Source organism: Mucilaginibacter sp. A5337 (genome assembly GCF_059690695.1).
Window position 1 is genome coordinate 173,015 of sequence record NZ_JCAWEC010000003.1, and the last position, 461,373, is coordinate 634,387.

Sequence of the window (461,373 nt, forward strand, 5' to 3'; positions counted from 1 at the left end):
GATCATTGGGGATTGGGCGTACCCAGCCGGTAAGTGTGATAAGGAATATAAAAAATGAGCCCCCCCATGCCACAAAATAGGATAACACGCTATCGCTTTTACATGCCAGCGCCAGCAGCCATGGTATAAACAACACAATATACCGCTCTATTGATTTGCTTTGCTGCATTTATTAATTAATATCGTGTTATTGACAAATTGCCCTTGGTTTTTAGTCTGAAGTTATAAGCTCTAAGTAAAAAGTCAGAAATCTGACTTGCGACTTCCGGCTTAATACTATAGGCCTAACACTAATTGTTCTATCGCTTCAACCTGTTTGCCAAAGCTCCATCCTTCGATAATTTCCCCAGACTGCTGTCCCATTGTAAATAAAGCAGTTTTATTATACAGAAGCAATGTTTTTAGTTTGCTTTTTAAATCGGTAAGGTCGCCGGCATTAAAGATCAGGCCGTTTTTATGATCCTTTACCAAATCGGTGCCCGCACCAACTTTGTTTGATATAAGTATGGCCTTACCGCAGGCCATAGCTTCGTTTACGGCCAATCCCCAGGTTTCACCGGGCCCTTTTGAAGGGAGGCAAAAAATATCGCAGGCCTGGTAAACCACCGGCATATCAAGCTGGTTTTGAAAATCAATAAAGTGTACGTTTTTATGCCGGCTGGCCTTGTTTTTGAGTTCTATCTCTAAAATTCCGTTCCCCGCAAACAGCAGGTGGGTATCCGGTAAGTTTACATCAGCAAAGGCTTCAAGCAGTAATAACGGGGCTTTTTTACTTTCAAACTTACCGGCAAAAAGCAGGAGCTTTTCATCATCTTCTATCCCCAACTGATTGCGCAGTGCCTGTGCCTCATGTGTTCTGCCGGTAGCAAATCGATCATTATCTACTGCATGCGGCGCAAAAAACAATTGTGTTTCTTTTAACCCGCATTTCTTAAAATATGCCCTATTATTTGAACCGGTGTACAGCGCGTAATCAACGTTTCGGTAAACCCACTTTAAAAACAAGCTTCGCAATAATGATTTAATCCCGCCGGTATCGTCAAGTAAAGTTGAATCGCCCCGGAAAATGACAGGGACTTTGCCTTTAAAATGTTTAAGGGTTTTGAGGTGACTTTTATAAAACCAGCCGTACACCAATACTGCATCAGGCTGCCATATGTTTATTTGATTAATAAGATCAGGATTGTCGATCCCTTTTGAGTGATGTGAGCCAGGATCGGCCGAAATATTTTTTACCCATTGATAAGGATAACCCTCAAGCAGCGGAAGGTCCCAGCTGATATTTTTGCCGAAGCCGGGATCAAACTTTTGCATGGCACCCTCGCCCCAGGTATAGAATACCATGATACTTATTTTTTGCTGTTGCTGCAACAGCTTAAATACCGGGGCGTAGTACTGTATAGGGTGGGTGATAACAATGGCTAATTTCTTCATTTAAATAGTTTCGCCCATTATTTTGCCAAGATTGCTTTCAGAATAAAACTTCATTTATTTAACGGTCTGCACAAATGACTTTATCAAATAAGCGGCACTGTGCCAGTGTCATTTCCTGCGCTGAATATTCTTTTACAGCATCAGTATTATATTCAACCGGTTTTAAACCGCCCTGAATTAGCTGATTGAAAAATGTGAATACATTTTCATTAGTAATATTATCGTAGCTGTAAACATGTTCTACACCATACTGCTGCATAATGGGTATTGCAGAGCTTGCAGCATTAAATACAGCTAACACAGTTTTTTTTGTGAGCAGGTACGGGAATATTTTTGATGCTGTATACTTTGGATCGTCAGATCCCGGGATAAACAGTGCATCTGCTTGTTGAAGCGTAAGCAGTGTTTGATAGTAGCTGATCCTGTCGGTAATTTCAACAACATGGTCCGCAATACCATATTGTTTGGCCAAAGGTTGTATTGTTGCTATTCCCTGCCCGGCGGGGGCATAACTGGTACCGATGAAGTAAAGTTTTATTTTAATGTATTGCTCTTTGTCTTTCTTTAATCCGGTTTGCAATGCTTCAAACACCGGGCTTATGGCTTTGTGCATATCCTTACCCCCGCGACCTATATATACCACATTAACAGAGCTCTCATCAAGCAAATTGGGAAAAAGCTTTTCATTGTCTTTTGCTATTTGCAAATCTGGTTCAAAAGCCCCGAAGGTTATGGTTGCCGCCGGGATATTCTGAATTACAGGATAACGTGATTTAAGCTCGTCGATATAGGCAGATGATACGCTGATCAGTCCAGCTACATTTTTTACCGCTATGGGCTCCAGGTATTTGTTTAAGCGATAGGCAAACCAATATTTAGGGGGCTGTTCGTTTTTTGGCTTATTGATATAATAATCGGAATGCCAGGGGTCCTGCATGTCAATAACATAGGGAACCCCGAAACGCTTTTTCCAGTAAGCCCCCAAAATACAAACCGGGAATTGTGTGGTTGAAAAATAAATGAGGTCAAACTTGTTATTCTTCAGCAAGCGGTTAACCGTTTTACGGTAATACCATAATGAGCGGATAGCAATACTACCCAGCCCTACTTTTGAAGTCAATTTCTTGCTTAAAGCTTTTACTTTGTGAATTTTAATACCCGAAGGCAGGCTTTGCAGCAATAGCTCATCTTTGGCCTGGTCGGCATATTGTTCGTCAATGGTTACCACCTCTGGATCCCAGCCACAGGCTGCAAAATAAGGAAGGCTCATTCTTACGCGCTGCATATCCGCCGCATTTACAGGTGGGAAGTATGGCGAAATAATGAGGAGCTTTTTATTCAAGTGTTATAGATTTTGAACCAGGTTTAAAAATACCCTGCTTTCAGTTTCCCAGTTTAAGGTTGTTTGCCCTAATTGGTAGTTTTGAAGGCGTGTTTGATATAAAACATCCGGATTCTCAATATAAAAACTGATAGAATCCGTTAGTGATTGCAAATTGTGTTTTTGATATAATTTTCCGGTAGCCGGATATTGTTCCATAAACAGTTTTTGTGCCTGTGTATCGCTTGCTATCATGGCAAGGCCGCATTGTACATAAGTAAAGATCTTGTTGGTGAGGCAGATATCCCTGTTTAAAGGCACCCCTGTTTCGGTAGCCATGCCGATATCAAAGCGGCTCGCAAAACTGAAGATCTCATCAGCAGCAATAGGTTCATGGAACTGAAGTTGATCCGCGTTTAATTTAAGCTCATCGCCAAGGTTTAACAATGCCAATCTGTTGTTTTCACTGCAATTGCCCAGCAGATGTAATTGTACATTACCTTTAGTAGCTGCCATTGCTTTGATAATATCTTCCAATCCTCTTTCCGGGCCTATCGTTTGCGAAAACCAAAACAGTTTTAATGGCTCATTGGCTTTATAGTTTTGGACGATATTCAACGTTGTTTTAGGGAACACATTGTTTATAACGACAGGGCTTAAGTAACCGTATTCGTGTTTGTAATATTGGGCTATGAGCAGGCTTGCCGCCGTAAAATAATCAACCCGGCTAAAATATTTTTCTTCAATGTATTTATTGAGGCGATAGCTTTCGTCATGAGTTGAAGTAAACTGGCCCGAATGCATATCCTCTGCATCGTAACCAACTTTGGCACCATTGCGTTTTGCTGCTAATACTGCAGCTGGCAGTGCGCCGAGGTTATGGGCTATGTAGAGGTCTGTTTTTATTTTTTTTGCGATAGCCAAGGCTTCAATATGGCTACGGCTGATGGCGTTTTCCGGGATGCCGAAATTTCGGGTATATTTAAATAGCAGCGTACTTAGCTTTTGGCGGATACGCGTTTTAAAATAACTTGCCTTTTTCACAACCGGATCTCCGCCACAATAAATATACATGCCAGGATACTTTTCTGTTAAAGTCTTATCGGCTTTTTGTGCCCATTGCTGGTAAAAGCAACAGATAACTTTAACGCTATAACCAAGCTTATGCAATATTTCGGCCTCTTTAACCAGGCGCGGATTGGTAGTAGGCTGACCGGTAGTTATGAAAGTAACGTTCTTCAATTTTTACGCGTTGCCAGTTGGTATAACTCCTCGTATTGTTTGGCCAGCACCCCGGCGCTGAATTTTTGTTCGGCCACCTGCCGGCAGGCTGCCCTGTTGATGCTATCAATATGGTTAATTGCCTTTATCATATCGACCTCCGTATCGCATACAAAACCGTTTAATCCGTTGGTTACTACCTCCGGAACAGCGCCACGTTTAAAACCGATAACGGGCGTGCCGCAGGCCAGTGCCTCGGCCATTACAATGCCAAAGGGCTCATCCCAGGTTACAGGCATCAGGAAGGCTTTTGAATTACGGAGCAATTGGTTTTTTTGGCTATTGTTAACCGGGCCTATGTATTTGATCTGTTCGCCATCTATATAAGGTTTTACCTGTTCATCAAAATATTGTTGATGTTTTGGCTCGTTAGGTATGTTACCTGCTATTACCAGTTTTTGATTAGTTTTTTTTGCTGCATGTATGGCAATAGCTGTTCCTTTTTCGTGCTGGATCCGGCCTAAAAAAGTAAGAGGCGCATCAGGGGCAACATCGGCATTGAAATCGTAATCGTTGATGTCAACCCCGTTATAAATAGTGGTTACATCGGCAAAAGCAGTTATTTGATTGGCTATGTAGTTGCTGCAGGCGGTAAACCTGAGTGAATGTTTATAAGCAATGCTAACTGCTTTTTTAACCTGCGATAGGGTAGGTGGCAACTGGTATGACACTATTTTGGGAATCCGGCTTAACATGAGTAAAGCAATATTGTTCATGCGGCCGAAAGTGTGCACAATATCAAAATGCTGAAAAGCAATTTTTGAAGTAAGCCGGTTGATCTTCACCAGATCTTTTATCCCATAATGCGTGGATTCGCGGAAACCAACGAGTTTGCAGCCCGGCTGCGAATGTTCATTGGCATATAGGGTAACATCGTGCCCGTTTTTTTTAAGCTCCTGGATCAGCATAAAAACAATGCGTTCAATACCACCGTATTGCTCGGGAGGTACAGGGATCAGCGGATTTACGATAATGGCTATTTTCAAAGGTTTAAGATAGGTTTGTTATGTACGTTTATTTGTCAAAAATAGCCCTCTTTATTTTTTTTAACGATGAAGAGATGGCGTGATCGTTCAATGCCCTTTGCTGCCCGTTGATCCTTAGCTTATCCCTTTTTTCTTTGTTGCTGAGCAGTTCAGTTGCTTTTTGCACCAGTTCATCAATAGTGCGGTAAACGTTAATTTCCTGTTCTGTATCGTAAAGCTCATCAATGCCTTGGCAATATTCGGTAAGGTAGCAGGCGCCAAGCATCGGGGCTTCTATATCACGCAACCGGGAATAGGTTAGCGGATTGTTGTGGGGACGTTTAAACGTTGGTACCCGGTTAATCCCCAGGGTAACCATACTGCTTTGGGTGATGTTGATATACTCATCAAAATCAGGGCTTGCAAATATATGATCGCCGTTAATCGGGATAACGGGGAGTTTGTTTAATTGCTGTTGAACTTTGATGGACAATCCTGAAAGTCCATGCTGTTTTGTAAAATTAACCTGATTAATGAGCTTTTGATAGGCAGAACCCGGTACAAATGGTGGGGGTGTGTCATTCGTTAACCAGCCTGCACCGCGAATGCTTAGCGGAAGGCCTTTTTGAATGGCCTGCGCTAAGAGATTTTCCCGCAATATGTCTTTTGAGCCAATAAATGATATGCCAGGTTGTTCATGGACCGGAATATGCTGCCTTAATTGGGGCTCTACCCACATAGGCATTGGCAGGTTGATATGCTTTACCCCAGCTTTCTTGTACATAGTTAAAGCCTCAAATTCAGGAACCCAAATCAAATCAAAGATCCTGAACTTTGCCGGTGCCGTTTTAAACTCCCTGATGTTATCGCAATAAAAATTAACACAGGGGATTCCCATTTTCCTGATCTGTTCTATAGCATCCACTTGTATTTGCTTCGGATACAGGTAAGCTAAAAAAATATCGATGTTTTGCCGGTTGGCTTTAATATAATTGATGGTTGCCTGCCAACTCTGTTCCTGCCAGTTTTGCAAAGCAGCCGAACCTTCATCGTATACCAAACCTTCGGCCCAATCAACCTCCGGTACTTCAATATAGCTCATGCCAGCCTCCTCAATACCATTTTTAATATAATGTTGCCAAAAGCGGTAGGAGGGCACGGGATGGGGCTTGCTTACTTTATCCTGTAAAAATGAAAGCAGTATGCGCATGGATATATTATCTGCCAAAGAAGGCTTTAAATTTTTGTGTTAATTTCCAGCCTATGAACCGATTTAGCACTTTGGTGTAGCCGCCCGCCGGGAACTGTGCTTTTGAGCCGCCTAACTCATCAATGCGCTGTTGGGCCTTGTTCATAATATCGGGATGGTGGGGATAATACGCATAAACAAAATTTTGCAAACAATCGGCAACGGCGGTTCTTACCCTTGCGCTATTTTCATACTGCAGCATGTATGTTGTACCTTTATAAATAGATGTAAATGCCGATTCAATCCCCCGCCTGGACGTTAATGCAGACAGCGAATTGCTGATACCACTCCGGTAATACAAAACAGCATTTTGGGCGAAGCGAATTTTGTTTGCATGCAATAACACGCGTGTAATAAATTCAAAATCATTTACAAGGCTTAACCGCTCATCCCATAAACCCGATTGTTCAAGTATAGCCCTTGGAATTAGCCATAAGGCACATTGCATCATTGCCTGTTTGCCATCCATAGATGATACCAGCCAGTCGATAGGTTTGCAGTCCTGACCGATGAACTCTTCGTTCAGTTTAAAAGTATTGATATCGTCATTATAAAAACGGCCCCAGGCAGCGGAGGCCACCACATCCTCACAATCACCAATGCGGTTAACCTGTTCGGCGATATAACCGGGTGAGATCATATCGTCGGCATCCATAAATTTGATAAGCCGTCCTTTTGAAAGATTAAAGGCTTTATTTGCGGCTGCGCACTGACCGCTGTTTTCCTGCTGATGAATGCTGATACGCGGATCGGCAAACTGTTTAAGTACTATGGAAGTATCATCAGTAGATCCGTCATTAATAATGATGAGCTCCCAGTTGGTATAGGTTTGCTCAAGTACTGAACGAAGAGCCTCAGCAATATATTTGCCCGCGTTATAGGCGGGCATGCAAATAGATACTAACGGGTTACTTTTTTCCACTCGGTAGTAAAATAGGGCAGTTTAGCTTTGAAAATATAATGGCGTACGATGTTTTGACTTTTAAAGCCGGGTTTATTATCGTAAAAGATGCTGTATAATTTATCATCAAGTGCTTCAGCGTTTTGCTGATACAGCACGTAGCTCATCAATGTTTGTTCAACCTGTGCCGGCCCCGCATGGGGGTAGTGCTGCAACAGCAGTTTAGCTTTTTCTTCAAGGTTGGCATAATCAATTTTATCATTGTCATAAGCTATGATGCCGCCGTTAACGCTTTTGATACAGTTGATGCCATGTTTATCCCTGAGTATACCCTCGTTATCGACAAAATATGAACTTGCCAGTTGCTCCTTCATATAAACGGCTGTTTTTTGTTGATATGCCTCCAGTATTTGATCGGGTTTACCAAAAAAGATCATGTCGCTATCCATATGGATTGCCCATGAGAGTGAGGTATGAATATCTATCAACCGGCGAAAAAAGGGGTGCCAGTTACGCAAAAACCTTAATGTTGGAAAATGATGCCTTGGTAAAACAAGGTCGAGATGTTGTAACACCTGCTGCTCGGATATGGCTTCAATGCCTGGCAATACCCGGTTTACAAAACCGATATGCTCATCGGTAAGTGTTCCGTCTGAATATAGCCTGATCCCTAACCGGCCATCCAGGTGACGAGCCAATGTATAAGCACAAAAAATAGTTTGGTGCCAGTATTTTGCCCCTGTCAGGAAGTTTACTTCAAGGGTTTTATCTGTTGAAAGCTTAACCGGCGGCAACTTCAGTGCTGCCTTTTTCATTTGCTGTTCGCCTCGTTGCATGTTTAGCCAGCCCTTCAACCCGAAATGGCTGATATGGTACCTTGCCGAAAAGGTGGGTTTAAAAAAGTATTTGTATGCTATTTTACCTAAGGTCACGAGCTATAAAAAATGTTTCCAGGTGTGTTTAAAGTAACCTTCTTTTGAAAGGTCGACATAATGATGGAGTATGCCTGTTTTGTTTTTGATCAGATCCGGGCCTGGGTTAACAATATAATCTTCGGCTTTCAAAACTGTGGCATCGGCGTTCCCTATAAGCATGGCCGAAAGCGCCTGCTCTAAATAGTAAGAAGTACCTTCCTGCTCTTCGAGTGTTTTAACCCAATTTTCAAGTTTGTCCCAATCGATATCATTGCTTTTTAAACCAATAGCGCCTACATTAAGTAATGGTTTTATAGCTGAAGCTGCCAGTTGCTCCATGAGTTGTTGCGAGTAACCATAGGCTTCGGTACAATCAACCATGTGCAGGGGGCGCTGCGGATGATTGAGCCAATTGATCAGATCTATAGGTTCACGCCAAAAAAGCATATCCGAATCCAGCACCAGTTTCCATGCGTCGCCGGGAATGGTGTGTACATCGGTTAGTTTTTTGATATGAGGATAAACCGCTCTTTTTTTATGAAGATAGGGATAGCGTGCTTCGGGCAAAGCATTTTGAAGGTTTTCGCTGATCCTGTCCTGTGTAATAACCTGTGCGCCGGGTAGCTGTCTTTCTACTCTCTTAAGTAGTTCGGCATTAAAACTGCCGTCGTCAACCAGGATGAATTTAAATTTTGCCGAGGATGATTTAATTAATGACTGGATGCAATAAAGCGTTTGATACAGGTAGTTTCTACCCGTTAAAAAGTAAACCAGCAATCCATCGGCATATGAAATTACTGGCGGCAATTCAACCGAGTGCTGTTCCATTTCCCTGCGCCCGTTCATCATGCTGCGGTAGTTAAGATAACCGCCAAAACGCCTGAACTTTTGCAGTTGTGAACGCGGGTTACGATATAAAAAATTAATAAGCGATTGCATTGCTATTTATGGGGTAAGGATGCCAGGCCATCAAACGTGCCGCATGCTCCCTGCCATTTGATATAATCGGGCTTACTTTTCCAGGCCTTATAGGTAAACCAGGCTTTTGTCTTCCGCAATAAAGCACCTGCTTTTGTTACCTGTTGCCATGGGTTTATATCATGGCTTTGCAGTAACTGTACCCATGATTTATTGGTGTTATTAAGCAGGCGGGCCAGGTAATCCGCCTCCATGCGCTGAGCCGGAATAATATGCTGCAACATCAGTTCCGGGAAATAACCAACCTGCCAGCCGCTTTTAAGGATTTCGAGCACCATATCATTATCACCGCCCGAACTTAGGGAATGTCCTGTCCTGTCGCTGATGTTGTTGTTTCCGGATGCGATTTTTTTGATATAGGATGTAATAGCTTCCCGCCTTATCGCCATTCCTGCACCGATAGGTGCGGCGTTTGGGTATTCGTTGTTCCACATTGCGATGATGGGCTCATCACCCAGGTTACGCAAGGCCAGGCTTCCGTAAAACTTGCTCAGCCATTCGGGTGGAGTAGTTTCAAACAACGGAATCGATTTACCTCCTATTGCCCCCATTTTGGGATTTTGGCCAAAAATGCTCACTGCTTCTTCGAGGTAACCTGCATCAAGGATATTATCATCATCGACCATTACAGTGAGATCTCCTGTTGATTCATTAAAACCTTTGAGGCGCGCATAAGTAAGCCCCTGTTTTATTTCCCTTACAATTTTTGCAGCAGGGTGCCAGCCTAAATTAATTTGCTGCTCAAAATTGTTGGTAGAATTATTGTCGATGATAACCAATTCCCATTCATCAGCAGGCAGCGATTGTTTTTTTAAAGCCAAAAGCGTTTGCTGTAATCTCGCAGCATCAGGATTGTAAGTAGGAATAATTACCGAAAGCTGCATCAGTTAAAATCCTTGATTATCTTATTATAATATGCCAATGAATTAGCGGCTAACCTATCGCCGGTAAATTTATCTTCAATGGTTTTGCGGGCATTTAACCCGAGCCGCTTTCTTAAATCACAATCATCAACTAAACTGATAATTTTATCGGCAAGACTTCGGGCGTTGCCAGCTTCGGCAAATAAACCGTTATAGTTATCAGTGATGATTTCAGGAACACCACCAACGTTACAGCCAATAGCAGGTTTGCCGTAACTCATAGCTTCAATAAATATCAAACCGAATGACTCGTACCGTGAGGGGGCGACAAAAATATCACACGACTGGTAGGCTTGTGATAATGCATCATGATCAACCTTCCCGCTGAAAGCAACTTTTTGTAAAACAGCATTAGGGTTATCATTCTTAAATCTGTTCTGGTAATCGCTACCGGTATCGCTGCCAATTAGCTGAAATACAACATTCGGAGTTTTCGGTAACACAAGTGGAATTGCCGCAAGCAAAACATCAGTGCCTTTGCGGTACTCAAACCGGCCTGCGTATAATATTTTAATTACTTCACGGGTGGTAGCATCATCAGCTATAACAGGTAGATCAATACCATGCGGAATAATTTCAAATCGCCTGGCATCGATATCATAAAGGCGTTCCAATTCCAGTGCATGGCTATGGGCATGGGTAAGTATATACCTGCTCCTTTTAATGAAACTTATCTCCATTTTAGCTATCAAGTTCATTACCCTTGACTTAAAAGGATAATGCTCGTTCATGATCTGCGAAAAGGTAGTGCTTACCCTTACGGCTACCGGAGCTTTGAGTTTTTTGTAACGTGTGAAATAACACAGCGAAAAATAGCTGGTTGTTTCAATTACCTCAATACTGTATTGCTTTATAATGTTATTTAAAACTTGAGACGCAACGCGCATGGATTGTATCTTCAGCGCAAAATCAATGATGGCCCATTTATTTTTAAAAAGGCTGCTGATAATAGCCAGCGCTTTAACCTTATGGGTAAGTATGATGATGTTTTCGGCAAAGGTGTGTTCGTTAAAAGTTTCCCGTTCATCTTTGTAGCAGGGCCTGACGTGTAATACGACAACCTTATTGCCTTTATCCGCTAAACTTTTAGCCAGCAACAGGTAGTGGTTAGCTATGCCGCTGTCGATGGTATGTTCATCAGGGAAATAAGGTGTTACCAGCGCGATGGTCATGGTTTAGGCTTTAAGCTCCAGTATATCATCCTTAAAAAAGTTTTAAGCCTGAATGAGATGCCAAGCCCGTTGGCGCCGGTTATGTAATACAGGATATTTGCCCAGGCAAAAGTCATGCTTTGTTTTTCCTTCACCAACCAAAGGCAGCAGTATATGGATTGCTGCAGGAGGGTTGCTCCGTCCTCAATTTTATTTAATGCTTTATTTATCGACAGCAATTTATAATGATAACTGTAAAAACGGTAGTCGTAAACTGATGAACTTAAACCCGCTTCACCAAAGCTTGCAATATCCAGGTCGATGTATTTGGTTTTAAATGCCGGGTTACCGAACACTTTGAGTGTTAAATGATAGTCGGCTGCCACCCTGAACTTCAGGTTGTATTTGCCTGTATAGTCAAATATTTCGCGTTTATAAAAAATGCCCTGGTGGTGGATTCCGCGCGATAATACTTTGTTAACTGTATCATCAGCGTATTTTGTATTTGATATAGTGCCTGTTACATTGCCATATACAAGATGGGCAGGCTCATTTTGTATTGCCCGATAAACCTGCTCTAACACTGTGGTATTGCTGAAAGTATCATCGCCACCTATAAAATAAAGCCATTGCCCGGTTGCCATATCAATGCCTTTATTCATAGCATCGTAAATACCCCTGTCGGGTTCGGAGATGAATTGGATATGGTGATCACTGGCTTTTTTGAATTTGCTGATGATAAACTGTGTATCATCATTTGAGCCGCCATCAACCAAAACCAGTTCGTAGTTTTTAAAAACCTGGTTGGTAATGCTATCTAATGCCTGCTGTAAGGTGCCTTCACAATTATACAGCGGTATGATGATGGAAAAAAACGGGCTCAATTAACGTTTGAGGTTAAAACTTTGTTGGCTTCAGTTACCCAGATGTCCAGTCCCTGCGGGTTCCAGTGCGAATCGCTGCGATAGAATAGATTGCGCTTGTCGGCTTTGAAAATATTATACAGTGGAATTACTGTAAGATCCGTTTTTTGTTCAACCCTTTCCAGCAGGTGATTATAGGGCATCCGTTTATCATCATAAACAGAAACCGGATTTGGGATCACTGAAAGGAAAACTTTTTTGAAGCCGATGCTCAGATAATAATTTTTTGCGATATCCAGGTTGTTAATAATAGAATCTATTCCATGCTCAGTCTTTGGCCTGAAGGCCGACTGCACGCTGCTGGTATCAACAGTTGTATTAAAAAGCAACCTCTTTTTATCAGTACTTACCACTACCTCATTGGCTACGCGATCAAAAAGTTTGTAGTTTAGTGATGCTTTAGCTTCTTTAAAGGGAGTTGCCAGTTTATTATCGAAAAGAATTAATTCGAGGTTGCGGCTTAAATCTTTATGAAAGATGATCCTGCCCAATCGTTCAAAAATAGACTCATGTGGAAGCGGCGGGCCTCCTGGTAGCGGTTTATTGCTAACGTTTACAGCATTTTTGATGTCCTTGGTCGTCCACCGAATTTCAAAAGTTTTGTTAATATCATAGCCGTTAAGGTTACGTTCTGAAAATTCCATCATCAGGTAGTTTTGTTTAGCAGCATCCAGTTTAATGGGGCCGAAAGCGAAACGGCGATCAAGGAAGATCACATTATCGAACGCGTCAAAAGCGCCGGAAAGTGTTTTATCGGCCAAATAGCTATCGCCTATTATGTATAATATTTTATTGGTGCTTTGTCTGCCGGGTTTGTAGGGGTATTCCTTAAACGGTTCGAGTTTAAATTTGTACTGTGGCAGAAAAGAAACCCCGTAGAGGTCACCGTAATCCCACTTGTCTGAATGAACAAAAGCCGCTTTAAATAAAGCGCTTTCCTGCACCGATTGCGGGTTCAGGTGGTCAAAATACTTTTCAAATTTTATTTTAGTAACGAACGACTGGTTCATGGAACTGCCCAGCAGCACAATACTAACGATCAAAATAAGCAAAGCGGTAATTTTACGCATCAAAACTGGAAATAAATAAATTGTGCTTCATTAAAGATTCCCAAAAAATAACAGGCAAGCACTAAGCCGCCTATAAGAAGTAACTTGCCGGCATTTGAATAATCCTTCGCTTTTCGTAAGTGGCGTTCACCTAACAGCAGTGCTATAATGATGAAAGTGCAATACCAAAGTTCATGTACCGACATGAGGTTACCTGCCGAATAGGTAAAACTACCACCACTAAATATTTTATTTAAGATATAAAGAGCATCGGTTACCGTACCCGCCCTAAAAAATACCCAGGCCAGGCAAACCAGGTTAAAAGTGACAAGCCATTTAAAAAAGGTAAAGCCTTTGATACGGATATTAAACTTATTGAACAACTGATAAGCGACAAGCAGCAGACCATGAATTAGCCCCCAAATAAGGTACTTCCAGTTGGCTCCATGCCAAAGACCGCTTATCATAAACACAATGAGCAGGTTAATGCAGGTTACCTGGAAACTAACCCTGCTGCCACCGAGCGGGATGTACAGGTAATCACGAAACCAGGTAGAAAGTGAAATATGCCAGCGTTTCCAAAAATCAGAAACATTGGAAGCGAGATAAGGGAAGTTAAAGTTCTGCATCAGCTCGATACCCAAAACCAGGGCCGTGCCGATGGCGATATCTGAATAGCCGCTAAAATCACAATAGATCTGGAAGGCAAAGAAATAGGTGGCCACCATTAATTCAAGCGCCGAGTGACCGTGAGGATAGTTAAAGACCGGGTCAACGTAAAGGCCAAGCCTATCGGCAATTACTACTTTTTTAAACAGGCCCATCGCCATAAAAAACAAACCAGTTATAAAAGCCTTGCTTTGGAAGGTATTAACCCGGTGCAATTGGGGGAGGATGTGTTGAGGCCGCTCAATAGGGCCTGCTACCATTTGAGGATAAAACATTACATACAAGGCATACAGGCCAAAATGCCGTTCGGCGGGTTGATTGCCCCGGTAAACCTCGATGGTATAACTCATGGCCTGGAACGTATGGAATGAGAGGCCAATTGGCAATATAAAATCAAGTAATGGTATTTGCGGACCGTGAAATAAGCCGGAAAGCAAATTCAGGTTCCCCGCTAAAAAGTTGAAGTATTTATAAAATGCCAGTACGCCAATATTAGTAACGAGGCTTAAAATGAGATAAAACCTGCGGGTTTTGCCTGTTGCTTTTTCTATCAGGATGCCGGCACAATAATCAACAATGATGGTAAAAAGAATAATGAGGATGTATACCGGCTTAAAATACATATAAAAATAGCTGCTTGCGGCTAAAAGCCACATCCACCTTAATTTATGCGGCAGCAGGTAATAAGTAATAGTTACAATTACAAAAAATAGAAGGAACAGCAGGGAATTAAAAAGCATTTAGGAGGTGAAATTATTTTTTTCGGCGGAACGCTGATATTTGTAGTTTTTTATTTGTGCGGTACACTCGTACCAGGCCCAAAACACAGAAAGAAACAAACCTGTAAACCCATCTTTGTACCCTTGCCTGGATTTATAACTGTATTTAAATGAACGGAAAGGCTCGGTTGTAATACCTTTTAGGGTTGCCCGCCTTCCTGTTTTATAACGGGCCTCACCTTCGTTTCTTAAATATCGCAGGTGTTTCTCCAATAGCTTCTTATAGCCCGACATCCAATAATGATGAATGAAGTTTTTGCCGGTATATTCAATATTAAAGGTTGAGTAACCCGGCAAAACTTTGCGGCCAACATGTATCAGTGCTTTAAATTCAAAACGCTTGTTGTGTACCAGTAAAGTCCTCCGGCTAATGCCTCCCCAATGGGTGCCGGTGAGCTTTTTGTTCTTAAAGTAAAATATCCAGGGGGCAGTGATTTCACCAACTCCTTTAAGCTTATCAGGCTCGCTGAACAACATCGAAATCTCATCAATCAATTCCTGGCTTAGTATCTCGTCCGGGTCGGTGATCAGCAACCATTTGTGTTGGGTACTGTTGGCAAATTTTGCATGGATCCACTCGCAGCTGTCAACTTTTTCGTGAATTATAACCCTTGCTCCTAAACTTTCCGCAACCTCTCTTGATCTATCTTTGGAGCCTAAATCAAAGTACAGGATCTCCTGGCAAAAGGCCAGTTTAGGCAGTGAGTTTTTCAGCAGGTGGGCTTCATTATAGCCAACAATTATAGCTGATATAGGAAGTTTCAAATGTTTAGTGACTTACGGGATTAAATTTAGAACTAAGTTTAGTGAACTTTAACCTGTACCTGATTATCAATGCTTTGATATAACCGTAATGTTTAGGGTGTAAATAAATCTCGTCAGTCGATAAATATGCTACTCTGAAGTAACCTTTACTTCTCATGAAATGAAAAATATCCGGTGTTGAGTAATTGTTTTCTACTACAACAGCCTTTATTTTAAAAGCTTCAAAGGCTATTGCCTGCAAAATATTTAATTCGCCTCCTTCGGTATCAACACTTATAAAATCGATATTTTTAATATTGTTTTCTTTCAATGTATCGTTAATATCTAAACATTGTACTTCCGTTTCGGTAATGTGACCTCCGTATTCTTCAAGGGTTTTGTTGATTCTTTCTAAATGTCTTTCATCATATTTCGATTTTAAGCCACTTAGCATTTCACCATAACCATGTACATTGTAAAATGTATCCAGGTAATTTTTATCAGAGGCGCAACCATTAATATTAATTGAACTTCGATTTTCTTCGAGTTTATTAAACGCATCGGTAAGCGGCTCAAAACAGATGCCAGCCCAGCCTAAGTTTTTTTCAAAGAAGTAAGAATTACTTATTGTAACCCCATCGTTTGCACCGATATCCACAAATACACCATTCTTTTTATTTTTGAATAATACCTCATTTAGAAACTTATCCTGTTGGTACTGGCTATAATATTTATTCATCCGAAGGTTTAGGTAATTAACGGAACCAGCTATAAAGCTTTATCCTGATCCGGTTTAAAAAAACGATCTTTTTCCATTCATGTACTGTACCATGTGCATCGGCGGCCCATATTTTCTGATGATCGGCCTCCCACTGAGCCTTCATTTTTGGCGAATGAGTTTTGGCCTGATCGTGTACGTTTGCTACAGAAAGCGGCTCTTTGATCAGTACCCTGCTATGTCCTTTTACCAGTCTGAGCCACAATTCAAAGTCGAGAGAACAATGGAGCTCCTCCCAAATGGGCTCATGAATGGTGGCACTCCAAAAGGTAGAGGGTTGTACAAGGCCGGGGATTTTAATGAAATAATCAATAAAAGGCAATATCCTGGTTGTTGTTGTTTTGCCGGATAGCACATTATAGTCGTTGCCGTAGCCGTATATAAAATCGACTTTGGCACTCATGAATTTGCTTATCACTTTATGAAAAACGCCTTTAAGGTAGTAATCGTCGCTATTGATCCATGCATGGTACCTGCCCGATGAAAGGCTGAACCCCATATTAATGGCATGACTTTGCCCGTTATCCTTTTCGCTTTGATAATAGCTAAGCCAGGGGGCATATTTTTCAATGATCTGTTTGGATTGGTCATTGCTGCCGCCATCAATGATGATATATTCCAGGTTGGGGTAATTTTGTAGGAGCACTGCCCTGATAGTTTGTTCCAGAAAATCAGCCTGATTATAGGAAGGGGTTACGATGGTAAGCTTAGGCCAGTTTATTTTATGATCATAAACAACTGGCTCCACCTGTTCGTTCCAGGGCCAGCCGGTTTTGCCGGGTGGGGGCGAAGGTAAATGTTTCAATAATCCGTCATCGGTACCGGGTACTAATACCAGGGGCAACTGAACATCTTTGCTGATGAAGTTTGAACGATATGACTGAAGATCAGGAAGATTCATGTTTGTTGTTTAGCCTGTGATCTGTAAAAAAGTGCGACCAACTTTTTCAACGCTTTCCTGATAGGTGTGTTTTTCAAATAGTGGTGGTGCAGCCTGCTGTTCGCTGGCTTGTTGAAGCAGTTGCACCAGCTGATCTACATTATGCGGATCAAAAAAACGAGCCGAGCTGTTAACCAACTGTTCCCTGTGGATCTCAATATCTGAAACCAGCAAAAACTTATTCATGAGCTTGGCGTCTTCAACAACGGTGCTCCAGCCTTCAAATAGTGACGGCTGTATAATAGCAACAGCATTATTCATGAGCTGAAGCTGATCTCGCCGGTCAATAAAGCCAAGGAATTTAACGTTACAGCCTATGTTGTTTTGTTCAACAAATTCCTTCAGTTCCATAAAATAATGGGGGTTCCGGTAATCGTTGGTATTGCCGGTAAATGCTATCGTAATTTCAATACCTCTGTCTTTTAATTCTTTAACAGCCTTTAATACCACCAATTGGTTTTTATGTTTCCAGAACTGGTTGGGGCATATGAAATAACGCGCAGGTAAATGATATTTTTCAAGCAGTAATTTGATATCAAGATCCTGGTAGGGGGGATGTGCTACAGCAAAAGGCAACACATTTACATGTACAGAATGCGCCGGAAAAATGGATTTAAAATGCCCAAGTGCGGTATTGCTGCTTACAATCAAATGCTCGGCTGATGCCTGAATTTCCTGCTGATTTTGTAAACGGGAGGCAATATCATCTTTACTGAAAAACTCGGGCGCGAAATGTTCCTGGAAATCAGCTACCCAATATATTTTCTTTTTTGCTGCCGATTGCTGCTCGCTTTTATAATATGGAAAAACGGCATCAAGCCCTTTTATCTTCTGGCTAAACAAGCGCATTTTAAACAATCGGTTTGTTACCCTGTTCAAAAATTGAAATGCTTTATTTGCTTCACCCGAGCCGAGCTGAAAGCTGATATAGGGGTAATTGAACTTTTGTTCGGCTACCCTGAAACTTTCATAACTATCGGTAAGTAAAACAATGTGCGGTTTTTCCTCATCATTAAGGGAATTTAGTGCATTGATGAGGTTTTCGATATAATAGGTGCCGCCTATCCAGTTTTCGTTGTAGGCATAGCTTAACCCTATTCTTTTCCTTTTAGCCATTTGCAATAGTTATTTATGCCGTCGTCAAAGCTCACTTTTTGCTGATAGCCCATGCTTAGCAGCTGGCTGTTATCGGCCTGCCAATATAAGGGGTCGCCAACGCGGTTGGTGCCGGTGAACGATAATGCACCGGCAAAGCCGATATACGTTAAAAATGTTTCGGCGGCGGTTGCTATGGTGATGGTGTTATTATTGGCGATATTGGTGATGCTGAACCCGGGCTTATCGGCAGCGATAAACAGGCCCATGGCCTTTACAATATCAGTAACATGAATAAACTCCCTGGTTTCGGTACCGGTACCAAACAACGTAATATTGTCCTGGCTTTGCGCTTTTTTATAAAGGTCCCAAAACAGTTGTTTTTTTAAACCGGCCCCATATGCCGAGAATACGCGGAATATATGAACACTTAATCCAAAATGATCATGATACAAACGGCAAAGTTCTTCGGCCTGTTTTTTATGAATGCCGTAAGGTGAAAGCGGGGCAAGCGTATGAGTTTCTTTAATTGGTTGTACTTGCGGATTGCCATAAACTGCCGCGCTCGACATTTGAATGAGCCTGCAATTACTGTTGCCCTCCTTTATAGCATTAAGAATACTTACCAGGTGATGAACATTTAGCAGATAGTCGCGCTCAGGGTTATTGAATGATTCTGGCACCGATGCTGCCCCGGCACAGTTGATACACCAGTTAAACTGATGATCGCTGAATACTTTTTTAAAATCTGCATTGGTAGCATCAATCAAAAAGTAGTTAGGATCGTCATATTCTACCATTACATCGGCACCATAAACTTCATGACCTGGCTGGCTTTTAAAGTAGCTATAGCAAGCCGAACCAATAAATCCTTTAGAGCCTATGACAAGTATTTTCATTGCTGAGGTAGTGTTTTTATAAATTGTGCGGGATTACCTGCAACCATAGTAAACGGTTCTACATCCTTAGTAACTACTGCTCCTGCTGCTACAATAGCGCCTTTACCAATGGTAACGCCTTTTAAAATTACAGCATTCAGGCTGATCCAGGCATAATCATCAATGATGATTGGGGCAGTAAGTACGTTGCCTTTATCGGCCCAATGCCCGTTGCGTAGCAGGTCCATCCAGCGTTCGGCTCTTTCCATTGCTTCAAGTTCGTGGGCGTTAGTATCCATGATATTTACATTGTGCGATATCTGCACAAAATTGCCGATAGTGATGCTTTCGCCCGACCAGATCCTGCTATGATCGCCGATGTAGCAGTTTTCGCCAATTGTAATTTTGCCGCCGTATTTGAATATGTTAAGCATTCCGCGGATATGGGTTCCTTTGCCTACTACTATCCTTGATTTATCGAGCGAGTTTGATATTACTGCCTCCGGGTAAAAGGTAGCGCCAAGGTCGGTAATGCTTAATTGGATATTGCGTTTGCTTTGTTTTTCCTGAAGCAGGTGAATTAAATGAACAAGGTTTATTTTTTCAAAAAAAGCAAGCAATACCCTTTTTATAAACTGTTTCATGATTTTATTTTCAATAACCTCAGTGCCTTTTTCAATATAGAACTTTTGTATCTTTTGTTAAGATGTGTATAAACCTGCTTCAAATAGTCGATATCCAAAAGCATTTTTTTGGGATGGATCAACGGAAAGTTCATTGCGTTTAATGGTAAACCGACAATGGCATCATCTGCCGAATGGGTATGAGTCCCATTTCCATAACCTATGTTTTTTACAAGATTTACGGACGGGTTAATGGCCATGCCGTTGTTAATTAAGATGCTGTAAAACCATTGAATATCCCAGGTATTTAATGATTTGTTGAAAGATGATTCAAACAAGCCATAATAGCTGTTATACCAGTCGGTAGTGCCAAGTTGTGCTTTGATCTTATCTTTTGTTGTCCGTTCGGGCCAGCTTTTCATTTCTATATCATAAAGCTCCCATGCACGTTTCCATGTAGCCCAGCCCCAAATGCCGCCGTGTGCCCAATGATATGATTGTGTGTGTGTTTTCCAGCCCTCAGGTAATAAGTTTGAACCTGATATCGACATTACCTTATCGTCGAAGCGATATTTTTCCAGTAACTCTGCACAAAAAGGGAAAAATGTTTGGTCGGGCAGGCAGTCATCTTCTAAAATAACACCTTCGCTTACGTTTTCAAAAAACCAGCTGATAGCTTCACTAACTGCCGATCGGCATCCCAGGTTTTTATCTCTTAGCAACGTTTTAATTTCGCAGTCCCAGTTTATTCGTTCAATTACTGAACGCGTTTTAGCGCATAGCTCAATGTCATCAGGTTTATCCGGTCTTGGCCCGTCGGCGGCTATGTACAGGTATTTAGGTTTAATTTCAGCTATAGTTTCAAAAACCAGATCTGTAAAAGCCGGACGGTTAAATATTAAAAAAAGTACAGGTACTGAGTAGCCCATAATCTCAATGGTGAGTAAATCCCTGCGGAGCTTTCACAGCTTTTAATATTTGTTTTATATGCTGATATTGATCTTTTATCAGCGCTCTGTTAACTAACAATGATTTGAGCTGACCGCATTTTTGGCGGTATAAGATTTTTTGTTCGATGCTAATAGGACGGAGTTTAACTGCTTTTTGATAAAACAGCTTAGCCATAAATTGTGCTAATGACCTGGCTGAAGAAAGCAGGTCACGATTAATGATCTGTCCGATAGACCGTGTATTGTTATTCACCAGTGCAAAATAACCATTAAGCAAAACGCTGCTGTAATTTAGCCAAAATGCGGCCTTTAATACATATGCGATATTTTGCCTGCTAAGCGGAACAAAGTGTTTGAACTTCAGGTTATCATCGGCTATTATTTTATAGCCCATTAAATAATTCATCAGGCACATTTCAACGTCCTCGCCCGAAAGCAGTTTTTTACCTATACGGCCTGTAGTTATTTGGCGCCAGTTGGCTTTTTTTAGTTCAAGTAAAATACTTTTCCGATAAACAGATCCGGCGCCATAAACCCAATGACTATCGGCAGCCCAGGTTTGAGGCCCCCAAACCGTGGTTGATTTCAGTAATTTTTCGGAAAGCAAGACTGGTTGCTCGGCCTCTATCAATCCACATCCTCCCAATACACCTATCTGGCTATCGTTGCTCATTATTTGAAACACACGCTCAACATAATCGTCAAAAAGCCAGTTGTCATCGTCGCAAAAAAGGAGATATTCATACCCTGCATAGCTTAAACCCATATCCCGGGCATGGCTTAATCCTGCAACAGGTTGGTTCACGACGGTAAAAGGAGGATTGGTTAGGCTGTATTTCTCCCATTCGGTTTTTGCAATAGCCGCGGTATCATCTGTCGAAGCGTTATCAACAATAATAACTTCCCATTTAACAGATACAGGCACCTTTTGTAAGGCCAGGTGTTTAATGGTTTCGGGAAGCCGTTTGCTGCTATTATAACAACAAACAATAACTGATACTCCGCTATTCAATTTTTCTAATTAACCGATTTATCCGGAAGCATCATGTCCAATAACTTTTTTGACGAAGAAGGATCGAGGGTAAATTTGTTTATCAATTCCTGGTTGGATGATTTAATTTCCTCGTCCAGTTTAGTTTGATTTGCCCTGATGGCCTTTATTAAAGCGGTAAGTTCGGCGGTGGTCCGGCAATAAGCAATTGAGTTCGAAAGCTCATTTTCCCATGTGCTATCAACGTTGTAAAGGATGGTTTTAAGGCCATGCCTGATCCCCTCCAGCCCCGAAAATCCGGTAAATTGGCCAATGGTAAAATTTATAAAATATCCGTTTTTTACTTCATCAGTTAAGTCCTGTAAAGGAATTGAAGTTTCAGTAAAGGAGATGTTTGAAGAAACCCCCAATTCACCGGCAAGGTTGAGTGTGTTTTGATAAACCTGCCGGCTATAAATTGCCCCTATAAAAAGTATCTGAACATCATTAATCCCTTCATTTTTTAGTGTGTGAAGCACTTCAATAAGGTTGGGGAACGAGTTTTTATCTTCCGCAATCCGCGATACTACATTTAAGTTAATCATTTAAAAAAAGCTTAAATAGTATCTTTTTACATTTTACCGGGACGCTTTTTTCGTAATTGCTGAATTCTGCTTCCTGATACGGATTGATGTATACTATTGTGTCATTGGCATTATCAAAATAGCTTTCGGGGAAATTATAGGCTCCCTGAATAGCGTTGGTGATGTGCCAAAAAAAGCGGTGATTGTGAATGATGGTATCCTTTGCCCGATAAATATTGTATAAGCCTATAACATGAATGCTTTCATATATGGCGCCGGCAAAGAATTTCAATTTAAACGACCAGTATAATGACCTGCACATCCTTAAAGGCGACCGGAAGTTTTTAATCCCCGTAAGCCTGGTCCTCACAACTTTAATTTTTTTTTGCTTAAATATATCGTCGTAGTATTCCTTTTGGTAGTTCTCCAAAATTAATATGGTAGGTTCGATGTTGTTTTTTTGTGCAAACGTGGCCAGTTCGTACGTGAGCTTTTCTGCACCGCCAAGAACCAGCTGCCCATTTACAATTAAAATTTTACGCATAAAACTTTTTGATGGTTTTACATACGTATTCAATTTCCTCGTCGCTCATTCCTGGGTTCAGTGGTAGGCTCAGGCAGGTTTCTGCAAGCTCTTCCGCTATCGGGAAATCGCCTTTTTGATAACCGAGATGGCTATATGCTTTTTGTAAATGGGCTGGGACGGGGTAGTGGATCCCGGTACCTATCCCGTGGTTATTTAAATGTTTTTCCAATGCATCGCGTTTGCTGGTGCGGACAACGTATAAATGGTAAACATGCTCTGCTCCCGATGCGATGGCTGGCAATATAAGCTCGCTGATACCGGCAAGCTGCTCAAAATAAGCTTCGGCTATTTTTCTTCTCTCATCAATCCATCCGTTCAGATATTTCAACTTTACCGAAAGAAAAGCGGCCTGTAACTCATCAAGCCTTGAGTTTAGGCCGATAACCTCGTTATAGTATTTTTTTTCGGAGCCATAATTGCGCAGCAGGTTTACTTTATGTGCCAGACCAACATCATTGGTGGTTAAAGCCCCTGCATCGCCGTAGGCACCCAGGTTTTTTGTTGGATAAAAGCTGGTGGCGTTGATGTGGCCAAAACTGCCGGTGAGTTGTTCGTTATAAGTGCAGCCCTGTGCCTGGGCATTATCCTCAATAACAAAAAGATTGTTTTGGGCGGCAATTTGCATAATGGCATCCATTTGGCAAGCCTGCCCATACAAATGCACCGGCATTATTGCCTTTGTTTTAGGGGTGATGGCCATCATGATCAAATGAGGATCTAAATTATAAGTAAACCTATCCGGTTCAACCGGTACTATGGTTGCCTTTACCTGCGATATGGCCAGCCAGGTAGCTATAAATGTATTTGAGGGTGCAATAACTTCATCACCTTCGCCTATATCAAGTGCCTTCAGAGCTAAATGCAATGCGTCAAGGCCATTGCCTACACCAATGCAGTGTTGAACCTTATTATAGGCAGCATAAGCTTTTTCAAAATCGCTGACTTCCTTGCCAAGTATGTACCATTTATTTTGAAAAACGCGCTCAAATGCCGCACGGATTTCTTCTTCAACTAAATTATTCTGGCCGGTAAAAGATAAAAAGGGGATGTTCATTGATTCAGCTTTAAGCTTTAGGCTTTTTGCTTTGAGCTTTTATTCTATACAAATGTTATGACCGTACCGGCCCATGAGTAACCAACGCCAAAACCGGCCAGCAGCCATTTTGCCTGTGGTTGCACTGGTTTTTCTTTCATGGCCTCGTATAATGCAATGGGCACTGATGATGATACGGTATTACCTACATTGGCCATGTAGATATAAAAGTTTTCGGGGGCTATGTCCATCTTTTTGCGCAGGTGCTCCAGCATATACTGGTTGGCCTGGTGCAATATAAACTGTCCGATATCAGCTTTGTTTAAACCGTTTTTTTTGAGGGTATCTGTTATTAAGCCCGGAATTTCCTTCGAGGTAAAGGCAAAAATCTCAGGGCCGTCCATGTGTAGGTTGCCTGGCGATTGTTCATTGCCATAGCCATCATGCGTGGTATCGGTACTTTTTTCCGGATAGCGGATAGCTCCCTGCTTTACCATCAGGTTCCCGGCTCCCTTGCCATCGGTACCCAGTTCAAAGTTACCTATGGCTGCAAAGCCTTCTGTGCTAACAAGGGTAGCTGCAGCAGCATCGCCAAAGATGGTGCGGTTACCTTTATCTTTAGGATGTATGAATTTTGAATATGTTTCTGATGTAAGCAGCAGTATATTGGTAGCAATACCGGCCGCAATCAAGCCTTTGGCTAAAGCAAGTCCGTAAACGTAGCCCGAACAGCCCAGGTTAAAATCAAGTGCGCCCGCTTTGACAGGAATACTCAGTTTATCCTGGATAATACAGGCTGTTGTAGGCAAAAAATAATCCGGACTTTGGGTACAGTACAATATAAAATTAATTTCTGCCGGATTAATGCTATGCTCTTCAAAAAGCTGCTGAGCTGCAGCTATCGCCATATCTGACGCAAATTCATCACCGGCCGCAATATGCCGCGTATCGATGCCTATTTTGTTAGCTATTTTTTCAACCCCCCATTCGGGAAACAGGGTCGACAATTCAGCATTGGTTAGCTTATCTTGCGGCAAATAGTATGAAACAGCCTTTATATAAGCAGTCATGTTATTGAACAGAAAATCCTCCGTCTAAAACCAGTGAAATGCCGGTAACCCATTTGCTGGCGTCTGATAAAAGGTAAACTATGGCGTTAGCCACGTCGCTCGTTTCGCCATAACCAAGCGGGTATTTTTTTGCATCCTCTTCAATTTGTTCAACGGTGAATGTAGTTGAGTTTTCCCACATTTCGGTGCGTACCATGCCTGGAGAAACATTATTTACCCTTATTTTTTGAGGGGCCAGCTCAAGTGTTAATACTTTTTGAATGGCATTAATAGCCCCTTTTGACGCGCTGTACATTGCATTACCCTTTGCGCCTATAAAATTACCGCCGATTGAAGAAACGAAAACTATTGAGCACCCTTTGTTTAGTTTTTTAAGCTTAATCAATTTGCTGAGCAGCAACACAGGTGCGGAAAAATTAGTTTGCATAATGTTGTCGAGCTCGGTTGAGTTTATAAATTTAAAAGGAAGTGTTTTGGTTATTCCTGATGATAATACTACTCCATCCAATCCCGAAATTGATTGTACCAGGGTATCAATATCCTGTTCGCTGGTTAAATCTGCAGATTGCATTATGTGCCCTTGGCCTTCGAGTTCATGAAGCGTTTCTGTAAGTCTATCTACATTTCGACCGCTTATATAGAGTGTTGCCCCCATTCCGGCTGTAATAAGCGCGGTTTTTTTACCAATGCCGGATGATGCCCCTGTAATTAAAATGGTTTTTCCGGTTAATGAAAAAGGATTATTCATAGATGATGAGGTCGGGAATCACGAGGTTTTGGGTTCGGCAAAAGAGGCTCCCCCAGGATAGGCCTACGCCGAAGCCGCAGGCAATAATTTCATTTTCGCCGTTTTTGAGGGCTTCTGCTGTTTCGGTTATCATGGTAATGGGGATACTTGCGCTGCTGGTATTGCCAAAGTTTTTTAACGAGTAAGGTACCTTATTTTCGGGCAATTGAAGTTTCTTCCTGATGCGTTCGTTCATCATAAGATTGGCTTGATGGAAATAAAAGTAATCAACTGCATCTTTATCGATGTTAAACTTTGATAATAAGAGATTTACGCTTTCCGGAGCTTTGGAAATACCGAACGAAAAAACATCCATACCGTCAAGCGATAACTGCATATTATTGCGAATAATGCCATCATCTATTTGATGTGGCTCGAACGAAGCCGGGTTAAACCTGTTGCGGTATCCTCCATCGGGTATAATGATGGATTTAAAACCGCTTCCATCACTCTGTAAAATAAATTTTAAGCCTTCATCACCTTCATTGTATTCAAGTGCGGTGACGGTACCCGAATCGCCAAAAAGAGGATAAGTACTTTTATCGTCCTTTGAACATGATATGGATGAAGTGTCGCCAACCAATAGCAGCGCTTTTTTGATCATGCCGCTTTGCATATAACCTGCAAGCGTACTTAACCCATGTATATATCCTGAACATCCCAGTGAAATATCAAGCGTGAAGCAATGTTGTGAAAGCCCGAGCCTATCCTGTAAAATGGCAGATGTGGCGGGTAAAATATAATCGGCCGATTGGGTTACGAACACAAGTCCTTCTATTTCATTCTTATCCCAGTTTAGTTCGGTGATTAGCTTCGCGGCGGCAGTATAACACAAGTCGGAGGTACAGGTACCGGCATTGGCTATTCGTCTGCGTTCAATACCGGTAGTTTTAATAAGCTTTTCGAGATCCGTTGCCGAAATATTTTGTATGTCTGCGTTTTCTTCAACAGTTGAAGGCACACAGGCTGCAAGGCCCCTTATCGCAACATTTTTAATATGCAGAAATGCCATTGTTAAGCGGTTACCCTTGAAGCAACTATTTCATAAATATCCTGTATGGTTGATGATTTGCGGATGTCGTCACCGGTTAACCTTACATTGTAACTGTCGTCAACAAGGGCTATTACCGATAGTGCCGTCATAGAACTCCACTCATCGTTTTCTTTAAACCGGGTATCTGCAGTAAAATCTTCTGTAGGTATTTCATCAAATTGTTCCGCAAATTGACTGACAAATTGTTGAATATTCATAGTATTATATTTCTGGTTCAATTATATTAATTAGATACTTATATTTTTTTTCATAAGCTTTTCTGTCCATCATCAAATATAAATTATTTTCATCCTCGTTTATTTGGGTGGCAAACATTTTATGAAAGCGTACTACTTTCTTGTTGTCTTTGCGCACATCGAAAAGGCATTGTTCAAAACCCAGTTCGTCCAGGGCGAAGGAAGAGATAAAAAGATCTGATTTGATGGCAGTAAAAGGATCGATGCCGGGCTTAACAAGCCAACTGCCACTATTGTAAGTTTTACCTTTAAAGTCATATAAACGGACAACACCAAGTGGTTCGTGATCAGTAGTTTCAAATAAAAAGTAATATTCTTCGCCCCGCGCCTCACGCTCTTTGTATCCGCGTATCCATAAACGTTGTTTTTCAGGATTATCATCAGTTGGTGATAAATGCCTGGACAGTTTAGGGTTGGTTCGCAGGCTTAAAATAAATTCGGCATCGCTTTCTTCAACCAATCTGAATATTAAGCCAAATTTATGATATGGAAACTGCATTTATAGTGATTTGTATGCTTTAAACAGGTTATACTCTCTTAAATAGTCATCCTCCGTGTATAACATGGACGCCAGTACAAGGCAGATAGCCCCCGACGAAAAATTTGAAATATCACGCCATATTCCCGGTTTAATATGCAATCCCATGTACGGACGGTTCAGCTGCACTGTTTTTTTATTAATGCCATCGTCAATAGTAATGTCAAAACTGCCGCTGGCTGCCACAATAAATTGTTCAAGTTGCTTATGCCCGTGTGCTGCGCGTGATTCACCGCCCGGAATATCGTATAAATAGTATACCCGTTTTACAGCAAACGGAATGTGGATATTGTTTTCAACAGGAGTGATATTTCCGGCCCGGTTATGAATACGGTTAAGGTGGATAATGTTACAATCAAAAACAGTTGATATTTTACCTTCCATGCTTGCGACTTACAAATTGGTCAAAATCCCTGATATACTCATTAACATCATACTTACCGTTGGCCAGGATCAGGGCAAGTGAATTGGTCGAGAAATTCTCAATCTCCCGCCACATCATTTTGGGTACATACAAACCATAGTATGACCGGTTAAGACTAAACCGCATTTCCTTTTCGCCATCATGAAGTATCACATCAAAGCTGCCGCTGATGGCCACGATAAATTCCTGAAGGTTTAAATAGGCGTGACCGCCGCGCCGTTCACCGCCGGGTACATCATAGATCCAGTAAGTGCGTTCAATTTTAAACGGTATATGATTGTTTTCTTCGATAAAGGAAAGGTTCCCCCTGTCGTCTAAAAACTTGGGCAATTGGATGATGTACGGGGCTTCCATATGATATTATGCCTGGTAGCTAACGTTAAAATTAAGATTAGGATGAATCACACCCGGGGCTAAAGAGCTGTTACTGCCCTTGCTTTCATTTTCCACTTCAAACCCAATAAAATCATCGGCACCAAATAAAAGGTATCGCTGGTTTTCGCCAAAAATCAATTTGAAAGAGTAGTTGCCGGCGTTTAACAGATTAGACGGAATGGTGCACTTTACGGTATAAACCCCGGTTTTTGAGTCATTGTTTGTTGATATCAGTACACCATTATGAAATACCGGGATTTCGTCGCTGTTTTTTAATTCAAATGTAGCATCGAGATTGATATCTGCTTTTTGATTAAAAAACACCATCTCAAAACAAATACCTGTCGACATGGAGATGCTTTCGCCCGTAAGCGGTTTGATAATAAATTTAAGCACCCTGATATTTTCGTTTCCGGGTGCTGAGCTTATATCCCCATGATGCTCAAAAGTTGACCGGGTATTGTTATTGGTTTGATAAAAGCTAACAGCTTCAAGCTGTCTGTTTTCGTATATCAGCTGTCCGTTGGCAAGCACAATGCCGCGTGTACACAATGTTTTAACGGCAGCCATGTTGTGGCTTACAAATAAAACGGTACGGCCCTCGTTCTTGCTTACCTGTCCCATTTTGCCAAGGCATTTTTTCTGAAATTCAGCATCGCCAACAGCCAGTACTTCATCCACTATCAGTATTTCGCTTTCGAGGTGCGCAGCCACCGCGAAAGCCAGGCGTACATACATGCCCGATGAATAACGCTTAACAGGCGTATCGATATACCTTTCCACGCCCGAAAAACTCACAATTTCATCAAACTTCCGCTTGATCTCGGCCTTACGCATTCCCAATATGGCGCCATTGAGATAAATGTTTTCGCGGCCACTTAACTCAGGATGAAAACCCGTGCCTACTTCAAGTAAGCTGGCTATCCTGCCCCTTAGCTTTATTGAGCCGGTGGTAGGGGAGGTGACACGACTTAATATTTTGAGTAAGGTGCTTTTGCCCGCGCCATTGCGGCCAATAATGCCCACCGCATCGCCTTGCTCAACTTCAAAGTTAATATCATTCAGGCTCCATACTACATCGCTTTCACCTTTGGTGGTACGGTCATTTATTTCGCCTATTTTTAAAAAAGGATCTTCCTTGCCACGCATACGCGCCCAAAAACGTTCCAGGTCACGAGAGATGGTGCCTGTACCAAAATCGCCTAATTGGTAGGCTTTTGAAAGGTTTTCAACTTTTATTACCTTGCTCATTTATACGGTATCAACAAAAGTTTTTTCAACCTTATTAAATATCACTATTCCTGCCAGCAGTATTAAAGCAGTACTGATAATACTATAACTTAACTGTTCCCAGCTAAAGCTGCCTTTGCCCAATAGGCCGTACCTGAATGTTTCAATTACGGCAGTAATCGGGTTAAATTTAATAAGCCAGCTATATTTAGGGTATTTGGTTTGTGCTACAGATAAGGGGTAAATTACTGTTGTAGCGTACATTAAAAGCGGCACGCCAAAGGCTACTACAAAGGCTATATCCCGGTATTTGGTGGTAACTGCTGATATGATCATACCCAGGCCTAAGCCCAGGGATGCTATCATGATAATAAGGAGCGGTAACAGCAGGGCCGCCGGGTTAGGAACAATATGTTCGCCTTTTAAAACAAATATAATATACAGGACAATGAAGAGCAGGAACTGAACTGCAAAGCGGATGAGGTTTGACAGTACGATACTTAAGGGCATAATAAGCCTCGGAAAATATACTTTGCCAAGCATGCCTGCATTATCTTTAAAAACAGTTGAAGTTTTGTTCAGGCAATCGGCAAAGTAGTTCCAGATGATTGTTCCTGCCAGATAAAAGAGCGGTTTAGGCAAACCATCAACCGGGATACCCGCAAGATTGCCAAATATCAGCGTGTAAAACAGAATGGTAATAACCGGCTGAACAAAAAACCACACCGGCCCTAAAATGGTTTGTTTATAAAAGGAAATAAAATCGCGCCGAACGAGCAGGACAAGCAGATCGCGATAATGCCATACATCTTTAAATTTAAGGTCGAGCAGGCTGCTTTTGGCATTTATTTCAATGTCCCATTTTTCCGGATGCGAATCACTCATTTATTAACTGCTCAAGTTTGGTCATATAATCATGTTCATTAAAATGGTGTATGCATTTTTCCTGCAGGCTTTTGCGGCTGTTGGCAGTTATATGTTTTTGCACATGCCTGGTGATGGCGTCATTGAGCTCAGTAAGGTTGTCGGGGTCTATGGCTTCTCCCAGTTCACCATCGCGTATGGCATCAATACTGCCATCGGTATTGCCGCAGATCACAGGTAAACCACAGGCAAGGGCTTCTATAAACACAATCCCAAAACCTTCTTTTTTACTTGGTAAAACAAACAGGTCGGCAAGCAGGAAATGTTCTGTAAGCTGGGCTTCGTCAATGAAGCCGGTTAAAATTACGTGCTCACTCACATCATGCACTGCAATCATTTTTTTTATGCGGATGTATTCCTCGTTGTCATACTTGCCCGAAAGCACGTATTTTATTTGCGGAAATTTTGATTTAAGGTTCCCCAATACGCTAATTACCTGGTCATAGCCTTTGTATTGCTCTGTAGATGCCAGGCGGGTTAATGAAAACAAAATAAAATCATCATCATGTAAACCGTAATGCTTTAGCAGGCTTTGGGGTTTTGCAAAAGTATCGGGCAGTCGCATAAAGGGATCGATAGCATTATTTAACACGAAGCATTTATCGGAATTTAAGTTGTGCCTGTTTATCATTTGTTGTTTAGTGTAATTACTTACACAGATCACCTTATCGCAGCGTTTAAGCATTAAACGCTGAAAAATTGAAAGCGGGCGCCAAACCTCAATACCATGAGCTACAAGCCATAAGCGGCATTTAGGGTTAATAAGCGTTATAATAAGGCCAATGATGGCCAGGTTGATATGACTTAATATAGCAACATCGGGTTTTATAGAACTACTAATTGTTTTTAAAACAAAACCAATCCGGTTTATGCCAAAGCCTTTAAAACTTGCCGCCGGTAAATATTGCTCCATCAGGTCGTTTTGTTTATCATAAGCAGACCAAAGCTCAAAGTTCCAGTTATTTGTTGTTGCAGCGCGGTGTAAAGAATGCCCAAGGGTACGTGTCATTTTTTGAATGCCGCCGGTAGTGCTAAATGTTTGTAAGGTAAAAAGAATTACTTTTTTAGCCATTATTTTGAACGTGGTATAAAGCAAAAGCCTTTGACCAATGGACCCTGTTGTTTTTGAACTGCTTTATAATCTTTTGTGCCGCTTTTCCCTTATAGCTATCAGTATTGCTTATTTGTTTGTGTCCGCTCATCCATTTTTGCAATGGGAATGTGAACCCCATTTTGGGCCTGTTCCAAATTTCGGATGGAATAAGGCCGCTGAAACTATCGATAAGGAGTTTTTTTGGCTGCTGCCGGTTAAACCTGATATCCGGTGCAATAGCCCGGGCGGTTTGGCTAAAATCTTCATCAAGGAATGGCACTCTAACTTCAAGACCATGGTTCATGCTCATTACGTCGGTATCCCTAAGTAATTGGTTTTGCATATAAAAATGTGTTTCAAACCATTCGGCATGCTCATAATTATAACCTGATGGCGCAGGCGACAAGGTTGAACCGAACAACACATCATTGATATGATCTACACTTGTATCCAGTACAGCAGAGATATCTGCCAATGAAAACAATCCGCGTAAAGCCAGGTAGTCGGCCACGGGATGATTAACAGCGAGGAGTGTTAACCTCTTGTAATGGTCGGGCAAAAAACGGTCGGATAGCTTAAATATCCACGACGGGAGCTTACGCAGATAGCCCAAATATTTTATACGGTTAAATGATGGATAACCTCCAAAAAGCTCATCGGCGCCAACACCGGATAATACAGCCTTTAAACCATCGTCATGCGCATATTTGCTTATAAACCAACTATTGATACCATCGGTGGTGGGCATATCCATAGCGTTTATGATTTGCGGAAAAAATGTTTCAAAGTTTGATTGTGTTACCAGGTGCGAAAAGTTTTGACCATTTATTTTATTGTTGATGATGTTTTGATAACTGCGTTCATCGTAACTTTTTTCATCAAAAAATATAGAAATGGTTTTAAGTTGTTCTTTTTTTTGCTGATGAGCGAGCAAAGTAAGCAAGCTTGAATCAATTCCTCCGCTCAAAAATACACCAATGGGTGCGTCTGCAATTAATTGCCGGTTTACGCCGAGGCTAAGCGTATTATGGATCAATCGCCGGGCCTCGTTTTTATCAGTTACTATGCTTTGCAAGTTATCAATATGATAATTGCTCAAAGTATAATCTCCGTTCCGGTGGTTCCAGCGTAAAAAGTGACCTTTAGGAAGATTTAATACCTTTTTTAACGTAGTGTAGGGCTCAGGGATATTGCCAAATGCCAATAATCTTATTTGCCAGTCAGGATCATTTTCTGTAGCCAGGCCGGCTTGTTTAAACGCCCGAACTTCAGAGGCAAAACAGAGCCCATTATTTATTGCCGAATAATACAGTGGTTTTATGCCCGCAGTATCACGTACCAGGTAGGTGAGGGCTTTGTTAACATCGTACAAGGCAAAAGCAAACATGCCCCTAAGCTTCGCAAATGCTGCGGTACCCCAATTTAAATAGGCCTGCAGAATAACTTCCGTATCAGTACCTGAATTAAATTGTGCGCCCAATTGCAGCAATTCAGTTTTAAGTTCGGGGTAGTTATAAATTTCGCCGTTAAAGGTGATCCATGCATTTTGGCCAACGTCGGCCATCGGCTGATGCCCGTTGCTACTGAGATCAATAATAGATAACCTGCGATGGCCAAAGGCAATATGGGCGCTTTCATCTTCAAATATGCCCTCATCGTCCGGACCGCCGTGTTTTAAGGCACGACACATTAGTTTTACCTTATCCCTGATCTCGGCCTGGGATAATCGTTCAGAAATGATTCCTGCTATACGGCACATCGTTCGTTAAATTTCATAGCTTCGCCCCGTAAATTACATTTAACATTTGTAACTTATTAATTATTAGTAGTTTATGTTGCAGGGCATAAACTGATATTTATTGAACTTTCGGGCGCAAATAATAAAATATTATCAGTTGCCCAAAACAAATTCTTTTTATTTTAAAACCGTTCAATGAGCGATGCGGCAACATTAACAATAATGGAGCAACCGATACTTTCCAGGCGTAATATCAATTGCTTTTGAGATCTGCTCGATACAACTTCTCCTGTCATTCCCTTCAATGCTCCTGCTTTGATAATGATCTTTTCGCCCGGCTGCAGGTCTTCTTCCGTTACCTCCAGTTCGTAGGGGCTTGCCATGAGTAATTTAAGCTCATGGATTTGTTTATCGGGCATAACAGCAGGCTTACCCGAAAAATAAAGAAACCTCGAGATGCCTTTTGTCATTAAAACTTCGGCTTGCTCTTGTTCGGCAATATTTACAAACAGGTATGATTTTAAAAATGGTTCCTCAACCCACTTCCTGCGGTCGCTCCATTGTTTTAGCTGGCGGTGCAACGGCAGGTACACATTAATACCTTTGCTTATTAATGCCTCATAAGCCTTCTTTTCGGCTCGGGGGTTGGTGTAAACCGGGTACCATTTGTTTACTGCCATATCATTTTAGTAACAATTCTTTTAAATCAGCAGGCTTATTTAAACCATCGTTTTAAACTCCACCATTTTTTCTTTTCATCGTCAAGATAATAACCCGACCCCTCGTAACCACTATAATCCGAATAGTAGTAATAGCGCGAACCTGCGTTTTCGCCTGTAAACTTGGTGGTATAATATCTTGAGTGCAGTAAATCTTCTTCAAAGGCGTTTAAAACTATCACCGTATTATCCAGGTGATACTCCTGTGCTATACGCTGTGGTACTGTAGCAGCATAATATTTTGATTTACCGGAGCGGATCACAAAAACATTAATATCGCTTATCCTGATAAGCGGTATGGCATCTGATACCAGCCCGATAGGTGCGGTGTCAATCATTACCACATCATATCTTGTTTTAAGTGTTTCAATTAAATGACTCATCCTTTTGCTGTGTAACAACTCTGATGGGTTGGGTGGCACCGGCCCCGAAACTATAAAATCGAGGTTAGCCTGCTCAGAATGATGAATGATATCATCAATTTCCGTTTGGTGGGCCAGGTAGTTTGTTAAGCCGGTATCATTGGATACATGAAAAGTTTTATGCAGTCTTGAGCGCCTTAAATCGGCTCCTATCAGCACTACTTTTTTATCAATAAGTGAGAGGGTGCTTGATAAATTTACTGCTACGAATGATTTGCCCTCGCCCGCAACCTCCGAGGTTATACAAATAACTTTACTTGCTTTTTCTGAGGAAAGGAAACTGAGATTGGTACGTACAGACCGGACCGATTCGGCAAAAATTGATTTGGGCTTACTAATAGCCAGGATTTGCTCGCTGCCTTCATCAAGATCTTCAGGGAACTTTCTGATAACGCCCAGGATAGGTATAGTGGTAAGGCTTTCAATGGTTTCCTTATCATAAATATAGGGGTTTAATACCCTGATGAGGATGATAAGGCCAAGACCTATAGCCAATCCTAAAATGGTTGCCGTACGGTGAATGCTATGTTCGTTGGGCGAAACCGGGTTAAAATTTGGCTGCGCCAGCTCAATGATGGTTGCGCCCGGCAAAATCCCGGCACGGCTGATCTGGGCTTCCAGCTTTTTCTCAGACAGGAAAGAGTACACCTTATCGTTAATATCAAAGTCACGTTGCAGGCTTACCATATCGCGCTGCGCAGCAGGTAAAGCTTCTATTATTGAATTAACCTGTCCAAGCTGGCTATCAAGAAATTGGATGTTTTTTTCAATTCCAGACCTGATCTGCTTTATATTATTTAAAGCGGTGGTTTTAATTTGGATAATGCTTTGGTTAATGTTTTGAACAGGTTGCGAATCGGCATTATAGGTAGTTAATAAGCTTGCCCTTTCCGTAATCAGGTTATCCAAACGGCCCACCAGTGCTTCTAACGATGGAAGATTGGCGCTACCTACGTTAAAATTTAAGGTTACATTGTTTTTTTCCTTAGTTATCTGGCTGCTAAGCTGGTCAAGCGCAATTAGTTGTATTTTTAATAACGATTTGTTTGATTCGAGCTCGGCTGCCTTAGTTGCCGAAGTAGTTGAAGCCGATGCTACATCGAGGATCTTAGACTTTTTCTTGTATTTCTCTATCGAGCTTTCGGAGCCTTTTACTTCGGTTGACAGATAGGCCAGCTGGCTGTCAATAAAGTCGATCATTTGTGAGGCCGACTGTGCTTTTTGATTGCGGTCAAAAGTCACATATTCATTCATCACAGCATTAAGTGCATCTGCAGCAAACTGCGGATTTGAATCTGTTTGCTGAATGGCAATTATATTTGAGTTTTTTGCTGTTTCACCTGCATATAAATTGCCCTGTATGCGGCCAACAAAATCTTCGGGTATGTTAAACTTAAACAGATAAATTGTTTTGGAGGGAATCACCCCCGGATATTTAATCTGGAAGCTGGTATTGCCGACGTTTACGGTACTTCCGTAATTGTAATTGCTTTGAACCTCTTTACCGTTTATGCTATAGGTTAGTTTGAAGGTTTGCGGGTTAACAGGCTTAAAAGTTATCAGGTTATGGAAAAAGTTGAGGCTATCAAATTTTACCAGGGTAATAGCAAGTGGTTTTTGCGGATAAGTCTCTGAGGTGCGCACCCTGCCCGAAATATAAAAGCTGATGCGATAATCCAGATCTTTTATGGCTGTAAGGATGAGTGTGCGGCTGGTTAATACCGATGTTATACTTTGGATTTTTGATGGCCCGCGTTCGGGCGTGGTCATTACACTTATAATGTCAGAGATCTCTGATTTTTTTTCTTCTACTTTAAGCGTACCCCCGGTAGCATATGTTTTAGGTGTATACCACAGATAAGCATAGGAAATAGCAGACGTAATAGCAACTGATGCCAATATCCAGTACCACCGGCTGAATAGTATTTTGCCGATCTTAAAATAATCAATTTCCTGGTTGGGCAGCTTTCTTTGTACTTTTTCTAACTCTTCCATTTACCGATGAGAAAGCGTAAAAATAATTAAGGCAGTATTAAGTAACAGTAACACCGGCTGGGTTATAATCGACAGATTCTGTAATTTGTCGTTGCGTACGGCACGTTTGTTTTGTGCTATATAAATAACGTCGCCGCTCTGAAGTATGGCACGGGGATCATTTATTGATTGAATATCCCGGAGGTTAATTTCAGTAACCTGTGGGTTTTTCTGATCGCCCCTTATTATTTTTACGTTTGCTTCATTGGCCTTATCTGTCAGGCCTCCTGCTTCACCAATCATTTCAACCAAAGTGGTCCTGTCTTTTGTTAATGTATAGTTTCCCTGCCCCTTTATTTCGCCAAGTATGGTTACCTTAAGGTTAACGATTTTTAGCTCAATTATAGGGTCTTTCAGCAGGTTTTTACGGTAAAGCTCTTCAATTTGTTTTGCCGCTTCGGGCCTGGTAAGGCCGGCAACCTTTACATGGCCGATAGCGGGCAGGGCAACGGTACCATCGTCTTCAACCTGGAATGTTTGCCCGGTAGTATTTCCGCCCCCGCTACCGCCTGCATTAGTAGAAGGGCCCTCGTCAACAATATACTTAACGCTTTGCAGGTTCCTGATCTGCAGTATATCCTGTGCTTTGATACGATATGGGTTTGCAGTAGCGTCGCTGCTTTTGGATGCTGTATCGATAGCATTATTTTTTTGTTCAAACAGATATTGGTATTGTTTATTTGAGCAGGAGGTTAATAAAAAAAGTATCCCGATAATCAGGCAGGTAGGTATATAATTGCGCATGTTCAGCTATAAAGTTCCACGTTATATTTAATATAATTAGGCTTCAAATCCAAAATTACATAATTTCGGGGTATTAATACGTTGTATTTTTCCCAAAGTTGCAAGGTTGAAGGTCTCGGTTATCACTATTGTTTATAATGCCAGCGATACCATTAAAAGGTGTATCGAATCTGTCATTGGTCAGGATTACAATAACATTGAGTATATTATAATTGACGGTGGCTCAACAGATGGTTCGCTGCAAATAATCAACCAATATAAATCGGGTATCCATGTCCTGGTATCAGAGCCCGATCAGGGTATTTATGATGCGATGAATAAAGGAATCCGTTTAGCATCCGGCGAAATTGTAGGTACGCTTAATGCCGACGATTTTTTTGCTGATCAGGGAGTTATATCGGCGGTGGCACAGGCTTTTTCGGATAGCAAAGCCGGGATCGTTTACGGAAACCTTGATTATATAAATTCGGCCGGTAAAATTATCCGTAAATGGAAAAGTCACACTTGTGGAAAAAATTCCTTTCAATGGGGTTTTATGCCCCCGCATCCTACCTTTTACTGCAAGCGTCATTTGTTTGAAAAACAGGGTTTTTATAGCCTCGAATACGGTTCGGCGGCCGATTATGAATTAATGGTGCGCTTTATGCACAAGTGTCATATTGAGAGTTTGCATCTTAACAGGGTTATGGTTAAAATGCAGATGGGCGGTGTAAGTAACAGTAGTTTGCTAAACAGGATTAAAGCCTGGGCATTTGATTTGAAAGCGATGCGTGAAAATAAGGTGCTTGTCCCCGCGTTAGCAATTGTGTTAAAGCCGCTAAGAAAATTCTCCCAATTTATTTAATTTTTAGTTAACCTTTTATGCCATCTGCCGTATAAGTATTGATAAATGAATAAGCCCGGTCACTAACACATTTATGGCATATGCTTGAATTTTTACGCTCTTATCATTTTGTTTATAATGTGCTGATAGTTGTATTTGCAACCCTTGTAACATTATTATGTATCCCTTCAATTTTACATGTTGCGCGTGCGCGCCATCTATATGATGATGTTGGGCATTTCAGGAAACAGCATGATCATGGCATTCCCCGGTTAGGTGGTGTGGCTATTTTTGTAAGCTTTACTATCACGGTTTTGTTATTCAGTATTATTGACAAATCACTGCCTATTAGTTATTTGCTTACAGCATGTATCATGTTGTTTGCAATGGGCCTAAAGGATGATCTTTCGGGCGTTAATTCCAGCACTAAGTTCATGATCCAGTTTGTAGTTGCCGCCATTCTGGTTATCCCCGGAGATATCCGTATCAGTAGTATGTATGGGGTTTTTGATATTGCGGCACTGCCATATATACCCAGCGTTATACTGTCAATATTGGTTATTATGCTCATCATCAATTCGTTTAATCTCATTGATGGTATCGATGGCCTGGCCGCAACTACAGGTATCATTGCAAATAGCACTTTTGCTGCACTTTTTATTTACATGAACCAGTATGAGCTTGCGGCAATTTCGCTTGCTATGGTTGGTGCTGTAGTTGGCTTTTTGCGCTTTAATATAACCCCCGCTAAAATATTTATGGGCGATACCGGCGCCCTGCTCATTGGCCTGGTAACTGCGGTAATGGCTATTAAATTTATTGAGCTAAGCAAGGTTTCGACGGTTAAGCTGCCTTTTATATATACCGCACCTGCACTAATTGTAGCCATACTTATGGGGCCTGTTTTTGATACGCTGCGGGTTTTTACTATCCGTATCTTAAACGGAAAGTCTCCTTTTGACGCCGACAGGAACCATATTCACCATCGTATATTAAAAATTGGATTAACGCATTTGCAAACTACGCTTGTTTTAGCGTGCTTAAACCTTATATCCATATTAATGGTGCTAACCTTAAATAGCTTAAATAACTCATTGCTTATTGTGCTTATATTTTTGCTGTCCATATCATTTAACGGGGCAATAACTTATTTTATCCGTTCAAAAAAGCGCGGGTTTTTGATGTTCCGCAATTTTGGCGATTGATAAGCAATTGTAACCTGCAGGTAGTAATAAAGCAAATAGTCAAATTAACCATCCATCTTCATTAACTTTGATACTTTATCACAGCACGCAATGAAGATAGCTATAAACGGATTTGGCCGTATTGGCCGCATTTTTTTAAGGAATATTTCATCGCACCCCGAAATACAGGTGGTAGCTATAAATGACCTTACCGACACGCAAACTCTTGCTCATTTGTTCAAGTATGATTCTGTTCATCGCGGATTTAAGGGCGAGGTTAGTTTTGATGAGAGTCACCTTATTATAAACGGCAACCACATCCGGGTATTTGCCGAACGGGACCCGCTTAAACTGCCCTGGAAGGCGCTGGACATCGATATTGTAATAGAATCTACCGGTAAATTCACCTCAAGAGAGGGTGCCGAAGCACATTTAACTGCCGGGGCACGGCAGGTTATTATATCTGCACCATCACCTGATAAAAATGTGCCAACAGTAGTACTTGCTGTTAACGACGGAGAGGTTGACCTGCAATCACCTATTCTCTCAAATGCATCGTGTACAACCAATAACGTTGCCGCAATGGTAAAAATATTAGATGAAAACTGGGGCATTATTGATGGTTACATCACTACCGTACACTCAATGACCGGTGATCAAAATCTTCATGACGCACCCCATAAGGATCTTAGGCGGGCAAGAGCAGCCTCAGCTTCCATTATCCCTACCACTACAGGTGCTGCCAAAGCTATTACATCTATATTTCCGCATTTGGAAGGCCGGTTGGGTGGAGCGGGGATCCGTGTGCCGGTGCTTAACGGCTCGTTGACTGATTTTACCTGCAGCCTGAAAAAGCAACCTACCATAACTCAAATTAATAAAGCCTTTAAGCAAGCTGCCAACGGGCCAATGAAAAATGTATTGGAATATACCGAAGACCCTATTGTGTCAACCGATATTTTGGACAATCCTCATAGCTGCATTTTTGATGCGCAGTTAACGTCTATAGTGGGCGGGCTTGTAAAGGTTGTTGGCTGGTACGATAATGAAATGGGTTACAGCAGCCGGCTGGCCGATTTGGTTGTTCAGATAGCCGGACTTAAAAAAGAGGTTGTATCACAAATCAAATCTCCCTCCCTTGGATTGTATTGAAATTTAGCCGATAATATTTATACAAAAAGGGGGTTAACACATTTTTGGCATAAAAACAACTTAACTATTTGATTGTTAGATATATAAATAAATGTTAACCCTGAATTGTGTTAACCCTGTTAACCCCCATTTTGTTAATAAAGTTAATTAAATGGAAACTATGTATCGCTTAAGTATCTGAAAACAAAAATGAGGCTGATCAATGTACACAGCCTCGCTCAAGTTATTTTGTATATATTACGGCAGCCGTCAGCGTTGTGGTATCCAAGTTTTTACCGTTGGTATAATAGTATGCGGCAAAACCGATCACATCTTTGGTTTGCTTTAAAATATCATTCTGCGCCTCAACAGCAAGATCATGTTGTTTGTAGGCTTTTGAAAACGTGACAACCCGCTCCAATACCAGTTTAGTGTACTGTTTGCCATTGATAGTTGTTGTGGAGGCCGATTTAATAGCTACGTTATTTAAATTATCATCAAGATAATTTGTTGCTGTTTGATTATCCTTGTTGACACTGGTGAAATTAAAATTACCGAGGTTAGATTTTGAAAAATCTTCTTTAAAATGTACAGCTGATGATTTTTGATAATCATCGGCGTTTAATATCAAATTAGCGGTTTCAGTATAAATTAAATAAAGCGAGTCATTGCTTACTTTAGTGAGTACAACCTGATCTGCAATATCAAGTTTTACGGTACCAGTTGCTATATCCGTACTGGTGCCGGTATTGGTATCCGGATTTGTGCCGGTATTCGTGCTGGTTGATCCTTTAATTACTTCGGAAACTATATTTGTTTTTTTGCAGCTGAAAAGTACGGTTGCGATAAGGATGTAGGTAAGGTATTTTTTCATTTTAATTTTGGTGTTCTCTGTCTTTTGACAACAACTGTGCCTTACTCTTTATTTGTTTAATAGTAAGTAATAGGCAAATTCTTTTAATTAACGGTTGGATTGGGTTAGAGCTTAAGGAAACATTAACCTGCAGTTATCATTTTTATGGGATAAAAATTCCCCATATGGGGAATTTTGGCAATTTTGCGGGTATGATCAGGTTTATAAAAGTAGATGAGTTGCTGCACGTACGCAACGAAGTGCTGCGTGAGGGCAGACTTACCCTTGATGAATGCCGTTTTCCTTCAGATGATAATGAAGGCAATTTTCACCTTGGCTACTTTGTTGATGATGAATTGGCCTGTATTGCATCCTTTCATCCCCAAAGTTATGGCGAATTTGTCGGTACCGGCTACCAGCTACGTGGTATGGCAACAACTGAAAAATACAGGGGACAAGGTTTCGGCAACCAGTTAGTTAACTTTGCCCTGGTTTACCTGCGTGGTCAACAGGCAGATTACTTGTGGTGTAACGCTCGTAAAAAGGCGGTCCGTTTTTACAGTGGCCTTGGTTTCGAGATTGTTTCGCCCGAATTTGAGGTGCCCGGCATAGGCCCTCATCATGTAATGTATGTTAAAATAAGATGAAATTTAGGCGGATTGAAACAGCTTTTTTCGTTTTTCGTTAATTATTTTGAATTAAAATGCTCAATTTGCGCCCGTTCATAACAAATGACCCTTTAATAGATATGAAAACAGTAGATCAAATTAGTTTTGCCGGTAAAAAAGCCCTGATCAGGGTTGATTTTAACGTGCCTCTTGATGAAAATTATAATATTACCGATGATAACCGCATGACGGCAGCTTTGCCAACCATTAAAAAAATATTGAAAGATGGCGGTAAAGTTATCCTGATGTCGCACCTTGGCAGACCAAAAGATGGTCCTACAGAAAAATATTCATTAAAGCATATTGTATCTCATTTGTCTGATCTGCTTGGTCAGCAGGTTCAGTTTGCCGATGATTGTATCGGTGAACAGGCTGTTGAAAAAGCAAAAGCGCTTGGTAACGGCGAGGTTTTACTATTAGAGAACCTTCGTTTTTACAAAGAAGAAGAAAAAGGCGATGTTGCCTTTGCAGAAAAACTTTCGAAATTAGGTGATGTTTACGTGAATGATGCATTTGGTACTGCTCACCGTGCACACGCTTCAACTGCTATCATTGCCCAGTTTTTCCCTGAAGCTAAATTCTTTGGTTACCTGATGGCTGCTGAGTTGAACAATGCTGAGAAAATTCTGAACAACGCACCTAAGCCTTTTACTGCTATTATGGGTGGTTCAAAGGTTTCTGATAAAATAGAGCTTATCGAAAAATTACTTGAGAAGGTTGATAACCTGATCATTGGCGGCGGTATGGCTTATACATTTGCTAAAGCAGATGGTGGTAACATAGGTACTTCCCTTGTTGAAATGGATAAACTTGACCTTGCAATCAGCCTAAGACAAAAAGCTAAAGAAAAAGGTGTAAACCTGTTATTGCCTTTGGATAACATTATTGCTGATGCTTTCTCGAATGATGCCAATACAGATGTAGCTAAAACCGGCGAAATAAAAGATAACTGGATGGGCCTGGATATCGGTCCGGAAACGGTTGCTTTATTCAGCAAAGTAGTTGAAGAATCAAAAACCATTTTATGGAACGGTCCGATGGGCGTATTTGAAATGGAGAAATTTTTAGGCGGAACCAAAGCCATTGCCGAAGCTGTAGCTAAAGCTACCGAAAACGGCGCTTTCTCGCTGATTGGCGGCGGTGATTCTGCTGCAGCCGTAGCCAAATTTGGCATGACCGATGAGGTAAGTTACGTATCAACAGGCGGTGGCGCATTGCTTGAATACATGGAAGGTAAAGAATTACCGGGTGTAAAGGCAATTAACGATTAATCGGATATTATCAAATTTTAAAAAAGGTTCGGTTTGTAAATAGCCGAACCTTTTTGCGTTTAGTGAGATAGATTTAAGGTGTAAATCAAAAGTATTTGAAACCAGCAGTAAATATCCGGCCATTTAATGAAACCGACCGCGCCAGGCTTAGAGAGCTCTACCTGGTCTGTCGCATACAGTCCTTTTATTGGATGGACAACAGTTTATTTTCATTAAATGATTTTGATGCTCACACGCCAGATGAAGATATTTGGGTAACAACCTGCGATAATGAGATAACAGGATTTATGGCTGTATGGCCTCCTGACGCTTTTGTTCATCATTTATATGTTGATGCCGCGTATAGAGGAAAGGGTATTGGAAAAGCTCTGTTGGCTTTGGCGGCTCAAATTTATCCTACCCCGCTTAACTTAAAGTGTCTTGTTAAAAATGAAGCAGCGCTTCAATTTTATCTGGCCCTGGATTGGGAAGTTGTGGAAGAAGGTAGTGATGCTTTAGGCGAATATTTTTTAATGAAGAGCAAATAGTAAGCGGGCGAGACACGAAAATATCCCGCCCGCTTTATTTTATTGAATTTTAACCGATGTTACTACGTCATTAGCATTAGGCGATAAAGTGGTGAAATTAGGTGTGTTTGATGTCCGTGTCCAGGATGTTCCCGTAGAGTTATCGTTTGAGTACATTGTTACTGTCCAGCCGGTTGGGATCTTTACCGATGATGCCCAGTTATCAACAAAGCCATAAGCCTGCAATTGTGCCAGGGTATAAGTGCCTTTAGGTATGGCGCTTGTTACTGTGCCTCCGTAATTGATATCCTGGTAAAAAGTTACCCCTGTAGTACTTGTTCCCGTATATACCGTAGTCTTGCCGTACAATGCATTTGATACGATTGTCAGGTAAGTGTGCGAGTCGGTATTGGGCAGGTTATAATACAGGTAAATGCCATAATTGTTATTAACTGTTTGTGTAGCCAGCGATGCCGCAGTTGATGAGCTGGTGCTTTGAATATCAATTGCAGCAGGGCCAAGGTTAGCCGCGGCTAATCCCGGAACGTTTGGAACTGAGTAAGTACCGTAAATGGCGTTCCAGCTATAGTTTACTTGCGAGCCTACAGTTACACCATTGTAGCTCAGGCGTGATGCTGCCGGCCCGTAAAAATAAAACGATATTATCTTAGTGGGCATCAGGTTGCGTAAAGCGGTAACCAGGTAAACAAATGAACTTGCGTTAGGCTGGCCTGTACCATTAGTGCCATAGTCGGCATATTCATCGTCAAAGTCAATACCGTCGAGTCCGTAAGTAGTAACTGCATTGCTTAACTGCTGAGCGAAATCATTTGCGGCAGCCTGGGTTGGAAAGTTGGAAATACCTGCGCCCTGGTGATTGCCCAAAATAGATAACAATACCTTAATGCCTTTTGCCTGCAGGCTCTGAATGTAGGTGGCTTTATTGTTGAGCACATTGGTGACCTGTGAGTTAAAATATAACACAGCTTTTTGTGTACCTGTGTCATAATTGATATTGGCCGCAAATATGATAGCAATATCAAAAAGCTGCTCGCCTGTTGAAAGGGTGTAGTTGCCCACATTGCGAATGTCATTATTGTTTACTTCTACATAGCAAACGCCTTTTGGACCGGCTACACCTATGGCATTGGTGCTTAACTTTGACGGGCTGTTGCCTGCATCGGTAGGTAGCGCAGCTTTTTCCTTTTTACAGGCGGATGTGAGGAGTAGAACTGCGCCTAATAAGGCGGTTAGTGTTTTTGTAAGGGGCAGATTAAAGTTTGTTCTCATAATTGTTGTGTTTGTTAAATTGTTTATAAAAAGATAAATTGTTTTAGCATAATTGGTTTATGTAAAGCCGGCCCATAGCATGGCCAGGGATAATCACTATCTCTTAAAAAAACTGTTTAAATATTTTAGGTTGCCGGGCGCTTAGGTCCTCGCTCCGGTATTATTTGGTTCAAGGTAATAGACCATTAAACGGGTATAATTGCTTACAGGTTTTAATTATTATTTTATAAAAATATTATTATGGTTAATAAAGGTGCTTATTACACTTAATTTTAACTATAGCAAAAACCTTGGTTCTGTAACAAAAAAGAGGCTTTTTGTAAATTGCAGTGTGGTTAGTTGTCCTTTTTATTTTATTCGGCTACATTTGATTTGACTGACAAAAATTTTATGAAGAAAAATTTACTTTTCGTTCTCTGCCTTTTGCTTTTAGCATCAGGCCTTTATGCGCAGCCCAAAGCGCCCGATGCCGATTACATCAAAGCCAATTATCAGAAATATGAATACCAGATCCCGATGAGGGATGGTAAAAAGCTTTTCACATCGGTATATGTGCCGAAGGATCAATCCAGGAAATACCCTTTCATGATGGACAGGACACCATACAGCGTTGCACCGTATGGTACCGAACTTTATAAAGGAAGCCTTGGCCCATCGTCATTATTCACTCATGATGGGTACATCTTTGTTTACCAGGATGTACGCGGCCGCTGGATGAGCGAGGGTATTTACGAAGAAATGACACCCGAAAAGGAAGATCATAAAACCAATAAAGATGTGGATGAAGGAACCGATACCTATGATACCATCGACTGGTTGTTGAAAAACATCCCGAACAACAATGGTAAAGTAGGGGTATGGGGTATTTCCTATCCGGGCTTTTACACAACCACTGCATTATTAAGCCGTCATCCGGCATTGGCAGCTGCATCACCGCAGGCGCCGATTGCCGACTTATATCATGATGATGCTTTTCATAACGGTGCATTTATGCTTGTGGCAAACTTTGGTTTTTATCCGGGCTTTACCAACCGGCAGGACGATAAACCAACCCAGCGCCGTGGCAAAGGGTTTGATGCAGGTACCGAAGATGGCTATGACTTTTTCCTGAAAATGGGTTCGATGAGAAACTCTAATGTTAAATATTATAAGGATACCATCCGCCTGTGGAACGAAATGCTTGATCACCCTAACTATGATCAGCATTGGAAAGAACGTAACGTGCTCTATCATCTGCATGATATCAAAACGGCTGTACTGGTAACCGGTGGATGGTATGATGCGGAAGATTTATACGGCGCCATCAATACCTATAAAACATTGGTAAAGAAAAATCCCCAAACCCCGGTTTACTTTGCCATGGGGCCCTGGGTACACGGCGGTTGGGCGCGTGGGGATGGCGATCATTTAGGCGATGTTAGTTTCGGCAGTTCTACAGGTCCTTTTTACCGTGAAAAAATTGAGTTCAATTTCTTTAGTCACTATTTAAAAGGTACTGCAGATTTCGACTTGAAGCCGGTATCTACCTTTGAAACCGGTGTTAACGAGTGGAAAACCTATAACGCCTGGCCGCCAAAGGAAGCTACAGAGAAAAATTTGTACTTGCTGCCAGGTGGCAAACTATCATTTACCGCACCAACTGTTGTAGCCAACAGTTATGATGAGTTTGTATCTGATCCAAACAAACCTGTGCCTTTCATTAACAGTATTGATATGGATATGAAGCGCGAATACATGACTGCCGATCAGCGGTTTGCATCGCAGCGCCCGGATGTGCTTACTTACGAAACTGATATTTTAGATAATGACGTAACCATTGCAGGTAATATCTGGGCCAACCTTAAAGTATCAACTACAGGCACCGATGCCGACTGGGTGGTTAAGGTAATAGATGTTTATCCCGACTCTACCAAAAACACCAAATGGGCAGGCAAAGACGTATACCTGAGCGGCTATCAGCAAATGGTACGTAGTGAGGCTATGCGTGGTAAGTTCCGTAACGGTTTTGACAAACCCGAGCCTTTTGTGCCCGGTAAAGTAACACCGGTAAATTTTGAACTACAGGATGTGCTGCACACTTTCAAAAAAGGTCACAAAATCATGGTGCAGGTACAAAGCACCTGGTTCCCGCTTATCGACAGGAATACACAGCAGTTTCAGGATATTATGAAGGCTAAGGATACCGACTTTAAAAAGGCTACGCATAAAGTTTATACCTCGAAAGCAAATCCGAGTTATTTGAAAGTCAGGGTTATCGAATAGTATACCTTAAACATAATTAATGACAAGGCTGTATCATAAATTGTGATACGGCCTTTTTTTGACCTATTCGGATATAGTTTTCGGTTGACTCTACTGACAAAAAGGGGGTTAACAGGGTTAACACAATTTATCGCTAATATTTGCTTATATTGTTTGTAGTCAGGTAATTGAGTGTTTTTTGTGCGAAAAAAGTGTTAACTCCCTTTTTGTATAAATATTATCGGTTAAATTTTAAAAACACACATCAGTAAACCAGTTGCCCAAGTCAGGCCTGTGCACCGTAGGTCGCTTTGCTGTAATATCTTATTTAAACTAATTATAAATAAAACTTGCAGATAAAAAGTCTTTTTATACTTTTGCGCTTAATTAGACTTAATCTAAATAGAATGTTAAATAACCTTTACTACTCTCTGCGCACAATCCTGTTTTTAATTTTATTTCTATTTGCAAACGCATTGATCCTTAAAGCTGACGACGAAGGCAATAATGGCAAAATAACCGGTGTAGTTAAAACCAGCGACGATCAGCCGGCCTATTTTGTTAATGTGGCTATTAAAGGATTAAACAAAAGCACTACCACAACCGATAACGGATCATTTACTTTTAATAATATTAAGCCGGGCACCTACACCCTGATTGCTAAATACATTGGTACAAAGACAGAAGAGCAAACTGTAACTGTGTTTGCAAATAAAACAACTACAGTATCCTTTAAACTTTATGAAAGTTCGGCCGAGTTAAATGAAGTTGTAGTTTCTTCAACCAAAACCATTAACCGTAAAAACTTAAACATTGGCAAAATGAACATATCGCCAATAGACCTGCCCCAAAGCGTTACCGTAATAGGCCGTGATGTGCTTGATCAGCAACAGTCGCTGCGTTTGAGTGAGGTTATTAGAAATGTAAATGGTGTATACCTGTACAGCGGACGTGGAAATACCCAGGAAACATTTGGAGCCCGCGGATACAATTTTGGAAGTAATAACATCTTTAAAAATGGTTTCAGGGTTAACTCGGGCGTTGTACCTGAGATCAGTTCGCTGGAGCGGGTGGAGATATTAAAAGGCAGCGCTGCATTATTATACGGAAACGTTGCACCCGGCGGCATCCTGAATATGGTAACCAAAAAACCTTTATTTGCGCAGGGCGGCCGGGTGTCCATGACCTATGGCAGCTATGACCTTTACCGCCCATCGTTTGATGTTTACGGCCCTATATCTTCCAAATTAGCTTATCGCGTAAATGGTACCTATGAAAATGCTAAAAGCTACCGTGACAATGTAAAATCAGAAAGGGAATATATTAACCCTTCATTCCTATACAAAATAAGTGATAAAACAACCATAATTGTTGAAGGTGATTACCTTAACTATGATTTTACCCCCGATTTCGGAACAGGGCAAATCAATAATGTTATTGCCAAAGTTCCGCGTAACAGGTATTTGGGCGCGTCATGGTCAACCGGTAATACCAAACAAACTACCGCAACCGCAACCATTAACCACCAGCTCAATAGCCTTTGGAAATTAAGCGGCGGGTTTTCATACCAACATTTTAACCGATCATACCAAACCACCGAGCGTGTATTACCTGACGCAAATGGCGACTGGGGCCGTACCCTCAACAGGGCCAGAACACTTGAAGACTACTATACTGGTCAGTTCAATATTACAGGCCAGTTTAACACAGGTGCGATTAAACACAACATTTTAGCCGGTGTTGATGCCGATTGGTACCGCAATAATGCTTATACTTATGTTGCTACGGTAAACAAGGTATCAAGTTACCTTGATCAAAATAATGCACCACAAAACGCTGTTTACGACAAGATCAATATTTTTGACCTTGATAAATACACGCTTCGCACTGATAAACCACAGATGAATCCGTTTTATAGCATCTTGACGCCGACCAATCGTTTTGGCGCTTATGCTAATGACCTCATTAGCTTGTCTGAAAAAGTTAAAGTGCTTGCAGGTATTCGCTGGTCATATCAATATGTATCACCAACATCGGTAAGCAATTATAATACACTTGCTACCGCAACTCAGGCCGCCGGTAAAGAAGATAAAGCATTTTCACCGCGTGTAGGTATCGTTTACAAGCCAATAGCTAATACTGCCTTGTTTGCGAGCTACTCTAATTCTTTTGTAACAAATACCGGCACCGATATCAACAACAATCCGCTTGATCCTTCAATGATTGATCAGTATGAAGTTGGTGTTAAAAATGACTTCCTGAACGGCAACCTGTCAGTAAATGTAACAGCATATCGCATTAAAAATAATAACCTGGCTCAAACTGCGCCATTTCAGGCCGATGGTGTTACACCTAACATTAATACCAATATCAAAGTGCTGAGCGGTGAAACAAGAAGCGATGGTGTGGAGCTTGATATCGCCGGTCACCCGGTAAAAGGTTTGGATGTATTGGCAGGCTATAGCTATACCAACGCTAAATATACCAAAACAGGTACTGCAGTTGGCAGCAACATTGCAGGCCAGCCATTATTGAATACACCAAAGCATACCGCAAACACCAGCGTATTTTATACTTTTTACAACGGTGATTTAAAGGGATTCAAAGTAGGTGCGTCTGTTTATTACCTGGGCGATCGTGTTGCTGGTAACGCCAATACGGTAGGTCAAACCCAAACTATATCGAGGTTAGTTAATGTACCGGGCTTTACCACGGTTGATGCTTCGGTAGGTTATACTTATAAAAAGATCTCTATCATTGGTAAGATCTCTAATATTGGCAACGTGCTTAATTACAATGTGCACGAAAACTATAGTATTAACCCTATACCGCCAAGGCAGTTCTTAACTACATTGAGTTATCGATTTTAAAAATTGAATTTAGCCGGGCATGGGAACATGCCCGGTTTTTATGCTTATAAAAACTGATGAAAGTATTTTTCCGCACCATTCACCTCTACTTAAGCCTTGCGGCAGGAGTAATCATTTTTTGCTCGTGCTTAACCGGCACTATGCTGGTTTTTGAAAAGGAAATTCAGCAGGCACTTAACCCGCAGCGGTATTTTGTAAAACCCCAGGATAAAAGGTTGCCGATATCTGCTTTGACAGCGGGTGTCTTAAAGCAGATCCCCAAATCAAAACTGGCAACAGTTACTGTTTATCAGGATCCGGAACGTACGGTTGAAGTCGCGCTCATCGTACCTGAAAAGAAGGATAAGAAAGCAGCCAGTGCTCCCAAGGCAGAGAAACATGCAGGCACGTATGCCAAAAAGGATGCTAAACCAAAAGATGCGGAACGCTCAAACCTAACGGCTTTTGTAAACCCCTATACCGGGCAAATAGTTGATCAGTTTAACCGCAGGCAAACTTTTCTGTATTCGGTAGAGATGTTTCACCGTTATTTATTGGGTGGTAAAAATAGCCTGGGCGATTGGGTGATCAGCCTCTCAACCTTGTTTTTCCTGGTGATTTTGATAACGGGTGTAATACTTTGGTGGCCTAAAACCAAGGTTATTATGAAGCAGCGTCTTAAAATAAAATGGGGCGGGAGCGGTAAGCGTTTAACGCACGATCTGCATATTGTTACTGGTTTTTATACTTCTATATTCTTGATCATCATTTCGGCATCCGGCTTGGTCATGACCTTTAAATGGGCAAACAGCACTCTGTTTTTCCTTACCAATTCAAAAGTTGTTGCCAAAGAAGATATCAAAGCCCCGCTTTCAGTTTATCAGCCGGGAGTTACTGCTATTTCAACGGAAGCGGCTATTGGTGCGTTAGGTAGTAAAATAACTGATGCCGAAAATTTCACTATCCGTTATCCGAAGGATACAGCGGCGGTTTATACTTTTAATGTGCTCAAAAAAGGTTCGGTTGAGCTGGCTACCGATACTTATTATATAGATCAATACAACGGCAAGCTTGCCGGCTCTGCCTTGTATGCTGACAAAAGCCTTGGCCAGCGTATCCGTGGGATTATTAAACCAATCCATACGGGCTCTATTTATGGCTGGCCTACCCAGGTTTTAGCTTTTCTGATCACCTTGGTTTCGCTCATATTTCCGGTAACAGGGGTAATGATGTGGCTTAACCGTACCGGTAAAAAGAAAAATAAAGCTGTGCGCAGCAGAGTGAAAGTGGTGTCTGCTGAGGTTATCTAAAATGAAAAAGATTATCTTTTCTCATCAGGGCCGCTCTTAGAGGGGCCCTGATGAGACTTTTTATGTCGCTCGTTCCTTTTTACCTTAAAGGCTCCCTTATCATGATCCAGTAAGGGCAGCCTGTAACCGGCTCGCTTACTTCCTTTGCTATTTTATACCCCACCCGTTCATAAAACCGGATGTTTCGTGGGGTGAATGTTTCGAGATAGGTTGATATCCCGTTTTTATCTGTTTCGTTAAGCATTTCCATTAATAGATTAGCTCCCAATCCCCGTCCCTGGTGACTTGGTTTGATTCCAGCTATCGACAAATACCAGGCATCGTACAGTATCGGGTCAAGTTGTTTGCTCATGAACGAAACTATGGTTGAATAAGCTCTTAGTGCCGGTTCGCCCATATAGGTTGCTATAAAGTCTTTCTTTAACAGGCTCTTTTCCTTGTCTGCAGCAGGGTTTAAAGGTTGGCTCCAGATAGCGGCACCATAAGCAGGATCACCAGTAATAGTTAACCGGCCGTACTCTTCGCCTTCTTTCATGGAGTAATCCATATACCTCATTAGTATTTCCTGCTTTTTCTGCTCGCCGCCCGGAATATCCCGTAACAATTCTATGTAAAATGGGTCGGGGATGAGGGCTTCGTATAGCGCTAAAGCCAGGTCTTGATATTTATAGGTGTACATGCAATATATTAAGTTCAACGGCTTAATATACAAAATATTAGTACCCCACACCTGGTTAAGTAGTTGTAGTTTATGAAAGCGATGGCTCTGCAATAAATGGTTTTTTCTCCCACTTTTTTATGATTCAGAATTTATAGCCAATAGTTGTCGTAACTACTTGTTTATTAGTGGTTTTTGTCGGGGTGAAAATCTTGAAAAATCTTCAAAAAATATAAAACAGACCCGGCTAAAAATTGTTGAAAACTTTTAGTGGGGGAAAGTGGTAGAAAGTGGTAAAAGTATTTACTTTTACGTTACAAAATTGCCCAAGTCATACAATGTCGTTTTTAACCGGTGAATTTGAGTGTAAGCTTGATCCTAAATTTAGGATGATGATACCGGCTGGCCTTAAAAAAAAGCTTCCTGAACTGGAATCTGAAGGCCTGGTGATCAATCGCGGGTTTGAAAAATACCTCGTCATATACACTAAAAAGGAATGGGATAAACGACTTGAAGATTTGAGCAAACTTAATGAATACGAAGAGGATAATATAGCCTTTATACGATATTTTACCCGTGGCGCCACCGAGCTTATGCCTGATGCTGCCGGCAGGGTATTGTTGCCAAAATTCCTGTTGGAATATGCGGGTATAAAAGGGGATGTAGTACTGGCTTGTCAGTTGAATAAAATTGAGGTTTGGGATGCCGAAGCGCACCGCAAACTGATGGATGATGAGCCCAAAAGTTTTAGCGCGTTGGCTAAAAAAGTAATGGGTGGTAAAAATAAGGAGCAGGAATGAGTGAGTACCATGTACCGGTAATGCTGAGGGAATGTATTGATGGGCTGAATATTGATCCGGACGGTACTTATGTGGATGTGACTTTTGGAGGTGGTGGTCATTCGCGCGAGATTTTGAAGCACCTGGGCCCAAAAGGCAGGTTGATTGCTTTTGATCAGGATGCTGATGCGCAGCGTAATATAATTGATGATGAGCGTTTTGTTTTTGTAGATCAGAATTTCAGGTATCTCAAAAACTTTTGCCGTTTACATGGCGCTATTCCTGTAAATGGTATTCTGGCCGATTTGGGTGTGTCATCGCACCAGTTTGATGAGGCCGATCGCGGGTTTTCCATCCGGTTTGATGCCGAGTTGGATATGCGTATGAACCAGTTGGGCGAGCTGACTGCAAAGGATGTGGTAAATAATTATTCGGTGGCCGACCTGCACCGGATCTTTGGCATTTACGGCGAAATCCAAAATGCCAAATCACTGGCCGAAACTATTGCTACCGCAAGGTTAAATACATCGATAGTGACTATCGCTGATCTGAAAAATGTGATCAGCGCACGCATCCCGAAAGGAAAAGAAAATAAATACCTGGCGCAGGTGTTCCAGGCATTAAGGATAGAGGTTAACCAGGAGCTGGAGGCATTGAAAGATTTTTTAATGCAGTCGGCAGAAGTTTTAGCAGTAGGCGGCAGGCTGGTGGTGATGTCATATCACTCGCTTGAGGACAGGCTGGTAAAAAACTTCATCGCCAAAGGCAAGTTCAGCGGCGAGGTGGAGAAAGACCTTTATGGAAACGACAATAAACCGCTTGATGCTGTAAGTCGCGGAGCTATAACGGCATCGGCAGAGGAGATAACCAATAATAACAGGGCACGGAGCGCTAAGTTAAGAATAGCTGTAAAAAAATGACCAATCGTTTACGTACAGAAATTCAGGAGGAGGAAGAAGTTGAGGAGGTAATTGAGGAAAGGCCTGTAAGGGAATTGCCGGATAACTTCTTTACGCAACTTTTTACCAAGGGCTTTCTTACAACCGAGAAGGCTACCAATGCTTTGCCCTTTGTTTTGTTTTTAGCCTTTTTAGGTATGGTGTACATTGGTAACATGCACTATGCCGAAAAATCGGTACGTGAAATTGATGCGCTTACCAAAGAGGTTAAGGAGCTTGGTTGGGATTATAAATCAACAAAGGCCGATATGGCTTTTAAAAGCACGCTTACCGAAGTGGCCAAGCGTGCAGATACATTGGGCTTGAGTCAATCCGTTGATCCGCCGGGAAAAATAACAGTGAAGGAGGTGGCAGATGGGAATTAGGACTAACATATTGGCCAGGGTTTATTTAGCCTTTGGTCTTGTTTTGCTTTTGGCCATTGCTGTTGTGGTTCAATTGTGCCGCCTGCAATATGTTCAGGGTGATAAGTGGAAGGCTATGGCTGCTGATCTTTCGGCACAATACCAAACTGTTGAAGCGGCAAGGGGCAATATTTTTTCTGTTGATGGAAGTTTGCTGGCTACCTCGGTGCCGGAGTATGAACTGCATATGGATATGTTGGCTGGTGGAATTGCGTCAGATACAGCTTTTAATAATAATATCGACCTGCTGGCTGCAAAACTATCGGGTATTTTTGGTGACAGATCGGCGAGGGATTATTCACGCGTGCTACGCGAGGCCCGTAGGGATAGCTCGCGTTACCTGTTGATCAGGCGCAAGGTATCGTACCAGGATTTGAAAAAGATTCGCCAGTTCCCGGTATTTAATATGGGTAAATACAAAGGCGGCCTGATTGTTATCCAGAAAAACAAAAGGATCCTGCCGTTCCAATCACTGGCGGCACGTACAATCGGTTATAAAAACGAAAACGTGAAGAACCCGGTTGGTTTGGAAGGGGCATATTCGTCATACATAAATGGCGAAAGCGGCCGGCGCTTAATGCAGCGCATACCGGGCGGTATCTGGATGCCCGTTGATGACGATGATGAAATAGCGCCTAAAGATGGCGCTGATATTATTTCAACCATCAACGTAAACTTCCAGGATGTAGCGCAGGATGCATTAAAAAAACAACTGGTAAAAAGCGCGGCCGATCATGGCTGCGTTGTGCTTATGGAAGTATCTACCGGCGAGATCAGGGCGATTGCCAATTATACCCGCACCAAGGATGGCGATTATAAAGAGCAAATGAACTATGCTATCAGCAATGCTATTGATCCGGGGTCGACCTTTAAACTGGCATCGTACATGACCATGCTCGATCAGCATAAGATTGATACCAGCACCATAATTAATGCTGAGGGTGGAAAGTATAAATTCCCGAAAGGGCCAACCATTACCGATACGGAGCATGATAACTATGAAATGTCGGTTAAGCGCGCTTTTGAGGAGTCATCAAACGTGGCGGCTGCAAAATTGGTTGATAGGTTTTACCACAATAATCCGTGGGAGTACATTAATAAATTATACAGCTACCACCTGAACGAAAAGCTTGGTTTGCAAATTCAGGGTGAAGGCAGGCCGGTAATTAAAAATCCGTCAAATCGCAGCTGGAACAAAAATTACAGCTTGCCAGAGATGGCTTATGGTTATGAAATGAATATTACGCCGCTGCAAATGCTGGCTTATTATAATTCGGTTGCCAACAATGGTAAAATGATTGCGCCGTTGCTGGTTCGAGAAATTCGCAGATTGGGCAATCCTATTGAGCAATTCCAGGCAAGGGTAATTACCGAGCAGGTATGTTCTGAAGCAACTTTAGGTAAAGTGCGCGGGATGCTTGAAGGGGTTGTAATGAACGGTACCGGTAAAAACGTTATTAAAAATAAGCTATACAGTGTAGCGGGTAAAACAGGTACAGCACAGGTGGCTAACGGAACAAAAGGTTATAAGGATAAAAAGTACCAGGCCTCTTTTTGTGGATATTTCCCGGCCGATCATCCTAAATATTCGATGATTGTGGTGATCAATAACCCAACCCAGGGCGATTACCTGGCAGCAAAAGTTGCCGGTCCGGTGTTTAGGGAAGTGGCCGACAGGGTGTATGCCAATGATTTGGATATTAATCAAACCTCGCAGGCGCATTACGTAGGTAATACGGTAATGCCGCAGGTAAAGCAGGGAAATATGAAAGCCCTGAAAAAGGTTTATTCAAAACTGGGTGTTAAGCCGCTGTATGCATCGGCTAACAGTACTGTTGATACAAGTAACGGTATCCCGTTTGAGGAAGTAAAATATAAAAATGGCACCGTGCCATCGGTAACAGGCATGGGGCTAAGCGATGCGTTATACGTAATGGGTAACGCCGGCTATAAGGTAACTGTGCGCGGAAGCGGTATAGTTACCAATCAATCGGTTACCGGAGGAAGTGCAATACCAAAAGGATCACGAATTTTAATAGAACTGCAATGAGGTATTTAAGCGATGTAATTGATGGACTGGCCTTCACTGAGTTGCAGGGAAGTGCTGACGTGGAGATCACGGCGATAGCTTTTGATTCGAGGGCAGTGATCCCTGGGGCCATGTTTGTTGCCGTGAAGGGAACTCTTGTTGACGGGCATGATTATATTGACCAGGCCATCAAAAAGGGCGCTGTAGCAGTAATTTGTGAAGATCTTCCGGCCCATACCACAGGCGAAGTTGATTTCCTGATGGTAGCCGATTCGGCAGTAGCATTAGGCATTGTAGCCGCTAATTTTTATGATAACCCATCGGCCAAATTAAAACTGGTTGGGGTAACGGGCACCAATGGTAAAACAACTATCGCAACACTGTTATATCAACTGTTCCGCGATCTGGGATATAAATGTGGCTTGCTTTCAACCGTTGAAAATCAGATAAACGGTAAGGTGATCCCATCAACTCATACAACACCTGATCCGGTTGAGCTAAACAATTTGCTTGCCGAAATGGTGTATAGCGGTTGTGATTATTGCTTTATGGAAGTTAGCTCACATGCTATTTCACAAAAACGGATTGAAAGTTTGGTTTTTGCGGGTGGTGTGTTTACTAACTTAACGCACGATCATTTGGATTATCATAAAACCTTTTTAAGGTATTTAAATGCTAAGAAGGCATTTTTTGACGGTTTGCCTAAAGATGCATTCGCCCTTACCAACAGTGATGATAAAAATGGGAATGTAATGCTGCAAAATACAGCAGCACATAAAAAAAGCTATGGCCTTAAAACCATGGCCGATTATAAAGCCCGCATACTTGAAAATCAGTTCAGTGGTTTGCTGCTGCAGATTGATGGCGAGGAAGTATGGTTTAAAATGGTGGGCACATTCAATGCCTATAACCTGCTGGGAGTTTATGCTACCGCGATGCTGCTTGAGCAGGATAAAGCTAAAGTACTTACCAGCCTAAGCAAACTGACTGGTGCTGAAGGCCGCTTTGAATACATAACTGCGCCAAATAAAGTGGTAGGTATAGTTGATTATGCACATACGCCCGATGCCGTACAGAATGTACTAAGCACTATTCATGATATCCGCAAGGGTAATGAAAAAGTGATCACGGTAATAGGCTGTGGTGGCGATAGGGATAAAACCAAACGCCCCATCATGGCCAAAACCGCCTGTGAGTGGAGTGACAAGGTAATTCTGACATCAGATAATCCGCGTACCGAAGATCCGGCGCAGATCATTAAAGAAATGGAAGAAGGTGTTGACCCGGCATTTAAAAGGCATACGGTAAGCATCATCGACAGGCACGAGGCTATTAAAACTGCCTGTATGCTGGCTAACCCCGGTGATATTATCCTGGTAGCAGGCAAAGGGCACGAAAAATACCAGGAAATAAACGGAGTGAAAAACCACTTCGATGATATGGAAGAACTGGAAAACAGGTTCAAAGATTTGGTGTAAAAGATGGGGCAATAGCGAAAGCGGTTGGTTAGATTAAGAAGATACTATTAGTAAAAGAGAAGAGCAATGTTGTATTACCTGTTTAACTACTTAAGCAAAAATTACAGTATCCCCGGGATAGGTGTATTTCAATACATCACATTCAGGATGGCGATGGCTGTAATCACATCATTGCTGATCACCACAGTTTACGGTCGGAGGTTGATTGATTACCTGCGCTTTAAACAGGTGGGTGAAACTGTAAGGAATTTGGGCTTGGAAGGGCAGATGCAAAAGTCGGGTACCCCAACCATGGGTGGTATCATCATTTTGCTGGGTATTTTAATACCAACGTTGTTGTTTGCCAAGCTGGAAAACGTGTATGTGATCCTGATGATCATTACCACCGTTTGGCTGGGTGCCATCGGTTTTCTGGACGATTACATTAAAGTATTTAAAAAGAATAAAGAGGGGTTAGCAGGCAGGTTCAAGATCATCGGTCAGGTAGGTTTATCGCTTATTGTTGGTTGGACAATGTATTTCAACAGCAATATCATCATCCGCCAGGAAGTGGTTTTGCCGGTGAAGGATGATGCCCCGGTTGAGTTTCATATGAAACGCAATACGCCCGTTTACACTCAGGATGTACATTCTACCAAAACAACAATGCCATTCTATAAAAACAATGAGTTTGATTATGGCAAAGTGTTGAAGTTTTTGGGTAAAGGTTACGAGCAATACGCGCTGGTGGTGTTCCTGTTTTTCGTGATTCTTATTATCACGTTTATCTCCAACGGGGCAAATATAACTGATGGTATTGATGGCCTGGCTACGGGTACCTCGGCCATTATTGGTATTACACTGGCTATACTGGCCTATGTATCGGGTAACACGGTTATTGCCGATTACCTGAACATTATGTACATCCCAAACTCGGGCGAGCTGGTAGTTTTTGCCGGTGCTTTTGTTGGGGCTTGCGTAGGCTTTTTATGGTACAACTCATATCCGGCACAGGTGTTCATGGGCGATACCGGCAGTTTGGCCATAGGTGGTATCATAGCGGTGTTTGCTATTATGATCCGTAAGGAACTGATGTTGCCATTGCTGTGCGGTATTTTCCTGGTAGAGAATTTTTCGGTGATAATACAGGTATCATGGTTTAAATACACCAAAAAGAAATTCGGCGAAGGCAGGCGTGTGTTTTTAATGGCTCCGCTTCACCATCACTATCAGAAAAAGGGTTTCCACGAAGCTAAAATTGTTACCCGCTTCTGGATCATCTGTATCATACTGGCGATAGTGACCGTGATAACGTTGAAGCTCCGGTAACCCCCCGACCCCTTCAAGGGGGAGGAAAAGAGCAAGGGTGAGAAAACATAAAAAGAAAAGAGAAATCGGTGAAATCATCAAATAATCGGTGAAATCCCAAAAGAAAATAAAAATGAACGACAACAATAACAAAGAGACCAATCAAAAGCACCCCCTTCAGGGGGCGGGGGGGGCTCGGCTTGTGGTGTTGGGTGCCGGCGAAAGCGGTGTTGGAGCGGCATACCTTGCACAGCAGCAGGGCTTTGATGTTTTTGTGTCGGATTTTGGATGCATTGCCGATAACTATAAAAAGCAGCTTGAAGATTGGAAAATTCCTTTTGAAGAGAAACAACATTCAGAAGAACTGATCCTGAACGCGGCCGAAGTGATCAAGAGCCCAGGTATTCCGGATAAGGCCCCGATCATCAAAAAACTGCATGAAAAAGGAACGCCCGTAATATCGGAGATTGAGTTTGCCGGGAGGTACACTGATGCAAAGATCATCGGTATAACAGGTTCAAATGGTAAAACCACTACCACCAGTTTAACCTACCACATTTTAAACGATGCGGGGATGAACGTTGGCTTGGCAGGCAATATAGGTAAAAGCTTTGCCTACCAGGTGGCTACCGAAAAGTTTGATTGGTATGTGCTGGAGCTAAGCAGCTTTATGCTCGACGATATGTTCAGGTTTAAAGTTGACATAGCGGTACTACTAAACATCACACCCGACCATTTGGACAGGTATGACTATAAACTGGAAAACTATGCGGCATCCAAATTCAGGATAACGCAGAACCAGACAGCAGCCGATTATTTTATTTATTGTGCGGATGATCCGGAAACAATAAAGGGGATGAAAGAGCGAACGTTCGGGGCACAGCTGTTGCCGTTTTCCATACAGCAGAAATTTGAACCGGGCGCATACCTGGATAACAACGACAATATTGTCATTAACACAACACAAGAACATTTTACAATGTCAATTCAAGAACTGGCCCTGCAAGGCAAACACAACATTTACAACTCCATGGCATCGGGTATTGTAGCAAAAGTGTTGGAGCTACGCAACGAAACGATGAGGGAGAGCATGGGCAGCTTTAAAAGCATTGAACACAGGTTGGAGTTTGTTGCCAATATATCGGGCATTCGCTTCATTAACGATTCAAAAGCTACCAATGTTAACTCAACATGGTATGCTTTGGAAAGCATGACCAGCGATGTAGTGTTGATTTTAGGTGGTGTTGACAAAGGAAATGATTACAGCATGCTTAATGACCTGGTTAGGCAAAAAGTAAAAGCCATTGTGTGTTTAGGCAAGGATAACAAACGGATCCATGACGCTTTTGAAGGCGATGTTGATATTATAGTCAACACAGCATCGGCCCAGGAAGCCGCAACCGTAGCATATCATCTGGCAACCAAAGGCGATACGGTATTGCTATCCCCGGCCTGCGCCAGCTTCGATCTGTTTAAAAACTACGAAGACCGCGGCAGGCAGTTTAAGGACGCTGTGAAGGAGTTGTAAAACAGTTTTCATAGTTGATAGTTCATGGATCATAGAAAAAAGCTCAAAGGCCATGATCTATGAACTATCAACCATGAACCAAAAGAAATAAAAATGCATAGGATATTAAACAATACAAAAGGAGATCGCTGGATATGGCTTATAGTCATATTGCTTTCTGTTATATCCTTGTTGGCAGTATACAGCTCGGTGGGTACGCTGGCATTTAAGCAGGGTAAAGGGGTGGAGATCATCCTCATGAAACACGTGTTCATGATAGTGGGCGGTATCGCGCTGATGTATTTTTCGCATAAGCTCGATTACCGTTATTATGCGGGTATCTCTAAGGTGATGATGATCGTTACCATTCCGTTATTGGTGTATACGTTGGTTTTCGGTAGTCATATCAACAACGCCAGTCGCTGGATAGCCATCCCCGGAACGGGATTAAGCTTCCAGACCTCGGATTTGGCCAAGCTGGCCCTGATCACATACCTGGCCCGTACGTTATCGCGCAAGCAGGAAAACATTAAGGATGTCAAAGAATCATTTTTGCCTATCATGGGTTCGGTTTGTGTCGTGTTTATCCTGATTGCATTGGCCAACCTTTCAACGGCGTTAATGCTATTTGGGGTTAGCATATTATTGTTGATCATAGGCCGTATCAGTATCAGGCAGATAGCTATTACCTGTGCTGCGGGTTTTATATTGTTACTGGGGGTAATATTCTTAGGGCCGAGGCGGCATACTTACGTGTCGCGTATGAAGGTGTTTATGCACCCCGAGCTGGCAAAGGCCGATAAATCTTTCCAGAGCGACCATGCCAAGATTGCTATCGCTACAGGTGGTTTATTTGGCAAGGGCCCCGGCAACAGTACCGAAAGAAATTACCTGCCCGAGTCATACTCTGATGAGATTTATGCCATCATAGTTGAGGAGTACGGTTTGATAGGAGGAATTGTAGTAGTGGGAATTTATGTGTTCCTGCTGTATCGATGTATCAAAATCATAACGAAAGCGCCAAAAGCATTTGGGGCTTTACTGGCCTGTGGTTTAAGTTTCAGCTTAACCATACAGGCTTTTGCCAACATGGCTGTAGCTGTTGGTTTAGGACCGGTAACTGGTGTGCCGTTGCCATTGGTAAGTATGGGTGGTACGTCGATATTATTTACAAGTATAGCCTTCGGTATTATACTATCAGTAAGCAAGGATATCGAAGAGCCTAAAAAAGATAAAACTATAAAAGAAGATAATACAGGCCCTAATAAAATTATAGTAGGAGAGATCAGGACGGCGTGAGCTACGCCCCTAACCCCCTAAAGGGGGATGGATAGAGGTGACTGAAAAAGAGTGATTAACAAATGGAAGATAAAAGCAATATGAAAGCAGCCAATCAAAAGCACCCCCTTCAGGGGGCGGGGGGGGCTCGTATCATCATAAGCGGTGGCGGAACAGGAGGACATATCTTCCCGGCTATCTCTATTGCCAATGCTTTGAAAAATATTGATCCTAATACCGAGATCCTGTTTGTGGGCGCTAACGGGCGTATGGAAATGGATAAAGTTCCGGCGGCTGGTTATAAGATCATCGGTTTGGATATCCAGGGGATCCAGCGTGGCTCTATCGTTAAAAACCTGATGTTCCCCATTAAGCTGGCCAACAGCGTGCGCAAGGCTATCAAGATCATTAAAGATTTTAAGCCCGATGCTGCGGTTGGTGTAGGTGGATATGCTTCAGGGCCTTTGTTATACGCAGCGTCATTGAAAGGAATCCCTTACCTCATACAGGAACAAAACTCGTATGCTGGTATTACCAATAAATGGTTAGGCAAACATGCCCAAAAAATCTGTGTGGCCTTTGATGGTATGGAGAAGTTTTTCCCTGCCGATAAGATCATTAAAACCGGTAACCCTATCCGTAAAGATGCGGTGAACATTGCCGGTAAGCATATGCAGGCTTTGGAGTTGTATCATCTTTCGGCCTTTAAAAAAACGGTACTGATAACAGGCGGCAGCCTCGGGGCACGCACGTTGAACAATAGTATCATGAACGGGATTGATAAACTGCTGGCCGCCGATGTACAGGTGATATGGCAAACCGGCAAGTTTTATTATAAAAGCATCATCGAAAAGCTGGGCGAAAATTATCACCCCGATCTGCAGATCAGGGAGTTTTTAACCCGGATGGATTTGGCGTATGCTGCCGCTGATATCATTATATCAAGGGCTGGTGCCGGCACTATTGCCGAGCTGTGCGCCATCAAAAAGCCGGTGATCCTGGTGCCTTCGCCAAATGTGGCCGAAGATCATCAAACTAAAAACGCTTTGGCACTGGTGCATGAAAACGCGGCAGTTTTTGTGGCCGACAGGGATGCTGAAGCAAAGCTGGTTGACAGGGCGCTTGAATTATTGGAAGACCGCGACCTGCAAAAGAAATTGAGCAATAACATTGGTAAAATGGCTATGCCAAATGCCGATGAAGTTATAGCAAAGGAACTTATCCAAATAATAAGTAACAATTAAAATGATGGTCCTCCTCTTCCAAAGGGAGGAGGGCCTTTTTAAACAAATTGCAATGGAACTGCACGATATAAAAAGAGTTTATCTCATAGGCATAGGCGGCATCGGTATGAGCGGCCTGGCACGCTATTTCCATCATTTGGGTTGCATTGTTTGCGGATATGACAAAACGTCGACTGATTTAACAAACCAGTTGCATAATGAAGGAATCCAGGTAGTTTTTGAAGATAACGCGGATTATATCCCGATGAGTTTTCAAAAACCATGCAGCGATACGCTGATCATTTATACACCTGCTGTACCAAAGGATTCGCATATCGTTAATTATTTTAAGAACCACGGCTTCGAGTTGTTCAAGCGGTCGCAGGTTTTAGGTTTGATCAGCAAGAGCTCGTTCACAATCGCTGTGGCCGGTACACATGGCAAAACTACTACCTCAACTATGGTAGCGCATTTGCTAAAGGCATCGGGCAATGATTGCTCGGCTTTTTTGGGTGGTATTTCATCAAACTACCAAACCAATGTACTGTACGGTAAAAACAATGTAATGGTGGTTGAGGCCGATGAGTATGACCGTTCGTTCCTTACACTGTTTCCTGATGTGGCTATCATCACATCAATGGATGCTGACCACCTGGATATTTATGGTGATCACGCGCATTTAACCGAGTCGTTCAAACTATTCGCCTCGCAGATGAAACCGGGCGGTACGCTGGTGCATAAAAATGGTTTGCCATTAGATGGTGGTTACACTTATGCTTTTGAAGATGACACTGCCGACGCGCATGCCTCAAACGTGAGGATCATCGACGGCGATTTTTACTTTGATTACAACAGTGCCGCGGTAAATATTACCGATATAAAAATGGGTATTGCCGGCACTCATAATGTTGAAAACGCTGTAGCCGCCATTGAAGCTGTATTGAAACTGGATATATCACCAGAAAATATTAAAGCGGCATTAGCATCCTTCAGAGGTGTTAAGCGCAGGTTTGAATACATTGTTAAAACACCGGAGCGTATTTATATTGATGACTATGCACATCACCCTGAAGAACTGAGGGCTTGTATTTCATCAATTAAAAGGCTATACCCGGCTAAAAAGTTAACGGCCATATTTCAGCCGCATTTATTTACCCGCACCCGTGACTTTGCCGATGGCTTCGCCGAAGTGCTTGACATGGTTGATGAGCTGATACTATTGGAAATTTATCCTGCGCGTGAACTTCCTATTGAAGGAGTTAATTCGCAGATGCTGCTTAACCGCATGCAGTTGCAAAACAAAAGGATATTAAGTAAAGAGGCCGCGGTAGCCGCAGTAGCTGCCGAAAAGCCCGAGCTATTGTTAACGGTAGGTGCCGGTGATATTGATACACTGGTGCAGCCATTAAAACAAGTATTAAGCAATGAATAAAAAACTCATTTGGAAGCGCCTGCTGATAGGTTGTGCCTGGGTAATAAGCCTGGGTGGCCTTGTGGTGCTCATGAGTTTTATAGAAACAAAAAAAGCAGGTGTAAAGTGTACGGCGGTAAATGTGAGCATTCCTGGTGGTCAATATTTTATTGATAAACAGGAGGTTGACCACATTATCGAAGTTACCAGTCACTCATTGGTAGGCAGGCCTATTGAAAATATTAATATCCAGGAACTGGAGGATAAGCTTAAGGCAAACCCTTTTATTGAGTTTGCCAAGGTTTATACCGAAATGGATGGGGTGTTGAGGGTTGAGGTAAGTCAGCGCCAGCCGATACTACGGGTTATGAACCGCTATGACATGGATTTTTATGTAGACCAGCATGGTTTAAAAATTCCGTTGTCATCAAACTTTACTGCGAGGGTATTGGTAGCCAATGGTTTTATTGACGAGCTTTTTACTAACCGCGTTGACTCGTTGCATACAAGGTTGGCAAAAGATTTGTTTAAAGCAGCCGATTATATCCGCAGGGATTCGCTTTGGGACGCGCAGATAGCACAGATGTACGTGAATAATGATCGCGAGATAGAACTGATCCCGAGAGTAGGCAATCAAAGGATCCTGATAGGCAATGCAGATTCGCTTAACGTGAAACTGAACAACCTGCAGGCTTTTTACAAACAGGTGCTGCCAAAGGTGGGCTGGGATACTTATAAAATGATTAATGTTAAATATACCAACCAGGTTATTGGTATAAAAAATGAAAATATAAAAGCTGATTCTGTAAAAGCGGCTAAAGCTGCCAAAGAGGATTCGCTTAGGACGAAAAGGGATACATCTCAAATTAAATTGTAATATGGACAAAAGCTCAACTCAGGAAAAAAGTTCGCCAATTGTAGTAGGATTGGATATCGGAACTACCAAGATATGTGCCATTGTTGGGCGCAGGAGCAAGAACGGGAAGATTGAGGTTTTAGGAATTGGCAAAGCCGAGTCTGCCGGCGTAACGCGCGGCGTGGTTTCAAATATAGATAAAACAGTACAGGGCATTCATCAGGCGGTGGATGTGGCGGGCTCGCAATCAAATGTGGAGATCAGGGTAGTGAATGTGGGTATCGCAGGCCAGCACATTAAAAGTTTACAACATCGTGGCTTAATAACCCGTCGCGATCTGCAGTCAGAGATTGGTCGTAAGGATATTGATAAACTGATAGAGGATATGTACAACCTGGTGATGCCTCCGGGCGAGGAGATCATCCACGTATTACCGCAGGAGTTTACTGTGGATAATGAGCCGGGAATTAAAGATCCTATTGGTATGGCAGGCGTTAGGCTTGAGGCTAACTTCCATATCATATCTGGTCAGGTTACTGCCATCAAAAACATTGTAAAATGTGTTAACAAGGCCAGCCTGGAAAGCCAGGAGTTGATCCTTGAGCCGCTGGCATCTTCAGAATCTGTATTGAGCGAAGAGGAAAAAGAAGCCGGTGTGGTTTTGGTTGATATTGGTGGTGGTACTACCGATGTGGCTATTTTCCACGAAGGCATCATCCGCCATACAGCCGTTATCCCTTTCGGTGGTAATAGCGTAACCGAAGATATCCGCGAAGGTTGTTCTGTAATGCGCAACATTGCCGAGCAACTGAAAGTGAGGTTTGGATCAGCTCTGGCCGATGAGAACAAGGAAAACGAGATTGTATGCGTTCCGGGTTTACGCGGCAGGGAGCCAAAAGAAATTTCGGTGAAAAACCTGGCTTACGTGATCCAGGCCCGTATGGAAGAGATTGTAGAGCATGTTTACTACGAGATCAAATCATCAGGCTATGAGAAAAAGCTGATAGCTGGTATCGTAATAACAGGTGGCGGCGCACAGTTGAAACACTTACGCCAGTTGGTTGAATTTGTTACCGGTTTGGATTGCCGCGTGGGTTATCCTACCGAACACCTGGCTAAAAACGAAGTGTTGCCAAAAGGTACATACGAAGAATTGCAAAGCCCAACTTTTGCTACCGGTATTGGTTTGCTGATTAAAGGTATCCAGAAAATGGAATACATGAATGAAGCAATCCCTGCCGAAGTAAAAACGGCTAAGCCAAAATTTGATACAAAAAGTAAAGAAGGCGGTTTGTTAGACAGACTGCTGAAAAAGAGTATAACATTTATTAAGGATGACATTAAGGATGAGGACTTTCTGAAATAATATTTATTCACAAGGGTTAAACTTATTCACATTGCTCACAAATGTGGATAAACCTTGTTGAAAAAGTGTTATTATTACGATGGTAAAATCTAATGTTGGGTTGAATTACATATAGCTGAAAACGAAGATTATGCATTTTGAAATGTTAAAAGAAAAATCGTCAATCATCAAGGTAATTGGTGTTGGCGGTGGTGGTGGTAACGCGGTAAACCATATGTACAGGCAAGGAATTACCGGTGTTGATTTTATAATATGCAACACTGATGCCCAGGCATTGGAGCTGAGCCCTATACCTAACAAGGTGCAGTTGGGTGCCAGTTTAACCGAGGGCATGGGTGCAGGCTCAATACCCGAAGTAGGCAAAAATTCGGCTATTGAAAATATCGACGATATTAAACAGATGTTGGGCGTTAATACCAAAATGCTGTTCATTACAGCTGGTATGGGCGGTGGCACGGGTACAGGCGCAAGCCCTATCATTGCCAAGGCAGCGCGCGAAATGGATATATTAACGGTGGGTATCATAACCACACCTTTCTCTTTTGAAGGTAAACGCCGTAAAATGCAGGCCGACGCAGGTTTGGAAGAATTGCGTAAGTATGTCGATTCGTTCCTCGTGATCTCGAACGACAGGCTTCGCCAGATTTTTGGTAACCTTACCATGAGTTCGGCATTTGCACAAGCAGATAATATATTGACCACGGCTGCCAAAGGCATTGCCGAGATCATCACTTTACCGGGCTATATCAACGTCGACTTTAAAGATGTGCGCACGGTGATGAAGGATAGCGGTGTATCCATCATGGGCAGCTTTAGCGCCGATGGTGAAAACCGTGCCCTTAAAGCTGTTGAAGGTGCATTGGCATCGCCATTGTTGAAAGATAATGAGATTGAAGGCGCAAGGTATATCTTGCTGAACATCAGCTCGGGCCTTAAAGAGGTTACCATGGATGAGATCAGCGTGATTACTGATTACATCCAGGAAGAAGCCGGCTTAGCTGCCGACCTGATCTGGGGTAACTGTATCGATGAAAACCTGGGTGAACAATTATCAGTAACTATCATTGCTACCGGTTTCCAAACTAAAGACGAGCGCGAGAAAGAGAACAGCAACAAGAAAATAGTTTCTATGCTGGTTCCTGAAGAGCCTCAGCAGGCCAAACCGGTAAACGAGTTTATCAAACCGGTAAAAGCTAATACACCGGCCGAGCCTTATGCTAAAGTGCCTAAAGAGGATGCAAAACAGGCTGGTTTGTTTGATATGTTTGCCGGCAGCCGTCAGGAAGAACCTGCTGTAGTAAGGCATAGTCTGATGCAGGAGGAAGAAACTGAAGCTGATAACGAACCGGATACCGCTGGTTTTACTTTTAAAATGAGCGAACCTGTAAGCTACGAGCAGCCTGTGAGGGAACAGCCACGTATGCCCGAGCCTGAACCGGAACCAACTCCTGTGCCACAGGCGGTTGTTGGCGCTGATGATAACAAAACCAACGAATCGATTGAAGAGCAGTTGAAGAAATCGCGTGAGCGCATTATGAGACTGAAAGACCTGAGCATGAAACTGCGTACCGGCAATATCCAGGAGTTGGAGAATGTTCCGGCTTACAAACGTAAAGAGATAGCATTGCAGGACACCCCGGCATCTGACGAAAGCCAGATTTCACGTTTTTCCTTGATGCAGGATAACGAGGGCAACGTAGAGATCAGGAATAATAATTCGTACCTGCACGGAAACGCGGACTAAGAGAGTCGGGACTTTTTGAGTCAGGAAACAAGAAAGAATAGAAAAACCACAATAATTGAATGGGAGATCAACAAAGGAATTACATCTTAGCGTTGATCTCCTTTTTTTGTTTGAAGTCAGAAAAGCAACTGAAAAAACGTCATTGCGAGTAACCACCAGAGGAACCCTGAAAAAAACCGTGGTGACGTGCAAAATATGTTTTAGAGATGTTGTGCGGGGGCCGCGTTAGGGATTGCAGTGAAAAGCCCACAGCGTGTGCCGGGTTTGTGTGCGGGGAAAGCGAGGACTTGTAACGGAAAGCCCGAGCCGCAGGCAACGCCCATGTTATAAAATTGATTTTGAAAACATATCTAATAATCAACAACTTATAATAGCTTCATTATAAGGAACGAAGCAATCGCGAACTATACAAGGCGGACTTACAAATCGGGGATTGCTTCGTTCCTCGCAATGACGGGTTGAGATTAGTTTTTATTTTCTTAGGTCTTGAATCTTGCCGTCTTGACTCTTAATTTATTGCTTCTTTCCTCTAAGTTATAACCTATTCTAAAAAGTTATAGCTATTGTTTGAAGGTGTTTTAAAGGCTATATTTGCATTTAAATTTATAAAAACAATTCATTTTGGATTTATTTGATAAAATAACAAAAAGCTTGGGTGGGCCGATAGGTCAGCACCAAAAGTGGTCGCATGGTTATTTTTCTTTTCCTAAACTGGAAGGCGAAATTGGCCCACACATGCAGTTTAAGGGAAAAGAGCATTTGGTTTGGAGCTTGAACAACTACCTTGGCCTGGCTAACCACCCCGAAGTAAGGCAAGCCGACGCGCAAGCCGCTGCCGATTATGGCATGGCTTACCCAATGGGCGCAAGGATGATGTCGGGAAACTCAATTCATCATGAAGAACTTGAGGACGGCTTAGCCAAATTCGTTGGTAAACAATCGGCCTTTTTGCTTAACTACGGTTACCAGGGTATGGTATCTATAATTGATGCCCTGGTTGATAGGAATGATGTTATTGTTTATGATGCCGAATCGCACGCTTGCATTATTGATGGCGTACGTTTACATATGGGTAAACGCTTTGTTTATCAGCACAATGATATCGAAAGCTGCGAAAAGCAATTGGAACGTGCAACCCGTTTAACAGAACAAACCGGTGGTGGTATATTGCTTATTACCGAAGGGGTTTTTGGTATGTCGGGTGCGCAGGGTAAACTTAAAGCAGTTGCCGATCTTAAAAAGAAATTCAACTTCCGTTTATTGGTTGATGATGCTCACGGTTTTGGTACTATGGGTAAAACCGGTGCCGGTACGCATGAAGAGCAGGATTGTATGGATGAGGTGGATGTGTACTTTGCTACCTTCGCCAAGTCAATGGCTGGCATCGGTGCTTTTGTAGCTGCCGATCAGGATATCATCCATTATCTGCGTTATAATATGCGTTCGCAAACATTTGCCAAAGCATTGCCAATGCCAATGGTTTTAGGTTTGAAAAAGCGCTTTGAAATGTTGAAAACCCAGCCAGAGCTTCGCGAAAAGTTGTGGTTGATTGCCAATACTTTACAGGCAGGTTTGAAAGAACGTGGCTTTGACTTGGGCGCTTCAAATACCATGGTTACCCCGGTATTTTTAAAAGGCGACTTATTTGAAGCAACGGCATTAACCCGCGATCTTCGTGAAAACTACGGTGTTTTTTGTTCGATAGTGGTTTACCCTGTAATCCCTAAAGGCTTAATAGTATTAAGGTTGATCCCTACAGCATCACATAGTTTAGAGGATGTACAGCGTACGCTTGATGCTTATAGTGCAATAGGTGAAAAGCTGAAAGCCGGTTATTACAAAGAGAATAAGCTGGAGATTGCTTAACAGTAAATCTGGAAAATGATATAGAAAGCCCCGGAGATTATCCGGGGCTTTTTTGTGTTTTGGAATTTGATGTAGAGACGCATCACATGCGTCTCTACGTTGCGAATGCGAAGCGAAAACCTTGATAAAACGGTTTCTTCCGCCGTTGTTGGTGTTGTCACCAACAACTGTTTGAACCTTAGCGTATCCGTAATGTAATACCAAGAGCATGGCGTAGAGTTGTTGGTGACAACACCAACAACGGCGAGGGAATTTTTTGACCGTGTTATGTAATGCGATATTTTAAAATTCGTGTGATTCGATTTAATTCGAAAAATTAGTGAAAGTATTTCTTCAAAAACCTTGATAAAACGTTTTCTAAATTATTTTAGCAAGCTTTTTTGTTTAACTAAAACCTTTTCTATTTTTACAGCTACCATATCAAAACCATGAAATTAACCAGACGACATTTTATAAAAATTAACAGCGTTGCAGCAGCCGGGATCGGTTTGGGTGTAACCCCTGTATTCGCTTCGGCTGTGGCTCCTGCCTTCGAAAGCCAACGCCCGAAACTGGCCGACCGTAAATTTACCAGTAAGGCTGTTGAGGCTATCATTAAAAAAGTTAAAGCCGATATTAAAGATCCTGAAGTTGCCTGGCTTTTTGAAAACTGTTATCCAAATACTTTAGATACCACGGTAAACTACTCTGAAAAAGATGGTAAGCCGGATACGTTTGTGATCACAGGCGATATCAACGCCATGTGGATGCGTGACTCATCAGCACAGGTTTGGCCGTACCTGCCGCTTATTAAAAATGATCCGGCACTTAAAAAGCTGATCCAGGGTGTATTGAGCCGTCAGGCTAAATGTGTTATCATCGACCCTTATGCAAACGCTTTTAACGAAGGCCCAACCGGCAGTGAATGGGACAGCGACCGCACCACCATGAAACCTGAACTGCACGAGCGTAAATGGGAAATTGATTCACTTTGTTACCCTGTAAGGCTGGCTTATAACTATTGGAAAATAAGCGGCGATACCAGCTTTTTTGACGAGAACTGGCAGAAGGCAGGTAAGATCATCCTGGCTACCTTTAAAGAGCAACAACGTAAGGATGGCAAAGGTCCATACTTTTTCCAGCGTAAAACCGAAACACAGAGTGATACCGCGCCTAACAGGGGCTATGGCAACCCGATTAAACCAGTTGGTTTGATCTGCTCTATCTTCCGCCCATCGGATGATGCTACAATCTATCCATTCCTGATCCCGTCAAACTACTTTGCGGTAGCAAGCTTAAACCAAATGGCCGAAATGTACAGCGCCATCGGTCATGATAATGCTACAGCCGATGCCTGCAAAGCATTAGCTGCTGAAGTTCAGGCAGCACTTAAGCAATACGCTATAGGTCATCATCGGCAATTTGGACAGGTAATTCCGTTTGAGGTGGATGGTTATGGCAATCAGTTATTCATGGATGATTCAAATGTGCCAAGCCTGCTGGCTTTGCCATATCTCGATTCGGTGAAGGTTGATGATCCATTATACCAAAGTACCCGTAAGTTTGTATTGAGCGATAGTAATCCTTACTACTTTAAAGGTACGGCTGCCGAAGGTATTGGCGGTCCGCACGTGGGTATTGGCTACATCTGGCCAATGGCAATTATTATGCGCGGCATTACTTCAACTGATAAAGCGGAGATTGTACAGTGTATTAAATGGCTGAAAAGTACTCATGCTGGCACCGGTTTCATGCACGAATCATTCAATAAAGACGATGCCAAAGACTTTACCCGTAAATGGTTTGCATGGGCTAACACTTTGTTTGGCGAATTGATACTAAAAGTACACGAGCACTACCCGGATATACTACAACAGACTTTTTAAACCTATTGAATATGTAAATACTTAATAGTATTTAAAATACTGCGTTTAAGTTGTATGGTTTACTGTAAATATTATTTATGCTGATTTATGATTTGTATTTTAATTATTAATCAATCTTATTTTAAAATATAAGTTTTATTTAAACTTTTTAATAAAAAATAAGCAACGGTTAATAAATCAAAAGGGGCGAAAATGTGGAAAAAAACCACTGTTAAGGCCGTATTTTTTAGCTTCAAAAATTTTTAATTAGCAAAAAACATTTTAGCTTAGCTTTAATTAAAACAATAAACCTCAAAATTTAAAAGGAGTAATTAAATGAAAAAATTTACTGAAGTAAAAGAGCTTGTAGCAGCTTTAGAGGCCGACGCCGACAAATTCTACAATAAAGGAAACAGCGCTGCCGGTACACGTGTACGTAAAGGCATGCAGGATCTAAAAAACCTGGCACAGGCTATCCGCCTTGAGGTTCAGGAAGCTAAGAATAAAGAAGCTTAGTAAGATTTTATCATCTTATTCCAATAAAAAACCCGGTTCATGGACCGGGTTTTTTATTTTATGGGTTTTAAAAACCTTTGTCATGCTGAGCGATAGCGAAGAATCTTCTTCGATAAGCAGAGAGGCTATACAAAGCTGAGAAGATGCTTCGTTCCTCAGCATGACAACAGTTTTGAGTTTGGCATGGGTTGAAACGAAGCAAAGAATACTTCTGCCTTTATACCTTCTTTAAGCTTTTACTGCTACCGGAGCCAGCTTTTTAAGCTCGGCTGCAATAGCGTCAGCTGTTTTTTTGCTTACCTGTACTAATGGTAACCTTACAGTGTCGCCACAGATACCTAATTGCTTTAATGCGGTTTTAACACCGGCCGGGCTGCCTTCAGTAAACATTAAGCGGGTAAATTCTATTAAATCGAAGTGCGCCGCATGTGCACCTTTATAATCGTTATTCAACAAAAGCCTAACCATGTCAGATAACTGGCGTGGTAAAGCATTACCAATAACTGATATGGCACCAACACCGCCTAAGGCCATCATTGGTAACGTAACCGGATCATCACCCGAGATAAACAGGAAATCCTCAGGTTTATCACGCATTAACTGGTTAAACAGGTCGAAATTGCCTGATGCCTCTTTGATGCCGATGATGTTTTTAAACTCTTTTGCCAGACGTACGGTTGTTTCTGCACTAACTGTGCTGCCTGTGCGGCTTGGTACATTATAAAGTATTATAGGCAATTTTGCGTTTTGTGCAATTGCTTTATAATGCTGATATATACCCTCCTGGGTAGGCTTGTTATAATGCGGGCTTGCCGAAAGTATAGCATCGTAGCCGTTAATATCAAACGATTTTATTTGCTCAACAACTTCATGAGTATTATTACCGCCTATACCAGCTACCAGACCAACACGCTTATTTACCACTTCGGCAGTGAAAGCCCAAACTTGCTTTCGCTCATCCTCGCTCAATGTGGCGCTTTCGCCGGTTGTACCTAACGATACCAGGTATTCCACCCCGCCATCAATCAAATGTTCAATCAGGTTTCTCAACCCATCATAGTCAATTTGACCATCCGCATGAAAAGGGGTCACCATAGCTACCCCTGTTCCGTAAAATATATTCATGAGTAAAATTAAAAGGATGCTAATATAGTGATTAGAGATTGGAGATTAGCGGTTTGTTAGAGGATTATTTTTTGAAAAAGTGCCTTGGTTGAGTTTAAAGTTAGATTTTGGGGCTGAAAGGAAGTTTATATGATTAGTTGAAGGCAATGGATTATTTTAAGTACATTAAAAAATACATAACTTGCACTATGGAAAAACTCTCTATTGTTGACCAACTTTTAACACGCATTGACAACATTCATGAATTGGGGCGTCAGCGTGCTTTTGAATTGGGTAACCCTTTTTATGCAAAGTATGAAGGTAACGGTGATTATTATACCAAAGAGTTACCATCAGGGGAGCGATACCTGGTTAAGGTGGAAATAGTAACAGACCAAGACGAATTTCCAATCGAAATTAAAGACACAATAATAAAGCGGATTGTTTCATAGGTAAATGAAGAAATCTCAACTGATATTTATTGCCGGATGTAATGCTGCAGGAAAATCAAGTTTTATCCGTACCCGAATCAGCGAGCTTGACGGTTTTGAGATTATTATGACCGATGTTTATAAAGGAAGAGTAAAAGAGGTTTTTAATAATGCAGTTAAGAACGGCAAAAACATTATTCTTGAAACGGTATTTAATGATAGTAGCTTCAAAGACCTTGTTGACCATGCCCGAAATGAGGGGTATGATTCTTCTTTGATAGCGCTCTTTTTAGACACTCCTCAACATTCAATAGAAAGAGTTGCTTTTAGGACAGTTGAGCAAAGTGGATTAATGATTAGTAATGGTAACATCCGGATCAATTTTAGAAAGCTTTAAAAATATTGCCACTTATTTTTTCTACTTCGATCGGACAGATTTAATTTATACAGGAGTAACAGGTAGAAATACAAAGATCATGAGTTTTGAGAAGTCAGTATTAGTATACTATAAAGCAACGAATTTGCTTTACCCTCAAAAAATTGCACAATACGCCTATTTAAATCAAAGAATGAATAAAGACGCTTTTGATTTGATAACTGCTAACGAAGATTTTGAAAGATAATATATAAGTAATCTCCGTCTGTCGCAAGTGTTATGCCCTTGATTGTGCGTGGCCCACTTGTGACTTTTTCAGGACAATAATATTTCAAATCCGAAATCGAACATCCTAATTTCAAGAATCAATAATGGCGTTGCCTGCGGCCCAGGCTTTCCGCTCATACTGCACCGGCCTTAACCACATTGGCGGGTATCCGCTGCAATCCTTAACGCAAAAATCTCAAAAAAATAAAACAAAGCATTTCAAAACGCATTAGCCTTTAGCCTTTCTTCAAATAACCCCAAACAACGATCCGCCTTTTTCGCCCAATTTGTCCACTTTTTTTTCAACCTCAGCTACCCGTTCAAGCACAGGCGCGTGATGTGGTTTTATCCGGGCATCAATAATCAGCGGACCTTTACAGCCCCAGTGTTTATGTTCGGTAAAGCTGCCCACACCGTAAATATCGTGCGAAGGGTTGCTGCGTGTAAAGGTTATCCATACAAAATTGTTGATAGTTTGAGCAGCGAAACCGGCATCATCGCAAAGCACTATGAGTGGCAGGCCACTTAGGTCTTCATCCTGTAAATGATATTCGATAATGCTGATAATGTTATCGATATCCTTGTGATTTACGTGTTTGGGTATCTCAACCATTAACACGCCCGGCATGGCCATTTTACAGCCGCTAATAGGGCGGGGGAGGTTGAACCAATCGGGGAGCTCTGTCCAAAGTTCGCGTTTAATATCACCGGCAACGGTAACAGCTAATTTACTGCCCGAGTTTAGGCCTTCACCGCTATAATCGAGTGTATCGATGGTGGTGTTGGTATGGAAATGAAGGTCGCGGGTAAGGTCAACTCTTTGCAGGATATGTTTCAGGAATCCGCCAATATCGTTTACATTAAGTTTGGGATCATCCTCCTGCGCGGCAATGAACAGGTATTTGGCAAGGCTTAACTGACCTTTGCCCAATATATGGTTGGCTATGGTAACGATTTCCTGTGGCTTGCGCTCTTTAAGATAGGGGGTGTAACGCTCGCTGCCAACAGCAAAAAGAAGTGGATGCACACCAGCGGCATCAACGGCGTTAACGGCATGCAAACCTGGAATTTCTTTAGGAATAGCCGATCCCGTAATTTCATGGATCAATGCTCCAAAACTGGTATCTTCCTGAGGCGGGCGGCCAACCACAGTGAACGACCAGATAGCATCCTTACGATGATACACATTATGCACCTTCATCAGCGGGAAGGGATGTACCAGGCTATAATAACCCAAATGGTCACCAAAGGGGCCTTCGGGTTTGTTTTCGTGCGGCATCACAGTGCCGGTGATCACAAAATCAGCATCGGCCGAAATGCAAAAACCTTCGTTATCATAAAAATAACGGAAACGACGGTTGCCTAATGCGCCGGCGAATGTCATCTCAGATAAGCCTTCGGGTAGGGGCATGACGGCAGCCACTGGGTGAGCCGGCGGGCCGCCCACAAAGATGCTTACTTTTAACGGTTGCCCTTTGGCATTGGCTTTAGTTTGGTGTACACCAATACCCCGGTGAATTTGGTAATGTAAACCAATCTCCTGGTTTTGGATATAATCATTACCGGCCAGTTGAATGCGGTACATGCCCAGGTTGGCGCTCATAATGCCGGGTTTATCCGCATCCTCAGTGTAAACCTGTGGCATGGTAACAAACGGACCGCCATCCATAGGCCAGTTCACAATTTGCGGAATATCGCTGATATTGCATTTGCCAAATTTGATTGGTGCACCTGTGCCGCCTTTCATAGGTAATGCCGAAAGGGCGGTTAAACCAACACCTGCATATTTAAAAGGGTTTTTTATGGCTTTTATCGGGTCGTTTTTAATATCAACCAACACCTTGATCTTTTCGAGTGTATCCCTGAATATGAATCTCGACCTCTCGAGTGTACCAAACAGGTTTGATACCGCGGGAAATTTACTGCCTTTTACATTCTCAAATAATATAGCAGGCCCCTCATTTTCAAATACGCGTAAATGTATCGCGGCCATTTGCAGATAGGGATCAACCTGTTCTTTGATACGAACCAGGTGGCCATTTTTTTCGAGATCGGTAATGCAGGCTTGTAAACTTGAGTAACCCATGAGGCGAAATTAAGAAATTAGTTCATTGAGGCATTCATTTCATTGTCATCAGGATATTTACATACAGTATTACAAACGGTAATGGGCGATTAATATAAGCAATGGCTTGTAGCACCAATGATCTAATAATAAAATCCTTACTTTAGCCATCAAATATCAATTGCCCCTATGTCGGTAACAGTACTTACGCTTATTATACTTGTTGGGTCGTATTTGGCGGGTTTATTAGGCTCGTTAACGGGTTTAGGCGGAGGGGTTGTTATTATCCCTTTACTTACAATTTTGCTTGGGGTTAATATCCAGTACGCTATTGGCGCTTCACTAATCTCGGTTATCGCAACATCGTCGGGCTCGGCAGCTGCTTACGTTAAAGAGGGTATTACCAATATCAGGCTGGGTATGTTCCTGGAGATAGCCACTACGGCAGGTGCCATGGTTGGTGCATTGATAGCTGTTTATATCCCCACAAATTTTATAGCTGTTTTATTTGGGGTGATCCTGATCCTATCGGCCGTAATGTCATTAAAAAAGAAGGCAGAACATATTCATCAGCAAAAAAGCATATTGGCCGAAAAGTTAAAACTGAATGGCAGTTTTCCAACGCCTGCCGGAGAAGTTGCGTATTCAGTAAGAAATGTAGGCGGGGGCTTCTTTATGATGCTTTTTGCCGGAGTGATATCGGGCCTGCTTGGCATAGGTTCGGGCGCGTTAAAAGTTTTGGCAATGGATGGTATTATGCGGATCCCTTTCAAGGTATCAACCACTACCAGTAATTTTATGATAGGGGTTACAGCAGCAGCGAGCGCAGTGGTTTACCTGCAAAGAGGATATATTGACCCTGGACTTTCCATGCCGGTTGCCATAGGTGTTTTATTAGGTGCCTTAAGCGGATCCAAGATATTGGTACATACCTCATCATCGGGATGGTTGCGCGTAGTTTTTGCCGTGGTGGTTACGTTTTTGGCGTCGCAAATGATATATAAAGGAATTACAGGAACTATATAGTTCATTGGTTCATTTGTTCACTGGTTCATTGGTCTTTTCTGAAGTATAGAATGACAGATTTAATGAATGCCTTTTGAACTATGCCACCAATAAACTAATGAACAAGTGAACTAATGAACAAATTCAAAGATACCGATATGCAGGCCGTAATAGGCTGGATACTGCGCGCTGGAGTGCTGGTATCAATGAGTGTTATTTTTATTGGCGGTGTTATTTACCTGTACAGGCATGGGCAAACTCATGTTGATTACAGCAAGTTTGTTGGTGTGCCTGATTTTGTGAGTAATCCGGGTGGTATTATACAGGGGATATTTACTTTACGCGGCAGAGCTATTATACAGGCCGGGATAGTTTTGCTGGTAGCTACGCCGGTTATCAGGGTGGTATTTTCGGCTATTGGCTTCATTATGGAAAAGGATTTCCTGTACACGGCAATTACGATGCTTGTGCTGTTTATTATTTTAGCCAGTATGATAAGCGGCCACGCAGGATAATATTTTTTAAAACCTTTTTGTATTTAATATAGTATTTATAATAAATGCAAAGGCGCGCAGTACAATCATCGGCTTTAAGCAGTGTTGGCTATGACCAGGACGCCCGTATCCTTGAACTTGAGTTTCGGGAAAATGGTGGTGTATGGCAGTACTTCGGTTTTCCTTTATCTACCTACAAAAAATTTATTAACGCCGAATCACTGGGGAACTTCTTTGTTACCCGTATAAAAGGCAAATATCCCGAACTGAAAGTCAGGTATGCCCACCATTAATTTCCGGTGCGGCGGCGCTCGTCATCATTACCTGTATTGCGCTTATTGGCCGATTTAACCGTGCTTTTGCCAAAGCGATAACTAAAATTAAGCCTCACGATGCGTGTATCGCGCTTATTTACCTCCGAAAGATCGATGTTTTGATAGCTGGCATGATTACGTCCCCGGTCGGTATTAAATACGTCGTTAAGGGTTAATTTAATAGTGGCCCGCTTATCTAATATTTGTTTGCTGACACCCGCATTTACCGAATAGCTGGCTTTGAGCTCATTGATGCCATAAATAGTTGGGGTTTCATACCTGCCTGATATTTCGCCAAGTAATGTACTGGTGATGGTAAAGTTTTGTGTACTGCCGAAAATAATATCCTGTTTGCCCCTGTTGAAATCGCCGTTTTGTGGGTAAGCTCTATAACGAACATAAATAGCATCAAGGTTAAAACTGGCCGACCACCATTTGGTAAATTGAACCGGTGCATAAAATGAAGCACCGTAAACAAAGATCTGCCCGAAATTTTTGCGATAGGTTACATTGACCTTGGTAGAGTCGTTTTGATAATAAACCGGGAAATCATAAGCGTTATTGGTAACGGTATAATATAACTCGGTTGAAAAAGTTTGATCGTAAGTATGGGAGATTTGTATGGTGTTAGTGTATTCGGGCTTTAGCTGCGGGTTGCCGGCGCGGTAGTCATACAGATCGGTATAGTATAAAAAGGGATTGATATCCTCATAAAGTGGCCTGTGAATGCCACGGTTGTAGCTTATGCCAATGATGTTCTTTTTATCGGCCTCATAGCTTACTTGTGCCTGCGGAAAAAGGTTAAAATAATTATAAGTGTTTACGTCAGGGGTGTTGTCATATAGCCCCCACGACTTACCATTTGCGTGGGTGTTTTCGGCACGTATGCCCGCCGTAATATCCCACTTGCCTATCTTATTAACGTAGTTGATGTAACCCGCACTTACCGCTTCTGTATAAAGAAACCTGTTGCTGAAATTTTCATCTGCCTGGTATACATTATTTACTTTCGGGCCAAAAACAAGGTTGTTGTTGCTGCTGGCCTTGTTATATTTAATGCCTGCTTCCAATCGTGAGGTTTTATTCAGTGGATTAACGAAATCAATTTTTGATGTCCAGATGTGGATATCTGATGGCGAAAGGTTTTCCAAATCAAGGTCATCGCGATAGGTATCACCTGCCGGCGTAAAAAAGCTATTGGTAATAAACTCATTTGAGTGGCGGTGGTAAGTTGAATAGTTTCCATCTACCGAGATACTTCTACCACTTTTATCCAGCACCGCGTTATAATTGATATTATAGTTTAAATAACTGCTGCCCCTGTCGAGATTTGAACGGGCCCTGATGATCGAATCCAGTTTACTCTGGTTTTTGATATACAGGTCATTGTGCTTTGTAAAGTCGTCTTCCCTGATGATGCCGCTTACCTGGAAGCCTATGGTTTGTTTAGGGGTGACGGTATAATCGGCACCGATTTTAAAATTGTGGTTAGTGGTTTTTTGGATATTGTTGTAATCAACATCGTAATTGCTCAGGATATCGTTATAAGTGATATTTCGGTTAGTCGTGATAGTGCGTGTGCCTTTGTTATTATCGTAAGTGTAGTTTCCAAAGATATTGAGCTTACTGGTGCGGTTATTGAAAACAATGCCTGCAGTGCTTTTATAATATTTACCATAACCAGCCATTGCAGTAACTGTACCGTTGGTACCCAGGTTTTTTCCCTTTTTTAAGATAATGTTAATGATACCTCCGCCCGATGCATCATATTTGGCCGACGGGCTGCTGATCATTTCAACCTGGTCAATAGTACTGCTTTGCATGCTGCGGAGTAAACTGGTAAGGTCGTCGCCTGTAAGGTTGGTAGGTTTGCCGTCGATTGTTATTAATGCAGCCTGCCTGCCGTTAATACTCAAAGTTTCATTGCTGTTAACCCTTACCCCCGGCGATTGCCTCAGGATATCAAAAGCCGAATTACCCTCGGCCAGGATGCTGTTTTGTATACTTAATACAATTTTGCCGGGTTTCACCTCTATGTATGGTTTTCGGGCAACTACTTTAACCTCCTGCAGTTGATTGTCCGAAAGTTTTAAAACAATATCACTGACAGTTATTTTTTGGCCTGCTACAATATTGTATGGGCCGGCATAAACTTTTACGTATCCTATTTTACTGATAAGTACTAAGTAGCTATCAGGCCGCAGCCCTGTAAATTCAAACTGGCCGTTTTTATTTACCAGGCTTGATTTTAATACAGACGAGTCGGTAGCAGTGAGTAATACGGCGGTAGCGGCCTCGGCCGGCTGGCTATTTTCGGTTAAAACTTTACCTTGTATTATTGAAGGTTTTGTTTGGGCAAATGAAAAACAATACATTCCTGTCAGGAATGCAAAAAATAAGCCTGCTGTTAAAACCCTCATTAATTAGTAGATGTAGAAGTTTGCTATAGTTTAAAAGATTATAAAATGTAACGCAATATAATACAATATATATAAAACTATATGTATTGTATTGGTATTTTAACGATATAATATAAAACAATGTTGCAACATTAGTATGGATTAAGCCACGTAAAAGGTTTTACATTGTTACAATTAAATATTGTTTGCCAAAACTCATGCAATGGCATAAATAAACAAAACAACATGATTTTTTCTTTATTTTCGGCCTCAATACATCATCGCATTGTATATTGACCATTATAACATGAAAAAACTGTATCTGTTTATATTAATTACCTGTTTTGCAGGGAAATTGTTTGCTCAAACGCCGCCTGCCAATTACGCCACGGCTTTAAATAAGTTTAAGCAACTATATAACAACAATCAACCGGATAGTGTGTACAGCATGTTTGGCCCCGAAATGATGAAAGCCCTTTCACAGGCTGATTTTAAAAGCACAACTGTGCAGTTAAAAACACAGTTAGGTTCATTGCTACAGGCTGATTTAGTAAGCTACGAAACACCCATTGCGCATTATAAAGCAGTATTTCAAAAAGGGATGTTTTTATTAAACCTTTCATTAAATGCAGATAATAAATTTACAGGCCTGTCATTAACACCATATAAAGCAGAAAATGCCACTACAGCGTCAGCTCCGGCAGCAGGTACAACCATAGCTACCGATCCTTCTTTGGTTGAATCGCCTGTAACTGTTAAAACTTTGCTGGGCTCAATATCCGGGACATTGGCTATGCCGAAGGATGCTAACGGGAAAATTCCGCTGGTATTGATCATTGCAGGCTCAGGCCCTACAGATAGGGATGGCAATAGTCCTAAACTTGGACTTCATGCCAATGTTTATAAAATGATAGCTAACGAGCTGGGTAAAAAAGGAATAGCTACCTTGCGTTACGATAAACGCCTGGTTGGGCAAAGCACCACGTCTATTAAAGAAAACGAAATAAGGTTTGAAGATTACGTAGAAGATGCTGCTGCTTTGCTTAACATGCTTTCGTCAGATGAGCGTTTTTCACGGATAGTTATTCTGGGACATAGCGAAGGTTCGTTGGTGGGTATGATGGCTTCGCTTGATGAGCCGATAAAAGGGTTTATATCTGTTGCCGGTGCGGGAGATTCGGCCGATAAGATCCTCACCGAGCAAATGAAATCCCAGCCCGCTTTTATTTCGGATGGATTTAACCGGATGCTTGATAGTTTAAAACGCGGTAAAACAACCGACAATATCGACCCTGCATTATATTTTATAGCCAGGCCAAGCATTCAGAAATATTTGATGTCATGGTTCAGGTACAACCCTCAGCGCGAGATCAGGAAAGTAAAAGCGCCGATACTGATCATCCAGGGAACCACAGATCTGCAGGTAACCGTTGGTGACGCCGAGAAGCTGAAGAAAGCAAAATCAGATGCTATACTTGACATTATCCCCAACATGAACCACGTGCTTAAAGAAGCCCCGGTAGATAAGGAAAAGAACAAGGCCACTTACAACGAGCCCGATTTACCGCTGAAGCCGGAGTTTGTTACTGCGGTAACTAATTTTGTGCTCAAAACAACGAGATAGCGAATTAAAAATCATGTCATTGCGAGGAACAACCAGGGAGACCCGGAAAAAACCGTAATGACCTGCAAAATGTGTTTTAGAGATGGCGTGCTGGGCCGCGTTAGGGATGGGAGCGGATACCGGCCTGTGGCTAAGGCCCGTGTAGTATGAGCGTACAGCCCGGGCCGCAGGCAACGCCCATGTTATAACACTTGTTAAAAACACACCTAATAATCAATAACTTAGAATTACGTCATTATAAGCGATAGCGTGGCAATCGCACGGAAGCATATCCGCCCTGTACGGTATGCGATTGCTTCGTCGTTCCTCCTCGCAATGACATGTGATAATTATCTCACCAGGCCCCCAATAACCTCCTGATCACAATGATCTCGGCTACATGGTAAGCATTATGATCAGCTGCCTGTAATGCTTCACGAAGGATGGTTTGTCCATCGCCATGAGGGATCTTTTTATAGATATCCTCGCTTTTCACCAGCTTTATCAGCTCCTCCAGGTCATTATTAATTTGCTTAATGCTATTATCCCAGGCTTCATCATTTTGGGGTGCAAGCTCTTTTGGCCAGTAATCATCGGGCCAGTTGGGTGACTCGTGACTGCCATCTTTGCTAAACTCCAGCATATCCCACTGAGCTATGCGGATATGTTCAACCAACTGCCAAATGGTATAGGGTAACTTATCAACTTTAACCCCGCGAAGATGGGGCGGTAAACCATCGAGCGCTTTTTTAAGATCGGCGTGGGCATTGCCGCCCTGCAGCAAATGCACAATTTCATCAATTAAAACGTTGTGTTCGTTATTCATAAGTAAATTCAAATTATAACGGCTATTCTCGCACCCCCTTTAGGGGGCCGGGGGGCTTAAAGTAACAAATTCGTCGCCGGTTTGATTTATTTGGCTTAAATGTTTTAAGTTTATACTTCATTGTAAAATCCATCAATTGTGATCAGAAATATATTCTTAAAATTAGCACTTGCCGTTGTTTTGTTTATAGTAGCCTTTACGGGCTGTAAAAAAGATGGGGGCAGCGGTACAGGGCCGCTACTGGGTAAAGATGATGAGGCGTTCATTAAGTATGAGAATACGTTTCTGGATAACTTCTGGAAGCTAAACCCAGATTGGGCAACCTCGGCAGGGTATCATAAATATGATAGTTTGATGGTACTGCCTAACGAGCAAAGCCGCGACAAACTGGTAACCTTTGCCAAATACCAGGTTGATTCATTGAGCCGTTTTGAAGTGAATACCCTGTCTGAAGCTAATAAAATAGACTATAAAATTCTGCAAAACCAGCTTGAATACCTGCAATGGCAGGTGCGCCAGTTAAAACAGTACGAGTGGGACCCATCGTCATACAATGTTATCGGCACTTTCGCTTATATTTTGAATGAGCATTATGAGCCTTTGCCTAAACGCCTGCGCCATTTTTATCAGCGTATGTCGTTTATTCCGCAATACTATAAAGATGCCCAAAAGCAGATCAAAAATCCGGTGGTGGAGCTTACCAGTTTGGCTATTGAGCAAAACCTGGGTGGGCTTGATGTTATAGAAAAGGACTTTGCCGATTCGCTTAAGAAAACCAATATCCCTAAAGCCGAGCAAAAATTAATGACCGATAGGGCAGCTCAAAGCGTTGTTGCCATTAAAGCTTATACCGACTGGCTTAAAGCGTTGAAAAACGATCATCCAAGAAGTTTCAGGCTGGGTAAGGATTTATATGAGGATAAGTTTAAATACGAAATTGTAGCCACCAACACTGCCGAGAAAATTTACAATGCTGCCGTTGAACGTAAGAAATATATTCACCGTGAAATGGCCAAGATCAGCAAACAGCTTTGGCCGAAATACTTTGGTAAACAGGCTGCACCGGCCGATAGCTTGCAAATGATAAGCCAGCTGATAGATACCATATCAACAAAACACGTTAAGCCCGAAGAATTTCAATCGTCAATTGAGCAGATCATACCTAAGCTTAATGCTTTTGTTAAGGCTAAAGACCTGTTAACGCTCGATCCGTCAAAACCATTGATCATCCGTAAGGAGCCCGGTTATATGGCAGGTGTAGCGGGCGCTTCAATGAGCGGCCCCGGCCCTTATGATAAAAATGGCAATTCGTACTATAATGTAGGTAGCCTGGCCGGCTGGAGCAAGGAAAAGGCCGAAAGTTACCTGCGCGAATACAATAATTATATTCTGCAGATCCTGAGCATTCATGAGGCCGTGCCCGGTCATTATGTGCAGGGCGTTTACTCCAACAAAGCACCAAGCATTATCAAAGCTGTATTTGGCAATGGTGCTATGGCCGAAGGCTGGGCAGTATACACCGAGCAAATGATGCTGGAGAACGGTTTTGGCAATAACGAGCCCGAAATGATGCTGATGTGGTACAAATGGAACCTGCGTTCGGTATGTAATACCATTTTAGATTACAGTGTGCACAGCGGTAGCATGACCAAAGATGAAGCTATTAAACTGCTAACCCGCGAAGCTTTCCAGCAACAAGCCGAGGCTGATGGCAAATGGAAACGTGTTAGTGTAACCAGTGTTCAGCTTACCAGTTATTACACGGGTTACAAAGAGATCATTGATTTAAGGGATGCCTATAAGATAAAAATGGGCGATAAGTATAAGCTGAAAGAGTTTAACGAAAAGTTTTTGAGCTACGGCAGCGCTCCGGTTAAGTTCATAAGGGAAGCCATGCTGGCCAAAACCAGCGGAAATTAATTGATAGTCCACGGGGATAAACTCATGGACTATGAACCATGAGTTTATTTCCCATGAACTATCAAAATCTTTTTATCAACAGCTTACGCGTAATGAATTTTTATCTGGTGCTCAAGTTGAGCCATGACATTTTTTCTGAGCTTACCTTTGTAGCAGGTACAACAGCCTTCATTTAATTTAAGTTCGGCAATTATTTTACCCTGGTCAACCACGCGGAATTTTCCTGCTTCATTGGGTAAAACGGCTACAATACGTTCATCTTCCCCGGCAAAATTGATAAGCACATGAAACTGGTGCTGCGGCATAAATGCTATCTGCTGTAACATGAAAACCTCTCCTTTCGTTATTAGGTGTGTCAAAAAAACAAAGAGTCGTGTGTAGTATAAAGTTAACGAAATTAATTTCAAATAATTGTTAGGAATTTTTAGTTTTTTGAGAAAAATATTATAATATATTTAGCGCTTATCTATCTTAGGCCATGAAGAAAATTTTGTTCGCCGTTGTGCTGGTTATCCTATCAGCTGCAAGCTATGCCCAAAAGGTAAAACCGGTTTTAAAACTAATAAAAGGCAATACTTATTACCTGGCTACTACGGCCCACTCTGTTGTTAAGCAAACCATAAACGGGCAGCTTAATAGTATTGATATGACCATCAATGGTAAAATATCGTTCAAGGTATTAAATGCCGATGATTCCCTTTACTACATGGAAGTTAACTATACTAAAGTTGGTATGCAAATGCAGTTGCCTAACGGTAATGTAGCTTTTAATTCTGATGATAAAGATACTACCAATATTATGGCCAGGATAATGTCGGGTATAACCAATAAACCGTTTACGGCAACCCTAACCAAAAGCGGCAGGATCAGGTCGATAGAGAACGCCGAAAGTATGATCACATCCATGATAGATGGTTTTAAAGAAGTTCCGGCCGAAAAGAAAGAACAGTTAAAAAACCAGTTGAGCCAGTCGTTTGGTTCAGGGGCCCTTAAAAGCAATCTTGAAATGGCTATGTCCGTCCTGCCGGAGGTGCCGGTTTCAAAAAATGATAAGTGGACAATAAATAACAACTTGCAGGGAGCAATGAGCGCAAAAATGGTTTCGGTTTATCAGTTGATGGATATAACGCCGAAAAGCTTTGTGATCCACGGAAATGCCACCATAGAAACTGATAATACAGCCGATTATAAGATAGTTAGTAATTTGCCAATGAAGTATAACATGAAGGGCACCATGGTGTCGGATGTTGTTGTCGACAGGGCTACCGGCTGGATCTCAAGTTCAAAGGTTAAACAAAGCATCGACGGCAGTGTAGCTATAAAAGATAGTCCACAGGTACCAGGCGGTGTAACCTTCCCTATGAGTGTTACAAGCGAAACCTCAACCACCGATCATTGATTAAAAGCACATAAACAAAAAATCCCTGCCGAAACCGGCAGGGATTTTTTGTTTATTATGCAATCTCGGCATTACAATGCCCATACCCCTTCAAGATAAAGCTTATACCTTGTAGGCTGAAACTCGCCGTAGGCAAAAACAATTATGGTATCTCCTTTTTTTGCATAATATAACCTGAGCCTTTCGCTGCCCTGGTATAGGTTTAGGAAACCGCCGATACTAAAGCCGCCTGTTTTTACAATGGTATTAAAGTCGTCGAGTGTAAGTATCTTACGGAGATCTTCAAAATTGTTATTGGCAAAATCACTGAACTTTATATCGCCGGCAGGCAGGTTAAAGGTTTTATGCACAGCATCGGCTTCATCTCCATCAAACAACAATGATTTTGTTACTACATATTTTGTGATCATATTTTAATAGTATGGTTTTTTATTGTTTCACTTCTTCAATGTAACCACCAGCTTTCAGGTCGTTAACAGTAGCAGGTACTTCGTATTGGATACCCAGGCCCGGTTTGCCAAACCATGGAATAATTTTACCCTCCCTAACTTTGGCTATCGGTTTCAGGATCTTGTAAATTTTATATGGCTTGCTAAGGGTATTATCCGGCAAAGCGCGCATAGGGAAAGGTACACCTTTTGGCGATACAAAGGTACCTTTATCCTGAAAAGCACCCGAAGCATCGGTATAACCGCCATAACGGTCAATAAGCACACCTTTTTTAAGGGTAATGATGATCAGGTTTACTGCGCCGCGATTTGGAGGCCAGCCACCGTTAAGATTGTTTGCAGTGAAAAATTTTTCGAGCGCATCCCATTTCTCAGTTTTCCAGAGCAACCAGGCCGAATCGGCAAGTGCTTTTTTGCTGCTGGTGTCGGCAAAGTCGGCTACCGAGCTTTTAAAGTCGTCGTAAGTAATGCCGCGTACGGGCATGTGGTGCGCCTTTGCAGCATGGTGTGGTTTGGTTTGGGCCGTTGCCAGGAAAGGCATCAGCCATACGGAAAGGATCAGCAATTTTAGTGTTTTCATTCGATGTAGTTTTTGGTGAGATAAAGCTAACATGAGTAACGCGTTTATGAAAGGGATTTATCATATTTATTTTATTCATATTATAATATGAAATATCAAAGGGTGGGACTGGCCTGTCCGTCCGTTTCCGGGTAAAGGATAGTTGAGGACAGCAGCGGACACTGCTGATTCTTCCAGCCTGTAGTCGTTGGTTTCACCAGCAATACCTGATTAAAAAATCTCATTGTAAAAAAGCCCGTTCCATCCTATATTAATCCAACCAAAACAAACCAATAAACTAAATTATTACCTTCGTACCTATGTCATCAGCTGAAGCAAAAAAACAAATAGAGGCATTAACCGCCGAACTTAAACAGCACAATTACAACTACTATGTGCTGGCTATGCCAACCATTTCTGATTTTGATTTTGATAAAAAACTGGAGCAGCTTAACAAGCTCGAGAAAGAATATCCTGAATTTGCCGATCCTGATTCGCCAACACAAAAGGTAGGCGGGGATATCACCAAAGAGTTTGTAACTGTAAGGCACCGCTGGCCAATGCTATCGTTAGGTAATACTTATAACGAACAGGAACTGCTTGATTTCGACCAACGGGTACGCAAGGCCATTGGTGATAATTTTGAGTACGTGTGTGAGCTTAAGTTTGATGGCTTAAGCATGAGCCTTACCTACGAAGATGGCAAACTGGTGCGCGGCGTTACCCGCGGCGATGGTGTACAGGGCGATGAGGTAACCACCAATATTAAAACCATCCATACCATACCCAAGCGCTTACATGAAGGCGAGGGATATCCTGCCTATTTCGACATTCGTGGCGAAGTATTCATGCACCGTAAAGCTTTTGACAGGCTAAATAACGAGCGTATTGAAAACGGCGAAGTGCCATATGCCAATCCACGTAATTTTGCCTCAGGCACGGTAAAAATGCAGGACTCAGCAGAGGTAGCTAAGCGCCCCCTGGATTGCTTCCTGTATTTTCTGTACACCGAAAAACCATTGTTTAAAACCCACTGGGAAAGCCTGCAGGCTGTTAAAACCTGGGGTTTCCATACTAACGAACATAGCGAGCTTTGCCCGGATATTAATTGTGTGTTGGATTTTATTGGTAAATGGGATAAGGAGCGTTTTAATTTGAGCTACGATATTGACGGTATCGTTATTAAAGTAAATAATTATTCACAACAGCAGGAGCTTGGCTTTACTGCCAAATCGCCGCGCTGGGCTATCTCTTATAAATTTAAAGCCGAAAGGGTAGAGACCGAACTGCTTGAAGTAAGTTACCAGGTTGGCCGTACGGGCGCCGTTACGCCGGTTGCTAATTTAAAGCCGGTGCTGCTTGCAGGCACCACGGTTAAACGCGCCACGCTGCATAATGCCAACGAGATCATCCGTTTGGATTTGCATGAAGGGGATACCGTTTTTGTTGAAAAAGGCGGCGAGATCATCCCTAAGATCATCAGCGTAAACCCCGAAAAACGGAAAGCAGATGCAGTGCCTGTTGTTTACCGCACCACCTGCCCGGCTTGCGATACCCCGCTTGAACGCAAGGAAGGCGAAGCCGCATTTTACTGCCCTAATGATGAAGGCTGCCCGCCGCAGATTGTTGGCAAGATGCAGCATTTTATTGGCAGGAAGGCCATGAATATTGATGGTTTGGGTGACGAAACTATTGAAACTTTATACAACAAAGGGTTCATCAGTCATATCAGCGATATCTATGAGTTGCATACCCATGCTGCCGAATTAAAGCAGATGGGCCGCTTTGGCGAAAAATCCATCAATAACATGCTGGAAGGTATCGAGGCATCTAAGAAAATGCCTTTCGAGAAAGTGCTGTTCGGCTTAGGCATCCGTTATGTAGGCGAAACCGTTGCCCGCAAGCTTGCCTTCCATTTTAAATCGATAGATAAGCTGATGGCAGCCTCTGTTGAAGAATTGACGGCCGCCGAAGAGATAGGTGAAAGAATAGCCCAGAGCATTACCGAGTATTTTGCAGGTGATATTCACCGGCAGGAAATACAAAAATTAAGGGAGCAGGGCCTGCAGTTTATTGCCGAAGAAAAGGAAGTTGTATTGGCCAGCGAAAAGCTTGCCGGGATGAACTTTATTATCTCCGGTACATTCGAAAAATTCTCGCGCGATGAGCTGAAAGATATTATTGAGCAAAACGGTGGCAAGATATTGAGCAGCATTTCGGCTAAGCTTAATTACCTTGTTGCAGGCGATAATATGGGCCCGGCAAAGCTGGAAAAAGCTAATAAACTTAACATACCGATCATTAGCGATGATGAGTTGCTGGGTTTGATAAAATAAAACGCATCTGCGTTGTTCATTTCGTTCATTGGAGCGAAAAATAAATTTTCTCAAGCTAAAAATCGCTTACTTTGTACTACCGAAAGTGGCCCCCATAATTAATTAAACGTACTATGTTCGAATGATTTACTATGGAAAAATTTATAGCGATACAACCCAATATTTTTTGTGAACCCTGCAAAGAATGCGGAGAAAGGCCTGTTATAACACAGGTTAAGGGTAAGTTTATTGTAAGGTGCCCTAAAAGCAAATTGCATTATCAAACAAAACCTGGTTTGGTTGATATTAAGGACTGGAATATCAAAAACAAGGTTCATGCACCTCTTGGCAATAAAGAAATATCAAAGAAAAAGGCATCCTAACCAGGTGCCTTTTTTACATTATTTAACAATTTAACGCTGTAACAATCAATTAATAAGTTTCATCTTAGCGCGGTAAACATCTCTGCTAAATGAAGCAAGCCTTAACAGCGCTATTTTTATTTCTTAATTTTTTCTCATACGCCCAGCAGTTTAGCATTAGTGGTAAAATAACCAGTGAAGATGGCAAGCCCGTTCCTTTCGCATCTGTATTTATAAAAAACACTACTACCGGAGTGTCGGCCAACAGCGAGGGAGCGTACCTGCTGCATTTAAATAGTGGTAGATACCAAATTCAATATAAGGCGGTTGGCTATGCCCAGAAAAGCCGGGTTGTCGACCTTGCCGCCAATCAGATAATCAATATCAGCCTGCAAACCGAAACTTACCAGCTTAAGGATGTCACTGTACACGCCGGAGGCGAAGACCCCGCCTACGCCATTATGCGCAAGGCTATAAAAAAACGTAAAACCTATCTTAATGAAGTAAAGGCCTATACCTGTGATATATACATTAAAGGCCTGCAAAAGCTTTTGGCAGCCCCTAAAACCTTTATGGGCTTTGATGTGCAAAAGGCTACCAGCGAAGCCGGGCTTGACTCAAGCCGCAGAGGGATAGTATACCTTTCCGAATCGGAGTCGAAATATAGTTTTATCAGGCCCGATAAGGTGCATGAGGAGCAGGTATCATCAAAAGTATCCGGCCGCAACAGGGCCTTCAGTTTTAACCGGGCGTCGGATATGGCGGTTAACTTTTACCAGAACTACGAAACCTGGCAGGGCATGAGTAACCGCCCGCTGGTATCGCCGGTTGCCGATAATGCCCTGTTTTATTATAACTATAAGTACATCGGTACTTCGGTGGAGAATGGTGAAACCATCAACAAGATCCAGGTGATACCCAAACGGGCGCATGATCCATGTTTTGAAGGATATATTTATATTTTGGATGATAGCTGGCGTATTTATGGTTTGCAACTTTACATCACCAAAAAGGCTAATATTAATTTTGTTGATACGCTTAAAGTTAACCAGCAATTTTTCCCGGTGAGTGAAAAGGTATGGATGACATCATCTGTTAAATTTGAATTTACAGGAGGCTTGTTTGGCTTTAAGCTGGGCGGGTATTTTATCTCGATATATAAAAATTACAGCCTTGATCCCGATTTAAATAAGGCTGATTTTAACGAAGTGCTCCGGATCACCAAAGGCATCAGCAAAGATTCGGCTTACTGGAACCAGGCCCGCCCTATACCGCTTACTGCCGAAGAGGTTACCGATTACACCAATAAAGATAAACTCGCCAAAAAGCGAGAATCGAAAGAATACCTCGACTCGCTTGATAAAGCCAACAATAAATTTAAACCGGTAAACCTGCTCTTCACCGGCATCAATACCCGCAACCGCTATAAAAAGGAGTATTTTCATTACGACCCGATCATCGGCTCGCTGCTTTATAACACGGTAGAGGGCCTGGCTTTCGACTACGGCGCATCATACAGCAAGCTGATTGATACGGTTAATAACCGCTATTTTATGTTGAATGGTAAGGTACGCTATGGTTTCGCCAATCATTTGTTGAACGGCTCGGCTGGTGTTGCCATACCTATGATTCAGCGGTTTACGTTGGGTTTAAGCGGAGGATCGGATGTGGTTGATTTGAATAACCAGGCCCCGATGTCGACCTTGGTGAATACGGTTCATAGCTTGCTTTCCCAGCAAAACTTTAAAAAGCTATATCAAAAGCAGTTTGCATTGGCATCGCTTTCGGGCAGGGTAACGGGTGGTTTACGAGGCGGTGCCTCGGTTGAATGGGCTAACCGTAAAGCCCTGTTAAACACAGCCTCATTCAGTATTTTTGACACTGAAGACCACCAGTTTGATTCAAATAATCCGCTTGATCCTGATCATAATACACTCCTGTTTTCCGAAAACCAGTCGCTCACAGTGAACCTGCAGGCCAGTTATGATTTCAGCAACCGGTATGAAACCTATCCCTCGGGCAGGCGTTATTTGCCATCAAAATATCCAACCATCAGCCTAAACTATACCAAAGGCATCAGTAAGGTATTAGGCTCGGATGTTAACTATGACAAGATCAGCGCTGATATCTCCAAAGCAGATATTAGCATGGGCTTTTATGGCAGCAGTTCGTTTTTTATAGGTGCAGGTAAATTTCTGAATGCCAAAAGCGTTTACTTTCCCGATTATTTTCACTTTGCAGGCAACGAGGTATTATCATATAAACCAAGGTTAAACCGCTTCCTGCTGCTGGATTATTATGATTTTAGCACACCTGATAAATACATTGAAGGGCATTTTGAACACAACTTTTCGGGCTTTATCACCAACAAGCTCCCGCTGATCCGCAAGTTTAAATTGCAGGAGATTGTGGATGTAAATTACCTGTACACACCTACGCTTAAAAACTACATGGAACTGGGCTTCGGCCTGCAATATCTCAATATCAGGCTCATGTACGGCGTATCATATCACGGAGGCAATGAGGCAAAATCAGCGATAAGGCTGGGAGTGAGTCTCTAAGGCGAAAGGCGAAAGGCGAAAGGCGAAAGGCGAAAGGCGAAAGGCGAAAGGCGAAAGGCGAAAGGCGAAAGGCGAAAGGCATTATGTTAAGTAGAATAAGGAAAACTTACGAAGTTTTTAAAACTTCGTAAGTTTGGTTTGGGCAATCTACTGGGGTAATCCTTCAATCCTAAAAATCAGTGTTCAAAACCAACCACAGATAATCAGCGAAATCAACGTAATCAAAAATCACCAGCATTAAATTCAAATCAACGGTTTAACTTTGCCGCATGATCAAGAATATCTTTCCCTGCTTTATAATCATGCTTGTAGCTTTTAGCTGCACTAAAAAGAACGTGCCGCATTATACCATATCAAGGGTTACCAAATCAGATACCGCTACCAGTCTTACAGTTAAAATAGACGGCAGGCTTAAATGGGCCGAGCTGCTGAGCATCACCTCACAAATTAAAGCCGACAGCGCCAAGCTCAGCAACCTGCAACTTAACTTTTTACTGCCGGGCCATAATGATAAAAGTACTGGCGCTAATACCTTTTACGCCGTAGCTAAATATCCGCAGGGCGATAAAGTTACCATACAGGATACCACTAAGGATGCTGATGGTAATATTGTGAGGTTGAATATTATAGGTTTATCGGCAGAGAAAGCTAAATACCTGCTGGGCTTAAACCCTGCCGACCTGGATGGGAAAAATATCATAGGCAGGTTTATTGATGATAATAACCATACCGTTATTGTGCCTTTTACTGATATGGCTGGCGGTAAAAAGGAAACTTATATTATTGAGCTGGATACCGCCGGTACTGTAGTATCGCGCACTATACCTCTCATCGACAATCGCGATGGCATAGAAAAACTGCATGTAAGCCAGGCCGGCGACTATATCACCATAAAAGATAGTGTGCTTACCCAATACGCCGCACATGATATGGGCCTGCCTTATAATAGTATTAAAGCCGGTATTTAATTGCCGGTTTGCAAATGTGCCAAAATCACCACAGGCTTAATTTGGTGTTAAAAAATTGGGGGTAAGCGGTTAAATCATTCATTTGTTTGAGATTATACCGATATATTTATAGTGTTAAAAATATTGTAAATATATGAACCGAAATTTTATCAAATTTTTTGCATTAAGCGTAGCCGCGGTATTTAGTGCCTGCCTGGCTACTGCCCAGGTGAGGCTGCCCGAAGGCTACTTCCTTAAAACATTACCAAACGGGCTGGATGTGCTGGTGATTGAAAACAGCAAAGTGCCTTTAACCACCATCGAAATAGCTGTTAAAAACGGCGCTTATACCGAGGGCCCGGAGTATAGCGGCCTGTCGCACCTGTTTGAGCACATGTTTTTTAAAGCCAATAAGGACTATCCAACACAAGAGAAGTTTTTAAAACGCACGCAGGAGCTTGGCGCTATCTGGAATGGTACCACCAATACCGAGCGCGTAAACTACTTCTTTACTTTTGACAGGGATAGTCTTAAAGCAGGTTTAAAGTTCATGAATGCTGCCATCCGTTTCCCTATTTACCGCGAGGAGGATATGAAGAAGGAGCGCCCTGTGGTTGACGGCGAGTTTCAGCGTGCCGAAAGCGATCCGGGTTTCCAGCTTTGGTATGGTATGCAGCAAAAGCTTTGGGGCGATCTTATCACCCGTAAAAACCCTATCGGTATCCACGAAGTGATCAACACGGCTACGCCCGAAAAAATGATGATTATTAAGGATAAATATTATTTCCCTAATAACAGCTTGCTTACCATTTGCGGTGATGTTAAGCATGACAATGCCTTTGCCCTTGCCGAAAGCATTTTTGGCGATTGGGCCAACAGTGGTTTCGATCCGCAAACCAAGTTCCCTATCCCTGCATTTAAGCCTTTAACCAAGCCCGAGTATTTTGTTAAGGAAGCTACCATTGCCCAAACACCATACATGGAGTTTACCTGGCAGGGCCCTTCATACCCAACAGATTCTGCCGGTACGGTTACTGCCGATGTGTTTTCGACCATTGTGGGTTTAAACTCATCAAAACTACAGCAGGCATTGGTTGATAAAGGTTTGGCCAGTGGTGTTTATGTAAACTACACCACAAGCCGTTATGTAGGCCCTATTGATATTTTTGTGGTACCTAACCCTAATAAGCTTAAAGAATGCTATACCGAACTCATGAACCAGGTAAGCATGTGGAACAAAGATGATTACTTTACCGACGAGCAAATGGCTACGGCTAAAGCTATCCTGCACCGTAACGACATCCACGCTAAAGAAAAACCGTCATCATTACCAAGCCAGATCAGCTACCAGTGGTGCAGTACCTCGTTTAACTTTTATACCGATCTGGATGCAAACTATCAGAAAGTTACCCGTGCCGATATTAAAAAGTACCTGGAAACTTACATCATTGGCAAGCCATACGCTGCCGGTTTGATCATAGCGCCTGAGTTAAATAAAACAGTAAACGCGGCTTCATTTTTTGCAGCCAAGTAATTTAAAACTACCTCATCATGATGAAAAAATATATAATTGCCCTGCTGGTAGCAGCGGCTATAGGAAATACAGCAAAGGCGCAAAAACAGGCCTATGAAACCACGGTAGATGGCGTAAAGGTTATTGTACAGCCAAGCGGTAATGATATTGTGGAGATCCAAACCATTATAAAGGGTGGCGTACAAAACTACCCGGCTACAAAAGCAGGTATCGAATCGCTGGCGATGAGTGCCCTTACTGAGTGCGGCACCTTAAAGCACGATAAAAACAGCTTTAAAGATGAGCTGGATAAGGTAAGCGCCACTGTATACGGCAGCAGCAACAAAAACTACTCGGTAGTGCGCATGAACTGTATTAAAGGCGATTTTGATGTGGTTTGGCCTTTATATGTTGAGGCTATAACCCAGCCTAAATTTGACGAAAAAGAGTTTGCCCGTATTAAGCAGGATGCCATTAACAACATTAAGCAGGAAGATTCACAGCCTGATAATGCTATTGATAAGTATGCCGATAAGGTTGCATTTGCCGGCACCAACTACGCTAAAGACCCAAGCGGAACCGTAGCTATTGTTACTGCCTTAACCCCTGCCGAAACCAAGGCTTATTATCAGTCGATACTAACTAAATCGCGCCTGGTGATTGTTGTGGTTGCCGATTTGGATCAGGCTGCTATCGAAAGCAAAGTAAAAGCTATGCTGAGCGGTATTAAACAAGGCCCGGCTTTTGCCTTCAAGAAATCAACTTTCAGGGCCGACAAAAACAGCATCAATGTTGAAAAACGTGACCTGGCTACCAATTATGTAGAAGGTATTGCCAGCGGCCCTGCTGCAGGTACGCCCGATTTTAACGCCTTTAACGTAGCTATGCGCATTTTCTCGAACATGCACTTTTTAGAGGTACGTACCAACAACGGCCTATCATACGCGCCGCAGGCATGGTTCAGCGCCGGTCAAACGTCAACTGCCCGTTTCTCGGTATCTACCACCGAACCTGATAAATACATTGCCGTATTTGATAAACTGGTTGACAAAATTAAACGTGAGGGCTTTAAAGCCGATGATGTAGCCGACATGAAGGTTACCTACCTTACCGGTTTCTACTATAAAAACGAAACCAACAGCGCACAGGCATCCTCAATAGCAGCCAACGAAGTATTGCATGATAACTGGAAACGTTCGTTAACCATGGTTGATGACGTAAAGAAACTAACTGCAGATGACGTGAGCAACGCCTTCCGCAAGTACATCAACAACATTGTATGGGTATACCAGGGCGATCCTAAAAAGGTAAACCAAACACTATACATCAACGGTACACTGCATAATGGCGATAACCCGGTGATGCATTAAGGTTCATTAGTTCACTTGTTCATTAGTTCATTGGTCTTTTATGGTGATGAATCTATTGAAGATAAAAAAGGCTCGGAATTTTATTTCGGGCCTTTTGCATTTATATTAAGACAGGTCTGCGCCCTGTTGAACCAATGAACCAATGAACCAATGAACCAATGAACCAATGAACTATTCCTCCGGCAGCACGGCTTTCTTCCTCGTCCTGCTCCAGCCGGGGCCTTTGGGTTTGGTGGGTACGGTATCGCCCAGGAGTTTGCCCCATGGTTTGAGGGTATCAATCCTGTCGAAAATGATTTTGAGTACCGCTACAAAAGGGATGGACAGGAACATGCCCGACAGGCCCCAGAGCATGTTGCCCAGTAATACTACTACGATGGATATTAACGCATTGATCTGCACTTTTGATGATACAATGCGCGGCACAAGGATATTGTTATCAATAAACTGGATCACCAGGTAGGCGACGATCACCCCTAATTGTGTGCTGTAGCCATCCTTAGTTACCGTTGCCATTAACACGGGCAGGGCTATGGCTATGATACCTCCAATGTAAGGCAACAGGTTAAGGATAGCGCCTATTACGCCTATCAGAATGCCATACTTAACGCCTAACAACACTAATGCTGCCGAGTTCATGATGGCTACTATAAGCATCTCGATCAATAAACCTTGTATATAGCTTTGTATGGCCGATTTGGTTTCTTTCAGCACCTCGGCAACCTGTTTGGAGTTCTCTTCAGAAAAAACCTCGAACAGGAAATTAAGGATCAGTACTTTATAAAACAAAATCAGGAATATATACACGGGTAAAACAAACAACAGGCCGAATGTGCTTAGCACGTTACCCAGCGTACGCCCAACCATCGCCTGGCTGTTATCCATGGCATCTTTAATAAGCTGGTCCTGCTTTTGAACGGGATAGTTGAAGGTGGTGGCAACCCAATCTTTAAAGGTAATAAACAGTTCACCAAATTTCTTTTTAAGCATGGGCAGCGAGTCGCCGAACTGGATGATCTGGGTAGAGAGGAAATAGAACAGCCCAGCTAACAAAACAGCCCCAAGCAGCATAGCTAAACATATGGCTAATATCTTGGGCACCTTCCGTTCTTCCAGCCAGTTACTTACCGGGTTAAGTAAAATAGCTATAAACGCGGCAAACGCCAGGGGGATCATAACATCTGCCAGTTGGGCAAACACATAAACCAATAAAATTAACCCGAAAAGTATAACGGTACTTTTTAGGTAAAAGGGATATTCTTTAACAGCAGGCATGTGAGCAGGACTTTGTAAGCGATAAGGAACAAGACAGGCAATTGTTTGCGTTGCTGATAATTAAGCAGTTTTTAGGTGGATTGGATTGGGGTGTCCGTCCAGATAGGGGAGTAAGGGTAGTTTTGGACGGGGAGTGGACGGGGGGAACATGCGACTTATAACGCTAAAGATTTTTCAATCAAATCATCAACATCTAATTCAAAAACACTTTCAAGAGCAGTTGCAAAACTTAAATTGTCCTGATCTTCTATCATTTTACGGAGAAACAAATCGTTATCGGCGCATAGGGCTTTTAACGTTCTTATCCTATTAATATGCTTAGCGCGATCAGAGTATACTTCGGCTTTGTTTACGCCTAAAAAATCAATGAGATTTTGTGCCTCGATATCATCAGCATTTAATGGAACGAAAATGCCGTCTTCGTATTTTATTCTATCTTTTATATCAATATCGTAAGGGATTAATATAGGCAGAAACGGTTCGATGAATTTGGGTTTGTGACTATTTAGCCAATGTAAGGTAGCGTACCAGTTATAATAGCCGTCATTGGTAGTATTCTTTTCACGGGGATCGAAATGCTCGATATCAACGCTATCAGTATGTTTTATGTAGCGTTCAGAGTAGGCACAAAACCCGCTTTGTTCTTTTATTAATGCTTTGCGGATTTTATTTCTGTCAGAAACATTTTCGTAACTAAGGTTCCCGGAAACAATAGCCGAAGTATTTTCCTTCCTAAAATACCTCATTGCCAGAGAAGTTGTAATCGTTACCTATTTGCATAAATTCATCTAATAACCGGCTTTTTTCCTGATCATCAGCAACTTTAGGTATTATTCTTTTGAGTTCGATATAACGCTCCCATTTTTTGATACCTTCCTTGCCTAATAGGCTGCGCACATTGAAATCTTTTACCAATAAATCGTTAGGATCATCACCTATTGGTGTTTCTCCTGTACGGGTATATACGGTTCCATCATCGTTAAAATCTAAGATAATTCGTTCGTAAGACTCAAACTGAGCTGCAATAATGGGACTATGAGTGGCTACAAAAAATTGAGTATTTTTAATAAAGCCCAAATATGTTTCTATCAAACCGTATAAAAAATCAGGATACAGATTATTTTCGGGTTCATCTATTAAAAGAAATCCGTTTTGAATATCCCTGTTAAAATACAAGGAGTATATATGCCCTAATCTGAAAATAAAATTTCTGATCCCGTTGCTTAACTGATTGTAGCCAATCCGTTGGCCCCCACCTTTTATATTTATATATGCTTTTAAATTGTCGTTTAATTGTACTGGATTACTGGCATTTTTGCTGTCGAATTCTAAATTTGCCTTATTTAATATGCGGTCCCAGAGAATGGCGATTTCATCAAGTATTTTAGGGTTGTTTTTTTCAAATTCCTCCTGTACCTCCCTCACTGTTTTATCGAGATTTATATCAAGGTTTTGAAATTCGCGTAAATCATTTTCTCGTTTTTTAACTTGGTAGGTTAATACGTTCCAGAAATTTTTTATTGAATCGTTTGATATCAGATGTGCATAAGGAAATAAATCGAAAAGTTTTATTGCTTCATTTAACGATGTTTGCGGAACATCATTAATTTGAGAATAGGCGTTGTGATCACTTTCAGAAGGGACATAAATTAATAAGTCAGATGAGTTTTTAGCAAAGGGTATTTTAGAAAGAACTTCATCTGTATTGTTATATTTAAATAAAGAATAATCTTTTACGAATTTTAATGGATTATCGAAATATTTCTTTTTCCAATTATTAATACCGATTATGTTTTCATTAAATACACAGTAATGATCTACAGTTGATTTCAATACGTATAATTTAGTTCCTTGTAGCTCAATTTTAAAAATTACACTGATGCCTGAATTAGCAAGTAATAAGTGTATGTTATGATAAATTAAGGTAAGTAGAGTTGTTTTACCTGTCCCATTCCTCCCAATAAAACAAACCTTATCCAAGGCCTGTCCGGCTTTTTCATGCCCGGCAGGGTAGGTAAAATCAAGCTCGAAGTTCTTAAATTGTTGGTAATCGTATAGGTAAATGCCTAATAATTTCATATCCTCAAGTTACACTATATTAATTAAACCGTCAATTCATCAATATTAACTCAACACATTCCTCCAGCTCACCAGATCGCCAATGATCTTATCCAACTGATCGGCAGCTACGCGCTCCTGGGCCATGCTGTCGCGGTGGCGGATGGTTACGGTATTATCTTCTAATGTCTGATGATCTACAGTGATGCAGAAAGGCGTACCTATGGCATCCTGACGGCGGTAGCGTTTACCGATGGCATCTTTTTCCTCGTACTGGATATTGAAATCAAGCTTCAGTTTATCCATGATCTCGCGGGCTTTCTCCGGCAGACCATCTTTTTTAGTAAGCGGGAAAATAGCAGCTTTCACCGGTGCCAGGCAAGGGTGCAGGCGTAACACGGTACGGCTGTCTTGTTTCTCTTCGGTGCTCAGGTCTTCCTCTTCGTAAGCGTTGATCATGGTAAGCAGGAACATCCTGTCTAAACCTATTGATGTTTCAATTACGTAAGGGATATAGTTACCGTATGGTTTACCTGTTTCAGGATCAACCTCCGGGTCAAAGTATTGCATTTTTTTGCCTGAGAACTCCTGGTGCTGGCTCAGGTCGAAATTGGTACGGCTGTGGATGCCTTCAACCTCTTTAAAGCCAAACGGAAATTCAAACTCAATATCATAAGCAGCATCGGCGTAATGAGCCAGTTTGGTGTGCTCATGGTAGCGATATTTTGCGGCATCGGTACCCAAAGCAAGGTGCCATTTTAAGCGGGCTTCCTTCCACTGGTCAAACCATTCTTTTTGAGTGCCGGGGCGAACGAAGAATTGCATCTCCATTTGTTCAAACTCGCGCATACGGATAATGAACTGACGGGCAATAACCTCGTTACGGAAAGCCTTACCAATTTGCGCAATACCGAAAGGGATTTTCATCCTGCCCGATTTTTGCACGTTTAAGTAGTTTACGAAGATACCCTGAGCAGTTTCGGGACGCAGGTAGATAGTATCTGCATCATCAGCAACAGCGCCCATCTGGGTGCTGAACATGAGGTTAAACTGGCGCACTTCTGTCCAGTTGCGGGTACCGCTTACAGGGCAGGCAATTTCGTGCTCAATGATCAGATCGCGCAGGCGCGGCAGGTCTTCGGCTTTAAGGGCCTCATCCATATCGTGCTGTAGTTTTTCTGCCTTATCGGTTTTGCCTTCGTTATCGTATTTGGCTATTTTATCTTCCAGTAACTGATCGGCGCGGTAGCGTTTTTTTGAGTCTTTATTATCGATCATCGGATCGCTGAAGCCATCAACGTGACCGCTTGCTTTCCAGATCTTAGGGTGCATAAATATGGCCGAATCGATACCCACAATGTTATCATTCATTTGCACCATAGCTTTCCACCAGTAAGTTTTGATGTTGTTTTTGAGTTCGGCACCGTTTTGGCCGTAATCATAAACTGCACTTAAGCCATCATAAATCTCGCTGGAAGGGAAAACAAAGCCATATTCTTTGGCGTGCGATATAACATTTTTAAAAAGTTCGTCGGTTGATTTGCTCATAATAGCTGCAAAGATAATTTTTGATTTCGGAATTGGGAATTTCGATTTCGGATTTAGTTTGATTTAACGTTCCATCAGGGTCTATCGCAGAGGACCCTGATGGCTTCACCAAGCAGGTACGCCTGCTTTTCGCACGTTATATAATAGTCTGCCGTTACAGCAGAACATCAGGGGCCTCTACGAGTTTAAGTTAGCCCACAAAATTGTTTTGCCGTTTAATCAGCAAGGCGTTCTGTTTTGCCCAGAGGGGGCAAAGGGTATTTCTATACTTTTTATGCTACAAACCTTTTGCACCTCTGGTGCATCTGTCCTTAAGCATCTCAATTAATACCTGATTACCTTGTAAAACCTTGCCGGCCCCAGCGGGGCCACGTGTTTATAGCATTAAAAGAAGGCTTTTTTTGGCTCCGTAGGTGCCTACTGTTGAACTTTCAGATTGGTGAATTTTGTGGGTTAACTTAAATCTACGAGAGACCCTGATGGGACACAAATGAGTTTGATTTCGGAATTGCCTGGATGGCAGGGTGTCCGTCCGTCCAGGGGATAGGCATCTTTGGACGGACGGACACCCAATGTTGTGATTGATTCTTTAAATTAAAGAAATTTCTTTATATTTGTATGTCGGGTTATAATCTTGAATAAAGCTTGTCCGCTTTTGTTCGCCCATATCCGTTCCCCCGGACGGACGGACACCCACATCCGAAATCGTGTATCTCCACATCTTCTACAGATCGGCAGCATCCGCTTCCTTTCAAAGCAATATATAAATATTAGCTATTGGAGGGGTATTTTCTAAAAACATCATTTTTGCTAAAAACACGCAAGGCAGGTGTTATTTAAAGACAGATTCTTTACTTGATTGAGCTTGTTTAACAATCCTTAACTATACACATGGTTCTGTAAACCGTACAATTCCTTGCTACTATCACTCAATAGTTATTTGGGGGTTTATTGATTTTGCAGGATATAATGTCTCAATATCCAGTTATTCGGTCAACTGTTTCTCATAATTTGTAAACCATTTACAATTATTACCAATAGTTATAAACTATTGGCTGTTTTGCATTATTATTGTATTAAGCCTACGATACCGATCACAAATGGAACAAATCGTTAAAATACTCTCTGCAAAATACGTTACCCACAATGTGAGGCAATTCAGGCTTGAAAAACCTGCCGGTTATAGCTTTATACCTGGGCAGGCTACTGAGTTATCAATCAATAAGGAGGGTTGGCGTGAGGAAACACGTCCTTTCACCTTTACCTGCCTTAACGATGATGATTACCTTGAATTTACGATTAAAACCTATACCGATCACGATGGTGTAACCAACCAGCTAAGCAAGGTTAAGGAAGGCGATGAGCTTATTATTCGTGATGTTTGGGGTGCTATTGAATACAAAGGTGCCGGTTACTTTATTGCAGGTGGTGCAGGTATTACGCCATTTTTGGCTATACTGAGGCAATTAAATAAGGATGGCGCAATAGGCGATAACAGGCTTATATTTTCTAACAAAACTGATAAGGATATTATTTTGAGCGATGAGCTGAAAAGCATGCTTGGTGCAAACGCGCATTTCGTTATTACTGGTCAAAAAGATAGTATGTATGATAACCGGCGTATTGATGCTGATTTTCTGAAAGCCGAAATAAAAGATTTCTCAAAGCATTTTTACATATGCGGCCCTGACGCTATGGTTGCTGAACTCAGCGACATATTAGGGCAACTCGGAGCTGATAGTGACTCCGTTGTATTTGAAAGGTAGTTTATGCGGAGACGCATCACGTGCGGTCTTCTATGCTTTGTCTTGCATGTTATCCCTGCATATTACAGACACATGTGGTGCGCCTCTGCAAAACACCTTTATTATTTAGTCAGCATTTATAAAACTGTACTGTCCGTCCGTCCGGGGGAATCACATAGTCCGACAGCAGGCGGACAGGCTTTATAAGCTACACGATTGTAATACGTTTTTTACAAACGATATGTTGTCCAGTGGTAGCAAAAAATTGTCGGAATGACATTCATATGAATTTTAGTAGACTAATAGTCCCGGGGACTGTCCGCAGGTTTTCACCTCCCTGAACGGACGGACAGATGTCGACCTTTCGTCCATCAACACTGTGCTACTCTTTTCCCGACATCCGCCAAATCTCAAATCTCAGGTCTCAAATCTCATATCTAATACCCCACATCTCATATCTAAAGCATATTTTTACAGCCATGAGTATCAGTGTTGAGGCATTAACCAAGGTTTACGGCGTACAAAAGGCTGTTGATGGCATTAGTTTTACTGCGCAGCCCGGTGTATTGGGCTTTTTGGGCCCTAACGGTGCAGGTAAATCAACCACCATGAAAATCCTTACAGGTTTTATTCCGCAAACATCGGGTACGGCATCGGTATGTGGGTTTGACGTGGCTAAGCAGCCTCTTGAGGTTAAACGCCGCATCGGTTACCTGCCTGAAAGCAACCCATTGTACACTGATATGTATGTTAAAGAATCGTTGGGTTTTGTTGCAGGCATCCATAAAATTCATGAGCCTGCCAAACGTATTGCCGATATCATTGAACAAACAGGCCTCGGCCCCGAGCAGCATAAAAAGATTGGGCAGCTATCAAAAGGCTATCGTCAAAGGGTAGGACTGGCGCAGGCCATGCTGCATGATCCCGAAGTACTGATACTGGATGAGCCAACCTCCGGTCTCGATCCTAACCAACTGATCGGCATCCGTCAGTTAATTCTCGACCTTGGCAAAACCAAAACCATCGTACTGTCAACCCATATTATGCAGGAGGTTGAGGCGGTATGCAGTCAGGTGATCATCATTAATAAGGGTACTATTGTAGCCAACGATACCCTGCAGCAGCTCCGGAAAAACAATGGCGGTAAGTCGCTCGAGGAGGTGTTTATTAGTCTAACCAATAATTAAAAAACACGTCATTCTTCATACCCGAAAGGATGTGGTGAAATAATCGTTTTTTGTTATTATTACACCTAACTATTACCCATTTAATATTTTTTAACATTTTTTGTAACGAAGTGCCGGTTTATTGCATCTATATAAGCAAACCCGGCGAAGCGGAGGTACCCCGCCTTGCCAACCTTTATTACATTATTGTTATATGAAAAAACTACTTTTATCATTAGCCTTTTTAGGCTTCATGGCCGTAGCGGCCCACGCACAATCATCATCAGATGGAGGCAAATTTAGTATAGGTGTTGAAGCCGGCTTACCGGTTGGCGACACGCACAACATTTCAAATTTTGCCATTGGTGGATCACTTAAGTATGATCATCCTATTGCCGATCATTTGTATTTAACTGGTTCGGCTGGTTATACCCGCTTTTTGTATAAAAGTGAGGTTAAAGATTTTTTAAACAAATCGGGCGAAGGATTTATTCCGGTTAAAGCGGGTATTAAATACTTTTTTGACGATGCCTTTTTTGCAGAAGGTCAGTTAGGCGCTGTATTCAGCACCGAAAGTGGCGGCGGTACCGGATTTGCTTACGCTCCGGGCGTAGGTTATAGCTTTGCCGGTGGACTGGAAGCTGGCGTACGTTACGAAGGCTGGTCGCACGATGGCACTGTAAGCCAGGTAGCGCTGCGGGTAGCATTCAAATTTTAAATATTTTAATTAGCATAGGGGGCCGTTTCCAAAAGGGAACGGCCTTTTTTAATAATATCTTCATCGTTATAGGCAGATCAATATAGTATCTTCGGCGCGGTATGAAAAAACTGTTATTGCTGCTCCTTATTTTTCCTGCTTTTAAAATCTATGCCCAGGATGTACCTAAACCGTCTACCGCTTTTAGTGCCGGTGTTGAGTTTGGTATCCCATCCCGAAGCCTGTATAATGTAGGTGTTGGTGCATCGCTTAAGTTAGAACAGCCGGTGCTAAGCCCGGTAAGTTTGACGCTTACGGCAGGGTTCAGTAGTTTTTTTCGTAAAGATTCTCCGTTTAACAATGGCCATTCGGGCGGCGATATTTTTGTACCCTTAAAAGCAGGGGTAAGGTATAACGTAGGTTCGGGCGTGTTTTTGGAAGCCGAAGCGGGTAGTGCTATTGAACTTAATTATGATGAGCGCAAGCTGTTTGCCTTTTCCCTTGGTCCGGCCATTATGATTCCTACGGGCACAGATAGCCGTAATTTTGAATTAGGACTGAGGTACGAGAGTTGGTCGGCCCATACCTTACAGCAAACAGCTATCAGACTTGCTTATAGGTTTGGCAGGTAATTATATTTGTTTTTTGTAGCGATATATTGCCGAAGGGCGTATTATTGTTAAACAGCACCTGCAACCTTTATAATATGACCGATAAACCTATCTGCATCCTCCTAATTTTATTATTTATTGTGTTTTCATTTGCAGCTAAAGCACAGCGTGGCAAGCAAACATCGTTAAGCGCAGGTTCTGAAATAATTGTACCGCTTAATATGGATTACCGCAGGGATAACGGCACCGACTTTAATACAAACCTCGGTTTTAGCATTAACCTTAAGCTGGAAAAACCCATAACCGAAACCCTGCACTTTACAGCTGCCACCGGTTTGGTTTTTACCGAATCAAACCCGCAGTATTTATATTTAAATTTTAACCCCAACTATTCAGGCTCATCAAACGTTTTCTACGATAATGGCTATCATGATCTTTATGCCTATCTGCCCGTAACTGCAGGCTTAAAATATTACTTTACAAAATACTTTTATGTAAATGCCGAAGCGGGCAGCGCTTTCAGTATCAATAACAGGGCTCGCACCTCGTTTATTTATGCAGGAGGGGCAGGGGCTGTTGTGCCAATTGGCCCTCATCACGGGCTCGATTTTGGGTTGCAGCTTGAAAGTGGTTATAAAAATACCGATTATGATCACCCTATCAGTCAGCTGGGTTTAAATGTAACTTATAAATATAGGTTTTAGAGTTTTGCAACTTGTCCGGTTTTTGGCCGCAGGTGGTGGTTCCCGAAACGGACGGACACCGGGTTAGTAGCTGGCACTAAGCGGCAGATTGCAATAGTGTTGTGGATTGTCTGTAAGTTCAAGCGTCTCCGCAAATTCAAGCATCCTTCGCTTGAGCTACGCTTTAACGTAAGCGTGGACGCTTGCCTGAGTTTCGGTTCAAGCGGAGGACGCTTAAGCCTGCCATAGAAATAAATCCGAAATCGAAATTCCGAAATCCGATATCCAAACGTTGCACTTTGCTTTGGCGCAATATTGTTGTAATTTCGGCGCTTAACACAATATATTATAACGTGCTGAGCATCCTTAAAAAAGAAATAATATCCTACCTCAGTTCGCTGGTGGCCTATGTTACTATCGGTGTGTTTTTATTGGTGCTGGGCTTGTTTTTATGGGTATTCCCCGATTCAAGCATCCTGGAATATGGCTATGCCGGGCTCGAAAGCCTGTTCAGCACTGCACCTTACCTGTTCATGTTCCTGATCCCAGCCATAACCATGCGCTCCCTTGCCGAAGAACGTAAGGAGGGGACCTTTGAGCTGTTGTTTACCCGCCCTTTAAAAGATTGGGAAATAGTACTGGGTAAATACCTTGCCTGTTTATTAATAGTTCTTTTTGCCTTACTGCCCACACTGGTTTATTACTATTCGGTAAATGCATTAGGGATGCCGCATGGCAATATTGATACCGGGGCTGTAATAGGTTCATATATTGGTTTGTTTTTATTGGGTGCTGTATTTGTGGGGATAGGTTTGTTCACTTCATCTATCACCAAAAACCAGATCATTGCCTTTACGATATCCGTTTTCCTGTGTTTCTTTTTTTACAGTGGCTTTGATTCAATCAGTCAGCTGTTATCCCTGCAGGACCTGGGCTTGCAAAATTTAGGTATCACCCAGCACTATGATTCGGTAAGCCGTGGTGTATTGGATACCCGCGATCTGGTTTATTTCATCATCACCACTGGTATATTTATATGGCTGACCCTTTTTTTGCTGGCAAAACAGCGCCAGAAGGGCTTGGGCGGTACTGTGATGATCAGTGTGTTGGGAGTTTTGGTTTTTCTGGGGATACTATCATCATTTACTTTTACCCGTTTTGATTTTACTGCCGAAAAGCGTTATACCATATCGCCAATCAGCAGGCAAATTATGGATAACTTGCCTAAGAAAGTAAAAGTGGTAGTTTACTTACAGGGCGATAACCTGCCGGGCGGATTTAAACGCCTGCAAAGCGCCACGCGTGATATGCTGAGCGATTTACAGGCTTACAGTCACGGCAAGATTCAGTTTGAGTTTCGCGACCCGCTGAAGGGTTTAAATAACGATCAGCAGAACGAGGTGATCCAGAATATGGCTGTCGAAGGTGTTGAACCAACAAACCTGAGCGTTAAAACAGATAATGGTGTATCACAAAAGCTGATATTTCCATCAGCGCTGGTATCGGCAGATGGGAAAGATATCCCGGTGAAGCTGCTGCTGAGCAGGATAGGTCTTTCGCCAGATGAAGTGCTGAACAACTCTATCCAAAACCTGGAGTATGCATTTTCATCAGCCATAAAGAAGGCCGATAACGGAGGCCGACCGCAAATTGGTTTTACCGAAGGGCACCACGAACTAACCGACCTGCAACTGAACGACGCCATGAAAACCCTTGCCGAAGGTTTCCAGGTAGGCCGGGTTGATTTGAATGCCATTTCGTTTGCCGATCTGCAAAAGATCAAATTACTGGTAATAGCCAAGCCCGATCAAAAGTTCAGCGAGGTAGAGAAATTCAAACTCGACCAGTACATCATGCACGGAGGCCGGGTGCTATGGGCTATAGACCAGGTAAGCGCCGAGCTCGATAGTCTTCGCGGGCATGGTGGCGAGCAGCTCGCTTTCCCCAAACAGCTTAATCTGGATGATCAGCTTTTCCGTTATGGTATTCGTATCAATTACGATTTGATAGCTGATATGAATTGCTCGCAGATTCCTATCAGTACAGGCAATGTTGGCGGGCAGGCGCAGATCCAGATGCTGCCATGGCTGTATTACCCGGTTTTTATACCCTTAAGCAAGCATCCGGTAGTAAAAAATTTAGATGGTATCAGCAGCGAGTTTGCAAGTACCATCGATATCCTCGATACCAAAAACGTAAACAAAACGGTGCTGCTAACTTCATCGCCTTATAATAAAAAGCTAACCGCCCCGCATATATTATCATTACAGGCTTTAGAGCAGGAGCCCAATCCCAAAGAGTTTCAAAGCACGCCTAAAATAACCGGCGTATTGCTGGAAGGTAGTTTTGTAAGCGATTGGCAAAACCGCCCGCTCCCCGAAGGACTTAAAGAGCAGGTTGCCATACAGCAGCAAAGTGTGCCCACTAAAATGATAGTGATAAGCGATGGTGATGTTTTAAAGAACCAGGTAGGCAGCGATGGCTCGCCTTATCCCTTAGGTTATGATCATTATACACATCAAACCTACGGCAATAAAAACCTGCTCCTTAACATAGCCGATTACATGACCGACGATTCGGGACTGATAGCCCTGCGTACCAAGGAAATCAAGATCCGCCTATTGGACAGGGCGCGCATCCGCAGCGAAAAAATGTACTGGCAGCTGGTTAATACCATTGCACCGCTGGTTTTAGTGTTAATATGTGCTATTTTTCAACATTATTTACGCAGGCAAAAGTATGCCCGTTAAATTTTCTATTTTTGATAGATTAATTACAACCATATGAGATTTATTGTTTCTACCTCAACATTACTCAAACAACTGCAATCGGTAAGTGGTGCGTTAAGCAGCAGTACTGTGCTGCCGATACTGGAAAACTTTTTGTTCGAGATAAAGGATGGGAACTTGACCATTTCTGCTACCGACCTGCAAACCAGCATGACCACCTCTTTACCGGTTGAGGCTAAAGAGAACGGCAGGATTGCTATCCCGTCGCGTATATTGTTAGAGACCCTGAAATCATTACCCGAGCAGCCTGTTGCTTTTTCGGTTGATGATAAAACCTTCGCCATTGAAATTAATGCAGGCGATGGTAAATACAAACTGAGCGGCGAAAACGGTGAGGATTTTCCAAAGATCCCCGTTGTTGAAAACGCATCGTCAGTAAACCTGCCTGCTTCAGTTTTAGCGGAAGCTATCAACAAAACCATTTTCGCGGTAAGTAATGACGAGCTTCGCCCGGCTATGACAGGTGTTTACTGCCAGCTAAGCACATCGGCACTTACTTTTGTTGCTACCGATGCACACAAACTGGTTCGTTATCGCCGTAAAGATGCAAAGGCTGCAAGCACTACATCGTTCATCCTGCCTAAAAAAGCTTTAACCCTGCTTAAATCATCATTACCAAGCGATGATGTGAATGTATCGGTTGAGTATAACACCACAAGTGCTTTCTTTAAGTTTGGCAATATCAACCTTGTTTGTCGTTTAATTGACGAACGTTACCCTGACTACGAGGCGGTTATCCCGCAAAATAACCCTAATAAATTAAATATCGACAGGCTTACCTTCCTGGGTTCGTTAAACCGTGTGGCTATTTACGCTAACAAAACCACCCATCAGGTAAGGCTTAAAATAAACGGCAGCGAGTTAAATATCTCGTCAGAAGATATTGACTTTGCTAATGAGGCCCACGAGCGTTTAAGCTGCCAATATGAGGGCGAAGACATGGAAATTGGATTCAATGCAAGATTTTTAATAGAAATGTTGAAGAATTTAAGTTGCGAAGAAGTATCTTTGGAAATGTCAACTCCAAACCGTGCCGGCTTATTGCTGCCACAAGGCGGAGATGAGAATGAAGATGTGCTGATGCTGGTTATGCCGGTGATGCTCAATAGCTATGCTTAAGTGTAAACTTAAATTATAAATCCAAAACTAAGTCCGGTATCATAAACCGGACTTTTTTTGTTCAACACCCAATACCAAAAATTACAGTAAGCAGTTATAGCTTATAATTGTATATGAATATAAAGGTTAAAGTTTTATTGATGATGGCGGTAGCAGCGGGTTACCTTGTATCGTGCAAAAAAAACAACGATAAGCCCGATGTGGTAGATTCGTCAACATCATCGTTAAATGTTATTAATGCTACCTTCAATAATGTTAATGTTTACATTAACGGTACAAGGGTAAACAATACAACAACTTTTTACCCGGGCGGCACGCTTGGTTATATTTCGGTAAAAGCGGGTACACAAAACTATTCGGTTAAGTTAGATGGTCCTAATAACCCCAATCCGCTGTTTAGCCTACCCTTAACTTTAAGTAAGGATTCGGTGTATTCATTTTACATAGGCGGTAATTCAACAGATCAGGTTTTTAAAACTACCGATGTATTGGTTGCCGATACAGGCAGTTCTCCAAAAGCAAAGATCAGGTTTGTAAATGCTTCGCCGGATGCGGGGAATATAAGTGTACATTTTGAAGGTACAACGGCTGCCTTAGATACCGAAAAAGTAAAGGATCTTGCTTTTAAAGGTACCTCAACTTTTTATTTGGTAGCGCCGGGAGAGCATAATATGGCGATGCATTCGGCGGCGTTTCCGGGTACTATTGTAAGGGATACGGTGTCACTAACTGCCGGCAAGATATACACCTATTACGGTTTTGGTAATAAAAGTACCGGTTTGGCAACAGGCCTGTTCACTAATCAATAATTACATTAATGGCTAATAAAAATAAAAGCAAGGTACTGGTTTCGTTTTTTGTAGCTGTGATATTCGGCCTTGTTGTTTGTGCTGTTTCATCATGCGGTAAGGGGGGCAATGCATCAGCTGTAGGCCTTAATACCGGGCTTCAGATAGTTAATTTGAGCCCCGATATTCAACCGGTATATCTTTATCAGCATTATATCAGGTATAGCACCACTACTTATACTTATCCAAACAGTTCGGGTTATTTTTACCTTTCAACACTTGAACCGCCTTTGCAATTGCGTACGGCAACTGCGGCTCCGGTAATTTTGCTTCAGTTTGATACCACACTTAAGGCCAACCGGAAGTATACCATGTTTATAACCGGCTTCAGAAAGGATAACTCATTTGTGAGTTCATTTATAGTATCCGATAGTACAAGCCTGCCAACAATAGGAAAGGGAAAAGTGAGGTTTGTGCATGCTTCGCCCAATACAGCTGCGCTGGATTTGCGGGCTAATGACACACTTGTTGTAAGTGGTACAACTTTTAACAAGGTATCTAAGTACGTTGAGCTTACTGCCGGTAATTATAACTTTACCATCACTACAACCCGAACGCCTACCAAAATTGAAACAACCCTGCAAAATATAACTATACAGGACGGGCGTGCTTACACCATTTACACCCAAGGCATTGTTGGCAGTGCCGACTCCCTGGCTTTTGGTGCAGGAGTACTTACTAATAATCTGCTTAGTAAGACACTTCAATAGTGCCGTTTTGTTTAATATTTATATTTTTGGGCAAAAATTTAGCCTGTGGAAGTAATAAAAAGCATAATCGACTTTGTACTGCATATTGATAAGCACCTTGTGCAAATAACCAGCACTTACCAGGGGTGGACCTACCTTATCCTGTTCCTGATCATTTTTGCCGAAACAGGTTTAGTTATCTTTCCTATTCTTCCCGGCGATTCACTGCTGTTTGCTGCAGGCGCCCTTATTGCCGGCGGTAATTCTGGTTTGGATATCTGGGTATTGGGCCTCATTTTAATTGCTGCAGCTTTTATTGGTAATACAGTAAATTATTTTGTTGGCAATTATCTCGGCGTTAAAGTATTTAAAGAAGAAAACAAGGTTCTGAAACTGGAATACTATCTTAAAACACAGGCCTTTTTTGATAAACATGGTGGCAAAGCGGTTATCTTTAGCCGGTTTATGCCCATCATTCGTACCATAGCACCTTTTGTGGCAGGAGTTGGTAAGATGCCTTTTTTAAGATATAGCCTTTACAATATCATAGGCGGCGCTTCATGGATCATTGTATTCCTGTTTGCAGGCTATAAATTAGGCCAGGTAGATATCATAGCGAAAAACTTTTCGCTGGTAGGGGTGATCATTATCCTGGTATCGATATTACCGCCAATTTTTGCTGCTGTAAAAGGCCGCACGGCCAAGAATCCGGCTTAATCATAAAATTATTATTCCTTGATGCTGTTAATTGATAGCATCAAGGATCATAGTTCCCATCAGTTTTTCGCCTCGATAGGTTTCGGATTTAACAAAACGGCCGAGCTTTGGACTATACCACTCGGTTACGTGAAAGTTAAAGGGAATGCCAATGCCCATCATTTTCATTTTGGTAGTAGCGTCATAACTTATTTGTAAACAGTCAAAGCTGCCTGCATTGGTAGTTATGGTTTCGGCTTGCCCCACTTTGCGGTTTTTAATATCCATTTGCAGGTTGGCCATTTGTGCGCCGCCACTTCCCATATCAATAGTAACTGAGCCATCATCTAAAGTTTGCCCGGCGTGCATATCGGTAGGGTAAGTGAGGTACTTAGCTTCGCCACTTACCTGCATATTGCCTTTCATGTTTGCGGCGGGGACAAATGATTTCATATCTACCTTTATGGTATTGCCGTCGCATATCATTTCAGAATCGCCGCTACCTATAGGTTTTCCATTTTTGTCGTTTATTTCGGCGTGTACTGTAACCGTTGTGGCATCTTTTTTAGTAGTAGTATAAACGGCGGTCATCTGTTGTTTGCCTTTGGCATCCTGGTTTACATAGGTAAGCTTTTTGCCGTTAACGTTGTTTACAAACTGGCTGCAATTTTGGGCGAGACCTATTTTACAAATAAGCATAAATAGCAGCACTATTAACTTTTTCATAGCATAATAATTTAATGTGGATGGTTTACGCTAAGTTGAGAGAAAAGCAATGCCGAAACAATGTTGCTACTACCCGTTTTAGTTTCGGGTTTTACGCTATTAGTGGTTAGTTACCAGTACTTTGCCTGACCGATACATCAGTTCCTCTTGCTGAAGCTGAACCTTTTGCTCATCCGTTAAAGGCTTTGCGATAAGCTTATTCAGATCCGGCTGCCCGGCATCAACCCAGGCCGAATACCAAAAACTTCCTACAGAAAGTATAGACGCCTGCATTTGTCTCACTACCATCCCCTTCAGCATTTTGTGATAAGCTAGGCTATAGGCGGCAGAGTAATCATTGATTTGTTTTTTACCATGCTGCACCAACTCGTATTTTTTATCCTGCGGATAGGTTTTATTTAGGATACGTTCAAATCGTAAAACAGTATCAACTTGTTTATAAGTAGCCTTGCAGATACGGAACGCCTCATTAAGTGGGTTATCTACATAGTGGGCCTTGCCAACGAAGTAGTTATAATGATCGGCAAATAATTCGGGCAGGCGGCTTTCCCAAAGGGCGTGGATACCGGTTTGCCCGGTGAGCTGGCCGTTATAGTTTTGGGTGAGGTGCAGTGGCACATGGGCATCGGCAATATAATGCCCTAAGTATGCCGAAGCATTAAGTATATCGGTAGTATCATGCGCCTTGAAGGCCCGCACCAGCCTGTAATATTGGTATTGAATAGCCCAAGGAACAGTGCCGTATTTAATGACGGTATCTTTGGAGTATTTGGTAACGGCGTCCTTCCACTTTTTAGGCATGGTCTCAAATGGCTTTTTGCCATAATGGTCGGCATCAAAGAAATGGCGTGGCGCTTCGGACGAGTCGACATAGCGGCGTTTATCCGGACTAACGGCATGTTCGGTTATGTAACCGATATTGGCCTTGTAGAAACCGGCCATGGCCTTAGGCAGCGTGAAAACAGCCAACCGGTTGATGCGGTAATGCGCAAAGAACCCCCATGATGAGCATAACATGATTAAACAGATACCTGTTATGCTTAAAATTATACGGCGGTTCATGAAGGTAAAGATGCAATTTAAAGAGGGAGTTTTAATTACAAATTGTACTTCTCTCTCAATTGGCTGCTTACTTTATTGGCGTCATCAATAATACTCTCCGGAAATCCGACACCTTTTAATACTGCGATGCCATTTCGGTTTTTAAGCAGGCCTTCTTTGATTTTATAATCAAATACCAGCCGGTTGTCACCAATTACTTCCTCAAAAGAGAAAACTTTATAATCACTGCCCAGCAGTTCGGCCAGCTCCAGATCGTGTGTTGATACAAACACGAAGCTTTGATTTTGAATAAGATAGGTCAATACTGCTTTTGCTGCGGCTATCCGTTCGATGGTATTTGTGCCCCTGAAAATTTCGTCGATGATCACGAGGCTGTTAACGGGTTTGCTGGCCATAGCCTGGGTAACTATATTTTTAACTGCCAATGCCTCGGCCTGGAAGTAGCTTTTGTTGTCGCCCAGATCATCCATCATATCAATGCTGGTAAATATTTTAAGCGGTGGGGCATGGTAAACTGTAGCAAAACTGGTATTAATAGTTTGTGACAGCAGAGTATTGATAGCGATGGCCCTTATGAAAGTGGTTTTGCCCGACATATTGGAGCCGGTTACCAAAACACCCCGGGCGTTATCGATAGAAATGGAATTTGATACACAGTTTTCAATGAGGGGGTGATAAAGATCGTTAATAATGATATTGGTATTGCCGGTTGTTAGCTGCGGTATGCAATAATGAGCTGCACCATCCCGTACCGATTGGATAGCAATGGCAACATCTACTTCGGCAACCGCTTCGTAAATAACTTTTATATCAGTAAGATATTTGTTCACCTTGCTGATGGATTTTATAAACACCAGCGGCTCAACAAGGAGGAACATTTTCAACCATTCGGTTACCAGGTAATAAATATCGGTAGGGTCAATAGTTGCTTTGTTTTGCAGGGTAATATAATTTAACGACTTTTTGAGTTTACCCATGTTAGCCATGCTTAGATTTATGTTTTCATTATCCCTGAGCAGGTTGTGGTTTTTAAGCCAGTTTGATACCTTGAATAAAACCAGCAGTTGTGGTAATGAGTGCGTGTAATTCAGCATCTGGGTTTTATTGCTATAGTGAATAACTACATTGGCTATCATTAAAACCAGCAATAGCATAAACATAAATTGATTGGGGATTATAAAAAGGCTGAATGCTACCCCGGTGATCAAAAATGGTGCTATGCTGATATAAAAATTACCGATGGCCGGAAATATAGAATAGTGTGGTTTCCCGAAGAGTTCGGGCAGGTAATAGGCATCATTATTTCCTAATTCGGATAGTTTAAGTTCCGCGTTTTCTCTCAGTTCCTTATTAGCTGTCGCAAGCTTTATTCGTTGTTCAAGTGTTTCAAAATAATCAGCTGAAATTTGTGGTGAATGCAACTGCTTATATAAGTATTGCTGACCAGGTTTAGAGTTGGTGCGGTCGATGTATTCAAATACGCCGTCGATATCCAGATCTGTGGCGGTATCTGCCGAGATTTCACTTGCGCCGCCATAAGCTGTTAAATAACTGCTGATCGGTTTGAAGTTTCTGCCGGCTATTATAGGCTTGCCCCAGCGTTCCTTTATTTCGGCAAGTTTCTTTTTTTGTTGGGATTTGCTTTTTAAATGGCTTATTAAGATAAATATAAAAGGCAGCAGTATGACGATAATGATCCAATATATCATGTGTGAATGTAGTATTAGTAAGCTGTTGTTGCTTATTAGATAATACCCGCATGTAATTGTTTCATCGATACGAAATAATGTTGAGCTTACAATCTCCCCGAATAAACTTTGGTATCGTAATTAATAACTATCACACCATCCTGCTGATATTTATCAAAAAGAGCCTGTAAATCATCGATCATTGGCTGGGAGCCTATATCCTCGCGCGTAGGCATATACGATGACGAAAGCAGCCGGCCTTTCAATCCTTCAAAATCGAATACCTGTTTATTAGAAAATACCTCTAGGTGGACTGGTTCGGGGTTAAAGAAAGCCGCAATATGTTCGGTATCGATGTTGCGGTGATCAACCTTTACATAATCATTGCCATGTTTTATGATAAGTTGATCGTATTCCTGTTCAAATGCTGAGGTTGTTTTTCTTTCATTCCAGATGAGGGCAACGATGCCATTCGGTTTCAGGATCCTTTTAAATTCGGTACGGGTCTTCTCTGCATCAAACCAATGAAAAGCCTGCCCCGCTATAACTGCATTAACTGTGCTGCTTTTAATACCTGTGTTTTCGGCAGTACCATTTTGGGGGATAAAACCATGATATGAACCAATTAGTTCTATTGCTTTTTCGCGCATCTCCAGGTTAGGTTCAATAGCAATTACCCGGTAACCCTTTTTTAAAAATAATTCGGTTGAGATTCCTGTGCCGGCGCCAATATCGGCAATAAGCTTGTCTTGCGTTAAACCATAAGTGTCATGTAAAAACTTAACAATCCCGTCGGGATAACCGGGACGGTATTTTACATAATCTTCAACCCGGTTGCTAAACCTGGTGGTGCTGTTGGTAACCATGATGCAATAGTTTTATGTTAATTAACGCCGCAAAAATCATTGTGTTGTATGAACACTTTATGAATAGTAAGTTAACAGGTTATTAAATAGCATGCCCAGCAGGTTGTAAGGTTGCAGGTAATCCTTCACATTATCAATTCAATTACATTGAAATTTAAATCAAAAAACCACTTGCATATTAAATTTAATCACCCTATATTTGCAGTCCTTAAAATAAGTAGAAAAGAATAACAAGCTATACGAGATGGCAAATCATAAATCATCATTAAAAAGAATTAGGGCAAACGCTGCGAAGCGTCTGCGTAACAGGTACCAGGCTAAAACAACCAGGAACGCTATTAAAAAATTAAGAAACACTACTACCAAAGCTGATGCAACTGCATTGTTGGGTAAAGTAATTTCTATGCTTGATCGTTTAGCTAAAAAGAACGTTATTCACAAAAACAAAGCTTCGAACAATAAATCAAAGCTTACTAAATTTGTTAACGGCTTAAGCTAATCTTAGCTTTTAAAATATACCGAAGGGGATGGCGTACCAACGCTATCCCTTTTTTTGTTTGGTGCTTTTTCATACTTTAATGCCGTGGAAAACTATGAAAGCAAGATCAGTATTAAGTCATGGGCCGAGGAAGACCGCCCTCGCGAAAAGCTAAGCGGACAGGGACGCCGTGCCCTTACCGATGCCGAATTGATAGCGATATTGATTGGCTCGGGCAGCCGTACCGAAACCGCGGTTGAGCTGAGCAAGCGTATCCTGTATCACTATGATAATGATCTGAACAAGCTTGGCAAGGCTTCAATAACCGAGCTATCCAAATTTAAAGGGATAGGAGAGGCCAAGGCTATATCTATTATTGCAGCGTTGGAGATAGGTCGCCGCCGTAATGAATCTGAGTCGGGAGCTATAGAGATGATCACATCAAGCAGGGATGGCTACAATGTGATGCGCCGGCACCTGATGGATCTGAACCATGAAGAGTTTTGGATCATATTACTGGGGCGTTCCAATAAAGTGTTAGGAAAGGAGCTGATCAGCAAGGGTGGCTTATCAGCTACGGTGTGCGATCCCAAGATCATTTTTTACTCGGCCCTGCAATACCAGGCCAGTGGATTGATCCTGGTTCACAACCACCCGTCGGGCAACCTGAAACCAAGTAACGAAGATATCCAACTTACCAAAAAAATAAGCGCCGCCGGCAGGATGCTCGACATCGGTGTGTTTGACCATTTGATCATTACCGATGGCGGCTATTTCAGTTTGGCCGATGAAGGGATGATGTAATTTTGATTTGAAGATTTGAAAATGAGGCAATTTGAAAATTAATACATTGTTTTCAAATCTTCAAATTAGATTAATTTTCAAATAAAATACCTTTTACCTTTCGCCTTTAACCTTTCAGCCTAAATCGTATCTTTGCCGATTATCATTTCGGACTAATGAAAATATCTTATAACTGGCTTAAAGAATTTATTGATACTGATAAAACGCCCCAGGAAATTTCAATCATCCTCACCGGCACCGGTTTGGAGGTTGAAAGTCTGGAGAAAGTGCAGGCTGTTCCCGGCGGACTGGAAGGCCTGGTGATTGGTTACGTAAAGGAATGTGTTGACCATGCCAATTCTGATCACCTGCATGTTACCAAAGTTGATGTGGGCGGCGAGGAAGACTTACAAATTGTTTGCGGTGCTGCTAACGTAGCTGCCGGACAAAAAGTGGTGGTTGCTGTGGTTGGCTCAACCGTTTACCCAACCAGCGGTGAGCCTTTTGCTATCAAAAAATCAAAGATCAGGGGTGAAGAATCTCACGGGATGATCTGTGCCGAAGATGAAATAGGTTTAGGAACCAGTCATGCCGGTATTATGGTATTGCCTGAGGATGCGCCTGTAGGTACTCCGGCTAAAGAATACTTCAAGCTGAACGACGATTACATGTACGAGATTGGCTTAACCCCTAACCGTGCTGATGCGGCTTCGCATTTAGGTACTGCAAGGGATATTGCCGCTTTCCTGAAAATAGGTATCCACAAGCCGGATGTAAGTGCATTTAAAGTTGATAATACCAACCGTACTATTAAGGTGGTAGTGGAGAACGAGCAGGCATCGCCGCGTTACTCTGGTTTAACTGTCAGCGGTGTTGAGGTTAAAGAGTCGCCGCAATGGTTAAAGGAGCGTTTAGCTGTTATCGGCATCCGTGCTATCAATAACATTGTAGACGTTACCAACTATGTGTTGCATGAGCTTGGTCAGCCCTTACATGCTTTTGATGCGGATGAAATAACCGGGAACGAGGTATTGGTGAAAAACTATGCTGAAGGCACAGTGTTCAAAACACTTGATGAGGTTGACAGAAAATTATCTGCCGATGACCTGATGATTGGTAATGCCGAAGAGCCTATGTGTATAGCAGGTGTTTTTGGCGGCGCAAAATCGGGCGTTAAGGAATCAACCAAGAATATTTTCCTGGAGAGTGCTTATTTCAACCCGGTATCAGTTCGTAAAACTTCAAAAAGGCATGGTTTAAAAACCGATGCTTCATTCAGGTTTGAGCGTGGTACAGATCCGGATATGACAGTTTTTGCGTTGAAACGTGCTGCATTATTAATTCAGCAGGTGGCAGGCGGTGAGGTATCGTCAGAAATTTCTGATCACTACCCTGCTCCGGTTGCACCGTTTGCTGTAGAGATCACCTATAACACTATTGATAAACTGATTGGTAAAAAGATTGGCAATGATGAGATCAAAGGCATCATCACGGCGCTTGATATTAAGATAGTGAATGAAACTGCGGATTCATTATCGTTACAAGTGCCGCCATATCGTGTGGATGTTACCCGCGATGTGGATGTGGTTGAAGAGATCCTGAGGATTTATGGTTATAACAACATCGAGATCCCAACACAGATCAGGGCGTCGTTAAATAACTCCACTCGCCCGGAGAAAGATACCGTTCAAAACCAGTTATCTGATTTGCTTAGCGCGAATGGCTTTAACGAGATCCTGGCTAACTCGCTTACCAAATCCGCTTATTCTGATAACCTGGATACGGCCGTTAAGATCCTGAATCCTTTAAGCAGTGATTTGGATGTAATGCGCCAAACATTGCTATACTCTGGTTTGGAAGCTATCGCTTATAATCAGAACCGCCGTAGCTCGGATCTGAAATTTTATGAGTTTGGTAAGGTGTACAGCGTTAAGGATGATAAATACATCGAAACGCAACGTTTCAGCATTTTCATTACAGGGGCTAATGCCGGTGAGCAATGGAACCAGAAATCGAAGCCGGTATCATTCTACAATATCAAGGCTGTAGTTGATGGCATTTTACAACGCCTTAACATCAGTAACTTCACCGTTGAGGATGCAACCTGCAAAAAAATGTCGTTTGGCATTCAATACATGTTAAACGGCAAGCAATTGGTGAAATTTGGCTCGGTTGCAGCTGCTTCATTGAAAAAGGCAGATGTTGATAAAGAGGTATTTTACGCCGATTTCAATTTCGACCTTGTATTGGCCGCTATTCGTAAAAACAAGATTGTTTACCAGGAAGTTTCCAAATTTCCCGCTGTAAGGCGCGACCTGTCTATGCTGATAGATCAAAGCGTATCATTTGGCCAGTTGAAACAAATTGCGCAGCGTACCGAGCGTAAATTGCTGAAGGAAGTTGATGTGTTTGATGTTTACCAGGGCGATAAGCTGCCGGCAGGTAAAAAATCATATGCCTTGAGCTTTATCATTCAGGACATTGAAAAAACGTTAACGGATAAGGCAATTGATTCTATTATGCAGAAATTAATTTATAATTTAGGAAAAGAAGCCGGAGCGGAGATCAGGAAGTAATTTCGGATTTCGGAATTTCGATTTCGGATTTAGTGAGAAGGTTGAATTATTTAATTAATAAATTAGTATTTCAATTATTTGCAAACTCACTAACCACTAATTTAATAATTCACTAATTAAAAAGATGCCTTCTTTAGCAGAGCAGTTAAATAAAATTGTAGATAAAACCGAGCGCCTGATTGAACTGTGCGCTGCTTTGCAGGAGGAAAATGACCTTTTAAAACTGGAGAGCGAGGCCCTTACAGTAGCCCTTAATGCCAGTAAGGCCAAGACAAAAGAACTGGAAGAAAAATTAAAAGTTGTTAAAGTTGCCAAGTCTTTTTCTGAAACAAATGAAAAAAGTGTTGACATTAAGCAAAAAATTAACGACTTTGTGCAGGAAATAGATAAGTGTATTGTATTATTGAAAAAATAGTACAAAAAGTGAAAAGCTCAAATGGGAGAAATCTCAATAAAAATAAATATTGCTGACCGCGTTTACCCCTTAAAGGTGAACATGGAGGAAGAAGAAATAATACGCAGGGCGGCTAAGCTGATCAACGACCGGATAAAAGAATATCAAGAAAATTATGCGGTTAGGGATAAGCAGGATTTACTTTCAATGTGTGTGCTGCATTACGCAACATCATCATTGAAGGCTGAAAAGAAAGTTACCGTAGAAGATACTGAGGTAACCGAAAAGGTTTATCATTTAGATCATTTGTTGACAGAGTTTTTTTCGAAGTAATAATCGTTCTTTATATAATATACATACAGAGCACATTAAGATTTAACCGCAGTTAAATTTTAGGTTTCACTATTAAAAACTTAACGCTTCAATATTAAGCGGATCAAGAGGCATGCGTTAGTTGCGATTAACGTTAACCAACCCATGGTCCCCAATATCCGAAATGAAGTTTTAAATACATGATACTTAAATTTAGTTGCGGTTTTTTTATTTACATATACATAACACCACCAAACCTAAAATGGACATATTACTATACGTTATCATCGGCCTGCTTGTAGGCGCCATAATTGGCGTTTTGATAGGCCGCTTCCTGCTCCGCAAATTGTTTAAAGACCAGGAAGCCTCGGCTCAGAATAAAGTGAAAAAGATTTTAAAGGATGCTGAAAACAATGCCGAGATCCTGAAGAAAAACAAACTGCTTGAAGCCAAAGAGAAGTTTTTACAAATGAAAGCTGAGCATGAGCAGGAAGTGAACAATAAAAACAATGCTATAAATCAGCGCGAAAACACGATCAAGCAAAAAGAACAGTCACTTAACCAGCGCATGGAAAACGTTAACCGTAAGGAAAACGAGCTTGACAACACACGTAAAAATCTTGAAAAACAAACCGAGATAGTTGTTAAAAAGCAAGACGAGGTTGAACATCTTAAAAATCAGCACATTCAACAATTGGAAACCATTGCCGGTTTATCTGCTGATGATGCTAAAAATCAGCTGGTGGATACCCTGCGCGAAGAAGCCCGTACAAAAGCGATGATCCAGATCAAGGATATTGTTGACGAGGCTAAACTTACGGCTACTAAAGAGGCTAAGAAAATAGTTATCCAAACTATTCAGCGTACCGCTACTGAAAGTGCTATTGAAAACACGGTATCGATCTTCAATATCGAAAACGATGAGATCAAAGGCCGTATCATCGGTCGTGAAGGCCGTAACATCCGTGCTTTGGAAGCTGCCACCGGTATCGAGATCATTGTTGATGATACCCCTGAGGCTATTATTCTTTCGGGCTTTGACCCGGTAAGGCGCGAAATAGCCCGTTTGGCTATGCACCGTTTAGTTACCGACGGTCGTATCCACCCGGCCCGTATCGAGGAGGTTGTTGCTAAAACTAAAAAGCAGATCGAGGAAGAGATTGTTGAAATAGGCGAGCGCACGGTAATTGACCTTGGTATTCATGGATTACACCCTGAGCTGATCCGTATGGTGGGTCGTATGCGTTACCGTTCATCATACGGGCAAAATCTGTTACAGCACTCGCGCGAGGTTGCAAACTTCTGCGCTACCATGGCTGCCGAACTTGGTTTAAATGTTAAAATGGCTAAACGTGCCGGCTTACTGCACGATATTGGCAAAGTGCCTGATGATAACCCGGAACTGCCGCACGCTATTTTGGGTATGCAGCTGGCCGAAAAATATAAAGAGCACCCTGAAGTTTGCAATGCTATAGGCGCCCACCACGATGAAATTGAGATGACTTCAATGCTGTCGCCGATAATTCAGGCTTGTGATGCTATATCAGGTGCCCGTCCGGGTGCCCGCCGTGAGGTTGTTGAAAGCTACATCAAACGTTTAAAAGAACTGGAGGAACTGGCATTGTCATATCCGGGTGTGGAGAAAACCTTTGCGATACAGGCCGGCCGTGAACTGCGTGTTGTTGTTGAAAGCGAAAAGATCAGCGACGCACAATCGGAAGTATTGGCTGCTGATATCTCAAACAGGATTCAGACAGAAATGACCTATCCTGGCCAAATTAAAGTTACCGTTATCAGGGAAACCCGTTCGGTAGCCTTTGCCAAGTAATCATTATAAAATTAAACAAAACCCTTTCGGCATAAAAACTGAAAGGGTTTTTTATTTTTACAGCGTGACCGCAAAAACATCAAATAATAAACAGAAAGCAGCAGTTAAAACTACCGCAAGTACCGATGAACGCCCTGCTGACCGTTATTTCAGGGAGTATGAAGAAGCCCACCAGGAAAAGGTTAACCAGGTTATACATTATATATGTATCCCAACTTTAGCATTTAGCATATTTGGACTGATCTGGTCAATCCCGTTTCCGCATTTAGCTTTCCTTGGTGTTTATAATGGATATTTTAACTGGGCATCCTTCGTGATAGCCATCGCTATCTATTTTTATTTAAAGCTCTCGCCAATTATATCTTACTTTATCTTATTTATTTTATTGGGTTTTAGTTATGGTATAATGGAGCTCGTGGCCTGGCAACAAGCCGGGGGGCCTGCCATGTGGTCATTATGCATTTCTGTATTTATTCCTTCGTTATCCGCCTTGCTAATAGGTAACAGCCGCGAACCACTATATGAAAAAAATGGGCTCAATATCAGGTCATTAGTTATTGCACCTGCATACCTGTTAAATCAATTGCTTAATAAGCTGAGAATCAAAAGTTGATCTTGTCTATCAATATATTAAGCATTTGTTAAAAAGCTAATTATCATCGGTTGCATTGGTAGCTAATAGCGTCGGATTTTTAGCTTTAATGTACATAGTTGTGTAATTTATGCGCAATCAGTAATTGAGGAAAAAATTAACATTATGCTATTGGGTGTTTTTGTATCTTTCTGATGTTCAGTTTTTTGTGTTTTTAATCGAAGGCTATTATGTTAAGCAAAAAAGAAATTATTAAGCAGTTGTTAATATAATAATCTGATGTTAATGTAAACTTAACATTGATGGGGCAATTTTGTGCAATAAAAACTCACAAATGAAAAAGCTCTACTTTATTATTTTAACACTAATAATTATTGGGGTTGGGGGCGTCGCAAACGCTCAGATCACTACCTCGGTACTTGTTGGTAAAGTTACAGATCAGAAAGGTGCTACACTTCCGGGTGTAACCATTACTGTACTTAATACCAGCACAGGTACCAGGTATGGTGCACAAACCAATGCCGAAGGCCGTTTCTCGGTTAATAACATTAACCCGGGCGGTCCTTACACCGTAACCGCTACTTTTATCGGTTATAAAAAAGACGAAAAAAGCGATCTTACCCTTCAATTGGGTAACGCAACTTTAAACTTTGTACTGCAGGACGAAACTACTACCCTGCAAGAGGTTAAAGTAAAAGCGTCTGCAGGCCCTGCAAAAACTGGTGCAAGTACCCGTATTGGTCAAAACCAAATCCGTACTGCTCCTTCAATTAACCGCAGCTTACAGGATTTAACAAGAAATACCCCTCAAAGCAATAACAACTCGTTTCAGGGTACCAACTACCGTTACAATAACGTAACGCTTGATGGTGCTATAAATAACGATGCAATTGGTTTCAGCCCTTCATTAGGCGGTCAAAACAACGCTTCAGGCCAGGTTGGTAGCAGTACACGTACAAGCCCTATCTCTCTTGACGCTATCCAGGATATCCAGGTTTATGTTGCTCCTTACGATATCAAAATTGGTAACGTATTAGGTGGTAGTATCAACGCTGTAACCCGTAGCGGTACAAATGATTTCTCAGGCGCAGTTTATGGTTATGGCCGTGGATCATTCATGGTAGGTGCTAACAATGCCAAAGCTGCTTTAGGTGGCGATGGTTCAAAACTTAGCGATTTCCATGATTACCAAAGTGGTATCCGTTTAGGTTTCCCAATCATTAAAAATAAATTATTCTTCTTTACCAATGAAGAGATTGCCCGCAGGCAGGACCCTGTTATCCGCGGTCTTGATCACAATGGTTCGGCTAATATCTTAAGCCAGGCCGACGGTGATAAATTGGTTGCCGCATTTAAATCATTTACCGGCGGTCTTGATCCTGGTACATACAACAACACTACGATATTCTCTAATTCAAACAAGTACTTTAACCGTTTAGATTGGAATATCGATGATCACAACCAGTTAACCATCCGTAACAATACTATCAGCTCAAAAGCTACAAACTTAGAGCGTGATCAGCAGAACTTCCGTTTCAGCGGTATCGATTATACTTCTCACAACAACTCAACTTCAACAGTTGCGGAATTGAAATCAAGGTTTTCAGGTAACTTGAGCAATAGCCTGGTATTAGGTTACTCTGCTGTTCATGATTATCGTGACCCTAACTCAAACCCGGCGTTACCTCAGATCGAGATCACCGGTCGTACCCCTGGTACAACTATATTCATGGGTACCGACCGTGAGGCTGCTATCTTTGATATGCACCAGAAAACTGCTGAGTTTACTGATAACTTAACCTGGACAAAAGGAAAACATACGTTTACATTTGGTACTCACAACGAGTTTTATAATATCACTTATAACTTCGTAAATGCGTGGAACGGTCGTGTGGCTTATAGCAGCATTGAAAACTTTATTGCTAACAACCCTTCACGTATACGTGCAAACTTCAATTACACAGATAATACACGTGATTATATCTTAGCGCACCCTTCGGCTCAGTTTAAAGTTAACCTGCTGAGTTTATATGGACAGGATGATATTCAGTTAACTGATAACTTCAAATTGACTGTAGCTTTACGTGCTGATTATGCAGGTGTGCCAAACAAACAACCATTAAGCGATAAAACAACTAACGCTCCGGTTGATCCAAACTACGGTACCACTTATACTTATACCAAACCAAAAGATATCAAACAAAATTACCTGGGTAACATAGAGTGGAACCCCCGTGTATCATTTAACTATGATGCCAATGGTGATCAAAGCGTTATTTTACGTGGTGGTAGCGGTTTCTTCACTGGCCGTGTTCCTTTTGCATGGTTTGGCTACGCGTTTTACAATAACGGTGCTACTTATGGTGCTTATGATAAAAAACCATCAGCTACATCTCCGATTACTCCGGGTACCAACCCTATTCAGGCACCTCCTAATGGTGGTTTAAACTTTGTTAATCAACAAGGTAACTTTAATACCGGTGCTACTGGTTCTACCCAGGTGGATATGATTGATAATAACTTCAAAATGCCACAGGTATGGAGAAGCAGCTTAGCAGTTGATTATACAACTGATAACCAATGGAAATTTACTGTTGAAGGTATCTATACCAAAGTTATTCATGACTTGAAATTTCAGCAGGTAAATACCAAGGATAGTGTAACTTATTATCCTTATGATACCCAGCACCAACAGCCGATATTCATCAACAAGGGTATCAACTCAAAATATACCAATGCTTATTTGTTATCAAATACCAGCGAAGGTTATCGTTACAGTGCAACTGCACAAGTAGCAAAATTCACTCAGTTTGATCCACAAAGTGCATTAAACTTCTCAGTTGCCTATACCTACGGACACTCTAAAGACGTTACCAATGGTATCCGTAACTCAATGGAGTCAAACTGGCAGTTGAACCAGGCTTTGAATCCTAACAATCCGGGTTTAGCTAATTCAAACTTTGATATCCGTCACCGTATCGTATCAAACGTGAATTTCAAACACGATTGGGATGCCGGACACAACTACACAGCTAACTTTACTTTCTTCTTTAGCGCGCAAAGTGGTAACCCATACACTTATGATACCTATCCAAACGCTATCGACGGGACAGGTCAGCAATTAAGCCTGGCTTACATCCCTACCAGAGACGAAACAGCTAAGATGATTGTTGATCAGGTAAAAAATGGTGTAGTGGTACAAACTGCTGCACAACAGGTAGCTGCGTTTGATGCATTTATTGATGGCGACAAATATTTAAGTTCACGTCGTGGCAAGTTTACAGAACGTAATGCTGCTTTCACTCCATGGAATAATCAATTAGACTTCCGCTTTACTCAAGACTTCAAATTTGGTAACGGTAAACACAAACAGATGATCACATTTACTTATGATATCATCAACCTTACCAACTTATTGAACAAGAGCTGGGGACAATATTATTTCTCGGCAAATACTTTCAACTCTTCGGCAAGTGTTGGTTTAACACCTGTTAGTACTTTGCCAGGAACTGCTACTGGTCCGGCTTTTGTTAAAAACGGTAATGTTACATCATACCCAACCTACAATTTTTCCAACCCAGGTTTACCATACTCAGTTGATTTGTTCGCTTCACGCTGGCAAATGCAATTTGGTGTACGTTACAGCTGGTAATTGTAAAACAAAATATGGTTAATGAAAACGCCCCCGATGAATATTGGGGGCGTTTTGTTTTGGGTAACGATTTGATTGCCGCCATAAAAAAAGAGAGACAAGCTTGCTGGTGTCTCTCTTTCTTTTAGATTGAAGATTTACTATAAATTTTTCCCCAATTTATCCAGTATATCCTGCGGTACCTTTTCAAGGTCAAGAACGAGGAAGCCATCCAAACAATCGGCAAATTTAGGGTCGATATTGAAGCTGATGATTTTTGCATTCAGGGCGATGTACTGGCGCAATAATACAGGAACCTTCATGTTACGGGTTTCTACTTCAGATATCAGGTTGTCGAGCCCTTTAAAACTGTCTTCGCCGGCCATCAGCAGGTCGGTATCAATTTTGGCAAAATCAACCTTGAATTTTTTGCGCGGTTTAACATATTGCGCCATTTCATGATCAAAGTGATTGCGATTGATATAATCGACAATAAGCGATTTGGAAAATTTAGAAAACGAGTTGCTGATGCTTACCGGGCCTATCAGATAACGATAGCGTGGGTTATCAATCAAGAATTTGAGGATACCTTTCCATAGTAAGAATAACGGTAAAGGCTTGGTTTGATACTCCTTGCGGATCCATGAGCGGCCCAGTTCCAGGCTTCGGCGCAATACGGGTATAAACTGGGTTTTTAGCTTAAATAACTCATTTACATAGAATCCTTTTTTGCCTACACTGTAAAATATTTCGTCGCCCAAACCAATTCGATAAGCTCCGACTATGCGTTTGGCTTCGAAATCCCATATAAAAAGGTGATGATAATAAATATCATATTCATCAAGGTCGATGGCTTTGTTTGTCCCTTCGCCAACTTCGCGGAAAGTGATTTCGCGCAGCCTGCCTATTTCCCGTATCACGTTGGGGATGCTTGAGGTTGGTACGATAAACACTTCGTAATTTTTCTCGGTCCAAACTTTATAGGTTTCGCGTAGCGGTTCTATCTCCTGTTCAAGAATAGCGCTATCTATTTCGGGTGTAATCTCCTCTGCATCACGTTTAATTTTAAACAGGTTACGCGGGCTGAATATCTTCTTTTCCTCTTCTAAACCTGTACCCAAAGCATAGGTACGGGCGCGTAAAAAATTAAGAAGTTTAGTACTATTATTATAGTCGGGGATATCGGTTACATTAATGGGTTTCCCTATCCGTAGTTTAATGGTATGCCCATGTTTGTTAAATAACTCTGATGGCAACTTAGCCGTACGCAGGGTAGGGTGCAGCAAACTGAGGAAGTTAAATAACAGACCGTTATTGCCATGGAAATAAATAGGAACCACCGGTACTTTGGCTTTGGCAATGATCTTACCTACAACAGGGTGCCACATACGGTCGGTTACCTGTTTTTGCTCTACCTTAAAGGTTGATACCTCGCCGGCCGGGAAAATACCGATGGGAGTGCCCTGGTTCAATAGCTCGAGTGTATTTTTTAAACCGCTTATGCTTGATGAATGCTCAACGTTTTCAAAAGGATTTACAGCTATAAAATAATCGGCAAGATTAGGGATTTTTTTTAGCAGGAAGTTGGCCATCAGCTTTGAATCTGGGCGGGCCATGCACAGGATTTTTAATAATACCATGCCCTCAATACCTCCGTAGGGATGATTGGCTATGGCTATAAAGCTACCTTCTTTAGGTATGTTACGCAGCTCGCGCTCATCAAATTCAATATCAATGCCGCAGCCTTCTAATATAGCATCAACAAACTCAGGGCCTTGTTTGGGTTGTGCCTGGGCAAAAAGATCGTTAACCTGGTTTATCTTCATTAACTCCATCAATAAAGCGGCCAGGCCCGGCATTTTCAACTTATCCAGTTTGGTGGCTTTGGCAAACTCTTCGGTGGTTATAACTTTCATTGTTTATAAGCAGTATGTTTAACAAATAAATATCCTAAATTTTTATTTAATTTAACGCCGGTAACGTATATAAATGAGGCTGCAAATTAAAAACTACCTGTCTGTCACAAAAAAAGAGTGGAACGGAATGGTAGTATTGATTATTTTAATAGCGATGGTGCTGTTGGCCCCTTATGTGTACCAGGCAAGCCACAAAGATAATACAATAAATTTTAAGGCTTTTGATAAAGCGACAGTTGGAACTGATAAAACAGGCAGTATTATAGCTGATGATAGCGCTTTTACGGGTGATAGTCGTATTCCACCTGCTGTTCTCTTCAAATTTAACCCGAACCATCTACCACTTGCCGATTGGGTAAAACTAGGCCTCACCGAACATCAGGCCGTGGTTGTTAAACATTATGAAGAAAAAGGCGGGCTTTTCTTTACCAAAGGAGATGTACAAAAAATGTACAGTATTAGTCCGGCCGAATACAAGCGTCTTGAGCCGTATATTGACCTGCCCGATGGACCTGCTTATCACGTAAACAAAGTTAAACCGGGCGAAACAATAGAAATTAACACCGCCGACTCGGCAAGGCTTACAATGATCCATGGGATTGGCCCCGCATTTGCCCGGCGTATTGTACACTATCGCGAACGGGTTGGTGGCTTTTACAATAAAGAGCAGTTAAAAGAGGTTTACGGCATCGACGAGGAAAAGTATAACCAGATCAGGGCTGATATTGCTGTTGATGGCAGGCATATCATTAAAGTGAATATTAACACAGCCACATTTAGCGAGCTTAAGCGCTTCCCTTATCTAAGCTATAAACAAATGGATGCCGTTATTGCTTATCGTGATGAGCATGGTAATTACAATACCTTGACCGATCTGAAAAATATTGCCATACTTAATGACGGAATTTTGCGTAAAATTGGGCCTTATTTAGTTTTCAAATGATAGCCCAGCAAATAAAAGCAGCCATAAGGGACATTCCCGATTTTCCGAAACCTGGAATTATTTTTAAAGATATTACCCCGATACTTAAAGATCCCGAACTGTGTGAAAACATTATCGACGCTTTTGTTGAGCAATTAAAGGGCACCCGCATTGATGCAGTGGCCGGTATAGAAAGCAGAGGTTTTTTATTTGGCCTTACATTGGCTACCAAGTTGGGCGTTCCTTTTGTTCCGGTACGCAAGGCCGGTAAGCTGCCATTCACCATAAAACAAAAAGCATATAAGCTGGAATACGGTACAGCCACGATTGAATTACACACCGATGCCTTTGAACCCGGTCAGCATATATTATTACATGACGATTTGCTGGCTACCGGCGGTACAGTGACTGCAGCCAGTGAACTTATTAAGGAAATGGGCGGCGTAGTTGCCGGTTTTTCATTTGTAGTTGGGCTTGGATTTTTGAATGGCCGGGAGCGTATAACGCCTATTTGCGATAAACTGGTGGTGCTGGCCGATTATTAATTGTAACATTTATAGTATTTTTACTATTTTGTAAGAGGCCTTTTCGGCGGATTTAAGCTTATAATGACGTAATTGTAAGGTGCTGATTATTAAGTATGTTTTTTTTGATCAGTTTTATGAATATGGGCGTTGCCTGCGGCCCGTGCTATGCGCTCATACGGCACAGGCATTATCCGTTGGCTAACGGACGGTATCCGCTCCTATCACTAACGCGGCCGCCGCACACCATCTCTGAATTATATTTTATACGTCATTACGTTTTTTTCAGGAGGGCCTGATGGTTACTCGTAAAGACGCTAAGGCGCAAAGTAAGAGGGAGATATGAGGTATTAAATGAAAGCCCGTGCGCCGGCTGCGTTAGGGATAGCAGTGAAAAGCCCGCAGCGTGCGGAGGCTTGCGTAAAGGTAAGGCGAGGACTTGTAACGGAGAGCCCGGGCCGAAGGCAACGCCATGAATGCTATCTTAATTTGTAGTTCTTGGCTTAATCCTCGAAAAGTATTGTCTATTAATTTCTTCTACCCGAAATTTCTCTATTTCGATTAATCCTATAATTTCACACATATTTTTAAGATAACAGGTATCTGAGTGTGAAAAAATGAAGATTTGTATTCCCCACATCGATAAATTCATGAAAATATTTTCAACCAATTTTTGCATCCTAAAACCACCCTATTTCAACTAAACCTATAATTCATACCCGATACCAAATTGTTCTTGATTTGCAGTGTTTTATGGGCAAACCAATCTCATTTTTTATACGTTATTTTGTTGTAACCAATTATAAAATGTATGGATGCTATGTTAACTGATACCCAGTCAACCGGTGGGTATGATTTTGCTATGAACGAAAATCAGCAAATGGTTGGCCAAATGGCTAAGGACTTTGCCGAACGTTATATTAAGCCTAATGTAATGGAGTGGGACGAGGCCCAAAATTTCCCTATCGATTTATTTAAACAACTGGGTGAGCTTGGCATGATGGGGGTTTTTGTGCCCGAGCAATACGGCGGCTCGGGTTTTGGCTATTTTGAGTACGTTACCGTAGTAAGTGAGATAGCCAAAGTTTGTGGCGCTATCGGGTTATCGGTAGCAGCCCATAATTCGCTTTGCACCGGGCACATCCTGGCTTTTGGCAATGAAGAGCAGAAACTTAAATGGCTCCCTAAACTGGCTACCGCCGAATGGCTTGGTGCCTGGGGACTTACCGAGGCCAATACAGGATCAGATGCGTTGGGAATGAACACTACTGCTGTTTTGGATGGCGATCATTATGTAGTTAACGGCTCAAAAAACTGGATAACCCATGGCAAATCGGGCAACGTGGCCGTGGTGATGGTGCGTACGGGCAACAAAGGCGATTCGCACGGAATCTCGGCGCTGGTTATTGAGAAAGGTACGCCGGGATTTACCCATGGCAAAAAAGAAAACAAGCTCGGCATGCGTGCTTCGGAAACCACCGAACTTATTTTTGATAACTGCCGCGTACCTAAAGAGAACCTGTTGGGTGTTGAGGGTGAAGGTTTTAAGCAGGCGATGAAGGTGCTGGATGGCGGCAGGATTTCGATAGCGGCCCTTTCATTAGGGATTGCTAAAGGAGCTTTTGAAGCAGCAGTAGCATATGCCAAAGAGCGCCGGCAGTTTGGACAGCCTATCAGCAATTTCCAGGGTATAGCATTTAAACTGGCCAATATGGCCACAGAAATTGAAGCTGCCGAACTGCTGATTATGCAGGCTGCAGATTTGAAGAACCGTCATCTGCCGGTGACCAAACAATCGGCTATGGCTAAATATTTTGCTTCTGAAGTGGCGGTGCGTACAGCTACAGAAGCTGTACAGATTTTCGGCGGTTATGGCTATACCAAGGATTTCCCGGTTGAGAAATTTTACCGTGATGCTAAACTTTGTACTATAGGAGAGGGGACAAGTGAAATCCAGAAAATAGTGATCAGCAGGGAAGTGTTAAAAGGATAAATAATGGTCAAAAGAGCCTGACAGAAGACAATTTTACGATCGTCTTTTGTCAGACTTGTGTCATTTAGTATGCAGTTAAAGACCATTTATAGTGGTTTTTATCACGTAAATATATTGTTACATCGATTTTTAAAGCATTAAAACATGATTTTGGTAATGTTTTTTTAAGCTTTTTCATTGAAATAATCTCTTCTTCGGAGCAGCTCGGCGAACTTTTTTCGCCAAAATTCGCCGGATTTTACAAGTCCGGATGCCCCGATTTTTCTAACTAACCTATCGTTACAGTTAATTTTATTGCGGTTTGATATACAGAGGCTTATAAAGCAAATTAGGAAAATGCCTCGCGCATTTTCCTAATTTATAATTAACAATATTAACTGACTTATTACCGGCCGGATCTAATCGGCCATGTGGTATTAACGCTGGCAAAGGTAATTTCTTGTTGGTTATTTCCTAAAATATTCTCCATGGTTAAATAAATTCCTGTAAAGGAAATATTACATTTTGATGTTCTTTTATTTTAGCCTTCAGTGTTAAGTTTGCCGACTTAACTATTAGCTAAATTTTTTCTATGAAAAAACGACTACTACTAATTTTGTGCAGTTTCGTATTTGCTGTAACACAGCTTTTTGCGCAAAATCACACTGTTACCGGTACGGTAACAGCCAGGGAGGACGGTCTTCCTCTGCCGGGTGTATCGGTTAAAATAAAAGGCACAACAACCGGTACCCAAACTACCGTCGACGGTAGATTTTCACTCAGCGTTCCAAACAACGCAGTTTTATCATTCAGCTTTATCGGCTATGCTACGCAGGATGTACCTGTTGGCGCTTCTGCAAACCTTAAAGTGGTTTTAGAGGCATCAAGCCGCGGTCTTAACGAGGTGATTGTAACAGCATTGGGTATTTCAAGGCAGCAAAAATCATTAGGGTATGCTGCACAACAGGTAAAAGGTGATGATCTTACAGTTACCAAACAATCTGACCTTAACACTGCCCTTGCCGGTAAAATTGCCGGTGTACAGGTGTTAGGTGGTTCTGGTGCTAAGTTTGGTGTATCAACTATCCGTATCCGTGGTATTAACTCATTATCGGGTGGTAACCCAATTTACGTTGTAAACGGTGTTATTACCGACCCCAATGCAGTGAACAACGATGATATCGAATCAATTTCGGTTTTAAAAGGTCCGGCTGCTACCGCTCTTTATGGTCAGCGTGCTTCTGAAGGCGCTGTTGTTATCACATTAAAAAAAGGCGCAAACAAAGGCGTTGGTGTTTCAATCAATCAATCAACCACTTTTGAAAAAGTTTACCAGTTACCGGAGTATCAAAACGAATATGGTGGTGGTACCAGCGTTAAATGGGATACTTACACTTATGATCCAGCTAATGGTTCACCTGCTTCATTCGCTAAATTTAACGGTACAAAAATTTACGATTATGGTGTTGATGAAAGCTGGGGCCCTAAAATGGATGGTACGCTGTACGCTCCATGGTATTTCTGGGATCCAACCAATCCCGACTTTGGTAAATTAAAGCCATTTGTTGCACAGCCTAACAACGTGCGTGATTTCTACCGTACAGGTGTTACTTTCAATACCAATGCTGCTTTTTCAAAAGCAGGCGATGATTATAACCTGAGGGTATCATACACCAACATCGATCGTACAGGTATTACTCCAAACAGCGATCAAAAACGTAACAATGTAAGTGTAAACGGCGAATTGAAACTTACTAAAAAGTTAACCGCGAGCGCTAACGTTAACTTTTCGCAAATCAATTCATTCAACATTCCGCAAGAAGGTTACGGTACCCAAACTGCAGGTTCATTTAGCCAGTGGTTTCACAGGGACGTTGAAATTGACAAACTTAAAAATTACAAAAGAGCTGATGGTACATTCACATCATGGAATATCACCAGCCCTGACGATTTAACTCCTCACTACTGGGATAACCCTTATACTGAGGCTTACGAAAACACGTCAAAATCAAATAATAACCGTGTTTACGGAAACCTGACTTTAAGTTACCAGTTTACAAAAGATATCTCTGCGTCATTTATTGCAAGGCAGGATTTATTAACCCGCGACGCGAGTGCACAGGTGGGCTCAGGTACGCTTAACCCAGATGCTTATTCACAAAATCAATATACTTACAAAGAAAATAACTACGTGGGTAACGTAAGCTATAGTCACAACTTTAAAGACCTTTCCGTAAAGGCAGGTGTTTATGCCGAGAGTCGTCAAGACCGCTATACTTACTTATCAGGTGCAACAGTAGGTGGTTTAGCAATTCCGGATTTGTATACTTTAAGTAACTCTGCAAATGCCGCAACCTCATTTAGCTATAACGCGCTTTCAAGGGTAAACAGCTATTACGGATATACCTCATTTGGTTATAAAGATTTCTTATATCTTGATTTCAATGCCCGTAATGACAGGTCTTCAACCTTGCCGGTAAACCACAATTCATACTGGTACGGTGGTTTGTCGGGTTCATTTGTATTTACCGAACTGATGCCTAAAAATGACATTTTAACATTTGGTAAATTAAGGTTATCGGCAGCTAAATTAGGTTCTGATGCGCCTATTTACTCAACATACCCAACTTACAACTTAAGCACTACGCCACACGGAAATGATGCTGTGCAAACAGTACCTAACACTTTGCCAAATGCAAATTTAACGCCAAGTCTTTCAACTTCGTACGAAATTGGTACTGAGTTACACTTTATCAAAGACAGAGTTAGATTTGACTTCAACTACTATACTCGTACTACAAAAGATCAGATCTTGTCATTGCCTGTTAACGGTACAACCGGTTATTCAACAGTTGTTATCAACGCTGGTTCTATCCGCAATAACGGTATCGAGATCAGCCTTGGCGGCACACCGATCAAATCGAAAGATTTTACCTGGAATGCTGATTTCAACGTTTCATTTAACCGCAATAAAATTGTTTCGCTTTACCCTGGTGTAACTAACGTAAAAGTAACTCCTGACGGTCTTGCCGGTTATGGCCCAGGTGGCGTTCAGGCTGCCGGCGCTCAAAGCTTTGGCTTTGTTGGTTCACCGAGCTTTGGTATCAACGGTTATCTTAATCAGTCTTATGGTCAGATCATTGGATCAGGTTTTGCACGGGATGGCAAAGGAAATATCATAATTGGTGCTGATGGCCTTCCTGTAAGACAAGACAATGTTAATCTCGGTAGCATGTTGCCAAGTTACACAGGTGGTTTTACCAACTCATTTAACTACAAAAACGTAGTACTTGCTTTTTCTCTTGACTTCCAAAAAGGCGGTAAATTTGTATCCGTTACCCAACAAAACCTTAACGGCTCGGGCTTAGGTATCGAAACTGTAGGTAACAATGCAAAAGGCAACCCGGTACGTAACCCGGTTTCTGAAGGTGGCGGTACCCTGGTAGCAGGCGTACATGCTGATGGTACCCCAAATACTACTTATGTTGAAACCCGTACTTTATACGAGCAGTCATATAGCCAGATTTGGGAAAAATGGACTTATAATGCTTCATACGTTAAATTAAGAGAGGTTAGCATTGGTTATTCGTTCCCTAAAAAGATGTTAGGCAGGTTGCCATTCCAAACCGCGTACTTTGGTATCACAACCCAAAACCCATGGATGATCTATTCAAAGGTTAAAGGTGTTGACCCATCTCAATTACAGACTTCATTTTATGAAGGCGGTCAATTGCCAAACACAAGAAACTTAGGTTTCAACATTAAGGTAACATTCTAACAAGTTATTCATCATGAAAAAATCATATATCAGTAAATATATAATCGGGGCTGGTATGTTTATACTTGCCTCATGTAAAGTGGGTGGCGATTTAAACGTTAACCCCAACCAGTCGCCAACTGCGCAAACTGGCTATCTTTTAACCAGCGCGTTGCAATATTTAGGTGGTGTAAATGGCGCCGGTGCAACAACTAACATCAACGCATTCACCGGCGAATTATATTCACAATATCTTGCTGAAACATTTTATACAAACGAATCGCAGTTTTCGTTAAAACAATACGATTATACCGGGTATTATACCGGTCCGCTGGAGGATTTGCAAACACTGATCCAGTTTAATACCGACCCTGCCAAGAAAGGCCTGCAGTCGACTATTAAATTTGGTTCAAATGCTAATCAGATAGCGGCAGCTCGTATATTAAGAGCATTTATCTACTTAACTATTACCGACAGGTGGGGTGATATTCCATACTCTCAGGCCTTAAAAGGTGCGTCTGGGTTAACTCCTGCATTTGATGCGCAAAAAGACGTTTATGCAGCTTTAATGAAGGAACTTGACGAAGCTCAGGCTCAATTTGACGGCGGTGCAGCTTTAACCAATGATATCTTATTTGGCGGCGATGCCACTAAATGGAAACATTGGGCTAACTCTTTACACGCGGTTATGGCATTGAGATTATCAAAAGTTGACCCCGCAACCGGTAAAACTGAGTATGCAAAAGCAGTAGCCGGTGGTTTGATGGCCTCAAATGATGATAACGCTGTTTATGACTATCTGGCTATTCAGACTAACGAAAACCCTTATTATACCAACTATAGGAATCGTTACGATTATGCTGTAAGCAGCCTTGTGGTTAATACTTTAAGTGATCTTAGCGACCCAAGGTTACCGGTTTATGCTGCGCAAACAGCATCAAAAACTTACGTAGGTTTACCTTACGGTACGTTTGGTGATGCTTTGGGTAACTATAATAAAGGTACCCGTAGCAAACCAGGTAACGTATCATTGATTGGTTTAGCCGTGTCTGGCCAGGCCTCGCCAACTGTATGGACATCATACGCACAAATTATGTTTACTCAGGCCGAAGCTGCTCACCTTAACTGGATTGCCGGTGGTGACGGCGCTGCTGCTGATTTCTATAATAAAGGTGTAGCTGCATCGCTGGAGCAAAACGGTGTTAGCTCAGCAGATGAAAGCACTTACCTCGCACAGGCATCGGTTAAATTTTCGGCTGCAACTGCTATGAACCAGATCATGACCCAGAAATGGATAGCTGGTTTCTTAGGTAATGGTTGGGAGTCATGGGCGGAGTATCGCCGTACAGGCTTGCCTAAATTGCTTGATCCGGTTCCTGGTTCATTAAGTCCTGACCAAAAGATCCCTCGCAGGCAACAATATCCGCAAACCGAGAATGACCTTAATAAAGCTAATTACAATGCTGTAATTGCCCGCCAGGGTCCGGATGCGCTTAATACAAGAGTATATTGGGATAAACAATAATTATTGAACCCAAAGTATATTTTTTAAAACAACAAAGGCTGCCATTGGCGGCCTTTGTTGTTTATAGGGCGCTATAAATGCATGTGGCTATCCAAGACAGAATAAAGCAGATTTAGGACTATTTAACATATGGTATCGATTAAACAGTTTATCTTAGTTTAAACTGATCTTAGGCCTGTCATGAATATTAATCCTGTTTTACTCGCGTTTGTTTTTCTTATGTTTCTTAATCAGGCTACTGCCCAGGAGAAGCACCAGGCGGAGATTGCCGGGAACAAGCCTACCAGGAGAGGCAATGATTTAGATCGAAAGCAATTTACTATAACAGACAATCAAATCGGTATTCGTACAGATTCAAATTATTCTAACGCGAAATTAATCCGCACAGGATGGGATGATGGGATATTTAAAACAAATCCTGGCTTTTACCGGCATGATCTTGCAAGTAGCATTCCTGCAGGATTTTTAAAGCTTTCGGTCTCTGACCGGGAAATGCTAATAATAAGTGTCGATCAAAACTCCGTTAATCAAATGAAAGATACGGTATGCTATAGCGATGGTAAGTTACACAGGTGTCTTTATGCGGTAATCCCTGTAATTTTGAGCAATCAATCTCATGATACATTAAAGTATATCAATATGACATGTTCGTGGCTTGATATTTTTAAAACAGATGCCGGAAATGTAAAATTTTTACCCACGTCCTTGATGGAAGAATGCTGGAAAAATAATCCCGCTGTTTATGCTGTTGCTCCTCATCAACAAAAAGTATTTTATATACCGGCAGGTTTTTTAACAGATACAGGTAAAGGGGAATTGTTTACATCAAAAACGTTTAAAATAGGAATGAGTTTATATAAGTATATTGAGGGTTCGCAGCTCCCTGTTGATATACGCGGGTTAGCGCTTAGGCGGGAAACAGATAATATTATTTGGAGCAATGAGATTGCCGTGCGATAGTTATCTGGTTTTAAGTTAAAAATAATTCCTGCTCTCTCTTTGATATTCAAAACATTGTGATTATCTTTGCCCTCCCTTGAAAGGAGGTATTTTAGGAATTATGATCATTATTAACGTAAAAGACGGCGAATCATTAGATAAAGCATTGAAACGCTTCAAAAAGAAATTCGAAAAAACAGGTGTTTTAAGAGAACTACGTAGTCGTCAGGCTTTCGAAAAAAAATCTGTAACCCGTCGTCATGTTGTTAAACATGCTATCTACAAACAGACTTTGAATCAGGAAACTGTTTAATTCTTTTTTGTTGAAAGAATTTTTTCAGATTTCTTAACACTATATTAAAACTATTTGTACATTCATCATCCCGGATGTATAAATAGTTTTTTATGTTTTTAGCGCGTTTTATCCAGTACATCAAGTATGAAAAGCGGTATTCAGCCCACACTGTTTCCGCTTATCAGTCAGACCTGGAGCAATTTATGCGCTTTTTAAACAATCCCGGCGGTGCAGATCCCGCACCGGAGCCGGTTATTACCCATCCATCGCAGGTAAGCTATCATGACATCCGTAACTGGATGGTTGAGCTCATTGACCAAAAACTTACCGGCCGTTCTGTCAACCGCAAAATGGCTACGCTGCGCAAATACTTTAAATTTTTATTGCAGGAAGGCATTGTTGAAACCAACCCGGTATCCAGGATACGGTCGCAAAAAGTTGCTAAAACGTTGCCTGTGGTAGTTGAAGATACACGCCTTACAAAAATGTTAGATAGTGATGACATTTTTACAAATGATTTTCCGGGCCTGCGCGATAAGCTTGTTATTGAGCTTTTGTTTGGCACCGGTATACGCCTTGCCGAATTGTTAGGTATTAAAGAACAGGATATTAGCTTTGAAGGCGGGGTAGTAAAGGTATTAGGTAAGCGCAACAAGGAGCGTATCATCCCTATTAATAATGAGCTGAAGAGCCTGCTGCCCGAATATTTAGGGTTAAAGAAAAATCAAAATTTCGATAACAATTCCTTTACATTGATCGTTACAAATAAAGGAGCCGATGCTTATCCGAAATTGATTTATTTAATAGTGCAGAAATACCTCTCCAACATATCAACTCAAAATAAACGGAGCCCTCATGTGCTCAGGCACACGTTTGCAACTACCATGTTAAATAATGGGGCCGATTTAAATTCAATTAAAGAACTTTTGGGCCATGCTAACCTCAGCGCCACCCAAATTTACACGCATAATTCAGTTGAACGACTAAAATCTATTTATAAACTCGCCCATCCAAAGGCTTAAAAAGGAGGAAACATGAAAATTACAGTGCAGTCAATTCATTTCACCGCAGACAGGAAACTTTTAGATTTTATTCAGAAAAAGGCAGACAAGCTCGATACGTTTTATGATCATATTATTAGCGGTGAAGTTTACTTAAAGCTTGAAAATGTGGAAGATGAATGTAATAAGATAACGGAGATCAAATTATTGCTACCAGGAAACCAAATCTTCGCGAAAGAGAAATGTAAGAGTTTTGAGGAAGCTACCGACCTGGCAGTTGAGAGCCTGAGGAAGCAAATTGAGAAGCATAAACAAAAGAAAGCCATTGCTGATGCTACAGCCAAAAAAGCTGTTTTAACGGCAGCAGAGGAAGGTTTTTAGTGATATAGAGGGGCTTACATTGAGCCAAAATCGGCAGGTTTTTAGCCTGCCGATTTTTTTTGATAAAAAATTTTGACGTGGTGTTATTTTTTGTAGATTTGCAGTCCCTTTCGGGGAGGTATTTAACGCCTCAAAAAAAAGTTAAAATAGTTCTTTAAAATATCAAAAAGCTTATTACTTTTGCGCTCCGTTATCGAAAGCAACACAACGTTTAGATAATGTAAAGGCAAAATAAATATAAGCCTCCTTAGCTCAGCTGGTAGAGCAACTGACTTGTAATCAGTAGGTCATTGGTTCGATCCCGATAGGAGGCTCAGTTTTTTTCGGAAAGACAATGTTTAGCTTCAATTTTGGACATTGTTAATCCGGGATAAACTACTGGGGAGATACCAGAGCGGTCAAATGGGACGGACTGTAAATCCGTTGCTTCGGCTACGAAGGTTCGAATCCTTCTCTCCCCACATATTGAGTAGGCAGTTTATAGTTCGCAGTTAGCATTAAGTTAACGGGATTGTAAACTGCTGACTTGATTAAAGAGGTTTGAGGAATGAGTTTTGGGTGATTGAAATTAGCCAAAAACAGCAAACCAAAAGCTTAACAAGCGGAAGTAGCTCAGTTGGTAGAGCGATAGCCTTCCAAGCTATAGGTCGCGAGTTCGAACCTCGTCTTCCGCTCGGTAATATCGGATTTCGAATTTTCGATTTCGGATTTGAACTAAGCAAAATGAGATGCCGGGCAGGTAAGTAGAGGAAGGAAAAAATCCGAAATCTAATTTCCGAAATCCGAAATCAAAAATAAGCCGACGTAGCTCAGTGGTAGAGCACTTCCTTGGTAAGGAAGAGGTCACGGGTTCAAATCCCGTTGTTGGCTCAGTGTTATAAAAACATACATTAAAGTTAAATTAACCTACAAAATAATTTATAGATCATGGCAAAAGAAAAGTTTGACCGCAGTAAACCGCACTTAAACATCGGTACAATCGGTCACGTTGACCACGGTAAAACAACCCTTACCGCAGCTATCACTAAAGTTTTGGCTGATGCAGGTTTATCAGAAGCTCGTTCATTTGATTCAATTGACTCGGCTCCTGAAGAAAAAGAACGTGGTATTACCATCAACACTGCCCACGTTGAATATTCAACAGCTAACCGTCACTACGCACACGTTGACTGTCCAGGTCACGCGGATTACGTGAAAAACATGGTTACTGGTGCTGCCCAAATGGACGGTGCAATTATCGTAGTTGCTGCAACTGATGGTCCGATGCCACAAACTCGTGAGCACATCCTGTTAGCTCGTCAGGTAGGTGTACCTGCACTTGTTGTTTTCATGAACAAAGTTGACATGGTTGATGATCCGGAATTATTAGAGTTAGTAGAAATGGAAGTTCGTGAATTATTATCATTCTACGAATTCCCAGGTGATGATATTCCAGTTATCCAGGGTTCTGCATTAGGTGGTCTTAACGGCGATCCTACCTGGGTTGGCAAAATCATGGAATTGATGGACGCTGTTGATAGCTACATCCCAATTCCTCCACGTTTGACAGATCTTCCTTTCTTGATGCCTGTTGAAGACGTGTTCTCAATCACTGGTCGTGGTACTGTTGCTACTGGTCGTATTGAGCGTGGTGTAATCAACTCTGGTGAGCCAGTTGATATCCTGGGTATGGGTGCTGAGAACTTAAAATCAACCGTAACTGGTGTTGAGATGTTCCGCAAAATCCTTGACCGTGGTGAAGCTGGTGACAACGTAGGTTTATTGTTACGTGGTATTGAGAAAACTGATATCCGTCGTGGTATGGTTATCTGCAAACCAGGTTCAGTAACTCCTCACACCGATTTCAAAGCAGAAGTTTACGTATTATCAAAAGCAGAAGGTGGCCGTCACACTCCATTCTTCAACAAATACCGTCCGCAATTCTATTTCCGTACCACTGACGTTACTGGTGAGATTTCATTAGAACCAGGTGTAGAGATGGTTATGCCAGGTGATAACGTTACAATCACAGTAAAACTGATCAACGCTATCGCAATGGAAAAAGGCTTACGTTTCGCTATCCGTGAAGGTGGTCGTACCGTAGGTGCTGGTCAGGTAACTGAAATCTTGAAATAATCATATTTCAATAAAAAGGTTAATTTGAAAACATAAGTTTAGCCTTCAACGGCAAACTTATGTTTTCTTATTATAAAATACACACGGGAATAGTTCAACGGTAGAATAGAGGTCTCCAAAACCTTTGATCAGGGTTCGAATCCTTGTTCCCGTGCTTAAGCACAATATAAAAATGGCAGGCGTAGCTGAATATATTAAAGAGTCATACATCGAGTTAACCGAGAAGGTTACCTGGCCTACATGGCGCGAGCTGCAAAGCAGCGCTGTTTTGGTATTGGTTGCCGCTATAATTATTGCGCTGGTTATCTTAGGTATGGACCAGATCATTAATTATTTGCTTAAACTGTTTTACACATCACTAACATAATATCAGGGGAGAAGGAGATGAGTGATCAATTGAAATGGTATGTAGTTAGGGCTATTAGTGGTAAAGAAAAAAAAGTTAAACAATACATAGATGCCGAAATTAGCCGTTTGGGCATTAGTCATTTGGTACCACAGGTATTAATACCTACTGAAAAGTATTACCAGATGCGCGACGGAAAGAAGATCGCTAAAGAGCGTAACTACTTTCCGGGCTATGTGCTTATGGAAGCTGTTTTAGATGGCGAAACCGAGCACATCATTAAAAATATTAACAGTGTTATAGGTTTCCTTGGTGATAAAGCCGGAAATGCTATCCCGCTTCGCCAATCAGAAGTTAACCGTATTTTAGGTAAGGTTGATGAGATGAGTGCCCAGGGCGAAACCATGAACGTGCCTTACTATGTTGGCGAGGCGGTTAAAGTTATGGACGGGCCTTTCAACGGTTTCAGCGGCGTTATTGAAGAAGTTAACGAAGAGAAAAAGAAACTGAAGGTAATGGTAAAGATATTCGGCCGCCGTACGCCGCTTGAATTGAATTACATGCAGGTAGAGAAAGAATAGTTTTCAAATAATTTCGAATGTCGGATTTTCGATTTCGAAATTTTTGAATTTAAAATATAAGATAGAAGAGACGGGAAATAAATCTGAAATGGAAACCCCAAATCCGAAATCAACACAATCTTAAATGTTACTTAGCTTCCACTTACTAACATTGAGTTTATAATTAAAGTAAATTAAAATGGCAAAAGAGATCGGTGCAATGGTTAAGCTGCAAGTTAAAGGCGGCGCCGCAAACCCATCACCACCAATTGGCCCTGCATTGGGTGCAAAAGGTGTGAACATCATGGAGTTTTGCAAACAATTTAATGCACGTACCCAGGACAAAGCTGGAAAAGTATTGCCTGTTTTGATTACTGTTTATGTTGACAAATCATTCGAATTTATCATCAAAACTCCTCCCGTTGCTATCCAGTTATTGGAAGCTACCGGTTTAAAGAGTGGTTCTGCTGAGCCTAACCGTAAAAAAGTTGCCAGTGTTAACTGGGAGCAGGTTGAGACTATAGCAAAAGATAAAATGGTTGACTTGAACGCATTCACAGTTGAATCGGCCATGAAAATGGTGGCAGGTACTGCCCGCAGCATGGGAATTACCGTATCAGGTACAGCTCCCTGGAATTAATTAATTTATACAAATCAGTTTAAAGACAGTGGCAAGATTAACAAAAAATCAAAAAGTGGCACTCTCCAAAATTGAGGCAAACAAATCGTACACATTAGAAGCTGCATCAGCTTTGGTAAAGGAATTAACCCTTACTAAATTTGATTCATCAGTTGATATAGACGTTCGTTTAGGTGTTGATCCACGTAAAGCCAATCAAATGGTACGTGGTATTGCAACATTACCTCATGGAACCGGTAAAACTGTACGTGTATTAGTTCTTTGTACTCCTGATAAGGAACAAGAAGCTAAAGACGCAGGTGCAGATTACGTAGGTTTGGATGATTATATTGCCAAGATTGAAGGCGGATGGACTGATGTTGATATTATCATTACTATGCCAAGTGTTATGGCGAAGGTAGGTCGTTTAGGTCGTATTTTAGGCCCGCGTAACCTTATGCCAAACCCTAAATCAGGTACAGTTACCCCAGAAGTTGGTAAAGCTGTAACTGAGGTAAAAGGTGGTAAAATCGATTTCAAGGTTGACAAAACCGGTATCATCCACACCTCAATAGGAAAAGCATCTTTCTCTGCAGATAAAATTTATGAGAATGCATTAGAAGTATTGCAAACAATCTCTAAATTAAAACCTTCTGCAGCAAAAGGAACATATTTCAAGAGCATTCATATCTCTTCAACTATGTCGCCAGGAATTACAGTTGAAACTAAATCAGTAGCGGGGATCTAATCATGAATAAAGAAGAAAAATACGACCTTGTTGTAGCCCTTACTGAGCAAATCAAAGAGTATGGTAATTTTTATATCACTGATACCTCTGATTTAACTGTAGCTAAGATCAACAATATCCGCCGTAAATGTTTCGAAAACGACATTACAATGCAGGTAACCAAAAATAGCTTGATTAAAAAAGCTATGGAAGCTGCAGGCGGTGATTTCAGCCCTATATATGATGTATTAAAAGGTTCATCATCAATCCTTTTCTCAAAATCAGCAACTGCACCAGCAAAGTTGATTAAACAATTGAGGAAAACTGGCGAAAAACCAATTTTAAAAGCAGCTTATATCGATTCGGCAGTATTTATCGGTGATAACCAGTTAGATACTTTAACCAAACTGAAATCAAAAGAACAACTGATCGGCGAGATAGTTGGCTTACTTCAATCACCTGCGAAAAACGTTCTTTCGGCTCTTCAGTCAGGCGGAACTACAATTGCAGGCCTTGTAAAAACATTACAGGAAAGAGGTTAACGAACACCTCAATAAAGTTCGATAAAAACAAACAAAAAGCATTAAAAGTAAAAATTTAAATAAAATGGCGGATTTAAAAGCGTTTGCTGAACAGTTGGTAAACTTAACAGTAAAAGAAGTAAACGAATTAGCTCAAATATTAAAAGACGAGTATGGTATTGAGCCTGCTGCTGCTGCTGTAGCAGTTGCTGCTCCTGCTGCTGACGGTGGCGATGCCGCTCCAGCTGCTGCTGAGCAAACTGCATTTGACGTTATCCTGAAAGAAGCTGGTGGCGCTAAATTAGCAGTTGTTAAATTAGTAAAAGACTTAACTGGCCTTGGTTTGAAAGAAGCTAAAGATCTTGTTGACGGTGCACCAAAAGAACTTAAAACTGGTGTAACTAAAGAAGAAGCTGAATCTTTGAAAAAACAATTAGAAGAAGCCGGAGCAGTAGTTGAGGTTAAGTAATTTAACCTACTGAAATATAGCATCAAGACTCCGACCATAACGGTCGGGGTCTATTGCTGTTTATAAAGGTTTGGATGAAGAAGATAATGGATATGAGATATGAGATATGAGATCTTCTTCCTGCAGGTTTAACAGGAATACAGATCTTCAAAACATATTTTTTAGTCTCACTTCTCACATCTCAGATCTCACATCTATCAAAGTTTATTAATAAACTAAAATTTAAATACCTTGGCAAACAATAATAATCAAAGAGTAAACTTTGCAACCAGCAGAAAGGTACTTGATTACCCTGATTTTCTGGATGTTCAGTTACAATCTTTCCAGGAATTTTTTCAATTGGAAACCACTTCCGACAACCGTTACAAAGAAGGGCTGTTTAAAGTGTTTGCCGAAAACTTTCCTATTTCAGATTCAAGAAACATCTTTGTCCTGGAGTTTCTTGACTACTTTATTGATCCGCCACGTTATGATATACAAGAGTGTATTGAACGCGGATTAACTTACAGCGTACCATTAAAAGCCAAGCTTCGCCTTTCATGTAATGATGAGGAGCACGAAGATTTTGAAACAATTGTACAGGACGTGTACCTGGGTACCATCCCTTACATGACTCCAAAAGGTACATTTGTTATTAATGGTGCCGAGCGTGTAATTGTATCACAGTTACACCGTTCGCCAGGTGTGTTCTTTGGTCAGAGCCGCCACACTAACGGTACAAAATTATACTCGGCCCGTGTTATCCCTTTCAAAGGTTCATGGATTGAGTTTGCTACAGACGTTAACAACGTGATGTATGCTTACATTGACCGTAAAAAGAAATTCCCGGTTACTACGTTACTTCGTGCCATTGGTTATGACTCTGATAAAGATATTCTGGAGTTATTTGAACTGGCCGACGAGGTTAAAGTAAGCAAATCAGGCCTTAAGAAATATATTGGCCGTAAGCTTGCTGCAAGGGTACTTAAAACATGGATCGAAGATTTTGTGGATGAGGATACCGGTGAGGTAGTTTCTATCCCTCGTAATGAGATCATCCTTGAGCGTGAAACCTTACTGGAAGACGACCATATTGATATGATCATCGACTCTGGTGTTAAAACCATCATCCTTAACAAGGAAGATGCTTCAACCAGCGGTGATTACACTATTATATACAATACCTTACAGAAAGATACTTCCAACTCTGAGAAGGAAGCGGTTGAGCACATCTACCGCCAGTTACGTAACGCTGAACCACCTGATGAAGAAACAGCACGTGGTATCATCGATCGTTTATTCTTTTCAGATAAAAGATATGACCTGGGCGATGTGGGCCGCTACCGCATCAACCGTAAATTAAAACTGAGCACTTCGGAAGAAACTAAAGTTTTAACCAAGCAGGACATCATCGCGATTGTTAAATATCTGATCAAATTAATCAACTCAAAAGCCGAGGTGGATGATATCGATCACTTATCAAACCGTCGTGTACGTACCGTTGGTGAGCAGCTTTATGCACAGTTTGGTGTAGGTTTAGCACGTATGGCCCGTACCATCCGTGAGCGTATGAACATTCGTGACAACGAGGTGTTCACACCAACCGATCTGATCAACGCGCGGACATTATCATCTGTGATCAACTCGTTCTTCGGAACAAACCAGTTATCACAGTTCATGGACCAAACCAATCCACTGGCAGAGATCACGCACAAGCGTCGTCTGTCAGCCTTAGGCCCCGGCGGTCTGTCGCGTGAGCGTGCAGGTTTCGAGGTTCGTGACGTTCATTACACCCACTACGGTAGGTTGTGTACTATCGAAACTCCCGAAGGTCCGAACATTGGTTTGATTTCATCACTTTGCGTACACGCTAAAATTAACAATTTAGGCTTTATCGAAACTCCGTACAAGCGTGTAGTTGAAGGTAAAGTTATGGTTGACGAGCCGGTTATCTATTTATCTGCTGAGGATGAAGACGGTAAAACCATTGGCCAGGCAAACGCGGTTTATGATGACAAAGGTGAGTTTGAATTGCCACGTGTAAAAGCACGTTTCGAGGGTGACTTCCCGGTTATCGAGCCAGAGCGTCTGGACTTGATGGACATTGCTCCAAATCAGATTACTTCAATTGCGGCTTCGCTTATTCCGTTCTTAGAGCATGATGACGCTAACCGTGCATTGATGGGGTCAAACATGCAACGCCAGGCCGTACCATTGTTGCGCCCTGAAGCGCCGATTGTTGGTACCGGTTTGGAAGGCCGTGTGGCAAAAGACTCTCGTACCCTGATCAACGCCGAAGGCGATGGTGTGGTTGAGTATGTTGATGCTAACGAAATCCGTATTAAATATGACCGCAACGAACTTGATCGTTTGATCTCGTTTGAAGGAGATAGTAAAAGCTACCGCTTAACCAAGTTTAAGAAAACCAACCAAAGCACCACCATGAACCTTAAGCCTATTGTTAAAAAAGGCCAAAGGGTTGAAAAAGGTGAAGTACTTTGCGAAGGTTACGCTACCCAAAATGGCGAGCTTGCATTAGGCCGTAACCTTAAAGTAGCATTCATGCCTTGGCAGGGATATAACTTTGAGGATGCGATCGTGATCTCTGAACGTGTTGTTTCACAAGATATCTTTACTTCAATCCACGTTGAAGAGTTTGAACTTGAAGTTCGTGACACTAAACGTGGCGAGGAAGAGTTAACACCAGATATCCCTAACGTATCAGAAGAAGCCACTAAAGACCTTGACGAAGACGGTATCATCCGTGTAGGCGCCGAGGTTAAAGAAGGCGACATCCTGATTGGTAAGATCACTCCTAAAGGTGAATCAGACCCATCACCGGAAGAAAAACTGTTACGTGCGATCTTCGGTGATAAAGCAGGCGACGTTAAAGATGCTTCATTGAAAACCCCGCCGTCAATTGCCGGTGTTGTTATCGATACCAAATTATTCTCTCGTGCTAAAAAGACTTCAAAAGCTGAAGAAAAAGCACAATTGGAAAAATTGGACAACAAGCATGATAAAGCTGTAAAAGATCTGAAAAATACCTTGATCGACAAGTTATTTGAAATCGTTAACGGCAAAACTTCGCAAGGCGTTTATAACGTTTACAAAGAGTTACAGGTTCCTAAAGGTGTTAAATTCACCCAGAAAATATTAGTTGAGCTTAATTACGATAATATTAACCCAACTAAATGGACTACTGATGACGATAAAAACGATCAGATCAAGATCCTTCTTCATAACTTCAACATTAAGTACAATGAAGAGCTGGGTGCTTACCGTCGTGATAAATTCGCTATCAGCGTGGGTGATGAGCTTCCATCAGGTATCGTACAAATGGCTAAAGTTTACATCGCTAAAAAGCGTAAGCTTAAAGTAGGTGATAAAATGGCTGGTCGTCACGGTAACAAAGGTATTGTTGCACGTATTGTACGTGATGAAGACATGCCTTTCCTTGAAGACGGAACACCGGTTGATATCGTGTTGAACCCGCTGGGTGTACCTTCACGTATGAACCTGGGTCAGATCTACGAAACCGTATTAGGCTGGGCCGGTAAAGAGCTTGGTGTTAAATTCGCTACTCCTATCTTCGACGGTGCAAGCCATGAAGAAGTGGAAGAGTGGATTAAGAAAGCCAACTTGCCAGAATCAGGCCGTACCTACTTATACAATGGTTTAACAGGTGATCGTTTTGATCAGCAAACTACTGTAGGTATTATCTACATGCTGAAATTAGGTCACATGGTTGATGATAAGATGCACGCCCGTTCAATCGGACCGTACTCATTGATCACTCAACAACCATTAGGTGGTAAAGCACAATTCGGTGGTCAGCGTTTTGGTGAGATGGAGGTTTGGGCACTGGAAGCATTTGGTGCATCAAACATTCTGCAGGAGATATTAACCGTTAAATCGGATGATGTTATCGGCCGTGCCAAAACATATGAGGCTATTGTTAAAGGTGAAAACCTGCCAACGCCATCAGTTCCTGAATCATTCAACGTATTGGTTCACGAGTTACGCGGCTTAGGTTTGGATATCACTTTAGAATAATTAGTGATTTAGTGAGTGAGTGAATTAGTGATTGATTGAAAAATTAGTCATATAATTTACTAACTCACTATTTCAATAGGTTAAGAGACGTGGTTTGACGACTTGATTCAAATCACTAATTCACTAAATCGCTAATTCAACAATTAAAAACAGAGGAGACTATGTCTTACAAAAAGGATAATAAAATCAAAAGTAACTTTACCACCATTACCATCAGTTTAGCCTCTCCCGAGTCTATTCTTGAGCGTTCAAGCGGTGAAGTTTTAAAGCCGGAAACCATTAACTATCGTACCTACAAACCTGAGCGTGACGGTTTGTTTTGCGAGCGTATTTTTGGTCCGGTTAAGGATTATGAGTGCCATTGCGGTAAATACAAACGTATCCGTTACAAAGGTATCGTGTGCGACCGTTGCGGTGTTGAAGTAACCGAAAAGAAGGTACGTCGTGAGCGTATGGGCCACATCAACCTGGTGGTGCCTGTTGCACACATATGGTACTTCCGCTCATTACCAAACAAAATTGGTTATTTATTAGGCTTGCCTACTAAAAGGCTCGACCTTATTATATACTACGAGCGTTACGTAGTTATCCAGCCAGGTATTAAAGAAGCAGATGGAATCAACAAAATGGATTTCCTTACTGAAGAAGAATACCTTGACGTATTGGATACCCTTCCAAAAGAAAACCAGTATCTTGACGACAAAGATCCTCAGAAATTTGTTGCCAAAATGGGTGCTGAGGCCTTGGAAGAGTTATTAAAACGCCTTGACCTTGATGAATTATCATTCAGCCTGCGTCACCAGGCAGCAAACGAAACTTCTCAGCAACGTAAAAATGAAGCCTTAAAACGCTTACAGGTTGTTGAAGCTTTCCGCGATGCTAAAACCAGGATCGAAAATAACCCTGAATGGATGATTGTTAAGATTGTTCCGGTTATCCCGCCTGAGTTGCGTCCGTTGGTACCACTGGAAGGTGGCCGTTTCGCTACTTCAGATTTGAATGACCTTTACCGTCGTGTTATCATCCGTAACAACCGTTTAAAACGTTTGATCGAGATCAAAGCACCAGAGGTGATTTTACGTAACGAAAAACGTATGTTACAGGAAGCTGTGGATTCGTTATTCGATAACTCACGTAAAGTTAACGCGGTAAAAACTGAAGGTAACCGTGCTTTGAAGTCACTTTCAGATATCCTGAAAGGTAAACAAGGCCGTTTCCGTCAAAACTTATTAGGTAAACGTGTGGATTACTCTGCCCGTTCAGTAATTGTTGTAGGTCCTAACCTTAAATTACACGAGTGCGGTTTACCAAAAGATATGGCTGCCGAATTGTTTAAACCATTTATCATCCGCAAAATGATTGAGCGTGGTGTGGTTAAAACAGTAAAATCTGCCAAAAAGATAGTTGACCGTAAAGACCCATTGGTTTGGGATATTTTGGAAAACGTATTGAAAGGACACCCTGTATTACTAAACCGTGCGCCTACGCTGCACAGGTTGGGTATCCAGTCGTTCCAGCCAAAACTGGTTGAAGGTAAGGCGATCCAATTGCACCCATTAACCTGTACAGCATTCAACGCGGATTTTGACGGTGACCAGATGGCCGTTCACGTACCACTTGGTAACGCGGCAATTTTGGAAGCCCAAATCCTGATGCTTGCTTCACATAACATCCTTAACCCTGCTAACGGTACGCCTATTACAGTACCATCTCAGGACATGGTACTTGGTTTGTACTACATAACCAAAGGCCGTAAAACTGACGAAACACGCGTGGTTAAAGGACAAGGTTTGACTTTTTACTCTGCAGAAGAAGTAATTATCGCTTATAACGAGAAAAAGCTTGACCTGCATGCGTTTATTAAAGTTAAAGCTTTGGTTAAAGAGCGCGATGGCAAAATTGTAAACAAAATTATTGATACTACTGTAGGCCGCGTGTTGTTTAACCAGCATGTACCTGTAGAAGTAGGTTATATCAATGAGCTGCTTACCAAAAAATCACTTCGTGATATCATTGGTGAGGTAGTAAAAATCACCGGTATGGCACGTGCCGCCCAGTTCCTTGACGATATTAAGGAATTAGGTTTCAAGATGGCATTCCAGGGTGGTTTATCATTTAACCTGAAGGATATCAATATCCCTGCAGAAAAGGTGACCCTGATTGATACAGCTTCTAAGCAAGTTGATGAGGTAATGAACAACTACAACATGGGTTTCATTACCAACAACGAGCGTTACAACCAGATCATCGATATCTGGACACGTATCAACAACCGCTTAACCGCTAACGTGATGGACATCCTGAGCAACGATAACCAGGGCTTCAACTCTGTTTATATGATGCTTGACTCAGGTGCCCGTGGTTCTAAAGAGCAGATTCGTCAGCTTGCAGGTATGCGTGGTTTGATGGCTAAGCCTCAGAAATCAGGTTCAGGTGGTGAGATTATCGAGAACCCGATCCTTTCAAACTTTAAAGAAGGTTTGTCGGTATTGGAGTACTTCATCTCTACCCACGGTGCCCGTAAAGGTTTGGCGGATACGGCGTTGAAAACAGCGGATGCTGGTTACTTAACACGTAGGTTGCATGACGTTGCCCAGGATATGATTGTGGGTGAAGTTGATTGCGGTACTTTAAGGGGTATCTATACAACTGCACTGAAAGATAACGAGGATATTGTTGAGCCATTATATGACCGTATTTTAGGTCGTACTACGCTTCATGATGTTCATGACCCTATCACTAACGAACTGTTAGCAGTAGCTGGCCAGGACATTACCGAAGAGGTTGCTAAAAAGATCGAAAATTCTCCGTTAGAAGGTATTGAGATCCGTTCGGTATTAACCTGCGAAAGCAAACGTGGCGTATGTGCATTGTGCTACGGCCGTAACCTTGCAAGCGGTAAACGCGTGCAAAAAGGCGAGGCTGTTGGTGTAATTGCAGCACAGTCAATCGGTGAGCCGGGTACACAGTTAACACTTCGTACATTCCACGTGGGTGGTACCGCGTCAAACATCGCTGCTGAATCTCAGATCAACGCTAAGTTTGATGGTATTATCGAATTTGAGAACGTACGTACTGTAACTTATGAAACTGCTGAAGACGGCGCTGTTGATGTGGTATTAGGCCGTTCGGGCGAGTTCCGCATTATCGAAGCCGGAAGTAATAAAGTAATTGTTACCAATAACATTCCATACGGTTCATACCTGTATGTGAAAGATGGCAGCAAGATCACCAAAGGCGACCGTATCTGTTCATGGGATCCGTACAACGCGGTAATTATCTCTGAGTTTGCAGGTATTGCCCAGTTTGATGCAGTATTGGAAGGTATCACTTTCCGTGAAGAATCTGACGAGCAAACAGGTCACCGCGAAAAAGTGATCATCGATACCAGGGATAAATCTAAAAACCCTGCTATCCAGATCACCGATAATAAAGGTAACATCATTAAAGGATACAACATTCCGGTAGGTGCACACATTGCTGTTGATGAAGGAGACAGGTTACAAACCGGTCAGGTTATTGCTAAAATCCCTCGTTCAACCGGTAAAACGCGAGATATTACAGGTGGTTTACCACGTGTAACCGAGTTATTTGAAGCACGTAACCCTTCAAACCCTGCTGTAGTAACTGAAATTGACGGTGTGGTAACTTTAGGTGGTGTTAAACGTGGTAACCGCGAAATCACCATCGAGTCGAAAGATGGCCAGGTTAAAAAATACCTTGTACCGCTTTCAAAACACATCCTTGTACAGGATAATGACTTTATAAAAGCTGGTATGCCATTATCTGATGGTTCAATATCTCCGGCAGATATCCTTGCTATCAAAGGCCCTGCTGCAGTACAGGAATATCTTGTTAACGGAATCCAGGAAGTTTACCGCTTACAGGGTGTGAAGATCAACGATAAGCACTTTGAGGTTATTGTTCACCAGATGATGCAGAAAGTATCTATCGAAGATGCGGGCGATACCCGTTTCTTAGAGCGCGAAGCTGTTGACGGATGGGATTTCATGACCGAGAATGATGAGATTTATGACAAGAAAGTTGTAACTGATCCGGGTGATTCAACTACATTGAAATCAGGTCAGATAGTTTCATTACGCCGCTTACGCGATGAAAACTCGGTATTGAAACGCCGCGACCTTAAACTGGTTGAAGTGCGTGACGCTATCCCTGCAACATCGAGCCCAATACTGCAAGGTATTACCAGGGCGTCGTTGGGTACCAAGTCATTTATCTCGGCCGCGTCGTTCCAGGAAACTACTAAAGTACTGAATGAAGCAGCTATCGCAGGTAAAAAAGACAGCATGCTTGGTCTGAAAGAAAACGTTATCGTAGGTCACTTAATACCTTCTGGTACCGGTTTACGCGAATACGAAAATATCCGCGTAGGTTCACAGGAAGAGTTTGACCGCCTGATGGCTTCAAAGGCAGAAGAGTTGGAAGCTTAATTTTCAGCTGTTTAAATATTTACTAAGCCCTCCGGTACTCCCGGGGGGCTTTTTTTTGATTTTTTTTTAGATAGTTAAAACAAAAGTAAAATATCACTGTTTTACGTTCGATCTTGCGAAGCAGAATATAAGATGTAATTGTATTCTTAAAAGCTATATTTACGCAGTATTTACCTTACAAAAAGACAATTTATAAAGAACGTCTTTTTGTTACTTTAGTAACATGGAAGAACAAAATGAAAATCAGCTCAACATTGAGCTATCAGAAGAAATTGCAGAAGGTGTTTACTCAAATCTCGCTATCATTACCCATTCAAATTCGGAGTTTGTATTAGACTTTATAAGAGTTATGCCCGGTGTGCCTAAAGCCAGGGTGAAATCAAGAATTATATTAACCCCTGAGCATGCCAAACGCCTTCTTTCGGCATTGCAGGATAATATCGAAAAATTTGAATCTATTAACGGCCGCATCAAAGTACAACCCGATCATCCGGGGTTTCCTATGAACTTTGGTGGTACAATGGGACAAGCATAATTTTGATTATTATATTAAAATGTACTTTTGATTAAAAAAAAGCTACGGTAACCCCCTGTTTTTTAAAAAAAATGATAAATTAAATTGTTGGGTGTGAAAAAAAGTGTATATATTGCAGTGCTTTAAACTTTATACCTATTAAAAATGAAAGCTCAAACTTTATGAGAAAAAGTTCCTTGTTAAACTCATTAGTATTCCTGTCGATTTTCCTCATTTCTGCCGGTTTATTTTCTTGCTCATCCCCTAAAAAGATCAAATATTTTCAAGATATACCAGATTCTGGCCAAATGAAGACTCTTGCGAAGGTAGAATATCAGGAGCCAACAATTCAGGTTGACGATATTATCACAATTTTGGTGCAAACCGTAGATCCACAAGCTACTGCTATGATTAACCTGGGTAATGTTCCGGTGCCAGGGACTGCTTCGGCTGTTGGGAGTTCCAGTAGTAGCGGAAGTCAGTCAGCAATATCCGGTTATCTTGTTCATAAGGATGGTTTTGTTGAGGTGCCGGTATTAGGAAGAATTAAGTTGCTTGGATTAACAACCAGCGAGGCTAAGGATACTGTTTTAAAAGAGGCTGTTAAATATTACAAAGACCCAACAGTAATTATCAGGTACGCTAATTTTAAATTTAGTGTTACTGGTGAAGTTGCAAAACCCGGAGTTTATATTACCCCAAATGAAAAGGTTAGTATACTTGATGCTATTTCACTGGCCGGAGATTTGACAATTTTTGGAAAAAGAGAAAATGTGTTACTAATAAGGGAAAACCTGGATGGTACTAGGACGCCATATAGAATAAATCTTCAAAAAAGCGATATTATTTCTTCTCCGGTTTTTTATCTAAGGCAAAACGACGTTATTTATGTTGAGCCAAATAAGGCAAAAGCTTCTGCTACAGATGCTACACAGGCAAGAACTTATACTATTATAGGGGCCGCTATATCAGTACTTATTATTTTAATCACAAGAATCAACTAATTTTTATTACAAATGGGAATTCAAGATCAGGAATTCGATCAAAATAAGGAATCTGAAGTTAAATTTGATGTAAAAAAGATAGTTTCTAAAATTATAAGCAACTGGTACTTTTTTGTATTGGGTTTAATTGTATTTGTTTTACTGTCATTATTTTATATAAGATATTCAACTCCTGCTTATAGTATCAACAGCAAAATTACTATTGAGGATAATTCAGCTAACCAGGGCGGTAAATTATCAAGTAGCAGTACAAATTTAGATTTTTCAGATTTATTTGATTTATCTAGTAATGCTTATAATGAGATCGATAATTTGAAATCAAGGCTATTGATGACAAATACTGTGAAAGCATTGGGGCTAAACATCACTATTTATGCTAAAGGAAGAATCACTACTAAAGAGTTGTATGATGAGGCTCCTTTTACTGTTAGACTCATTAGTAAAGCTGATACGATTTCTGAAAAGAATTATATTGTAAATGTGGTTAACGATAAAATACATTTTCAGGATGATAAAGATAATATAGATACTACATTAAATTTCGGCTCTCCTCTGAAATTAAGACAATATGATCTTGTTTTTGAGAGAAATGGAAGTAAATCGATAAGCAATTATGGTTATAAGGTAAATATACAGTCTGAAGATCAAACGATAGATAACCTTCAAACCGCATTAGATGTGCAACTGACAGATAAAAAGAGTTCAACGTTAGCTTTGACTTTTATATATCCTAATTCAAAAAAAGGCGAAGTAATTCTATCGAAGTTAATGAACCTCTATTTGTTATCTAACCTTCATAATAAAACAGAAATTGCGGATAGTACATTGAAATTTATTGATAGCCAATTGGGCAAAGTGACAAGCGAACTATCTGATATAGAAGGTAACTTTACAAAGTTTAAGGAAGATAACAAGTTAGCTAACGTTGATGAACAAAGTAAATCGTTAGTAGGGAATGTATCGACCTATAATAATAAGTTGAGTGACATTCAAATACAGTTATCCATTGTAAATGATATTGAAAATTACATCAATGATCCTAAAACGAAGAGAATAATACCAAGTTCGTTTGCTGTTCCTGATCCGGTTTTTGCTACTGCAATTGAAAAGTATAATGATTTGCTGGTTGAACGGGATAAATTAGCTTTATCATATAAAGAAGATAATCCTGTAATTCAGTCAAGTAATCAGCAGATTGAGAATATTAGGTTAGGTCTAGTTAAGAGTTTTGAATCTTATAAACAGACCTTGTCAACAACGCTCCAGAATCTTAAATCGACCAATTCATTTCTTACTAAAGAGGTATCTACTGTTCCTAAGAAAGAACGTGTTTTTCTTGATTATACCAGGGAGCAAAATTTAAAGCAGGATCTTTATTTGTACTTGTTGCAAAAGCGTGAAGAAACCGCCTTGACAAAAACATCGACTGCTAATAGCGCGAGGATTATTGATCCTGCCAAAAGTGACTATTTACCTTTTAAACCTAAAAAGTCAACGATTATATTTTTAGGTTTCTTTTTAGGATTGCTAATCCCTGCAGCAGGTATTTATATTAGGGAGATTTTAAATATAAAGATTCTTAACAAAGATGATATTGTTTCAAATACCAAAGTTTCCATATTAGGCGAGATTGGTAATAATCCAGAAGGCGTATCATTAGTAGTCGGAAATAATTCACGGTCTATATTATCTGAGCAATTCAGAGGGCTGAGGACTAATCTTCAGTTCGTGCTTTCACAAGGGAAAAGCAACGTTTTGATGGTTACATCAAGTATGAGCGGGGAGGGTAAATCGTTTATTACCATGAATCTTGGTAGCGTATTGGCTTTAAGTGGTAAAAAGGTACTGTTAATGGAATTGGATTTACGGAAACCCAAATTGTCTCAAAATGTAGGGTTGGACAGCAATAATGCCGGCTTTACAAATTATGTAGTGTCTGAGACAATGAGCGTTGACGATATTATACAACCAACATTTTTCTCCGAAAACTGTTTTATAATATCCTCCGGGCCCATTCCTCCTAACCCGACAGAATTATTGCTTAGTGATAAATTCAACTTATTAATAGATGAATTGAAGAAGAGGTTTGATTATATTATTATAGATAGTGCCCCAATAGGCTTGGTTTCAGATGCTCAGTTAATAGAGAAGCATACAGATGCCAGCTTATATATTGTTAGGCAGGAATATACTTACAAATCACAGCTCAATATAATTAATGAATTAACAAGGGAAATGAAATTCCGTAGGGCCTATTTGGTTATCAACGATATTAAAACCAAAAAAGGTGGTTATTATGGCTACGGTTATGGCTATGGTTATGGTTATGGTTATGGCTATGGTTACGGTAGCACAACGGAAGAAACACCTCAATTCTGGAGCAAATTATTTGGAAAAAGAGAATAGAATAATTTGGGAGGCATTACCAAAACGAAGATTATTACTGTAGATCTTAAAAAAATGTTGTTATGAAACCGGTATGTAGTTTAATAATTCGCTCATATAATGAGCAAAAACATATAAGGAGGCTGCTTGAAGGTGTGAAACGGCAGACAATATTTGAACAGGTTGAAATTATATTGGTAGATTCTGGTTCAAATGATGATACAGTAGTTATTGCCAGGGAATACGGTGTAAAAGTAATCAATATCCGGCCGGAGGAATTTTCTTTTGGACGGGCTTTAAACCGGGGGTGTATGGCCGCGCAAGGTGAATATTTACTTTTTGCAAGTGCTCACGTTTACCCTCTTTACACCGATTGGATAGAGCGGATGGTAGCTCCTTTCCATGATAAAAATGTTGCTTTGGTGTATGGCCGGCAGGTTGGCTGTGAAGTATCTAAATATTCTGAACAACAACTTTTCAATAAATGGTTTCCTTCGTTTTCAAATTACGATCAGGCGATTTCTTTCTGTAATAATGCCAATTGCGTTGTAAGAAAAGAGCTTTGGGAGCAGCAGCCATACGATGAGTCATTAACAGGATTAGAGGATTTGGCCTGGGCCAGTCAAATAAAAGCAAAGAATTATAAAATTGCATACGAGGCTTTGGCGCCGATAGTGCACGTACATGAAGAAACACCATCACGTATAAAAAACCGATATAGGAGGGAAGCGATTGCGCTGAAAATAATCTATCCTAATGAAAGGTTTTCTTTTTTCAACTTTGTACGTTTAACAATTGCCAATATCTTTTCAGATAGTTTTCATGCTATTCACGATAAAAGTTTCGCGAGCAATTTCTTTTCAATTATTATGTTTAGGTACATGCAATTTTGGGGTACTTACCTTGGATATAATCAAAAGAACCAGATCAACGAAACATTGAGAAACAGGTTATATTATCCAAATGATATGAAAAGACCTCCCCGCCATAATGAGTTAACTCATTTGCCGCCATCTGGGGAAAGAATTATATACAGCGGCTTTGAAGGATAATTCCTGTTTTACATCTACAAACATCAATATTCAAATGGATAAATTTAAGTTAGTCGCTATTGTGCCGATGCGGCACTCAAGCGAAAGAGTTCCTGGGAAAAACTATAGGGATTTTGCAGGAAAGCCGCTTTTTCATCATGTAATTCAAACACTGTTAGATTGTCCTTTAATCGATAAGGTAGTTATTGATACTGATAGTCCGATTGTTATTGAACAAGCCCAGGCTTCTTTTCCCGATGTGCTTGTTTTGGAACGACCAGAACATTTAAGGGATGGTGCCATACCTATGAATGATGTATTGCTGAACAGCATTAACCAGGTTCCTTCTGAGTTTTATTTACAAACACATAGCACCAATCCGTTATTAACAGTTGAGACATTAACAGCGGGAATTAAGAAATTCTTCGACATACAACCTATGTATGATTCGTTGTTTTCGGTAACAAGAAAGCATGTAAGGTTTTGGGATTCTTTAGCAAGGCCGATCAATCATAATCAGAATATATTACTGCGCACCCAGGATCTTCCGCCTATTTTTGAGGAAAACTCTTGTTTTTATGTCTTTACCAAATCAATACTTGAAAGAAAACATAACAGGATTGGCGACCGTCCGTTTTTGTTTGAAATGCCGGAAATTGAGGCCCAGGATATTGATGTGGAATTTAATTTCATCGTAGCCGAACTTTTATATAAAATGATAAATAAGATCGTATGAAAATATTAATTACTTGTCCTCCGATGTTAAGAGGAATAGATCAGTTAAAACATTTTTTTGAAGCTAAGGGTATCGAATTGATTTTGCCGGAAGTAGTACAAACGCTAACTGAAGAACAACTTATTGAGTTGGTACCACAGGTAGAAGGTTGGATAATTGGGGATGATCCTGCAACAGAAAGAGTATTCCAGGCGGGCGTTCAGGGTAAATTGAAAGCTGCTGTAAAATGGGGGGTTGGCGTGGACAACGTTGACTTTAAGGCTTGCGAAAAATTAGGTATACCTATTTCAAATACACCAAGAATGTTTGGAAATGAAGTAGCTGATATGGCGCTTGCTTATTTTACAGGGTTAGCACGTGATAGTTACCGTGTTGATCGCGAAGTACGCAAAGGAAACTGGATAAAACCTGCAGGTATGTCTGTTGAAGGCAAAACTGTAGCCCTGATAGGTATAGGTGATATAGGGTTGGGTACGGCACGGCGTTTAAAAGGCTTTGGGGTTAACGTTAATGCTTATGATCCATTCAGCAAATTAACTGCCGAAGAAGCTCAGGTTAATCAGATCCTTCCTTTTCCGGAAAAGTTAGAAGAGGCAGATTTTGTGATCATTACCTGTGCATTAACTCCGTCAAGCTACCATCTTATTAATAAAGAAAGTATCGCTTTAATGAAAGATGGTGTGATAATCATCAACGTATCGCGCGGACCACTGATTGATGAGACCGCTTTAGTTGAAGCATTAAGCGCTGGCAAAGTGAAATCAGCAGGGTTAGATGTTTTTGAAATTGAACCATTACCACAGGATAGTCCGTTGCGTCAGTTTGAACAATGTATTTTTGGTACCCATAACGGTTCAAATACCAAAGAGGCAGTGGTAAGAGCAAGTTTAAGAGCCATTGAATTAATGTTTGGTTATTTAGGAATAGAATAAGATGGCTAAAACTGTAGTAATAACAGGCGTATTGGGTGGTATTGGAAGCCAGCTGGCTAAAACCTTTAAAGAAAAGGGATATGAAGTAATCGGCCTTGATCTTAAAGATAGCCAGCCGGAATACTGCGATAAGTTTTTCAAATTTAACTTACATCAATATTGCATTGATCCGGGATACAAAGAGAGTATTGAAGCCGTTTTTAACGAAGAGATCCCCGAGCTTTTTGTACTTATAAATAATGCTGCGGTACAAATTCTGAGCAATTTGGATGAGATTACCTTGCAGGATTGGAACCAAACGCTCAATGTTAATCTTACAGGGCCGTTAATGCTAAGTCAATTCTTTTTAAAACGACTTGAATGCTCAAAAGGTTCAATTATAAATATTGCAAGTATTCATCATCAGCTTACAAAAAAGCGCTTCCTGGCTTATGCAAGCTCAAAGAGCGCCTTGGTTGGCTTAACCAAAGCACTATCTGTTGATTTGCAGGGCCGGATAAGGGTAAATGCTATAAGCCCGGCTGCAATTGATACCCAAATGCTGCGTGACGGCTTTAATAATGATGAAGCTAAAGTGCAAATGCTCAATGAACTGCATCCAAGCCAGCGTATAGGTAAGCCGCGCGAGGTATCTCAGTTAGCATTATTATTAGCCGAGGACGAACTTGGATTTATAAACGGCGCCAACATCAATATTGATGGCGGGATAAGTAATGTTTTGAAAGATCTGGATTAACCTCATTTATAGTTAACCATTACTCGAAATATAAAAAAACGTAAAGAAGGGAAAAAGGGATTACTTATTAAAATATGACAAAGAAAATTAAAATTTTACATGTTGTAGGCGGTCTCACGGCTGGGGGGGTGGAAAGTTGGCTGTATAACCTTTTGCCATATTTCAATCCAGAAGAATATCAAGTTGATTTTCTTACTTTTTCGCCTGATAAGGGTATTTTCGACGACCAGGTGAAAAAGTTTGGAAGTAAAGTTTATTATTTTACTAAAACCCGAAATGTATTTAAGGTAGCAAAATATTACATTCAAACGGTAAACGAAAACCAGTACGATATAGTACATAGCCATAGACATCTGCTTGGCGGACTATACCTTTTACTTAATAAATTTACTAGGGCTCAATATGTAGTTCATAGTCATAATACCTCTACAGATTCGAAAATTTTCGGTAACAAAATAATTGAAACAATTTTTAAAAGTTTAATAAAACTTACCCCCAATAAATTAGCTTGTTCAAATGAAGCAAGTGAGGCATTATTTGACAAAGTTGAAACCGTTATTAAATTGGGAGTTGATATTAATCAATTTGAACCTTTAGCTTCTAAGAATTACTCATTGATAGATAAAAATTATGGGATCAATGAAAATTCAATTATTGTGGGACATGTCGGACGATTTACAGAGCAAAAAAATCACTTATTTTTTCTTGATATAGCAAAGGAAGTGATTAAGGTAAACCCTAATTTTCATTTTTTATTAGTTGGTGAAGGAGTTTTAGAAAATGAGATAAGAGGCAAGATAGAAAAGTATGACTTATCGGGAAATGTACATTTACTTGGCTTAAGGAAAGATGTTAGTGAGCTGATGAGAGGCCTTTTCGATATATTTCTTTTTCCTTCATTATATGAAGGATCGCCTATTGTATTAAAAGAAACACAGGCTGCAGCTTTAGTAAATATAATTTCAAACACAATTACTACTAATGTAAATGTAATACCTGATTTGATTAAACGAATAGATTTAGATAAAGATGCAGGTTTCTGGGCTACAAAATTGCTTTCAATTAAACTACCTTCTAACGAGCAGCGCATATTATATCATAACTATTTCAAAGAATCCGATTTTTCTATAATAAAATCGGCTGATTTGTTGAAATCATTTTATAAAAGCATAGTTAATTAAATTATTTATTACTCAAGATGTTTCAAGCTAAAATAATAACAAAGTACTCTAATTACATGATAAGCTTTGTTTTGATTTTTTTTATTTATGCTTGTAAATTAAGCGGCAGCAGCACATTCCTTATAGTAGAGTTTCTCTTTTTATTTTTTTTGCTTTTTATTTTACTAATTCTTAGATCCGGGGTGTTTAGATATTTGTATGAACCTCCTATTTTCTTTCTTCTTTTTTGTTTCATATACGATTTTTTAAAGTTCCCATATTACCTCGGATTTGATTCTCCTGAGAATCTGGTAGCTACCGCAGGGTTATTAAGCTCAAGATATAAGGTATCTGACTATTATTCGACATCAATAGCATTGTTGGTATATCAGACCATTTGTATTGTAGCGATGATGTTCTTTTACATGCTTTTCCTTGATGTCAAAAAGCCTGTTAAGCTTAGTATAACTTTTTTTAAAAGAGAAAAGGTCATACTTGTAACTATGTTTTTCATGGCTATTTATTGCGCCGTAAGCATATATAAGGTATCTGGTGGGAATATCTTGTTTTTGCTATCCAGAAGGTCCGGAAATGCCGAAGCTGGTGATGTTTTGAAAGACAATTACTTGATGTCACTGTTTTCCAATATTATTTTGGTTTTTGTTCCTATTTATTTATCAATCAAAATTTTGAAGAACGAAAATTGGAAACGAGTATTACTGTTATATTTTCCTGCTGCGATGCTTTCGTTTTTAATATCTGGTTCACGAGGGTTTACAATATATTCAATTGTTACCTCTCTTTTGTTACTTTCAGCCTTTAACAGAGTTCATGTTCGTATGCTACTTCCTTCTATACCCTTTATCGCCATAGGGTTCTCACTTTTAGGTCTTTTAAGGCACTCGGCTGATACCAGCGAGAACAGCTTCTCTGAAAACTTTAAGAATCAAAAGGATAACAATACAGAATGGTATATGGCCCTATCGAGTTATCAAACACAGCTAAGGGATGAAATGGTGTTTGATAACCTCAATTCAAATAATGTATTATATGGTGCTTCTTACTTAAATTTAATAACGTTCCCTTTTCCAAGGGCGATACTGGGCGATTTAAAGCCTGCTTTTCAAGATTATTATGTGGCTACTCTGTTTTGGAACCGTACTGATATTGGTTTACCCGTAAACGCCATGACAGAATCCTTTCTTAATTTTAGTTATGGGGGAATATTTGTCTTTATGCTAATGGGAGCGTTAATGGCTTTTATCACTAATCGGCTCCATAGTAAAGATAACAAGTTTTATAACTGTGTAGCTATCATATTGTTAATTTATTCAGGGGGGTGGGAAACAACCAACCTGGTTTATACACTCCAGTTTTTCATAATCATAGCCATCATAACAGGTTATATAAGTAGAACCAAATACTCTTTAAAGACAATGCCGGTATGAATACCCTAATGATAACTGATAGCAGTAATTTTACTGAATATTTTCTTTTCGATAGTTTTTATCCTTCTCCGCAACTTTGTCAAAGTATCAATCGAGAGATATTTAGTACGATTTTTACTAAAGAGATAGACTTTTATACAGTAGAGGGATTATTTAACACAACGATAAATCGATATTTTTTAACTGATATCAAGGTTATGGAGCATCCGCTCCTGGTTAAAAATATTGCAGCATATTGTAAAGAAAATGGTATTACCGGGGTTAATTTATTATTACATAGAAGTAATGATAGGTTGGCCGATTTTTACTGTTTGGCATTAAAGACACACGGATTATCTGTAGTAATTAATTATCATTCAGAACCGGTGTATTGGAAAAACTCTTTATCCCGATCAGAAAAGCAATTAAATAAAAAACTTAAACTTGTTGTTACTATTACTGCCCAGTATATTATCTTATTAATCAATTTTCTTACAAAACGCGTAAACTGGAGAGGAAAGAAAATAATATTATGGAATTCATTTGCAAACAACCGCGAAAAGATCGACTACGCTTTTTTAGATAAGCTTAGTAAGCAAGCGAACAGTCTTATTATACATGCTAATCCATATTTGTTAAAGTCGCAAAATAACTGGAATAAATCTATTTACAGGTTGGGACAATATAGTATTAGCCCGGCTAAATTTCTTAACTTCTCCCTTTCCCTGGTTTCGTTCAGAAAGAATTTTAACAAGATATTATCAGTATATACTCCTTTTTTAGGTGCAATACCTGAAACATGGAATATCGACGTTTTATTAAAAACAATTTATTTTTTTGAATATAACCTGCTTGTTGGCAGCCTTATTGAGAACTTATCAAAAAGACCTGATTTGAATGTAACGAGTGTTTTCAGGGGAGGAGCAGCTGCAGGCTTGATTTACGCGGGAATTTGTAAAAGAAAATATAACGCACAGCATATTCATCATATTCTGGTACCACATGGTACGGAAATTAATCCGATTGATCATTTCTCATATTTTTACTTAGACTATAATATACTTCCATCTGAAAAAATAAAGCAAAATTGGGATGCGATTTTAAGTGAAAAGTATAATCACCTGTTAAAATATAATTATTGTAAGAATGTGAATGGTGGTCGGATTGACTATTCGTTTTTGCAGGAGCAGCTATCCGGAAACAAAAAGATAAATAGTTCTAAATTGAGGATTGGAATCGTGCTTACCTATAATTCCGATAGTTATCAACAATATTTTATAAATAGCATTGTTGATTCATTTACAGTGTCGCTTCCGGAGACCGAGATTGAGTTTTTAGTAAAGCCAAGACCCAATTTACCCTACACGCCAGAAGGGGAATTGGCAAAGAACCCTAACTTCAAAATTGACAAGCAGGATATATACTCGTTTCTGAACAACATTGATCTGGTTGTTGGAACGGTCAGTGTATATGGCGTACTTACAATGGTTGTTACTGATGGGATTTTATGTGATATCCCGGGTATTTATTATTATCCCAATAAAAATATACCCGAAGAAGATTTGGGTTACAGCTATCACTCATCAATGCATAGTTACTCCTTTGCTAAGGAAGATAATCTTTTAGCTTTTTTAAACAGTTACACTAACAAGCAGGCTTTATTGAATGGAGTTAAAGAACTAAATCACGCTACTAAAGAATTTTTGGTTTTCAATGGCGATCCATATGAGTATCTGGAAACCTTAATGCTAGAAAAGTAATCGAGGCCCATCCTTATTTAATTAATGACTATGAAAGCAAAAAGTGAAAAAATAATTTCAATACAGGTATTAAGAGCAATTGCTGTTTTGATGGTTGTTTTTATACATACCATATCTTCGGCAAATTACCTATTTACGGGTAAAGGATTATTTCATAGCAAGGCAATACTTGCCACGTATTATTTTTTGGCGGATTGGGGAGCTATAGGTGTCGATTTGTTTTTTATTATCAGCGGTTTTATTATGACTCGCGTTGTTGCCCCTTTTGAAAATGTTGAAAATGGATGGAGGGATTTTATTTTGAAAAGACTGATAAGAATCATTCCTTACTATTGGTTAATATCAGCGGTATATCTGGTTTTGGCAATAATATGGCATCAACAAATTACGTTTGGCTCGGTGTTAAGCACATTACTGTTTTTTCCACTTTTTGATAAGTTTCAATACATTGGTCCAATACTTTTCGTTGGATGGTCTCTTTCAATAGAATTGTTTTTTTATCTGCTTATCGCGATGCTTTTGTTTTTTAAAGTTAAGAATCTCAAGATCAAATTAGTAATCATAATGTGTGTCTTGGGGGGATTAGGATTATTGATCAATTCAAAATACGTGGTTATTGATTTTATTTTTAGTCCGCTTCTTTTTGAATTTGCTTTAGGTGTTGTTTTAGGCTTGTGCTATGATCGGATCAAAGGCGTTGAACGGAAAAATGCTGCATTAATTTTCTTTACAATTTCATTATTGCTTGGTGGGTTTCTAATGAGCCGTAGTATTTTCATTGATCATAGGGAAATGGTTTTACCAACCAATTTTTTTAGCAATACCTGGATAGCATTGCGTCGGTCTTTAATCTGGGGCATACCATGTATGCTTTTTGCAGGTGGATATATTTTGCTTGAAAAATCGATTTTATCAAATAGCAGGCTTTATATAAAAATTACCAAACCCTTTGTTTCGCTGGGAAACGCGTCGTTTACATGCTATCTTATTCACCTTCTTGGGATAAAGTTCTTTGCTATAATTTTTCGATATTTAGGAATTACATCGCCTGATATTTACATAATCGTTTGTACTTTAATTTGTATAATAGCAAGTGTTCCGGTTTATAAATACGTTGAAATACCTTTAATTAAACTTATAAACCCGCTCTTTTATCCCAAAAAACAACATACGGCTTCAATTGCATCAAAATAGTTATTAGTTTAAACAATGTCTGAAAAAGTATTAATATTTGAAGCTTATCCTTTTTTTTCAGGTAGCCAGCGAATCACGAACAATGTTTGTAAGATATTGAAAAATCGAGGTTGCAACATTACATTATTAATGGCTGATGATAAATTTGGTAATATCAGGAAGAATTTTGAACCAAATGTTGATAATATTATAGCGTTAAAAACGCATTCGTGTTTGCTCAAATATGGCGATGAAGATTCTTGGTTTGGGAGGAAAACTTTTTTTAAGGCTTTATTTTTAGGGCTCTTACCCTTTTATATAAAATGTTTGTGGCTTATTGTAAAGAATAAATACGATTATCTTTATTGCTGCGACCCGCGAGGAGGGATGATGATGTTGGTTCCGGCGTTATTTTTCAAGGGTAAGACAATACTGCATTTTCACGGAAAAAATCGTTTGCCGGGGCGGATTTCTAAGTTTTTTTTAAGGATATTTGATCAAATACTTTGTGTAAGTAAAGCTGTTCAGGATAGTTTACCAGTTTCAAATAAGACATCACTTATTTATAATGGGATCGACTTTAGTCAATATGTTGATATTGACATTGAAAACGTCAAAGTTGAGGCCGCCGAATTAACAGGTATGTTTTTGGAGAAAAATGCAAAGTTTTTATATGCTGGTTTATTTAGACCGCATAAGGGCATTCATCATTTGATTTACGCTTTTTCTGACCTGGTAAATACTATTGAAGAGTCTGAAAGACCATATTTATTTATATGTGGTGCTGCAAAAACACCCGCCGAAATAGCCATAAGGGATACGCTTATGAATCATTGTAAGCAACATAATGTAGAGAAATATGTTATTTGGCTTGGATGGCGTAACGATGTTTTGGCTTGGATGAACTATGCAGATTATTTTGTTTTTCCCACGATAGATAAAGAAGAAAATAATTTTGAAGGTTTCGGTAAGGTAATAGAGTCAACAGAAGGGCTCCCAACTGTTCTGATAGAAAGTTCAATTAGTAAGTTGTATTGTATAGCCTCCGATGTAACAGGCGTGAAAGAAATTGTGACAGATAACCATAACGGAATAATATACAACAGTGAAGATAAACAAGGGTTATATAACATACTTAAAAGTGTAAATATTAATCGCTCGCGTTTTGTTGATTTTCCGAACGGTGATAATTTTTCTTTAAGCGTGTTTGAAGAGAAAGTTATTAAAATATTTGAACTCAAATAGATGAAGACAGCATTCATTACTGATTGGTTAGATAAATATGGCGGTGCAGAACGTGTAGTGACTGCTATAAATGAATTATATGAATTTGATTATTATTACGCATATGTAAACGTAATGACACCCCAGCTTCAGCGTCATACATTTGCAGGCCGGGATATTATCGTAACAGAGTCATCCATCCTATCTCTTTTCAAGAGGAAGTTTAGAGCTTTAATGCCATTTTTTCCAATTATTGTACGAAAGTTTAATAAGCAAACGGAAGAAAACCAAATTGATTTAGTTATTAGTTCATCGTGGGTCTTATCTAAAGCATATAGGGTAGGAAATGAGATTCACATATGTTATCTGCAGGCCCGAAATTTTAAATATGTTTGGGATGAAGCTGATCTGTATTTTAAGGGAGCTTTGAAAGCGTTGAATTTTCTAAAAGGTTATCTGCAACGATTTGATAAGCAGACTGCTATGAACCCGGATTATCTTATATCAAATTCAATTTTTGTAAAAAATTGGGTTAAGGCTACTTATGGACGAGAATCAACTGTTATTTATCCTCCGGTTGATGTAGACGACTTTACCATATCAGATGAAAATGAAGGATATTATGTAACCGTTGGCCGACATGAACCTTATAAGCGTTTTGACATAGTTGTTGAAGCTTTTACAAAAAATAATAAGCCGCTGATTGTAATTGGTGATGGAACCCAAAATAAGTATCTGAAGTCAATTGCAGGGCCTAATGTTAAATTTACTGGTTATCTAAATAAAAACGAAGTAAATGAATACCTGGCTAAAGCGGAAGCATTTGTATATGCGGGTGTTGAGGATTTTGGAATTGCAATAGTTGAAGCACACGCTTCGGGGGTTCCGGCAATAGTTTTTAACGGAGGCGCGTCAGGTGAAATTATTAATTCTGTCAACGGATTATGTTTCGATGAACAAACAGAATCTTCATTGAATAAAGCAGTTGAGATTTTTGAGGGGCAGAAGGTAAATTATTCAAAAAAGGAAATCAGAAAAACAGCGCTGAAGTTTTCAAAAAAGCGATTTAAGGAAGAGATGCTGCAATATATTGAAAACGTGAAGAAAAGTATTGAACCTCTTAAAGTTATTGATAAAGAAATTGTAAATGGTTGCTAATAATAAAATTCGCCTTGACTGGATCGATTATGCCAAAGGTATAGGGATCATTTTCGTCGTTTTCGGACACGTGATAAAAGGACTGATAACAGTAAAGTTAATTGATCCGGTGTTTTTTTATTATGCTGTAAATTTTGTGTATAGTTTTCACATGCCACTCTTTTTTATTTTATCAGGCTATTTTTTTTTAAATAGTTTTTTAAAAAGAGGGGTGAAATACAGTTTAATAAATAAACTTGAAACGGTAGCATATCCATTTGTAATATGGTCATTAATTCAGACTTTTATTGAGGCCAAATTATCGGCCTATACAAACAATCACATACATATGAATGCGTTGCTTGTATGTTTGTATACGCCGCGATCTCAATTTTGGTTTTTATTTGCACTTTTCTTTATTAATGTTTTATGCATGCTATTTTTTAGCGTCTCGAAAAAGAATGGCATTTTGATATCTATTGCTGTTTGGATAATTTATTACTTATTACCATTAAGATTCGGGTCGTTTGATAAAGTTTTTGTAAACCTAATCTACTTCACTGTGGGGATTATACTTTCACAGTACACCAACATCACGCGATATATATTAAACAGCACAAAGCTGTTTTTTATAAATATTTTGCTTTTTGCGTTTTCATTGTATGTTTATTTTAACTATCCTCAAACAGAATGGTATAATGAGGTTTTTCCACAACTGTTTGGCAGTTTTGTTATAGTATATATAGCGGAAGTTCTATCGAAAAGGTCGCTTTTGAATTTTATTAAATACTTGGGTGTTAATTCATTGATAATTTATTTATTGCACTTGTTGATAGGTAATGGAATAAGAATAGTTATGTTTAAGTTCTTTCACATTAACAATTCGCCTGTACACATTATTGTCGGTACGCTATTTGGTCTCGTTGTACCGCTATTGGTATATAACGTTGCAGTTAAAACAAAATATTTAAGGTGGCTTTTTGTATATCCAGATCGTTTGAAGAGCAGTACCATTTAAATTATTAAAGCATCTGATTGTGCTGGTTGAATAATAAACAAATACAATTGAGGCAGGTTATATCGTTATACTATAAATTAGGTCAAAAACATGGAAAAGTTTAAAACGATATTATTTATGCTGTTGATTTTTAATCTGTTTATGCATGCAGATGATGTTAAGGCTAAGTTAAATGAAATGAAGTTTGTCCCACCCTTGCAGATTATAGATGTTTCAAAAGATTTAGTCAGTTTAGGTATAGCCTCGAAAAATCTCTTGCCAAATGATTCAGCAACTGACGCCAGTGTTCTTATAGAAGCAAGTGTAAATTACGCTAATAGTCATAATATTCCTAAAGTGGTGATTCCTGCGGGTAATTATTACTTAAAATCAATTAAAAATAATGCACATCTTTATCTGGAAGGTATAAAAGGGGTGGAAATACAGGGAAGCGCCGGCCCTAATTCAACTAACTTTATTTTTCAATCCAGAAAGGCGAGCGGCGTAATTATTAGGGATTCTAACAACACTGGTATCGAAAACATTACTTTAGATTTCGCTTTGGATTTACCTTTTACAGTGGCAACGGTAAAGTCTGTGGATTCAAATAGGGGTACAATTCAAATTAATGCTGTTTCTGGCAGGCATATCACTGACTTCGGAAAAGATTTTAATGGTTTTAGAGGAAAGATAAAGGCTAACACGTCGCTGAGGTTATTTGTCTTGCGTAAAGCATCATCGGGAGTGGTTCAAAGTGTTCCCATTAATTGGTTATTTTTATCTCCTGATAATTTAACAGACGATGAAGTTACTTTAGCGAATATGCCTAATAGTAAATCTTCAAATAACGACCTACAGCAAATAAAGCAAGGTGATATACTAATGATAACAGAACGCAGCTATAGTGGGAGTAATGCATTAGGTTTTGTAACATATCCTCCGGCTGTTAATTCGGGTAATTATGCAAAAGGAATAACAGTTTATTCTTCACCGGCCGCTGGGATTGTATCAATGTGGCAAAGCAATTTAACTTATAGCAATATTAAAGTTATTCCAAAGCCCGGTAGGGTTCAGTATATATCGTCAAATGCAGATGGTATCAGCTTGTCAAATAGCGGTATAGGAAACAAGGTTGTAAACTCTACAGTTCAATATTCCGGTGATGATGGTATTTCATTTGCAAACGGATTATATGGCACTGTTGCAGAGGTTAAATCGCCTGTATCTATAGTTGTAGCCGAAAGATACACCTTTGTGCCGGATCAGACAATGACGGTTGCAGACGTTGATGACATGCATGAATTTGGCACAGCAAAAGTCGTTACCAGAAAAGTAATAAGCAATACACCAGGTCAGGTTGTTAAATGTTTAATTGAATTTGATAAACCAATAGCAGATGTAAAAGTAGGGGGCAATGTATATCTCGCAAAAGAAACGAGGGCTCCCGGAATATTAATTTCTAATAATACAGTGCAAAGGTCCTATTCCCGGGGAATTTATTTTAGCGGAATATACGGCGGGAGGATTTATGATAATATAATAGAGTCTTCAACGTCTTGCGGTATACTTGGGCAGGCAAATAAATATATCCCAGGTAATTCGGATATTGAAATTAGAGGTAATACCATAAAGCAGGCTTTTGGTAAAGGACTTTCTAAGGAGCATGGAGGAATTGAAATTTCGTTATCCGGAAGCAATATTGCCGCATTTACTAATTATGGTGTTAAAATTCATGATAACTCTGTTGAGGTAAGTGATGATAGCAGTGTTAAGCATGTGGGCATTTATGTTTCGCATACACAGGGCGTGGTTATTAACGGTAACACGGTTCAAAGCCAAAATGCCATTGGCAATAAATTAATAATGACATCTGATCGTATGATCAAGATAGGTGATAAGGTGCTTGATGTAACCAGCCAATAAAGTAATTAGTTTGGTAACCTTTTTAGACTAATTAATAATATCGTTAAGGGATAGAACAATATAACGGAAGGATAATGTAAGCAATTGTCAGCTTTGCATTTGATGATTTTTGGAGATAATTATGCAGTTATTATCCTTTACCGGATTAATTTAAGTTCTTTTAATAATTGAAACATCTTAATAGAATTAAGAAAGGGGAAATAAATTGTTCCGTTTTTAATTTCTTTTACCCGAATCCGCAAAAATGTAATTAGTTTAATAAAACATATGTCATCACAAAAAAACAGCACCCATTTGTTATATGTTGATAGTATAAGAGCTTTAACGGCAATATACGTATTGATTCATCATGCTATTTTGCAATATTATAACTCTTCACTTGATGGCTTAGCTGGTATCGGTAAATTCATTTTTAAATTGTTTGTATACGGTCATTTTGCAGTTGATGTATTCATAGTGCTTTCTGGCTTTAGTTTGATGATATCTATAGCAAAGAATGATTATGTCTTAAAAGGTGGAACGTTTACTTTTTTTAAGAGACGTGTCATCAGGATTATACCACCGTATTATTTTGCAATGCTGTTTTCCCTGCTTTTAATTTGGCTATTAATAGGAAAGGAAACCAATAGCCATTGGGACGTAAGTATACCTGTATCTTTTAAGGATATATTGTTGCATTTGTTTTTAATACATGATTATTTTATTTCCAGTGCGGAGCATATTAACCACGTATTTTGGTCAATAGCTGTGGAGTTTCGTATTTATATGTTTTTCCCGCTGTTGGTTTGGCTATATCGCAAATGGGGAAGCTTGGCTGCCTTATCAGTGGCAATTGTTATTTCAATAATTGGAAGGATAGCGATTATCTATTTGCATAAAGGTAACGATGATATTAAATTGGATGGTTCTGGTATAAGCCCTTATATAATTTTGTTTGTATTCGGAATGATAGCTGCGAGTTTGTCCTTTTCAAAAGATGCAAGAGCATTATCAACGCGTATGCGCTATTCGAACTCATCAAAAGCAGTAATTTTTACAGGGCTGTTTATTTTTTTGGCCGTAGGGGGATTAGCAGTTATCTTTTTAAGTAAATTCTTGAGCGTTGCGCAAGATAAAGAGTATATAATATTGTTAGCAAAAGATATTTTGGTAGGTACCGTTACAGCATTTGTATTATTTGCTTGTTCAATAGCATCGTCATCAAATAAAAAAGTTTTTTGGTCGTGCAAAATATTACTGTATAAACCATTGATCTTTATCGGAACTTTTTCGTATAGTTTGTATCTCATTCACGCGCCTTTATTGCAGGTGATTACACAGTACATATTGGCGCCTCTTAATGTTGGCGTTTTTAATGACTGTTTATTAATTATTTTAATAGGCTGTCCATTAATTGTTCTTTTTTCATATGGCTTTTACAATTTATTTGAACGTCCGTTTTTAACATTGGGTAAAAAGAAGCCGTTGGAAAAAGATATCGAAGTACAGGTTGTGGAAAATCCTGCACCTTAAAGTAGAGACCAGTATTGATCTTGGATACGGTTTTTTTGTTTGTCGGTTGATTATGAGGTGTTTGAGCATATTTGTTCCACGGCAGTCCATCAGCTTTTGATCATCCACATTAACCGATCCTGTTTTTTGAAATTGTTTACGAAAAACTTTATAAATTCATCTTTCCTTAACAAGATAATACTATTTTTGCCATATTGATGCAAAAAGTGTTAATCATTTAATAAAAACATAAAATTGTCAACAGCAAAAAAATTCGCCGGCCAAACGGTTATTTATGGCATAAGCACAATATTATCCAGATCTCTTTATTTTGTATTAACTCCTATTTATGTAAGTACCTTGTCTGCCAGGGTGTACGGCGTATTTACCAAGATGTATAGTTGGACGGCATTAATTACCGCTATAATATCTTTTGGCTTCGAGACAACGTTATTTAGATACATAAACAAACCTGAGCATAGTAAAGAAAAGGTTTATTCAAATGTACTTATTGGGATAAGCATGGTTTGCTCAATATTCTTATTTATTGTGTTTTATTTTATTAAGGATATAGCATACTGGATTAATGATTATAATGAGATCACTTTAAATGATTATATTTTTTATATCAGGTGTTTAAGTCTTGTTTTGGTTATTGACGCCCTTTGTGGTACCCCTTTCGCATTGATCCGTATAAACAATCAGGCCATGCGTTATAGCGTGCTGAAGTTTTTAAACATTTTATTTGTCGTAGTTTTAAACCTTATTTTCTTATACGGAATTTCGTTTTTTATCAATCATCAACTTTGGGGCTATAAATGGATGATGAGCTGGTATAGGCCCAACTGGGTGGGTTATATTTTCCTTGCCAATTTGATTGCAAGCATCATGACGTTTTTAATATTGCTGCCAGAAATATCAAAGTTTAAATTCTTGTTTGATAGAAAAATATTTTTAGAAATGTTGATGTACAGCTGGCCTATATTGATAGCCAATGTATCATATATCATTAATGAAAATTTGGATAAAATTATGCTGGGGAAATTGTTGCCAGAAAATATAAGAGAGCAAGATATAGGAATATATGGTGCCTGTGCTAAGATAGCGCTATTTTTGAGCATTTTTGTCCAGGCTTTCAAATTAGGTGCCGAGCCATTCTTCTTTAGTCAATCAAAAAATAGTAATGCGGGGCAAACTTACGCCCGTATCATGAATTATTTTGTTATTGTAGTATCAATTATTTTTGTTGCCATCGTAGCCAATATCGAAATTTTTAAATTCTTTGTCCGTGGCGGAACGATTGCTCAAAGAAATTTGTATTGGTCTGGTTTGGGGGTAGTTCCACTATTGTTGTTTGGCTATATAAGCTTGGGTATCTACATGAATTTATCGGTATGGTTTAAACTGTCGGACCAAACCAAGTATGGACTTTACATATCCGGTATCGGAGCTATACTGACAATCGTATTAAATGTTATTTATATACCGAAATACAGTTATATGGCATCCGCTTGGATTTCATTGCTCGCTTATGCTACTATGATGGTTTTAGCGTATTTATGGGGACAAAAGAATTATCCGATTCCCTATAATGTTAAAAAAAACCTGTCTTATATTGTAGCGTCTCTGATAATCGTTTATCTTTCGTTTAGTGTGTTTAAAAGGAATATTGTAATAGGAAATGTTTTCCTTTTATCTTTTATAACGGCTACTTTTTTCTTTGAAAAAGAGGATTTATTGGCTATTTTGAAAGGCAAAGGAAAAAGTAAATAGCAATAAAGGACTGTTTTTATATAGATAGTTTCACCAAAGTTAAGTTTTAAAAAAAGCATAAAATAATCAGTTATAGGTGATATCTTTAGGACTAATTAATTTAAACGCATAACAAAAATGTACCCTAAACCTAAAGCTTTCCGCTATAGAAAGCATTTTCCTAATCTTATTCTTGCAATTTTTTTTTGCTCACTATTTTCAGTTTCCTGTAGGAAAACATCGGTAGAAAACGAAAGCACCGGAAACGACACTATAGACTCACCCGCATCTAATCCGTATCCAGTAGTTACCCCTGTTATTGATACCGTTGATTATCGGTTACGTTCAAAGGGGGCTATAATTTTTCAAACCGGCTATATTGATCAGCCGTATATGTTAAAATTGAATAATGGATCTATTATTTGTTTTTATACAAAATCACCTACAAATGAGGGTGCTGTCGGCGAAACTATCGGCATTAGCATTAGTAATGATAAGGGTAAATCCTGGCACTCAGTTTCCGATTTAGAGCCAGAAACTGGTTACGCCGCTTTTTATGCCATCCCCTTTTTAAATGCAAATGGAAGAATATACGTGATATATGGTTACAACGTTGATAATACTAATGATGGTGTACGGTTTGATATGGTTGGGAAAATGTGTTATAGGTATTCGGATGATAATGGCTCAACCTGGTCTAATCGCGTCATTATCGACATGCCTGTTACCAGTATAGATTTGTCAAATCCATTTCATGATGGTGGTATTCATCAAGCTTTTTGGAGCATATGTAAACCTATTTTATCAAGAGACGGGCAAATGTACTTTGGCTACACCAGAACTGGTAATTTTGATACTCATGAAGGGGCTATCGTTAACTCGCCAAATATTAATACTGAAACAGATAATACTAAGATAATCTGGAATTTTTATCCGAAAGGTAATGTTGGTATAAAGTCGCCAACAATGGGTAATGTACAGGAAGAACATAATATTGTTGAGTTGAGTAACGGAAAATTTGCCTGTATTTTCAGAACACAACTTGGATATCCTGCTATCACGTATTCCAGTGATAGTTGTAAAACCTGGTCATTACCAAAACCGATGACGTATGAAAATGGTGATACCGTAAGAAACCCCAGAGCTTGTCCCCGTGTCTTTAGATGTTCAAATGGGAAATACGTTTTTTGGTTTCATAACAACAGCTATATATGGGGGTATAGAAATCCGGTTTGGGTATCCGGGGGCGTTGAAAAGAATGGTGAAATTGCGTGGTCGCAGCCCGAAGTACTTTTATATGATCCTACTTTGTTGCCTTCACTCTTGGTAAGTTACCCAGACCTTATTGAAGATAACGGAAAATATTTTATTACCGAGACCCAAAAAAAGGACGCTCGATTTCATAAAATCAACTCAACGCTATTGGATATGTTATGGAATCAGGATGTTAAGGCTCAGTTGATAGATGATTACCTGGTTGCGGATTATAAAAATTTAACGGCCACTTCAACTAATTATTCTATCAAAGTGCCTGCTAAATCAAGATGGGACGGTGTTTCAGTTAATATCCGGATTAATGGATTTAAAGCCAATGATACTTTGGTGTCGGCCCGCAGTGCCGATGGGCAAAGTTTTTTTAATGTTATTACCAAAGATAACGGCACTGTCGCAATCAATTTGTACACAAACAACGCCTTGGTTTTATCATATGATTGTGGTAGCAGGTTAATACATCATGATAGCCAAACAGAAAATGTGATTTCATTTATGCTGGATAATAGAACCCGGGTACTATCATCAATGGTTAACGGGGTTTTATATAACGGGGACAATATGAAAAAACAAGGATGGGTGAGGTTACCACCAAATTTTAGTTTTAAACCAGTTGACTTGTTATCAATAAAATCAGATGCGGTTAGAGAATTGCGACTGTTTAACAATGGAATGCATACTTCCGAAATGCTATCAGAGTACAACTTTTTTCGCACTCAGTGATCGGTAAGATTAAATGAGTTGTTGGTAAATCGAAAATAGATTATTGGTAAGATGTATGTCGGTTTAAAAAAATGTTGAATTCCTGTCTATTTGACGGTTTATAGAGCGCTATTTGGGAATTGGATTTGAGTTTTTGCAACTGCTTTGGATGAAATTAATTTATAATCTTAGCAGAAAATACATGGTTGATAGTGAAAATTGTTAAAATATTGAGACTGGAATTGAATTAATCTAAATCGGTTAAAACATGCCTGACCTTGTTTGATGTTAAAAAAATATGGTCAAAGGTGACAATCATTCGATTATTGTTGCTTTTTTTGTAACTTACGTTTAATATAACTATGAAAAAGATAGCCTTAATAACAGGTATAACAGGTCAGGATGGTGCTTACCTCACCGAATTTTTATTATCAAAAGGCTACGAGGTACACGGAATTAAAAGAAGAAGCTCCTTATTTAATACTGACAGAATAGACCATTTATACCAGGATCCCCATGATACCGACGTTCGGTTAACTTTACATTATGGCGATCTGAGTGATTCAACCAATTTGATCCGGATAATTCAACAGGTTCAACCCGATGAAATTTATAATTTAGGTGCAATGTCGCATGTAAAGGTAAGTTTCGATACACCTGAATACACTGCAAATGCCGACGGGATAGGTACCTTACGGTTATTGGAGGCTATCAGAATATTGGGCCTGGAAAAAAAGACCAAGATATACCAGGCCTCTACTTCAGAATTGTACGGTTTAGTACAGGCTGTTCCTCAATCAGAAACAACGCCATTTTATCCCCGGTCGCCATACGCAGTAGCAAAAATGTACGCCTACTGGATTACCGTAAATTACCGCGAAGCTTATGGAATTTATGCCTGTAACGGCATTTTATTTAATCACGAAAGCCCGCTAAGGGGAGAAACATTTGTTACCCGTAAAATTACACGCGCTACAGCTAAAATAGCTATGGGGCTTCAGGACAAATTATACCTGGGCAATCTTGACGCCCAACGCGATTGGGGGCATGCAAAAGATTACGTTGAGGCTATGTACCTGATATTACAGCAAGAAAAACCTACAGATTATGTTATTGCTACAGGTATTACTACCCGTGTTCGGGAGTTTGTGCGGATGGCTTTCGCCGAAGTAGGCATCAGGATAGAGTTTAAGGGTGAAAGAGTTGACGAAAAAGGTTATGTAGCAGCCTGTGAATCGGCCGAGTTTCAGATCGAGATCGGTAAGGAGGTGGTTGCAATTGACCCCAAATATTTCCGTCCAACCGAAGTAGATCTTTTAATAGGCGACCCTACCAAGTCAAAGACTTTGTTGGGGTGGACACCTAAGTATGATTTGAAGATGCTGGTGGAAGATATGATGAATGCCGATGTTGACCATTTTCGCAAAGAGAAATTATTAAAAGCATCTGGTTACGCTATCAAAAATCAATACGAATAATCCGGATGGAAAAAAATGCCAAAATATATATTGCGGGCCATCGTGGAATGGTTGGTTCGGCTATATATCGTAAGCTTGAACAAGAAGGTTTCAACAATATAGTAACCCGTACCTCTGACGTACTTGACTTAAGGAGCCAGCAAGAAGTTGCTGGCTTTTTTGCACAAGAAAAGCCTGATTATGTTTTTTTAGCGGCTGCAAAAGTAGGTGGTATAGTTGCAAACAACACGTACCGTGCAGAGTTTTTGTACGATAACCTGCAAATCCAGAATAATGTAATTCATCAATCATACCTTAATGGGGTTGAAAAATTGATGTTTTTAGGGTCAAGTTGTATATATCCTAAAATGGCACCGCAGCCATTAAAAGAAGATTATTTGCTCACCGGACAACTCGAGTCAACCAATGAGCCGTATGCTATTGCAAAAATAGCAGGGATTAAGATGTGCGACGCTTATCGCGCGCAATATGGTTGCAACTATATATCGGTAATGCCCACTAATTTGTACGGTTATAACGACAATTATCATCCGCAAAACTCTCATGTACTGCCGGCCCTGATAAGGCGTTTTCATGAAGCCAAACAACAAGGCTTGCCGGGTGTTACTATCTGGGGGACGGGATCTCCCAAAAGAGAGTTTTTGTTTGCGGATGACCTTGCGGAAGCATGCTATTATTTAATGCAGAATTATGATGAGGAAGGATTGGTGAATGTTGGCACCGGGGAGGATATTAGCATTAAAGACCTGGCATTGCTGATAAAGAAAATTGTTAACTACAATGGTGAGATTAATTTCGATACCACAAAGCCGGATGGTACCCCGAGAAAATTAATGGATGTTTCGAAACTGCACAGTAGGGGATGGAAACATACAATAGAACTTGAAGAGGGGATTGCCTTAGCTTATAAAGATTTTATCAATAAGTATGCTGCCATATAAATGGCTTTAGATTTTTCATGTTTGTTTATTAATAAATTAAAATATTACCTATAAAATACCTTAAAAATATGCCCCAGATTACTAAGATTTGCTGTATTGGAGCTGGTTACGTTGGCGGTCCAACTATGGCTATGATTGCAAAAAAATGTCCTCACATTAAAGTAACTGTAGTTGACCTTAACGAGCAGCGAATTGCTGCCTGGAATGATGAAGATGTGAATAAAATTCCGGTATATGAGCCGGGTTTAAGTGATGTGGTTGCAGAGGCCCGCGGTCGTAACCTTTTCTTTTCTACCGAGGTAGAGTCTGCCATTGCAGACGCGCAAATGATCTTTATATCTGTAAATACACCTACAAAAACCTATGGTGCAGGTAAAGGACAGGCAGCCGATTTAAAGTGGATTGAACTTTGCGCAAGACAGATAGCCCGGGTAGCAAAGGATAATAAGATAATAGTTGAAAAATCAACATTGCCGGTACGTACGGCAAGTGCAATAAAAGATATTCTTACCCATACAGGTAATGGATCTCAGTTTCAGATACTATCAAACCCTGAGTTCCTTGCAGAAGGTACTGCCGTAGAGGATCTTGATGCACCTGATCGTGTTTTAATCGGAGGTGATAACACACCTGAAGGACAAATTGCGATACAAGCACTGGTAGATGTTTATGCTAATTGGATATCCAGAGAACGGATTTTAACCACCAATGTTTGGTCGTCGGAACTGTCAAAATTAACAGCTAATGCATTTTTGGCGCAACGCGTGTCATCAATAAATTCATTATCAGAGCTCTGCGAAAAAACAGAAGCTGATATTAGTGAAGTAGCTAAGGCTATCGGTACAGACAGCCGCATAGGGCCTAAATTTTTAAAAGCTTCGGTGGGTTTTGGAGGCTCTTGTTTTCAAAAAGACATTTTGAACCTGGTATATATAGCCAGAAGCTATGGATTACAGGAGGTGGCCGATTACTGGGAACAAGTTATTATTATGAATGACCATCAGAAAAAGAGATTCGCTAACCAAATGATCCGGGAACTTTACAATACAGTTAACGGTAAAAAAATTAGCTTCCTGGGCTGGGCTTTTAAAAAGGATACAAATGATACAAGGGAATCGGCGGCTATCTATGTTGCGGATCACCTGCTTAACGAACAGGCCTATATTTCAGTTTATGATCCTAAGGTTTTAGAAGACCAGGTTTATGCCGACCTTGATTATCTGGCTTCGCGAACACAGGAAGAAAATAGAAATGGGGTTAAAGTTGTAACCGATCCGTACGAAGCCTGTAGGGGCGCTCATGCTATTGCTGTTTTAACAGAATGGGACGAGTTCAAAGATTATGACTGGCAAAAAATTTATGATAGCATGTTAAAGCCTGCTAAAATCTTTGATGGAAGAAACTTACTTGATACAAATAAGCTGACGGACATAGGATTTATAGTACAGGCTATCGGTAAAAAATAAGAAACTACCGTATTAATTTTTTCAACGTTAAAAAATAATGGCAGTACGTAAAAGAGTATTAATAACTGGTGCAGCCGGTTTTTTAGGATCGCATCTTTGTGATAGGTTTATAAAGGAAGGCTATCATGTTATAGGTATGGATAACCTCATAACAGGCGATTTGCGCAATATTGAGCATTTGTTTAAGCTTGAAAATTTTGAATTCTATAATCATGATGTTTCAAAATTTGTGTACGTGCCTGGCGAATTGCACTATATCCTGCACTTTGCGTCACCGGCCAGTCCGATAGATTACCTGAAGATTCCAATCCAAACCCTGAAGGTTGGTTCACTTGGTACCCATAACCTGCTTGGTTTGGCCCGCGCTAAAAAAGCAAGGATGTTAATCGCCTCCACCTCTGAAGTTTATGGCGATCCTAACATTAACCCTCAACCGGAAGAATATTGGGGTAATGTAAACCCGGTAGGCCCGAGAGGTGTTTATGATGAAGCAAAACGCTTTCAGGAAGCTATTACAATGGCTTATCATACCTTCCATGGTGTGGAAACACGTATAGTGCGGATTTTCAATACTTACGGCCCTCGTATGCGCCTTAATGATGGCCGCGTATTGCCAGCATTTATTGGCCAGGCATTGAGGGGCGAATCATTAACTATGTTTGGTGATGGATCTCAAACCCGTTCGTTTTGCTATGTAGATGATTTGATTGAAGGTATTTACCGCTTGCTGCATAGCGATTATGTACAGCCGGTTAACATTGGTAATCCCGACGAGATCACAATCCGTCAATTTGGAGAAGAGATCATAAAGCTTACAGGTACCGATCAGCAAATGATTAGCTTGCCATTGCCAACAGATGATCCTAAGCAGCGTCGTCCGGATATTACTAAGGCCAAAGCTATATTAGGTTGGGAGCCAAAAGTATCAAGGAGTGAAGGTTTGAAAATTACCTACGAGTATTTCAAATCTCTGCCCGAACAGGAAATAAACCATAAAGATTTCGCATACTATAATAAATAAGATTATAGCTACCCTACAAAATATTGGTAGCCATAATTATAAAAAACAATGAGTACTGACTATACCACAATAACGGCCGGGCTGGTTTATGAGGCTAAGGCAAAATTGGGCGAAGGCGCAATTTGGAATATTGAAAAACAGTGTCTTTACTGGGTAGATATTGAAGGGAAAACTTTCAATGTTTTTGACCCTCTTAAAGCTGTTAACAGGGCTTATCCTACGCCTAAAAGGATCGGTACTGTGGTTCCTGTAAATACCAAACTTGTATTGGTTGCATTGGAAGACGGTATAGCTGCCCTTGATCTCGACAACGGTTCAATACATTACCAATTGAATACTGATATTCATTTGATTCACAATAAGCGGTTTAATGATGGAAAATGTGATCCGGCCGGTAACTTTTGGGTTGGAACATTATCGATGGATGGAGTGGAGAAGGTTAGCTCATTATATTGCATCAAAGATGATTTTAGTTTAGAGGAAAAAGTAACAGGAGTTTCCATCTCAAATGGCATCGCATGGAGCCTGGATGGTAATTATATGTATTATATAGATACACCCACCGGTGAGATAGTGCAATACAATTTTGATGCGGCCAACGGCAATTTATCTCAAAGAAAAGTTATTGTTAAGATTCCGGAATCAATGGGCTATCCTGATGGTATGACTATCGACAATGAAGGCATGCTTTGGGTTGCTTTGTGGGATGGTTTTGGTGTTGCCCGGTTTGATCCTGCAACCGGCAGTTTGCTTCAGAAAATAAATGTTCCGGCTCCTAAGGTCACCTCATGTGCATTTGGAACCGAAAGTTTGGACACGCTTTTTATAACTACAGCATCAGTCGAGATGACAGACGATGAATTAGACCAATATCCTTTAAGTGGAAGTATTTTTGCCGTAAAAGTTGAAACTAAAGGTGTAAAAGCCAACTACTTTAAACGTAATGTCCTGCCATTTAATAACACTGTAGCCTAAACAGTAAATATTGTAATTTACATTGTTTGTTGAAATAACAGCTGCAAATATTTGCGAGCGCATATTTAGAAAGAATAACATAATCTTCAAAATGCAGCCGTCCTGTTATTGACCGGCGAAGCTGATGCAGCTTCTGTTGATTTAGATATTGTTGAATATAGTATTATTAGCAATAGTTAAATTTAATAATGTGAAACTTTCACACGTAGCTGCTCGTTAAATCTTTTAAACATTGGCTTATAATAGATTTTAGATGTTTGTTATTGACCGTAGCATTTATTGGAAAATACCTGAAACCAAATTTTTATTTCCCTTATCTTCGTTGTTGGGATAATCATCAATAAGCCTTGTGAAACTAATAACGATATTATAAATGACAATAATACAAACCCCAATTGAGGGATGTTTACTAATCAAGCCGCGCATTTTCAATGATGATCGCGGTTATTTTTTTGAGGCATTTAACCGGCAAAAATTTGCAGACGCTACCGGTTTTGATATCGACTTTATACAGGATAATCAATCTTATTCAACCAAAGGTGTGCTCCGTGGCTTGCATCTGCAAAAAGGTGCGCATGCGCAGGCCAAACTTGTCAGGGTAACCAAAGGTGCGGTTTTGGATGTTGCGGTAGATCTGAGGAAAGGTTCGGCAACTTATGGCCAGCATTATAGCGTTGTATTATCTGAAGAAAATAACGATCAGTTTTTCATTCCCCGCGGTTTTGCCCATGGTTTTATTGTATTGAGCGATGAAGCTGTGTTCCAATATAAATGCGATAATTATTATAATAAAGAATCCGAAGGCGGGCTACATTATGCCGATCCTGATCTGAATATTGATTGGAACATGAGCGTTACTGATGTGCTGGTATCGGATAAGGACCTTGAATTACCCTTTTTAAAGGATGCCCCCGACTTTGGGTTTTAATTGTACAATGTTTTTAAAAATAACACCACAAAAAATGCAAAATGTTATCGTATTTGGAGCATCAGGACAATTAGGCAACTGTTTAAAAAAAGTGGCCGAACAAAAAGGAATAGATTATGTCCATTTTTTGCCGGAAGATGAAGCAAACATCCTGCGTGAGGATTTGATGGACATAGTTTTTGAAAAATATAAGCCCACCTTTGCTATTAATTGTGCCGCTTATACCGCTGTTGATAAAGCAGAAGATGACGTTGATCTGGCCCGGGCCATTAACAAAACCGGTGCCGTTAATCTTGCCAAACAATGCAAAACCTACGGTACCACGCTCGTACAAATTTCAACCGATTTTATTTTTAAGGGGGATGCAGCATCGCCACGTACAGAAGAAGACCCTGCCGAACCCATCAGTATATATGGCCTTACCAAACTGGAGGGCGAACAGGCCATTGCTGAAATTATTGATGAGTATTATACCATCCGTACAAGCTGGTTATACTCAGAATATGGTAACAACTTTGTAAAAACAATGTTGAAGCTTGGTGCCGAACGTGACGAGCTTAAGATCATCGCAGATCAGGTAGGCACTCCAACCTATGCTATCGACCTGGCGGGTGCAATTCTTGATATCATCGCATCCGGGAAAAACGCATATGGCATTTACCATTACAGCAATGAAGGTGTAACATCATGGTATGATTTTGCCAAGGGTATTTTCGATATTTCAGGTACCGATGTTAAAGTATTCCCGATACGTACGTCTGAGTTTCCGACGAGAGCGCAACGGCCTGCATATTCAGTAATGGACAAGGCTAAGATCAAAACTACATTCGGGATTGAAATACCTTACTGGAGGGATAGTTTGAAGGTTTGTATTGAGAGATTAGCCTTTGTGCAATAAGGAATCAAGATTTATAAAAATAAAATGCCCGGCTCCTAAAAAGCCGGGCATTTTATTTTTATATTTTTTGCTGGTAGCTTAAAGGAACGTTCCGGCCGCTACGGTTTCATTGGTTGATTCATCAACCAGGATCAATGAGCCGGTAATGCGGTTTTTGCGATATTCATCGAAAACTACAGGTTGGGTAGTACGTAAACGGATCTTCACCATTTCATTCATCTTGATATCAGTATTTTCTTCCTGTTTCTCAAGTGTATTGATATCCAGTTTATAATAAACTTCTTTAATGATAGACATTACCTCGCGGGTGGTGGTTTTAAGGTGATATTTGGCACCCGGACGCGGACTGCGTGTGGCCATCCAGCAAATCATTGCATCAAGGTCCTGGCTCACTTGTGGTTCACTGTCATCTTTTACAAGCATATCACCACGGCTTACATCAATATCATCCTCCAAAGTAATAGAAACTGACATTGGTGCAAAAGCTTCCTCAACCGGGCCTGAGTAGGTATCGATAGATTTGATAGTCGACGTTAAGCCTGATGGCAGTACGGTAATCCTGTCGCCTGGTCTGAAAATACCACCGGCTATTCGGCCGGCATATCCTCTATAGTCATGATACTCATCGGCATGCGGACGAATCACTGTTTGAACCGGGAAGCGTGCATCAGCATGATTTTCATCGCTTGCTATGTGGATAGTCTCAAGCGTATGCAGCAGGCTTTCGCCTTTATACCATGGCATGTTTTCTGAGTCGTTTACAACGTTATCGCCGGCTAAAGCACTGATAGGTACAAAACGGATATCTTTAACATCAATTTTTGCCGCAAAGGCTTCGTATTGCTCAACAACTTTGTTAAAAGCTTCTTCGCTGTAATCAACCAAATCCATTTTGTTTACACAAACAATAATGTGAGGTATTTTTAACAGCGATGCAATAAATGAGTGGCGACAGGTTTGTTCAACCACACCTTTACGGGCATCAATAAGCACCAGCGCCAAGTTGGCAGTTGAAGCGCCGGTAACCATATTACGGGTATACTGGATATGCCCGGGGGTATCAGCAATAATAAATTTGCGTTTTGGGGTTGCAAAGTAACGGTAAGCTACATCAATGGTAATACCCTGCTCGCGCTCTGAACGTAAACCATCGGTTAGTAATGAAAGATCAACATGCTGAAGCCCTTTGCGTTCGCTTGATTGCTTTACAGCCTCCATCTGGTCTTCAAAGATGGATTTTGAATCGTAGAGTAAGCGCCCTATGAGGGTGCTTTTCCCGTCGTCAACACTACCTGCTGTAGTAAAACGTAATAATTCCATTGTGGTGGTATAATTTTGCTTCGGGCCTGATGCTCGAAGACTTATGAATCAAAATTTAAAAATAGCCCTGTTTTTTCCTGTCTTCCATCGATGTATCCGAGCGTTTATCATCACTGCGGTTACCACGTTCGGTACTGCGGGTGGCCGATACTTCGGCAACTATCTTCTCCAACGTATCAGCATCTGATTCAATACCGCCGGTGATGGTAATGTCGCCGAGGGTACGGAAGCGCATGAGTTTGTTTTCGATAGTTTCGCCTTCGCGAAGCTGCAGAAACTCTGATGCAGGCAGCCAGGTATTATCGCGGTAAACGGCATTACGCTGGTGTGCAAAGTATAATGAAGGTATGGCTATGTTTTCCTGCAGAATGTAGTTCCAGATATCCATTTCGGTCCAGTTGCTAATCGGGAACACACGGAAGTGTTCGCCCATACGTTTACGGCCGTTAAAGATATTCCAGAGCTCGGGGCGCTGGTTTTTGGGGTCCCACTGCCCAAATTCATCGCGGTGGCTAAAGAAACGCTCTTTAGCACGTGCCTTTTCCTCATCTCGGCGTGCGCCACCTATAGCAGCATCTATTTTATGGCTTTCAATGGTATCAAGCAGGGTTACTATCTGCAGCTCGTTACGGCTGGCATTAATACCGCTTTCCTCAACCGCACGGCCTTTGTTGATTGATTCCTGAACGGAGCCAACAATAAGCTGCACACCAAGGTTTTCAACCAGCTTATCCCTGAACTCCATAGTTTCGGGAAAGTTGTGCCCTGTATCAATATGGATTAGCGGCATAGGGATTTTAGCCGGCCAGAACGCCTTTTTTGCCAGGTGTGTCACAACAATAGAGTCTTTCCCGCCCGAAAACAGGATGGCAGGACGATCAAATTGTGCAACCACTTCCCTGATAACGTAAATGGCTTCTGATTCTAATTCCTGCAGATGAGTAAGATAATATTTATGCATTTTAACAATAAAAACCCTGCTAACCCCACCTAAATAGTAGAGTTTTGCATTTAAACTGCAATTATACGCAATTATGCCAATTTTAGTGCTATCTATTTGGAATTTAACACATGAAGTTTGTTATAGCAATTAGGCATAATTTAAACAAACCTGTAATATTTTACGTAAACCATAAAGCTGAAAAAAATATTTATTTTAGCTGAAAGTAATTAACAGGTTTAAACAATAATTATAACATAATACGTTTACAGGCATACCAAAACATATATATCTATGAAAGGAATTATTTTAGCAGGCGGTTCAGGTACACGTTTATACCCTATAACCAGGGCTATAAGCAAGCAGTTGATGCCTATTTATGATAAACCGATGATCTACTATCCGCTGTCTGTTTTAATGCAGGCTGATATCAGGGAAATATTGATCATTACTACCGCCGAAGATAATCCGGGCTTTAAACGTCTTTTAGGAGATGGTACTGAATTGGGCTGTAAATTTGAATATGCTATACAAGAAAAACCCAATGGACTTGCCCAGGCTTTTGTTATCGGCGAACAATTTATTGGCAATGATAAAGTAGCGTTAATATTAGGCGATAACATATTTTATGGAACAGGGTTTAACGAATTGATCCGCAGCTTCAATGACGTTGATGGCGCTGCCATTTTTGCCTACCATGTGGCTGATCCTGAGCGTTATGGCGTGGTTGAATTTGACGCAGAGTTTAGGGCATTGTCAATTGAAGAAAAGCCTATGCAACCGAAATCTAAATTTGCGGTACCGGGCCTTTATTTCTATGATAATTCGGTAATTCAGATAGCCAAAGATCTTGAACCATCGCCCCGTGGTGAATATGAAATTACCGATGTTAATAAATTTTATCTTGAGCAGGGCAATTTGCACGTTGGCGTAATGGATAAAGGAACAGCCTGGTTAGATACCGGTACCTTTGATTCGTTGAGTGATGCAACCGAATATGTGCGCGTAATAGAAAAACGACAGTCGACAAAAATTGGTTGTATTGAGGAAGTTGCTTATCGCCGCGGATTTATTAACGACGATCAGCTGCAGTTATTGGTTAATAAATACACTAAAAGCGGTTACGGCAAATACCTGCAAAGCTTATTGCCACAATAAATTTATGCCGGTGTTTCAATTGTTTTGATCATCTGATCGATAACATCGGGAGCATCGGCATCAAACCAAATAAAATCTTTATCTTTTCTGAACCAGGTAAGCTGCCTTTTGGCAAAGCGCCTGGTATTCTGCTTTATAAGCAACAGCGCTTCCTCAAGGCTGATCTTGCCATCAAAGTAATCGAACAGTTCTGAATAGCCAACCGTATTTAAAGCATTCAACTGGCGATGGGTCAGGAGGCCTTTTACTTCTTCAACCAGGCCTTGTTTAGCCATCAGATCCACGCGCAGGTTGATACGTTCATATAATTTTTCGCGGGGCATATCAAGGGCCAGTTTTATAATATTAAACGGTCGCTTATTTACAGTGGCGTTGCGATAGGATGAAAACGGTTTACCCGATGTTTCAAAAACTTCTAACGCCCTGATGATGCGCTGTGGGTTATTAAGATCAACCTGGGTATAGTAATCCGGGTCTACCTGTTTTAACTTTTTCTGCAAGGGTATAATCCCTTCTTCTTCCAGTTGCTGGTTTATTTTTTCACGTATTGAAATATCGGCAACGGGTAAATCATCAAAGCCTTCACAAATAGCTTTAATGTATAAGCCCGATCCGCCGGTCAGGATCACCTTATCATGTACTTTAAAGAGTTCATCTAACAGGCTAAGGCCCTGCTTTTCAAAATCGCCAACAGAAAAACTTTCGGATATGGAATGCGAATTAATGAAATAGTGTTTGGCTAATACTAACTCGCTCTCATCAGGTTTGGCAGTACCGATACTCATCTCCCTGAAAAACTGTCTTGAATCGGCCGAAACTACTACCGTATTGAAGTGCTGTGCCAGCTTAATTGCTGCTGCTGTTTTTCCTACCGCTGTGGGGCCGGCAATTACGATAAGTGTGGGGGGAAGAGGGTTCATAGTTGATGGTTCATAGTTCATAGGTTAAAATGTGGCTTGAGTAAAAGCCATGAACCATCAACTATGAACCATGTGCTAAGTTTAATAATCGTCACTGTTTCCTCTGCCGGGCCTTTCATCATCGTCAAAGCCCTCGTCGTCGCTAAATTCATTGCCGAATTCATCTTCTTCCTCTTCTTCTTCATGTCCGCCGCTGTGTTTTTCTTCCGGGATGTCATCAGCATCCGTAACTTCCGAAAAATCTTCGGCGTCTTCCGGGTTAAAGGCCATTTCGTTCAGGAAGTCGAAATCCTCTGTAGTTGGTGGTAAAACTGTTGGGTTAAATGCATTGCCGAATTGTTTAGGCGCTTCGCCAACTGATTTCACAACGGCGGGGTAAGTAGTGCCCGGTGTTTCATCTAAAATGATCTTCATCAGTTCAACATGAAAATCAAACGGGCGGTCGAAATTGAACGTGTAGTAAAATTTTTGGTGCGGATCATCAATAAAGCTTAACAGTTTTACTTTATTCATTAATGAAACGCCACGGTCAATACGCCTCTGGTTAGGCAGGTAAGTTATTTCTTCACCTTTAGTCCACTGATCATTGCTGATATAAAATGATGAAGAAAATTCCGGATTATAACCGGTTGACTGATGAATTGCGCGGTGAAGATCTTCGAAAGTTTGATTTGATTTTACATCAATTTCTCTCGTAACGTCATCGTAGTCTTCAAAAGTAACCCTGAACCTGTATACTGCCATTGCTTATCGTAGATTTTGGACAAAAATAATAATGTTTTAATTTAATTTGGATTAGTCACAACTTTTAAGCCAATTTCCAGGCCTTTGCTTATAGTAAAGCTTAACGCAGCTTCGCGATTGTTTGGGATTTCGCCTTCCAGTATGGCCTCGCGGATCTGATTTTTGATTATTCCAACCTCGCGGCCTTCTTTTATACCAAACATGGTCATGATATCGTTACCGGTAACCGGCGGTTGCCAGTTGCGGATGCTATCGCGCTCTTCAACATCTTTTAATTTTTGTTGAACAAGCTCAAAATTGTTACGATATTTTTTAACCTTATATTCATTTTTAGTAGTGATGTCTGCTTTACACAACAACATCAATGCCTCGATGTCATCTCCTGCCTCAAAAAGCAAACGCCGCACTGCCGAATCGGTAACTATTGATTGCGAAAGCACTATGGGCCTTAAATGCAATTGAACCAGTTTTTGCACCTGTTTCATTTTTTCATTTAGCGGCAGCTTAAGCTGGGCAAAGATCTTGGGCACCATGCGTGCGCCCCGGTCTTCATGGCCATGAAAGGTCCAACCGTGGCCGGGTTCAAAACGTTTGGTGGCTGGCTTGGCAATGTCATGCAATATGGCAGCCCAGCGCAACCAAAGGTCGTCGGTGGTTTCGCAGATGTTATCGAGTACCTGCAGGGTATGGTAAAAGTTATCCTTATGGCCTTTGCCATCCACATAATCAACCCCGTAAAGGGCAACCATCTGCGGGAAAATTTTATGCAGCAGTCCGGTATCAAACAGGTAATTAAAGCCTATGGACGGCGTCGGCGCCAGGATGATCTTGTTCAGCTCATCGGTAATACGTTCCTGCGATATAATACTGATCCTGTCGGAAGTAGTTTTAATGGCTTCAACGGCAATGTCATCTATACGGAAGTTGAGCTGTGTAGCAAACCTGATGGCCCGCATCATACGCAACGGATCGTCAGAAAAGGTTTCGTTGGGATTAAGCGGCGTGCGTATTAGCTTGTTTTCAAGGTCGGCAATGCCGTTAAAAGGATCAAGCAGCTCCCCAAAAGTATCCGGGTGCAGCGAAATGGCCAGCGCGTTGATGGTAAAGTCGCGGCGTTTCTGATCATCTTCCAAAGTGCCGTTCTCCACAATAGGCTTGCGCGAGTCGCGGCGATATGATTCCTTACGGGCGCCAACAAACTCAACCTCCAGATCGCGGTATTTGAGCGAAGCTGTACCAAAGTTTTTATAAACCGCCAGTTTAACTTTAAGCGTGTTGGCAACAGCTTCGGCAAAAGCTATTCCATTGCCAATAATTACGATATCGATATCCTTCGAGAGGCGGTTGAGGAAAATATCGCGCACAAAACCACCTATGGCATAAGCCTGTACATTTTGTTCGCCCGCCAAACGGGATATTACAGAAAATACGGGATGCCTGAGGTGTTGCTGCATAGTTGGATGCTTAAAAACGCTAATAAGGGTACAAAGGTAAGATTAATTAGAAACTATGCAGCCTGTAGTTACAAACTACAGGCATAATGGCCAGAAGTTGGAAACTTCCGACAGCGGTTCAGTAGTGCCTTTTACATGTTGGCCGGTTAATCCTAATCTCTGATTTCCAACCTCTGATCTCTATCTTCGCAAAAACTCAAACCTGCCATCCGGGGCCAGCCTCATGATGGTTGATGGTGTTTTGATTTCTTTGCTATGCTGTTCCAAATCAACAACATAATCAACACCATCAATGATTTCCTGGTCTATCTGTGAAAAATACTGCGGCGAAGGTTTGCCGCTGATATTGGCCGATGTTGACACCAATGGTTTGCGTAAACGCTGAATTAGCTGCTGGCAAAAAGGAGTATCTTTTACAACCCTGATCCCGATGCTACCATCTGCGGCAATTAAAGCCGGCGAAATATTTTTGGCGCCGGGCATTACTAATGTTAAAGGGTTTTCGGCATACTCAATCAATTCAAAGGCCAGCGGGTTTACTTCGCTGATGTAGCTTTCCAGTTTGTTGTCGGTATCCAGCAAAATGATCATGCTTTTGGCCTCATCTCGCTGTTTAAGTCGGTAAATTTTTTGTATAGCTTCGGTATTGGTTGCATCACAGCCTATACCCCAAATGGTATCGGTGGGGTAAAGAATAATACCGCCTTCTTGCACAACTTTTAAAGCTTTGGCTACTTCTTCTTTAAGCATGGTTCAAAATATTTTGGTATAGCTGCATTAATTGCAGGCTTAGTTTATCATCTGTAAAATTGGCAGCGTAAGTGTGGCCTTTAGTTATCATGTTTTGCCTTAAGCCATCATCACTAAGTACCTGGTTTAGTTTTTCGGCTAATCCGGCATCATCATCCGGGTTAATATAAAGGCTATCGGGCCCGCCGGCTTCTTCAAGGCAGGAGCATGTTGCCGCTATTACCGGTACACCAGAGTTTAGTGCTTCTAAAATCGGAATTCCAAAGCCCTCATACCTGGAAGGGTAAACAAATACTGATGCCAGCTGATAAACAGCAGGTAACTCTGCAAAAGTAACGTCTTTTAAAAATATTACCCGGTGGGTTAAATTATTGGCTGTTAAATATGCTTTAACCTGTTCAATGTATTGGGTTTCTTTACCAACTACAACCAAAGGTATATCATCGATTACATTTTTTAAAGCCTTAACTGTTAACAGCTGGTTTTTACGTTCTTCAATTGTTCCAACGCTCAATATATAGCGGCTGGGTAAATGGTATTTTTCTTTTACTGCCGACTTTTGTTCAGCAGTTTGTTCAATCGCAAACGAAGGGTCACATCCCTGGTAAATCACTTCAATTTTTTTAGGATCGATGCCGAGCAGTTCAACTACGTCGTCTTTTGTTTTTTGACTTATGGCGATGATCTCGTTGGCAACCTTGCAGGCATGTTTAACCTTGGCGAGGTAAATGCGATAATCAACAGCACCGAATTGTTTGGGATAACGCATGAAGATGAGATCATGCATGGTAACAACCGACCTGATGTTTGTTTGCCCGATACCCGAAGGAAGCTCGTGACTTAACCCATGGTACAATTCAACACCATCGCGTTTAAGATCTTTAATAATTCCCTTGCTGCGCCACCAGGAGGTAAACCATTTGCTTTTTGGCGTAACGGTTTGGATGTTGGGATAACCACCAATAAAATTAAGCCGGGGATTGGCTTTTGCCTTTGGCGTATATAAGTATAAAGTATTGGACGGGTTGAGCGAAGCTATGCCTTTAATTAACCAGCGGCTGTAATTGCCTAAGCCGGTGTTATTGTAAAAAGCCCGTTTAGCATCGTATCCTATCTTCATGCTTTTAGATATGAGATGTTAGATATGAGACGTGAGAAATGCTGCATTCTCAGAGGAAAAATATCAGATGTGAATAAGGAAATTGCTGGTATGTTCACCATGCAAATCTCATATCTCACATCTGATATCTCATATCTAAATTATACCGCTACGTTATTTTCACGCAGGGCGTCATTCAATGACGTTTTTTTATCGGTTGATTCCTTACGAGTACCGATGATCAGGGCGCAAGGCACCTGGTATTCGCCGGCGGCAAACTTTTTGGTATATGAACCCGGAATTACCACTGAACGTGCAGGTACACGGCCTTTATATTCAACCGGGGTACTGTGAGTGACATCAATAATTTTTGTTGATGCTGTTAATACCACGTTTGCACCTAATACGGCTTCGTGTTCAACATGTACGCCTTCAACAACAATAGCACGTGAGCCCAAAAAGCAATTATCTTCAATAATAACCGGAGCGGCCTGTAATGGCTCTAATACACCGCCAATGCCAACGCCACCACTTAAGTGTACGTGTTTGCCAATCTGCGCGCATGAACCAACAGTAGCCCAGGTATCAACCATGGTGCCTTCATCAACATAAGCACCAATGTTTACATATGATGGCATCATGATAACACCTTTAGCCAGGTGGGCACCGTAACGGGCAATGCCGTGAGGTACCACGCGAACGCCGGTTTGTTTATAATCGGTTTTGAGTTTCATTTTGTCATGAAAAACAAAAGGACCGGTTTTAATTTCTTCCATCTGCCTGGTTGGGAAATACAAAACAACCGCCTTTTTAATCCACTCATTTACATGCCAGCGTGAGCCAATTGGTTCGGCAACACGGATTTCGCCTTTATCTAACCGGTCGATAACGGTTTCGATAGCGTTGGTATATTCATTGTAGTTAAGCAGGTTCCTGTCTTCCCAGGCCTCTTCAATTAGTTTTTTAAGATCTTGCATTGGTGAAATTAAACTTTTGGCAAATTAAAGGAATTTTAAGGAAATATATTTTAAAAGATTGTATATCATGGAGTGTAAAGGTTGGGAAGGTTCAATACAGATTTGGAAACAAATGATGGTAATCCAAATTGAATTATGCTGCGGTTATCTTTAATTTGACGCCTTAATCGGGAAATAAGTGGGTATAATTGATACGTTCCGTATACTATTTTGATTTGCAGTGCTTTGTTTTACACACATGTATACAATATCCGGACAATCAGTTAATGGCTATATAAAAAACGTTAAGTAAGCCTTAATTTTATATAAACGAAAACCAACGTTTAAACTAATTAGGTGTCAAGGCCTTCCGGACAGCGAGTGTCGGGGAGGCTTATTTTTTTACTTGTATTGTATTTTTAGGTAAATAAGTTATCGGAGCGGTAAACATTGATGTATTATATAGCGTATAAACGCATTGTTTAAATAATAAGAAATTAACATAGCAAGTTTTTACCCTTTAATTTATCACTATAACCCCCATCCCCAAAGTATGACCCCACTTGTACTATTTGCCATTATTTTACTTAGCATGGCATTGTTGCTTATTTTAGGCGTTTTGTTTTTCGGCACACTTAAAAGTATCAAAAAACGCTACTATCCCAACTGGAAATTTCCCGATTATATCAGTGTAGGTTATGCCGAATACCTGTATCGTAAATTTGTAAAACGGGACCTGCCAAAGTAAGTTATAAAGAGTATAGTTTTGCCATTGTTGATTTGCCGGCATATTAAAAATGTTGCGTTAATTAGCGTTTATGACTGCAAAGCGAAATTTTTATAAGGACGTGCTCTTTGGTGTAGCCATAGGTGATGCGCTTGGGGTACCCGTAGAATTTAGATCGAGAGAAAGCATCGCGCAAAAACCAGTGACAGACATGATAGGTTTTGGCACTCATGATCAGTTGCCTGGTACCTGGTCAGACGATAGCTCATTGACTTTTTGTCTTGCCGATGTTTTGGCAGACGGTTACGACCTGCAAAAAATAGCTGACAGCTTTGTTTACTGGTTGTACGATAACCAATGGACTGCACGCGGAGAGGTATTTGATGTTGGCATTGCTACCCGTGCCTCAATTGAACGTGTTTTACGAAAAGTGAGGCCAGATTTAGCTGGCGGGTTTGATGAATCATCAAACGGTAATGGTTCATTGATGCGGATTTTGCCTTTGTTATTTTATATTAAAGATAAGCCACTAAATGAGCGGTTTATCTTTACAAAAGAAGTATCATCTATAACCCACGGACATGTACGTTCTGTAATTGCTTGTTTTTATTACCTGGAATTTGCCCGAAAGTTGCTCACTAATGCCGACGCGATGGCTGTTTATCACGAGGTAAATACTGAAGTGAGATTGTTTTTAGAAGGAACTACTATTAACCGCGATGAGTTAGCTTTGTTTAATTGGTTGCTGAATGACGATATCTATAAGCATCCTATAAATGAAATCCAAAGTACTGGCTATGTACTGCATACACTTGAAGCGGCGGTTTGGTGTTTGTTAACCACATCAAACTATAGTGAAGCTGTGTTAAAAGCTGTAAATTTGGGGCTCGATACTGATACAACTGCAGCCGTTACCGGTGGATTGGCTGGTTTACTTTATGGCTTTGAAAGTATTCCCGAACACTGGATGCTTATGATTGCCCGTAAAAATGACATCGACGAATTGGCCGGACGCCTGGACGATAAATATGAAAGGAACTGATAAATGGCCGAAAAAGAGAAACTGAGAATAGATAAATATCTGTGGGCCATCCGCGTTTTTAAAACACGTACACTGGCTTCTGATGCCTGTAAGGCTGGCCGTATAAAACTGGATGGTAAAAACATTAAACCATCGTACGAAGTAAAAATTGGTGATGTTTACCATGTTGCCAAAGGCATTGAGCGTAAAGTAGTGAAGGTAACCGGCCTGCTCGAAAACCGGGTTGACGCCAAAACTGCTGTTAATTTTTATGAAGATATAACCCCTGTTGAACAAACCCAGGCCTTTAAATCAATGTTCCACGCCCCGGTACTGAAACGTGACCGCGGCACCGGCAGGCCTACAAAGCTTGAAAGGCGTGAGATTGATGACCTGAAAGATAATTTTTTTGAGGAGCAGGAAGAAGAGTAGCTGTCTGAACCAGGATTAAACGGATTTTTAGGATTATAGGATTTGCTTTGCAGGTGCTCTGCAAAAAATCCATACTTAGCTATTGCATTGAAATCCTATTAATCCGGCAAATCCCCCCAATCCCGGTCAATAATGCTCCCTGTGCTCAGTTGTTTCCCAAAGCTTAAAGGCAGTTAACGCTTCATCCCGCAGGATCTGCACGAACGGAAGTTTACGTTTATCCATCGGGTTTTCCAGCTCGTCATAAATAAAATGATCATCGAAGCCTATTGCGGCGGCATCGGCTTTTGTGTTGGCGTAATAAATTTTATCAATCCGGGCCCAGTAAATAGCGCCCAGGCACATGGGGCAGGGTTCGCAGCTGGTATAAATTTCACAGCCTGCTAAATTATAGGTCTCCAGCTCCTGGCAGGCCAGGCGGATCACCGACACCTCGGCATGTGCCGTAGGATCGTTAGTGGGTACAACACGGTTGGCGCTACGGGCTACTATCATGCCATCCTTAACTATGACTGCGCCAAAAGGCCCGCCCATTCCGCGCTTTACATTGTCTTCGGCCAGTTCAATGGCTATGCGCATAAATTTTTCGTGTGCCGTATTTTCCATATGCCCTAAATTAAAAAACCTCAACCGAAGTTGAGGTTTTAATTTGAAAATGTGTCAATTTGAATATTTGAAAATGGCTGGTAATATTCAAATTACCTCATTGTCGAATTTTTAATTTGAAAATGTGTCAATTTGGGAATTGGATGATGATAAGTAATTTTCAAATTGCCGCATCATCAAATTTTCAAATCAAGTATTATTTTTTTTCTTTAGCGTAAGCTTCGTTCAAACGTTTAGCAACGTCAACAGTAACATCTAAAGATGGATCGCCATATAATACAGTTGGGTTAGCTTTTGAATAAGTTAACACCAGTTTGTAGCCTTTTTCTTTAGCATAAGTTTTTACAAAATCGGCAATTTTATCATACAACTTAGCATTTTCAGAAGCTTGCTCGTTTTGGAATTCAGCACCTGCATTTTGAGAGTAACCTTGCAGCTCCTGTTGTTTACGCTGTAACTGCTGCTCAGTAGCCTGGCGCTGATCGGCTGGCATAGTAGCCTGGTTCTTTTGGTATTCGGCAACCTGGCGCTGAAATGCCTGACCACGGTTTTGCAGGTCGGTTTGAGATGCTTTGCCTTTGTCTTCAAGGCGTTTTGACATATCCTTAAAGTAATCGTACTTGTTTAATAAAGAATCAGAGTTTACGTAAACGATGGTTTCTTTATCAGGAGTTGCTGTGGTTGCAGCAGCAGCCGGTTTATCGGCAGTTTTATTTTGAGTACAGGCGGCAACGCTACCTGCAATTGCTAATCCTAAAGTAAGTTTGGTTAAAACTGAAGCACTGGTTTTCATTCTGTCAATCTGAAAAATATTATAAAATTTTGACAAAGATAATCTTTCATTGCAAGTATCCTAATCATATATGCAGATTTCGGATGTGCAGATTTTGGATGTGCAAATGTGCATATATGTTTATAGCGGCCATTATTGAGAGTGATGTTTTTGCACGCTAAGGCGCAAAGCCGCAAAAGTTTTTTTACCTCAAGTTTTTATGGTATGCAAATTTGCGTTAGGGATGGAAGTGGATACCGGCCAATGAGCATAATGCCTGCAGGCGTATGAACGTACAGCCCGGGCCGCAGGCAACGCCATTATTGATTTAGAATATCGGATTTTTGATTTCGGAATTTCTGGACTTAATTTTTGATAATTAATGAATTAGCTGAGTTTAAAGGGCAACAAATTCTATAAATTCTTTAATTCTCAAAATTCGGCTTCAAACAAACCATTATGTGAAATGGTATTAAGGCAACATTAATTTAATGCTTCCAAATCTATTCCACAACTGTACTTTTATCCACAAAAAATCGTTAATTCGGGGTATTTTTTGTAATTTTGAAGATTGTTTCATTAAATAAATATGAGCGAAGAAATTCAGGATAAATCCAATTATTCAGCAGATAACATACAGGTTTTAGAGGGTTTAGAGGCGGTGCGCAAGCGTCCGTCGATGTACATTGGCGATACAGGCGTTAAAGGTTTGCACCACCTTGTATATGAAGTAGTTGATAACTCTATCGACGAAGCCCTTGCCGGTTATTGCGATGATATAAAAGTTACTATACATGTTGGCAATTCCATAACCGTATCAGATAACGGCCGTGGTATCCCTACGGGTATCAATACAAAAGAAGGTAAATCGGCGCTTGAAATTGTAATGACCGTTTTGCACGCCGGTGGTAAATTTGACAAGGATACCTATAAAGTATCGGGCGGTTTGCACGGTGTGGGTGTAAGTTGCGTTAACGCGCTGTCAACCCATGTCAGGACCCTTGTACATCGTGAAGGTAAGATCTTTACCCAGGAGTATGAGCGTGGCAAACCTATGTTTGATGTTAAGGAAATAGGTGTATCTGAGAAAACAGGTACCATCCAAACTTTCCAGCCCGACCCGGAAATTTTTACTACAACTACCGAGTATAAATATGATACTCTTGCTGCGCGTTTACGCGAACTTTCATTTTTGAACAAAGGCATCCGCCTGAGTTTGACTGATGAGCGTGAAGCCCAGGAAGACGGAACTTTCCGCTCGGAAGTGTTTTTCTCTGAAGGTGGTTTACGCGAATTTGTTAAGTTTTTAGACGGTACGCGTACCTCTATCATTCCTGAACCAATTTATGTGGATGGTAATAAAGGAGGTATTCCGGTTGAGCTGGCCCTGCAATACAATGATACTTATAGCGAAAACGTTTTTTCTTACGTAAATAACATTAACACCATTGAAGGAGGTACACACGTTGCGGGGTTCCGTCGTGGTTTAACCCGTACGCTGAAAGCTTATGCTGATAAAGAAGGCTTGCTGAAAAACGTTAAGGTTGAGATCAGCGGTGATGACTTCCGCGAAGGTTTAACGGCTATTATCTCGGTAAAAGTACAGGAGCCGCAGTTTGAAGGTCAAACCAAAAGCAAGTTGGGTAACAACGAAGTAATGGGTGCGGTTGACATAGCAGTTGGCGAAATCCTGGGTAACTTCCTTGAGGAAAACCCTAAAGAAGCCCGCCTGATTGTAAATAAAGTGATCCTTGCCGCTACTGCCCGTGCCGCCGCCCGTAAAGCACGCGAAATGGTACAGCGCAAGAGTGTAATGACAGGCTCTGGCTTGCCGGGCAAACTGTCGGATTGTGCCAACAGCGATCCAACCCTTTGCGAGTTATTCCTTGTGGAAGGTGACTCGGCGGGTGGTACCGCCAAACAGGGCCGTAACCGCGAGTACCAGGCTATTTTACCATTACGTGGTAAGATCCTGAACGTGGAGAAAGCCATGGAGCACAAAATTTACGAAAACGAAGAGATCAAGAACATGTTTACCGGTTTGGGCGTTAGCCGTGGTACGCCTGAAGATGATAAAGCCCTTAACTTAACCAAACTCCGTTACCACAAGATCATCATCATGACGGATGCCGACGTGGACGGTTCGCACATTACTACGCTGATCCTTACTTTCTTCTTCCGCTATATGAAGGAGCTGGTTGAGGCCGGTTATGTATACATTGCTTCGCCGCCACTTTACCAGGTAAAAAAAGGTAAAGAGTATGAATATTGCTGGAACGATGTACAGCGCGATGCCGCCATTCAGCGTCTTAAAGGTGCCGGTAAGGAAGACAGCGTACATGTACAGCGTTACAAAGGTTTGGGTGAGATGAACGATATCCAGCTTTGGGAAACTACCATGAACCCCGAAACCCGTACCCTGAAACGTGCCACCATTGAAAACGCCGCCGAGTGCGACCATACCTTCAGCATGCTGATGGGTGATGAAGTAGCGCCGCGCCGCGAGTTCATTGAACGCAACGCTAAATACGCTAAGATAGATTCATAACCCCGGCCTCCGCCAGCTGGCGGAGAGGAATGGGTTGATATATTTTAAGGCCTGCTTCTTTTGAAGCAGGCTTTTTTTGTGGATTTGCCTCCGCCTGATTTCGGTAGGAATGGTTTAAATCTTTATCAATTTACCATTATAAACCACTTTGCCATTTAGTTCGATTGTATAAATATAAACACCTGCTATGAGCTTTACCGGGATGGTATTTTGTAGCTCATTAATGCTTTTAACCATGTTTAACCTGCCATCGGTACCGTACAATTTAAATTCGTAGTTATTAATGTCGCCGCTCAGGATATTGATTTGTCCGGCAACTGGGTTGGGATAAATTACAAACTGGTTCGGCTGTAAATAAGTGGCATCGGCAATGTTGGAGTAAATGATATCGCCAGTGGTGGTGATAAGCTTTGCCCGGTAATATTGTTTTCCCCGCCGGGGATTATTATCGGTATACTGATAACTAATAGCTGTGGTAAGTGGTATAGTGTTTAAAGTAATGTATTGGCCTGAGGAATTTGTTTTTTCTAATGTGATGGATTTAAGATTATAAACACTGCCTAATTCAAGATTAAGCACAACGGTATTGTTAACCACATTGGCGAGTAAGGTTTTTACATAACAGCCAACGCCTTGTGTGGTAGCATCAATTGTGTAGCTTTTTATACCTTCAAAGCCATTGCCGGTAGCACTCACGGCAAAATAGGTAGAGGTTTGTTGTTGTGCAGATATAATGATACTGGTATCGGCAGTTGAGGCAAACTTTTGTAACAGGTTGTTTTTAATAGTATAAACGGTATAGCCTGTACTGCCCGGCTGTGGTTTCCATTGTAGCAGGGTGCCATTGCTGCAATTATAACCAACATCAAGGGTAAGCGGTTTGGAGATGCTGAACTCGGCGCTTGTAAAAGTCTGGTTGCCAATAACCATTTTAAGTATGGCCTTAGTGAAAACATCGGGTGTTGCCCAGGTATAGTAGCGGTTTTTTAAGGTAACGTTACTAACAGGTTGCCAGGTAAGGCCATGATCAAAACTGACACTTATAGTGCCCGATGTTGTGTTGAATGAGCTGTGCCATCTCAAATAATTATCCTCGCCGGCAAAAAGCTGGTCGCCGGCCGATGGGTAGATCCATTCAAACCGGTTTGCTATTACCTCCTGGTGGGCAACATAAAATTTTTGTGTACCGGCAGTAACCCTGCGACCTTTAATATGTACTATATAGGTGCCTGCTGCCGGGTTATGTAAACTTACCTGTTCTGTATTGTTCAGGGTATCTACCTGTCTTTTTGCCGGGGCAGCTAACGAATCGGCAGAAGGGAAGCTGCTGAGTACCCATGGCAAAATTTGCTGCCCGGATGGTGTGGTGACGGTAAGGTCGAGGTCATTCACCAGTGCCGATGCTGCATTAACAGGTGCTGCAGGGTCATTCCATGCTAATGAAACTTTAAGTTCCCTGCAATTTAGGGGGACTGTTATAGCATAATCTGTTTGTGCGGCATTGGTAACTGAGCCGGCAATAAAACGTTTTTCATTGATAGTTCGCAAGGCTTCGAGTGCATTCAGGGAGCCATAGCCCGTTTTATGCTGCGGCCCCTGTGCAGCTACCTCATCTGCCGTGTTGATGAGCACATTTTTTATGAGCGCGGCAGATGGCAGCTGTTTGTATTGTGTTTTATAAGCCTGTTGTAACAATGCAACTGTGCCCGATACCAGGGCTGCTGCCCCCGATGTGCCATCCTCGCCATCGGCTATCAGTTCGGGTTTAATGCGGCCATCATACGTTGGCCCGGCCGAGCTTAAGGACTCGGGATCGCCTGTTCTGTTAGTTCCACCTACTACCAGTACATTTTTAGCCTGCTTAAAATCACCGGAAAGATTCGCTACTCCGCTTATACCATTATAAACCCCGCTTTCAGGTGCGGAGTTGCCGATATTACCCGATGAAAATATGTGCACCAACGAGTCGGTTTCAAAGATCTGCTGATCATAAGCCGCGCTTTCTGCTCCGTAATAATTTTCAATGCCCGTACCGTACGAGTGATTTTGCACCGAGATATTGTACGATTTGAAAATTGGGGTACTATCAGGCATTAATTGCTCAAATGATGATGAGGTGAAGCTTACTTCGGGTGCTGTCCCTAAACCTTTAATGTATGAGTTTCCGTTGCCGCCTATAAGTGTTGCCATAGTGGTGGCATGCCCTGAAGTGATATCGGCTGTTTTGAATGACGTGAAGCTACGGCCCAACAGGTCGAGATCATTATCATAGCGGTCTTCCTTTACAGATACATTAATGCCGAGCCCGGTTGTACCTGGAAAATCGGCCTTTATGGCCGACATGGTATTTAAACCGAGGTCGATATCACTAATGGCAAGTTCTTGATGAGGCTTGCGCACCTCATTGGCAAATAACATATAGTCCTGTTGTAGTAAGGCAGGGAGGTCTTCTAATTTAATGTCGAGATGTATGAGGTTCCCCGTTTGGCCGGTAATAATTCCGGAGTTTTTGATGTGATTAATGACGATGTCATTAATAGTAGTAACCGAAACCTCTATAGATTGCGTACGTCCCGGATGTTGTTTCCAGTTTTTTGCAAGGTTATCCGAAGCTTTCCAGAGGGAGGAGGCAGTGTTGTTGCTTATGATATTAGCATCGTTTTTGATGGCTGAAGCCGATGATACGATGTAGTAATTGTAGGAAATCCGTTTTAAAATGTTGTATTTGCGGCTGTCGATATGTGCCGGATCTTTAAATTTAACGAGATAATATTGTTTTAATGAAGTCTTTTGGAGAGCTGGAAGAGAAGCCTTATAAATGGAACTGATAGTTTCATCGCTCATGCGTTTTTGTGACCATGACACTTTGAAACATAAAAAAAGAAACAGTACGGTAACAGGTATTCTTTTTATCATAGGCGTAGATATGTTCAAAACCACTAAAGGGGAGCTGCAGCATCCCCTTTAGTGATAAAGCTATTTAGTTGAATAGTAAACAACTATAAGCGATATTAATATAAATAGTTTAACGCAATTTGATCGTTAGCATTAAATGTACGGTCGGTACCGCTTGAGCATGCTAACATCCACGAGCCGGCATCAGCTTTGGTTGGTGTCCCTGGAATGTTGATTGCGCCAATACCCGCTGAACCTTCGTTGCTTCGGCTGCCCCCGCAGCTAAAGGCGCGGTTCATATAATCGGTATGGCGGAAACCGATGCAATGCCCCAGTTCATGCTGAATAACAGAAGTTACATAACCCAGATCAGGGTTTGTGCCGTAGGCTTGTGCATTGGTGTTCATCTGGATCTGGTTATACGGATCGCCCGATGAGGTAGGGAAGCCCGATGAACCCAAGGTGATATAGCCACCGCTTGGTCCCTGGTTAAAGCCGATGATCTGGATTGCGCCTCCGCTGCTTACCATTTGAAACTTAAGCGTAAGGTTTAACGCATTGTAACGCGCAACGGCAGCAGTAGCGGCGTTAAGATAAACAGTAGGTAAGTTTGAAACTGATACGGTCACCGTTCTTGGTAGATTTTTAACCAGGTTGGTGGTTCGGTACTGCTCAACGTCGGCAATTCTTAAAGTAGGACTGGTACTGGCTTCTGATAAATTGGCCTTGGTTAACAGGATATCTCCCTCAACCAGATAGCCGTCGCCTTGTTTGCGCACTTCATCGGTGCTGAATCCTAAGTTTGAAATACTTTTCAGTACATCGTCAGGGATAGCGGTTTGGCTGGTGGTTGTAGTTTTTGCTCCTTTATCTTTTGAACAGGAGAATAATACAGAGGCACCGACAAGCACGCTTAGCCCGACCCCTATTAATAGTTTTCTTTTCATTGTTTTAGTTACGTTTAGATGTAAATGAAGAATAAAATTTTCAGCAACCGGCCAGTGCTATTAACCTATACGCAATATGTAAATAAAAAGTTACGGAGTTATTAATGGAAAATAACAAATAAATAATCTTTTTAAGAATTATTGCCTTGTTATTTGGTTGATATTGAAATTATAATTGCTGTATAGGGTATTATTCCAATTATAACTCTATTTTAACTGATAGGTGTACTGGGGGATGTTCTGCTGCAAATCAGTTAAAGATTATTTTATTGTACGGGTTTTCAGTTTAAGCAACCCTTTCCCATAATCAATCACAGCTTTATATTTCATTAAAATATCGCCACCCAAAACACCCAGCACCTTCGGGTGCCCCATTTGGCTGTAGGCTACATTAATGGTAGATAGGTCAAGTACAGCTGCCTCAAATTCAGAAATATGTAATTCGCCGATGTGCAGGTCGCTTACCGTTGCTGTAAATGACTCCATAGTGTTAGTGCCCAGGCCTGTTGAGAGTTTTTCGCTGGCTAATATGCTCATAGTTTCATTCGCCTCTGTCAATGTGGTTTGATCAAAAGCAGTTTTGGATGCGCCTGTATCCAGTACCATAATAAAAGTTTTTCCGAATAGGCTTACTTCAATCAGCGGATGAAAGCCATCGTCGTGCAGGTCGATAATATTTAGCGGGACAGATATGATCATGGCAGATGTACGAATTGCGAATTGCAAATGTGCAGATTAAAAGCAGTAGATTCTTATCTTATTAGTGTAATTATAAAAGATGTATCAATAATGCCCGGTATGCCTCCCAAAATTCCGGTTCAGGCCGGTTTATTTTTTAATATAGCTTTGGTGTACGGTCTTTCTGCTCATATTATGAATAAGCTGTTCCGGTACACTTCATTAAAGTAATTACCTATTATGGGGTAGTCTAAAGGTTCAATTTAAGGTTGATAGATGTGCCTTTGCCTGGAGCCGTGTCAATTTTTAAATCGGCAGTCAAAATTTTTGCACGTTCATAAATATTACGGATCCCCATGGTTTCGTATTTGCGCAGATCAGGGTCAAAGCCACGGCCGTCATCACGGATACTTATCTGCAGCCGGTTTTTGTAAAGACTGATGTCCAGAAATGCATTTTGCGCCTTCGAATGTTTGACAATATTGTTTAAAACCTCCTTAACAAGAAGATATACCTGTCGTCTTTTTTCGCCGCTAATGGTAACTCCGGTTTCGCTAACCGAGGCATTTACATGAAGGTTGATATTGCTATATTCAAATATTTTGATGGCTTGTTTATGAATAAAACTGGTCAGGTTACTCACCTCGTCGTTTTCGGCATCAAGGCTCCAGATAATCAGCCGCATCTGGGTAGAGATATCCGTAATAGCTTCGTGAACAGCGTCTATTTCCTTAAAATCAGGCTGGTTGGCTGCCTTCCGGCTCAACAGTTCGGTCCTCAGCTTGATACCCGATATACTTGCCCCCAAATCATCATGCACCTCACTGCTGATACGCTGACGTTCACGTTGCAGGGCAAGCGCATTTTCGTAGTCCTTTTTTTGTAAGCCTATGATGGACTGATAATATTTTCGTACCAGTAAAAAAGCTACAACTACAGCACTTAACACAGCCAAAACCTGTAACCACAACTGCTGATACCATAAAGGCATAACGGTAAATTTAAAAATAAGCGATGGGCTTAACTGGTTAAAACGATTGGCAGCCATCGCTTCTAACTCATAGTTTCCGGGAGGCAACAGGTCAAACCGCTTTTCACCAGACGGTGCAACGCTCCAGTTTTTATCAACCCCTTTGAGCCTGAACCGGTATTGTATTTTACCCATGCTTTTGTAGGATAGGGCAACGCAATTAAAAACAACAGGTTGTCCGTAGGTAAAGCTATTTTGAGTTTCGGATCTTCCGTCATTAATTAACACCGGCCGGGGCAGGTTGGTGTTCCCTAAATTTTGAGTCACCGCTATTCCCTGATCTGTGGCTATATAGTAATCAGCGCCGTTCTGAACAACGTCGGCAACATTATCTGAAGGAAGCCCGTTGCTGGTGTTTAGCAGGCTGATCCGGTAATGCTTATATTTATTATAAAAGCTGATAATGCTTACACCATCTGCAGTACATATCCATAAGGTATTGGCATCTGTCCATACCAGTTTACGGATATCACCTGAAGAGATGGCAGGAGATCTAAATTGAACAATTTGTTTCCCAGCCCACAAAAATACCCCCTGAGCGTCGGTACCTATTGCGCATACATCATTATTTGATGCCAGGCATTTAACAACATTTATTCCTTTATCAGCCAGTATTTGAACAGAGGTAGTATCATTAGTGGTTGGCTTTAACCGGTATAACCCATAAAGTGAACCCACCAACAGGCTGTTTTTATACCAGGTAAGCGATGTCATGCGTATTGGCTTGAATCTATAAGCTTTTAGAGATTTGAGCTGATTTGATAATACGCCAACGGTTTCTTGTGAGGCAAAACAGACTGTATCATGTAGATTGGTAATTCCTTTTATAGGGCCATTATATTTTTTAGGGCCCGAAAGATAACTTTCGGAATGCCAAAACGCCGGGTTGCTATTGGAAACATTTAATTTGAATAAGCCATTATCGGTACCAATCATGAGCCTATTGCCCGGAATTGCAAGCAGATTGGTTATCCGGTTAAAGTCAGACCGGTTTTGATTTATGGATATGGTGTCTATTAATGACAATTGATTTGTCCCAAGCTTCATATAGCTGAGCATGCTTAAAACGTGCCCGGCAAAAAGGTAACCGCCAGCTATACCCAGTCTTAAAACGTCTTCATTTGCCAGGCCGCTTTCTTTATTAATGACTTTTACTTCGGGGTTGGCACTTAAAAAGAAGCCTTTGTCATAACTACCAAACCATAAATTATTTTCCTTGTCTATAAGCGTTGATGTGGTGATGTGGTTATTAAGATAGTTTTTACGTTCGCCGGTAAGGTAGTTTATAATGTATGTGCCTTGCTTTACCGTAGTAACGGCAAAAGTATTTTTACCCATAGGATAAACCGAGGTTACGTTGCCCGTAAAATAAATTTTATTGAGCGGAATAATCCCGCTTTTCTTATACTGATAAACCTGCACCCATTCTTTAGTTATTAATAACAAATGGTTTTGCTGTATAGCCAACCTGTATGGTTTGGTATTGATATTAGCCGTTAGATAACTTAATTGTCCGGTCTTAAGCTCTTTTTCGAGGATGTCAAGGTCATTTTCAGATAAGGTGATCTCCTCACCGTTCTCGCCATAAATATCCCCGTTTAAATGTTGGATGGTGTGCCTTCTTGAATTTAATTCATCAAAATGATATACTTTAGTATTAAGCCTGTAATTTACACAGAGCTCATTATAACGGTTAAAAAAGAAATTGGCAAAAGGCAATACTATTACTTTTTGATGGGAACTTAGATTATGAATAAGCCCGTTTTCATAATAACAGACCTTATAATTATTACAGTAAAAAAAAATCCGGTGGTAATTGTCTTCGGCTATCCGGAAACACTCATTGTTTTCCAGCCCATCGGCCGATGTGAAGTTTTTAAAATGTTCGCCGTCAAACCTGCTCACGCCTTTGTCTGTGGCTAACCAGATAAAGCCCCTGCTGTCCTGCATTAAATAATGAACCCGTGAGCTGGGCAGGCCGTCAGTTGCATTGTAGTTTTTCAGGTAAACTACCTGGTAGGGAATGCTGGCATATACACCCGAAAATAAAAATTGAGCTAATATTAAAAGTTTTAAAAAAGAGCTTCTTAGCGGCATCCTATTATTGATATCAATTTAACATCGCTGCCTTTTTAACAATATACAATGATATGGAGTGCAGGACTTTGCGCGGTTTGTGTCAATTGATAAATATAAAAAGAAATGCTATGTATTAAAATATCAATCTAAATATAAAACAACAGGCCGATAAATATTTATTGTATCAATAGCTCAACTCTTGCCGGCCGTGGCTTTCGTTATGCTGAACAAATTAACTTAAAACGGATACCCAATGGCCAGGTTAAACACGCTGCGGTTAAAGTTGAAATCCCAGCGGGGCTCATTGGCACGCACATATGGTGTACGCAAGGGGATACCCAGATCGGTACGTAACACCAGTACCGTTAAATCAAACCTTAAACCAAAGCCGGCATCCACAGCCAAATCGTTTAAAAAGCTCTTGGTAAATACTGCCCCCGGCTGTGACCCGTTTGAATGGAGCAGCCAGATATTACCGGCGTCAACAAATAATGCTCCGCGCACGATACTGAATAGTTTTGGCCTGTACTCGATGTTGGCCTCTACCTTGATATCGCCCGATTCGTCTGCCAGAAACCCGCCGGTGCCCACGCCCGTACTCGGATCAAATGATCCCGGCCCGATGGCCCTTGCCCTGAAACCACGCAAGCTGTTAGGGCCGCCAATGAAGAACTGCTGGCTGTAAGGTAACTGGGTTGAGTTGCCATAGGGTAAGCCTACACCTACGATAAGCCGGCTGGCGATGGTGCTGTTCGGACCGGTTTTATGAAAATACCTTATCTCGTTCTCCAGTTTTATATATTGGTTAAAAATAGCGCCGAACAGTTTTTTAGGTTTTCCGCCGGCACTGTCGGCACCGGTAATTAAGCCATAAATATTGTTTGAGAGACTGATCTTTCCGTTATAGTAAAGTGTATTGGTTCGGTAATCCTCGTTGGTATTGGTGTAGGTAAAGCTATAGCTTGGGCCCAGGATAAACTGTTTATCAATAACGTGTTTCAGCGCGGGGTTAACCGGAACGTTTTTCTTGTGGATACTGTCGAGATATAATTGCGATATGCTCAACGGATTTACAAACTGGAAGTTGATCAGGTTAAGCTCATGCGAACGGTGTTCTGTTTCGCGCCACTGGTAACCGAACGATAAGTTATATGAATTTAAGTTGTATAGTTTTTGGCGGTTTACTATCGAGTAGCCGAGGCTCAGGTTGGTATGTGGAATATAGGCATCGGCAGCTTTTGGGTAGATGGGCCCGATAAAGCGGGGCCATGAAAGCGTTGTCTGGATACCGGCCTGGTATACGTTGTAGCCGGCGTTTTGGCCACCTACCTGCACATCGGTACTACCAAACAGCGTTATTTTTAAAGCCTCGGCGCCTTTAAATGCATTGCGGTTAAGCCAGTTTAAATTTACCTGCGTACCGGTATAATTGGCTGATGTGGTGCGGCCCAATATATCAAGCGATAGCGATTTCTTTTTGTATTGGGTAAGGAAGTAGTAAACGTCAAGCTTTGATGAATCGGCAGATACATCTTCAAACCTGTTTTTTACAAACTTGTAGGGGCCAAGGTTAATGAAACGGTTAAGTGAGTTATTATGTGCGGTACGGTTGTAAACCTGGCCCGGGCGCATCAATACGGTGTTGGCAAAAGTGTAAGTGTGCACTGTATTACGACGCTCAACAATATTATACCATTTATAAAAAACGGCTTTATCTTTCATTAGGGAAGTATCCCTTAACGTGTAGCTTGGGTATACATAAATGTTATTGATGGTGTAAATATTTTGAGCACGACCCGGAGTCTCGTTTTTAACTGCTACAAAAATATCAACCTGGTGACCGGCTATTGTGCTATCTACATGCATGATGAGGTTTTCGGGCGAAAAGTAATAAAAGCCTTCTTCTTTCAGGCGGGCGTCAATGCGCAGCCGCTCGGTTTTAATAACATCGAGGTTATATTTATCGCCAACCTTTAGCAATGTTTTTGCCGACGTGCCGGCAACTGCTGTATCGATAGTCCGGTTACCTTGAGGGAAGACCACTTTCCTGATTTTGTAGCCAGGTCCTGTTACGGCGGTATAAACAGCCTTGGCAACTTTTGATGTTGGTTTTTTACTCACCGTATCTCCGCTTACCTGTGCCTGGAAATAGCTTTCATTTTGTAACCGATTTTGGAGGATATTACTGTTTTGCTCAAGGTTTACCGAACTGATGAGCACAGGAGGTTCACCTTTTTTATTAAGCCAGTGTGCAAGGCCTTTGGTTTTATTGGTCTTGGTTTTAAAGTACAGCCATAATTTAAAACGCATACCCAATATAGTACTATTGGGTACCGGTCTTAACAAGGCACCAAGTTCTTCACTTAAGGCGCTTTTCTCGCTCTTTTTCAAAACCGAATCTTTGATCACCACCTCGCCGCCTGTATACAGCTTTTGGCCTGGTGCCAGAAACTTAGTAGTACTGCAGGCACTCAGTAAAACACATGATGAAAGCAGTATATATTTTAAATGTTTGGTCATGGGTTTAGTTTGAAGTAGTTTGCGGTTTGTTGTCCTGTTGCTGCTGCATGTTCTTTTGCTCCAGTGCTTTATCCGCCTCGTCCTGTTTTTCTTTTTTCTCTTTTTGTTCCTGCTGATACTGGCGGCGTAATCTGCGTTCTTCAGGTGTACGTTTGCGGAAGATCTCCCTGAAACGGTTATAATCAACCGTTAAGGTAAAGCCTACGCCGGTTTCAATGATCTGTCCCTGTATCACAATAAATTCGTCGCGGCGGTAAGCGCGCAGGGTATAGCGGCCATCTTTGCTCAGTTTATAAGCTATGGATACGTCGCCCGCAATGTTTGATGCTTTTTGTCCCGGCTGGTTGCCTTCCAGGTTAAAATTGTTGCCAACGCTTACCGTAAGCCTGTCGTTCAGGAACCGTTTAGACAGGCCAACGTTAAGATCCGTGCGATTTGTGGCCGTGCCCGACGAATAATCCTCACCGGATGTAAGACCGAAATTGAGGTCGACGCCCGAGATCAGGCTTCCTGCCAGTCGGTTCAGTTGATCGGATAATAAACTGCTAACGCTGTTACGGATGGTGCCTTCAACTGTAGTGCCGGCACCCTGGCTTTGCAGCGGATTATCACCAATAAAGCGGCCCAGTACCAATACCCCCAATACCTGTTTGTTAAGCTCATTGGGGTCCTGCCTTATCTGTGTAAGGCGGGTATTAACAGTGCTCACCACATCTGATGATACGGAGTAGGTACTATCCGGCAACACAATATCAAAACTAATATTAGGAGTAAGCAGCTGGTCTTTCAGGTTAAGGTTAACGTTGAAAGGTAGTTTTTGCTTGTACATCGTACTATTTTGCGCATCCGAAAGCTGGTTTGAAACCAGGTCAATAGGCGGCACATTGGCTACGTAAATGGCGGTAAGATCAATATTGGCGCTGGTTGGGTCGCCTGTCCAAACTATGGTACTGCCTTTTTTAAAGTTGAAAGTACGTTTAACGGTGGCGTAGGCTAAGTTATATGAGCCCGAGTTAACTACGTAAGTGCCGGTAAGGTTAATTTTGCCGCTTGGATCGATACCGCCGTTCAAATTGGCTTCGCCTTTCAGATGTACGATATCGCCGTTACGCTCATCTACAACAATAGTAAATGCTGCGTTCTTATTTACGTTGATAGTTGCCGATACGTCGAGACCTGTAACCTCTGATTTTTTGAGCGAATCAAGTTGCTTTGCCAGCAGTATCGAATCCAATTTAGGGGCATCCTTATCAATAAAGTCTACTACCCCCTTACGGTCTTCAACTGCCGGGTCGTTGGTTGGCAGCACAAAGGTCATGTCGGTTTTGTCGTTCACGGTAAGGTTGGCATCAACAACCGGTTTGGCCATATTACCGCGGATCTTGATGCGGGTATCTACATAAAGCTTGCCGTAGTAAAGTTTGTTATCCGCCTGGGTTGAGTTGGTAACCCTGAAATTATTGGCATTGATATCCATACCAAAGGCAAAGTCGGTATAGGTTTTAGTGTAGATACTACCGCTTACCACAGCCTTGTTCCCGGTCGAATCAACCAAAGTAAAATCATTAAAGCGAATACCTTCGTTGTTGAACGTAATGCTTTCCTGCGGCATTCTGAAATAGGAGTTAAGCATCGCCACATTGAAACCAACTTTGTTAAAATTGATATCACCACGTACAGATGGTGCATCTGTGGTGCCCGATATTTTCAGTGCCCCGGTAATATTACCCGTAGCATTGCGTAAACTGCCAAAGCTGAAACCTTCAATGCTCTTCATGCTCAGGTTCACGATATTCAGGTCGAGATCAAAACGGCTTTCGGGTGAGGTGTAGTACGTGCCGTTCAGGTCCACCTGGTTCCCCTTGCCCGTTATGCTCATTTGGGCAGCATAAGCATTCTCGGTTTGGTTATTTACTTTGAGGGCAATGTTGCCTACAGTATCACCTTTAAAGTTAAAATCATTAACGTTGATGGCGGCCGTAAATACCGGCGAGGCCTGGAAATTGCTAACCGTTGCATCACCATTAATAGTACCGCCCACCTGTAACGAGTCCTGTTTGGCCATTTTGGTAAGTGCCTCAATATGGAAGTTATTGAACTTGATATTCAGCGGACTGTTAAACTCCTGCGTGCTGCTGTTAACGCTAAGTATCTGGTTGTTGTTGCTAATGGTGAAGTTATGCGCCAGGATGCCTTTTTGCCCGAATTGTAAAAAGTTATCATCGCTAACGGCCCATGGCAGGTAATCCAGCAGCAGGCCGTCTTTATTAAAGCTAAACTGATACTCATCAGGCAACAGGCTGAAGGTACCCGCAATGCGGAAACGCTCCTTCTTAGCTGCATCGCGGATTTGAATGCTTAAGCCTGCTTTACTATCCTGCGCTGCTCCCGAGATGCTGGTATACAGCAGATCGACAGATGAACCAACCTTAACTTCATCAACCGAAAAGTTATAGTTAAGTGCATTATTAGCAGTGTTGATATTAAGCGATGCTTTATTAACTGTGTTGGTACCGTAAACTACTTTTGGTATGGAGCCTTTCACAATCAGCTCGCCGGTTTGGCTGTTGAAGCTACCATTCAGTAAAACCGGGTCAAGCTGTTTCAAGTCGGGAGCAAACTGGTTAAGCAGCGGGGTTTTAACCAGGCGGGCTTCAAATTTAAATTGCTGCGCATCATATTTAACCACAGGTGCAGGTTTGGTTTTAATAGTTTTACCACCCTTGGTTTTTACGGCAACCTGCTGACCGCCGGCAATAGCAGTGTTGAAATATTTGTTGATCACATCCTGCAGGGCCGGGGCTATCTGGGTAAGCTTATACTTGCCGGCCATGTGTGCGGTCATGACAGGGGTTTTTAAACGTAATGTACTGCTATCGGCACTGGCAGTAGAGATGAGGCTGATGGTATCCATCCGGATCCGCTGGCCTTTGTTTATAACCAACAGGTCGGTAGCCTTGATATCAGCATTCAGGTAATCCGGATCGGCAGTTGGCACATCAGCTACAACTTTGCCGTGGAAGCGCATATCATCCTTTACAAAATTCAGGTTTTTAAGGTTGATGCTGTCCACATTCAAAGTAGCCTTAACAGCCGGATATTTTTTATTGAGATTGGCTTTAGCATCCAGGCTGAAATTAATGTTGGGATCTTTCATGGTAGCAATAGCGGTATACGCGCCATTGCTCGATGTGCCTTTCATGGCCAGGTTTTGGTAAGTGTAACCTTTTACATAGGCTTTTGCCACATTGCCGTTAAAAGCTATGCTGGCCTTTTTAGGGTCGAGGCTTTGGCCCTTCAAATTGGCATTCATGGTAATTTGCCCAACCATTTGTGGTTGTTTGGTAAGAGCGCCAACATTCAGTTCATTAACTTTAATATTGGCGGTATAAGTCGCCGCGTTTTTGTTTTGACCGTTTTTTAAAGCTGCTACCAAATTAACTGCGCCATAACTTGAACGCAGGCCCATTTTGGTGTTGAAAGTGTACATGCTCCCTTTAAAATTGCCTTTCAGGTTCATTTTTTCGGGGATGCTTACATTTGGCGGGATACTACCTGCCGGAGCAAGCTTGGCTATATCATTTCGGCTGGTGTTGAAATCGGCAATGTTAACATCAAATGTAGCTTTATTTACGTCGGGCAACCCTTTCATTTTTGCAGAAGCCTTAATATGCGTGCTGCTTAAACCGGTAACTTCCAGGTTAGGGATGTCCAGGTTATCAACCTGTCCGCTTACCCGGCCGTTAATCTTGAATACCGTACCGGGTGATGATTTGAACGGCTCCATACTGGCCATAGTTGGCATCAGCAATAAAACATCTTTCAAACCAAGGCGGCTACCATCTAAATTGGCATTGATGCCCAGTGCACCTATGTTTTTGGTAATGGCATCAATAGATGGGTAGCGCACCTGTACCGATTTTTGCAGTGTAGTATTTGGCGTTTCCAATAGCAGATCATTCATATAAGCGGTAGTTGGGCCGTACAGGAATGCCGTATGAAACTTATTGATCTTTAAGCCGCTTTTTTCGGCAAAAGTAAAGGAGTTGATCTTGCCTGAGATAGTATCCGGACTATATGAAATATTTTCAGCTTCGGCATTCAGGTTGCGGATGTCCATGTGGCCAAAATCAAGGCCTTTGGGTATGGCTTTCTGCGCTTCGTTATCAAATTTAATATTATCATTAGTGAAAGTGACCTTACCAATGGTGGCCCGCCATGCCGATTTGGTAGGAGAAGATACCAGTGTATCCAGTTTTTTAACGGTTTTAACAACCTCTTTAACAACGGTTTTGGGCTTGGCTAAACTGAGGCCTGCCTTAGTATCACTCAACTCGATGTTTTTGATGCCTACCTTTTGGTTTTTCAGATCAATTTTGTCCATCTCCACCAAAAACTTGCTTAGGTCAACTTTGGCGCCCATTTCGGCACTTTGGTAATCGACCTTGATTTTGGAGATATCGATCACGCCTAAATTTAGGTCCATGTTTAGCGGAGTGGTAGCTGTATCAGGTGGTGGGATAGCTTTGGTTGGCGTTTGGATGATCCGGGCATTTACATCGCTAAGTGTGATTTTGGGTATGGTAAATTTCATTTTATCCATATCAAAATCTTTAACGCGGGTATCAAAGTGGCCGAGCAAAAACTTTACATCGTTACCGGTAATGGCATCCTTATATTTTATGTTGATCTTATCGAGAATGATCTTATCAACCGAAAACTTCATGGTTGAAGTGGTGTCGGTAGGTTTTACCTCTTTCTTTTGTTCGCCCACAAAAGCTTTGATAATGTAATCGAAGTTGAACACGCTGTCGGCCCCTCGGTTTACATTGGCGGTAATGCCCTGCAGATTTACCTCATTTACCTCAACCTGGCTGTGCAGCAACTTGAGCATGCTGATATCAACCTTTAGTTTTTCGCCGGCAATCAGGGTGTCTTTTTTCTGATCCTCAAAATAAACATCTTCCAAAACCAACAGCTTGGGCAAGCCGAGGCTTACATGACCAATCTTAACCTTAGTATGAATTTTATTCTGTAAAAAAGTAACTGCTTTATCCTTCGCGAAGTTTTGAACAGCAGGAACCTGTATTAAAATTACTACAAGGATAACCAGCAGAACTACACTAACCAGTATCCAAAGTATTGTTTTAAGGGTTATTCGTAGTATTTTTTTCAATTGTATATGTATTTCAAAGGTGATGATAGGGTTGCTTAATATATGCAAATAACATGCTAAGTATAGCTGTTTGCGGTGTGTTTTGTGTAATTTACAAACTGAGGGAGCGGCTTTAATTAAAAATTTCCACAGTGCTATTTTTTAACAGTCTACATCCTTAACTTGTTTTAACTTTGTACCTCATTAAAGATTTTGTTGAAACGGATTTACTATGCCTGATTTTTCTCACCTCCACGTACATACCCAGTTCTCCCTGCTCGATGGTGCAGCCGATATCTCCAAGCTGTATAAAAAAGCCGCTAAGGATGGGATGAAGGCCCTCGCGATCACTGATCATGGCAACATGTTCGGCGTATTTAAGTTTGTGGCCGAAGCCGGTAAACACAATGTGAAACCCATTGTAGGCTGCGAGTTTTACGTGGTTGAAGACAGGCATAAAAAGCAATTTACCAAAGAAAATAAAGATGTTCGCCGCCACCAACTGATGCTGGCTAAAAACCCTACCGGGTATAAAAACCTGGTAAAGCTATGTTCGCTGGGGTATATGGAAGGCTTGTACAGTAAATGGCCCCGTATTGATAAGGAACTGATTTTAAAATATCATGAAGGTATTATCGCCACTACCTGCTGTATAGGTGCATCAGTACCGCAGGCTATCTTAAAAGACACGCCCGAAAATGCCGAGAAGGAATTTAGATGGTGGCTTGACCTGTTTGGGGAGGATTATTATATCGAACTGCAGCGCCACGAAATTCCGGAGCAGGAAACAATTAACAGGGTATTACTTACCTATGCTAAAAAATACAATGTAAAGGTGATCTGCTCAAACGATTCGCACTATGTGGATCAGCAGGACTCAAATGCGCATGATATTTTGCTTTGCGTAAACACCGGTGATATGCAAAGCACCCCGATAGCTACCGACGAAGAGGGGGGGAAAGGCTATCGTTTCGGTTTTCCTAACGATCAGTTTTACTTTAAAACACAGGAAGAAATGGGACAATTGTTCCATGATCTGCCCGAGTCATTAGATAACACCAACGAAATCGTTGATAAGGTAGAGACGTTAAAACTAAAACGCGATATTCTGCTACCTAACTATATTATTCCCGATGAATTTAAGATTCACAATACGCCCGATGCAGATACCCTTAACCAGTGGGAATACCTGAAGCACCTGACCTTTATGGGTGCCAAGGAGCGTTACCGCGATATCAGTCCGGAAGCCGAAGAGCGTATCAACTTTGAGTTGTTCACCATCCGTACCATGGGTTTTGCGGGATACTTCCTCATTGTTGCCGACTTTATCAGGGCCGGTCGTGATATGGGGGTATTTATTGGTCCGGGCCGTGGTTCGGCAGCGGGATCGGTGGTGGCTTACTGTATCGGTATAACCAATATCGACCCGATAAAGTATAACCTCCTGTTTGAGAGGTTCCTGAACCCCGACCGTAAATCGATGCCCGATATTGACACGGACTTTGACGATGCCGGCCGCCAGCGGGTTATTGATTATGTGGTTGATAAATATGGTAAAAACCAGGTAGCCCAGATCATTACCTATGGTTCGATGGCTGCCCGTACCAGTATCCAGGATGTGGGCCGTGTGCTCGATATGCCGCTGGCCGATGTAAGTGCCATGAAGAAACTGGTACCCGAAACTTTGGGTATCACCCTTAAAGATGCTATTGAGCAGGTTCCCGAGCTAAAAGAGATCCTGAACGGGAATGACCTTAAAGCACAGGTACTACGCGAGGCCGAAAAGCTGGAAGGTTCGGTACGTAATACAGGTGTACACGCCGCGGGTATCATCATTGCACCATATGACCTTACCGATATTGTTCCGGTAGCTACGGCTAAAGACTCGGACCTGCTGGTTACCCAATATGACGGACGTGTAATTGAGGACGCAGGTGTTATTAAGATGGACTTTTTGGGTCTGAAAACCCTTACCATTATTAAGGATGCCCTGCGCATGATCAAACAAAATCATGGTGTAGAAATACAAATTGACTATATACCGCTTGATGACCTTAAAACTTACGAGCTTTATCAGCGTGGCGATACCAATGGTACTTTTCAGTTTGAAAGTGATGGTATGCAAATGTACCTGCGCGAGCTTAAGCCCGATAAGTTTGAGGACTTGATTGCCATGAACGCCCTTTACCGTCCGGGGCCGATAGAGTACATTCCTAACTTTATTTCCCGTAAGCATGGTCGCGAACCTATTGTGTTCGACTTGCCGGATATGGAAGAATACCTGGGCGAAACCTATGGTATTACCGTATACCAGGAACAGGTGATGCTTTTATCGCAAAAGTTGGCTGGCTTTAGTAAAGGTGATGCCGACGTTTTGCGTAAGGCGATGGGTAAAAAGCAGATTGAGGTACTTAACAAAATGGAAGCCCAATTTATGGACGGGGCGGTTGCCAAAGGCCATCCAAAAGATAAGCTTACCAAAATCTGGACAGACTGGAAGGCTTTTGCCCAGTACGCGTTCAATAAGTCGCATTCTACATGCTACGCTTTTGTGGCATACCAAACAGCTTATTTAAAAGCGCATTACCCGTCAGAATACATGGCGGCGGTTTTGAATAACCAGAACAATATTGAGAAAATTACCTTCTTTATGGAGGAATGTCGCCGTATGGGGGTTGAGGTATTAGGGCCGGATATCAACGAGTCGGACATGGCTTTTGCGGTGAACAAACGCGGGCAGGTACGTTTCGGATTGACCGGTGTAAAAGGTGTGGGTGATAAGGCCGTTGAAAGTATTATTGAAGAACGTAATGCCAATGGGCCGTTTGAAACGGTATATGATTTTGCCCGTCGTTCAAATACCCGTAGCGTAAACCGTAAATCGTACGAAAACCTGGTATACGGGGGGGCTTTTGATGGCTTTGGGATTCCGCGCGCCCAGTTTTTTGCCAAAACCGAGTTGGGTACCTTAACCGGTGTTGAACGCCTGATCAAATATGCCAATGATTATCAGAATGTGCAAAGCAGCTCGCAATCGTCATTATTTGGCGGCTCGGTAGCTTCTTATGTACCCGAACCGGCTATGCCCGATGTTGAAGAATGGGCATTGATTGAAAAGTTGAAGTACGAGAAAATGGTTATCGGTATCTATTTAACCGGGCATCCGTTGGATAACTATAAAGTTGAACTTAAACGCTTCTGTAACGCCAACATCAGCGATTTGAAACTGATGCAAAAAGCCCGCTCAGGCGAAGGTGGCGAGGATGTGATGATGGCATTTAATGAACTACGCCGTCGAGGCGAGTTGCGTATTGGGGGCCTGGTATCAAGCGTTCAGCATAAAATGACCAAAACGGGCAAGCCATTCGGCACGTTTGTGTTTGAGGACTACAATGAATCGTACGAGTTTGCCCTGTTTGGCGATGATTATGTGAAATTCCGTAATATGATGATGGAAGGTTACTTTCTGCATATTAAGGGAAACATTGAAGAAAAATTCCGCCAAAAAGATAACTGGGATCTGCGGATCATGGTGATGGACCTGCTATCAGAAATGCGTGATAAGCTCACCAAATCGTTAACTGTTTGTATTGATGTGCAAATGCTCAATAGTAAACTGCTGGACGATATTCAGCATATGATAGATGATAATAACCAAAAGTACCCGGTAAAAAACTGTAAACTCCGTTTCCAGATCAAGGACAGGGAAGAAGTTATGCTGGTCGAACTTTCGTCAAAATCATTCAAAGTAAACCCAAGCGATGATTTTATGGCCGGGATCCATAGTTTAACTAATGAAGAACCGGTGTTGAGTTAGATTTCACGACTACTTAAATTCATGTCATTGCGAGCGTAGCGTGGCAATCGCATGCTATACAGAGCGGCTATACTTCCGTGCGATTGCCACGCTACGCTCGCAATGACATAACAAATAGAAATCGAATTACACCTCAGCCTTCACTACCTCATCATCCTGCCTAACTAAAGTATAACAAGTATAATCCGGCTGAATCACCTCGCCGTTGGCGTTGGTGACGGTCATGTAGTGGCTGCCCCATCTTTCAAGGGTGTAAAATATAGATGATAATTCCTCGCCAATGGGAGTGAGGGAATATTCAACCCTTGGCGGTACTTCGGGGAAAATATGACGTGATACTATGCCGTCTTCTTCCAGCTCGCGGATTTGTTGTGATAGCATCTTTTCGGTCATGCCCGGAATAGCCCGATTTATCTCACTGTAACGCTTCTGTCCGGTTAATAATTGGTTTATTATACTCAGTTTCCACTTACCACTAATCACGCTTAGGGCTGCTGCCATAGTGCAGGAGTGATCGGAATGTCTGTTTTTTGTCATAATGAAAAAGGCGATATATCGATTGCATCAAACCAGCCCATAACCTACCAAAAAGTATGTTGCACACAAAATGGTGCATTCTTGCGGGGAGCTGTAACTCACTGTACCTTTGATGTATCAATAACAAAGATAATGAAAAAGTTACAAGGAAAAACAGCAGTAATAACAGGCGGCAACAGTGGTATAGGCCTGGCCACAGCACAAGAGTTCATAGCACAAGGTGCAAAAGTGATCATCACCGGCAGGAACCAAAAATCAATCAATGAAGCACTTGAAACACTTGGTGCTGATGCTAAAGGTGTAATTGCCGATAGCGGCGATATCAATCAGGTTAAACAGCTTGGCGAAAAAGTAAAAGCCATTGCCGAAAAAATTGATATTGTATTTGTTAATGCAGGCATTGGCCAGTTCAATTCAACTGAGCAAATGAGCGAACAAATGTTTGACGATATCATGAACATCAACTTTAAAGGTGCTTACTTCAGTATTCAGCAATTGTTGCCATTAGTTAATGATGGTGGTTCAATTATCCTTAATACTTCAATAAACGCACATATTGGCATGGCCGGTGCAACTGTTTATGCCGCAAGTAAAGCAGCATTGCTTTCATTGGCTAAAAACATATCAGCCGAATTGTTGCCACGTCGCATCAGGGTTAACTCTGTAAGTCCTGGTCCGGTTGTAACACCTTTACATACTGCCGATAAATTAGGCTTAACCCAGGAACAATTGGAAGGCATGGGTTCTGAACTGGTAAAACAGATACCAATGGGCCGTTTTGGTTTAGCAGAAGAAATTGCTAAAACAGTAACCTTCTTCGCTTCTGATGATTCAACATTTATAACCGGTGCCGAACTGATTGCTGATGGTGGTATGGCCACTTTGAAAGGCGCATAAGCCCCCTCTAAATCTCCCCCTGAAAGGGGAGACTTTTTAAAAACTGCCTTTCGTGAGAATTTGGATTGACTGGCATTGGATATGACTGGTGGCTGTTGCTTCCAGTCATTTTTTGTTGTCTGAACTCGAAGTTTAAGGAATTTAGCGAATTAGCGGAATAAAGGGCAAATTCAATGAATTCAAATAATTCCTAAAAATTCGAGTTCTGACATCAGCATGTCGAATGGCAGTAATGTTAATTAATACCATCAATGTTAAAAAGTAACCCGCCTAAACAGTTGTATATATGCTTTGTAAACAGGTTATTTGTGTTAATACGTCATGTCGCAAAGATGCGTTTGAGGTGTAAATGCGACAAATGGTCATGCAGGCGTTAACTGCGTGGATTATAATAATATAATTGTCACATTGTCAGTAGTACACTTGTGGCAAGCAATTTGAATAGCATATATTTGTAAGTACAAAATTTAAAAAATAGAAATCATGGCTTTAGAAATAACTGATGCAAACTTTGACGAGCTTGTCCTGAAATCAGACAAACCGGTATTAATTGACTTTTGGGCGGAATGGTGTGGTCCGTGTAGGATGGTAGGTCCGGTAGTTGAAGATATTGCAAAAGAATATGAAGGCAAAGCTGTTGTTGGTAAAGTAGACGTTGACAACAACCCAGGTATATCTGTAAAATACGGTATTCGTAACATCCCTGCCTTATTGTTCTTCAAAAATGGCGAAATTGTGGATAAACAAATAGGTGCTGTGCCAAAATCAGTATTAACTGACAAACTGGTAAAACAGTTAGCATAACCCAAAGAGGCTTATTAATGCTATCCACTGTAGCATTAACACAACATATTTTAGTGAAAAAGCGTTGCAATTTTGCAACGCTTTTTTTATGCCCTATATTAGCCTATGCCCAAATTAAATGATGATCAGCAAATAAGGCAACTGGCCAATCTCGAATTGCTGGCCCGGCAGGTGGTTGAAGGATTTATTACCGGTTTGCATCAAAGCCCTTTCCATGGATTTTCGGTTGAGTTTGCCGAACACCGACTATATAACAATGGGGAATCGGTAAAAAATATCGACTGGAAACTGCTGGCTCGTACCGATAAATTATTTGTTAAGCAATTTGAAGAGGAAACCAATTTGCGTTGTTTCCTGTTGCTGGACACGTCATCATCCATGAATTTCCCGGAAACGGGCACCAGTAAACTCCAGTTTTCGGTTTATGCCATAGCATCGTTGATGTACCTGTTCAAAAAACAGCGCGACGCGTTTGGGCTCTGTATGTTTTCGGACAAAATAGACTGGATCAGTGCGGCAAAATCAACTACTACTCACCTGTTTTATTTATATGCCGAGCTCGAAAAAATGTATGCCAGTCCTAAGGTGAATACACAAACCAATATCACCAATGTGCTGCATCATATAGCACAGGAAATCCACCAGCGTTCGTTGGTGATCATTTTTAGCGATATGCTGGAGAATAACCTGGATGCCGAAAAACAGCAGGCTTTATTTGCGGCTATTCAGCATTTAAAGTTTAATAAGCATGAGGTGGTGATTTTTAATGTTACCGAAAAGCAAAAGGAACTTGAGTTTAATTTTGATAACCGCCCTCATCATTTTGTAGACATCGAAAGCGGCGACGAACTAAAGGTAAACCCAGCCCGCATCCGCGAGGCCTACAAAGCATCGTTGAAAGAGTATCGCCATCAATTGGAATTAAAATGTGCGCAGTATCATATCGACCTGGTTGATGCCGATATTCATGAAGGTTATCATCACATCCTGAACACCTACCTGGTTAAGCGGAATAAAATGATATGAAAGGGGGGATAAAGACAAAATCGTCATTGTATAATGTACGAAGCAATCTTGAACATAGTCACAAGTCATCCACCCTTCAATCCACCGACACAAGACTTGCGCTATTGGGTTTTATTTCACCTTCAAAGGCCGCCGGATTTTACCTACTCAGCATGACAGTAATTAATAAAATATTTTCTTTTGGGATAACAAAAAAGGCTGCTACCATCCGGAAAACAGCCTCTATAGTTAAATAGGGGATCTACTTACAAAGTATAACCTTGTAAAGGTATTGATACAATGTGAAGATTAGGTGAAGTCAAGCTCACGATTAAATATAAGATATATGCTGGTTCCCTTGTCTTTTACTGAATCTATTTTTACCCTGATGCCATGAAAAGCAGTAATGCTTTTCACAATAGCTAAACCAAGGCCATAACTTTCCTTTTCTTCGGTTTCAAACTTTTCAAAACGATTAAAGGCATTTTCTATCTGTTGCTGGTCCATCCCCGCACCTGTGTCAGTAATTTCCAATATATAAACATCTTCCTTCAATTCATCGGCAACGGTAATACTGCCTTTAGGTTTGTTGTACTTAATAGCATTGTTTATCAAATTGAACAACAGGGTATGCATCAGCGGGCGGTTACCCATAATAGAGTAGATGTATTTCATGTTGTTGTTGAAAATGAGGTGTTTTTCTTCCAGGCGGTCTTCCAGTTCCTCTTCTATTTCCATAATTACACCTGCAATCATCACCACATCGGCCTTGGCGTATTGATTGTTTTCAACCTTTGATATTAGTAACAGACTATTAATGATCGATTTAAGCCGGTTTAGTGTTTTGAGCGAAGCGTGCATTTTGTTTTCGCTGGCTTCACTAAGTTCTTCCTGCAATAAAATATTCTCCAGCCGGGAACTGATAATTGAAATCGGCGTTAGCAACTCGTGAGATACATTGGCAATAAACTGTTTTTCCAGGCTGAACAGGTTACTGATCTTTTTCATGAGTGTGCTGATACTGTCATCAAGCAGCTCAAAATCCTGTGTGGTTGTTTTTACTTTTTCATAATCAAAGTTCATGGGGTCATTTACCTTGATCAGTTTGCGGTCGATGATCTTGTAAAAAGGGGCAAGCAAAAATTTAGTGAATATCAGATCGCTTACCAAGGTAAGGGCAAGGGCTATTAATAATGTTAAGAGGGTAAACCGTTTAATGATTGATTTTAACTCTTCAATTGAAGTAATTGATACACCAATTTCAAGTAAATAGGTATGGTTGTTAAAATTAAACTGGTGGGTTAATATGCGATACGTTTGTGTTACGCTTTCGTTGGTACGTGTTTCGGTGGTAAATGACGCATTTTTAGTAACCGTAGGTTCAAACTTTACAGGTTTTATGGTGATAAATTCTTCCTTTAAAATATTGAAATCGGTATAAGGCTTTTCATTTGCAAGCTTACTGTTAATCTCTTTTGAATTAAGGTTTCTGAGCGTTTCCCGTTCATTTTCTTCCAGCCTGAGCTCAACATGGTTGTATGATATCTTCTCGATAGAAAGCAGGATAAGCAGGCCCGTAAAAAGTATGATGGCTAACTTGGTTAATGTATTGTAAAGGGCCAGTTTTACCTGTAATTTCATAGGCTGTTGATTTCAGATGTTGATGCGGTAACCGATGCTCCTCACTGTTTCAAACCAATCAATGGGGATATATGCCGATAGTTTTTTACGCAGGTTTTTAACATGTACGTCCACAAAGTTGGAGTCGGAGTTTATTTCCAGTACATCGCCCCAAACGTGTTCGGTAAGGTTAGTGCGTGATATTACCCTGTTTTTGTTAAGTACCAGGTAGTTAAAAATCTCAAATTCTTTTTTGGTGAGGGCAATCCGTTCATCATTATAGGTAACCGTACGGTTTTGTATATTGATCTTTAAACCTTTTACGTTAATATCATTACTTTCCAGGCGATGTTTGCGGCGGGTGATGGCGTGCATACGGGCCAGCAGCTCATTTAGCGAAAATGGTTTGGCCAGGTAATCGTCGGCACCCTGTTCAAGGCCTGATACTCGGTCGTCAACCGCGCCCCGGGCTGTGAGGATAATCACGGCATCTTCACGTTCGTTCATGCCTTTCAGCATTTTTAACAGGTCAAAGCCATCTCCGTCAGGTAAACCGAGATCGAGCAGGATAAAATCATAATTGTTTACGAAGATCTTCTCAGATGCCGACTTTTTGGTGCGGGCATGCTCAACGGTAAAACCTTCGTGGCTTAAAAATTCATCAACTTCAAGCGCAAGGCCTTTTTCGTCTTCAACAATTAATACGTTCATAATTGTGCATTTACAGGAGCTATCAATAAGGGTTATAGTATCGGGATTGTTCACGGCAGGCAAAATACCATACCGAAGATTAACAAAGTATGAAGATAGGCTTTTATAACGGCCTGTAAAGTGTCATTTTTTAAATGTTGCGTTTAAATTAAAAAAGCATAAATCAATTTGCAGTTATCGCTGTTACAAACTAAAAGCTACCACTTCATTGTATGAGACTTTCTATCGAACGCAAGCCCATCCGGGTGAATCCAGATCCGAAACGTGTAATAGCCAGGTTTTTTTTTAATGGGAACGACCGTGCCAAAGAAGTTATTGAGCGCGTAATGCTTATCAGCGAAGATGATGCTTTTGGTATTGTATCGCCAATATTGCAGGAATATTCTAAAAGGCACCGTAACATTACCCGTGTGCTCAACAGGCATTGCAGTAAACTTAAGCCCTTGTTTTTAGAGCTCAATATCGATTTTGATACGCTTACTGTTTACCGCAAACTGCTCATAGGCTCTTATTTTACGCATGAATACTCTATCGAATCGGCTGCATTCTTTAATCCTTCAATAGTCGAAGACCCCGACCAAACAGAGCTGGAAGACGGGCAGCGTCGTGTTATCATCAGTTTCCGGGCGGTAGGTGAGGGGCATATATCTTCCATAACTTTTCGCCGTGCGTGGATTGATAAGGATAACAACATCAGTATTCAGCCCGCGGGCAGCTACATTGATGAAGCTGAAATTGTCAGGAACGCCGTTTATAATAAAAAGCTCTTTTTTGAAAAGGCGGCTATTACTCAAATTAATATCGATGTAATAAGTGAGCTCGAATCCAAGCTCGATCATCATTTTGAATATGCCAACCTGCGCCGCATCATTATGGATTCGCAAAAACTACAGGAAGATGATATGAAGCGGCTGGAATATGATAAAGTGCTTTGGCTTGCCGATTCTTATTATGAAATTGTTTTTTCGCTGGATACAGATATTTCCGACAGGGTAATCTTCCCGATTTCCGAATATGAGCGTAAGGGGATTGAAGATGCCCGTTTTGTGCAGTTTACCAACGATGATGGCAGCAAGCTTTACTACGCTACTTATACAGCTTATGATGGTTCGCTGATTATGCCCAAACTGCTACAGACAATTGATTTTTATAACTTCAAAATCATGCCTTTGTATGGTGCCGGCGCACAAAATAAAAACCTGGCCTTATTTCCGCGCAAGGTGAACGGCAAGTATGTGATGATATCACGAATAGATGGTTGCAATAATTACATCATGTATTCGGATAAGATCAATATCTGGGAAAAGCCCGTTATGTTGCAGCAACCCAAATTTAGCTGGGAGTTTGTGCAGATAGGTAATTGCGGATCGCCCATTGAAACACCCGATGGCTGGATTATGATAACCCATGGTGTTGGCCCGATGCGACGTTATGTATTGGGCGTAAGCCTGCTAAAGTTGGATGACCCTACTGTGGAAATCGGTCGTTTAAAGGAACCTTTGTTAATCCCCAACAGTGATGAGCGGGAAGGTTATGTACCCAATGTGCTTTATTCATGCGGCGCCATAGTACATAATAATAAGCTTATTATTCCATACGGTGTTTCCGATTCTTCTACCGCCTTTGCAGAGGTATGCCTGGATGACCTTTTAACGAAGCTTAAGGAAGCCTAAAATCATTAAATTCTTTACGAATCTAAAATCCAGACTTACGAAGTTTTAAAAACTTCGTAAGTCTTCTGCTTTGTCATTCATCCTTCATCACCATCAGTTTTTTAAGCCCGTAACAACGTTTTTTGTGGTTAAACTTGTGCTGTGCTCAAAAAAGCTTTGAGCTTTCGGCTTTCAGCTTTAAGCTATCCAAGAAGCTTTTTGTGTTCTCTTAATTGTTGATTTTAAGTCAGTTATGTTTCATTTAAATCTCATAATATATTATTAGTTAAAACTTATTCTTCTTTTTTAAGTTAAATAAACATGAAAAAGATAATTTTAAGCTTAAGCATAATGCTGATTTCGCTTGCAGGTTTTAGCCAGGTACTTAAACCTGTAAAGATAGATAGCCTGGTTACGGTTTCGTTGCCAGAGGGCTTTACAAAAAAGGATACATTAGGTCAACAGATATACCAGGGCTCTGCATCGTTAGGTAACATTCTTGTTTTGCGTGTGCCAAACGCTGATACCAAACCTTTAAATAAAGAGAAGGACCTAAAAGATGTATTTAAAACTTACATCAATGGCATTCAGAAACAATCTGTTAATGGCAGCGTGATGTATCCGCGCGATACTACTATCGGCAAACTTGAGGGTAAAGTATTCACCTTAAGGATTGATAATAGCGGCTCAACCGGTGAATCGCCGGAGTTAAGGAATTTTATACTTCTGTATACCCAGGATGTAACTTATACTTTTGAATACAACTATCCTGAGCAAAGGGTTGATCTTGCAAAGGCCGAACTGAAACAATTTTCGGGCTCTATCCGGATTGCTCCTACTTTAGATCGTCGCGATCAGTACCTGTCTGATGCAAAAGGGATGTCGGCACCGGCCAAAATAGGTATTTATGGTGGCGCCGCCGTTATAGTGCTGATTGTCGTATTAACCGTGATCAAACGTAAAAACAGGCAGCTGGAAGCCGGAGTTTAATTAACAGCAGGGGCTTTCTTCTTGAAAATACTATCAAGCAGGCCCTTGTTCCATTTGGCGGAGTTGATAAACTGTTTGCCATCAAGCCAGGTGAGCCAGAATATAGTAACAAAAACACCAATAGCCGAGCCGGCAAGTACATCTTCGTAAAAATGCTCGGTTAAATACATTCTCGAATAGCCAACCATAATGGCAACAAACAAGGCTGGGATTCCCCAGCCTTTGTTTTTACAAAGGTATGTTATAACCAATGCTGCCGAAAAGGCGCTCACTGTATGCCCCGAAGGGAAGCTGTATTTCTCTAAAATATAAACACCGTCTACCGTATGCACCCTGCTCCACTGGTCGGCAAAATATAGCTTTGGCCGGGGAGCTATGTAAATGTATTTAAGGATCTGTGCTACAATTGATGTAACGGCATAGCTTGAGGCCAGTAACAGCCAGCTGCGGTAACTAAACAAGAGCATAGCGAGCGATAATATGACGGCTGTGGTACCGTCGCCTATGTCTGTAACGTAAGGTTCAATGGTATCAAGCCAGGGCTGGTGCCATCCGTTTACGGTAAAGAAAATAATTTCGCGGGTAAATAGCAGTTTGATAGTCAAAGAGGTAGCTAAAAGGATAAGGTAAAGGATAAAAAAAGGGCGGATTCTGTACAACACATCTTTTATTCCTATCTTCATGCTGCAAAGTAAGCATATACTTATTCAATGCAAAAAAATGATTAATTTTGAGATTGATTAGACTTATTAATTAAACTACATGTCGAAAAGTATCTTTCGTAAAAAGTCAGTAGCGAAAATTTTAAATGATGTTGAGTGCGGTTTTAGTGATAGTGAGCATCCCGGTACAACATCATCCCAACTCAAAAAAGAACTTAATGTAAAAGACCTGACCCTGATGGGCATAGCCGCCGTTGTAGGAGCAGGTATATTTTCGACAATTGGTGAAGCCTCATTTCATGGCGGCCCAGCGGTTTCCATCTTATTTATTTTAACAGCTGTAACCTGTGGTTTTTCGGCCCTTTGCTATGCTGAATTTGCGTCACGTATCCCGGTTGCAGGCAGCGCATATACTTACGCTTATGCATCGTTTGGCGAGCTGATTGCCTGGATCATTGGATGGGATTTGTTAATGGAATACGCTATTGGTAACATTGCCGTAGCCATTTCCTGGAGCGAGTATTTCGTAAACCTGCTCGAGGGTTTTCATATCCACATGCCCAAATTCCTGACCATGGACTATGTTTCGGCGTTGCGCGGGCATGATCAGGTACTTGCAGCAGGTAAAAATCTTGCTGATATCAGCGACAAGGTAAAAGCGGAAGCACTGGCCTGGGATCAGGCGCCCGGAATAGGCAACCTTAAGCTTATAGCTAATTTACCAGCTCTTTTAATTGTTATCATTATTACTTACCTGGTTTATGTAGGCATCCGCGAAACAAAAAAGGCTACCAATGCCATGGTAATACTTAAAATAGTTATCGTGATAGCAGTAATAGTGGTAGGCTTTTTTTATGTAACACCAGCCAACTGGCACCCGTTTATGCCAAATGGTTTCAGCGGTGTTATGAAAGGGGTATCGGGTGTGTTCTTTGCTTATATCGGTTTTGATGCGATATCAACCACTGCCGAAGAATGTGAAAAGCCCCAGCGCGATCTGCCCCGCGGTATGATCTATTCGCTGGTAATCTGTACGGTATTGTATATCCTGATAGCATTGGTACTTACCGGCATGGTAAGCTATAAAGATCTGCAGGTAGGCGACCCGCTGGCTTTTGTTTTTGCCAAGGTTGGTTTAAATAAAATAAGCTATGTTATCTCCATCAGCGCGGTTATTGCCACAGCTAGTGTATTGCTGATTTTCCAGTTAGGACAACCCCGCATCTGGATGAGCATGAGCCGCGACGGTTTATTACCTAAAGCGTTTTCCCGCATTCACCCAAAATATCAAACACCTGCTTTTGCCACCGTAGTAACCGGTTTTGTGGTTGCGGTTCCGGCGCTATTCATGAACCTTACCGAAGTTACCGACTTAACCAGTATAGGTACGCTGTTTGCATTTGTACTGGTTTGCGGCGGTGTATTACTGCTTCCGCGCGAAGAAGCTGTGAAAGGAAAATTTCACCTGCCTTATGTAAATGGTAAATTCATTATACCAATTATCACACTTATCATTTTAGGTTCAGTTGCTTGGTTTAAACCCGCTGCCCAGGTGGAAATGATGCAGTTTAAGAAGCTTAAGGATCGCAGCGATATCATTGATAACATGGATAACAATGATAAGTTGAGCTTACTTAAAACCACCAATCAGCTTTACGGTGCCAACATTACTGCTCAGCCAGATGCGGCGAAAAAATACTTTAAAGATATTGAAGAGGATAAATTTAATACTGCATTGAGGCAAACCAACGATATCAGCGATGCTAAAAAGTATTACCTTGGTTTTGATGGCTTCCTGTATAATTTCCCTAACTATCTTTTCTTTGTCCTCATCATTATTATAGCGGTTTACAGTTTTATTAAAAACTTCTCGCTTATCCCTGTTTTGGGGCTGATGAGCTGTTTTTACCTCATGACCGAACTTGGCTATACCAACTGGCTAAGGTTTTTAATATGGCTGGTGATTGGTTTGGTGATTTACGCCACCTACAGCTATAAAAACAGCGTGCTGGGCAAAGAAGCTCAAACTGCGTAAATACCATGTGGACCTGCCCTTTATGCGAACGTGAATTTACTGCCACCAACCAGGTGCACTCATGCCGCGACAGGGAACTATCTGAAGTGCTTAGCGGAAAATCTCCGCATACTGTAGCGCTGTTTGATCATTTGGTTGACGAATACCTGCAAATTGCCGTGATTAAAGTTTATCCCACTAAAAGCATGATAGCTTTGAGTGCAAGGGTGAATTTTGCTTATGTCACGCAATTGGGCAAAAACTTTATTGATGTTGTTTTTCCCTTTAAACAGGTTTATGATGATAACCTTTGTTTCAGTAAAGTAAAACAGGTACCCGGTACCGATCAGTATAACCATTACTTCAGAATGTATTTTAAGGAAGATATTAATGATGAAGTGCGGAAGTATATGCGGATGGCCTGGGAGAGGGGGGTATAGAAATAAAACTACCACGGGCTGAAAGCCCGCGGCAGATTGTTTTAAATAAGAAAAGGCTCCCGGATTTCCGGGAGCCTTTTCTTATTTATTGAGCTACTTTTTAATTAACCCTATGGATCTCAATTGCTTCAGGTATGGCAAGCACCAGCGGCACTTTCTCTACCGTTACAAAGCTCAGATCGAGGCCGAAACCGCGCTCTTCAGATAAGCTCACTTTTTTAAGCTGCTTGTAGTAATCCATAATAAATCTTTCAATGAATGACAGGTTATGTGAGCGTGAGAAGATCTTTTCGATCACCACAAAACGGAAATCCCCGACAATTTTGTGCCTGTTCAGTGACTTGTAGGTACTGGTAATATCAACCTCACCCTTTTTAACCAGGTCTTCAACCACTTTCCTGAACAACAGGTTTATTTGCTGCTCAACGCGGAAACCGAGTTTAAAGTCAATACGGATCAGTTTGTTTGGTACCAGGTGGTCAACTTCGTATTCGCGTTTGTAAGGCTCGTCTACAACGTCAACGTGCACCAGCCAATAAACGTCGGCACGTTTTGGCTGCTTTTGCAGTATGGAGTAAACAATTTTTGATTCAATTTCCGAATTGAAGTTTGCGCTGGTTAAGTACACCAATTGAGAGGCGTATTTAGGTACGCTTTCGTCAGAACTTAGTTCTTTAATGATATCAAAATAGTCTTCAATCTCAACAAACTTAACATAGCGGTTCCTGATTTTGCGGGCGGTATGCCAGGTCCACATTACGGTAAACAACAGGAAGCCTATCGATAAGGTAAACCAGCCTCCATCTAAAAATTTGTGCAGGTTACCGGTAAGGAAGGTGCCTTCAATAAGCAGGTACACCGCCAAAAACGTGTTGATAATATAGTTAGGTACTTTTTTACGTTTCAGGAATTTGGACACCAGTATGGTGGTCATGAGCATGGCTACGGTAATACTTAAACCGTAAGCAGCCTCCATTTTGTCCGAATGTTTAAATATCAATACCACGCCTAAACAGCCTGCCCAAAGCAGCCAGTTAACACTGGGTACATAAAGCTGTCCTTTTTGCTCGGATGGGTAATTGATCCTCACTTTTGGCCACAGGTTAAGCCTTACAGCTTCGGCAATAAGCGTAAACGACCCTGATATTAACGCCTGGCTGGCAATGATAGCCGCCACAGTAGCGATACCGATACCATAGATCAGGAACCAGGTTGGCATAATCTGATAAAAAGGGTTTTGAGCATTAAGGTCCATCACGTGACCATTACGCTGTAACAGCCAAACTGCCTGTCCTAAATAGTTTAGGATAAGGCATATTTTTACGTACACCCAACTTACGCGGATATTTGCTTTACCACAGTGGCCAAGATCAGAGTATAAAGCTTCGGCACCTGTAGTACACAGAAACACGGCGCCCAATATAATAAATGCGCCATCGCTTGAACTTGAGGTAAGCAATTTAATTGCGTAGTACGGGTTCAGTGAGCGGATGATCCATGGATCGTGGACAATGTAGGTGATACCCAAAAAGCCCATCATGGTAAACCAAAGGAACATGATAGGCCCAAATGCCTTACCTACAAGTGATGTACCAAATTGCTGTATGATAAATAAGGCTGTAATAATGGCCATTACCACGTAAACTGTTGGTAAATGCGGATAATAGGTTTGCAAACCTTCAATAGCCGAAGATATGGTGATAGGAGGGGTAATGATACCATCGGCAAGGAGGGCGCAGCCGCCCACAACCGCAGGTACAATAAGCCATTTTGCTTTACGCCGTACCAGGGAGAACAGCGAAAAAATACCACCTTCCCCTTTGTTATCAGCCCTCAAAGTTATCACCACATATTTTAAGGTGGTTTGCAGGGTTAATGTCCAAAAAATGAGCGAAACACCTCCAAGAATTAACGTTTCTGAAATTTGACGTTGGCCAACAATGGCTTTAAATACGTATAGTGGGGAGGTACCAATATCACCGTAAATTATTCCTAAACTGATCAAAAAGCCGGCGGCTGATAGTTTATGCAGATCTTTATGATTTGACACTTTTATGATTTAGAGATGGCAAAAATATTAATTTTTTTGGTTAAACCATTATAACGATTAAACGTATAAGGAAATAATGTGTCTACCATACAATAAGGTTACACATTTTGTTAAAATTTGTTAAAAAGATTTACAAAAACATTATTATTTAATGGGATGAGGGCATTATTTATACTTTTGTAGAATTATACTAAATAATGAGGCGAAATTTTACATATTCTTATGTTTATACCTACACGTGGGTCGTGATAATTGCGATGGCAATTTTCATGAACTTCGCCTTTGTTGTTGATGGGCATACGCTAAAGTCTGATACAGTGTACCTTAGAGGTAAAACTAAGGCAGCCAAGACATCTTATTTAAAGAATGGCCTGCACCTTTCGCTTCCCCCGTTAAAGCCTGCTGTTACTTCAAATGTAAAACTGAGCGTATCCCGCCCGGATGATAAGTTGTTAAGTGATGTGCAATTGTACCCTAACCCGGTAACCGATCAGATCAACCTCAAATACTCTATATCCCGCAATACCAACGTAACCATTAAAATAATGGACGTGCTTGGCAACGATATCTCCACCCTGTTTTCGCAAAGGGTTGAATCAGGCGATCATAATCTGAACTACCCCATCAGCAATAAGCTGGTTCGTGGCTTTTACTTTGTACGCGTGGTAGCCGGTACCGAATCGGTTATCAAAAGGATCTCGGTTATTAATTAAAATCGGTTAAACTTAATTTTTTCATTTTTGGCTGCCCCGGCGGGGCAAAAGGTTTGTAGAAATTGAATGAACCCTATTTTGGGCTTGCCAGAGGTACGCAACTTGCCAGCGTAAGTTTTACTTAAGAGAACGTCAAATTATTAATACACCTTCATAAACCTTCCCCCAAACCCATCAAATTTTTTAGCTTTGGCGTTTATAGCGTTCATTTATGAAAATTATAGCCATTGGCCGCAACTACGCCGAACACGCCAAAGAACTCAATAACCCGGTACCTACTACGCCGGTTATCTTCATGAAGCCCGAAACGGCTTTGCTGAAAGAAAATAAGCCCTTTTATCATCCTGATTTTTCGGAAGATGTTCATCACGAAATAGAACTGGTTTTAAAGATCAGTAAAGAAGGCAAGCACATCAGCGAGAAATTTGCTGCCAACTATTACGAAGAAATTGGTTTGGGAATTGATTTTACTGCCCGCGATGTTCAGGCCCGCCATAAGGAGAAAGGCCTGCCCTGGGAGTTGGCTAAAGCTTTCGATGGTTCGGCGCCTATCAGCAATTTTGTGCCTAAGGCTAAGTTTGAATCGGTTTATGATATCAACTTTAAACTGGATATCAACGGCGAAACCCGCCAGCAGGGTAACACCCGCGATCTGCTTTTCTCATTCGAGAGTGTCATCGCATTTGTTTCAAAATACATCACTCTAAAAAAGGGCGATCTTATATTTACCGGCACCCCTCCGGGTGTATCAAAAGTAAAAATCGGCGACAGGCTTGAGGGATACCTTGAGGATGAGAAAATGCTCGATTTTTACGTTAAATAAGCATGATCAAAAAACTATTGGTTACAGGTGCTATGTGTTTGGCACTTTATTCAAACACATTTGCGCAGAATGATATTATACAAAGCAGGCAATACCCGCAAAATTATTTCAGGTATCCGCTTGATCTTACACCGCCTACCACCGCTGGCTCATTTGGCGAGCTAAGGCCATCTCATTTCCATTCCGGGCTCGATTTTAAAACTAATCAACGTACCGGTTATCCTGTGCATGCTGCTGCCGAAGGTTATATATCAAGGGTACGTGTACAGTTTGGCGGTTTTGGACGGGCAATCTACATTACCCATCCAAATGGATATACTACCGTTTACGGCCATTTAGAAAGTTTTAATCCGGCGGTTATCGATCTGGTAAAAAAATACCAGTATGAGCATCAAACCTACGAGGCCGATTTTAACCTAACACCAACCCAGGTGCCGGTTAAAAAAGATGAAGTTGTAGCCATTTCGGGCAATGCTGGTGCATCGGCCGGACCGCATGTACATTTCGAGATCAGGGATAGCAAAACTGAGGAGACCATCAACGCGCAGTTGTTTGGGCTAACCATTCCGGACAAAGTACCGCCAACAATTACCTCAATAGGCATCTATCACCTCAATGGAAAACCTTTCAGCGAAAAAACACCAAAAGAGTTTTTAGGGGTAACGGGTGCAGCAGGTAATTATCACCTTATTAAACCGCAAACGCTTGAACTAAGCGGTAATATCGGCTTCGGCATTAACACCACCGATATGAATAGCACCTCGTTTAACTATAACGGCGTTTATTCTATCGAACTAAAGCTGGACGGCAAAACGGTATATACCTTTGCGGTTGAGCGTTTCGCGTTTGATCAAACCCATGCCATCAACGCTTATATCGATTATCCTGCCTTTGAATCATCCCGCAGGTGGATGCAGAAATGTTTCATCCTGCCTGGAAGCCGCATTTCGTTGTATCCGCAGTCGGTAAACAATGGCATCATTACATTTGACGATAATGCTACGCATGATGTAGAATACGTAGTGAAAGATGTTGCGGGCAATACATCATCGATGAAGCTGAAAGTTAAATCGTCTCCGTTTGCTAATCCCCAGCCTGTAAAACCTACAGGTACCATGTTTTATTACGATAAGCGCAGCGAGTTTAGTAATGATAAAGTTAAGGTGATCATTATGCCGGGCAACCTGTATGATGATCTTGATTTTCAATATTCGGCATCGGCCAAACCAGTAGGGGCATATTCGGCTATGCATCATATCCATAACAGGTTAACGCCCATTCATGACAGTTATGAGATTTGGATCAAGCCCGATGTTGATTTGGGTAAGTATGCCGATAAGGCGGTTATTGTAAGTTCATGGGGCGGTTGCCAGGGCGGTTACTTTAAAGATGGTTACGTGATATCGCAGGTGAGCGCTTTTGGGGATTATTATATCAAAATAGATACTGTGCCGCCCGTTATTCACCCGCTCAATATCAAAAACGGCAGTAATATGAAGGCTGCACGCAGTATTAATTTCAGAATGAGTGATAATTTATCAGGAATTAAGAGCTATACGGGTACAATTGATGGTAAATGGGTGCTCATGGAGCATGATTATAAAAGTAAAATATTAAGTTACACGTTTAATGGCGATATTGCACCTGGTAAACACGCATTTAAGTTGGCTTTAGTTGATAACAAAAATAATTTTTCGGAATTTTCCGCCGATTTTTACAGATAAGTACCTATAAACCATGACAACATTAAAAGAAGGCGATAAAGCACCCGCTTTTACCGCTAAAGACCAAAACGGTAAGGAAGTATCCCTTGCCGACTACAAAGGCAAAAATGTGATCCTTTATTTTTACCCAAAAGATGATACCCCCGGCTGTACTGCCGAATCATGCGATTTCAGGGATAATTATCAATCGCTTTTAAGCAAGGGTTTTGAAGTGATAGGTGTAAGTACCGACGATGAAAAATCGCACAAAAAATTTGAAACCAAATACAGCCTGCCATTTACACTTATTGCCGATAATGAGCTTAAAATTGTTGAAGCTTACGGTGTATGGGTTGAAAAGAATATGTACGGCAAAAAGTATATGGGTACGGCACGTACTACATTCATAATTGATGCAGAGGGAGTTATTACGCACGTTATCAGTAAGGTTGATACTAAGGCCTCATCACAGCAGGTGCTTGATCTTGTAAATTAAGTGTTAAAAACACAATCAAAATAGCTACTTTAGCAGCTCCTAAATTCCATTAATGAAAGCAGACTTACAAACTTTAGAAAAAACCGCGTCACAAATAAGGCGCGACATTGTACGCATGGTACATGGCTGTCAATCAGGCCACCCGGGCGGCTCACTGGGCTGTACCGACTTCTTTACCGCACTGTACTTTTCGGTAATGAACCACGATCCTAAATTTAATATGGATGCTGTTGGCGAAGATATTTTCTTCCTGTCAAACGGCCATATTTCGCCTGTGTTTTACAGCACGCTGGCACATGCAGGTTATTTTGATAAAGCCGAACTGGCAACTTTCCGTAAACTGAACGCGCGTTTACAAGGCCACCCAACTACACATGAGCACCTTCCTGGTATCCGTATTGCTTCGGGTTCATTAGGTCAGGGCTTATCGGTAGCTATTGGTGCCGCGCTTGCTAAAAAATTAAACGGTGATAAATCATTGGTGTTTACCCTGCATGGCGATGGCGAGATCCAGGAAGGCCAGATCTGGGAAGCAGCAATGTTTGCTCCTCACAATCATGTTGATAACCTGATCTCGACAATTGATGTTAACGGTCAGCAAATTGATGGTCCAACCAAACAGGTACTTTCATTAGGCGATCTTCGCGCTAAATGGGAAGCTTTTGGCTGGGATGTGCTGGATATGAAAGGTAATGATATGGCCGATGTGGTTAGGGTGCTTGAAGAAGCAAAAAGCCGTACAGGTCAGGGCAAGCCGATCATGATCCTGATGCATACTGAAATGGGTTACGGTGTTGACTTTATGGTGGGCAGCCACAAATGGCACGGTGTTGCGCCAAATGATGAGCAGCTTAAACTGGCTTTAGATCAGTTAGAAGAAACACTGGGCGATTATTAGCCCCCCGGCCCCCTAAAGGGGGAGTAAAAAACATCAGTTTAATTTATCACGATTTAATGCATTCTCTCCCGATTGTTGAGAGAATTTGAACAATGAAAAAATACACTTACACAGATAAAAAAGATACCCGCTCGGGCTTTGGCGCCGGGTTGCTGGAAGCAGGCCAGAAAAACGATCAGGTTGTTGCCCTTTGTGCCGACCTTATCGGTTCATTAAAAATGAACGATTTTATTAAAGCATTCCCTGAGCGTTTTGTACAGGTAGGTATTGCTGAGGCTAACATGATAGGTATTGCTGCCGGTATGACCATTGGCGGTAAAATCCCTTTCACCGGTACTTTCGCTAACTTTTCTACAGGCAGGGTTTATGACCAGATTCGCCAGTCAGTAGCTTATTCAAACAAAAATGTTAAAATTTGCGCTTCACACGCTGGTTTAACTTTGGGCGAAGACGGTGCTACCCACCAGATCCTGGAAGATATCGGCCTGATGAAAATGTTACCAGGCATGACCGTTATCAACACCTGCGATTATAACCAAACTAAAGCTGCTACTATCGCGATAGCTGATTATGACGGCCCGGTTTACTTACGTTTCGGTCGCCCGGTTGTTCCTATCTTTACCGATCCTGATCAAAAATTTGAAATTGGTAAAGCATGGATGGTGAACGAAGGTGCAGATGTAAGTATCTTTGCCACAGGTCACCTGGTATGGCAGGCTATTTTGGCAGGCGAAATTTTAGCTGAACAAGGTATCGATGCCGAGATCATCAACATCCACACTATTAAACCATTGGATGAAGAAGCTATTTTGAAATCGGTTGCTAAAACAGGCTGCGTAGTTACTGCCGAAGAGCATAACCGCCTTGGTGGTTTAGGTGACAGCGTTGCGCAGGTACTTGCGGTACACAACCCTTCACCACAGGAGTACGTAGCTGTTAATGACAGCTTTGGCGAAAGCGGTACACCTGAACAACTGATGACCAAATATGGCCTGGATGCAGATCATATTGTGGCCGCAGTTAAAAAGGTGATAGAAAGAAAAAACAAAAAAGGTTAATTAAACCTTTAACATTAATAAAATTCTAAAAATGTCGGTACAGGTTGAAGATTCAGAGATATTAAGCAAGTTTCAGGACGAAAAAACCCGAAATGAGGCGTTTAACCTGTTGTTGAAAAAATACCAGCAAAAAATATACTGGCACATCCGTCGCATGGTTGTTGATCATGACGATGCCGATGATTTGGTTCAGGATGTTTTTGTAAAGGTTTGGAAAAACCTTGCCGGTTTCAGAAACGACGCGCAACTGTACACCTGGATGTACAGGATAGCATCCAACGAATGCATTACTTTTTTGAATAAGAAAAAACAAAAAAATAATGTTTCGTTGGATGATGTTGCTTACGAGCTGGCTGATACACTGGCCGACTCAACCTATTTTAACGGCGACGCCGCGCAGCGTAAACTGCAGGAAGCACTGCTTACCCTGCCCGAAAAACAACGGCTTGTTTTCAATATGAAATACTATGAAGACATGAAGTACGAAGAAATGTCGCAGGTTTTGGGTACCAGTGTAGGGGCTTTAAAAGCTTCTTTTCACCTGGCAGTCAAGAAGATAGAAGCGCACTTGCTTGGTAGGGATTAATTTTTTAATTTACGTTAAACCTTTTAGCACAATACCAATCTATAGTTGTGTATGAAAAGCGATATGGACAATAGGGAATGGCTGGATGATTTCATCGCGCTGAAACAGGTTAGCAAAACTAACCCGTTCGCAGTGCCTGAAGGCTATTTTCATGAGTTAGCGCAGCACATTACAACACGCATAAGGCTTGAGGGATTAAAAAACTATCCATCTGCAGGGTACACGGTACCTGAAAATTACTTTGACGAACTAAGCAGCAACATCCAAAGCCGTATAAATATTGAGAGTGCTTTTAGCGCCGGTGATTCGGGGTTTACCGTTCCCGAAAATTATTTTGATGAGCTTAGCAGCAACATTCAAAGCCGTATTGTGGTAGATGAAGCCATGGATGCGGGCGAGGGTTTTACGGTGCCCGACAACTATTTTGACGAACTGAGCAGCAACATCCAAAGCCGTATAACGGTGGAGGAGGCCATGGGCGACGAAGGTTTTACGGTTCCTGAAAATTATTTTGACGAACTGAGCAGCAATATCCAAAGCCGCATTGCGGTGGAGGAGGCCATGGGCGATGAAGGCTTTACCGTTCCTGAAAATTATTTTGAGGAATTAAGCGCCAACATCCAAAGCCGAATTGCGGTAGAGGAAGCCATGAACATGGAACATGAAGGCTTTGAAGTGCCTGCAAACTACTTTGATCAGCTTAGCCAGCGCATTTTAGATAAAACTGTTAATGCTGAGGTTGAAGAGGAGCAAGAGGTAGATAATGTTGTAAGCATTAATAAGGCCAAACCTGTACAGAAAAAAGGTATGGTAAGGAGGCTTTGGTCTTCACCAACCATCAGGTATGCTACAGCTGCTTGTTTTGCTTTGATACTTGGCGTGGGTGTTATTTTCAGGGCAGATTTACAGCCGGCAGATCATAACCACTCTTATTTACATGAGCAGGTGTCATCAGTTCCGGTTGATGAAATAAAAAGCTATCTTCAGTTACACATGGACGCAAGCGATACCCGTACACTGATGGATGCTAATCAAAAAAGTAATACAAGTAATGCAGACGAAGATCTGTCGGATTATATAGATAATTAAACAGAGGAAAATATTTAATGAGTAAACTGATCAGGCATATTTGTATTGTGCTATTTGTTATGGCTATGGGCTATGAAGCTGTGGGGCAGGTTAACCGCTTTGTTCCGGCTCAAACGCCTTCAAGGCCCGAGCTTAATCCCGTTCGCCCTAATGGCAACAAAAAAGGTGCTATGGGAAAAAGGCTTGAGGCTGCCCGTAACAGGTATATCAGCCGTCAGCTTGATCTTACAGATGATGAAGCGACCAAATTTTGGCCGCTTTATAATCAATATCAGCAGGAACTCACTGCTGTACGTATCCTGAAGCGTTTAAATAACTCTACTTCATCAACTAACGGAACCGAGCAAATAGATAAAGAAATCTATTACGAAAGCCAGCTGGTTGGAATCCGTAAACGCTATCGCGATTCTTTTTCCAAGATCCTTCCACCCGAAAAGGTGAGCATCCTGTACAAAAGCGAGCAGGAATTTAACGATGAGCTCATCAAACAACTCAGCGAACGCAGCGAAAGAGCGGGGAATTGAAGCTAGTGATTAGAGGTTGGAGATTAGAGATTAGGTTTCTTTTCTTCTTAATAAAAATCAAGATCATTTTAAAAATACGTTTACAGATGGATTTTCGTCCGTCTGTTTTAGTTTATCTTTGTCGGTAAATCTAAGTAGGCATCATTGCGGACCTAAGACTTACGAAGTTTTTAAAACTTCGTAAGTCTGGGTTCTACTACTCGTCATTCATTGCGAGGTACGAAGCAATCCCCGATTAGCAGAGCCGCTCTGTATAGTTCGCGATTGCTTCGTGCCTTGCAATGACGGTTGGGATTTTAACAGTTTTGAATACAACTTAACAACATGTCAACTCTTCGCCAGCTTTTTCTCGCCAATAACGCACAAACCACCAACTTTCCTTTATTGCTTGAATTTGAGCGTGCCGAAGGTATTTATATGTACGATGCGGGGGGTAAGCCGTATATCGACCTCATATCGGGTATTGGTGTGAGTAGTCTGGGCCACAGTAACCCTTATGTTATCGATGCGATAAAACAGCAGGTTGATAAATACATGCACCTGATGGTATACGGCGAGTATGTGCAAACTCCGCAGGTACGCTTTGCCGAAAAGCTGGTTTCTGTACTGCCGGATAACCTGCAATCAGTTTATTTTACTAACTCGGGTGCCGAAGCAGTGGAGGGCGCATTAAAGCTAGCTAAGCGCTTTACCGGCCGGCAACAGGTTGTTGCCTGCCTTAACTCATATCATGGCAGCACACACGGCGCATTGAGCGTTATGGGTAATGAGGAGTTTAAGCAGGCATACCGGCCTTTATTGCCAGGTGTAAATTTCATCCGTTTTAATAACCCGGATGATCTTGAACTAATCACCGAACAAGCTGCTTGCGTCATCATCGAAACTATTCAGGGGGAAGCGGGTATCCGCGTGCCGGACTTGGCATACATGAAAGCTTTACGTACTCGCTGTACCAAAACAGGTACGCTGCTGATACTGGATGAGATCCAGGCTGCATTTGGGCGTACAGGTAAGCTTTTCGCTTTTGAGCATTTTGATGTAGCACCCGATATTCTTTTATTGGCGAAAGCCCTTGGCGGCGGAATGCCGATAGGTGCCTTTATTTCATCGAATCAGATCATGGATGCGCTGAAGGAAAACCCTATTCTTGGTCATATCACTACTTTTGGTGGACATCCGGTATGTTGTGCAGCAGGTTTAGCCGCCTTGGAATATCTGCTGGATAACGAATTGGTATCCGGCGTAGCCGAAAAAGAGACTTTGTTTCGGGAATTGCTTGTACATCCTGCTATACACCAGGTGCGCGGTAAAGGTTTAATGATGGCCGTTGAGCTGGAAAACTTCGACTTCAATAAAAAAATAATTGACCGCTGTATCGAAAACGGCGTGATAACCGATTGGTTTCTGCATTGCAGCAACTCTATGCGTTTAGCTCCCCCACTTATTATTACGCATGATGAGATCAGAAAGGCTTGTGATGTGATCATTGAGGCGGTCGATTTCTACACAAATTAAAAAAATACGTTTTTCTTATAATACGAACGAGGATAAATCTTGTACGAGCAGCAGGTGAATATGCAAAGTCAAATTTACATGGTGTACAAGATTTCTCTTTCGCTCCGGCACACAATCCCACCACTGCTCTATCGAAATGACGCCGTTTATAACAACTTACCATTCGTCCCCGTAACTTGCCTGTTATAAGCTCGTCGATAATTCTCTTTTCGTCCTCTCAGGGTCTCTCGGAGAGGACACTGAGAGGACAAAAAATTATAACCGAAGCAATCGGTTATTTTTACGTATCTTAACATGATTTAACATCACTACTCTCTTCTAAAAGAAAGTAACGATTAAGTTACTTTATAAAATACCCACCATCAAATTTTAGTTTGAGTTAAAATGGTATGGTTTGTGCATTTATAGTAATAGCTATGAAAATGTTGCAAGAAATGCTGTATTCGCAATAAATAAGGTCACTTCTGCCCATTTAAATAGTCAGGCGTTTATACAATTAATTAAAAAATTGTTGAGCCTTGAATTCACAAACTTGCATCTATACACAATCTACATATGAAAATAGCATATATATCAACCTATCCCCCCCGCGAATGCGGTCTCGCAACATTTAATAACAATTTAATGCGTGCCATCAGCTCAAATTTTCCCGAGCGGCAAACCTTAGCACAAAACGGTTTTGTTGTAGCCCTTAACGATTCGGAAAATTTACAGGAATACGAATACCCGGAGGAGGTAAAATATGTGATCCGGCAAAACCATCAGAAAGATTATATCCGCGCAGCCAACTATATCAATACCAGCGATGCTGATGTGTGTATCATGGAACATGAGTTTGGCATTTATGGTGGCGAAAGCGGTATTTATATTTTGCCACTGATCAATCGGCTCGAAAAGCCGTTAATCTCTATTTTACATACGGTTTTGAAAGATCCGAGCTATGTACAGCGGATCATTATCCGCGAAATTGCCGAACAATCATCAAAAGTTGTAGTGATGAGCAAACGTGCGGTTGAGTTTCTAACCAATGTTTACGAGATCCCTGCCGATAAGATCCAGATCATAGAGCATGGCGTACCGGATGTGGAAGCTCCAGCCGAAAATCCGGTTAAGAACCTGTCGTCATTTAAAAACAAGCGGGTGATGTTAACCTTTGGTTTGCTGAGCCGCAACAAAGGTTTGGAAACAGTGGTAAAAGCATTGCCTAAAATAGTTGAGAAACATCCAGACGTGATGTACGTGGTTTTAGGTAATACACACCCCGGCGTTATCAAAAGCTCAGGTGAAGAATATCGAGATCACCTGAAATCGCTTGCTTCACAGTTGGGTGTTGCCAAAAACCTTGCGTTTATTGCCAAGTTTGTATCGGAAGAAGAGTTGGTAAATTATCTTACCGCCTGCGAAATCTATGTAACACCATATTTAAATGAAGCACAGATCACCAGCGGTACATTATCCTACGCGGTGGGGGCAGGAGCGGCGGTAGTTTCGACACCTTATTGGCACGCTACCGAATTGCTGGCCGATAAACGAGGCCGGTTATTCGACTTTAAAAATTCAGAAGCATTGGCTGATACGGTTATCGAACTACTTGATCAGGATCGCGTATTAAATGAGCTAAAAGAAAATGCTTATCAATACGGACTGCATTTACGCTGGCCGGTAATTGGCGCCGAATTTATTAAAGTAGCCCGGGAAGCCCTTGTACGTTATGACTTCAGTGAGAAAATACTTCGAAACAGCATTGTAGATCCAGAAATTCTTCCAAAATTCAGCTTAAACCACGTGTTACGACTTACCGACGATACCGGTATTGTGCAGCACGCTAAATACGGAATCCCAAATCTTAAAGAAGGGTATTGTTTGGATGATAACGCCAGGGCACTCATTATGGCGCTGATGGCTTATCAGCGCAACAAAAGCCGTGAGGCATTTGAATTGCTGCCCATCTATTTGAGCTATATTCACTATATGCAGACCGATGATGGCAACTTTCGTAACTTCCTGAGTTTCGACAGGCGATACCTGGACGAAGTTGGATCGGAAGACTCATTTGGCCGTACCATTTGGGCGCTTGGCCATTTGATTGGCTGTGCGGCAAGTAACTCGTACCGGGAGTTTTCGTTAGAGATTTTTCATAAATCGGTACCACATTTTGCAGCACTGAAACATTTAAGAGGCATGGCCAACACCATCATAGGCATCAGTTTATACCTGCAGGTTTATCCTACAGATGAGGGCATGGTGAAGATTTTGGCCAAATTAACCCAGCCACTGATAGACGCCTACAACAATACCCAATCCGACGATTGGCAATGGTTTGAGGAAAAAATGACTTATGATAACGCCATTCTTCCGCTGGCGCTGCTGCATTCGTGCGAAATAACAGGGAATGAAGAAGCTAAAAAAATAGCTTTGGCAACTATGGCTTTTCTCGATCAGCTTACATTATCCAACGGTTATCTGAGCCCTGTCGGCAACGATGGCTGGTATTACCGCGGCGGTACTTTCCCAACGTTTGATCAGCAGGCTATTGAAACAATGGCTATGGTGCTGATGCACTTCCAGGCTTACCAGATTTTCAGGGTACCACAGTATATTGAAAAAATGTTCCTGAGCTATAAATGGTTCCTGGGCGAAAATACCTTGCGCGCACCGCTGTATGATCATGAAACCAAGGGCTGCTGTGATGGATTGCTGCCTGGTGGCATAAACCGTAACCAGGGAGCTGAAAGCACGTTGGCTTACCTTATATCACATCTAACAGTACTGAAAGCTTTCGAGCTGGAATACGAGTATAATAAATATGGTCAAAAAATGCAGATTTGCTAAATGAAGGTAGCGGTATTAGCCCCTGTTGCCTGGCGCACACCGCCCAGGCATTACGGGCCATGGGAGCAAATAGCATCAAACATAGCCGAAGGCATTATTAACCTTGGGGCCGAAGTAACACTTTTTGCTACAGGTGATTCGATAACCGCCGGTACACTTGATGCCATTTGCGCTGCTGGTTATGAGGAAGACAGAACGCAGGATGCTAAAGTGCTGGAATGTCTGCATATCAGCAACCTGATGGAAAAGGCGAGCCAGTTTGATATTATTCATAACAACTTTGACTTTTTGCCTTTGACATATTCGGGATTGATCAAAACACCAATGATCACCACTATACATGGTTTTTCATCGCCAAAGATCATTCCGGTTTATAAAAAATATAATAGCAACGGACATTATGTCTCCATCAGTAATGCCGACCGGAGCCGCGAACTTGATTATTTAGCCACGGTTTATAATGGGTTGGATACCCACGATTTTCAGTTTTTTGAACAGTCGGATGATTACTTGTTGTATTTCGGCCGCATCCATCCGGATAAAGGCACTGCCGAAGCGATTGAGATCGCCAAAAAAAGTAAAAGAAAGCTGCTGATAGCCGGCATAGTGCAGGATACCAATTATTTTAAAGAAAAGATAGAACCGCAGTTATCTGAAGAGATTGAATATATTGGTCACGCGGGCCCCGATAAACGGAGAGAGCTTTTGGGAAAAGCCTACGCTTTACTACACCCTATCAGCTTTGATGAGCCTTTTGGGTTGAGTGTAGCCGAAGCAATGCTTTGCGGTACGCCTGTTATCGCTTTTAACCGCGGTTCGATGCCCGAGTTGATCAAGGATGCACAGACAGGCTTTTTAGTAAATACGGTTGATGAAGCGGCTGACGCTGTTGATTGGCTCGACCAAATCAGCAGGGCTGATTGTTATGATTGGGCAAACTCGCAGTTTTCAAGTAAAAAAATGGTGAATGATTATTGGGGCCTGTATAAAAAGATATTGGGATAAAAGAAAAACTGCCGCGGGTTTAGCGCAGCGTAACCCGTGGTGTAACATAATTTGGGCTTTCAGCCCAAGTAGATAAAGCTGAAAGCTTTAACAATACCCCCCCCCCATGCAGATAATAAAAACATGTCATTGCGAGCGTAGCGTGGCAACCGCATGCTATACAGAGCGGCCTTGCTTCCGTGCGATTGCCACGCTGCGCTCGCAATGACATATTTGATGAGGCTCTTTTGTTAGCGAATATTTTAATTCAGCTTATCCAACTCAGTTTTAACAAACGCAGCCAGTTCTTTTACATAAGCCGCGCTGAAATCAAATTTGATCCCGGCGGTTTCATAAATTTCCTTGATGGTTTTGGTATAGCCTAATTTAAGAGCGTTAATGTATTGCTGTAAACCTTTTTCAGGATTTTCTTTATAGTTTTTCCAAACGGCGATCGCACCTAACTGGGCCATGCCATATTCGATATAGTAGAAAGGCACTTCAAAAATGTGCAGTTGTTTTTGCCAAAGGTTAGCTAATGCTTCAGAATGCTCACTCCAATCTGCAAAGTTTGCGCCGAATGGCTCGAAGATCTCGATCCAGGCAGTTGTACGATCGGCATCGGTATGATCAGGGTTGGTGTAGATCCAGTGCTGGAATTGGTCAACTACGGCCACCCATGGCAGGGTTTTCAACACGTCAACCAATTGATCGCGTTTGGCGCGTTTCAGGTCTTCCTCGTTATCAAAATAAACATTCCAGTTATCCATCGAGATCAACTCCATCGACATAGAAGCTAATTCTGCTACTTCAGACGGGCAATGTTTAAAATCATTCAGTTCCAGATCAGCAGTAAGGAAAGTGTGAACCGCATGGCCTCCCTCATGTACCATTGTGGTCAGGTCGCGGAAGGTATTGGCCGAGTTCATGAAAATGAACGGTGCACCGGTTTCGGCCAGCGGATAGTTATAACCACCCGGAGCTTTACCTTTACGGCTTTCAACGTCAAACAAACCGTTATCCTTCATGATCTCCAAACGCTCGCCCAGATAACGGTTAATATTGCTGAAGCATTGGATAGATTTCTCGATCAGGTCTTCGCCATTTTGGAATGGTTTAAGAGCCGGTTTGCCCGAAATATCAACATCCATATCCCAGGGCTTGAGTGTCGGTAAATTTAAAGCTATACGGCGTTTTTCGGCCTGTGCCCTAAGAATTGGAACTATTTCAGTCTCAATGGCAGCGTGGAAAGCATAGCAATCCTGTGGAGTATAATCAAAACGACCCAAAGCCTGGAACATATAATCGCGGAAGTTTTCAAAGCCCGCGTTTGTGGCTACTGTATGACGAAGCTTACGCAGATGGTCGAAAAGCTCGTTCAGTTTTTCTTTATCCTGTAAACGGCGATTGGTGATCTTTTCCCAAACCTCCTGGCGTTTGGCACGGTCGGTGCCTTTTAAAAATACGGAAGCCTGCTCTAAAGTAAATTCTTTATCATCAATGTGAACCGACATTGCACCGGTGGTTGACTGGTATTTCTGCTGCTCCACCTGGATCTCGGTTTGTACAGGAATGTTTTCCTCGCGGAAAAGCTCCAATGCTTTTTTTACAGCGCGGAGGAATACAAAATATTTCTCACCATCCAGTTTGTCTACATATTTGCTGGCAACCAGCTTTTTGTTTAGTTCGTTACTGAAAGGAGCAATTTTAGGTTCAATTTCGGTGGCGAAGTATTGAAATTTTTGAAGCAGTTCTTCGCTGGTTGTATCGCAGGTCATGCGGATATAACGCCAGGCAAAATCTTCTTCTAAAGCTGCCTCAAGCTCGCTTTTATCGCGTAGCCATTTCTCCAGTTCTTCAACCGAATTAATAGGGCGATCAAGTAGTTCTTTATAAAATGGTTCAAGCGTTTCCCATTTAATATCGAGGGAAGCGGGGATATATGTTCTTGTTTTTTTATGGATCATGATTTTAGATGTGCAGATATGCTTATGTGCAAATGTGCAGATTATGGTTGGAGATGTGCAAATAATTGATGTGTAAATGTACACTAATTTGACAAACCGAAAGGATATCCAATAACGTCATTGCGAGGCACGAAGCAATCCCAAACTATACAGATCGGCTCTGTAGGTCAGGGATTGCTTCGTGCCTCGCAATGACGTTTTTTGTTTTTAAACAGTTCCGTACAACTTCATACTCAACCCTTATAAAGTATTCTTCGTTATTTCGGTTATACCATCCTCGTAGCTTGTTGGTTTAAAATTGAATGCTTTTTCAAACTTGCTGCTATCGAAAATATAATCGTGATCATACTGGTAATACATTTCTACCGTACCCATTACCACTTTTTTAAACAAACCAAACATCCACAGCATTACTTTATTAACGCGTGTATATTTTGGCTTAACTTTGTAAACCCTGGCGGCAATATCTAAAAGCTGTTTACCGGTAATGGCCGGCGGAGTAGGAAGGTGCCAGATCTGGTTGCCGCTATCGGGATCCTGACCAAGCATGAACATGGCTTTACCTGCATCGGGCACATAAATAAAATTGTGTTTACAATTAGGATCGCCTATCCATTGCGCATTTTGTTTTTTGGCGTAATTGCTCAGTACCATCATATCAATAAAGCTGTTGATTACAGCACCATAAAAATCAGGTGCGCGGGCAATGGTTGCGTTGATGTTTCCGGCTTTAACTTCGTCCATCAGCATATTAGCAATGCCGGCACGGATCTCGCCTTTAACGCTGCTGGGTTTGTAAGGTGTATCTTCGGTCATGGCCCCATCAACCAGGCCGTACACATACACGTTATCAAAAAATATTAAACGGGCTCCTGTGGCTTTGGTAACGTTGATCACATTTTGCATGATCACCGGCCACTGCGCCCGCCAGATGTCCTTGTCGTAAACCAGGCCTGCAACAAGGTAAATCACTGTTGATCCTTTTGCTGCCGACAGCACTTCATCATAGTTGAGCAGATCGGCTTTTTGCCAGGTTACTTTTGGGTTATTATTGGTGTTGACCGGTTTGCGGCTAACTAAACGGATAGTTTCGTTATGATTGATTAACTCTTTGGTGAGGGCGTTCGCTACCGGACCGCCGGCTCCTAATATAGTATGCATGATCTTTTTCGTTTTGTGTATCACAAAGGTAGGCGGCCTGTGTAAATCAAAACGTTAACAAAAGATAAGGAATTAGGGAGATTTGGGATTTCGGATGTTCGATTTCGGATTTAGTTGGATTTTGGAATTGGATGCTCGATTTCGGATTTATTCTGATTTGGGATTTCGGAAGTTCGATTTCGGATTTAGTAGATTTTGAATTTTTATTTGGCTTTCTGCTTTAAGCCTTCGGCTTTCAGCTCTCCTCGAAAACCTTTATCCTTTCGCCTTTTACCTTTCACCTCCTTATCAGGCGCTTATCTTCATGATCCTTCGCCTGATCCGCGAAAGCGAAACGGGGGTAATGCCTAAGTAATTGGCAATATAATGTTGAGGAATGCGATAAAGGGCTTCGCCGCCTGTTTGTAAAAGATCGCTGTAACGCTCTTCGGGCGATTGAGTGATGAAAGCGGTAATGCGTTCTTCGTAGCAGATAAGGTAATGCTCGGCTGTTAACCTGCCAAAGCGTTCCATTTTAAAGCCAAGCAATTCATTCATGCAGGCTTGTTGTAACCCTTTATGGCTCAGATTCACTATCACCGAATCTTCCAACGCCTGGATATAGTTTGCGGCCGGGGTACGGGTCAAAAAGCTTTTGTATGAACTCAGCATTTCATCCTCGAAGCTAAAATAGCCTGTTATTTCCTCGCCGTCCTTAACATGGTAGTAGCGTACAGCTCCTTTTACTACCAGGCCGATATGATCGCACACTTTGCCGGCCTCTACGTAAAGCCTTTTCTTTTTTAAGGTATCTACAGTTAAGTATTGCGACAAAGCCTGCCACTCTTCTTCAGTAAGCGGAACATATCGTTCAAAATATTCCCGAAACTTTTGGAGGGCGCTTAGTGGATCCATATCCTGTCGAGCAAGAACAATACAGCAAATACCACACTGGCAATACCGTTGGTTGTCATGAAAGCGAAATTAACGCGGCTCAGGTCGTTTGGTTTTACAAGCAGGTGCTGGTAAATCAGCATGGCGCAGAAGAACGCGATACCGATATAATACAGGAAGCCTACGTGGGTTTCAATAGCCGGCATCATAATAAATATTGCCGAAAGCACATGTAAAAAGGTAGACAACCTTAAAGCATTTACCTTACCCAGATACGCCGGGATTGAATGCAGGTTTTGACTGCGGTCGAAATCTTCGTCTTGCAGGGCATAGATAATATCAAAACCACTTACCCAGCATAACACGGATAGAGAAAAGAATATAGGCGTAATTGCAAACTGCCCGGTAACCACCAGGTAAGCACCGATAGGGGCAAGAGATAAACCCAATCCCAGCACCAGGTGGCAAAGTGCCGTGAAACGTTTGGTTGCGCTATAACCCATCACCACAAATAATGCTACCGGCGACAGGAAAAAGCAAAGCCTGTTGATGAACCATGTTGCCGTAATAAACAGCAGGCAGTTGATAATAACAAAAGTTAAAGCAGCCCGCGGACTGATCCTCCCTGCCGGAATATCACGCTGTTTGGTGCGTGGATTTTGAATGTCGATATCCCTGTCCAGGTAGCGGTTAAATGCCATAGCTGAGTTACGGGCGAAAACCATACATAATACCATCAAAACCAGCTTCAGCCAGTCGAAATGATACTGGGTTGTAGTTACCGCCAAAAAGAAGCCGATAAATGCAAACGGCATGGCGAAAATGGTATGGGCGAAGGTTACTAAGGATAAGTATTTTTTCATGGTTTTATTGTACTCAGGCCGGAGGGTTAAACAACGGCACTTCAAAATTCTGATTTACTACATCAATAAATTCAAGGATCTCTTCACGGCCCAGCTGTGTTTCTGATGATGTGATGAAAAACTGTGGTGCTTCATCAAATGTAGCTAACAGGGCTTTTTTGAATTTGGCAATACTTTGATCGGTTTTAACGCTCGATTGTTTATCGGCCTTGGTAAAAACCAGCACAAATGACAGCCCTTTTTCGCCAAGCCAGTTACAAAACTCAAGATCGATTTTTTGCGGCTCAAGGCGACTGTCTATCAGTACCATTACGCATTGCAGGCTCTCGCGCTTATCCAGGTAAGTATGGATAAATTTGTCCCATTTGGCTTTTTCGGTTTTGGATGCGCGGGCATAGCCATAACCGGGTAAATCCACAATGTACCAGCTTTCGTTGATCAGAAAATGATTGATCAACTGTGTTTTACCGGGAGTTTGCGATGTTTTGGCAAGTCCTTTTTTACCGGTTAAGGTATTGATAAGGGATGATTTGCCCACATTTGAGCGCCCGATGAAAGCATACTCTGCCTTTACGGGGGGCGGTAACTTGCTTACCTGGCTGTTGCTGCAAATAAATTCGGCCGATTTTACGATCATTTTGCAAAGGTAGTATTTTTACTTCATGCGTTCATTGTGATGGCGTTTCTGTATAAAATTACCGCACTTATTTAGAAGCTTGTTTTACAATAGGAAAACAAAAAGTAATGCAATAATAATTAAATTTGATGTTTAAACATATAATATAATGAACGATTATAAAATACCCGTCCAAACCCGCATTGGTCACGTACATTTAAAGGTAAGCGACCTGCAGAAATCCCTTGATTTTTATTGCGGTTTACTGGGCTTTGAAAGAATGGTAATGTATGGCGATCAGGCTGCATTTATTTCGGCCGGTGGTTACCATCATCATATAGGTTTAAACACCTGGCATAGCAAAGGCGCTTCGCCGGCTCCTGAATATGCCCCAGGATTATATCATACTGCAATTTTATATCCTGAAAGGAAAGACCTTGCTATCATACTAAAAAGATTAATTGACGCCCGCTATCAAATCTCCGGCGCATCCGATCATGGGGTATCTGAAGCTATTTATTTGAACGACCCTGACCAAAACGGCGTTGAACTTTATTGGGATAGGCCGAAAGAGCAATGGCCTGTTGATCATGAAGGCAATTTGACCATGTTTACCCGGCGGTTAGATATAGAAAATTTACTGCAACTCGCTAATTAACAGGTTTTAGCAAACAAAAAAACTCATTGCGGGTTATATATTCAACGGGGGATCAAAAGATTTTTTCTTTCCCGGTCATTGGGAGGTGGAACGGCGAAGCAATCCCCTGCCGGCGATATTGCATGGTTGCCTGCTGTTAAGGATTGCTTCGTACCTCGCAATGAGTTTTTTATAAATATAAAACTGTTAAACGCAGGTACGAAGCAAAATGTTGTAATACTTTACAATTCCTTTATTTTAATACTCCTGAAATAAGCCTTGTGCCCATGATCCTGCAAAGCAATTAAGCCTGTTTTAGCGGTGCCATAGTCTGGATAATCTTTCCATTTGCCTTCGGCCTTTTTCTTTTTCCAATCATCGGTCCAGGCTTCAAAAGCAATTATCTTTTTGCCGTTGAGCCAATGTTCAACATGGCCGTTATTGAAAACGATTTTGCTGGTGTTCCAGGTGCCAACGGGAGCTACTTTTTTTGAAGCGTTTGGCAGGTGCATAGCATAATCACAACCGGTTTTTTGCCAATCCTCCAGTTTATCGGGCCAACCCGCGTCGTCAATGATCTGATATTCGGGCCCCGTTTCATAGCTCGCGTGGTATTTGGGATCTTCAACTACATGGTACATCACGCCACTGTTACTGCCTTTATCTATCTTCCACTCCCAGGAAAGCTCAAAATTGGTATAGGTTTTATCAGTTACAATGTCACCACCGGTGTCACCCTGTGCTGCACCGAGGCAAACAAGCGAACCATCAATAATTGTCCAGTTTTTTACCGGTCCTTTTTTGTTGAAGCCATGCCAGCCTTTTAATGTTTTGCCATCAAAAAGGTTTACCCAGCCACCTTTTGCAGGGGTAGCCTGTTTAGCAGGTTTAGGGTGATGAACCGGGATCCCCGACGTTTGCACACAAACTAAACCGGCTGCGGCCAGTATCAAACCAAGTTTTTTAAATTGTTGTTTCATAATAAGGTATTTGCTATGTTATTTTTTAATAAGCTGCATTTTTTCAGGGTCCCAGAACATCGGGCTGTTGTTGTAATAACTGTCATTACATAGCAGGGCAGGCGCAGCCGCGCGATAGCCGAATATCGCATCCTCAGTTACCTTGCCTTTGCTACGGATGGCTGTAAAGAAATTGTTCATGTGGTCATATGGGCCGCCGAGGTATCCTTTCTCTGCATCGTAAACAATTTCTTCAGGAGGCAGCATTTTTTTACGTTCAGCGTAGCCGCTTCCTGCTTTTTTAAGCTTATCCAAATAAAACGGATCATCGGATGCTAAAACCTTGTTGCGTTTTAAGGTTACCTTGTCCCAGGTTATATCCATCGAGCCTTCGCTGCCTACCAGTTTAAGATAGGTAGTACCGCTGGTGCCATCTACAAAGTTGCAACGTAACGAAAGGTTAAAGGCCGGATGTGCCTGTGTTTTGCCATAATCAAAAGTACCTAAAAGTACATCGGGTACTTCGCGGCCGTCGTTCCAGAAGCGTAAACCGCCTGATGCGTAAATTTTATTAGGCCCTACGGAATCAGTTATAAAATGCAGGCTTGAAAACAAGTGAACAAACAGGTCGCCCGCCATGCCGGTACCATAATCTGTATAGTTTCTCCAGCGGAAAAAACGCTTTTCATCAAACGGACGTTTTTTAGTGTTGCTGATATAGGTTTCCCAATCAACAGTTTGTGGCGATGCATCTTCAGGAATAGGATATTGCCAAACCTCGAGCGGTGCCCGCCGTGCCCAGAAACCCTCGGCATAATTTAATTCCCCAATGGCTCCGCTTTTCAACAGTTCGTGTGCTTTTTCGTTACCTAATGATGATACCCCCTGGCTGCCCACCTGGAAAATCATCCCGGTTTCCTTTTGAGCTTTAATCACAGCGGGGCCCTCGGTAATGGCGTGTACCATTGGTTTTTCGCAATACACGTGTTTACCGGCGTGCATGGCGTCAACAGAAATTTGCTGGTGCCAGTGATCAGGCGTGGCAATGATCACGGCATCAACATCTTTACGGTTCAGGATCTCTTTGTAAACCCGGGTAGTAAAAATGTCGGCCCCCCAGCGGGTTTTGGCATCTTTCAGTCGGCCATCGTACAAATCGCAAACGGCTACCAGTTTTACACCAGGCACCTGCAGGGCGGTAATAGTGTCCTGGGTGCCCATACCACCGGCACCGATGAGGGCGATGTTTACCTGGTCGTTAGGACTGTTGCCGATGAGGCGTTTCTGAATAGAAAAAGTTTTGGCCTGGCTTTGGTTGGTCAGGAGGCCCGATCCGGCAGCTACGGCCGCGGTTGCTGTGGTTAGTTTTTTAATGAAACTACGGCGCGAGGATTCTTGTTCGTCTTTCATAAGGATAAGGAAACAAATTTTAAATGTGATTTGCCGGGATGTACCGGCTGTAATTGGTTTTTAAAAATAGTGAATTGACTTAACATTTACATAATTAGGGTAACTTAATATCGGTGCAACAACTCATTGAAATATACAATCACTATCTTTGCCCGCGATGAGCAAAACCATAACACCGTACCATGACGAGCAGGCTACCAAAAAAGAGCAGGTGGCAGATATGTTCAATAACATCTCAAAAACATATGATTTCCTGAACCACTTCATGTCGCTTGGTATTGATATCATCTGGCGTAAAAAAGCCATCAACGAATTAAAGAACGACAAACCAAAGCTGATCCTGGACGTTGCTACCGGTACCGGCGATTTCGCCTTTGAAGCATTATCTATCCTGAAACCTGAAAAAATTATCGGTGTTGATATTTCAAGAGGGATGCTTGATATCGCGGAGCAAAAAATAGCCAAGCGTGGTTTAGGCGATAAATTTGGCGTAAAACTGGGCGACTCGGAGAAACTGCCTTTTGAAGGGGCAGAGTTTGATGCAGTTACGGTTGCTTACGGCGTTCGTAACTTTGAAAACCTGGAAAAAGGCCTTGCAGATATTAACCGCGTGCTTAAGCCGGGTGGCAAAGTGGTGGTGCTTGAGTTTTCAAAGCCTAAAGCATTTCCGATAAAACAGCTGTACAATTTTTATTTCAGCTATATTACGCCGGGCATTGGTAAGCTGTTTAGCAAGGATGCGAGGGCTTACAGTTATTTGCCCGAGTCGGTTGCTGCTTTTCCCGACGGGCAAACTTTTGTGGCTTTAATGGATAAAGTGGGATTTAAAAATACCAAATGCCGGCCTTTAACGTTTGGTATCTGTTCAATATACACCGGTATTAAATGATTATAAACCGTTACCTGCTTGTAGTTGTACTTATTTTTAGCAGCAATTTATTGTTTGCTCAACGCGTGCCTGCATGGGGTGGCGGTGCCGATCAGCAGGACCTGAGTTTTGGTTTTAGCTTTACTTATGTAAGCACCGATTTTAAGATTATCAATCAACCTAATTTCCGTGACCCCTTTTTGGACGAGAATGGTGTGCAGGTTAAAGGTCCGCTTAACAGCATCAGTTCAAAAAGCACATCGGGTTTCGGTGTGGGTTTTTTAACCCGCTACAGGATAACTGAACATTTGGAGGTGCGTACCACGCCATCGCTGATATTCGCCGACAGGGCTCTGCATTACTCTTATGTTGATCCATCGGAAGACGTGGACAAAAAGGTACAAACCACATCCGTAGACATTCCGCTGCAATTAAAATTAAAATCAGACAGGCTGGGCGATTTCAGGGCTTACGTTGTAGGTGGTTTGAAATATACCCAGGCCATAGGCTCCAAAAAAAACTCGGATGCTAATCTTGATCTTTCCGAAAAACTGGTGAAAAACGTAGGAGGTTTTGCTTCGTATGAGGCAGGTGTGGGCTGTGATATCTATTTCGAGTTCTTTAAGCTCTCGCCCGAGATCAAAATTTCCAACTCATTAGGTAACGTGCTGATGCGCGAAAATAATCCTTATTCGGCGGCGCTTAGCAGGTTGGGATTGCATACCATTATGTTTAGTTTGATTTTTGAGTAGGGGCTTAACTATTCGTTGCTGATTGTTTTCTCGCAAAGGCGCTAAGACGCAAAGTTTTTTTACTTTCTTTCGCTCATTTATAATGAGTGCTTAAAATGGGTTTGCGTTTTTAACGCAAATGGTGATAAAGCCACATTGCTATTGTATGGCGCATAATTGACTCGCCCAATCAGCGTAGCGATGTCGGGGTGAGTAAAACCCATCTTCAAAAACATCCTTACCCACAATCGACAAAATTTCAAACTAAAAAACATAATTTCGCTGTTTATAGTTATCAAACCTATGAGTAAAATAGCCTTAATTACAGGAGCTACCGCCGGCATCGGCGAGGCATGTGCGCACGTTTTTGCCCGTGAGGGATATGACCTGGTATTAACCGGCCGGCGGTTGGAGCGGCTTGAGAAACTTGCCAAACACCTGAATGATAAATATAATGTAGAGGTCGCGATTTCATCATTTGATGTTCGTAACCGGGAGGATACCATCAGTAACCTTGAGGCGTTGCCGGCCAAATGGAAAAAAGTAACAGTGCTGGTAAACAACGCGGGCTTAAGCCAGGGACTTGATCCAATTCAAAAAGGCAATATCGACGACTGGGAAACGATGATTGATACTAATGTTAAAGGCCTGTTGTATGTAAGCCGCGTTGTATCAAACTGGATGATTGAAAATGGCAAAGGCCATATTATAAACTTAGGTTCAATTGCGGGTAAAGAAGTTTATGCCAACGGAAACGTATATTGCGCTACCAAGCACGCTGTTGATGCTTTAAATAAAGGGATGAGAATTGACCTGCTGCCTCATGGCATCAAAGTGACTGCCATACACCCTGGTGCTGTTGAAACTGAGTTTTCGGAAGTGCGCTTTAAAGGTGACAAGGAAAGGGCCAAAAAGGTGTATGAAGGCTTTGAACCATTAGCAGCCGAAGATGTGGCCGAAACCATTTGGTTTATTGCTTCGCGCCCGGCGCATGTTAATATCAACGATATATTGATCATGCCAACGGCACAGGCAAATGCGGGAACTATATTCAGGGGATAATTTTTAGATATGCAGATGTGCAAATTTCAGATGTACAGATTTTAATTTGATAACTTGTCAATTTGAAGATTTGAAAATGCGGACTTTAATAATCTGCACATTTGCACATCTGAAATTTGCACATTTAAAACACTAATTAAGGATATGTCATTAATTACACAAATAGACCAGGACATTAAACTGGCCATGCTTGCCAAGCAGGCAGATCGTTTACAGGGATTGCGTGCCATCAAATCGGCATTACTGTTGGCCAAAACCGAAAAAGGTGCGGCTGATGAATTGACCGAAGATGCAGAGATCAAAGTATTGCAAAAGCTGGTAAAACAGCGCAAGGAGTCGGCTGATATTTATAAAGAACAAAACCGCGAGGATCTTTACCAGATTGAAATAGGCGAAATGCTGGTTATTGAAGAATACCTTCCGCAGCAAATGAGCAAGTTTGAAATTGAAGGTTACCTGGAAGAACTCATTGGCAGGATAGGTGCTACATCGGTAAAAGATATGGGCCGCGTAATGGGGATGGCCAGTAAAGAACTTGCCGGCAAGGCCGATGGTAAAACAATATCAGAGGTAGTTAAACAGCTGTTGGGATAGGCTTTTGGCATTTAATTATCACTGAGCTTTTTAAACAGTAATGTTGAATTAATGTTAAGCTATTTAATAAAAGCTTAACATTACTACATTGATAAATAATTACTATACTTGCTAAATGTCGTTCGTAATAAACTAATTTTACAGCGGAATAACAGGAATTTATACTGAAAGCGGTTTCGGTATAAGCTAATTTTGACAAATTAATTTTTAATATTTTATATGGAGTTCGTGCTTAAAGAGGAACACGGTTTTAGTTACATCGATGAGGGCGAAGGAGAGGTGCTGTTACTGCTGCATGGTTTAATGGGGGCGTTGAGCAATTGGGATGGTGTTATTAATGAGTTTAAATCAAAGTACAGGGTTATTATCCCCATGCTGCCTGTTTATGACATGCCGCTGATCAGTACCGGGGTAAAAAGTTTGTCGAAATTTGTACATAAGTTTATAAAATTTAAGAAGCTAAGTAACATTACTTTGCTGGGTAACTCGCTTGGCGGGCATGTGGCATTGGTATATTTAACCACACATCCCGAAAATATAAAGGCGCTGGTTTTAACGGGCAGTTCGGGCTTGTATGAAAATGCATTTGGTGGGTCATTCCCACGCAGGGAAAGCATAGATTTTGTACGTGAAAAAGTGCAGTTCACTTTTTATGATCCGGCTATAGCAACCGATGACCTGGTGCAGGATGTTTTCCAGACCATTAATGACAGGCACAAGGTTATCCGTTTACTGGCAATGGCAAAATCGGCCATCAGGCACAATATGAAAAAAGATCTGCATAAGATCACTATTCCGGTATCTTTGATCTGGGGCCGTAACGATAAGATTACGCCGCCCGAGGTAGCTGTGGAATTTCATGAGCTGCTTCCCGATTCTGAATTGCACTGGATTGATAAATGTGGCCACGCACCAATGATGGAGCACCCTGAAGAATTTAATGTTTTACTTAAACAGTTTTTAACTAAATTAGAGACCAAAGTAAATGCATAAATGATAGCACTTGACCTGATAGCTGATTCGATACCACCGGTACACACCTCTGATACCATTCAGAAAGTGCTTGACCGTATGGTTGAGTTTCGCCTCAGGCATTTGCCTATTGTAAACGAAGAGCAGTTTTTAGGGCTGCTTGCTGAGGATGACCTGATTGGTGAAAGTGATTATCAAACGCCTATAGGTGCGCTGGCACTTTCATTAGTTAACCCATATGTGCTGGAAGATCAGCATATTTATGATGTGATCCGCTTGTTTTATGAGCAGCAGCTCACCGTTGTGCCGGTGCTTGATGCTAAAAAAAATTATCTTGGGCTGATATCTATTAACGCCATTACAGAATATTTTGCCCAAATAACTTCGGTATCACAACCGGGAGGCATTATTGTACTGGAGATCAGCAATAAGAATAATTCGCTGGCACATATGGCGCAGATAGTAGAATCAGATAATGCACAGATTCTGAGTTCTTATGTTCAATCTTTCCCGGATTCAACCCGGATGGAGGTTACGCTTAAAATCAACAAACAGGATATTTCGGCTATAACTGCCAGTTTCCTCCGGTACGAATATGATATCAAAGCCACCTTCAATCATACCGATATAAATGATACCGCCCGCGACAGGTATGATTCGCTCATGAATTACCTTAATTTGTAGTCTTAACCCCGAAGTTTTGAGTCATGAGTCTTAAGTCGGGTATTTATCGCTTTTCCACAATTTAAACTACCGACTACCGACTCAGAACTAAAGACTTCCGACTTAAAACTTCAGACCAAATTATAGGCTTGCGCAAACCTAACGGCATCGTAATGGTTTTTTAACCGTAGTTTATTCTTAATGTTTTTACGATGTGTTTCAGCCGTGGCCGGGGCGATGAAAAGTTTAGTACCTATCTCGGCCGAGCTCATGCCCATCGCAATATATTTTAACACTTCTTTCTCGCGCCTGGTAAGGGTTAAAAACAACAGGTTGTTTTGCCGCAAGAACGAAATATCGTCCATAAGCCGGTTAACTTTAGTGGTGATATGATGAACGGGGTCAAGCATACTGGCTAAAGTTAAAATGTGCGTAGCATCACCGGCTTCGTTACGGGCAAAAACCTTAGTTGTACTAACAAAAAGCTGCCACTCAAGATGCTTTGAAGAACGCGCCTGCTGAAAGTAGGATACTTGGTCCTGGGTACGGCTTTTTATAAGGTGCAGAATTTTGGGCACATACTCATCGCTATCTTCGCTGTTAAAATATTTTGCGTGATAGGTTTCCGGGCCCATGGCCTGTAGTTCATCAAGTGTGGTGCCCAGTATGTTGAGGCCTACACTGTTCATGTATATTATCTGCAGCGTTTCAACCTCATGAATTATTAATGCAGAAGGCAGCTCGTTGGCAATTAACTGAATGTTGGATAGTTTTTGAGTAAAAGTTTGATCCATCAATAAAATAACCGTTGTTTAATATATGTAAGGTAGGCCAAAATAGTTAAACTTAATTATTTTACTTTGAAGTTATTTATCTGTTAAGGCAATTAAATAGGCCCTGCCGGGAAATATTGGCAAACAATAGTGCGTGGTTTATCATTATAGAGATGTATATTGTATAATGGACAAAACGGGAGCGAATTGTGTTATATAGTTTATGCCGGTATTAATTATTTATGCTGTGCTGCATTAATGTACTTTCAAAGTTCGATATTCGCCTTTTTAAAAAATGAAGATAGCAGTTTACGGCAGGCCATTTAATGAGCCATCTGTTTTACCTTTTATACAACAGGTTTTTGATAGCCTTGCGCAGCATGGTGTTGATATTTATGTACACCAGCAACTCCACGAATATTTACAGGATAAGCTAACAACAGTGCAATATAAGGTATTGCGCCCGGCCGAAACTTTAAAGGGTTTTATTGATATTTTTATTACGCTTGGCGGCGACGGAACCCTGCTTGATATGGTTACGGTGATCCGCGATTCGGGCATCCCTGTTATAGGTATCAACTTTGGCCGACTGGGCTTTTTGGCCAGTGTTAACAAAAGTGATATTACCGCAGCTATTCACGCGGTGGTGAACAGGCAGTTTACCTGCGATTGCCGCGAATTGCTTACTGTGGACTCAAACCCTAATGTTTTTGGCAATAATAATTTCGCCCTTAATGATATAACTATCCATAAGCGCGATGATGCAGCCATGATCATAACCCATGTTTTTTTAAACGATGAGTTTTTAAATTCATATTGGGGCGATGGTATTATCATCTCAACTTCTACAGGTTCAACAGCTTATTCGTTAAGTTGCGGAGGCCCTATTATTTTTCCGCAATCAAATAGCATAGTGGTAACGCCGGTGTCGCCCCATAACCTTAATGTGAGGCCTATAGTGATCCCCGATACTAGCAAACTTTGTTTTGAGGTTGAAAGCCGCAGCGCTAATTATATCATCTCGTGCGATTCGAGAACAGAGGTTTTAGATCAAACAGTTAAGTTTCATGTGCAAAAAGCCGATTTTCAATTAAATTTAATCCGCCTTAGTAATGAAAGTTATTTAACTACGTTAAGAAATAAATTACTTTGGGGCCTTGATGCCCGTAATTACTAAATTTGATTAATGCCTAAATATCTACTTTTTACGATATTCTTGTTTTTAACTTATCAGCTGCAGGCTCAAACCTGGGAAATAGGCGGATCGATAGGAGGTGCTGGTTATATAGGCGACCTAAATCCAAATAACCCGGTAAAAGTAAGTGGTGTTTCGGCAGGCATATTCGGCAAAAGAAATTTCGACGGTTATTTTTCGGCTAAGCTAAATGTTGGGGTTGGTAATATCGCAGCTTATGACAGCCGTTCGGGATATCCGCAATTTCGCGACCGTAACCTTAATTTTAAAGATCAGTTACGCGAGGTAAGTTTAACCGGCGAGTTTAATTTCATGAATTATATTCCCGACGCCGGGCGGAATAAATATACACCTTACATATTTACAGGTATTGGCATTTCTTCCTATGCGCCGCGGGCACAGGATTTCCATGGAAATGAAGTTAGCCTGAGGACTCTGAGAACTGAAGGGCAACTTAAGCCGTATGGGAATAACACGGTTGTAATTCCTTACGGTTTAGGTATTAAATATAATTTATCGGGTAAGTTTACAGTTATGGCTGATATGGGCTATCGCTACACTTTTACAGATTACCTTGACGATGTAAGCGGTGTATATCCCGATAAAAGTAAAATGTCCCAGATCTCTGCCTTACTTTCTGACCGGTCTGGCGAAAAGACAGGTGTTTTTACCGGAACTGCCGGTTCACAACGAGGCGATTTTAAGTCGCATGACACCTATTTCTTCCTCAATTTTACCATCTCGTTTACTTTCGTAACGGCAAACTGCTACTTCTAATTAATGATTGCCACAAGCACTGGAAAAAAAGTGCGCGGAATTACTACGTCTTTTTAGACAATATATCAATATTTAATTCGTTATAAATTACAAATTCAATATTTAATTCTGTTTGTTTATTGTTTCTGCTAATTTAATATTGAAATTAATTATTAACCTTAAATCTTTAAAGTCATGGCCGAATTAAATTCATCTTCCCAAAATGGTGGCGGAAAGTACAAACGTAAAAAAATAAATGCCCGCGTTGATCTTACTGCAATGGTCGATCTGGCATTCCTGCTTATTACCTTTTTTATTATGACAACCACATTGGCTAAACCCAAGGCGATGGATCTGACCATGCCTGATAAAACCAATGTTGATACTGGGCTGCCAGTTCCGGCCAGTCGTACACTAACTGTTGTTTTAGGAAAAGATAATAAAGCTATGTATTTCCTGGGCGAGTTAAAGAAACCTATGATAGCGCCCTCTGTTACCGACTTCAGTGCCAATGGTATCCGCAAGGCTATAATGGAAACCAATAAAAAGGTACATGATAAAACAGGCAAAAGCATGATCGTACTGGTAAAGCCCAGTGATAAATCACAATACAGCAATTTGGTGAGTACGCTTGATGAGCTAGCCATTACCGGTATTCAGCAATATGCCATTGTTGATATTAGGCCCGAGGATGTTAATGCGCTTAATCAAAAAGGGATATAAAAATGTAACGCCATTGTAAGCAAATTTATAGGCGGTTTTTCAGGGCCGGCAGTTTTCATTATCAGGCAGATAATGGCTGCCGGATTTTTATTTTAAACTAAATATTATGAAAAACCATGGTTTTGATAGCTGTTTAGGCAGTTTTAATATATTATTCGCAATAACATTTTCTTTTAGTGCAGGATACTAAAAAAATACAAAGTAAGTTTTACCTTTGTACCCTGAAAAATCCGTCAATTTGCGTGGTGAAAATGGCAGATGCGGGTAATTAATAATTGATTAGTCTAACAACCGAATATAGCATACCATAGTATTGATGAAAAATTTTACACAAGTGTGTTTGTACAGGGTGGCTTTTGATAAGTAGTAATATGGATTATTTGGATCAGATTGATTTGTCGAGACTACCGCAGCACGTGGCTATCATCATGGATGGTAATGGGCGTTGGGCAAAAGGCAAAGGTAAATTACGGATATTTGGCCATCACAATGGTGTAACATCTGTTAGGGACGTTGTTGAAGGTGCCGATAAATTAGGTATTAAATATATCACCCTATATACATTCTCGTCCGAAAACTGGAACCGCCCCAAGCTGGAGGTTATGGCTATCATGGAGCTGATGGTAACTACCATTCACAAAGAAGTTCCGGGCTTTATGAAAAATAACATCAAGCTAAATGCCATCGGTGATCTGGACATGCTTCCCGAAAAATGTCTTCGTGAACTTAACAACGCTATCGGAACAACGGCTGGTAATACCGGGGTGGTGCTTACGCTGGCTTTGAGCTATAGTTCGCGCAGGGAAATTGTGAGCGCTGCAAAAAATATCGCCATAAAAGTAAAAAACGGCGAATTGGATGTAAATGATATTAATGAAGAGGTTTTTGAGCAAAATCTTTTTACCGGCGATATGCCAAACCCCGAACTGCTGATCCGAACCAGTGGTGAATACCGTATAAGTAATTATTTATTATGGCAAATTGCTTACGCTGAGTTGTATTTTACAGCCAAATTATGGCCCGATTTCAGGAAGGAAGACCTGTATGAAGCAGTGATTGATTTCCAGAAACGTGAACGCCGTTTTGGCTTAACAAGCGAGCAGGTGAACTAAATTTTTACTTTTAACAAATTTTAACAACTGTATAAATTATTTTTAGCCCACTAAAATATTCGAATGTATAAATTTCTTTTTGCTATTCTTTTCTCGGTTTTGGCTACTACGGCTTTCGCCCAGATATCCAATGGGCCGAGGCCTACGCTTACAAAATCGATACCGGCTGATAGTTTAAGTTATCTTAATCCTAAAGATTATATTATAGGTGGCATTTCTGTTAGTGGCGCAAAATATCTTGATAAAGACATCCTTATCCAGTTATCTAAATTAACCAAAGGCGATCGTATCAACCTGCCGGGCGAGCGTAATGCCGAGGTAATTAAAACCTTATATCAACAAGGCTTATTTGATGATGTTCAGTTAAACATCACCAAAATTAACATGGATACTATTTACCTGGAGATTGCTGTGTTGGAGCGCCCGCGTTTATCACGCATGCATTTAACAGGCATCCGCAAAGGTGAGATTGAAGATGTTCAAAAGAAACTGAACGACCGTGTGGGTAAAATCGTAAACGAAAACCTTATCAGCACAACTACGGCTATCATTAAAAAGCATTTTAACGAAAAAGGTTTCTTAAACACCACTGTTACCATTACCCAGCGTAAAGATCAGGGCGATGTTAACAGCGTTATATTAGATGTTGCTATTGATAAAAAGACCAAGGTTAAAATTAACGATGTTATTTTTGAAGGCAACAAGGCATTTAAAACAGGTACGCTGCGCGGATTTTTAAGTAAAACCCGTAAACGTAAATGGTATAACCTGTTTGGTTCAAAGAAATTTAAGCAGGATAAATACGAAGAGGATAAACAAAACCTGGTTGAAAAAATGCAGGCCAGGGGTTACCGTGATGCCGAAATTCTGAGTGATTCTGTTTGGAAGCATGACGATGAAACCGTAAACGTAAAACTTAAAGTATACGAAGGCCCTAAATATTACTTTGGTAATGTTAAGTTTTCGGGTAATGCCAAGTATACAAGCGATCTGTTAAACAGGATCCTTCACGTTAAAAAAGGCGATGTGTTTAGCGAAGACGAACTGAACAAGCGTTTAAGCGGTCCAACTCCGGGCAATGACGACGTTTCGTCTTTATATCTTAATGACGGTTATTTAACCTTCAATGCCGATCCGGTACAAACAAGGGTATATAATGACACTGTAGATGTTGACGTAAGGATTTATGAAGGCCCTCAGTACACCATTAACCGCGTTATGTTAAAAGGTAACGATGTTACCAACGATAAAGTGGTAATGCGTGAGATCCAGACCAAACCGGGTCAAAAATTCAATAAAGAATTGCTGATCCGCAGTGCGCGTGAAATTGGTCAGTTAGGTAACTTTGATGAGCAAAAAACCGAACCTAAACCAACCAACATCAATCCGCAGGATGGTACTGTTGATTTGGTTTACAACGTAGTTGAAAAACCTTCAGACCAGATCGAACTTTCGGGTGGTTTTGGTGGTGGCCAGCTGGTAGGTACCTTGGGCTTAACCTTTAATAACTTCTCTATCCGTAATATCTTCCACCTTAAAGCTTACAAGCCGCTGCCAAAAGGCGATGGCCAGAAACTGAGCTTAAGGGGGCAATCAAGCGGTCGTACTTATCAAAACTTCTCATTCACTTTCTCTGAGCCATGGTTAGGTGGTAAAAAGCCAATCTACTTTGCGTTATCAGCCTATACACAGGGAAGTTCAACCGGTCAGTACTATCCAAAATCAAGCCCTTACTACAACAACCTGCGTATTAACGGTGTGGGTGTTACTTTGGGTAAACGCTTAAAATGGCCTGATAACTATTTCCAGTTAAACTACTCGCTTAACTTTGACCACTATAGTCTTGATAACTATACGGGCTACCTGTTTACCAATGGTACCTCTTATAACATCAAGTTAACCCAGGAATTGACCCGTAACTCGATAGATGCGCCTATTTTCCCAACACAGGGTTCAAATATCAAGCTTACTATCCAGGCTACGCCGCCTTACTCATTATTTAATGACATCAACTATAAAATTGCAACTCCTGAGCAGCGTTACCATTTTGTTGAGTATTATAAATTTAAATATGATGCACAATGGTTCTCGAAACTGGTAGGTAAATTTGTATTGATGTCGCAGGTAAGGTTTGGTTTCCTTGGTCAGTACAACCACGAAGTGGGCCCATCACCATTTGAACGTTTTAAATTGGGTGGTGATGGTATGCAGAGCTACCAGTTTTTACAGGGTAGTGAGATCATCGGTTTACGTGGTTATCAAAACTTCTCAATTGTACCGGAAGGTTCAAACGAAAACCAGAACACCAATACCGGTAGTGCAATCTACAATAAATACACACTGGAGCTTCGTCACCCGATTATTGCAAGTCAGTCGGCAACAATCTTCTTGTTAGCTTTTGCTGAAGGTGGTAATGCATGGAACCAGTTTAGCCAGTTCAATCCGTTTAACGTAAGACGTTCGGTGGGTGTGGGCGCAAGGATATTTTTACCTATATTTGGCTTACTTGGGTTAGATTATGGTTATGGCTTTGATAAAATACCGGGACAACCGGATGCAAATAAAGGTCAGTTCCATTTTACAATTTCTCAGAGTTTATCCGGCGGATTTAATTAATTTGCGTACCGAATATATGAAGAAGATAATTTTAGTAGCCTTTTTAACGTTAACTGCTTTTGCAAGTGCTTATGCACAACGTTTTGCTTATGTTGATTCGGAGTATATATTAAAGCACATGCCTGAGTACGCTTCATCGCAAAAGCAGCTGGCTGCGTTATCTGATCAGTGGCAAAAAGAGGTTGATGGCCGTTTTCAGGAAATTGACCGTCTGTACAAAGCCTATCAGGCCGACCAGGTGTTGATGACCCCTGACATGAAAAAACGCCGGGAGGCCGAAATTGTAGAAAAAGAAAAGGCGGCGAAAGATTTTCAACGCCAGAAGTTTGGTCCGGATGGTGAGCTTTCGCAAAGAAGCACAGCGCTGATTAAACCAATTCAGGATAGGGTGTCTAAAGCTGTACAAGCAGTAGCCGAGGGCGATAACCTGGATATGATTTTTGATAAAAACAGCGAGGTAATCATGTTATATGCCAGTCCGCGATATGACAAAAGTGCGGATGTAATAACAAGGTTAGGACTAAAACCCGGGGTATTTGCTAAATAATTTGAATTAAAATAAATCGAACTATTATTTAAACACAGAAAAAGGAAAATGAAAAAACTATTTAAAGTTGCCTTGGTTGCAGTAGGTTTATTATTTGCGGGCAGCTTTGCAAATGCTCAGACTAAAATCGGCCACATTAACTTCAATCAGCTGATTGATTTGATGCCCGAAACCAAAACTGTGACAGCGTCTATCCAGGCTTACCAAAAAACATTCATTGATCAATTGACCACTATGAACAATGAGTATCAAACCAAAGGTCAGGACTACCAATCAAAAAGGGCAACCATGACTGATGCTGTACGTGCCGTTAAAGAAAGCGAATTGCAGGATATTCAAAAACGTATGAATGATTACCAAAATAATGCCCAGCAACAAGTTGATGCTAAAAGGCAGGAATTAGGTAAACCACTTATCGATAAAGCTACCCAGGCTGTACAGGCTGTGGCTAAAGAAAAAGGCTATGCTTACGTATTAGATTCATCACAGATCACCTTATTGGTATCACCAGATGCTGATGACCTGATGGCTGCAGTGAAATTGAAATTAGGTTTGAAATAAGAATAAAAAAGAACATAGAAAAAGCGCCCTGATAAAACGGGACGCTTTTTTTATGTTTACCAGGCAAATTACCTAATGTTATTTTAGCCGGAAAAAGATAGCCACCGATGTTCCTGTTCATTGCGGACTATTGCCGGAGGAGTTCATAAAGTAATTTGACGATACACGTTACACAAACAAAACAGATAATTATTATCCATTATTAAACGCAGGACACAAAACAAAATGAAAAAACTATTTAAAGTCGCCTTAGTTGCAGCAGGTATGTTGTTCGTGGGTAGTTTCGCTAAAGCGCAAACAAAAATAGGTTATGTTAATTTTAGCCAGGTTATTGATCAGATGCCTGAAACTAAAACTGTTTCAACAACATTACAGGCCTATCAAAAAACTTTCATTGATCAGTTAACTACTATGAACAATGAATTGCAAACTAAAGGTGCTGATTTGGATAAAAATGCATCTACAATGACAGATGCGGTACGTCAGGCAAAAACTTCTGAATTGCAGGATATCCAAAAACGCATGAACGATTATCAAAATAACGCTCAGCAACAGGTTGATGCTAAAAAACAAGAATTGGGCAAACCAATTATTGATAAAGTATCGGCTGCTGTACAGGCAGTAGCTAAGGAAAAAGGCTACGCTTACGTACTGGATTCATCACAGGTTAGCATGATCGTATCTCCTGCCGGCGACGATTTGATGGCTGCTGTAAAATTGAAATTAGGTTTAAAATAAAATCACCTTTAAGTAAATTATATAAAGGCGTTCCGTATATACGGGACGCTTTTTTTATGTTTGTATATGTCAAATCAACCCATTGGTATTTTTGATTCGGGCTTTGGCGGGCTAACCGTGTTTCGTTCTATCATTGAGCAACTGCCCGACTATGATTATATTTATATGGGCGATAACGCCCGTGCACCTTACGGCAACCGCTCATTCAGTACCATACACCAGTATACCTGGGAGTGCGTGCAATGGATGTTTGATCAGGGTTGCCCGCTGGTGATCCTGGCGTGCAATACGGCATCGGCCAAAGCCCTGCGCACTATCCAGCAACAGGACCTTAAAAATATAGCTGATCCTACCAAAAGGGTATTAGGTGTAATTCGCCCAACGGCTGAGATCATTGGCAATTATACCAAGACCAAAGAAATTGGAGTGCTTGGTACAAAGGGAACAGTACAATCGGGATCATACCTTTTGGAGATCAATAATTTCTTCCCTGATATTAAAGTATATCAGCAAGCCTGCCCGCTTTGGGTCCCATTAATTGAAAACGGCGAATACGATAAGCCCGGTGCTGATTTCTTTGTACAATTGTACCTTGACCAGATCATGGCGCAGTCGCCCAATATTGATACCATATTGTTAGCCTGTACGCATTATCCCATCATCCAGGAAAAAATAAAAGCACACTTGCCCGAAGGCATTAATGTAGTAGGGCAGGGCGATATCGTAGCCAAAAGCCTGGTTGATTATTTAAACCGCCACCCCGAAATTGAACAAAAGATAAGCCGCAACGGCGAAAATAAGTTTTATACCACAACCGATGACACTGCCGATTTTGATCATCATGCATCCTTGTTTTTCTCGGCCCCGGTAAAATCAACATTCATATCAGCCAATGATTTGGTGAAGTGTTAGTTCCAAGTCGTCATTGCGAGTAGCCATCAGGCGGCCTGAAAAAAACGTGATGACGTATAGCGTATATTTTAGCGATGGTGTGCGGGGGGGCGCGTTAGTGATAGGAGCGGATACCGGCCTTGTGGCTAATGCCTGTGCTGTATGAGCGTATAGCACGGGCCGCAGGCAACGCCCATGTTATAAAATTGATTTTGAAAATATATCTAATAATCAATAACTTACAACGATCATGTCAGTATAAGGAACGAAGCAATCGCGAACTGTACAGGGTGAATTTGCATAGCCGCTCTGTAATTTGGGGATTGCTTCGTTCCTCCTTTTCCTGGCGCAAGTCTTGTGGGCTGGGCTAAAGGGAGGTTGACTTGTGTCTTTCAATCTCTAACACAGGTGGGACTTAAGTTAAAAACTTAAGTCATGACCAACCACGGGTTACGCTGCGCTAAACCCGCGGCAGATATCTTATTTAACCAACCACTCACCTATACAATCAACCAATCCCCAATAAGTCCTATCAACTTAATATATAATTTAATCATTCTAAATAACTCAACATTTAGTAAGTTTGCACCCTTAAGCAAATATTCCTGTTGAACTATTATTTTACATATTTTATTGCGGCAATTGGCTTGTTCAGTTTTTCGGCCTTTTTCGCTTTATTCGGTGTATATGCCGAGCGTAAAATATCAGCATTTATACAGGACAGGCTTGGCCCTACAGAAACCGGTAAATACGGTACGCTGCAAACATTGGCCGATATTTTAAAGATGCTTCAGAAAGAGCTGATCATCCCCGCAGCAGCAGATAAATGGTTGTTTATGCTGGCCCCGGCGGTAATATTCATAGCCGTATATCTTGGTTTTGCCGCATTGCCCTGGGCACCGGGACTTATCCCTTCAAAAACAAATATTGGTCTTTACTATATTTTCGCTATTATCTCTATCGAGACATTGGGGATCCTGATGGCAGGATGGGGATCAAATAATAAGTATTCGATATTGGGCGCCATGCGCTCGGCAGCCCAAATTATTTCGTATGAGATTCCTGCAGGGTTCGCCATTATATCCGTGGTGATGATTGCCCAAACACTGGATTTGCAGGTGATCTCTGCCCAACAGGGCATTTTGGCGACTGAAAAGATAAAATTTGCCGGCTTTTGGGATGTATCTCAAATAGGTGGATTATTTAGCTGGAATGTATTCCGTGCGCCACATTTATTGATCGCATTCGTGATCTATTTTATAGCTTCACTGGCCGAAAGTAACCGTGCGCCTTTTGATATCCCGGAAGCGGAATCCGAACTGGTAGCCGGCTTTCATACCGAGTTTACAGGGATCCGCTTTGCACTGGTATTTTTGGCGGAGTATTCGATGATGTTTCTGGTATCCATGATCGCGGTAATATTATTTTTAGGCGCCTGGAATACACCATTGCCAAATATAGCAGGTTTTAAACTTGCAACATGGACAACCGGTGTAGCCTGGGGAATACTATGGGTTGTATTAAAAACACTGGCGCTGGTAGCCGTACAAATGTGGATCAGATGGACATTGCCCCGTTTACGGGTTGACCAGCTGATGAACCTTTGCTGGAAAGTATTAACCCCGCTGGCTTTTGCCTGCATGTTGATATCTGGTGTGTGGAGGTTGTGGTTAATGTGATTTTTAATTTCGGATGTCGGATGTTCGATTTCGGATTTAGAAAAATTGAGATTTGTAATTAATTAAATAATAAAAAACAGGAATTAGCGGTAGCAAAGGAAACATCCTGAGCCTCGTAAAATCCTAAAAATCATGGTTCAGAAAGTAATAAAAGCGTTTACAACTGCATGGAAAGGTTTAAGTCTTACCATACGCCACCTTTTTGTGGGTAACACAAAAAGGGAGGTTGCGCCTGTAAGTGCTACAAATTACTTTAAACAACTTGAGCATGGTACCAATACCATCCAATATCCTAAACAGCAGTTGCCGGTACCTGAAGTGGGCCGCTATCAGTTGGATGTGGAAATGGATGATTGTATCGTGTGTGATCTGTGCGCTAAGGTCTGCCCGGTTAATTGCATCGATATTGAATCGATCAAGGCTACGGAAGCTATCGGCCAAACATCCGACGGTACTACCAAACGCTTGTACGCTGCCAAGTTTGATATTGATATGGCCAAGTGTATGTACTGCGGCCTGTGCACTATCGTGTGCCCAACCGAATGCATCACCATGACCAACCAGTATGATAAAACCGTTTTTCAGTTGAGCGACCTGGTTTACCAGTTTTCGGATATGACGCCCGAAGATGCGGCCGAAAAGCGTGCGCTTTTTGATAAGCAACAGGCCGAAAAGCAGGCTGCCAAATTAGCCGCCATGAAACAAAAGGAGGGTGGGGCATGACCTTAGTCCGCTTGCTGTTTTATGTAATGAGTTTTATTGCCATTGCTTCGGCTTTGTATGCCGCTTTAAGTAAAAACCTGGTCAGGAGTATTTTTATATTTTTCGTGACTTTGTTTGCATTAGCAGGCATATATGTAATTGCTCTTGCCGATTTTGTGGCGGTAACACAGGTGGTGATTTACGTGGGCGGGATTCTGGTGCTCATCCTTTTTGCTTTCATGCTTTCCGGCCGCGAAACCTTGAATGTAATTCAACGTCAGAAAGGGAAATTCATTAATATGGCTAAAGTACCGGCTGTTGTATTGGCTGTACTGTTTTTAGCGGTGATTGTGAATATTATCCTTAAGGCTGATGTCGATAACCTGCCATGGGTAAAGCAGGCTATCGCACAAAAAAATGAAATAACGCCTACCAACTCCACCATCGAAAATATCGGCATTAATTTAATGACCACTTACCTGCTGCCTTTCGAGGCTATTTCTGTTTTACTGCTGATGGCTTTGGTGGGTGCAGCGCATTTATCGCGGAAGGAGGGCAGGACATGATCACGCTAACCGATTTTTTACTGGTAGGAGCATTGCTGTTTTGTACCGGTATGCACATGATTGTCTCTAAACGTAATTCTATCCAGGTGTTGATCGGTATCGAATTAATGCTGAATGCTGCCATTTTAAATCTTGTGGCTTTTGGTAAATATGATAAGTTAAACAACGGGGGGCAAGTATTTGCCCTGTTTGCCATTGTGCTGGCGGCGGCCACAACGGCCGTAGCACTGGCTATTATCCTGAATGTTTACCGGCGGTATAAAACCATTGATCCGGATGAGATTAAAAATTTGAGGGATTAATTTGAAATGAATATGAAAACGATTCTCCTCATTATATCTGTTTTACTGCCCCTTGGGAGATTATCCGCCTACACGAATATGGGTGAGGTTGCTTCAGTTACTACAGCTGGTACAAAATATAAAGCCGAACTGCTTTATATTTTGGATGAAAAGAAAATTAAAGCTGCTGCTTTTCGTACAATAGACCCTAAAAGCATCTTACAGGTCAACGTGATGAAACCAGGGGCTGGAATAAAAAAATATGGTCCTCAGGCAAAAAACGGAGTCATCATAGTTGTTACCAAGAAATTTGCTGTTAAAGCTTATCAACAAAGATTAAGTGCGTTGTTAGATGAATACAAAAAGTATCTTAAAGAACATTACAATGATGATAAACTTTCATTTGTAATAAATGGGGTGGCATACAGGTCTTCATCCTTTGAACGCACTGGAAAACTTTATAACATGTTTTCAGATGACGCCGTATATCTCAACTCAGAGTTAAGCTTTACCACTGGACTCGACGGCATTTTATCTTCAGTAATTATCGATAGTAAAACCAATTGAGTAGCTCATTACCATATACCGATATCATCATCAGCTATGCTATTTTAGCTGTTGCTTCGCCGCTGCTAGCCGCGTTGATCAACTTTTGCCTGCCGGTAAAAAGTAAAGCAGCAGGTTGGATCTCAACGTTGGCTATTTTGGCGGGTTGCGTATCGTCTGCTATGGTGTTTGCTGCAGTTTGGGATCAGCAACCTCAGCATGTCCAAACCTTGTGGTTTACTATTGGTACTACCAAAGTTTTTGCGGGCATCTTGCTTAATAACCTTTCGGTAATGATGTTGCTGCTGGTATCGCTGATTGCCCTGCCGGTGCATATCTATTCTACGGCATATATGAAGCATGACGACAGGTACAGTCGCTATTTTACCTACCTTAGCTTCTTTTGTTTCAGCATGCTGGGATTGGTTGTGGTAGATAGCCTGGTGTTGTTCTATGCTTTGTGGGAGCTGGTAGGTTTTTCATCATACCTGCTTATCGGTTTTTGGTTCACCCGGGATAAGGCCGTACAGGCCAATAAAAAAGCCTTTATCATGAACCGCATTGGTGATATAGGATTGCTAAGTGCTATCATTATCCTATTTGCAAAGTTCCATACATTTGATATTGCCACACTTTTTATAAATGATAACCTGGTATTTAAATCGGTTATTCACGATGGGTTGTGGATCTCTGCTTCGGGCCAAATTCCGGCTGTATGGCAGTATGTTGCCTGTATTGGCGTGTTTATGGCTGTGGCTGCTAAATCGGCACAGTTCCCATTACATACCTGGCTACCGGATGCGATGGAAGGGCCTACTTCGGTCTCCGCATTGATTCACGCTGCTACAATGGTGGCTGCCGGGGTGTTTTTACTGGGCAGGGTTTACCCGCTGTTTACCGATAGTGAGTTGACCGTTTTGGCTGTTATTGGTTGTTTTACCGCGTTTATGGCGGCTACCATAGCGCTAACGCAGAACGATCTGAAACGCGTTCTGGCTTATTCAACCATATCGCAACTGGGGTACATGATCCTGGCTATGGGAGTGGGAGCTTATGGTTCGTCTTTATTCCATTTGGCTACGCACGCTTTCTTTAAATGTTTGCTGTTTTTGGTAGCCGGTGTAGTGATCCATGAAATGCAGCATATAAAGGAGGAGAATGACCTGGACATCGATCCGCAAAATATCCAGTACATGGGTGGCCTGCGTAAAAAACTGCCGCTAACGTTTATTGCCGCAGTTGTTGGGTCGCTGGCGCTTATTGGCATTCCGCTTACATCGGGCTATCTATCAAAAGACGGGATCCTGATCCAGGCTTTTGAATGGAGCGAGGGCAGAAGCGCATGGCTTAAACTGATTCCCGCATGTGCGTTATTTACCAGCTGGCTTACGGCTTTTTATGTATCAAGGCTGATAGTAAAAGTATTTTTTGGTGAGTTTCGATTATTGAAGAGCAATCCTGATGTCAAACTTCACATCAGCGATGGGGGATGGCAATACCGTGTTCCGTTGATATTACTGGCGGTTTGCAGCTTATTCCCGTTATTTTCGCTTAATCCGTTCTTTTACGAAAAAGCATGGCTGTTCGAGAGCTTGAAGCCTGCCGAGTTCATGGCCCGCGAAAATATTTATCATACCATTATCCCAATTGGGGTGAACATATTAAGCGTATTTGTGATGTACGCTGCCTATGCCATCTACGTAAAACAAAATACATTCTCATTCCTCCAAACGGGCTTCTTTTACCGCTTATCTTATAACCAATGGTATTTGGATAAGATATATAGAAAAGCGATTGTAAAGCCTATACTTGGTTTGGGTAAAACCTGCTTTTGGTTTGACAGGAACGTGATAGATGGTTTGATCCACTTAATTGAACGTACAAGCCGGATGGTTGCAAGCTTAACAGCCTGGAGCGATAAACACATTGTCGACGGATTTTTACATTTGATGGCTGCATTGGTACAAAGTATTGGCAATTTTGCACGTAAATTTCAAAACGGAAAGGTGCAGTATTACCTGTATAGTATGCTGCTCATTGTGTTGGTAATCTTTATTTTAAAAATACTGATCTGAATTTAATGAACCTGTTAACCCTACTTATATTTATACCGGTACTGTTTGCGTTGGTGATCGTGCTGCTACCATCATCGCAGCGGGGTAGTTTTAAGTATATTACGCTGCTGGCTACACTTTTGCAGTTAGGAATCAGCATATATATTTATCTTAATTTCAAAACAGGGACGGCTTCGGCGGGGGTCAATCATGAAGAGCAGTTTCAATTTGTACAAAAACTGCCGTGGATAGGTCTTAACCTGGGCAGCATGGGTAAGCTGCAGATAGATTATTTTGTAGGGATAGACGGCATTTCGGTAACACTGCTGGTAATGTCGGCACTGGTAATGGTGGTAGCTACGCTGGCCTCCTGGGAAATCAAGAGTAATCTTAAGGGCTTTTTCCTGTTATTCCTGCTGTTGGATATGGCCGTGATGGGCGTATTTTGCGCGCTGGATTTCTTCTTGTTTTACCTGTTTTATGAGCTGATGTTACTGCCGCTTTATTTCCTGATTGGGATGTGGGGTGGCGTGCGCCGGGAGTATGCAGCTATCAAGTTTTTCCTGTATACACTGTTTGGTTCGGTATTTATGTTACTGGTGATGGTTGGTTTATACCTGTCAGTAAACGACCCTGCAACCGGCAGTCATACTTTCAATATTATCCAGATGATGAACCCGGCTAATTATACTTCGGGTTCGGTATTTTCTGTGGCGGCACATCAAACCATATTAGGGATGCCGGCACGTACGGTTGGCTTTGTGGTATTGTTTATTGCATTCGCTATTAAAGTGCCGGTCGTGCCTTTACATACCTGGCTACCCGATGCACACGTTGAAGCACCTACACCGGTATCTATCATACTTGCAGGTGTGCTGCTTAAAATTGGTGGCTACGGTATTATCCGGATCTGCCTCGGGATTTTTCCGGAGATTGCCTCGTCCGGCGCTTTCTGGCTTGGTTTGATTGGTGTTATATCGATATTATACGGGGCATGCAACGCACTGGCCCAGCGCGATCTAAAACGGATGATCGCTTATTCATCGGTATCGCACATGGGCTTTGTGTTGCTGGGTATAGCTTCGCAAACTGCCGAAGGTGTAAGCGGAGCGGTCATGCAGATGGTGAGCCACGGCTTTTTATCATCAATGCTGTTCTTTTTGGTGGGTGTGGTTTATAACCGCGTACACGACAGGGATATCTACCATTTCCGCGGATTAGGTACCCAGATGCCTCAATATACGGCCTTTGTGATGGTGGCTTTTTTTGCGTCCCTGGGCTTGCCGGGCTTTTCGGCATTTGTGGCCGAAGCATTTACACTGGCCGGTACATTTAAATCGCCAACGGTTAACGGCTTGCTGCCATACTGGATGGCCGTTTGCGGTTCGGTAGGGATCTTATTAGGTGCCACCTATTTCCTGTGGACGCTACAGCGCATGTTCTTCGGAAAAGTATCACTTAAAGGCGGCGAGGTTTGGAAAATAGCGCTTACCGATGTAAGCACCCGCGAAAAGCTTGCATTGATACCGCTTGCCCTCGCAGCCCTTGCTTTAGGTTTGATGCCATCATTGGTGTTTGGAAAAATCAATGATTCGGTATTGGCATTGATACAGTTTTTACAGGCTAAATAAAAAAATAGTGTTTCAACATAAATTCATTTATGGAAAAGTGCATGCCCCTGCATCTTTTATTTACGCTGCCCCCGGCAATCCGGGCCTAAGCGAAATAACAGATGGTATGTATTTAACCGAAGAAATTATGTTTAAAAAATTATCTATCGCCGCAGCATTATTTTTAATCGCTGCAGCAACAAGGGCCGATGAAGGTCAGAAAGTAGCCTCAAAAGTTCAAAAAGTAACTGTGTTTTTAAACGGGGCACAGGTTAACCGCACCGCGTTGGTGAATATCAGTCCCGGCACTTCAACGCTGATATTTGAAAACCTGTCGCCGGGCATTGATGTACAGAGTATCCAGGTAAATGCCGGCGGGGATTTTACCATTCTTTCGGTTAACCACGAGCTTGATTTTGCCGATAATGATATCAGGCAAAAAAATATACAGACGATAGAAGCAAAAGCAAAGCAGGTAAGGAATAAGATTGCGTTGCAAAACAATATGCTCTCCATATACCAGGAAGAAACTAATACCTTAGCAAAAAATCCAATAAGCAACGGTACCAATGTTGCTTTGGATCCGGTTAAGCTGAAACAGACACTCGATTTTCAGACTGCCCGTTTAAACGAGATCAAAAAAAACCAGCAGGTGGTTAATGACCAAATTGACCTGCTTAACGACGAACTGCAAGGTTATGACAAGCAAATTGCCGAAATTAACAGGGCTGGTGTTAAAACAACCAGTAATGTTTTGGTAACGGTGTCATCAAAAGCAGCATTGCAGGCAAATTTTACCTTGAGCTATCTGGTACGTAATGCAAGCTGGTTTCCAACATATGACATTCGTGCTAAAAATGTAAACAGCCCTATAACTATTGTTTACAAAGCCAATGTATCGCAAAAAACAGGGGAGGACTGGAAAAGCGCTAAGCTTACCTTATCAACAGGCAACCCGACAGTAAATGGTGCCAAGCCCGAGCTTACACCTGCCTATCTTAACTTCGGCATGTATTATTCAGGTACAGCTGCTTCTATAACAAAAGTGATGGGCAGAGTAGTAAGCAGTGATGATGGCCAGGCCTTGCCGGGTGTTGCCATTCGCGTAAAAGGAACATCAATAGGAGCGGTAAGTGATGCCGGCGGTAACTACAGTATCCAGTTACCCAACGCCAATGCGGTGCTTACCTATAGTTTTATTGGATATGAAACATTAGAAAGGCAGGCCAACGCACCGCTGATTAATGTGGCGCTTAACCCATCTTCACGACAGCTTAGTGAAGTTGTTGTGATTGGATATGGCTCTTCATCAGAATACAGAAGTGAGCGTACAGGAGCTGTTTCTGCAATAAGGCCGAAAGCTTTGATTAACACAATTCCTATCGAAGTAAAAAAAGAAGAGAACCAAACCAATATTGAGTTTAATATCGCCAATCCTTATACTGTACCAAGCGATGGCAAGCAGTATGCGGTTGAAATAAGCCAGTATAACATTGATGCTACCTACCAGTATTATGTAGCGCCTAAACTGAGTACTGATGTGTTCCTTACGGCCCAGCTTACCAATTGGAATAAGTATAGTTTCCTCTCTGGCGAGGCTAACCTGTTTTTTGAAGGTACATACATTGGCAAATCGCTTATTAATACCGATGCTACTACCGATACGCTGAACCTATCGTTAGGCACAGATAAAAATATTGTTGTTACCCGTACGCTGGAGAAAGGTTTGGCTATGCGTCAATCATCGGGTTCAAACCAAAAAGAAACCCGTAACTGGCTTATCGACGTAAAAAACAGGAAAAGCCAATCGGTTAATTTATTGGTTGAAGACCAGGTGCCGGTTTCACAAAATAAAGACATCGAAGTAGAGGCGCAGGAAACGTCAGGCGCAAAACCTGATGCAACAACAGGCAAGGTTTCATGGAATTTCATGTTAAATTCGCTGGATGAAAAGAAGGTGAAATTAAAATACCAGGTTAAATACCCTAAAAGTCAATCAGTAATAGTACAATAAAATATAAATGCACGATCTGCTCCCCCATATATCAGCTCAGTTAACCAATGTTTTTGGCAGCATACCCTATTTCATGCCCGAAATTTATTTAATCGCGCTGTTTTTGGTAGTACTGATAACCGACCTGATATTTGGGCGCAGATCTGTAAAGCTTTGTAAAATAATAGCCTGCACCGGCTTGCTGCTTGTTCTGTTTAAAGATCTGCAGCAGGTGGCCCTGATCCTTGATGGCGACCACGTTATTTTCGGTAGTATGCTGCTGCTCAGGCGCTCGGCAGTATTCTTTAAGATCATTATCGATATACTCTCATTTGTCCTGTTGTTGAATTTTACCTGGGATGATAAGCTGAAAGCCCACCCTAAGGGAGTATCTGATCTCTACACTATATCTATTGCGTCTGTTTTAGGATTACATTTAATGGCCATGGCTATTAATTTGTTGTCGGTTTACCTTGCCATCGAAATGGTATCCGTAGCATCATACCTGATGGTGGCTTATCGCTCAGAAACTGCTTTAAGCACCGAGGCCGGTTTAAAGTACGTACTGTTTGGCGCGGCATCGTCGGCTGTTATGTTATATGGTATTTCGTTACTGTATGGTTTTAGCGGCTCGCTCGATCTGTTGAATATCGTAGCACAGCTGCCAAATGTGAACCCGGTAAGTGTATCCTTTGCCTTAATGCTGGTGCTGATAGGCATAGGCTTTAAGCTATCATTTATACCTATGCATTTTTGGGTGCCGGATGTTTACCAGGGCGCGCCCACACCCGTTACTGCATACCTTTCAACTGTACCTAAAATAGCTGCATTTGCATTATTAGTAAATGTAATGCCCCTGTTCCTTTTTTCGGTAGACTGGAAGGGAGTTGATTTTGGGATGGTTTTATCGGCCATCGGTATTATTACGATGATAGCCGGCAATTTTGCAGCTGTTTTGCAAAGCAATGTGAAAAGAATGCTGGCTTATTCAAGCATTGGCCATACGGGTTTTGCCTTAATGGCGGTAGTTACCTTCAATGTACAGGGTTTATCGTCACTTACCTATTATCTTGCGGTGTATGCTTTGGCAAATATCGGTGCTTTGGCACTTGCATCGTACTTTAATAACGTGGTTGATGCCGAAGATGTAGAAAACTATAAAGGTTTGGGTTTAAAATACCCCGCGGCTTCGGTTTGTTTTGTGATTATCCTCATTTCTCTTACCGGGATTCCGGTAACCGCCGGTTTTACCGGTAAATTGTTTGTCTTTTCGGCCGTTTATAGCGCATATGAGCAAACTCACAGCATTTGGCTGCTGGCTTTGATGATAACCGGCGCTTTAACCACTGTTGTATCGTTATTTTATTACCTTAAAATTCCTTTGTATTTATTTCTGAAAAGAACAGAAAATGCTGAAGTTGCCAGTGAAAGGTCATATAATTTGCTTGTTTTAGCTATTGTTATTAGTTTTCTGCTTGTTTTATTAGGGATTTTCCCAAATTCTATCCTGAAATATCTTTAGTTGCTGTTTTTTTTAACAAAAGTGAATTAGTTTCTTTTGTTTTTAGAAAAAACACTAACTTTCATGCCGATTTAAAACATATTTTTTCTGCATACATGAAGAGGTATTTCCCTTTTTTCCTGATCTTAGTTATACTTTCCCTTACTTTCATCTTTCCGTCGGTTGATTTTAAGGATTCCGGTCATCCCAATTTTAATACTGGTGATATTGCCTGGATGTTGATGTCGACGGCGCTGGTTTTGATCATGACCCCTGGTCTTGCATTTTTTTACGGTGGTATGGTTAACAAAAAGAACGTAATCTCAACCATGCTGCAAAGTATTGTTTGTATGGTGATCATTACGGTAATGTGGGGTATTTTCGGTTTCAGCTTAGCTTTTGGCGATAGTTTCCACGGGCTTATCGGTAATCCGTCAACTTATTTTATGATGAAAGGCATGCTGGGTAATGCAACCTGGAAGGCTGCTCCAACTATTCCGCTATTGTTATTTGCTATGTACCAGTTAAAGTTTGCCATTATTACCCCGGCACTTATCACCGGTGCATTTGCCGAGCGGATCCGATTTAACTCGTATATCATATTCCTGGTACTGTTCTCGATATTCATATTCTCACCGCTGGCGCATTGCACCTGGCATCCTGATGGTATATTAGCCAAATTTGGTGTGCTTGATTTTGCCGGTGGTACGGTAGTGCATATGTCTGCCGGATGGGCTGCATTGGCTTCTGCCTTATATTTAAAACGTCGTAACGAGGCTAACCATGCACCTGCACGTATCACTTATGTGATGATAGGTACCGGTTTGCTATGGTTTGGCTGGTTCGGTTTCAATGCCGGCTCGGCTTTTGGTGCTAATCCTTTGGCTGTTACTGCTTTGGCTACCAGTACAACAGCTTCTGCAGCTGCGGGTGTTACCTGGATCTTTTTTGATATGCTGCTTGGCCGTAAACCATCTGCAATGGGTACCTGTATCGGTGCTGTTGTAGGTTTGGTGGCTATTACGCCCGCTGCAGGCTTCGTATCGGTGCCGCACTCGCTGGCTATTGGTATCATATCGGCAGTGGTAAGTAACCTGGTTGTTGAATGGCGTACCCGCACTTCAATTGATGATACGCTGGATGTGTTCCCTTGCCACGGCGTTGGCGGTATGGTGGGGATGCTTTTAACCGGTGTGTTTGCCAGCCAGCACGTAAATGCTAACAATACAACCGGTAACGGTTTGTTCTTCGGCGAAACCCACCTGTTTATTGTACAATTGGTGGCATTAATCTGCGTATCTATATTCGCGTTCTTCGGTTCGTTACTGCTGTTGAAGATCACCGACATGATCTCGCCATTAAGGGTATCGGCCGAAGAAGAAGAGCAAGGCCTTGACCTTAGCCAACACGGCGAAAAACTATAACAATACTTTCAAACCAATCAATTAACCTAAGAAATTTCTGGCCCAAAAGGCCGGATTTTTTGTTTTAAGAACAAAATACTTTATTGTCTTAGCTCAAGTTTTGTGGGATGGAATAAGCGTTGGATAACTTGGGCTGCGGAGTCACAAGTCAGCCCGGCAAAAGCCTCTACTCAAGACTTGCGCCAAAAAAAGTGATGCGGTATAAAAGAAATGTCATTGCGAGCGCAGCGTGGCAATCGCATACTATACAGAGCGGCTATGCCTCCGTGCAATTGCCTTGTACCTTATAATGACGTGATTGTAAGTTGTTTATTATTAAATATATTTTTAAAATCGATTTTATAACATGGGCGTTGCCTGCGGCCCTGGCTTTCCGTTACAAGTCCTCGCCTTTCCTGTCCTCACTCCCTACACACACTGTGGGCTTTACACTGCAATCCCCAACGCGGCCTCCGCACAATATCCCTAAAATATATTTTGCACGTCATTACGATTTTTTCCAGGGGGCTTTCTGGTGGTTACTCGACATGGTTTTAAGTTAAATTAAAAAAATAAACCCCTCTTTGCAAAGCAAAGAGGGGCAACACGCGTAGCGACGTTGGGTGGATTACTTTAATCAGCAAATTCGGCAACCAAATTGTTTACCGGGTCGTCCACCCGTTTGATATGGATGTTATTAACCGGCTTTACTACCAGTGGGATCTTTTCAACGCGTGTTTCGCTGGTGTCTAAGCCAAAAGCTTTAGCTTCAGACTGGGCCAATTTTTTGATGGCAAAATAACTGTTCAGGATAAAACCTTCGGATACACTGAACAGGTTATTGTATGACAGGAATTTTTCCATGATCACAAACCTGAAATCGGCAGCCATTTTATATTGTTTTAATGATGGATAATTGCTGGTGATATCAATCTCTCCACGCTCAACCATGTCCTCAACCACTTTGCGGAACAATACGTTTACCCGCGGCTGGATCCTGAAGCCCAAACGGAACTCCACGCGGATAACTTTGCCCGGCTCAATCTGGTCAACACTGTATTCCATGGTGTAAGGCTCATCTGTACGTTCAATATGTACAAACCAATAAGTGTCGGCTCGTTTTGGCCTGCGGCTCATGATAGAGTAAATGATCTTCTCTTCTATTTGTTTACTGTTATTGGCCTTGGTTAAATAAATAAGATGGGTTGCATATTTATTTACTGTTGTATCGTTACTCAGTGCATTCAGCAACGGAAGCTTTTCTTTGATATCGGTAAAATTAAGGAAACGGTTATTTATTTTACGTGCCTTAAACCAGGTGTACATGGTAAAGATCAATCCAACTTCAAATCCTACAAAGAATAAACGTTTTAATATTTTAACTGCGTTAGCTACAAAAAAGGAGAACTCCACAGTTACAAATACGCATAGGATAATGGTAACCAGCCATACCGGCCAATGCTTTACATAACGCATAAAGTAATACATTAAAATGGTGGTACTGAGCATGGCAATAGTAATACTAAAGCCGTAAGCAGCAGTCATAGCGCTTGAGGTACGGAAATACAACGACACCAGGATACAGCCAATGCATAGCATCCAGTTAATGCTCGGGATATAGATTTGTCCGCGAATGTTTGACGGATATTTAATGGTAATCCGCGGCCAGAAGTTCATGCTTACCGCCTCGCTGATGAGCGTAAAAGAACCGCTGATCAATGCCTGGCTGGCAATAATGGTAGCCATTGTGGCCAATGCAACTGCCGGTAGTAAGAAAGCATGGGGCACAATTTCAAAGAAAGGGTTAACACCGGTAAAATCTTTGCCAGGCGCTTGTGACAGCACCCATGCACCCTGCCCGAGATAGTTTAATATCAGGGTTGTTTTTACAAAGATCCAGCTTACCTGGATATTACGCCTGCCGCAGTGGCCCAAATCAGAGTATAAAGCTTCGGCGCCTGTTGTACACAAAAACACCGCGCCCAGCAGCCAGAAACCTTTAGGATGATCCATCAGTAAGCGGGCTCCATAGTATGGGTTAAGGGCTTTAAAAATGGATGGAAAGTGTGCAACCTGCATAGTGCCCAATATGCCTAACATGATAAACCACATCAACATCACCGGTCCGAATGCCGAGCCAACCACCTTGGTGCCAAACTGCTGAAAAAAGAACAGCAATAAAATAATGGTAATTACAATAATGAGGATGAGGTTATTACCGGGCACTATCACCGTTGAAAATGCCGGTACCAAATTTAAGCCTTCAATGGCAGAGGTTACGGAAATGGGCGGCGTAATGATACCATCGGCCAATAGAGTGCCTGCACCTATAATTGCAGGAATGGCCAACCATTTGCCATAGCGCCTAACCAGTGCGTAGAGCGAAAAAATGCCGCCTTCGCCTTTGTTATCGGCCTGCAGTGTAATAACAATGTATTTGAAAGTGGTTTGGAGGGTTAATGTCCAAAAGATACAGGAAATGGAACCTAATACCAGCGCTGGGTTTACTTTACCACCTTCAACCAGTAAAGTTTGAAAAACGTAAAGGGGAGACGTACCGATATCGCCAAAAATAATGCCGAGGGTAACGATTAAACCTGCAAAAGTGAGTTGCTTGACGTGCGAATTCATGAATTGTATAAATTGTTAGGGGAAAAAGAAGAAGTGATACCTGCTGCGGAAATGGAATTTATGGTCCATTTTATAACTTTTGCCGCTGCGGCGATAAACAATGTCATTTTAAATTGTATTTGTACTATGAACCCGCATGGCCAATAAGCGTGCCAGTGGAATTTATTTTTATTTAGATGTTTGTTTTACAGTTGCTTATCAAAATGAGAATGATTTTCTCATTTTGAGTAAAAGCTATCAAAATGATAGCTTTTATCATTTTGAGAATAATCCGGGAGTGGTGTTTTTATCGTGATATTGCAGATATTTGGGTATGGATCTATTCAATAACGATCAACTTAACTTGTTTGGCGGGTCGAAAAACTTGTTGCCTTTTGATGGCGAGGTGTTATTATACCCGCACTTTTTTAAACAAGATGTATTTGAGCAATTGGTGAATGAAGTTCCATGGAAGCAGGATAAAATGAAGATCTATGGTAAGGAAATAAATTTCCCCCGGCTTACGGCCTGGTATGGCGAAAGCGATGAAGTGTACGTGTACTCCGGAGTAGTGAACGTTCCGGTTAAGTTTAGTCCGCTGCTTGGCGGCATTAAGCAGGCGGCAGAGCAGCAATGCGGGCACCGGTTCAATACTGCTTTGATCAATTATTATCGCAATGGCAACGACAGCATGGGCTGGCACAGCGATGATGAAACCGAGCTTGGAGGCAATCCGGTTATTGCCTCAGTATCATTCGGTGCTTCGCGAATTTTTCAGTTTAAACATAAGCAGCAAAAAAATGCCAAAGTTTCTATCAACCTCAATAATGGCGATCTGCTAATCATGCAGGGGGAAACACAACATCACTGGCTTCACCAGGTGCCCAAAACAGGCAGGATACAAGGGGCGAGGATTAATATTACGTTTAGGTATATAGGACAAGGTTTTTTGTATTTACGGTAGTGCACTGGTCGAAGTTTAACGAGAGCGTAACTTCGATCCAAAATCAGTTAATCTTTCAGTTTAACTTCACGTTGTTGGTGTTGCCATCATAGGTGTTGGGGAGATTTAAAAAGCAGGGGATTGTGCGATTCCCTTCCCTGGGAAAGTGTAGGGAGGGGTTTCGCCAGCAGACTTATCTGCTTTAATGACGCATAACCCCTCCCAGCCAATGCACATCCCACCTCACCCCTCCCCAAGGAGGGAATTAAAAAATCTTCCGAATACCAACAACGGCGAAAAGTCACGCTATCGCTAAACTTCGACCGGTAAAGATTCATTGCCGTCGGTTTTAACCGATGGTCAAAGGCAGGCCACGTAGGGCTTTAGCCAAAATCTCATAGGTGATTTTGTAACATCCCAAACAAACTGCTATCTTACATTAACATTACTGACCTTATGAAAAGACATTTATTATTATTTGCCGCTGTTTCGGCCTTGATAACCAATGCCCGGGCTCAAACCGACTTACCTGTTGATAGCGGAACTTTCTTCCTGCATAAATTTGAACAGCATATCGGCAAGGAGACGTACTATGTGCACAAGTATAAAGATGCTGTTCATTATAACATTGATTTCAAATTTGTTGATCGAGGTTCGGCGGTGCCCCTTACTGCCGAACTAAAAGTAAACCCCGCAGTTGAGCCATTAGAACTGACCATAAAAGGCAATACCTCAAGATTTTCGACCATTGACGATAAAATAACCATTCGCGGAGGGGAAGCGTCAATCAGGGTTAATGATTCGTCGTATACACAAAAAGTACTGCCACTCAGCTTTCCGGTAGCTGGCTATTCTCCGGGTACTGTGCAACAGGTGCTCATTCAATACTGGAATAAGCACAAACAGCCCGAAAGTATCCATACCCTGCCGTTTGGGGCTGTACAGATCAAAAGATCAGGCACTGATCAGCTTACTTTCAATGGCAAGCCGCTTACTTTAAACCGGCTTACCATAAGCGGACTGGTTTGGGGTAATGAGCTGGTTTGGACGGATAATGGAGGGAAGCTTATTTGCCTGATCACAAATGATGCCGAAGGCGATAAACTGGAAATGATGCGCGTGCCTTATGAAGCGTTATTGCCGCAACTCATTAGCAAGGCCGCAACTTATGGTATGGAGCTGTTTGCCAAAGCAACTGCGCCAACGGGTAAAGTTGATAAGCTAATAGCTGTTACCGGCGGGAACCTGGTTGATGTAAATACAGGTACGAGTACGCCAGACGCTGTTGTGTTGATAGAAAATGGCATTATCAAACAAACAGGCAAAGTTGGCGAGGTTAAAATACCGGCGGGAGCTAAGATGATTGATGCTAAGGGAAAATCTATTTTACCCGGCCTGTGGGATATGCACGCACACTTTGAACAAGCCGAGTGGGGACCGGCCTATCTTGCAGCGGGGGTAACCACTGTGCGCGATTGTGGCAATGAATTTGGTTATATCAATGCTATAAAAGCGGCAATTGATGGAGGTAAAGGCGTTGGCCCTAATATTATTAAAGCCGGTATCATTGACGGCAAAGGGCCGTATGCATTGGGTATAATCCAGGCCGATACAAAGGAAGAGGCAATTAAGGCGGTTGACCGTTATAAAGAAAACGGCTTTCAACAAATCAAGATCTACAGCTCGGTAAAGCCCGCCATAGTTAAAGTTATTTGTGACGAGGCGCACCGGTTGGGTTTAACTGTAACAGGCCATATCCCCAACGGGATGCGCCTGCAACAGGGCGTGGATTCGGGGATGAATATGGTTAACCATGTACAGTACGTGTATTCCATCATGAAACGGGATAAGGACAGGTCTGTTATTTTTGATGATTCTGTAAGTATAGCAGCCGTTAAGTTTATAAAAGACCATAACGTGGTTATTGACCCTACGGTTGGTGTTTTTGAGCTGGCCCTGCGCAATGTTAAGGACGATATAACCAAACTTGAACCTAACTATTATAACCTGCCACTGCCGCTTCAGGCCTTGTTTAAAAATATGGGCGAAGAACCTGCACAGGCGGCTAAGGTTAAGCCCTTGTATGAAAGTATGAAGAAAACGGTTAAGGTATTGTATGATGCCGGAGTTACCATTGTTGCGGGGACAGATATGGGTTTCCCCGGTTATAGCCTTGACAGGGAGTTGGAGCTTTATGTGGAAGCTGGTCTCACTCCTGCACAGGCTATCAAAACAGCAACGATAACACCTGCTGCCGTGATGAGCCTTGATAAAATAACGGGTTCAATTGAAGTGGGCAAGCAAGCCGATCTTGTGATTATCGATGGCGATCCACTCAAGAATATCAGCAATATCAGGAAAGTATCAGTAGTAATAAAACAAGGCAGGATCTATGATCCGGTTAAGTTACACCGGATGGTTGGGTTTAAAAATTAAGTTATTAGTTGTTGAATTGATTGGCTGAATAGTTGGTTTTCAGTGTAATTACCTTGCATTTAATTGGCTATTTACCCAATCGGCAGAACAAAAAACAAACTACTAATTAATGACAATTGGATGTAGGCATAGTTAATTTAAAAATGATACCTTTGCAGCCTCATTCCGAATCATGAGCGATCAGATTAAACATGAATGCGGTGTGGCATTTATCCGCTTACTAAAGCCACTATCTTATTATCAGAAAAAGTACGGAACTGCACTGTACGGCCTGAACAAACTTTACCTTTTAATGGAAAAACAGCACAACCGCGGCCAGGATGGCGCAGGTGTTGCTACCATTAAACTGGATATCGAACCGGGCAAAAGGTACATCAGCCGTCACCGCTCAATGGCTTCAAATGCTGTTGCTGATATTTTTGAATACATCCAAAAGAAATTTGCGGAAATTCAGAAAGAAACTCCCGAAAAGCTGGCCGATGCCGAATGGCTTAAAGAACACGTTAGTTTTACCGGCGAGGTTTTGTTAGGGCACCTGCGTTATGGTACCCATGGCAAAAACAGCATTGAAAGCTGCCACCCTTTTTTAAGGCAAAATAACTGGATGACCCGTAACCTGGTTATTGCAGGTAATTTTAACATGACCAATGTTGATGAGTTACTGCAACAACTGTACGCTTTGGGCCAGCATCCGAAAGAAAAAGCCGATACGGTTACCGTGCTCGAAAAAATAGGACACTTTATTGATACCGAAAACCAGGGTTTGTTTGATCAGTACAAACGCGAAGGATTGGACGATAACAGGGAAATCAGTAAGCTTATAGCTAATGATATGGATGTTGCCAAGATCCTGCGTAAATCTGCCAAAAACTGGGATGGTGGCTATACCATTGCCGGCATCCTTGGTCATGGTGACGCTTTTGTAATGCGCGACCCTGCTGGCATTCGCCCGGCTTATTATTATTATAATGACGAGATCGTTGTTGCTGCTTCTGAGCGTCCTGCTATCCAAACTGCCTTTAACATACCGATGGAACAGATCAGGGAAATTCGCCCGGGTCATGCTTTGATCGTTAAAAAGAATGGTAAGATAACCGAAGATATGTTTAGCGAGCCGCAGGAAAGAAAAGCTTGCTCGTTCGAGCGGATTTACTTTTCACGCGGAAGCGATGCGGCCATTTACCGTGAGCGTAAACAATTAGGTCGCCTGCTTTGTCCGCAAATATTGGATTTTGTTGATCACGATATCAAAAACACTGTTTTCTCGTACATTCCTAACACTGCCGAAGTTGCTTTTTACGGCATGGTTGAAGGTATGCATAAGTACGTGAAGAAATATCAGCACGAGGAATTAGTGAAACTTGGAGCAGATATTACCGAAGAGAAGGTTGCCGAAATACTTCAGGTTGCGCCGCGTGTTGAAAAGATCGCCATTAAAGACGTTAAGCTCCGCACGTTCATTACGCAGGATGCCGACCGTAGCGAAATGGTGGCTCACGTATATGATACCACTTACGGGTTGATCAAAAAAGGCACTGATACCTTAGTGGTATTGGATGACTCAATTGTTCGTGGTACTACATTGAAACAAAGTATCCTGAAAATTTTGGACAGGCTTGGCCCTAAAAAGGTTGTTGTAGTTTCATCTGCTCCGCAGATCCGTTATCCTGACTGCTACGGTATCGATATGTCGCGCATGGGTGAGTTTGTTGCTTTTGAAGCAGCAATTAGCCTGTTGAAAGAAATGGATAGGGAAGATGTGATCCTGGATGTTTACCAAAAATGTAAAGACAGCCAGAAATTACCGAAAGAGCAGGTTGTGAACTATGTTAAAGAGATTTATGCTATGTTCACCGATCAGCAGATCTCTGATCGTATCGCTCAGATCATTACCCCTAAAAATGTTAACTGCGAGGTACAGGTAATTTATCAAACTTTAGATAACCTGCACATTGCTTGTCCTGATAACTTGGGCGATTGGTATTTTAGTGGGGATTATCCAACTCCGGGTGGTAACAAGGTTGTTAACCGCGCCTTTGTCAACTGGATGGAAGGTAAAAACCAAAGAGCTTACATGTAAAGCCAAGCCCCCTAACCCCCTAAAGGGGGAATGATATACGAGGCGATGAATTTTCATCGCCTTTTTTGTTTTGAAAAATTAGCCATTTTTCTAATGAATATAAAAGCGTCATTGCGAGGTACGAAAACTATGTTGGTATTGTCGCCACAGTTGTTCGGAGAATGAAATTATCTGTTAAAAAACGTATGTCATTGCGAGCGCAGCGCGGCAATCTCGTAGCCAATGCATATCCGCTCTGTATAACTACGAGATTGCTTCGTCGTTCCTCCTCGCAATGACATGGATTTTTAAACCAACAACGGAGGCAGTGAGATAGGAAATAAGATAAGAGAAAACCCTTACGACCCTGCCGGTGCCGCAAATACAAAATGAGTAACCAGCTTATCAATCAACACTAATGAAGCGATAATAAGCGCAATCCCTGCAACCTCATTTAAACGATGAATAAATTTAACCGAAATACGTGCCCTGAGTTTATTGGCGTAGAATGCTTTGAGGGTATCCATACCAAACTGGATGATCAATATGGTTAAAAACATAACGGCTATATGAAAGGACCTGTGGGGGGTACCTACCAGGAATGTTGTACTGGCTGCACCGATTACCACTGTCCAGTGGAAGAGGAGGGTAGGGTTAAAAATGCACATCAGGAAGCCTTTGAGCACATAACCAAAACGGTCGGCACTTGAGGGTACTTTATTTTCGTAATTGATCTCGCTTTTCTTGAACATGTAATACAGGCCAAGTGCAAATAATATGGCGCTGCCTACAACACCGGCTATGACTTTAGTATGGTCGGATACATCGATATATTGCGAGCCGAACAGGATTGCGCCTACAAAAACCACGTCGCTGCAAACCACGCCAAGGGCAAGCGAAACACCGGCATGAAAACCTTTTTCGATACTGGTTTTAATGAGCGCAAAAAAAACCGGGCCGGTAATAAACGTAAGTACTAATCCAAACCCGATACCCGAAACAATGGCTTTTATCATTAAGTTAAGCTTTGTTCTTTTTTGAACATTGCGAATATGCAATTTTATCTCATAAACAACGAAAGTTAAAATTGTGATTTAATTTATTTAAAAAAGAGACGAGAGTTTTACCAAAATTGAATTATGTTTAGAGATTCAAAAATCAAATTAGTACAACCTACTTTAAAATGGAACAAAACAATGCTAAGAACTACGGTACAGCCCTGTATACGCTGATTACCGTGTTTTTCTTTTGGGGCTTTTTAGCAGCCTCTAACGGTATTTTCATACCTTTCTGTAAAGAGCACTTTCACCTTACCCAGTTCGAATCCCAATTAATTGACTTTACCTTTTATGGTGGATATTTCATTGGTTCACTGATACTTTACTTTGCTTCACAAGCCAGCAAGGTTGATATCATGAATAAGTTAGGTTATAAAAACGGTATTATTTTAGGTCTTGTTATTTCGGCCGTTGGAGCTTTAGGGATGATCCCTGCTGTAGCCTCCGGCGCGTTTGGTTTTATCCTGGCTGTATTCTTTATTATAGCAGTTGGATTTTCATTGCAACAAACAGCAGCAAACCCATTTGTTGTTGCGTTAGGCCCGCCAGAGACAGGTTCAAACCGTTTGAATTTTGCAGGCAGTATCAATAACATTGGGGCATTATTAGGCCCGGTTGTAGTAGGCGTAGTATTATTTGGTTCGGCAACCGCTAAAACAGCAGCTGCTGATGTTAAAATATCATCAATTAATAACCTGTATTATTTGTTGGCCGGCTTATTTATTGCTGTCGCTTTATTCTTCTGGGTCTCGAACCTGCCAAAGGTTACCAGCGATGAAAAGATCGAATCAAGCTCAAAAGCAAATACACCGTTACTGGTAATGTTTGTAGCGTTTTGCTTAATTCTTGCTGCCGATCCTATCAGCAAGGCTACCGGCATACCAAGTCAGTATTTTGTATATGCTTCATTGGCTATAATCATTTTTACGCTGATAGGTACTATTTTCGCCGCCAAAAAGAACAAAGAAGGCTGGGGAGCTATGCAGTACCCTCAGTTGATATTAGGTATGCTGGCCATATTTACTTATGTAGGCACCGAGGTAACGATTCAAAGTAATATGGGCGCTTTATTAAAAACGCCTGAATTTGGTTCTTTCGCCGAGTCTGATATTGCACCTTATATTTCCTTATACTGGGGTAGTTTGATGATTGGCCGTTTTGCCGGTTCGATAGATGCATTCAACCTTTCAAAATCAGTTAAATACATATTATATGTATTGATCCCTTTCCTTGCTTTTGGTATTGTATTGCTGGTGAATGCTGCCACAGGCGTTAATGTAAGTAACCTGTATGCTTATGCAGTTTGTGTAGCTATCCTGGTTGTGGCTTTCTTTATCGGGCAGCAAAAACCAACCCGTACTTTATCGGTACTTGGTTTATTGGGTGTAGCATTTATGCTTGCTGGTTTATTTACTACAGGTAAGGTTGCAACCTTCGCTTTCATTAGTGGTGGTTTATGCTGCTCTATCATGTGGCCATCTATCTTTTCATTGGCAATTACGGGTTTAGGTAAATATACCAGCCAGGGCTCGGCGTTCCTGATCATGATGATTTTGGGTGGTTCAATCATTCCGCCGCTGCAAGGTAAAATTGCCGATGGAGCAACCGGCGTTATCCCGGGCGTGAGCGGTATCCACTTCTCGTACATTGTGCCGGTAATTGGCTTTGCATACCTTGCTTATTTTGCATGGAAAGTAAGCCGCGAACTTCGCAGCCAGGGCATCGACCTTGACCACGTTGAAGTTAAAGGCGGACATTAATATTTAACGCTCATTAATCATTGGGTCATTAAGTCATTTTAAATGAAGTAATGACCCAATGACGTTTAATGACATAATGAATTAAACTATGAAACCCAGCTTCGATCAGATTTTTATGAACCTGGCCACAGATCTGGCCGAGCGGTCGCACTGTGTTAAGGCACATGTGGGAGCGGTTTTAACGCGTGATACCAGGATCATCTCTATTGGCTATAATGGTCCGCCGGCAGGTACGCACAATTGTGATGTAGAATGGCCTGAAACAGGTTGCGCACGCGATTCGAAAGGGAGTTGCTCATTGGCACTACATGCCGAAGAAAACGCGATACTATACGCCGTAAAAAACGGTGCAAGGCTTGAAGGGGCTACGTTGTATACTACACTATCACCGTGCTTACCTTGTGCAAGGCTCATTTATTCGGCAGGGATAACCCAGGTTTACTACGATAAATCGTATGCAGAATATAAAGGCCTGGCAAGTGATGAGGGGGTGGATTTTTTGAACCGGTTTGGGGTTAAGGCAGAGAAGTTTGACCGTTGATGGTTTTGATTGCGTTGATTTCGCTGATATATTTTAAAACCCTGATTTGCTTGATTAAAAGATCTCCTGATACATTTTTGCAGTATCAGGAAATCCTCTAATCCTGAAAATCATGGTTCCCACTACTCCGCAATAAACGGTTCGATATGGCTTATGGCAAACATGAGTTGTTCGTCCTGGCTCAGGTCGGTGTTATCTAATATAATGGCATCTTCGGCACGGGTAAGCGGGCTTTCTTCGCGGGTGGTATCCTGGTAATCGCGGTGGGCCAGGTTATCAAAAACTTCTTCTAATGTAATGTTAGGGTTAGTTGGCAACAACTCCTTATAGCGGCGTTCGGCGCGAATCTTCGGATCGGCAGTCATAAACAGCTTTACCTGTGCGTCCGGGAACACCACTGTACCGATATCCCTGCCATCCATAATGATGTTTTTTGAACGGCCTAATCGCTGTTGCTGTCTTACCATTGCCACACGCACTTCTTTAATGGCAGCTACCGAACTAACTTTTTCGGCCACATGCATTTGGCGGATCTCATCAGACACATCCTCTTCATTTAAAGTGATAAAGGTTTTATGGTTTTGCGTATGGAAGTTAAGATGGATATTATGCAAGGCCTCGGCTATCTGGGCATGGTTTTCAAGATCAATGTTATGCCTTAAAAAATATAAGGTTACGGCGCGGTACATAGCGCCGCTATCTACATAAATAAAATGAAGCTCTTTTGCTAAGGCTTTTGCCAGGGTGCTTTTTCCGCACGAAGAATAACCATCAATGGCTACTACGATGTTGTTGTTCATAGAACTGCTAAAATAGCAAATTATTAGTAAATGCCCCGACAGAGCTAACTCAATTAGGCTTATTTTTGAGGATGAATTTTACAAAAGCCGATCTCCAAAAGGAAACTACCTATAAAGCATCAAGAAGCGGCGGAAAGGGCGGCCAAAACGTTAACAAGGTTTCGAGCAAGGTTGAACTGTTATTTTCAATAGCTTCATCTGCATTGTTTACCGATGAGGAAAAACAACTGCTAACTGAAAAACTGCAAAACAGGCTTAATAAAGATGGCTATGTACAGGTAATATGCGATGAAGAGCGCAGCCAGTATCTCAATAAGGAGAAAGCGATTGAAAGGCTAATATCACTGTTAACAAAGGCCCTTCAAAAGCCCAAAATGCGTAAGCCAACCAAAGTAAGCAAAGCCGCCAAAGCATCAAGGCTGGATAATAAGAAAATGCAATCGGCGAAGAAAGAGAACAGGAAAGTTGGGTTTAGGGAGTAGTTAATTTGAAAATGCGCTAATTTGAAAATTTGAAAATGAAAAGTACCTATGTAAGCTTAATTGAGCCACCGATTCTGTGAAAAATGGCAGGCCCATCTTCAAATTTTCAAATCAACACATTTTCAAATTACAACATTACTTAAACCTGTAAAACCCGGTAATTGATCCCCATTGGTGCGAGCGGATCATCTCCTTGGCATCTTTGGTATGGAATATCGCAGCTATATCAAATGCAAAACGACTGGTGGTAAAAGCTACGCCCACCTGCTGGCTAAATATAAATGGTTTCTTCTCCGACACAACCTCCAGGCTATTAGGATCGTCATGTTTGCGGAACAGGCTACCTTGTATGGTGGCATCATAGCCAACCAAATTGGCTAAAGGTTTGTAATAGAAAAAGATCTCATGCTTATGCAATAACTTTTCTTCGCCTCCGGTTGATACTGTACTTTGGGTACTGATAGAATTAAATAGCTGGTTGAAGTTGCCTATGCGTACAAAACCACCTGCACCTGCGCCGGTAAAGCCGTTACCCAGGTTGGCGTATGAACTAAAACTAAGGTCGATCCAGGAAGCGCGGGCCAGTAATTTATTATATTCGGCCGATAGGTTTAGCTCTACGTCGTTTTTGATCTGGTATTGCCAGCCGTTAAGCTGGTAAAAACCAAATGTGTTGTGGATAAGCTTTTGAACGGGTTCGCCACCTGCGGCAGGGCCTACTACACCCAATTGGGCACCAAGCTTGAGGTTGCTTTCGTTTTTATAAAGAAAGTTAAGTGTAGAACCCAAATAAGTATATGCGGCAAATGGCCTGTCGATATCAAAAGGGCCGCGAACATAGCCCGATTGCGGGTTAAACATTTTTTGCCCCAATTCAAATCCTAAAACTTTGTTTTGAAGATCGTTTTCGGTTGGTTTTACTGTTAAAGCTTTTCGGTAATAAAAGAAAATACCATTGGTGTAATACCTGTCAGATCCCTGACCAAGGAATGAATCATTATCAGACTGGATACCAAATTCGTGACCGCGGGTTTGTGCAAATAAACAGGTAGCGCTTAGCAGGCATACCAGTGTTAAAAATAGTTTATTAGGCATTGGGGTTTAGTATAGTATATGCGTGCTAATATATAAAAAAGACAATGCAAATAAAGTAGTTATAAATTACGTGCTTGAAATTGTATAACCGGGATCAAGTTTTCTTAAATCCATTTTGAGAGAGGAGATGGATACACTTTTTGAAACGGAGCGTTTTAAAAAAGAATTGTCATTTCGACGAACCAATTGAGAAATGCGTGGGGGGTGAGGAGAAATCTTATACGCCGTTTATGACCGCCAAACGGGGTGTATAAGATTTCTCTTTCGCCCCGGCACACTGCCCCGCCCTTGCTCAATCGAAATGACAATTTTTTTATAGAAGAAAGTATTCACATCGTGGGCTATCAGAAGCACAGCCTTTAAAACAAAAAAGGATTCAACGCGTACTATGAATCCTTTTTTGTTTGGTTAAGCAGGCCGCTTAATTAACGGCCGCTTTATCGTCTTCTTTAACAGTAAGGTCAATGGGCTTTTTAACCTTTTCGTTAAGCAAAGCAAGCGTTATTACATCTCTCATATCGGTAACGTAATGGAAATTAAGGTCCTTTATATAATCTTCTTTGATTTCCAGGATATCCTTTTGGTTTGATTTGCACAGGATAATTTCTTTGATATTAGCACGTTTGGCTGCCAGGATCTTTTCTTTGATACCGCCTACAGGTAATACACGGCCGCGGAGTGTGATCTCACCTGTCATAGCCAGATTAGGTTTTACTTTACGCTGTGTAAATGCTGATACCAATGCAGTAAGCATGGTGACTCCTGCCGATGGTCCGTCTTTTGGGGTAGCGCCGGCCGGTACGTGTACGTGTACATCCCACTGATCAAACAGTTTGGGGTTGATATCAAAATCAGCAGCATGTGCACGCAAATAGGCGAGGGCAATGGTTACTGATTCCTTCATCACATCACCAAGACTACCTGTTAGCGTTAAACGTCCTTTTCCGGGACTTAAACTCGCTTCAATGAACAGGATGTCGCCTCCAACAGAAGTCCAGGCCAGGCCTGTTACAACGCCGGCTACGTCATTGCCTTCATAAAGGTCTTTATCAAAAATAGGTGCCCCTAATATTTTCTCAATATCTTTTTTGCTTACAGCACTGTTGTATGGCTCTTCCATAGCTATGTTTTTAGCTACGCCGCGTACAACCGAACCTATCTTTTTTTCCAGTGAACGCACGCCCGATTCGCGGGTATAATCCACAATTACCTTTTCAAGCACATCGGCTTTAAGGCTTACGTCTTTTATTTTTAAGCCATGGGCCTCACGCTGTTTTGGTACAAGGTGTTGTTTGGCTATCTCAATTTTTTCTTCAATGGTGTAACCATTCACCTCAATGATCTCCATCCTGTCTAACAGGGCCGGCTGAATGGTGCTTAAAGAGTTGGCGGTAGCTATAAACATTACGTTCGACAGGTCGTAATCCATCTCCACATAATGATCAGAAAAAGTGCCGTTTTGTTCAGGATCGAGCACCTCAAGCAGGGCAGATGATGGATCGCCCCTGAAATCGTTGCCTACTTTATCTATCTCATCTAAAATAAATACCGGGTTTGAAGCGCCTGCTTTTTTTATGGATTGGATAATGCGGCCCGGCATAGCACCAATATATGTTTTACGGTGACCGCGGATCTCGGCCTCGTCGCGAATACCGCCCAACGCCATGCGCACATATTTACGGCCCAAAGCTTTGGCTATTGATTTACCCAACGATGTTTTACCAACTCCCGGGGGGCCTACCAAACAAAGAATAGGCGCTTTCATGTCATGCTTCAATTTAAGCACGGCCAGATATTCGATAATACGTTGTTTTACCTTATCCAAACCAAAGTGATCTTTATCAAGGATCCTTTGTGCACGCTTAAGGTCGAAGTTATCTTTTGTGAATTCGTTCCATGGCAAATCAAGCAGCAATTCAAGGTAGTTGATCTGTACAGAATAATCGGCGGCTGCAGGATTGGTACGGGCGAGCTTTTCAAGCTCTTTGGTGAAATGGTCTTTAACTTCTTTAGCCCATTTCTTTTTAACGGCGCGCTGGCGCAGGCTCTCAATTTCCAGATCAGGTGTGTTACCGCCAAGCTCTTCCTGTATGGTTTTAAGCTGCTGATTAAGGAAATAATCCCTTTGCTGCTTATCCAAATCGACACGTACTTTGGTCTGGATTTGATTTTTCAGTTCCAGCATTTGCAGGTCGAGCGTTAAGTGCTCCAGCACCAGGTTGGCCCGTTCGCGCAGATTGGCAATTTCGAGCAAATGTTGTTTGGCTGTCATATCAGCATTCATGTTTGATGATATGAAGTTGATCAGGAACGAAGTGCTCTCGATATTGCGGATAGCTATGCCTGCTTCGCTCGGGATATTTGGCGAAAGTTGGATAATACTCATGGCCATATCCTTAATGGACGATACCATGGCTTTAAACTCCTTGTCTTCCTTAGCTTTTATTTCATGGAAAGGCTCAACTGTAGCTTTTATATAAGGCTCGCTTTGTACTTCTTCTTTTAAATAAAAACGTTTTTTGCCTTGTATAATAACGGTTGTATTACCATCGGGCATTTGCAGCATTTTTACAATGAGTGCTATGGTGCCAACTTTATTAAGCTGATCAAAGGTAGGGTCTTCAATACCCACATCCTGTTGCGAAACTACCCCAATCATGCGGCTGCCTTTATTGGCATCGCGAATTAGTTTTATTGATTTGTCCCTTCCAACTGTAATTGGGATCACAACACCAGGAAAAAGTACTGTATTGCGTAAGGGTAAAATAGGCATTACATCGGGAAGCTCCTCATTATTCATCTCCTCCTCATCTTCCGATGACATTAACGGGAAAAATTCTGAATCCTCATTTATAACCGGTAAAGCACTTTTAAAATCAAACGGATCGAAGTTCATTAATTATATTTTATAGAATAAAACGCCATGTTGTCAGCCTGCAAAATAGTATCTACGTCAATTACAGGTTAAATTGCGATTATAAATCGCACCTTACTATGGTTCAAGAGCTGTGCCAAGTTGTGCCAATAACCGGTAATAAATAATACGTTGATTTAACGTGTTGGTTATATGTTTGTTACAAATTTATGGCAAGTATTGTAAATAATTAAGATTTTATTGGTAAAGATGAAAAAAAGTCATAGTATCGCTGTTCACAATTTTATGCACATGTGAAATATTTTTTCACAAAACTGTTATATGGCATAATAATTTGATGCATTGATAGTTAATATAATACCATTTTTGTTTTACCAGTAATCCGTTTAATGAAGTTATCAGTTATCCTGCCCCTTCTGATCATGTCTTCGCTTGAGTCGGCAATAGCGCAAAATGCGTATGTGCGGCTTGGTCAGCAGGCACTCATGGATGGCGATTTCCGTTCGGCGGTGTCGCACCTGGAAAAGGCGTGCATAACCGATTCAACTAATGCCAATGCCATGTGGATGTTGGGCTATTCTTATTATCATAGCGATAACTACAAAAAATCAATACTGGCATATACCAAGGTAATTGCTGTAAAGCCGGCCGATGCTACCGCTTATTATTACAGGGCGAGGGCAAAAAGCTATCTTGGCAGGGATAACCAGGCTTCGGCTGCAGATAAGGAGTTATACCTGCTGGGTGCTATTGTTGATCTTACAAAGGCCATCTCTATCAACAGCGATATGAGAGATAATAAATACTACCAAAACAGGGGGATAGCTTACCGCGATTACGGTATGTTTAAGCTGCAAAACACTTCTCATTTTTACGATAAAGCCAGGGGTATCAATTCATTGAAAGCATCAATTGCCGATTTGGAAAAAGTACTTGCCGATAACCCAAGCCGTATGGATATTTCTGCGCTGATCGATCAGTCGAAAGAAAAATTGATCCAGGCCACTACGGGTAGTAATACGCTGGTTAAGCAGCACTAAAGTTTTTTAAATATCTGTTTTTGTCATTTCGATAGAACATGAGATGGCCTTTGGGCGGCACGAAAGAGAAATCTTATACGTGACGCAAAGCAAACTATTCATGACTGACGTATAAGATTTCTCCTCACCCCGACGCGCAATTACCTGCGCTTGTTTGTCGAAATGACATCGTTTTTATTTACGCTATGGGGCTAAAAAAATGTAGGTATACGGCGCAGCTATATAATTTGGAGAAGCTGGCGGTTGCTTTTTTTCTAACCTGAAAAAACAATATCTTTTACCTCTTCGGCAAAGTTCCCTGTACTTTATAATCGTTCCTGCCCATCAGTTTCACATGCTGTGTTTTCTGGATGAGGTAAAGCGAATCGGGAAAATAACTGAGCTTCTCATTGGTTTCGTACAGCAGGTTTTTAGTGTGGTTATAGATCAGGATCCACTCAACTTTATCACCGGCTTTTTTGATGATGATGCGGCGGGTTTTAAGCTCAGGTGTGCGCGCTTTGTAAATAATGGCGCTATCGCTGGTACTTACCGTATAGCTGTTTTTCCAGGCCGGTCGGTTAATGTCCGATTGAATAAACAAATTAAGTTCCTGGCTCCAGTTGCCTATATGCACAGTTTTGGTTTCGGTAACGCCGTTGTGGGTAACCGTTTTGGTTACAGCGGGGTTTAGTTTTGCAAGCCGTGCCGAATCTGTTCTGAAAAAAGCTTTCAAATCAAAGTAAACCAGTTTTGCGCCGCTTTGCCTGTTATCGGGCCGGCACGAAAACAAATTTGCTATTAACAATAAAAAGCCGCCCATCAGGGCGGCTTTACTTATGCTTTTTGGATTACACCAATACATTTCCAGTCATTTCGGGAGGGATGGCAACACCTAATATGCTTAATATGGTTGGCGCCACGTCGCCCAGTTTTCCGTCCTTTACTTCTTTAACATCTTTGTCAATCACAATACATGGTACCAGGTTGGTGGTGTGTGCGGTGTTTGGCGATCCGTCTTCGTTGATCATATAGTCAGCATTACCGTGGTCGGCCAGGATGATGAATGAATAACCATTGGCTAAACCTGCTTCAACAACAGCTTTGGTACAGCTGTCGGCAGTCTCGGCTGCTTTTACTACGGCGCTGAAAACACCGGTATGGCCAACCATATCGGTATTGGCAAAGTTAAGGCAAACAAAATCAGGCCAGCCGGTTTCCAGCTCGGGAATAATCGCATCACGGATGCCGGCAGCGCTCATCTCAGGTTGTAAATCGTAAGTAGCAACCTTTGGGGACGGTACTAATAACCTTTTTTCGTTAGCAAACTCTTTTTCCCTGCCGCCCGAAAAGAAGAAGGTTACGTGAGGGTATTTCTCAGTTTCGGCAATCCTGATCTGTGATTTTCCGGCATTTTGCAGGATCTCACCCAGGGTTTTGGTCAGATCTTCCTTGTTGAAAACAACCTGTACATTCTTAAACGTTTCATCATATGGGGTCATGGTAATGTAACGGATATCCAGCGGATGCATGTTGTACTCAGGGAACGATTTTTGGGTTAATGCGATACTAATCTCGCGGCCCCTATCGGTACGGAAGTTAAAGCAGATCACCACATCGCCGTCTTTAATAACCGCCAGCGGTTTTCCTTCGCCATCAACTGCAACTATTGGTTTTACAAACTCATCGGTAACATCCTCAAGGTATGAGTGTTTGATGAGGTCGGTAACATTTTGTGTTGGTGTGCCAAGGCCATTAACCAACAGGTCATAAGCCAGTTTAACGCGTTCCCAGCGGTTATCGCGGTCCATAGCATAATACCTGCCTATTGCTGAAGCTATTTTAGTACCGGTACCGGCAATATGCTCTTCTAATTCGGTAACAAAACCCAGACCCGATTTAGGATCGGTATCGCGTCCGTCTAAAAAAGCATGGATATATACGTTATTAACGTCCAGTTGTTTAGCAGCATCGCAAAGGCCTTTTACGTGCCTGATATGCGAGTGCACACCTCCATCAGATACTAAACCTATGAAGTGTACATCTTTATTGTTTTGTTTGGCGTATTCAAAGGCATTTTTCAAAACAGGGATAGTTGGCAGTTCATGGTCATCAACCGCTTTATGGATGCGGCCAAGTTCCTGGTAAACCACCCGGCCGGCGCCAAGGTTCATGTGCCCCACTTCTGAGTTGCCCATTTGCCCGGCAGGTAAGCCCACCGCCGTTCCTGATGCTTCAAGTTTTGAATTAGGATATTGCTTAAGCAGGCCGTCAACAAAAGGCGTATTGGCAGCAAGTATGGCGTTTGATTGATCATTGCGGCCGTAACCCCAGCCATCAAGTATTATTAATGCGAGTTTCTTTTTGTTTTCCACATTGCAAATATAAAGGCAATGGGGTACTTTAACTATAATTTTTTAATTTAGGTTAGCAACCCGAAATAAAAGTGCAACTTCGGTGTTAGTATATAATATACAATATATTTAAGTGCCATTTATATTTCATCAAATCAACTAAATAATTAGGAGCTATTTGTAACTTTAACACCTATTAGTACGTTATTATATTATGAAATTAATATACCTGTCATCGTTTATTTTTTTGCTGTTGCTTCCGCATGCTTCTCCAGCCGATGCGATAGATAACGTGGCTAATCTTTTAAAAGCAGGTAATACTAAAGAGCTTTCAAAGCTGTTTGCCAATAATGTGGAGATAACCATTATGGAAGATGAAAATGTTTACTCCCAAACCCAGGCTGCAGTTATTTTAGATAAGTTTTTCGCCAAAAACAAACCTCAGGGTATCAAACTCCTCCATAAAGTAAACTCGGGAGGCAATTACCATTTTGGTGTTTATATTTTAAATACCGATAAAGGCGAATTTAGGGTTGCCATCACCCTTAAAGACGCAGGTAAAGGTACTAATGTTGTTGAGTTGAAGATTGAGGATGAGAAGGTGAAATAATTTAATTTGAAAATTTGAAGATTGGTTAATTTGAAAATGAATATGCTTTCGCATTATCAAATTTTCAAATCAGCACATTTTCAAATTCATTTTATCATACATCGCCATCAAACCCCTGCATTTGAAAATTGTTGTTACTTTTGACACTCAAAAAATACACAATTGGATAAGGAACTAATACATCAGTTTATAAATAATGCTTTAAGTGAGGATGTTGGCGATGGCGATCATACTTCGCTTGCAACTATCCCTGCCGATGCTGCCGGCAAAGCAAAACTTTTAGTTAAGGATGAAGGAATACTGGCCGGTGTTGAGCTGGCTGCCGAAATATTTCATGTAGTTGATCCAAACCTTAAGCTTAACGTGTTTTTACAAGATGGTACCCCTGTTAAATATGGCGATGTAGCTTTTGAGGTTGAAGGCAGTTCGCGCAGTATTTTAACCGCCGAGCGCCTGGTACTGAATTGTATGCAGCGCATGTCAGGAATTGCTACAAAAACCCGGCACATTGTTGACCTGCTGAAAGGGACTAACACTAAAGTTTTAGATACCCGCAAAACTACTCCGGGTTTGCGTTACCTCGAAAAATGGGCAGTGCGTATAGGCGGCGGTGTAAACCACAGGTTTGGTTTGTACGATATGATCCTGATTAAGGATAACCATGTGGATTATGCCGGTGGAATAAGGCAGGCCATTGAAAGCGCCAACCAATACCTTGCTGATAACGGAAAAAAACTGGCCATTGAAATAGAGGTGCGTAACCTTGATGAACTGGAGCAGGTTTTACAAACCGGAAACGTAAACCGTATATTGATAGATAATTTTGATTTCGACAACCTGCGTCAGGCTGTGGCCTTGAACAAAGGACGGTTCATTACTGAAGCTTCGGGTGGGATCACCATCGATAACATTCGTGACTATGCCGATTGCGGGGTTGATTACATTTCGGTAGGGGCGCTAACACACTCAGTTAAAAGTCTCGACCTGAGTCTTAAAGCCGTAAAATAGGGTAATTAAACATCAAGTAACATATTGTTAAACAAAGTTTAGTGGTAAAAGCGCTGAGATTAAAACGCTTTTACCGCTTCAATTTTGTAATATTGCAGGAGAATGATAACCGTTTACTCTGTTACAGCGCTTATAATGGCTTATCTGTGCGGCTCAATACCTACGGCTGTTTGGATAGGTATGGCTTTTTACAATGTGGATGTACGCGAGTACGGAAGCGGTAACGCAGGTGCTACAAATACTTTTCGTGTGCTTGGTAAAAAAGCAGGCATCCCGGTGATGATGCTTGATATATTTAAAGGCTGGGCAGCTACCAACTTTGCTTATTTTATTGGTGCATCTGCCACTGGTGCCATCAATTCAACCGCATATACCAATTATGAGCTTGCTTTAGGCATAGCAGCGGTTATGGGCCACCTGTTCCCGATTTTTGCGGGTTTTAGAGGGGGCAAGGGTGTTGCAACCTTGTTTGGAATGATTTTGGCTATACATTTTCATGCCGCCTTACTGTGTGTAATTGTATTTATAACGGTATTATTGATTTCAAAATATGTGTCGCTGAGTTCAATTGCAGCTGCCTTTACTTATCCTATAGGCGTTACATTTGTTTTTCCGACACCTATCCGGTCGATAGTAATTTATGGCATGTGCATTTGCGTGCTTGTGCTGGTAACCCACCAAAAAAATATAGAGCGCTTAATAAGGGGCAAAGAATCGAAAGTTAATTTTTTTAAAAAGAAAACAACAACTGCCTGATCACCATGAAAAAGTTTAAACCTGTATTAGTCCTGATAGCTGTCATCGCTATCTTTTCGTGTTCAACTGTGCCGCTAACCGGCCGTAAACAATTAAGCCTTGTTGGCGATGCCGAAGTAAACCAATCGGCCGCAGCAAGCTACAAACAACTGCTTACCGATCCCAAAACTAAGGTGGTAACCACCGGCTCCGATGCTCAACGCGTTAAAGTTATTGGTAACAGGTTGGCTACAGCTATTGAAAAATACCTTAAAGACAACGGTTATGGCGATCAGTATAGCTTTAATTGGGAGTTTAACCTGATCCAGAGCAGCGAGGTTAACGCCTGGTGTATGCCCGGCGGCAAAGTGGCTGTTTACAGCGGTTTATTACCCGTAGCTAATACCGATGCTTACCTTGCCGTAGTTATGGGCCACGAAATTGGTCATGCCATTGCCCGTCACTCGGCCGAAAGGATTTCGCAGGAAATGCTGCTACAAGGAGGCGGACAGCTGGTAGGTGTCGCTACAAGCCAGCAGTCGCAGGCTACACAAACTGCTATAAGTACTTTATATGGTGTTGGAAGCCAGTTGAAATTGTTGGCCTATTCCCGTAAACAGGAGTCGGAGGCAGACCGTTTGGGTTTAACCTTTATGGCTATGGCCGGTTATGATCCGCATAATGCAATTGCTTTTTGGCAACGCATGGCAGCCCAAAACAAAGGCGGAGCACCCCCTGAGTTTTTGAGCACTCACCCTGCTGATGCTACCCGCATTGCCGATATCCAGAACCTCATACCCGAGGCTATGAAATATTATAAAAAATAATCATTGTTAAATGAATCCCGCCGGTAAACAAGGCGGGATTTTTCTTTTTATGGCTAAAAGCGAATTTTTAAAAGCGCAGTGGAAAAACCTCGTTATGCTCAATTACGAGGTTGATGCTGCAATATTAAAACCGTACATCCCGGCAGGTACAGTACTTGATTTATGGGAAGGAAAAGCCCTGGTGAGTATGGTTGGCTTCATGTTTCTGGATACGCAGGTTATGGGCCTCAAATGGCCATGGCATGTGAACTTTGAAGAGGTGAACCTTCGGTTTTATGTTAGATATTTCAACGGTAAAGAATGGAAGCGGGGAGCTGTTTTTATAAGCGAAATAGTACCTAAAACGATGATCGCGCTTATTGCCAACAATCTTTATAAAGAACATTACCGTGCACTGCCCATGCGTAGTTCTATTACCGCGTCTGCAGATAACCATACCCAATTTTTATATGAGTGGAAATTAAACGGCCGGTGGAACAGGCTTGGCGCTACTGCAAGTAATGAGTTAGTTGATATTAAATCCGGAAGCCCGGAGGAGTTTATTTTAGAACACTACTGGGGATACAACGGTTTAAGCGCCACCCAAACTATGGAATACCAGGTTGAGCATATTTCATGGCAAACAGGCCTGGTGCGTGATTATGTTTTTGATGCTGATGTTATGGCGCTGTATGGAGAAGCTTTTAAACCATATCTTGAAAAAGAGCCTGTCTCTGCTTTTTATGCACTTGGGTCGGATATTACAGTGCGGATAGGAGAGAAGATAGTGGTGGGCAGGTGATGAGGTTATTAAGATCAGGCTTTCAGTGTTTTAGTAATTTAGATTTTACAAATCGGTTAACCAGTAACTAAGCCTAGCTGCCCCTCTGGGGCAGCTTGTCCTGAGTCACATCTAAATTAACTGTCTTCAAGCACATCTCAATTAATACCTGTGATCCTAATGTTTATTTGCCAATTGAATTGTTTTGGCTTTTAACCGTTGGGCTTCATTGGCCAGATTTGCCACGCTTTTAATATCTGGCAGATTTTTATATTGATAGTTTTCGATAACAGGAAGTGTGGTAACGATTTTTAAAACAGTATGATAATCCTCGATCTTTATTTTATTACTGTCGATATGTGCCATTAAAGTTGAAAACCTTTTGATGGTATCAAGATATTTATGCTTACTCTCATTAATTAACGCACGTAAACGATCCCTTAAAACGGTGTCCTGCATATTATTTAATGCGTCGTTAGCTGATCTGTAGTAGGCGGTGGATTTATTGTCATAAATTTGAAAACTCTTCACGCTATCAGGCAATCCATCGTAAAAATGCTTCATTAAGTTTTCCAGATTTTGCAGTTCTGGTTGCTTTTCTACCTGATCGACATAAATGTCTTGTAATAGATTATCTCCTCTCGATTTTTTTATGCTGTAGTCATCGATATTATCCTGTAGAGGCTTCGGAACTCCTGTTTGCTGATCTGCTTTTTGGGAAGAAATGTGATTACATGATGCTAATATCAAGAGCATCGCAATAAGCGATAGGGTAACGGTTTTCATAATTAAATATACTGTTCTCTTACTACAAAATGCTACGCCTTTGATAAAACTATCCTGTCCTATCACCATCCCGTCAAAAAAAATAATCACTTCATTAATAATCACCCTGTTTACTATTTTTGCTGCCCATATAATTTTATTGATACATGGCAAATTACAGTAACCGCATTGCACAGTTAAAAAACGAGATCCAGCCTTTACGCGATCAGCTTATCAGTCATGAGCTTTATAAAAATATCACTTCGCTTGATGAGCTTACCGTTTTTATGGAGCATCATGTGTTTGCTGTTTGGGATTTTATGTCGTTGCTGAAAGCTTTGCAGCAAAAGCTTACCTGCACCGTTACGCCATGGATGCCTACAGGCAATGCCAATACCCGTTACCTGATCAATGAAATTGTTGCCGGCGAGGAAAGTGATATCGACGAGCAAGGTAATCGCGCAAGCCATTTTGAGCTTTATCTGCGCGCTATGCAGCAAGCCGGTAGTACAGCCGAAGGTATCAATAACCTGTTTAACGAATTGAATTTCGGTAAACATATCGATGAGGCGCTGATCATAGCCAACATTCCGGTTGCTGCACGCAACTTTGTGCAGCATACTTTTGATGTAATAGATACCAACAAAGATTACCTGCAGGCAGCGGTATTCACCTTTGGTCGTGAAGATCTGATCCCGGATATGTTTGTAAGCATCGTTAAAGAGCTAAGCCGGCAATTGCCTGGTAAGGTTGATATCCTGCTATATTACCTCGAGCGCCATATTGAAGTAGATGGCGATCACCATTCGCAACTGGCTTATCAAATGACCGCTGAACTTTGTGGGGAGGATGACAGCAAATGGGCTGAAGCTACCGTAGCTGTTAAAGAAGCTTTGCTGGCACGTATTGCACTTTGGGACGGGATTTCGGAGGCGATTAAGGTACAGGAAGTAAGTTCACTTTAAACATATATTCTGTAAAAATTGTCAATTCGATAGAACTGCGGAGAAACAGAGCGCCGGGGCGAAAGAGAAATCTTACGCGCCCTGCAAAGCAATTGTACATGGCGTACAAGATTTCTCCTCACACTAACGCTCATTCCCCAACAGGTTCGTCGAAATGACAATCGGTAAAAAAACTAAATACCCTACAATTTATTCAACTCATCCATCAGCACCTTACTATACTGATTAAAATAACGCCTTACCCCAAAGCCCATAACGGTTTGTATGCCGCGGGTGGCATTGGTTAAAAACACTTCATCGGCTTCGTATAAGATGTCGGGATTGATCTGGGCTTCTGTTATCTCAATATTATTTTCTTTTGCCAGTTTAATCACCACATGGCGCATAACGCCTTCAACGCAGCCTTCGCTTAGTGCCGGGGTATATAAATGGTTTTGGTAGTTAATGAAAATGTTGGAGCTGCTGGCCTCGCAGAGGTTGCCGTTTTGGTTCAGCAAAAAAACATCATCCAGTTTATTCTGGGTTTTATACAGGCTCGCCATTACGTAAATAAGCGAGTTGCAGGTTTTAATGTTCGACAGGTAATTGGAAGGCTTGGGTAGTTCAGTAAACACATCCATGATCAGGCCTTTCTCATTCAAAAAATACCGGGGCTCTTCTGATGGGGTTAACTCCAGGCAATAACCCATTTTGTTTTGGGTGGGGGTATACAGGCCCTCTGCGTCACGGTAAACAGTTAAGCGCAGCCTGCCGTGCTTTACTTTATTCCTGCGGGCAAGCTCATTAACAATATCGTTTAAAAACCAGGTATCCATTTGCGAATAACCATCAATTTTAAGGGCCTTCATACCGCGTTGAAGCCTGTCGGCATGCAGTTCGGCAAATTTCAGTTTCCCCTTCATTAACCGCATGCTTTCAAATAGGCCGTCGCCATATTTGAAGCCCCTGTTGCCAATGGAAAGCAATGGTGTGTTTTGAGGGAGATATTCGCCGTTAAAATTGATGAATACGGGCATCATGGACAGGTAGATATTATAATTTGATTGTGCTTAAACTGGTTATCGGTATTATTCTTTGTTATCTAACGTCTGTTACTTCGTATCGGTATCACTGTATTTTCGCCATTTTGTAAGTACTGCTTCAAAATCAGCAGGCAGAGGCGATTCAAAATGCACCTGTTTTTTTAATGTGGGGTGTAAAAAGCCCAGTGTTTGTGCATGCAGGGCCTGCCTTGGCATCAGCTCAAAACAGTTTTCAACAAACTGCTTGTACTTGCTGAACATGGTTCCTTTTAAAATTTTATCACCACCGTATGTAGCATCACTGAATAATGGGTGACCGATATGCCTCATATGTGCCCTGATCTGGTGGGTACGACCGGTTTCCAGCTGGCATTCTATCAACGTAACATAGCCCATTCGCTCCAATACTTTATAATGTGTTACCGACCATTTGCCTTTTTCGGGGTCATCGTATATCGACATTACCCTTCTGTCGGCCACACTACGGCCAATATAGCCCGTTACGGTGCCATCCTCAGGCAGGTCGCCCCAAACTAAGGCAATGTATTTACGGGTGATGGTATGATCAAAAAATTGCTTAGCCAGCCAGTTCATGGCGCGCTCATTTTTGCTGATGAGCAGCAAGCCTGAGGTATCCTTGTCAATACGGTGCACAAGGCCCGGGCGGCCATCATTACCCGGCAGGGTTGGCAATTGCTGAAAATGATAAACAAGCGCGTTAACCAGTGTGCCTGTGTAATTGTTATAGCCGGGGTGTACCACCATGCCCGCTTCTTTATCAACAACCAGCACATCATCATCTTCATAAATGATATTGATGGGGATGTTTTCGGGGTAAACTTCTGTATCGCGGGGCGGGTGCGGTAATACTACCGAAATCACATCAAGCGGCTTTACTTTATAGCTTGCTTTGATGGTTTTATCGTTCACCAGTACATTACCCAGTTCAATAGCATTTTGAATGCGGTTGCGTGAGGCATTCTCTACGCGGTGCATCAAAAATTTGTCAATCCGCAAAAGCGACTGGCCCTTGTCAACCACTACGCGTAAGTGCTCGTACAAGTCCTGTTCTTCCTGCTCTATAAGTTCGGGTTCGTGTGCCATTTGAGGCGCAAAAGTAATCGTTTTTTGTGGTAGGTTAAACGTAATATTGCAATAGCATTAACGCCGTATTATTTTATGAACATTGATCTTGAAATTTTTAGCCCGGTACAGCAAATCAATAACCCTTTGTTTGATAGCTGCGGCGTAAAAGTTTTTATCAAGCGCGATGATCTTATCCACCCTATGATATCGGGCAATAAATGGCGTAAACTCAAATATGTACTTAAAAAAGCTCAAACCGAAGGGAAAACACATCTTGTAACTTTTGGCGGAGCCTACTCCAACCACCTGATGGCTACCGCCGCCGCGGCGGCAAAGTTTGGTTTTAAATCAACAGGGATTGTTCGTGGTGAGGAAGTTGATAATGATACCCTATTTTTATGCCGTCTGCATGGTATGAAATTGCAGTTTACTGATCGTGACAGCTATCGTGATAAACCAGCCCTGTTCAATCAATATTTCTGCAATGATGAGCAGGCATTTTTTATTGACGAAGGCGGGGCATCTGCCGAAGGGGCCAAAGGCTGCAGTGAACTGGTTAATGAACTCACCGAAACCTACGACCATATTTTTTGCGCCTGCGGTACAGGTACAACTGCGGCTGGTATCATTAACGGATTAAACAACCATCAGTTTAAAACAAAATTTAACGCGGTACCGGTATTTAAAAACGGTGGTTTTATTAGGGAAGAAATAGACCGTTTTTTAACCGCCCCGGCAAATTATGATATCCACACCGATTATCACTTTGGCGGATATGGTAAGGCAAATGATGCGCTTATCAGTTATATTAAACAATTTGTACCCGAAACAGGCATATTGATAGAGCCTGTTTATACCGGCAAAATGATGTATGCCTTGTATGACCTGATCGCCAAAGGGCGCTTTGAACCCGGCAGTAAGATCCTGGCAATTCACAGCGGGGGTATCTGGGGATTATTGGGGATGAAAGAAAAATTTAAATAACACTAATTACTCGAATGGGTTCGAATTTTCGCGAACGTGGTTAATTCGTGTAATTCGTTCTAATTGTTAGGTGTCATGCAAATCATTCGTGTTTACTGGGGATGAAAGAAAAGTTTAATTAGCACTAATTACGCGAATGGGTTCGAATTTTCTCGAATTGGAATTAGATAGTATTAATTACGCCAATGGGTTCGAATTTATACAAATCAGAATAATTCGCGTAATTCGTTTTAATTGTTAGGCATCATGCCGATCATTCGTGTTTATTGGGATTTCAAAGTAAAAGGTTGATCCTGCACCGTAGATACTTTCAACCCAAAGCCTGCCCTGGTGACGGTTAATTATTTCCTGTGATATGTATAAGCCTATCCCTAATCCCGACATATGGGAAGCTAAATTTTCAACCCGGTAAAAGCGCGAAAAAATACGTTCCAGTTGATCCGGCTGAATTCCGATACCAAAATCCTGTACCGATACCCTGAGTTTATTGTCGGTTACAACAGCTTCGATGATCACTTTATCCGCCTTAGGCGAGTACTTAATAGCGTTTGTTACCAGATTGATGATCACCTGCTCAATACGCTGGCTATCGGCGTGAATAATTAATTCCCGGGCAGGTAAATTTAAAATAAGTTGATGAGATGGGCCGGTTTGCTGTAAGATCTCCTTCAAATCGTTAATCAGCTTTATCACATCAAAATTAGCATAGGTAAAAGGAAGCTTACCGGTTTGAATTTTAGTAACATCAAGCAAATCCGATATCAGGGTGGTTAGTTTACCCACCTGTTCCAGCGCCCGGTTAGCAAGCACCTTGTTTTTATCATCGGGAGATAAATTGCGTGCTATGATCTGCAGGTATCCTTTGAGGCTGGTAACCGGGGTTTTTAATTCATGGCTTGCAAGGCCTATAAATTCGTCTTTTTTTTCATTAAGCTCTTTAATGTTTTCGTAAAGCTTGGCATTGTCAAGGGCTACCGCTGCCTGGGCTGCAACAGCTAAAACAAGATGTTCGTGTTCTTTGGTAAACCTGGCTGGTTGTTCATGTCCAAAAAATAAACCACCAATTACCTCGCCCGATTTACCTCTTACTGGCACAGCCAGGTAACTTATCACGGGCAGGTGCCCCTTGGGCTTGCCGAAATGTGGTGCATTCTTGCCGTAACGCGGATCTTTGGTAATATCATCAACCCTCACCGTTCCCTCTCCGCTAAAAGTGGGGTGAAAAACTGCAGTGTTGCGCGGCATTCCAAATTTTTCAAATGCCTCACGTGGTGCGCCCGAAAGTGTGAACAACGTATATGATTCGCCCTGCTCATTAACCAGGTTATGAAAAAAAGCGCCAAACTGCGCTCCGCACAACTGCGTAGTGGCATCAGTAACTTTTTGCAGGATGCTTTGAATATCCAGTTCGGCCGAAATAACCTGGCCTATTGAATTTAAAATCTCCAATCGTTCGGCATATTGCTGCAGTCTTTCTTCCGATTTTTTTTGCCTGCCTATATCACGTATTATTTTTGATGCTCCAATTACCTTGTTAGCCCTGTTCCTTATTGGGGATATGGTGAGCGAGATTTGTATTTCCTCGCCGCTTTTTGTTTTACGTATGGTTTCAAAATGTTCTATACGTTCGTTGGCCCGTATTTTACTAATGATTACTTCTTCTTCATCATAGCGGTCTTCAGGGATCAAAATGGTGATATGTTTGCCTATAATTTCATCTTCGGTATAACCAAATAAACGTTGTGCTGCATGGTTCCAACTGGTAATAATGCCATTGAGGTCTTTGCTTACAATGGCATCTTCAGATGATTCAATGATAGATGCCAGCATGCCTTGTTTTGCTTCGGCATTTTTTTGTTCGGTAATATCTATCAGTGTATTAGCGGCGCCCGTTAGTTCGCCTTTTTCATTAAAGCGGGGCTTAGGATTGGATAATATATTGCTTATACTTCCATCGGGGCGTTTTATAAGTATTTCCTGCTGCTTTATAGGCTTTCCGTATTTTAGCACTCTCCCGGCCGGTGTCTCGTCTGGTAATAATGGGGTACCGTCTGGATTAAATATCTCCCAGTTTACATACCATTTATCTATTTGCGGTTCGGGTGTTTTACCCCAAAGTTTTACCGCCGCCTTATTATAGGAGGTTATATAACCTTCCTTATTACAGGTATAAACAGCAACAGGCAGGTCCTCAAGCAAATCCCAGCTTGTAAGCTCACCGGAGTTTGGTGATGGGGCGGACATTGGCTTATTGGCAGATAATGGTTTCTCTCCCATAATTATTAATACACCCTTTGGTTGTATCCGCTACGAATTTAGTATTAAAATATTCAACCGGTGTCAAATTAATTAAAAAGAAAAATTTATTAAGGTATAACAGCATGAGTAAAGCTTATGCATCAAATGATTTTAATTATGACCGGCAGAAAAAGCAATTTTCACATATTGTTTTTTAAGAATGTTATGATTAAAACAAGTGTACCGGTTTTAAGTTTGGTACAAAAAGTAACTTTAAATTGTTTAAAGTTACTTTTTGGTCAATCGGTTTAAAAACCGCTTAAATTTTGATTTTAAGCGGTTTTTGTTAAATTTGTAATAAACCCAATTGATATGTACAACCTACTTGTTTCTCCGCAGGATGTCCAGGCTTCGCTTCAAAAGCATGTACTGGCCGATGGCTTCGACCTCACTTTTGATATGGAAAAAAGTAAGGGTGTTTATATTTATGACGCAAAATATAACCGCACGCTGCTTGACTTTTTTACCTGTTTTGCTTCCGTGCCTTTGGGCTACAATCATCCCAAAATGCTGAATGATGAAGAGTTTAAGAAAAACCTCATGCTTGCGGCTTTAACCAATCCGTCAAATTCAGATATCTACACAACGCAATACGCCCAGTTTGTTGAAACGTTTGACAGAATAGGCATCCCGGAATATCTGCCGCACGCTTTTTTTATAGCAGGTGGTGCACTGGCTATTGAAAATGCGCTTAAAGTAGCGATGGATTGGAAAGTGCAGAAGAACTTTGCCAGGGGATATACCAAAGAAAAAGGTTTTAAAGTATTGCATTTTGAGCACGCTTTTCATGGCCGCTCGGGTTATACCCTGAGCCTTACCAATACATTACCCAATAAAACCAAGTGGTTTGCCAAGTTTGACTGGCCGCGGGTATCGGTACCTTATATGAACTTCCCATACAGTGATGCTAACCACGAAGATTTGTTAAGAAGGGAACAATTATCGGTAGCACAGATCAGGAAGGCATTTGAAGATAATAAGGATGATATATGCGCCATAATAATTGAACCTGTACAATCAGAAGGAGGTGATAATCACGTACGTAAAGAGTTTTTAGAAAAACTGCGCGAGCTTGCCGATGAGTATGAAGCATTGCTGGTATATGATGAGGTGCAAACGGGCGTTGGTTTAACCGGCAAATTCTGGTGCCACGAACATTTTGGTGAAAAGGCCCGCCCCGATATTATTGCCTTTGGCAAAAAGATGCAGGTTTGCGGCATATTAGCCGGCCGGCGCATTGACGAGGTTGAAGATAATGTGTTTAAAGTATCATCGCGCATAAATTCAACCTGGGGCGGCAGCCTGGTTGATATGGTGCGCTCGTCTAAAATAATGGAAATTATTGAAGAGGATAACCTTTGTGATAACGCCGCGGTGATGGGAGAATACCTGCAAAATGGCTTAGGTGAAATTGCTGAACGCCATCCGGTTGTAAGTAATGTACGAGGAAAGGGACTGCTCACAGCTTTTGATTTTCCGGATAAAACAACAAGAGATAGTTTTATTAAAAAAGGTTTTGATAATAATATTATGTACCTTGGCTGCGGCGAAAGGAGCGTGCGTTTCCGCCCTGCGCTGATCATTGAAAAAAGCCATATTGATATTGGTTTAGAGATGCTTGAGCAGATCTCAACCACTTTTTAACAAAAAAGTAAAGAAAGTCAATCCCGGCTATAGCTAAATCCGGTCATGGAGCGGATAGAATTAACTAATATTTAATAAGGCAAAAACTGCATCTATTATTTGTAAAAAACAAAAGATATTAAAATACGCTACTTTTTTTCCAAAATACGCTATATTTTTTGTTATTATTCCAGTTAGATTTGTTGCAACCCTATTAAAGTGACGTAGTTCTATTTCAAACACCATGAGCAAACACATAGAGAAATTAAAGAAACAACTGGTTGAAGTAGCCGAGGTTGTAAACTCATTCAAATCGGAGGCTGTGCAGGTCCGGATCATCGACCGTTTACTGGAAGTTATGATCGAATCGGAGAAAGTAGATGCCGAAGGTGTTGAAATGTTTGGTAAAAAAACAAGGAAATTACGTATTGAAGATGAAGGCGGAGTTATTTCGGGACGTAAGAAACCCGGTGCTACTAAAATACTTAATCAATTGTTAAATACCGATTTTTTTGATAGCCAGCGTTCTATTTCATCAATTGCCAACTATTGTAAAGAACAATACGACTCTGATTTTAAAACATCTGAGTTGTCGGGCATCCTCCTCAAATTAGCCAATGAAAATAAGCTAAGGAGAGAGAGAAGTAATGAAAATAACCGCTTTGAATATATTAGGGCATAAGTATCATTATACTTGCTTAAATAGAAAAGGAGCCTGAAAACCAGGCTCCTTTTCTATTTAATTGATTTTATGTATATGTAATTTATAGTTAATATAATATTATTTAAGATTAAATAAATTATCTACCCCTAAAATCTTTCTGCTGGTAAAACCTTCGGCATATTTTGCCTGGATACTTTTGCCAAACTCGCGTGCACGGCCGGTAACTATTTCAATAAAATCGGGCGTTGAAATATAGGTTTGCGGTTCGCCTTCCCAGCTTGGGTTATAAAACTGTGATCCGTAAGCATAGATACTTTCTATTTTTTTATCCCAGTGCTCTGTTACGTCAATTAATATATCAGGGGTTATATAATTATCCTGTATAAAATGCAATACCATATCCGGCCGCCATGCTTCTTGTGGCAGGCCATCAGCATCAAATGTTTCTATTTTGCGCAAACCTGCTAAAAATGCTGCAGCTTCTACAAGCTCATTGGCGCGGCCATGGTCGGGGTGGCGGTCATGGTATGCGTTGGTTATCACAATAGACGGGCGAAATTTCCGGATTGCTTCAATAACTTTTACCTGGTGCTCGCGGGTGTTTTCAAAAAAAGCATCGGGCAGACCAAGGTTTTCACGTACGGCTAAGCCCAATATTTCGGCAGCAGCAGCGGCTTCCTGTTTACGGATTTCGGCAGAGCCACGGGTGCCCAGCTCACCACGGGTAAGGTCAACAATACCAACCTTATAGCCAAGGGCAATATGTTTTAAAATTGTACCGGCACAACCTAATTCAGCATCATCGGGGTGTACAGATAAAACTAATATATCTAATTTAAGCATGCGCAAAAGTAATTCATTGGTCAGACGCCGCTGTCAGCAGGCGGTCAATCTTTCGCCTGATTTTTGATGAGTTGGGCTTAGTAAAAGGATAGTAAAAATCAACCACATGCCCCTCCTTATCTATCAAAAACTTGTGGAAGTTCCAGCGCGGAACCGAGCGCACATTTCCGTTCTCTTTTTTATCGGCAAAAAATTGATACAAGGGATCAGCGTAAGGGCCACGTACCCGTATCTTTTCAAATATGGGATAATTAGCGCCAAAGTTTTCGCAAAAAACAGCAATAGCTTCGCCATCCAAAGGTTCCTGGCCTCCAAAATCATTTGAGGGGAATGCGAGGATTTCAAAATCCTTGCCGGCAAGCCCGGCTTTTAAGGCTGCCAGTTCTTTTAACTGGGGTGTAAAGCCGCATTGCGATGCTGTATTTACAATTAAAAGAACTTTGTTTTTATATTCAGAAAGACTGATCTCTTCACCGTTTAACATTTTAACGTTAAACTGGTAAATACTTTTATTATCCATTAAACTAATTGCTGTATGAATTATACCCGGCCTGGTTTAATATGGCCTCGATATCCTTCTGTTCTTCCGGGTCGTAAGTTTCTTTGAGGTTATGACCAAATATGCTCGCTACCGACTGGAACATGAAAGCTTTAAAACCGCCCTTTAATTCTTTAACCATAGCAAAGCTGGTTTGCCCGGTTTCGCGGTCGATAAGCTTAATTAAAACCTCTCCCTGACTAATTGTCAGGTTCTTGATTTCCTTATTAAACAGGTTTTTTATTTCACCCTCACAGGTGCTTACTAATTCCTTTTGTTTTTTTCTGTCGGCAGTAACGGCAAGGTCTCGCTGTAACTGGCGGTATCTTTGCCCTGCAAAACGTGCATATGGCAGTACTTTCATTACATTGTAGCGCAAACGACGGTAATTTAGCCTGTCGGCTTCGCTTGCAAAAATACGGGTATCTACAATTCTAACCTCCGGCTCAACTATCCATGGTACAAGCTCACCGTCAAGGTTGGTCATGGCTGTTCTGATGGTATCATTTTTACCAAGGGTTACAGGTGCAGGCGTAGCTGTTTGGGCCTTTGCAGCACCCATTAAGCAACATAACAGCAGCGTAAAACCAATAAATTTCATATTTTTACTTAATACAAAAATAATGTAATTTTTTTTGGTATTTTACTAATACCTGCAATAATATTTATTTGCTGCATGTTTATGATTGAATACCGCTAATACCCCGTACATGAAAGACTTAGTGATAGACCTGGAAGCCGAGAAGAACGAGATACTAAAAAGATACCGTGCTTTATTGCGTGCCTGTAAATCAACCCTGCAAAAGGGCGATAAACGCATGATACGCAAGGCATTTGATATGGCCCTTGAAAGCCATAAGGATATGCGCCGTAAAAGCGGTGAACCCTATATATACCATCCTATTGCTGTTGCCCAGATAGCCGCCGAAGAAATTGGCCTGGGCACCACCTCAATAGTGTGTGCCCTGCTGCATGATGTGGTTGAAGATACCAACATGACGCTTGATGAAATTGAGATGGAGTTTGGTAAAAAGGTTGCCAAAATTATTGATGGCCTTACCAAAATATCTGGTGTATTTGATACCAACAGCTCATTACAGGCCGAAAATTTCCGCAAAATGCTGCTTACCCTTGCCGATGATGTAAGGGTGATATTGATCAAGCTTGCCGACAGGCTGCATAATATGCGTACCATGGAATTTATGCCCAGGGACAAGCAGTTGAAATTATCGTCAGAAACGGTTTACCTGTATGCGCCGCTTGCCCATCGTTTGGGTTTGTACGCTATAAAATCTGAACTGGAGGATCTTTCCATGAAATACATGGAACGTGAAACCTACCAGTTCATCAAAAATAAACTGAACGAAAAAAAGGCCGAACGCGAGCGCTTTATCCGTGATTTTATCGAGCCTATCAATAAATCATTACAAAGCCAGGGGCTTGAGGCCGATACATTTGGCAGGCCTAAATCCATCCATTCCATCTGGAATAAGATGAAAAAGAAATCGATACCTTTTGAAGAGGTGTACGATCTTTTTGCTATCCGGATCATATTGGATAGTGCCCCCGAACATGAAAAGGCCGACTGCTGGAAAGCCTACTCGATAGTAACCGACCAGTACCGCCCAAATCCCGACAGGCTGCGCGACTGGATCTCATCGCCTAAAGCCAATGGTTATGAGTCATTGCATACCACGGTGATGGGTCCGCGCGGACAATGGGTTGAAGTGCAGATCCGCACCAAGCGTATGAATGAGATTGCCGAGAAAGGTTTTGCCGCACACTGGAAATACAAAGAGGCCAGTACAGACAGTGGTCTTGACCAATGGGTACACAAGGTGCGCGAGATGCTCAAAAACCCGGATACCAACGCGCTCGACTTTATCGACGACTTTAAGATGAACCTCTTCAGCGATGAGATTTTCATCTTTACCCCTAAAGGCGCCCTGATCCAGTTGCCGTTAAATGCCACAGCGCTCGATTTTGCCTTCGAGATCCATACCGATGTAGGTGCAAGTTGTATCGGCGCTAAAGTGAACCACAAACTGGTGCCGCTAAGTTATAAGCTGCAAAACGGTGACCAGGTGGAGATCATAACCTCAAGCAAGCAAACGCCTAAGGAAGACTGGCTTAATTTTGTGGTTACTGCTAAAGCTAAAGCCAAGATCAAATCAGCTTTAAAAGAGGAGAAGCGCAAAATTGCTGAAGATGGTAAGGAGATCCTGGAGCGTAAAATGAAATCGCTCAAGATCACTTACAATTCCGAAAACCTGCAAAAGATCAGCTACTTCTTTAAGCTACAGGCCACCCAGGATCTTTTTTACAATGTTGCCAAAGGCATTATTGATATGAAGGACCTGAAAGAGTACCAGGCATCCGAAAAAGTAATTGATAACAAGCCGCAGGATAAAATTGACCAGGAACAGGTTCAAAATCTCATCAAAAATATCAAGGCTAAAGACAGTGATATACTGCTCATTGGCGAGGATATGCAGAAGATTGATTACAAGCTGGCCAATTGCTGCAATCCTATCCCCGGTGATGACGTATTTGGCTTTGTTACCGTGAGCGATGGTATAAAAATTCACCGTACCAATTGCCCTAATGCCGCCAAATTAATGGCCAACTACGGATACAGGATAGTAAAGGCCCGCTGGACAAACCAGCAGGAGCTTGCTTTCCTTACAGGCCTGCGTATTACCGGTATTGATGAGGTTGGATTAATCAACAAGCTTACCACCGTAATATCAAATGATTTTAAAATAAACATCAGATCTATAACAGTTGACAGCGATAATGGTATATTTGAAGGGTCGCTGATGTTATATGTTAACGACACCAGTCATTTGGACACCCTGATTAAAAACCTAAAACAAGTAAAAGGCGTTACAGCAGTTAACCGTTTTGATTCGGCTATCGAAAAAGCGTCGTGAAGTGAGTAGTTGATTGAGTTGATTAGGTGAGTAGTTGCTTTATGCAATGAAAGTCAACATAATCAACCATTCACATAATCAACCACTCACCACTTAACAAATTATTAATAACTTTGCCCCGTTAATACATCATTATGTCACAGCAGGATACCATACCAATGGTTAAAAAAATTTTTGAGGCTTACCTCGAAAATAAGAATCTCAGGAAAACCCCTGAACGTTTTGCTATACTCGAAGAGATATATTCCCGTACAGATCACTTTGATGTGGAGTCGTTGTATATCCACATGAAAAATAAAAAATACCGTGTTAGCCGTGCAACGGTTTACAACACGCTTGAGCTATTGGTTTCGTGCGATCTGGTTACTAAACACCAGTTTGGCAAAAACATGGCCCAGTTCGAAAAATCATACGGCTACAAACAGCATGACCACATCATCTGCATTGACTGTGGAAAAGTGGTTGAGTTTTGCGATCCCCGCATTCAGCAGATCCAGAGTATGATGGGCGATATATTGAAATTTGACATCAAACACCACTCTTTAAATCTTTATGGTAATTGTACCAAATTAAGAGAGGGTTTTTGTGACAGAAAAATTTAACTTTGCCCCCTTTCATAACACATATTCTTGAACTTACGATAAATTAATGGCTGTTGACGTATTATTAGGCCTCCAGTGGGGCGATGAAGGAAAAGGAAAAATTGTTGATGTGCTTAGTGCAGGTTATGACCTGATAGCACGTTTCCAGGGCGGGCCAAATGCTGGTCACACTTTGGAGTTCGACGGTAAAAAGTTTGTTTTAAACACCATTCCTTCAGGTATATTTTTTGAAAACACCATCAACCTTATCGGTAACGGTGTGGTGATTGATCCTATCACCCTGAAAAAAGAACTGGATAAATTAAAAGACGCCGGGCATGACCTGCTGGCAAAAAAGAACCTTTTAATTGCTAAAAAAGCACACCTGATATTACCAACACACCAATTGCTTGATGCAGCCAACGAAAAAAAGATGGGCGAAGGCAAAATTGGTTCAACCTTAAAAGGTATCGGTCCAACGTATATGGATAAAACCGGTCGTAACGGTTTACGTATTGGTGATATCACCCTGCCCGATTTTAAAGAGCGTTACCAGAAACTGGTTGATAAACACGTATCTATGCTGCAACAGCTTTACGGCGAAGTAGCTGATTTTTCAGAGCGTGAAACATTATTTTTTGAAGCGCTTGACGTGTTGCGTCAGTTCCCGCTGGTTGATTCTGAACATTTGGTTAACAGCTATATTAAAGATGGCAAAAAGATATTAGCCGAAGGTGCTCAGGGCGCTATGCTTGATATCGACTTTGGTTCATATCCGTTTGTAACTTCATCAAATACTACCGCTGCAGGTGCTTGTACCGGTTTAGGTATTGCCCCCCAGCAAATTGGTGAAGTGATCGGTATTTTTAAAGCTTACTGTACCCGTGTAGGCGGTGGTCCGTTCCCAACCGAACTGGAAAACGAAACCGGTGAAGAATTACGTAAAGTAGGTCATGAATTTGGCGCAACCACAGGCAGGCCGCGCCGTACCGGATGGATCGATCTTCCCGCTTTAAAATATGCTATCATGCTTAACGGCGTTACCCAACTGGTAATGACCAAGGCTGATGTTTTGAGCGGTTTTGAAAAGATCTATGCTGCTACTCACTATAACTATTTAGGAGAGCAGATTGATTACATGCCTTACGATATTTGCTCGGTAAAACCTGAGCCGGTATATAAGGAAATTGAGGGCTGGAACGAAGACCTGACAGGTATTACTGAATTATCTGAGATCCCGGCAAAATTGCAATCATACATTGATTACCTTGAAGCTGAACTTGGTGTACCGGTGAAATATTTATCAGTAGGGCCGGACAGGAAACAGACTTTAACATTACATTAATAATGTTCTCCGTGGAGACACGGAAAACTGGATGATAATAAGAGGCCGGGTAATACCGGCCTCTTTCATTTACCTCAACCTCACCGTTTCGTGTCTCCACGAAACGAAACCGCCAATACAAATCGATTAACATTAAACCAATCTAATTTCATTTACTTGGTTATTTTTGCAGGGTGATAATACAGGTTAATGATCTGCCGGGATTCAGGGAAAAAGCGTTGCAATGGGCTGCAACTTTTGAAACACTGTGTTACCTTGATTCGAATGGATTTAATGATCCCTATTCCAGGTTTGATACATTGATAGCGACCGGTTCCCATGCCGAACTTACTGCAAATGCAGGTAACGCTTTTGATAGCCTTGATGAGTTTAGGAAAAACAACCCTGGCTGGATGGTGGGTTTCCTGGGTTATGATCTTAAAAATGAAATAGAAGCGCTTACATCTGCTAATCACGATGGTTTAAAATTCCCTGATCTGCATTTCTTTGTTCCCGAACATCTTATTTTGATAAAAGAAGATAAGGTAGAGATCATCTCAGATAACCCCGAACTGCTTATAAAAGCAATAAATGAGAGGAGTTTAGTCAGGTCTGCCCAGCCATCTGTTATCAATCTAAAACCACGCTTTAGCAGACAGGAATACATTGATACGGTAAACAGGATAAAAGAGCACATCACCCGTGGCGATATTTATGTAACCAACTTTTGCCAGGAGTTTTTTGCAGAGGATGTAGCCCTTGAGCCGCTGGAGATTTTCACAAAGCTGAACGAAGTTTCGCCTAATCCATTCTCTACGTTTTTCAAATGGAACGGTAATTATATTCTTGGCGCGTCGCCCGAACGCTTTTTGGCAAAGAGGGGAAGTAAGCTTATATCGCAACCCATAAAAGGAACTGCCAAAAGACTTGACGATATTAATGCCGATGAGCAAGCTAAACAAACCCTGCGCAACCATCCTAAGGAGTTACAGGAGAATGTAATGGTGGTCGACCTCGTGCGCAACGATCTTACCCGATCGGCTAAACCCGGTACGGTAAAAACCGAAGAACTGTTTGGCATTTACAGTTTTAAGCAGGTACATCAAATGATCTCTACCGTAGTTTGCGAAATACAGGAAGGCCTTTCAAATGTGCAGGCTATCAAAAATACCTTCCCGATGGGCAGCATGACCGGTGCCCCTAAAGTAAGTTGCATGCAGCTGATGGAGCAATATGAGCGTAGCAAGCGTGGTGTATATTCCGGTGCTATAGGCTATTTTAGTTCGGATGATGATTTTGATTTTAACGTAGTTATTCGCTCATTACTTTATAATTCTGCTAACAATTACCTTTCGTTCCATGCCGGAGGAGCCATTACTTACCACGCAATTGCCGAAAATGAGTATGAAGAATGTTTGTTGAAAGCTGCTGCGGTGATGCAGGTTTTGGGAGGATAGCAGTTTTCTCTGTAGAGACGCATCACATGCGTCTTTCGCATGCAGACTACGAATAGATTAATTGCCTAATAATGCTTGTCCTATGGGAGACGCATGTGATGCGCCTCTACAAAAGACACTTTACAGATCATCAATTTTCATTATATTGAGCAGTGGAATTTTTAAACACTTGCTCTTTTAATTGTCATTATGTCAAAACCCCTACAAAACATAAAACTGATCCTCGTTACCCTGTTGTTATTTATTAGCGGCCTAACCCTTGCCCAAACAAAATACCGCCCTTCTGATCTGTTCCCCGCGCAACCGTTATTACCTCCGGGCAATTCATACCGTGCAGCCATCGGCGAACCAGGCCCTGCTTACTGGCAAAACAAGGCCGATTATGCAATTGACGTAGCGCTTGATGATAAAACCAATGTAATTACCGCTACTGCAACCATTACTTATACCAATAATAGCCCCAAAGCCCTTTCAGCGTTGTGGCTGCAGTTGGAGCAAAATGTGTTTAAAAAAGATTCGCGGGGCATCCAATCCAAATTATTCCTTTACCAGGATCCTGAAAAAAATACTCCCGACGGCGGGTACCAGATAGAAGGCGTGCAGCTTGCAGGCAACAAAGGAGGAAATATTAAATATCATATTTACGATACCCGGATGCAGCTTGAGCTGGTGCAGCCACTTTTAAGCGGACAGGCCATCAGTTTCAGTATCCGTTACCGGTACAACTTCCCGGTAAATTATAAAAATGCCGACTTCTTGGTTAACCGTACCGATATCCTACCTACAAAAAATGGCAATATTTATGCAGTTGCGCAATGGTACCCGAGGATGTGTGTATTGGATGATATAGAAGGATGGAACACGCTGCCATATTTGGGCAATGGCGAGTTTTACCTGGAGTATGGCAATTTCAGGATAAACATTACGGTACCATCGGGACTTATTGTTGAAAGTTCAGGCGACTTACTTAATCCTGAGGAGGTACTAACACCAACCGCGCTGAAGCGTTGGCAGGCCGCTAAACAAAGTGATGTGCCGGTGCAGATTAGATCGGCAAAAGAAGTAACCGATCCATCGTCACGACCTGCAAAGACTACCTGCACCTGGAAATTTAAACTGGATAATTCAAGGGATTTTGCCTGGACTGCCTCACGGTCGTTTGTTTGGGAAATGGAAAGCTTTAACCTTTTTAATGGTAAAAGGGTTACAGGCAGTTCGTTGTACCCTATAGAATCAGAGAAGCAAAACAGTTGGAAACGTTCATCTGAATATATCAAATTTACCTTGCAGCACTTTTCAGAAAAGTGGTTTCCTTATCCTTACAATAAAGCGGTTAACGTAGCCTCAAATTTAGATGGAATGGAGTACCCCGGTATGGTTTTTTGCTCGGCGAAAGATACCGGCAATATGTATTTTGCTGTGGTAAACCATGAGTTGGGGCATACCTGGTTCCCGATGGTAGTAGGTAGCAATGAACGTAAGTACGCCTGGATGGATGAGGGCTTCAATATGTTTATTGATAAAATAGCTGTCAAAGCTTTTAACAAAAGCGAGTTTATAGGCTATGTTGAGATCGATAGCCCGCTCGATTCCTTGTTTTCGGAAAAGCTGCTGCCTATTGTTACCCGCCCCGACGCTTTGCCGGGCAACCAGGTATATCCGCTGCAGTATCAAAAAGTGGCTTATTCCCTTGCCCTTTTACGTAATCAGATTTTAGGCCCGGAGCGTTTTGACCGCGCTTTCAGAAAGTACATCCGTGACTGGGCATATAAACACCCAACACCCTGGGACTTTTTCAGAAGCATAGATAGTTCGGCAGGGGAGGATTTAACCTGGTTCTGGAAATCTATGTTTCTCGAAAATTATCGCCTCGATCAAAAGATAACCAAAGTAGAAAGCTCGACAATTACTCAACCTGCTATCACGATTGAAAACATGGAAAAAGCAGCTATGCCTTTGATCGTTGAGATAACCTATACCGACGGCTCAAAGGAGCATCGCGAATTTCCGGTAGAGATTTGGGAGTATAGCAATGTCTATACTTTTACCGGTGATAAAAAAGCGGCTGTCGCTAAAGTTATTATCGATCCGGACAAGATCTATCCGGATGTGGATAGGAGCAATAATGGTTACGAGGTGAAGAAATAGACTATTTAGTACCATAAAATGTCATTTCGATAGAGCGTGCGGGGAAATATGCGTTGGGGCGAAAGAGAAATCTTATACGCCCTGCATAACGTTATTGCGGCGCGTACAAGATTTCTCCTCGTTCCTCGTCGAAATGACAGAGGGTCTCATGAGGCTATCGACTACAACTTTTTGTCCCATCAGGGTCTCGCGCAGAGACCCTGATGTTCTGCGAGAATGTTCTTACAACTTCACACCCCTCAAAAAGTCTTCAATACCCATACGTTTCTTACCTTCTAACTGAATATCTTTTAATAATACAAAACCATCTTTAGCGGCAAATTTCAAATAGGTTTTATTGTCAGTTAAAAAGCCGCCTGGTTGTATAGCCGGTTCCGATAGCTGATATTCAGAAGCATAAATTTTCAAATTTTTGCCATTAAGCTCGGTATACGCAGTTGGCACCGGGCTCAAACCTCGAATTTTGTTATAAATTGACAAGGCAGGTTGTGTCCAGTCTATCTTGCAATCATCCTTAAAAATCTTTGGTGCGCGCCTCAGCTCTGTCCCTTCGACAAGTTGTGATTGTGGATGCTCGTTGTAACGGCCGCTTTCAACAGCTTTTACTGTTTTTACCAATAAGCCGGCACCTTTATTCATCAGGCGATCGTGCAGTTCACCGGCATCTTCATGGCCGGTAAGTGTTATTTTTTCGGTAAACAGGATGTTACCGGTGTCAATGTCATGCTTTAAAAAGAAAGTAGTCACGCCGCTTTCTTTTTCGCCATTGATAAGCGCCCAGTTGATGGGAGCCGCCCCGCGGTATTGCGGTAACAGCGATGCGTGTAAATTTATGGTGCCTTTAGACGGCATGTTCCAAACAGCTTCGGGCAGCATCCTGAAGGCTACTACCACCTGCAAATCGGCCTTAAGTGCTTTCAATTCGGCAATAAAATCTTCGTTCTTCAATTTTTCGGGTTGAAGCACTTTTAATCCGTTAGCTACAGCGTACTGCTTAACGGCCGATTCGCTGACTTTTTGTCCCCGCCCGGCCGGTTTATCAGGTGCTGTAATAACAGCAACAATGTCACTTCCTGCTTTAATTAAAGCATCTAACGAGGTAACGGCAAACTGGGGGGTACCCATAAATATAATTCTCATAGTATGTTTAGGTATTAGATGTGCTTTATTTGGTTATTCGTATAGTAAATATTTTTTGCGTGTGGCTTTAAATGCGGTGAGGCCCGGCTGCCAGCTGGCGCGGATCTCTTCTTCAGTTTTGCCCGTTTCAATTTGTTTCCTTAACTCGGCTGTGCCGGCCAGCTTTATGAAATAAGCATTAAAGAAATGATCCTTATCGGGGAAAGCATTATATAACTCTAAGAGCCATTTCAGGTTAATGGAGCCCATGCCGGTGATATCATTTGGCGAAATATTTTGCAGATCGATACCAAAACATTCCTGGTCTTTCTGCGGCGGGTTTTCGCTCATACCGGGGATGCTTTTAGGCGTGAACGAAAAACTATACTTTCCTTTTAGTGCGGGATGCCCCAAAACCGCAAAGGGAACAAGTGTGCCCCTGCCCAAACTAAAAGTAGTACCCTCAAACAGACAGGTACTTGGGTATAATAAAATTGATATGGGGGTATTTAAGTTTGGCGACGGGTTTACCGGCAGGGTATAAGGCAAATCATGTTTGTAATTAGCCACTTTAATGATCTTTAGTTTGCACTTAACCCCGTTTTTTAACCAGCCTTCGCCGTTTATCATCTGAGCATATTCGGCAATGGTCATGCCGTGGGCAATGGGGATGGGGTGCATGCCCACAAACGAACGGTTAACGGTATCCAGAATTGGCCCGTCAATTAAGTAGCCATTAGGATTAGGGCGGTCAAATATCATGAGCTCTACATTATTTTCGGCACAGGCTTCCATTACGTAATGCAGGGTTGATATGTAGGTGTAAAAGCGCACCCCAACATCCTGGATATCAAATATCATCAGGTCGATGCCTTTCAAATCGGCAGGTGTTGGTTTGTAGTGTTTGTTGCCGTACAGCGATATTACGGGCAGGCCGGTTTTGGGATCTTTTGCATCACCAACAGTTGCGCCATTACTGGCATTACCCCTAAAGCCATGCTCGGGGCCAAAGATCTTTTTTACATTCACTCCCGAATGCACCAAACTATCTACACTGGCAGTTAAATTTTTACCAATAACAGAAGTTTGATTAATCACCATCCCTATATTTTTTCCCTTAAGATAATTAATATAAAGCGGAATTTGATCGGCTCCGGGAATAATAGGGCCATTTTTTATGTTTTTAGATGCGGATGCTGTTTTGCAGCTTTTGCAATTGCTTGCCTGGCTGCATGCGGTGTTTGCAAGTAAAACTGTTATGAGGGCAAATCGTAAAAAAGCACAAATCTTATTCATAAAATATTGAGTTGAAACAATTTTAAAAGTAGCAGGTTTAACAGCAAAACCGCATATTTGCGAAGGTACAAAAAATCAGTTTGCCATTGAGTTTCGCCTCCTTTATATCAGCCCGCATAACATTTAAATCAAAACGCACCTTTTCAAAGCTGATAGTGCGTATTGCAATTATAGGCATTATGCTTGGCCTGGGTGTAATGATACTGTCCCTTGCTATTGTTAAAGGATTTAAACACGAAATCCGCAACAAAGTTCGCGGCTTTGCCGGCGATATTCGCGTGGTTAAGTTTGATCTCAATAACTCTTACCAAAGCTCTTCCTTTGCTGCCGACAGTGATTTTGTTAAGCGGGCGCTTAAAAGCCCTTTTATTACTCATGTGATGCCGGTAGCTACCAAGCCGGGTATTGTTAAGGCTAATAATGAAATTGAAGGTGTGGTACTTAAAGGCGTTGACAAAAGCTACGACTGGGGCTACTTTAAAAAAATGATGGTTGCCGGCGATGTGATCAGCTTTGCCGATTCTGTTGAGGCACAAAAGGAGATCATGATCTCGCAAACAACGGCCGACAGGCTTAAGCTTAAGGTAGGGGATAAGCTGCTGATGTATTTTGTACAGGAGCCGCTTCGTAAACGTCAGTTTAAAATTAAAGGGATTTTCAACATCGGCGTTGAAGAAGTTGATAAAACCTTTGTTATTGGAGCGTTATCACTCATTAACCGCCTTAATGACTGGAAGCCAAACGAGATAGGCCAATATGAACTCCGCGTTTCTGACTTTGAGCATATCAATGAAGCTGCCAATGCGCTTGATGATGTTTTACCGGTAAAGCTGAAAGAATACACTATTGAAGAAGATTACCCTACTATATTTGAATGGCTTAACCTCTTGGATGTAAATTCGGTAGTGATGCTGGTATTGATGGTAGCTGTTGCTGTTATTAATATGATATCGGCACTGCTGATCATGATCCTTGAGCGTACCGCCATGATTGGTATGTTCAAAGCCATGGGCGCATCTAATTGGGCCATCCGCAAAGTTTTCCTGATCAACGCTACTTACCTGATAGGTTTAGGACTTTTGCTGGGTAATTTGCTTGGGATAGGCCTCGGGTATTTTCAAATGTATACCCATTTCTTTAAACTCGACCAGGCATCGTATTATATGACCTTTGTACCTGTTGAGTTTAGTCTCTTTGATATTGTTGTCCTGAATATTGGCACACTGATCATTTGCCTGTTGGTACTTATAATTCCATCAACATTGGTAAGCAGGATCTCGCCGGTGAAGGCTATTCAATTTAAGTAAAGCAGTTGTTATTAATTAACTTATAATCAAATAGTTGCGGGTGGGTCCTGTTTTAAGTAGCTGGGTGTACACATCTTTTAAGCAAAAGAAAATGTCATTTCGATTGAGCAGGTTGGGGCTGGGAGGTCGGGCGAAAGAGAAATCTTATACGTCATGCAGAGCCGTTTGCAAGGTTTAGAGCAGGACGTATAAGATTTCTCCTCACCGCGCCCGCACATTCCCAAACCGGTTCGTCGAAATGACATTCGGTTTTATTGATATTAATTTGCGATGATGAGTACACCGAGAAGCTATTAAAGCAACCGGTAGCTCAACCCCAGCCTGAAATACTCGCTATGCGCATTAAATGATGCGTCACCTACCATATCTTTCATGTAATTGGTCAATCCGTGGGCAAAGCTGGCGTTTAAGCCATAACGGCCATAACTGGCTACGGTACCGAGGCGTAACCGAACATCAGTTGGGGCTTTGCTTCTTTTATAATCAACTTTATAAATTTTGCCGTCTTTATCTTTCACTTCGCCTTTATCACGGCTATCCAGTATCAGACCGAGGTCCATCCCCGGCAAAATATCAAGCTTAACTTTATTAAGTTGAAAGCGATAGCCTATATACGGGTTAAGGTTGATACTCTGGTTTTGGAAAGCAACATGACCGGTTACTGCAAAACTGGGATCATTTGCAGTTATAGGTAAGTAGTCACCGTACAAGACAGTTGTAATCGGTGTATATTTATCTACATTAACTTTACTTCGTAGTAATTCATAAGCTCCCTGCAAGCCAACAATAAACCCGCCTTTTGATATCGTTTGAATCTGTACGCTTCCGCCGTAACTGAACCCATTTTTATTTCCGTATGGATTATTGGCTCGGTTCATCGGATCGCCGGTGATGGATCCCTGTAATACTTGCGTAGTAGCCGATGTTGATTTGCCCGCAAAATGAAACAAACCGGTATTGCCCTGTACAGATACTTCTAATTTTTGGGCGCAGAGCTGCAACCCGCTAAGCATTAACGGGGCAAGGATAAGGAGGTACTTTTTCATTTTTTATGTGTTGTAAAGTTTAGTTTCAGGTTTAAGCCGCCTGCTCCAAATTTTATCTGCTGTGAGCCAAGGCCGTCGAGCGGGTATTTCAAAAATGGTTCGATAATTATCCTGTTGCTTTTACCCAGTGGATAGCCAACACCAAATGCCACGTTCAACGTTTTGGCAAAATAAAAGCTGTTGAAGCTTTTGTGCGTTGTTTCGTCGGATGTTTGTGCCTGTACACCGGCAGCCTGTGCCAGTCCCGGGTAGCTGTAACTTGCTGTGTAGGCCTCATTAATAAATGTGCCCGAACTTAAACCTGCAGAAATATAAGTGTCATTTTTTTGCGGGTTAAATTCATATTTAAGGTTAACCGGGATATCAAGACCTATCAGGTTAGCATTGTAGTTTTTGAATGAAGGGCTCGATGATACTTTATTAAAATCAGCCGCCACACTGTAAGTGGTGCTTAACGATGGTGAAAAGGACACTGCTGCAGCTCCATTTGAGGGCTGGTTTTTATTATAATTAAGTGTGTTTTGGGCTAAAGCTAAACCTGTTGAAAGTTTAAGGTTTTTGCTCAGTTTAATATCAGTGGTGAAGCCGGCACCAGCATTTACCTGGTTTTGGCTGCCTTTGGCATAGTTGAAGAATGTTGCCGCATAAACGCTGAACTTTACCCTGCGGTCGTCTGTTTCCATATCAGGTTTTTTAGGCTGATCATGATCACTGGCCAGCAGCGCTTCCATGGAGTTGGCTTTCGGTTTAACTTTCACTACCGACGGCGTAGTATTGGCCGGAGCAGTTTTAGCCGGATTGGCATTAACCGGAGGCTGTACAGCAGGATTATTAGCGTACTGTTGCGTATTATCTTGCGGCAGCACGGATTTAACGCTATCGGCTTTTTTACCAGGTACTGCAGTTGTAACATTATTATTTGCCGGTTGAGCAACCGGAGCAGGGGCTTTTGCGATGCCATTAACCGGGTTAGTATTTACTGCAGGTACCGGAATATGTGTAAATACAGGGGCAGCTGTTACCGGTTGATTTGCAACAGCATTAGCTACCGGTTTGTTTAAAGATGTATTGTTTGCAAAAGTATTTGGTTTGCCTGTTGGTGCAATACCGGGAGCAACAGGTTTTGTAGCCGAAGATTGTGTACTATTATTGTTTGCAAGGTTAGTTGCGTTTGCCGCAGGTGATTGTTTAGTTGTGGCAGGTTGTTGTACAGGTGCAACATTTTGAGTTGCACTATCCAATGCTGTGCTGGTTTTAGGCAACGCAGGTTTTACCGGTTTGGCCGAAAATGTTTGGCCGTTATTATTTACATTGTTTTTGTTCGATGCTATCCACAAACCTATACTTAAAAACAGCAACAGCACAGCAGCGGCGCTTGCCCACCATAGATAAACCGGGCGGCGCTGTTTTTCCTCCACAGGGAATTTCTCCCTGAGCAGCAGCCAGCCTTCATCAGCAGTAGTGTCCTCGTAATTATCAAACACTTCCCTGATGCGGTCTCTTAAGTCGTTATCCAACTGATCATCCATGGTTTTGTGCTTCTTTTCTTAATATAGTCCTTAATCTTTCTTTTGCCCTGCTCAGGTAAACACGTGATGAGCTTACCGGGATGCCGAGCGTTGTGGCTATTTCGTCATGATCATAGCCGTCTATCTCATACATGTTAAAAATGGTTCGTTGTATGGTTGGGAGCTCAACCATCAGCTTTAAAATATCCTGTGCATTTAAATTATCAACCGGCCCCATATTACTCCTGATGGGGGCGGCATTATCCAATTCAACATTAAGCTGGAATTTAAGGTCTTTACGCCGTCGGTCGATGGCTGTGTTAACCAAAATGGTGCGGAGCCAGGCTTTGAATGGCTTATCGATATTGTAGCCGCCAATAGCGTTAAACACTTTTATAAAAGCGTCATTTATAGCTTCAAGGGCATCGTCGCGGTTTAAACTGTAACGCAAACTTATACCCATAGCATAGCCATAGAACTGTTTATACAGCAGTTCCTGATGTTTTAAGCTGCCTTGTTTGCATTGCCTTATGATCTCTTCTTCGGTAATGCGAGGGGGTGGATGCATTAAATGTGTAGTTCCGCTAAATGTTGTTTTAAAAGCCCTTACGCAGTAAAAGATTTAAACGATACAAAATAATAAAAAAAATCTACGGCTATTGTTTGCCCGCTGTAATCAAAAAAGCCGGTACCCATAAATACAGGCACCGGCACGTAATTAAAACAATTGGACTTTTAGTTAATTAGCTTTTTTTAAGTTGTATTGAACCGTCAATGTATCGCCGTTGCTGTTACGCTGCAATTGAAATACATTACCGTCATAATAGTACTGGTAAACACCTTTCAGGTGAAATTTATTTACCCCCGGTACTACCGCAGATGAGTCATTAAATTGGATATAATATCCGTTGTACACAAATCCGCCGTAGCTTGCCACGTGTTTCCTGGTATCGGCGGCTACTTTAAATAATGATGCAGCGGTAAGTTTTAAAGCTATTGTATCGCGAACAGTATCATAACCGGAACCGCTGGCTTTTTTAACAAGAGCACCGAATGTTCCGGTGAAATTGCCTTGCGGTTGGGCAACAGGAACAACCTCGTTTTTAGGTGAACAGGCTACACCTAATGTTAACAATAATGGCAGCAGGTAAAATAAATTACGTTTCATATAATCTTATCTCGTTATCAATTTTTAACCATTACGCATCTTTTTAATAAAACGATACACCAGGCAACAACATTTTATAGTTTTTTTGCTTCATCCCAAAAAATATCCATCTCGGCAAGGCTCATATCATGCAGCTGTTTACCATTTTCCTGGGCCTTAAGTTCAAGGTACTGAAAGCGTTTGATAAATTTTTTATTGGTTTTCTCGAGTGCGTTTTCCGGGTTGATGTTGATAAATCGGGCATAGTTGATCAGCGAAAACAACAGGTCGCCAAATTCGGCTTCGGCTTTTTCGTGGTCGATGGTGCTTTCATCTTCGGCATTAAATTCATTTTTAAACTCCTGCATCTCTTCTTCAACCTTGGCCCAAACCTGACTTTTCTCTTCCCAGTCGAACCCAACGCCGCGCGCCTTTTCCTGTATGCGCGATGCTTTTACCAGCGCCGGTAATGAAGCGGGTACGCCGCCTAAAACAGATTTATTGCCTTCTTTAAGTTTGATCTGCTCCCAATTACGCTTTACGTCTTCTTCGTTTTGCACCTCTATGTCGCCATAAATATGCGGATGGCGGTTGATCAGTTTATCGCAAACACCGTTCAAAACATCGGTAATTGTAAAGTCGTTGGTTTCGGAAGCTATTTTGGCGTAGAAAACCAGGTGCAGCATGATATCGCCGATCTCCTTTTTAATTTCGGGCATATCACCACCTAAAATGGCGTCGCTTAGCTCATAGGTTTCTTCAATGGTAAGGTGGCGCAGACTTTCAAGCGTTTGTTTTTTATCCCATGGGCAATTGGCCCGCAGGTCATCCATAATGATGAGTAATCTATCGAACGCTATTGAGGCGGTAGGGGCGGTTTCAGGGGCTTTTAAAGGCATAAATTATTTATAATGAATACTTATGCTGCAAAGGTATGATAACATCTTTAATGAAAACTTACTGTATCATTAATTTTAAACTAACATTAATTAATTTTATTAGCCAATTGTTAATGCTATCTATAAGCACATTTTACCATGAAAAAAATTTACCTGTTTATCCTCCTTTTCGTTTCGATAATTAAAACAAGCTACGCGCAGCAGCAGCCTGCCGGCGATATGGCCAACAGCACCTTTAGTCAGCCTCAGCCATTCCTGTTTACTGTAAGCACGCTTAACCCGCAAGGGCGTAACTGGAGTTTAAATTACTCGGGCGGGTACGGTGAACGTACAGTTACACCACTTGGATTTGACGGCGTTGACCAAAATTTTTCGGCCAAAGGGTACCTGGGCAATAAGTTTACGCTGATGGCCATACTGGGCACAGGTTTTAGCAGCAATGGCGGTGTGCGCACGTTGCAACAGGCCGAAGTATTGCGTGATTTTATCGGCGGAAACCAGCCTATGGGCTTTAGGGCAGGAGCAAGCCTTGGTTTCAGGCGGGAGTTTAATAGCGATGGTGTAGCATTTAGCCGTATAACTGCCGCGTACGAAGTAACAAATTGGAAACTTGGTGCCAACGTTAGATTTGAAAAAGCATTTGCTACTAACCGCGATGGTTTGGATCTGATCACCAGCGTTGGTGTGCACCGTCATATTTCGGGGCAGTTATTTGGCGGCTTTGAGGCAGTAGGGCAGGACCTGGAAGGCTTTTGGGAAACCGACGAAGCTGAAGGTGGCGCCCGCTTGTTGATTGGCCCGTCATTAAATTACGCTCCGGTTAACTCGCGCCTGGCATTTTCGCTTTGCGGCGGCCCTATCATTTATGCTACCCGCAGCGCGGCAACACAAGGCCAGTTTGCTTACCGCGAATTGCCTACCACCAATGGTTTTACACTGAAGTTTAATGTAGGCTTCCGGTTCTTATAAAAAGAAAAGACTAAAGCTTTACCGCCCTGAGCATTTCGCGCTTGCCTGGTGCTCCGGGTGCTTTTTCAACTTTAAAGCCCATGCTTTTTAACATGCGTTTCAGGTTGCCGGTAATGGCATAGGTAACAAATACACCGCCCGGTTTTAAAAAGCTAACGGTATGGCCAACGGCATCCTCGTTCCACATTTCGGGTTGATGAATGGCGGCAAAGGCATCAAAATAGATGATGTCAAACTGTTCGTCTGTTTTAAAATCTAAAAGCTTGCGGTGGGCAATATGTAGTTTGGTAATTGGGTTGATCTCAACTTTGCCGGTTAGGGCAATTGCATAATTGCCATTGAATTGCTGCCATAATAACTCCGGAATATATTGCTGATAACCCGTTTGCAACATCATTTCGGCATTTATCGGGTAGGCCTCAATACCGGCATAATTAAGTTTTACTTGCTTATGGTTGCAGGCATCGGCAGTTAACAAAAAATTAAGCCCGGTGCCGAAACCCACTTCAAGAATACTTACCTCCTTAGTTTCATTCCGTTCCAGGAAATATTGCAGGCCCGATTTAACAAATACGTGCAGGCTTTCCTGTAGCGCCCCATGGCGGGAGTGGTAATGTTCGCCCACTTCGGCATTGTAAATGGTGTTTGAGCCGTCGGCAGTGGTAACTATGGTTAGTTCATGGTTCATGGATGATAGTTCATGGTTTTGACTGGTATACTTTTAGTTCATGGTTGATGGATGGAAGTTTCCACGGCCTTATCGGCCATTAACTATCATCTATGAACTATTAACCATGCACTTCCTTCATCATCTCCGTTACAACTTCGCCCAGATCGTAAACAGGTACGGTTGTAATAGCAGATGAAACGATGCTCACGCCGGCTGCTGAGCGGTAACCTGCCGCGCAATGTACCACGATTGGTTTATCCGAAGGGATCTCGCCAACACGTTCACGTAGTTCAGGCAGTGGAATGCTGATGGCATTTTTGAATACCTTACCTGCGGCAACTTCGCCGTGGTTACGTACATCAACTATAGTGTAATCGCCTTCATTTGCTTTGAACGCATCCAAATCAAGATCCGGAGATACTTCACCGGCGTTTACAGGAGCTAACAACGCAGCTTTAATATTTTGCTCGTAGCCAATTTTTGCTGCTTTTTTTATTAGGATATCAAGCTTTTCATCATTTTCGGCAAACAGGTAAAACGGCTCATCGGGACCGATAATGGAACCAAGCCAGGTTTCAAATTTTTCACCATCCTGCAGGTTAATGGCACCATGCAGGTGGCCGCTTCTGAATTGTGCTTTGGGACGACTGTCGACAATTAAAATACCTTTTTCCAATGTGCTGGCTGCATCAATGTGCGGTACGGTGGCAATGCTATCCTCAAAACCCGAAACGCCGTTTTTATTCAGCTCCACATCGCGGCCAAAGTATTTGGGCATGAAAGGCTGATCGGTGGTGAGCGTTTTAACAAACTCCAGTTCATCCATCAGTTGCAGGGCGTAGTTTTCGCGCAGTTCGCGGCCAATGGTGCTTTCCAGGTCGGGGCTCATGCTTTTACCGCATAACGAGCCGGGACCGTGCGCGGGGTAAACCACCACGTTTTTAGGCAGTGTCATGATTTTTTGCCGGGTGCTTTGGTACATCTGGCGGGCAAGCTCTTCTTTTTTTGCAGTAATGTTGCCCACGTTTTCACGTAAATCCGGTCTGCCTACATCGCCAACAAATAGGGTATCGCCGGTAAAGATGGCTGTTTCGCGGCCTTCTTCATCTACCAGCAAAATACAGATAGAATCAGGCGAGTGGCCGGGAGTGTTGATAGCCTTTAGTTTGATATCGTTAAGTTCGATGACGTCGCCGTCGTCAAAGGTTTCGTGTGGGTATGCTGCACCGGTAAGTTTACTACAGTAAATAACAGCACCGGTTGTTTCATGAATTTCAAGATGCGAGCTCACGAAATCGGCATGCGGGTGGGTTTCAATAACGCCCACAATATCGGCATCATGTTGGGCCGCAAAATCATAATAAGGCTGCGGGTTACGGGCCGGGTCAATAACTATCATTTTGCCTGTGCGGATCACGGCATATGAACCATGTGCCAGGCCTTTATCGTAAAATTGCTGAATGATCATATTTTGCCTGCAAAGATAATGCTTAGGCAATATGTTTTATTTGTGCAATGTTTGAGTGGTGTAAATATTGATCCTTTTTGTGTAAATGTGTGAAGTTTATTATAGTATCTCTCCACGCTTAATTACTAAACTGCCTCAAATGATGGTCAACATGCTTATAGGCTAATTGGCCCATCTGCTCCCTGGTCATTTTTCCGAAAAAAGTATGCTCAAAGTCGGTTTTTGAAGTCTTGCCATATTCCTCAACCAGTTCAATCCATCGTTTTTTCTGAGCTTCTACATCGCCTCCTGCTTCAGTTACTTTACATTGCGGAACAGTAGGGCTATTTTTTGCTACGGGGCTATCATCCTTCAGCATTCCTTTCAAGGCCACCTTACCAAACAGGCGGCCGATGAACGAGCGTTTATAGACTATTATGCCTAAATACATTTCTTCGGAAAGCGTACAATGTTTCAGCATTTGATAAACGTTCATTTTACCCCATTGCGGCTGGCTGTTTTCGGTAATTGAATTGATTCGGGTTATAAGGCTATCGCGGGTTTCTTTATCAAATATTGTTTTCATTTGTTTTAAAGGTTGATATGATAAAGCTACTACGAAATTGCAAAGCAATACGGGCGTTTTTGAGCCATAAACGGGGAGGATTTATGCCAATATTTTATAAAACAAAACGAGGTCGTATCATAAATCAAATTAACCATTCATGGTGTTGTGCTATCTATGAATTGAAATTTAGCCGATAATATTATACAAAAAGGGGGTTAACACTTTTTTGGCCTAAAAAACACTTAACTGTCTTATTGCTAATAGTTTAAGTAAAAATTAGCACTAAATTGTGTTAACCCTGTTAACCCCCATTTTGTTAATAAAGTTAATTAAATGGAAACTATATATCGCTTAAGTATTTAAAAATAAAAATGAGGCTGATTTATTATACAGCCTCATTTTCTCTAAAAACAAAATCTGATTTACCAGATCTTAGTCCGGTCTTCCGGTTTTTTATACATTTTGTCGCCGGGTTTTACGTCAAACGCTTTGTACCAGGCATTGATATTGGTTATCGGCGCATTGGTGCGGAACTGCTCGGGCGAGTGCGGATCTGTCAGGATCCTTTGCGCCGCCGACTCGGGAGTTTGCGAAGCACGCCATATCTGCGCCCATGATAAAAAGAAACGCTGATCGGGCGTAAAGCCATCCGTAGTATTGGCCGACTGGCCCTGTTTGGTTTTGCTGAAAGCTTCATAAGCGATGTTCAAACCGCCAAGGTCGGCCAGGTTTTCGCCAAGGGTAAGTTTGCCGTTTACATGCAGGGAATCAAGAACAGTAAAAGCATCATATTGTTTAACCACCTGGTCGGCACGTGACTTGAATTTATCGGCATCTTCTTTTGTCCACCAGTCGCGCAGGGTGCCGTCGGCATCGTACTGGCGGCCTGAGTCGTCAAAACCGTGGGTCATTTCATGACCAATTACGGCGCCAATGCCACCGTAATTAACCGCATCATCGGCATTGAAATCAAAGAACGGGAATTGCAGGATGCCGGCCGGGAACACAATCTCATTATTGGTTGGGTTGTAATATGCGTTAACGGTAGGCGGCGTCATTCCCCAGCGGGTTTTATCAACCGGTTTGCCTAAACGTGTTACATTAAAATTGTACCGCCACTTATTTAGCGCACGCAGGTTGCCAAAGTAATCGTCGCGGTCAATCACCAGGCCATCGTATTTTTCCCAATGGTCGGGATAGCCAATCTTTACCGTAAAGGCATTAAGCTTTTTAAGCGCGCGTTCTTTGGTTGCCGGGCTCATCCAGTCAAGGCGTTTAATCCTGTCGCCGAGGGTTTCTTTAAGGTTATTTACCAAATCAACCATGTATTGTTTAGCGGCAGGTGTAAAGTATTTTTCAACAAAAAGCTGGCCCAGTAATTCGCCGATGTTGCCGTCAACAAGGGCACTCATGCGCTCAGTGCGCGGTGTCTGTACTTTTTGACCGCTCAGCACACTGCTGTAGGCAAAGTTTGCGTTAACAAAGTCAGAACTTAATCCAGGAGCTCCTCCTTTTAACATACTCCACTGCAGGTATACCCGCAATTTAGCAACCGGAGTATTTGAGAACAATGAGTCGGTAGCCCTGAAAAATGATGGCTGACCAACCAGGATGCTGTCCTGTCCGCCGGCATTAAGGGCTGGTAATATTTTTGACCACTTTAAGTGAGGGGTCTGCTTTTCAAAATCGCCCACCAGGAACTTGTTATAGGTAACATGCGGATCGCGCATGGCTACACGGCTAAGCTGTGCTTTGGCCCATGTATATTCCAGGTCGTAAACTATCGCGGCGTTTTTGGCTGCCTCATCGGGGCTGCTTCCGGTAAGGGTGAACAAGGTTATAGCGAACTTTTTCAAAGCCTCCTGGGCCTTTTTTGAACGCGGATCATTTTTGAGGTAATAATCCCTGTCGGGCAGGCTAATACCACCCTGGCCAAGGCTTACGATGTATTTGTTTACATTCTTTTCGTCCTGATCAACTCCAAACCTGAAAATAGGGGAGTTTAGTCCATTAACACGTTCGTAAACCAGTTCGTTAATAAAATCATCAAGGGTTTTTAACCGGCCAATACGCTGCAGATCGGCTTTGAGGGGATCGTAACCACGTTTTTCGATGGTCAGGCTATCCATACCGCTGGCATACAGATCGCCCACGCGTTGTTTCAGGCTGCCTTTAGGTTGTGAAGCTGATGTCTGGCTTACTTCGTTCAGCAAACCGATGAGTTTGTTTGTGTTTTCCTGGCGGAGGATATTAAAGCTGCCCCAGCGGGTTTCTTTGGCAGGGACACCGTTTTGTTTTAACCAGCCGCCATTAGCATATTCAAAAAAATTGTCGCCAGGCTTTACGCTCAGGTCCATGTTGGCGGGATCAATAAACTTTTTAGGTGGAACAGCAGTTTTATGCTTTGGTTTCAGTGGTTTGGGGCCTTCTGCAGCGAAAACATTTACCGACATACCAAGACCTGCAGCCAGCAATAAATAGTTAAACTTTAATTTCATGTCAATACTTAAAAATTAAAGTTAATAAATAACGGGTATTAAGCAAAAAAGGCCGGGGGCAGGCCGTTAGTGATTGAACCAGTTGATAATGGCGTCGAGTTTTGTTTTTTTCAAAATATCAAGCCAGAAACGATGCAAGGGTATTGTTTTCATGACAATTTGAATGTTACATATATAATAACTGGTTAATTGTAAAAATATTGTGGGAGTAGGTTTGGTTGGTGGGGTACTGGGGAGTGTTCATAGTTGATAGATCATAGTTCATGGATCACATAGGTTATAGTTGATTGGTGTGTAGATTATAGATTACAGTTGTGGAGATAATGATTTTACAAAAGTACAATTTGCGTTAGGGATGGTAGTAGAAAGCCCACAGCGCGTGGAGGGATTGCGGGCAGGAAAGGCGAGGACTTGCAACGTACAGCCCGGGCCGCAGGCAACGCCATTATCTGAACTCGAATTAAACGAATTAAGGAATTTTTCGAATTTACTTAGCATTCTGTTAATTCTTTAATTCAACAAATTCAGGTTCGGACAAAAAGAAAAATCCTTCCTACCCGAAAAATCCACCCAAATCCCGGTTCAGAATATGGGCATTGCCTGCGGCCCGGGCTGTACGCTCATACTGCACAAGGCATTAGCCACAGGCCGGTATCCGCTACCATCCCTAATGCGGCCCGCGCTCTTGTCCGCAGCTATGAACCATGATCTATGAACTATCAACCATGAACTAAGCACAAAAAAATCCCTCAACCTTTGGCTATGAACCGCTAAGTATCGTATTTTTGCGCGTTATGAGTATTGCTAAAACATATATCCCCAAGGAAACCGAAGAAAAATGGTACAGTTACTGGTTACAGCACGGCTTTTTTAAGTCGGTGCCTGATGAGCGCGAGCCTTATACAATAGTCATTCCGCCACCAAACGTTACCGGGGTTTTGCACATGGGCCACATGCTTAACAATACTATTCAGGACGTGCTGATCCGCCGCGCCCGTATGAAAGGCAAAAATGCCTGCTGGGTTCCCGGTACCGACCACGCCAGTATTGCCACTGAAGCCAAAGTTGTTGCCATGCTTAAAGAGCGCGGCATCAGCAAAAAAGACCTTACCCGCGAAGAGTTTTTAACTTACGCCTGGGAGTGGAAGGAAAAATACGGCGGCATTATCCTGGAACAGCTTAAAAAACTTGGCGCTTCATGCGATTGGGACCGTACCAAATTTACTATGGACGAGAACCTGTCAGAAGCGGTTATTGATACCTTTATCCACCTGTATAAAAAAGGATTGATCTACCGCGGCATCCGTATGATCAACTGGGACCCGCAGGGTAAAACTGCAGTAAGCGACGAAGAAGTTATCCGTAAGGAAGTTAATCAGAAGCTTTATTATATCCGTTATGCTGTTAAGTCCGAAAGTCCGGAAGTCGGGAAGTCGGAAAGTCAGAAAGATTTCTCCGATGCTGGCTCTTTACTTTCGGACTCACGGACTTCCGGACTTTCGGACTTCTTAACCATCGCCACTACCCGACCGGAAACCATTATGGCCGATGCAGCTATCTGTATCAACCCTAATGATGAGCGTTACCTGCACCTGCATGGTAAAAAGGTTTACATCCCGCTTATTGATCGCGAGATCCCGGTGATACTGGATAACTACGTAACCATGGATTTTGGTACCGGCTGTTTGAAGGTTACCCCTGCGCACGATTTGAATGACTACGAACTGGGCCAGCGTCATAACCTGCCGGTTATTGATATCCTGAATGACGACGGCACGCTGAACGAAAAAGCGCAGATATTGGTTGGCGAAGACCGTTTTGCTGCCCGTAAAAAGATAGCAGTGCTGTTGGAAGAAGCCGGCGTACTGGAAAAAGTTGAAGAATATAAATCGCAGGTTGGTTTCAGTGAACGTACCAATGCGGTTATTGAGCCAAAACTATCTATGCAATGGTTTTGCAAGATGGGCGAAATGGCCAAACCTGCTTTGGATTATGTACTGAATGGCGAGATCAAACTGATACCCGAAAAGTTTGTGAACACTTACCGCCACTGGATGGAGAATGTAAGGGACTGGAACATCAGCCGCCAGCTATGGTGGGGACAGCAGATTCCGGCATGGTACCTGCCAAACGGCGAATTTGTGATTGCAAAGAACAGGGAAGAGGCTTTTGAAGAAGCGAAAAATCTCAAATCTCAAATCTCAGATCTCAAATCTGAAGATCTTACCCAGGACGAAGACGTTGTTGATACCTGGTTTTCGTCCTGGCTGTGGCCAATTTCGGTATTTGATGGTTTTAAAGACCCTAACAATGCCGATATCAATTATTACTACCCAACCAATGACCTGGTTACGGCGCCTGAAATTTTATTTTTCTGGGTGGCGAGGATGATTATGGCCGGGCATGAGTTTAGGGGCGAAGTGCCGTTCCGGAACGTATACCTTACCGGTATTGTGAGGGATAAGCAAGGTCGTAAGATGTCGAAATCATTGGGCAATTCGCCCGATCCGTTAGATCTGATCGAGACTTACGGTGCCGACGGCGTACGTGTGGGTATGCTGCTATGCTCGCCTGCCGGTAACGACTTAATGTTTGATGAAAGCTATTGCAAACAGGGTAGCGGCTTTGCCAATAAGATCTGGAATGCCTTTAAGCTGGTAAAAGGTTGGGAGGTTGATGAAAGCCTTGCTAATCCTAATGTCGTAGCCATTGAATGGTTTGGCAGCAGGTTTAACCAGGCTTTGACCGAAATTGAAGCCAACTTTGCCCAATACCGCTTATCAGAGGCTTTAATGGACACTTATAAGCTGGTATGGGACGATTTTTGCGCATGGTATCTTGAAATGATCAAGCCGGCTTATCAGCACCCTGTTGATAAGGCTACTTATACGGCTACTATTCAATTTTTTGAAAATATTTTAAAGGTATTGCACCCTTTTATGCCTTTCCTTACAGAAGAATTATGGCATGATGAGCTGTTTGGCGAACGTACTGAATCAGACTGCTGTATTGTAGCGCAATTACCCGCTATTGGGGAAATAAATTCACGCTTACTGGTTGAGGTTGAGATAGTAAAAGATGTTGTTACTTCTATCAGGAATACCCGCAAAACAAAACAAATTTCGGACAAGGAGCCGCTTGAATTATTTGCCAAATCAAATTCGGGCATTAATTACGGCCAATACGAGGCCATTATTGCGAGGCTTGCCAACATCAGTAAGTTTGAAACCGTAGCCGATAAAGTTGAAGGAGCTATTAATTTCTTAGCTTCAACTGATGAATTTTATATTCCTTTCAGCGAAGAAATTGACCCGGTTGCCGAGTGCGCCCGATTGAAAAAAGAACAGGAATATCTGTTAGGTTTCCTGAAATCGGTTAATGCAAAGTTGGGTAACGAAAGGTTTATGGCCAATGCAAAACCCGAAATTATTGAGGTTGAACAAAAGAAAAAGGCCGATGCCGAAGCCAAGTTAGCCATCATTGACGAAAACCTGGCGGCTTTGGCTTGCTAATTGCAGAACTTACCGGCTTTGCGTAACAAGCTACCCTACAGTATTTTGATTGCTGTAAGGTAGCTTGTCAAATTGCAGGGCCAATGTTAAGTTCTGAATATGAGTAAAAAAGTAAGTTTTTTTAACTTATCGATCTATAAGATTTTGTCGAAGGAGCAATCGTTCCTTGACCAGGCCCGGATTCGTTTATTGTATTATGGGTTCTTCCTTATTTTTGTGGCCCTCGGTGCGCTTTACCTGAGCGTTTATTTCCAAAACCAAAAGATGCTTGCTTATACCACCCTGTTTTTGATGGGGTCGGTAGTGGTATTGTTTAAATATTTAACCTGGCGGCCAGACTGGCGCGGCACAGCGCATGCCTTGCTCATTGTGGGTACCCTTGTTAACTTAAGCCTGGTTTATGCCTCTATGCAAACAGTAAACATCATTACCGTGCAGGTAATTATTATTGTTATTGCATTTAGCTATTATATGCTTGGTCAGCGATGGGGGCTTATGTATTCGCTGTTAAACACCATACCGGTGTTGGTATTTATGATTATTGAATATAACAGCGGGTACGTTATCGGTATCAAACCTAATAAAATTGACCAGTCTACTATTATCATTAGCGTGTTTGCCAATTTTATATTGCTCATTTTTATTCATAGCCATTTTTATACTGCTTTCTTAAAAAACATCAAACATCTTAAGGATAGCAGCAAGGAGCAGGCCCGGCTTTACAATCAGATGGAAACGGCTATTGAAAAGGCAGAAAAGTCGGCCCAGATTAAATCGGAGTTTTTGTCAACCATGTCGCATGAGATCCGTACGCCGTTAAATGCAGTTATAGGGATGAGTAATTTGCTGATGATGAGCAGTCCGCGGCCCGATCAGCGGGAGAACCTCGAAGTGCTTAAATTCTCGGCAAACAACCTGCTGGCCATTGTTAATGATGTGCTTGATTTCAGTAAAATCGAATCGGGAAAGGTGGTATTTGAAAACATCCGCTTTAACCTTGTTGAACTGATGAATAATATTTGCGGTGGCCAAATACTGAAAGCCGAAGAAAAAGGCTTGTTGTTTAAGCTCGACGTTGATAGCTCATTGAAAAATAAAGTACTTTTTGGCGATCCCACCCGCATAACCCAAATCATTTTTAACCTAATTAGTAATGCCATAAAGTTTACTCCGCAGGGAAACATATGGGTGAGGGTTACTTGCGTGGAAGACAGGCATAATACCGTCACTGTAAATTTCTCGGTAAGGGATACCGGTATCGGTATCGAAAAAGAAAACCTCGAAGATATATTTGAGCCATTTACGCAGGAGTCATTAGCTACTACCCGCGAGTACGGTGGCACAGGGCTCGGCCTGGCTATAGTTAAGCGTTTACTTGAGCTGCAGGATTTGCAGATAACCGTTAACAGTACCATGGGGCACGGATCTGAATTTTCATTTCATATGGAATTCCCGGTATCGACAGAGGTATTGCCCGAAGCAGCCGTTACCCCTGAAGCAAAGCAATCCGAAGTAAATCCACTTTCCTGCTTACGGGTACTTATTGCTGAAGATAACATGGTGAACGTAATGCTGATGAAGAAACTGCTGAGCAAGTGGAGTATAAACCCAACCATTGCCGAAAACGGTGAGCGGGTAGTTGAGTTTATGCAATACGGCAATTTTGATATTATATTAATGGACCTCCAGATGCCGGTTATGAACGGCTTTGATGCATCTAAAGAGATCCGTAAAATGGCCGATCCTAAAAAATCTGGTGTGCCTATTATCGCACTTACTGCTTCCGCTCTTTTTGATATCAAAGAGCAGGTTTATGAGGCCGGTATGAATGATTACGTATCCAAGCCATTTAAACCTGATGACTTGTTGGAAAAGCTAAATAATTATGCTTTGAAAAAGGTGATGTGAGCCTCACCCAAACCCTCCCCGGAAGGGAGGGCTTTAAAAACTACGCTATTGTTGGTGTTGTCACCATAGGTGTTCGGAAGATAAAAAAAAGCGTGGGATTGTGCGATTCCCTCACTTGGGAGGGTGTAGGGAGGGGTTTCAACGGCAGGCTTATCTGCTTTAACGACGCATAAACCCCTCCCTGCCAATACGCATCCCGCCGCACCCCTCCCAAGGGAGGGAATTATAAAATCTCCGGGAGTTTAGAATGTTTTCTATTTATTCAACTTATCCCCCTCTTTAATCACCGCCTGGTTTACTTCCCTAACTCTTTCAATCTCCATTTTTTCAACGGCCCTATCGTAGGTTAAAACGCCGTTTACTTCGTGTTCAACGTCGGTGGTTTGGGTGTATATGGCAACGCTCAAGCCTTTATATTTCATCAGTTGCTCTACCTCGTCGAGCAAAAAGATATAACGGTCGGTAAGCCTGGCTTTGGTTGGTTCGTAATCATAAGCATTATTGTGTACCGGCCACATATGGCCGCGTACAAACAGGCCTACGCCGCCAAACTCGCCCAGGGAGGCGGCCCGGCGGCCATCCGGAACAGAGGCACCATATGGACCAACATAAATGTGCGTATCCACATAATCGCCATTGCCAGGGTCGCCATAAGGTTTTTGGTAGCTGGGGTTATTGTTAAAGCCCGAATTACCATTAACCAATCGCGACGGGTCATATTGTTTAACCCAGTTGGTGATGTTTTTTACATCAAAGGCACCCCAGTTTTCATTAAAAGGCACCCAGGTAATGATGGATGGCGAGTTATAATGATCGTCAATGATGGCTTTTAACTCCTGGCGGTAAACTTTTCGGTTTTTGGTAGTGTCTTCGTTTGGATACCATATGGCGGGCATATCCTGCCAAACCAGTAAGCCCATTTTATCGGCCCAGTAATAAAAACGTTGGGGCTCGGTTTTCATGTGTTTGCGGATCAGATTATAACCCGCTTTTTTGGTGTATTCTATATCAAATTTAAGTGCTTCTTCGGTAGGGGCCGTTAAAACACCGTCGGGCCAGTAACCCTGGTCAAGCAGGCCCAGCTGCATGATGAATTTGCCGTTTATAAGCGGACGGATTACGCCGTTAATTTTCCCCAGCTTAATATCACGCATGCCGAAATAGCTTTTAACCTCGTCGGCCTCCGTGCCATCAGCATTGTATAAGGTAAGTTTGAGATCATACAGAAACGGAAAATTCGGTGTCCATAAAACCGGGTTATCCATTGGCAGATAAAAATATGATCCTCCGGTTGCGTCAACCTGCGAAATCACTTTGCCATTGTTCAATGCAACAGCCTTAACCTTGCCAGCGCTTTCAGTATTAACTAATACTTTTAAACGTTTACCTTCCACATCTGGCAATAACCGGATATTTTTGATATAGGATTTGTTGACCGGTTCCAGCCAAACTGTTTGCCATATGCCCGACGAAAAGGTATAGTCGCCACGGGGACCGTTTTTACCCGATGGAGTTTTACCATCATTGGGGTCATGAGCGGCAACAACAATGGTGTTGCTGCCCGCTGTGAGATAGGAGGTAATATTAAAGCTGAAAGAATCGTAGCCACCCGAATGCGAACCGGCTTTCTTCCCGTTAACAAAAACGGTGGCATCATGATCAACCGCACCAAAGTGAACAATAACCTGTTTGTTTTGCCACTTTGCCGGAATTTCAAAACTGCGGCGGTACCACATATTGATCTCCTGTTTGCGCTGTACGCCCGAAAGTACCGATTCGGGACAATAAGGTACCAGGATCTTATCTGCCTTGCCCTCAAATGATGCAGGCGCTTCGGGGTTTAGCGCGTTGGGCGCATTTTTGCCGCCCTGGTAATCCCATTTACCGTTTAAGCACAGCCAGTCATTACGTTGCAGTTGAGGACGGGGGTATTCAGATAGCGGTATTTCGGCCTGCATGGCGGTATTTGTCCATTGAGTAGAGAGTTTGGCTTCCTGGGCAAAGGCGGTGCAGGTGTATAATACTGCGGCCAAAAGCAGCGCTTTTGATTTGAGATAGGCATTCATAAGGTAATGTTATAATTGATGAGGTTACGAGTGCCCAAAATAGGGAATTGATAACTGTTATCATAACATTTTATAATCTGAATCAGAATTTACAGAATTTAAGAATTAACAGAATGCCGGGCATATGTGGTCGCCTCAGAAACTTTGTATCTGGCAAAAAGGGGAATTCGTGCCAGTCGTCTATCGACTAACAACCAGATCCTAAGAACCTCCCCAAATTCCTGTTCAGATAATTATTCTGCTAATCCTAAAATTCTGTAAATTCTGATTCAGACATCCTTAACGTACGCAGGCAACTCTTCAATAAACTGGTAAGTACATTTTTCGTGGTCAATAGCACAGTAATAATGCTGTAGCCCGTTGCTTACCGCCAGCAGGGATACTTTATGAACCATATTATACCTGGCTATCTGATCAAATGTTTTTTGATCGATAGTTACTGAAGGAGCTTTACATTCTACCATTAAAATGCGTTGCCCATCAGGATTAAACACAACAATGTCGGTGCGTTTTTGCAGGGTATTAAGTTTAAGGCCGCCTTCCAGTTTAATCAATGAACGGGGATAATTTTTTTGTTTGATAAGGTATTGCACAAAATGCTGGCGTACCCACTCTTCGGGCGTAATGATGATGGTTTTCTTACGGATCTCGTCAAAAAGGGTCAGGGTGCCGTTATCATCGCTTATTTTGAAAGGGTAGGGTGGCAGATTAAGCGGTTGGAGCATTTTTTATTTAGTAGAAAACAATAAGCTGATGTTGTAAACAAAGAACATTGGCCCGCTCAATTGCCGCGGGAGGGCTGTTACTTTTGTCTTGATACAAAAGTAACCAAAAAATCAAGTCAGCAGATAGGTTTCTTTGCCGCACAATGCCCGTGCTGCAAAACAGGTATAACCACGGCTGCTGAATTTTGCCCGCCCGCACAATCCTTTGCAGCAAAATTCGCTAATGCCCTTTCCTTCACACATGGCCATCATTGTTCTCCCTGTTTTCGCCCGAAACTTTTCTGCTGACGAAAATTTAAGATGTATCGACATCCTATCGCCCTAAATAAAAATACATTCCACTTTTGATTTTCCACTTAGTACTTTTGACATCGAAATATGACTGCTGCCGAGATATTAAAGGACCTTAAGAACCGTAAGTTTAAACCGCTGTACCTGCTGCATGGTGAGGAGCCTTATTTTATCGACCTGGTAAGTAACTACGTTGAGCATCACGTGCTGCCCGAGTATGAACGCGGCTTTAACCAGACCGTAGTTTACGGCAAGGATACTGACATCATGACTGTGCTCAATGCTGCCAAACGCTACCCCATGATGGCTGATTACCAGGTGGTACTGGTAAAGGAGGCACAGGACATGAAATGGGGCAAGGACGATGACAATAAAAAAAGCATCGACCCGGTATTGAGCTATCTTGAAAACCCGCTGCCAAGTACCATTCTTGTTTTTTGTTATAAATACGGCAAGTTTGACAAACGCAAGAAAACATACAAAGCCATTGAAAAGAACGGGCTTATTTTTGAATCGGCTACTTTGTATGATAATAAAGTGCCGGCCTGGGTGGAAGGCTATGTAAGCGATAAAGGTTATAAAATGAACCAGCAGGGATCGGCCATGATTGCCGAATACCTTGGGAATGACCTTGCCAAAATTGCCAACGAGCTTGAAAAATTGATGCTGAACGTTAGCGCCGGTCAGGAGATCACCCTAAAGCATATTCAGGATAACATTGGTATCAGCAAGGAATATAATGTATTTGAGCTGCAAACCGCGCTCACCAAAAAAGATGCTTACAAGGTAAACCAGATCATCAATTACTTTGAGGCCAACCCTAAGTCAAATCCTATTGTTTTGGTGCTGGGGAACCTGAACAACTTTTTCAGCAAAGTGCTGGTGTATCATTACGTGAAAGACAAAACCCCGCAAAACCTGGCTAAAGAGATGGGCGTTAATCCATACTTTATTAAAGATTATGAGCAGGCTGCACGTAACTATCCGCTTGGTAAAATTTTCCAGGTGATCAGCTATCTGCGCGAGTATGATTTGAAAAGCAAAGGCGTTGAATCAAACGCGCCGCATGGCGAGTTGATGAAGGAGCTGATGTTTAAGATATTGCATTAATATACCAGTTTCTTAATCTACTGTTATGAGCCTATCAGTACAATCAAAAGCCAATCTGGCGTCCAATTTTATCCGTGCTTCGGCGGTGTTATACCTGGTTGATTACTATTTGGTTGGCGGAGGTGCTACCACTTATTATGCCGCTATTGTTATGTGCATAGCCTTAAGCATTTTGATGATGCTGGCCTTGTTTGTACGTAAGGGCTATAAGTGGGCCAAATGGGTGTTGCTGCTTTTGCTAATCTTAACGATAACGCCTGATGTTGTAAACCTCCAGTCAACTTTTAAGGCAAATGTTTATGCGGGCTGCATAGCCGTAATCATTGATCTGTTACAAATAAGTGCGCTTGTTTTACTCTTTACGCCTGATAAAGAAGAGCCGGTTGCTGAAGATGTTGAATAATTAATGATTATTTAACAGGAGCTGCACGGCTTATGGCGGTAACTATAATGCCGCTTATTAAGGTTAAAAGCAGTATAAGATATAATGATCTTTTCATGTCATTTATTTGTCTGTCCTCTTTAAGTACCAATGTTTGGAAAGGGGCAGAAAAGAGTGTTAGTGCGGCCATCAGGAAAAGAAACAAGATTGACAGGCGCGAATAGTTAAAGATCCGGCTAACATCTTGCAACGCAAAACCCACAAGAAATGGGATATTCCAGCCTGCTATAAACGCAATTATTGCCGCTGTTTTAAATGGCAATCTGCCCTGTTCCTGCATTTTTTTAACCTGGTAATATTGTACCGGATCATTGACAGTTTTATTAAAGAACCCGGTTGCTTTTATGTTTTCAATGATGTCATTATAAGGCATGTTGGCCGTGAATATAACTTTTTTGGGGTATGATGATACGTTATGTATTATCCTGATACCACTGCCGTTAATTGAGGATGTATATTCGATTTGAACGATATTATCGGCATTAAAAAATAGTTGCCCTAACAAGCCAACATTTATCTTAAGTACGGAAGCATCAGCTTTCAAAGTTGCAAAAGGTTTAGACGCATTGGTATTGCCAACGTAGGCACCTCCGTTAAGAGAAAATTCGTTCATATGGTTGTGACAGGTTTTTGGCCCGACAGTAAAGATATCACAAAATTGGACACTCAAATAGTCTCCAAAATCATTTCTAATTAATTAAATAATGTAACATTTTTGTTAAGTGTAGCGTTGGTTAGTGTTTGGCCGTATACATGCATTTATTCATTAAAACTTCATTTTTGGCCGGTATTGGCTGCTTTTTCTCCTGACTTTCTGCCGTTCCGGGTGGTGTGTAATTGATTATTTACAATGTAACAAAATTCATCAGCCAATTAATTTCCTAAGTTCACTTATCCTAAGCACTATGTTAAGCTGATCAATAAGGCATACTAACTTAAAAAAATTAAGGCATGATACTTTTATTTTGCGGATTATCAGGTGCGGGAAAAACTACTTTGGCAAAAAGTGTAGCCGCCGAATTAACAAGCCTGGGGATTAAAATTGAAATTATTGATGGCGACGAATACCGAGCAGCACTTTGCCGGGATCTGGGTTTTAGCAAAGAAGACCGGAACGAAAACATCCGCCGACTGGGCTTTGTAGCCAGTCGCTTCAGTGCACAGGGCATAGTTACCATTGTTAGCGCTATAAATCCATACGACGATATCAGGCAGGAACTTGCCGAAAAATATGATCATGTAAGCATTGTTCACGTGGATTGCCCGGTGAACAAGCTGATAAGTCGTGATACCAAAGGTCTGTATAAAAAAGCATTACTGCCCGACGGGCATCCTGATAAGCTAACGAATCTTACAGGTATCAATGACAGGTTTGATGTTCCTGTTAAGCCCGACCTTTACATTGACACCTGTAACTATACCATACAACAAAGTACCTCATCACTGCTCTATTATATTATAAATAATCTGCATCCTGTTAAGCAGACTAATAAGATACCAAGCTATTCCTAAAACAAAAAGGACGCTCATAACAGATTTATGCAAAAAAGAGTACTGATCATTACCGGAATGCACCGTTCCGGAACCTCACTTATTACCCAATGGTTAAGCAAATGCGGCCTGCAAACCGGCGAAAAATTGGTGCCCGGCGGGCACGGCAATATTGAGGGGCATTTTGAAGATATCGAATTTTTAAAAATGCACGAAGAGATCCTGGCCGATCATAACCTGCCCAAAACCGGGCTTACGGTTGATCATGTATCTCAGTTTACCATTTACGAAAAGGAAAAGCTAAAAAGTGTTATCAAGGTAAAACAACAGTTATATGATCAATGGGGCTGGAAAGATCCGCGTACCTGCCTGTTTCTGGATGTTTATAAAGAACTGCTGCCCGACGCCTGCTACCTTGTTATCCTGCGCGATTATCAGTCGGTAGTGAGCTCACTTTTGCGGCGCGAGTTTAAGTGGCTGGAAAAAAAATACCTGACCCGTAAATATTTTTCAAGACTGATATGGAAGGCATTCAGGAGGGGGCGCCGGATGATGAAATTCTATAATGACCATGCTACCGAATATTTGAAAGTTTGGATCGCTTACAACCAGGATATCCTGAAATGTATTGAAACACTACCCCGCGACGCTTTTGTGGTGGTAAACTATTCGATGCTGAAGAATGAGGATGAACAGGTTTTTGAATACATGAAAAACAAGTGGAACCTGGCTTTAAAGTATTCAAGATTTAAGGATATTTTTAAAGAAAACCTTATAGGCCCCGATGTTGCTTTTGAGCAATATGTAGAGGATAAATCGCTCATTACCCAGGCTGTAATATTACAAGAAAAACTTAAGGCGTATATGACGACTGATTAGCGGCAAAAACTTTTTGCATTTTGTTATACATTCCTGCGAAAAAAGTAAACAGATATTTGTGTAATAAAGTGTAAAAGCAGTTCAATTTGTTATACAATCGTTATTGTTGTTTGATAATCAGCTAATTATTTATCCAAATTCGTTTTACGAAATATTTTAAATGCCAGTTATAATACGGCTTTAAATATTGCAAAACGAAGGAGGAGGATATGAAAGCCAGGCTTTTTTACTACTTGCCCTACAGAGTAGTTACAGGGCTTTTGATTATCATGTGTTTGCATTCGCCGGGTTTTTCGCAAGTCGGGAAACCGGGGTCACTGGCTTATTTAAAAGCCCGCAATGGCATTGGCGGGTTTAATCTGGGCGGGTTCTTAACAGGCGAACAGGAACAAGCTTTAACTTACCTCGATGGCGAGGGCAGCAAGCCCGATGCCGATAGTTGCATTACTTATGAATACCGCCCAGAGAAGCTGCCCGAGCTGGAAGGAGGGTTAACAGCAAGCCATATCTGCATTCGTACCTGGCAAAATAAAATAGTGAACATCTATGTTTTCTTTAACCGCGACCAGGGGTATAAAATGCTCAGCAAGTTTTTGCACTGGTATGGTACGTTCACCGCAAAACCCAATGATTACCAGGACGTTTATCTGTGGGAATCGCGCACGGTAAAACTAATGCTCAGCTTTCATCCCGACGATGAACAGGGGATAGCTGTGTATACCTCTGTGGCCTTAACAAACGCTATAAATGAGCAAAATGCTAAAAGGTTGACACAGTTGTTAACCAGTAATGATTGATGGGGCTTTATTATTCACCTCTACATTACCACTCCAACCCGTAATCTCCGTGTAACAATACCCTGTATACCCCACGGTTCATTTCAGTTTCTCCCGCCTTTTTTACATTTTTACGCTACAAAAAATTTATACTGTACAGATGCAACATTGGTTAGTAAAAAGTGAGCCCTTTAAATATAGCTGGGAAAAATTTAATAAGGATGGCCGCACCTTTTGGGATGGCGTGCGTAATTACCAGGCACGTAACAACCTCAGGGAAATGAAAGAGGGCGACCTGGTTTTATTTTACCACAGCAACGAGGGCAAAGAGATAGTAGGCGTAGCCAAAGTTGTAAAAGAAGCTTACCAGGACCCTACAACCGATGATACCAATTGGGTAGTGGTTGACCTGGCCCCGGTTGAAGCCCTGAAAACACCGGTGACGCTTGAGCAAATTAAAGCCGACCCTAAATTACAGGATATTGGCCTGGTAAGGCAGGGACGTTTATCGGTAATGGGGGTAAAGCGCGAGGAGTTTGATTACATCTTAGCGCTGGGCAGTAAATGAGATTGAAAAACGTCTTCGACAGTTGTTTTGTTAAGCCGGGCCTTACAGCCACTTTATTTATACTGCCTGGATTTGTAAAAGCCCAGGATGCCTTTAAAGAATTTCCTGATCTGTTTACTACGCCTTATAGCTATGTGGCAAAACATGTAAAACAAGCGCCCGTAATTGATGGCAATGTGGAAGATGCTGTATGGCAGCAGGTAAAGTGGACCCAGGATTTTCAGGATATTGAAGGCCGTCTTAAACCACAGCCGCCGCTGCAAACCAATGTTAAAATGCTTTGGGATGACAGTTGCCTGTATGTGGCAGCCAGGATTAAAGACCCGCATGTTTGGGCTATGCTTAAACATCATGATGATGTTGTTTACCGCGATAATGATTTTGAACTGTTTATCGACCCCAATAACAGCACGCATAATTATTTTGAAATTGAGGTAAACGCCCTTAATACCATTTTCGATCTGTTTTTAACCAAACCTTACCGCAACAACGGTACTGCGGTAACAGGGTGGGATGCTCATGGATTACGTTCGGCAGTAAAAGTTCAGGGTACGCTGAATAATCCTTCAGATACCGATAAAGGCTGGACGGTTGAAATGGCTATCCCCTTCAAAGCCATAGCCGGTGGTTTTAACCGGGCTGTGATAAAGGATGGTACGGTTTGGCGCATTAATTTTTCGCGTGTAGAGTATGATACTAAAGTGCAAAACGACAAGTATGTGAAGTTGAAAGACAATAATGGTCGCGATTTGCCCGAACATAATTGGGTGTGGAGTAATCAGGGGCTTATTAATATGCATTATCCCGAGCGCTGGGGATACCTGCTTTTTAGCAATAATGAGGCTAATGATCTAAAGTTTGAAATGCCTTATGCCGAAGAGCAAAAGAAATACCTTTGGCTGATTTATTACAAGCAAAAGCAGTGGTTTAAAGATCATCATGAGTACCTGACATCCTTAAAAGACTTAGGGATTGAAAATAAAGTTACTATAAGCGGTAATGATAATGAGTTGAAGCAGGAAGCTACCACTCACCAGTTTATGGCATACATTACCGATAGTAAAACCAAAGTAACCTATACAATTAACCAGGATGGCCTGGTGCAGCAACAGATAATCCCTAAACTCCATGAATAAGCGCGAATTTTTGAAGGCCGGTTTGCTGGCCGGTGTGGCCGCCCAGTTGCCCTTAGTAAGCAATGCCGCTGCCCGAGCTGCTAAAAGCAGCAAGAAAAAGACCATGAAAAACTGGGTATGGATCAACCCCAACCAGAAAGATACTGATGAAGAGCTGGCCACCCGCTACGCATCTTACAAGGCATCGGGCATAACAGGTATATTTTTCGAGAATGACAGCGAACGCCATTTTCGCGCTGCGAAGGCTAAAGGATTGGAAGCGCACCGCTGGATATGGACCTTTAACCGTGCCGAACTGGTAAATGAAAAACCCGAATGGTACAGCAAAAACCGCAAAGGCGAATCATGTGCCGATCATCCGCCTTATGTGCAGTATTATCGCTGGTTGTGCCCATCGCGCCCAGAAGTGCAGGAGTATTTAACCAAAACTGTTGATGATATTTTAGCCAAGGATTATATCGATGGCATCCACCTGGATTATGTGCGTTATTGCGATGTGATCCTCCCAGTAAACCTTTGGGATCATTACAAGATCGATCAAACCAAAGAGCTGCCCGAATATGATTTTTGCTACTGCGATGTTTGCAAAGCCAAATTTAAGGAAGAATATAACCAGGACCTTGATCAGATCCAATACCCGGAAGCAAGCCTTTCATGGCGATTGTTTAGGTATAACAATATTACCCGCGTAGTCAACGGTATTTCTACTGTAGCCCATCAGCATAAAAAGCAAATAACAGCAGCCGTGTTCCCAACACCAGAAGTAGCCCGACGTAATGTAAGGCAAGACTGGACAAACTGGAACATGGATGGCATCTGCCCCATGATATACCATGGCTTTTACAAAGAAGGTGTGAGCTGGATAGGCAACGCAGTAGCCGAAGGTGTTCATTTCCTGGCCGGAAGGTTCCCGCTTTATGCGGGCCTGTATTTGTCCGATTTTAAGAGTGACGATGAAATTCGCACCGGCATCCAGGTGGCACTTAAAAACGGTGCAATGGGCGTGTCCTTCTTCGGTAACGTAAGGCCGGAGGTTTTGGCGATATTGAAGGATGAGGTAGCGGCTTTTAAGGCTTCATAATATACCGCATGTCATTGCGAGCGTAGCGCGGCAATCGAATACTATACAGAGCGCATCCGCTTACGTGCGATTGCCACGCTACGCTCGCAATGACATGTTTTTGATTAATATACTTGGCAATAAGCCTTTCGCCTTTAACCTTTTCCCTTTCGCCTTCCCGACCTATCCCCGCATTTTGTCCAATAAATCGCTTAGCGTCGCGGCTTCGTCTTCAGTGAGGTTGTTACTCAGTATTTCTTTGGTTTTAAATTCGGCATCCATTTTTGAAAGAGTTGCGAGTCCTTCATCGCTGATGCGGATATCTACAGCACGCCTGTCTTTATTGTTGGTGCAACGTGATACCAGTCCTTTTTGAACCAGGCGGTCAACAATGCGCGAAGCGTCAGACATCTTGTCGATCATCCGTTCCTTCAGCAAATTTATTGTAGCCGGTTTGGGGTATTGCCCGCGCAGGATCCGCAGTATATTGAACTGCTGCTGGGTGATATTATGTTTTTCAAAATGACAACGAAAATAGTTAGCCAGCCAACCTTGCGTGTAGGCCACGTTAATGGCCACTTTGTGGTAGTTGTCTTCAAAATTGGTACTTTGTATTTCGTCTTCTATCCGCATAATAGTAGTAATGAATGGGATACAAATATGTTTAATTATTTTTAATTTAACATTGATTTATTTATCGCTCTCCGTCGTAGCAGAGTCATTTCCAGCCAATTTAGGCTTACCATAACCCCAGGGACAGTGCAGACATTTGTTTTTACAGCAATAGCCCCGCTTTAAATGATAGGCTTCGGTAAAAACAAAATTACCATCGTCATTAATGTAATAATCAACACCTTCCTGCAACATTAGTTGAGAATTTTTACAAATATATCATCTTTAAAGTAAGCTTTCAGATGATCGCCCTTACCGTGAAGTGTCCACACCTGTTTAGGTTGGGTATTGGCTATGGTTTGCAGGATATCGTTCCAGTCCACATGGTCGGAGATAAAGAGGGTATCCTGGTTGTTTACCTGCAAATTTTTCCATCCCGAGGCAAAAAGGCGTTTAACGCCCGTGGCACGGATATAACTATCGAAAGTAAACGGCGGCACTATGTACACAAATTCATCCTGCACCTTCATCAGCTTGCGGCCATAAATCTGATACTTGCCGGGAGGGAAGCCCATCTTTTCATAAATGGCGTTGATGGGCATTATTTTGTGATGCACAAGGATCTTTTTTTGAGGCGCATGTTCAGTGATGAGGTTAATCAACCGCTGACTTTTGCCAAGGGCATAAGCACCAAGCAAAATATTGCTTTTAATATCATTGATCTTGCGGATTTCGCCAACGGGATCAGGATGGATAATGTCGGGGTTGGCGAAGGTGCTTTCGGTGATCAGCACATCGGTAGTAACCCACTCAATAGGCTCGCATGTGGCATCGGGTTGCAGTTTGTAGTCGCCGGTGTATAAATACCTCGCGCCATCGTACTCCATCAGTATCTGGGCCGAGCCAAGCATGTGCCCTGCCGGGATCAGTGTTACCTTAACCCTGCCAACTTCAAAAGGTTGGTTAAAAGCCGCGATATTAAAAACTTTGGCGGCTGTGCGGTCATACCTCAGCTGCATGATGCTTGCAGTGGCTCGTGTACAATAAACATTGTTGTTACCGCTTATGGCATGGTCGGCGTGGGCATGAGATATTACCGCCGTTTTTACCGGCAATTGAGGGTCGATATAAAAGTCGCCGTATTTGCAGTACAGCCCTTTTTCGTCAAAAGAAACAAAATCTTCAAGTATCATTAATTGCGTGAAAGCGATAAGTATAGTTCGTGCAGGGCCAATACCTGGGGTATAACCAGCTGTTTACCATCGTTAATAATTACATCATTAGCCAGCTTCAGCTTTTCATCCTGTGATAGCTGGCGGGCTTCCCGGCTTTCAACATCTGCACGACTGATGCCGTCGCGTTCCATAACGCGGGCAATGCGGGTTTCGAGCGGTGCAGTGATCATAATTGCCCTGTCGCACATTTTGTACGAACCGCTTTCAAATAAAATAGCTGCCTCGCGGATCACGTAAGGTGCGTCCTTATGCAGTTGGTCAAAGCTGTCAAAAGCCCTGAACACCGCAGGGTGCACCAGCGCATTAAGCTTTTCAAGCTCAGCTTTATTGTTAAAAACTATCCCTGATATGTATTTGCGGTTAAGGCTGCCGTCATTAAAATAAGCTTGCGTGCCAAAAGTTTGTTTAATACCTTCTATGAGCATCTGGTCGGTAACCATAACTTTTTTAGCCTCGTCATCGGCATAAAAAACAGGGATGCCAAGCAATTCAAATACCTGGGCTACAGTTGTTTTGCCGCTGCCTATATTACCGGTTAAACCTATTTTAAGCATTATTTTTTTATGTAGAAATCAATATTGGCAGGGGCAATCCTTACCACTTTACAAAAGGGCGGCATGTGAATAAGCTTTACGGGTAGTGCCGTATAATCTTTGTCGCGCCATAGGTTAAGATCTGCAACGGCCTCAAACAGGTCTTCGTCAATATCGGCGTACCGGCTTAGTGATGTAGTAAAGGTTACCTTTATTTTTTGCGGAAATACCTTTACGTTGTAGAAGTTGTTGTTATTGATCAGCTTCACAGGTATCTCCAGCGTTTTTTCGGTAAATTCATCAACTGGGATAATGGCTTGCACTGATCGGGGATAAACATTCAGGTTACCTTCATTACTGGGCTTCAAATTAACCCGTGTATTGATGGTTTCGTTAACGTTGCTGAATTTAAGCGAATCTGTTTTCCATGAGGTGATTCCTTTCAGGCGCTCAATGGGGCCGCTCACAGTTACATAAGCGGGGCGCACTATAATGTTACCAGATACAGCAAACTGTTTCTGATAACTAACGCCCATCGTAAGCTGAACCGGAACCTTTTTGATAAGCCGGTTACTGAAATCAAAATAAAGCGTATCCGGATCAATGGACGAAACGCGGTTGGCCGGATCTTTTCCCATATTCATCAGCTTAAGCTGCGTGCTGTCGATAACCACATAGTTACGGGTTTCGAGCGAACGGAGGTCGACAACCAAGGGTTTATTATCGCTGTTAAACCGGGAGAACAGCATCTGCCATCCGTTGCCCAGTATGGTAGCATCAACAGTATCGGGCTGAAGTGAATGGAAAGCCCGCCTCTGCGGTGCATTTTTAAAGGTTAAAACCTTTTTTACCTTGTAAGGAAGCGGATCGGACAGGGTAGTAAAAATCCAGGCAATAATAGCCAGCGACAAACAGGTAAAAAATACCGAGAGCCGCCTGCGTTCTGTTGCCGATAATTTTACTATTGCCATATTTGTTTTTAGGTTAAAGGCGAAAGGTTAAAGGTTAAAGGTCAAGCACTTTCGTGTATTCCTTTTTCCTTTAACCTTTCGTTCTTGTTTATTTTATCTGAGTAAAAGTTTTTTGGTATTAGAGCAATGGGCTTCTACCTTTCGCCTTTTACCTTTAACCTTTCGCCTTAAAAGAATTAAGCTTTCTTCTCAACAACCGGTGTGTTCAACGCTTTTGAAGCGTCAAGCGATATGGCCGATTTGTCAAAACGGATCTTGCCGTTCTCAACTTCAACCAAAAAGGTGGTATCGTTTAAATCAACGATACGGCCGTGGATACCGGCAGTGGTTATAACCCTGTCACCTTTTTTCAACTCTTCAACGTATTTTTTTTGATCTTTTTGCTTTTTAACCTGCGGGCGGATCATAAAGAAATAAAATACCACGATAATCAGTACCATTGGTACCAATGAACCGTAGTTGCCTAAGCCGCCGCTTGAAGCCTGTAATAAAATAGTAGCTATCATTTGTTTAAATTAATTGTTATTTTTTTAAAACCTCGCCAATTAAATGCACCATAGTTTCGGCAGGCTGAGTGTTTGCTGTAACGGTTATTTGTTTATCCTGTAAACCGCTTTTGCCGGCACTGTTAAAGGTAACGCTGATTACACCGCTTTCGCCCGGTTTAACGGGTGATTTTGGCCAGGTAGGGGTTGTGCAACCGCAGGTAGCACGGGCATTGGTAATAATCAATGGCGATTTACCGGTGTTGGTAAACTTAAAATCATATGATACCTTATCACCTTCTTTGATCTTGCCGAAATCGTGGCTTTCCTTTTCAAATTTGGCTACCGGTGCATTGGCTGCACTTGCAGCGCTATCGGCGGTAGTTGTTGATGAATTACCGGCTGTACTGCTGTTGCAGGCCGATAATAACATGCCCGCTGCTACTAAGCTTAAAAATAGTTTTTTCATTTTTAAATAAGTATTATTCTATTAAGCCGCGGCCTATCTTTTTGATCTTGTTTTCAGCCTTAAGCTCTATTAAAATCTTGTCCAAGATACCGTTTATAAATGAATTACTCTTAGGCGTACTAAACTCTTTTGATATTTCAAGATACTCGTTTATAGTAACCTTAACCGGGATAGAATTAAAGTTAATAAACTCGGTTATAGCCATTTTCATTAGCAGGGTATCCATCATGGCAATACGCTCCGGCTCCCAGTTTTGGGTTTTGGCAGCAATAAGTTCATGATAGGCACCATCGTACCTGATGCTTTGCTGAAACAGGTTTACTACAAACTCACGGTCTTCAACCCAGTTACCGGTAATTTCGGCAAGCTGGTTAAGTTTGTAATCATCGTGCGAAAAGTTTTTGAACGTTTTTGCAATAAGCGCCTGCAGCACATCTTTATCAACAGGCCAAAAAATAAATCGGTCTTCAAAAACCTGCTCGGCTAATGATGATTTAAGGATAACCTTTTTGAAAATGAATTTGATAATATCCTTGTCTGTTTGCAGGGTATCGCCTGTTTTGGCAAGATACTCGGCGTACTCGGGCGAGTTTTTAAGGATAATGAAAAGTGATTTTGCAAGTTCGGGCTCAAAGGTCCAGTCAACTTTGTACTTTTTCCAGGCTGTAATGTATTCCTTATTATCATTCAGGCTCAGGATAAACCTGTTGGTGAGGATCTTAAGGTTTGCATTTAAGTCTTCGGCGGTGGGGAGGTGTTTGTTGGCGCGTTCCTGTGCGTCATTAGCAGCAAAACTTACTACTTCATTAATTAGCGATAGCATCCAGATGTACATTTCGTAAACCTGGTCTATGCTGCTCAGCATATTTTTTTCAAATAGCTTAACGTCTTTCGTATCTGATTGATGATACGCATACAGTGCCTGTAATACCTTTACCCGGAGGTGCCTTCTGTTTAACATTTTGTAAGAACGATTTGGTTTGCCTATGCAAACGGTTTATATAAAAATTAATTGTGTTAGTAGGATGATTTTACTTTTCTGATGTCTTCAATGCGTTTTTCGGCAATTTTATTGGCCGCGTTAATAGTTGGAATGTTTTCGGCCTTTGAAAGCTTTAACACATTACGCGTAGCATCGTAAATGTTTTCGGTTAGCTGTAAGGTACGCTTTTTATTAAAATTCATCAACTCCGAATAACCGGTAATGATACCTCCCGCATTGATCACATAATCGGGAGCAAAAAGCACACCTTTATCAAGCAGCATTTTACCGTGCACATTTTCATCAAGCAGTTGGTTATTGGCCGAACCTGCTATAATGCCGCATTTTAATTTAGCAATGGTTTGTGTATTCACAGTACCACCCATAGCACAGGGGGCATAAATATCGGCATCAATATCAAAAATATTATTGTTTGATACCGGCTGCGCACCATATTTTTTAGAGATCTGACTTACACGCTCCTCGTTAATATCGCTGGCGTAAACTTTTACGTTTTCGTCCCTAAGCAGGCGCACCAGGTTTTCGCCTACATGGCCAATGCCCTGTACAATAACCGATTTACCTGTTAAGCTATCGCTGCCGTACATTTCCCTTACACAAGCCTTAATACCCATTAAAACTCCCAGCGCAGTTATCGGCGATGGATCGCCGCTGCCGCCGATGTTTTCAGGGGCACCTGTAACATGGTTGGTTTCCATTTTAATGTACTCCATATCGCGCGGATTGGTACCCACATCTTCGGCGGCAATAAATTCGCCGTTAAGGTTTTTGATGAACCGGCCAAATTTACGCAGTAAAGCTTCGTTTTTGTCCTGGCGCGAATCGCCTATGATCACCGAATAGCCGCCGCCAAGGTTAAGGCCTGCAATTGCAGCCTTGTAGGTCATGCTTTTGGCTAAACGCAATACATCGTTAAGTGCATCGCCCTCGGTTTTGTATGCCCACATACGCACGCCGCCAAATGCAGGGCCAAGCGTTGTATTGTGGATAGCAATAATAGCTTTGAGATTGGTATCTGGGTCGGTACAAAAAACAACTTTTTTATGCCCGAAAGCATCAAGCTGGCTAAATATAGATTCCGGTGGATGTTGTTCAGGCATTAGTACTGCAAGTAAATGTCTTTAAGCGCACAAAAGTAGAGGTTTTTTTTAATACTGGCAAAGATATTAAGCCGCTAACAAGTATGAAATTACTATTAAATAAGTATGGGCAGTTATCGGTCAAATATATTTCCGATAGCTTAAGTAATATTTAATGTTTTATTTCGGCATAATGAACAAGTTAACAAGAATGGCCCGCGCTGCCGCAAGGCTGCGCCTTGTGGCTCTCACGCAAGGTCTAAGCCATGCTCAACAGTTTATTTTCCGGGGTCTCGTCCCGCAAAAATGATTTTACCATCTTTGGGTTGTAAAACGGCCATTAGTTCGCCTCCGCCATGCCTGCCATAACCTAAAGAACCTAAAATTATCCAGTTTCCATCATTGGTCAAACTTGCGTTGAATGGTTCTTCGTCGTAAATTTTTTTTCCGTAGATCGGCAACCAAATTGCTTCTGCTATTTTAATAGCTGTTTCTTCGTCAGGTACAAACCCATCTATTTTAATCTTTGGTCTATTTTTATTTTTACAACTTAGATGGAGATTTAACAAGCATATTGTAATAAGTATTAGTCCTGATGCTTTTAAACTTTTAACCATGGTTAAACAGATTTAGTCTGCCTAATTTACGGATACTATCCTCAAATACTATCTAAAAGGGTGACAATCCTGACATGATCCTGTCAGTGTTCAGTTTTTAAAAAACGGGCGTTCAGCTTTTTATTTTGTGATTTCATAACTAATTGATTATTAATGATTATGCGTTCATGTTGGGTTTTAACTCACTTTGGGTTATTTGTAATGTATTGATTATCAATAATGTTTATTTTGGAAAAAATTGCAAGTGTTCATACTTTTAAAATTGAACACTAATAAGATTGTGACAGATGTATCCAACGTAACAATCTTACATCCTCCCGACTTTTCCATTCAAACACTCTCCCCAAATTTTAATACTTTTGATCATTATGTCAGGTCTTTCCGACTTTCGGACATTCCCGACTTCCGGACTATAGTAAATGAAAGACCTCGCATACCTTAATAAATTTTTTTACAAATACCGCTGGCGACTTATTCCGGGTGTGCTGTTTGTAATCATATCCAATGTTTTTGGTGTGCTGCCCGCACAGGTTATCCGTGTAGCTTTTGATCTGGTTACCGAAAATATAGGTGCCTACCAGCTTTTTTCTGGTTTCGATAGGCAAAGCTTTATTTATGACATTTTCGGTACCAGTTTGTTCCTGTTTGGTACACTGGTATTGGTGCTGGCGTTGCTGCGGGGCTTGTTCCTGTTTTTTATGAGGCAAACCATCATCCTGATGTCGCGCCATATCGAGTACGACCTAAAGAATGAGATCTACAATCATTACCAGGAACTGTCACTTGCCTTTTACCGCCGCCACAATACCGGCGACCTCATGAACCGCGTAACCGAGGATGTAAGTCGCGTGCGTATGTACCTTGGGCCTGGTATCATGTACTCTATTAATACCGTGGTACTGTTTGTTATGGTGATATACGCCATGCTTACGGTTAATGTACAGTTAGCCATCTTTTCGGTATTGCCGCTGCCAATTTTAGCGGGTGTTATTTACTATGTTAACAATGTGATCAATCACCGCAGTGAAATGATCCAGGAGCGGCTTTCGGGTTTATCCAGCTTTGTACAGGAAAATTTTTCGGGCATTAGGGTGATCAAATCATACGTGCGTGAAAGCTTTGTGCGCGAAAACTTTGCCAAGGAGAGCGAGGACTATAAAGTTCATTCCATGGAGCTGGCTAAGGTGCAGGCCCTGTTTTTTCCGATCATGTTATTGCTTGTTGGCTTGGCCAATGTGATAACCATGTACGTTGGTGGGGTAGAAGTAATAAAAGGCAATATCACTCCCGGCAATATTGCTGAGTTTATTGTGTACCTCAATATGCTTTCGTTCCCGGTTATTTCGTTGGGTTGGGTAACCTCGCTGGTGCAGCGTGCCGCAGCTTCGCAAAAACGTATCAATGAGTTTTTACACGAAAAACCGGAGATCATTTCGCCGGTTGCGGATAAACACCATGTTGAAGGCTTAATTAAGTTTGATGATGTATCATTTATTTATCCAGATACCGGCATCCAGGCTTTAAAGAATGTTTCGTTTACGGTTGAACCGGGGCAGATGCTGGCTATCATTGGTCGTACTGGTTCGGGTAAATCAACCATTGCCAACCTGGTGATGCGCATGTACGATACTACAGGCGGAGAAATTACAATTGATAATAAATCGATAAAATTGCTTGGCCTTGAAAACTATCGTTCGCAAATAGGTTTTGTACCTCAGGAGGTTTTCCTGTTTTCGGATACCATTGCCAATAACATTGCTTTTAGTGCCGATGTGCTGGATTTGCCTGTTGTTGAACAGGCAGCTAAAGATGCTGCAGTATATAGCAATATTATTGAGCTGGAAGATGGTTTTTCTACGCTTATCGGCGAACGTGGTGTTACCTTATCGGGTGGTCAAAAGCAGCGTGTATCTATTGCGCGTGCCATATTTAAGCATCCGCAGGTATTGATCTTTGATGATTGTCTTTCGGCGGTTGATACCCGTACTGAGGAAGAGATCCTGAATAACCTTGGCCGGGTAATGCAGGATAAAACCAGTATCATCATAGCCCACCGCATTTCTACCATAAAAAATGCCGATAAGATACTGGTAATGGACAACGGCGAAATAGTTGAGCAGGGTAACCACGAATACCTGATGCAGCTTAAAGGTACCTACTTTGAGCTTTACGAAAAACAACTGCTGGAAGAAGAGCAGGATGCATGATGGCTTATAGGAATCAGATTAAATAAAACGCGATGTCATTTCGACGAACAGCATGGGGCTGTGGTTCTGGCGCAAGTCTTGTGCGGCTGAATTGCGGGTAGAGGACTTGTGCTTTCATGCCTCGCTCCAAAAAGGCTTACAGTTTATAGAATAATTTTTACCCGGCCGTGTAACAGGTAGCACAAGTTAACCTCCGCACAACCAGAACCCGCAAAACTTGCGCCAGTGAAAGTTCCCGACAGTAGAAGGAACCTCCAAAGGATCTCGAAAACCTTCGTCTTTTCTGTAGGCCAGTCCTTAAAATGATCATGCACACAAAAAAATGACACTTTTGTTTCAAAAAAATCAATAATAGCGAATAAAATAGTTGCACTTTGAAAATTTATTTATATTTATGCCAACCAAAACTAATTACAGGTAAATATATATGGGAGATTTTGACAATAGAGAGCGTGAAGAGGTTTATTCAAAGAAGGTGAGAGCCGGGAAGCGGACCTATTTTTTTGATGTAAAAGCAACCCGTTCAAACGATTATTATGTTACTATTACTGAAAGCAAAAAGCGTTTGGAAGATGGGGTGTTTGTGAAACACAAGATCTTTTTATATAAAGAAGACTTCGAAAAGTTTGCCGAAGGTTTGAAAGATACCATCGACTACATCAAATCAAACCAGGAAGTAGTTGAAAAACGCTACGAGTACAGCGAGAACCCTGAAATTGCCAGGGCATCTGCCGATGAGGATTTCTCGTTTGAAATCTAACAACAGAACAACACTAAACTAAATAATTAAGCCCTGCATCTTATTAAGAGGCAGGGCTTTTTGCGTGTGTGTTGTATTGAAAGCAGGTTATAATAATATTCCCCGCATAAATATTACTGCTATGGTAAAATAAATGATCAGGCCGGTTACATCCACAAGCGTAGCCACAAATGGAGCTGATGAAGTAGCAGGGTCGGCGCCAAGTTTTTTCAATAGGAGCGGTAGCATCGAACCCGATAATGATCCCCATAACACAATACCAATAAGGGATGCACCTACCGTTAAGCCTACCAGCATCCAGTGCGGGCCGTAAATATTGCTGAACATGCTCCATGCTGCTATGCGTAAAAAGCCAATTAAACCCAGGCAAATACCAAGCATCAGCCCGGACAGGATTTCCCGGCGCATAACACGCCACCAATCGGCAACGGTTACTTCGCCAAGGGCCATCGCCTGGATAATGAGGGTTGAGGCCTGCGAACCGCTGTTGCCCCCGCTCGAAATAATTAGCGGAATAAAATACGCCAGCACTACTACTTTGGATATTTCATCTCCAAAATAGCCCATGGCAGTAGCGGTAAGCATCTCTCCCAAAAATAAAATGATAAGCCAGCCTACACGTTTTTTTACCAGTTTAAAAAGGTTGATATCCAGATAGGGTTCATCCAATGCTTCGGTACCACCTATTTTCTGAATATCTTCCGTATATTCTTCGTTAGCTATCCAAAGGATATCATCAACTGTTACGATGCCAAGCAGTACATCGTTATTGTCAACAACCGGTAGGGCAGTCCGGTTATTCATCCTGAAAACATTGATGGCTTCTTCCTGCGGATCGCTGGCGCTAAGAGAAATCAGTCGGCCATCCATTAATTCACTCACCTTGGTTTCGGGCTTTACCAACAGTATTTCACGGATCCGGATATCGTCAAGTAAAACGCCATGCTCATCTATCACGTAAATAACATCAATGGTTTCGGAGTTTTTACCATAACGGCGAATATGCGAAAGCACGCGGCTTACATCCCAGGTGCGTTTTACTGCAATGTAATCGGGCGTCATCAGGCGGCCAACGCTTTCTTCTTCGTAGCCTAACAAAACCAGGGCTTCTTTCCGGTTTTCGGGCGAAAGTTTCTGGATGAGTTTTTGAACAGCATCGCCATGCAGCTCGCTGAAAAGTGCGGTACGGTCATCTGGTGGAAGCTCGTTAATCAGATCTTCGACCTTTTGGCCCGAAAGTTTTTTGATGATACGTTCCTGCACAGGGAACTCGAGGATGCGGAATACATTGATCGCCCGGTTAAGCGAAAGGATTTCGATGAATTTAGGGCCGTGTTCAGGAAGTTCGCCAATCAGTTCTTCAACATCCGATATGTTGAGGTTGTTCAAATATTCCTGTAATTGGGTGTCGTCTTGTTTTTCCAGTAACAATTCTACTTGCTCAACCATTTCTTCCATATATAGGCCCTCCTTTTTTACATCGGTGTTTTAATATTTTAGCTTCTTTTTTCCGAGCGCAAAAGTCGTTTATTTTTTCAAATTATAAGGCAAAATTTTCTGTTATCTTTGCAGCCGAATTTTGAGGTGAGTGGTTGACTGAGAGAGTGGTTGATTAAGTTGGTTTTATGCCTGCTTTTTCGTCCTTCAAACTTATCAACCTAATCAACTTAATCAACTAAATAAACAAAAATGGGTTTACAATGTGGTATAGTAGGTTTGCCGAATGTGGGTAAATCAACACTTTTTAATTGCTTATCAAACGCTAAGGCACAGGCGGCTAACTTTCCGTTTTGTACCATTGAGCCAAACGTGGGTGTAATTACAGTGCCGGATGAGCGCTTAACCAAGCTTACCGAAATAGTTAACCCTAAAAGTATAGTACCAAACACTATCGAGATAGTTGATATTGCCGGTTTGGTTAAAGGTGCCAGCAAAGGTGAGGGTTTGGGTAACCAGTTTTTAGCTAACATCCGTGCTACCAACGCTATCATCCATGTGTTACGTTGCTTTGATAATGATAACGTGATCCACGTTGATGGTTCGGTTGATCCTATTCGCGATAAAGAAATTATTGATACCGAATTACAGCTGAAAGATCTTGAATCTATCGAGAAAAAGATCCAGAAGGTTGAAAAGATGGCCAAAACCGGTGGTGATAAAGAAGCCAAAAAAACCTTTGATGTTTTAACAGTTTATAAAAATCACCTGCTCGAAGGTAAATCGGCCCGTACCGCAGCTGTTGAAGAAGAAGATAAAGAATACGTAGCCGATTTGTGGCTGCTTACCGCTAAACCGGTGTTATATGTTTGTAATGTTGACGAAGGTTCGGTAAGTACCGGTAATGCTTATGTTGAAAAGGTAAAAGCTGCTGTTAAAGATGAAAACGCCGAAGTGCTTATTATCTCAGCTCAGATAGAATCAGAAATTTCACAACTGGAAACTTACGAAGAGCGCCAGATGTTTTTGGATGATCTTGGTCTTACAGAGTCAGGTGTTAACAAACTGATCAAAGCGGCCTACAGGTTATTGAACCTGGCTACTTACTTTACCGCAGGTGTACAGGAAGTACGTGCATGGACTATTACTCAGGGTTTCACCGCGCCGCAGGCTGCAGGTGTGATCCACACAGATTTTGAAAAAGGCTTTATCCGTGCCGAGGTAATTAAATACGAAGATTTTGTGAAGTTCAATGGCTCTGAAGCCGTGATAAAGGAAAACGGTAAACTTGGCGTTGAAGGTAAAACCTACATTGTGCAGGATGGCGACATTATGCACTTCAGGTTTAACGTTTAAGGAAAGAATCAGGAAGTCAAAATTCAAGAGACAAGAATAGAGATTCAAGGCAACAAAACTCAAGAGCCAGGAAACAAGATTGGAATTTTTTTATCTTTTTCCTGGCTCTTTTATGTCTTGACTTACTGGTTCTTTTCTTGTCTCTTGAATTTTGATTTCCTGACTCATCTTTCTCCTCTTGTTCCTGACTCTTGATTTCTTGCTTCTCGGCGCCTACACTGCCGATGGCGCTACCCCATAAGCTTTTTTAAAGGCGAATGAAAAATGGGAGAGGTCTTTAAAACCTACGTCCATATAAACATCTGATACCTTGTGTTTTTTTTCCTTGATGAGGAAATAGGCATCCTTTAATCGTTGCTGCTGGATCCACCGGTTGGGTGATATATAAAGATCCGTTCAAAATCGCGCTTAAATGTTGCCAGGCTGCGACCGGTTAAATACGCAAAGCGGTTTAAATCAACATTGAAACGATAGTTTTGGTTCATGAAAGCCTGAAGGTCAATTTTGCCTGGTTCGCTAAAATCAAACAAGATATTTTTTAGCTCGGGATTGGTTTCAAGTAATATCATTACTGCTTCCTTAACCTTATGCAGGGTAAGTGCGGGACTAATTTCGTCGCTACTTTTATCCATGTAAGGGTTTAGCGATTTGATGTAGTTGCTAAAAAGCTCATTAGGTTTCAAAAACAATGCGCTTTCGCCTGTATACGGAGTATCTGCATGTAAATCAAATTCGGCGCTCATACTTTGCAGGGTGGCCTGATCCATGCCAATGGTTATGGTTTTAAACTCGCCGCCCGCTGGAGGATGTTTTACAAATTTGGCCAGCTCGTTCCGTTTCAGAAAACGGTAATCGCCCTGTTTAAAATAGTAGTTTTTACCGTTAACGTAAAGCTCCGAATCGCCGGAGAGGATATAGCCGAATATATGGTCGGCTATAAATTGTTCGCCAGCCCTGCTTACGTGCGAGTAGCAGGAGTAAAGTATGCGTGGCGATGTTTTTGGATTTGACACAGGCATGTTGCTCAAATTTAATAATAAACGAAGACTTACGAAGTTTTTACAACTTCGTAAGTCTGATATCAACCGATGGGCGTGTCCTCACGCCCGTTTTGGCAATAGTCATGGGGACACAACTATCGGGTAATATATTACGCTTTTTGAGCTGCTATTGCCTTGCCATAAGCGGTATTCATAAAATCACCTGCTTCGTCATGATCTGTTGATTTAGTAACCGGCAACCATTTTTCAAACTCAGCTTTACGTGCTTCATCGGCAAGGGTTAGTAAAGCGGCTGCTTCACTGCCCAATACGAGGTGCATGGGTGGCTCTGGCTGTTCAACCAGGTCGATCATTACTTTAGCTGCCTTTTCAGGATCACCAACCGGAACAAACTTACCGCTCGACATAAAATCTGCGCGTGCATCAACAGTTTGCTCATAACCTTCAACTTTTGGTGCATAGCTCATGGAATCGCCGGCCCAATCAGTACGGAAGCCTCCCGGTTCAACACTGGTAACCAATATACCAAGTGGTTTTACTTCCTTTGACAACGCTTCGGTAAAGCCGCTCAAGCCAAATTTAGCTGCCTGGTACATACTTAAACCGGCATTACCTATACGGCCACCAACCGAGCTAATCTGCAGGATGCGGCCTGAACGTTGCTTGCGCATATATGGCAACACTGCGCGGGTTATTTCGATAGGTGCATATAAATTGGTTTCCAACTGACTGCGTACCTGATTGTCGGTAAACGCTTCGGCTGCGCCAATGATACCGAAACCGGCGTTGTTCACCAATACATCAATTTTACCAAAATGGGCTACCGTATCGGCAACGGCTTTATAAACGGCTGGGTAATCGGTAACATCTAATTTTATAGGATAAATCTGGCTAGGATATTTATCTGCCAGCTCTTTTAATTGTTCGGGGTTACGTGCTGTTGCGGCAACATTATCGCCGGCTGCTAAAACTGCTTCTGTAAGGCTGCGACCTAATCCACGGGCGCTGCCTGTTATAAACCAAACTTTTTTCATAGTCTTTATTTTCTTTTTGATAACACAAAGTTAGGTTGATATCCGGCGCTGCGTTTTGTTAGAAAGCTCAAGTTGCTTTGTTGAAAAGCTCAATGAACAGAACCATGATTTTCTTGATTAGAGGATTTCCTGATAGCGGGAGATAGATTATCTTTCATGGAAATTCCCTAATCCTAAAAATCAAGGTTCCTTAAAAAAATGCTGCCATTTTTTCCATATATTCCTCAATAGGCATGGTGTTGCGCATGTTCATCAACATGTTGCCCATATTGCCTAATACCGTGCGGAACTTGTTGCTTTTGCCGGTGGCAAGATCATCTATGGCATTGACAATCTCCATTGGATCATCCAGTTGTGATTCATCGCGGGAGCCCATCAGGTTTTGTAGTTTGCTGGTAAGTTCATCATATGCGGTTATATCTGGATTTTGGTTCCAAACCACACTTTCAACAAAATTATTGCCTTTTGAACCGCCTTGCTCTATCAACCTTAAGTGGATGTTAAGCGGCTCTAACTCGTAATAAAGTCCTTCGGTAAGGCCTTCAAGTGCAAATTTCGACATGTTGTACAACGAGCCAAGCGGTACAGCAGTGGTAATGCCCATAAACGAGCTGACGTTGATGAACATTCCCCCGTTGTTTTGCCTGAAATGTGGCAGGAACGCACGAATGATATTAATAGGACCGCGGGCATTTACCGCAAACTGCCAGTCGATATCCTCTTCTTTGGCAAGCTCCAATGCGCCGTACGTACCCATACCCGCATTATTTACCACAACATCAATTTTGCCGAAAGCTGCTATAGCCTGTTCGGTTGCAGTTTTTACCTGCTCAAGATTGGTTACATCCAGCTTAAATATTTTAATATTAGGATATTGCGTTAGTTCGGTTTCCTTTTCGGGCGTACGCATGGTGGCAGCTACATTCCAGCCTTGCTGTGCAAAATGTTTAGCGGTTAATTTGCCCAGTCCGCTGCTGGTTCCGGTTATAAAAACTGTTTTTGACATGGTATTTTACTTTTTTTATGCAAAAGTATAATGGAAATGGTATAATTTTGTAACCAGTTACACGGAGTATACCAGTATGGAAGCAGGAATAACGTCACACCAGCGTAATCATGCCGATGAGCGGCAGGCTTTACAGGACACCATGTATGTTATCGGCGGTAAATGGACGCTGCCAATCATCAATTCTATTTGTAATGGAAACAAACGTTTCCGCGAAATTGAACGGAGTATCCCCGGCATTACTACGCGCATGTTATCGCGTGAGCTAAAAACAATGGAAATGAATAAGCTTGTTAAACGAACGGTAACGCCAACTTCGCCGGTTTTGATCGAGTATGAATCGACGGAGTATTGCCGGAGTTTTGGCGGCATCATTTTGGAAATGATAAAATGGGGAAAGGAGCACCGGGAGATGTTGCGCAACGCTGATAAGCAATAGTTGTTGATTAGGCCCTATTGTAAAAGTTAAGTTATCTTTAATGGTCATCAGTTATAAAAAACTATTTTCACCGGGCAATGAAACATCTAACCAATTTAACCTGTAAAGGCCTTTTCCTTTTGGCTTTCTTATTTTTGATTGTACCTGCTTCGGCACAAAAAAAACAATTGCCCAATATCATTTTTGTATTGGCCGATGATATGGGGTACTCCGATTTAAGTTGCTACGGCAACCCGGTAATCCGTACACCATTTTTAGATAAAATGGCGCAAAAAGGCGTAAGGGCAACCAATTATGTAGTAAGCAGCCCTACGTGTACCCCGTCAAGGGCCTCATTACTAACAGGGCGTTATGCTTCAAGGATGAATTTGCCTGCGCCTATCGGTCCCGGCTCATTATTGGGGATCCCCGATCAGGAAGTTACCATTGCCGAAATGCTAAAGCAAATTGGATACAAAACCGCTATGATAGGCAAATGGCACCTTGGTGACCATGCGCCGTATAATCACCCGATGGCACAAGGTTTTGACTCATACTATGGCTTGTTATACAGTCATGATTACCGTTCACCTTATGTGAAAACAGATACTACTATTAAAGTATTCCGAAACCATAAGCCGGAGATATTGAAACCCGCCGACTCATCACTGATTGAGCTGTACCAGCGCGAAGCCATCCGCTTTATCAAGGGGCAGAAAAAGGGTGATAAGCCGTTTTTCTTATATCTTGCCCACAACATGCCGCATTTACCGGTAGCGTTTGCATCATCTGCAAAAAATAAAAACCGCAGTGATGGCGGGCATTTGGGGGATGTGGTAGAGCAGTTGGATGAAAGCCTTGGCCAGGTTTGGAGCGAACTGGAAAAACAGGGACTGGCTGATAATACGATATTTATGTTTTCGAGCGATAACGGTCCGTGGATAGAGTTTCCAGACCGGATGCTGGGCGATAGTGCTACTAAACACTGGGATACCGGAACAGCAGGAGTTTTCCGGGGAAGCAAGGGGCAATCGTATGAAGGCGGAGTACGTGAACCGTTCATCGTTTACTGGAAAAACCATACCCCGGTTGGCGCAAGCATTACCAGCATGATGAGTAATCTGGATGTGCTTCCTACACTTGCCAACTGGACAGGAGCCCCGCTACCGAAAGGCCGCACGCTGGATGGGCAGTCGATAGCTGATGTATTAACAGTCAAAGCGCCTAAACACCCTGAGCATAGACCTATTTACTATTATAATAACAGTGTTTGTGAAGCTGTACGCCTGGGTGATTGGAAATATCGCGAAGTAAAAGCTAATAACAATGTGGGCGGCGTGGCAGGTTTACCGCTGCCTGCAAAAACCGAACTGTTTAACCTGGCTTATGACCCCAGCGAGCGCACTAACGTAATAAAAGAATACCCGGAGATGGCCCAGAAGCTAAAAGCTCTTTTTGATCAATATCCAGGTATGAAGGAAAATTAGGAAAAAATAAAAGCAAATAAAATTATGTCATTGCGAGGAGGAACGACGAAGCAATCGCATGGTATACAGAGCGGCTGTGCTTCCGTGCGATTGCCGCGCTGCGTTCGCAATGACATTTTTGTTTCTTTATCAACTCTCTCTTGCCGTAGTTTTATCCTCCAAAGCCATCTTAGCAATTTCATCCTTCCGTTTAAAGCTTACGTCTTTGTGCTGCTGTATGTATTTAATTAGTTCATTTGTGGCCTTAACCATTTGCGGGGTGCCGCCAATCCTGTCGTGAAAACTGATTGACATCTGGCGGCGTTTAAATTCGGCTTCGGCATACAGTTGATCGAACTCAAATTTAACCTGGCTAAGAAATTGATCGACAGAGAAATTTTTGCCTTCAATCAGTACAATATCATTGTTGCGTATGGTGTAAGGCACTATTACAAAATCTTTTTGATTTACCGGGATGATGAAAGGCTCGTCGCGGCTCAAATCATCAATATGATAAACGAAACCAAGCTCCTGCAAAATCTTTAGTGTGTTTTCGCCGCGGCGCAGCCAGTTTGCATTGTAACCTATCGGAGTAATGCCGGTTACTTTTTTAATGGCATCGGCACCGTCTTTTATAAATTGCTTTTCCTGATCATAGGGCATGGTGTATTGCGTTGCCCAGTTCATGCCATGGGCTGCTGCCTCATGACCACGGTCGACAATTTCTTTTGCCAGCGCTGGGTTTTTAAGTACTGCCGAACCAACCATATGCGATGTTACTTTAATGCCCAGTTTATCCCAGTTATCCAGCATACGGGGGATCCCTTCTTTATAACCATATTGAAACCAGGTTGCGCCGGGCAAATCGATATAGCCTTTTTGCATGTTTTGTGGGAATGGGCTCTCTGCATTATCCGGCTGACCTCCGGCTTCAAACTGCATGGATACGGAAACTACCAGTCTTGAGCCATCGGCCCATTTTGAGGTGTTAACGTTATTGGCAATTGTATTTTCTTTTGCTGATGCTATATTGCTGCCCACAAGGCCTGCCAAACCTAAAAGCCCGCCTTGTTTTACAAATTCTCTTCTTGAGCTCATGATATTATTTATTGAAGAAAAGGTTATCTAATGAATAAGTATTATTTGCTGCAAACTGAAGCAGTATAGCGAAGAAAGCGGCATGGATCAGCTGTGAAGGAAGGATTTCCCAGTTTTCGATCAAACAGCTGCCCAATATTAATATGATCATTACCAGGCCGCCACCAATTAAGGCTGGTTTGGTAAACAGTCCTGATAAAAGCAATAAGCCTATAGTGAATTCGGCAATGGGCAGCAGGTAACTGAAAGGAGTTACCATTGCCTTAGGCAGCATTGATTTTTCGAAGGTGCCAACCATCCAGTTGCTGAAACCACTAAGTTTAGGTAAGCGAACTAATCCGTGACCAAACATGCTGGCTCCGATGGCGAGCCTTAAAAGTAAAAAAGATGTAGTGTTCATTTTCGTTTTGTTTTGATATGTCAAAGTTCCGCATTATCAATGCCCTGGCGTTGTACATTTCAGGGTATCATATGTAACTTTACAGGTATGGAGATCAAAAACCTTTACCGCCCGTACGAGCTGGAACTGCTTGAAACAAGCCAGTACACAGCCAAGCCGCACCGCAATACCTTTTTTGAAATGGTTTTTACGCTGGAAGGTAAGGGGATCCAGATCATTAACGGGCATGAACTGCCCTATGCTTCGGATAAGTTCTTTCTGATTTTTCCTGAAGATCAGCATGGGTTTGAAGTACATGAACTTACACGGTTTTACTTTATCCGCTTTACTGATAGCTATCTGAAAACACAAAGCGAAAAGTGGGTTAAAAAAATGGAATACATTTTTCATAACCATAACCATTTGCCGGGTTGTATCCTTAAAACAGTTACCGATAAGCCATTGGTAAGGGCTATGATAGAGGCTTTGCAGCGCGAAACATCAAATGAGTTTCCTCAGCACAACGAGGTGGTGGAACAATTAATGAATACCATTATCACTATTGCTGCCCGTAATATCACGCTGCAGCAGCACGCCAATATTATTAAACAGCCATCAACCACCACGCTGCCGCTGCTTAATTACATCCACGAATATATTTATCAGCCAGAACGCCTGAAGGCCGAGTGTATGGCCTCATCATTTAACTTTTCGCCCAACTATATCAGCGAATACTTTAAGAAAACCACGGGTGAAAGCTTACAGCAATATATTACCAGCTATAAACTCAAGCTGATAGAAACCCGCCTGCAATACACTGATAAACGCATGAGCGAAATAGCCTATGAGTTTGGTTTTACCGATGAAAGTCACCTGAACCGCATTTTTAAAAAGTATAAAGGGGAAAACCCGACGGCGTTTAGGAAGAGGTATGCGGAAGTGAATAATTAAATTTATAACATACGATGAGCCTTAGACAATTCTTAAGCTATTTTAAATCTCACAAGGCTGATAAGGCCGAATATATACCTATTATTTGGGAAGATGACTATTGCCAGGTAGAATTGATACCCGAGGCAAATCTGTCGTTCGTGCTTCGGCAAATTAAGGAGGCAAATCTATTTGCGGAAGAACATAGAACAGGGTTGGGATATACTGCTGTGGTTATGCGTAAAGACAATCCAATGAAGACAATCTTGGAGGAAATTCGGGCGGATTATTTAAAAAAAGCGATGATTTCATTTAGGTTGCCGGAATTAACTAAAATGCGTTATCAAGGCGGAAGTGTAAAATCCTTTAATGGATCAAATACAAATGCATTTGGTTTTCCATGTTTTACGTTGTTTTTTGATACTGAAGGCGAATTTGTGAAAAATATCTGGGTGAAATTTGCTCAGATAACCTCAAGAAATGACGTCGATATCATAATATCTTCACTTTATAATTTGGGGGAAGAAAATGATTTGATATTAGTAGATTGGAATAGCGATGACATCGTTGATCTCAAAAACAAGAATCAGATAAGAAATTATTTAGCCGAATGGCAGAGATAAAACTACGATAACCCTGATGGGGTTATATTCAGTCGAATAATTAAACAAAAAGGGACTTACAATTTGTAAATCCCTTTTGTGCTCCCGACGAGATTCGAACTCATATCGATGGTACCGGAAACCATGGATTACCCCTTGTTTGTTTTTATTTGAACGATGTTAAAAAAGCGTCTTTATTGCTATTTGAACACAGATTTTGTATTCCAGATATTCCCGTGACAAGTTAACAGGGCAAATCGTCAATTGATGAATCAGCATTACGAGCTTTTTCGGATGAACTGCTGCTCCCATTAGTTCTCAAACCACTTTCAACGACTGTTTTTGCCCGTTTAACGAATACCAACTGAAACCTCTTAACGGGCATTCTATCTTTATATCAATAAAAATACGATCATGGGCTTATCAGTTTTCGCAACGAGATTAAAAAGTATGCGGGATAAGAAAATGCCCCGGTATCGACCAGGAAAGGAAATAGTTAAATAACCCGTTCATAATTAAGCTTTACAACCTGCAATGAAAAAGCTACTGCATAACATATTGAAACTATTGCTCATTACCCTAATCTTCATAGGGTTGCAGGGGAGGGTGCTTGTGCGTTATGCCGTTTTTTTTAACAAGAATGTCTCAACCGAAGCCAGTCATTCAAAAGATATCCATGTCCGGGCCGGCATTATTCATTGTAAGCTACAGTCGTATACCCAACAATTCAGGCATTCCGCACTTCCTGCCGAAATAAGCCTTGTCACCTTTGGTATTCTTGTTATAATAATCTTCATAGCGCTTCCCCCTTTCCGGGAAGTTTTTCTTCCTGTTGATCCCATTCCTCTTTTATACCTCAGAGGGCCTCCATCTTTCAATTAAAATATCCGAGCAGTTAGCTTCATGCTGATTGTCATTGATAGGGCCGGTTTTGCCGTGCTATCTAACAGCTATTAATGGGCCTTTTCGGGCCTGTAACACGCATATTTTAATTTTTTCACATGAAAACGAACATAAAGTTTTGGGTTTTCAGTCTCACGTTAACCTTATACGTGGGCTTGAGAACGCTGCCTGCCATTGCCCAGGAAAACAATGGTCATGTGCTGAGTATGAAAGAGGCCCTGCAACTTACACTCACAAGGCAGGAATTATTAAAAGCAAAGGCTAATTACGCCAATGCTTCCAAAGAAAATATCACCGCGGCCAGGCGCGATGGATCACCGGATTTCATTCTTTCCGCGCAACAGGGCTACGGCACAATTAATGGCCTCAATGGGCTTCCTTCGGGTATTAACGGATTGATCTCCACTACATCAGGTCCGGTTTCCGCTTCTCAAAACTGGAACGCCGCTTTTGCCGCGCTCTATTCATCAGAAATTAGCTGGAATATTTTTTCATTTGGCCTGCAAAAAGCACACGTAGCTGATGCTAAAGGAATTTATGACCGCGATGAAGCCGACCTTGAACAGGAAAAGTTTCAGCAACAAGTAAGAGCAGCATCAGCTTATCTGAATTTACTTGATGCACAACGTCTCCATTATTCTGAAGAGATAAACCTCTCCAGGGTTTCTGCGCTGAGGGATGTGATCCTCACACGTACAGTTAACGGTTTAAACGCAGGGGTAGATAGTTCAATAGCCAATGCGCAACTATCGCAGGCTAAGAATGCCTTAACAGACGCGATTGCTTTTGAACAGAAACAGGCTGCCAACCTGGCCATACAATTAGGCATAACCAAACAGGATTTTCTGTTAGATAGCCTATATATCAATCAGCTGCCCGCACGCTTACCGCAACGCCCCGTTTATGATATCTCTAATCACCCCCAATTGAGGTTCCTGGCAGAGCGGGTAAAAAGCAGCGAGCTTGATGCCAGTTATCTTTCCAAAACCAGCCTGCCTAAGGTTTCATTTTTTGGTACGTTGCAAGATAGGGGCTCCGGCTTCGGAACCGGTTATAATCCAGCTGATCCCGGCAGTTATAATCAAGGTTACTTTAATGGTATTGCGCCCTTACGCGGAAATTATCTCATTGGAGTAGGCGTTTCCTGGAACCTGTCAAATATAGGCAGGGTTAGCTCCAGGCTCAAGAGCCAGCGCTATTATGCCGATGGACTGACCAACGAATATCACTACCAGGAAACCAACCTCACCAATCAGCTGGAAGAAGGCAATAAGCAATTGGCCAACGCCCTGCAAAAATACCGGGAAGCCCCCATTTTACTAAAAGCGGCCAGTGACGCTTATGAACAAAAAAAGACCTTATATAGCAATGGCCTTGCCACTATAGTTGATGTAACACAAACGCTGTATGATTTGAACCGGGCAGAGACAAATAAAGATATCGCCGGTAACGCGGTATGGCAGGCATTGCTTTACATGGCCGGATCATCGGGGAATTTAGACCTGTTCACAAACCAATATTAAACACAACGATCATGAATCTCATTCAATCTTCATTAAGGAAGCCAATAACGGTGATTGTCGTTGTGATTGGCGGAGTACTGGCGGGGATTATTGCCGCCACAAAAATCAATATTGATATTTTTCCGAACATTAACCTGCCTACCATATACGTTTCGCAACCTTACGGTGGTATGTCGCCTCAGCAAATGGAGGGCTTTGTTTCCACCAATTATCAAAACTTATACTTATATGTAAGCGGTATCAAATCAATAGAAACCAATAACATAGAAGGCTTAAGCCTGCTCAAGCTGAGTTTTTATGATGGTACAAATATGGCGCAGGCAGCGGCAGAAGTTACCTCGCTTACCAACAGGGCTTTCGCCGAAATGCCACCGGGCACACCACCGCCAATCATTATTCGCTTTGATGCCTCTACGTTACCTGTGGGGCAGTTGACTATCAGCAGCTCGAAACGCAGTAATAACGAACTGCAGGATTTGGCCAGTTTATATGTCAGGCCCAATTTTTCTAAAATAGCCGGTTTAACCTCGCCGCCACCTATTGGCGGTAATGCCAGAACTGTTGTTATTAATGTTGATCCAGACCTGATGCGGAGCCATGGCGTAACTGCCGACCAGATCACCGCGGCGATAAAGGATAACAACCATATCTCGCCGGCAGGAACCGTCAGCATCGGGCATACATCTTACCTAACACCTTCCAATACCGTATTGAACAAGGTTAAAGACTTTGAAAAAATCCCGCTGCTTTATCAGAATGGAGCAACCATCTATCTCAAAGATGTGGCAAGGGTAGTAGATGGAGCTGATATTACTACCGGCTTTGCTTATATTAATGGTAAAAGGGCAATTTACATCCCAGTAATCAAAGCTTCCAGCGCCTCCACCTGGTCGGTAGTTCAGGATCTGAAAAAGGCAATTCCAAACATGCAAAGCCTTTTGCCGCCGGATGTTTCGTTAAAGTTTGAGTTTGATGAGTCCGTTTATGTGATCAACGCGGTAAAAAGTCTTATCAGTGAAGGTGTTACAGGGGCCATCCTGGCAGGATTAATGGTATTGCTGTTTTTGCGCGATAAGAGAAGCGCTTTTATTGTAGTGGTGAATATCCCGCTTTCTGTAATTATAGGCACACTGGTATTGAAGTTGTTTGGGCAAACGCTGAACATCATGACCCTGAGTGGCCTTGCGCTTGCTATCGGTATCCTGGTAGATGAGTCGACCGTAACGATTGAAAATATTCACAGGCATATGGAAATGGGCAAGAAAAAGGCCCGCGCGGTAGCTGACGCCTGCGAAGAGATAGCACTGCCAAAGCTCCTGATCCTGCTCAGTATCCTGGCAGTTTTTGTGCCTGCCTTTTTCATGACCGGCGTACCGCAGGGTATGTTCCTGCCACTCTCGTTAGCTGTAGGATTTTCCATGATAGCGGCATTTCTTTTATCGCAAACCCTTGTGCCGGTGTTGGCTAACTGGGTGCTTAAAGTTCCGGAACATCATGAAGAAAAGCCCAAAGCGGCGGATAAACCAAACCGGTTTGACCGGTTTAAGGCAGCTTGTGTGCAAATGGTAAAATGGATGATGAACCGTAGCCGAGCAAGTGTCGCGCTTTATGTGGCCATTTCTTTCGTCATAGTTGGTTTCAGCGTATCCATAATAGGCAAGGATATCCTGCCTAAACTAAACAGCGGGCAATTCCAGGTGCGCATCAGGGCGCCACAGGGAACCAGACTTGAACAAACCGAAAAAACTATGCTTGAGGCCCAGCAGGTATTATATCAAACTGTGGGCAAAAACAATGTTGATATCATATCTGCTTTTGCAGGGCAGCACCCTTCTTCGTTTCCAACTCTGCCGGTCATTTTGTTTATGAGCTCTTCCAATGAGATTGTCATGCAGGTTAACCTGAGCGACAATTACAAGGCAAACATCCAGGATGTTAAGGAAAACCTGAGGAAGGCACTTCATAAAGCCATGCCGGATGTTACACTATCATTCGAGCCGATTGATTTAACCAGCAAGATCATGAGCCAGGGTTCATCAACCCCTGTCGAGATAGCTGTAATTGGCAAAAATATAGCCCAGGGGCAGCAGTATGCAGATACCCTGATAGCGCAGTTGAAACAGGTTCCTTTTTTACGGGATGTTCAACTGAAAGAACAGCTGAAAAGCCCCGCAATCCATATCAATATTGACCGCGACAAAGTAATGCAGATGGGCCTTACCATGACACAGGTTAGTAATTGTATTACCCAGGCCACATCGTCCAGCCGCTTTACTGATAAGATTTTATGGCTTGATCAAACCAATGCCAATTCCTATAATGTGCAGGTTGAAATACCGCAACCCGATATGGGCAGCCTTGATGATCTTGCCGAAGTTCCGATATTCAAAAATAGCGCAAGACCTGTACTTGGCGATGTTTGCACCTTTAACATGCAGCCAATAGTGGGCGAATACGATCGTAAAGGGGCTACACGCTACTTATCAATTATAGCTAATATTTATAATAAAGACCTCGGCTCCGCCTCGGCAGCTGTAAATAAGATCCTGAAAAACAGCAACACCCCGCCGCGCGGAATTTCGGTAGAGGTAAGGGGATTAACTATCCTGCTTGATCAAACGCTCGCCAGTCTGCAATCTGGCCTGTTAATTACTATTATCGTTTTACTGCTGATGCTGTCTGCAAATTACCAGTCGTTCCGTTTAGGTTTTACTGTAATTACAGCGATACCGGGCGTATTGGTAGGCTCCCTGCTCATCTTGCTGGCGACTGGGTCAAGTCTTAACCTTCAATCGTATATGGGTATTATCATGTCTGTCGGTGTTTCGGTTTCCAATGCCATCCTGTTAATTTCTAATGCGGAAGAAATCAGGAAAAGCGGTAAAGACGCCATGGAATCAGCTATTGAGGCGATGGAATTAAGGCTCAGGCCAATCCTCATGACTACCATAGCCATGATTGCGGGGATGATCCCAATGGCAACCGGGCTGGGTGAAGCCGGTGGACAGACAGCTCCTTTAGGCAGGGCTGTTATAGGCGGTTTAATTGCGTCAACATTTGTTTCCCTCTTCATTTTGCCGGTAATCTTTTACCTGGTGCAGCGAAGGTCCACCACCAATAGTGTTTCGCTCGATCCTGACGATCAGCTAAGTATATACTTCGATCCTAAAAATTCATAAAACAAAGAAATCATGAAATCATATCAATATATCCTGTGCATCCTGGCAGGTAGCCTGTTTGCCTCATGTGGAAGTAATCAAAATAAGCAACCCGTTCAATCCATACAAACAACACCGGTTATCAGGCTGCGGGAAGGCGATCTGCATACAAGCATGAGCATTCCCGGCGTGCTTCAGCCTTATCAGGCTGTTGACCTTTACGCCAAAGTAAACGGCTTCATTAAAACGATGACCGTAGATATCGGTAGCCAGGTGCATAAAGGCCAGTTGCTTATTACACTTGAAGCACCTGAAATGATTGCCGCGCTTAAGCAATCGCAAGAAGATCTTCATACCAAAGAAGCAATTTATCGTGGCAGTAAAGCAACCTATGACCGGCTTTACAGAACGAGCCGGACCCCGGGAACCATATCGCCCAACGACCTGGAACTGGCGCATGCCAAAATGAGCGCCGACAGCGCTTCACTGCTTGCGGCCAGATCGGCCTACCAACTGGCTGGCGATTTAAAGGACTACCTTGAAGTTAGGGCCCCGTTTGATGGCGTGATCAGCTCACGTAATGTGTATGCGGGAGCTTACGTTACCCCATCGGACAAGAGTTCCAATAAACCGATGCTCACCCTTCAGCAACAAACCAAATTACGCCTGGTTGTAGATGTACCGGAGGCGGCAACAGCTTACTTCTCCGATAAGGATACTGTTCATTTTTCGGTAAAGACATTACCAGGCAAGCAATTTGCAGCCGTAGTGAACCGGAAATCCGGCAGTATGGATCAAACGCTCAGAACAGAGCAGATGCAGATGGATATTGTTAACAATGACAGGCAGTTGTTGCCCGGCATGTTTGCCCAGGTAAGCCTTGAACTTAGCAATGCACAAAAAACCTTTATCGTACCCCAAAGTGCGGTGACACAAAACTCACAGCGCATATTTGTAATAAAGGTTATTAACAACAAAGCACAGTGGGTTGACGTGCAGAAAGGAAGAGAAACTGCCGACAGCCTTGAGGTTTATGGTAAGCTGCAAACAAATGATATACTGGTTACCAATGCTACTGATGAACTAAAGGATGGTACACCGATCAACGTAAAAAGATAAATACCAAATTAACATCACGAATTGAGCTTCATGGTTGTTTAAATAAAAAGGCTAATGCGATGTGTGTTAGCCTTTTTATTTAAGGAGTTCCGCCGGGATTCGAACTCATGGTCTCAACATTAAAAGTATTACGCTCTGTCAGCTGAGGTATGAAATCAAAATTTCAACCTTCGGGCATCGTTGCCATTTCGGTTTCAGGGAACTTCAAATATGGTTTTAAATAAAAAAAGCCTTCTTTCAAAGGCTTTTTGTGCTCCCGACGAGATTCGAACTCATATCGATGGTACCGGAAACCATAATTCTATCCATTGAACTACGGAAGCAGATTGTTTGGCAAATATAGACTATTTTGGAAAGTTTAAAACTTCTACTTTTCTTTTCTTGAGCCGGTTCCTAACAAATATCTAAATACCGGAAATAGCATAAATATTTAAACAACGGCTTATTGACTATACTGGCGCAAATCATCACTAACTATTGGGAAATAGTAGCCAGCCGCCAGGTTGCGCCCAGACCGGGCTACCTGACTAATTCTTAAATGGGGATGTGTTGATAATTAATATATTATTGCGTTTTTGTTTGAACTCTTAACTGTTTAACTATATTTTATCTCACCATTGAAGTATGAAGTATAGTTAAATAGTTGATACTGAAGTATAAATGGCTATTCTTTTTCAAGAATGTAACGCCAGGTTACCGCGCTCAAAATACTGCCTAAAACAGGAGCCAAGATAAACAACCAAAGCTGAGATATTGCCGGCCCGCCGGTAAACAGGGCTGGTCCAATACTCCTGGCTGGGTTTACAGATACACCAGTTACCGGTATGCCTACAATATGAATAAGAACCAGACTTAAACCTATTGATAAGCCTGCAAATCCTCCATGTATGTTTTTGGTAGAAGTAGCACCAAATATCACCAGCAGAAATATAAAAGTAAATATAGTTTCGGCTACAAAGCCTGCCATTAAACTGTAATGAGCAGGCGATGCTTCACCATAGCCATTTTGCCCCAGTCCGTTAGTTATAACGTTGTAATCTTGCTTACCGGACGCGATGAGCAACAAAACGGCTGCCCCGGCAATCGCGCCTAGAACCTGGGCTATAATATATGAAACTGCCTCCTTACCTGTCATTCGGCCGGCTACAACCATACCTATGGTAATTGCCGGGTTAATATGGCAACCCGATATATGGCCAATAGCATAAGCCATGGCCACAACCGACAGGCCAAAGGCAAATGCTATTCCCAATAAACCAACCCCGGTTGTGCCGTTGGCCCCCGCAATAACCGCGCTGCCACAACCCATTAATACAAGTACCATTGTACCCAGAAATTCGGCAAAAAACTTTGATTGTAAATTTGGTTTCATTTGTAACAGTTTATGATCGTGATAGTACTTCAGGGATTATAGGTACAAATAAAATTAAATTGCAGATGCCCGGTTAATCGGTTCGATAGAAGGCCGATTTCGACCGACAGAAAGCTAATAACAGGAGATGACTTTAATTATTTCAGGCAACAGCAATGGCCATAGCTGATGTTTTAGGCAATGCATAGTAAAAAGTAGTTCCCTCACCAATTGTCGATTCGGCCCATATCCTTCCATTCATTTGCGTTATCATGTCATGGCAAATGTTCATTGCCATTCCCGCCCCTTTTAAAAGCCCGCTTGCGGCAGGATCGGTATCGTTTAAATGAAATAATTCCAGGATTTGGGAGGCAGACATGCCGTTACCCTGATCGGTAAAAGCTACTGTGACCCAATTCTCATCTTCGCTGCATGTTACCCCAATTATACCTCCTTCGGGAGAGTATTTGGTTGCATTGCTCAATATATTCCTGTTGATGAACTGGATCATTTCTTTATGCGCACAGATCAACTGGCGCTCCGGAACTATATTGTACAATATAATATGCTTATTAAGCTGATCGTATAGATATAAGGCGTTGGCTTCATGAATAAGGTCATGAAGTAATAATGGTTCTGTTTTAATTACAAAATCCTTGCTGGCTGATTTTGCCCAATAAAGTAAGCCATTGAGCAGGTCCATACTTTTGGAAGCAGTGTTGCGGAGATCTTCAAACAATAAGTGAATTTCGCCCTCCGATAACGCTTTATTGGTGTGCTTTATCATATCTGCCGTCATAACAAGCGTGGCAAAGGGCTGCCGGAGATCATGAGCCAAAATGGCGATCATTGTTTTATTGAAATTATCCTTTAATTCTGGTTCCTTAGTCCTCATATTTACGCTGATAGTAACATAGCTGATCTATTAATAAGATCAATCCGTCAGCAAAGAAAAATATGTTAAAACAGCAAAAAAAAAGTTTCGACAGACTGGTTATTACGGCAGACGGAATAGTTATTACATCAGACCAATAGTAAGGTACAATCAGGACTATATAACGATGGGAATGTTTATAACCATTGATGTGCAAATTTCCTAAACTCTTCCTTAAACTGTTCTGTTATTGGAATAGTGATTTTGCGTATTTTAATGGTGTTTTTGGTAAGCGAATCTATCTTATCAATAGAAATGATAAACGAACGGTGCACCCTTATAAAACCATTGGCAGGTAGCTTTTCCTCTACAGCCTTCATGGTAGCAAGTGCTTTTACGTACCCTAAATCGCCGGTTAAATAAACTTTTACGTAATCTTTAAAGCCTTCTACATACAATATGTCTTTCAAATAAATCCGCACCATTTCGTACTCCACTTTTAGGAATATAAACTCATTTGGCAGGTAATTTTCTGCATGGGCGGCAGGTTTCTCTTTTTCTGTAAAATATGTTTTTGCTTTATAGGCCGATTTTAGAAACTCTTCATATACAACCGGTTTAAGCAGGTAGTCAAGTGCATTTACTTTATACCCTTCTAATGCGAACCTTTCATAACCGCTAATAAAAATTATACGTGGCGCATTGGCGCCATGGGTAGCCTGCAGCATCCTTGCAAACTCCATCCCGCTCATTTCGGGCATGTCGATATCCATAAATATAAGCTGGATATCCTGCGTTTCCATTGCTGAAAGCGCCTGGGCTGCTGACTGGTAGTAGGTAATTAAATTTAAAAATGGAATCTGGCTTATCAATACTCTCAGGTGAGTAATTGCAAATTCGTCGTCGTCTACAATGATACAATTTATTGACATCGGTAAACTTTTAAACAATAATGGGGCGGCAAAATAAACGCCAATCTTCTGTCGGGAACAGATAAACATGTTTCTGACGAAAGGCACTATCAGGCAATTAAACGGCAAAAAATCCTGTTAATTTGCGATGGTGTTGGCGATGTCAAATATAACTATATATTGAAAAGAAATCAAAAATACGCGTTTTATACTACGCCCATATTAATTTCTGCTATCAGAAATCCTATCCATTTATTTCAATTGCCGAGACAACTTTTTTGAGGAGTTCAGCCTCTGTAAAAGGTTTCTCAATAGCACTTGTAAAATTTTGTTTCAACTTTTGTTCATACGCAGTGGTTAACTCATCCGAGCAGATGGCAATAACAGGTGGTTTATTTAACAACGATTTTGATTCCTTTAAACTAACCGCAAGTTTCACTGCTTCTGTTTCGGATGAGGCCAAATCAACCAATACTATATTTATTGTTTGTTCATCCAGTACTTTTAAAGCGGCTTTCACATCTAACGCCTGATAGAAATTAATATTCCATTTGCTTGTGAGCATTTTAAGAAATGTTAAGCTAAGTTCATTTTGATCAACGGCTAATATATTCAAGCCATTTAATTTCGATGTTAAATTATCACCGGCGTTTTCTGTCGGTTCGGCCGCAATCTTTTTGTAAGGTATAAAGAAGCTGAAAGTACTTCCGGTATTTTCCTTACTTTCTACGTTTATCTCTCCTTCCTGCAATTCTACAAGTTGTTTGCAGATATAAAGGCCCAGGCCGGTACCGGTTTGTCCTTTTGCAGCGTTTGTTTGGTAATATTTTGAAAAAAGCCGCCCTTGCTGCTCTATACTAATACCCGGGCCCGAATCTTTAATACTTACCTGCAGCCTGACGGTGTTGTTTACCTCCGTGAGATTTGCATTGATGCTGACGCTCCCAACCTGGGTGTATTTTATAGCATTACTTAGTAAATTGATCATGATCTGTTTAAGCCTGAAGCTGTCGCCGAGTATCATAGCTGCCTTATCACCTTCAAAACTGTAATTTAAAGTCAAGTTCTTTTTGGTGGCGCTAAACTCCATGTTTTCAACTAATTCATTCAACACAAGATCAGGATTAAAGGGTTCAGAAATGATCTTAAATTCGCTTGTTTCCATTTTAGCGGCATCAAGCGTATCATTTAGGGTGTGCAGCAACATATCAGATGAAAGCCTGATGGAATTAAGCATCTCTATTTGCTTTGCTGAGAGATTTGAGCGGCTGAAAATATATAAAAAACCATTGATGGCAGTAAGCGGATTACGCACCTCATGGCTCATATGCAATAAAAGGTTCATCTTTTGTTGAGCCATACCAACAGACCGTTCATTCTCATGAAGCAAATAAGTTTCTGCCCGGTTGAGGTTAATAATAAACATAATAAGCAGCGTGGCAAATACCAATACAAAGAAGAGTGATGCGAGATAAAACTTGTTAAATAGTGAAGTGGTTTCGCGATAACTCTTAAGCGCGTTTTCTTTAAGTTCGTTAACCAGGCTTGTGTTAATGTTATTTATTTCGGTGACAATTCTTTCCAGCTCGCTATTAATGTGCATGTTAAGCACGATCATTTGCTTTTGGGTGGTAAATAACTTAGAATTACGTTGCTGTAATTGCTGTAGCTTTTTACTGTAGATATCCTTTTCACGACTGGATATCCGCCTGTTTACCGAGTCTATTATTTTGTTGGTTCTGTTGGAGTTTATGACCGTTACATTAGCGACTCCGGCGTTGGAATTTTTATTGGCTATAGCATCCTTTATCCTTCCAAAAAAGCCCTTTTTATTTACCTGTCCGTCAGTTTTTATTGTATCACTGGTTTTAAGTTTCTTGCCTTTTTTTCTGGATGTAGTGATGTACACATTATCGTCGTTAACCGGATTTACGCCAGATGAGGCTGTTAAAAGAGAATCAAAACTATGCTTCAATACATACAAATTAGCCGAAAGCTTTAATTTCCTTACATATAAGTTTTTAACTTTTGCCCGTTGCTGCTCTGTTAGTTTTGCTGTATCTATATTGTCTTTAAGCAGGCTATCAATAAGGGTGAACGATTGTGCAAGCTTGGCCTTGTACGCATCGTTTTTTAAACCATCGGATGTTAAAAGCGAAGCCTGAAAATCATCTTCGGCTTCGTGAAGCAACAGTAATGCTCTTTGCGATTTAGCCTGATCATATTCAAGGTTCAGGGTTAGCCTGGATAATTCGTTTAACCGATTGGAAACAGAACCATTTACAAACAGGGCAACAACGGCAAGGGCTATAATCAGTGTTATAAACGCAAGCAATATTTTCCGCGAAATGCTTTTAATATTACCGGAACTCAATTCAGTTTTATAAAACATTGTATTTATTTATTCTAATTTCCCAGGCGATGGCGCCGTAGCGTTTCTTGTGAGTTAATAATTTGCCGCTATGTTCTGCGAGCATTTTTTCGGCATTGATTAAGCCGTCATACCCGGCGGGGAATGGGTTTGTGTTACTATAAGTTTGCAGTTTCCTGTTTCCAAGGGTCGGTAATCGTTCGTCGGTGATGATCAAACTTGAAAAATAATTTCCTTCAACGCCCGAAATAACAATGTCTCCGTCATGCTTTCCTGCCCCGATAATATAGTTTATAATGTTTACAAACGCTGTCTCTAATATAAAACGATCATAAAATATAAGTTTAGGAAAATCCGGTTTAAAATACAACCGGATATTTTTTTGAGCAAGGCGAGGTTTTAAATTTTGGTAATACGTTATTAAAAAGGGTTTCAGATCAATCAAAACCGGTTGAAAGGTAAACGTGCCCCTTTCAATTTCAGTGCGATGCAGTACTGTATTAAGCAGGTGCGTGGCATAGTCAACATGCCGGCCCAGGTCATAAATTATTCTTTCAAATTGTTCTCTTTCTATATCGGTGTGTTGATTGGATAGGCTATCCAGCAACATTTTTATGTGAGATAGCGGGTCCCGCACATCATGTTTTACCATTGAAAGCAGTAGATTTTTTTGCTGAACAGTTTTGCCCAGCTTATTATTTTGTCGTTCCAGTTCGTCTATATTTAAAAAAGTGAATACAGTTAAATGATCTATTTGAGTTTCATAGATATCGTACCAATAATAGGATCCATCTGCGCAACAAACTTTAGTTTCCAGATGAAAGAATGATCGGCCATACTTTGCTGCAATATTCCGTCTTTTATCGCGGCAGTTCATGATCTCATTTTGATAGTCGGGATCTGGGTATGCTTTCTGAAACCAATCCTGCAGATCGTGAAGTTCATCGTTTGTATAACCTATCCCGGCAACAAACGCACCGTTGCAGTATAAATTTTGATTCTCCGGTGCCGAATTATTAATGATTATAACGGGCGTAATCATAATATTCGCAATTTTAAAGAAACTGTTTGCAGTAGTGATCTTTTCCAAGGATAGAAGGTTTAAGTAAATGTTTTATTGTTGCAAAAGCAAACAGTAATAAAGTTATACTCTGAAATTTCGCTCTTGTGCCGACGTTAAAATACGGTAACGGGATTTGAGGCATTTGGCGCAGAAATATCTTTTAATCGGAAGGAAAAATAATAGATTGCGCCCAAACCAATTTCGTGGCATTTTATAATGGAAGGGTTGTGAACACCTTCTGCAGTGCATAAAGGGCTTATCATTGTAACTCATAAATTCAAATAATGCCTTTTCAGGCTGTGTATCAAATGCAAAAAGATTAATTGTAAATTTTTTTTTGGGGGGGAATGCCCCACAGCGGGTCATCGACTATTTTATCATTGACGCTTTTAGTTATCCTGTGAATTTTAGTCCTGGTTTTCCTTTTTGCTTAATGTCATTCTGTTCAATTGCCAAACAGTTCAACTAATTGTATATCATTATCTCGCAAGAGGCGCCTGTTACCGGTGAGTTTGATACAGTCAGTTTACCTCTATATTGTTCTAAAATTTCTTTTGCGCTAATAAGTCCAAGGCCGAAACCGTATGTAATGTCCTGGCCTGCACTTTGATGATGATTTTGGTACTCCATGGCATCCATTGGTTCTGCGGTCATTCTGTTTACTGGATTCGCTATGATCAAACTGGAATGCTTTTCATAATATCTTAATGAAATCTTAATTACACCGTTTTTAGGTGTGTGTATTATAGCATGATCAATTACATTTCTAAAAATTATGTCAAGGGCAAACTGGTCGTAACAGATGATGCCGGGCTCCGGAATTTCAAAAACCAGATTGATTTGCAGGTCGTTTAATATCCTGTTAAATATGTGCCTGCAATTGTTTAAAAAATCCTTCAGTTTAATTTCTTCAGGTTTAAATGTGAATACTTCTCTTTGGCTTTCCATACGTAACCGGGCGGGAGCTACTATGTTTAACAGATGACTCAACTGATCAGTTAATGCCGAAGCAATTTCGCAGATCCTGTTTTTGTTGAGATAATCCATTTGATAACTATCCAGAATTGCTTTAATGTTACCCAATGGCGATTGAATTTCATGCGTAAGTACAGAAAGTAACAGCGTTTTTTGCTGTATTGCATTAACCAGTTTATCGTTTTTCTCTTTTATTCGGCTGATATTAAGCAACGTGATCATTTTTATTGCCCCTACAGCAACGCTATGAAACTCATACCATTTATATGAATTATCAGCACAATATATCCTTGCAGCTAAGCTAAAGTGCTGATCGCCGTTTGCTTTTGCTGTTGTTTTTTTGCTGTTCCAGGCCGCCTGTATTTCCTCCCGGTAAGCCGGGTCAGGATATACTGTTCGCCACCATATTGCACGATTGGGGATGTCATCTATATTATACCCAACCTCGTTATAAAAAGCGCTGTTAAAATAAAGTCTGCTGATATCCACCCTTTCATCATCTATGATAACAGGAGTAATAACCTGATCTACAGCTCTGAGAAATGTATTCCTATTAATATTATTCATAAAAGGTTACGTAAAACCACCCTGGAGGTTAAGTCTATATTTCATATTTAAATAAATCTTATCTCGGTATTTAGCCTACCCGAAATAAGGAAATACTTCAATTACATTTAGCAAAAGCGACAGACAGGGAAAAACAGGCGATGAAATAAAAGAAACATCAGACAAAAAAACAGTTGTGTAGTGCTTATGGCTTATTTAGTATGATTTATCTTCCATTTGTTGTTTTTAAGCACCGTATAAGCAAGAAAACCTTTTGCCTGTATTGGTATAAGCCAGATGCTTTTTGAAAAACGGGTGTTTAACGGCAGCACTTGCCTGTCTAACAACTCTCTGTTCAATGCTCCTTCATAAGATTTTATTTTAGTCTCATTAAGTTTAACAGGAAATCATTTAGCTATAAATTGGAGGTGAGTATAATTTTAGATTAGAAATTAACGTGTTGCAATAACCTCAATTTCAATAACGGTTATTATCATTGTTATTGGCCCTATGTAAACGTTTACGTAAATAAAAGTTTACCGCCGCCGCCAATTAAGTTGAAAGTTTAATAGTTTAGGTGTTTAATGTACAATTAAACGCTTTATTGTTCGTAAGCTTCAATAAGCGATAAACCTGCTTGAATTTTTCTTTTAATAATAACTAATAATGAAAATCCTTCATTTTTTAACGTTGCTTATAACGCCGTTTGCCGGTTATGCTCAGCAAAAAGTATTTAACATTACCGATTATGGCGCCAAAGCCGATGGTGTTACCAATAACACAATCAGTATTCAAAAGGCTATTGATAATGCAAGCGCACAGGGGGGCGGTACAGTATACGTGCCTGCCGGTAAATTTTTGACGGCTTGTATCAGCCTAAAATCAAATGTTACCCTGAACCTTGCCGAAAACGCTGTATTGCTGGGTAGCGCAAAAAGAATTGATTACGGCGAGGGTCATGCAGCTCCATTAATAGCCGCCAATAATTTGCAGCATATTGCCATAACAGGCAAAGGAACAATTGACGGAAACGGCGAAGAGTTGCTGAAAGACGTTTTTGCTATGCTGAAAGCGGGTAAATTAAGGGATTCGTTATGGCAAAAGCAAAACCCCTGGGGGCAAACTCAGCCCGAGGAACCCAACCGGCCCAAATTGATCCATTTTTCAAATTGTACAGATGTGCTGATAAAAGGTGTAACCATGAAAAATGGCCTGGTGTGGGTACAGGATTATACCAAATGCCGCGACCTGGTAATTGACAGTATTAAAGTAGAAAGCAATACGTATTGGAATAACGATGGTATTGATTTGGTTGATTGCCAAAACGTAAAGCTTACCAACAGTTTTTTTAACGCCGATGATGATGGCATCTGCTTAAAATCAAGCGACAGGAACAGCAGCTGCGAAAATATTTATGTGGCAAACTGTACCACCAGGTCAAGCGCAAGCGGCATCAAATTTGGAACGGCCTCAAGGGGCGGTTTTAAAAAGATCACCATAAAGGACGTGAAAATTTACGATACCTACCGGTCGGCCATTGCGCTGGAGTGTGTTGATGGCGGGGTGATGGAAGATATTGATATCAGCAACATTAACGCAGTAAATACGGGCAATGCCATTTTTATTCGCCTCGGTCACCGTAATAAAGATGCTGTAGTGAGCAGCATTAACGGCATCCATATCAGCAATGTAACGGTAGATGTACCTAAAGGCAAACCCGATAAAGGCTACCCGATGGAAGGGCCTCTAGTTAAAGGGAACCATAATATATTTCCTTCGTCAATTACCGGTTTGCCGGGGCATCCTGTTAAAAATGTGGTGCTCGAAAACATTAAGATAGTATATCATGGCGATGCAAGTAAAGCTGTAGCCAATGTCAGCCTTGATTCGTTAACAAAGATCCCCGAAAACCCACATGATTATCCCGAGTTTTCGATGTTTGGCGAATTGCCGGCCTGGGGCTTTTATACACGCCACGCCGAAGGTGTAACGTTTAAAAATGTAACCCTTAACTGCCCGGGGAAGGATTTCAGAGCGGCTGGTGTGTTTCATGATGTTGATGGGTTAACCATTAATGGCCTTAAAATACCGCAGGTTAAATCGCTGCCGGTGCTTGTGTTTGATGGGGTAACTAAATCTTCTGTTAAGGGCATTCTCATTCCCGGAACAAGTAAAAATAAGATCCTTAAGAGGTAGTTTTCTTTCACATAAAGAATCAATCCTGCTAAAACAATTTAATGAGCTTCAGTCTTGTATATTAGGCTTTTAGCTTTAAAATAACTTAATCGTTTACGTAAATAAATATCGCATTTAATACAAAAGCTCCGTTTTTTTTATCAAAATTTAATCATTATAAAACTAAGACGGTACGTTTAAGTGCAGTTCCAATTTTAAATATAAGCTCAATACTTAACTGTTATTTCCTGGTATTGGGTTTCAATATAAAGTGCTTATTATTTAATAAAGGTTTACGATATGGAAAAGTTAACTGAAAAAGAGATATCACCATTGCCGAGTCTTGATGTATGGGAAGATGATGTATTGAGCAGGTACCCCGAGCCGGGAACCGAGAAGGCCAAAGAGGAGTTTAGGGTTTATAACGACGATGAAAATAACCCGGTGCGGGAGTTTTACAGGCTTAACCATACTTATCAAACCTATGGCAATGTATTGGCCAAAAAGGCAAACTTTTTGCGGTTTGATAAAAAAGAAATGCCATGGTGGTCGGCAATGGAATACCTGAATACACTGGTTGATGAATCGGACCCTGATATCTCGCTTGATCAGCTGCAGCATTTACTGCAAACATCTGAGGCTATCCGCGCTGACGGCCATCCGGACTGGTTTGTATTAACCGGTTTTATACATGATTTAGGTAAAGTGCTTTGCCTTTTTGGCGAACCGCAATGGAATGTAGTGGGCGACACGTTCCCGGTAGGTTGCAAGTTTTCGGATAAGATAGTTTACCCGGAATTTTTTGCCGCAAATCCTGATAGCTACGATGAGCGCTACAATACCAAGTATGGTGTTTATACCCACCAATGCGGGCTCGAAAATGTGCATATGTCATGGGGGCATGATGAGTACCTGTACCACATTACCAAAGATTACCTGCCTGAAGAAGCGCTGTATATGATCCGTTATCACTCTTTTTATTCGCAGCACCGCGAAAAGGCGTACGATCATTTGCTCAACGCCCACGATCAGGAGATGTTTAAATGGGTTGATAAATTTAATCCGTACGATTTGTACTCCAAAAGCCCGAAACCGCCGGTAGTATCCGAATTAAAGCCTTATTATGAGGATTTGATTGCCAAATACCTGCCCGCAACAGTTAAATTGTAATTTAAAAGGCGATAATTTAGCCCGTATATATTGGTCATCCCAATTACCTGTTTAGCCCGGGCTGTAAAAAAATATAGCCCGGGTCGAACTTTAAAAAAGGCATAAGCCTCCTTAACCAATTACTGAAATAAAATTATCAATGGTGCAGCCATGGTTGTTTCTGTTGGTATAAAAATAGTTGTGTTTTTAACAATAATTCCTGTATATTGATCCATGAATAAATAATTACCAGGCTTTTATGAACTCAAATGGAGATAAAGATTTAGTGTTTCGCTTACACGATGATGACATCGGTGCATTTGATATGCTTTATCATGAATATCATCAGGCCATTTATCGTAACGTGTTTAAACTCACCAAAGATGATGATACAGCCCGGGATATTTTGCAGGATGTATTTGTTGCCTTATGGGAAAAACGCGCAGATATTAACCCGGATCAGTCTGTAAGCGGTTGGCTGTTTGTGTTAAGCTTTAACAAATCCATCTCCTATCTCCGCAAAAAAGTACGCGAAACCGCTGTTGTTAATACCATGCCTTTTTCTGAGATGGAGGCCGGGAGCGGCGATGTACAGTTAGTAGATGAGCAATATTATTTATTACAACAGGCTATCAATCAACTCTCGCCACAGCGAAAAAAGGTATTTACTTTGTGCAAGTTGGAAGGAAAAACCTACGAAGAGGCCGCCGAAAAATTAAACTTATCTAAGCATACCGTTAAAGAGTACCTTGGCCATGCAGTTGTGGCTGTTAAAAATCATATAAAGGAGCATCAGGCCGAGTGGAAAACTGCAGGGGTTACGCTGGTTTGTTACTGGATAGGGATGAATCAATAACAGACTATTTACTTTCAGATACTTTTTAAGCGATAAATGCACATTTATCGCTTTTGTTGTTTTATGTAGTCCATGCATTGTTTTTGGTTGGTGTGTTTTAGAAATTCCCCTCTCGGGAGTAGGGCTGTTGCATTCTAATATATAGCTGCAAGTTCAAGCGTCTTTCGCTTGAATTATTGCTCAAGTAAGCGTCCACGCTTACTTTTCTGATATTGTTACGTGAGCGTGGACGCTCAAAAAAAGCCAACACTCGAGCGTGGACGCTCGACCGTGCGATTTTTAAAGCATATTGAATTAGAATGCAACAGCCCTGCTCTTGAAAGGGGGCGCGGAGGAACAAGTGGTAGCAGGTGTGTGTCTGCTATAAGATTATCCGCGCAGAAACACACCCCCTCCGCCCTCAGGAGGGGAATCGCACAATCCAGCGCTTTTTCCTTAAGCAAAGTGCTATGGTTATAATACCGACCACAAGCAAAAACACCAACCCAAAACAAAATTTTATTTTTTTAAAAAAAAGCATAAACCCATCCCCCCGTTTTAAAGCTCCCGGCGTATTTATATAAAAACAGCTTGTGGAAACTATAGTCAAACGCTTAGAAAGGCTTTATAATACCGAGAGTTTAACTCCTGAAGACAGGCGCTGGCTTGCCGAATACCTGCAGGGAGATGTTTCAGAATTATACCTTGTGGCGCTTGAAGGTTTCAGTAAAGATGCTTTAGAAAAAAAGATAGCCCTGAGTAATGAGGCATCTGACCAAATACTTAACAATATCCATCAGCGTATAATAAAGCCTCCTCCACGCAAAATATTCCCCCTTGGGAGGTTGCTGTTAAAAGTTGCAGTAGCTGCATCTGTAACAGCCTTTTTTTGTGCAGGTTATATATTCAGAAAGCAGTTGGACAACTGGCTGAATCCGGTTCACTACCAGGAAACGGTAGCACTGAATGGCGAAATCAAACTGATCACTTTGCCCGATGGTACAACTATTTGCCTTAACGCCGGCAGTCGTTTAAAGTACCCGGATAAGTTTAAAGAGAAAACGAGGGAGGTTACACTTACAGGTGAGGCTTTTTTTAAAGTAGCCCACGATAGCAGCAAGCCGTTTATCATCCATTCGGGTAAAATTAAAACTACCGTTTTAGGTACCAGCTTTAATGTTAAAGCTTATACGGAAGATAAATCGGTTAAGATAACAGTGGTAAGCGGAAAAGTAGGGGTTATACCAATAGCCTCAAAACATCAGGCTGTATTGCTTACATCAAATATGCAAATGGTGTATAACAAAACCAGCCAGACACTGCTTACCGAAAAAATTGATGATGCTTCGTCAGTGATTAGCTGGCAGCAGGGCAAGCTGCAATACCATAACACACCGCTGTTTGATGTTTTGGCTGATGTTCAGCGAAAATATAACGTAGAGATCAGGGCCGATAAAAATTTACTGAACTGCACATTATACGCCGACTTTAATAATATGCCATTAGAAAAAGTATTAAAGCTGACTGAAGCCCTTATTAATGCCCATTTTAAAAAAGATGGCAATGCTTATACTTTAAAAGGCAAAGGCTGTAATTAATGTGCCTGATATACCAATTATATAACTGCAAATAAATTGTTTGACAACCTAAAAATGAAATTGCTATGAGTTGAACCCAGGAAAAAGAGAAATGATCCTCCAAAATGGCCGGGCCAGTTTTGGAGGAATAAAATGTAAAGATTTTTTAATGGATCATGCACAGGGCCTCTCACAACCGCAGCACGTTCCAGCTTGACCTATAACACTTTAATATAGCAAAAATATGAAAATAAACATACCCGAAAGAGTCTTTCGAGCCATAACATTTGTTATGAAAATTAATGCCATCATTTTATTAGTAGTCTGTTCCCTGTCAACCATTGCCATGGCTGATAATTCATACGGACAAAGTGTACTGGAAAAGCCAGTCACCCTTAAATTAAAAAACACTCCGCTTTCTGACGCATTGGAACGGATTTCGGCAAATACCGGCGTACGGATCATGTATACAGGGAATAACATTGAAAGCGATGTGAAAGTTACCCTCACAGCCCGTAACGAAAAGCTGCAGGCTGTTTTGAAAAAAGTTTTATTAGATAACCAATTTACCTATACGGAAGTTGAGGGAAGTTTATTGGTTAAGCCCGCACCAAAACCTCCGGTAGAAAAAAAGATTGAGCTTCCTCCGCCTGTTATTGTTACTGGATCTGTTGTAGATGATAAAGGACAGCCTTTAATAGGTGTTTCTGTTAAAATAGAAGGCCTTTCGACAGGTGCGGTAACCGATATAGATGGTAAATTCAGGGTGCAGGTTGCTAATGAAAAAGCTGTGCTGGTATTTTCTTACATAGGCTTTGAAACCCAAAAAATAGCCGTAGGTAAACAAACATCTTTAAAAGTTACATTGCTGCCATCGGCTAATTCATTATCTACTGTTGTAGTAGTTGGCTATGGTACTACCAGTAAAAAGGAACTAACCAGCGCTATCGCAACGGTAAAGGCCGAACAGTTTAACGCCGGTGTAGTAGCAACCCCTGCCGACTTATTGGAAGGTAAGGTAGCAGGCTTAAACATCACCAACGACGGCAACCCTAACGGTAAGGCTTCTGTAACATTGCGTGGCCCGTCGTCATTAAGAGCGGGGGCAGCATCTGTACCTTTTTATGTAATTGATGGTGTACCGGGTGCCGATTTTAATTTGCTGGCACCATCTGATATTGCTTCGATAGATGTGTTGAAAGATGCTTCGGCAGCAGCAATTTACGGTAGCAGGGCTACTAACGGTGTAATCATCGTTACTACTAAAAAAGCTAAAGCCGGGCAGTTAAGATTAACCTATAACGGATATGGATCATTCGAGAAAATATCTAACCAGTTTAAGGTAGCCAGTGCCGACCAGTTAAGGGCTTATGTAAAAGCTAACGGACAAAGCTTTACGCCGGCAAATGATAATGGCGGAAATACCGACTGGCAAAAAGCCGTTGAACGCAGCACCGGATTCTCTCAAAACCATAACCTCTCTTTCGGCGGCGGTACCGACAAGACTACCTATAACGGAAGTATCAACTACCTGCAAAATCAGGGTATTGTTAAAAGCAGTGATATGAAGCGTGTTATAGGCAGGCTTAACATCACTCAAAAAGCACTGAATGATAAACTGAAACTGGACTTTTCATTAAGCAATTCGGTAACCAATGCCAATTTGTTAGTTAACGATATTCCGCTGTCATCGGCAAACGGACAAAGCCCGGGCCTGTTTAAGTCGATAGTTCAGTATTTGCCAACACGCACCATTTATAACCCTGATGGTACTTTTTATAATGACCCTACTTTAAAACTGGGTTATAACCCGGTAGGGCTTATCACTAACGATAGCTACAAACAAAAGGTTAACTTATTACTGGGTAATGTACGCGGTGAGTTGATATTGCCTGCAGGCCTGCTTTACAATTTTAACTTAGCTTACCAGGAAACAAATACCGATAATAATACCTATTACAACTCGGCATCAGAACTTGCGCCGGGCCTTAATGGTAAAGCTATCCGTTCAACTTATGAGGATAACAAAAAGCTGTTTGAAAACTATTTGAGCTACACTCATAAATGGAACGATAAACACGATTTCAAAGCTTTATTTGGTTATTCGATAGATCAAACCACAACCGGTAATGGTTTTCAGTCAACCAATCAGGGTTTTATTTCGGATGCTACAGGTTCAGATAATCTCAGTTTAGGTACACCTACCGGGAACTACCGCGTTGATTATGGTAACGTTAACGTAGAAACTTTACGTTTAATATCTTTTTACTCTCGTCTTAATTATAGCTATGCGGGTAAATATCTTTTGCAGGCATCTTTACGCCGTGACGGTTCAAACGCCTTTGGTACCAATAAGCGTTGGGGCTATTTCCCTGCTGCTTCGGCCGCGTGGCGAATCATTGACGAAGGCTTTATGAAATCTCAAACCCTGTTTGACGATTTAAAATTGCGGGTTGGTTATGGTAAAACAGGTAATTCATTAGGTTTTTCTCCTTATACGCCTCTTACGCTTTATGGCACAACCGGCAGCTTCTATTACAATAACGCTTATATTGGCGCCATTGGTGTAATACAAAATCCAAATCCAGATTTAAAATGGGAGAGTACAGCTACGCTGAACGGCGGTGTTGATTTCTCCTTATTTAAGGGGCGTTTGGGCGGCTCGGTTGATATCTATAATAAAAAAACAACCGATATGATCACCTCGGTACCGGTGTCGCTTATTAACAACTTTGTTAATACAAAAGTTGAAAACGTAGGCAGTATGACCAATAAAGGTGTGGAAATTGCACTTAACGGAACGCCGGTAAAAACAAAAGATTTTACCTGGAGTAGCTACGGAAATATTTCATTTAATAAGAATAAGATCACCGCGCTGGCACCAAATCTTTCAAAAATCTATGCAGGTGATCCTGAAGGCCCGGGACAAAGCGGTATACAGGTATCTATTATCGAGGCCGGTTATCCGCTCGGCGAATTTTATACCTTGAAATATCTTGGCCGTACCAATGGCGTATCTACCTTCATGGGTGCTAATGGTCAGCCAACAACAACCCCCCAAAGTACCGATCAAACTTATGCAGGTAACGCGCAGCCAACCTATACTTTTGGTTTTGGTAATGATCTTACTTATAAAAACTTCAGCCTTAATTTCTTTTTCAGGGGACAGGGTGGTAACAAAATCATGAACGCGTCATTGGCCAGCTTTAATCAGCCTACCCAGGCCTCGGCACATGGTGTGCCCACTTTAACACTAAGTGAGCCTGGTAACGATGTTAACGCCAATTTATATTCAACACGTTATCTCGAAAGCGGTGCCTTTATCAGGTTAAGCAACGCTACGCTGTCATACAAAATAAATGTTCCGGGCAATTATGTACATGGCATCAGGTTATATGTTACCGGTACCAATTTATTTATCATCACCAAATACAAAGGCGTGGATCCTGAGTTGAACCTGAATATTAATAACCAGTCGAGCGGCCAGTTTATCGGGGTAGACAGCAATAATTTCTATCCAAAAACAAGGAGCTTCCTTGCCGGTGTACAAGTTGATTTATAATAGATTTTTAACCTAACAGACATGAATAATTTAAAAAGATATATAAAACCTGGCCTCATTGCCATGTTTATAGGAGCAATTTACCTTTCGGGTTGTACAAAACTGGATATTACGCCTAAGTCGGCACTTACACCGTCTAATTTCCCTACTACACCTGCGCAGTACGTGGCTGCCACAGGGCCTATTTATACCGCGTTCCGCGGTGCGCCCGGCAGGCAGTACTGGCTGTTACAAAACTTAAGTACCGACGAATGCGTTTTGGTTGCACGCGGTGGTAACTGGCTCGACGGCGGTACCTATTCAACCGTAAACCTGCATACCGTTACGCCCGACAATGGCATGATCGAGACCTGCTGGTCGGGCGGGTACAGTACTATAAGTTTATGTAACCAGGTGCTGTCGCTATTAGCACCCACGCCCGAAAGCGATTCAAAGAAACAAACCATTGCCGAAATTAAAACCATGCGCGCCCTGTCATACTTTTACCTGATGGACCTGTTTGGTAATGTGCCAATCAGCAAAACTTTCGGCGATACTACCAATTTAGGTACCCAGCCAAGGGCTGCAGTATTTGCATTTATTGAAAGTGAATTGCTTGCGCAGATTCCTGATCTGAGCGGTACAGCAGGGGTAGCTACCTACGGCAGGCCAACCAAAGGTTTAGCTTATGCCATACTTGCAAAAATGTATTTGAACGCGCAGTATTACATCGGCACACAAAGGTACCAGGACGCTGTTACCATGTGCGATAACGTGATAAAAAGCGGCCAGTATGGTTTAGATGCAGATTATTTAGGCATGTTTAAACCTAATAACGGCCCGGGTGTTAAAGACTTTATTTTTGCCATACCTTATGACGGTATTTTGGCGCAGGGACAGTACTATGCCCGCTGGACGCTAAACCCTAACCTGAAAAATAAATATAAAATGCCGTACACGCCAGATGGGCCTGTGTATACTTACAAAGACTATTATGCTTTGTTTAACGATGCAAATGATATCCGTAAAAAGCAATTTTTGGTTGGCAAGCAGTACAACAATGATGGTTCTCCAATATTAATCACAACAACTAATATCGGGCTGGATGCAAGCTACTCAGGCCCTAACCCAAATGCTACTGTTGTACACCAGTTAGAGTTTACACCAGATATCGTATGGAAAAACCCTGCTACTTTTGACATCGGTAATGATGAGCTTGCCAACGAAGAAGGTTACAGGAACAATAAATTTTATCCGGACAGCTTAAGTAATGACCGTAACCAGGGCAACGATGTGCCTATGTTCAGGTATGCCGATATTTTGCTGGAAAAAGCCGAAGCTATTTTACGCGGTGCATCGGCAACCAATGGCGATTCACCTTTATCATTGGTGAACCAGGTACGGGCACGTGCAAAAGCTTCGCCTTTAACTGCTGTAACACTATCTGATATATTGGATGAGCGTGGTCGCGAGTTCTCTATGGAAACATGGCGCCGTAATGACCTGATCCGTTTTGGTCAGTTTGAAAAACCATGGGGCATAAAAACAGATGCTAATCCTAATAAACGAATTTTCCCGATCCCAAGACCGGAAATGCAGTTGAACCCGAAACTGGTACAAAATCCGGGTTATTAATTTAATTACTATTATTTATTTAACAAATGCAGGCCCTAAAAAGCCTGCATTTGTTTTTTAAGGTTTTTTTGATCTTAAAACTCCCTGAATTTCCGCCGGTATTCCATTGGGGTGTTGCCGGTAGCTAACTTAAAATATCTGTTAAAGTTTGAAAGGTTGTTAAACCCCGAATCACGGCTAATTGAATTTATATTTTCGTTGGTTTCCCTGATCAGTTTACACGAGTTTTCTATTCTTACCGTCAACAAAAAATCAAAATAGGTTTGGCCGGTACGCAATTTAAAATAATGGCAAAATGCTTTTGGTACCATGTGTATAATGTTCGCTATGTCTTTAAGCTTAATGTCCTTATAAAAATTGTCCATCGTATACAGATAAATCTTTGTTAACCTTACCTCATCTATTCTGTTGAAGATCTTTTTTTCAGTTTGGTCGATCAGGTTTGAGATCTGTTCACCCTCGGCAATTTTATTTAACAACTGTAGCAATAGCGGCAGCTGCTCATACCTGGTTGAGTTTTCTATCTGGCGGATAAAGTCAACCGCAATAGCTTTAGAATTTTCGTTGATCAGTAATCCGTTTTTGGCGCTATTTAAAAGATTGTTTAACAGGCTGTTTTCCGGCAGTGTCATGAAAGTGCTTCCCAATTTATTAGGATCAAAATGAAGTGTAAGCAGCTGCAGCGGTTTGGGTATTTTACCGCTCTTCATGGAGTAATCATAATAGCGATTGGTTTCAAACTTGAACATATGAGGTACGTTACAGCCTATGATGATCATGGTATCCCCTGAAACCCTTTTTGAGGTATTTCCTATCGAAAAAGTTCCTTCACCACTTATAATATAAATAAGTTCCAGCTCTGGATGATTGTGGAAATTATTAATGGCATGGTAAGTTTTTGCTTCGGCTATTGTAAAAGCTGAATTGTCGACTTTTAGGACCTGCTCGAAGAAATCTTTCATTTTTATACTATAGTTATATAAAAAAGTAAAAATAGATAATATGTTATGAATATAGTATTACTTGTTGTGAATATTTAAGCATTGACCGGTTTGTTAAGCGGCTAACTTCGTTTTTATAAAATATTAGCCATGAAGGAAAAGAAATTTACTATGAAACTTATTGACGCTTCAATAAGTGACATTGAGTTAGTAGGAGGCAAGAATGCGTCACTTGGAGAAATGATGCAGAACATCTCTCAATTTGGAATTGATATTCCTGACGGGTTTGTCATTACAAGTAAGGCCTACTACCAGTTTATCGCAGACAATCAGCTTGATAAGCAAATCAGGGATATTATTGAAGATAAAGATGTTACCGATTTGCAGGTTCTTTTATCCTGTGGCAGTAAAATAAGAACGCTTATCCAAAATGGCCGGTTTTCCGCTGCCATGGAAAATGAGATTGTTGAAGCTTATAAAGAGCTATCAATTCAATATAATGATCATTCTGCCGATGTTGCGGTTCGGTCATCGGCCACTGCAGAAGACCTGCCTGATGCCTCATTTGCGGGCCAGCAGGACACCTATCTAAATATAAGAGGAGAAGAAAACGTATTAACAGCCATAAAAAATTGCTTCGCTTCACTATTTACCGATAGGGCAATCAGCTACCGGCAATCATTTAACTATGATCATTTTAATGTCGGGCTTTCTGTTTGTGTTCAAAAAATGGTGCGCTCAGACAAAGGTGTTTCCGGGGTTGCGTTTTCGTTAGATACAGAAAGCGGTTTTAAAGATGCTGTAATCATTAACGGATCATACGGCTTAGGTGAAATGATAGTGCAGGGATCGGTTAATCCCGATGAATTTATTGTTTACAAGCCTTTGCTTAAAAGCGGTTTCAGGCCCATCCTCGAAAAAAAGCTGGGCAAAAAGCACAAAAAAATGATTTACGGAACCCCGGGGGAGGCGGCCGTAAAAATCATTGATACCCTGGTTGAGGATAGTTCAAGGTTTTGCTTGTCGGATGATCAGGTCATTCAACTCAGTAACTGGGTAATTATCATCGAAGAATATTATACCAAATTGAAAGGCAAATGGTGCCCCATGGATATTGAATGGGCGGTAGATGGTATCAGCGGCCGGTTGTTTATAGTACAGGCAAGGCCCGAAACTATCCATTCACGCAAACAAGTAAACCTGCTTACCGAATTTCGCATTAATGATCCGGACAGAGCAGACAGGGTCTTGCTGAAAGGCATTGCCGTTGGCGATAAAATAGCGACCGGCAAAGTGCATAACCTCTCCGGTATCGGAAAACAAAATATCCACGAAATAAACTTTGTGCCAGGCGATATCATGGTTACCGACATGACCGATCCTGATTGGGAACCGGTAATGAAAAAAGCATCGGCTATCATTACTAATAAAGGTGGCCGGACCTGCCATGCCGCCATTGTTGCCCGCGAGTTAGGCGTTCCGGCTATAGTTGGCTGCGAATGTGCCACCACAATCCTGAAAACGGGCGATGAAATAACCGCTTCATGCGCTGAGGGGGATGCCGGAATTATATACAGCGGCATAGTGGCATTTACCAAGCGGGAACATGATTTGAATGACCTACCTGAAATTGAGACCCCATTGATGATGAACATTGGATCGCCCGAAATAGCATTTAATTATGCTCATTATCCCGGAAAGGGCGTGGGCCTTGCCAGGGAGGAGTTTATCATTAACAACTATATAAAAATTCACCCGCTGGCTCTGCTTGAGCACAAGAACCTGAACGATGCTTCATTAACGGCTCATATTGAGGAAGCTATGCTCGGTTATGACAGTGAAGAGGCCTTTTTTATCGAAAAGTTATCCTATGGGATAGCAAAGATAGCTGCCGCATTTTATCCCAATAAGGTAATTGTACGCTTCTCGGATTTTAAAACCAATGAATATTACAATATGCCCGGTGGCAAATATTTTGAGCCGAACGAAGAAAATCCGATGATTGGCTGGAGAGGGGCATCCAGGTATTATTCAAAGGTATATAAGGAAGCTTTTGGGATGGAATGTAAAGCCATTTTAAAGGTGCGTGAAACGATGGGCCTTGATAATGTGGTGGTAATGATCCCGTTTTGCCGCACAGTTAACGAACTTTTATTGGTATACGAAACTATGAACGAATACGGCCTGAAACGCGGCGAAAACGGGCTTGAAGTATACCTGATGGCTGAGGTACCATCCAATGTGATTTTGGCCGAACAGTTTGCCGATTATGTTGATGGCTTTTCAATTGGCTCCAATGACCTTACCCAACTTGTATTGGGGCTTGATCGTGATTCGTCCTTAGTGGCCGGTTTGTATAACGAGCGTAATGACGCCGTAAAGTTTATGATCTCATCGCTGATAAAAACTGCAAAGAAAAAAGGTATAAAAGTGGGCATTTGCGGGCAGGGGCCATCTGATTATCCTGATTTTGCCCAATTCCTGGTAGAAGAGGGGATCGATAGTATCTCCGTTACGCCCGATTCTTTTTTCAAAACAGTAATGGCTATCAAAAAGATAGAGAATGAAATTGAAGAGGCGAAACGGCTGTGCCTATCTGCCTGACAAACGAGAAATCTATTAACTAATGCTAACTGCCGCTACTCAATCCGAGTAGCGGTACTAATATTAAAACTTTATTTATATGAAAGCGGTAAAAACTTTAGGCCAATTTATCATTGAAAAACAAGCAGAATTTCCATACGCCAAAGGTGAGCTATCCAGGCTGCTGAGAGATATAGGCATTGCGGCAAAGGTTGTTAACAGGGAAGTTAACCGGGCAGGACTGGCTGACCTTACCCTCGATAACGGGTCCATAAATATACAGGGCGAAAACCAGAAAAAACTGGATGTTTATGCTAACGAGCAATTTATCCTGGCTTTGCAGCAGGGCGGCGAATGTTGTGTGGTGGTATCTGAAGAAAGTGACGAATATATTGACATCGACAGTGAGATCTCGAAAAATGCCAAATACATTGTAGCGATAGACCCTTTGGATGGCTCCTCTAACATCGATGTAAATGTCAGCGTAGGCTCCATTTTCTCCATCTATCGCAGAAAAACAACAGATGGAAGGGCGTCAATTAAAGATGTTTTGCAAAGGGGCTCGGAGCAGGTGGCAGCAGGGTACGTAATTTATGGTTCATCAACCATGCTGGTTTACACTACCGGCAAAGGGGTAAACGGTTTTACGTTAGATCCTTCGCTGGGTGAGTTTTGCCTCTCGCACCCCAAAATGCGGATCCCTGATGATGGGATTATCTATTCTATAAACGAAGGTTATTACTCTCATTTTCCTGATGGTGTAAAGAAATATATTAAATACTGCCAGGTGGAGGATGTAACAACAAACAGGCCATTTAAAGCAAGATACATCGGGTCGATGGTGGCCGATTTACACCGGAATATGATAAAAGGTGGGATCTTTATTTACCCGGCCAACGCAAGCGATCCGAAAGGGAAACTGCGTTTAATTTATGAGTGTAACCCCATGGCGTTTATCATTGAACAGGCCGGAGGCAAAGCCAGCAACGGATACGAACGTATTTTGGACCTGGAGGTTACCGAACTTCATCAGCGTACAGGGATTTTTATCGGCTCAAAAAATATGGTAAACAAGGCCGAAGAGATGATGAGGCGCTTTTCGCCAATTACAACCAATGTTGATTATAGTTATATGGAACTGATATAACTCGAACATGCATAAAAAAGAGGCTGTGTCGTAAATCAAATTTACTGCCCTTGGTGTTGTTTCGCCTGTGAATTGAAATTTGGCCGATAATATTTATACAAAAAGGGGGTTAACACATTTTTCGCATAAACAACATTCAATTGATTATAAGTTATATATGTAAATATTAACGCTAAATTCTGTTAACCCTGTTAACCCCCTTTTTGTCAGTAGAGTTAACCTCAAATTATATATCGCTTAAGTATCCGAATAAATCAAAAAAAGGCTGTATCAAGATTATGATACAGCCTTAGTGGTGTTTATAAACTAACGTTATGCTTGTGTGTAATGCTTAAACCAGATCAAACCTGTCGAGGTTGATTACTTTGGTCCAGGCGGCTACAAAGTCTTTAACAAATTTGTCTTGTCCGTCGGTGCTTCCGTAAACTTCGGCAATAGCTCTTAATTCAGCATTAGAGCCAAATACAAGATCGGCGCGGGTTGCTGTCCATTTTACTGCGCCGGTAGCGCGGTCGCTGCCTTCGTAAAGTTCCCTGTCGGCAGATATTGCTTTCCATGCAGTGCCCATATCAAGCAGGTTTACAAAGAAATCGTTGCTAAGCACACCTTCACGTGAGGTAAATACGCCATGCTTCGAGCCGTCAAAATTAATGTTCAAAACGCGCAAGCCTCCCAATAACACTGTTAATTCAGGTGCTGTCAGGCTAAGTAAATGTGCTTTATCAATCAGCAATTCTTCTGTAGAAACCGGATGTTTTGTTTTACGGTAATTGCGGAAACCGTCTGCCGCCGGTTCCAGATATCCAAATGATTCTACATCGGTTTCCTCCTGTGAAGCATCAGTACGGCCAGGAGCGAACGGAACGGTGACATCGTGTCCGCCATCCTTAGCGGCTTTTTCAACAGCCGCAGTTCCCGCCAGTGCGATCAAATCGGCCAGTGAAACTTTTTTACCATCCTTTTGAGCTCCGTTGAAATCTTTTTGAATGCCTTCAAGCACGTTCAATACCTTTTGTAGCTGTGTAGGATTATTTGCCTGCCAGTATCTTTGCGGGGCCAGGCGAATGCGGCCACCGTTTATGCCACCGCGTTTATCGGTACCACGGAAAGTAGAGGCAGAAGCCCATGTTGTTGAAACCAACTCGGATATGCTTAAGCCAGATGATAAAATCTTTCCTTTTAAAGCAGTAATGTCGCTTTCAACTATTGGGGCATAATCGGCAGCAGGAATAGGGTCTTGCCAAAGCAGTACTTCTTCAGGTACGTCGGCGCCAAGATAACGCACCCTTGGCCCCATATCGCGGTGTGTTAATTTAAACCATGCGCGCGCAAAAGCATCAGCAAACTGATCCGGGTTTTCCAGGAAGCGTCTTGATACTTTTTCATAGGCAGGGTCAAACCTTAATGCAAGGTCGGTAGTGAGCATGGTTGGTAAATGCTTTTTTGAAGCATCGTAAGCATCGGGGATAATGGGCTCTGCATTTTTAGCTACCCATTGATGAGCGCCCGCAGGGCTTTTGGTTAATTCCCACTCAAAGCCAAACAGGTTTTCGAAAAAGTTATTGCTCCATTTGGTTGGCGTTGTGGTCCAGGTTACTTCAAGGCCGCTGGTTATGGTATCGGCGCCTTTACCCGAGCCATAAGCATTATGCCAGCCAAAGCCCTGTGCTCCAATGTCAGATGCTTCGGGCTCTTTACCTACATTATCAGCAGATGCGGCACCATGGGTTTTGCCAAATGTATGGCCGCCTGCAATTAACGCAACAGTTTCCTCATCATTCATGGCCATGCGGCCAAATGTATCACGGATATCTTTAGCAGCCATAACCGGGTCGGGGTTGCCGTCCGGTCCTTCAGGATTTACGTAAATCAGGCCCATTTGAACGGCAGCAAGCGGTTTTTCGAGGTTGCGTGTATGAATATCGCCATCGGCATCATCGTCTGATACCAATACACCATGGCCTTCCTGTACGCCCGGCGAACCATGTGCATAACGCACGTCACCGCCAAGCCAGGTAGTTTCTGAGCCCCAGTATACGGATTCGTCTGCTTCCCAGGCATCTTCACGTCCACCGGCAAAACCGAAAGTCTTAAAACCCATTGACTCAAGAGCGATGTTTCCGGCAAGGATCATCAGATCGGCCCATGATATTTTGCGGCCATACTTTTGTTTAATGGGCCAAAGCAGCCTGCGGGCTTTATCAAGGCTCACGTTATCGGGCCAGCTGTTGAGCGGCGCAAAACGTTGTAAGCCCGCTCCGGCACCGCCGCGGCCATCACCTACACGATAGGTACCTGCGCTGTGCCAGGCCATGCGGATAAACAAACCGCCATAGTGGCCGAAATCAGCCGGCCACCAATCCTGCGAGTCGGTCATGAGCGCATGAAGGTCTTTTTTTACAGCTTCAAGGTCGAGGCTTTTAAAGGCTTCGGCGTAATTAAAGCTTTCATCCATGGGGTTTGATAATGAAGAGTGCTGACGCAGGATGTTTAGCTTTAACTGGTTAGGCCACCAATTGTGGTTACGTGTACCGCCGCCGCCAACATTGTGCTTCATTGTGCCGTTGTGAAACGGGCATTTACTGATGTCATTTGATCCGTTTTCCATAATTATATTTATATATTGAATAGGCTGCTTAATCCCCTGGTTGGGTATTAAGTTTTATAAAATTATGATGTTAACTTCAACAATCACAATCAATTAATTCTATAAGCTGATAGCTAAAAACTATAACAGGATTAAATGACACTGAATCGTTAAAATGGAAGGAGAAATGCCATTTATGGAGACAAAAACCGGCAAGTAACTTTAATTTTACCTTAGTTAATAGGTAAAAAACACTTTTCTAATCAATTTTTAATCTTTTTGTTAACGAATTGTTTAGTTTTGTAATAACCTTAATCTTATCAATGGTGAAAAAATATATCCCATCCTGCAACGATAACCCGATCAAAATCGTCTTATTGAAAATATGAAGATGTTAACGGCTGTGTCCGGCTGATTGGTTTAGCGGTATTTTGCTGAAAGATTTAAGGTATAATTTAAAACATACCAGGCAGCGTTGGCGCTGTCTGTAACGATATTCCCGATAGTTCTTTAATGGGTATTTTCATTGTAAAATACAGTTTTAGTTAAAAAAACAATGTGTTAACCAGGGATAGCACATTGTTTATTATCCCTCCGTACGCAGCCTGTTTATCGGGCGACTTCTTTCAATTATTCTTTGAAACTTATAAGCGTAAATACTTTCAGATATATTATATGTGGCTTGGATTCGTCTTGCATGAGTAATTGTTTGTTAAATGTTACTGTTACGTTTATTAATTTGTCAGTTACAGCACTTAAATTAGGGCCGGTCAATTTATCAATAACCTATAGTCTTAAAACAAAATTTAATGAACCTGAAAAAGTGTTTACCCATACTAATCGGAAGTGTATTGCTTAATGCCGGTGCATTCGCCAAAGTGATCATGCCGGGTGTTTTTAGCGATAACATGGTTTTACAGCAAAAAACCATGGCCCGGGTTTGGGGCAGGGCAGATGCCGGTAAAACCGTAACCATTACTTCGTCATGGAATAATAAAACCTATACAACCCTTACTGATGCTGATGGTAATTGGAAAATAAAGATCAAAACGCCATCGTACGGAGGGCCGTACCAGGTTACTATAACCGACGGTAGCGACCCGGTGGTATTAAATAATGTGTTGATAGGAGAGGTTTGGGTTTGCTCCGGCCAGTCGAATATGGAAATGCCGGTAGCGGGCTGGGGACAGGTTAATAATTATAAAGAGGAGATAGCTAATGCCAATTACCCTGAGATCCGTTTATTACAGGTATCTCAGGCAACAAATCTTGCTCCGCAAACCAGTTTAAAAGTGGCTAATGATGGCTGGCGGGTATGCTCGCCTCAAACTATCGGCGAATTTTCGTCGGTGGCTTACTTTTTTGCCAGGGAAATTAACAAGCAGGCAAAAATTCCAATCGGGTTGATCAGTACAAACTGGGGCGGTACCATGATTGAGGCCTGGAGCGATGAAAATGCTTTAACCAATAATCCTGTTTTCAGTCAGCAGATTAAACAACAGCAGGAAACTGCTAAAACAGAAACTGCAACAACTTTTGCGCAAAGATTGGATGCCTGGAACAAACAGGCTATTGCTGCCGATTGGGGGTACAATAACAATAATGCATTTAATGCTGATACTACCGGCTGGAGAACTATGCAGCTTCCCCAGTTTTTTGAAAAAAGTGCTTTAGGAGATTTTGATGGCGTTGTATGGTTCCGCAAAAAGATCAGTATTCCTGCAGCTTGGGTTGGGCAGGACGTTAAGATCAGTTTAGGGAAAATTGATGATAACGAGATCACCTGGTTTAACGGAGAAAAAATTGGCGCTACCGATGGATTTTTACAATCGAGAAATTATACTATTCCAGCGGCGAAAGTACAAGCAGGAGAGGCTGTTATTACCGTGCGTGTATTTGACAGCGGCGGCGGTGGCGGCTTGTATGGTGTAGACGAAATGCAGCTCACTTCAGCATCGGGCGAAAAGCTGTCTTTAGCCGGTTCATGGGATTATAAGATAGGTTTTAACATAAAAAGCCTGCCACCTATGCCTGTTGCCGATAATCCGAACAGGCTGGCCGTATTGTACAATGCCATGATCAATCCGCTTACACCAATGGCAATCCGTGGCGCTATCTGGTACCAGGGCGAAGCCAATACAGGGAGGCCAGGGCAGTACAAGGACCTGTTTGAGGGCATGATAAACGGCTGGCGTAGCACCTGGAACCAGGGCAGTTTCCCGTTTTACTTTGTGCAATTAGCCAATTGGCAAAAACGTGAAGCTGATCCTGCCCCCTCTGGTTGGGCCGAATTAAGAGAAGCGCAAACACAAACACTTGAATTGCCTAACACCGGCATGGCTGTGGCTGTTGACCTTGGCGAGGCCGACAATATCCACCCCAAAAATAAACAGGAAGTTGGCCGCAGGCTTGCATTGGTTGCCCTTGATAAAACCTACCATAAAAAACAACCCTATTCGGGGCCCATGTATAAGTCGCAAAAAATTGACGGTGATAAAATTGAGCTAAGCTTTAATTATACCGATGGCGGTTTAAAAGCGCAGGGCGGCGAAAATATGCAAGGCTTTGCCATTGCAGGTGAGGATATGAAGTTTCATTGGGCTACCGCAGTTATAAAAGGCGATAAGGTTATCGTGAGCAGTCCGGATGTTACAAACCCGGTTGCAGCAAGGTACGCCTGGGCTAATAACCCGGTAAGTACTTTGTACAATGGCGTTGGTTTGCCGGCTTCACCTTTCCGTACCGATAATTGGGTAGGGAAGTAAAAAAGGATAGTGTTTTAAAAAACGTCATTGCTTTGTAGCTTTACGGCGATCTCTATAGGAGAATACAGACTTACGAAGTTTTTAAAACTTCGTAAGTCTTCAATCGCTCTGCCATATCACATATAAGCTATCACGAATTGAGTAATGACAATATTATTTTTGCGGCTTACAGCAAAGGCCTCGGATCAAATATTACCCTGATGGAATTCACCTTACCGTCAACTACGTGGTACCAACCGCAGCTGAATATGGTGGCACGGCCCATATTGGTATCATAAAAGATACATACGTCGTCGCCATCACTAAACACGCGTTTAATATCGTATTTCAACTTCATATGCTGCATATCGGCAAAATAAGCATCAGCGCCGTCGCGTTGGCCAAGTACGCCTATAAATTTCATATCATCGGCAACGCAATTGCGTGCCGCTGCAAAATCTTCATCGTTTAATGCTTTTACAAAGGAAAGCACTACATCATTGGCGCTGCCAACGGGTTCACCTGCTTCTGTTGTCATAGGAATAATTATTTAAGGTTACAAATGATTTGATATAACTATCAATAATTATTCCTAAGCAGTGCTTTGCGCAGAAGTTTTAATACAGATCAAATTTTTTACTGTAAACTATTTTGCCGTCATGATAAATATTTAATACCCAGCTCCCTTTTAAAACCTCTTGTTTTTTTTCGAGCGTATAATTGCTGTTATTAACCATGTTTGCAGGTATAGCCAGGGGATACTTTAGGCTTGTATTTGTGATTCTCCCGGCAGGATCATGCGTTTCCGGAAACACCCATTCAACTTCAACGCGAACAGTATCGTTTCCATCGGCAGCAACTTTATATTCGGCCCCAAATTGAATGCCTAATTTGGCCGGGACCCTTTGTGTCTGTTTTATCAGTATTGAATTGCGGGTTACGTTATGGTTACCTGTCGGCGAACCGGCTATAGGTTCTTTGGCTACTATTTTTGAAGTATAGATCCCATAGCTTATTTCGGTAATTGCAAATTTATGCACCATCGCGTGCTGGGCGTTTGTACATGAGCTAATAAGCAGCATGGATACAATTAATCCAAGTGATAAAGGTTTGATCATTGTGTGAAGCTTTATGGTTGTGTAAAGCAATAATTGGTATGGGCATAATTGTATTATAATATTAAAAATAATTCTAAAATTATCAGGATAAAAAAATATTTAATAATAAAACAGACTATAACCGCCCGACGTTTCTTAACAATATGGCCGTATGATCATGAAAGCACATTCAGCATATCTGAAGTTAAAATGAACGAAGAGGTTGTGCTCATCTTTGGCCCGGCTTTCGATCCGCAAGGTGTTTATAGCCTTAGCATACCGACAGTTGATGGCGAAGCTCAGGCGCGCGAAATTATAGCCAATGATCCGGCCAATGTTTTAGGGACTTATGAAGTGGCGTTGATGATGGCCTGGGAGGCAGATTAGTTTAAGTTAAACAACAAAGCCGCCCGGTATAACCAGGCGGCTTAAGATCAAAACAACAGAAATAAAAGGATTAATTAAGCGGTGGCTGAAGCTGGGTAGTTACGCCAATGCGGTTCCAGGCATTAATGGTGATGATTGCCATAATCACTTGTGCTAAATATTTTTCGTCAAATAATTCTGCGGCTTTTTTATAAGTTTCGTCGGATACGCGGCCGGTAATCAGGGTTACCTCTTCGGTAAGGGCCAGGATAGCACGTTCCTGCTCATCAAAAAAAGGCGCTTCGTGCCAAACGCTGATGTTATAGATGCGGCGTTCGGTTTCGCCGGCTTTGCGGGCATCGGTGGTGTGCATATCCACACAGAAGGCGCAACCATTGATTTGTGAAGCGCGGATTTTGATCAGGTCTTTATGACGAGTGGTTAACTCAGTGCTTTCAATGTATTTTTCAAGGGCAATCATAGCCCTGTATGCAGCAGGTTCGGCGGTGTTGATTTTTAAACGGTTCATGTTTTTTTCTTTTTTGTTAACACAAAGTTGGTGATAAACATGCCCTCAAAAAATGGACTGAGTTTAAGAAAATCAGATTTTCTTAGCCCTGAGCCGACTTAAAAACTGTGGGGTGAAGCCTAAATAAGAGGCGAGCATATATTGAGGCACCCGCTGAACAAAACCTGGAAACAAGCCTGTGAAATGCCGGTAGCGCTCCTCATCGTTTTGATTGAAAATATAACCTATGCGGCGTTGCGATGCTATAAAGGCTTTTTGCATCATTATCCGGAAATAACTTTCCATCTGCGGTACGGCGTCAAATAATGCTATACGGTTTTTTTCGGTGAGCAACAGCAGCTCTGAAGCCTCAATGGTTTGGATGTAAGTAGTTGCCGGCTGATGGTTGAGTAGGCTGTCCTGATCGGCTATCCACCAGGTCTCCAGGCCGAATTGAATGATTTGCTCGTTAAGTTTATTGTTGACAAAGTACTGCCTAACCAGGCCTTTGGTTACAAAGTAGTTACCTGCACAAAGTTTGCCCGGTTCCAAAATGAACTCCTTCTTTCTAAATTTCTTTAATTCAAAATGTTGGCATATGTTTTCCTCATCAGTCGCAGATAGTTGAATATAGCGTTTAATGTGGTTGATGAGTTCGGGATACATATATCAGGCAGGGATTGATCGGCACAAATTTCTTAAATTAGATTGATTTAAGCTAATCGGTATTTATAAGTATCCTGGTCAAAATAAGCGTTATATCAAAACTCAAATAGTTCGCTCCGAGAGGTGTTTCCAAATCGCCCATCGTTCATTTCCTAAGTTTTGAATTTGATGCTGAATCATTAACGATTTTAATTCATGGTAGTTTTGGTGATAATAGGTTGATAGTTTCGCTACCTTTTCATCGCCTGCAATCAGGTATAAGTATTCGTTTGCATTTTTCTTGTCAGATATAGAATAGGTTGAAAATCCTGCAATTTCATTGAATTTATAAACTTTCTTCAAACCAAAGCCAAATCTGCGGACCCTTATTATGGTATTTTCATTAATTATAATTTTATGCGTTTTATAATTTAATTGATGCCCTATCAAACTACAGATAGTGACATTAAAAATAATATAAGGGAATGTTAGGAAATGAAAGGGTTTATCATGGGCAAAAAAGCGGTCAAAATAAACGAAAACATATGCAACCATCACAATACTCAAAAACAGGCACGTCAGCAGAAGAAACTTTGGCCAAAAATTGAATTTAGATTTCATGTGTTTAAGAAAGATAATTCAATAAACTTTATCAGTTCCCTCAAGTTCTGCCTTCTCTTCATAATCTAAATTCAGGTCATCTTCAATTTTTTGCCTGCCGGGGCGCACGTAAATGAAATAGGCAACAAGGGCTCCTGCTATGGCCAGGAAAATAAGCTTACCGGTTAATAAAAAGCCTATAATACTAAACAATGAAGGGCCTTGAAGTAACGCGAGCCTGATAATAGTAGCCGATTGATAAGCAATGAGTTTTGCTTTCAGTGGGGTTTCTCTTCTGATGTTGCTTAAAAGTTTTAGAAAAAGGATATGTCCGGCAATAAAACAAGTAATGGCTAAAACGGGTGCAATATAGATTAGCATATCATTGGCTCCACCTTTTTCCTGGCTTTTAGGAATTATAAATGTAACCGCTGCAAATAAAATCTGGCCTGCTGCGAGGGCCATATGTATAATATTAAGTGTTTTTACGATAGCCGCCGGGGTTTGATTTTGTGGTTGTTTACTGATCATGTGATATGGCTGGTATTTTGTTGTACCAAGTTAAATAATAAACGCAAAATCTGAAACGTGATTTTATTGTTGTTTGCCGGATATGAATATCACCCGCTATCAGTCATAAAGCACCCTGATAATGTCATTTTTGCCCCCCTTTATTCTCGTGATATAAGGTCTAACTTTATGCTAAACAAAATCAATCTATCATGACAACTAAAGAAATTGTACAACAGGTTATCGACGCTTTTGATAATAATGATGTTGAAAAGATCCTAAACCTTTTTGCCGAGGACGTAATATGGACTATGAAAGGCTCGTCCATAACTATTATGAACGGGAAGAACGAAGTGGCACAATTTTTAGGCGGGATGGAAGATGTAAAAATGATTTCATCAACCAAGGGGCATATTATTGTGGAGGGTAACACCATTGCTGTTGACGGCCTTGTTCAGTGCAGAGATAAAAATGGCAAAGACATGGCTATGTATTATGCCGATATTTATGAGCTTGAAAATGATAAAGTGAAAAAAGTTACTTCGTACATAGTTGATAAAAAGGAATAGATTTTGGAGGCGAAAGGTAAAAGGTTAAAGGCGAAAGGTTGCTGGGCTGGGTTGTTAAACTTCTTCCAATGTCAGCAAGTTATCGATACCGGCCCTGTCGGTTAGGGATCGGAGATGTTTTTTGCCGCCGTTTTCGGGTTTTACTACGGTAAGGTAGGTTTTGCCCCTTTCGGTACTTACATAAAAAGCCTGGCTGTTGGCTTCAATACGGGCTACGGCTTCGGCAACGGAGATCACCACCCTTGGCCTGTCTAACGATTCGTAATAACCGATGTGGGTTATTTGCTCGAGAGTGCTTGATGCTTTGGGTTTATCAATACAGTTTACCTGATAGCTTGCCATAAAATATATGTATATGGGTAAAGATATGGTTTATTAGATAAGATTATTGAAACTATAAAATATCGGTATAACGAGTAATTAAATCCGTTGAAATTTTAAAGTGAAATGACATCTATACAAAAAGGGCTTGTCACCCTGAGCTTGTCGAAGGGGCGGGCGCAGAGGCCTTGCCCGCCATGCTTCGACAGGCTACCCATGACATCCATTTTTATTATGTTGTGGGTAGAAATGAAGGATCCTTCGTCCCTACATTGCGACTTCGTTGATAGCCGAAGATTCTTCGGCATCGCACAGTATAAAGCTTTACATCGTTTAATTTTAAAACCCTTACTTTTACCCCTTTATTAATTTTCACAAATTTGTATTCTAAAGAACAGGCAACTCAATTAAAACAGGCTTTCTGGACGGCGTTTGGACAATACCTCAAACCCCAGCTTTCTGCCGATGGCTTGCGTACCAACTGGGTTAATTATAAAACAGGTATCAAACACCTGTATTTTAAAATGGAGGCCGATAAAAAGTCGGCTTTTATAGCTATTGAAATGAGCCACCCTGATGCAGACATTCAGCAATTGATGTTTGATCAGTTTATTGAATTAAAAAATGTCCTCAACGGTCAGCTTGATGAAGAATGGGATTGGCAGTTGCATACTACCGATGAATATGGTAAAACGGTGAGCCGCATTGTTAAAACCCTGCCCGGCGTAAGCGTGTTTAATCAGCAGGACTGGCCGTCATTGATCTCTTTCTTTAAACCGCGAATTATTGCGCTCGATGAGTTTTGGAGTACGGCGCAGTATAGTTTTGATTTGTTCAGGTAGATCGAATAAAATTCAATGAACGAATACGGGCGAAAAACTTACGAAGTTTTTAAAACTTCGTAAGTTTAGGACGTAAGGAATCTTTACGCCATATGTGCTACATCATCACCCGCTGCCCAAAAGCAATGGTTAACCGTGTCAATAACATCGCTTAGGTTAAAAGGCTTGGCAATAAAAGCATCGGAGCCATAGTTACCTAATGATTCAAGCACACGCGGGTAGGCCGATACCATTACCACCGGGATGTGCGCCGTCGCCGGGGTGGTTTTTAGCATGTGGCAAAGTTCGCCACCGTTTATACCGAACAAAATGTAATCCAAAATTACAAGGTCGGCATTAGCTGATAGGGCCGCCTTGCATATGTCATCAGTATAGTTCAGTACCTCAACTTCATAGTGCTCCATTTCAAGAGCATCTTTCATCACTTCCAAAATATCCTCGCTATCATCAAGGATCAATATTTTTTTTGACATAATTAATAATTGGTAAAGCAGATAACGCGGGGAGCGTTTCTTTTGTTTTCAAAGTTATAACCAATTATTGTAACAATCAAGTCACAACCTGAAGCTATAAATATTGTTATTATTTACAGCTTCAGGTTATCTACCAGGTTATGAACAGATGCCAAAACTATATCAAGATTGGCAGGCGAATCAGTTACTTTAGAGATCATAATGCCGCCTTCAATCATTGCTATCATACTTAAAGCCGTTTCTGTAATATTGATTTCGGGCTTTAATTCTCCCGCTTCAATACCTGATTTAATAAGGTTTTCGATACCATTTTTCCAACGGATAACAGCCCTGGCAGCTCTATCTTTCAATAATGGATTGGTATCGTCGGCATCAACAGCCGTATTCAGGATAGGGCAGCCGCCGGGGATAAAATCCCCCCGGGTAAAACTGTGATACACCTGGGCATAAACCAATAATTTATCATGATAGCTGGTAGCCCGCTGAATCCGCTCCTGGATCTGTTTACGCACCTTGCCCGAGTTATACTCAAATACTTCGGCAGCTACTTCTTCCTTATTTTTAAAGTTACCGTAAATACTACCCTTGGTTAATCCGGTAGCTTCGGTAAGATCGGAAAGGGATGTACCGGCATACCCCTTTTTATTAAATACAGGAGAGGTACGCTCAATAATGAATTGACGTGTACGTTCGGCTTTTGACAATTCGTTTTCCATAATACAAATATACCAACTGGTATTTAGTTTTTAGTGATCGCTTACAATAACAACCGGCCGGGTTTGTTTTTTGCGGTTGATAACCAGGAACAGCAGCGGCATAGCCAGTAAAAATATCAATCCCGAAAACAGGTAAGCATCCAGGTAGCTCAGCAATGATGATTGCCTGTTGATAGTGCTATCAATAACTGCAATGGCTTTGTTATGTGCGTCAAATGATGAAAAACCCCGGCTGCTGAAATAATTGCTGAGCTTAGCTATCCGCGCCGTAGTTTGATCATTGAAGATATTGATATTTGATAACAGGTCATTGCGGTGCAATCCGAAACGTTGCGCCACATAGGTGTTGATAACCGCAATACCAAACGAGCCCCCTAATTGTCGCATCATGTTATTTAGTGCAGTTCCCTGTGGTATATCTTTAGGTTCGAGCCCTGATACTGCCAGGGCTGTAAGCGGAACGGTTAGTAAGGCAATGCCCATGGCCCTGTAAATTAGTGGGCCAACCAAATCACCGGGTGCTGCCTCCAGGTTCATGTGCGACATTTGCCAGGTAAAGCTGATGAAGATAACGAACCCCGCGGTGATGATGATCAAAGGAGATACGCCTCTTTTTAACAATGTGGCCGAAAATAACAAGCCCACAATGGCCAGCACTGCACCCGGTAACAGAATAAGCCCGGTGATGGTAGGTGGAAATAGTAATACCCTTTGCGCCAGCACTGGCGTAAGGAATACGGATGTAAACAATCCGAACCCGGTTACAAAAGTCAGTATAGCAGCTACCGCGAGCGATTTGCTTCTTAGTACCCTCAAATCAATAACCGGGTTTTGGGTTGTAAGCTCCCACCAAATGAATGTACTAAGGCTAATGACGGCAACTATAGTAAGCACAATAATATACCCTGCCGAAAACCAATCGTCAGTTTCACCACGTTCCAATACGGTTTGGAGGGAGCCTATACCTATAATGAGCAGGAGAATGCCCCACCAGTCCACACTCTTTACTTTAGCCTTTATTTCGGGCTCGGTAACCAGTAATAAACTTGATACGGTGACAGCAATACCGATAGGAATGTTGATGTAAAAGATCCAGGGCCAGGTATAATTTTCGGTAATGAAACCACCAAGTGTAGGGCCAATTGTTGGGCCTAAAAACACCCCCACGCCAAACAGCGCACTGGCTATACTCACTCGTTCTTTGCCGTAAACCTCGAACACAATCGCCTGCGATACTGATAATAAAGCTCCGCCGCCAATACCCTGCAAAAAGCGGAAAGCGACCAGTGTCCAGATGTTTGAGGCCAGTCCACACATGGCCGAAAAGAAGGTAAACGCAATGATAGAGCCAATGTAATAATTGCGGCGGCCAAGCTTTGCGGTTAAAAAGCTGGTCATGGGTATTACAATAATATTGGCTATAGCATAGGCCGTAATAACCCAGGAAGTATCTTCAAGCGTGGCGCCAAGGTTACCGCTCATATGCGAGAGGGCAACGTTTACGATGGAGGTATCTATCAATTCCATAATAGCGGCGGCTATAACGGTAATGATGAGGATGCTTTTTTTCATTGGAATATGAATTAGAAACTAATAATCGCCCTAAAAAATACCAATCGGTATTTTTTAGGGCGAAAAAATTAATCCAGAAAATTATCTCTGGTGAAGGGCTTTCAAAGCTTCGGCTGGGTTTGACAGGAACAGGCGATAGAATGGCTCTGTACCACCAACGCGGATCTCGTAATTATCGGTTTCAAAGCCTGCTACAAATTCATCAGCAACTTGTGAGGCGGGGATACCGTTATGACCGCCAATCTCTGCCGAAAATTCGGTATCAACCAGTGGAGGCATTAGTTCAAATACTTTGATGTTAGTATCTTCTAAAGCGGCACGTAATGATATGGTGTATGAGTGCAGCGCGGCTTTAGTTGCAGAGTAGGTAGCAGTTTGTTTGCCCGGTAAAAACGCAACTATTGATGATACGTTTACGATAGCTGCTTCGCTTTGCCGTTGCAAAACAGGCAACAATTTTTCATTAAGGCGGATTACTGAAATGTAGTTGGTAAACATTTCTGTTTGTGCATTTTCAAAAACGTTAGGTGTAGTAAGCAAGTCATTGATTGACGCTGCACCGGCGTTGTTGATCACTACATTTAGCTGAGGGAAATCTTTCTTCACTTTTGCGGTTAATGCTTCTACGTCATCTGCATTTGAGATATCTGCTTTAATAGCGGTTACATTTTGTAATTGAGCGCCTGCTTTATCCAGGCGTTCCTGGTTGCGACCGATAATAATTACATGGTTATTTTTAGCTGATAGTTGTTTTGCAATTTCAAAACCTATACCGGCACTACCGCCAGTGATAAGTACTGTATTTTGTGAGTTTTTCATGTTTTTGAGTGTCATTAGTTTTGACAGTACAAAAATATACCAATCGGTATATTTTTGTATCATCCATTTGTCATCGTTGTAAATTGTTGATTTTTAGGGTGAAGATGGTGGGTGGCAGTCTTGCGTTCGTTTGTAACGAGCGCTTAATATGGTTTAGCGATTGTACCGCCGGTCGCGTTATAAACGCAAACCCACGTTACGCACTCGTTGCAAACGAGCGCCAGTAATGAAAAATATGTCATTGCGAGAAGGAACGACGAAGCAATCGCATGCTATACAGGGCGGCTCTGCTTTCGTGCGGTTGCCACGCTACGCTCGCAATGACATGAGTTTTGAATAGTTGTTTACGACAGTATAAAAACCGATAAACTCCTCGGCCCATGGGCGCCAATCACTAAGGATTGTTCAATATCAGCGGTTTTTGAAGGACCGGATATAAACGCGCCATAGCCGTACTCAGCATCGCCAATAACCTGGTAGGCCTGGGCCATGGTTGGCACAAAATCGTCTTTACTAATTACTACTGCCAAATGCTGGGCAATAAAAGGCAGTACCCGGCTGCCCATATCCTTCTCAGTAAGCCAAAGTGCGCCGTTTTCGGCAACGCCAAGGTTGGTGCGGAGTACGGTTAGCTCCACATCGGCAAAGTTGTGGCCGTCTTCGTGCTTTACGGTTTCAGCATAAATATAATCGCTTAGCTCATCAAGGGCCGATATGATTTTTACGCCGGCTTTAAATTCATTATTGATGATGGCTTTGATCTCATCAAAACCACTTACCTCGTAAACAAAGCTGCCGCCTGCTGTAGCGATGGTTTTATATTTCGACACCAATTCAGTTCTGATATCGGTTAGCGTATTCAGCACCTTCATATCAGGCAATGGCAAAGCCGGCGGCTGATTGAATTTTACAGCGGCTAATATTTTTTCGCGGCTCATGAGTTTTTTGCTCCTTTCCTTTTGGCATACCATTCACCAAATGATTCATCGGGCGCCTTTGGCATTTCCCTTTGATTATACCATGGGTTTAATTTGTTATTTACTGCAAACGGGGCATATTTAAATACCAGCCGCCCGGTTTTGCCGCCCATACGGTACAAAGTAGGCGATGCCAGTGTTAAGGCCATAGCCTTCATAGCCATGGTTTTTGCTTTGGGCGAATAGCCTTCTTTAACAATTACCTGCCGCCATTTATATAGCTGGTCATGAATATCTATTTTAACCGGGCACACATTACTGCACGAACCGCATAGGGTAGAGGCAAATGGCAGATCGGCATATTTTTTCATATCGAGATTGGGTGCCAGGATAGAGCCAATTGGCCCGGCGACAGCAGTATGATAGCTGTGGCCACCACTTTTACGATAAACCGGACAGGTATTCATACAAGCACCGCATCGGATACATTTTAATGAGTTGCGGAACTCCTCACGTCCCAACTGAATGCTGCGACCGTTGTCAACAATAACAATATGAATTTCCGTGCCATCCTGCGGTTTGCTGAAGTGGCTTGAGTAAGTAGTAATTGGCTGCCCTGTAGCACTGCGGGTAAGCAGGCGTAAAAACACCCCAAGATGTTTCCTTTCGGGAATTAGCTTTTCAATACCCATCGAGGCAATATGGATCTCGGCCAGATGTGCGCCCATGTCTGCATTGCCCTCATTAGTGCAAATTACAAACTCACCCGTTTCGGCAACTGCGAAGTTAACGCCGGTAAGCGCCGCGCGACGGGTTAAAAACACCTCGCGTAAATGCTGACGGGCAGTTTCGGTCAATATTTTAGGGTCCGATTCGCCTTTGGCTGAGCCTAAATGCTCGTGGAAAATATCGCCTATTTCTTCCTTTTTTTTGTGGATACAAGGCAGTACGATATGGCTTGGCGGCTCATTGGCCAACTGTACAATGCGTTCGCCAAGGTCAGAGTCAATTACATCAATGCCTTGTTCTTTCAGATATTCGTTCAAATGGCATTCCTCGGTAAGCATTGATTTGCTTTTTACCATTTTGGTAATGCCCTTTTGCTCAAGCAGGCTGTGTACAATCTGGTTGTGTTCAGTAGCGTCTGCCGCCCAGTGCACTATGATGCCATTTTTGATAGCGTTAGCCTCAAACTGCTCAAGGTAGCTGCTCAGGTTGGAGAGTACGTTAAATTTTATTTGCGATGCCGTTTCGCGCAGCAATTCCCATTCGGGGAGTTTGTGGGCTGCAATATCCCGCTTGGCGCGCACCCACCATAGGGTTTCATCGTGCCAGTTTACACGGGGTTCATCGCGGTTAAAATCGGCAGCTAAATGCGGGTGATCTTTGGTAGTAGCGGTACTCATTGCATGCTGTGGTTTAAAATTTCGGCTACGTGAATTACTTTAACATCGCTGTTTTGACGGCGTAAAATGCCTTCGAGGTGCATAAGGCAAGAAAGATCGGCCGAAGTGATATATTGTGCGCCATGCGATACGTGATCTGCCACACGGTCTTTTCCCATTTTTGCCGATACAGCTTCTTCAACCACGCAAAACGTACCGCCGAAACCGCAGCAATCGTCCTGACGGCTTAGTGGTACCAGTTCAAGCCCGTTTACCATATCAAGTAGTTGAGCCGGTTTGCTGAAGGGCTCGGCAACCAGCTCGCTCATCTGGGCTATGCGTAATCCGCGTAACCCATGGCAGCTCTGGTGTAACCCAACCCGGTAAGGGAAACTGGCCGAAAGTTGTTTAACCCGCAATACATCAACCAAAAACTCGGTAAGCTCATAAACTTTTTTGCGGATCTCGGTTGCCTTTTCCTCTTTTCCATCGGCATGTAAATGCTCTTTGATGTGCAGCGTACAGCTTCCCGAAGGACAAACGATATAATCGTATCCCGAAAAATTATCGACAAATAAATTATTGCAACCGCCGGTTAAATGCTCATAGCCCGAATTGGCCATCGGTTGTCCGCAACAGGTTTGATTTTTAGGGTAGTGGACCTCACAGCCAAGTTTCTCCAGTAACTCCAGTGTGGCAATAGCCGCTTTGGGGTAAAACTGGTCAACATAGCAAGGAACAAACAAAGCAACTCTCATCGTTTACACGTTTACTTTAAATTGGTTAAAGCAATATTAGCGTTTATAATTTGCACAACTATCCTTTGGTATCCTGCCGGCAAATTAAACGCTTATATACCAACATCGAAAGTACAGCTAAGTGTGATACGAGTTTTCAATTTTATTTGCAAAATGTTGACGTTTATTTGCAGATTATCTGAACCAGGATTTGGGGGGATTTTTCGGAATACAGGATTTTTGTCTGAACTCGAATTTTATGGAATTAAGGAATTGGCAGAATCTTCTTCGCACCGAACTAACATGCAAATTCAATAAATTCTTTAATTCGCTTAATTCGAGTTCAGACAAAAGACTGCAAACTGAATTAGGGAGCAGAGGAACTTACTGCACATAAGCCAACTTCACATCCTTATAAGCAGGTTTCTGAAGTTGCTTTTTCAAACCTTTAAAACTTTCGGTAGGGCCTTGTGCTGCAAACATGTTGATCAACCAGGCAGGTACCGAGCCTCCGGGATCAAGGTGCAGGGTGTAAACAATGCTTACGTGGCTGCTGTCAACAGGCGTAATCACCCAGCGGCCAGTCGAATTTTCGACCCTTACAATACCATCCTTTAAAGGTACCATGTTTGATATAACCGGAGCGTCGATGGTAACCACTTTGGTTTTGGGATCTTGCGTAACTTTTAAATGTGCTACAAAATCGCGGTTATGTACCGGCCAGGGTATGTTTACTTCCGAATAATAATATATATCTGAAGGAGAAACTTCTTTAATGACAGTTGCCGATTTGGTATGATAAACCCATTCGGCGCAGGTTTTAATATCCATCAAAACGGCTACTAACTGTGCAGCTGTAGCGTTAAAAGTGCATTCTACTTTAATGGCTTTGATCTTTGAATCGGGAATATGGCGGGTATAAACCCTGATGCCTTCCTTGTCGGTACTTAATGACCATGGCTCTTCAGGTCCCGCTACGGCAAATTTTGCAACAAATAATAAAAATACGATAGATAATATCCTGCGCATGGTATCAGTGACTGTAAATAAGGTGTGACAAATTTATATACAAAAACAGGCCGGGGTTGCCCCGGCCTGTCAGTAAATGGTCATTTGATATGCGCAGATATTAAAATATGAAAATACTATGGCATTTGCGGCGATATTATTTTACCTCGAACACATAACTGCCCGCATTTATTTTGTACAATGCAGGGTTGCCGATTGCCTTGCCAGCAAGGTAAACTTTACCTGCCGGGAAGGTGATTGTTGCGCTTGAGTTTGCAGGTACGGTTACTTTATAAGTTACTGCACCATTGATACGCTGCCATGATGAAACAATGTTACCGGAAGGCCCTTTGTGAGTAGCGCTAAATGCATTTAAACCCGGTACAAAATGTGGTTGCAGCAGTACGTTTTTAAAGCCAGGATGTTCAGGATCGGGATGGATACCTGCAATGCCTTTGTACAGCCAGGCACCAATTTCCCCAAACATGATATGATTAAGGGAAATATCAGATTTTGCATCTATCTGCCAATTTTCATAAAGGGTGGTAGCCCCGTTCACCATCCACCAGCCCCATGACGGGAAGGTTTCCTGCGAGGCTATTTTGTAAGCTACATCCGGGTACCCGTTATCACTTAGGGCGCTTAAGATGGCCTTGGCGCCCAATATACCTACATCCAAATGGAAATTATCGGCTTCAACACGTTTGGCCAAATTGGCCGCAACTTTATTTTTCATGTTTTCGGGCACAACACCCCAGTAAAGCGGTACGCTTAACTCTGTTTGCAGGCCTTTGCCGTAGATGCCGGTAGTAGTATCTAAATATTTAGCATTAATGGCATTTTTGATTTTGTTGGCCAATGCCGAGTATTTTATATAATCGGCCTGTTTACCTAATATTTTAGCCGCTGTGGCCAGGATGCTGGCATCGGTATAATAATAAACAGATGAGGTAAGTTCAACCGGCGAAACTGATTTTACAGGTACCCAATCGCCCAAGCCCCAGGTGGTAAGGCCGGTTGGGTAAAGCTCATCAATATGGTTTACATATTTTTCAATCGCATTATAACTGTCGGCCAGTAGTTTGCTATCGCCATAAAACAAATAAATGTTATACGGAATAATGGCGATGGTACTTGTCCAGTCGGGCCCATTGCCCCATTCATAGCCCCAGCCACCAGTTGGGATAATAGACGGCAGTACGCCATTAGGCTGCTGCTCATCACGATGGTCGGCCAGCCATTTTTCGTATACGGTGATGCCATCGAAGTTATATAAGCCTGTTTCGCTGGCAATATGGGCGTCCCCTGTCCAGCCGTTCTTTTCGCGTTGCGGGCAGTCGGTAGGGTAGCCGAAAAGGTTGCTCAGGTAGCTGTTGTTGGTGGCGGTCCAGATTTGATTAATAGTTGGGTTTGAAGCTTTAACCGTACCAATAGGCTCCACATCGCTGTGCATAAAAAATGCCTTGATGTTTTCTTTGCCAATCTGAATTGGTTTGCTGCTGCTTACCTCTATATATTGAAACCCTTTGTAGTTAAAACGAGGAGAGAAAGTTTCCTGGCCTTTACCTCCCAAAATGAAAATATCGGTCTGAAAAGGGTCTTTATCGTCTGTTGGACGGTAATGCAGATCGATGTTTGACTGATCGACGTGGCCATTCTTATTTAATCTTTCTGCATGTTTCAGGCGGATCACCGTACCTGAATCACCTTTAACCGTAATTTGGCTTACGCCCGAAATATTTCGGCCCATATCAAATACCCAAACATCGCTATCAAGTTTGGTAACACTTTTGGTGCTGATGGTATCAACCGCGCGGATAGGCTGCATGGCCTGTGATACGATATTCATGGATGGGGCCGAGCGGTTAATGACCGGTTTCCATTTGCTGTCGTCAAAATTGGCGGTATTCCAACCCGGTTGTTCCAGCCTGCCATCGTAATGCTCGGCAGTATAAATACTGTTGAAAATGATGGGGCTAAGTGAGGTTTTCCAATCTGTACCCGACTTTACAGATTCAACCGTACCATCGGTATAAGTGATCCGCAAATCCATACAAAATGCGGGGCGACCGCGCCATGGTGCCTGGTGGAAGAACCATACAGCCGTACTCTGATGATTATACCAGCCGTTGCCTAACAATACTCCAACAGCGTTTTTGCCGTTTTGTAATTGAGCCGTAACATCATATGAAACATAAAGCGTACGCCTGTCGAACCGGGTATACATTGGATCAAGCCGATGATTACCGATCTTTTTACCGTTAAGGTAGAGCTCATACAAACCCGCAACCGCGATATAAGCCCTTGCCGAGCGGATAGGCTTAGCTACCTTAAATGTATTGCGGAAATAGGGCGCTGGGTTTACTGCTATTCCTTTATTATCGCTGATCCATGAGCCTTCCCAGTTTTGCATCCCCATCATGCCGGTTTCGAAGCTGTTTATAGCTGACGGGGCAAGCTTTTTACCTGCCTGATCCCAAAGCTGAACCTTCCAGTAATATTTAGTAAAAGGTTTTAGTTGCTGGCCGCTATAAATAACAAGATTGTTTGATGAAGCAATTTTGGATGTAGCCCATGCGTTGCTTTTGCCTGCTGAAATGGCAGCCGAATCGGTACCTACGTAAAGCTGATAGGCACTCTGGGCTGCACCCTGAGCTTTATCATTCATGAGCCAGGTTAAACGGGGATGCGCATTGTCGATACCTATCGGGTTTACAAGATATTCCGATTTAAGACCTGCAGCCCCGGGCGTTTGAGCTTGTGATATAGAAAAAGAGCAGCATAATAAGGCAATGCTAAGCAATGGCTTACATAAAGGGTGTTTCATGTGGTTAAGATAGCGGTTTATACAATATTGGCCAAAGGCTGTAATATGTTGTCACAATCAACAATGTTAATTGGATGGATTGAGATTGCCATCCTGTACTGTCTTATTTCTGTCTGAACTCGAATTAAACGAATTTTGGGAATTTATCGAATTTTTCATTTTCTGATAATTCATTAATTCCAAAAATTCCGGTTCAGACAAACTCCTGTCCATCCGATAAATCCCCCCAAATCTCGGTTCAGACAAAAAATCCTGTTAATCCTTAAATCCCATAAATCATGGTTCAGATAATTTATACATTTGCACCATGAGCAAGCTATGGCAAAAAACTACCAACGTTAACGAACTGGTTGAAAACTTTACTGTTGGTCGCGACCGCGAATTTGATGAGCAAATGGCGGCGTTTGATGTTTTAGGATCGTTGGCCCACACCCGCATGTTGCAAAGCGTAGGGCTGATGGACAGCGCCGATCTGGAGCTTGTTCAGCGTGAGTTGAAAAATATTTATGCCGATATCGCTAAAGGCGGTTTTAAAATTGACGAGCATGTTGAAGATGTGCACTCGCAGGTTGAGTTATTATTAACCCAACGCATAGGTGATGCCGGCAAAAAGATCCACAGTGGCCGCTCCCGTAACGATCAGGTTTTGGTTGATCTGAAATTATTTTTCCGCAGTCAGTTACAGGAAGTTGTTGAAAGTACCGAAACCCTGTTTCGCCTGCTTATCGAATTAAGTGATAAACACAAAGATGTTTTATTGCCGGGTTATACCCACCTTCAGGTGGCCATGCCATCATCATTCGGCCTGTGGTTTGGCGCTTATGCCGAAAGCCTGGTTGACGATCTTGAACTGGTTTTGGCTGCTTATCGTATCACTAACAAAAATCCGCTGGGGTCGGCTGCCGGTTATGGATCGTCGTTTCCGCTTAACCGTACCTTAACTACACAGCTTTTAGGTTTTGACAACCTGAATTATAATGTTGTTTACGCGCAAATGGGCCGTGGTAAAACCGAGCGGATCATTGCACAAGCTATATCAACTATAGCTGCAACACTGGCTAAAATGGCCATGGATCAAACCCTGTACCTGAGCCAGAATTTCTCGTTTGTGAGTTACCCTGACGCCCTGACTACCGGCAGCAGCATCATGCCGCATAAAAAGAACCCCGATGTTTGGGAAATTATGCGTGGCAAATGTAACCGCCTGCAAGCACTGCCTACCGATGTAGCCATGATGACCACTAACCTGCCATCAGGCTATCACCGCGAGCTGCAGTTATTGAAAGAATTGTTGTTCCCTGCTTTTGCCGATTTGAAACACTGCCTGCAAATGGCAACCTTCATGCTGCAAAATATCACGATAAAAACAGATATCCTGGACGACGCTAAATACGCATACCTGTTTAGTGTGGAGGAAGTGAACCGTTTAACGTTAAGCGGCACACCATTCCGCGATGCTTACAAGCAGGTTGGTTTAGCTATTGAAGCAGGTGATTTTAACCCCGATAAAACGGTGAACCATACCCATGAGGGCAGCATCGGTAATTTGGGTAACGAACATATTTCTGCATCGTTTGATAAATTGGTCAATAATTTTGATTTCGGAAAGGTAGAGCAGGCAATAAAAGGATTGGTTGAATAGAAAAGCTATAATTTGCCATCCTGAGCGATAGCGAAGGATCTTCTTAGATAGGCTGAGCTGCTATACAAAGCGAAGAAGATGCTTCGTTCCTCAGCATGACACCCCATTTATGGTAGGCGCATCGGTGAAATCAAACGAATCAAAAAGGTAAAATCAGCGCAATCAACGTAATCAAAAAAATCAACGGTCATGAACGGACAAAACAGAAGCGATATATACCCAGGCCTTGAGGTTGACACCATCCTAAAAAAAGATCAGCGTACCGGTACGCTGACCCGCGGCTTTGTAAAACGGTTGCTCACGAGCGCGGCTTACCATTCGCGCGGAATAAAGGTGCAGCTGGATGACGGGCAGGTTGGCCGTGTGGCCTGGATTGTTGACGAAGACGATTTTTAGTATCTTCATTTATTCTACATCAAACATTATCATATTTATGGTGTAGCTTAAATTGTATGCCTCAAAAAGCCAAAACAAAAACAAAAGTCTTTTTTAGTCTTGATGCCCATCATCGCCTCCTGATTTCGTTAGGAGCCGCAGCAATAACACTATTTTTCTCGTGGTCGAATTTTTCGGCGCCAACAGTTGCTTTGGTAACCTGGATAGCATTCGGTTTATGCATCATTATTATGGATTGGATTATTATCCTTACGGCTAATCCTGCTGAGATCCGGAGAATAGCCAGTATTGAAGACTCAAGTCGTACGTTGATATTTTTGTTTGTAATCGTGTCATCGCTGATGAGCTTACTGGCGATAGTATTCCTGTTATTGTCCACAAAAAACCAATCGGATGCAGTTGTGACGGCGCGGGTTTTATTGGCGATGGCTTCGGTAATTGTGTCCTGGTGGCTGGTGCATACCATATTTACGTTGCGTTATGCCCATATGTATTATACTACAGCCCCCGATGATGATAAAAAACTCAAACACCTCGGTGGGCTCGAATTTCCGGGCGAGGAAAAAGAGCCCGACTATCTCGATTTTGTATACTTTTCTTTTGTTGTAGGCATGACCTTCCAGGTATCGGATGTGGAGATCTCGGCCCGTTCTATCCGCCGCCTGGCATGGCTGCACGGGTTAATTTCTTTTGCTTTTAATACCGCTATTGTGGCGTTGAGTATTAATGTGATATCGGGGATGATATCGAAATAAGATATCAAGAAGAATAGTTTCACGCAAAGGCGCTAAGACGCAAAGGGGGGCAAGCTGTAATAGTTTTGTGACTTAGCGCCTTTGTGTGATTTTGTACATGCTTTGTAACATTTAACTACCTACGCCTCTGTAATTTTCAAAGTAGTTAAATATTTTGTTACTTGTAATGCCTTTTATTTAAACAGTTATGCATAGAAGAAATTTCCTCAAAACAGGTTCGCTGGCGAGTTTAACCATCTCTACTTTAGTTGCGGCTTCCTGCAACCAGCCATCGGCCGAAAATAAAGCAGATGATACCGTTGCTTCCGAAAACAGCAAGGACGACATATTTGAACTGAGTGAAATAACCATTACTGATCTGCAGCAAAAAATGCAGGGCAAGCAGTTTACTTCAAGGCTGATTACCGAACTGTACCTTAAGCGTATTGACCAGATAGATAAAAAAGGCATTATGCTCAACGCTGTGATCGAGCTTAATAAAGATGCCCTGAACATGGCCGATGTGATGGACCGTGAACGTGAAAAGGGCAAAGTGCGCGGTCCGCTGCATGGCATACCTGTGCTGATCAAGGATAATATCAACACAGGTGATAACATGCATACCACTGCAGGATCGTTGGCTTTGGCCGATAATTTTGCAAAACAGGACGCTTTTATAGTGCATAAGCTTCGTGAGGCGGGTGCAGTAATATTGGGTAAGACTAATTTAAGCGAGTGGGCAAACTTTCGCTCCACACATTCAACCAGCGCATGGAGCAGCAGGGGAGGGCAAACTAAAAATCCCTATATTTTAGACAGGAACCCCAGCGGTTCAAGTGCAGGCACGGGAACGGCCGTTGCGGCCAATCTTTGTGTTATAGGTATCGGCACTGAAACTAATGGCTCTATAGTTTCACCGGCGTCAGTTAATGGTTTGGTGGGCATTAAGCCAACAGTGGGCTTATGGAGCCGGTCGGGCATTATCCCAATTTCCAAAACACAGGATACTGCCGGACCTATGACGCGTACGGTTAAGGATGCCGCAATATTGCTCGGTGCTCTTACCGGTATTGATACGCTTGATTTGGCAACACTTGGCAGCAAAGGTAAGGTGGAGGCCGATTATACTAAATTTTTAGATGCGAATGGCTTACAGGGTAAACGTTTGGGCATTGAAAAATCGGCACTTAATGATAGCCCTGCCGTGGTTGCACTATTGCAGGACGCTATTAAAACGCTGAAAAGCAAAGGTGCCGAAGTGGTGGAGATTGAACTTAACAAAGAGCTAAAGACCATTAACAACAATGAATTTACCGTGCTGCTTTATGAATTTAAAGATGGCCTTAACCAATACTTCGGCAATGCCAACAGCAAAATAAAAACATTGGCCGACGTTATTGCTTTCAACAAACAGAATGAAGCTAAAGCAATGCCTTTCTTTAAACAGGAAACCCTGGAGTTAGCACAGGCCAAAGGCGATCTGAACAGTAAAGAGTATCTTGACGCGGTTAAACAAACCAATGCTGGTACCCGTAAAGTTATTGATGAGATGCTTGCCAAATATAAACTTGACGCCATTATAGGCATCACTAATGGCCCCGCAGTATGTATCGACCTGGTAAATGGCGATTATGATAATGGTTTCAGTTTTTCGGGGCCAGCGGCTATGGCAGGGTATCCGCATATTACAGTACCTATGGGCCTGGCACATGGCTTGCCGGTTGGGTTATCGTTTTTTAGCACGGCCTACAAAGAGGGTGACATCATAAAATTGGGATATGCCTATGAGCAGGCATCTAAAAAGCGCGTAGCACCGCTGTTTAAGCCCGATCTGTTTGCTTAGTTTTGTGTTATGGACGCAACGCTCACTGTTCCTAAGAAAATACTGGCCCGTCAGCATGAAATTACCGCCGACTATCTGAAGGCCATTGACAAGCATCTTGACGATGTGCTGAACAACCGCGTTTTGGATATGTATGAGATCCGCGACTTTGCCAATGAAATGCATATCCATCCCACACACCTAAGCAATACCATCAAACTCACCACCGGGAAGCACCCCTGTTTCTTTTTCGAAGAGAAGATCATGGAAATTGCCAAAGCCATGCTTCAGGAAAATATCGTAAGCATAGCTGAAATAGCTAGCCGGCTTACTTTCGATCCGTCAAATTTTACCAAGTTTTTTAAGCGTTTTGAAGGCGTAACGCCAAAGCAGTATCGTGAGCAATGGCTGATGAGGCAGCTTAATTGTTAATTGTTGGGGTTAGTTTTACTTTATGTCATTGCGAGGAGCCAGCGTTGGGTTTCGGGCGGCGCGACGTGGCAATCGCACATAAGCATGGCCGTTTTGTATAGTATACGATTGCCACGCTTTCGCTTATAATGATGTGATAGTAAGTTATTGATTATTAAGTATTTTTTTTCGATCTGTTTTATTATATGGGCGTTGCCTGCGGCCCGGGCTATCCGCTACAAGTCCTCGCCTTTCCTACCCGCAAACCTAACCCGCGCTGTGGGCTTTACGCTTCTATCCCTAACGCAGCCCCCGCACAATACCCCTAAAACACAGCTTACACGTCATCTCATTTTTTTAGGACTTTCCCGGTGGTTACTCGCAATGATATATTTTTATTGTAGAATACCTTTCTCAGGCAGGAGGTGAAACATGCCAAAAATATACTTATTACGTACAAAGCAAGTTGTATTACCGCCTGCTGTTATCCCTGAAATTTTGAGTACGTACGGCAATCTGCTCTAAAGTAAGTTCGCCGTATTTTTTTGCGCGATCTGCCCATTCAGGGGCATTGTCAACAAGGTTATCGATAATCGATTTACCGTCGGGTCCTTTTTTGGTTACGTAATTTATTCCGTAAGCAACTGCAGCACCTATAGCAAGAGTTTTGATAAAGCCCATCTTAATTTTTTATGTTATATATGACAATGATAATGCCAGTTTGTTACCCGGTTTATTAAAAGCTTCTATATTTGAAGCACTTAAACATTATAGCTACAATATGTTTTTTATATTTTCAAAAGTGCTTTCATTTTTAATGAGCCTGCTTTTATGGGTATTTGCATTTTTACTGATAGCCCTTTTTTCCAAGAACGTAAAACGTAAACGAAAATTTTTGCTTACGAGTATTATTGTACTTTATATCTTCTCTAATTCGCTGTTAATTAACCTGGTTAGCTGGTGCTGGGATATCAGGGAAACTGCTATGCCTGTTGGCAAAAAGTATACCTGTGCTATAGTACTGGGCGGTTTCAGCTCGGACGACGGCAATGGCGGCGGCTTTTTTAATTCCGCTGCCGACAGGTTTATCCAGGGAGTTCGGTTGCAGAAAACGGGACAAGTTAGCCATTTGCTTGTATCAGGCGGGAATGGACTTTTAATGCCGTCGGGTTTTAGAGAAGGAGATTGGGTAAAAGAACAACTTAAAGAGATGCAGGTACCGGATAGTTGTGTGTTGAGCGAATCCAAATCACGTAACACCATTGAAAACGCTATGTTTTCAAAAGAAGTGCTGCAGCAACATAAGCTTAAAGGGCCTTATCTGTTGGTTACTTCTGCCTTCCATATGCGCCGTTCTATGATGATATTTAAAAAGCAGGGGATCGACGTAGTTGCGTATCCCTGTAATTTTACCAGCCGGAGGTTTGCCGTTTCTTTTGATGATTTTCTTCCCAATGCTGGTGCCCTGGCAGGTTGGGGCACATATATTAAGGAAGCAATCGGTTATGTGGTAACCCGATACTTCAAATGATCAGCCATGTTTAAGGTGCCTCGTAGCAGGGCTGCTATCTGCTTCGCGATGGTTGTGCTTATTCCAGTTGGCTATGTCAACCAGTCCCGGCGGGGTTTGATAGTGATCGGCGTTAGCGCCGCATCTTACAATAAATTTGCCTTTGGCCTGTGCTATGACGGGCCGGCTACCGCAGATAATGCAAGGCTCACAAAAGATAGCCACCTGTATTTTAATTGGTTTATTCATGGTGAAACTAAGGTGGCACCAATTGGCTGAAAATTCAATACCAAGTAGTTGGTATTTTAGTGGCGCCTACTTTTTCATTTTTTTAACGGTTGGTGCATCATCAGTTGTTCAATATCTTTTGCAATAGCATCAGGTTGTATAGCTAATTGAAGGTATGAAAATTTTTCGCCTGGTATTACTACGTCAGTGCCATCATCCTTTATTTCCATATTAAGTTTACGATAGGTAAAATAAGGTTTGGGGCCTCTGATGGCTGTTAATACAGCAGTTTCGTCCCAACTGTTGCGCCCAACAGTATTTTTATCTTTAGTGAGTGCAATCCTAAAAGCATCTTTTACCGGGCTGTTTTGTATCGATTTATTGTTAATGAGGCGAATCCCTGTCAATATCTTTTCGCCTATTTCAAAGCCGCTAAGGGTTATGGGAGCAGGCCAGTTTTTAAATACCTCCCGTGCCGAAGCTGCATCCACATTTACATTGTATTCGCTAAAACTTTTGCCATCAGTACCTATTCCGGTAGCCATAGATACCAGATTTTTTACCTTTTGTTTCACCAGTTGTTCTCCGGTTAATTTGCTGTATTTGTCGGGGCCGGACCTAAGCAGATCGGCCAGGTTAGTAAAAAATCCAACCGAAATAATGGTTACACTGCCATCGGCCTGGCTTGCCAGAATTTTACGGTAAAGGGGCACCGCCTCAATTGCCTGGCTGTTTGATTTAATGTTGTGCGGATATCGGGCAACAATAGCCTGGGCCCATCGCTGTGCGCAGTCCTTATTAGGTTTGTCTTTTTTTACAATACCTATCGGGATCTCAGGTCTGCCAAAATAAGTATTGATCACGCTGATAGTTGGGGCCGTGGTTTCAAACGCGTTACATGATATGGTAGCCAGTATTTTGGCTTCGCCTTTATCAGCAAAGGCATGCAATAAGGCCATAGCACCAACATCGTCATAGTCGCCGGCAATATCTGTATCAAAAATAACGGGGATAGGGCTGTGTTTTTGCGCTTTTGCAAAGTTTATGGTTAAAAACAACAACAGGATGGGAAGCGCTGATCTGAAACTCATTTGAAGCAGTAAAATAAAAATGATTAGGTCTTAAAAGATGTATCGGTAAATAAGTGGTTATGGTAATAAATCTCGCATTATTTAATTACTTTGGCAAGTATTAATTTATAACGAACTACGCTAATCAAATGACTTATTGCCTCGGAATTAAAGTTAAGGAGGGTTTATTGGCTATAGCCGATACCCGCATAACTTCGGGAACGGATACCACTGTAAAAAAGAAGATCACGATTGAGCAAAAGGATCATTTTTCGTTGTTTATCATGACCAGTGGTTTACGGTCGGTACGTGATAAGGCGGTAATATATTTTAACGAATTACTGGAAACAGCCGAGTTCAATAAAATGTACAAAGCTGTGAATGCATTTGGTGAGCAGGTAAAGCGCGCTGCCCAGGAAGATAAGGAATCTCTTGATGCTTCGGGCTTAAGGTTCGACCTGAACACCATTATAGGCGGGCAATTGCGTGATGATGATGAGCATAAACTTTTTTTGCTTTATCCCGAAGGAAACTGGGTTGAGTTAGGGCAGGGAGCACCCTATGTAGTTATCGGTAACTCGGGCCACGGTAAGGCTATCCTGAACCGGATCCTTGATGAGGATTCGAGCTTGAGATTAGCATTGAAAACGGGTTTCCTTTCGTTCGATTCAACAAGGGTAAGTTCAAATAATGTCGATTTTCCGATAGATGTTGCTGTTTATAAAAGGGATAGCTTCAATATTGTTGAGCAACGTTATAACAAACAAGATCTGGAGCATATCTCAACCCAATGGGCCGAGGAGCTTAAACTGGCGCTCGACCATATTTCGGAAGACTGGATGGATGCCACATTTAATAAATTAGAAGAAATAAAAACAGAAGGCTGATAGTATGAAATTCGATGTGTTTTCCCAAATGGAATATATAGTACGGTCGCCGGGCACATTGATTTTAAATATACATGCTTTAAGGAGCACAAATCAAACGGTAATAAGTGAAGAGTTTGAATTAGAACCCTATATAAGGTTTGAGGAATTGCAAACCCTGCAGGGCGAAAACCGATTAGTGCGTTTTGATGTAAGCGCTGATATCCCCAACATTAAAGTCACCTATAAGGCTACCATCGATAATTGCTATGAGGTAGCAGATTTTGGTCATTTGCAGGAAACCCACGTTTCTGAATTGCCTTCGCCGGTGCTGCCTTATCTTAACCCGAGCCGCTATTGCCAGTCGGATAAGTTATACCGCCTCGCACACAATATGTTCGGGCATATTACTAACCCCTTTGAGCAGGTGGTTGAATTAACCAACTGGATTCATAAAAACGTACAATACTTAAGCGGTTCAACCAATTCACAAACATCGGCTTTTGATACGGTGACTGAACAAGCCGGCGTTTGCCGTGATTTTGCGCACCTGGGCATAGCCCTTTGCAGGGCCTTAACTATACCGGCCCGCTATTTTACGGGCTATGCTTATCATCTTAAACCTGCCGATTTTCATGCCTGCTTTGAGGCATATCTGGGTGGCAAATGGATCCTTTTTGATGCAACGCGGTTAGTGCCTTTAAATGGCCTCATTAAAATAGCTACAGGCCATGATGCTGCCGACTCGGCCATAGCCAATATTTTTGGTGATGTTACATTTACCACTATGCAGGTAAGCTGCGAGCTTGCCGAAGATAGCTTTGAGCCGTTTTATTATGGTGATGGAGAATTTAGAGGATTGTCGTATTTGTAAAGGAAGTATTAAAAAGGAAGTCTGTATGTTGGCAACAAAAATTGGGCTTGAACTTAAAGAAAATAGTATCTACAATTCGTTGTTTATAATGACTTGTCTGTAAGTTGTTGATTATTAGGTGTTTTTTTGGCGGATTTTATAACATGGGCGTTGCCTGCGGCCCGGGCTTTCCGTTACAAGTCCTCGCTTTGCCCACACACAAACCCGCACACGCTCCGGGCTTTTCACTGCAATCCCTAACGCGGCCCAGCGCGCCATCTCTAAAACGTATTTTGCACGTCATTACGATTTTTTCCGGGGATTCCCTGGTGGTCACTCGCAATGACGATTTTTTTATTTGATGTTATTTTGTAATAAACCCTTATATAGCTTTACCGCTTCCCCTTTTTAACCGGTACTTTTTTATTTTGCTTTATACCATAAACCCAATTAGCTGCAAGCACAGCCACGCAAATTAGTAAACCAAAAAATTCGCGTACTTCTTCAACCCATGGCTTTTCGGCTTTCATGGTTTGCACAAGGCTTTCGGCGTGGTGATATTCAAACCAATCAATAAGGCCATTATTGTCAAATATTTTGTAAATGGCGTAACCTGTAAAAATGGCAATGCCTGCTGCGTAACCAATAGGGTAATATTCCTTTTTAGCAGCCAGATAGCAAAACCAGGCGCAATACAGGTAAATGGGCATCCAAAGGTATGGGTCGGGATCGTTATATTGTAAACCCGCAAAAATGATAAAAAGTACAACCCATACAATGTTGAAGATTTTCATAAGTAAAAAGCAATTGCAATAATTTACGCTGGTTTATCTTGCTTAAATGCAGGTTAAGCAATGCTAAATATATGAATTTAGTTTGCACTTTTTAAAGGGCGAAAAATAGTTTTTGTGCGGCTTGATTTCAGCAAAAGCAGATTCAGGAAATATGAGATGAAGAACTATTTGGAAAATTTGATGTCGCGGGCAGATTCGAACTGCCGTTTAGGGTATTGCGGACCCCCACCTATCCTCTCGGTCACGCGACTTGAAAATTATAGAAAAAAATCACTTAATCAGATCGGTTGTGGGGTGTAGATATAATTATCTCTCTCCCGTTTTGCACAGGAGCAGGAATTAGCACCTTTTACATTATGCGGATGTACAGGTTGCTAAGACGTCTTTGGGCCTTTCCCTCAGTCTTTCTTGATAAGTTATAAAAAGAACGCTTTGTCGTTGTTGACAGTGCAAATGTAAAAATAAATTATATAATTCCTATGGTTTAAGTAGTTTAATTTAATTTTTATTTGTTCGGTGTTGATTTTGAGGGAGATAAATTTATGATTAGTTGGTTATGATGTCTGCTGAAAAGACAGTCAGACGGTTTTAAGAGTTCGGGCTGTGCGATTCCCTCTCCATGGGGGCTACTTTGTGTACACATCTGTTCAGCTAAAAAATGTCATTTCGAGCCCTTGAAGGGTGGGAAATAGCGGGGGAAGGGTGAGAAATCTTTTACGATATGCATAGTTACGCGATTAAAAGCAGGGCGTATAAGATTTCTCCTCACCCGCTGATGCACAAATCCTCCCCGTGGTTCGTTCGAAATGACATCGTTTTTCAATTAATAATAAAATCATCAAGATATTTATACACAGTAGCTCCCATGGAGAAGGAATTGTCAGTCCCTTCGCTTTTACTTTTTAGTAGTCAATCTGAATAAAAAAACTGAAATGGTCACCATTTAATCTGAAGTAGTCACCATAATTTTATTCACCAACCATCGCATCTTTGTATTGTTAAAACATTAAAAAACATCAACAATGGGAACAAATAAAATTGCATTGATAACCGGTGGCAGCCGTGGCTTAGGCAAAAACGCTGCTAAGCACATCGCCCAAAAAGGGATCGATGTTATAGTAACTTATCGCAGTAAAAAAGAAGAAGCTGAAGCCGTTGTTGCCGAAATAGAATCGATGGGCCAAAAAGCTGCTGCTTTGCAACTGGATACAGGTATTGTATCCACCTTCGATGCTTTTATTGCAACACTAAAAGCAACCCTCAACGAAAAATGGAGCCGGGATACCTTTGATTTCCTGGTCAATAATGCGGGTATTGATGCTGCCTCGCCATTTGCACAAACTACTGAAGAGGATTTTGATAACCTGTTTAACGTGCATTTTAAAGGCGTTTACTTTTTAACGCAGAAGAGTTTAACCGTAATTGCTGATGGTGGCCGGATCATTAATTTTTCGACCGGTTTGGCCCGTTTTTCAACTCCGGGATATGCCGCTTATGCCTCAATGAAAGGAGCTATTGAAGTATTCACCAAGTATCTTGCAAAAGAATTGGGTAGTCGCGGTATAGCCGCAAACGTTGTGGCTCCCGGTATTATTCAAACCGACTTTACCAAGGCAGCGTTCGACTCGCATCCGGGTTTGGAAGAAAGGATGGCGCAATTTACCGCTTTAGGTAGGGTGGGACAACCCGATGATATAGGCGGTGTGGTCGCATTTTTATGCACGGAGGATGCCCGCTGGATCAATGCTCAGCGTATTGAAGCTTCAGGTGGGATGTTCTTGTAGTTTAGTGAGTAGTTGATTGGGAGAGTGGTTGATTAGGTTTAATGTTGATCAAATAACCACTCACTTAATCAATTCATCAACTACTCACCTAATTAATCAAAACCGTATCTTTCCCGCAAAAAAGCAATATGGAATTTGGTAGAGTAACGGACGAAGAATTAGCAAGGGTTGATTTTACCTTGCCGGCCGATCCGCAGATAACTGTTGATGCCCTTGCCGCCGCAAAAAGTGATATGCCCCTGCAGGTGCATGTTGGCTGCGCTAAGTGGGGACGCAAGGAATGGATTGGTAAGATCTATCCCCTAAAAACCAAAGACGCTAATTTTTTAGATGAATACGTTAAGCACTTTGATTGTATTGAGCTTAACGCTACTTTTTATAACGTTTACAGTCCTGATACCGTTGCTAAATGGAAGGCTAAGGCCGATAGTAATCCCGGTTTTAAATTTTGTCCTAAGTTTTCGCAAAGTATCAGCCATATTCGCCGGTTAAAAAATGCGGAGGATATTACTACTACCTATTATGAAGGTGTCCTGGCTTTTGGCGACAAGCTTGGCCCCCTGTTTTTGCAGCTAAGCGATAATTATACACCAAAAAGTTTCCCGGAGCTGAAGGCCTATCTTGAACAATTGCCTAAAGATATCCCGGTATTTGTTGAACTGCGCCATAAAGATTGGTTTGCCGTTGCCGATAACCGCGACAGGGTATTTAACCTTTTCCGGGATCTCAATATTGGCTCTATCATAACCGATGCCAGCGGCCGCCGGGATGTGGTGCACATGGCTTTACCAACACCTCATGCTTTCATTCGCTTTGTAGGCAATAGTCTGCACCCTACAGATTATGCCCGTGTTGATGAATGGGTAAAGCGGATCAAAAACTGGAAGGAGCAGGGCCTTAAATCGGTATGGTTTTTTATGCACCAGCACGATGAGCGCTACTCGCCCGAACTGGCCGATTATGTAGTTGAGGAATTAAACAAGGCATTGGGCACGCAGTTAATGCGCCCTCAATTTATCCAGAGAGACGATAATAAGCCAACAGCCCAAACCTCGCTGTTATTGTAATGGCTCGGTAGTAGCTGGTGGAATTTTTAAGGCTGGATTAAAGTTTGGGATCAGCTGCTGCACCTTATCGGCAGTTGAATTATTCATATCCAGGAACGACCAGTTTTTGCCGCCATCTCCGCTAACCGCCAGCAGGTTACTGTGCATGGCCATGCGCCCTTTAGTACTGGTCATAATAATAGTTTCGGGCAGCAGGCAGTGGGTTTCTTTTCCTGCTTTATAAAATTTACCCGGGGTACCTACCGTAATACTTTCAAAACTGATACCTGCAGTTTTCATTTGCTGCATGGCAGCGCTTATCATGGCTGTCATTTTTTCTTTGCCACCGGCCATTTGTACAGCTTTGGGATAGGTATAATTAACTATGCTTTTATAATCGCCTTTAGTCATGCTTTGCGCCATTAGGGTTGCCTGCTGTTTTACAACGGCAGGGTTTTGGGCATGTAAAGCCAGTGGTGATAATATGATGATCAGGAGCCTGAATACGTTTTTCATAGGATGTTTTTATTTTTTTGATGATTTCATCGGCGAGCTGATTGGTGCCATCAACTTTGCCATTGTATTTAAGTCCCAATATCCGATTTACTAAATTAAAAACATCAACATTTTTAAAAGAAGGTATTGGTTTTACTTTTTCATGCTGAAACAATAATGCGCGAATGTAGATAAAAAGCATTCCCTGAATAATAACGGTTGATAAACTTTGGCTGTTTTTACCATTATCTAATCAAATTTTTACATGTTGCTTTAAAACCAATAACGTAGCTATAAATTACTTGCCTTTAAATTTGATAACAGATGAAGGTCTTTATAGCGCTTTTATTATTGGTTGCATTTAGTTATTCTGTATCAGCCCAAACGCCTGTAATTCAAAACGGTAAATTGAAGATTGAAAACGGTGTACTCGTGAACGAACACGGTTCCGCTCCCCGGTTGCGGGGGATTAGCCTCTCGTGGTCGCTTTGGCAGGGGCATAAGTATTATAATCCCGGAGTGGTAAGTTGGCTTGCCGACGATTTTAAAGCCTTGATTATTCGTGCATCAATGGGCGTGCAGCCCGATAGCGGTTACCTGCAACAGCCCGAACAGCAAAAAGAACTCATTGTTAATGTGGTTGATCAGGCTATAAGGAGCGGGATTTATGTATTGATAGACTGGCACGATCATCATTCAAACCAGCATGTTAGCCAGTCGAGAGATTTTTTTCGGCAGATGGCTAAAAAGTATGCCGGCGTGCCTAATGTGATCTACGAGGTCTGGAATGAACCCGAAAAAACTGACTGGAAAACGGTTAAAGATTATGCGCTGCAGATCATCCCCGAAATTCGGAAATATGATAAGGATAACATCATAGTAGTTGGCAGCCCGCACTGGGACCAGGATGTAGACATTGCCGCTGCCGATCCGATAAAGGACTACAACAACATAGCCTATTCTTTCCATTTTTATGCCAGCGACCCATATCACCAGGAAGCACTACGTGCAAAAGCTGATAAAGCCATAGCATTAAAGCTACCATTGATCATTACAGAGTGGGGAGTAGGGGAAGCCAATGGCGATGGTGAGTTTAACCTTCAGAAGAGCCAAACCTGGCTCAAATGGATGGAAGACAATAAGCTAAGCTGGACTAACTGGAACGTAACCGATAAACACGAAACCACCGCCCTGCTGCAACACAATGCCCCGGTTTATGGCGGCTGGACAGAAGCTAACCTAACCCCCGCAGGGATCTTTATCAGGAATGTATTGAGGGAGGTGAACAAGTAGAGGGTATAAGTTTGAATTTTTTATGCCGTTGTTGTCACCATAGGTGTTCGGAAGATTTTTTAATTCCCTCCTTGGGGAGGGGGGCGGCAGATTTGTGTAGTGGCAGGGAGGGGTTTATGCGTCGTTAAAGCAGATAAGCCTATGCCCTTGTTGGTCTTGTCACCAACAACCACCAGATAGGGCACCAGTTGGATGGTGTAGAGTTGTTGGTGACAACACCAACAACGGCCAGTTTGAATATTTATGGGGAGGGATTGAGTACCTTATAAAATATGTCATTGCGAGGAGCGAAAATGGGCATGAGCCTGGGCGCGACGTGGCAATCGCATGCTATACAGAGTGGCCATGCCTCCGTGCGATTGCTTCGGCGTTCCTCCTCGCAATGACATATTTTTCATTTTACTTCTTCTTCAAAGCCTCTGCAATCCCCTTTTCTACTAATGGCCCCATTATCCGGTATCCTTCAACAGTAGGGTGTACGCCATCGGCGGCAAGGTTTTTGGGCAGGCCTTTGCGCCCGTCGGCCATGGCACTATGATAATCCACATACACCATTTTGTTGGCATCGGCAAAAGCCTTGATCATAGCATTAAGCTGGATAACTTTTTGAGCCGGTTCCATGCCGGGGCGCCACGGGAAGGCATAGGCGGGCAGCACCGAGCATAAAACCACTTTAATATTGGCCGCTTTAGCCAATAAGGCCATGGATTGGATATTGCCAAAGATGTCTTCAATAGCTATCGGTCCATTATTTTGAGCAATATCATTGATGCCGGCAAGGATCACGACTGCGCCGGGTTTCAGGTTGATCACGTCCTCGCGGAAGCGTACCAGCATCTGGGTGGTGGTTTGCCCGCTGATGCCACGGTTATAATATGGCTTACCGCTCCAAAAGGTTGAATCCCTGTTGAGCCAGAAGTCGGTAATGGAATCGCCCATGTAAACTACGCTTTTAGGGTTGGGGGCCGATGCTTTTACCTTTTCGTTATCGGCTTTGTAGCGGCCCATATTTGCCCAGTCTTTATGAAACGAATCTTCCCATTGCTTATGGTAGGCCTCCCATTGCTCGTTCCTTTCTTTAACCGTTTTTATTTTAGGATCTACTGGTTTAAGAAAGCCTTTAAGCTCCAGCCAGTCGTTAAAACGCTCAATCCAGTTATCCGTAGGCAGGTTTTGTTTACGCATGCCAAAACCATGGCCACCCTTTGCGTACATGTGCAGTTCGGCGCTGTGATTTGATGCCAGCCACTTATTGTAGAGCTCCACACTATGCGGCGCCAGGCCAAGCTGATCATCAGTGGCAGCTGCAATGAACATTGGCGGTGCATCGTCGGGGATTTTTGAAAGCAGCTCGGGCGGTATATAGCCATAAATAGGTGCGTCAAAATCAGGTTTATTAGCGGCTGTATAGTTAAATGCAACTGCGCCGGCCAGCGTGCCGCCTGCCGAAAACCCCATGATCCCGATGCGTTGCGGCGAAACATGATATTCGGCGGCATGGTCGCGTACATAAGCAAGTGCCGAGCGTGCGTCAGCAACTGCCAGCGGAATGATAGGCGCTACCTGTTTGGGGAAGTCTTTCTGGCTCATTTTGGTTATCAGTTCCTTTACCGGATCATTAGTTAAACTATGTGCCAGGCGATATTTCAATACAAAACAGGCAGCACCCTGTTTGTTGAGCCATTTAGCTACATCGTAACCTTCGCTGTTAATAGAAAGTGTATGAAAACCGCCTCCTGGGCAAATGACTACCGCAGTGCCGGTGTTAATTGCCGAATCGGGCAGAAAAACGCTCAATGAGGGGCGGGTAACGTTGTAAACTACTTTGGTGTTAAAAGCATTATTATCGCTTTCATCCTCATTCCAGCTCCAGTTTTCGGAGCCGGGAGCAGCGTCGGGATAAAGTGGAATAACTTTTTGCTGGGCCCGTGCGCCAAATGCTGACAATAGGAGTAAAGTGCCTATCAGTTTTAATTTCATGGGAGATTAATTCAGGTTAAATGTTGATGTACAAAAATAATAGCATAAAGCTAAACCGCAAGTTGCCTAAACGTTTTAGCAGAAATGAACCTCAATTTAATCAGAGTATCTGTAACCTCCCCGTAAAATATCTGTTATAAGATTTAATGACAGATATTTTCGGTATCTTAAACATTCCTGATTTATATGACTGTTGCGTTTTCCCATATCAAAAATCTGCTCCGGATTTTACCGTTGTTAGTTTTGCTTGGGGCATGTGCCAAACAAAAAAAGATTTTTCAAAGCGATTGCAATATTTCCAAAGACTATAAAAAGGTTTCTTTTACCGAGCTTATCAATAATATCGAAAAATACGATAAGCAATATGTGGAGGTGAGCGGCAAATACAAGGAGGGGAATGAGCAATCGGCGCTTTTTAACGATAGCCTTTTTTCAAATCACGATCTGCATAATGCTATATGGGTTGATTTTAGCCAGGATTGTCCGCTTTATTTACCGGGGACACATATCGGGTTGTTTACTTATAATGATGGTCAGTTTACTCAAATGAATAAACGTAAAGTAACCATTCGCGGTGTGGTTGATGCGAGCGATAAAGGCCATTTAAAACAATACAAGGGTGCTATTGACAGGGTAAGCTTTATTGAGTTGTGACCGCAATGTTGCTCATTCTAAAACAATGTGATATCCGGGCGGTTGTTGCTATAAAACAGTAGTTATGGCTATCAACCCCAATGATGTAACCGATAACGGCTTTTTTGATGAGTCGGACGATGAAGAGATCATTAACCAAAATCATATAAAAGGCTCAAACAAGGTAAAAGACCCTGATGAATGGACAACAGGCGATGAACCTATGACCGGGGCACAACATTCTTATCTTAAAACATTATCGGACGAAGCCGGTGAAGAGTTTGACGGATCATTGACCAAGGCCGAAGCATCCAAACGGATAGATGAACTTCAACATAAAACCGGCCACGGATTAAATAATTAAGGCTTTTAAAATGAAATAGATAATCTGTTGGTTTCGGCAAAAGTTTTGAGCATAACAACAGTAGCGTGGTTATTGTTGCCTATGAAGTTTTTAGCCGAAGGGCTTAAATAGCCTTCTATTAATTCCAGTTCATCTGCATTTACCGATGCAAAAGCCATAGACCATTTAGGGAAGATCCTTTCTTCAACACTTCCGGTTATCATCAGGATAATATTACGATGGCGAAAATCGAGCTCAATAGCTTTGTAGATGGTGTAAAGGTCTTCTTTTTCGCCCTCAAGTGCTTGTATAAAAGTGCCTTCACTGTAAAGGAGCATGCCTGTAACATTATACTTTGCGTTTTTTATTCGCGCTGTTTGTAGCAGGTCCAGTAATTCATCATCACTCATTAACTTTTTAGCTGTGCTTACATAAACAAGATATTCCATGAAATTAGGGTCAATTGCCAGGTTGATATACAAAGATTTATAAACAAAAACAGATGAGTTCATGTACTAAAATCGCTCGCCGCTTAAATAATTAATTAAAATTAGGGGCTGTTTTATTTGCGTAACTGCGAAGAAAAGGTGCCGCGAATTTATAGAGACGTTAAATAGTCAATTTCAGGCCGTCATAAGCCAGTTCTATACCGGCAGGCAACTCTTTAGATACATCTGCATGTTTACCGAGCCTGTGGCTTATGTGTGTAAAGTAAGTGGTTTCTGCCCCAATATCATTGGCAAAAGCGATGGCTTCTTCAAGCGTGAAATGGGAGATATGAGTTTCCTTTTGCAGGGCGTTTATCACTAAAATTTTAGTGCCTTTTATTTTTTTCTTTTCGGTATCCGGGATGGTTTTGGCATCGGTAAGGTACGTGAAATCTTTAACCCTGAAACCTTTAATTGGCAACCTGTAATGAAATACCTCGATAGGGATGAGCTCAATATTGCCAATTTTGAATGGCTCAAGCGCAATAGTATGCATGTTTACCTGCGGAATACCCGGATATCCGGTGCCATCAAAAATATAAGGAAATTCACGTGCCAGAGCTTTCTGTACCCGCTCGTCTGCATAAATGTCCATTGGTACATTTTGTTTGTAGTTAAACGCACGGATATCATCCATACCGGCAATGTGATCTTTATGCTCATGCGTAAAAACTATAGCGTCGAGGTGTTGTACATTAGCCCGCAGCATCTGGTACCTGAAATCAGGGCCCGAATCAATTGAAATAACTTTATCTTCGGCTTCAATTAAAACAGAGCTGCGCAGGCGCTTATCATGTTTGTCTGTTGAAAGGCACACCTCGCAATTACAGGCAATAACAGGTACGCCCTGCGATGTTCCGGTTCCTAAAAATGTTATGGTCACAGTTGCAGTTTTGTTTGTTTAATATCCTGCAAAAATGCAATCTGTTTATCGTCAAGCAATTTGTAATCCACCTCAAGCTCGCGTAATAATTCTGTCAAGGCAAGGATCTTGCTTTCCAGGTTGGAGAAACGGTTTACTACAATCATTTTACTGCTAAGCAGTAAACATGCACCGGTTTTAAAGTTGCCCTTTTCATAACGCACTTTGTAGCCTGCTGTTTTCAACAGCATTTCCAGTTTCTCGAGCGTATGATTAGTTGCGGGCAGCATTAATTTCAAAAGTAGTAAAAATGGGTGTATTTACCGGACTTAAATTGGCATTTGCATGTCACATTTGCTAATTTAATTTCTATTTTTATTAACCTTTTATATCCTAAAACTATCCGGATGAAGAACTTACTGCTTACTGCAATATGCATTGTTTTTAGCATTTCTGTTTTTGCCCAGCAAACAAAAACCTATGCCGAAAAGCTTGGCTGGCCTAAAGGTTCGCGTGTAATTATCCTGCATGTTGATGATGCGGGTATGTCGCATGAATCAAACGAAGGGGTTGAAAAGGCTATTGGCGAAGGTGTTGCTACCTCAACCAGTATAATGATGCCCTGCCCATGGGTGCCCGATTTTAAACACTATATGGATCAGCATCCGGGCCTTGACGCAGGCTTGCACTTAACCCTCACTTCCGAGTGGCAAAATTACCGCTGGGGGCCGCTGGCCGGCAAAGCTACGGTTCCGGGGCTGGTGGATAAAGAGGGCGCGTTCTGGCCGGGGGTGGTCGCTGTTTATTTTCATGCTACTGCCGATGAGATTGATAAGGAGATCCGTGCCCAGCTTGACCGCGCCTTAACCATAGGCATTACGCCAACACACCTCGACTCGCATATGGGAACGCTGTTTGCCAAGCCTGCTTTTCTTGAAAAATATATTAACCTGGGGATTGAAAAGAAGATCCCCGTAATGTTGCCCGGTGGCGAAGACCTGTTTTATCGGGCCGAAGCAAAAAATGCTACAATAGCCCAGCTTAAAAAAGACGGTAAATACACCGACGGCATGGCCATCCCCGAACCGGCAGAACTGAACAAAGTGAGGGAACTTGGCGAACTGGTGTGGAAAGGCGGCCTGCCCGTATTAGATGACCTTGATAACTCAAGCTATGATTGGGTAATGCCCGATATTGACAAGGCTACCGATACGGAACTGCAAAAATGGTACACCGATCACTATATCGAAAACTTCGACCGTTTTTCGCCGGGATTAACGATGGTGCTGATGCACTGTACTCAACCATCGCCACAGTTTAAAAATATCTGTAATGAAGGCCAGAAACGAAAAGGCGACCTGCTGGCCATGACCGATCCGCGGCTGAAAGCTTATCTTAAACAAAAAGGCTTCGTTTTAACCACCTGGAAAGAGGTAATGGAGCGGCGGGTTAAAGCGGGAAATGAGTAAGTTTGGGGCTAAATATAACAACTCGTGCACATCAACATCTTTGGCGCCTCAGGCTCGGGTGTAACTACGCTGGGCAAAGCTTTGAGCGGGAAGCTCGGCTATCCCTATTTCGACAGCGATCATTATTTTTGGTTCCCTTCCAAGCCTCCCTTTATTAACCGGCGACCGCCCGAAGAGAGAAATACTATGATCAACAATGAAATAGCAGGTAACGAAAATTGGATCCTTGGCGGCTCGGTTATCAATTGGAATAATAACTGGCAATTTGACCTGTCGGTATTTTTATATATTCCACCGGCTATAAGGATTCGGCGTTTGGAGGAAAGGGAACATGAACGCTACGGCGATATTATCTATACAGATAAAGAGCGAAACCGGCTTTATAATGAGTTTATTGATTGGGCGCGCGGTTATGATGAGCTTATTACCAATAGCCGCAGCCTGCATTCGCACAAAAACTGGATGAATAATCTTAAAACGCCTTTGCTGATTATTGAAGGGGATACTGCTGTTGAGGAAAGGGTGGAGGTTGTCTTAGAGAAGATTAAGGAGCTAAATTTACCAAGATAAACTGCCGCTGCCCGCCAGGAGGCCATAGCTGTTGGGAAGATGAAAGATCGCTGGGAATATTGTTTAAAAGACCATGTCATTGCGAGGAGGAACGACGAAGCAATCTCGTAGCTATGCAGATCGGACAGGCATTGGCTACGAGATTGCCACGCTGCGCTCGCAATGACATGGCTTTTTTTGTTTTTCTACGAACCTTTCATCTTCCCAACACCTGTGGCAGGCGGCGAGCGGCGGCGAATTACAATAAAAAAAGCGGAAGGTAAAACCTCCCGCTTTAAAATATCTCAAATCTCACGTCTCAAATCTCATATCTAAAAGAGATTACCTTAAGTCCACCAATTCAACACCGGGGTGACCTTTGGTATCCCAGGCAAAAGTAGCATCAGGAGCGGGTACGTTAGGAGTAAAGGTACGCACAGTATAAGTGTATCTGTTGCCGTTTTTATCAAACAGTAAAGCGCTATAGATCTGTTTTTTTACTTTATCGATAGTCAGCTTTACTTTAAAAATGGCTTTTTTATCATCCTCCGGAGTAAGTTCGATAGTTTGATATGCTTTGCCGGCTATCTTTTGCTCGCCGGTATACAGGTACTTAAAACCTTTTTCATACATGGTAAAGATCTGGGCCGGATTGCTTAGTCCGTCGCCGCCTTTATCTGCGTCGCTTACCTGTACCTCTTTGTCTTTTTTAAGATAGGTCCACTGGCTTTTGCCATCGCTCATGATCTCTTTGTCAACCTCGGGTTTTGCAGCCGAATTATAGAGTGTAACCCGATATTTGCCGGTTTTTGCTTTTGATATCAGGGTGCCGGTTTGTGTTTCCTTGATACCAGCCTGTTGATTATTCAGGCTAAAAGTAAAATCGGTTTTAATAACATCATATGAACGGTATTTTTGGCTTACCTGGTTTAAAATGGCTTTTGCCTGGCTGTCTTTCTGTGCAAAAGCCGTGCTGTATGTACTTATTGCTAAAATGGTATATGCTATGATCTTTTTCATTCAGTTTTATTCAACAACAACTATTATTATTAATAGTTATTGGATTAGAGTAATTAAATTTTGCTTGGTTTAATCTTTAATCGGTTTTTGCAGTGTTTCGAGGTAGCGTTCAAGGCTGTATTCGTCGGGATAAAGTACATCGCGGGCTTTGCTGCCTTCAAACGGGCCTACAATTCCGGCTGCTTCCAACTGGTCAATAATCCGACCGGCGCGGTTATAACCCAGTTTCATTTTGCGCTGAATAAGCGATGTTGAACCCTGCTGATGCAGTACAATTAAACGGGCAGCTTCCTCAAACATCGGGTCACGATCATCAGGATCGTATTCTTTGGCTCCGCTGCTGGCTTCACCTTCACCCACATATTCGGGCAGGTACATGGCCGATGGATAACCTTTTTGGTTGCCGATAAAATCAGATATAGCTTCAACCTCAGGAGTATCCACAAAGGCGCACTGCAAACGGATCAAATCGCTGCCGGTCGAGAATAACATGTCCCCGCGACCGATCAGCTGATCGGCCCCACCGGCATCAAGGATAGTACGTGAGTCGATTTTGGAGAGCACCCTGAATGCCAGTCTCGACGGGAAGTTGGCTTTAATAGTACCGGTAATAATATTCACCGAAGGACGTTGTGTGGCAATAACCAGGTGGATTCCCACCGCACGGGCCAGCTGCGCGATACGGGCAATAGGCATTTCTACCTCTTTACCGGCGGTCATCATCAAATCGGCAAACTCGTCAATCACCAAAACTATAAACGGGAGGTAGCGGTGTTTTTCCGGATCGCTGATTTTGCGGTTAACAAATTTGGCGTTATACTCTTTCAGGTTACGTACCTGTGCATCTTTAAGCAGGTCATAACGCTGGTCCATCTCAATACAAAGCGAATTGAGGGTGTTTACTACCTTCTTAGTATCGGTGATAATGGCATCGCCGTCATCAGGCAGTTTAGCCAAAAAGTGCCTTTCTATCTTACGGAAGAGTGTAAGTTCCACCTTTTTAGGATCGACCAATACAAACTTAAGCTCGGCAGGGTGTTTTTTGTATAACAGGGATACCAATATGGCATTAATACCAACCGATTTACCCTGGCCGGTAGCACCGGCAACGAGTAAGTGCGGCATCTTGGCCAAATCGGCAATAAATACCTCGTTTGATATGGTTTTGCCTAAAGCGATAGGCAGGTCCATGGTAGTATTCTGGTATTTTTCTGTCGATAGGATAGAGCGCATCGAAACCATTTCAGGGTTCTGGTTAGGCACTTCAATACCGATGGTACCCTTGCCCGGCATAGGCGCAATGATACGGATTCCCAAGGCTGCTAAGCTTAGTGCGATATCATCCTCCAGGTTTTTGATCTTGCTGATCCTCACACCGGGAGCAGGAATGATCTCATACAGGGTAACTGTCGGGCCGATGGTGGCCTTAATCTTATCGATCTCGATATTATAGTGGTTCAGCGTTTCAACAATTTTGTTTTTATTGGCTTCCAGCTCTTCGGCATTAACAGAGATCTTGTTTGAACCATGGTTTTCCAGTAACTCTATATGTGGTAATTTGTACGAGGCCAGATCAAGTTTATGGTCATAAACGCCAAATTTGCTTAACAGGTCATCCTGTTTTGCTTCATCAGCCTGCTCAACGCTTAGTTCGGGCAGGGGCCTGTTGGTATCAATGGTAAGTGGAATTTCTTCTTCCTCTTCCGGTTCGTGTTTAATTGTATTTTCAGGGCGTAAAACCACCGGTTCATGATATTCGGGCATTTGCTCCATAGGCGGTTGCCGTAAAGGATCCGGTCTAAAAGGCTCCTGAACCATTGGCTCGGGCATGATACTGCTTACATGGGTCTCGCGGATCTTGTTATTGCCCCGCGGCCATTCAAGAGGAGTAGATGGCTCTTCGTCTATCAGGTCAACCGGTTCAGGTGCTATCTCAGCAACTTCCATAGCCGCAACTGTACGTTTTTTACGCTGGGGGATTTTAAAGTCGATATTGTAAGCTATTACCAAAACGGTAAGTGCTAAAAACACCAGCAGGCCGCCGGTACCGGCTTCGCCTATTTGTGCAGCGAGTAAACGGTTGGTCCAAAAACCAAAACCACCTTCAAAATAGTGCGGATAATCAATTATAAATGAGTGAAAATAAGCTATTGCTACAGAAATAAAAACAATGCTAAATAAGGAATAAGCCAGGGTTTTACGGATAGAAAATAATCTCGCTTTAAAAAGCAGGCGGTATCCTACAACAAAAAACACAAAAACAAATATGAATGAGGCAATGCCAAACCACTCGTAAATAAACTGGTTTGATAATAATGCGCCAAACTTGCCCAGCCAGTTTTGCGCCCTGATGGTTGGATCGCTCAGGTCGGCAATTTCATGAACTGTGGTGCCTGTAGACAGGTTGTGCCAGCCTCCGTTTGTTTTGGAAATATAGCTTTGATCTTCCTGCCATGTAAACAGGTATGATGTAAAAGCGATAAGGAAAAAAATAGATAATAACAGCGAAAACAAACCTGCTATTTTTACGGCCTTGCTGTTTTCATAGTCAAAGTCAAAACTGGGCAGTTTAGGTAATTTCCTGCCTTTCGCCCGTTCCTGTTCGGCCCTGCCGGTTTGGCGTGGCTGATTTTCTCCCTTGAAATTATTTGATCTAAACTGATTTCCTTTTGCCGGCATCCTGATGTAACAAACGTTTATGTGCAAACTTACGTAAAATTTCACCTATGTAAACTTTGCAGTTATCACCGGTAAATATTTTATATAAGATTCATTAGCCCGCCAAAAATTACAGGCCGAATGAATATAAAGTTAACAGATTATATAACTTATTGGTAACATTTTTAATTTTTTAGTATAATTGAAAAACAACATTTACCCGCAGTATAAAACGTACATTTAACAAAGTAAATATAACGCCCGCGTAAGTAAACGCTTTACTTAATTAAGTAATGAGCATAGAAAGACTGGAAGAATACATTGCATCGGCCGATTTAGATAGCATTAATACCCTGCTTGGCCGTGATCCCGCCCTGGCTACCCAAAAAACAAGCCTTAAGGTATCGCCGCTTATGCTTTCGTGCTATTATAAAAAGCCTGAGGTTACTAACTTATTGTTAAATTATGTGAGCGATATCAGCTTATTTGAAGCTGCTGCTGCCGGTAAATTTGATGCTGTTGCACACCTGGTTGGTATCAACCCTAACTCGCTTGATGATTATGCTGATGATGGCTTTACAGCGCTTGGGCTTGCATGCTATTTCGGGCAGTTTGATGTAGCACGTTACCTGGTGTTGAAAGGCGCAAGTGTTAATTTGCAATCAAATAATGGTTTTAACGTGTTTCCCATTCATTCGGCGGCGGCGGGAAATTATACCGATATAGCCCGGATGCTGATTGAAAACGGTGCCAAAGTGAATGTGGTGCAGCAAGCCGGTGCCACGCCACTGCATTCGGCCGCGCAAAACGGCAACCTGGAGCTGATCATTTTACTGTTGGAAAGCGGTGCTGAAGTTTTTACCCGAATGGAAGGCGGCAAACTCCCTGCCGATCTGGCCCGCGAAAAAGGCTTTGAAGAAATAGCCGAGATCTTGAGTTGATGTTTAAACGCTTAATTTTAAACTGGTTAAGTGATAGCTTTTTAACGCCGATTAACGTTTTTTGAGGCTTATTGCATGTTTTTGTGCCTGGTGCTTTTATATATTTGTAATAACCTGAATTATAACAAATGAAAGAAATAGCGCTGCTTATTCACGAAGACATCAATCTTTCAACCATATCGGGCGTGTTGGATATGGTGAGGCATACTAACCGTTTTTTAGTAGAAAGCGGCAAAGCCGAAGCTTTTAGCGTAATGCTTGTAGGCGAAAAAATAAACAATAACCTGCTTTATTTTCCTGCACAGTTTACCGGTTTTAAAACCATTGATGAGATCAATAATATCGACCTGGTAATAGCTCCTGCATTTTATGGTCCGCCCGATTTGGTGATGCGTAAAAACAAAAACCTGATAGATTTTATAAGAAATATGTACGATAAAGGCGCCGAAGTAGCGAGCCTTTGCTTTGGCAGCTACTTTTTGGCCGAAGCTGGCGTGCTTAACGGTAAACCCTGTACCACCCATTGGGTTGCTGTTGATGATATGAAACGGCGTTACCCCAAAGTGGAAATTTTACCAGATATGGTGACAACCGATAAAGACGGTACATATACCAGTGGCGGAGCTTTTTCAAGTATGAACCTGGTACTATACCTCATTGAAAAGTATTGTGGCAGGGATACCGGCATTTGGGCCAGTAAAATGTTTTCGCTGGATATTGACCGTACCAGTCAGGCGCATTTTAAGGTATTTGAAGGGCAGCACCAGCATGAAGACCAGGAAATTATGCGTTCACAATTGTTTATCGAAAATAATTATCATCTGCCTATTTCGGTAGAGGAGATTGCGGGGCAAACCAATATGAGTAAGCGTAATTTCATTCGGCGGTTTAAAAGCGCTACGCAAAATACGCCGATGGAATACCTGCAAAAAGTAAAGATCGAATCGGTAAAGAAAGGGTTGGAGAAAACTAATTTCAATATCAGTGAGCTGATGTATAAAGTTGGGTATAACGATTTAAAAACATTCAGAAAGATCTTTAAACGGATAACAGGATTAACCCCGCAGGATTACCGGAGTAAGTACTGCCGAAGGGCGGTGCTGGAGAATTGATGCGGGAATAACTATATGTCATTGAGGAACGAAGCAATCGCATGCTATGCAGGACGGATATGCTTCCGTGCGGTTGCCACGCTATTGCTTATAATGACGCGATTGTAAGTTGTTGATTATTAGGTGTGTTTTTTTGAGTGAGTTTTATAATATGGGCGTTGCCTGCGGCCCGGGCTGTACGCTCATACTGCACAGGCATTAGCCACAGGCCGGTACCCGCTCCCATCCCTAACGCAGCCCAGCGCACCATCTCTAAAAAACATCTTGCACGTCATTACGATTTTTTTCAGGATTTCCCTGATGGTTACTCGAATGACATGATTTAATTAGTTAGACCACTTCTTCCTTTTTTTCTTGCTTAATGGCCTTCTTCTCCTGCTCGTCTTTATCCTCCCCAAGCGACTCAAAATAAGCCTTTTTTACCACTGTTGTCATTTTATGATCGCCGGTATGGCTCCATCCGGGAGGCATTATAATGTACAGGAATTTGTTTTTTATACCCGGTGCTTTGCTTACATCTTTAGCCAATGCTATGATCTCGCCAAAATAAGCATCCAAAAAGCTGTTTTTAATCATCGGGCGACTGATGCCGTATTCAATTGGGATCTTTCGGTCTTCATTTTGGAAGGTGCCGAAAACCTTGTCCCATATAGGCAGTAGGTTACAAAAATTGGTATCCATATATAATGGATTACGGGCATGGTGCACCCTGTGATGCGATGGTGTGAGCACTATTTTGTTCAGGAAGCCAAGGCGTCCATCTTCAACAAGGTTTTCACCAATGTGAATCATTGATCCCCAGAAACCATCTATAAACATGATTACGAACAGCATTGGCGGGTTTACACCCAACAGGATGCAAATACTGGTACGAATCAGATCGGCATAAGGAGCTTCGAGAAAAAAATGGGCGAAAGTAACCGAGAGGTTCATGCTTTCGGGCGCATGATGGGTTGAGTGCAGGCACCACAAGATCCTGACTTTATGCGCGAGATAGTGATACCAGAAATGGGCAAACTCCCATACAATATAACCGTAAATAAACCAGTACCAGGTAAACGTGGTTTTAAAAATGGCAAACTTCGAAAAGAAGCCGATGCAAAATCCCACCATAGCAATAGAGAGCACACTGCCTATAAAAGCATTTAACACGTATGTCCAAAAGGAGATCTTATAATGGATCACCTTAAATTTTTTATAAAAAGCACCCCTGATGATCTCAAATACCAGCAATACAGGCAGCATAGGACCTAATAGGGCCGTAATACCATCATAAGTGAGCAGCTTGCCATAATCCCCCGACTTAATGATATCATATAACCCGCCAAGGCCGAAAAATCCTGTAATGTGGTCGTAAATCGCTTTTAAAAAATCCATATTGAAATAAGTTAACCGGTAAAAGGTTTTATTCAAATTTAGGTATTTTTTATTTGTATGTATGTAGGTACATGCTGTTTTTTGAAAAATATTACTCCCATAATCTGGTCGATCTAATTTCTCCAAAAAATAATTATAAAAAATATAGTACTATGTATTGTATAGTACCATGTTTAATATTAACTTTGTTTTAATCGAAGGGAAAAACAATTAAAGCATTATTAAAAATGGATACGAAGCCGCTGTTATACACAGGTATTATTATTCCCATTGTATTTTGGTTTTCAACCATTATTTGTGGTTTTGTGCACGGTAATTACAATCATATCAGCAATACGATCAGCGAACTGGGCGCTATCGGTACCAAATCAGAAACGCTGATGGAAACTTTCACTATGCTTACCACGGTGCTCAGTGTATTTTTTATGGCAGGCTTGTTCATAGCATGCAACCAGTTGCAGCTTAACATTTTGCCGGTTTTTGGGGTGATAGGTTTCCCGATCATGTTTGGCTGGGCAGCTATCTTTCATTCGGGCAATCCGCTGCATTCGGCTTCAGGGCCGGTGTTTTTGTTGCTGTATGTGGGGGCTTTGCTGGCTGTTATTTTATGGAGGGGAGAAGAGTTCAGGCAAATCAGAAAACTATCACTATTGAGCCTGTGTATTATGCTGCTCATCTTCATCCGCTTTATTCCGTCGGCTACTATTCAAAACAATTATACCGGGCTTATTCAAAGGTTTGCCCACCTGGGCTGGTCGGTTTGGTTTGTGTCATTGGGTAGTTGTTTGATAAAACTTCTTAAAACAAAGAACAACATCAATTAAATAATCATCATTAAAAATAACAACATGAAAAAATTAGGTTACGTATTGGTTGTCATAGGTGTGATAGCACTGTTAGATGCCTGCCATATAGGTGGAAGACATACCGTTATTGTTGAAAATGCTAATGGCAAAGAAAGGCGGATTGAATACCGTGGGCATGTATTTTTTACGGCGGATAGTTCTGGCATCAGCCGCATCTCACCAAATGGTGAGGTGAAATATAAAAACGACGACTTTGAAATAACTGCCGAGAGCGATTATAATGGTCACATTACTTACCGGTTTAATGACGGCGAAAAGAAAAAGGAATTAAATAGTGATGAGAAGGTTTCATTAGCAAAGGCCGTACGGGATATGATGAGGGTAGGGCATAATAATAAATAATGTATTCAATAATTTATTGGATTATGCGGGTGAACAGCATAGCAGGCTGAGACTTACGAAGTTTTTAAAACTTCGTAAGTCTGGGTTCTTTACAAACGAAGCCGTGAATGACCGCTATTTATTTCGTCCGCACGTACACATCATTATATCCATCTGCTATATAGATATCGTACAGGTAAAGGCTATCGTTCCTGATAAGGTAGGAAACCGGGCGTGTATCAAGCGCGGGGCCTGATATCGATAATATATCCACTGTTTGGGTAGGACTGTATTTATAATCCTTGATAGTACGGAAATTGCCGCTGATCTGCAATGAATCATTTTTGAACCTTTTGAAACTGCTGTCTGCATGAAATTCGTTACGAATAGAATAGCCACTGCTTTGCGGTGTAATGGTAAAGCCGCCAATGCCACCAACTGATTTTACCCAGCGCCATTTGCCAACTATACTGCTGCTGCCCGGGCCAGGCAGGTTGCCTTTATTGCAGGCGGTGATACTACATAATAAAATTGCTGAAGCTACTAACAGGAAATTTTTCATAATTGTGGGTTTATAGGATACGTTACGATACACCACTTAGCTTTGCTACAATAGATTGTAAAATAATTTAGAGGAATACGTGTTGCATATTCAACAAAATTCTTTGTATCATTAAAGCATGATTATTGTAATACAGTGTAAAGACAAGGTGGGCCTTGTGGCAGCTATATCTGCAACATTAGCCAAACATCTGCTTAATATAGTTTCCATGCGTGAGCATGTTGATCATAACGAAAATGTGTTTTTTACGCGTCTGGAAATTGAAGATGGAGACGATACCGGTCTTGAAGATTCATTACGAAAAATATTGCCCGAAGGGGCCTACATCGCTGTAAATCCGGAGCCGGTAAAGAAAGTTGTTGTATTGGCTACTAAAGAGTATCATTGCCTGAGTGATATCCTGATCCGCAATCATTTTAATACCCTGGGGGCAAGTGTACAATGTGTTATAGCCAATCATGCTAAACTCCAGAATATTTGCGAACGCTTTGATATTCCTTTTTATCATATCAGCCATGAGCAGGTAGATAAAGCGCAATTTGAGGAACAGATAATTGCTGCCATTAAACAGTATGCGCCCGATTACGTGGTACTGGCTAAATTTATGCGAATCCTCTCGCCCCGGTTTGTTGCTGAATTTCCAATGAAGATCATTAATATCCATCATTCATTTTTGCCGGCATTTATAGGCGCCAACCCCTATAAACAGGCTTTTGAGCGGGGCGTGAAATTGATAGGGGCAACGGCACACTATGTATCAAATGAATTGGATGAAGGCCCGATCATAGCCCAGCAGATAGTGCCGGTAAACCACTCTTATAGCTGGACAGATATGGTAAAGGCCGGCCAGGAAGTTGAAACCGCCGTATTGGCCAAAGCCCTGAAGCTGGTATTTGAAGATAGGGTGTTTGTGTATAAGAACAAGACAGTAGTGTTTGGGTAGAAGTTCAGTGGCTGAGGCGAGGCTTCTTATATTATTTAACATTTGCCTTTACTTTTGTTTATTTGCCTTAGTCAACTTTACCTAAATTTCTATTTATGAAAAAACTATTTTCTTTTTTGCTGTTAGTTATGCTATCTGTATCGGCAAGCTATGCACAGCATCAGCTTATTATTGCAACCTATAATTTACGTAACGACAACAGTACCAACGATGATTCGGTACGCGGCAATGGCTGGAAACAGCGCCTGCCGGTTATAACACAACTTATCAGGTTTCATGACTGGGATATCTTTGGCACACAGGAAGGATTGGTACACCAGCTCAATGGCTTAAAGCAGGCTATGCCCCAGTATGCCTACACCGGTATTGGTCGTGATGACGGTAAAACGGCTGGTGAGTTTTCAGCTATCTTTTATAAAAAGGATAAATTTAAACTGCTGAAACATGGCGATTTCTGGATGGCCCCGGTTACTGATAAGCCCAACAAAGGCTGGGATGCAGCACTGCCAAGAATCTGCTCATGGGGATATTTCCAGGAGATAAAAACAGGCTATAAGTTTTATTACTTTAACCTCCATATGGATCATATAGGCGTTGTTGCCCGCCGCGAAAGTGCTAAGCTGGTACTGAAAAAGGTGAAAGAATTCGGTGGTAGTTCGCCAACTATATTATCAGGCGATTTTAATGTTGATCAAACATCGGATAGCTATGCCGTAATTAACAATTCGGGAGTTTTAAAAGACAGCTACGAGTTATCGCCCATAAAATATGCTACCAATGGTACTTTTAATGATTTTGACGCTAACGATAAAACCACAGGCCGTATCGACCATATTTTTGTAACCGGGGATTTTACAGTGAAGCGGTACGGAATATTGACAGACACCTACAGGGCTAAGGTTAAGGGTTCGGACAAATACGAGGCTAAGGAGCCAAGCGACCATTTCCCGGTAATGATAATGGTGGATCATAAATGACCCACCATACCAGAGATTTAGTTGATTGATTAACTAAAGATTTTTATAAAAATTACTTCACAATAAGTGTAGCAATTGAATGCGGCAGGGCAGTAGTGTTTGCTGCTTTTCCTTTTATCCAAAGGCTGTAATCTATTTTTTCGTCGGTTTTGTTCATCACCACTATGGCCAGTGAGCCATCAGTATTTTGGTAAGCGGTTGTTAAGAGCTTGTCCCTGCTGGCCACGGCACTGATACGTTTAGCATCCGGGTGGATATATTTTGAGAAATGACCGATGTAATAATATGAGCTGGTGTAGATGAGGCTTCCGTTACGCAAATCGGCATGTACAGGTGCAAAGCAGAAATTACCAACGTGATTTGGTCCGCCTTTTTCGTCAAGTAATACGTTCCAGTCGGTCCAGGCTACGGTACCTGCGTTAAAGTCGTTGATCATAGATAAACCGTAACGTTCGCCAAGCGACCAGTCATTGATCTTGTTGAAATCAAATTTTTCGATACAACCTTCTGTAAATACCAAGTTTTTGTCGGGGAATGATTCATGTGTTTTGCGGGTAGCTTCAAAATTTTGACCAGCACCTGTCCATGTTTCATACCAGTGGAAACCAATGCCCCAAATGTATTTAGCAGCAGCAGGGTCTTCCAAAATAGTGCTGGCGCGTTGGTAAAGCAAATCGCGGTTGTGGTCCCAAACTATCAGTTTTTTACTTGCCAGGCCTTGTTTTTGTAAAGTTGGGCCTAAAAAGTTCTTTACAAAATCACGCTCTTCTTCGGCTGTATACATACATGATTCCCATGTTTGTTTGGCCATCGGTTCGTTTTGTACCGAAAGGCCCCAAATAGGGATGCCCTCTTTTTCAT

The 461,373-nt window shown here is 41.8% G+C and carries 401 protein-coding genes, 6 tRNA genes and 1 riboswitch (2 of these 408 only partly in view); of the genes, 234 read left to right on the forward strand and 173 right to left on the reverse strand.

Annotated features, from left to right (window positions below):
* The 39 genes from AC59JO_RS10640 to AC59JO_RS10830 form a co-directional block, all read right to left on the reverse strand.
* On the reverse strand, positions 1–169 hold the 5' end (the start) of the coding sequence (locus AC59JO_RS10640) for an exosortase Y-associated Wzy-like protein (RefSeq protein WP_497305230.1). It extends 1,241 nt beyond the left edge of the window; 169 of the gene's 1,410 nt are visible here — the first part of the coding sequence; its start codon is at positions 167–169; its stop codon lies beyond the left edge, outside the window.
* Positions 170–276: 107 nt separating this feature from the next.
* Positions 277–1,434, reverse strand: a complete 1,158-nt coding sequence (locus AC59JO_RS10645; protein WP_497305232.1) for a glycosyltransferase family 4 protein — start codon at positions 1,432–1,434, stop codon at positions 277–279.
* Between the two features lie 58 nt (positions 1,435–1,492).
* Complete coding sequence (locus AC59JO_RS10650) at positions 1,493–2,776, reverse strand: glycosyltransferase (protein ID WP_413666193.1); 1,284 nt, start codon at positions 2,774–2,776, stop codon at positions 1,493–1,495.
* Between the two features lie 3 nt (positions 2,777–2,779).
* Positions 2,780–3,997, reverse strand: a complete 1,218-nt coding sequence (locus AC59JO_RS10655) for a glycosyltransferase family protein (protein ID WP_497305234.1) — start codon at positions 3,995–3,997, stop codon at positions 2,780–2,782.
* Positions 3,994–5,022 (reverse strand): glycosyltransferase family 4 protein, encoded by a 1,029-nt coding sequence (locus AC59JO_RS10660; protein ID WP_413666195.1) that lies wholly within the window; start codon positions 5,020–5,022, stop codon positions 3,994–3,996. The genes AC59JO_RS10655 and AC59JO_RS10660 overlap by 4 nt, the downstream gene beginning before the upstream one ends.
* Positions 5,023–5,050: 28 nt before the next feature.
* Positions 5,051–6,229 carry a glycosyltransferase family protein gene (locus tag AC59JO_RS10665; protein WP_497305236.1) on the reverse strand — a complete coding sequence of 393 codons (1,179 nt, stop codon included), beginning with the start codon at positions 6,227–6,229 and terminating at the stop codon, positions 5,051–5,053.
* On the reverse strand, positions 6,219–7,139 hold the full coding sequence (locus AC59JO_RS10670; RefSeq protein WP_497305238.1) for a glycosyltransferase family 2 protein: 921 nt from the start codon (positions 7,137–7,139) through the stop codon (positions 6,219–6,221). Before AC59JO_RS10670 ends, AC59JO_RS10665 begins: the two co-directional genes overlap by 11 nt.
* 11 nt (positions 7,140–7,150) lie before the next feature.
* A complete protein-coding gene (locus AC59JO_RS10675) occupies positions 7,151–8,083 on the reverse strand; it encodes a hypothetical protein (protein WP_497305239.1) in 933 nt (310 codons plus the stop codon).
* 3 nt (positions 8,084–8,086) lie between these two features.
* Positions 8,087–9,004, reverse strand: a complete 918-nt coding sequence (locus AC59JO_RS10680) for a hypothetical protein (RefSeq protein ID WP_497305241.1) — start codon at positions 9,002–9,004, stop codon at positions 8,087–8,089.
* Between the two features lie 2 nt (positions 9,005–9,006).
* A complete protein-coding gene (locus AC59JO_RS10685) occupies positions 9,007–9,927 on the reverse strand; it encodes a glycosyltransferase (protein WP_497305243.1) in 921 nt (306 codons plus the stop codon).
* On the reverse strand, positions 9,927–11,138 hold the full coding sequence (locus AC59JO_RS10690) for a glycosyltransferase family 4 protein (protein WP_497305244.1): 1,212 nt from the start codon (positions 11,136–11,138) through the stop codon (positions 9,927–9,929). The genes AC59JO_RS10685 and AC59JO_RS10690 overlap by 1 nt, the downstream gene beginning before the upstream one ends.
* Positions 11,135–12,001 carry a glycosyltransferase family 2 protein gene (locus AC59JO_RS10695; protein ID WP_497305246.1) on the reverse strand — a complete coding sequence of 289 codons (867 nt, stop codon included), beginning with the start codon at positions 11,999–12,001 and terminating at the stop codon, positions 11,135–11,137. Before AC59JO_RS10695 ends, AC59JO_RS10690 begins: the two co-directional genes overlap by 4 nt.
* Positions 11,998–13,110, reverse strand: coding sequence for a hypothetical protein (locus AC59JO_RS10700; protein ID WP_413666203.1), 1,113 nt, complete (start codon positions 13,108–13,110; stop codon positions 11,998–12,000). Before AC59JO_RS10700 ends, AC59JO_RS10695 begins: the two co-directional genes overlap by 4 nt.
* Positions 13,110–14,498: an MBOAT family O-acyltransferase gene (locus AC59JO_RS10705; RefSeq protein WP_497305248.1), complete on the reverse strand. Its 1,389-nt coding sequence runs from the start codon at positions 14,496–14,498 to the stop codon at positions 13,110–13,112. Before AC59JO_RS10705 ends, AC59JO_RS10700 begins: the two co-directional genes overlap by 1 nt.
* The gene (locus AC59JO_RS10710; RefSeq protein WP_497305250.1) at positions 14,499–15,302 is read right to left on the reverse strand and encodes a glycosyltransferase family protein; all 804 of its coding nucleotides are present in this window, start codon (positions 15,300–15,302) and stop codon (positions 14,499–14,501) included. It lies immediately after the preceding gene.
* 4 nt (positions 15,303–15,306) lie between these two features.
* A complete protein-coding gene (locus AC59JO_RS10715; protein ID WP_497305252.1) occupies positions 15,307–16,020 on the reverse strand; it encodes an FkbM family methyltransferase in 714 nt (237 codons plus the stop codon).
* A gap of 16 nt (positions 16,021–16,036) precedes the next feature.
* Positions 16,037–16,960 (reverse strand): glycosyltransferase family 2 protein, encoded by a 924-nt coding sequence (locus tag AC59JO_RS10720; protein WP_497305254.1) that lies wholly within the window; start codon positions 16,958–16,960, stop codon positions 16,037–16,039.
* A gap of 9 nt (positions 16,961–16,969) precedes the next feature.
* The gene (locus AC59JO_RS10725) at positions 16,970–18,115 is read right to left on the reverse strand and encodes a glycosyltransferase (protein ID WP_497305256.1); all 1,146 of its coding nucleotides are present in this window, start codon (positions 18,113–18,115) and stop codon (positions 16,970–16,972) included.
* Positions 18,094–18,993, reverse strand: a complete 900-nt coding sequence (locus AC59JO_RS10730; RefSeq protein WP_497305258.1) for an NAD-dependent epimerase/dehydratase family protein — start codon at positions 18,991–18,993, stop codon at positions 18,094–18,096. Before AC59JO_RS10730 ends, AC59JO_RS10725 begins: the two co-directional genes overlap by 22 nt.
* Positions 18,990–19,616, reverse strand: a complete 627-nt coding sequence (locus AC59JO_RS10735) for an acyltransferase (protein WP_497305260.1) — start codon at positions 19,614–19,616, stop codon at positions 18,990–18,992. The genes AC59JO_RS10730 and AC59JO_RS10735 overlap by 4 nt, the downstream gene beginning before the upstream one ends.
* Positions 19,613–20,524: a nucleotide-diphospho-sugar transferase gene (locus AC59JO_RS10740; protein WP_497305262.1), complete on the reverse strand. Its 912-nt coding sequence runs from the start codon at positions 20,522–20,524 to the stop codon at positions 19,613–19,615. Before AC59JO_RS10740 ends, AC59JO_RS10735 begins: the two co-directional genes overlap by 4 nt.
* A 4-nt stretch (positions 20,525–20,528) precedes the next feature.
* The gene (locus AC59JO_RS10745) at positions 20,529–21,557 is read right to left on the reverse strand and encodes a glycosyltransferase family A protein (RefSeq protein WP_413666212.1); all 1,029 of its coding nucleotides are present in this window, start codon (positions 21,555–21,557) and stop codon (positions 20,529–20,531) included.
* Between the two features lie 5 nt (positions 21,558–21,562).
* Positions 21,563–22,120: a hypothetical protein gene (locus AC59JO_RS10750; RefSeq protein WP_413666213.1), complete on the reverse strand. Its 558-nt coding sequence runs from the start codon at positions 22,118–22,120 to the stop codon at positions 21,563–21,565.
* Entirely contained in the window at positions 22,113–22,643 is a 531-nt protein-coding gene (locus AC59JO_RS10755; RefSeq protein WP_413666214.1) for a glycosyltransferase family protein, read from the reverse strand. Before AC59JO_RS10755 ends, AC59JO_RS10750 begins: the two co-directional genes overlap by 8 nt.
* Complete coding sequence (locus tag AC59JO_RS10760; protein WP_497305265.1) at positions 22,636–23,739, reverse strand: DegT/DnrJ/EryC1/StrS family aminotransferase; 1,104 nt, start codon at positions 23,737–23,739, stop codon at positions 22,636–22,638. Before AC59JO_RS10760 ends, AC59JO_RS10755 begins: the two co-directional genes overlap by 8 nt.
* A gap of 44 nt (positions 23,740–23,783) precedes the next feature.
* On the reverse strand, positions 23,784–24,788 hold the full coding sequence (locus tag AC59JO_RS10765) for a ketoacyl-ACP synthase III (protein WP_413666216.1): 1,005 nt from the start codon (positions 24,786–24,788) through the stop codon (positions 23,784–23,786).
* 1 nt (position 24,789) lies between these two features.
* Positions 24,790–25,536 (reverse strand): SDR family NAD(P)-dependent oxidoreductase, encoded by a 747-nt coding sequence (locus AC59JO_RS10770; RefSeq protein WP_413666217.1) that lies wholly within the window; start codon positions 25,534–25,536, stop codon positions 24,790–24,792.
* Entirely contained in the window at positions 25,529–26,587 is a 1,059-nt protein-coding gene (locus AC59JO_RS10775; protein ID WP_413666218.1) for a 3-oxoacyl-ACP synthase III family protein, read from the reverse strand. Before AC59JO_RS10775 ends, AC59JO_RS10770 begins: the two co-directional genes overlap by 8 nt.
* A gap of 2 nt (positions 26,588–26,589) precedes the next feature.
* On the reverse strand, positions 26,590–26,826 hold the full coding sequence (locus tag AC59JO_RS10780) for an acyl carrier protein (protein ID WP_413666219.1): 237 nt from the start codon (positions 26,824–26,826) through the stop codon (positions 26,590–26,592).
* Positions 26,827–26,830: 4 nt separating this feature from the next.
* Entirely contained in the window at positions 26,831–27,364 is a 534-nt protein-coding gene (locus AC59JO_RS10785; RefSeq protein ID WP_497305268.1) for a GNAT family N-acetyltransferase, read from the reverse strand.
* Complete coding sequence (locus tag AC59JO_RS10790; protein ID WP_413666221.1) at positions 27,365–27,787, reverse strand: sugar 3,4-ketoisomerase; 423 nt, start codon at positions 27,785–27,787, stop codon at positions 27,365–27,367.
* On the reverse strand, positions 27,777–28,181 hold the full coding sequence (locus tag AC59JO_RS10795) for a sugar 3,4-ketoisomerase (protein ID WP_497305270.1): 405 nt from the start codon (positions 28,179–28,181) through the stop codon (positions 27,777–27,779). The genes AC59JO_RS10790 and AC59JO_RS10795 overlap by 11 nt, the downstream gene beginning before the upstream one ends.
* A gap of 6 nt (positions 28,182–28,187) precedes the next feature.
* Positions 28,188–29,453 (reverse strand): ABC transporter ATP-binding protein, encoded by a 1,266-nt coding sequence (locus AC59JO_RS10800; RefSeq protein ID WP_497305272.1) that lies wholly within the window; start codon positions 29,451–29,453, stop codon positions 28,188–28,190.
* The gene (locus AC59JO_RS10805) at positions 29,454–30,317 is read right to left on the reverse strand and encodes an ABC transporter permease (protein ID WP_497305274.1); all 864 of its coding nucleotides are present in this window, start codon (positions 30,315–30,317) and stop codon (positions 29,454–29,456) included. It abuts the gene before it with no gap.
* Entirely contained in the window at positions 30,310–31,428 is a 1,119-nt protein-coding gene (locus tag AC59JO_RS10810) for a glycosyltransferase family 4 protein (protein ID WP_413666225.1), read from the reverse strand. Before AC59JO_RS10810 ends, AC59JO_RS10805 begins: the two co-directional genes overlap by 8 nt.
* Positions 31,421–33,208, reverse strand: coding sequence for an asparagine synthase (glutamine-hydrolyzing) (asnB, locus tag AC59JO_RS10815; protein WP_497305276.1), 1,788 nt, complete (start codon positions 33,206–33,208; stop codon positions 31,421–31,423). The genes AC59JO_RS10810 and asnB overlap by 8 nt, the downstream gene beginning before the upstream one ends.
* 161 nt (positions 33,209–33,369) lie before the next feature.
* Complete coding sequence (locus AC59JO_RS10820; protein WP_413666227.1) at positions 33,370–33,867, reverse strand: UpxY family transcription antiterminator; 498 nt, start codon at positions 33,865–33,867, stop codon at positions 33,370–33,372.
* A gap of 35 nt (positions 33,868–33,902) precedes the next feature.
* Positions 33,903–36,323 carry a GumC family protein gene (locus AC59JO_RS10825; protein ID WP_413666228.1) on the reverse strand — a complete coding sequence of 807 codons (2,421 nt, stop codon included), beginning with the start codon at positions 36,321–36,323 and terminating at the stop codon, positions 33,903–33,905.
* On the reverse strand, positions 36,324–37,106 hold the full coding sequence (locus AC59JO_RS10830; protein WP_413666229.1) for a polysaccharide biosynthesis/export family protein: 783 nt from the start codon (positions 37,104–37,106) through the stop codon (positions 36,324–36,326).
* 106 nt (positions 37,107–37,212) lie between these two features.
* Between AC59JO_RS10830 and AC59JO_RS10835 the strand changes: the two genes are divergently transcribed.
* From AC59JO_RS10835 to gap, 3 genes are all read left to right on the forward strand, one after another.
* The gene (locus tag AC59JO_RS10835; protein ID WP_413666230.1) at positions 37,213–37,950 is read left to right on the forward strand and encodes a glycosyltransferase family 2 protein; all 738 of its coding nucleotides are present in this window, start codon (positions 37,213–37,215) and stop codon (positions 37,948–37,950) included.
* A gap of 80 nt (positions 37,951–38,030) precedes the next feature.
* On the forward strand, positions 38,031–39,134 hold the full coding sequence (locus tag AC59JO_RS10840) for an MraY family glycosyltransferase (RefSeq protein ID WP_497305279.1): 1,104 nt from the start codon (positions 38,031–38,033) through the stop codon (positions 39,132–39,134).
* 90 nt (positions 39,135–39,224) lie between these two features.
* The gene (gap, locus tag AC59JO_RS10845; RefSeq protein WP_497305281.1) at positions 39,225–40,265 is read left to right on the forward strand and encodes a type I glyceraldehyde-3-phosphate dehydrogenase; all 1,041 of its coding nucleotides are present in this window, start codon (positions 39,225–39,227) and stop codon (positions 40,263–40,265) included.
* A gap of 223 nt (positions 40,266–40,488) precedes the next feature.
* Here the strand turns inward: gap and AC59JO_RS10850 are convergent, their stop codons facing one another.
* Entirely contained in the window at positions 40,489–41,118 is a 630-nt protein-coding gene (locus AC59JO_RS10850; protein ID WP_497305283.1) for a hypothetical protein, read from the reverse strand.
* A 191-nt stretch (positions 41,119–41,309) separates the two neighbouring features.
* Between AC59JO_RS10850 and AC59JO_RS10855 the strand changes: the two genes are divergently transcribed.
* The 3 genes from AC59JO_RS10855 to AC59JO_RS10865 all read left to right on the forward strand — a co-directional run bounded on the left by AC59JO_RS10855 (position 41,310) and on the right by AC59JO_RS10865 (position 43,563).
* Entirely contained in the window at positions 41,310–41,744 is a 435-nt protein-coding gene (locus tag AC59JO_RS10855; protein ID WP_413666234.1) for a GNAT family N-acetyltransferase, read from the forward strand.
* Between the two features lie 101 nt (positions 41,745–41,845).
* A complete protein-coding gene (locus tag AC59JO_RS10860; RefSeq protein WP_413666235.1) occupies positions 41,846–43,036 on the forward strand; it encodes a phosphoglycerate kinase in 1,191 nt (396 codons plus the stop codon).
* A 95-nt stretch (positions 43,037–43,131) separates the two neighbouring features.
* The gene (locus tag AC59JO_RS10865) at positions 43,132–43,563 is read left to right on the forward strand and encodes a GNAT family N-acetyltransferase (protein ID WP_497305286.1); all 432 of its coding nucleotides are present in this window, start codon (positions 43,132–43,134) and stop codon (positions 43,561–43,563) included.
* A gap of 39 nt (positions 43,564–43,602) precedes the next feature.
* Here AC59JO_RS10865 and AC59JO_RS10870 read toward each other — a convergent pair whose 3' ends face one another.
* Positions 43,603–44,832 carry an endo-beta-N-acetylglucosaminidase H gene (locus AC59JO_RS10870; protein WP_497305288.1) on the reverse strand — a complete coding sequence of 410 codons (1,230 nt, stop codon included), beginning with the start codon at positions 44,830–44,832 and terminating at the stop codon, positions 43,603–43,605.
* A gap of 390 nt (positions 44,833–45,222) precedes the next feature.
* On the opposite strand from AC59JO_RS10870, the gene AC59JO_RS10875 reads away from it, so the two are divergent.
* The 3 genes from AC59JO_RS10875 (at position 45,223) to AC59JO_RS10885 (ending at position 51,232) form a co-directional block, all read left to right on the forward strand.
* Positions 45,223–47,094, forward strand: a complete 1,872-nt coding sequence (locus AC59JO_RS10875) for a CocE/NonD family hydrolase (RefSeq protein WP_497305290.1) — start codon at positions 45,223–45,225, stop codon at positions 47,092–47,094.
* A 386-nt stretch (positions 47,095–47,480) separates the two neighbouring features.
* Positions 47,481–49,943: a TonB-dependent siderophore receptor gene (locus tag AC59JO_RS10880; protein WP_497305292.1), complete on the forward strand. Its 2,463-nt coding sequence runs from the start codon at positions 47,481–47,483 to the stop codon at positions 49,941–49,943.
* A 56-nt stretch (positions 49,944–49,999) separates the two neighbouring features.
* Positions 50,000–51,232: a PepSY-associated TM helix domain-containing protein gene (locus tag AC59JO_RS10885; protein WP_497305294.1), complete on the forward strand. Its 1,233-nt coding sequence runs from the start codon at positions 50,000–50,002 to the stop codon at positions 51,230–51,232.
* 79 nt (positions 51,233–51,311) lie between these two features.
* On the opposite strand, the gene AC59JO_RS10890 is transcribed toward AC59JO_RS10885, so the two are convergent.
* Positions 51,312–51,911 (reverse strand): GNAT family N-acetyltransferase, encoded by a 600-nt coding sequence (locus AC59JO_RS10890; RefSeq protein ID WP_413666242.1) that lies wholly within the window; start codon positions 51,909–51,911, stop codon positions 51,312–51,314.
* Between the two features lie 317 nt (positions 51,912–52,228).
* On the opposite strand from AC59JO_RS10890, the gene AC59JO_RS10895 reads away from it, so the two are divergent.
* From AC59JO_RS10895 to AC59JO_RS10970, 16 genes are all read left to right on the forward strand, one after another.
* A complete protein-coding gene (locus AC59JO_RS10895; protein WP_091213347.1) occupies positions 52,229–52,690 on the forward strand; it encodes a division/cell wall cluster transcriptional repressor MraZ in 462 nt (153 codons plus the stop codon).
* Positions 52,687–53,589, forward strand: a complete 903-nt coding sequence (gene rsmH / locus AC59JO_RS10900) for a 16S rRNA (cytosine(1402)-N(4))-methyltransferase RsmH (RefSeq protein ID WP_091213350.1) — start codon at positions 52,687–52,689, stop codon at positions 53,587–53,589. The genes AC59JO_RS10895 and rsmH overlap by 4 nt, the downstream gene beginning before the upstream one ends.
* Positions 53,586–53,993: an FtsL-like putative cell division protein gene (locus AC59JO_RS10905; protein WP_497305297.1), complete on the forward strand. Its 408-nt coding sequence runs from the start codon at positions 53,586–53,588 to the stop codon at positions 53,991–53,993. The genes rsmH and AC59JO_RS10905 overlap by 4 nt, the downstream gene beginning before the upstream one ends.
* Positions 53,983–56,082 carry a penicillin-binding protein gene (locus AC59JO_RS10910; RefSeq protein ID WP_497305299.1) on the forward strand — a complete coding sequence of 700 codons (2,100 nt, stop codon included), beginning with the start codon at positions 53,983–53,985 and terminating at the stop codon, positions 56,080–56,082. Before AC59JO_RS10905 ends, AC59JO_RS10910 begins: the two co-directional genes overlap by 11 nt.
* Positions 56,079–57,539, forward strand: a complete 1,461-nt coding sequence (locus tag AC59JO_RS10915; RefSeq protein ID WP_497305301.1) for a UDP-N-acetylmuramoyl-L-alanyl-D-glutamate--2,6-diaminopimelate ligase — start codon at positions 56,079–56,081, stop codon at positions 57,537–57,539. The genes AC59JO_RS10910 and AC59JO_RS10915 overlap by 4 nt, the downstream gene beginning before the upstream one ends.
* 66 nt (positions 57,540–57,605) lie before the next feature.
* Positions 57,606–58,847 (forward strand): phospho-N-acetylmuramoyl-pentapeptide-transferase, encoded by a 1,242-nt coding sequence (mraY, locus tag AC59JO_RS10920; protein ID WP_413666246.1) that lies wholly within the window; start codon positions 57,606–57,608, stop codon positions 58,845–58,847.
* Between the two features lie 112 nt (positions 58,848–58,959).
* Positions 58,960–60,354: a UDP-N-acetylmuramoyl-L-alanine--D-glutamate ligase gene (gene murD / locus AC59JO_RS10925; protein WP_497305303.1), complete on the forward strand. Its 1,395-nt coding sequence runs from the start codon at positions 58,960–58,962 to the stop codon at positions 60,352–60,354.
* Positions 60,355–60,447: 93 nt separating this feature from the next.
* Complete coding sequence (locus AC59JO_RS10930; RefSeq protein WP_413666248.1) at positions 60,448–61,632, forward strand: FtsW/RodA/SpoVE family cell cycle protein; 1,185 nt, start codon at positions 60,448–60,450, stop codon at positions 61,630–61,632.
* A gap of 80 nt (positions 61,633–61,712) precedes the next feature.
* The gene (murG, locus tag AC59JO_RS10935) at positions 61,713–62,855 is read left to right on the forward strand and encodes an undecaprenyldiphospho-muramoylpentapeptide beta-N-acetylglucosaminyltransferase (RefSeq protein ID WP_413671145.1); all 1,143 of its coding nucleotides are present in this window, start codon (positions 61,713–61,715) and stop codon (positions 62,853–62,855) included.
* 52 nt (positions 62,856–62,907) lie between these two features.
* Complete coding sequence (gene murC, locus AC59JO_RS10940; RefSeq protein WP_497305305.1) at positions 62,908–64,266, forward strand: UDP-N-acetylmuramate--L-alanine ligase; 1,359 nt, start codon at positions 62,908–62,910, stop codon at positions 64,264–64,266.
* Positions 64,259–65,122: a cell division protein FtsQ/DivIB gene (locus AC59JO_RS10945; RefSeq protein ID WP_413666250.1), complete on the forward strand. Its 864-nt coding sequence runs from the start codon at positions 64,259–64,261 to the stop codon at positions 65,120–65,122. The genes murC and AC59JO_RS10945 overlap by 8 nt, the downstream gene beginning before the upstream one ends.
* A gap of 1 nt (position 65,123) precedes the next feature.
* Entirely contained in the window at positions 65,124–66,467 is a 1,344-nt protein-coding gene (ftsA, locus tag AC59JO_RS10950; RefSeq protein WP_112574990.1) for a cell division protein FtsA, read from the forward strand.
* A gap of 130 nt (positions 66,468–66,597) precedes the next feature.
* Entirely contained in the window at positions 66,598–68,211 is a 1,614-nt protein-coding gene (gene ftsZ, locus AC59JO_RS10955; protein WP_497305308.1) for a cell division protein FtsZ, read from the forward strand.
* Between the two features lie 621 nt (positions 68,212–68,832).
* Complete coding sequence (locus AC59JO_RS10960; protein ID WP_091213375.1) at positions 68,833–70,077, forward strand: aminotransferase class I/II-fold pyridoxal phosphate-dependent enzyme; 1,245 nt, start codon at positions 68,833–68,835, stop codon at positions 70,075–70,077.
* 428 nt (positions 70,078–70,505) lie between these two features.
* Complete coding sequence (locus AC59JO_RS10965; protein WP_497305310.1) at positions 70,506–71,942, forward strand: glycoside hydrolase family 125 protein; 1,437 nt, start codon at positions 70,506–70,508, stop codon at positions 71,940–71,942.
* Positions 71,943–72,257: 315 nt separating this feature from the next.
* Positions 72,258–72,437, forward strand: coding sequence for a BF3379 family histone-like protein (locus AC59JO_RS10970; RefSeq protein WP_090529881.1), 180 nt, complete (start codon positions 72,258–72,260; stop codon positions 72,435–72,437).
* Positions 72,438–72,452: 15 nt separating this feature from the next.
* Here the strand turns inward: AC59JO_RS10970 and AC59JO_RS10975 are convergent, their stop codons facing one another.
* Complete coding sequence (locus tag AC59JO_RS10975; protein WP_497305313.1) at positions 72,453–72,599, reverse strand: hypothetical protein; 147 nt, start codon at positions 72,597–72,599, stop codon at positions 72,453–72,455.
* 66 nt (positions 72,600–72,665) lie between these two features.
* On the reverse strand, positions 72,666–73,562 hold the full coding sequence (gene dapA / locus AC59JO_RS10980) for a 4-hydroxy-tetrahydrodipicolinate synthase (protein WP_413666255.1): 897 nt from the start codon (positions 73,560–73,562) through the stop codon (positions 72,666–72,668).
* Positions 73,563–73,750: 188 nt separating this feature from the next.
* Here dapA and AC59JO_RS10985 point away from each other — a divergent pair, with 188 nt between their 5' ends.
* From AC59JO_RS10985 to AC59JO_RS10995, 3 genes are all read left to right on the forward strand, one after another.
* The gene (locus AC59JO_RS10985) at positions 73,751–73,993 is read left to right on the forward strand and encodes a hypothetical protein (protein WP_413666256.1); all 243 of its coding nucleotides are present in this window, start codon (positions 73,751–73,753) and stop codon (positions 73,991–73,993) included.
* Between the two features lie 4 nt (positions 73,994–73,997).
* A complete protein-coding gene (locus tag AC59JO_RS10990; protein ID WP_497305315.1) occupies positions 73,998–74,369 on the forward strand; it encodes a zeta toxin family protein in 372 nt (123 codons plus the stop codon).
* 79 nt (positions 74,370–74,448) lie between these two features.
* Complete coding sequence (locus tag AC59JO_RS10995; protein WP_497305317.1) at positions 74,449–74,595, forward strand: hypothetical protein; 147 nt, start codon at positions 74,449–74,451, stop codon at positions 74,593–74,595.
* 267 nt (positions 74,596–74,862) lie between these two features.
* On the opposite strand, the gene AC59JO_RS11000 is transcribed toward AC59JO_RS10995, so the two are convergent.
* The gene (locus AC59JO_RS11000) at positions 74,863–76,701 is read right to left on the reverse strand and encodes a UbiD family decarboxylase (RefSeq protein ID WP_497305319.1); all 1,839 of its coding nucleotides are present in this window, start codon (positions 76,699–76,701) and stop codon (positions 74,863–74,865) included.
* A 168-nt stretch (positions 76,702–76,869) separates the two neighbouring features.
* Between AC59JO_RS11000 and AC59JO_RS11005 the strand changes: the two genes are divergently transcribed.
* The 3 genes from AC59JO_RS11005 (at position 76,870) to AC59JO_RS11015 (ending at position 78,472) form a co-directional block, all read left to right on the forward strand.
* On the forward strand, positions 76,870–77,706 hold the full coding sequence (locus tag AC59JO_RS11005; RefSeq protein WP_110585481.1) for a sulfite exporter TauE/SafE family protein: 837 nt from the start codon (positions 76,870–76,872) through the stop codon (positions 77,704–77,706).
* Between the two features lie 113 nt (positions 77,707–77,819).
* Positions 77,820–78,200, forward strand: coding sequence for a DUF1634 domain-containing protein (locus tag AC59JO_RS11010; protein WP_413666259.1), 381 nt, complete (start codon positions 77,820–77,822; stop codon positions 78,198–78,200).
* A gap of 44 nt (positions 78,201–78,244) precedes the next feature.
* Positions 78,245–78,472 carry a KTSC domain-containing protein gene (locus AC59JO_RS11015; protein ID WP_413666260.1) on the forward strand — a complete coding sequence of 76 codons (228 nt, stop codon included), beginning with the start codon at positions 78,245–78,247 and terminating at the stop codon, positions 78,470–78,472.
* Here AC59JO_RS11015 and AC59JO_RS11020 read toward each other — a convergent pair.
* On the reverse strand, positions 78,469–80,913 hold the full coding sequence (locus AC59JO_RS11020; RefSeq protein ID WP_497305322.1) for an outer membrane beta-barrel protein: 2,445 nt from the start codon (positions 80,911–80,913) through the stop codon (positions 78,469–78,471). The two genes, AC59JO_RS11015 and AC59JO_RS11020, sit on opposite strands and share 4 nt — an antisense overlap.
* Positions 80,914–81,199: 286 nt before the next feature.
* Here AC59JO_RS11020 and AC59JO_RS11025 point away from each other — a divergent pair, with 286 nt between their 5' ends.
* Positions 81,200–82,516 (forward strand): alpha/beta fold hydrolase, encoded by a 1,317-nt coding sequence (locus AC59JO_RS11025; RefSeq protein ID WP_497305324.1) that lies wholly within the window; start codon positions 81,200–81,202, stop codon positions 82,514–82,516.
* 334 nt (positions 82,517–82,850) lie between these two features.
* Here AC59JO_RS11025 and AC59JO_RS11030 read toward each other — a convergent pair whose 3' ends face one another.
* Positions 82,851–83,321 carry a DinB family protein gene (locus AC59JO_RS11030; protein WP_413666263.1) on the reverse strand — a complete coding sequence of 157 codons (471 nt, stop codon included), beginning with the start codon at positions 83,319–83,321 and terminating at the stop codon, positions 82,851–82,853.
* Between the two features lie 138 nt (positions 83,322–83,459).
* On the opposite strand from AC59JO_RS11030, the gene AC59JO_RS11035 reads away from it, so the two are divergent.
* Positions 83,460–85,241, forward strand: a complete 1,782-nt coding sequence (locus AC59JO_RS11035) for a DUF885 domain-containing protein (RefSeq protein ID WP_497305326.1) — start codon at positions 83,460–83,462, stop codon at positions 85,239–85,241.
* A gap of 83 nt (positions 85,242–85,324) precedes the next feature.
* On the opposite strand, the gene AC59JO_RS11040 is transcribed toward AC59JO_RS11035, so the two are convergent.
* Positions 85,325–85,567: a hypothetical protein gene (locus tag AC59JO_RS11040; protein ID WP_091213400.1), complete on the reverse strand. Its 243-nt coding sequence runs from the start codon at positions 85,565–85,567 to the stop codon at positions 85,325–85,327.
* Positions 85,568–85,719: 152 nt separating this feature from the next.
* Here AC59JO_RS11040 and AC59JO_RS11045 point away from each other — a divergent pair, with 152 nt between their 5' ends.
* A complete protein-coding gene (locus tag AC59JO_RS11045) occupies positions 85,720–86,640 on the forward strand; it encodes a DUF6263 family protein (RefSeq protein WP_413666265.1) in 921 nt (306 codons plus the stop codon).
* A gap of 71 nt (positions 86,641–86,711) precedes the next feature.
* Here the strand turns inward: AC59JO_RS11045 and AC59JO_RS11050 are convergent, their stop codons facing one another.
* From AC59JO_RS11050 to AC59JO_RS11060, 3 genes are all read right to left on the reverse strand, one after another.
* Positions 86,712–87,050, reverse strand: coding sequence for a hypothetical protein (locus AC59JO_RS11050; RefSeq protein ID WP_497305329.1), 339 nt, complete (start codon positions 87,048–87,050; stop codon positions 86,712–86,714).
* 19 nt (positions 87,051–87,069) lie between these two features.
* Positions 87,070–87,669, reverse strand: a complete 600-nt coding sequence (locus AC59JO_RS11055) for a TNT domain-containing protein (protein WP_497305331.1) — start codon at positions 87,667–87,669, stop codon at positions 87,070–87,072.
* A 95-nt stretch (positions 87,670–87,764) separates the two neighbouring features.
* Positions 87,765–87,893 carry a hypothetical protein gene (locus AC59JO_RS11060; RefSeq protein WP_497305333.1) on the reverse strand — a complete coding sequence of 43 codons (129 nt, stop codon included), beginning with the start codon at positions 87,891–87,893 and terminating at the stop codon, positions 87,765–87,767.
* 75 nt (positions 87,894–87,968) lie between these two features.
* Here AC59JO_RS11060 and ligA point away from each other — a divergent pair, with 75 nt between their 5' ends.
* The 6 genes from ligA (at position 87,969) to AC59JO_RS11090 (ending at position 96,716) form a co-directional block, all read left to right on the forward strand.
* Positions 87,969–89,984: an NAD-dependent DNA ligase LigA gene (gene ligA, locus AC59JO_RS11065; protein ID WP_497305335.1), complete on the forward strand. Its 2,016-nt coding sequence runs from the start codon at positions 87,969–87,971 to the stop codon at positions 89,982–89,984.
* 131 nt (positions 89,985–90,115) lie between these two features.
* Positions 90,116–90,346, forward strand: coding sequence for a hypothetical protein (locus AC59JO_RS11070; protein WP_413666269.1), 231 nt, complete (start codon positions 90,116–90,118; stop codon positions 90,344–90,346).
* Between the two features lie 89 nt (positions 90,347–90,435).
* Positions 90,436–92,886, forward strand: a complete 2,451-nt coding sequence (locus AC59JO_RS11075; protein WP_413666270.1) for a DUF5686 and carboxypeptidase regulatory-like domain-containing protein — start codon at positions 90,436–90,438, stop codon at positions 92,884–92,886.
* Positions 92,887–93,155: 269 nt separating this feature from the next.
* The gene (locus AC59JO_RS11080) at positions 93,156–93,854 is read left to right on the forward strand and encodes a hypothetical protein (protein WP_413666271.1); all 699 of its coding nucleotides are present in this window, start codon (positions 93,156–93,158) and stop codon (positions 93,852–93,854) included.
* 133 nt (positions 93,855–93,987) lie between these two features.
* Positions 93,988–95,367 (forward strand): M16 family metallopeptidase, encoded by a 1,380-nt coding sequence (locus tag AC59JO_RS11085; RefSeq protein WP_413666272.1) that lies wholly within the window; start codon positions 93,988–93,990, stop codon positions 95,365–95,367.
* Positions 95,368–95,387: 20 nt separating this feature from the next.
* Positions 95,388–96,716 carry a M16 family metallopeptidase gene (locus tag AC59JO_RS11090; protein ID WP_413666273.1) on the forward strand — a complete coding sequence of 443 codons (1,329 nt, stop codon included), beginning with the start codon at positions 95,388–95,390 and terminating at the stop codon, positions 96,714–96,716.
* Between the two features lie 171 nt (positions 96,717–96,887).
* Here the strand turns inward: AC59JO_RS11090 and AC59JO_RS11095 are convergent, their stop codons facing one another.
* The 4 genes from AC59JO_RS11095 to AC59JO_RS11110 all read right to left on the reverse strand — a co-directional run bounded on the left by AC59JO_RS11095 (position 96,888) and on the right by AC59JO_RS11110 (position 101,597).
* Positions 96,888–97,991: an AI-2E family transporter gene (locus AC59JO_RS11095; protein WP_413666274.1), complete on the reverse strand. Its 1,104-nt coding sequence runs from the start codon at positions 97,989–97,991 to the stop codon at positions 96,888–96,890.
* A 155-nt stretch (positions 97,992–98,146) separates the two neighbouring features.
* Positions 98,147–98,737 (reverse strand): hypothetical protein, encoded by a 591-nt coding sequence (locus tag AC59JO_RS11100; protein ID WP_413666275.1) that lies wholly within the window; start codon positions 98,735–98,737, stop codon positions 98,147–98,149.
* Positions 98,724–100,070 carry an AAA family ATPase gene (locus AC59JO_RS11105; protein WP_413666276.1) on the reverse strand — a complete coding sequence of 449 codons (1,347 nt, stop codon included), beginning with the start codon at positions 100,068–100,070 and terminating at the stop codon, positions 98,724–98,726. Before AC59JO_RS11105 ends, AC59JO_RS11100 begins: the two co-directional genes overlap by 14 nt.
* A gap of 45 nt (positions 100,071–100,115) precedes the next feature.
* Entirely contained in the window at positions 100,116–101,597 is a 1,482-nt protein-coding gene (locus tag AC59JO_RS11110; protein WP_413666277.1) for a glycine--tRNA ligase, read from the reverse strand.
* 1,100 nt (positions 101,598–102,697) lie between these two features.
* On the opposite strand from AC59JO_RS11110, the gene AC59JO_RS11115 reads away from it, so the two are divergent.
* From AC59JO_RS11115 to AC59JO_RS11160, 10 genes are all read left to right on the forward strand, one after another.
* On the forward strand, positions 102,698–103,363 hold the full coding sequence (locus AC59JO_RS11115) for an FAD-binding oxidoreductase (RefSeq protein WP_413666278.1): 666 nt from the start codon (positions 102,698–102,700) through the stop codon (positions 103,361–103,363).
* Between the two features lie 458 nt (positions 103,364–103,821).
* Entirely contained in the window at positions 103,822–104,529 is a 708-nt protein-coding gene (locus AC59JO_RS11120; RefSeq protein WP_091213445.1) for an ATP-binding cassette domain-containing protein, read from the forward strand.
* Positions 104,530–104,722: 193 nt separating this feature from the next.
* The gene (locus AC59JO_RS11125) at positions 104,723–105,226 is read left to right on the forward strand and encodes an outer membrane beta-barrel protein (RefSeq protein ID WP_413666279.1); all 504 of its coding nucleotides are present in this window, start codon (positions 104,723–104,725) and stop codon (positions 105,224–105,226) included.
* A 101-nt stretch (positions 105,227–105,327) separates the two neighbouring features.
* A complete protein-coding gene (locus AC59JO_RS11130; protein WP_497305340.1) occupies positions 105,328–105,837 on the forward strand; it encodes a hypothetical protein in 510 nt (169 codons plus the stop codon).
* A gap of 74 nt (positions 105,838–105,911) precedes the next feature.
* Positions 105,912–106,520, forward strand: a complete 609-nt coding sequence (locus AC59JO_RS11135) for a hypothetical protein (RefSeq protein ID WP_413666281.1) — start codon at positions 105,912–105,914, stop codon at positions 106,518–106,520.
* Between the two features lie 332 nt (positions 106,521–106,852).
* Entirely contained in the window at positions 106,853–109,249 is a 2,397-nt protein-coding gene (gene gldG / locus AC59JO_RS11140; RefSeq protein ID WP_497305343.1) for a gliding motility-associated ABC transporter substrate-binding protein GldG, read from the forward strand.
* 33 nt (positions 109,250–109,282) lie between these two features.
* The gene (gene dnaN / locus AC59JO_RS11145; RefSeq protein ID WP_091213461.1) at positions 109,283–110,407 is read left to right on the forward strand and encodes a DNA polymerase III subunit beta; all 1,125 of its coding nucleotides are present in this window, start codon (positions 109,283–109,285) and stop codon (positions 110,405–110,407) included.
* Positions 110,408–110,520: 113 nt separating this feature from the next.
* Positions 110,521–111,216 carry a DUF4397 domain-containing protein gene (locus tag AC59JO_RS11150; RefSeq protein WP_497305345.1) on the forward strand — a complete coding sequence of 232 codons (696 nt, stop codon included), beginning with the start codon at positions 110,521–110,523 and terminating at the stop codon, positions 111,214–111,216.
* Between the two features lie 8 nt (positions 111,217–111,224).
* Positions 111,225–111,965, forward strand: coding sequence for a DUF4397 domain-containing protein (locus AC59JO_RS11155; protein ID WP_413666284.1), 741 nt, complete (start codon positions 111,225–111,227; stop codon positions 111,963–111,965).
* Positions 111,966–112,010: 45 nt separating this feature from the next.
* Positions 112,011–112,661, forward strand: coding sequence for a VTT domain-containing protein (locus tag AC59JO_RS11160; protein WP_413666285.1), 651 nt, complete (start codon positions 112,011–112,013; stop codon positions 112,659–112,661).
* Between the two features lie 27 nt (positions 112,662–112,688).
* On the opposite strand, the gene AC59JO_RS11165 is transcribed toward AC59JO_RS11160, so the two are convergent.
* The 4 genes from AC59JO_RS11165 to AC59JO_RS11180 all read right to left on the reverse strand — a co-directional run bounded on the left by AC59JO_RS11165 (position 112,689) and on the right by AC59JO_RS11180 (position 116,982).
* A complete protein-coding gene (locus tag AC59JO_RS11165) occupies positions 112,689–113,366 on the reverse strand; it encodes a TapB family protein (RefSeq protein WP_497305347.1) in 678 nt (225 codons plus the stop codon).
* 99 nt (positions 113,367–113,465) lie between these two features.
* On the reverse strand, positions 113,466–114,428 hold the full coding sequence (locus AC59JO_RS11170) for a zinc dependent phospholipase C family protein (RefSeq protein ID WP_497305349.1): 963 nt from the start codon (positions 114,426–114,428) through the stop codon (positions 113,466–113,468).
* Positions 114,429–114,463: 35 nt separating this feature from the next.
* Entirely contained in the window at positions 114,464–116,137 is a 1,674-nt protein-coding gene (locus AC59JO_RS11175; protein ID WP_497305351.1) for a MutS-related protein, read from the reverse strand.
* A gap of 86 nt (positions 116,138–116,223) precedes the next feature.
* Positions 116,224–116,982 carry a class I SAM-dependent methyltransferase gene (locus AC59JO_RS11180; protein ID WP_497305352.1) on the reverse strand — a complete coding sequence of 253 codons (759 nt, stop codon included), beginning with the start codon at positions 116,980–116,982 and terminating at the stop codon, positions 116,224–116,226.
* A gap of 244 nt (positions 116,983–117,226) precedes the next feature.
* On the opposite strand from AC59JO_RS11180, the gene rpsT reads away from it, so the two are divergent.
* From rpsT to AC59JO_RS11220, 8 genes are all read left to right on the forward strand, one after another.
* Positions 117,227–117,481 (forward strand): 30S ribosomal protein S20, encoded by a 255-nt coding sequence (gene rpsT, locus AC59JO_RS11185; protein ID WP_112572690.1) that lies wholly within the window; start codon positions 117,227–117,229, stop codon positions 117,479–117,481.
* 84 nt (positions 117,482–117,565) lie between these two features.
* Positions 117,566–118,264: a RadC family protein gene (gene radC, locus AC59JO_RS11190; protein WP_497305354.1), complete on the forward strand. Its 699-nt coding sequence runs from the start codon at positions 117,566–117,568 to the stop codon at positions 118,262–118,264.
* A gap of 155 nt (positions 118,265–118,419) precedes the next feature.
* Positions 118,420–120,819 carry a phenylalanine--tRNA ligase subunit beta gene (gene pheT / locus AC59JO_RS11195; protein WP_497305356.1) on the forward strand — a complete coding sequence of 800 codons (2,400 nt, stop codon included), beginning with the start codon at positions 118,420–118,422 and terminating at the stop codon, positions 120,817–120,819.
* A 124-nt stretch (positions 120,820–120,943) separates the two neighbouring features.
* Positions 120,944–121,234, forward strand: a complete 291-nt coding sequence (locus tag AC59JO_RS11200) for a hypothetical protein (protein WP_091173696.1) — start codon at positions 120,944–120,946, stop codon at positions 121,232–121,234.
* Between the two features lie 21 nt (positions 121,235–121,255).
* On the forward strand, positions 121,256–121,546 hold the full coding sequence (locus AC59JO_RS11205; protein ID WP_090529762.1) for a cell division protein ZapA: 291 nt from the start codon (positions 121,256–121,258) through the stop codon (positions 121,544–121,546).
* Positions 121,547–121,787: 241 nt separating this feature from the next.
* On the forward strand, positions 121,788–123,353 hold the full coding sequence (gene rny / locus AC59JO_RS11210; RefSeq protein ID WP_497305359.1) for a ribonuclease Y: 1,566 nt from the start codon (positions 121,788–121,790) through the stop codon (positions 123,351–123,353).
* 64 nt (positions 123,354–123,417) lie between these two features.
* Positions 123,418–123,966, forward strand: a complete 549-nt coding sequence (locus tag AC59JO_RS11215; RefSeq protein ID WP_413666293.1) for an Mpo1-like protein — start codon at positions 123,418–123,420, stop codon at positions 123,964–123,966.
* A 313-nt stretch (positions 123,967–124,279) separates the two neighbouring features.
* Positions 124,280–127,597: a TonB-dependent receptor gene (locus AC59JO_RS11220; protein ID WP_413666294.1), complete on the forward strand. Its 3,318-nt coding sequence runs from the start codon at positions 124,280–124,282 to the stop codon at positions 127,595–127,597.
* A 140-nt stretch (positions 127,598–127,737) separates the two neighbouring features.
* Here the strand turns inward: AC59JO_RS11220 and AC59JO_RS11225 are convergent, their stop codons facing one another.
* Entirely contained in the window at positions 127,738–129,492 is a 1,755-nt protein-coding gene (locus tag AC59JO_RS11225) for a bifunctional lysophospholipid acyltransferase family protein/GNAT family N-acetyltransferase (RefSeq protein ID WP_497305362.1), read from the reverse strand.
* Between the two features lie 73 nt (positions 129,493–129,565).
* On the opposite strand from AC59JO_RS11225, the gene AC59JO_RS11230 reads away from it, so the two are divergent.
* From AC59JO_RS11230 to rfbD, 48 genes are all read left to right on the forward strand, one after another.
* On the forward strand, positions 129,566–130,435 hold the full coding sequence (locus tag AC59JO_RS11230; RefSeq protein WP_413666296.1) for a ComEA family DNA-binding protein: 870 nt from the start codon (positions 129,566–129,568) through the stop codon (positions 130,433–130,435).
* Positions 130,432–130,959, forward strand: a complete 528-nt coding sequence (locus AC59JO_RS11235) for an adenine phosphoribosyltransferase (protein WP_413666297.1) — start codon at positions 130,432–130,434, stop codon at positions 130,957–130,959. Before AC59JO_RS11230 ends, AC59JO_RS11235 begins: the two co-directional genes overlap by 4 nt.
* A gap of 790 nt (positions 130,960–131,749) precedes the next feature.
* Positions 131,750–132,931, forward strand: a complete 1,182-nt coding sequence (locus AC59JO_RS11240) for an acyl-CoA dehydrogenase (RefSeq protein ID WP_497305364.1) — start codon at positions 131,750–131,752, stop codon at positions 132,929–132,931.
* 571 nt (positions 132,932–133,502) lie between these two features.
* Entirely contained in the window at positions 133,503–136,688 is a 3,186-nt protein-coding gene (locus AC59JO_RS11245; protein ID WP_497305366.1) for a SusC/RagA family TonB-linked outer membrane protein, read from the forward strand.
* Positions 136,689–136,701: 13 nt separating this feature from the next.
* Positions 136,702–138,192 (forward strand): SusD/RagB family nutrient-binding outer membrane lipoprotein, encoded by a 1,491-nt coding sequence (locus tag AC59JO_RS11250; RefSeq protein WP_497305368.1) that lies wholly within the window; start codon positions 136,702–136,704, stop codon positions 138,190–138,192.
* 180 nt (positions 138,193–138,372) lie between these two features.
* Entirely contained in the window at positions 138,373–139,152 is a 780-nt protein-coding gene (locus tag AC59JO_RS11255) for a hypothetical protein (protein ID WP_497305370.1), read from the forward strand.
* 100 nt (positions 139,153–139,252) lie between these two features.
* Complete coding sequence (gene rpsU, locus AC59JO_RS11260; protein ID WP_090528691.1) at positions 139,253–139,444, forward strand: 30S ribosomal protein S21; 192 nt, start codon at positions 139,253–139,255, stop codon at positions 139,442–139,444.
* Positions 139,445–139,536: 92 nt separating this feature from the next.
* Complete coding sequence (locus AC59JO_RS11265) at positions 139,537–140,448, forward strand: tyrosine-type recombinase/integrase (protein ID WP_497305372.1); 912 nt, start codon at positions 139,537–139,539, stop codon at positions 140,446–140,448.
* Between the two features lie 12 nt (positions 140,449–140,460).
* Complete coding sequence (gene hpf / locus AC59JO_RS11270; protein WP_413666303.1) at positions 140,461–140,808, forward strand: ribosome hibernation-promoting factor, HPF/YfiA family; 348 nt, start codon at positions 140,461–140,463, stop codon at positions 140,806–140,808.
* Positions 140,809–141,049: 241 nt separating this feature from the next.
* Positions 141,050–141,122: transfer RNA gene (locus AC59JO_RS11275), tRNA-Thr, on the forward strand.
* 66 nt (positions 141,123–141,188) lie between these two features.
* A tRNA-Tyr gene (locus AC59JO_RS11280) sits at positions 141,189–141,269 on the forward strand.
* 140 nt (positions 141,270–141,409) lie between these two features.
* Positions 141,410–141,482, forward strand: a tRNA-Gly gene (locus AC59JO_RS11285).
* Positions 141,483–141,606: 124 nt separating this feature from the next.
* Positions 141,607–141,678, forward strand: a tRNA-Thr gene (locus AC59JO_RS11290).
* Positions 141,679–141,735: 57 nt separating this feature from the next.
* On the forward strand, positions 141,736–142,923 hold the full coding sequence (gene tuf, locus AC59JO_RS11295; RefSeq protein WP_090528682.1) for an elongation factor Tu: 1,188 nt from the start codon (positions 141,736–141,738) through the stop codon (positions 142,921–142,923).
* An 83-nt stretch (positions 142,924–143,006) separates the two neighbouring features.
* Positions 143,007–143,077: transfer RNA gene (locus AC59JO_RS11300), tRNA-Trp, on the forward strand.
* A gap of 18 nt (positions 143,078–143,095) precedes the next feature.
* On the forward strand, positions 143,096–143,290 hold the full coding sequence (gene secE, locus AC59JO_RS11305; protein ID WP_090529653.1) for a preprotein translocase subunit SecE: 195 nt from the start codon (positions 143,096–143,098) through the stop codon (positions 143,288–143,290).
* 17 nt (positions 143,291–143,307) lie between these two features.
* Complete coding sequence (nusG, locus tag AC59JO_RS11310) at positions 143,308–143,850, forward strand: transcription termination/antitermination protein NusG (protein ID WP_091166597.1); 543 nt, start codon at positions 143,308–143,310, stop codon at positions 143,848–143,850.
* A 178-nt stretch (positions 143,851–144,028) separates the two neighbouring features.
* A complete protein-coding gene (gene rplK, locus AC59JO_RS11315) occupies positions 144,029–144,469 on the forward strand; it encodes a 50S ribosomal protein L11 (RefSeq protein ID WP_090528676.1) in 441 nt (146 codons plus the stop codon).
* A 28-nt stretch (positions 144,470–144,497) separates the two neighbouring features.
* Positions 144,498–145,196: a 50S ribosomal protein L1 gene (gene rplA, locus AC59JO_RS11320; protein WP_091213558.1), complete on the forward strand. Its 699-nt coding sequence runs from the start codon at positions 144,498–144,500 to the stop codon at positions 145,194–145,196.
* Positions 145,197–145,198: 2 nt separating this feature from the next.
* A complete protein-coding gene (gene rplJ / locus AC59JO_RS11325) occupies positions 145,199–145,717 on the forward strand; it encodes a 50S ribosomal protein L10 (protein ID WP_090528670.1) in 519 nt (172 codons plus the stop codon).
* Positions 145,718–145,781: 64 nt separating this feature from the next.
* Positions 145,782–146,165 (forward strand): 50S ribosomal protein L7/L12, encoded by a 384-nt coding sequence (rplL, locus tag AC59JO_RS11330; protein ID WP_022833154.1) that lies wholly within the window; start codon positions 145,782–145,784, stop codon positions 146,163–146,165.
* A 231-nt stretch (positions 146,166–146,396) separates the two neighbouring features.
* Positions 146,397–150,200: a DNA-directed RNA polymerase subunit beta gene (gene rpoB, locus AC59JO_RS11335; RefSeq protein WP_091213563.1), complete on the forward strand. Its 3,804-nt coding sequence runs from the start codon at positions 146,397–146,399 to the stop codon at positions 150,198–150,200.
* A 161-nt stretch (positions 150,201–150,361) separates the two neighbouring features.
* Complete coding sequence (rpoC, locus tag AC59JO_RS11340; RefSeq protein WP_413666304.1) at positions 150,362–154,651, forward strand: DNA-directed RNA polymerase subunit beta'; 4,290 nt, start codon at positions 150,362–150,364, stop codon at positions 154,649–154,651.
* Between the two features lie 223 nt (positions 154,652–154,874).
* The gene (locus tag AC59JO_RS11345; protein WP_413666305.1) at positions 154,875–155,186 is read left to right on the forward strand and encodes a DUF3467 domain-containing protein; all 312 of its coding nucleotides are present in this window, start codon (positions 154,875–154,877) and stop codon (positions 155,184–155,186) included.
* A gap of 161 nt (positions 155,187–155,347) precedes the next feature.
* Positions 155,348–156,169, forward strand: a complete 822-nt coding sequence (locus tag AC59JO_RS11350; protein WP_497305377.1) for a polysaccharide biosynthesis/export family protein — start codon at positions 155,348–155,350, stop codon at positions 156,167–156,169.
* Between the two features lie 12 nt (positions 156,170–156,181).
* Positions 156,182–158,575, forward strand: coding sequence for a GumC family protein (locus tag AC59JO_RS11355; RefSeq protein ID WP_497305379.1), 2,394 nt, complete (start codon positions 156,182–156,184; stop codon positions 158,573–158,575).
* 62 nt (positions 158,576–158,637) lie between these two features.
* A complete protein-coding gene (locus AC59JO_RS11360; protein ID WP_497305381.1) occupies positions 158,638–159,606 on the forward strand; it encodes a glycosyltransferase family 2 protein in 969 nt (322 codons plus the stop codon).
* Between the two features lie 34 nt (positions 159,607–159,640).
* Positions 159,641–160,321: an acylneuraminate cytidylyltransferase family protein gene (locus tag AC59JO_RS11365; protein WP_497305383.1), complete on the forward strand. Its 681-nt coding sequence runs from the start codon at positions 159,641–159,643 to the stop codon at positions 160,319–160,321.
* A complete protein-coding gene (locus tag AC59JO_RS11370; protein WP_497305385.1) occupies positions 160,318–161,253 on the forward strand; it encodes a phosphoglycerate dehydrogenase in 936 nt (311 codons plus the stop codon). The genes AC59JO_RS11365 and AC59JO_RS11370 overlap by 4 nt, the downstream gene beginning before the upstream one ends.
* 1 nt (position 161,254) lies before the next feature.
* Positions 161,255–161,989 (forward strand): SDR family NAD(P)-dependent oxidoreductase, encoded by a 735-nt coding sequence (locus AC59JO_RS11375; protein ID WP_497305387.1) that lies wholly within the window; start codon positions 161,255–161,257, stop codon positions 161,987–161,989.
* A 74-nt stretch (positions 161,990–162,063) separates the two neighbouring features.
* Complete coding sequence (locus AC59JO_RS11380) at positions 162,064–163,170, forward strand: glycosyltransferase (protein ID WP_497305389.1); 1,107 nt, start codon at positions 162,064–162,066, stop codon at positions 163,168–163,170.
* Positions 163,171–163,226: 56 nt separating this feature from the next.
* Entirely contained in the window at positions 163,227–164,597 is a 1,371-nt protein-coding gene (locus AC59JO_RS11385; RefSeq protein ID WP_497305391.1) for an oligosaccharide repeat unit polymerase, read from the forward strand.
* Positions 164,594–166,336: a hypothetical protein gene (locus tag AC59JO_RS11390; protein WP_497305393.1), complete on the forward strand. Its 1,743-nt coding sequence runs from the start codon at positions 164,594–164,596 to the stop codon at positions 166,334–166,336. The genes AC59JO_RS11385 and AC59JO_RS11390 overlap by 4 nt, the downstream gene beginning before the upstream one ends.
* 30 nt (positions 166,337–166,366) lie before the next feature.
* On the forward strand, positions 166,367–167,530 hold the full coding sequence (locus AC59JO_RS11395) for an acyltransferase family protein (RefSeq protein WP_497305395.1): 1,164 nt from the start codon (positions 166,367–166,369) through the stop codon (positions 167,528–167,530).
* Positions 167,531–167,545: 15 nt separating this feature from the next.
* On the forward strand, positions 167,546–168,754 hold the full coding sequence (locus tag AC59JO_RS11400; RefSeq protein ID WP_497305397.1) for a glycosyltransferase family 4 protein: 1,209 nt from the start codon (positions 167,546–167,548) through the stop codon (positions 168,752–168,754).
* Positions 168,755–169,891: a glycosyltransferase gene (locus AC59JO_RS11405; RefSeq protein ID WP_497305399.1), complete on the forward strand. Its 1,137-nt coding sequence runs from the start codon at positions 168,755–168,757 to the stop codon at positions 169,889–169,891.
* Positions 169,881–170,888, forward strand: coding sequence for an acyltransferase family protein (locus AC59JO_RS11410; RefSeq protein ID WP_497305401.1), 1,008 nt, complete (start codon positions 169,881–169,883; stop codon positions 170,886–170,888). The genes AC59JO_RS11405 and AC59JO_RS11410 overlap by 11 nt, the downstream gene beginning before the upstream one ends.
* A 90-nt stretch (positions 170,889–170,978) precedes the next feature.
* Positions 170,979–172,790, forward strand: a complete 1,812-nt coding sequence (locus AC59JO_RS11415; protein ID WP_497305403.1) for a right-handed parallel beta-helix repeat-containing protein — start codon at positions 170,979–170,981, stop codon at positions 172,788–172,790.
* 267 nt (positions 172,791–173,057) lie between these two features.
* The gene (locus AC59JO_RS11420; protein WP_497305405.1) at positions 173,058–174,302 is read left to right on the forward strand and encodes an acyltransferase family protein; all 1,245 of its coding nucleotides are present in this window, start codon (positions 173,058–173,060) and stop codon (positions 174,300–174,302) included.
* A 234-nt stretch (positions 174,303–174,536) separates the two neighbouring features.
* The gene (locus AC59JO_RS11425) at positions 174,537–176,054 is read left to right on the forward strand and encodes a lipopolysaccharide biosynthesis protein (RefSeq protein WP_497305407.1); all 1,518 of its coding nucleotides are present in this window, start codon (positions 174,537–174,539) and stop codon (positions 176,052–176,054) included.
* A gap of 117 nt (positions 176,055–176,171) precedes the next feature.
* Positions 176,172–178,028, forward strand: coding sequence for a sialidase family protein (locus AC59JO_RS11430; protein WP_497305409.1), 1,857 nt, complete (start codon positions 176,172–176,174; stop codon positions 178,026–178,028).
* A 341-nt stretch (positions 178,029–178,369) separates the two neighbouring features.
* On the forward strand, positions 178,370–179,485 hold the full coding sequence (gene gmd, locus AC59JO_RS11435) for a GDP-mannose 4,6-dehydratase (protein ID WP_497305411.1): 1,116 nt from the start codon (positions 178,370–178,372) through the stop codon (positions 179,483–179,485).
* A gap of 5 nt (positions 179,486–179,490) precedes the next feature.
* Positions 179,491–180,426, forward strand: a complete 936-nt coding sequence (fcl, locus tag AC59JO_RS11440) for a GDP-L-fucose synthase (RefSeq protein WP_497305413.1) — start codon at positions 179,491–179,493, stop codon at positions 180,424–180,426.
* 68 nt (positions 180,427–180,494) lie between these two features.
* Complete coding sequence (locus tag AC59JO_RS11445; RefSeq protein ID WP_497305415.1) at positions 180,495–181,892, forward strand: UDP-glucose 6-dehydrogenase; 1,398 nt, start codon at positions 180,495–180,497, stop codon at positions 181,890–181,892.
* A gap of 37 nt (positions 181,893–181,929) precedes the next feature.
* On the forward strand, positions 181,930–182,913 hold the full coding sequence (locus AC59JO_RS11450; RefSeq protein WP_413666325.1) for a UDP-glucuronic acid decarboxylase family protein: 984 nt from the start codon (positions 181,930–181,932) through the stop codon (positions 182,911–182,913).
* A 48-nt stretch (positions 182,914–182,961) separates the two neighbouring features.
* Positions 182,962–183,888: an SMP-30/gluconolactonase/LRE family protein gene (locus tag AC59JO_RS11455; protein ID WP_497305417.1), complete on the forward strand. Its 927-nt coding sequence runs from the start codon at positions 182,962–182,964 to the stop codon at positions 183,886–183,888.
* Between the two features lie 373 nt (positions 183,889–184,261).
* Positions 184,262–184,816 (forward strand): dTDP-4-dehydrorhamnose 3,5-epimerase, encoded by a 555-nt coding sequence (gene rfbC / locus AC59JO_RS11460; protein WP_497305419.1) that lies wholly within the window; start codon positions 184,262–184,264, stop codon positions 184,814–184,816.
* A 7-nt stretch (positions 184,817–184,823) separates the two neighbouring features.
* Positions 184,824–185,714, forward strand: coding sequence for a dTDP-4-dehydrorhamnose reductase (gene rfbD / locus AC59JO_RS11465; RefSeq protein ID WP_497305421.1), 891 nt, complete (start codon positions 184,824–184,826; stop codon positions 185,712–185,714).
* A 78-nt stretch (positions 185,715–185,792) separates the two neighbouring features.
* On the opposite strand, the gene cysN is transcribed toward rfbD, so the two are convergent.
* Entirely contained in the window at positions 185,793–187,034 is a 1,242-nt protein-coding gene (cysN, locus tag AC59JO_RS11470) for a sulfate adenylyltransferase subunit CysN (protein WP_497305423.1), read from the reverse strand.
* A 55-nt stretch (positions 187,035–187,089) separates the two neighbouring features.
* Positions 187,090–187,995: a sulfate adenylyltransferase subunit CysD gene (gene cysD, locus AC59JO_RS11475; RefSeq protein WP_413666332.1), complete on the reverse strand. Its 906-nt coding sequence runs from the start codon at positions 187,993–187,995 to the stop codon at positions 187,090–187,092.
* 273 nt (positions 187,996–188,268) lie between these two features.
* Here cysD and rfbA point away from each other — a divergent pair, with 273 nt between their 5' ends.
* Positions 188,269–189,132: a glucose-1-phosphate thymidylyltransferase RfbA gene (gene rfbA, locus AC59JO_RS11480; RefSeq protein WP_413666333.1), complete on the forward strand. Its 864-nt coding sequence runs from the start codon at positions 188,269–188,271 to the stop codon at positions 189,130–189,132.
* A gap of 2 nt (positions 189,133–189,134) precedes the next feature.
* Here the strand turns inward: rfbA and miaA are convergent, their stop codons facing one another.
* The 6 genes from miaA to AC59JO_RS11510 all read right to left on the reverse strand — a co-directional run bounded on the left by miaA (position 189,135) and on the right by AC59JO_RS11510 (position 195,076).
* A complete protein-coding gene (gene miaA / locus AC59JO_RS11485) occupies positions 189,135–190,052 on the reverse strand; it encodes a tRNA (adenosine(37)-N6)-dimethylallyltransferase MiaA (RefSeq protein WP_413666334.1) in 918 nt (305 codons plus the stop codon).
* Positions 190,053–190,133: 81 nt separating this feature from the next.
* A complete protein-coding gene (locus AC59JO_RS11490; RefSeq protein WP_413666335.1) occupies positions 190,134–190,796 on the reverse strand; it encodes an IS1096 element passenger TnpR family protein in 663 nt (220 codons plus the stop codon).
* A 41-nt stretch (positions 190,797–190,837) separates the two neighbouring features.
* Positions 190,838–192,250, reverse strand: coding sequence for a CCA tRNA nucleotidyltransferase (locus AC59JO_RS11495; protein WP_413666336.1), 1,413 nt, complete (start codon positions 192,248–192,250; stop codon positions 190,838–190,840).
* Between the two features lie 180 nt (positions 192,251–192,430).
* Complete coding sequence (locus tag AC59JO_RS11500; RefSeq protein WP_413666337.1) at positions 192,431–193,000, reverse strand: L-threonylcarbamoyladenylate synthase; 570 nt, start codon at positions 192,998–193,000, stop codon at positions 192,431–192,433.
* Entirely contained in the window at positions 192,993–194,120 is a 1,128-nt protein-coding gene (locus AC59JO_RS11505; RefSeq protein ID WP_413666338.1) for a glycosyltransferase family 4 protein, read from the reverse strand. Before AC59JO_RS11505 ends, AC59JO_RS11500 begins: the two co-directional genes overlap by 8 nt.
* Before the next feature lie 140 nt (positions 194,121–194,260).
* Complete coding sequence (locus AC59JO_RS11510; RefSeq protein WP_413666339.1) at positions 194,261–195,076, reverse strand: 2,3,4,5-tetrahydropyridine-2,6-dicarboxylate N-succinyltransferase; 816 nt, start codon at positions 195,074–195,076, stop codon at positions 194,261–194,263.
* A gap of 532 nt (positions 195,077–195,608) precedes the next feature.
* Between AC59JO_RS11510 and AC59JO_RS11515 the strand changes: the two genes are divergently transcribed.
* From AC59JO_RS11515 to AC59JO_RS11525, 3 genes are all read left to right on the forward strand, one after another.
* Positions 195,609–195,803, forward strand: coding sequence for a hypothetical protein (locus tag AC59JO_RS11515; protein ID WP_413666340.1), 195 nt, complete (start codon positions 195,609–195,611; stop codon positions 195,801–195,803).
* A 70-nt stretch (positions 195,804–195,873) separates the two neighbouring features.
* On the forward strand, positions 195,874–196,824 hold the full coding sequence (locus AC59JO_RS11520) for an ADP-ribosylglycohydrolase family protein (protein WP_497305427.1): 951 nt from the start codon (positions 195,874–195,876) through the stop codon (positions 196,822–196,824).
* Between the two features lie 3 nt (positions 196,825–196,827).
* A complete protein-coding gene (locus tag AC59JO_RS11525) occupies positions 196,828–197,235 on the forward strand; it encodes an RNA-binding S4 domain-containing protein (protein WP_413666342.1) in 408 nt (135 codons plus the stop codon).
* Positions 197,236–197,361: 126 nt separating this feature from the next.
* Here AC59JO_RS11525 and AC59JO_RS11530 read toward each other — a convergent pair whose 3' ends face one another.
* Both AC59JO_RS11530 and AC59JO_RS11535 read right to left on the reverse strand, forming a co-directional pair.
* The gene (locus AC59JO_RS11530) at positions 197,362–197,841 is read right to left on the reverse strand and encodes a nucleoside deaminase (protein ID WP_413666343.1); all 480 of its coding nucleotides are present in this window, start codon (positions 197,839–197,841) and stop codon (positions 197,362–197,364) included.
* 196 nt (positions 197,842–198,037) lie between these two features.
* Complete coding sequence (locus tag AC59JO_RS11535) at positions 198,038–198,634, reverse strand: OmpH/Skp family outer membrane protein (RefSeq protein WP_497305429.1); 597 nt, start codon at positions 198,632–198,634, stop codon at positions 198,038–198,040.
* A 568-nt stretch (positions 198,635–199,202) separates the two neighbouring features.
* On the opposite strand from AC59JO_RS11535, the gene gyrB reads away from it, so the two are divergent.
* Positions 199,203–201,161, forward strand: a complete 1,959-nt coding sequence (gene gyrB, locus AC59JO_RS11540) for a DNA topoisomerase (ATP-hydrolyzing) subunit B (protein ID WP_413666345.1) — start codon at positions 199,203–199,205, stop codon at positions 201,159–201,161.
* 114 nt (positions 201,162–201,275) lie between these two features.
* On the opposite strand, the gene AC59JO_RS11545 is transcribed toward gyrB, so the two are convergent.
* The 6 genes from AC59JO_RS11545 to AC59JO_RS11570 all read right to left on the reverse strand — a co-directional run bounded on the left by AC59JO_RS11545 (position 201,276) and on the right by AC59JO_RS11570 (position 216,486).
* Entirely contained in the window at positions 201,276–204,077 is a 2,802-nt protein-coding gene (locus AC59JO_RS11545; protein WP_497305432.1) for a S8 family peptidase, read from the reverse strand.
* A gap of 95 nt (positions 204,078–204,172) precedes the next feature.
* Positions 204,173–205,003, reverse strand: a complete 831-nt coding sequence (locus tag AC59JO_RS11550; RefSeq protein ID WP_413666347.1) for a M57 family metalloprotease — start codon at positions 205,001–205,003, stop codon at positions 204,173–204,175.
* A gap of 261 nt (positions 205,004–205,264) precedes the next feature.
* Positions 205,265–205,702, reverse strand: coding sequence for an aspartyl protease family protein (locus AC59JO_RS11555; protein ID WP_413666348.1), 438 nt, complete (start codon positions 205,700–205,702; stop codon positions 205,265–205,267).
* Between the two features lie 229 nt (positions 205,703–205,931).
* Positions 205,932–208,808 (reverse strand): sensor histidine kinase, encoded by a 2,877-nt coding sequence (locus AC59JO_RS11560; RefSeq protein ID WP_497305434.1) that lies wholly within the window; start codon positions 208,806–208,808, stop codon positions 205,932–205,934.
* A gap of 219 nt (positions 208,809–209,027) precedes the next feature.
* Entirely contained in the window at positions 209,028–211,310 is a 2,283-nt protein-coding gene (tamL, locus tag AC59JO_RS11565) for a translocation and assembly module lipoprotein TamL (RefSeq protein ID WP_413666350.1), read from the reverse strand.
* A 4-nt stretch (positions 211,311–211,314) separates the two neighbouring features.
* Positions 211,315–216,486: a translocation/assembly module TamB domain-containing protein gene (locus AC59JO_RS11570; RefSeq protein WP_497305436.1), complete on the reverse strand. Its 5,172-nt coding sequence runs from the start codon at positions 216,484–216,486 to the stop codon at positions 211,315–211,317.
* A 211-nt stretch (positions 216,487–216,697) separates the two neighbouring features.
* Between AC59JO_RS11570 and dnaE the strand changes: the two genes are divergently transcribed.
* Complete coding sequence (gene dnaE / locus AC59JO_RS11575; RefSeq protein WP_413666352.1) at positions 216,698–220,282, forward strand: DNA polymerase III subunit alpha; 3,585 nt, start codon at positions 216,698–216,700, stop codon at positions 220,280–220,282.
* A gap of 126 nt (positions 220,283–220,408) precedes the next feature.
* Here the strand turns inward: dnaE and AC59JO_RS11580 are convergent, their stop codons facing one another.
* A complete protein-coding gene (locus AC59JO_RS11580; RefSeq protein ID WP_497305438.1) occupies positions 220,409–220,783 on the reverse strand; it encodes a winged helix-turn-helix transcriptional regulator in 375 nt (124 codons plus the stop codon).
* Between the two features lie 168 nt (positions 220,784–220,951).
* Here AC59JO_RS11580 and AC59JO_RS11585 point away from each other — a divergent pair, with 168 nt between their 5' ends.
* From AC59JO_RS11585 to AC59JO_RS11595, 3 genes are all read left to right on the forward strand, one after another.
* Positions 220,952–221,716: an SDR family oxidoreductase gene (locus AC59JO_RS11585; RefSeq protein WP_497305440.1), complete on the forward strand. Its 765-nt coding sequence runs from the start codon at positions 220,952–220,954 to the stop codon at positions 221,714–221,716.
* 483 nt (positions 221,717–222,199) lie between these two features.
* On the forward strand, positions 222,200–222,520 hold the full coding sequence (gene trxA, locus AC59JO_RS11590) for a thioredoxin (RefSeq protein ID WP_090531998.1): 321 nt from the start codon (positions 222,200–222,202) through the stop codon (positions 222,518–222,520).
* A 105-nt stretch (positions 222,521–222,625) separates the two neighbouring features.
* On the forward strand, positions 222,626–223,546 hold the full coding sequence (locus tag AC59JO_RS11595) for a DUF58 domain-containing protein (RefSeq protein WP_497305443.1): 921 nt from the start codon (positions 222,626–222,628) through the stop codon (positions 223,544–223,546).
* A 288-nt stretch (positions 223,547–223,834) separates the two neighbouring features.
* Here AC59JO_RS11595 and AC59JO_RS11600 read toward each other — a convergent pair whose 3' ends face one another.
* Positions 223,835–225,166, reverse strand: coding sequence for a sensor histidine kinase (locus AC59JO_RS11600; protein WP_497305445.1), 1,332 nt, complete (start codon positions 225,164–225,166; stop codon positions 223,835–223,837).
* 12 nt (positions 225,167–225,178) lie between these two features.
* Positions 225,179–225,856 (reverse strand): response regulator transcription factor, encoded by a 678-nt coding sequence (locus tag AC59JO_RS11605; protein ID WP_377024019.1) that lies wholly within the window; start codon positions 225,854–225,856, stop codon positions 225,179–225,181.
* A 212-nt stretch (positions 225,857–226,068) separates the two neighbouring features.
* Here AC59JO_RS11605 and AC59JO_RS11610 point away from each other — a divergent pair, with 212 nt between their 5' ends.
* Both AC59JO_RS11610 and AC59JO_RS11615 read left to right on the forward strand, forming a co-directional pair.
* Positions 226,069–227,529 (forward strand): glycoside hydrolase family 130 protein, encoded by a 1,461-nt coding sequence (locus AC59JO_RS11610; protein ID WP_413666359.1) that lies wholly within the window; start codon positions 226,069–226,071, stop codon positions 227,527–227,529.
* 300 nt (positions 227,530–227,829) lie between these two features.
* On the forward strand, positions 227,830–228,498 hold the full coding sequence (locus tag AC59JO_RS11615; protein ID WP_413666360.1) for a hypothetical protein: 669 nt from the start codon (positions 227,830–227,832) through the stop codon (positions 228,496–228,498).
* Here the strand turns inward: AC59JO_RS11615 and AC59JO_RS11620 are convergent.
* Entirely contained in the window at positions 228,495–229,181 is a 687-nt protein-coding gene (locus tag AC59JO_RS11620) for a phosphatase PAP2 family protein (RefSeq protein ID WP_497305448.1), read from the reverse strand. The genes AC59JO_RS11615 and AC59JO_RS11620 overlap by 4 nt on opposite strands.
* 79 nt (positions 229,182–229,260) lie before the next feature.
* Here AC59JO_RS11620 and AC59JO_RS11625 point away from each other — a divergent pair, with 79 nt between their 5' ends.
* A complete protein-coding gene (locus AC59JO_RS11625; RefSeq protein WP_497305450.1) occupies positions 229,261–231,195 on the forward strand; it encodes an amino acid permease in 1,935 nt (644 codons plus the stop codon).
* Positions 231,196–231,200: 5 nt separating this feature from the next.
* A complete protein-coding gene (locus AC59JO_RS11630) occupies positions 231,201–231,614 on the forward strand; it encodes a DUF5655 domain-containing protein (protein ID WP_413666363.1) in 414 nt (137 codons plus the stop codon).
* Positions 231,615–231,714: 100 nt separating this feature from the next.
* Here AC59JO_RS11630 and AC59JO_RS11635 read toward each other — a convergent pair whose 3' ends face one another.
* Positions 231,715–233,664, reverse strand: a complete 1,950-nt coding sequence (locus AC59JO_RS11635; protein ID WP_413666364.1) for a KUP/HAK/KT family potassium transporter — start codon at positions 233,662–233,664, stop codon at positions 231,715–231,717.
* A gap of 269 nt (positions 233,665–233,933) precedes the next feature.
* Here AC59JO_RS11635 and AC59JO_RS11640 point away from each other — a divergent pair, with 269 nt between their 5' ends.
* The 12 genes from AC59JO_RS11640 (at position 233,934) to AC59JO_RS11695 (ending at position 246,906) form a co-directional block, all read left to right on the forward strand.
* Complete coding sequence (locus tag AC59JO_RS11640) at positions 233,934–234,377, forward strand: T9SS type A sorting domain-containing protein (protein WP_413666365.1); 444 nt, start codon at positions 233,934–233,936, stop codon at positions 234,375–234,377.
* Between the two features lie 211 nt (positions 234,378–234,588).
* Entirely contained in the window at positions 234,589–235,200 is a 612-nt protein-coding gene (locus AC59JO_RS11645; RefSeq protein WP_413666366.1) for a fumarylacetoacetate hydrolase family protein, read from the forward strand.
* 2 nt (positions 235,201–235,202) lie between these two features.
* The gene (locus AC59JO_RS11650; RefSeq protein ID WP_497305453.1) at positions 235,203–236,924 is read left to right on the forward strand and encodes a M23 family metallopeptidase; all 1,722 of its coding nucleotides are present in this window, start codon (positions 235,203–235,205) and stop codon (positions 236,922–236,924) included.
* A 13-nt stretch (positions 236,925–236,937) separates the two neighbouring features.
* Positions 236,938–237,399, forward strand: coding sequence for a thioredoxin-dependent thiol peroxidase (gene bcp / locus AC59JO_RS11655; RefSeq protein ID WP_121231510.1), 462 nt, complete (start codon positions 236,938–236,940; stop codon positions 237,397–237,399).
* Positions 237,400–237,451: 52 nt separating this feature from the next.
* On the forward strand, positions 237,452–238,297 hold the full coding sequence (locus AC59JO_RS11660; RefSeq protein WP_090531971.1) for a transketolase: 846 nt from the start codon (positions 237,452–237,454) through the stop codon (positions 238,295–238,297).
* A 92-nt stretch (positions 238,298–238,389) separates the two neighbouring features.
* A complete protein-coding gene (locus tag AC59JO_RS11665; protein ID WP_497305456.1) occupies positions 238,390–239,355 on the forward strand; it encodes a transketolase family protein in 966 nt (321 codons plus the stop codon).
* A 31-nt stretch (positions 239,356–239,386) separates the two neighbouring features.
* A complete protein-coding gene (locus tag AC59JO_RS11670; protein ID WP_090531966.1) occupies positions 239,387–239,941 on the forward strand; it encodes an RNA polymerase sigma factor in 555 nt (184 codons plus the stop codon).
* Between the two features lie 51 nt (positions 239,942–239,992).
* Positions 239,993–241,030, forward strand: coding sequence for a hypothetical protein (locus tag AC59JO_RS11675; protein WP_497305458.1), 1,038 nt, complete (start codon positions 239,993–239,995; stop codon positions 241,028–241,030).
* A 17-nt stretch (positions 241,031–241,047) separates the two neighbouring features.
* A complete protein-coding gene (locus AC59JO_RS11680; protein ID WP_091221890.1) occupies positions 241,048–241,554 on the forward strand; it encodes a hypothetical protein in 507 nt (168 codons plus the stop codon).
* Between the two features lie 324 nt (positions 241,555–241,878).
* Entirely contained in the window at positions 241,879–243,069 is a 1,191-nt protein-coding gene (locus AC59JO_RS11685; protein WP_497305460.1) for an aspartate aminotransferase family protein, read from the forward strand.
* Between the two features lie 555 nt (positions 243,070–243,624).
* Positions 243,625–245,901 (forward strand): glycosyltransferase family 4 protein, encoded by a 2,277-nt coding sequence (locus AC59JO_RS11690; RefSeq protein ID WP_497305462.1) that lies wholly within the window; start codon positions 243,625–243,627, stop codon positions 245,899–245,901.
* Positions 245,902–246,906, forward strand: a complete 1,005-nt coding sequence (locus tag AC59JO_RS11695; RefSeq protein ID WP_497305464.1) for a glycosyltransferase family 4 protein — start codon at positions 245,902–245,904, stop codon at positions 246,904–246,906.
* Between the two features lie 242 nt (positions 246,907–247,148).
* On the opposite strand, the gene AC59JO_RS11700 is transcribed toward AC59JO_RS11695, so the two are convergent.
* The 5 genes from AC59JO_RS11700 to yihA form a co-directional block, all read right to left on the reverse strand.
* The gene (locus tag AC59JO_RS11700; RefSeq protein ID WP_497305466.1) at positions 247,149–248,852 is read right to left on the reverse strand and encodes a M3 family oligoendopeptidase; all 1,704 of its coding nucleotides are present in this window, start codon (positions 248,850–248,852) and stop codon (positions 247,149–247,151) included.
* 240 nt (positions 248,853–249,092) lie between these two features.
* Positions 249,093–250,013 carry an NAD-dependent epimerase/dehydratase family protein gene (locus AC59JO_RS11705; RefSeq protein ID WP_497305468.1) on the reverse strand — a complete coding sequence of 307 codons (921 nt, stop codon included), beginning with the start codon at positions 250,011–250,013 and terminating at the stop codon, positions 249,093–249,095.
* Between the two features lie 288 nt (positions 250,014–250,301).
* Positions 250,302–250,907, reverse strand: coding sequence for a Crp/Fnr family transcriptional regulator (locus AC59JO_RS11710; protein ID WP_497305470.1), 606 nt, complete (start codon positions 250,905–250,907; stop codon positions 250,302–250,304).
* On the reverse strand, positions 250,895–251,749 hold the full coding sequence (locus tag AC59JO_RS11715; RefSeq protein WP_497305472.1) for a UbiA-like polyprenyltransferase: 855 nt from the start codon (positions 251,747–251,749) through the stop codon (positions 250,895–250,897). The genes AC59JO_RS11710 and AC59JO_RS11715 overlap by 13 nt, the downstream gene beginning before the upstream one ends.
* Positions 251,750–251,762: 13 nt before the next feature.
* Entirely contained in the window at positions 251,763–252,386 is a 624-nt protein-coding gene (gene yihA, locus AC59JO_RS11720; RefSeq protein ID WP_497305474.1) for a ribosome biogenesis GTP-binding protein YihA/YsxC, read from the reverse strand.
* Positions 252,387–252,534: 148 nt separating this feature from the next.
* Between yihA and AC59JO_RS11725 the strand changes: the two genes are divergently transcribed.
* Complete coding sequence (locus tag AC59JO_RS11725) at positions 252,535–253,023, forward strand: VOC family protein (RefSeq protein WP_413666378.1); 489 nt, start codon at positions 252,535–252,537, stop codon at positions 253,021–253,023.
* Between the two features lie 221 nt (positions 253,024–253,244).
* Here the strand turns inward: AC59JO_RS11725 and AC59JO_RS11730 are convergent, their stop codons facing one another.
* Together AC59JO_RS11730 and AC59JO_RS11735 are read right to left on the reverse strand one after the other, a co-directional pair.
* A complete protein-coding gene (locus tag AC59JO_RS11730; RefSeq protein WP_413666379.1) occupies positions 253,245–253,982 on the reverse strand; it encodes a 3-keto-disaccharide hydrolase in 738 nt (245 codons plus the stop codon).
* An 18-nt stretch (positions 253,983–254,000) separates the two neighbouring features.
* A complete protein-coding gene (locus AC59JO_RS11735) occupies positions 254,001–255,371 on the reverse strand; it encodes a Gfo/Idh/MocA family protein (protein ID WP_413666380.1) in 1,371 nt (456 codons plus the stop codon).
* Between the two features lie 157 nt (positions 255,372–255,528).
* Between AC59JO_RS11735 and ubiE the strand changes: the two genes are divergently transcribed.
* The 6 genes from ubiE (at position 255,529) to AC59JO_RS11765 (ending at position 260,282) form a co-directional block, all read left to right on the forward strand.
* Positions 255,529–256,260: a bifunctional demethylmenaquinone methyltransferase/2-methoxy-6-polyprenyl-1,4-benzoquinol methylase UbiE gene (ubiE, locus tag AC59JO_RS11740; protein WP_208864852.1), complete on the forward strand. Its 732-nt coding sequence runs from the start codon at positions 255,529–255,531 to the stop codon at positions 256,258–256,260.
* A complete protein-coding gene (gene porT / locus AC59JO_RS11745; RefSeq protein ID WP_497305478.1) occupies positions 256,257–256,991 on the forward strand; it encodes a type IX secretion/gliding motility protein PorT/SprT in 735 nt (244 codons plus the stop codon). The genes ubiE and porT overlap by 4 nt, the downstream gene beginning before the upstream one ends.
* Before the next feature lie 282 nt (positions 256,992–257,273).
* Positions 257,274–258,032, forward strand: a complete 759-nt coding sequence (locus tag AC59JO_RS11750; RefSeq protein WP_497305480.1) for an SDR family oxidoreductase — start codon at positions 257,274–257,276, stop codon at positions 258,030–258,032.
* Between the two features lie 144 nt (positions 258,033–258,176).
* Positions 258,177–258,626 carry a GatB/YqeY domain-containing protein gene (locus AC59JO_RS11755; RefSeq protein ID WP_497305482.1) on the forward strand — a complete coding sequence of 150 codons (450 nt, stop codon included), beginning with the start codon at positions 258,177–258,179 and terminating at the stop codon, positions 258,624–258,626.
* Between the two features lie 219 nt (positions 258,627–258,845).
* Positions 258,846–259,619, forward strand: coding sequence for an alpha/beta fold hydrolase (locus tag AC59JO_RS11760; RefSeq protein ID WP_413666384.1), 774 nt, complete (start codon positions 258,846–258,848; stop codon positions 259,617–259,619).
* Positions 259,620–260,282, forward strand: coding sequence for a CBS domain-containing protein (locus AC59JO_RS11765; protein ID WP_497305484.1), 663 nt, complete (start codon positions 259,620–259,622; stop codon positions 260,280–260,282).
* Between the two features lie 110 nt (positions 260,283–260,392).
* On the opposite strand, the gene AC59JO_RS11770 is transcribed toward AC59JO_RS11765, so the two are convergent.
* Positions 260,393–261,055, reverse strand: coding sequence for a response regulator transcription factor (locus AC59JO_RS11770; protein ID WP_497305486.1), 663 nt, complete (start codon positions 261,053–261,055; stop codon positions 260,393–260,395).
* A gap of 274 nt (positions 261,056–261,329) precedes the next feature.
* Here AC59JO_RS11770 and AC59JO_RS11775 point away from each other — a divergent pair, with 274 nt between their 5' ends.
* The 19 genes from AC59JO_RS11775 to AC59JO_RS11865 all read left to right on the forward strand — a co-directional run bounded on the left by AC59JO_RS11775 (position 261,330) and on the right by AC59JO_RS11865 (position 282,529).
* Positions 261,330–262,211 carry an NAD kinase gene (locus tag AC59JO_RS11775; RefSeq protein WP_413666387.1) on the forward strand — a complete coding sequence of 294 codons (882 nt, stop codon included), beginning with the start codon at positions 261,330–261,332 and terminating at the stop codon, positions 262,209–262,211.
* A 9-nt stretch (positions 262,212–262,220) separates the two neighbouring features.
* Complete coding sequence (porG, locus tag AC59JO_RS11780) at positions 262,221–263,006, forward strand: type IX secretion system protein PorG (RefSeq protein WP_413666388.1); 786 nt, start codon at positions 262,221–262,223, stop codon at positions 263,004–263,006.
* A 174-nt stretch (positions 263,007–263,180) separates the two neighbouring features.
* Complete coding sequence (locus AC59JO_RS11785) at positions 263,181–263,708, forward strand: ExbD/TolR family protein (RefSeq protein WP_413666389.1); 528 nt, start codon at positions 263,181–263,183, stop codon at positions 263,706–263,708.
* Between the two features lie 371 nt (positions 263,709–264,079).
* The gene (gene uppS, locus AC59JO_RS11790) at positions 264,080–264,820 is read left to right on the forward strand and encodes an undecaprenyl pyrophosphate synthase (RefSeq protein WP_413666390.1); all 741 of its coding nucleotides are present in this window, start codon (positions 264,080–264,082) and stop codon (positions 264,818–264,820) included.
* 63 nt (positions 264,821–264,883) lie between these two features.
* Positions 264,884–267,436, forward strand: a complete 2,553-nt coding sequence (bamA, locus tag AC59JO_RS11795) for an outer membrane protein assembly factor BamA (protein WP_413666391.1) — start codon at positions 264,884–264,886, stop codon at positions 267,434–267,436.
* Positions 267,437–267,452: 16 nt separating this feature from the next.
* The gene (locus AC59JO_RS11800) at positions 267,453–267,983 is read left to right on the forward strand and encodes an OmpH/Skp family outer membrane protein (RefSeq protein WP_497305490.1); all 531 of its coding nucleotides are present in this window, start codon (positions 267,453–267,455) and stop codon (positions 267,981–267,983) included.
* 48 nt (positions 267,984–268,031) lie between these two features.
* Positions 268,032–268,544, forward strand: coding sequence for an OmpH/Skp family outer membrane protein (locus tag AC59JO_RS11805; protein ID WP_413666392.1), 513 nt, complete (start codon positions 268,032–268,034; stop codon positions 268,542–268,544).
* Positions 268,545–268,769: 225 nt separating this feature from the next.
* Positions 268,770–269,282 carry an OmpH/Skp family outer membrane protein gene (locus AC59JO_RS11810; RefSeq protein WP_413666393.1) on the forward strand — a complete coding sequence of 171 codons (513 nt, stop codon included), beginning with the start codon at positions 268,770–268,772 and terminating at the stop codon, positions 269,280–269,282.
* A gap of 66 nt (positions 269,283–269,348) precedes the next feature.
* The gene (gene murI, locus AC59JO_RS11815; RefSeq protein ID WP_497305492.1) at positions 269,349–270,194 is read left to right on the forward strand and encodes a glutamate racemase; all 846 of its coding nucleotides are present in this window, start codon (positions 269,349–269,351) and stop codon (positions 270,192–270,194) included.
* Positions 270,195–270,781: 587 nt separating this feature from the next.
* The gene (nuoH, locus tag AC59JO_RS11820; protein WP_413666395.1) at positions 270,782–271,852 is read left to right on the forward strand and encodes an NADH-quinone oxidoreductase subunit NuoH; all 1,071 of its coding nucleotides are present in this window, start codon (positions 270,782–270,784) and stop codon (positions 271,850–271,852) included.
* Positions 271,853–271,984: 132 nt separating this feature from the next.
* Complete coding sequence (locus AC59JO_RS11825; protein ID WP_497305494.1) at positions 271,985–272,575, forward strand: 4Fe-4S binding protein; 591 nt, start codon at positions 271,985–271,987, stop codon at positions 272,573–272,575.
* The gene (locus AC59JO_RS11830; protein WP_497305496.1) at positions 272,572–273,120 is read left to right on the forward strand and encodes an NADH-quinone oxidoreductase subunit J family protein; all 549 of its coding nucleotides are present in this window, start codon (positions 272,572–272,574) and stop codon (positions 273,118–273,120) included. The genes AC59JO_RS11825 and AC59JO_RS11830 overlap by 4 nt, the downstream gene beginning before the upstream one ends.
* On the forward strand, positions 273,117–273,422 hold the full coding sequence (nuoK, locus tag AC59JO_RS11835) for an NADH-quinone oxidoreductase subunit NuoK (protein ID WP_497305498.1): 306 nt from the start codon (positions 273,117–273,119) through the stop codon (positions 273,420–273,422). Before AC59JO_RS11830 ends, nuoK begins: the two co-directional genes overlap by 4 nt.
* 12 nt (positions 273,423–273,434) lie before the next feature.
* Positions 273,435–273,968, forward strand: a complete 534-nt coding sequence (locus tag AC59JO_RS11840; RefSeq protein WP_413666397.1) for a hypothetical protein — start codon at positions 273,435–273,437, stop codon at positions 273,966–273,968.
* Entirely contained in the window at positions 273,965–276,022 is a 2,058-nt protein-coding gene (nuoL, locus tag AC59JO_RS11845; protein WP_497305500.1) for an NADH-quinone oxidoreductase subunit L, read from the forward strand. The genes AC59JO_RS11840 and nuoL overlap by 4 nt, the downstream gene beginning before the upstream one ends.
* Before the next feature lie 5 nt (positions 276,023–276,027).
* Positions 276,028–277,632 carry a complex I subunit 4 family protein gene (locus AC59JO_RS11850; protein WP_497305502.1) on the forward strand — a complete coding sequence of 535 codons (1,605 nt, stop codon included), beginning with the start codon at positions 276,028–276,030 and terminating at the stop codon, positions 277,630–277,632.
* Positions 277,633–277,639: 7 nt separating this feature from the next.
* The gene (locus AC59JO_RS11855; RefSeq protein WP_497305504.1) at positions 277,640–279,625 is read left to right on the forward strand and encodes a DUF4139 domain-containing protein; all 1,986 of its coding nucleotides are present in this window, start codon (positions 277,640–277,642) and stop codon (positions 279,623–279,625) included.
* Positions 279,626–279,632: 7 nt separating this feature from the next.
* On the forward strand, positions 279,633–281,126 hold the full coding sequence (locus AC59JO_RS11860) for an NADH-quinone oxidoreductase subunit N (protein WP_497305506.1): 1,494 nt from the start codon (positions 279,633–279,635) through the stop codon (positions 281,124–281,126).
* 95 nt (positions 281,127–281,221) lie between these two features.
* Positions 281,222–282,529 carry an ammonium transporter gene (locus tag AC59JO_RS11865; protein WP_413666402.1) on the forward strand — a complete coding sequence of 436 codons (1,308 nt, stop codon included), beginning with the start codon at positions 281,222–281,224 and terminating at the stop codon, positions 282,527–282,529.
* A gap of 612 nt (positions 282,530–283,141) precedes the next feature.
* Here AC59JO_RS11865 and AC59JO_RS11870 read toward each other — a convergent pair.
* Positions 283,142–285,139 (reverse strand): KUP/HAK/KT family potassium transporter, encoded by a 1,998-nt coding sequence (locus tag AC59JO_RS11870; RefSeq protein WP_413666403.1) that lies wholly within the window; start codon positions 285,137–285,139, stop codon positions 283,142–283,144.
* A gap of 313 nt (positions 285,140–285,452) precedes the next feature.
* Between AC59JO_RS11870 and AC59JO_RS11875 the strand changes: the two genes are divergently transcribed.
* The 3 genes from AC59JO_RS11875 (at position 285,453) to AC59JO_RS11885 (ending at position 290,577) form a co-directional block, all read left to right on the forward strand.
* Positions 285,453–286,082: an alpha-ketoglutarate-dependent dioxygenase AlkB family protein gene (locus tag AC59JO_RS11875; RefSeq protein WP_413666404.1), complete on the forward strand. Its 630-nt coding sequence runs from the start codon at positions 285,453–285,455 to the stop codon at positions 286,080–286,082.
* Between the two features lie 435 nt (positions 286,083–286,517).
* Positions 286,518–288,497 (forward strand): amidohydrolase family protein, encoded by a 1,980-nt coding sequence (locus AC59JO_RS11880; protein ID WP_413666405.1) that lies wholly within the window; start codon positions 286,518–286,520, stop codon positions 288,495–288,497.
* 172 nt (positions 288,498–288,669) lie between these two features.
* Positions 288,670–290,577: an amidophosphoribosyltransferase gene (locus AC59JO_RS11885; protein ID WP_497305509.1), complete on the forward strand. Its 1,908-nt coding sequence runs from the start codon at positions 288,670–288,672 to the stop codon at positions 290,575–290,577.
* A gap of 338 nt (positions 290,578–290,915) precedes the next feature.
* On the opposite strand, the gene AC59JO_RS11890 is transcribed toward AC59JO_RS11885, so the two are convergent.
* Positions 290,916–291,572, reverse strand: coding sequence for a LysE family translocator (locus AC59JO_RS11890; RefSeq protein ID WP_110587194.1), 657 nt, complete (start codon positions 291,570–291,572; stop codon positions 290,916–290,918).
* Between the two features lie 167 nt (positions 291,573–291,739).
* Here AC59JO_RS11890 and AC59JO_RS11895 point away from each other — a divergent pair, with 167 nt between their 5' ends.
* Together AC59JO_RS11895 and AC59JO_RS11900 are read left to right on the forward strand one after the other, a co-directional pair.
* Positions 291,740–293,374, forward strand: a complete 1,635-nt coding sequence (locus AC59JO_RS11895; protein ID WP_497305511.1) for an MFS transporter — start codon at positions 291,740–291,742, stop codon at positions 293,372–293,374.
* An 88-nt stretch (positions 293,375–293,462) separates the two neighbouring features.
* Positions 293,463–293,915, forward strand: a complete 453-nt coding sequence (locus AC59JO_RS11900) for a deoxycytidylate deaminase (RefSeq protein WP_413666409.1) — start codon at positions 293,463–293,465, stop codon at positions 293,913–293,915.
* Positions 293,916–294,037: 122 nt separating this feature from the next.
* Here AC59JO_RS11900 and cmk read toward each other — a convergent pair whose 3' ends face one another.
* Positions 294,038–294,715, reverse strand: coding sequence for a (d)CMP kinase (gene cmk, locus AC59JO_RS11905; RefSeq protein WP_091222059.1), 678 nt, complete (start codon positions 294,713–294,715; stop codon positions 294,038–294,040).
* Between the two features lie 71 nt (positions 294,716–294,786).
* Between cmk and arfB the strand changes: the two genes are divergently transcribed.
* A complete protein-coding gene (gene arfB, locus AC59JO_RS11910; protein WP_497305514.1) occupies positions 294,787–295,197 on the forward strand; it encodes an alternative ribosome rescue aminoacyl-tRNA hydrolase ArfB in 411 nt (136 codons plus the stop codon).
* A 135-nt stretch (positions 295,198–295,332) separates the two neighbouring features.
* Here the strand turns inward: arfB and AC59JO_RS11915 are convergent, their stop codons facing one another.
* Together AC59JO_RS11915 and lon are read right to left on the reverse strand one after the other, a co-directional pair.
* Positions 295,333–296,292: a lipid A deacylase LpxR family protein gene (locus tag AC59JO_RS11915; RefSeq protein ID WP_497305516.1), complete on the reverse strand. Its 960-nt coding sequence runs from the start codon at positions 296,290–296,292 to the stop codon at positions 295,333–295,335.
* A gap of 421 nt (positions 296,293–296,713) precedes the next feature.
* The gene (lon, locus tag AC59JO_RS11920; RefSeq protein ID WP_413666412.1) at positions 296,714–299,188 is read right to left on the reverse strand and encodes an endopeptidase La; all 2,475 of its coding nucleotides are present in this window, start codon (positions 299,186–299,188) and stop codon (positions 296,714–296,716) included.
* Between the two features lie 368 nt (positions 299,189–299,556).
* Between lon and AC59JO_RS11925 the strand changes: the two genes are divergently transcribed.
* Complete coding sequence (locus AC59JO_RS11925) at positions 299,557–300,207, forward strand: tetratricopeptide repeat protein (protein WP_091222075.1); 651 nt, start codon at positions 299,557–299,559, stop codon at positions 300,205–300,207.
* A 277-nt stretch (positions 300,208–300,484) separates the two neighbouring features.
* On the opposite strand, the gene AC59JO_RS11930 is transcribed toward AC59JO_RS11925, so the two are convergent.
* Positions 300,485–301,051, reverse strand: a complete 567-nt coding sequence (locus AC59JO_RS11930; protein ID WP_497305519.1) for a hypothetical protein — start codon at positions 301,049–301,051, stop codon at positions 300,485–300,487.
* Complete coding sequence (gpmI, locus tag AC59JO_RS11935) at positions 301,038–302,561, reverse strand: 2,3-bisphosphoglycerate-independent phosphoglycerate mutase (RefSeq protein ID WP_497305521.1); 1,524 nt, start codon at positions 302,559–302,561, stop codon at positions 301,038–301,040. The genes AC59JO_RS11930 and gpmI overlap by 14 nt, the downstream gene beginning before the upstream one ends.
* 193 nt (positions 302,562–302,754) lie before the next feature.
* Between gpmI and AC59JO_RS11940 the strand changes: the two genes are divergently transcribed.
* The 5 genes from AC59JO_RS11940 (at position 302,755) to AC59JO_RS11960 (ending at position 306,501) form a co-directional block, all read left to right on the forward strand.
* A complete protein-coding gene (locus AC59JO_RS11940; RefSeq protein WP_413666415.1) occupies positions 302,755–303,150 on the forward strand; it encodes a DUF4783 domain-containing protein in 396 nt (131 codons plus the stop codon).
* A gap of 162 nt (positions 303,151–303,312) precedes the next feature.
* Positions 303,313–304,158, forward strand: coding sequence for a carboxylating nicotinate-nucleotide diphosphorylase (gene nadC, locus AC59JO_RS11945; protein ID WP_413666416.1), 846 nt, complete (start codon positions 303,313–303,315; stop codon positions 304,156–304,158).
* 102 nt (positions 304,159–304,260) lie between these two features.
* Positions 304,261–304,914 (forward strand): glycerol-3-phosphate 1-O-acyltransferase PlsY, encoded by a 654-nt coding sequence (gene plsY / locus AC59JO_RS11950; RefSeq protein WP_413666417.1) that lies wholly within the window; start codon positions 304,261–304,263, stop codon positions 304,912–304,914.
* 5 nt (positions 304,915–304,919) lie between these two features.
* A complete protein-coding gene (locus AC59JO_RS11955; RefSeq protein ID WP_497305524.1) occupies positions 304,920–305,720 on the forward strand; it encodes a M48 family metallopeptidase in 801 nt (266 codons plus the stop codon).
* 10 nt (positions 305,721–305,730) lie between these two features.
* Positions 305,731–306,501, forward strand: coding sequence for a YqjF family protein (locus AC59JO_RS11960; protein ID WP_497305526.1), 771 nt, complete (start codon positions 305,731–305,733; stop codon positions 306,499–306,501).
* Positions 306,502–306,657: 156 nt separating this feature from the next.
* Here AC59JO_RS11960 and AC59JO_RS11965 read toward each other — a convergent pair whose 3' ends face one another.
* Positions 306,658–307,266 carry a hypothetical protein gene (locus AC59JO_RS11965; protein WP_497305528.1) on the reverse strand — a complete coding sequence of 203 codons (609 nt, stop codon included), beginning with the start codon at positions 307,264–307,266 and terminating at the stop codon, positions 306,658–306,660.
* A gap of 146 nt (positions 307,267–307,412) precedes the next feature.
* Here AC59JO_RS11965 and AC59JO_RS11970 point away from each other — a divergent pair, with 146 nt between their 5' ends.
* Positions 307,413–308,210, forward strand: coding sequence for a DUF3050 domain-containing protein (locus AC59JO_RS11970; protein ID WP_497305530.1), 798 nt, complete (start codon positions 307,413–307,415; stop codon positions 308,208–308,210).
* A 182-nt stretch (positions 308,211–308,392) separates the two neighbouring features.
* Here AC59JO_RS11970 and AC59JO_RS11975 read toward each other — a convergent pair whose 3' ends face one another.
* Both AC59JO_RS11975 and AC59JO_RS11980 read right to left on the reverse strand, forming a co-directional pair.
* Positions 308,393–309,229 (reverse strand): aminotransferase class IV, encoded by an 837-nt coding sequence (locus tag AC59JO_RS11975; RefSeq protein WP_413666422.1) that lies wholly within the window; start codon positions 309,227–309,229, stop codon positions 308,393–308,395.
* Positions 309,230–309,301: 72 nt separating this feature from the next.
* Positions 309,302–310,336: an RluA family pseudouridine synthase gene (locus tag AC59JO_RS11980; RefSeq protein ID WP_413666423.1), complete on the reverse strand. Its 1,035-nt coding sequence runs from the start codon at positions 310,334–310,336 to the stop codon at positions 309,302–309,304.
* Between the two features lie 75 nt (positions 310,337–310,411).
* Here AC59JO_RS11980 and AC59JO_RS11985 point away from each other — a divergent pair, with 75 nt between their 5' ends.
* The gene (locus AC59JO_RS11985; RefSeq protein WP_497305533.1) at positions 310,412–311,302 is read left to right on the forward strand and encodes a 1-aminocyclopropane-1-carboxylate deaminase/D-cysteine desulfhydrase; all 891 of its coding nucleotides are present in this window, start codon (positions 310,412–310,414) and stop codon (positions 311,300–311,302) included.
* Between the two features lie 237 nt (positions 311,303–311,539).
* On the opposite strand, the gene AC59JO_RS11990 is transcribed toward AC59JO_RS11985, so the two are convergent.
* Positions 311,540–313,579: a PAS domain S-box protein gene (locus tag AC59JO_RS11990; RefSeq protein ID WP_413666425.1), complete on the reverse strand. Its 2,040-nt coding sequence runs from the start codon at positions 313,577–313,579 to the stop codon at positions 311,540–311,542.
* Positions 313,580–313,912: 333 nt separating this feature from the next.
* Here AC59JO_RS11990 and lat point away from each other — a divergent pair, with 333 nt between their 5' ends.
* Together lat and AC59JO_RS12000 are read left to right on the forward strand one after the other, a co-directional pair.
* Positions 313,913–315,244: an L-lysine 6-transaminase gene (gene lat / locus AC59JO_RS11995; RefSeq protein WP_497305535.1), complete on the forward strand. Its 1,332-nt coding sequence runs from the start codon at positions 313,913–313,915 to the stop codon at positions 315,242–315,244.
* A 223-nt stretch (positions 315,245–315,467) separates the two neighbouring features.
* A complete protein-coding gene (locus tag AC59JO_RS12000) occupies positions 315,468–315,905 on the forward strand; it encodes a hypothetical protein (RefSeq protein WP_413666427.1) in 438 nt (145 codons plus the stop codon).
* A gap of 99 nt (positions 315,906–316,004) precedes the next feature.
* On the opposite strand, the gene bshB1 is transcribed toward AC59JO_RS12000, so the two are convergent.
* The 3 genes from bshB1 to AC59JO_RS12015 are packed head-to-tail and all read right to left on the reverse strand — an operon-like array spanning position 316,005 to position 317,869.
* Positions 316,005–316,730, reverse strand: a complete 726-nt coding sequence (gene bshB1, locus AC59JO_RS12005) for a bacillithiol biosynthesis deacetylase BshB1 (protein ID WP_413666428.1) — start codon at positions 316,728–316,730, stop codon at positions 316,005–316,007.
* A gap of 13 nt (positions 316,731–316,743) precedes the next feature.
* The gene (locus AC59JO_RS12010; RefSeq protein ID WP_413666429.1) at positions 316,744–317,250 is read right to left on the reverse strand and encodes a glutathione peroxidase; all 507 of its coding nucleotides are present in this window, start codon (positions 317,248–317,250) and stop codon (positions 316,744–316,746) included.
* 4 nt (positions 317,251–317,254) lie between these two features.
* The gene (locus tag AC59JO_RS12015; protein WP_274987065.1) at positions 317,255–317,869 is read right to left on the reverse strand and encodes a DUF4294 domain-containing protein; all 615 of its coding nucleotides are present in this window, start codon (positions 317,867–317,869) and stop codon (positions 317,255–317,257) included.
* Between the two features lie 109 nt (positions 317,870–317,978).
* Here AC59JO_RS12015 and AC59JO_RS12020 point away from each other — a divergent pair, with 109 nt between their 5' ends.
* From AC59JO_RS12020 to AC59JO_RS12040, 5 genes are all read left to right on the forward strand, one after another.
* Entirely contained in the window at positions 317,979–320,201 is a 2,223-nt protein-coding gene (locus AC59JO_RS12020; protein WP_091222197.1) for a RelA/SpoT family protein, read from the forward strand.
* 134 nt (positions 320,202–320,335) lie between these two features.
* On the forward strand, positions 320,336–320,803 hold the full coding sequence (locus tag AC59JO_RS12025) for a Fur family transcriptional regulator (RefSeq protein ID WP_112567234.1): 468 nt from the start codon (positions 320,336–320,338) through the stop codon (positions 320,801–320,803).
* Between the two features lie 46 nt (positions 320,804–320,849).
* On the forward strand, positions 320,850–322,127 hold the full coding sequence (locus AC59JO_RS12030) for an adenylosuccinate synthase (RefSeq protein WP_497305539.1): 1,278 nt from the start codon (positions 320,850–320,852) through the stop codon (positions 322,125–322,127).
* Positions 322,128–322,300: 173 nt separating this feature from the next.
* On the forward strand, positions 322,301–323,563 hold the full coding sequence (locus tag AC59JO_RS12035) for an anthranilate synthase component I family protein (RefSeq protein WP_413666431.1): 1,263 nt from the start codon (positions 322,301–322,303) through the stop codon (positions 323,561–323,563).
* A gap of 189 nt (positions 323,564–323,752) precedes the next feature.
* Entirely contained in the window at positions 323,753–325,711 is a 1,959-nt protein-coding gene (locus tag AC59JO_RS12040) for a M1 family metallopeptidase (protein WP_497305541.1), read from the forward strand.
* A 222-nt stretch (positions 325,712–325,933) separates the two neighbouring features.
* Here AC59JO_RS12040 and fmt read toward each other — a convergent pair whose 3' ends face one another.
* A complete protein-coding gene (fmt, locus tag AC59JO_RS12045) occupies positions 325,934–326,851 on the reverse strand; it encodes a methionyl-tRNA formyltransferase (protein WP_497305543.1) in 918 nt (305 codons plus the stop codon).
* 33 nt (positions 326,852–326,884) lie between these two features.
* Positions 326,885–328,126, reverse strand: coding sequence for an exo-beta-N-acetylmuramidase NamZ family protein (locus AC59JO_RS12050; protein ID WP_497305545.1), 1,242 nt, complete (start codon positions 328,124–328,126; stop codon positions 326,885–326,887).
* Between the two features lie 155 nt (positions 328,127–328,281).
* Between AC59JO_RS12050 and AC59JO_RS12055 the strand changes: the two genes are divergently transcribed.
* Positions 328,282–329,433: an FtsX-like permease family protein gene (locus AC59JO_RS12055; RefSeq protein WP_413666435.1), complete on the forward strand. Its 1,152-nt coding sequence runs from the start codon at positions 328,282–328,284 to the stop codon at positions 329,431–329,433.
* Between the two features lie 293 nt (positions 329,434–329,726).
* Here the strand turns inward: AC59JO_RS12055 and AC59JO_RS12060 are convergent, their stop codons facing one another.
* From AC59JO_RS12060 to mazG, 5 genes are all read right to left on the reverse strand, one after another.
* Positions 329,727–330,479: a hypothetical protein gene (locus AC59JO_RS12060; protein WP_497305547.1), complete on the reverse strand. Its 753-nt coding sequence runs from the start codon at positions 330,477–330,479 to the stop codon at positions 329,727–329,729.
* On the reverse strand, positions 330,476–332,008 hold the full coding sequence (locus tag AC59JO_RS12065; protein ID WP_497305549.1) for a hypothetical protein: 1,533 nt from the start codon (positions 332,006–332,008) through the stop codon (positions 330,476–330,478). Before AC59JO_RS12065 ends, AC59JO_RS12060 begins: the two co-directional genes overlap by 4 nt.
* Positions 332,001–332,555 carry an RNA polymerase sigma factor gene (locus AC59JO_RS12070; protein ID WP_413666438.1) on the reverse strand — a complete coding sequence of 185 codons (555 nt, stop codon included), beginning with the start codon at positions 332,553–332,555 and terminating at the stop codon, positions 332,001–332,003. Before AC59JO_RS12070 ends, AC59JO_RS12065 begins: the two co-directional genes overlap by 8 nt.
* A gap of 171 nt (positions 332,556–332,726) precedes the next feature.
* Positions 332,727–333,155 carry a hypothetical protein gene (locus tag AC59JO_RS12075; RefSeq protein ID WP_413666439.1) on the reverse strand — a complete coding sequence of 143 codons (429 nt, stop codon included), beginning with the start codon at positions 333,153–333,155 and terminating at the stop codon, positions 332,727–332,729.
* 74 nt (positions 333,156–333,229) lie between these two features.
* The gene (gene mazG / locus AC59JO_RS12080; RefSeq protein WP_413666440.1) at positions 333,230–334,033 is read right to left on the reverse strand and encodes a nucleoside triphosphate pyrophosphohydrolase; all 804 of its coding nucleotides are present in this window, start codon (positions 334,031–334,033) and stop codon (positions 333,230–333,232) included.
* Positions 334,034–334,171: 138 nt separating this feature from the next.
* On the opposite strand from mazG, the gene AC59JO_RS12085 reads away from it, so the two are divergent.
* A complete protein-coding gene (locus tag AC59JO_RS12085) occupies positions 334,172–335,002 on the forward strand; it encodes a hypothetical protein (RefSeq protein ID WP_413666441.1) in 831 nt (276 codons plus the stop codon).
* Between the two features lie 10 nt (positions 335,003–335,012).
* On the opposite strand, the gene mnmC2 is transcribed toward AC59JO_RS12085, so the two are convergent.
* The 4 genes from mnmC2 to AC59JO_RS12105 form a co-directional block, all read right to left on the reverse strand.
* The gene (mnmC2, locus tag AC59JO_RS12090; RefSeq protein WP_497305552.1) at positions 335,013–335,690 is read right to left on the reverse strand and encodes a tRNA (5-methylaminomethyl-2-thiouridine)(34)-methyltransferase MnmC2; all 678 of its coding nucleotides are present in this window, start codon (positions 335,688–335,690) and stop codon (positions 335,013–335,015) included.
* 100 nt (positions 335,691–335,790) lie between these two features.
* Positions 335,791–337,140, reverse strand: a complete 1,350-nt coding sequence (locus AC59JO_RS12095) for a rhodanese-like domain-containing protein (protein WP_413666443.1) — start codon at positions 337,138–337,140, stop codon at positions 335,791–335,793.
* 118 nt (positions 337,141–337,258) lie between these two features.
* A complete protein-coding gene (locus tag AC59JO_RS12100; RefSeq protein WP_497305554.1) occupies positions 337,259–337,705 on the reverse strand; it encodes a DUF1569 domain-containing protein in 447 nt (148 codons plus the stop codon).
* Positions 337,706–338,109: 404 nt separating this feature from the next.
* Complete coding sequence (locus AC59JO_RS12105; protein ID WP_497305556.1) at positions 338,110–340,185, reverse strand: M13 family metallopeptidase; 2,076 nt, start codon at positions 340,183–340,185, stop codon at positions 338,110–338,112.
* A 794-nt stretch (positions 340,186–340,979) separates the two neighbouring features.
* Here AC59JO_RS12105 and AC59JO_RS12110 point away from each other — a divergent pair.
* Together AC59JO_RS12110 and AC59JO_RS12115 are read left to right on the forward strand one after the other, a co-directional pair.
* Complete coding sequence (locus AC59JO_RS12110) at positions 340,980–343,697, forward strand: valine--tRNA ligase (RefSeq protein WP_497305558.1); 2,718 nt, start codon at positions 340,980–340,982, stop codon at positions 343,695–343,697.
* A gap of 99 nt (positions 343,698–343,796) precedes the next feature.
* Positions 343,797–345,605, forward strand: coding sequence for an ATP-binding protein (locus AC59JO_RS12115; RefSeq protein ID WP_497305560.1), 1,809 nt, complete (start codon positions 343,797–343,799; stop codon positions 345,603–345,605).
* A gap of 254 nt (positions 345,606–345,859) precedes the next feature.
* On the opposite strand, the gene AC59JO_RS12120 is transcribed toward AC59JO_RS12115, so the two are convergent.
* Together AC59JO_RS12120 and AC59JO_RS12125 are read right to left on the reverse strand one after the other, a co-directional pair.
* A complete protein-coding gene (locus AC59JO_RS12120) occupies positions 345,860–347,671 on the reverse strand; it encodes a glycoside hydrolase family 2 protein (RefSeq protein ID WP_497305562.1) in 1,812 nt (603 codons plus the stop codon).
* A 269-nt stretch (positions 347,672–347,940) separates the two neighbouring features.
* A complete protein-coding gene (locus AC59JO_RS12125) occupies positions 347,941–348,396 on the reverse strand; it encodes a type I restriction enzyme HsdR N-terminal domain-containing protein (protein WP_497305564.1) in 456 nt (151 codons plus the stop codon).
* Between the two features lie 378 nt (positions 348,397–348,774).
* On the opposite strand from AC59JO_RS12125, the gene holA reads away from it, so the two are divergent.
* Together holA and AC59JO_RS12135 are read left to right on the forward strand one after the other, a co-directional pair.
* Positions 348,775–349,797: a DNA polymerase III subunit delta gene (gene holA, locus AC59JO_RS12130; protein ID WP_497305566.1), complete on the forward strand. Its 1,023-nt coding sequence runs from the start codon at positions 348,775–348,777 to the stop codon at positions 349,795–349,797.
* Positions 349,798–349,822: 25 nt separating this feature from the next.
* A complete protein-coding gene (locus tag AC59JO_RS12135; protein ID WP_413666451.1) occupies positions 349,823–350,200 on the forward strand; it encodes a hypothetical protein in 378 nt (125 codons plus the stop codon).
* A gap of 7 nt (positions 350,201–350,207) precedes the next feature.
* Here AC59JO_RS12135 and AC59JO_RS12140 read toward each other — a convergent pair whose 3' ends face one another.
* Positions 350,208–350,852, reverse strand: a complete 645-nt coding sequence (locus AC59JO_RS12140; protein ID WP_413666452.1) for a hypothetical protein — start codon at positions 350,850–350,852, stop codon at positions 350,208–350,210.
* A gap of 338 nt (positions 350,853–351,190) precedes the next feature.
* On the opposite strand from AC59JO_RS12140, the gene cysC reads away from it, so the two are divergent.
* From cysC to AC59JO_RS12170, 6 genes are all read left to right on the forward strand, one after another.
* A complete protein-coding gene (gene cysC / locus AC59JO_RS12145) occupies positions 351,191–351,751 on the forward strand; it encodes an adenylyl-sulfate kinase (RefSeq protein WP_413666453.1) in 561 nt (186 codons plus the stop codon).
* Between the two features lie 27 nt (positions 351,752–351,778).
* On the forward strand, positions 351,779–352,609 hold the full coding sequence (locus tag AC59JO_RS12150) for a sulfotransferase (RefSeq protein ID WP_497305569.1): 831 nt from the start codon (positions 351,779–351,781) through the stop codon (positions 352,607–352,609).
* Positions 352,610–352,818: 209 nt separating this feature from the next.
* Positions 352,819–353,406 carry a hypothetical protein gene (locus tag AC59JO_RS12155; RefSeq protein WP_413666455.1) on the forward strand — a complete coding sequence of 196 codons (588 nt, stop codon included), beginning with the start codon at positions 352,819–352,821 and terminating at the stop codon, positions 353,404–353,406.
* 139 nt (positions 353,407–353,545) lie between these two features.
* Complete coding sequence (locus AC59JO_RS12160; protein WP_413666456.1) at positions 353,546–353,953, forward strand: EVE domain-containing protein; 408 nt, start codon at positions 353,546–353,548, stop codon at positions 353,951–353,953.
* The gene (locus AC59JO_RS12165; protein WP_497305571.1) at positions 353,950–355,089 is read left to right on the forward strand and encodes a carbohydrate-binding family 9-like protein; all 1,140 of its coding nucleotides are present in this window, start codon (positions 353,950–353,952) and stop codon (positions 355,087–355,089) included. Before AC59JO_RS12160 ends, AC59JO_RS12165 begins: the two co-directional genes overlap by 4 nt.
* Positions 355,082–356,170: a family 10 glycosylhydrolase gene (locus tag AC59JO_RS12170; protein WP_413666458.1), complete on the forward strand. Its 1,089-nt coding sequence runs from the start codon at positions 355,082–355,084 to the stop codon at positions 356,168–356,170. The genes AC59JO_RS12165 and AC59JO_RS12170 overlap by 8 nt, the downstream gene beginning before the upstream one ends.
* Before the next feature lie 162 nt (positions 356,171–356,332).
* Here the strand turns inward: AC59JO_RS12170 and AC59JO_RS12175 are convergent, their stop codons facing one another.
* The 10 genes from AC59JO_RS12175 to AC59JO_RS12220 all read right to left on the reverse strand — a co-directional run bounded on the left by AC59JO_RS12175 (position 356,333) and on the right by AC59JO_RS12220 (position 363,153).
* Positions 356,333–356,782 (reverse strand): MarR family winged helix-turn-helix transcriptional regulator, encoded by a 450-nt coding sequence (locus AC59JO_RS12175; RefSeq protein WP_090528061.1) that lies wholly within the window; start codon positions 356,780–356,782, stop codon positions 356,333–356,335.
* Between the two features lie 57 nt (positions 356,783–356,839).
* Positions 356,840–357,016, reverse strand: a complete 177-nt coding sequence (locus AC59JO_RS12180; RefSeq protein WP_413666459.1) for a C1orf53 family protein — start codon at positions 357,014–357,016, stop codon at positions 356,840–356,842.
* Positions 357,016–357,954, reverse strand: coding sequence for an MBL fold metallo-hydrolase (locus tag AC59JO_RS12185; RefSeq protein ID WP_497305574.1), 939 nt, complete (start codon positions 357,952–357,954; stop codon positions 357,016–357,018). Before AC59JO_RS12185 ends, AC59JO_RS12180 begins: the two co-directional genes overlap by 1 nt.
* Complete coding sequence (gene coaE / locus AC59JO_RS12190; protein ID WP_413666461.1) at positions 357,954–358,550, reverse strand: dephospho-CoA kinase; 597 nt, start codon at positions 358,548–358,550, stop codon at positions 357,954–357,956. Before coaE ends, AC59JO_RS12185 begins: the two co-directional genes overlap by 1 nt.
* Positions 358,550–359,500, reverse strand: coding sequence for a CdaR family protein (locus AC59JO_RS12195; RefSeq protein ID WP_413666462.1), 951 nt, complete (start codon positions 359,498–359,500; stop codon positions 358,550–358,552). The genes coaE and AC59JO_RS12195 overlap by 1 nt, the downstream gene beginning before the upstream one ends.
* 176 nt (positions 359,501–359,676) lie before the next feature.
* On the reverse strand, positions 359,677–360,006 hold the full coding sequence (gene yajC, locus AC59JO_RS12200; protein WP_413666463.1) for a preprotein translocase subunit YajC: 330 nt from the start codon (positions 360,004–360,006) through the stop codon (positions 359,677–359,679).
* A gap of 16 nt (positions 360,007–360,022) precedes the next feature.
* Positions 360,023–360,454, reverse strand: coding sequence for a DUF1573 domain-containing protein (locus AC59JO_RS12205; protein ID WP_413666464.1), 432 nt, complete (start codon positions 360,452–360,454; stop codon positions 360,023–360,025).
* A gap of 13 nt (positions 360,455–360,467) precedes the next feature.
* The gene (locus AC59JO_RS12210) at positions 360,468–361,415 is read right to left on the reverse strand and encodes a transcription antitermination protein NusB (protein WP_413666465.1); all 948 of its coding nucleotides are present in this window, start codon (positions 361,413–361,415) and stop codon (positions 360,468–360,470) included.
* Positions 361,416–361,471: 56 nt separating this feature from the next.
* The gene (locus AC59JO_RS12215) at positions 361,472–362,557 is read right to left on the reverse strand and encodes a Glu/Leu/Phe/Val family dehydrogenase (protein WP_121231301.1); all 1,086 of its coding nucleotides are present in this window, start codon (positions 362,555–362,557) and stop codon (positions 361,472–361,474) included.
* Positions 362,558–362,814: 257 nt separating this feature from the next.
* Positions 362,815–363,153: an NTF2 fold immunity protein gene (locus AC59JO_RS12220; RefSeq protein WP_497305577.1), complete on the reverse strand. Its 339-nt coding sequence runs from the start codon at positions 363,151–363,153 to the stop codon at positions 362,815–362,817.
* 419 nt (positions 363,154–363,572) lie between these two features.
* On the opposite strand from AC59JO_RS12220, the gene AC59JO_RS12225 reads away from it, so the two are divergent.
* Together AC59JO_RS12225 and AC59JO_RS12230 are read left to right on the forward strand one after the other, a co-directional pair.
* Positions 363,573–365,360 carry an ABC transporter ATP-binding protein gene (locus AC59JO_RS12225; RefSeq protein ID WP_413666467.1) on the forward strand — a complete coding sequence of 596 codons (1,788 nt, stop codon included), beginning with the start codon at positions 363,573–363,575 and terminating at the stop codon, positions 365,358–365,360.
* A gap of 427 nt (positions 365,361–365,787) precedes the next feature.
* Positions 365,788–366,120 (forward strand): DUF3276 family protein, encoded by a 333-nt coding sequence (locus AC59JO_RS12230; protein ID WP_090528014.1) that lies wholly within the window; start codon positions 365,788–365,790, stop codon positions 366,118–366,120.
* Positions 366,121–366,207: 87 nt separating this feature from the next.
* Here AC59JO_RS12230 and mgtE read toward each other — a convergent pair whose 3' ends face one another.
* Positions 366,208–367,578 (reverse strand): magnesium transporter, encoded by a 1,371-nt coding sequence (gene mgtE, locus AC59JO_RS12235; RefSeq protein WP_091211895.1) that lies wholly within the window; start codon positions 367,576–367,578, stop codon positions 366,208–366,210.
* 231 nt (positions 367,579–367,809) lie between these two features.
* On the opposite strand from mgtE, the gene ychF reads away from it, so the two are divergent.
* Positions 367,810–368,913: a redox-regulated ATPase YchF gene (ychF, locus tag AC59JO_RS12240; RefSeq protein ID WP_413666468.1), complete on the forward strand. Its 1,104-nt coding sequence runs from the start codon at positions 367,810–367,812 to the stop codon at positions 368,911–368,913.
* Positions 368,914–369,126: 213 nt separating this feature from the next.
* Here ychF and AC59JO_RS12245 read toward each other — a convergent pair whose 3' ends face one another.
* The 4 genes from AC59JO_RS12245 to AC59JO_RS12260 form a co-directional block, all read right to left on the reverse strand.
* The gene (locus AC59JO_RS12245; protein WP_497305942.1) at positions 369,127–369,297 is read right to left on the reverse strand and encodes a helix-turn-helix domain-containing protein; all 171 of its coding nucleotides are present in this window, start codon (positions 369,295–369,297) and stop codon (positions 369,127–369,129) included.
* Positions 369,261–369,932: an AraC family transcriptional regulator gene (locus tag AC59JO_RS12250; protein ID WP_497305580.1), complete on the reverse strand. Its 672-nt coding sequence runs from the start codon at positions 369,930–369,932 to the stop codon at positions 369,261–369,263. The genes AC59JO_RS12245 and AC59JO_RS12250 overlap by 37 nt, the downstream gene beginning before the upstream one ends.
* A gap of 131 nt (positions 369,933–370,063) precedes the next feature.
* Entirely contained in the window at positions 370,064–370,948 is an 885-nt protein-coding gene (locus tag AC59JO_RS12255) for an oxidoreductase (protein WP_497305582.1), read from the reverse strand.
* Between the two features lie 190 nt (positions 370,949–371,138).
* On the reverse strand, positions 371,139–371,954 hold the full coding sequence (locus AC59JO_RS12260; RefSeq protein WP_413666471.1) for an SDR family oxidoreductase: 816 nt from the start codon (positions 371,952–371,954) through the stop codon (positions 371,139–371,141).
* 76 nt (positions 371,955–372,030) lie between these two features.
* Here AC59JO_RS12260 and AC59JO_RS12265 point away from each other — a divergent pair, with 76 nt between their 5' ends.
* Together AC59JO_RS12265 and AC59JO_RS12270 are read left to right on the forward strand one after the other, a co-directional pair.
* On the forward strand, positions 372,031–372,393 hold the full coding sequence (locus tag AC59JO_RS12265) for a winged helix-turn-helix transcriptional regulator (RefSeq protein ID WP_330861903.1): 363 nt from the start codon (positions 372,031–372,033) through the stop codon (positions 372,391–372,393).
* Positions 372,394–372,470: 77 nt separating this feature from the next.
* Complete coding sequence (locus AC59JO_RS12270; RefSeq protein WP_497305585.1) at positions 372,471–373,859, forward strand: sulfatase family protein; 1,389 nt, start codon at positions 372,471–372,473, stop codon at positions 373,857–373,859.
* A 129-nt stretch (positions 373,860–373,988) separates the two neighbouring features.
* On the opposite strand, the gene AC59JO_RS12275 is transcribed toward AC59JO_RS12270, so the two are convergent.
* Positions 373,989–374,936, reverse strand: a complete 948-nt coding sequence (locus tag AC59JO_RS12275; RefSeq protein WP_497305587.1) for a polysaccharide deacetylase family protein — start codon at positions 374,934–374,936, stop codon at positions 373,989–373,991.
* A 4-nt stretch (positions 374,937–374,940) separates the two neighbouring features.
* Positions 374,941–375,336 carry a DoxX family protein gene (locus AC59JO_RS12280; RefSeq protein WP_497305589.1) on the reverse strand — a complete coding sequence of 132 codons (396 nt, stop codon included), beginning with the start codon at positions 375,334–375,336 and terminating at the stop codon, positions 374,941–374,943.
* A gap of 87 nt (positions 375,337–375,423) precedes the next feature.
* Between AC59JO_RS12280 and AC59JO_RS12285 the strand changes: the two genes are divergently transcribed.
* The 6 genes from AC59JO_RS12285 (at position 375,424) to AC59JO_RS12310 (ending at position 383,550) form a co-directional block, all read left to right on the forward strand.
* On the forward strand, positions 375,424–376,266 hold the full coding sequence (locus AC59JO_RS12285; RefSeq protein ID WP_497305591.1) for a helix-turn-helix domain-containing protein: 843 nt from the start codon (positions 375,424–375,426) through the stop codon (positions 376,264–376,266).
* A 14-nt stretch (positions 376,267–376,280) separates the two neighbouring features.
* Positions 376,281–376,868 (forward strand): hypothetical protein, encoded by a 588-nt coding sequence (locus tag AC59JO_RS12290; RefSeq protein ID WP_497305593.1) that lies wholly within the window; start codon positions 376,281–376,283, stop codon positions 376,866–376,868.
* Positions 376,869–377,381: 513 nt separating this feature from the next.
* On the forward strand, positions 377,382–377,729 hold the full coding sequence (locus tag AC59JO_RS12295; RefSeq protein ID WP_497305595.1) for a hypothetical protein: 348 nt from the start codon (positions 377,382–377,384) through the stop codon (positions 377,727–377,729).
* Between the two features lie 119 nt (positions 377,730–377,848).
* Positions 377,849–379,273 carry a TolC family protein gene (locus AC59JO_RS12300; protein ID WP_497305597.1) on the forward strand — a complete coding sequence of 475 codons (1,425 nt, stop codon included), beginning with the start codon at positions 377,849–377,851 and terminating at the stop codon, positions 379,271–379,273.
* Between the two features lie 11 nt (positions 379,274–379,284).
* Entirely contained in the window at positions 379,285–382,452 is a 3,168-nt protein-coding gene (locus AC59JO_RS12305) for an efflux RND transporter permease subunit (protein ID WP_497305599.1), read from the forward strand.
* Between the two features lie 12 nt (positions 382,453–382,464).
* Positions 382,465–383,550: an efflux RND transporter periplasmic adaptor subunit gene (locus tag AC59JO_RS12310; RefSeq protein ID WP_497305601.1), complete on the forward strand. Its 1,086-nt coding sequence runs from the start codon at positions 382,465–382,467 to the stop codon at positions 383,548–383,550.
* 251 nt (positions 383,551–383,801) lie between these two features.
* Here the strand turns inward: AC59JO_RS12310 and AC59JO_RS12315 are convergent.
* The 7 genes from AC59JO_RS12315 to AC59JO_RS12345 all read right to left on the reverse strand — a co-directional run bounded on the left by AC59JO_RS12315 (position 383,802) and on the right by AC59JO_RS12345 (position 391,662).
* Positions 383,802–383,873 (reverse strand) — tRNA-Arg (locus AC59JO_RS12315).
* A 341-nt stretch (positions 383,874–384,214) separates the two neighbouring features.
* A complete protein-coding gene (gene aqpZ, locus AC59JO_RS12320; RefSeq protein ID WP_413666480.1) occupies positions 384,215–384,922 on the reverse strand; it encodes an aquaporin Z in 708 nt (235 codons plus the stop codon).
* Between the two features lie 142 nt (positions 384,923–385,064).
* On the reverse strand, positions 385,065–385,796 hold the full coding sequence (locus tag AC59JO_RS12325; RefSeq protein ID WP_413666481.1) for a sensor histidine kinase: 732 nt from the start codon (positions 385,794–385,796) through the stop codon (positions 385,065–385,067).
* 176 nt (positions 385,797–385,972) lie between these two features.
* Positions 385,973–386,707 (reverse strand): LytR/AlgR family response regulator transcription factor, encoded by a 735-nt coding sequence (locus AC59JO_RS12330; protein ID WP_413666482.1) that lies wholly within the window; start codon positions 386,705–386,707, stop codon positions 385,973–385,975.
* 223 nt (positions 386,708–386,930) lie between these two features.
* Positions 386,931–389,078 (reverse strand): sensor histidine kinase, encoded by a 2,148-nt coding sequence (locus AC59JO_RS12335; RefSeq protein ID WP_497305604.1) that lies wholly within the window; start codon positions 389,076–389,078, stop codon positions 386,931–386,933.
* A complete protein-coding gene (locus tag AC59JO_RS12340; RefSeq protein ID WP_497305606.1) occupies positions 389,068–390,147 on the reverse strand; it encodes a PAS domain-containing sensor histidine kinase in 1,080 nt (359 codons plus the stop codon). The genes AC59JO_RS12335 and AC59JO_RS12340 overlap by 11 nt, the downstream gene beginning before the upstream one ends.
* Positions 390,148–390,585: 438 nt before the next feature.
* On the reverse strand, positions 390,586–391,662 hold the full coding sequence (locus AC59JO_RS12345; RefSeq protein ID WP_413666485.1) for a PAS domain-containing sensor histidine kinase: 1,077 nt from the start codon (positions 391,660–391,662) through the stop codon (positions 390,586–390,588).
* Between the two features lie 645 nt (positions 391,663–392,307).
* Here AC59JO_RS12345 and AC59JO_RS12350 point away from each other — a divergent pair.
* The 6 genes from AC59JO_RS12350 to AC59JO_RS12375 all read left to right on the forward strand — a co-directional run bounded on the left by AC59JO_RS12350 (position 392,308) and on the right by AC59JO_RS12375 (position 402,553).
* A complete protein-coding gene (locus tag AC59JO_RS12350) occupies positions 392,308–393,837 on the forward strand; it encodes a glycoside hydrolase family 28 protein (RefSeq protein ID WP_497305608.1) in 1,530 nt (509 codons plus the stop codon).
* Between the two features lie 279 nt (positions 393,838–394,116).
* Entirely contained in the window at positions 394,117–394,986 is an 870-nt protein-coding gene (locus AC59JO_RS12355; RefSeq protein ID WP_497305610.1) for an inositol oxygenase family protein, read from the forward strand.
* Positions 394,987–395,224: 238 nt separating this feature from the next.
* On the forward strand, positions 395,225–395,821 hold the full coding sequence (locus AC59JO_RS12360) for an RNA polymerase sigma factor (RefSeq protein ID WP_413666488.1): 597 nt from the start codon (positions 395,225–395,227) through the stop codon (positions 395,819–395,821).
* Between the two features lie 572 nt (positions 395,822–396,393).
* The gene (locus tag AC59JO_RS12365; RefSeq protein WP_497305612.1) at positions 396,394–397,398 is read left to right on the forward strand and encodes a FecR family protein; all 1,005 of its coding nucleotides are present in this window, start codon (positions 396,394–396,396) and stop codon (positions 397,396–397,398) included.
* Between the two features lie 271 nt (positions 397,399–397,669).
* On the forward strand, positions 397,670–400,939 hold the full coding sequence (locus AC59JO_RS12370) for a SusC/RagA family TonB-linked outer membrane protein (protein ID WP_497305614.1): 3,270 nt from the start codon (positions 397,670–397,672) through the stop codon (positions 400,937–400,939).
* A gap of 21 nt (positions 400,940–400,960) precedes the next feature.
* On the forward strand, positions 400,961–402,553 hold the full coding sequence (locus tag AC59JO_RS12375) for a RagB/SusD family nutrient uptake outer membrane protein (protein WP_497305616.1): 1,593 nt from the start codon (positions 400,961–400,963) through the stop codon (positions 402,551–402,553).
* 74 nt (positions 402,554–402,627) lie between these two features.
* Here AC59JO_RS12375 and AC59JO_RS12380 read toward each other — a convergent pair whose 3' ends face one another.
* A complete protein-coding gene (locus AC59JO_RS12380; protein WP_497305618.1) occupies positions 402,628–403,515 on the reverse strand; it encodes an AraC family transcriptional regulator in 888 nt (295 codons plus the stop codon).
* Positions 403,516–403,644: 129 nt separating this feature from the next.
* On the opposite strand from AC59JO_RS12380, the gene ppsA reads away from it, so the two are divergent.
* Positions 403,645–406,098 (forward strand): phosphoenolpyruvate synthase, encoded by a 2,454-nt coding sequence (gene ppsA / locus AC59JO_RS12385; RefSeq protein ID WP_497305620.1) that lies wholly within the window; start codon positions 403,645–403,647, stop codon positions 406,096–406,098.
* Between the two features lie 79 nt (positions 406,099–406,177).
* A complete protein-coding gene (gene fbp, locus AC59JO_RS12390) occupies positions 406,178–407,224 on the forward strand; it encodes a class 1 fructose-bisphosphatase (RefSeq protein ID WP_413666494.1) in 1,047 nt (348 codons plus the stop codon).
* A gap of 331 nt (positions 407,225–407,555) precedes the next feature.
* Here the strand turns inward: fbp and katG are convergent, their stop codons facing one another.
* Positions 407,556–409,832 carry a catalase/peroxidase HPI gene (katG, locus tag AC59JO_RS12395; protein ID WP_497305622.1) on the reverse strand — a complete coding sequence of 759 codons (2,277 nt, stop codon included), beginning with the start codon at positions 409,830–409,832 and terminating at the stop codon, positions 407,556–407,558.
* 788 nt (positions 409,833–410,620) lie between these two features.
* Between katG and AC59JO_RS12400 the strand changes: the two genes are divergently transcribed.
* The gene (locus AC59JO_RS12400; RefSeq protein WP_497305624.1) at positions 410,621–412,576 is read left to right on the forward strand and encodes a sialate O-acetylesterase; all 1,956 of its coding nucleotides are present in this window, start codon (positions 410,621–410,623) and stop codon (positions 412,574–412,576) included.
* A gap of 166 nt (positions 412,577–412,742) precedes the next feature.
* Here the strand turns inward: AC59JO_RS12400 and AC59JO_RS12405 are convergent, their stop codons facing one another.
* Positions 412,743–413,093, reverse strand: a complete 351-nt coding sequence (locus AC59JO_RS12405) for a nuclear transport factor 2 family protein (protein WP_497305626.1) — start codon at positions 413,091–413,093, stop codon at positions 412,743–412,745.
* 79 nt (positions 413,094–413,172) lie between these two features.
* Positions 413,173–413,673: a DUF3859 domain-containing protein gene (locus tag AC59JO_RS12410; protein ID WP_413666498.1), complete on the reverse strand. Its 501-nt coding sequence runs from the start codon at positions 413,671–413,673 to the stop codon at positions 413,173–413,175.
* 189 nt (positions 413,674–413,862) lie between these two features.
* Between AC59JO_RS12410 and AC59JO_RS12415 the strand changes: the two genes are divergently transcribed.
* Positions 413,863–414,039 (forward strand): hypothetical protein, encoded by a 177-nt coding sequence (locus AC59JO_RS12415; protein ID WP_497305628.1) that lies wholly within the window; start codon positions 413,863–413,865, stop codon positions 414,037–414,039.
* Positions 414,040–414,109: 70 nt separating this feature from the next.
* Here AC59JO_RS12415 and AC59JO_RS12420 read toward each other — a convergent pair whose 3' ends face one another.
* The 4 genes from AC59JO_RS12420 to AC59JO_RS12435 form a co-directional block, all read right to left on the reverse strand.
* Positions 414,110–414,547: a carboxymuconolactone decarboxylase family protein gene (locus AC59JO_RS12420; protein WP_413666500.1), complete on the reverse strand. Its 438-nt coding sequence runs from the start codon at positions 414,545–414,547 to the stop codon at positions 414,110–414,112.
* A gap of 72 nt (positions 414,548–414,619) precedes the next feature.
* A complete protein-coding gene (locus tag AC59JO_RS12425) occupies positions 414,620–415,192 on the reverse strand; it encodes a Crp/Fnr family transcriptional regulator (RefSeq protein ID WP_413666501.1) in 573 nt (190 codons plus the stop codon).
* Between the two features lie 102 nt (positions 415,193–415,294).
* Positions 415,295–415,792, reverse strand: coding sequence for a hypothetical protein (locus tag AC59JO_RS12430; protein WP_413666502.1), 498 nt, complete (start codon positions 415,790–415,792; stop codon positions 415,295–415,297).
* A gap of 18 nt (positions 415,793–415,810) precedes the next feature.
* Positions 415,811–416,302, reverse strand: coding sequence for a hypothetical protein (locus tag AC59JO_RS12435; RefSeq protein WP_497305631.1), 492 nt, complete (start codon positions 416,300–416,302; stop codon positions 415,811–415,813).
* A gap of 191 nt (positions 416,303–416,493) precedes the next feature.
* Between AC59JO_RS12435 and AC59JO_RS12440 the strand changes: the two genes are divergently transcribed.
* Positions 416,494–416,850: a nuclear transport factor 2 family protein gene (locus AC59JO_RS12440; protein WP_497305633.1), complete on the forward strand. Its 357-nt coding sequence runs from the start codon at positions 416,494–416,496 to the stop codon at positions 416,848–416,850.
* A 54-nt stretch (positions 416,851–416,904) separates the two neighbouring features.
* Here the strand turns inward: AC59JO_RS12440 and AC59JO_RS12445 are convergent, their stop codons facing one another.
* Positions 416,905–417,192, reverse strand: a complete 288-nt coding sequence (locus AC59JO_RS12445; protein WP_413666505.1) for a DUF3892 domain-containing protein — start codon at positions 417,190–417,192, stop codon at positions 416,905–416,907.
* Positions 417,193–417,551: 359 nt separating this feature from the next.
* Between AC59JO_RS12445 and AC59JO_RS12450 the strand changes: the two genes are divergently transcribed.
* A complete protein-coding gene (locus AC59JO_RS12450; RefSeq protein WP_497305635.1) occupies positions 417,552–418,013 on the forward strand; it encodes a DUF4268 domain-containing protein in 462 nt (153 codons plus the stop codon).
* 83 nt (positions 418,014–418,096) lie between these two features.
* Here the strand turns inward: AC59JO_RS12450 and AC59JO_RS12455 are convergent, their stop codons facing one another.
* The 9 genes from AC59JO_RS12455 to AC59JO_RS12495 form a co-directional block, all read right to left on the reverse strand.
* Positions 418,097–418,486, reverse strand: coding sequence for a response regulator (locus AC59JO_RS12455; protein ID WP_497305637.1), 390 nt, complete (start codon positions 418,484–418,486; stop codon positions 418,097–418,099).
* 113 nt (positions 418,487–418,599) lie between these two features.
* Entirely contained in the window at positions 418,600–419,202 is a 603-nt protein-coding gene (locus AC59JO_RS12460) for a TetR/AcrR family transcriptional regulator (RefSeq protein ID WP_497305639.1), read from the reverse strand.
* Positions 419,203–419,232: 30 nt separating this feature from the next.
* On the reverse strand, positions 419,233–420,774 hold the full coding sequence (locus AC59JO_RS12465) for a DHA2 family efflux MFS transporter permease subunit (RefSeq protein ID WP_413666509.1): 1,542 nt from the start codon (positions 420,772–420,774) through the stop codon (positions 419,233–419,235).
* 81 nt (positions 420,775–420,855) lie between these two features.
* Positions 420,856–421,593, reverse strand: a complete 738-nt coding sequence (locus AC59JO_RS12470; RefSeq protein ID WP_497305641.1) for an SDR family oxidoreductase — start codon at positions 421,591–421,593, stop codon at positions 420,856–420,858.
* Positions 421,594–421,937: 344 nt separating this feature from the next.
* Positions 421,938–422,531, reverse strand: a complete 594-nt coding sequence (locus AC59JO_RS12475) for a LutC/YkgG family protein (RefSeq protein WP_413666511.1) — start codon at positions 422,529–422,531, stop codon at positions 421,938–421,940.
* Complete coding sequence (locus tag AC59JO_RS12480; RefSeq protein WP_413666512.1) at positions 422,528–423,916, reverse strand: lactate utilization protein B; 1,389 nt, start codon at positions 423,914–423,916, stop codon at positions 422,528–422,530. The genes AC59JO_RS12475 and AC59JO_RS12480 overlap by 4 nt, the downstream gene beginning before the upstream one ends.
* Positions 423,913–424,653: a (Fe-S)-binding protein gene (locus AC59JO_RS12485; RefSeq protein WP_413666513.1), complete on the reverse strand. Its 741-nt coding sequence runs from the start codon at positions 424,651–424,653 to the stop codon at positions 423,913–423,915. The genes AC59JO_RS12480 and AC59JO_RS12485 overlap by 4 nt, the downstream gene beginning before the upstream one ends.
* Before the next feature lie 363 nt (positions 424,654–425,016).
* Positions 425,017–425,661: an START domain-containing protein gene (locus tag AC59JO_RS12490; RefSeq protein WP_413666514.1), complete on the reverse strand. Its 645-nt coding sequence runs from the start codon at positions 425,659–425,661 to the stop codon at positions 425,017–425,019.
* 136 nt (positions 425,662–425,797) lie between these two features.
* The gene (locus tag AC59JO_RS12495; protein ID WP_497305644.1) at positions 425,798–428,467 is read right to left on the reverse strand and encodes an alpha-L-rhamnosidase; all 2,670 of its coding nucleotides are present in this window, start codon (positions 428,465–428,467) and stop codon (positions 425,798–425,800) included.
* A 307-nt stretch (positions 428,468–428,774) separates the two neighbouring features.
* On the opposite strand from AC59JO_RS12495, the gene argH reads away from it, so the two are divergent.
* From argH to AC59JO_RS12520, 5 genes are all read left to right on the forward strand, one after another.
* On the forward strand, positions 428,775–430,109 hold the full coding sequence (gene argH, locus AC59JO_RS12500) for an argininosuccinate lyase (protein ID WP_497305646.1): 1,335 nt from the start codon (positions 428,775–428,777) through the stop codon (positions 430,107–430,109).
* Between the two features lie 189 nt (positions 430,110–430,298).
* Positions 430,299–430,505: a YwbE family protein gene (locus tag AC59JO_RS12505; protein ID WP_497305648.1), complete on the forward strand. Its 207-nt coding sequence runs from the start codon at positions 430,299–430,301 to the stop codon at positions 430,503–430,505.
* A 230-nt stretch (positions 430,506–430,735) separates the two neighbouring features.
* Positions 430,736–431,260, forward strand: coding sequence for a DUF1345 domain-containing protein (locus AC59JO_RS12510; RefSeq protein ID WP_413666518.1), 525 nt, complete (start codon positions 430,736–430,738; stop codon positions 431,258–431,260).
* A gap of 187 nt (positions 431,261–431,447) precedes the next feature.
* Positions 431,448–433,082: an amidase gene (locus AC59JO_RS12515; RefSeq protein WP_497305650.1), complete on the forward strand. Its 1,635-nt coding sequence runs from the start codon at positions 431,448–431,450 to the stop codon at positions 433,080–433,082.
* Positions 433,083–433,091: 9 nt separating this feature from the next.
* A complete protein-coding gene (locus tag AC59JO_RS12520; protein WP_413666520.1) occupies positions 433,092–433,493 on the forward strand; it encodes a helix-turn-helix domain-containing protein in 402 nt (133 codons plus the stop codon).
* A 450-nt stretch (positions 433,494–433,943) separates the two neighbouring features.
* Here AC59JO_RS12520 and AC59JO_RS12525 read toward each other — a convergent pair whose 3' ends face one another.
* Positions 433,944–434,153, reverse strand: a complete 210-nt coding sequence (locus AC59JO_RS12525) for a hypothetical protein (protein ID WP_091175047.1) — start codon at positions 434,151–434,153, stop codon at positions 433,944–433,946.
* Between the two features lie 100 nt (positions 434,154–434,253).
* Here AC59JO_RS12525 and AC59JO_RS12530 point away from each other — a divergent pair, with 100 nt between their 5' ends.
* Entirely contained in the window at positions 434,254–435,003 is a 750-nt protein-coding gene (locus tag AC59JO_RS12530) for a YdcF family protein (protein WP_497305653.1), read from the forward strand.
* Here AC59JO_RS12530 and AC59JO_RS12535 read toward each other — a convergent pair whose 3' ends face one another.
* Both AC59JO_RS12535 and AC59JO_RS12540 read right to left on the reverse strand, forming a co-directional pair.
* Complete coding sequence (locus AC59JO_RS12535; RefSeq protein ID WP_413666522.1) at positions 435,004–435,231, reverse strand: hypothetical protein; 228 nt, start codon at positions 435,229–435,231, stop codon at positions 435,004–435,006.
* 74 nt (positions 435,232–435,305) lie between these two features.
* Positions 435,306–436,301, reverse strand: a complete 996-nt coding sequence (locus AC59JO_RS12540; protein WP_497305655.1) for a nucleoside hydrolase — start codon at positions 436,299–436,301, stop codon at positions 435,306–435,308.
* A gap of 128 nt (positions 436,302–436,429) precedes the next feature.
* Between AC59JO_RS12540 and AC59JO_RS12545 the strand changes: the two genes are divergently transcribed.
* Together AC59JO_RS12545 and AC59JO_RS12550 are read left to right on the forward strand one after the other, a co-directional pair.
* A complete protein-coding gene (locus AC59JO_RS12545; protein WP_413666524.1) occupies positions 436,430–437,167 on the forward strand; it encodes a proteasome-type protease in 738 nt (245 codons plus the stop codon).
* Positions 437,168–437,171: 4 nt separating this feature from the next.
* Positions 437,172–438,020 (forward strand): transglutaminase-like domain-containing protein, encoded by an 849-nt coding sequence (locus tag AC59JO_RS12550; protein WP_497305657.1) that lies wholly within the window; start codon positions 437,172–437,174, stop codon positions 438,018–438,020.
* Between the two features lie 371 nt (positions 438,021–438,391).
* Here AC59JO_RS12550 and AC59JO_RS12555 read toward each other — a convergent pair whose 3' ends face one another.
* Positions 438,392–438,793 carry a transmembrane 220 family protein gene (locus AC59JO_RS12555; RefSeq protein ID WP_497305659.1) on the reverse strand — a complete coding sequence of 134 codons (402 nt, stop codon included), beginning with the start codon at positions 438,791–438,793 and terminating at the stop codon, positions 438,392–438,394.
* A 303-nt stretch (positions 438,794–439,096) separates the two neighbouring features.
* A riboswitch (SAM riboswitch) is annotated at positions 439,097–439,211 on the reverse strand.
* Positions 439,212–439,815: 604 nt separating this feature from the next.
* Here AC59JO_RS12555 and AC59JO_RS12560 point away from each other — a divergent pair.
* Complete coding sequence (locus tag AC59JO_RS12560; RefSeq protein ID WP_497305661.1) at positions 439,816–440,577, forward strand: SDR family oxidoreductase; 762 nt, start codon at positions 439,816–439,818, stop codon at positions 440,575–440,577.
* 128 nt (positions 440,578–440,705) lie between these two features.
* Positions 440,706–441,644: a DUF72 domain-containing protein gene (locus AC59JO_RS12565; RefSeq protein ID WP_413666528.1), complete on the forward strand. Its 939-nt coding sequence runs from the start codon at positions 440,706–440,708 to the stop codon at positions 441,642–441,644.
* Here AC59JO_RS12565 and AC59JO_RS12570 read toward each other — a convergent pair.
* Positions 441,636–442,139, reverse strand: coding sequence for a hypothetical protein (locus AC59JO_RS12570; protein ID WP_413666529.1), 504 nt, complete (start codon positions 442,137–442,139; stop codon positions 441,636–441,638). The two genes, AC59JO_RS12565 and AC59JO_RS12570, sit on opposite strands and share 9 nt — an antisense overlap.
* Before the next feature lie 303 nt (positions 442,140–442,442).
* Here AC59JO_RS12570 and AC59JO_RS12575 point away from each other — a divergent pair, with 303 nt between their 5' ends.
* Positions 442,443–443,411, forward strand: coding sequence for a glycoside hydrolase family 5 protein (locus tag AC59JO_RS12575; protein WP_413666530.1), 969 nt, complete (start codon positions 442,443–442,445; stop codon positions 443,409–443,411).
* A gap of 399 nt (positions 443,412–443,810) precedes the next feature.
* Here AC59JO_RS12575 and AC59JO_RS12580 read toward each other — a convergent pair whose 3' ends face one another.
* Positions 443,811–445,391, reverse strand: a complete 1,581-nt coding sequence (locus AC59JO_RS12580) for a GDSL-type esterase/lipase family protein (RefSeq protein WP_497305664.1) — start codon at positions 445,389–445,391, stop codon at positions 443,811–443,813.
* A 186-nt stretch (positions 445,392–445,577) separates the two neighbouring features.
* Here AC59JO_RS12580 and AC59JO_RS12585 point away from each other — a divergent pair, with 186 nt between their 5' ends.
* A complete protein-coding gene (locus AC59JO_RS12585; RefSeq protein WP_413666532.1) occupies positions 445,578–446,045 on the forward strand; it encodes a hypothetical protein in 468 nt (155 codons plus the stop codon).
* Between the two features lie 64 nt (positions 446,046–446,109).
* The gene (locus tag AC59JO_RS12590) at positions 446,110–446,388 is read left to right on the forward strand and encodes a DUF3072 domain-containing protein (protein ID WP_497305666.1); all 279 of its coding nucleotides are present in this window, start codon (positions 446,110–446,112) and stop codon (positions 446,386–446,388) included.
* A gap of 5 nt (positions 446,389–446,393) precedes the next feature.
* Here AC59JO_RS12590 and AC59JO_RS12595 read toward each other — a convergent pair whose 3' ends face one another.
* The 3 genes from AC59JO_RS12595 to AC59JO_RS12605 form a co-directional block, all read right to left on the reverse strand.
* Positions 446,394–446,879 (reverse strand): BLUF domain-containing protein, encoded by a 486-nt coding sequence (locus AC59JO_RS12595; protein ID WP_497305668.1) that lies wholly within the window; start codon positions 446,877–446,879, stop codon positions 446,394–446,396.
* A gap of 97 nt (positions 446,880–446,976) precedes the next feature.
* The gene (locus AC59JO_RS12600) at positions 446,977–447,738 is read right to left on the reverse strand and encodes an MBL fold metallo-hydrolase (protein ID WP_497305670.1); all 762 of its coding nucleotides are present in this window, start codon (positions 447,736–447,738) and stop codon (positions 446,977–446,979) included.
* Positions 447,735–448,007, reverse strand: coding sequence for a hypothetical protein (locus tag AC59JO_RS12605; RefSeq protein WP_497305672.1), 273 nt, complete (start codon positions 448,005–448,007; stop codon positions 447,735–447,737). The genes AC59JO_RS12600 and AC59JO_RS12605 overlap by 4 nt, the downstream gene beginning before the upstream one ends.
* Positions 448,008–448,124: 117 nt before the next feature.
* Here AC59JO_RS12605 and AC59JO_RS12610 point away from each other — a divergent pair, with 117 nt between their 5' ends.
* Together AC59JO_RS12610 and AC59JO_RS12615 are read left to right on the forward strand one after the other, a co-directional pair.
* Complete coding sequence (locus AC59JO_RS12610) at positions 448,125–449,186, forward strand: polysaccharide deacetylase family protein (RefSeq protein ID WP_497305674.1); 1,062 nt, start codon at positions 448,125–448,127, stop codon at positions 449,184–449,186.
* 24 nt (positions 449,187–449,210) lie between these two features.
* Complete coding sequence (locus AC59JO_RS12615) at positions 449,211–449,756, forward strand: AAA family ATPase (RefSeq protein WP_497305676.1); 546 nt, start codon at positions 449,211–449,213, stop codon at positions 449,754–449,756.
* A 321-nt stretch (positions 449,757–450,077) separates the two neighbouring features.
* Here AC59JO_RS12615 and lolA1 read toward each other — a convergent pair whose 3' ends face one another.
* Both lolA1 and AC59JO_RS12625 read right to left on the reverse strand, forming a co-directional pair.
* Positions 450,078–450,755 carry an outer membrane lipoprotein periplasmic chaperone LolA1 gene (lolA1, locus tag AC59JO_RS12620; protein ID WP_413666541.1) on the reverse strand — a complete coding sequence of 226 codons (678 nt, stop codon included), beginning with the start codon at positions 450,753–450,755 and terminating at the stop codon, positions 450,078–450,080.
* 69 nt (positions 450,756–450,824) lie between these two features.
* Positions 450,825–453,434 carry an FtsK/SpoIIIE family DNA translocase gene (locus AC59JO_RS12625; protein ID WP_497305944.1) on the reverse strand — a complete coding sequence of 870 codons (2,610 nt, stop codon included), beginning with the start codon at positions 453,432–453,434 and terminating at the stop codon, positions 450,825–450,827.
* Positions 453,435–453,706: 272 nt separating this feature from the next.
* On the opposite strand from AC59JO_RS12625, the gene AC59JO_RS12630 reads away from it, so the two are divergent.
* Together AC59JO_RS12630 and AC59JO_RS12635 are read left to right on the forward strand one after the other, a co-directional pair.
* Entirely contained in the window at positions 453,707–454,354 is a 648-nt protein-coding gene (locus tag AC59JO_RS12630) for an ankyrin repeat domain-containing protein (RefSeq protein ID WP_413666543.1), read from the forward strand.
* Positions 454,355–454,482: 128 nt separating this feature from the next.
* The gene (locus tag AC59JO_RS12635; RefSeq protein ID WP_413666544.1) at positions 454,483–455,466 is read left to right on the forward strand and encodes a GlxA family transcriptional regulator; all 984 of its coding nucleotides are present in this window, start codon (positions 454,483–454,485) and stop codon (positions 455,464–455,466) included.
* A gap of 330 nt (positions 455,467–455,796) precedes the next feature.
* On the opposite strand, the gene AC59JO_RS12640 is transcribed toward AC59JO_RS12635, so the two are convergent.
* Positions 455,797–456,843, reverse strand: a complete 1,047-nt coding sequence (locus tag AC59JO_RS12640) for a sterol desaturase family protein (RefSeq protein ID WP_413666545.1) — start codon at positions 456,841–456,843, stop codon at positions 455,797–455,799.
* A gap of 227 nt (positions 456,844–457,070) precedes the next feature.
* Between AC59JO_RS12640 and AC59JO_RS12645 the strand changes: the two genes are divergently transcribed.
* Positions 457,071–457,667, forward strand: a complete 597-nt coding sequence (locus AC59JO_RS12645) for a DUF998 domain-containing protein (protein ID WP_497305679.1) — start codon at positions 457,071–457,073, stop codon at positions 457,665–457,667.
* Between the two features lie 24 nt (positions 457,668–457,691).
* Entirely contained in the window at positions 457,692–458,051 is a 360-nt protein-coding gene (locus AC59JO_RS12650) for a hypothetical protein (protein WP_413666547.1), read from the forward strand.
* Positions 458,052–458,169: 118 nt separating this feature from the next.
* On the opposite strand, the gene AC59JO_RS12655 is transcribed toward AC59JO_RS12650, so the two are convergent.
* Positions 458,170–458,592: a hypothetical protein gene (locus AC59JO_RS12655; RefSeq protein ID WP_497305681.1), complete on the reverse strand. Its 423-nt coding sequence runs from the start codon at positions 458,590–458,592 to the stop codon at positions 458,170–458,172.
* 118 nt (positions 458,593–458,710) lie between these two features.
* Here AC59JO_RS12655 and purU point away from each other — a divergent pair, with 118 nt between their 5' ends.
* Positions 458,711–459,535: a formyltetrahydrofolate deformylase gene (gene purU / locus AC59JO_RS12660; protein ID WP_413666549.1), complete on the forward strand. Its 825-nt coding sequence runs from the start codon at positions 458,711–458,713 to the stop codon at positions 459,533–459,535.
* Between the two features lie 95 nt (positions 459,536–459,630).
* Positions 459,631–460,512, forward strand: coding sequence for an endonuclease/exonuclease/phosphatase family protein (locus AC59JO_RS12665; RefSeq protein ID WP_413666550.1), 882 nt, complete (start codon positions 459,631–459,633; stop codon positions 460,510–460,512).
* Between the two features lie 52 nt (positions 460,513–460,564).
* Here the strand turns inward: AC59JO_RS12665 and AC59JO_RS12670 are convergent, their stop codons facing one another.
* On the reverse strand, positions 460,565–461,373 hold the 3' portion of the coding sequence (locus AC59JO_RS12670; protein WP_497305683.1) for a glycoside hydrolase family 30 protein. It continues 652 nt past the right edge of the window; the window shows 809 of its 1,461 coding nt (coding positions 653–1,461); the start codon falls outside the window, past its right edge; the stop codon is at positions 460,565–460,567.

What these genes read in the sequence shown, in the direction of transcription:
- AC59JO_RS10790 (WP_413666221.1), bottom strand. Translation starts at nt 27,787, where the DNA reads ATGGAAGGTAAAATATCAACTGTTTTTGATTGTAACATTATCCACCTT.
- AC59JO_RS11350 (WP_497305377.1), top strand. Translation starts at nt 155,348, where the DNA reads ATGAGAAAAAGTTCCTTGTTAAACTCATTAGTATTCCTGTCGATTTTC.
- AC59JO_RS10805 (WP_497305274.1), bottom strand. Translation starts at nt 30,317, where the DNA reads ATGAGTGATTCGCATCCGGAAAAATGGGACATTGAAATAAATGCCAAA.
- AC59JO_RS12420 (WP_413666500.1), bottom strand. Translation starts at nt 414,547, where the DNA reads ATGAACCGTTTAAAAATCAACACCGCCGAACCTGCTGCATACAGGGCT.
- AC59JO_RS11230 (WP_413666296.1), top strand. Translation starts at nt 129,566, where the DNA reads ATGAGGCTGCAAATTAAAAACTACCTGTCTGTCACAAAAAAAGAGTGG.
- AC59JO_RS11685 (WP_497305460.1), top strand. Translation starts at nt 241,879, where the DNA reads ATGTCAACTCTTCGCCAGCTTTTTCTCGCCAATAACGCACAAACCACC.
- AC59JO_RS11840 (WP_413666397.1), top strand. Translation starts at nt 273,435, where the DNA reads ATGAAAACGATTCTCCTCATTATATCTGTTTTACTGCCCCTTGGGAGA.
- gap (WP_497305281.1), top strand. Translation starts at nt 39,225, where the DNA reads ATGAAGATAGCTATAAACGGATTTGGCCGTATTGGCCGCATTTTTTTA.
- AC59JO_RS12255 (WP_497305582.1), bottom strand. Translation starts at nt 370,948, where the DNA reads ATGAAAAAAGTTTGGTTTATAACAGGCAGCGCCCGTGGATTAGGTCGC.
- AC59JO_RS12165 (WP_497305571.1), top strand. Translation starts at nt 353,950, where the DNA reads ATGAGATTGAAAAACGTCTTCGACAGTTGTTTTGTTAAGCCGGGCCTT.
- AC59JO_RS10840 (WP_497305279.1), top strand. Translation starts at nt 38,031, where the DNA reads ATGCTTGAATTTTTACGCTCTTATCATTTTGTTTATAATGTGCTGATA.
- AC59JO_RS10990 (WP_497305315.1), top strand. Translation starts at nt 73,998, where the DNA reads ATGAAGAAATCTCAACTGATATTTATTGCCGGATGTAATGCTGCAGGA.
- AC59JO_RS11015 (WP_413666260.1), top strand. Translation starts at nt 78,245, where the DNA reads ATGCAAAGGCGCGCAGTACAATCATCGGCTTTAAGCAGTGTTGGCTAT.
- AC59JO_RS12010 (WP_413666429.1), bottom strand. Translation starts at nt 317,250, where the DNA reads ATGGATAATAAAAGTATTTACCAGTTTAACGTTAAAATGTTAAACGGT.
- AC59JO_RS12610 (WP_497305674.1), top strand. Translation starts at nt 448,125, where the DNA reads ATGAAGAACTTACTGCTTACTGCAATATGCATTGTTTTTAGCATTTCT.
- AC59JO_RS11055 (WP_497305331.1), bottom strand. Translation starts at nt 87,669, where the DNA reads ATGAAAACACTAAAATTGCTGATCCTTTCCGTATGGCTGATGCCTTTC.
- nusG (WP_091166597.1), top strand. Translation starts at nt 143,308, where the DNA reads ATGAGTGATCAATTGAAATGGTATGTAGTTAGGGCTATTAGTGGTAAA.
- AC59JO_RS12185 (WP_497305574.1), bottom strand. Translation starts at nt 357,954, where the DNA reads ATGATACTTGAAGATTTTGTTTCTTTTGACGAAAAAGGGCTGTACTGC.
- tuf (WP_090528682.1), top strand. Translation starts at nt 141,736, where the DNA reads ATGGCAAAAGAAAAGTTTGACCGCAGTAAACCGCACTTAAACATCGGT.
- bcp (WP_121231510.1), top strand. Translation starts at nt 236,938, where the DNA reads ATGACAACATTAAAAGAAGGCGATAAAGCACCCGCTTTTACCGCTAAA.
- AC59JO_RS12585 (WP_413666532.1), top strand. Translation starts at nt 445,578, where the DNA reads ATGACTGTTGCGTTTTCCCATATCAAAAATCTGCTCCGGATTTTACCG.
- AC59JO_RS10885 (WP_497305294.1), top strand. Translation starts at nt 50,000, where the DNA reads ATGAAAGTATTTTTCCGCACCATTCACCTCTACTTAAGCCTTGCGGCA.
- AC59JO_RS12640 (WP_413666545.1), bottom strand. Translation starts at nt 456,843, where the DNA reads ATGGATTTTTTAAAAGCGATTTACGACCACATTACAGGATTTTTCGGC.
- AC59JO_RS11385 (WP_497305391.1), top strand. Translation starts at nt 163,227, where the DNA reads ATGATAAGCTTTGTTTTGATTTTTTTTATTTATGCTTGTAAATTAAGC.
- AC59JO_RS10945 (WP_413666250.1), top strand. Translation starts at nt 64,259, where the DNA reads ATGAATAAAAAACTCATTTGGAAGCGCCTGCTGATAGGTTGTGCCTGG.
- AC59JO_RS12565 (WP_413666528.1), top strand. Translation starts at nt 440,706, where the DNA reads ATGGAATTTGGTAGAGTAACGGACGAAGAATTAGCAAGGGTTGATTTT.
- bamA (WP_413666391.1), top strand. Translation starts at nt 264,884, where the DNA reads ATGTATAAATTTCTTTTTGCTATTCTTTTCTCGGTTTTGGCTACTACG.
- rplJ (WP_090528670.1), top strand. Translation starts at nt 145,199, where the DNA reads ATGAATAAAGAAGAAAAATACGACCTTGTTGTAGCCCTTACTGAGCAA.
- AC59JO_RS10810 (WP_413666225.1), bottom strand. Translation starts at nt 31,428, where the DNA reads ATGGCTAAAAAAGTAATTCTTTTTACCTTACAAACATTTAGCACTACC.
- AC59JO_RS12350 (WP_497305608.1), top strand. Translation starts at nt 392,308, where the DNA reads ATGAAAATCCTTCATTTTTTAACGTTGCTTATAACGCCGTTTGCCGGT.
- AC59JO_RS12485 (WP_413666513.1), bottom strand. Translation starts at nt 424,653, where the DNA reads ATGAGAGTTGCTTTGTTTGTTCCTTGCTATGTTGACCAGTTTTACCCC.
- AC59JO_RS11755 (WP_497305482.1), top strand. Translation starts at nt 258,177, where the DNA reads ATGTCATTAATTACACAAATAGACCAGGACATTAAACTGGCCATGCTT.
- AC59JO_RS10985 (WP_413666256.1), top strand. Translation starts at nt 73,751, where the DNA reads ATGGAAAAACTCTCTATTGTTGACCAACTTTTAACACGCATTGACAAC.
- AC59JO_RS12075 (WP_413666439.1), bottom strand. Translation starts at nt 333,155, where the DNA reads ATGAAACGTAATTTATTTTACCTGCTGCCATTATTGTTAACATTAGGT.
- AC59JO_RS11255 (WP_497305370.1), top strand. Translation starts at nt 138,373, where the DNA reads ATGAATATTAATCCTGTTTTACTCGCGTTTGTTTTTCTTATGTTTCTT.
- AC59JO_RS12170 (WP_413666458.1), top strand. Translation starts at nt 355,082, where the DNA reads ATGAATAAGCGCGAATTTTTGAAGGCCGGTTTGCTGGCCGGTGTGGCC.
- AC59JO_RS10740 (WP_497305262.1), bottom strand. Translation starts at nt 20,524, where the DNA reads ATGGGCTACTCAGTACCTGTACTTTTTTTAATATTTAACCGTCCGGCT.
- AC59JO_RS11670 (WP_090531966.1), top strand. Translation starts at nt 239,387, where the DNA reads ATGTCGGTACAGGTTGAAGATTCAGAGATATTAAGCAAGTTTCAGGAC.
- AC59JO_RS10975 (WP_497305313.1), bottom strand. Translation starts at nt 72,599, where the DNA reads ATGCTGAGGAACGAAGCATCTTCTCAGCTTTGTATAGCCTCTCTGCTT.
- AC59JO_RS12625 (WP_497305944.1), bottom strand. Translation starts at nt 453,434, where the DNA reads ATGCCGGCAAAAGGAAATCAGTTTAGATCAAATAATTTCAAGGGAGAA.
- AC59JO_RS11120 (WP_091213445.1), top strand. Translation starts at nt 103,822, where the DNA reads ATGAGTATCAGTGTTGAGGCATTAACCAAGGTTTACGGCGTACAAAAG.
- trxA (WP_090531998.1), top strand. Translation starts at nt 222,200, where the DNA reads ATGGCTTTAGAAATAACTGATGCAAACTTTGACGAGCTTGTCCTGAAA.
- AC59JO_RS11135 (WP_413666281.1), top strand. Translation starts at nt 105,912, where the DNA reads ATGACCGATAAACCTATCTGCATCCTCCTAATTTTATTATTTATTGTG.
- AC59JO_RS12205 (WP_413666464.1), bottom strand. Translation starts at nt 360,454, where the DNA reads ATGAAAAAACTATTTTTAAGCTTAGTAGCAGCGGGCATGTTATTATCG.
- AC59JO_RS10720 (WP_497305254.1), bottom strand. Translation starts at nt 16,960, where the DNA reads ATGAATCTTCCTGATCTTCAGTCATATCGTTCAAACTTCATCAGCAAA.
- AC59JO_RS11725 (WP_413666378.1), top strand. Translation starts at nt 252,535, where the DNA reads ATGAACGATTATAAAATACCCGTCCAAACCCGCATTGGTCACGTACAT.
- AC59JO_RS11865 (WP_413666402.1), top strand. Translation starts at nt 281,222, where the DNA reads ATGAAGAGGTATTTCCCTTTTTTCCTGATCTTAGTTATACTTTCCCTT.
- AC59JO_RS11645 (WP_413666366.1), top strand. Translation starts at nt 234,589, where the DNA reads ATGAAAATTATAGCCATTGGCCGCAACTACGCCGAACACGCCAAAGAA.
- AC59JO_RS10850 (WP_497305283.1), bottom strand. Translation starts at nt 41,118, where the DNA reads ATGAAAAAATACCTTACCTACATCCTTATCGCAACCGTACTTTTCAGC.
- AC59JO_RS11965 (WP_497305528.1), bottom strand. Translation starts at nt 307,266, where the DNA reads ATGAAAACCGTTACCCTATCGCTTATTGCGATGCTCTTGATATTAGCA.
- AC59JO_RS12310 (WP_497305601.1), top strand. Translation starts at nt 382,465, where the DNA reads ATGAAATCATATCAATATATCCTGTGCATCCTGGCAGGTAGCCTGTTT.
- AC59JO_RS11630 (WP_413666363.1), top strand. Translation starts at nt 231,201, where the DNA reads ATGTGGACCTGCCCTTTATGCGAACGTGAATTTACTGCCACCAACCAG.
- AC59JO_RS10705 (WP_497305248.1), bottom strand. Translation starts at nt 14,498, where the DNA reads ATGCTTTTTAATTCCCTGCTGTTCCTTCTATTTTTTGTAATTGTAACT.
- rfbC (WP_497305419.1), top strand. Translation starts at nt 184,262, where the DNA reads ATGACAATAATACAAACCCCAATTGAGGGATGTTTACTAATCAAGCCG.
- AC59JO_RS11095 (WP_413666274.1), bottom strand. Translation starts at nt 97,991, where the DNA reads ATGCCTGCTGTTAAAGAATATCCCTTTTACCTAAAAAGTACCGTTATA.
- AC59JO_RS11775 (WP_413666387.1), top strand. Translation starts at nt 261,330, where the DNA reads ATGAAGATAGCAGTTTACGGCAGGCCATTTAATGAGCCATCTGTTTTA.
- AC59JO_RS12325 (WP_413666481.1), bottom strand. Translation starts at nt 385,796, where the DNA reads ATGAGGACTAAGGAACCAGAATTAAAGGATAATTTCAATAAAACAATG.
- AC59JO_RS12330 (WP_413666482.1), bottom strand. Translation starts at nt 386,707, where the DNA reads ATGTCAATAAATTGTATCATTGTAGACGACGACGAATTTGCAATTACT.
- AC59JO_RS11380 (WP_497305389.1), top strand. Translation starts at nt 162,064, where the DNA reads ATGACAAAGAAAATTAAAATTTTACATGTTGTAGGCGGTCTCACGGCT.
- AC59JO_RS10855 (WP_413666234.1), top strand. Translation starts at nt 41,310, where the DNA reads ATGATCAGGTTTATAAAAGTAGATGAGTTGCTGCACGTACGCAACGAA.
- AC59JO_RS12415 (WP_497305628.1), top strand. Translation starts at nt 413,863, where the DNA reads ATGAACGAAGAGGTTGTGCTCATCTTTGGCCCGGCTTTCGATCCGCAA.
- AC59JO_RS10800 (WP_497305272.1), bottom strand. Translation starts at nt 29,453, where the DNA reads ATGAGCAAGGTAATAAAAGTTGAAAACCTTTCAAAAGCCTACCAATTA.
- AC59JO_RS11690 (WP_497305462.1), top strand. Translation starts at nt 243,625, where the DNA reads ATGAAAATAGCATATATATCAACCTATCCCCCCCGCGAATGCGGTCTC.
- AC59JO_RS11595 (WP_497305443.1), top strand. Translation starts at nt 222,626, where the DNA reads ATGCCCAAATTAAATGATGATCAGCAAATAAGGCAACTGGCCAATCTC.
- AC59JO_RS11650 (WP_497305453.1), top strand. Translation starts at nt 235,203, where the DNA reads ATGATCAAAAAACTATTGGTTACAGGTGCTATGTGTTTGGCACTTTAT.
- AC59JO_RS12435 (WP_497305631.1), bottom strand. Translation starts at nt 416,302, where the DNA reads ATGATCAGTAAACAACCACAAAATCAAACCCCGGCGGCTATCGTAAAA.
- AC59JO_RS12490 (WP_413666514.1), bottom strand. Translation starts at nt 425,661, where the DNA reads ATGCGCAGGATATTATCTATCGTATTTTTATTATTTGTTGCAAAATTT.
- mgtE (WP_091211895.1), bottom strand. Translation starts at nt 367,578, where the DNA reads ATGGAAGAAATGGTTGAGCAAGTAGAATTGTTACTGGAAAAACAAGAC.
- AC59JO_RS10890 (WP_413666242.1), bottom strand. Translation starts at nt 51,911, where the DNA reads ATGTACACCTATAAATATCAAGACCTGGCTTTAGCGCTATACGAAGCC.
- AC59JO_RS11615 (WP_413666360.1), top strand. Translation starts at nt 227,830, where the DNA reads ATGAAAAAGATAATTTTAAGCTTAAGCATAATGCTGATTTCGCTTGCA.
- AC59JO_RS11680 (WP_091221890.1), top strand. Translation starts at nt 241,048, where the DNA reads ATGAGTAAACTGATCAGGCATATTTGTATTGTGCTATTTGTTATGGCT.
- AC59JO_RS11640 (WP_413666365.1), top strand. Translation starts at nt 233,934, where the DNA reads ATGAACTTCGCCTTTGTTGTTGATGGGCATACGCTAAAGTCTGATACA.
- AC59JO_RS11520 (WP_497305427.1), top strand. Translation starts at nt 195,874, where the DNA reads ATGACTGCAAAGCGAAATTTTTATAAGGACGTGCTCTTTGGTGTAGCC.
- AC59JO_RS12655 (WP_497305681.1), bottom strand. Translation starts at nt 458,592, where the DNA reads ATGAAAAATTTCCTGTTAGTAGCTTCAGCAATTTTATTATGTAGTATC.
- AC59JO_RS12175 (WP_090528061.1), bottom strand. Translation starts at nt 356,782, where the DNA reads ATGCGGATAGAAGACGAAATACAAAGTACCAATTTTGAAGACAACTAC.
- AC59JO_RS11110 (WP_413666277.1), bottom strand. Translation starts at nt 101,597, where the DNA reads ATGAGCAAATCAACCGACGAACTTTTTAAAAATGTTATATCGCACGCC.
- AC59JO_RS11450 (WP_413666325.1), top strand. Translation starts at nt 181,930, where the DNA reads ATGGCAGTACGTAAAAGAGTATTAATAACTGGTGCAGCCGGTTTTTTA.
- cysC (WP_413666453.1), top strand. Translation starts at nt 351,191, where the DNA reads ATGATACTTTTATTTTGCGGATTATCAGGTGCGGGAAAAACTACTTTG.
- AC59JO_RS11660 (WP_090531971.1), top strand. Translation starts at nt 237,452, where the DNA reads ATGAAAGCAGACTTACAAACTTTAGAAAAAACCGCGTCACAAATAAGG.
- AC59JO_RS11875 (WP_413666404.1), top strand. Translation starts at nt 285,453, where the DNA reads ATGGATCTATTCAATAACGATCAACTTAACTTGTTTGGCGGGTCGAAA.
- ychF (WP_413666468.1), top strand. Translation starts at nt 367,810, where the DNA reads ATGGGTTTACAATGTGGTATAGTAGGTTTGCCGAATGTGGGTAAATCA.
- AC59JO_RS12425 (WP_413666501.1), bottom strand. Translation starts at nt 415,192, where the DNA reads ATGTATCCCGAACTCATCAACCACATTAAACGCTATATTCAACTATCT.
- AC59JO_RS11225 (WP_497305362.1), bottom strand. Translation starts at nt 129,492, where the DNA reads ATGAAAGTTATAACCACCGAAGAGTTTGCCAAAGCCACCAAACTGGAT.
- cysD (WP_413666332.1), bottom strand. Translation starts at nt 187,995, where the DNA reads ATGCATAAATATTATCTTACTCATCTGCAGGAATTAGAATCAGAAGCC.
- AC59JO_RS11060 (WP_497305333.1), bottom strand. Translation starts at nt 87,893, where the DNA reads ATGAGATTTTTTAATCAGGTATTGCTGGTGAAACCAACGACTACAGGC.
- AC59JO_RS11890 (WP_110587194.1), bottom strand. Translation starts at nt 291,572, where the DNA reads ATGATAAAAGCCATTGTTTCGGGTATCGGGTTTGGATTAGTACTTACG.
- bshB1 (WP_413666428.1), bottom strand. Translation starts at nt 316,730, where the DNA reads ATGCTTAAATTAGATATATTAGTTTTATCTGTACACCCCGATGATGCT.
- AC59JO_RS11130 (WP_497305340.1), top strand. Translation starts at nt 105,328, where the DNA reads ATGAAAAAACTGTTATTGCTGCTCCTTATTTTTCCTGCTTTTAAAATC.
- AC59JO_RS11850 (WP_497305502.1), top strand. Translation starts at nt 276,028, where the DNA reads ATGAACCTGTTAACCCTACTTATATTTATACCGGTACTGTTTGCGTTG.
- AC59JO_RS12360 (WP_413666488.1), top strand. Translation starts at nt 395,225, where the DNA reads ATGAACTCAAATGGAGATAAAGATTTAGTGTTTCGCTTACACGATGAT.
- AC59JO_RS12070 (WP_413666438.1), bottom strand. Translation starts at nt 332,555, where the DNA reads ATGCATCCACCCCCTCGCATTACCGAAGAAGAGATCATAAGGCAATGC.
- AC59JO_RS10895 (WP_091213347.1), top strand. Translation starts at nt 52,229, where the DNA reads ATGTCGTTTTTAACCGGTGAATTTGAGTGTAAGCTTGATCCTAAATTT.
- AC59JO_RS11530 (WP_413666343.1), bottom strand. Translation starts at nt 197,841, where the DNA reads ATGGAAAATACGGCACACGAAAAATTTATGCGCATAGCCATTGAACTG.
- AC59JO_RS12665 (WP_413666550.1), top strand. Translation starts at nt 459,631, where the DNA reads ATGAAAAAACTATTTTCTTTTTTGCTGTTAGTTATGCTATCTGTATCG.
- cmk (WP_091222059.1), bottom strand. Translation starts at nt 294,715, where the DNA reads ATGAACAACAACATCGTAGTAGCCATTGATGGTTATTCTTCGTGCGGA.
- katG (WP_497305622.1), bottom strand. Translation starts at nt 409,832, where the DNA reads ATGGAAAACGGATCAAATGACATCAGTAAATGCCCGTTTCACAACGGC.
- AC59JO_RS11180 (WP_497305352.1), bottom strand. Translation starts at nt 116,982, where the DNA reads ATGGTTACCAACAGCACCACCAGGTTTAGCAACCGGGTTGAAGATTAT.
- AC59JO_RS12575 (WP_413666530.1), top strand. Translation starts at nt 442,443, where the DNA reads ATGAAGGTCTTTATAGCGCTTTTATTATTGGTTGCATTTAGTTATTCT.
- AC59JO_RS11760 (WP_413666384.1), top strand. Translation starts at nt 258,846, where the DNA reads ATGGAGTTCGTGCTTAAAGAGGAACACGGTTTTAGTTACATCGATGAG.
- AC59JO_RS11980 (WP_413666423.1), bottom strand. Translation starts at nt 310,336, where the DNA reads ATGGCACACGAACCCGAACTTATAGAGCAGGAAGAACAGGACTTGTAC.
- hpf (WP_413666303.1), top strand. Translation starts at nt 140,461, where the DNA reads ATGAAAATTACAGTGCAGTCAATTCATTTCACCGCAGACAGGAAACTT.
- AC59JO_RS12150 (WP_497305569.1), top strand. Translation starts at nt 351,779, where the DNA reads ATGCAAAAAAGAGTACTGATCATTACCGGAATGCACCGTTCCGGAACC.
- AC59JO_RS11625 (WP_497305450.1), top strand. Translation starts at nt 229,261, where the DNA reads ATGTCGAAAAGTATCTTTCGTAAAAAGTCAGTAGCGAAAATTTTAAAT.
- ubiE (WP_208864852.1), top strand. Translation starts at nt 255,529, where the DNA reads ATGAGCAAAACCATAACACCGTACCATGACGAGCAGGCTACCAAAAAA.
- AC59JO_RS10915 (WP_497305301.1), top strand. Translation starts at nt 56,079, where the DNA reads ATGAGGTATTTAAGCGATGTAATTGATGGACTGGCCTTCACTGAGTTG.
- AC59JO_RS12505 (WP_497305648.1), top strand. Translation starts at nt 430,299, where the DNA reads ATGAACGGACAAAACAGAAGCGATATATACCCAGGCCTTGAGGTTGAC.
- AC59JO_RS12530 (WP_497305653.1), top strand. Translation starts at nt 434,254, where the DNA reads ATGTTTTTTATATTTTCAAAAGTGCTTTCATTTTTAATGAGCCTGCTT.
- AC59JO_RS12100 (WP_497305554.1), bottom strand. Translation starts at nt 337,705, where the DNA reads ATGAAAACAATATTTGATAAAGAAACCCGCGATAGCCTTATAACCCGA.
- ppsA (WP_497305620.1), top strand. Translation starts at nt 403,645, where the DNA reads ATGAAGGAAAAGAAATTTACTATGAAACTTATTGACGCTTCAATAAGT.
- AC59JO_RS11580 (WP_497305438.1), bottom strand. Translation starts at nt 220,783, where the DNA reads ATGGCAGCAGCCCTAAGCGTGATTAGTGGTAAGTGGAAACTGAGTATA.
- AC59JO_RS11085 (WP_413666272.1), top strand. Translation starts at nt 93,988, where the DNA reads ATGAACCGAAATTTTATCAAATTTTTTGCATTAAGCGTAGCCGCGGTA.
- AC59JO_RS10820 (WP_413666227.1), bottom strand. Translation starts at nt 33,867, where the DNA reads ATGGCAGTAAACAAATGGTACCCGGTTTACACCAACCCCCGAGCCGAA.
- AC59JO_RS10750 (WP_413666213.1), bottom strand. Translation starts at nt 22,120, where the DNA reads ATGATTAACTTAAATGTAGTATCGCGGATTGCGGAAGATAAAAACTCG.
- AC59JO_RS12020 (WP_091222197.1), top strand. Translation starts at nt 317,979, where the DNA reads ATGAAAGACTTAGTGATAGACCTGGAAGCCGAGAAGAACGAGATACTA.
- yihA (WP_497305474.1), bottom strand. Translation starts at nt 252,386, where the DNA reads ATGATCGTAAAATCGGCCGAATTTATTTGCAGCAACAGCCAGGTAAGC.
- AC59JO_RS11445 (WP_497305415.1), top strand. Translation starts at nt 180,495, where the DNA reads ATGCCCCAGATTACTAAGATTTGCTGTATTGGAGCTGGTTACGTTGGC.
- AC59JO_RS12345 (WP_413666485.1), bottom strand. Translation starts at nt 391,662, where the DNA reads ATGAATAATATTAATAGGAATACATTTCTCAGAGCTGTAGATCAGGTT.
- AC59JO_RS11390 (WP_497305393.1), top strand. Translation starts at nt 164,594, where the DNA reads ATGAATACCCTAATGATAACTGATAGCAGTAATTTTACTGAATATTTT.
- AC59JO_RS10970 (WP_090529881.1), top strand. Translation starts at nt 72,258, where the DNA reads ATGAAAAAATTTACTGAAGTAAAAGAGCTTGTAGCAGCTTTAGAGGCC.
- AC59JO_RS11010 (WP_413666259.1), top strand. Translation starts at nt 77,820, where the DNA reads ATGAACAAATTCAAAGATACCGATATGCAGGCCGTAATAGGCTGGATA.
- ftsZ (WP_497305308.1), top strand. Translation starts at nt 66,598, where the DNA reads ATGCATTTTGAAATGTTAAAAGAAAAATCGTCAATCATCAAGGTAATT.
- AC59JO_RS11930 (WP_497305519.1), bottom strand. Translation starts at nt 301,051, where the DNA reads ATGTATTGGTGTAATCCAAAAAGCATAAGTAAAGCCGCCCTGATGGGC.
- AC59JO_RS12400 (WP_497305624.1), top strand. Translation starts at nt 410,621, where the DNA reads ATGAACCTGAAAAAGTGTTTACCCATACTAATCGGAAGTGTATTGCTT.
- AC59JO_RS11770 (WP_497305486.1), bottom strand. Translation starts at nt 261,055, where the DNA reads ATGGATCAAACTTTTACTCAAAAACTATCCAACATTCAGTTAATTGCC.
- AC59JO_RS11665 (WP_497305456.1), top strand. Translation starts at nt 238,390, where the DNA reads ATGAAAAAATACACTTACACAGATAAAAAAGATACCCGCTCGGGCTTT.
- purU (WP_413666549.1), top strand. Translation starts at nt 458,711, where the DNA reads ATGATTATTGTAATACAGTGTAAAGACAAGGTGGGCCTTGTGGCAGCT.
- AC59JO_RS12430 (WP_413666502.1), bottom strand. Translation starts at nt 415,792, where the DNA reads ATGAAATCTAAATTCAATTTTTGGCCAAAGTTTCTTCTGCTGACGTGC.
- AC59JO_RS11455 (WP_497305417.1), top strand. Translation starts at nt 182,962, where the DNA reads ATGAGTACTGACTATACCACAATAACGGCCGGGCTGGTTTATGAGGCT.
- AC59JO_RS12605 (WP_497305672.1), bottom strand. Translation starts at nt 448,007, where the DNA reads ATGCTGCCCGCAACTAATCATACGCTCGAGAAACTGGAAATGCTGTTG.
- AC59JO_RS12180 (WP_413666459.1), bottom strand. Translation starts at nt 357,016, where the DNA reads ATGTTGCAGGAAGGTGTTGATTATTACATTAATGACGATGGTAATTTT.
- AC59JO_RS10730 (WP_497305258.1), bottom strand. Translation starts at nt 18,993, where the DNA reads ATGAAAATACTTGTCATAGGCTCTAAAGGATTTATTGGTTCGGCTTGC.
- AC59JO_RS10910 (WP_497305299.1), top strand. Translation starts at nt 53,983, where the DNA reads ATGGGAATTAGGACTAACATATTGGCCAGGGTTTATTTAGCCTTTGGT.
- AC59JO_RS11560 (WP_497305434.1), bottom strand. Translation starts at nt 208,808, where the DNA reads ATGCCGCTAAGAAGCTCTTTTTTAAAACTTTTAATATTAGCTCAATTT.
- AC59JO_RS11400 (WP_497305397.1), top strand. Translation starts at nt 167,546, where the DNA reads ATGTCTGAAAAAGTATTAATATTTGAAGCTTATCCTTTTTTTTCAGGT.
- AC59JO_RS12125 (WP_497305564.1), bottom strand. Translation starts at nt 348,396, where the DNA reads ATGCTCCAACCGCTTAATCTGCCACCCTACCCTTTCAAAATAAGCGAT.
- AC59JO_RS11220 (WP_413666294.1), top strand. Translation starts at nt 124,280, where the DNA reads ATGAAAAAGCTCTACTTTATTATTTTAACACTAATAATTATTGGGGTT.
- AC59JO_RS11880 (WP_413666405.1), top strand. Translation starts at nt 286,518, where the DNA reads ATGAAAAGACATTTATTATTATTTGCCGCTGTTTCGGCCTTGATAACC.
- AC59JO_RS11990 (WP_413666425.1), bottom strand. Translation starts at nt 313,579, where the DNA reads ATGGGAGAGAAACCATTATCTGCCAATAAGCCAATGTCCGCCCCATCA.
- AC59JO_RS12560 (WP_497305661.1), top strand. Translation starts at nt 439,816, where the DNA reads ATGGGAACAAATAAAATTGCATTGATAACCGGTGGCAGCCGTGGCTTA.
- AC59JO_RS12460 (WP_497305639.1), bottom strand. Translation starts at nt 419,202, where the DNA reads ATGGAAAACGAATTGTCAAAAGCCGAACGTACACGTCAATTCATTATT.
- holA (WP_497305566.1), top strand. Translation starts at nt 348,775, where the DNA reads ATGACTGCTGCCGAGATATTAAAGGACCTTAAGAACCGTAAGTTTAAA.
- rpsT (WP_112572690.1), top strand. Translation starts at nt 117,227, where the DNA reads ATGGCAAATCATAAATCATCATTAAAAAGAATTAGGGCAAACGCTGCG.
- AC59JO_RS11750 (WP_497305480.1), top strand. Translation starts at nt 257,274, where the DNA reads ATGAGTAAAATAGCCTTAATTACAGGAGCTACCGCCGGCATCGGCGAG.
- AC59JO_RS10715 (WP_497305252.1), bottom strand. Translation starts at nt 16,020, where the DNA reads ATGAATAAATATTATAGCCAGTACCAACAGGATAAGTTTCTAAATGAG.
- AC59JO_RS11075 (WP_413666270.1), top strand. Translation starts at nt 90,436, where the DNA reads ATGAAGCAAGCCTTAACAGCGCTATTTTTATTTCTTAATTTTTTCTCA.
- AC59JO_RS12110 (WP_497305558.1), top strand. Translation starts at nt 340,980, where the DNA reads ATGAGTATTGCTAAAACATATATCCCCAAGGAAACCGAAGAAAAATGG.
- aqpZ (WP_413666480.1), bottom strand. Translation starts at nt 384,922, where the DNA reads ATGAAACCAAATTTACAATCAAAGTTTTTTGCCGAATTTCTGGGTACA.
- AC59JO_RS11600 (WP_497305445.1), bottom strand. Translation starts at nt 225,166, where the DNA reads ATGAAATTACAGGTAAAACTGGCCCTTTACAATACATTAACCAAGTTA.
- AC59JO_RS12445 (WP_413666505.1), bottom strand. Translation starts at nt 417,192, where the DNA reads ATGGCAAGCTATCAGGTAAACTGTATTGATAAACCCAAAGCATCAAGC.
- ligA (WP_497305335.1), top strand. Translation starts at nt 87,969, where the DNA reads ATGTCATCAGCTGAAGCAAAAAAACAAATAGAGGCATTAACCGCCGAA.
- AC59JO_RS11490 (WP_413666335.1), bottom strand. Translation starts at nt 190,796, where the DNA reads ATGGCAGTATACAGGTTCAGGGTTACTTTTGAAGACTACGATGACGTT.
- AC59JO_RS12295 (WP_497305595.1), top strand. Translation starts at nt 377,382, where the DNA reads ATGAAAAAGCTACTGCATAACATATTGAAACTATTGCTCATTACCCTA.
- AC59JO_RS11960 (WP_497305526.1), top strand. Translation starts at nt 305,731, where the DNA reads ATGAATCCCGCCGGTAAACAAGGCGGGATTTTTCTTTTTATGGCTAAA.
- porT (WP_497305478.1), top strand. Translation starts at nt 256,257, where the DNA reads ATGATTATAAACCGTTACCTGCTTGTAGTTGTACTTATTTTTAGCAGC.
- dnaN (WP_091213461.1), top strand. Translation starts at nt 109,283, where the DNA reads ATGAGATTTATTGTTTCTACCTCAACATTACTCAAACAACTGCAATCG.
- mraY (WP_413666246.1), top strand. Translation starts at nt 57,606, where the DNA reads ATGTTGTATTACCTGTTTAACTACTTAAGCAAAAATTACAGTATCCCC.
- AC59JO_RS12105 (WP_497305556.1), bottom strand. Translation starts at nt 340,185, where the DNA reads ATGAAATTAAAGTTTAACTATTTATTGCTGGCTGCAGGTCTTGGTATG.
- AC59JO_RS12410 (WP_413666498.1), bottom strand. Translation starts at nt 413,673, where the DNA reads ATGATCAAACCTTTATCACTTGGATTAATTGTATCCATGCTGCTTATT.
- AC59JO_RS12135 (WP_413666451.1), top strand. Translation starts at nt 349,823, where the DNA reads ATGAGCCTATCAGTACAATCAAAAGCCAATCTGGCGTCCAATTTTATC.
- AC59JO_RS11235 (WP_413666297.1), top strand. Translation starts at nt 130,432, where the DNA reads ATGATAGCCCAGCAAATAAAAGCAGCCATAAGGGACATTCCCGATTTT.
- AC59JO_RS12405 (WP_497305626.1), bottom strand. Translation starts at nt 413,093, where the DNA reads ATGACAACAGAAGCAGGTGAACCCGTTGGCAGCGCCAATGATGTAGTG.
- AC59JO_RS12540 (WP_497305655.1), bottom strand. Translation starts at nt 436,301, where the DNA reads ATGAGTTTCAGATCAGCGCTTCCCATCCTGTTGTTGTTTTTAACCATA.
- AC59JO_RS12030 (WP_497305539.1), top strand. Translation starts at nt 320,850, where the DNA reads ATGGCTGTTGACGTATTATTAGGCCTCCAGTGGGGCGATGAAGGAAAA.
- AC59JO_RS12440 (WP_497305633.1), top strand. Translation starts at nt 416,494, where the DNA reads ATGACAACTAAAGAAATTGTACAACAGGTTATCGACGCTTTTGATAAT.
- AC59JO_RS11605 (WP_377024019.1), bottom strand. Translation starts at nt 225,856, where the DNA reads ATGAACGTATTAATTGTTGAAGACGAAAAAGGCCTTGCGCTTGAAGTT.
- AC59JO_RS10995 (WP_497305317.1), top strand. Translation starts at nt 74,449, where the DNA reads ATGAGTTTTGAGAAGTCAGTATTAGTATACTATAAAGCAACGAATTTG.
- AC59JO_RS11170 (WP_497305349.1), bottom strand. Translation starts at nt 114,428, where the DNA reads ATGAACCGCCGTATAATTTTAAGCATAACAGGTATCTGTTTAATCATG.
- AC59JO_RS11355 (WP_497305379.1), top strand. Translation starts at nt 156,182, where the DNA reads ATGGGAATTCAAGATCAGGAATTCGATCAAAATAAGGAATCTGAAGTT.
- AC59JO_RS12275 (WP_497305587.1), bottom strand. Translation starts at nt 374,936, where the DNA reads ATGAGCTCAAGAAGAGAATTTGTAAAACAAGGCGGGCTTTTAGGTTTG.
- AC59JO_RS10670 (WP_497305238.1), bottom strand. Translation starts at nt 7,139, where the DNA reads ATGCCCGCCTATAACGCGGGCAAATATATTGCTGAGGCTCTTCGTTCA.
- AC59JO_RS11700 (WP_497305466.1), bottom strand. Translation starts at nt 248,852, where the DNA reads ATGATCCATAAAAAAACAAGAACATATATCCCCGCTTCCCTCGATATT.
- AC59JO_RS10700 (WP_413666203.1), bottom strand. Translation starts at nt 13,110, where the DNA reads ATGCGTAAAATTACCGCTTTGCTTATTTTGATCGTTAGTATTGTGCTG.
- AC59JO_RS10875 (WP_497305290.1), top strand. Translation starts at nt 45,223, where the DNA reads ATGAAGAAAAATTTACTTTTCGTTCTCTGCCTTTTGCTTTTAGCATCA.
- AC59JO_RS11395 (WP_497305395.1), top strand. Translation starts at nt 166,367, where the DNA reads ATGAAAGCAAAAAGTGAAAAAATAATTTCAATACAGGTATTAAGAGCA.
- AC59JO_RS10725 (WP_497305256.1), bottom strand. Translation starts at nt 18,115, where the DNA reads ATGGCTAAAAGGAAAAGAATAGGGTTAAGCTATGCCTACAACGAAAAC.
- AC59JO_RS12520 (WP_413666520.1), top strand. Translation starts at nt 433,092, where the DNA reads ATGGACGCAACGCTCACTGTTCCTAAGAAAATACTGGCCCGTCAGCAT.
- AC59JO_RS12650 (WP_413666547.1), top strand. Translation starts at nt 457,692, where the DNA reads ATGAAAAAATTAGGTTACGTATTGGTTGTCATAGGTGTGATAGCACTG.
- AC59JO_RS11695 (WP_497305464.1), top strand. Translation starts at nt 245,902, where the DNA reads ATGAAGGTAGCGGTATTAGCCCCTGTTGCCTGGCGCACACCGCCCAGG.
- AC59JO_RS12280 (WP_497305589.1), bottom strand. Translation starts at nt 375,336, where the DNA reads ATGAACACTACATCTTTTTTACTTTTAAGGCTCGCCATCGGAGCCAGC.
- AC59JO_RS12480 (WP_413666512.1), bottom strand. Translation starts at nt 423,916, where the DNA reads ATGAGTACCGCTACTACCAAAGATCACCCGCATTTAGCTGCCGATTTT.
- AC59JO_RS12335 (WP_497305604.1), bottom strand. Translation starts at nt 389,078, where the DNA reads ATGTTTTATAAAACTGAATTGAGTTCCGGTAATATTAAAAGCATTTCG.
- AC59JO_RS12380 (WP_497305618.1), bottom strand. Translation starts at nt 403,515, where the DNA reads ATGAAAGATTTCTTCGAGCAGGTCCTAAAAGTCGACAATTCAGCTTTT.
- AC59JO_RS11925 (WP_091222075.1), top strand. Translation starts at nt 299,557, where the DNA reads ATGAAGTTATCAGTTATCCTGCCCCTTCTGATCATGTCTTCGCTTGAG.
- AC59JO_RS11830 (WP_497305496.1), top strand. Translation starts at nt 272,572, where the DNA reads ATGACCTTAGTCCGCTTGCTGTTTTATGTAATGAGTTTTATTGCCATT.
- AC59JO_RS10770 (WP_413666217.1), bottom strand. Translation starts at nt 25,536, where the DNA reads ATGAATAATCCTTTTTCATTAACCGGAAAAACCATTTTAATTACAGGG.
- AC59JO_RS11785 (WP_413666389.1), top strand. Translation starts at nt 263,181, where the DNA reads ATGGCCGAATTAAATTCATCTTCCCAAAATGGTGGCGGAAAGTACAAA.
- AC59JO_RS11370 (WP_497305385.1), top strand. Translation starts at nt 160,318, where the DNA reads ATGAAAATATTAATTACTTGTCCTCCGATGTTAAGAGGAATAGATCAG.
- AC59JO_RS12065 (WP_497305549.1), bottom strand. Translation starts at nt 332,008, where the DNA reads ATGGATGATCAGTTGGATAACGACTTAAGAGACCGCATCAGGGAAGTG.
- AC59JO_RS11070 (WP_413666269.1), top strand. Translation starts at nt 90,116, where the DNA reads ATGGAAAAATTTATAGCGATACAACCCAATATTTTTTGTGAACCCTGC.
- AC59JO_RS12095 (WP_413666443.1), bottom strand. Translation starts at nt 337,140, where the DNA reads ATGATCATTCAGCAATTTTACGATAAAGGCCTGGCACATGGTTCATAT.
- AC59JO_RS10760 (WP_497305265.1), bottom strand. Translation starts at nt 23,739, where the DNA reads ATGAACATCCCCTTTTTATCTTTTACCGGCCAGAATAATTTAGTTGAA.
- AC59JO_RS12260 (WP_413666471.1), bottom strand. Translation starts at nt 371,954, where the DNA reads ATGTCAAAAACAGTTTTTATAACCGGAACCAGCAGCGGACTGGGCAAA.
- AC59JO_RS12290 (WP_497305593.1), top strand. Translation starts at nt 376,281, where the DNA reads ATGAGCCTTAGACAATTCTTAAGCTATTTTAAATCTCACAAGGCTGAT.
- coaE (WP_413666461.1), bottom strand. Translation starts at nt 358,550, where the DNA reads ATGCTTAAAATAGGTTTAACCGGTAATATAGGCAGCGGCAAAACAACT.
- AC59JO_RS12285 (WP_497305591.1), top strand. Translation starts at nt 375,424, where the DNA reads ATGGAGATCAAAAACCTTTACCGCCCGTACGAGCTGGAACTGCTTGAA.
- murI (WP_497305492.1), top strand. Translation starts at nt 269,349, where the DNA reads ATGTCAAATCAACCCATTGGTATTTTTGATTCGGGCTTTGGCGGGCTA.
- AC59JO_RS11900 (WP_413666409.1), top strand. Translation starts at nt 293,463, where the DNA reads ATGAAACCCAGCTTCGATCAGATTTTTATGAACCTGGCCACAGATCTG.
- rfbD (WP_497305421.1), top strand. Translation starts at nt 184,824, where the DNA reads ATGTTTTTAAAAATAACACCACAAAAAATGCAAAATGTTATCGTATTT.
- AC59JO_RS11585 (WP_497305440.1), top strand. Translation starts at nt 220,952, where the DNA reads ATGAAAAAGTTACAAGGAAAAACAGCAGTAATAACAGGCGGCAACAGT.
- secE (WP_090529653.1), top strand. Translation starts at nt 143,096, where the DNA reads ATGGCAGGCGTAGCTGAATATATTAAAGAGTCATACATCGAGTTAACC.
- AC59JO_RS12645 (WP_497305679.1), top strand. Translation starts at nt 457,071, where the DNA reads ATGGATACGAAGCCGCTGTTATACACAGGTATTATTATTCCCATTGTA.
- AC59JO_RS11250 (WP_497305368.1), top strand. Translation starts at nt 136,702, where the DNA reads ATGAAAAAATCATATATCAGTAAATATATAATCGGGGCTGGTATGTTT.
- fcl (WP_497305413.1), top strand. Translation starts at nt 179,491, where the DNA reads ATGGAAAAAAATGCCAAAATATATATTGCGGGCCATCGTGGAATGGTT.
- AC59JO_RS11940 (WP_413666415.1), top strand. Translation starts at nt 302,755, where the DNA reads ATGAAATTAATATACCTGTCATCGTTTATTTTTTTGCTGTTGCTTCCG.
- AC59JO_RS11080 (WP_413666271.1), top strand. Translation starts at nt 93,156, where the DNA reads ATGATCAAGAATATCTTTCCCTGCTTTATAATCATGCTTGTAGCTTTT.
- fbp (WP_413666494.1), top strand. Translation starts at nt 406,178, where the DNA reads ATGAAAGCGGTAAAAACTTTAGGCCAATTTATCATTGAAAAACAAGCA.
- AC59JO_RS11030 (WP_413666263.1), bottom strand. Translation starts at nt 83,321, where the DNA reads ATGAATAACGAACACAACGTTTTAATTGATGAAATTGTGCATTTGCTG.
- AC59JO_RS11265 (WP_497305372.1), top strand. Translation starts at nt 139,537, where the DNA reads ATGTTTTTAGCGCGTTTTATCCAGTACATCAAGTATGAAAAGCGGTAT.
- AC59JO_RS12305 (WP_497305599.1), top strand. Translation starts at nt 379,285, where the DNA reads ATGAATCTCATTCAATCTTCATTAAGGAAGCCAATAACGGTGATTGTC.
- AC59JO_RS12220 (WP_497305577.1), bottom strand. Translation starts at nt 363,153, where the DNA reads ATGGTTAAAAGTTTAAAAGCATCAGGACTAATACTTATTACAATATGC.
- AC59JO_RS12515 (WP_497305650.1), top strand. Translation starts at nt 431,448, where the DNA reads ATGCATAGAAGAAATTTCCTCAAAACAGGTTCGCTGGCGAGTTTAACC.
- nuoK (WP_497305498.1), top strand. Translation starts at nt 273,117, where the DNA reads ATGATCACGCTAACCGATTTTTTACTGGTAGGAGCATTGCTGTTTTGT.
- AC59JO_RS10860 (WP_413666235.1), top strand. Translation starts at nt 41,846, where the DNA reads ATGAAAACAGTAGATCAAATTAGTTTTGCCGGTAAAAAAGCCCTGATC.
- dnaE (WP_413666352.1), top strand. Translation starts at nt 216,698, where the DNA reads ATGCCTGATTTTTCTCACCTCCACGTACATACCCAGTTCTCCCTGCTC.
- AC59JO_RS10645 (WP_497305232.1), bottom strand. Translation starts at nt 1,434, where the DNA reads ATGAAGAAATTAGCCATTGTTATCACCCACCCTATACAGTACTACGCC.
- AC59JO_RS12300 (WP_497305597.1), top strand. Translation starts at nt 377,849, where the DNA reads ATGAAAACGAACATAAAGTTTTGGGTTTTCAGTCTCACGTTAACCTTA.
- AC59JO_RS12250 (WP_497305580.1), bottom strand. Translation starts at nt 369,932, where the DNA reads ATGCCTGTGTCAAATCCAAAAACATCGCCACGCATACTTTACTCCTGC.
- AC59JO_RS12270 (WP_497305585.1), top strand. Translation starts at nt 372,471, where the DNA reads ATGAAACATCTAACCAATTTAACCTGTAAAGGCCTTTTCCTTTTGGCT.
- AC59JO_RS12495 (WP_497305644.1), bottom strand. Translation starts at nt 428,467, where the DNA reads ATGAAACACCCTTTATGTAAGCCATTGCTTAGCATTGCCTTATTATGC.
- AC59JO_RS11810 (WP_413666393.1), top strand. Translation starts at nt 268,770, where the DNA reads ATGAAAAAACTATTTAAAGTCGCCTTAGTTGCAGCAGGTATGTTGTTC.
- AC59JO_RS11360 (WP_497305381.1), top strand. Translation starts at nt 158,638, where the DNA reads ATGAAACCGGTATGTAGTTTAATAATTCGCTCATATAATGAGCAAAAA.
- AC59JO_RS11955 (WP_497305524.1), top strand. Translation starts at nt 304,920, where the DNA reads ATGAAAAAGTTTAAACCTGTATTAGTCCTGATAGCTGTCATCGCTATC.
- AC59JO_RS11150 (WP_497305345.1), top strand. Translation starts at nt 110,521, where the DNA reads ATGAATATAAAGGTTAAAGTTTTATTGATGATGGCGGTAGCAGCGGGT.
- AC59JO_RS11620 (WP_497305448.1), bottom strand. Translation starts at nt 229,181, where the DNA reads ATGAAGATAGGAATAAAAGATGTGTTGTACAGAATCCGCCCTTTTTTT.
- uppS (WP_413666390.1), top strand. Translation starts at nt 264,080, where the DNA reads ATGGATTATTTGGATCAGATTGATTTGTCGAGACTACCGCAGCACGTG.
- rpsU (WP_090528691.1), top strand. Translation starts at nt 139,253, where the DNA reads ATGATCATTATTAACGTAAAAGACGGCGAATCATTAGATAAAGCATTG.
- AC59JO_RS11550 (WP_413666347.1), bottom strand. Translation starts at nt 205,003, where the DNA reads ATGAAAAGAAAACTATTAATAGGGGTCGGGCTAAGCGTGCTTGTCGGT.
- AC59JO_RS12630 (WP_413666543.1), top strand. Translation starts at nt 453,707, where the DNA reads ATGAGCATAGAAAGACTGGAAGAATACATTGCATCGGCCGATTTAGAT.
- AC59JO_RS12160 (WP_413666456.1), top strand. Translation starts at nt 353,546, where the DNA reads ATGCAACATTGGTTAGTAAAAAGTGAGCCCTTTAAATATAGCTGGGAA.
- gmd (WP_497305411.1), top strand. Translation starts at nt 178,370, where the DNA reads ATGAAAAAGATAGCCTTAATAACAGGTATAACAGGTCAGGATGGTGCT.
- AC59JO_RS11535 (WP_497305429.1), bottom strand. Translation starts at nt 198,634, where the DNA reads ATGAAAACCAGTGCTTCAGTTTTAACCAAACTTACTTTAGGATTAGCA.
- murD (WP_497305303.1), top strand. Translation starts at nt 58,960, where the DNA reads ATGAACGACAACAATAACAAAGAGACCAATCAAAAGCACCCCCTTCAG.
- AC59JO_RS11020 (WP_497305322.1), bottom strand. Translation starts at nt 80,913, where the DNA reads ATGAGGGTTTTAACAGCAGGCTTATTTTTTGCATTCCTGACAGGAATG.
- AC59JO_RS12475 (WP_413666511.1), bottom strand. Translation starts at nt 422,531, where the DNA reads ATGAGCCGCGAAAAAATATTAGCCGCTGTAAAATTCAATCAGCCGCCG.
- AC59JO_RS11430 (WP_497305409.1), top strand. Translation starts at nt 176,172, where the DNA reads ATGTACCCTAAACCTAAAGCTTTCCGCTATAGAAAGCATTTTCCTAAT.
- AC59JO_RS11500 (WP_413666337.1), bottom strand. Translation starts at nt 193,000, where the DNA reads ATGCTTAAAGAAGAAGTAGCCAAAGCTTTAAAAGTTGTGCAAGAAGGC.
- AC59JO_RS10680 (WP_497305241.1), bottom strand. Translation starts at nt 9,004, where the DNA reads ATGCAATCGCTTATTAATTTTTTATATCGTAACCCGCGTTCACAACTG.
- AC59JO_RS11715 (WP_497305472.1), bottom strand. Translation starts at nt 251,749, where the DNA reads ATGAAAAAATACTTATCCTTAGTAACCTTCGCCCATACCATTTTCGCC.
- AC59JO_RS11050 (WP_497305329.1), bottom strand. Translation starts at nt 87,050, where the DNA reads ATGATCACAAAATATGTAGTAACAAAATCATTGTTGTTTGATGGAGAT.
- AC59JO_RS11365 (WP_497305383.1), top strand. Translation starts at nt 159,641, where the DNA reads ATGGATAAATTTAAGTTAGTCGCTATTGTGCCGATGCGGCACTCAAGC.
- AC59JO_RS11115 (WP_413666278.1), top strand. Translation starts at nt 102,698, where the DNA reads ATGGAACAAATCGTTAAAATACTCTCTGCAAAATACGTTACCCACAAT.
- AC59JO_RS11975 (WP_413666422.1), bottom strand. Translation starts at nt 309,229, where the DNA reads ATGATGCCCGTATTCATCAATTTTAACGGCGAATATCTCCCTCAAAAC.
- porG (WP_413666388.1), top strand. Translation starts at nt 262,221, where the DNA reads ATGCCTAAATATCTACTTTTTACGATATTCTTGTTTTTAACTTATCAG.
- AC59JO_RS11675 (WP_497305458.1), top strand. Translation starts at nt 239,993, where the DNA reads ATGAAAAGCGATATGGACAATAGGGAATGGCTGGATGATTTCATCGCG.
- AC59JO_RS12060 (WP_497305547.1), bottom strand. Translation starts at nt 330,479, where the DNA reads ATGAAAAAGTACCTCCTTATCCTTGCCCCGTTAATGCTTAGCGGGTTG.
- AC59JO_RS10775 (WP_413666218.1), bottom strand. Translation starts at nt 26,587, where the DNA reads ATGGCATTTCTGCATATTAAAAATGTTGCGATAAGGGGCCTTGCAGCC.
- AC59JO_RS11000 (WP_497305319.1), bottom strand. Translation starts at nt 76,701, where the DNA reads ATGGGTTACTCAAGTTTACAAGCCTGCATTACCGATCTCGAAAAAAAT.
- AC59JO_RS11765 (WP_497305484.1), top strand. Translation starts at nt 259,620, where the DNA reads ATGATAGCACTTGACCTGATAGCTGATTCGATACCACCGGTACACACC.
- pheT (WP_497305356.1), top strand. Translation starts at nt 118,420, where the DNA reads ATGAAAATATCTTATAACTGGCTTAAAGAATTTATTGATACTGATAAA.
- AC59JO_RS11100 (WP_413666275.1), bottom strand. Translation starts at nt 98,737, where the DNA reads ATGAGGTATTTTAGGAAGGAAAATACTTCGGCTATTGTTTCCGGGAAC.
- AC59JO_RS12370 (WP_497305614.1), top strand. Translation starts at nt 397,670, where the DNA reads ATGAAAATTAATGCCATCATTTTATTAGTAGTCTGTTCCCTGTCAACC.
- AC59JO_RS12550 (WP_497305657.1), top strand. Translation starts at nt 437,172, where the DNA reads ATGAAATTCGATGTGTTTTCCCAAATGGAATATATAGTACGGTCGCCG.
- AC59JO_RS11205 (WP_090529762.1), top strand. Translation starts at nt 121,256, where the DNA reads ATGGGAGAAATCTCAATAAAAATAAATATTGCTGACCGCGTTTACCCC.
- AC59JO_RS11825 (WP_497305494.1), top strand. Translation starts at nt 271,985, where the DNA reads ATGGTTCAGAAAGTAATAAAAGCGTTTACAACTGCATGGAAAGGTTTA.
- AC59JO_RS11200 (WP_091173696.1), top strand. Translation starts at nt 120,944, where the DNA reads ATGCCTTCTTTAGCAGAGCAGTTAAATAAAATTGTAGATAAAACCGAG.
- fmt (WP_497305543.1), bottom strand. Translation starts at nt 326,851, where the DNA reads ATGAGAATTATATTTATGGGTACCCCCCAGTTTGCCGTTACCTCGTTA.
- arfB (WP_497305514.1), top strand. Translation starts at nt 294,787, where the DNA reads ATGAATTTTACAAAAGCCGATCTCCAAAAGGAAACTACCTATAAAGCA.
- AC59JO_RS12635 (WP_413666544.1), top strand. Translation starts at nt 454,483, where the DNA reads ATGAAAGAAATAGCGCTGCTTATTCACGAAGACATCAATCTTTCAACC.
- murG (WP_413671145.1), top strand. Translation starts at nt 61,713, where the DNA reads ATGAAAGCAGCCAATCAAAAGCACCCCCTTCAGGGGGCGGGGGGGGCT.
- AC59JO_RS12545 (WP_413666524.1), top strand. Translation starts at nt 436,430, where the DNA reads ATGACTTATTGCCTCGGAATTAAAGTTAAGGAGGGTTTATTGGCTATA.
- AC59JO_RS11805 (WP_413666392.1), top strand. Translation starts at nt 268,032, where the DNA reads ATGAAAAAACTATTTAAAGTTGCCTTGGTTGCAGTAGGTTTATTATTT.
- AC59JO_RS12555 (WP_497305659.1), bottom strand. Translation starts at nt 438,793, where the DNA reads ATGAAAATCTTCAACATTGTATGGGTTGTACTTTTTATCATTTTTGCG.
- AC59JO_RS11510 (WP_413666339.1), bottom strand. Translation starts at nt 195,076, where the DNA reads ATGCAAGATCTTAAAAAACTAATTGAAGAGGCCTGGGAAGACAGGAAC.
- AC59JO_RS10685 (WP_497305243.1), bottom strand. Translation starts at nt 9,927, where the DNA reads ATGCAGCTTTCGGTAATTATTCCTACTTACAATCCTGATGCTGCGAGA.
- cysN (WP_497305423.1), bottom strand. Translation starts at nt 187,034, where the DNA reads ATGGAATTATTACGTTTTACTACAGCAGGTAGTGTTGACGACGGGAAA.
- miaA (WP_413666334.1), bottom strand. Translation starts at nt 190,052, where the DNA reads ATGAACCCTCTTCCCCCCACACTTATCGTAATTGCCGGCCCCACAGCG.
- AC59JO_RS11800 (WP_497305490.1), top strand. Translation starts at nt 267,453, where the DNA reads ATGAAGAAGATAATTTTAGTAGCCTTTTTAACGTTAACTGCTTTTGCA.
- AC59JO_RS10965 (WP_497305310.1), top strand. Translation starts at nt 70,506, where the DNA reads ATGAAATTAACCAGACGACATTTTATAAAAATTAACAGCGTTGCAGCA.
- AC59JO_RS11985 (WP_497305533.1), top strand. Translation starts at nt 310,412, where the DNA reads ATGAACATTGATCTTGAAATTTTTAGCCCGGTACAGCAAATCAATAAC.
- AC59JO_RS12375 (WP_497305616.1), top strand. Translation starts at nt 400,961, where the DNA reads ATGAATAATTTAAAAAGATATATAAAACCTGGCCTCATTGCCATGTTT.
- AC59JO_RS11545 (WP_497305432.1), bottom strand. Translation starts at nt 204,077, where the DNA reads ATGATAAAAAGAATACCTGTTACCGTACTGTTTCTTTTTTTATGTTTC.
- AC59JO_RS12580 (WP_497305664.1), bottom strand. Translation starts at nt 445,391, where the DNA reads ATGAAATTAAAACTGATAGGCACTTTACTCCTATTGTCAGCATTTGGC.
- AC59JO_RS11705 (WP_497305468.1), bottom strand. Translation starts at nt 250,013, where the DNA reads ATGCATACTATATTAGGAGCCGGCGGTCCGGTAGCGAACGCCCTCACC.
- lolA1 (WP_413666541.1), bottom strand. Translation starts at nt 450,755, where the DNA reads ATGAAAAAGATCATAGCATATACCATTTTAGCAATAAGTACATACAGC.
- rplK (WP_090528676.1), top strand. Translation starts at nt 144,029, where the DNA reads ATGGCAAAAGAGATCGGTGCAATGGTTAAGCTGCAAGTTAAAGGCGGC.
- AC59JO_RS11155 (WP_413666284.1), top strand. Translation starts at nt 111,225, where the DNA reads ATGGCTAATAAAAATAAAAGCAAGGTACTGGTTTCGTTTTTTGTAGCT.
- AC59JO_RS11515 (WP_413666340.1), top strand. Translation starts at nt 195,609, where the DNA reads ATGACCCCACTTGTACTATTTGCCATTATTTTACTTAGCATGGCATTG.
- yajC (WP_413666463.1), bottom strand. Translation starts at nt 360,006, where the DNA reads ATGATAGCTACTATTTTATTACAGGCTTCAAGCGGCGGCTTAGGCAAC.
- AC59JO_RS11375 (WP_497305387.1), top strand. Translation starts at nt 161,255, where the DNA reads ATGGCTAAAACTGTAGTAATAACAGGCGTATTGGGTGGTATTGGAAGC.
- AC59JO_RS11420 (WP_497305405.1), top strand. Translation starts at nt 173,058, where the DNA reads ATGTCATCACAAAAAAACAGCACCCATTTGTTATATGTTGATAGTATA.
- AC59JO_RS10880 (WP_497305292.1), top strand. Translation starts at nt 47,481, where the DNA reads ATGTTAAATAACCTTTACTACTCTCTGCGCACAATCCTGTTTTTAATT.
- AC59JO_RS12140 (WP_413666452.1), bottom strand. Translation starts at nt 350,852, where the DNA reads ATGAACGAATTTTCTCTTAACGGAGGTGCCTACGTTGGCAATACCAAT.
- AC59JO_RS11125 (WP_413666279.1), top strand. Translation starts at nt 104,723, where the DNA reads ATGAAAAAACTACTTTTATCATTAGCCTTTTTAGGCTTCATGGCCGTA.
- AC59JO_RS10735 (WP_497305260.1), bottom strand. Translation starts at nt 19,616, where the DNA reads ATGAAACAGTTTATAAAAAGGGTATTGCTTGCTTTTTTTGAAAAAATA.
- AC59JO_RS12085 (WP_413666441.1), top strand. Translation starts at nt 334,172, where the DNA reads ATGAAAAAAATTTACCTGTTTATCCTCCTTTTCGTTTCGATAATTAAA.
- AC59JO_RS10825 (WP_413666228.1), bottom strand. Translation starts at nt 36,323, where the DNA reads ATGGAAGAGTTAGAAAAAGTACAAAGAAAGCTGCCCAACCAGGAAATT.
- rsmH (WP_091213350.1), top strand. Translation starts at nt 52,687, where the DNA reads ATGAGTGAGTACCATGTACCGGTAATGCTGAGGGAATGTATTGATGGG.
- tamL (WP_413666350.1), bottom strand. Translation starts at nt 211,310, where the DNA reads ATGACCAAACATTTAAAATATATACTGCTTTCATCATGTGTTTTACTG.
- AC59JO_RS10780 (WP_413666219.1), bottom strand. Translation starts at nt 26,826, where the DNA reads ATGAATATTCAACAATTTGTCAGTCAATTTGCGGAACAATTTGATGAA.
- AC59JO_RS12455 (WP_497305637.1), bottom strand. Translation starts at nt 418,486, where the DNA reads ATGTCAAAAAAAATATTGATCCTTGATGATAGCGAGGATATTTTGGAA.
- AC59JO_RS12355 (WP_497305610.1), top strand. Translation starts at nt 394,117, where the DNA reads ATGGAAAAGTTAACTGAAAAAGAGATATCACCATTGCCGAGTCTTGAT.
- AC59JO_RS10905 (WP_497305297.1), top strand. Translation starts at nt 53,586, where the DNA reads ATGACCAATCGTTTACGTACAGAAATTCAGGAGGAGGAAGAAGTTGAG.
- AC59JO_RS11970 (WP_497305530.1), top strand. Translation starts at nt 307,413, where the DNA reads ATGGCAAATTACAGTAACCGCATTGCACAGTTAAAAAACGAGATCCAG.
- AC59JO_RS12570 (WP_413666529.1), bottom strand. Translation starts at nt 442,139, where the DNA reads ATGAAAAACGTATTCAGGCTCCTGATCATCATATTATCACCACTGGCT.
- AC59JO_RS11345 (WP_413666305.1), top strand. Translation starts at nt 154,875, where the DNA reads ATGGAAGAACAAAATGAAAATCAGCTCAACATTGAGCTATCAGAAGAA.
- AC59JO_RS11495 (WP_413666336.1), bottom strand. Translation starts at nt 192,250, where the DNA reads ATGCAGCAACACCTCAGGCATCCCGTATTTTCTGTAATATCCCGTTTG.
- AC59JO_RS12155 (WP_413666455.1), top strand. Translation starts at nt 352,819, where the DNA reads ATGAAAGCCAGGCTTTTTTACTACTTGCCCTACAGAGTAGTTACAGGG.
- AC59JO_RS12120 (WP_497305562.1), bottom strand. Translation starts at nt 347,671, where the DNA reads ATGAATGCCTATCTCAAATCAAAAGCGCTGCTTTTGGCCGCAGTATTA.
- AC59JO_RS12040 (WP_497305541.1), top strand. Translation starts at nt 323,753, where the DNA reads ATGTCAAAACCCCTACAAAACATAAAACTGATCCTCGTTACCCTGTTG.
- gyrB (WP_413666345.1), top strand. Translation starts at nt 199,203, where the DNA reads ATGAGCGAAGAAATTCAGGATAAATCCAATTATTCAGCAGATAACATA.
- AC59JO_RS12470 (WP_497305641.1), bottom strand. Translation starts at nt 421,593, where the DNA reads ATGAAAAACTCACAAAATACAGTACTTATCACTGGCGGTAGTGCCGGT.
- AC59JO_RS11405 (WP_497305399.1), top strand. Translation starts at nt 168,755, where the DNA reads ATGAAGACAGCATTCATTACTGATTGGTTAGATAAATATGGCGGTGCA.
- dapA (WP_413666255.1), bottom strand. Translation starts at nt 73,562, where the DNA reads ATGAATATATTTTACGGAACAGGGGTAGCTATGGTGACCCCTTTTCAT.
- AC59JO_RS11505 (WP_413666338.1), bottom strand. Translation starts at nt 194,120, where the DNA reads ATGAAGATAGGATACGATGCTAAACGGGCTTTTTACAATAACACCGGC.
- AC59JO_RS12510 (WP_413666518.1), top strand. Translation starts at nt 430,736, where the DNA reads ATGGATTGGATTATTATCCTTACGGCTAATCCTGCTGAGATCCGGAGA.
- AC59JO_RS11895 (WP_497305511.1), top strand. Translation starts at nt 291,740, where the DNA reads ATGGAACAAAACAATGCTAAGAACTACGGTACAGCCCTGTATACGCTG.
- AC59JO_RS11040 (WP_091213400.1), bottom strand. Translation starts at nt 85,567, where the DNA reads ATGTTACAGCAGATAGCATTTATGCCGCAGCACCAGTTTCATGTGCTT.
- AC59JO_RS12215 (WP_121231301.1), bottom strand. Translation starts at nt 362,557, where the DNA reads ATGCCTGAACAACATCCACCGGAATCTATATTTAGCCAGCTTGATGCT.
- AC59JO_RS11525 (WP_413666342.1), top strand. Translation starts at nt 196,828, where the DNA reads ATGGCCGAAAAAGAGAAACTGAGAATAGATAAATATCTGTGGGCCATC.
- mazG (WP_413666440.1), bottom strand. Translation starts at nt 334,033, where the DNA reads ATGCCTTTAAAAGCCCCTGAAACCGCCCCTACCGCCTCAATAGCGTTC.
- mnmC2 (WP_497305552.1), bottom strand. Translation starts at nt 335,690, where the DNA reads ATGAACCATGAACTAACCATAGTTACCACTGCCGACGGCTCAAACACC.
- AC59JO_RS10830 (WP_413666229.1), bottom strand. Translation starts at nt 37,106, where the DNA reads ATGCGCAATTATATACCTACCTGCCTGATTATCGGGATACTTTTTTTA.
- plsY (WP_413666417.1), top strand. Translation starts at nt 304,261, where the DNA reads ATGATAACCGTTTACTCTGTTACAGCGCTTATAATGGCTTATCTGTGC.
- AC59JO_RS12050 (WP_497305545.1), bottom strand. Translation starts at nt 328,126, where the DNA reads ATGAATAAGATTTGTGCTTTTTTACGATTTGCCCTCATAACAGTTTTA.
- rplL (WP_022833154.1), top strand. Translation starts at nt 145,782, where the DNA reads ATGGCGGATTTAAAAGCGTTTGCTGAACAGTTGGTAAACTTAACAGTA.
- AC59JO_RS11870 (WP_413666403.1), bottom strand. Translation starts at nt 285,139, where the DNA reads ATGAATTCGCACGTCAAGCAACTCACTTTTGCAGGTTTAATCGTTACC.
- rfbA (WP_413666333.1), top strand. Translation starts at nt 188,269, where the DNA reads ATGAAAGGAATTATTTTAGCAGGCGGTTCAGGTACACGTTTATACCCT.
- asnB (WP_497305276.1), bottom strand. Translation starts at nt 33,208, where the DNA reads ATGTGCCGTATAGCAGGAATCATTTCTGAACGATTATCCCAGGCCGAG.
- AC59JO_RS11025 (WP_497305324.1), top strand. Translation starts at nt 81,200, where the DNA reads ATGAAAAAACTGTATCTGTTTATATTAATTACCTGTTTTGCAGGGAAA.
- AC59JO_RS10795 (WP_497305270.1), bottom strand. Translation starts at nt 28,181, where the DNA reads ATGGAAGCCCCGTACATCATCCAATTGCCCAAGTTTTTAGACGACAGG.
- AC59JO_RS11610 (WP_413666359.1), top strand. Translation starts at nt 226,069, where the DNA reads ATGAGACTTTCTATCGAACGCAAGCCCATCCGGGTGAATCCAGATCCG.
- argH (WP_497305646.1), top strand. Translation starts at nt 428,775, where the DNA reads ATGAGCAAGCTATGGCAAAAAACTACCAACGTTAACGAACTGGTTGAA.
- AC59JO_RS12465 (WP_413666509.1), bottom strand. Translation starts at nt 420,774, where the DNA reads ATGAAAAAAAGCATCCTCATCATTACCGTTATAGCCGCCGCTATTATG.
- AC59JO_RS11410 (WP_497305401.1), top strand. Translation starts at nt 169,881, where the DNA reads ATGGTTGCTAATAATAAAATTCGCCTTGACTGGATCGATTATGCCAAA.
- AC59JO_RS11860 (WP_497305506.1), top strand. Translation starts at nt 279,633, where the DNA reads ATGCACGATCTGCTCCCCCATATATCAGCTCAGTTAACCAATGTTTTT.
- AC59JO_RS11415 (WP_497305403.1), top strand. Translation starts at nt 170,979, where the DNA reads ATGGAAAAGTTTAAAACGATATTATTTATGCTGTTGATTTTTAATCTG.
- AC59JO_RS11245 (WP_497305366.1), top strand. Translation starts at nt 133,503, where the DNA reads ATGAAAAAACGACTACTACTAATTTTGTGCAGTTTCGTATTTGCTGTA.
- AC59JO_RS11045 (WP_413666265.1), top strand. Translation starts at nt 85,720, where the DNA reads ATGAAGAAAATTTTGTTCGCCGTTGTGCTGGTTATCCTATCAGCTGCA.
- AC59JO_RS11555 (WP_413666348.1), bottom strand. Translation starts at nt 205,702, where the DNA reads ATGATCATATCTGTCCCGCTAAATATTATCGACCTGCACGACGATGGC.
- AC59JO_RS12595 (WP_497305668.1), bottom strand. Translation starts at nt 446,879, where the DNA reads ATGAACTCATCTGTTTTTGTTTATAAATCTTTGTATATCAACCTGGCA.
- AC59JO_RS12195 (WP_413666462.1), bottom strand. Translation starts at nt 359,500, where the DNA reads ATGGCAATAGTAAAATTATCGGCAACAGAACGCAGGCGGCTCTCGGTA.
- AC59JO_RS11730 (WP_413666379.1), bottom strand. Translation starts at nt 253,982, where the DNA reads ATGAAACAACAATTTAAAAAACTTGGTTTGATACTGGCCGCAGCCGGT.
- AC59JO_RS11105 (WP_413666276.1), bottom strand. Translation starts at nt 100,070, where the DNA reads ATGAAATTATTAGGCATTTACCTATACGATTACCAACAATTTAAGAAC.
- AC59JO_RS12265 (WP_330861903.1), top strand. Translation starts at nt 372,031, where the DNA reads ATGGAAGCAGGAATAACGTCACACCAGCGTAATCATGCCGATGAGCGG.
- AC59JO_RS11915 (WP_497305516.1), bottom strand. Translation starts at nt 296,292, where the DNA reads ATGCCTAATAAACTATTTTTAACACTGGTATGCCTGCTAAGCGCTACC.
- AC59JO_RS10755 (WP_413666214.1), bottom strand. Translation starts at nt 22,643, where the DNA reads ATGCGTAAAATTTTAATTGTAAATGGGCAGCTGGTTCTTGGCGGTGCA.
- AC59JO_RS11175 (WP_497305351.1), bottom strand. Translation starts at nt 116,137, where the DNA reads ATGATATATTGGATCATTATCGTCATACTGCTGCCTTTTATATTTATC.
- AC59JO_RS10785 (WP_497305268.1), bottom strand. Translation starts at nt 27,364, where the DNA reads ATGCAGTTTCCATATCATAAATTTGGCTTAATATTCAGATTGGTTGAA.
- AC59JO_RS11165 (WP_497305347.1), bottom strand. Translation starts at nt 113,366, where the DNA reads ATGAAAAAGTTAATAGTGCTGCTATTTATGCTTATTTGTAAAATAGGT.
- AC59JO_RS12535 (WP_413666522.1), bottom strand. Translation starts at nt 435,231, where the DNA reads ATGAATAAACCAATTAAAATACAGGTGGCTATCTTTTGTGAGCCTTGC.
- AC59JO_RS12225 (WP_413666467.1), top strand. Translation starts at nt 363,573, where the DNA reads ATGAAAGACCTCGCATACCTTAATAAATTTTTTTACAAATACCGCTGG.
- AC59JO_RS10930 (WP_413666248.1), top strand. Translation starts at nt 60,448, where the DNA reads ATGCATAGGATATTAAACAATACAAAAGGAGATCGCTGGATATGGCTT.
- rpoC (WP_413666304.1), top strand. Translation starts at nt 150,362, where the DNA reads ATGTCTTACAAAAAGGATAATAAAATCAAAAGTAACTTTACCACCATT.
- lon (WP_413666412.1), bottom strand. Translation starts at nt 299,188, where the DNA reads ATGAACTTCGATCCGTTTGATTTTAAAAGTGCTTTACCGGTTATAAAT.
- AC59JO_RS11735 (WP_413666380.1), bottom strand. Translation starts at nt 255,371, where the DNA reads ATGAAAGACGAACAAGAATCCTCGCGCCGTAGTTTCATTAAAAAACTA.
- AC59JO_RS12115 (WP_497305560.1), top strand. Translation starts at nt 343,797, where the DNA reads ATGAGTAAAAAAGTAAGTTTTTTTAACTTATCGATCTATAAGATTTTG.
- AC59JO_RS10870 (WP_497305288.1), bottom strand. Translation starts at nt 44,832, where the DNA reads ATGAGAACAAACTTTAATCTGCCCCTTACAAAAACACTAACCGCCTTA.
- AC59JO_RS10690 (WP_497305244.1), bottom strand. Translation starts at nt 11,138, where the DNA reads ATGACCATCGCGCTGGTAACACCTTATTTCCCTGATGAACATACCATC.
- AC59JO_RS11885 (WP_497305509.1), top strand. Translation starts at nt 288,670, where the DNA reads ATGAGCGATCAGATTAAACATGAATGCGGTGTGGCATTTATCCGCTTA.
- AC59JO_RS12230 (WP_090528014.1), top strand. Translation starts at nt 365,788, where the DNA reads ATGGGAGATTTTGACAATAGAGAGCGTGAAGAGGTTTATTCAAAGAAG.
- AC59JO_RS11240 (WP_497305364.1), top strand. Translation starts at nt 131,750, where the DNA reads ATGGATGCTATGTTAACTGATACCCAGTCAACCGGTGGGTATGATTTT.
- AC59JO_RS12015 (WP_274987065.1), bottom strand. Translation starts at nt 317,869, where the DNA reads ATGAAATTTATTGGTTTTACGCTGCTGTTATGTTGCTTAATGGGTGCT.
- AC59JO_RS12525 (WP_091175047.1), bottom strand. Translation starts at nt 434,153, where the DNA reads ATGGGCTTTATCAAAACTCTTGCTATAGGTGCTGCAGTTGCTTACGGA.
- ftsA (WP_112574990.1), top strand. Translation starts at nt 65,124, where the DNA reads ATGGACAAAAGCTCAACTCAGGAAAAAAGTTCGCCAATTGTAGTAGGA.
- lat (WP_497305535.1), top strand. Translation starts at nt 313,913, where the DNA reads ATGTACAACCTACTTGTTTCTCCGCAGGATGTCCAGGCTTCGCTTCAA.
- AC59JO_RS12025 (WP_112567234.1), top strand. Translation starts at nt 320,336, where the DNA reads ATGTCACAGCAGGATACCATACCAATGGTTAAAAAAATTTTTGAGGCT.
- AC59JO_RS11710 (WP_497305470.1), bottom strand. Translation starts at nt 250,907, where the DNA reads ATGGATCCACTAAGCGCCCTCCAAAAGTTTCGGGAATATTTTGAACGA.
- murC (WP_497305305.1), top strand. Translation starts at nt 62,908, where the DNA reads ATGGAACTGCACGATATAAAAAGAGTTTATCTCATAGGCATAGGCGGC.
- AC59JO_RS11090 (WP_413666273.1), top strand. Translation starts at nt 95,388, where the DNA reads ATGAAAAAATATATAATTGCCCTGCTGGTAGCAGCGGCTATAGGAAAT.
- AC59JO_RS10765 (WP_413666216.1), bottom strand. Translation starts at nt 24,788, where the DNA reads ATGACTGCTTATATAAAGGCTGTTTCATACTATTTGCCGCAAGATAAG.
- AC59JO_RS12000 (WP_413666427.1), top strand. Translation starts at nt 315,468, where the DNA reads ATGAGCAAACACATAGAGAAATTAAAGAAACAACTGGTTGAAGTAGCC.
- AC59JO_RS12590 (WP_497305666.1), top strand. Translation starts at nt 446,110, where the DNA reads ATGGCTATCAACCCCAATGATGTAACCGATAACGGCTTTTTTGATGAG.
- rny (WP_497305359.1), top strand. Translation starts at nt 121,788, where the DNA reads ATGGACATATTACTATACGTTATCATCGGCCTGCTTGTAGGCGCCATA.
- AC59JO_RS12210 (WP_413666465.1), bottom strand. Translation starts at nt 361,415, where the DNA reads ATGTTAAACAGAAGGCACCTCCGGGTAAAGGTATTACAGGCACTGTAT.
- AC59JO_RS11005 (WP_110585481.1), top strand. Translation starts at nt 76,870, where the DNA reads ATGTCGGTAACAGTACTTACGCTTATTATACTTGTTGGGTCGTATTTG.